The 391361-nt window shown below is 61.1% G+C and carries 350 protein-coding genes, 10 tRNA genes, 1 pseudogene and 2 CRISPR repeat arrays (1 of these 363 cut by a window edge); of the genes and pseudogenes, 132 read left to right on the top strand and 229 right to left on the bottom strand.

What is annotated here, in order from left to right:
* Positions 1-295 precede the first annotated feature (295 nt).
* Positions 296-574 (bottom strand): 30S ribosomal protein S20, encoded by a 279-nt coding sequence (gene rpsT / locus E3E12_RS08675; protein ID WP_141443936.1) that lies wholly within the window; start codon positions 572-574, stop codon positions 296-298.
* 170 nt (positions 575-744) lie between these two features.
* On the bottom strand, positions 745-1608 hold the full coding sequence (mutM, locus tag E3E12_RS08670) for a bifunctional DNA-formamidopyrimidine glycosylase/DNA-(apurinic or apyrimidinic site) lyase (protein WP_240810504.1): 864 nt from the start codon (positions 1606-1608) through the stop codon (positions 745-747).
* Here mutM and E3E12_RS08915 point away from each other — a divergent pair.
* The 6 genes from E3E12_RS08915 to E3E12_RS08645 all read left to right on the top strand — a co-directional run bounded on the left by E3E12_RS08915 (position 1607) and on the right by E3E12_RS08645 (position 6772).
* On the top strand, positions 1607-1756 hold the full coding sequence (locus tag E3E12_RS08915) for a hypothetical protein (RefSeq protein ID WP_168194329.1): 150 nt from the start codon (positions 1607-1609) through the stop codon (positions 1754-1756). The genes mutM and E3E12_RS08915 overlap by 2 nt on opposite strands.
* Positions 1753-2538, top strand: a complete 786-nt coding sequence (gene ubiE, locus E3E12_RS08665; RefSeq protein ID WP_141443935.1) for a bifunctional demethylmenaquinone methyltransferase/2-methoxy-6-polyprenyl-1,4-benzoquinol methylase UbiE — start codon at positions 1753-1755, stop codon at positions 2536-2538. Before E3E12_RS08915 ends, ubiE begins: the two co-directional genes overlap by 4 nt.
* Positions 2535-3857 carry a bifunctional phosphopantothenoylcysteine decarboxylase/phosphopantothenate synthase gene (locus tag E3E12_RS08660; RefSeq protein ID WP_141443934.1) on the top strand — a complete coding sequence of 441 codons (1323 nt, stop codon included), beginning with the start codon at positions 2535-2537 and terminating at the stop codon, positions 3855-3857. Before ubiE ends, E3E12_RS08660 begins: the two co-directional genes overlap by 4 nt.
* Positions 3858-3967: 110 nt before the next feature.
* A complete protein-coding gene (gene dut, locus E3E12_RS08655) occupies positions 3968-4471 on the top strand; it encodes a dUTP diphosphatase (RefSeq protein ID WP_141444214.1) in 504 nt (167 codons plus the stop codon).
* Between the two features lie 215 nt (positions 4472-4686).
* Complete coding sequence (locus tag E3E12_RS08650; protein ID WP_141443933.1) at positions 4687-5853, top strand: AI-2E family transporter; 1167 nt, start codon at positions 4687-4689, stop codon at positions 5851-5853.
* 103 nt (positions 5854-5956) lie between these two features.
* Positions 5957-6772: an SDR family NAD(P)-dependent oxidoreductase gene (locus tag E3E12_RS08645; protein ID WP_240810503.1), complete on the top strand. Its 816-nt coding sequence runs from the start codon at positions 5957-5959 to the stop codon at positions 6770-6772.
* A gap of 408 nt (positions 6773-7180) precedes the next feature.
* Here the strand turns inward: E3E12_RS08645 and E3E12_RS08640 are convergent, their stop codons facing one another.
* Together E3E12_RS08640 and E3E12_RS08635 are read right to left on the bottom strand one after the other, a co-directional pair.
* Entirely contained in the window at positions 7181-7474 is a 294-nt protein-coding gene (locus tag E3E12_RS08640) for a hypothetical protein (RefSeq protein ID WP_141443932.1), read from the bottom strand.
* A gap of 63 nt (positions 7475-7537) precedes the next feature.
* Entirely contained in the window at positions 7538-8359 is an 822-nt protein-coding gene (locus E3E12_RS08635; protein ID WP_141443931.1) for a hypothetical protein, read from the bottom strand.
* Positions 8360-8553: 194 nt separating this feature from the next.
* Between E3E12_RS08635 and E3E12_RS08630 the strand changes: the two genes are divergently transcribed.
* From E3E12_RS08630 to E3E12_RS08620, 3 genes are all read left to right on the top strand, one after another.
* On the top strand, positions 8554-9249 hold the full coding sequence (locus E3E12_RS08630; protein ID WP_141443930.1) for a hypothetical protein: 696 nt from the start codon (positions 8554-8556) through the stop codon (positions 9247-9249).
* 154 nt (positions 9250-9403) lie between these two features.
* A tRNA-Ser gene (locus E3E12_RS08625) sits at positions 9404-9494 on the top strand.
* Between the two features lie 373 nt (positions 9495-9867).
* Positions 9868-10989, top strand: a complete 1122-nt coding sequence (locus E3E12_RS08620; RefSeq protein WP_141443929.1) for an agmatine deiminase family protein — start codon at positions 9868-9870, stop codon at positions 10987-10989.
* Between the two features lie 234 nt (positions 10990-11223).
* Here the strand turns inward: E3E12_RS08620 and E3E12_RS08615 are convergent, their stop codons facing one another.
* The 4 genes from E3E12_RS08615 to nrdR all read right to left on the bottom strand — a co-directional run bounded on the left by E3E12_RS08615 (position 11224) and on the right by nrdR (position 14188).
* The gene (locus E3E12_RS08615; RefSeq protein WP_141443928.1) at positions 11224-11586 is read right to left on the bottom strand and encodes a type II toxin-antitoxin system HicB family antitoxin; all 363 of its coding nucleotides are present in this window, start codon (positions 11584-11586) and stop codon (positions 11224-11226) included.
* 151 nt (positions 11587-11737) lie between these two features.
* Complete coding sequence (thiL, locus tag E3E12_RS08610; protein WP_141443927.1) at positions 11738-12709, bottom strand: thiamine-phosphate kinase; 972 nt, start codon at positions 12707-12709, stop codon at positions 11738-11740.
* A gap of 52 nt (positions 12710-12761) precedes the next feature.
* Positions 12762-13469, bottom strand: coding sequence for a transcription antitermination factor NusB (gene nusB, locus E3E12_RS09150; protein WP_141443926.1), 708 nt, complete (start codon positions 13467-13469; stop codon positions 12762-12764).
* 200 nt (positions 13470-13669) lie between these two features.
* Entirely contained in the window at positions 13670-14188 is a 519-nt protein-coding gene (gene nrdR / locus E3E12_RS08600; RefSeq protein ID WP_141443925.1) for a transcriptional regulator NrdR, read from the bottom strand.
* An 81-nt stretch (positions 14189-14269) separates the two neighbouring features.
* Between nrdR and E3E12_RS08595 the strand changes: the two genes are divergently transcribed.
* From E3E12_RS08595 to E3E12_RS08585, 3 genes are all read left to right on the top strand, one after another.
* Positions 14270-15058: a copper chaperone PCu(A)C gene (locus E3E12_RS08595; RefSeq protein WP_168194430.1), complete on the top strand. Its 789-nt coding sequence runs from the start codon at positions 14270-14272 to the stop codon at positions 15056-15058.
* 66 nt (positions 15059-15124) lie between these two features.
* Positions 15125-16975 (top strand): ABC-F family ATP-binding cassette domain-containing protein, encoded by a 1851-nt coding sequence (locus E3E12_RS08590; protein ID WP_141443923.1) that lies wholly within the window; start codon positions 15125-15127, stop codon positions 16973-16975.
* Positions 16976-17083: 108 nt separating this feature from the next.
* On the top strand, positions 17084-17677 hold the full coding sequence (locus E3E12_RS08585; protein ID WP_141443922.1) for an isochorismatase family cysteine hydrolase: 594 nt from the start codon (positions 17084-17086) through the stop codon (positions 17675-17677).
* 213 nt (positions 17678-17890) lie between these two features.
* Here the strand turns inward: E3E12_RS08585 and E3E12_RS08580 are convergent, their stop codons facing one another.
* On the bottom strand, positions 17891-19171 hold the full coding sequence (locus E3E12_RS08580) for a hypothetical protein (protein ID WP_141443921.1): 1281 nt from the start codon (positions 19169-19171) through the stop codon (positions 17891-17893).
* A gap of 43 nt (positions 19172-19214) precedes the next feature.
* Positions 19215-20249: a Gfo/Idh/MocA family protein gene (locus E3E12_RS08575; RefSeq protein WP_141443920.1), complete on the bottom strand. Its 1035-nt coding sequence runs from the start codon at positions 20247-20249 to the stop codon at positions 19215-19217.
* Positions 20250-20547: 298 nt separating this feature from the next.
* Between E3E12_RS08575 and secD the strand changes: the two genes are divergently transcribed.
* The 7 genes from secD (at position 20548) to glmS (ending at position 33174) form a co-directional block, all read left to right on the top strand.
* Positions 20548-22083 carry a protein translocase subunit SecD gene (secD, locus tag E3E12_RS08570; protein ID WP_456305540.1) on the top strand — a complete coding sequence of 512 codons (1536 nt, stop codon included), beginning with the start codon at positions 20548-20550 and terminating at the stop codon, positions 22081-22083.
* Between the two features lie 2 nt (positions 22084-22085).
* Positions 22086-23030 carry a protein translocase subunit SecF gene (secF, locus tag E3E12_RS08565; RefSeq protein WP_141443919.1) on the top strand — a complete coding sequence of 315 codons (945 nt, stop codon included), beginning with the start codon at positions 22086-22088 and terminating at the stop codon, positions 23028-23030.
* A 570-nt stretch (positions 23031-23600) separates the two neighbouring features.
* Positions 23601-24531: direct repeats of the CRISPR family, unit length 28 nt; unit sequence GTTCTCTGCCGCACAGGCAGCTCAGAAA.
* A gap of 225 nt (positions 24532-24756) precedes the next feature.
* A complete protein-coding gene (gene recF, locus E3E12_RS08560) occupies positions 24757-25965 on the top strand; it encodes a DNA replication/repair protein RecF (RefSeq protein WP_141443918.1) in 1209 nt (402 codons plus the stop codon).
* 218 nt (positions 25966-26183) lie between these two features.
* The gene (gene gyrB, locus E3E12_RS08555) at positions 26184-28661 is read left to right on the top strand and encodes a DNA topoisomerase (ATP-hydrolyzing) subunit B (protein WP_141443917.1); all 2478 of its coding nucleotides are present in this window, start codon (positions 26184-26186) and stop codon (positions 28659-28661) included.
* The gene (locus E3E12_RS08550) at positions 28654-29655 is read left to right on the top strand and encodes a DUF3108 domain-containing protein (RefSeq protein WP_141443916.1); all 1002 of its coding nucleotides are present in this window, start codon (positions 28654-28656) and stop codon (positions 29653-29655) included. The genes gyrB and E3E12_RS08550 overlap by 8 nt, the downstream gene beginning before the upstream one ends.
* Before the next feature lie 136 nt (positions 29656-29791).
* Positions 29792-31192 (top strand): bifunctional UDP-N-acetylglucosamine diphosphorylase/glucosamine-1-phosphate N-acetyltransferase GlmU, encoded by a 1401-nt coding sequence (glmU, locus tag E3E12_RS08545; RefSeq protein WP_141443915.1) that lies wholly within the window; start codon positions 29792-29794, stop codon positions 31190-31192.
* A gap of 152 nt (positions 31193-31344) precedes the next feature.
* The gene (gene glmS, locus E3E12_RS08540) at positions 31345-33174 is read left to right on the top strand and encodes a glutamine--fructose-6-phosphate transaminase (isomerizing) (RefSeq protein WP_141443914.1); all 1830 of its coding nucleotides are present in this window, start codon (positions 31345-31347) and stop codon (positions 33172-33174) included.
* Between the two features lie 501 nt (positions 33175-33675).
* Positions 33676-33943: a CRISPR direct-repeat array (repeat unit 28 nt; unit sequence GTTCTCTGCCGCACAGGCAGCTCAGAAA).
* A gap of 916 nt (positions 33944-34859) precedes the next feature.
* Here the strand turns inward: glmS and E3E12_RS08535 are convergent.
* Complete coding sequence (locus E3E12_RS08535) at positions 34860-37640, bottom strand: valine--tRNA ligase (protein WP_141443913.1); 2781 nt, start codon at positions 37638-37640, stop codon at positions 34860-34862.
* A 255-nt stretch (positions 37641-37895) separates the two neighbouring features.
* Here E3E12_RS08535 and E3E12_RS08530 point away from each other — a divergent pair, with 255 nt between their 5' ends.
* The 4 genes from E3E12_RS08530 (at position 37896) to E3E12_RS08515 (ending at position 40902) form a co-directional block, all read left to right on the top strand.
* Positions 37896-38816: an aldo/keto reductase gene (locus tag E3E12_RS08530; protein ID WP_206338649.1), complete on the top strand. Its 921-nt coding sequence runs from the start codon at positions 37896-37898 to the stop codon at positions 38814-38816.
* A gap of 167 nt (positions 38817-38983) precedes the next feature.
* Positions 38984-39208 (top strand): DUF3126 family protein, encoded by a 225-nt coding sequence (locus tag E3E12_RS08525; RefSeq protein WP_141443912.1) that lies wholly within the window; start codon positions 38984-38986, stop codon positions 39206-39208.
* A gap of 67 nt (positions 39209-39275) precedes the next feature.
* Positions 39276-40043: a HesA/MoeB/ThiF family protein gene (locus tag E3E12_RS08520; protein ID WP_168194429.1), complete on the top strand. Its 768-nt coding sequence runs from the start codon at positions 39276-39278 to the stop codon at positions 40041-40043.
* A complete protein-coding gene (locus E3E12_RS08515) occupies positions 40036-40902 on the top strand; it encodes a hypothetical protein (RefSeq protein WP_141443910.1) in 867 nt (288 codons plus the stop codon). Before E3E12_RS08520 ends, E3E12_RS08515 begins: the two co-directional genes overlap by 8 nt.
* 80 nt (positions 40903-40982) lie before the next feature.
* Here the strand turns inward: E3E12_RS08515 and E3E12_RS08510 are convergent, their stop codons facing one another.
* The 3 genes from E3E12_RS08510 to E3E12_RS08500 all read right to left on the bottom strand — a co-directional run bounded on the left by E3E12_RS08510 (position 40983) and on the right by E3E12_RS08500 (position 46370).
* Positions 40983-42992: an aminopeptidase P family protein gene (locus E3E12_RS08510; protein ID WP_141443909.1), complete on the bottom strand. Its 2010-nt coding sequence runs from the start codon at positions 42990-42992 to the stop codon at positions 40983-40985.
* Between the two features lie 51 nt (positions 42993-43043).
* A complete protein-coding gene (locus E3E12_RS08505; RefSeq protein ID WP_141444210.1) occupies positions 43044-44018 on the bottom strand; it encodes a 50S ribosomal protein L11 methyltransferase in 975 nt (324 codons plus the stop codon).
* Between the two features lie 174 nt (positions 44019-44192).
* Entirely contained in the window at positions 44193-46370 is a 2178-nt protein-coding gene (locus E3E12_RS08500; protein ID WP_141443908.1) for a glycosyltransferase family 4 protein, read from the bottom strand.
* Between the two features lie 143 nt (positions 46371-46513).
* Here E3E12_RS08500 and E3E12_RS08495 point away from each other — a divergent pair, with 143 nt between their 5' ends.
* Positions 46514-47857, top strand: coding sequence for a right-handed parallel beta-helix repeat-containing protein (locus E3E12_RS08495; RefSeq protein WP_141443907.1), 1344 nt, complete (start codon positions 46514-46516; stop codon positions 47855-47857).
* Between the two features lie 38 nt (positions 47858-47895).
* Here E3E12_RS08495 and E3E12_RS08490 read toward each other — a convergent pair whose 3' ends face one another.
* On the bottom strand, positions 47896-50334 hold the full coding sequence (locus E3E12_RS08490; protein WP_240810636.1) for an ATP-dependent helicase: 2439 nt from the start codon (positions 50332-50334) through the stop codon (positions 47896-47898).
* 293 nt (positions 50335-50627) lie between these two features.
* On the opposite strand from E3E12_RS08490, the gene E3E12_RS09075 reads away from it, so the two are divergent.
* From E3E12_RS09075 to E3E12_RS08475, 3 genes are all read left to right on the top strand, one after another.
* Entirely contained in the window at positions 50628-52493 is a 1866-nt protein-coding gene (locus tag E3E12_RS09075; protein WP_141443905.1) for a JAB domain-containing protein, read from the top strand.
* A 124-nt stretch (positions 52494-52617) separates the two neighbouring features.
* The gene (locus E3E12_RS08480) at positions 52618-53901 is read left to right on the top strand and encodes an AlbA family DNA-binding domain-containing protein (protein WP_141443904.1); all 1284 of its coding nucleotides are present in this window, start codon (positions 52618-52620) and stop codon (positions 53899-53901) included.
* A gap of 198 nt (positions 53902-54099) precedes the next feature.
* Positions 54100-54837: a hypothetical protein gene (locus E3E12_RS08475; RefSeq protein WP_141443903.1), complete on the top strand. Its 738-nt coding sequence runs from the start codon at positions 54100-54102 to the stop codon at positions 54835-54837.
* A 20-nt stretch (positions 54838-54857) separates the two neighbouring features.
* Here E3E12_RS08475 and E3E12_RS08470 read toward each other — a convergent pair whose 3' ends face one another.
* The 8 genes from E3E12_RS08470 to rpmE form a co-directional block, all read right to left on the bottom strand.
* A complete protein-coding gene (locus E3E12_RS08470) occupies positions 54858-57098 on the bottom strand; it encodes a hypothetical protein (RefSeq protein WP_206338648.1) in 2241 nt (746 codons plus the stop codon).
* Complete coding sequence (locus E3E12_RS08985; protein ID WP_206338647.1) at positions 57092-57781, bottom strand: DEAD/DEAH box helicase family protein; 690 nt, start codon at positions 57779-57781, stop codon at positions 57092-57094. Before E3E12_RS08985 ends, E3E12_RS08470 begins: the two co-directional genes overlap by 7 nt.
* Positions 57781-59100, bottom strand: coding sequence for a site-specific DNA-methyltransferase (locus tag E3E12_RS08465; RefSeq protein WP_168194428.1), 1320 nt, complete (start codon positions 59098-59100; stop codon positions 57781-57783). The genes E3E12_RS08985 and E3E12_RS08465 overlap by 1 nt, the downstream gene beginning before the upstream one ends.
* A gap of 98 nt (positions 59101-59198) precedes the next feature.
* A complete protein-coding gene (locus E3E12_RS08460) occupies positions 59199-59537 on the bottom strand; it encodes a hypothetical protein (RefSeq protein ID WP_206338646.1) in 339 nt (112 codons plus the stop codon).
* Positions 59538-59624: 87 nt separating this feature from the next.
* On the bottom strand, positions 59625-60788 hold the full coding sequence (locus E3E12_RS08455; protein WP_141443901.1) for a 5-(carboxyamino)imidazole ribonucleotide synthase: 1164 nt from the start codon (positions 60786-60788) through the stop codon (positions 59625-59627).
* Positions 60789-60940: 152 nt separating this feature from the next.
* Positions 60941-61447, bottom strand: coding sequence for a 5-(carboxyamino)imidazole ribonucleotide mutase (gene purE, locus E3E12_RS08450; RefSeq protein ID WP_286206889.1), 507 nt, complete (start codon positions 61445-61447; stop codon positions 60941-60943).
* A gap of 50 nt (positions 61448-61497) precedes the next feature.
* Positions 61498-62124 (bottom strand): DUF1013 domain-containing protein, encoded by a 627-nt coding sequence (locus tag E3E12_RS08445; protein ID WP_141443899.1) that lies wholly within the window; start codon positions 62122-62124, stop codon positions 61498-61500.
* Between the two features lie 90 nt (positions 62125-62214).
* Entirely contained in the window at positions 62215-62448 is a 234-nt protein-coding gene (gene rpmE / locus E3E12_RS08440; protein WP_141443898.1) for a 50S ribosomal protein L31, read from the bottom strand.
* Between the two features lie 106 nt (positions 62449-62554).
* Here rpmE and E3E12_RS08435 point away from each other — a divergent pair, with 106 nt between their 5' ends.
* The gene (locus E3E12_RS08435) at positions 62555-63052 is read left to right on the top strand and encodes a hypothetical protein (RefSeq protein WP_149498288.1); all 498 of its coding nucleotides are present in this window, start codon (positions 62555-62557) and stop codon (positions 63050-63052) included.
* An 811-nt stretch (positions 63053-63863) separates the two neighbouring features.
* On the opposite strand, the gene E3E12_RS08430 is transcribed toward E3E12_RS08435, so the two are convergent.
* The 5 genes from E3E12_RS08430 to E3E12_RS08410 all read right to left on the bottom strand — a co-directional run bounded on the left by E3E12_RS08430 (position 63864) and on the right by E3E12_RS08410 (position 67145).
* On the bottom strand, positions 63864-64646 hold the full coding sequence (locus E3E12_RS08430; RefSeq protein WP_206338685.1) for a DUF805 domain-containing protein: 783 nt from the start codon (positions 64644-64646) through the stop codon (positions 63864-63866).
* 415 nt (positions 64647-65061) lie between these two features.
* Positions 65062-65154 (bottom strand) — tRNA-Ser (locus E3E12_RS08425).
* A gap of 97 nt (positions 65155-65251) precedes the next feature.
* Complete coding sequence (locus E3E12_RS08420; protein ID WP_240810502.1) at positions 65252-65998, bottom strand: phosphoribosylanthranilate isomerase; 747 nt, start codon at positions 65996-65998, stop codon at positions 65252-65254.
* Entirely contained in the window at positions 65995-66768 is a 774-nt protein-coding gene (gene pyrF / locus E3E12_RS08415) for an orotidine-5'-phosphate decarboxylase (protein WP_141443896.1), read from the bottom strand. Before pyrF ends, E3E12_RS08420 begins: the two co-directional genes overlap by 4 nt.
* The gene (locus tag E3E12_RS08410; RefSeq protein ID WP_141443895.1) at positions 66768-67145 is read right to left on the bottom strand and encodes a hypothetical protein; all 378 of its coding nucleotides are present in this window, start codon (positions 67143-67145) and stop codon (positions 66768-66770) included. Before E3E12_RS08410 ends, pyrF begins: the two co-directional genes overlap by 1 nt.
* Before the next feature lie 350 nt (positions 67146-67495).
* Between E3E12_RS08410 and pdxA the strand changes: the two genes are divergently transcribed.
* Both pdxA and E3E12_RS08400 read left to right on the top strand, forming a co-directional pair.
* Positions 67496-68575: a 4-hydroxythreonine-4-phosphate dehydrogenase PdxA gene (gene pdxA / locus E3E12_RS08405; protein WP_141444207.1), complete on the top strand. Its 1080-nt coding sequence runs from the start codon at positions 67496-67498 to the stop codon at positions 68573-68575.
* Between the two features lie 34 nt (positions 68576-68609).
* Entirely contained in the window at positions 68610-69308 is a 699-nt protein-coding gene (locus E3E12_RS08400) for a pyridoxine 5'-phosphate synthase (protein WP_141443894.1), read from the top strand.
* 28 nt (positions 69309-69336) lie between these two features.
* On the opposite strand, the gene E3E12_RS09145 is transcribed toward E3E12_RS08400, so the two are convergent.
* From E3E12_RS09145 to E3E12_RS08360, 8 genes are all read right to left on the bottom strand, one after another.
* The gene (locus E3E12_RS09145) at positions 69337-70212 is read right to left on the bottom strand and encodes a hypothetical protein (protein ID WP_350337578.1); all 876 of its coding nucleotides are present in this window, start codon (positions 70210-70212) and stop codon (positions 69337-69339) included.
* A 114-nt stretch (positions 70213-70326) separates the two neighbouring features.
* The gene (locus E3E12_RS08910) at positions 70327-70761 is read right to left on the bottom strand and encodes a superinfection immunity protein (protein ID WP_168194427.1); all 435 of its coding nucleotides are present in this window, start codon (positions 70759-70761) and stop codon (positions 70327-70329) included.
* A 188-nt stretch (positions 70762-70949) separates the two neighbouring features.
* Complete coding sequence (locus E3E12_RS08385; RefSeq protein WP_141443892.1) at positions 70950-71462, bottom strand: DUF805 domain-containing protein; 513 nt, start codon at positions 71460-71462, stop codon at positions 70950-70952.
* A 177-nt stretch (positions 71463-71639) separates the two neighbouring features.
* A complete protein-coding gene (locus tag E3E12_RS08980; RefSeq protein ID WP_206338684.1) occupies positions 71640-72401 on the bottom strand; it encodes an SHOCT domain-containing protein in 762 nt (253 codons plus the stop codon).
* A 113-nt stretch (positions 72402-72514) separates the two neighbouring features.
* Positions 72515-73201: a DUF805 domain-containing protein gene (locus E3E12_RS08975; RefSeq protein ID WP_206338683.1), complete on the bottom strand. Its 687-nt coding sequence runs from the start codon at positions 73199-73201 to the stop codon at positions 72515-72517.
* Between the two features lie 152 nt (positions 73202-73353).
* Positions 73354-74271, bottom strand: a complete 918-nt coding sequence (locus E3E12_RS08370) for a DUF805 domain-containing protein (RefSeq protein WP_141443891.1) — start codon at positions 74269-74271, stop codon at positions 73354-73356.
* Between the two features lie 31 nt (positions 74272-74302).
* Positions 74303-75697 carry a DMT family transporter gene (locus E3E12_RS08365; RefSeq protein WP_240810501.1) on the bottom strand — a complete coding sequence of 465 codons (1395 nt, stop codon included), beginning with the start codon at positions 75695-75697 and terminating at the stop codon, positions 74303-74305.
* 178 nt (positions 75698-75875) lie between these two features.
* Entirely contained in the window at positions 75876-76607 is a 732-nt protein-coding gene (locus E3E12_RS08360; protein WP_141443890.1) for a hypothetical protein, read from the bottom strand.
* Positions 76608-76703: 96 nt separating this feature from the next.
* Between E3E12_RS08360 and E3E12_RS08355 the strand changes: the two genes are divergently transcribed.
* The 5 genes from E3E12_RS08355 to E3E12_RS08335 all read left to right on the top strand — a co-directional run bounded on the left by E3E12_RS08355 (position 76704) and on the right by E3E12_RS08335 (position 82736).
* Positions 76704-77054: a putative quinol monooxygenase gene (locus tag E3E12_RS08355; RefSeq protein ID WP_240810500.1), complete on the top strand. Its 351-nt coding sequence runs from the start codon at positions 76704-76706 to the stop codon at positions 77052-77054.
* Between the two features lie 181 nt (positions 77055-77235).
* A complete protein-coding gene (locus E3E12_RS08350) occupies positions 77236-78429 on the top strand; it encodes a hypothetical protein (RefSeq protein ID WP_141443889.1) in 1194 nt (397 codons plus the stop codon).
* 233 nt (positions 78430-78662) lie between these two features.
* On the top strand, positions 78663-80399 hold the full coding sequence (locus E3E12_RS08345) for an alpha-keto acid decarboxylase family protein (protein ID WP_141443888.1): 1737 nt from the start codon (positions 78663-78665) through the stop codon (positions 80397-80399).
* A gap of 602 nt (positions 80400-81001) precedes the next feature.
* Positions 81002-82219, top strand: a complete 1218-nt coding sequence (locus tag E3E12_RS08340; protein ID WP_141443887.1) for a hypothetical protein — start codon at positions 81002-81004, stop codon at positions 82217-82219.
* Between the two features lie 139 nt (positions 82220-82358).
* Positions 82359-82736, top strand: coding sequence for a hypothetical protein (locus tag E3E12_RS08335; RefSeq protein WP_141443886.1), 378 nt, complete (start codon positions 82359-82361; stop codon positions 82734-82736).
* 366 nt (positions 82737-83102) lie between these two features.
* Here the strand turns inward: E3E12_RS08335 and E3E12_RS08330 are convergent, their stop codons facing one another.
* The 3 genes from E3E12_RS08330 to E3E12_RS08320 all read right to left on the bottom strand — a co-directional run bounded on the left by E3E12_RS08330 (position 83103) and on the right by E3E12_RS08320 (position 86447).
* Entirely contained in the window at positions 83103-83849 is a 747-nt protein-coding gene (locus E3E12_RS08330) for a hypothetical protein (protein WP_141443885.1), read from the bottom strand.
* Between the two features lie 50 nt (positions 83850-83899).
* Positions 83900-85264, bottom strand: coding sequence for a hypothetical protein (locus E3E12_RS08325; protein WP_141443884.1), 1365 nt, complete (start codon positions 85262-85264; stop codon positions 83900-83902).
* Positions 85265-85364: 100 nt separating this feature from the next.
* Complete coding sequence (locus E3E12_RS08320) at positions 85365-86447, bottom strand: DMT family transporter (protein WP_240810499.1); 1083 nt, start codon at positions 86445-86447, stop codon at positions 85365-85367.
* Positions 86448-86678: 231 nt separating this feature from the next.
* Here E3E12_RS08320 and E3E12_RS08315 point away from each other — a divergent pair.
* Together E3E12_RS08315 and E3E12_RS08310 are read left to right on the top strand one after the other, a co-directional pair.
* A tRNA-Cys gene (locus E3E12_RS08315) sits at positions 86679-86752 on the top strand.
* 196 nt (positions 86753-86948) lie between these two features.
* Positions 86949-87362, top strand: coding sequence for a hypothetical protein (locus E3E12_RS08310; protein ID WP_141443883.1), 414 nt, complete (start codon positions 86949-86951; stop codon positions 87360-87362).
* An 89-nt stretch (positions 87363-87451) separates the two neighbouring features.
* Here the strand turns inward: E3E12_RS08310 and ruvX are convergent, their stop codons facing one another.
* On the bottom strand, positions 87452-87931 hold the full coding sequence (ruvX, locus tag E3E12_RS08305; protein ID WP_141443882.1) for a Holliday junction resolvase RuvX: 480 nt from the start codon (positions 87929-87931) through the stop codon (positions 87452-87454).
* A 78-nt stretch (positions 87932-88009) separates the two neighbouring features.
* On the opposite strand from ruvX, the gene gatC reads away from it, so the two are divergent.
* Genes gatC through gatB form a run of 3 tightly spaced genes read left to right on the top strand, consistent with a single transcriptional unit; the run spans position 88010 to position 91409 of the window.
* Positions 88010-88312 carry an Asp-tRNA(Asn)/Glu-tRNA(Gln) amidotransferase subunit GatC gene (gene gatC / locus E3E12_RS08300; protein ID WP_141443881.1) on the top strand — a complete coding sequence of 101 codons (303 nt, stop codon included), beginning with the start codon at positions 88010-88012 and terminating at the stop codon, positions 88310-88312.
* 41 nt (positions 88313-88353) lie between these two features.
* Positions 88354-89877 carry an Asp-tRNA(Asn)/Glu-tRNA(Gln) amidotransferase subunit GatA gene (gene gatA, locus E3E12_RS08295; RefSeq protein ID WP_141444201.1) on the top strand — a complete coding sequence of 508 codons (1524 nt, stop codon included), beginning with the start codon at positions 88354-88356 and terminating at the stop codon, positions 89875-89877.
* 23 nt (positions 89878-89900) lie between these two features.
* The gene (gene gatB / locus E3E12_RS08290; RefSeq protein ID WP_141443880.1) at positions 89901-91409 is read left to right on the top strand and encodes an Asp-tRNA(Asn)/Glu-tRNA(Gln) amidotransferase subunit GatB; all 1509 of its coding nucleotides are present in this window, start codon (positions 89901-89903) and stop codon (positions 91407-91409) included.
* A gap of 550 nt (positions 91410-91959) precedes the next feature.
* Here gatB and E3E12_RS08285 read toward each other — a convergent pair.
* From E3E12_RS08285 to E3E12_RS08210, 17 genes are all read right to left on the bottom strand, one after another.
* A complete protein-coding gene (locus tag E3E12_RS08285) occupies positions 91960-92877 on the bottom strand; it encodes a hypothetical protein (protein WP_141443879.1) in 918 nt (305 codons plus the stop codon).
* Between the two features lie 55 nt (positions 92878-92932).
* Complete coding sequence (locus tag E3E12_RS08280) at positions 92933-93709, bottom strand: hypothetical protein (RefSeq protein ID WP_141443878.1); 777 nt, start codon at positions 93707-93709, stop codon at positions 92933-92935.
* Positions 93710-93763: 54 nt separating this feature from the next.
* Complete coding sequence (locus E3E12_RS08275; RefSeq protein ID WP_141443877.1) at positions 93764-94432, bottom strand: hypothetical protein; 669 nt, start codon at positions 94430-94432, stop codon at positions 93764-93766.
* Positions 94433-94455: 23 nt separating this feature from the next.
* Positions 94456-94887, bottom strand: coding sequence for a hypothetical protein (locus tag E3E12_RS08270; RefSeq protein WP_141443876.1), 432 nt, complete (start codon positions 94885-94887; stop codon positions 94456-94458).
* Positions 94888-94922: 35 nt separating this feature from the next.
* Complete coding sequence (locus E3E12_RS08265; RefSeq protein ID WP_141443875.1) at positions 94923-95345, bottom strand: hypothetical protein; 423 nt, start codon at positions 95343-95345, stop codon at positions 94923-94925.
* 27 nt (positions 95346-95372) lie between these two features.
* Positions 95373-96110 carry a hypothetical protein gene (locus E3E12_RS08260; protein WP_141443874.1) on the bottom strand — a complete coding sequence of 246 codons (738 nt, stop codon included), beginning with the start codon at positions 96108-96110 and terminating at the stop codon, positions 95373-95375.
* Positions 96100-97305, bottom strand: coding sequence for a glycoside hydrolase family 32 protein (locus E3E12_RS08255; RefSeq protein ID WP_141443873.1), 1206 nt, complete (start codon positions 97303-97305; stop codon positions 96100-96102). The genes E3E12_RS08260 and E3E12_RS08255 overlap by 11 nt, the downstream gene beginning before the upstream one ends.
* Before the next feature lie 3 nt (positions 97306-97308).
* A complete protein-coding gene (locus E3E12_RS08250; RefSeq protein ID WP_141443872.1) occupies positions 97309-97665 on the bottom strand; it encodes a hypothetical protein in 357 nt (118 codons plus the stop codon).
* Between the two features lie 38 nt (positions 97666-97703).
* A complete protein-coding gene (locus E3E12_RS08245; RefSeq protein ID WP_141443871.1) occupies positions 97704-98363 on the bottom strand; it encodes a hypothetical protein in 660 nt (219 codons plus the stop codon).
* Between the two features lie 3 nt (positions 98364-98366).
* Entirely contained in the window at positions 98367-100274 is a 1908-nt protein-coding gene (locus E3E12_RS08240; RefSeq protein ID WP_141443870.1) for a glycoside hydrolase family 32 protein, read from the bottom strand.
* A gap of 3 nt (positions 100275-100277) precedes the next feature.
* Complete coding sequence (locus E3E12_RS08235; RefSeq protein WP_141443869.1) at positions 100278-100658, bottom strand: hypothetical protein; 381 nt, start codon at positions 100656-100658, stop codon at positions 100278-100280.
* Between the two features lie 95 nt (positions 100659-100753).
* Positions 100754-101821: a phage tail protein gene (locus tag E3E12_RS08230; RefSeq protein WP_168194426.1), complete on the bottom strand. Its 1068-nt coding sequence runs from the start codon at positions 101819-101821 to the stop codon at positions 100754-100756.
* Positions 101818-102456: a hypothetical protein gene (locus E3E12_RS08905; RefSeq protein ID WP_168194425.1), complete on the bottom strand. Its 639-nt coding sequence runs from the start codon at positions 102454-102456 to the stop codon at positions 101818-101820. The genes E3E12_RS08230 and E3E12_RS08905 overlap by 4 nt, the downstream gene beginning before the upstream one ends.
* An 11-nt stretch (positions 102457-102467) precedes the next feature.
* Positions 102468-103745: a baseplate J/gp47 family protein gene (locus E3E12_RS08225; RefSeq protein WP_141443867.1), complete on the bottom strand. Its 1278-nt coding sequence runs from the start codon at positions 103743-103745 to the stop codon at positions 102468-102470.
* Entirely contained in the window at positions 103732-104118 is a 387-nt protein-coding gene (locus tag E3E12_RS08220; protein WP_141443866.1) for a hypothetical protein, read from the bottom strand. The genes E3E12_RS08225 and E3E12_RS08220 overlap by 14 nt, the downstream gene beginning before the upstream one ends.
* 114 nt (positions 104119-104232) lie before the next feature.
* Complete coding sequence (locus E3E12_RS08215) at positions 104233-104871, bottom strand: hypothetical protein (RefSeq protein ID WP_141443865.1); 639 nt, start codon at positions 104869-104871, stop codon at positions 104233-104235.
* Between the two features lie 42 nt (positions 104872-104913).
* Positions 104914-106038, bottom strand: coding sequence for a hypothetical protein (locus tag E3E12_RS08210; protein ID WP_141443864.1), 1125 nt, complete (start codon positions 106036-106038; stop codon positions 104914-104916).
* Positions 106039-106622: 584 nt separating this feature from the next.
* On the opposite strand from E3E12_RS08210, the gene E3E12_RS08205 reads away from it, so the two are divergent.
* Positions 106623-107132 carry a 5-fold beta-flower protein gene (locus E3E12_RS08205; protein ID WP_141443863.1) on the top strand — a complete coding sequence of 170 codons (510 nt, stop codon included), beginning with the start codon at positions 106623-106625 and terminating at the stop codon, positions 107130-107132.
* A gap of 30 nt (positions 107133-107162) precedes the next feature.
* Here E3E12_RS08205 and E3E12_RS08200 read toward each other — a convergent pair whose 3' ends face one another.
* On the bottom strand, positions 107163-107888 hold the full coding sequence (locus E3E12_RS08200; RefSeq protein ID WP_141443862.1) for a hypothetical protein: 726 nt from the start codon (positions 107886-107888) through the stop codon (positions 107163-107165).
* 89 nt (positions 107889-107977) lie between these two features.
* Between E3E12_RS08200 and E3E12_RS08195 the strand changes: the two genes are divergently transcribed.
* Complete coding sequence (locus tag E3E12_RS08195) at positions 107978-108277, top strand: hypothetical protein (protein WP_141443861.1); 300 nt, start codon at positions 107978-107980, stop codon at positions 108275-108277.
* Positions 108278-108770: 493 nt separating this feature from the next.
* Here the strand turns inward: E3E12_RS08195 and E3E12_RS08190 are convergent, their stop codons facing one another.
* The 9 genes from E3E12_RS08190 to E3E12_RS08155 form a co-directional block, all read right to left on the bottom strand.
* A complete protein-coding gene (locus E3E12_RS08190) occupies positions 108771-109109 on the bottom strand; it encodes a hypothetical protein (RefSeq protein WP_240810498.1) in 339 nt (112 codons plus the stop codon).
* Positions 109110-109162: 53 nt separating this feature from the next.
* Positions 109163-110314, bottom strand: a complete 1152-nt coding sequence (locus tag E3E12_RS08185; protein WP_141443860.1) for a hypothetical protein — start codon at positions 110312-110314, stop codon at positions 109163-109165.
* 74 nt (positions 110315-110388) lie between these two features.
* On the bottom strand, positions 110389-110511 hold the full coding sequence (locus tag E3E12_RS09115; protein WP_286206888.1) for a hypothetical protein: 123 nt from the start codon (positions 110509-110511) through the stop codon (positions 110389-110391).
* Positions 110508-111107 carry a hypothetical protein gene (locus tag E3E12_RS08180; protein WP_141443859.1) on the bottom strand — a complete coding sequence of 200 codons (600 nt, stop codon included), beginning with the start codon at positions 111105-111107 and terminating at the stop codon, positions 110508-110510. Before E3E12_RS08180 ends, E3E12_RS09115 begins: the two co-directional genes overlap by 4 nt.
* Entirely contained in the window at positions 111107-111553 is a 447-nt protein-coding gene (locus E3E12_RS08175) for a hypothetical protein (RefSeq protein ID WP_141443858.1), read from the bottom strand. The genes E3E12_RS08180 and E3E12_RS08175 overlap by 1 nt, the downstream gene beginning before the upstream one ends.
* Positions 111554-111634: 81 nt before the next feature.
* Positions 111635-113218, bottom strand: a complete 1584-nt coding sequence (locus tag E3E12_RS08170) for a hypothetical protein (protein ID WP_141443857.1) — start codon at positions 113216-113218, stop codon at positions 111635-111637.
* Between the two features lie 30 nt (positions 113219-113248).
* Positions 113249-114193: a hypothetical protein gene (locus tag E3E12_RS08165; protein ID WP_141443856.1), complete on the bottom strand. Its 945-nt coding sequence runs from the start codon at positions 114191-114193 to the stop codon at positions 113249-113251.
* 601 nt (positions 114194-114794) lie between these two features.
* Positions 114795-115370, bottom strand: coding sequence for a hypothetical protein (locus tag E3E12_RS08160; protein ID WP_141443855.1), 576 nt, complete (start codon positions 115368-115370; stop codon positions 114795-114797).
* Between the two features lie 118 nt (positions 115371-115488).
* Positions 115489-116667 (bottom strand): hypothetical protein, encoded by a 1179-nt coding sequence (locus tag E3E12_RS08155; protein WP_240810497.1) that lies wholly within the window; start codon positions 116665-116667, stop codon positions 115489-115491.
* A 294-nt stretch (positions 116668-116961) separates the two neighbouring features.
* Here E3E12_RS08155 and E3E12_RS08150 point away from each other — a divergent pair, with 294 nt between their 5' ends.
* Positions 116962-117771, top strand: coding sequence for an SDR family NAD(P)-dependent oxidoreductase (locus E3E12_RS08150; protein ID WP_141443853.1), 810 nt, complete (start codon positions 116962-116964; stop codon positions 117769-117771).
* Between the two features lie 383 nt (positions 117772-118154).
* A complete protein-coding gene (gene glk / locus E3E12_RS08145; protein WP_240810496.1) occupies positions 118155-119147 on the top strand; it encodes a glucokinase in 993 nt (330 codons plus the stop codon).
* A gap of 180 nt (positions 119148-119327) precedes the next feature.
* On the opposite strand, the gene E3E12_RS08140 is transcribed toward glk, so the two are convergent.
* The 16 genes from E3E12_RS08140 to E3E12_RS08065 all read right to left on the bottom strand — a co-directional run bounded on the left by E3E12_RS08140 (position 119328) and on the right by E3E12_RS08065 (position 133649).
* Positions 119328-120278 carry a phosphoribosyltransferase gene (locus tag E3E12_RS08140; RefSeq protein WP_168194424.1) on the bottom strand — a complete coding sequence of 317 codons (951 nt, stop codon included), beginning with the start codon at positions 120276-120278 and terminating at the stop codon, positions 119328-119330.
* A 172-nt stretch (positions 120279-120450) separates the two neighbouring features.
* A complete protein-coding gene (locus E3E12_RS08135; RefSeq protein WP_141443850.1) occupies positions 120451-120717 on the bottom strand; it encodes a hypothetical protein in 267 nt (88 codons plus the stop codon).
* Complete coding sequence (locus tag E3E12_RS08130; protein WP_141443849.1) at positions 120718-120993, bottom strand: hypothetical protein; 276 nt, start codon at positions 120991-120993, stop codon at positions 120718-120720. It abuts the gene before it with no gap.
* A gap of 35 nt (positions 120994-121028) precedes the next feature.
* Entirely contained in the window at positions 121029-121325 is a 297-nt protein-coding gene (locus E3E12_RS08125; RefSeq protein ID WP_141443848.1) for a hypothetical protein, read from the bottom strand.
* Positions 121326-121473: 148 nt separating this feature from the next.
* Positions 121474-122013 carry a lysozyme gene (locus E3E12_RS08120; protein ID WP_141443847.1) on the bottom strand — a complete coding sequence of 180 codons (540 nt, stop codon included), beginning with the start codon at positions 122011-122013 and terminating at the stop codon, positions 121474-121476.
* Between the two features lie 97 nt (positions 122014-122110).
* Entirely contained in the window at positions 122111-122380 is a 270-nt protein-coding gene (locus E3E12_RS08115) for a hypothetical protein (RefSeq protein WP_141443846.1), read from the bottom strand.
* An 84-nt stretch (positions 122381-122464) separates the two neighbouring features.
* Positions 122465-122797: a hypothetical protein gene (locus tag E3E12_RS08110; protein WP_141443845.1), complete on the bottom strand. Its 333-nt coding sequence runs from the start codon at positions 122795-122797 to the stop codon at positions 122465-122467.
* Positions 122798-122880: 83 nt separating this feature from the next.
* The gene (locus tag E3E12_RS08105; RefSeq protein ID WP_141443844.1) at positions 122881-126390 is read right to left on the bottom strand and encodes a glycine-rich domain-containing protein; all 3510 of its coding nucleotides are present in this window, start codon (positions 126388-126390) and stop codon (positions 122881-122883) included.
* 73 nt (positions 126391-126463) lie between these two features.
* Entirely contained in the window at positions 126464-127054 is a 591-nt protein-coding gene (locus E3E12_RS08100) for a DUF2612 domain-containing protein (RefSeq protein WP_141443843.1), read from the bottom strand.
* Between the two features lie 75 nt (positions 127055-127129).
* On the bottom strand, positions 127130-128416 hold the full coding sequence (locus tag E3E12_RS08095; protein WP_141443842.1) for a baseplate J/gp47 family protein: 1287 nt from the start codon (positions 128414-128416) through the stop codon (positions 127130-127132).
* Entirely contained in the window at positions 128403-128759 is a 357-nt protein-coding gene (locus tag E3E12_RS08090; protein WP_141443841.1) for a hypothetical protein, read from the bottom strand. Before E3E12_RS08090 ends, E3E12_RS08095 begins: the two co-directional genes overlap by 14 nt.
* The gene (locus E3E12_RS08085) at positions 128756-129433 is read right to left on the bottom strand and encodes a Gp138 family membrane-puncturing spike protein (protein ID WP_141443840.1); all 678 of its coding nucleotides are present in this window, start codon (positions 129431-129433) and stop codon (positions 128756-128758) included. The genes E3E12_RS08090 and E3E12_RS08085 overlap by 4 nt, the downstream gene beginning before the upstream one ends.
* A 55-nt stretch (positions 129434-129488) precedes the next feature.
* Positions 129489-130541 (bottom strand): hypothetical protein, encoded by a 1053-nt coding sequence (locus tag E3E12_RS08080; protein WP_141443839.1) that lies wholly within the window; start codon positions 130539-130541, stop codon positions 129489-129491.
* Positions 130541-130894, bottom strand: a complete 354-nt coding sequence (locus E3E12_RS08075) for a phage baseplate plug family protein (protein ID WP_141443838.1) — start codon at positions 130892-130894, stop codon at positions 130541-130543. Before E3E12_RS08075 ends, E3E12_RS08080 begins: the two co-directional genes overlap by 1 nt.
* A 193-nt stretch (positions 130895-131087) precedes the next feature.
* On the bottom strand, positions 131088-131810 hold the full coding sequence (locus E3E12_RS08070) for a phage baseplate protein (protein WP_141443837.1): 723 nt from the start codon (positions 131808-131810) through the stop codon (positions 131088-131090).
* A gap of 252 nt (positions 131811-132062) precedes the next feature.
* Positions 132063-133649 carry a phage tail tip lysozyme gene (locus tag E3E12_RS08065; protein ID WP_149498286.1) on the bottom strand — a complete coding sequence of 529 codons (1587 nt, stop codon included), beginning with the start codon at positions 133647-133649 and terminating at the stop codon, positions 132063-132065.
* 1782 nt (positions 133650-135431) lie between these two features.
* Here E3E12_RS08065 and E3E12_RS08060 point away from each other — a divergent pair.
* Positions 135432-136085, top strand: a complete 654-nt coding sequence (locus tag E3E12_RS08060; protein WP_141443835.1) for a hypothetical protein — start codon at positions 135432-135434, stop codon at positions 136083-136085.
* Here the strand turns inward: E3E12_RS08060 and E3E12_RS08055 are convergent.
* The gene (locus tag E3E12_RS08055) at positions 135992-136510 is read right to left on the bottom strand and encodes a hypothetical protein (protein WP_141443834.1); all 519 of its coding nucleotides are present in this window, start codon (positions 136508-136510) and stop codon (positions 135992-135994) included. The genes E3E12_RS08060 and E3E12_RS08055 overlap by 94 nt on opposite strands.
* Positions 136511-136605: 95 nt before the next feature.
* Between E3E12_RS08055 and E3E12_RS08050 the strand changes: the two genes are divergently transcribed.
* The 4 genes from E3E12_RS08050 (at position 136606) to E3E12_RS08035 (ending at position 139772) form a co-directional block, all read left to right on the top strand.
* Positions 136606-137256 carry a hypothetical protein gene (locus E3E12_RS08050; RefSeq protein ID WP_141443833.1) on the top strand — a complete coding sequence of 217 codons (651 nt, stop codon included), beginning with the start codon at positions 136606-136608 and terminating at the stop codon, positions 137254-137256.
* 193 nt (positions 137257-137449) lie between these two features.
* On the top strand, positions 137450-138091 hold the full coding sequence (locus tag E3E12_RS08045) for a hypothetical protein (protein WP_141443832.1): 642 nt from the start codon (positions 137450-137452) through the stop codon (positions 138089-138091).
* Between the two features lie 187 nt (positions 138092-138278).
* A complete protein-coding gene (locus tag E3E12_RS08040) occupies positions 138279-138881 on the top strand; it encodes a hypothetical protein (RefSeq protein ID WP_141443831.1) in 603 nt (200 codons plus the stop codon).
* 249 nt (positions 138882-139130) lie between these two features.
* On the top strand, positions 139131-139772 hold the full coding sequence (locus tag E3E12_RS08035) for a hypothetical protein (protein WP_141443830.1): 642 nt from the start codon (positions 139131-139133) through the stop codon (positions 139770-139772).
* On the opposite strand, the gene E3E12_RS08030 is transcribed toward E3E12_RS08035, so the two are convergent.
* Complete coding sequence (locus E3E12_RS08030; protein ID WP_141443829.1) at positions 139679-140191, bottom strand: hypothetical protein; 513 nt, start codon at positions 140189-140191, stop codon at positions 139679-139681. The two genes, E3E12_RS08035 and E3E12_RS08030, sit on opposite strands and share 94 nt — an antisense overlap.
* Before the next feature lie 91 nt (positions 140192-140282).
* On the opposite strand from E3E12_RS08030, the gene E3E12_RS08025 reads away from it, so the two are divergent.
* Positions 140283-140903 carry a hypothetical protein gene (locus E3E12_RS08025; RefSeq protein ID WP_141443828.1) on the top strand — a complete coding sequence of 207 codons (621 nt, stop codon included), beginning with the start codon at positions 140283-140285 and terminating at the stop codon, positions 140901-140903.
* 1758 nt (positions 140904-142661) lie between these two features.
* On the opposite strand, the gene E3E12_RS08020 is transcribed toward E3E12_RS08025, so the two are convergent.
* The 36 genes from E3E12_RS08020 to E3E12_RS07850 form a co-directional block, all read right to left on the bottom strand.
* Positions 142662-143147 carry a hypothetical protein gene (locus E3E12_RS08020; RefSeq protein WP_141443827.1) on the bottom strand — a complete coding sequence of 162 codons (486 nt, stop codon included), beginning with the start codon at positions 143145-143147 and terminating at the stop codon, positions 142662-142664.
* Between the two features lie 15 nt (positions 143148-143162).
* Positions 143163-143597, bottom strand: coding sequence for a phage tail fiber protein (locus tag E3E12_RS08015; RefSeq protein WP_141443826.1), 435 nt, complete (start codon positions 143595-143597; stop codon positions 143163-143165).
* Between the two features lie 56 nt (positions 143598-143653).
* Entirely contained in the window at positions 143654-144883 is a 1230-nt protein-coding gene (locus tag E3E12_RS08010; protein WP_168194423.1) for a DUF3383 family protein, read from the bottom strand.
* Between the two features lie 145 nt (positions 144884-145028).
* Complete coding sequence (locus E3E12_RS08900; protein ID WP_168194422.1) at positions 145029-145712, bottom strand: phage neck terminator protein; 684 nt, start codon at positions 145710-145712, stop codon at positions 145029-145031.
* Complete coding sequence (locus E3E12_RS08005) at positions 145670-146098, bottom strand: hypothetical protein (RefSeq protein WP_149498283.1); 429 nt, start codon at positions 146096-146098, stop codon at positions 145670-145672. Before E3E12_RS08005 ends, E3E12_RS08900 begins: the two co-directional genes overlap by 43 nt.
* Before the next feature lie 41 nt (positions 146099-146139).
* Positions 146140-146682 carry a DUF4054 domain-containing protein gene (locus E3E12_RS08000; protein ID WP_141444199.1) on the bottom strand — a complete coding sequence of 181 codons (543 nt, stop codon included), beginning with the start codon at positions 146680-146682 and terminating at the stop codon, positions 146140-146142.
* 1 nt (position 146683) lies between these two features.
* Entirely contained in the window at positions 146684-147097 is a 414-nt protein-coding gene (locus E3E12_RS07995; protein ID WP_141443823.1) for a hypothetical protein, read from the bottom strand.
* Position 147098: 1 nt separating this feature from the next.
* On the bottom strand, positions 147099-148133 hold the full coding sequence (locus tag E3E12_RS07990; RefSeq protein ID WP_141443822.1) for a DUF2184 domain-containing protein: 1035 nt from the start codon (positions 148131-148133) through the stop codon (positions 147099-147101).
* Positions 148114-148680, bottom strand: coding sequence for a structural cement protein Gp24 (locus E3E12_RS07985; RefSeq protein WP_141443821.1), 567 nt, complete (start codon positions 148678-148680; stop codon positions 148114-148116). Before E3E12_RS07985 ends, E3E12_RS07990 begins: the two co-directional genes overlap by 20 nt.
* A gap of 783 nt (positions 148681-149463) precedes the next feature.
* On the bottom strand, positions 149464-150633 hold the full coding sequence (locus tag E3E12_RS07980; RefSeq protein ID WP_141443820.1) for a DUF2213 domain-containing protein: 1170 nt from the start codon (positions 150631-150633) through the stop codon (positions 149464-149466).
* Positions 150634-151033: 400 nt separating this feature from the next.
* Entirely contained in the window at positions 151034-151360 is a 327-nt protein-coding gene (locus tag E3E12_RS07975; RefSeq protein ID WP_141443819.1) for a hypothetical protein, read from the bottom strand.
* A gap of 190 nt (positions 151361-151550) precedes the next feature.
* Entirely contained in the window at positions 151551-151814 is a 264-nt protein-coding gene (locus E3E12_RS07970; protein WP_141443818.1) for a hypothetical protein, read from the bottom strand.
* Positions 151815-151901: 87 nt separating this feature from the next.
* A complete protein-coding gene (locus E3E12_RS07965; RefSeq protein WP_141443817.1) occupies positions 151902-152210 on the bottom strand; it encodes a hypothetical protein in 309 nt (102 codons plus the stop codon).
* 96 nt (positions 152211-152306) lie between these two features.
* Positions 152307-153548 (bottom strand): hypothetical protein, encoded by a 1242-nt coding sequence (locus E3E12_RS07960; protein WP_141443816.1) that lies wholly within the window; start codon positions 153546-153548, stop codon positions 152307-152309.
* A gap of 279 nt (positions 153549-153827) precedes the next feature.
* A complete protein-coding gene (locus E3E12_RS07955; RefSeq protein ID WP_141443815.1) occupies positions 153828-154145 on the bottom strand; it encodes a hypothetical protein in 318 nt (105 codons plus the stop codon).
* 199 nt (positions 154146-154344) lie between these two features.
* Entirely contained in the window at positions 154345-154635 is a 291-nt protein-coding gene (locus tag E3E12_RS07950) for a hypothetical protein (protein ID WP_141443814.1), read from the bottom strand.
* 25 nt (positions 154636-154660) lie between these two features.
* On the bottom strand, positions 154661-154972 hold the full coding sequence (locus tag E3E12_RS07945; protein ID WP_141443813.1) for a hypothetical protein: 312 nt from the start codon (positions 154970-154972) through the stop codon (positions 154661-154663).
* Positions 154969-155910 carry a hypothetical protein gene (locus tag E3E12_RS07940; RefSeq protein WP_141443812.1) on the bottom strand — a complete coding sequence of 314 codons (942 nt, stop codon included), beginning with the start codon at positions 155908-155910 and terminating at the stop codon, positions 154969-154971. The genes E3E12_RS07945 and E3E12_RS07940 overlap by 4 nt, the downstream gene beginning before the upstream one ends.
* A 185-nt stretch (positions 155911-156095) precedes the next feature.
* The gene (locus E3E12_RS07935) at positions 156096-156332 is read right to left on the bottom strand and encodes a hypothetical protein (protein WP_141443811.1); all 237 of its coding nucleotides are present in this window, start codon (positions 156330-156332) and stop codon (positions 156096-156098) included.
* A gap of 214 nt (positions 156333-156546) precedes the next feature.
* Positions 156547-156816, bottom strand: a complete 270-nt coding sequence (locus E3E12_RS07930; protein WP_141443810.1) for a type II toxin-antitoxin system VapC family toxin — start codon at positions 156814-156816, stop codon at positions 156547-156549.
* A 240-nt stretch (positions 156817-157056) separates the two neighbouring features.
* Entirely contained in the window at positions 157057-157395 is a 339-nt protein-coding gene (locus tag E3E12_RS07925; RefSeq protein WP_141443809.1) for a hypothetical protein, read from the bottom strand.
* 83 nt (positions 157396-157478) lie between these two features.
* Entirely contained in the window at positions 157479-157820 is a 342-nt protein-coding gene (locus E3E12_RS07920) for a hypothetical protein (protein ID WP_141443808.1), read from the bottom strand.
* 18 nt (positions 157821-157838) lie between these two features.
* Positions 157839-158024: a hypothetical protein gene (locus E3E12_RS07915; protein ID WP_141443807.1), complete on the bottom strand. Its 186-nt coding sequence runs from the start codon at positions 158022-158024 to the stop codon at positions 157839-157841.
* Between the two features lie 206 nt (positions 158025-158230).
* Positions 158231-158602, bottom strand: a complete 372-nt coding sequence (locus tag E3E12_RS07910; RefSeq protein ID WP_141443806.1) for a hypothetical protein — start codon at positions 158600-158602, stop codon at positions 158231-158233.
* A 198-nt stretch (positions 158603-158800) separates the two neighbouring features.
* Positions 158801-159157 (bottom strand): hypothetical protein, encoded by a 357-nt coding sequence (locus E3E12_RS07905; RefSeq protein ID WP_141443805.1) that lies wholly within the window; start codon positions 159155-159157, stop codon positions 158801-158803.
* Positions 159158-159464: 307 nt separating this feature from the next.
* A complete protein-coding gene (locus E3E12_RS07900; RefSeq protein WP_141443804.1) occupies positions 159465-159821 on the bottom strand; it encodes a hypothetical protein in 357 nt (118 codons plus the stop codon).
* Positions 159822-160019: 198 nt separating this feature from the next.
* Positions 160020-160385: a hypothetical protein gene (locus E3E12_RS07895; RefSeq protein WP_141443803.1), complete on the bottom strand. Its 366-nt coding sequence runs from the start codon at positions 160383-160385 to the stop codon at positions 160020-160022.
* Between the two features lie 297 nt (positions 160386-160682).
* The gene (locus E3E12_RS07890; protein ID WP_141443802.1) at positions 160683-161036 is read right to left on the bottom strand and encodes a hypothetical protein; all 354 of its coding nucleotides are present in this window, start codon (positions 161034-161036) and stop codon (positions 160683-160685) included.
* Position 161037: 1 nt separating this feature from the next.
* Positions 161038-164298 carry a phage portal protein gene (locus tag E3E12_RS07885; protein WP_141443801.1) on the bottom strand — a complete coding sequence of 1087 codons (3261 nt, stop codon included), beginning with the start codon at positions 164296-164298 and terminating at the stop codon, positions 161038-161040.
* A gap of 173 nt (positions 164299-164471) precedes the next feature.
* Positions 164472-165722 carry a PBSX family phage terminase large subunit gene (locus E3E12_RS07880; protein ID WP_141443800.1) on the bottom strand — a complete coding sequence of 417 codons (1251 nt, stop codon included), beginning with the start codon at positions 165720-165722 and terminating at the stop codon, positions 164472-164474.
* Positions 165723-165757: 35 nt separating this feature from the next.
* Positions 165758-166165 carry a hypothetical protein gene (locus tag E3E12_RS07875; protein WP_141443799.1) on the bottom strand — a complete coding sequence of 136 codons (408 nt, stop codon included), beginning with the start codon at positions 166163-166165 and terminating at the stop codon, positions 165758-165760.
* 434 nt (positions 166166-166599) lie between these two features.
* Positions 166600-167028: a type II toxin-antitoxin system death-on-curing family toxin gene (locus E3E12_RS07870; protein ID WP_141443798.1), complete on the bottom strand. Its 429-nt coding sequence runs from the start codon at positions 167026-167028 to the stop codon at positions 166600-166602.
* Positions 167025-167603: an ImmA/IrrE family metallo-endopeptidase gene (locus tag E3E12_RS07865; protein ID WP_141443797.1), complete on the bottom strand. Its 579-nt coding sequence runs from the start codon at positions 167601-167603 to the stop codon at positions 167025-167027. Before E3E12_RS07865 ends, E3E12_RS07870 begins: the two co-directional genes overlap by 4 nt.
* Before the next feature lie 104 nt (positions 167604-167707).
* Complete coding sequence (locus E3E12_RS07860) at positions 167708-168253, bottom strand: hypothetical protein (RefSeq protein WP_141443796.1); 546 nt, start codon at positions 168251-168253, stop codon at positions 167708-167710.
* A gap of 146 nt (positions 168254-168399) precedes the next feature.
* Entirely contained in the window at positions 168400-169392 is a 993-nt protein-coding gene (locus E3E12_RS07855; RefSeq protein WP_141443795.1) for a putative FMN-dependent luciferase-like monooxygenase, read from the bottom strand.
* Between the two features lie 159 nt (positions 169393-169551).
* Positions 169552-169833: a hypothetical protein gene (locus tag E3E12_RS07850; RefSeq protein WP_141443794.1), complete on the bottom strand. Its 282-nt coding sequence runs from the start codon at positions 169831-169833 to the stop codon at positions 169552-169554.
* Between the two features lie 325 nt (positions 169834-170158).
* Here E3E12_RS07850 and E3E12_RS07845 point away from each other — a divergent pair, with 325 nt between their 5' ends.
* Positions 170159-170668 carry a 5-fold beta-flower protein gene (locus E3E12_RS07845; protein ID WP_141443793.1) on the top strand — a complete coding sequence of 170 codons (510 nt, stop codon included), beginning with the start codon at positions 170159-170161 and terminating at the stop codon, positions 170666-170668.
* 158 nt (positions 170669-170826) lie between these two features.
* Entirely contained in the window at positions 170827-172125 is a 1299-nt protein-coding gene (locus E3E12_RS07840) for a 5-fold beta-flower protein (RefSeq protein ID WP_141443792.1), read from the top strand.
* 207 nt (positions 172126-172332) lie between these two features.
* Here E3E12_RS07840 and E3E12_RS07835 read toward each other — a convergent pair whose 3' ends face one another.
* From E3E12_RS07835 to E3E12_RS07800, 8 genes are all read right to left on the bottom strand, one after another.
* A complete protein-coding gene (locus E3E12_RS07835; protein ID WP_141443791.1) occupies positions 172333-172953 on the bottom strand; it encodes a glutathione S-transferase in 621 nt (206 codons plus the stop codon).
* Positions 172954-173748: 795 nt separating this feature from the next.
* A complete protein-coding gene (locus E3E12_RS07830; protein ID WP_141443790.1) occupies positions 173749-175272 on the bottom strand; it encodes a VWA domain-containing protein in 1524 nt (507 codons plus the stop codon).
* Positions 175269-176489 (bottom strand): toxic anion resistance protein, encoded by a 1221-nt coding sequence (locus E3E12_RS07825; RefSeq protein WP_141443789.1) that lies wholly within the window; start codon positions 176487-176489, stop codon positions 175269-175271. Before E3E12_RS07825 ends, E3E12_RS07830 begins: the two co-directional genes overlap by 4 nt.
* 229 nt (positions 176490-176718) lie before the next feature.
* A complete protein-coding gene (locus E3E12_RS07820; RefSeq protein WP_141443788.1) occupies positions 176719-177237 on the bottom strand; it encodes a hypothetical protein in 519 nt (172 codons plus the stop codon).
* Between the two features lie 69 nt (positions 177238-177306).
* Entirely contained in the window at positions 177307-177648 is a 342-nt protein-coding gene (locus tag E3E12_RS07815) for a hypothetical protein (RefSeq protein ID WP_141443787.1), read from the bottom strand.
* A 24-nt stretch (positions 177649-177672) separates the two neighbouring features.
* Complete coding sequence (locus E3E12_RS07810) at positions 177673-178302, bottom strand: hypothetical protein (RefSeq protein ID WP_141443786.1); 630 nt, start codon at positions 178300-178302, stop codon at positions 177673-177675.
* On the bottom strand, positions 178299-179246 hold the full coding sequence (locus E3E12_RS07805) for a DUF1376 domain-containing protein (protein ID WP_206338645.1): 948 nt from the start codon (positions 179244-179246) through the stop codon (positions 178299-178301). The genes E3E12_RS07810 and E3E12_RS07805 overlap by 4 nt, the downstream gene beginning before the upstream one ends.
* Positions 179243-179662: a hypothetical protein gene (locus tag E3E12_RS07800; RefSeq protein WP_141443785.1), complete on the bottom strand. Its 420-nt coding sequence runs from the start codon at positions 179660-179662 to the stop codon at positions 179243-179245. Before E3E12_RS07800 ends, E3E12_RS07805 begins: the two co-directional genes overlap by 4 nt.
* 133 nt (positions 179663-179795) lie before the next feature.
* Here E3E12_RS07800 and E3E12_RS07795 point away from each other — a divergent pair, with 133 nt between their 5' ends.
* The gene (locus tag E3E12_RS07795; protein ID WP_141443784.1) at positions 179796-180566 is read left to right on the top strand and encodes a helix-turn-helix domain-containing protein; all 771 of its coding nucleotides are present in this window, start codon (positions 179796-179798) and stop codon (positions 180564-180566) included.
* A gap of 937 nt (positions 180567-181503) precedes the next feature.
* Here the strand turns inward: E3E12_RS07795 and E3E12_RS07790 are convergent.
* The gene (locus tag E3E12_RS07790) at positions 181504-182910 is read right to left on the bottom strand and encodes an SEL1-like repeat protein (protein WP_141443783.1); all 1407 of its coding nucleotides are present in this window, start codon (positions 182908-182910) and stop codon (positions 181504-181506) included.
* Positions 182911-183250: 340 nt separating this feature from the next.
* Between E3E12_RS07790 and E3E12_RS07785 the strand changes: the two genes are divergently transcribed.
* Genes E3E12_RS07785 through E3E12_RS07770 form a run of 4 tightly spaced genes read left to right on the top strand, consistent with a single transcriptional unit; the run spans position 183251 to position 186519 of the window.
* Positions 183251-183592: a GPW/gp25 family protein gene (locus E3E12_RS07785; RefSeq protein ID WP_240810495.1), complete on the top strand. Its 342-nt coding sequence runs from the start codon at positions 183251-183253 to the stop codon at positions 183590-183592.
* The gene (locus tag E3E12_RS07780; RefSeq protein ID WP_141443781.1) at positions 183589-184548 is read left to right on the top strand and encodes a baseplate assembly protein; all 960 of its coding nucleotides are present in this window, start codon (positions 183589-183591) and stop codon (positions 184546-184548) included. The genes E3E12_RS07785 and E3E12_RS07780 overlap by 4 nt, the downstream gene beginning before the upstream one ends.
* Positions 184541-185098 carry a phage tail protein I gene (locus E3E12_RS07775; RefSeq protein ID WP_168194421.1) on the top strand — a complete coding sequence of 186 codons (558 nt, stop codon included), beginning with the start codon at positions 184541-184543 and terminating at the stop codon, positions 185096-185098. Before E3E12_RS07780 ends, E3E12_RS07775 begins: the two co-directional genes overlap by 8 nt.
* Positions 185095-186519, top strand: coding sequence for a phage tail protein (locus tag E3E12_RS07770; protein WP_168194420.1), 1425 nt, complete (start codon positions 185095-185097; stop codon positions 186517-186519). Before E3E12_RS07775 ends, E3E12_RS07770 begins: the two co-directional genes overlap by 4 nt.
* A gap of 252 nt (positions 186520-186771) precedes the next feature.
* Here E3E12_RS07770 and E3E12_RS07765 read toward each other — a convergent pair whose 3' ends face one another.
* A complete protein-coding gene (locus E3E12_RS07765; RefSeq protein ID WP_141443778.1) occupies positions 186772-188103 on the bottom strand; it encodes a multidrug effflux MFS transporter in 1332 nt (443 codons plus the stop codon).
* Positions 188104-188420: 317 nt separating this feature from the next.
* On the opposite strand from E3E12_RS07765, the gene E3E12_RS07760 reads away from it, so the two are divergent.
* The 4 genes from E3E12_RS07760 to E3E12_RS07745 all read left to right on the top strand — a co-directional run bounded on the left by E3E12_RS07760 (position 188421) and on the right by E3E12_RS07745 (position 192610).
* Positions 188421-189047 carry a hypothetical protein gene (locus E3E12_RS07760; RefSeq protein WP_141443777.1) on the top strand — a complete coding sequence of 209 codons (627 nt, stop codon included), beginning with the start codon at positions 188421-188423 and terminating at the stop codon, positions 189045-189047.
* A gap of 144 nt (positions 189048-189191) precedes the next feature.
* Positions 189192-190754 (top strand): M20/M25/M40 family metallo-hydrolase, encoded by a 1563-nt coding sequence (locus E3E12_RS07755; RefSeq protein ID WP_240810494.1) that lies wholly within the window; start codon positions 189192-189194, stop codon positions 190752-190754.
* A 159-nt stretch (positions 190755-190913) separates the two neighbouring features.
* On the top strand, positions 190914-191345 hold the full coding sequence (locus E3E12_RS07750) for a DUF2470 domain-containing protein (RefSeq protein WP_141443776.1): 432 nt from the start codon (positions 190914-190916) through the stop codon (positions 191343-191345).
* Between the two features lie 428 nt (positions 191346-191773).
* On the top strand, positions 191774-192610 hold the full coding sequence (locus tag E3E12_RS07745; RefSeq protein WP_141443775.1) for a Fic/DOC family protein: 837 nt from the start codon (positions 191774-191776) through the stop codon (positions 192608-192610).
* A gap of 642 nt (positions 192611-193252) precedes the next feature.
* Here E3E12_RS07745 and E3E12_RS07740 read toward each other — a convergent pair.
* Both E3E12_RS07740 and E3E12_RS07735 read right to left on the bottom strand, forming a co-directional pair.
* Positions 193253-194302 carry a hypothetical protein gene (locus tag E3E12_RS07740; protein WP_141443774.1) on the bottom strand — a complete coding sequence of 350 codons (1050 nt, stop codon included), beginning with the start codon at positions 194300-194302 and terminating at the stop codon, positions 193253-193255.
* Between the two features lie 8 nt (positions 194303-194310).
* On the bottom strand, positions 194311-195216 hold the full coding sequence (locus E3E12_RS07735) for a DUF4410 domain-containing protein (protein ID WP_141443773.1): 906 nt from the start codon (positions 195214-195216) through the stop codon (positions 194311-194313).
* Between the two features lie 714 nt (positions 195217-195930).
* Here E3E12_RS07735 and E3E12_RS07730 point away from each other — a divergent pair.
* Positions 195931-196006: transfer RNA gene (locus E3E12_RS07730), tRNA-Val, on the top strand.
* Positions 196007-196214: 208 nt separating this feature from the next.
* On the opposite strand, the gene E3E12_RS07725 is transcribed toward E3E12_RS07730, so the two are convergent.
* Entirely contained in the window at positions 196215-197030 is an 816-nt protein-coding gene (locus E3E12_RS07725) for a LexA family transcriptional regulator (protein ID WP_350337577.1), read from the bottom strand.
* Between the two features lie 273 nt (positions 197031-197303).
* Here E3E12_RS07725 and E3E12_RS07720 point away from each other — a divergent pair, with 273 nt between their 5' ends.
* From E3E12_RS07720 to E3E12_RS07705, 4 genes are all read left to right on the top strand, one after another.
* On the top strand, positions 197304-197696 hold the full coding sequence (locus E3E12_RS07720; RefSeq protein ID WP_141443771.1) for a hypothetical protein: 393 nt from the start codon (positions 197304-197306) through the stop codon (positions 197694-197696).
* A complete protein-coding gene (locus E3E12_RS07715) occupies positions 197674-198030 on the top strand; it encodes a hypothetical protein (protein ID WP_149498281.1) in 357 nt (118 codons plus the stop codon). The genes E3E12_RS07720 and E3E12_RS07715 overlap by 23 nt, the downstream gene beginning before the upstream one ends.
* A 101-nt stretch (positions 198031-198131) precedes the next feature.
* Positions 198132-199361 carry an AAA family ATPase gene (locus E3E12_RS07710; protein WP_141443769.1) on the top strand — a complete coding sequence of 410 codons (1230 nt, stop codon included), beginning with the start codon at positions 198132-198134 and terminating at the stop codon, positions 199359-199361.
* Positions 199361-199894: an RloB domain-containing protein gene (locus tag E3E12_RS07705; RefSeq protein WP_141443768.1), complete on the top strand. Its 534-nt coding sequence runs from the start codon at positions 199361-199363 to the stop codon at positions 199892-199894. The genes E3E12_RS07710 and E3E12_RS07705 overlap by 1 nt, the downstream gene beginning before the upstream one ends.
* A 292-nt stretch (positions 199895-200186) precedes the next feature.
* Here the strand turns inward: E3E12_RS07705 and E3E12_RS07700 are convergent, their stop codons facing one another.
* Positions 200187-200384, bottom strand: coding sequence for a hypothetical protein (locus E3E12_RS07700; RefSeq protein WP_141443767.1), 198 nt, complete (start codon positions 200382-200384; stop codon positions 200187-200189).
* A gap of 466 nt (positions 200385-200850) precedes the next feature.
* Entirely contained in the window at positions 200851-201363 is a 513-nt protein-coding gene (locus E3E12_RS07695; RefSeq protein ID WP_141443766.1) for a hypothetical protein, read from the bottom strand.
* Positions 201364-201752: 389 nt separating this feature from the next.
* Between E3E12_RS07695 and E3E12_RS07690 the strand changes: the two genes are divergently transcribed.
* Positions 201753-202106, top strand: a complete 354-nt coding sequence (locus tag E3E12_RS07690) for a hypothetical protein (protein ID WP_141443765.1) — start codon at positions 201753-201755, stop codon at positions 202104-202106.
* A 60-nt stretch (positions 202107-202166) separates the two neighbouring features.
* Here the strand turns inward: E3E12_RS07690 and E3E12_RS07685 are convergent, their stop codons facing one another.
* The 11 genes from E3E12_RS07685 to E3E12_RS07640 form a co-directional block, all read right to left on the bottom strand.
* Positions 202167-203423 (bottom strand): phage late control D family protein, encoded by a 1257-nt coding sequence (locus E3E12_RS07685; RefSeq protein ID WP_168194419.1) that lies wholly within the window; start codon positions 203421-203423, stop codon positions 202167-202169.
* A 26-nt stretch (positions 203424-203449) separates the two neighbouring features.
* Positions 203450-203617: a tail protein X gene (locus E3E12_RS07680; protein ID WP_240810493.1), complete on the bottom strand. Its 168-nt coding sequence runs from the start codon at positions 203615-203617 to the stop codon at positions 203450-203452.
* Positions 203571-204101, bottom strand: a complete 531-nt coding sequence (locus E3E12_RS07675) for a phage tail protein (protein WP_141443762.1) — start codon at positions 204099-204101, stop codon at positions 203571-203573. The genes E3E12_RS07680 and E3E12_RS07675 overlap by 47 nt, the downstream gene beginning before the upstream one ends.
* Complete coding sequence (locus E3E12_RS07670; RefSeq protein WP_149498279.1) at positions 204101-204322, bottom strand: hypothetical protein; 222 nt, start codon at positions 204320-204322, stop codon at positions 204101-204103. The genes E3E12_RS07675 and E3E12_RS07670 overlap by 1 nt, the downstream gene beginning before the upstream one ends.
* 1181 nt (positions 204323-205503) lie before the next feature.
* Positions 205504-205647: a hypothetical protein gene (locus tag E3E12_RS08895; RefSeq protein WP_168194418.1), complete on the bottom strand. Its 144-nt coding sequence runs from the start codon at positions 205645-205647 to the stop codon at positions 205504-205506.
* Complete coding sequence (locus E3E12_RS07665) at positions 205644-205982, bottom strand: phage tail assembly protein (protein ID WP_141443760.1); 339 nt, start codon at positions 205980-205982, stop codon at positions 205644-205646. Before E3E12_RS07665 ends, E3E12_RS08895 begins: the two co-directional genes overlap by 4 nt.
* Positions 205983-206079: 97 nt before the next feature.
* Complete coding sequence (locus E3E12_RS07660) at positions 206080-206595, bottom strand: phage major tail tube protein (protein WP_141443759.1); 516 nt, start codon at positions 206593-206595, stop codon at positions 206080-206082.
* Positions 206592-208064 carry a phage tail sheath C-terminal domain-containing protein gene (locus tag E3E12_RS07655; protein ID WP_168194417.1) on the bottom strand — a complete coding sequence of 491 codons (1473 nt, stop codon included), beginning with the start codon at positions 208062-208064 and terminating at the stop codon, positions 206592-206594. The genes E3E12_RS07660 and E3E12_RS07655 overlap by 4 nt, the downstream gene beginning before the upstream one ends.
* Before the next feature lie 360 nt (positions 208065-208424).
* Positions 208425-208820 (bottom strand): phage virion morphogenesis protein, encoded by a 396-nt coding sequence (locus tag E3E12_RS07650; RefSeq protein WP_141443757.1) that lies wholly within the window; start codon positions 208818-208820, stop codon positions 208425-208427.
* A gap of 165 nt (positions 208821-208985) precedes the next feature.
* Positions 208986-209258: a hypothetical protein gene (locus tag E3E12_RS07645; RefSeq protein ID WP_149498277.1), complete on the bottom strand. Its 273-nt coding sequence runs from the start codon at positions 209256-209258 to the stop codon at positions 208986-208988.
* Between the two features lie 458 nt (positions 209259-209716).
* On the bottom strand, positions 209717-211078 hold the full coding sequence (locus E3E12_RS07640; protein WP_141443755.1) for an FRG domain-containing protein: 1362 nt from the start codon (positions 211076-211078) through the stop codon (positions 209717-209719).
* A 1583-nt stretch (positions 211079-212661) separates the two neighbouring features.
* Here E3E12_RS07640 and E3E12_RS07630 point away from each other — a divergent pair.
* Positions 212662-214185, top strand: coding sequence for a SulP family inorganic anion transporter (locus E3E12_RS07630; RefSeq protein WP_141443754.1), 1524 nt, complete (start codon positions 212662-212664; stop codon positions 214183-214185).
* A 30-nt stretch (positions 214186-214215) separates the two neighbouring features.
* Here E3E12_RS07630 and E3E12_RS07625 read toward each other — a convergent pair whose 3' ends face one another.
* Positions 214216-216507, bottom strand: a complete 2292-nt coding sequence (locus tag E3E12_RS07625; protein ID WP_141443753.1) for an FUSC family protein — start codon at positions 216505-216507, stop codon at positions 214216-214218.
* Between the two features lie 249 nt (positions 216508-216756).
* Positions 216757-218322 (bottom strand): APC family permease, encoded by a 1566-nt coding sequence (locus tag E3E12_RS07620; protein ID WP_240810492.1) that lies wholly within the window; start codon positions 218320-218322, stop codon positions 216757-216759.
* Between the two features lie 320 nt (positions 218323-218642).
* Here E3E12_RS07620 and E3E12_RS07615 point away from each other — a divergent pair, with 320 nt between their 5' ends.
* Positions 218643-219284, top strand: coding sequence for a low molecular weight protein-tyrosine-phosphatase (locus E3E12_RS07615; RefSeq protein ID WP_240810491.1), 642 nt, complete (start codon positions 218643-218645; stop codon positions 219282-219284).
* The gene (locus E3E12_RS07610; protein WP_168194416.1) at positions 219277-220296 is read left to right on the top strand and encodes a 2-hydroxyacid dehydrogenase; all 1020 of its coding nucleotides are present in this window, start codon (positions 219277-219279) and stop codon (positions 220294-220296) included. Before E3E12_RS07615 ends, E3E12_RS07610 begins: the two co-directional genes overlap by 8 nt.
* 42 nt (positions 220297-220338) lie before the next feature.
* Here the strand turns inward: E3E12_RS07610 and E3E12_RS07605 are convergent, their stop codons facing one another.
* From E3E12_RS07605 to purH, 3 genes are all read right to left on the bottom strand, one after another.
* On the bottom strand, positions 220339-221106 hold the full coding sequence (locus tag E3E12_RS07605; protein ID WP_141443751.1) for an NAD kinase: 768 nt from the start codon (positions 221104-221106) through the stop codon (positions 220339-220341).
* Positions 221107-221193: 87 nt separating this feature from the next.
* Positions 221194-221685: a hypothetical protein gene (locus E3E12_RS07600; RefSeq protein ID WP_240810490.1), complete on the bottom strand. Its 492-nt coding sequence runs from the start codon at positions 221683-221685 to the stop codon at positions 221194-221196.
* Positions 221686-221771: 86 nt separating this feature from the next.
* Positions 221772-223382, bottom strand: coding sequence for a bifunctional phosphoribosylaminoimidazolecarboxamide formyltransferase/IMP cyclohydrolase (purH, locus tag E3E12_RS07595; protein ID WP_141443750.1), 1611 nt, complete (start codon positions 223380-223382; stop codon positions 221772-221774).
* Between the two features lie 380 nt (positions 223383-223762).
* Here purH and E3E12_RS09140 point away from each other — a divergent pair.
* Positions 223763-223987 (top strand): annotated as a pseudogene (locus E3E12_RS09140) (DUF3761 domain-containing protein); the annotation flags it as partial.
* Between the two features lie 786 nt (positions 223988-224773).
* Here the strand turns inward: E3E12_RS09140 and eda are convergent.
* The 3 genes from eda to E3E12_RS07575 all read right to left on the bottom strand — a co-directional run bounded on the left by eda (position 224774) and on the right by E3E12_RS07575 (position 228814).
* On the bottom strand, positions 224774-225433 hold the full coding sequence (eda, locus tag E3E12_RS07585; RefSeq protein ID WP_240810489.1) for a bifunctional 4-hydroxy-2-oxoglutarate aldolase/2-dehydro-3-deoxy-phosphogluconate aldolase: 660 nt from the start codon (positions 225431-225433) through the stop codon (positions 224774-224776).
* Between the two features lie 204 nt (positions 225434-225637).
* Positions 225638-227527, bottom strand: a complete 1890-nt coding sequence (gene edd / locus E3E12_RS07580; protein ID WP_141443749.1) for a phosphogluconate dehydratase — start codon at positions 227525-227527, stop codon at positions 225638-225640.
* 312 nt (positions 227528-227839) lie between these two features.
* Positions 227840-228814: a uracil-DNA glycosylase gene (locus E3E12_RS07575; protein WP_141443748.1), complete on the bottom strand. Its 975-nt coding sequence runs from the start codon at positions 228812-228814 to the stop codon at positions 227840-227842.
* A gap of 158 nt (positions 228815-228972) precedes the next feature.
* On the opposite strand from E3E12_RS07575, the gene E3E12_RS07570 reads away from it, so the two are divergent.
* Entirely contained in the window at positions 228973-229932 is a 960-nt protein-coding gene (locus E3E12_RS07570; RefSeq protein ID WP_141443747.1) for a 4-(cytidine 5'-diphospho)-2-C-methyl-D-erythritol kinase, read from the top strand.
* A 52-nt stretch (positions 229933-229984) separates the two neighbouring features.
* Here the strand turns inward: E3E12_RS07570 and E3E12_RS07565 are convergent, their stop codons facing one another.
* Positions 229985-230386, bottom strand: coding sequence for a hypothetical protein (locus tag E3E12_RS07565; RefSeq protein ID WP_141443746.1), 402 nt, complete (start codon positions 230384-230386; stop codon positions 229985-229987).
* A gap of 377 nt (positions 230387-230763) precedes the next feature.
* Between E3E12_RS07565 and E3E12_RS07560 the strand changes: the two genes are divergently transcribed.
* Positions 230764-232146 carry an FAD-dependent monooxygenase gene (locus E3E12_RS07560; protein WP_240810488.1) on the top strand — a complete coding sequence of 461 codons (1383 nt, stop codon included), beginning with the start codon at positions 230764-230766 and terminating at the stop codon, positions 232144-232146.
* Between the two features lie 767 nt (positions 232147-232913).
* On the opposite strand, the gene E3E12_RS07555 is transcribed toward E3E12_RS07560, so the two are convergent.
* Positions 232914-232988, bottom strand: a tRNA-Thr gene (locus tag E3E12_RS07555).
* A 153-nt stretch (positions 232989-233141) separates the two neighbouring features.
* Here E3E12_RS07555 and E3E12_RS07550 point away from each other — a divergent pair.
* Complete coding sequence (locus E3E12_RS07550; protein WP_141443745.1) at positions 233142-233846, top strand: hypothetical protein; 705 nt, start codon at positions 233142-233144, stop codon at positions 233844-233846.
* A 98-nt stretch (positions 233847-233944) separates the two neighbouring features.
* On the opposite strand, the gene E3E12_RS07545 is transcribed toward E3E12_RS07550, so the two are convergent.
* Together E3E12_RS07545 and E3E12_RS07540 are read right to left on the bottom strand one after the other, a co-directional pair.
* Positions 233945-234466: a hypothetical protein gene (locus E3E12_RS07545; RefSeq protein WP_141443744.1), complete on the bottom strand. Its 522-nt coding sequence runs from the start codon at positions 234464-234466 to the stop codon at positions 233945-233947.
* A 186-nt stretch (positions 234467-234652) separates the two neighbouring features.
* Positions 234653-235876 (bottom strand): Mrp/NBP35 family ATP-binding protein, encoded by a 1224-nt coding sequence (locus tag E3E12_RS07540; RefSeq protein ID WP_141443743.1) that lies wholly within the window; start codon positions 235874-235876, stop codon positions 234653-234655.
* Between the two features lie 284 nt (positions 235877-236160).
* On the opposite strand from E3E12_RS07540, the gene E3E12_RS07535 reads away from it, so the two are divergent.
* The gene (locus tag E3E12_RS07535) at positions 236161-238053 is read left to right on the top strand and encodes a Do family serine endopeptidase (protein ID WP_240810487.1); all 1893 of its coding nucleotides are present in this window, start codon (positions 236161-236163) and stop codon (positions 238051-238053) included.
* A gap of 34 nt (positions 238054-238087) precedes the next feature.
* The gene (locus E3E12_RS07530) at positions 238088-238498 is read left to right on the top strand and encodes a hypothetical protein (protein ID WP_141443742.1); all 411 of its coding nucleotides are present in this window, start codon (positions 238088-238090) and stop codon (positions 238496-238498) included.
* A 58-nt stretch (positions 238499-238556) separates the two neighbouring features.
* Here the strand turns inward: E3E12_RS07530 and E3E12_RS07525 are convergent, their stop codons facing one another.
* On the bottom strand, positions 238557-239390 hold the full coding sequence (locus E3E12_RS07525; RefSeq protein WP_141443741.1) for a TerB family tellurite resistance protein: 834 nt from the start codon (positions 239388-239390) through the stop codon (positions 238557-238559).
* A 661-nt stretch (positions 239391-240051) separates the two neighbouring features.
* Between E3E12_RS07525 and E3E12_RS07520 the strand changes: the two genes are divergently transcribed.
* The 4 genes from E3E12_RS07520 to E3E12_RS07505 all read left to right on the top strand — a co-directional run bounded on the left by E3E12_RS07520 (position 240052) and on the right by E3E12_RS07505 (position 244247).
* Entirely contained in the window at positions 240052-240984 is a 933-nt protein-coding gene (locus tag E3E12_RS07520) for a tetratricopeptide repeat protein (RefSeq protein WP_141443740.1), read from the top strand.
* A 282-nt stretch (positions 240985-241266) separates the two neighbouring features.
* Entirely contained in the window at positions 241267-241527 is a 261-nt protein-coding gene (locus tag E3E12_RS07515; protein WP_141443739.1) for a hypothetical protein, read from the top strand.
* A gap of 21 nt (positions 241528-241548) precedes the next feature.
* Positions 241549-241890 carry a hypothetical protein gene (locus E3E12_RS07510; RefSeq protein WP_141443738.1) on the top strand — a complete coding sequence of 114 codons (342 nt, stop codon included), beginning with the start codon at positions 241549-241551 and terminating at the stop codon, positions 241888-241890.
* A 1250-nt stretch (positions 241891-243140) separates the two neighbouring features.
* Complete coding sequence (locus E3E12_RS07505; protein WP_240810486.1) at positions 243141-244247, top strand: NAD(P)-dependent alcohol dehydrogenase; 1107 nt, start codon at positions 243141-243143, stop codon at positions 244245-244247.
* 408 nt (positions 244248-244655) lie between these two features.
* On the opposite strand, the gene E3E12_RS07500 is transcribed toward E3E12_RS07505, so the two are convergent.
* Together E3E12_RS07500 and E3E12_RS07495 are read right to left on the bottom strand one after the other, a co-directional pair.
* Complete coding sequence (locus E3E12_RS07500; RefSeq protein WP_141443737.1) at positions 244656-245234, bottom strand: phage baseplate assembly protein V; 579 nt, start codon at positions 245232-245234, stop codon at positions 244656-244658.
* Positions 245231-245812 (bottom strand): hypothetical protein, encoded by a 582-nt coding sequence (locus tag E3E12_RS07495; protein ID WP_141443736.1) that lies wholly within the window; start codon positions 245810-245812, stop codon positions 245231-245233. Before E3E12_RS07495 ends, E3E12_RS07500 begins: the two co-directional genes overlap by 4 nt.
* A gap of 1007 nt (positions 245813-246819) precedes the next feature.
* Between E3E12_RS07495 and E3E12_RS07490 the strand changes: the two genes are divergently transcribed.
* Positions 246820-248673, top strand: coding sequence for a hypothetical protein (locus E3E12_RS07490; RefSeq protein ID WP_141443735.1), 1854 nt, complete (start codon positions 246820-246822; stop codon positions 248671-248673).
* A gap of 404 nt (positions 248674-249077) precedes the next feature.
* A complete protein-coding gene (locus E3E12_RS07485; protein ID WP_141443734.1) occupies positions 249078-250244 on the top strand; it encodes a DUF421 domain-containing protein in 1167 nt (388 codons plus the stop codon).
* 381 nt (positions 250245-250625) lie between these two features.
* Here E3E12_RS07485 and E3E12_RS07480 read toward each other — a convergent pair whose 3' ends face one another.
* Complete coding sequence (locus E3E12_RS07480; RefSeq protein ID WP_141443733.1) at positions 250626-252035, bottom strand: hypothetical protein; 1410 nt, start codon at positions 252033-252035, stop codon at positions 250626-250628.
* 937 nt (positions 252036-252972) lie between these two features.
* On the opposite strand from E3E12_RS07480, the gene cysE reads away from it, so the two are divergent.
* Positions 252973-253728 (top strand): serine O-acetyltransferase, encoded by a 756-nt coding sequence (cysE, locus tag E3E12_RS07475; protein ID WP_141444187.1) that lies wholly within the window; start codon positions 252973-252975, stop codon positions 253726-253728.
* Positions 253729-253868: 140 nt separating this feature from the next.
* Here the strand turns inward: cysE and E3E12_RS07470 are convergent, their stop codons facing one another.
* Complete coding sequence (locus E3E12_RS07470) at positions 253869-254984, bottom strand: aldose epimerase family protein (RefSeq protein WP_141443732.1); 1116 nt, start codon at positions 254982-254984, stop codon at positions 253869-253871.
* 152 nt (positions 254985-255136) lie between these two features.
* Here E3E12_RS07470 and E3E12_RS07465 point away from each other — a divergent pair, with 152 nt between their 5' ends.
* From E3E12_RS07465 to E3E12_RS07420, 11 genes are all read left to right on the top strand, one after another.
* Complete coding sequence (locus tag E3E12_RS07465) at positions 255137-255829, top strand: HAD family hydrolase (RefSeq protein WP_141443731.1); 693 nt, start codon at positions 255137-255139, stop codon at positions 255827-255829.
* A gap of 440 nt (positions 255830-256269) precedes the next feature.
* Entirely contained in the window at positions 256270-256974 is a 705-nt protein-coding gene (locus E3E12_RS07460) for an MlaA family lipoprotein (RefSeq protein WP_240810634.1), read from the top strand.
* Positions 256975-257290: 316 nt separating this feature from the next.
* Positions 257291-257887 carry an MlaC/ttg2D family ABC transporter substrate-binding protein gene (locus E3E12_RS07455; protein ID WP_141443729.1) on the top strand — a complete coding sequence of 199 codons (597 nt, stop codon included), beginning with the start codon at positions 257291-257293 and terminating at the stop codon, positions 257885-257887.
* 68 nt (positions 257888-257955) lie between these two features.
* Positions 257956-259059, top strand: coding sequence for a tRNA preQ1(34) S-adenosylmethionine ribosyltransferase-isomerase QueA (gene queA, locus E3E12_RS07450; protein ID WP_141443728.1), 1104 nt, complete (start codon positions 257956-257958; stop codon positions 259057-259059).
* A 179-nt stretch (positions 259060-259238) separates the two neighbouring features.
* Complete coding sequence (gene tgt, locus E3E12_RS07445) at positions 259239-260387, top strand: tRNA guanosine(34) transglycosylase Tgt (RefSeq protein ID WP_141444186.1); 1149 nt, start codon at positions 259239-259241, stop codon at positions 260385-260387.
* A 267-nt stretch (positions 260388-260654) separates the two neighbouring features.
* A complete protein-coding gene (locus E3E12_RS07440; RefSeq protein WP_141443727.1) occupies positions 260655-260954 on the top strand; it encodes a hypothetical protein in 300 nt (99 codons plus the stop codon).
* Positions 260955-261043: 89 nt separating this feature from the next.
* Positions 261044-261913, top strand: coding sequence for a hypothetical protein (locus tag E3E12_RS07435; RefSeq protein ID WP_141443726.1), 870 nt, complete (start codon positions 261044-261046; stop codon positions 261911-261913).
* A gap of 39 nt (positions 261914-261952) precedes the next feature.
* Positions 261953-262540: a hypothetical protein gene (locus E3E12_RS09070; protein ID WP_240810485.1), complete on the top strand. Its 588-nt coding sequence runs from the start codon at positions 261953-261955 to the stop codon at positions 262538-262540.
* A gap of 56 nt (positions 262541-262596) precedes the next feature.
* Positions 262597-262914, top strand: coding sequence for a ribbon-helix-helix domain-containing protein (locus E3E12_RS09065; RefSeq protein ID WP_408869942.1), 318 nt, complete (start codon positions 262597-262599; stop codon positions 262912-262914).
* Between the two features lie 150 nt (positions 262915-263064).
* Positions 263065-264840 (top strand): glycosyl hydrolase family 28-related protein, encoded by a 1776-nt coding sequence (locus E3E12_RS07425; protein ID WP_141443725.1) that lies wholly within the window; start codon positions 263065-263067, stop codon positions 264838-264840.
* 219 nt (positions 264841-265059) lie between these two features.
* Positions 265060-266469 (top strand): pectate lyase family protein, encoded by a 1410-nt coding sequence (locus tag E3E12_RS07420; RefSeq protein ID WP_141443724.1) that lies wholly within the window; start codon positions 265060-265062, stop codon positions 266467-266469.
* A gap of 201 nt (positions 266470-266670) precedes the next feature.
* Here E3E12_RS07420 and E3E12_RS07415 read toward each other — a convergent pair.
* A tRNA-Val gene (locus E3E12_RS07415) sits at positions 266671-266745 on the bottom strand.
* A gap of 424 nt (positions 266746-267169) precedes the next feature.
* Between E3E12_RS07415 and E3E12_RS07410 the strand changes: the two genes are divergently transcribed.
* The 4 genes from E3E12_RS07410 to E3E12_RS07395 all read left to right on the top strand — a co-directional run bounded on the left by E3E12_RS07410 (position 267170) and on the right by E3E12_RS07395 (position 272729).
* Positions 267170-268213, top strand: coding sequence for a zinc-binding alcohol dehydrogenase family protein (locus tag E3E12_RS07410; RefSeq protein WP_141444184.1), 1044 nt, complete (start codon positions 267170-267172; stop codon positions 268211-268213).
* Positions 268214-268319: 106 nt separating this feature from the next.
* Complete coding sequence (locus E3E12_RS07405; protein ID WP_141443723.1) at positions 268320-270050, top strand: MFS transporter; 1731 nt, start codon at positions 268320-268322, stop codon at positions 270048-270050.
* Positions 270047-271132 carry an HlyD family secretion protein gene (locus E3E12_RS07400; protein ID WP_141443722.1) on the top strand — a complete coding sequence of 362 codons (1086 nt, stop codon included), beginning with the start codon at positions 270047-270049 and terminating at the stop codon, positions 271130-271132. The genes E3E12_RS07405 and E3E12_RS07400 overlap by 4 nt, the downstream gene beginning before the upstream one ends.
* Positions 271119-272729: an efflux transporter outer membrane subunit gene (locus E3E12_RS07395; RefSeq protein ID WP_141443721.1), complete on the top strand. Its 1611-nt coding sequence runs from the start codon at positions 271119-271121 to the stop codon at positions 272727-272729. Before E3E12_RS07400 ends, E3E12_RS07395 begins: the two co-directional genes overlap by 14 nt.
* A gap of 218 nt (positions 272730-272947) precedes the next feature.
* On the opposite strand, the gene E3E12_RS07390 is transcribed toward E3E12_RS07395, so the two are convergent.
* A complete protein-coding gene (locus E3E12_RS07390) occupies positions 272948-273358 on the bottom strand; it encodes a winged helix-turn-helix transcriptional regulator (RefSeq protein ID WP_240810633.1) in 411 nt (136 codons plus the stop codon).
* Between the two features lie 299 nt (positions 273359-273657).
* Here E3E12_RS07390 and E3E12_RS07385 point away from each other — a divergent pair, with 299 nt between their 5' ends.
* On the top strand, positions 273658-274908 hold the full coding sequence (locus tag E3E12_RS07385) for an NHL repeat-containing protein (protein WP_141444182.1): 1251 nt from the start codon (positions 273658-273660) through the stop codon (positions 274906-274908).
* Positions 274909-274954: 46 nt separating this feature from the next.
* On the opposite strand, the gene E3E12_RS07380 is transcribed toward E3E12_RS07385, so the two are convergent.
* The 3 genes from E3E12_RS07380 to E3E12_RS07370 all read right to left on the bottom strand — a co-directional run bounded on the left by E3E12_RS07380 (position 274955) and on the right by E3E12_RS07370 (position 278425).
* Positions 274955-275212: a hypothetical protein gene (locus E3E12_RS07380; protein WP_141443720.1), complete on the bottom strand. Its 258-nt coding sequence runs from the start codon at positions 275210-275212 to the stop codon at positions 274955-274957.
* Positions 275213-275298: 86 nt separating this feature from the next.
* Positions 275299-277257: a hypothetical protein gene (locus tag E3E12_RS07375; RefSeq protein WP_141443719.1), complete on the bottom strand. Its 1959-nt coding sequence runs from the start codon at positions 277255-277257 to the stop codon at positions 275299-275301.
* Positions 277250-278425 carry an ELM1/GtrOC1 family putative glycosyltransferase gene (locus tag E3E12_RS07370; protein ID WP_168194415.1) on the bottom strand — a complete coding sequence of 392 codons (1176 nt, stop codon included), beginning with the start codon at positions 278423-278425 and terminating at the stop codon, positions 277250-277252. The genes E3E12_RS07375 and E3E12_RS07370 overlap by 8 nt, the downstream gene beginning before the upstream one ends.
* Positions 278426-278567: 142 nt before the next feature.
* On the opposite strand from E3E12_RS07370, the gene E3E12_RS07365 reads away from it, so the two are divergent.
* Positions 278568-279842 carry a DEAD/DEAH box helicase gene (locus E3E12_RS07365; protein ID WP_141443717.1) on the top strand — a complete coding sequence of 425 codons (1275 nt, stop codon included), beginning with the start codon at positions 278568-278570 and terminating at the stop codon, positions 279840-279842.
* 35 nt (positions 279843-279877) lie between these two features.
* Here the strand turns inward: E3E12_RS07365 and glyA are convergent, their stop codons facing one another.
* Entirely contained in the window at positions 279878-281167 is a 1290-nt protein-coding gene (glyA, locus tag E3E12_RS07360; RefSeq protein WP_141443716.1) for a serine hydroxymethyltransferase, read from the bottom strand.
* A gap of 310 nt (positions 281168-281477) precedes the next feature.
* On the opposite strand from glyA, the gene E3E12_RS07355 reads away from it, so the two are divergent.
* The 3 genes from E3E12_RS07355 (at position 281478) to E3E12_RS07345 (ending at position 284410) form a co-directional block, all read left to right on the top strand.
* Positions 281478-282917, top strand: coding sequence for an amino acid permease (locus tag E3E12_RS07355; protein ID WP_141443715.1), 1440 nt, complete (start codon positions 281478-281480; stop codon positions 282915-282917).
* Between the two features lie 108 nt (positions 282918-283025).
* Complete coding sequence (gene hemB, locus E3E12_RS07350) at positions 283026-284021, top strand: porphobilinogen synthase (protein WP_141443714.1); 996 nt, start codon at positions 283026-283028, stop codon at positions 284019-284021.
* Complete coding sequence (locus E3E12_RS07345) at positions 284018-284410, top strand: YraN family protein (protein ID WP_141443713.1); 393 nt, start codon at positions 284018-284020, stop codon at positions 284408-284410. The genes hemB and E3E12_RS07345 overlap by 4 nt, the downstream gene beginning before the upstream one ends.
* A gap of 120 nt (positions 284411-284530) precedes the next feature.
* On the opposite strand, the gene E3E12_RS07340 is transcribed toward E3E12_RS07345, so the two are convergent.
* The 21 genes from E3E12_RS07340 to E3E12_RS07240 form a co-directional block, all read right to left on the bottom strand.
* Positions 284531-284866, bottom strand: coding sequence for a hypothetical protein (locus E3E12_RS07340; RefSeq protein WP_240810483.1), 336 nt, complete (start codon positions 284864-284866; stop codon positions 284531-284533).
* Positions 284867-284978: 112 nt separating this feature from the next.
* Entirely contained in the window at positions 284979-285317 is a 339-nt protein-coding gene (gene grxD, locus E3E12_RS07335) for a Grx4 family monothiol glutaredoxin (RefSeq protein ID WP_141443712.1), read from the bottom strand.
* Between the two features lie 183 nt (positions 285318-285500).
* Positions 285501-285752 (bottom strand): BolA/IbaG family iron-sulfur metabolism protein, encoded by a 252-nt coding sequence (locus E3E12_RS07330; protein ID WP_141443711.1) that lies wholly within the window; start codon positions 285750-285752, stop codon positions 285501-285503.
* Between the two features lies 1 nt (position 285753).
* Positions 285754-288012 carry a phosphoribosylformylglycinamidine synthase subunit PurL gene (gene purL, locus E3E12_RS07325; RefSeq protein ID WP_141443710.1) on the bottom strand — a complete coding sequence of 753 codons (2259 nt, stop codon included), beginning with the start codon at positions 288010-288012 and terminating at the stop codon, positions 285754-285756.
* The gene (gene purQ / locus E3E12_RS07320) at positions 288009-288710 is read right to left on the bottom strand and encodes a phosphoribosylformylglycinamidine synthase subunit PurQ (protein ID WP_141443709.1); all 702 of its coding nucleotides are present in this window, start codon (positions 288708-288710) and stop codon (positions 288009-288011) included. Before purQ ends, purL begins: the two co-directional genes overlap by 4 nt.
* On the bottom strand, positions 288707-289207 hold the full coding sequence (locus E3E12_RS07315) for a Rap1a/Tai family immunity protein (protein ID WP_141443708.1): 501 nt from the start codon (positions 289205-289207) through the stop codon (positions 288707-288709). The genes purQ and E3E12_RS07315 overlap by 4 nt, the downstream gene beginning before the upstream one ends.
* Entirely contained in the window at positions 289204-289449 is a 246-nt protein-coding gene (gene purS / locus E3E12_RS07310) for a phosphoribosylformylglycinamidine synthase subunit PurS (RefSeq protein WP_141443707.1), read from the bottom strand. Before purS ends, E3E12_RS07315 begins: the two co-directional genes overlap by 4 nt.
* 3 nt (positions 289450-289452) lie before the next feature.
* Positions 289453-290235 (bottom strand): phosphoribosylaminoimidazolesuccinocarboxamide synthase, encoded by a 783-nt coding sequence (gene purC, locus E3E12_RS07305; RefSeq protein WP_141443706.1) that lies wholly within the window; start codon positions 290233-290235, stop codon positions 289453-289455.
* A 140-nt stretch (positions 290236-290375) separates the two neighbouring features.
* Positions 290376-291764 (bottom strand): adenylosuccinate lyase, encoded by a 1389-nt coding sequence (gene purB / locus E3E12_RS07300; RefSeq protein WP_141443705.1) that lies wholly within the window; start codon positions 291762-291764, stop codon positions 290376-290378.
* 439 nt (positions 291765-292203) lie between these two features.
* Positions 292204-292644 carry a hypothetical protein gene (locus E3E12_RS07295; RefSeq protein ID WP_141444180.1) on the bottom strand — a complete coding sequence of 147 codons (441 nt, stop codon included), beginning with the start codon at positions 292642-292644 and terminating at the stop codon, positions 292204-292206.
* 189 nt (positions 292645-292833) lie between these two features.
* The gene (locus E3E12_RS07290; protein WP_141443704.1) at positions 292834-293277 is read right to left on the bottom strand and encodes a type II toxin-antitoxin system RatA family toxin; all 444 of its coding nucleotides are present in this window, start codon (positions 293275-293277) and stop codon (positions 292834-292836) included.
* A gap of 4 nt (positions 293278-293281) precedes the next feature.
* Positions 293282-294334, bottom strand: a complete 1053-nt coding sequence (gene lipA, locus E3E12_RS07285) for a lipoyl synthase (protein ID WP_141443703.1) — start codon at positions 294332-294334, stop codon at positions 293282-293284.
* Between the two features lie 51 nt (positions 294335-294385).
* The gene (gene lpdA, locus E3E12_RS07280) at positions 294386-295801 is read right to left on the bottom strand and encodes a dihydrolipoyl dehydrogenase (RefSeq protein ID WP_141443702.1); all 1416 of its coding nucleotides are present in this window, start codon (positions 295799-295801) and stop codon (positions 294386-294388) included.
* A gap of 61 nt (positions 295802-295862) precedes the next feature.
* Entirely contained in the window at positions 295863-297158 is a 1296-nt protein-coding gene (locus E3E12_RS07275; protein WP_141443701.1) for a pyruvate dehydrogenase complex dihydrolipoamide acetyltransferase, read from the bottom strand.
* Entirely contained in the window at positions 297158-298570 is a 1413-nt protein-coding gene (locus tag E3E12_RS07270; RefSeq protein WP_141443700.1) for a pyruvate dehydrogenase complex E1 component subunit beta, read from the bottom strand. Before E3E12_RS07270 ends, E3E12_RS07275 begins: the two co-directional genes overlap by 1 nt.
* Before the next feature lie 3 nt (positions 298571-298573).
* Positions 298574-299575, bottom strand: coding sequence for a pyruvate dehydrogenase (acetyl-transferring) E1 component subunit alpha (gene pdhA / locus E3E12_RS07265; RefSeq protein ID WP_141443699.1), 1002 nt, complete (start codon positions 299573-299575; stop codon positions 298574-298576).
* A gap of 194 nt (positions 299576-299769) precedes the next feature.
* A complete protein-coding gene (gene trpC / locus E3E12_RS07260; protein WP_141444179.1) occupies positions 299770-300624 on the bottom strand; it encodes an indole-3-glycerol phosphate synthase TrpC in 855 nt (284 codons plus the stop codon).
* A 244-nt stretch (positions 300625-300868) separates the two neighbouring features.
* Positions 300869-302017 (bottom strand): anthranilate phosphoribosyltransferase, encoded by a 1149-nt coding sequence (trpD, locus tag E3E12_RS07255; protein WP_240810482.1) that lies wholly within the window; start codon positions 302015-302017, stop codon positions 300869-300871.
* Entirely contained in the window at positions 302014-302652 is a 639-nt protein-coding gene (locus E3E12_RS07250) for an anthranilate synthase component II (RefSeq protein WP_141443698.1), read from the bottom strand. Before E3E12_RS07250 ends, trpD begins: the two co-directional genes overlap by 4 nt.
* A complete protein-coding gene (locus E3E12_RS07245) occupies positions 302649-304163 on the bottom strand; it encodes an anthranilate synthase component I family protein (protein ID WP_141443697.1) in 1515 nt (504 codons plus the stop codon). Before E3E12_RS07245 ends, E3E12_RS07250 begins: the two co-directional genes overlap by 4 nt.
* A 226-nt stretch (positions 304164-304389) precedes the next feature.
* Positions 304390-306477, bottom strand: a complete 2088-nt coding sequence (locus E3E12_RS07240; protein WP_141443696.1) for a peptidylprolyl isomerase — start codon at positions 306475-306477, stop codon at positions 304390-304392.
* A 126-nt stretch (positions 306478-306603) separates the two neighbouring features.
* On the opposite strand from E3E12_RS07240, the gene tpiA reads away from it, so the two are divergent.
* The 6 genes from tpiA (at position 306604) to E3E12_RS07210 (ending at position 313499) form a co-directional block, all read left to right on the top strand.
* Positions 306604-307461 (top strand): triose-phosphate isomerase, encoded by an 858-nt coding sequence (gene tpiA / locus E3E12_RS07235; RefSeq protein WP_141443695.1) that lies wholly within the window; start codon positions 306604-306606, stop codon positions 307459-307461.
* 126 nt (positions 307462-307587) lie between these two features.
* Positions 307588-307953 carry a preprotein translocase subunit SecG gene (gene secG / locus E3E12_RS07230; protein ID WP_141443694.1) on the top strand — a complete coding sequence of 122 codons (366 nt, stop codon included), beginning with the start codon at positions 307588-307590 and terminating at the stop codon, positions 307951-307953.
* A gap of 221 nt (positions 307954-308174) precedes the next feature.
* A complete protein-coding gene (locus E3E12_RS07225) occupies positions 308175-309815 on the top strand; it encodes a CTP synthase (protein WP_141443693.1) in 1641 nt (546 codons plus the stop codon).
* A 59-nt stretch (positions 309816-309874) separates the two neighbouring features.
* The gene (gene kdsA, locus E3E12_RS07220) at positions 309875-310771 is read left to right on the top strand and encodes a 3-deoxy-8-phosphooctulonate synthase (RefSeq protein ID WP_141443692.1); all 897 of its coding nucleotides are present in this window, start codon (positions 309875-309877) and stop codon (positions 310769-310771) included.
* Between the two features lie 548 nt (positions 310772-311319).
* Positions 311320-312606, top strand: a complete 1287-nt coding sequence (gene eno / locus E3E12_RS07215) for a phosphopyruvate hydratase (RefSeq protein ID WP_141443691.1) — start codon at positions 311320-311322, stop codon at positions 312604-312606.
* 572 nt (positions 312607-313178) lie between these two features.
* Complete coding sequence (locus E3E12_RS07210) at positions 313179-313499, top strand: septation inhibitor protein (RefSeq protein ID WP_141443690.1); 321 nt, start codon at positions 313179-313181, stop codon at positions 313497-313499.
* Between the two features lie 171 nt (positions 313500-313670).
* Here E3E12_RS07210 and rpmG read toward each other — a convergent pair whose 3' ends face one another.
* The 4 genes from rpmG to E3E12_RS07190 form a co-directional block, all read right to left on the bottom strand.
* Positions 313671-313838, bottom strand: coding sequence for a 50S ribosomal protein L33 (gene rpmG, locus E3E12_RS07205; protein ID WP_141443689.1), 168 nt, complete (start codon positions 313836-313838; stop codon positions 313671-313673).
* 197 nt (positions 313839-314035) lie between these two features.
* On the bottom strand, positions 314036-314605 hold the full coding sequence (gene pgsA, locus E3E12_RS07200; protein ID WP_141443688.1) for a CDP-diacylglycerol--glycerol-3-phosphate 3-phosphatidyltransferase: 570 nt from the start codon (positions 314603-314605) through the stop codon (positions 314036-314038).
* Complete coding sequence (gene uvrC, locus E3E12_RS07195; RefSeq protein WP_141443687.1) at positions 314599-316689, bottom strand: excinuclease ABC subunit UvrC; 2091 nt, start codon at positions 316687-316689, stop codon at positions 314599-314601. Before uvrC ends, pgsA begins: the two co-directional genes overlap by 7 nt.
* Complete coding sequence (locus E3E12_RS07190; protein ID WP_240810481.1) at positions 316686-317906, bottom strand: dipeptidase; 1221 nt, start codon at positions 317904-317906, stop codon at positions 316686-316688. Before E3E12_RS07190 ends, uvrC begins: the two co-directional genes overlap by 4 nt.
* On the opposite strand from E3E12_RS07190, the gene E3E12_RS07185 reads away from it, so the two are divergent.
* The gene (locus tag E3E12_RS07185) at positions 317905-318717 is read left to right on the top strand and encodes an exodeoxyribonuclease III (RefSeq protein ID WP_141443686.1); all 813 of its coding nucleotides are present in this window, start codon (positions 317905-317907) and stop codon (positions 318715-318717) included. The two genes, E3E12_RS07190 and E3E12_RS07185, sit on opposite strands and share 2 nt — an antisense overlap.
* Here E3E12_RS07185 and E3E12_RS07180 read toward each other — a convergent pair.
* The 6 genes from E3E12_RS07180 to E3E12_RS07155 all read right to left on the bottom strand — a co-directional run bounded on the left by E3E12_RS07180 (position 318673) and on the right by E3E12_RS07155 (position 325483).
* Positions 318673-320706: a cation:proton antiporter gene (locus tag E3E12_RS07180; RefSeq protein WP_350337576.1), complete on the bottom strand. Its 2034-nt coding sequence runs from the start codon at positions 320704-320706 to the stop codon at positions 318673-318675. The two genes, E3E12_RS07185 and E3E12_RS07180, sit on opposite strands and share 45 nt — an antisense overlap.
* A gap of 56 nt (positions 320707-320762) precedes the next feature.
* Positions 320763-322178, bottom strand: a complete 1416-nt coding sequence (locus E3E12_RS07175; RefSeq protein WP_141443685.1) for an RsmB/NOP family class I SAM-dependent RNA methyltransferase — start codon at positions 322176-322178, stop codon at positions 320763-320765.
* A gap of 70 nt (positions 322179-322248) precedes the next feature.
* Complete coding sequence (gene guaB / locus E3E12_RS07170; RefSeq protein WP_141443684.1) at positions 322249-323739, bottom strand: IMP dehydrogenase; 1491 nt, start codon at positions 323737-323739, stop codon at positions 322249-322251.
* A gap of 294 nt (positions 323740-324033) precedes the next feature.
* Positions 324034-324858 (bottom strand): hypothetical protein, encoded by an 825-nt coding sequence (locus tag E3E12_RS07165; RefSeq protein WP_141443683.1) that lies wholly within the window; start codon positions 324856-324858, stop codon positions 324034-324036.
* 211 nt (positions 324859-325069) lie between these two features.
* Positions 325070-325143: transfer RNA gene (locus E3E12_RS07160), tRNA-Gln, on the bottom strand.
* Positions 325144-325409: 266 nt separating this feature from the next.
* Positions 325410-325483 (bottom strand) — tRNA-Gln (locus E3E12_RS07155).
* Positions 325484-325701: 218 nt separating this feature from the next.
* Between E3E12_RS07155 and E3E12_RS07150 the strand changes: the two genes are divergently transcribed.
* Together E3E12_RS07150 and E3E12_RS07145 are read left to right on the top strand one after the other, a co-directional pair.
* Complete coding sequence (locus E3E12_RS07150) at positions 325702-326517, top strand: RlmE family RNA methyltransferase (RefSeq protein WP_141443682.1); 816 nt, start codon at positions 325702-325704, stop codon at positions 326515-326517.
* A gap of 101 nt (positions 326518-326618) precedes the next feature.
* Positions 326619-328376 carry a DUF262 domain-containing protein gene (locus E3E12_RS07145; RefSeq protein ID WP_141443681.1) on the top strand — a complete coding sequence of 586 codons (1758 nt, stop codon included), beginning with the start codon at positions 326619-326621 and terminating at the stop codon, positions 328374-328376.
* Positions 328377-328386: 10 nt separating this feature from the next.
* On the opposite strand, the gene E3E12_RS07140 is transcribed toward E3E12_RS07145, so the two are convergent.
* Positions 328387-328899 (bottom strand): RrF2 family transcriptional regulator, encoded by a 513-nt coding sequence (locus E3E12_RS07140; protein ID WP_141443680.1) that lies wholly within the window; start codon positions 328897-328899, stop codon positions 328387-328389.
* A 127-nt stretch (positions 328900-329026) separates the two neighbouring features.
* Between E3E12_RS07140 and hmpA the strand changes: the two genes are divergently transcribed.
* Entirely contained in the window at positions 329027-330247 is a 1221-nt protein-coding gene (gene hmpA / locus E3E12_RS07135) for an NO-inducible flavohemoprotein (protein ID WP_141443679.1), read from the top strand.
* A 60-nt stretch (positions 330248-330307) separates the two neighbouring features.
* Here hmpA and E3E12_RS07130 read toward each other — a convergent pair whose 3' ends face one another.
* Positions 330308-331318, bottom strand: coding sequence for a nucleotidyltransferase domain-containing protein (locus E3E12_RS07130; protein WP_141443678.1), 1011 nt, complete (start codon positions 331316-331318; stop codon positions 330308-330310).
* Between the two features lie 148 nt (positions 331319-331466).
* Between E3E12_RS07130 and E3E12_RS07125 the strand changes: the two genes are divergently transcribed.
* On the top strand, positions 331467-333080 hold the full coding sequence (locus E3E12_RS07125) for a hypothetical protein (protein WP_141443677.1): 1614 nt from the start codon (positions 331467-331469) through the stop codon (positions 333078-333080).
* A 782-nt stretch (positions 333081-333862) separates the two neighbouring features.
* On the opposite strand, the gene E3E12_RS07120 is transcribed toward E3E12_RS07125, so the two are convergent.
* A complete protein-coding gene (locus tag E3E12_RS07120; RefSeq protein WP_141443676.1) occupies positions 333863-334408 on the bottom strand; it encodes a hypothetical protein in 546 nt (181 codons plus the stop codon).
* Positions 334409-334542: 134 nt separating this feature from the next.
* Positions 334543-338073, bottom strand: a complete 3531-nt coding sequence (gene mfd / locus E3E12_RS07115) for a transcription-repair coupling factor (RefSeq protein ID WP_240810630.1) — start codon at positions 338071-338073, stop codon at positions 334543-334545.
* Positions 338074-338354: 281 nt separating this feature from the next.
* Here mfd and E3E12_RS07110 point away from each other — a divergent pair, with 281 nt between their 5' ends.
* Both E3E12_RS07110 and E3E12_RS09110 read left to right on the top strand, forming a co-directional pair.
* The gene (locus tag E3E12_RS07110) at positions 338355-340628 is read left to right on the top strand and encodes an ATP-dependent DNA helicase RecG (RefSeq protein ID WP_240810480.1); all 2274 of its coding nucleotides are present in this window, start codon (positions 338355-338357) and stop codon (positions 340626-340628) included.
* Between the two features lie 216 nt (positions 340629-340844).
* Positions 340845-341501: a cold-shock protein gene (locus E3E12_RS09110; RefSeq protein WP_286206887.1), complete on the top strand. Its 657-nt coding sequence runs from the start codon at positions 340845-340847 to the stop codon at positions 341499-341501.
* Positions 341502-342771: 1270 nt separating this feature from the next.
* Here E3E12_RS09110 and smpB read toward each other — a convergent pair.
* From smpB to E3E12_RS07085, 4 genes are read right to left on the bottom strand one after another with little or no spacing between them, the layout of a single operon-like run.
* Positions 342772-343260 (bottom strand): SsrA-binding protein SmpB, encoded by a 489-nt coding sequence (smpB, locus tag E3E12_RS07100; RefSeq protein ID WP_141443674.1) that lies wholly within the window; start codon positions 343258-343260, stop codon positions 342772-342774.
* Between the two features lie 54 nt (positions 343261-343314).
* On the bottom strand, positions 343315-344256 hold the full coding sequence (gene dapA, locus E3E12_RS07095; protein WP_141443673.1) for a 4-hydroxy-tetrahydrodipicolinate synthase: 942 nt from the start codon (positions 344254-344256) through the stop codon (positions 343315-343317).
* On the bottom strand, positions 344253-345260 hold the full coding sequence (locus E3E12_RS07090; RefSeq protein WP_240810479.1) for a prephenate dehydratase domain-containing protein: 1008 nt from the start codon (positions 345258-345260) through the stop codon (positions 344253-344255). Before E3E12_RS07090 ends, dapA begins: the two co-directional genes overlap by 4 nt.
* Entirely contained in the window at positions 345257-346102 is an 846-nt protein-coding gene (locus E3E12_RS07085; RefSeq protein WP_240810478.1) for a 3-deoxy-manno-octulosonate cytidylyltransferase, read from the bottom strand. Before E3E12_RS07085 ends, E3E12_RS07090 begins: the two co-directional genes overlap by 4 nt.
* Before the next feature lie 60 nt (positions 346103-346162).
* On the opposite strand from E3E12_RS07085, the gene E3E12_RS07080 reads away from it, so the two are divergent.
* The 4 genes from E3E12_RS07080 (at position 346163) to E3E12_RS07065 (ending at position 350844) form a co-directional block, all read left to right on the top strand.
* Complete coding sequence (locus tag E3E12_RS07080) at positions 346163-347044, top strand: inositol monophosphatase family protein (protein ID WP_141443672.1); 882 nt, start codon at positions 346163-346165, stop codon at positions 347042-347044.
* 200 nt (positions 347045-347244) lie between these two features.
* A complete protein-coding gene (gene serA / locus E3E12_RS07075) occupies positions 347245-348507 on the top strand; it encodes a phosphoglycerate dehydrogenase (protein ID WP_141443671.1) in 1263 nt (420 codons plus the stop codon).
* Positions 348464-350074 carry a YifB family Mg chelatase-like AAA ATPase gene (locus E3E12_RS07070; protein WP_240810477.1) on the top strand — a complete coding sequence of 537 codons (1611 nt, stop codon included), beginning with the start codon at positions 348464-348466 and terminating at the stop codon, positions 350072-350074. The genes serA and E3E12_RS07070 overlap by 44 nt, the downstream gene beginning before the upstream one ends.
* Positions 350071-350844 (top strand): endonuclease/exonuclease/phosphatase family protein, encoded by a 774-nt coding sequence (locus E3E12_RS07065; protein ID WP_141443670.1) that lies wholly within the window; start codon positions 350071-350073, stop codon positions 350842-350844. Before E3E12_RS07070 ends, E3E12_RS07065 begins: the two co-directional genes overlap by 4 nt.
* A gap of 74 nt (positions 350845-350918) precedes the next feature.
* Here E3E12_RS07065 and cls read toward each other — a convergent pair whose 3' ends face one another.
* The 12 genes from cls to hpnA all read right to left on the bottom strand — a co-directional run bounded on the left by cls (position 350919) and on the right by hpnA (position 366643).
* Complete coding sequence (gene cls, locus E3E12_RS07060; protein ID WP_240810476.1) at positions 350919-352466, bottom strand: cardiolipin synthase; 1548 nt, start codon at positions 352464-352466, stop codon at positions 350919-350921.
* A gap of 65 nt (positions 352467-352531) precedes the next feature.
* A complete protein-coding gene (parC, locus tag E3E12_RS07055; protein WP_141444170.1) occupies positions 352532-354745 on the bottom strand; it encodes a DNA topoisomerase IV subunit A in 2214 nt (737 codons plus the stop codon).
* A gap of 223 nt (positions 354746-354968) precedes the next feature.
* Positions 354969-355769, bottom strand: coding sequence for a DNA repair protein RecO (recO, locus tag E3E12_RS07050; protein WP_240810475.1), 801 nt, complete (start codon positions 355767-355769; stop codon positions 354969-354971).
* 147 nt (positions 355770-355916) lie between these two features.
* The gene (gene tsf / locus E3E12_RS07045; protein ID WP_141443669.1) at positions 355917-356825 is read right to left on the bottom strand and encodes a translation elongation factor Ts; all 909 of its coding nucleotides are present in this window, start codon (positions 356823-356825) and stop codon (positions 355917-355919) included.
* Positions 356826-357002: 177 nt separating this feature from the next.
* A complete protein-coding gene (rpsB, locus tag E3E12_RS07040) occupies positions 357003-357839 on the bottom strand; it encodes a 30S ribosomal protein S2 (protein ID WP_141443668.1) in 837 nt (278 codons plus the stop codon).
* Positions 357840-358048: 209 nt separating this feature from the next.
* On the bottom strand, positions 358049-358687 hold the full coding sequence (locus E3E12_RS07035) for a nucleoside phosphorylase-I family protein (RefSeq protein WP_141443667.1): 639 nt from the start codon (positions 358685-358687) through the stop codon (positions 358049-358051).
* A gap of 129 nt (positions 358688-358816) precedes the next feature.
* On the bottom strand, positions 358817-360748 hold the full coding sequence (shc, locus tag E3E12_RS07030) for a squalene--hopene cyclase (protein WP_141443666.1): 1932 nt from the start codon (positions 360746-360748) through the stop codon (positions 358817-358819).
* Positions 360749-360990: 242 nt separating this feature from the next.
* Positions 360991-362274, bottom strand: a complete 1284-nt coding sequence (gene hpnE, locus E3E12_RS07025) for a hydroxysqualene dehydroxylase HpnE (RefSeq protein WP_141443665.1) — start codon at positions 362272-362274, stop codon at positions 360991-360993.
* Entirely contained in the window at positions 362271-363227 is a 957-nt protein-coding gene (gene hpnD, locus E3E12_RS07020; protein ID WP_141443664.1) for a presqualene diphosphate synthase HpnD, read from the bottom strand. Before hpnD ends, hpnE begins: the two co-directional genes overlap by 4 nt.
* A 151-nt stretch (positions 363228-363378) precedes the next feature.
* Positions 363379-364266 (bottom strand): squalene synthase HpnC, encoded by an 888-nt coding sequence (gene hpnC / locus E3E12_RS07015; protein WP_141443663.1) that lies wholly within the window; start codon positions 364264-364266, stop codon positions 363379-363381.
* Positions 364263-365570, bottom strand: a complete 1308-nt coding sequence (locus E3E12_RS07010) for a glycosyltransferase (RefSeq protein ID WP_240810474.1) — start codon at positions 365568-365570, stop codon at positions 364263-364265. The genes hpnC and E3E12_RS07010 overlap by 4 nt, the downstream gene beginning before the upstream one ends.
* A gap of 11 nt (positions 365571-365581) precedes the next feature.
* Positions 365582-366643, bottom strand: a complete 1062-nt coding sequence (hpnA, locus tag E3E12_RS07005) for a hopanoid-associated sugar epimerase (protein ID WP_141443662.1) — start codon at positions 366641-366643, stop codon at positions 365582-365584.
* Between the two features lie 72 nt (positions 366644-366715).
* Between hpnA and E3E12_RS07000 the strand changes: the two genes are divergently transcribed.
* Together E3E12_RS07000 and E3E12_RS06995 are read left to right on the top strand one after the other, a co-directional pair.
* Entirely contained in the window at positions 366716-367975 is a 1260-nt protein-coding gene (locus E3E12_RS07000; RefSeq protein ID WP_240810473.1) for a lysylphosphatidylglycerol synthase domain-containing protein, read from the top strand.
* Between the two features lie 4 nt (positions 367976-367979).
* Complete coding sequence (locus tag E3E12_RS06995; protein WP_141443661.1) at positions 367980-368969, top strand: prephenate dehydrogenase; 990 nt, start codon at positions 367980-367982, stop codon at positions 368967-368969.
* A 526-nt stretch (positions 368970-369495) separates the two neighbouring features.
* On the opposite strand, the gene pyk is transcribed toward E3E12_RS06995, so the two are convergent.
* From pyk to guaA, 4 genes are all read right to left on the bottom strand, one after another.
* Positions 369496-370923, bottom strand: a complete 1428-nt coding sequence (gene pyk / locus E3E12_RS06990) for a pyruvate kinase (protein WP_141443660.1) — start codon at positions 370921-370923, stop codon at positions 369496-369498.
* A gap of 27 nt (positions 370924-370950) precedes the next feature.
* On the bottom strand, positions 370951-371868 hold the full coding sequence (locus tag E3E12_RS06985) for an SH3 domain-containing protein (RefSeq protein ID WP_141443659.1): 918 nt from the start codon (positions 371866-371868) through the stop codon (positions 370951-370953).
* A gap of 23 nt (positions 371869-371891) precedes the next feature.
* The gene (locus tag E3E12_RS06980; RefSeq protein ID WP_141443658.1) at positions 371892-372845 is read right to left on the bottom strand and encodes a Dyp-type peroxidase; all 954 of its coding nucleotides are present in this window, start codon (positions 372843-372845) and stop codon (positions 371892-371894) included.
* Positions 372846-373072: 227 nt separating this feature from the next.
* Positions 373073-374668 (bottom strand): glutamine-hydrolyzing GMP synthase, encoded by a 1596-nt coding sequence (gene guaA / locus E3E12_RS06975; protein WP_141443657.1) that lies wholly within the window; start codon positions 374666-374668, stop codon positions 373073-373075.
* 288 nt (positions 374669-374956) lie between these two features.
* On the opposite strand from guaA, the gene E3E12_RS06970 reads away from it, so the two are divergent.
* The 5 genes from E3E12_RS06970 to E3E12_RS06950 all read left to right on the top strand — a co-directional run bounded on the left by E3E12_RS06970 (position 374957) and on the right by E3E12_RS06950 (position 380259).
* Positions 374957-375352 carry a hypothetical protein gene (locus tag E3E12_RS06970; RefSeq protein WP_141443656.1) on the top strand — a complete coding sequence of 132 codons (396 nt, stop codon included), beginning with the start codon at positions 374957-374959 and terminating at the stop codon, positions 375350-375352.
* 107 nt (positions 375353-375459) lie between these two features.
* Positions 375460-375536: transfer RNA gene (locus E3E12_RS06965), tRNA-Arg, on the top strand.
* Positions 375537-375571: 35 nt separating this feature from the next.
* Positions 375572-375648: transfer RNA gene (locus E3E12_RS06960), tRNA-Arg, on the top strand.
* A 140-nt stretch (positions 375649-375788) separates the two neighbouring features.
* Positions 375789-377174: a diaminopimelate decarboxylase gene (lysA, locus tag E3E12_RS06955; protein WP_141443655.1), complete on the top strand. Its 1386-nt coding sequence runs from the start codon at positions 375789-375791 to the stop codon at positions 377172-377174.
* 16 nt (positions 377175-377190) lie between these two features.
* The gene (locus E3E12_RS06950) at positions 377191-380259 is read left to right on the top strand and encodes a DUF4175 family protein (protein WP_168194413.1); all 3069 of its coding nucleotides are present in this window, start codon (positions 377191-377193) and stop codon (positions 380257-380259) included.
* Between the two features lie 416 nt (positions 380260-380675).
* Here E3E12_RS06950 and E3E12_RS06945 read toward each other — a convergent pair whose 3' ends face one another.
* Positions 380676-382112: a Ppx/GppA family phosphatase gene (locus E3E12_RS06945; RefSeq protein WP_408869941.1), complete on the bottom strand. Its 1437-nt coding sequence runs from the start codon at positions 382110-382112 to the stop codon at positions 380676-380678.
* Positions 382113-382215: 103 nt separating this feature from the next.
* The gene (locus E3E12_RS06940; protein ID WP_141443652.1) at positions 382216-384570 is read right to left on the bottom strand and encodes an RNA degradosome polyphosphate kinase; all 2355 of its coding nucleotides are present in this window, start codon (positions 384568-384570) and stop codon (positions 382216-382218) included.
* A gap of 189 nt (positions 384571-384759) precedes the next feature.
* Here E3E12_RS06940 and E3E12_RS06935 point away from each other — a divergent pair, with 189 nt between their 5' ends.
* From E3E12_RS06935 to purN, 3 genes are all read left to right on the top strand, one after another.
* A complete protein-coding gene (locus E3E12_RS06935) occupies positions 384760-385224 on the top strand; it encodes a GNAT family N-acetyltransferase (protein ID WP_141443651.1) in 465 nt (154 codons plus the stop codon).
* Positions 385225-385397: 173 nt separating this feature from the next.
* Complete coding sequence (gene purM / locus E3E12_RS06930) at positions 385398-386519, top strand: phosphoribosylformylglycinamidine cyclo-ligase (protein WP_141443650.1); 1122 nt, start codon at positions 385398-385400, stop codon at positions 386517-386519.
* A gap of 7 nt (positions 386520-386526) precedes the next feature.
* Positions 386527-387153 carry a phosphoribosylglycinamide formyltransferase gene (purN, locus tag E3E12_RS06925; protein WP_141443649.1) on the top strand — a complete coding sequence of 209 codons (627 nt, stop codon included), beginning with the start codon at positions 386527-386529 and terminating at the stop codon, positions 387151-387153.
* Positions 387154-387265: 112 nt separating this feature from the next.
* Here purN and ndk read toward each other — a convergent pair whose 3' ends face one another.
* Positions 387266-387706, bottom strand: a complete 441-nt coding sequence (gene ndk / locus E3E12_RS06920; protein WP_141443648.1) for a nucleoside-diphosphate kinase — start codon at positions 387704-387706, stop codon at positions 387266-387268.
* 244 nt (positions 387707-387950) lie between these two features.
* Here ndk and E3E12_RS06915 point away from each other — a divergent pair, with 244 nt between their 5' ends.
* Positions 387951-389912: an ABC-F family ATP-binding cassette domain-containing protein gene (locus E3E12_RS06915; RefSeq protein ID WP_141443647.1), complete on the top strand. Its 1962-nt coding sequence runs from the start codon at positions 387951-387953 to the stop codon at positions 389910-389912.
* A gap of 3 nt (positions 389913-389915) precedes the next feature.
* Positions 389916-391118 carry an AI-2E family transporter gene (locus tag E3E12_RS06910; RefSeq protein WP_350337575.1) on the top strand — a complete coding sequence of 401 codons (1203 nt, stop codon included), beginning with the start codon at positions 389916-389918 and terminating at the stop codon, positions 391116-391118.
* A 43-nt stretch (positions 391119-391161) separates the two neighbouring features.
* Here the strand turns inward: E3E12_RS06910 and E3E12_RS06905 are convergent, their stop codons facing one another.
* Positions 391162-391361, bottom strand: partial view of a DegT/DnrJ/EryC1/StrS family aminotransferase gene (locus E3E12_RS06905; protein WP_141444165.1) — the end only. 913 nt of this gene lie beyond the right edge of the window; only the last 200 of its 1113 coding nucleotides appear in the window; the start codon falls outside the window, past its right edge; its stop codon occupies positions 391162-391164.

The following is a 391361-nucleotide window of genomic DNA, read 5'->3' as shown; positions in this document are numbered from 1 at the left end:
CTAGTGGCCTCCCTAGCCTTGGTGGTTGCTGAATGCCTTGCTTGAGCGTGAAAGCGTTTGAACGTGAAAGCGGGGTGAATGATAGAAAATGAAACACGAAATGAAAAGCGCCCCCACAAGCGGCGCCCCGCCCCATAATGGCGGGCTGGGCTCCAGGGCTATAAACACAGAAAAACGCGCCTGTTCACGTGACAAGCGCGCTTTCCCAAACATTCCTGAACCGTGCTGGCTTTAGCGCACAGGCGTGCTGTAAGCAGCCTGCCCTGGTGGCTTAAAGGCCAAGCGTAAAGGTGGTTCAGGCGGCCTTGGAAGCCTGCATGGCTTTGATGCGGGCAGAAAGGCGAGAGATTTTGCGGCTGACGGTGTTCAGCTTCACAACGCCCTTGGAAACGGCGCGCTGCATTTCAGGCTGGGCGGTGCGCAGGGCTTCGTTAGCAGCTGTGCGGTCGCCAGACTGAATGGCGCCTTCCACCTTCTTGACGAAGGTGCGCATGCGGGACATGCGTGAGACGTTGCGGGCGCGGCGGGTCGCGTTCTGACGGATGCGCTTGCGGGCTGAGGGGGTGTTGGCCATGTGTGTTTCGCTGCCTTCGCGTTGCGTACGGTGTTCCAGAATTCAAAACTGATGGGCAGCACCTACCCCAGCTGGGGGGCGTGGGTCAAGCCTTGGCGTTCAGTGCGCAGCATTCAGTGGCGCTGCAAGGGGCGCAGGCTGTGGTTAGGGCCAGGGGTTGTCACCCTATTTCATGTACCAGCCTCCCATGTGCCAGGAGGCTGGCAAGTTGGGCAGTGAAATGTGCTGCGCCCCGCTTGCACCATACGCTTGATAGTGCCATGGGGAGCGCCCCCCAGCACGCAAGGCTGGCCTTCGCGCCCGTAAACCTGGTGCAGTTGCTGGAAGGCGCCTGGGCGCCCATCCGTGCCGGCATGGTCGCGCAATGTGGAACCGCCAGCCGCCACGGCCTGGCGCAGCAAGGGGGGAATCACGGCATGGAGTTTGGCCAGCTGGCTGGGGCGCAGCGTGCAGGCTGGCTGGGCTGGGTGGATGGCTGCGCGGAACAGGGCTTCGCACACATAAATGTTGCCAAGCCCCACAACCGCCTTCTGGTCCAGGAGCAGGTTCTTGATGGGCGCCCGCCGCCCCTTGCAGGCAACAGCCAGGGCTGCCTTTGTAAAGCCTGGCTCAAGCGGGTCCGGCCCCAAAGCATTGAAGGGTGGGTGCCCCTCCACAGGGCGCTGCAGCAGGTCCAGCGCACCGAAGCGGCGCGGGTCCGTTACCACCAGGCGCCCCTGGCCGCCCTGGGGCAAGGTGAAGTCAAGCACCACATGGTCGTGGCGCCCCAAGGCGCTGTCAGTGGTGGTAACCAAAGCACGCCCTGACATGCCAAGGTGAAGCGCTAGCGACCACCCCGCACCCTCCCCGCCAGGACTTTTGGGCTGGGGATCTTCGAAATCGAGCAAGATATACTTGGCCAGCCTACGCACGCGCCCCAGGCGCTGGCCGCGCAGCTGGCGGGTGCGGGGGTCGAAAGGGCGCCTGAGCCCATAAGGCCCCAACTGCAGCTGGGCTAGGGTTGCGCCTTCGAATGCTGCCTTGATGCCTTTCATGGCCACTTCGACTTCAGGCAATTCTGGCATTATGGTCTGCTCCTCAACACTCACTGTCATGCGCTGCCATGACCGCACAGCCGCAACAGCACGCTTAGCTGTGTGCCTGACCCGCCCCCAACGCGCCACCCAGATGAGGACGCCATGACTACGAACCCCAACCACCCCAACGCCACAAGCCAGGCGGACACCACAAACGCCACAACGGACTTTGGCTACCGCTCCGTCCCCAAGGGGGAGAAGAAGACCCTTGTCAAAGAGGTGTTTGAGAGTGTGGCTGGCAAGTACGATGTCATGAACGACCTGATGTCGCTGGGGCTGCACAGGGCTTGGAAGCGCGACTTCATTAACTTGCTGGCCCCGCGCGCCGGGCTGCGGCTGCTGGACCTGGCTGGCGGCACCGGGGACATCACCTTTGGGTGGCTCAAGCGTGGTGGCGGCCCCGCTGTGCTGTCTGACATTAACGCCGCCATGCTTGAGGTGGGGCGCAAGCGCGCCATCGACAAGGGCCTGATTGAACGCGTTGAAGTGTGCTGCGCTGACGCTGAGGCCCTGCCTTTCCCAGATGCCAGCTTTGACCGTGTCTCCATGGCGTTTGGGCTGCGCAACTGCACAGACAAGCTGGCCGTGCTGAAGGAGGCGCGCCGTGTCCTGAAGCCTGGCGGGCGCTTCCTGTGCCTTGAGTTCTCTAAGGTAACGGTACCGGCGTTGGCGCAGATCTATGATGTGTGGTCGTTCCAGGCCCTGCCGCGCATGGGGCGGATGGTGGCTGGCGATGCTGACAGCTACCAATATCTGGCAGAGAGCATCCGCATGTTCCCCCCCCAGGCCAAGCTGGAGGCCATGATGCGTGAAGCGGGGCTGGAACGTGTAAGCCACCGCAACCTCACAGGGGGCATTGTGGCTATTCATTCAGGCTGGCGCCTGTGAAAGCCCCCCAAGCGCCCCATGTACTGCTGGTGGTGAGTGGCAGCATCGCCGCCTACAAAGCGCTTGACGTGGCCAGGGGGCTGCGGGCCGCAGGATGCGTGGTGACGCCGCTCCTCACCCAAGGGGGGGCTGCGTTCGTCACGCCCTGCGCGCTGGGGGCGCTGTGTGGGCAGCCTGTCCAGGGGCCGGGCTTCGGCGCTGAAACCCTGGGCACTGCTGGCCAAGGCCCTTTGAAGGACCACATCGCCTTGGCGCGCGCAGCTGACGTGGTGCTGGTCTGCCCTGCCTCAGCTGATTTCATGGCGCGCATGGCCCAGGGCATGGCTGACGACCTGCCCAGCACGGTACTTCTGGCCACGCGGGCGCCTGTTTTGGTAGCGCCAGCCATGAACCCGCAGATGTGGCGCCATCCCGCCACCCAAGCCAACAAGGCTTTGCTGGAGGGGCGCAGTGTGCGCTTCCTGGGCCCTAGCGCAGGCATGGTTGCCTGTGGTGAGGAAGGCGAAGGCCGCCTTCTTCCCCCAGCCGACATCATTGTGGCCACACTGGACTGTTTGGCGCAGCAGGGCCTTGTGGCGGGAAGCGGCCAGGAGGGTGCCCCGCCATGCCTCCCCCAGGCCACAGAGCAGGATTTGAAAGGCAGGCGCGTTCTGGTTACCGCTGGCCCCACGGTGGAGGCCATCGACCCCGTTCGCTTCATTTCCAACCATTCATCAGGCAAGCAGGGTTACGCCATTGTCCAGGCGTTGGTGGCGCGCGGGGCTGAGGTCGTGCTTGTCAGTGGCCCCGTGGCGCTGCCCTGCCCAGCTGGCGCCACGCGCATGATGGTGCAAAGCGCCCAGGAAATGCTGACTGCCTGCCAGCAGGCATTGGCTGCAGCAGCCAGGGAGGGCAGGCCAATGGACGCTGCCATCTGCACAGCTGCTGTGAGCGACTGGCGGGTGAAAAGCCAGTCTGGGCGCAAAATCAAGAAACAGGGCCAGCAGCCACCAGCACTTGAACTGGTGGAAAACCCCGACATCCTCGCTACCATCGCCCACCTGCCAAGCCCGGAAAGGCCCCCCCTGGTGGTGGGGTTCGCTGCTGAAACCCATGACCACTTGGCCGCCGCCCAGGCCAAGAAGGCGCGCAAGGGGTGCGATTGGCTTCTGCTGAACGATGTTAGCCCCCAGGCGCCAGGGGGGAGCGCTTTTGGCGCTGATACGAACAAGATCGTTTTTTTAGGCCCCAGTGCCCCCCAACCCTGGCCCAGCATGGGCAAGGACAGCGTGGGGCAGAGGCTTGCAGCCATGATGGGCGCTTTTTTCAATGCAGGTTGAAGGTGTTTTGGGCCACACTTCATCCAATCTAACGTCAATTCTTTTTTCTAATCCCTTCCCCCACCTTCAGAGCCCCTCAGGGAGGTCTTATGACTGAACCCGCCACTACGATGGCCACCATGATGATTGACGTGCCCGTCCAGCGCCTGGCCCTGCACCCTGCCCAAGGCGACACTGACCTGCAGACGGGCACGCCCAACAAGCCACTGCCGCTGCCCAGCTACGCAACCGAGGGGGCGGCGGGGTTCGACCTGCAGGCAGATGTCGCTGAGGATGAGCCACTTGTTATCCACCCAGGTGGGCGCGCCTTGGTGCCCACTGGCCTGGCCATGGCCATCCCCGCTGGCTATGAGCTCCAGGTCAGGCCACGCTCAGGCTTGGCGCTGCGCCATGGCATTACCGTGCTGAACAGCCCTGGCACGGTGGATTCCGATTACAGGGGGGAGTTGAAGATCCTCCTCATCAATCTGGGGCAGGAGCCATTTAGTGTCATGCGGGGCGACCGCATCGCCCAAGGCGTTATCAGCCCTGTGGTGCGCGCTAGCTTCACCGCTGCCAGCGCCCTGCCCCCCACCCAGCGCGGCGCTGGGGGCTATGGCAGCACAGGGCGCTGAGGTCCTATGGCCTGCCCCCTGGCCTGGGGCTTACCAGCCCTGCTAGTTTCAGGACCATGACGACCTGATTTTCAATGGCCTGATTTCACCTGATTTCACCCTGGTCTCACGTGATTTCAATTGGCTTTGTCAGGGGCTGGCGCCAACGCTCAGGGAAAACCAGGGCATGCCAGCCCTGCCCCCTGCCCTGCCCCGCCCGGAGAGTGCCCACCTTTATGCCGCCCCCTATCAACGCCACGTTCAGCCTGCGCCAGAAGCAGGCGCGCCTGCTGTTAGCCATCGCCATCATCGCTGCCTCCCTCTATGTGCTGTGGGGTTTTCTGGGCGCGCTGACATGGGCCGTCATTTTCGCCATTTGTTCCTGGCCGCTTTACAGGCGCCTGCAAAAGCTTGGCAAAGCTGAAAGCAACTGGAACTGCACCATCCTGCCCACGCTGGCCACGGCTGTGGTGTCTTTGGTGCTGGTAGCGCCCTTGTGCTTCATCGCGCTGAAAGCCGCACAGGAGGCAGTGGCAAGCGTGCCTTACCTGCTTGACGTCCTCAAGCAGGGGCTGCCTGTGCCAGGCTGGGTGCACAACCTGCCCGTAGTGGGCGAGGACGTGACCCGCTGGTGGACAGACAACCTGGAAAGCCAGAAGGCCCTCACCCATTTCCTCACAGGCAGCATTGCGCAATATGGCGGCTCCTCGCTGCTCAATGGCGGTCGGTCGGTCCTGAACTGGTTCGTTGAGTTCTCCTTCGCCACAACGGCGCTTTATTTCGTCTACCGCTACGGCGACCTCCTAGCTGATGAGACACAGGCCCTCGTCACGCGCCTGTTTGGCGCCCAGGGCCAGCTGTTGAGCCGCCAAATCGTCGAATCCGTTTACGGCACGCTGATGGGGCTTGTCTTGGTGGGCCTTGGGGAGGGCGCAGCCATTGGCGTGCTCTATATGATTGCTGGCGCCCCCCAGCCGTTGGCACTGGCGTTCCTAACGGGCATCGGCTCCATGATTCCCTTTGTGGGCACGGCTGTTCTGGCTGTGTGCTGTCTCATCATCTCCTTCAAGTCGCTGATGTGGGGTGTGGGGGTGTTCATCGGCGGTTACACCATCATGTGGATCGCTGGGCAGTTCATCAGGCCAGCGCTGGTGGGTGGGCGCACCAACTTGCCCTTCCTGTGGGCGTTCCTGGGCATTCTTGGCGGTATCAGCTGCTTTGGCCTGCTGGGGCTTTTCGTGGGGCCTGCCATCATGGCTTGCATGATCACGCTGTGGCGCAGCTGGATTGCCAGCGTGCAGCCCAAGCCCGCCACAGCCTTGGCCGAGGCCGCGCGTGAACAGCAGCAAAGCGTGGACCGCCTGGAAGGCGCCAGCGCCCCCACAACCCCAGGGGCCGCTTGACAGGCGTTTGGAGCGCACCATGTCTGTAAGGAGAGGTTTTTCCAGACCAAACCTTACTGCACCCCGTGCAACCCAAACTTTGACCGTGCCCAAGGAGTATCCCATGGCCCTCAACGCTGACCGCATCATGCCTGCCCACCAAGCCGACTATTGGAAAGGGCGCGTTGTCCTCATCACCGGCGCTGGCTCTGGCATTGGGCAGGCCACTGCCCTGGAGTTCGCCCGCGCTGGCGCCCAGCTTGTCCTGCTGGGCCGCAAAGAGGCCCCCTTGGCTGAGACCGCAGCCCTGGTGGAGGAGCTTGGCGCGCCCAAGGCCCTGGTCATCAGCGGCTGTGACGTCAGCAATAATGATGACATGGGAAGCGCCCTCAAAAAGGTGGAAAGCGCTTTTGGGCGCCTGGACGCTGCCTTCAATAACGCTGGTGTTGCCCAGAAGGCCCCCGCCGCCACAGCTGAGCTGGACGCCACGGAATGGAACCGCGTTCTGGACATCAACCTGCGCGGCGTTTTCCTCAGCATGAAGCATGAACTGCCTTTGCTGGAGAAAACAGGCGGTGGCGCCATCGTCAACACAGCCTCCTGCGCTGGCAAAGTGGGCTTTGCTGGCTACGCAGCTTATTGCGCCTCCAAGTTTGGCGTGATTGGCCTGACGAAAACAGCGGCCCTTGATTACGCGCAGAAGAAGATTTTCATCAACGCCATCTGCCCAGGCCCTGTTGAAACCCCATTGATTGAGGAGTTCACCGGCCACCAGAAGGCAGTCATGGACGCCATTTTGCAGACAGTGCCTGAGCGTTCCGTGGCCAAGCCTGCGCAGATCGCCTCCATGGTGTTCCAGATGTGCGCGCCCTGGAACAGCTACATGACGGGGGCTGCCGTTTCCGTTGATGGTGGGCAGACCGCCGGCTACGCTGGTTAAGCTAGCTTTGCGTTGAAAAGCTGAGCGGCCCCAAAGCTGGCTTTAAAGCGCGCTGGCCAGCCAGGTGTGACGCTGGCCGGGAAGGCCGGGAAGGCCCCTTCCGCAACCGCTTGGCGGTTTGTGGTTGGGGCCTTTCCCATGGGCACGTCTTCCTGAAGAGCCCACGTTAAGGTGGATTTCGAACCTTGCCTTCAGCGGCAGGCTGAAATGGCTGGATGTGCCGACAAAGCTCGAACGCGCTAATGAATTATTTTGGGTGGGGTTACGGCTGAACATGTCCCCTGAGCTCGCTTGACGTGCTTAAGCTGCACCCACTTTGCGGACTGTAGGCATAGCGTGGGGTTTGGGTGTGCTTGCCCAGCCAGCGCCCCCTCACGCTAAAGCCAGCCAACAGAGGGCAAGGTAAGGTTAGGGGGCGTTGCCCTTGCTGGTGGTCTTGAACCACGTCACCCCACCGAAAACCAGCACACAGGCCAGGAGGGCGCCCAGGCGCACCCACCCCCTGAAAAGCTCCATAGAAAGCATGAGGGCCAGAACCAGTGCAGCAATGACCAGCCAGCCTTGCCACGTCACAGGCCAGGAAGAGCCATAGCTGCCCTTCTTCTGCTCAAACCACGGTTCATCCGGCTGGGGTGGCTGCAGGCCTTCCGTTGGTGGTGGCGGATCGGTTGGGGGCGTGTTGGGGAGGTTATCCAAGGCCATGGTCGTTCACCTTAGGGGATTTTTAGAAGGGTTTTGCAGGGCTTTGGGGTGGTGATGGCTGCTTCAGGGTGCGTTCTGCTGCAGGTGGGTCAGCATCTCAAACGCTGCCAGGCCGCCACCAGGGGGCACATTGCCCACAAACTCCCCGCGTGGGCCGTAAACGGCGCCGTCAGCGCCCAAGCGCCCCCTGTTGTGGCCCTGCGCATCCGTGATGGCGCCATCCGCAGCGATGCGCCCTTCCATCGTGCCTTGGGGGCCAGTGATAACGTCAGGCGTGCGCGCACGGCTGGGCTGGGGCTTGACCATGCCTTCCAGCGCGCCATCAGCGCTGTAGAAACGGCCTGTGTCGTCCTCATGGCCATAATAATCGCCATTGGCGCCAAAAGCGTAGCCGTCTGGCTGTTCAGGTGCACCGAAGCCAGGAGGCAGCTGCCCGCCCTGCGCCCCTGATGGCACACCTGGGGGCTGGCTAGGGTCAAGGGGGTTTTCGGGCGTGGCCACAGGGAGCGCTGCCGCCTGGTCACCGTTTAGGCCCATGCCGGCATCGCCACCGCCATAGCCTGCGCCACCTTGGGCAGGCACGGCGCTGTTGATGCCAGAACCGCCAATGCCCCCGCCAAGGCCTGTGTTGTCCATGCCTGAATCCTGGCCATAGGCATTGACGCCAGGCGCGCCAATGCCAGCGCCCCCAATGCCCTGCCCCATGCTGGAGCCTGGCCCTTCCACCCCGCTTCCCATGTCGCTACCCATGCCATCGCCGTAATCCTGCGCCCAGGCCGTTGCAGGGGCACTTGGCCACCAAGCCAAGGTTGCGGCCACAGTCAGCGCCCTGACCAGGCGCAACGGGTGTAAAAGGGCGGGAGGGGTGGAGCATGTGGTCTTCATGAAGCTTCCTGGGCAGGGGGGCGCTTTGGGTAAAGGTGCCATGTGGCAGGTGGGCGGGCGGTGGGAACGCTTTTCTGCTAAGCATTCCATACCACATTTGGCGCCTTGGGGGCGGCCAGGGGAGCGCTGCCTTGCCAGGTGACCAGATGGCGCCCACGGCCCCAGCCAAACAGCCGCAGCTGAAAGACCTTTCCATGATATCGCACCCAACTTGCCCGGCCCGTGCGCAGCAGCGCCCCACAGTCAAAGCCCTTGGCGCCGCCCTCCTCATGGGGGTTGGGCTGCTGGCGACTGCCCCAGCCGCCCTGGCTGATGACGGCCCCGCTATCCAGCCAGCCAGCACGGACCTGATGACGTTCCAGGTCATCTCCACCTTGATTGACGGCAAGCTCAGCCACGCGCGTGACGAGGCTGACGAGATGAAGGACGCTTACAAAGCCAAGGGCCACCGTGGCGGCCACTGCGCCCAGCGCAGCCTTCTGTGCCGCGATGCCCTCAATGACAACGTCACGGCGCTGGCTGGCATGGCTGTGCCGCTGGAGGACACGCACACGCTGCCTGGGCGCCGCACCAGCGATTCAGTCAGCCTGCGCTTGGTCCCAGGCGCTGTCCACATCAATGATGGCGAAGTCTGCGCCTATGTGACCGTCAACCAGACCATCACGGCCACGGACAGCCGCCAGACCAGCACCCAGCAGGACCACCGCTGCGTTTCGGCCGTCAACCCCATGGTGATGATCACGCCTTTGCACACAGCGGACGGCCAAGGCCAGGTGTGGATGACGATTGTCTCCCTGGAGGGGGTGAACTCACTCCCCTCCATCACCCCCCATGCTTCCTCGCTGCCTGGCAGCGCTTCGAGCGCCAGCGTCAACACACCCACTCCCTGAGCCATGGCTGGAGTGAAGGGCCGGGCGCTTTCCCAAGCCCCAGGCCCCACACCCTGGCTTCGCGGGCCACGGCTTTGCTGGAAAGTGGTGCGGGGGCGCGCTTTTACCCTTGCGCTTGGGGGGTGTCCTGATTATGGTTCAGCCCGTCGCTTGCGGAGAGATGGCCGAGCGGCTTAAGGCGCACGCTTGGAAAGCGTGTGTAGGTTAATAGCCTACCGAGGGTTCGAATCCCTCTCTCTCCGCCATTTATTCCTAAAAATTAGCAGTTTGGGGCAGAATGGCCTTAAGCGTTTCCCACACTCTGCCCACCAAGCCTTTGCCTTTGCGCTCCCGATGCTGGGGCAAAGAGTGGTTCAGGCCTGCTGTGCTGTCCCCTGAAGCTGGCTGGGACCAAAGGGGCCATTCTTGGCGTCCCTTGCTGTGCGGTTTGCACGGCTGGTCAGTGTGGCCATCCTCAGGTAAAGGGGTGCCCCAGCCCTGAAGGCTTAAAGCCCCTATTGACTGCAAAATCTGGTCATAGGCCGCATTGAATGGCTTTGCCTTGTTCATGGGAAAGTTCAGGGAAGTTCGCGAAAACAGCTGGGCGGCACCATTTCTCTTCAAAGGGACCAGAAAGTGATGCTCACACGCAGGAGCGCTCTTGCCGCGCTTGGGACGCTTGGGCTTGCCGGGTTCGTCCCAGGGGCGGAGGGCGCTGGCCTGAGGCCAGCCCCAGCCCAGCCAGACCCGCGCCTGAGGGCGTTCCACATGCCGCTGGAGGCTGCGCGGCACACCCGCACCTTCATGCAGTGGCCTGTCGCCGCGTCCGTCTATGGACGCCATGAGTTGGAGAGGGTGCAACAATCCATCATTGACATTGCCAACACCATCGCCGAGTTCGAGCCAGTCGTCCTGCTGGGCGCAGACACGTCCCGTTCAGGCCGCAAGTCTGGGCTCAGCGGGGCCGTGGAACTGTGGGACATTCCGACTGACGATCTATGGTGCCGCGATTCTGGCCCGACATTCGTCGTTGACGGCAAAGGCGCGTTGGCCATCGCGCACCTGCGTTTCAACGGTTGGGGCGGCAGGCAACGTTGCGTCCATGACAGCCATGTGGCTGAACGGGTGGCAGCGCGGTTGCAGGTCCCCCTGCTGGAAACGGGCCTGGTCGGGGAACAGGGTGGCGTTGACCATGATGGCGCTGGACTGCTGCTCGCCCATGCAAGTTGCTGGGTGAACGCGAACCGCAACCACTTGGGCCGCAGCGAAATCGCGCACCGGCTTTGCCAGGCGCTTGGCGGGCATGAGATGATCTGGGCGCCAGGCATCGTTGGCGCTGACATCACCGATTACCATATCGATGCACTCGCCCGCTTCATTGGCCCTGGCAAGGTGCTTATCCAGGTTGACGCGGTCATGGACCCAACAGACCCCTGGTCGCGGGCGGCCCATCAGACATTAGCCTGCCTTAAGAGGGTGCGTGGCATGACAGGCCGCAAGCTTGAGATCGTGACAGTGCCAGAACCTGAACACACACGGTCGAAGGCCCCGGACTTCGTGTCGAGCTACATCAATTATTACGTTTGCAATGGGGCCGTCATCGCCGCCCAATTTGGCGACAGCCGGACTGACGGCATCGTTGAAGAGACATTGTCGGAGCTTTATCCTGGTCGGAAAATCAGGATGCTCAACATCGATCCCCTGGGTGAATCAGGTGGGGGAATTCACTGTGCGACCCAGCAACAGCCCATGGGTGTGTGAAATAGGCGAAGCCGGCGTTTTGGCCCACGCCACTGTCCCCAGGGAAGGTTGGCGGCCAGGGAGCAAGCCTTGGCACGCTTGTGGAGGTGGTGATGGCGCCCATGGTTCAGGCTCTGCCATCTGGCCCCTTCAGTCTTCAGGGTTGGCGGGCACATGCATGGCTTTGTCTGGCAGCCCCAACACCGTGATGGCCACCAAGGGCGCGTAAGCGATGATGTAGCCGCCCATGGGCCTTCACACTTTGCCAACCGTGCCAGCATCCGCTTGCAGGGCCAGGGCATCCAACCGCCCCAGAACCCTGCGCGGCAGGGAAATGTTCACACGCTCTATACAGTTGTCCAGCAACGCTGGGTCAAGTGTAACAAAGCCCACCAACCATCCCAGATAAGCTTTCTGGTGAGCGGCCAAGGTACTTGGGGCAGGCACCTCCTCACCTGCGTCCAGGGCCGTTTCCACCCACAGCTGGGCTGCCTCCTCAATAGTGCTCAAGGCTTCGTTCAGGGTATCACCAGCAGAGAAGCATCCAGGCAGGTCTGGCACCACCGCACCAAAGGCCGTGTTGTTTGTCCCCGCTTCAATCACGGTGGGATAACGCATTTCCCCTCCTTCAAAGGCCTATTGTTTGCGTAGGGCCTTAACCAACCCTTTTTGGGGTGGGGGACTATCGCCCTGCCAGGCTTGGCTGCATCTTGCCGATAAGGTCAGCGCTGTGGGCTGTCAGGGCGCTGGCGCTTGGCAGCGCAACCTTTCAGAAATGCTGCCAACCTGGCGTTGTGAAGGAGAGAGGCTTGCCATCGGCGCCTACCATCACCACTCCTGGCTTTTCACCCTTCTTCAGGGCCTCCACCTTGCCAATGCGCGTCAGCGGCACATTCATGATGAGGCCACGCGCCATCAGCGCCGCCTCATGGCCAGGTGGGCAGGTGAGGAGGAGCTCGTAATCATCCCCCCCTAGCAGGCGCATTTCCTGGAAATGTTCAGGCGCCGCCGCCGCTTCAGCTGCGATGGGCAGGCGGCTAGCCTCCAGCCGCAGGCGCACGCCTGATTCCTCAGCGATGTGGCCAGCGTCCTGGACAATGCCGTCCGAGATGTCCAGCCCAGCGCTGGCAACTGTGCCAAGCTGCAGCCCCACACGCGGCGTGGGCAGGCGGTAGGCCTGCACCAGCTTGCCTGTGGGGTCCTCCAAATGGCCCCGGCGGACTTCAAGCCCCAGGCGCGCCGCCCCCAGGTGGCCCGTCACCCACACTGAATCGCCAGCGCTGGCGCCGCTGCGCGTCAAGGCTTTGTGTTCGGCAACGGTGCCGAAAATCGTCAGCGTCATCACCAAAGGGCCAGAGGTGCTGGTGGTGTCCCCCCCCAGCAGCGTGATGGCATAGCGCTGCTGGTCCTCAGCCAGGCCTTTGGCGAAGGCCGCGAACCAGGCCTCCCCATAGCGCCCTTCAGGACCGCCCTTGTGGGGGATGGAGGAGTTGAGCGTGTAGCCCAGGGGCTTAGCGTCCATAGCGGCCAGGTCTGACAGGTTGCAGCGCAGCAACTTCCTGCCAACGGTCTCTGGCGGGTCGTCTGGTAGGAAGTGGACATTTTCCACCATGGTGTCGCTGGAGACGACAATCTCATGACCGAAAGGGGCGCTCATCACGGCGCCATCATTGCGCAGGCCGTAGCTGCCCGGCCCCGCAAGGGGTTTGAAATGGCGCCCGATGAAATCAAACTCACCCATTATCAACCCCCTTGCTTTTACTGGTGCCTTGTCTGGTGTGTTGGTGCGCCGGTCAGCTAGCGCTTGCCGTGCCAGCGCTGGCCTGGCTGGCTGCGCCTTCATTCCCTTTGTTTTCAGGCGCTTTGTTTTCAGGGGCTACGCTTTCACTGGGGGCTGCTGGGGCTTTGTCACCCTCTTCAGCTGCCTCTTCAGTTGCTGCGGCAGGGACGACTGGCTTGGCTTTCTGGCGTGCTAGGGCATCCAACGCGCCATTGACCATTTTAGGTTCATCACCACTGAAGAAGCCATGGGCGACATCAACATATTCATTGATGATCACCTGGTGGGGCACGCCATCGCCCATTTCCATGGCGGCAGCGCGCAGCAGGGCGCGCATAACGGGGTCGAGCCGCTCCAGCGGCCAGGCTTTGGGTAGGACGCTAGCCAGTTCCGCGTCCAGCGCTTCCTGACGGGCTGAGGTGGTGAGGAGGATCTTCTGCAGCAGGTCGCGGTCGGCGTTAGGCAGGGCGCCGTCATCAAAGCGGGTGCCCTTGGCCAGGCGGCCGCTTTCAAGGAAGTCGCGCAGCACGGCTGGGGCGCTTTGGCCGCTGTGCTCCTTTTGGAACAAAGCCTGCACCGCGCCAACGCGCGCAATGGTGCGTGGCCTGCGCGCGCCTTGGTTCTTGGCGGGTTTCTTGCCCCCTGTCTGGGCCTGGTTACGCTGGTCGGCCTGGCTGAGGTCCTGGACGGAAAGCGGCTTAGGGGTGGTGGAAGCGGTCATGGGGGAACTTTCAGGCATGGTTATGAAAAGGATGCTTAAGCCAAGAAGGGTGGCGGTGTGTAGTGCGGCGACTATGGAAAAGGTGGGAAAGGAAAATCAGTTGCCAGTTTTAAGGCTCAGCTCCAAAGACCAGCACCAAGGAAGGGTGCCTTCAAAGGGGCAGGCTGGGCGCGGCCTCCGGGGGAGGGTGGGACGCCCGTTCAGCCAGGCCCCCTGACCCTCCCTGGCCCTGGGGGTGGGCTGTTGGCGCAGCCCGGTGGGGTGCCCTCGTCACCATCAAGGTCGGAGAGGATTTCAGTGAAGGCGGAGGCTTCCCGGAAATTGCGGTAAACACTGGCGAAACGCACATAGGCCACGTCATCGGTCCGGCGCAATGCATCCATGGCGAGCGCGCCGATGTGGCGCGTGGGCACCTCGGCCTCCCCCATGGCCTCCAGCGTGTGGACGATGTTGCTGACCATCCTCTCCTGCGCGGCTTCATCCACAGGGCGCTTGCGCAGCGCCAGGCGGATGGAATCCATGAGCTTTTCGCGGTTGAAGGGGGCGCGGCGCCCGTTGGACTTGACCACTGTCAGCTCACGCAGCTGGACGCGTTCCACCGTGGTGAAACGCTCCCCGCAACCTGTGCACACGCGCCGCCTGCGGATCACCGTGCCCTCCTCAAAGGGGCGGCTGTCCTTGACCTGCGTGTCTGAATGTTCGCAATAAGGGCAATGCATGCGCTGTCCAGCTTTGGCTGTGCCGGGTCCTTACAAGATCCTGCAGAATGCGGGACACAGACTTTAACGGATTGTGCCTTTATGCGAAACCTTGCCAGCCTTTTTCTGCCGCGCCCCAGCCCTGCCACCTTTGTGGCAGCTGCCCTAGTGGGGCTTTGGGCGCTGCCTACCCAAGCTACCGCCCAAGACACCCAGCCTGCCCCTGGGGGCGCTTTGGGGCAGGGCAGCAGCGCGCCGCAGCGCTTCAGCGATGGCACCACCCAGCCTGACACTGTGCCAGGCGAAACGCGCCAGGCCATTAAGGATGCCCCAGCTGTGCGCATGGGCTTGGTGCCCAAGGATGGCAAGGTCAAACCCTACCTGCCACCCCCCGTGCCCGCTTTCGTGGGCCGGCCTGAAAGCCCCGACAGGCTGGTCTACATCTCTGACGGCTTTCTGCTTCTCCAGCCCACGCCACCGGCCAAGGCCCAAGGCCCCCATGCCCCCCAGCCACGCGGGAAGGCGGGGCGCAGCAGGGCCAGCGCGCCAGTCCCCCTGCGCCAGGCCGATGTGCCTTTCATCGTGCACAATGTCTCTGACAAGGACCAGCTTTTGGTTAGCGTCACTTCGCCCCTGTGCCAAAAAGTACGCGGCGACCGCCTCAACCAGGAGCTGGCAGGCGCCCCCACGGGCGATGACGTTTTCAGCCATTTGGTGATACCACGCCAAGCCACCATGGTTTTCGCCCTTAACGACTACCACTTGGTGTGCGAGGGCCTCTCCCCCCAAGTGGGCATGGGCACCATGGTGCCTTTCCAGTTTAACTTCGCTGACGGGCGCCATGTGACGGCGCACTTCACCCTCCACCCAGCCCCTGGCCAGCTGCCCTGAGGCAGCCAGCACCCGCCAAAGCCTGACCCCCATCCACCCACCAGAACGGAGCGTGCAAGCAAGCCCATGGCCGCCCCCCTCCTCCAAATGTCCAACCTTTCCTACACCCTGGGTGGCAAGCCGCTTTTGCAGGACGCTTCCCTCAGCTTGGAAGCTGGCGAGCGCATCTGCCTGGTTGGGCACAATGGCTCTGGCAAATCTACCCTCATGCGGCTGGCCGCTGGGCTGCTGGCGCCAGATGGCGGCACGCGCTTCATCCAGCCTGGCGTGAAGGTGCGCTACCTGGCCCAGGAACCAGACCTTGCTGACCACGCCACTGTCGGGGCAGCCGTGACGGAGGGCCTGCCCCCTGAGCAGCACCACCGCGCGCGCAGCTACCTTGCTGAGATCGGCCTGGAGGAAGGCCTGCCCACTGCAGGACTTTCAGGGGGGGAGAGGCGCAAAACAGCCCTTGTGCAGGCCTTGGCAGCCGACCCTGACATCCTGCTGCTGGATGAGCCGACAAACCATATCGACCTGGAAACCATCGCCTGGCTGGAGGGGGAGCTGGCACGCTCGCAGAAGGCCATGGCCATCATCAGCCATGACAGGCGCTTTTTGGAGAATCTGTGCCAAAGCGTCCTGTGGCTTGACCGTGGGCGCACGCGCAAGCTGGAGGCGGGCTTCGCCCAGTTTGAGGCCTGGCGTGACGAACAGCTGGCCCAGGATGAGCTTGCCGCCCACAAGCTGGCCCGCAAAATCGCCGCTGAGGAGGACTGGCTGCGCTATGGCGTCACCGCCAGGCGCAAACGCAACGTCAAGCGCCTGGCCGATTTGGGCAATTTGCGCGCAGCCCAGCAGGAGCTGAAATCAGCCAAGCGCGGCAGCCTTGCTATGGAGGCCAGCAGCGCTGACAACACCAGCCGCATTCTGCTGGACGCCCAGGATGTTAGCTTCCGCTACCCTGGCCAGGGGGAGGACATCATCAGGAACTTGAATTTCCGCCTGCTGAAGGGGGACAGGGTTGGTGTCTGCGGCCCCAACGGAGCTGGCAAGTCCACCCTCCTGAAACTGCTGACAGGCCGCCTGCCCGCTGAAGGGCCAGGATTTGCCGGCACCATTAAGCGCAGCCCCACCATGGCCATGGTCACACTGGACCAGGAGCGCGCCACGCTTGACCCTAGCCGCTCCGTGGCGGAAACCCTGACAGACGGTTCAGGCGACATGGTGACGGTGGGCGGGCTGAAGCGCCACGTCATCGGCTACATGAAGGACTTCCTGTTCCGCCCCGAACAGGCCAAAACCCCCGTCAGCAGCCTTTCTGGGGGGGAGCGGGGGCGCCTGGCGCTGGCAGTGGCGCTGGCCAAGCCCTCCAACCTCCTCATCCTTGATGAGCCAACCAACGACTTAGACCTGGAAACGCTTGACCTGTTGCAGGACTTGCTGGCGGATTACCCGGGCACGGTCCTTCTGGTCAGCCATGACCGCGACTTCCTTGACCGTTTGGCGACCTCTGTCTTGGCAGCTGAAGGGGGCGGGCTGTGGCGCGAATACCCTGGCGGCTGGTCAGACATGAAGCGCCAACAGCGCGCTGGCGCCAAAGCCGCCACCAGAGCCACCCCAAACGCCCAAGCAAGCCAGGGGGGGCGGGGCGCCAAAGCGCCAGCCCCTGGGCACGCCAAAGCCGACCAAATCAAGGGGGAGGGGCCAGCCAAGCTGGGCTACGCCCAACGGCTGGAGCTTGAGGGGCTTTCAAAAGCGCTTGAGAAAACCGCCAAGGACATCGCCGTTTGCCGCAAAGCCTTGGAGGACCCGGAGCTTTACAGCGCCAACCCCAAACGTTTTGAGAAAATCACCACCCTTCTGGGGGAGCTTGAGGAAAAACAGTCCGCCCAGGAGGAACGCTGGCTGGAGCTGGAGATGCTCAAGGAAAGCTGAAGGGGCCGTGAACCCTGGAAGTCATCTGGCTGTGCCAAGCTGAAGCTCAGCCCCTTATCTCAGCCCACTTGCCTTAACCTGATGGTTTTAAAGGGAGAATAGAAAGCCATGGCCACAGCCCCTCAAACCCCCACCCCCGCCAAAACAGCCCTGATGCTGATGGATTACCAGGACTACATCCTGGAAAACTACCTTTCCCCTGACCAGGCCCAGGGCGCCGTGGGCGCGGCGGGGCGCCTGCTGGCGTATGCGCGCGCCCAGGCTGTGCCCATTATCCACATCATGGTGGCGTTTGAGGCAGGCTACCCTTCCGTCAGCCCCAACAATGTGATGTTCGCCGCCATAAAGCGCGAGAAAATGGGCCTTCTGGGGCAGCCTGGAACGGCCATCACCCAAGCCTTAGCGCCCCGCCCTGGCGAAACGGTGGTGGTGAAGAACCGCGTTGGCGCCTTCACAGGGACCAACTTGGCCATGATCCTGCGCGCGCAGAACATCAACACCCTGGTCATGGGGGGCGTCATCACCTCTGGTGTGGTGATGTCCACCCTCCGCCAGGCTTTTGACCTTGACTATACCCCCTGCCTGGTGGGACCTGCTTGTGGGGATGCCACAGCGGAAACCAACCAGGTGCTTTTGGGCTGCGTGCCCTCCTGGTTGGCTGATGTGGTGGATATTGAAGGGGGCTTGGCACGCCTTGCCTGAACGCCCCCTGGGCAGTCCTACCTATTGAAAAGCGCACGCGAGTGTTGGCGATGTCAGCGCTGGTGCTGGAAACAGCCGTCCCTATGGCCTCCACCCCCGCAACCTCCCATTACGGACAGGATGAAGTCCAAATCGTGGATCATCAGGTTAAGCACTACGGACGTGTCCGTGCCGCGCAGGCTGAAGGGGACTAGGAGGTAGTGCCTGCGGCGCTTATTCCACCACAACGGTGGAAGCGGTGTAGGTGTCATCCTGCATGTTGCCATCGCTGGCCTGCTCCGCCCCTGCCAGGCCGCCTTTGTTGCCCACGCTCAGGGCGCGGCTGTCGTAAACCAGGATGCGCCCTTGATGGAAGGCCTGGTAGCCCAGCCCACCATTGTTTGTAGAGGTAACGTGGCTGCCATCTACGTGGCCGCCATCAGCCACCACCCCTGCCAGGACGTTGTTGGCGATGACGTCATTGCTCAGGTCCAGGCCTGCGCCATCATTAACGTAGACGCCCTTCTGGTAGCCTTCCACATGGCTGCCATAGGTTTCGGCATAGCCATTCTCGGTCGCCCACAGGCCCCATCCCTGGGGCTGGCCGTTGTCGTCCGGCAGCCCGCCTAGCAAGTGCAGGTCATGCCCCCAAGCGTGGGAGGCCGTCAGGATGCATAGCCCCCCCACGCGGCCGTTCGACCCCACAGAGCCATTGACCGTTAGGCTGCCGCCCTCCTCCGCCATGAAATTGCACCCCAGCACAGGGCCGCCCGTGGTGTCGACTGCGCGGTCGGCTGTACAATTCTCGCAATGAAGAACGCCATTGTGGCGCGCGAAGAAGTTCACATCGCCAGCGTCCGTCCCCGTGACATGGCCAGAAGGGGCGTTGATGATGCCGCCTTGGTCTGCCATCAGGGAATAATAGAAATGATTAACGCTCACATGGGGCCCCACCACGATTTTACCGCCATAGCGCGCGGTAATACCGCCGCCATAGGATTGAAGGCGCCATGATGTGCCGCTGGCGCTGTGGGCGCTTTGTGCGCCGCTGCCGTTGATGGTCATGCCATCAATCAAGCCAATGCGCCCGCCATCCGTAGCGAAGAAGCCATTGAAGTTGGTGCCGGCGATGTTGTTGAAAACCAGAACGACCCGTTCAGGATGGTCCGTGTTACCCACAAGGTGAATGTTGCCGCCCCAAGGGTTATCCACATAAAACTGGTCGTTCACAGGGTAGGTTCCATCCTGAATATGGATGGTGATGACCCCTTGCGCCAGGGCTGGGTCACCCAACGCGTCCCTGAAGGCCGCCAAGGGGCTGCTGAAGGCGCACCCAGTGGGGCAGACGGTGCGGTCGCCGGCCCTAGCAGCACTTGGCAGCGCCCCAGGCAGCATAAGGGCGCCAAGCGCCAAGAGGGTTGCTGCGCGCTTGCGGTGGGTACGGGCTGCGGACGTGAACCAGGCCCAAGCTGATGTGGCGTTGGTGCTGGGGAAAGGTGTCTTGGTGGTTTTCATGGCGTTGCCTTTGCTGTTGAGTCGGCCGCCCTCTACCCACCTTTCAGGGCAGCAGTCCTGCGGACTCAAGCGTGGCGCGGTTCGCCGCCATGGCGGCATTCACGCGCAGGGCGGCCTCCAGCGCCCTGGTGGCCGCTGCTGCATCCACCATCACAGGCGCCCCATCAAGGCAGGAGGCCGCAAAGGCAGCTTGCTCTAGCGCGATGAGGTCGCGGTTTTTCCACGCCATGGCTGCGCGCCTGAAGTTGCTCCCGCGCTGGCCATCCGTGCCCATAGGGACTGTTCCAGGCAGCACCAGCCCTTCATGGCGGTTGATGAAAGCTGCTTTGCGCTGGCCAAAATCAACCGAAAGATAACCCTCAGCGCCAAAGAAGCGCATTTTGCGCTCTGTTTTCAGCGAAATGCGGCTGGCCGTCAGCGTGGCCACGGCGCCGTTTGAAAAGCGCACGCGGGCGTTGGCGATGTCAGCGCTGGTGCTTGAGACGGCCGCACCCATGGCCTCCACCCCCGCAACCTCCCCCCCCATTACGGACAGGATAAAGTCCAAATCGTGGATCATCAGGTCAAGCACCACAGACGTATCCGTGCCGCGCAAGCTGAAGGGGGCCAGGCGCGTGGCCTCCACATAAAGCGGGCGCTTCATGCGCGCCGTGACCAGTGCGTGTTCAGCGCTGTAGCGCAGCAAATGCCCCACCTGCAGCACCTTTCCTTGGCGCTGCGCCAGGGCGCCAAGGGTCCTGGCATCCCCCAGCGTGGTGGCGATGGGCTTTTCTACCAAAACATGGCATCCCGCCTGGAGGGCAGCGCTGGTCAGGGCCGCGTGGGTGCCAGCAGGGGTGGCCACCACCACAGCATCACACGCCCCTAACATAGCGCTGAAATCTGGCCAGAAGGCGCAGTTGGCAGCACGCGCCACCACCTGGCCGCGCTCCTTGTCCAAATCATGCACCCCCACCAGATCCATACGTGCGCCCAGTGCTGCTTTCTGGGCGTGGAGCGCCCCGAAACGACCAGCCCCTACCACCCCCACAGCCAGGCGTTGGGTGGGGTGGGGGTGGCTTGGGGAGGTGGTTGGCATGAGGCGGCCTTGGAAAACGCTGGTAAGCTGATAGGGCATAAAGAGGAACGGGCCCTTAAAGGGACCTGTGGGTTTGCACTCTATCATCCTGCAGGCCACCTGCCACCCTTGGGCCTGGTTTGGGCGCGGACCTGCGCTTTGCGGGGCTTGGGTGTTGCAGGGGCGCGCTGAAAACGGTGTAATTCGCCCCGCCCTTGTTGGGGGCGTTGTCGCATGTCCCCAACCGCTCCCGCCGTGCCCACCTGCACAGCCCAACCTTTTTCCAACCGGCTCCCCAGCCTGAACCCGGAAACCGCCCATGATGTATTACAGCCGCCTCAGGATGCTGGGCACCGCAGCCCTCTGCCTGATCAGCGTGCTTCTGTGCGTGCCCAACTTCCTTCCCGCCCCTTCCAAGGCCTGGCCATGGCACCAGGTCCATTTGGGGCTTGACCTGCGCGGCGGCTCATTCCTGCTGCTGCAGCTCGACACCAAGGTGCTTGAGCACGACAAGCTCGCCATTCTCGAAGGGCAGGTAAAGCACGCCCTCCAGGCGGGCGGCGCCGGCTATGTGGACATGAAGGTGGACCAAGCCGCAGCCGCCGTCAGCTTCGCCCCGCGCGCCCCTTCTGAACTCAGCAAGGCGCTGGCCATCATCAAGGCCCTGCCTGAACCCACCCCAGGCGCCTACCACAGTGCCGTTGTGGGCGGGCGCATTGTGCTGGCCATCAACCGCGACACCCTCAAGGCGGTGGAGCGTGAAGCCATCACCCGCTCCATTGAGATCGTGCGCCGCCGTATTGACAGCACAGGCGCCATGGACCCCACCATCGCGCGTGAGGGTGACGACCGCATCATGGTGGAGCTGCCAGGCGTCAGCGACCCAGCCCACATTGAAAAGCTGCTGGGCACCACAGCGCGCATGACATTCCACCTCCTGGCGCCAGATCCCAGCGTGGCCACCCCAGGCGCCACCATGATGACGGACGAGCACGGCCGCAAGCTTGCTGTGCTGAACCAGATTGAGGTGGACGGCGCCGACCTCTCGGACGCCTCAGCTGGGATGAGCGACAACCGCTGGGCCGTTCACCTCAACTTCGATGCCAAAGGCGCTGAGGAGTTCGGGCGCATTACCACGGCCAATGTCGGCAAGCCTTTTGCCATTGTGCTTGATGGGCGCATCCTGACCGCGCCTGTCATCAACACCCCCATTACAGGTGGGCAGGGGGAAATTACAGGCAACTTCACCGCCCAAAGTGCCACAGACCTGGCGGTGATGCTGCGCGCTGGCGCCCTGCCAGCCCCCTTGGTCATCGTGGAGCAGAACTCCATCGGCCCCAGCTTGGGGGAGGCCTCCATTAAAGCAGGCCTCATCAGTTTGGCTGTTGGCTTTGTGCTTGTGGTCGGCTTCATGCTGCTGTTCTACGGTTTGTTCGGCCTTTACGCTGACATCGCCCTCCTGGCCAACTTGGTGATGATCCTGGCCGTGCTGAGCTTGTTTGAAGCCACCATTACCCTGCCTGGCATGGCAGGCATCCTGCTGACGCTCGGCATGGCGGTGGATGCCAACATCCTCATCAATGAACGCGTCCGGGAGGAGCAGAACAGGGGCCTTAAGCCCCTCCAGGCCCTCCAGGTAGGGTTTGAGAAGGCCACAGGCACCATCGTGGACAGCAACGCCACAGCCTTCCTCGCCCACGTCATGCTGTTCGTGTTCGGCACAGGGCCTGTGCGCAACTTCGCCCTCACCATCACCATCGGCATTGGCACAACGCTGTTTACCACGCTTGTCCTGACGCGCCTGCTGATTGTGCGCTGGTACGCCCACACCCGCCCGAAGGAGCTTCCGGTCTGACCATGCTTTCACGTCCGCTTTTCCGTTTCGTCCGGGATGGTCACCAAATCCCCTTCCTCAAAGGGGCCAAGGCTGGGCTTGCCACCTCAGCTGTTCTCTCCATCCTCTCCCTTATCCTGTTCTTCCATCCAGGGCTGAAGCTTGGGCTGGACTTCAGGGGCGGCGTCATGGTGACCATCCAGGCGCCCAAGCCCGAAACCCCCCAGGCCGTGCGCGCCATCCTCCAGCGCGCTGGGCAGGATGTTGCCTCCGTCCAGTATCTTGGCAACCACCGCACGCTGCGCATTGCAGCCACCCTGCCTGCCGGCCCCGACAACCCCGAAATGACGCAGAAAGTCGTCACAGGGGTGGAGAACGCCGTCACCAAGGCCATTCCAGGCGTTCAAGTGCAGCAGGCTGACGCTATCGGCGCCTCCGTCTCGCGGGAGCTACTGGTCAACGGCCTCCTGGCGCTGGGCTTCAGCATGGCCATGATCCTGGCCTATATCTGGGTGCGCTTTGAGTGGGAGTTCGCCTTCTCAGCCATCATCACCCTTCTTCTGGACCTGACCAAGACCATCGGCTTTATGGTCATCACCCGCATTGAGTTTGACGCCGTGATGGTAGCAGCTCTGCTGACCATCCTGGGCTACTCCACCAACGACAAGGTGGTGGTCTATGACCGCATCCGCGAGAATCTGCGCCGCTTCCCCAAAATGCCGCTGCGCGAACTTCTCGACCTCTCCATCAACGAAACGCTGAACCGCACGCTCGGCACCTCCATGACGGTGTTCCTGGCGGCGCTGCCCCTGGCCCTGTTCGGGGGGGAGACGCTGGAGGGCTTCGCCACCGTCATGCTGTTTGGCATTGTGGTGGGAACGTCATCGTCTATTTTCATCGCTGCCCCCCTGCTGCTGCTGTTCGGCCATGACCGCCTGCGCCCAGCCTTGCACAGCAAAGCTAGCTGAAGGGCCCTGTTCAAGGCACCCCATGGCCCCTAGGCACAAGCGGCCATAGCGCCTGAGGGCTAGGGCCGAAAAGAAAGGCTGGCTGCGTGCTCCGTGGCCAGCCTTTTTCATGTCTCCTTGGTGAAGCCGCCTTAGTGAAGAATGGGAAGGTACCCAGCCAGCTTAGGCCCAAGGGGGGCCGGCACGCTGTTACTGGTTCTGCACAATGACAGGTTCTGCCCAGCCCACACGGGCATAACAGGCCCTTTGAAGCCCTCCGAAACGTTAAATATGGCATAAAACTTAACGCCAAGGAGCATAATTCCGCGTGGTTCGTTGTGTGGTAGAGGCAGATTTATAGTTGGTTTGGCAACGTTTTTAGGGAAATCATCTCCAACAGACTCTTCTCAAGTTCGTTAACCTTTTCGCCTCATTCATGCCTTGGTCAGCGCCATTTCAAACCCTCTTTTTTCACCACCCCGAAAAATGGCGGCTTTTAAGGTTTTTCAAAGAAGTCTTCCCAAAAGAGGCAGAAGGGCTTAATATGCCTTCATTGGCTGTTTACCGCGCGCTTTCAGCCAACACCTTCTAGTTCTCTGCCGCACAGGCAGCTCAGAAAACTGCCCCGCGTGTGAAGGATGGGGCGTGACGGTTCTCTGCCGCACAGGCAGCTCAGAAAGACTGCGAACAGGGGATTTGTCGCGCTGTCGTGTTCTCTGCCGCACAGGCAGCTCAGAAAAGTCGGCTGTGCCTGGGACGCTGGGGCACCTGGTTCTCTGCCGCACAGGCAGCTCAGAAATGACGGCAACCAGGATGGTGTTTACTGGATTAGTTCTCTGCCGCACAGGCAGCTCAGAAATGGTACAGACAACAACTGGACAAAGCTTCCATTGTTCTCTGCCGCACAGGCAGCTCAGAAATCCAGGGGTTTAATAAGCATTGAGCCGGAGAGTGTTCTCTGCCGCACAGGCAGCTCAGAAATTTGTCACGGCGAAAGAGACAGACCCTTACCCGTTCTCTGCCGCACAGGCAGCTCAGAAAGACCGCAAACAGGGGATTTGTCGCGCTGTCGTGTTCTCTGCCGCACAGGCAGCTCAGAAAGCGGAACCTGGTCAACGAACTGGCCGCGCAGCGTTCTCTGCCGCACAGGCAGCTCAGAAATTGCAAAAACTGCATTAGTCGAGGCGTTCAGTGTTCTCTGCCGCACAGGCAGCTCAGAAAGGTGAACAGTGGCACCCTGAAAGGCAGCCCCAGGTTCTCTGCCGCACAGGCAGCTCAGAAAGCTGTAAGCGGGGTAGCCCAGCATGCCCGTTTGTTCTCTGCCGCACAGGCAGCTCAGAAATGCCCGGCATCGCCACCCAAGCGCAGCTTGGTGTTCTCTGCCACACAGGCAGCTCAGAAAGTAAAGATGGAGGGAGGACACAGGAAATCGGCGTTCTCTGCCGCACAGGCAGCTCAGAAAACTCATCTGTCAGTACTGTGTTCCCGGCCGTTGTTTCCTGCCGCACCGGCAGCTCAGAAAGGGGCAGTGCTGGTTGGTGTTCCCTTATCGCCGCCTCTTAGCCCGAAGGCTTACTGCGTTTGCGCTTACGCGCTGCACTCCGACACTTCGGGCTTTAACGGGCTTCGCCCTATACGGCGGCTCTTATCTATCGTCGCCTGGGAAATGTTGCGCCTGAGGGCAGGGATGGCCATGGTTAGGTAGGGCGTTCTAAGGAAAGCGCTGCCAACAGCAGAGAGGAAAACTGTGGCGCAGAACGTTCACATCAGCAAGCTCACCCTGACGGACTTCCGCAACTACACACGCCTATCATGGCGCCCTGGACCTGGCCTCACCATACTCACAGGGCCTAACGGGGCCGGCAAAACCAATGTTCTGGAGGCTGTCTCCCTCCTGGCGCCTGGGCGCGGCCTGCGCGCGGCCCCCTTAGGGCGCCTGGCCTACCAACCCCCTGGTGGGGAAGGGCTGAGGGGGGGGTGGGGTGTTGCTGCGGAATTGACTGTGGAAAGCCCCCATGGGCAGGAGGCCATCACCCTGGCCACCGCTGTGGAGGAAGGCCAGCGCCGGCGCCAGTTCCGCTTGGATGGCGAAGCTGTGCGCAGCCAGGCTGACGTGGCTGATTGGTTCGCCTGCGTGTGGCAGACCCCCGCCATGGACAGGCTGTGCAGCGAGGGCGCAGGCGGGCGCAGGCGTTTTCTGGACCGCCTGGTGGTGGCCCACCAGCCAGGCCATGCGCGGGAAATGGCCGCCCATGAGCAGGCCTTGGCTGGGCGCAACCGCCTTCTGGCTGCCCCGCCAGGAACATGGGACCATGATTGGCTTGATGCGCTTGAGGCCTCCCTCAGCCGGCATGCTGTTGCCGCCACGGCAGCGCGCCTGGCTTTCCTGGAGGCCATGGCGGCCTTGCCAGCGCCGCCTTCCCCCCCCTCGTCAACGCGGCACGCCTTCCCCCGCAGCCTGCTGGAGCTTTCCTGCCCCTTGGCTGAACGCCTGGCTTCTATGCCGGCACTGGAGGTGGAGGAATGGATGAAAGCCACCTTGCGCCAAAACCGCCAGGAGGACGCTCTGCGCGGCTACTGCGGCTTTGGCGCGCACAAAGCGCATTTCACGTTGCGGGATGCCACCACAGGGCGCTTGGGGGGGGAGGCCAGCAGTGGCCAGCAGAAAACCATGGTGTTGGGAACGCTCCTCGACCATGCGCGCCTGATGGCGCAGGTGGGTCCCGTCAGGCCAGTGCTGCTTCTAGACGAGCCTTTGCTGCACTTGGACGCCCTCCACCGCGAGGCCTTGATGGAACGCTTGCTTGAAGCGGGCGCCACAGCCCTGCTGACCGGCACGGACCGCAGCACCTTCGCCCCCTTGGAAGGTCAGGCGGCGTTCTGGGGGGTGGAAACAGGCGCTGAAGGCAGCCCCACCCTTCAGAGACTGCCCTCCTTGCCAACGCTTGGGGCGTGAAAGGTCGGTTTTCAAGCCATTTCCAGCCCTTTAAAGGGCGCAAGGGATGGTTTCCGGCCCTGTTTCCCGCTATAGTCACAGTGACTGACATCACCGCCAAAGCCTGTTTTCCGGCAGCCGGATTCATGGCGTTCCCTTGGCGTGCGCCGCCACCCTGCGCCCTTGGCGTTTGTTGGGGCGCATGGCTGTCTGCCCTTTACTGATTTTGGAAGCCGCCCATGACCACCACCCCACCCACCCCTGAAAACCCTGCACCACAGGCCGCCGGGGGCCAGGGGGGGGATGGTTACGGCGCTTCGGCCATTACCGTCCTCAAAGGGCTGGATGCCGTCCGCAAACGCCCCGGCATGTATATTGGCGACACTGACGATGGTTCAGGCCTGCACCACATGGTGTTTGAGATCATCGACAACGCTGTTGACGAGGCCCAGGCCGGCCACGCCACGCGCTGCACAGTGGTGATTAACGCTGATGGCTCCGTTAGTGTGCGTGACAACGGGCGCGGCATCCCCACTGGGATGCACCCTGAAGAGGGCGTCAGCGCTGCGGAGGTGGTGCTGACCAAGCTCCACGCTGGCGGCAAGTTCAACCAGAACTCCTACAAGGTCTCAGGCGGGCTGCATGGTGTGGGCGCGGCTGTTGTCAACGCCTTGTCTGAACGCATGGTGGTGCGCATTTGGCGCGATGGGCAGGAGCACATTATCCGTTTCCGCCATGGGGAGCGCGAAGAGCCCCTCAAGGTGGTTGGCCCCTCCAGTGCGGAACGCGGCACGGAGGTTACCTTCATGCCCAGTTCTGCCACCTTCGCCACGACAACGTTTGAATTCTCCATCCTGGAAAAGCGCGTGCGCGAGCTGGCCTTCCTGAACTCCGGCTTGGAGATCGTGCTGGAGGACAAGCGCCCTGGGCAGGAGAAAAGGGCCGTCTTCCACTATGAAGGTGGTCTCAGCGCTTTTGTGGACTGGCTGGACACAAGCCGTGTGCAGCTCATCACCCCCCCCATCACGGGCGCTATCGATGACGCTGAAAGCGGCATCAGGGTGGAGTTCGCCCTCTCTTGGAACGATGGCTTCAGGGAGCAGATGCTCTGCTTCACCAACAACATTCCCCAGCGTGACGGCGGCGCGCACTTGGCTGGCTTCAGGCAGGCCCTGACGCGCGCCATTGGCAAATACGCCACCCAGAGCGGTATCAAGCAGGCCGCCCAGCTGACGGGTGACGACATGCGCGAAGGCATGACGGCCGTCCTCTCTGTGAAGGTGCCGGACCCGAAGTTCTCCTCCCAAACCAAGGACAAGCTGGTTTCCTCTGAAGTGCAGCCAGTTGTGCATTCCGTGGTGGCTGACGAGCTTTCACACTGGCTGGAAACCCACCCCAAGGAAGCCAAGATCATCGTTGGCAAAGCTGTGGACGCCGCCAGCGCGCGTGAGGCGGCGCGCAAAGCGCGCGAGCTGACGCGCCGCAAAGGGGTGCTTGACATTTCCTCCCTGCCTGGCAAGCTTTCAGACTGCCAGACGCGTGACGCTGCTGAGGCCGAGATTTTTATTGTTGAGGGCGATTCAGCCGGCGGCACCGCCAAGCAAGGGCGCGACAGGCGCTTCCAGGCCATTCTGCCTTTGCGCGGTAAAATCCTGAATGTAGAGCGCGCGCGCTTCGACCGTATGCTGAACTCAGCTGAAATCGGCACGCTGATAACGGCGCTGGGCACAGGCATTGGGCGCGGTGATGAAAGCCAGGGCGGTTTCAGCCCTGACAAGCTGCGTTACCACAAGATCGTCATCATGACGGACGCTGACGTGGATGGATCCCACATTCGCACGCTTCTGCTCACTTTCTTCTTCCGGCAAATGCCTGAACTGATTGAGCGCGGCTACCTTTACGTGGCCCAGCCCCCCCTTTACCGCGCCAAGCGCGGCAATGAGGAACGCTACCTCAAGGATGAAGCTGCCTTGGAGGCCTACCTGCTTGACAAGGCCCTGCATGGCGCCACGCTGACGCTGCATGATGGGCGCACACTGGCTGGGGAGGAACTGCGCGCTTTAGTGGACGGCTACCGCGCTGTAGCGCGTGACGTCACGGCCCTGGCAGCGCGCCTGCCGCTGCCCCTGGTAGAGCAGGCGGCCATCACTGGGCTGTTCGGCGACACCCCCCCCACGCCTGAGAAACGTGCTGCCTTGGCCCAAAGGCTGGACAACCTGGCAGCCCCTGGCGAGGAAGGTTGGCGCGTCACGCTGGAGGAAAGCCAGGGTACCCCTGGCGCTGTGGTGTGCCGCCGCACCCTGCGCGGCCTGACGGAAAAACACACTTTGGAGGCTGCCCAGCTCAAAGGCCGTGAAGGGCAGCGCCTTGCTGCCCAGGCTGAACGCCTAATGGCTGATTTCGCCAGCCCCGCCCAGCTGCAGGTGGACAATAGGGAAGCCGTAGCCATCCCAGGCCCTGGGGAGCTGGTGGAAGCCCTTTTGAAGGCAGGCCGGCGTGGGTTGACCATTAACCGCTTCAAAGGGCTGGGGGAGATGAATGACGAGCAACTGTGGCACACCACCCTCGACCCAGCCAGCCGTACCCTGCTGCAAATCAAGATGGGCGATGTGGAGGAAGCTGAGCAGGTGTTCTCCACCCTGATGGGCGATGTTGTGGAGCCACGGCGTGAGTTCATCGTTGACAATGCCTTGAGCGTTGCCAACCTTGATGTCTGACCGCAGCACTACCCCCACCACCACAGTTTGGGCGCTTGCCCTTGGTTTAACGGTAGGCTTGGCCATGGGGCCTTCCAGCCCAGCGCTAGCCACACCCGCCGCTCCACTGGCTGTGAATGTGCCAGACGCCCTGCGCCAGGCCCAGGGGCTGGCCCAAGCCCAGCAGGCCCTGCACGCCCAGGCCCCGCTCCCGCCCAGCCCTAACCGCCACGCTGGCCCTATGCCTGGGGCGTTCAGCGTGCGCTATGCCATTTACGTCCATGGGCTGCACGTCCTGACAGCGGACGTGAACTATGGCTTCCACCCCTGGGGCTATGGCGCCAATGCCCACATCTACACCATTGGCGTGGTGAGCTGGTTCCTCAACATCAACCGCACCGCCCAGGCCACAGGCCTGTTCTCTGGCACCAGCGTCTTGCCACTGCATTATGAAAGCGATGGCAGCTTCAAAGGCGTGAAACGCCATGTGGTGATGGATTTCCCAGGCCACCGCCCCAAAGTGACCTTGATTGTGCCGGCCGCCACCGACCATGAGCCGCTGGACCCTGCCCAGACCCAAGGTGCAGTGGATGTGATGAGCGGCCTGGCGGGTCTCATCCACTCGCTTGGCACAACAGGTTCCTGCCAACTTCATGAGATCCTGTTTGATGGCCTACGCTTGACGGAAATCAACGCAACAGGCCCCGTGCAAACCACCGTGCCTGACAGTGACGGCCTTGGCGACATACCAGGTGAGCCCCCGCCAAACACCCCCGATGACGCTCCAAGCGCCCTGCGCTGCGACTTCATGGGCCACCAAATAGCGGGCTTCACCAAAGGCGCGCCCTGGAAGGCCGACAAAATGAAGCCGCGCCCAGGCCATGCCTGGTTCCGCAATATTCCGGGTTTTGGCCTCATCCCAGTGCGGATAGAGGTGGAGTACCCAGGGCTGGGGCAGGTCAGCATCGTTCTGGAAAGCCCACCCCACCACGCTTCTGAAAATGACGGGCGCTAACATGACGGGCAATAATAAGGAAGTGGCAACCCCAACCATGGCGCCCACTTGGGGCAGCAGGGGTTGAAAGCCCTTGGCCCATCAGGATTTGCCGCCTAACCTTCCCCCAACCTCGCCCCAGGCAGGAGGCACCACCATGACAGCATCCTCAACCACCACCCCAGCCCGTGCCGTTATCCTGGCAGCGGGGCGCGGCACACGCATGAAGTCAGCTCACCCCAAAGCTATGCAGCGTTTGGGCAACCAGCCCTTGGTGGCGCATTTGCTGGCTGCTGCCCAACAGGTGTTTGACAGCATCACCGTCATTGTGGGGCCAGAGATGGCAGCGTTGGAGGAAGCGGTGCAGCCCCACGCCACCACAACCCAGCATGAAAGGCGCGGCACAGGCCATGCAGCAGCCCAGGCGGCACCACGCTTTGGGGCGCCCCCTGGCCAGGCGGTGGGGGATGTGATGGTGCTGTGCGCCGACAACCCCTTGATGACAGCCGCCACCATGGAACGTGCACTCCAGGCGCGCCGCCAGCCTGGGGTGAGCCTTGTCCTGGTCACCATGCGTCCCAATGTGCCTGGGCGCTATGGGCGCGTCATCCTTAACAAAGCTGGCCTGGTCGAACGCATTGTGGAACACGCTGACGCCACGGCAGGGGAACGCGCCCTGACCCTGTGCAATGCTGGCAGCGTCTGCGCCAATGGCGATGACCTGGCGCGCTGGCTTGGGGCGCTGACCCCAGCTAATGCCCAGGGGGAGCTTTACCTGACTGATGTCGTAGCCCAGGCCGCCCAGGAAGGCCATGTGGTGCACCTGGAAATCAGCGAGGACGAAGCCATGGGCATCAATGACCGCGCCCAGCTGGCCATGGCTGAGGCGGCGCTGCAAAAGCGCTTGCGCGCTGCTGCCATGGCTGGCGGCGCAACCCTGGTCGCCCCTGAAACGGTGTTCCTCAGCGCGGACACGCAGCTGGGGCCAGACAGCGTGGTGGAACCCAACGTGTTTTTCGGGCCAGGGGTTGTAGTGGAAGGCGGTGCCACCATCCGCGCCTTCTCCCACCTGGAAGGCTGCACAGTTGGTGAAGGCAGCGTGGTAGGGCCTTACGCCCGCCTGCGCCCTGGCACAAAGTGCGCGCCCCAAAGCCATGTTGGCAATTTCGTGGAACTCAAAAACACTCATCTGGGCCAGGGCAGCAAAGCTAACCATCTGTCTTACTTAGGTGATGCCGACATTGGCCCTGGTACCAACATCGGCGCTGGTACCGTCACCTGCAATTATGATGGTTTTGGCAAGCACCGCACCGTGATTGGCCAGGGGGCCTTTGTTGGCTCTGACAGCATCTTGGTGGCGCCTGTGCGCGTTGGCGATGGCGCGCTGGTTGGGGCTGGCAGCGTCATCACGGAGGATGTCCCAGACGAAGCCCTGGCCTTAGGTCGGGCACGCCAAGCCAACCGTCCAGGGCGCGCCCCCCTGCTGCGCAGGCGCCTGGCGGCGCGCGCTGCCCAAGGGAAGGCCCCCAAATCTGACAAGGGCTCTACAAAGGATTAACAAACGGAGAAAAGAATCAGGTGAATGGGGAAAAGAAAGCCCCGACACCCCCACAGCGCGCCCAAAAAGGTTTAAGCTTGCACTAAGCAGGCCTGAAGATGGCTGGTTCGCCCCAAGACCCAGAACCTAGACCCAGAAGGAAGGAATGGAAAATGTGTGGAATCTGCGGTGTAGCCGGGCACAAGCCGGCTGTTCCCATTATTTTCGATGCCCTCAAGCGCCTGGAGTACAGGGGCTATGATTCAGCAGGCATCGCCACCATTGGCCCCAAAGGCCAGATTGAGCGCGTGCGCGCTGCAGGCAAGCTTGACCACTTAAAGGCCGCCTTGGCGGAAACCCCCATTCAAGGCACCACGGGCATTGGCCACACGCGCTGGGCCACCCATGGGGAGCCGACAGCCAACAACGCCCACCCCCACAAGGTGGGGGATGTGGCTGTTGTCCACAACGGCATTATCGAAAACTACGCTGAGCTAAAAGCGGAACTGGAAGCCAAGGGCGCCGTTTTCCAAAGCCAAACTGATTCAGAGGTCGTGGCCCACCTCGCTGATGGCTTCCTGAAGCAGGGCGCCACCCCAGAAGAAGCCGCCCGCCAAACCTTTGCCCGGCTTGAGGGCGCCTATGCCATCGCCATGATTTTTGAAGGCCATGACGGCTTGCTGATTGGCGCGCGCCACGGCGCCCCCCTGGCCATCGGCTATGGGGAGGGGGAGATGTTCCTCGGTTCGGACAGCCTGGCCCTGGCGCCCCTGACCAACCGCCTCTGCTACCTTGATGATGGCGACTGGTGCGTTCTCACTCCCCAAAGTGCCGTGATTTACAATCGCGCAGGGCAGGTGGTGGAACGCCCCATCAAAACCCAGCCAGCCGGCCAGGCCGCCCAAATTGGCAAGGACGGCTACCGCCACTTCATGGAAAAGGAGCTTCACGAGCACCCCGCCGCCATTGGCCAGACGCTGGCCAACCTGACCGACCAAGCCACCCAAAGCTTCAAGCTGCCAGCCCTGCCGCTTGACCTGGCAACGCTGCCGCGCATCACCATCTCCGCCTGCGGTTCCGCTTATTATGCTGGCCTTGTGGGGCGCTACTGGCTGGAAAGCCTGGCGCGCCTGCCTGTGGACATCGATGTTGCCTCGGAACTGCGCTACCGCCAGCCCCATCAGCCAGACCGCGGCCTGGCGCTGCTCATCTCCCAATCGGGGGAAACAGCCGACACCCTGGGTGTGCTGCGCTACCTCAAGGACCACGACCAGGCCATTCTCTCCATCCTCAACGTGGACCACTCCACCATGGGGCGTGACAGCGATGCCGTGATACCCACCTTAGCTGGGCCTGAGATCTCCGTTGCCTCCACCAAGGCCTTTACGGCCCAGCTGGCCGTTCTGGGCGCGCTCGCCATCACGGTGGCGCAGGCGCGCGGCGCCATTGACGCCAAGCGGGCGGCCGAACTCACCAAGGCCCTCCAGGCTGTGCCGCACAAAGCTGTGGAGATCCTGGGTGGGGAGGCTGGCGTCCAGGCCATGGCCAAGGTCGTTGCGGAAGCGCGCGATGTTCTGTTCCTGGGGCGCGGCGTGTGTATGCCCATCGCCCAGGAAGGCGCGCTGAAGCTGAAGGAGATCACCTACATCCACGCTGAGGCCTACCCCGCTGGGGAACTCAAGCATGGCCCCATCAGCTTGATTGACAAAACCGTGCCTGTGGTGGCCATCGCCCCCTCCACCATCCTGTTCGACAAAGTCATTTCCAACCTTCAGGAAGCCAAGGCCCGTGGTGGGCGCATCCTGGCCTTCACAGACAAGGCGGGGGCGGCCCAGCTCAAGGGTGTGGCGGAACACATGGTGGTCCTGCCTGATTCAGACCCCTTCACGGCGCCTTTGCTCTACGCCATCGCAGTGCAAATGCTGGCTTATGAAGTGGCGTTGCTCAAAGGCACTGATGTTGACCAGCCCCGCAACCTCGCCAAGTCCGTCACCGTGGAGTGAGCGGAACCGATTTAGCCTGAAAGGCGTAAAAGCCAGGCCTGTCGCAGTGCCGGGCGTAAGCCCAAACGCAGAAAAGGCCTGGCTAACCGGTTTCAAGAGCGGCGCCATCTAAGGCCATAGGCCTGTGAAAGCCGCTGCTTCTTGCCGCTTGCAACTCATGCGGCGCGGTATCGCAGCGGCTTTTATGTGGCGACAAGGAAACCCAACCAGCACTGCCCTTTCTGAGCTGTCTGTGGGGCACGGTGTAGCCATCAAACATACCTTCCATTCTATCCCTAATTTTGAGCGCCTTGAAAAAACGGCAGTTACGGGCTGTCGCCAGAACTGGCTTGAAGAGAGGGATAGATGGGCCCATAGTGCATTTACTGGCTGTTTGCAGACGTTGAAGCGTGAATCAGTTCTAGTTCCCTTATCGCCGCCTATTAGCCCGAAGACTTACTACGCTTGAACTATGTTCTGCGCTCCGTCACTTCGGGCTTTAACGGGCTTCGCCCTATATGGCGGCTCTGCCGCACAGGCAGCTCAGAAACGTTAAGTGCTTATGCGCGTAGTGATACTCACGTTCCCTGCCGCACAGGCAGCTCAGAAAGCTCCCCACGTCAACTTCACATTATTCCACTGGTTCTCTGCCGCACAGGCAGCTCAGAAAACACTCTACTGCGCGGACGCCATGGACGTTCTGTTCTCTGCCGCACAGGCAGCTCAGAAATTGACGTGTAGGAGCACGCCAGGCGTTGGGCAGTTCCCTGCCGCACAGGCAGCTCAGAAAGGGCAGTGCTTGACACGCCTCTCCCTTGCCGTGTTTCCTGTTACTCAGGTAGTTTAGAAAATTCCTGGCCATCTGGGGGGTAAGGAAAAAATGAATAAACAATCTGAAACTGACCTAGATAAACGTCTCAAAGAAAAACAAATCGAATACATAGATTTCAAGAAATGTCGTGACATTGTCCTAGTTGGATGCACTTCCCTGTTAATTATTATATTTTTTATAGATTATTTAACAAGATAATGATGGCGGGTAGGAGTTTGGAATATATTACTCTGAACACAGAGTGAAATTTCACTCACACAACTCTGGCTCGGTTATTTAAACAGTCTTTTCGGTTGAGACTCTTGGACTGGCTATGTGGGCCGCCAGGCCAAACAGCGTGAAACCGGGGCTTCAACAGGCCTGCGGCCTTATGCGGGGTTCTTCTTGAACCGGTTGGCCACGCCTTTACTGCGTTTGGGCTTACGTCCCTCTTGAACCCTTAAAGCCGGAGCGGTGACCCATAGGGCAGCGCGGGATCTTAAACACACTCTTGCTGTACGAACCCGGCTAGGGCTTCTGCCCGTGCAGGCCTGAAGGTTTACTACGTTTCGTTTGCCCTTCGGGCAGCGCTGTCTTGGAATCCCAAGCCGCTGTCTCACGCTGTTTGGCTTTGCAGCCTTCACAAGTTTCACACCGGCTTTAACGGGCCGTCCCATAGGGCGGCACTTATCGCCGCCTGACAGCCCGAAGACTTAACTTAAGGGTCCTTTGTTAGAGCCTTTTTGAAAGTCTGGTTGGTTCAAGGGGCTTTGGGAGGGAGGGGTTGCCTAGGGGATGGGACACATCCAAGGGCAGCAGGGCCTGGGCATGAACCAGGCGGTGCCACCCAACCCTTGCCCCTAATCCACCGCCCTGAGCTTGACGTGCTGGGCCTTTACCCCAAGCGGGCGAGGCCAGCCTGGAGGCGGCTGCGCGTGGCTTCGAACTGGGCCAGGCGGGCGCGGTTTTCCGCCACGACCTCTGGCTTGGCGCGGGCCAGGAACTTCTCATTGCCCAACATTTTGGAGACTTTGGTGATCTCCCCTTCCACTTTCTGGATGTCGCGCGCCAGACGTTCCTTTTCTGCGTTGATGTCAATCAAGCTGCCAAGGGGGATGAATCCCGTCCCCTGTTCGAACACCACTTGGGCGCAGACTTCCCCTGGGACTTCAGCCACGCTCTCCACCCCCTCAATGCGGCCCATGCGGCCTAGGACCTCCTGCCATTTTTGAGCACGCGCCATGGTTGGGGCGTCAGCACCGCGCAGCAGGAGAGGGGCTTTGCGTGATGGCGGCACGTTCATTTCAGCGCGCACGGAACGCACAGCTGAAATGACGTCCATCAGCCAAGCGATCTCGCTTTCGTGACTTTGGTCCCCCTGGCCTGGCTGGGCCATTTCAGGCCAGCGCTGCTTGGTGATGTCACCTTGAAGGGCGCCATAGCCCATTTTGTCCCACAAGGTCGCTGTCACAAATGGCATTACAGGGTGCAACATGCGCAGGATGGCGCCTAAGGCCCAGGCAGTGGCTGCACGCAGTTCCGCCTTCTCCGCCTGGTTGGCGGCGTCATCGCTGTTGAAGACGCCCTTGGCGAACTCCAGGAACCAGTCGCAGAACACATCGCGCACAAATTGGCTGGTGAGGCGCGCGTAATCATCAAAGCGGGAGGCCTCAAGCGCGTTGTTGGCGCCGTGGGCTGCCTTCTGGGCCTCTGCCACGATCCAGCGCGCAAGCGTGCCCTGGGCGGCGTTGGGGTTGAAGGGGGCTGCGCCTTCGCGGGGGATGGCTTGGTTCATCTCAGCGAAGCGGGCGGCGTTCCACAGCTTGGTGATGAAGGCGCGCCGCTCCTCCACCAGGCCCCGGCCCAATTTAATGTCGCGCCCGGGGCCCGTGCCAGCGCAGATGGTCAGGCGGGTGGCGTCAGCGCCATACTCAGCGATGAGGTCGAGGGGGTCGATGCCATTGCCCTTGGACTTGGACATCTTCTGCCCGTTCTCATCACGGACCAGACCATGGATGACCACTTTTCTGAAGGGCACTTCCTCCATGAAGTGCAGCCCCAGCATCATCATGCGTGAAACCCAGAAGAAGATAATGTCAAAGCCCGTCACCAAAGTGCTTGTGGGGTAGTAGCGCTCCAGGAAGGGGTCGTTGCGGTCAGGCCAGCCAAGCGTGCTGAACGGCCACAGGCCAGAGCTGAACCAGGTGTCGAGGACGTCTTCATCCTGGCGCAACGCCACGTCAGGGCCTGAGTGGGCGCGGGCTTCAGCCAGGGCTTCCTCTTCCGTCTCAGCCACGTAAGTGCGGCCATCGCTGCCGTACCAGACGGGCAGGCGGTGGCCCCACCACAGCTGGCGGCTGATGCACCAGGGGCGGATGTCGCGCATCCAGGCGAAGAAGGTATTCTCCCACTGCTTGGGCTCGAACGCGATGGCGCCACCCTCCACAGCTTTGATGGCGGGGCCGGCCAGCTTGGGGGCGTCACAGTACCATTGCATGGTCAGGCGCGGTTCCACCACAGCCCCACCACGCTCAGCCACGGGCTGCTGGAGGGTGTGGTCCTCTACAGCAGCCAGGAAGCCCAGGCGGTCCAGCTCAGCCACCATGGCCTTTCTGGCATCGTCACGGCCCATGCCGGCCAGGGCGCTGACGAAGGCCGGGTCTGAAACACCAGCGATGGCTTCCACCTCCCCCATGATTTCGTCAAGCCAGATGTTGGCGCCTTCGTCCAGCATGGTGGGGGCGGGCAGGTTGTGGCGCTGGCCGACCTCAAAATCATTGAAATCATGCGCAGGGGTGATTTTGACAGCGCCTGTGCCCTTTTCAGGGTCTGAGTGCTCATCCTCGATGAGGGGGACGCGCCGCCCCGTCAGCGGCAGGCGCACATGCGCCCCTTTGAGGTGGGCAAAGCGTTCGTCTGATGGGTGGACGGCCACGGCGGCGTCAGCCAGCATGGTCTCTGGCCTTGTGGTGGCGATGGTGACGTACTCCCCCGTCAGCTTGCCATCGCGCTCAACAGGGTAGCGCACGTGCCACAGGCTGCCCTTGGTTTCTTTATTGTCCACCTCCAGGTCGGAAATGGCGGAACGGAAGGCTGGGTCCCAGTTTACCAAGCGGCGGTCGCGGTAAATCAGCCCCTCTTTATAAAGCTGCACGAAAACGCGGCGCACAGCGCGGGAGAGGCCATCATCCATGGTGAAGCGCTCGCGGCTCCAATCAGCTGAAGTGCCAAGGCGCTTGAGCTGCTCCACAATGCGGCCGCCATGCTCCTCCTTCCAGGCCCAGACGCGCTCCAGGAAGCCAGGGCGGCCCAAGGCCGTGCGGGAGGTGCCCTCCCTATCCAACATGCGCTCCACCACCATCTGGGTAGCGATGCCGGCATGGTCCGTGCCAGGCTGGAACAGCACGTTGGCGCCTTTAAGGCGCTGCCAACGGCAGAGGATGTCCTGCAGTGTGAAAGTCAGCGCGTGCCCCAGGTGCAGCGTGCCCGTGACGTTGGGCGGCGGGAAGACGATGCTGTAGGCCTGGCCTGGCTGGGCTGGGTCCGCTTTGAAGGCGCCTTCAGCCATCCAGCGCTGGTAGAGCGCGCCTTCATGGTGTGCTGGCTCAAAGGCCTTGTCTAATGGTCCCGGCGCCAGTGTTGCTGTTGGGGTGGTGGCGGTGGGGCTTTCTGACATGGGGCACCTGAGGGGCTGGCTGCTGAAGGGGCTGTCACTAAGGGACGTTCCCCCCAGTTTTAAGCGTTCAGGCGTTTAACCGCCACCCTCCCCCAGCGCAGTTTTTGCCTGGGGCATCCCAGAACCAGGCCCAAGATCAGACCAAGGGAGGCCGTGCCTGGCATGGTGGTGGACGCTGTGGCAGGGTGGTGTGAACGGCCACATCAGCCAGGATGAACCAGGTACCACCACCGCTGGATTGAGGAGAGCATAACCATGCAACCCACCCAACAACCCAACCCACCAGCAAGCGCCCCCCTTGTGAAGGCCGCCAAAGCTGGCAAGGGACTGTTCCTCAACCAAGGGCCGTTCGCCCCCAACAGCCCAAAGGCCAATGTGCGCCTGCGCTGCGGCACGTTGATGCCTTGGCTGGGGCTTGGCGTTTGGCGCACCCCTGCCCTCGAAACTGCCCAGGTGGTGCGCGAGGCCAGCAGCGTTGGCTACCGCGCTGTGGACACGGCCGCCTTCTATGGCAATGAGGCTGGCGTTGGCGTGGCGGCACGCCACAACCCCAGCCTGTTCATCACCACCAAGCTTTGGAATAACTGCCAAGGTTACGACCAGGCCCTGCGCGCTTTTGAAGCCAGCGAGAAGCTGATTGGCCAAGGCCGGATCGACCTCTACCTCATCCATTGGCCATGTCCTGGTCAGGACCGCTACGTGGAGACGTGGCGCGCCCTCATCCAACTGCGGCGTGAAGGGCGTGTGCGCGCCATTGGCGTTTCCAACTTCCTGGCGCCACACTTGGCGCGCCTGGAGGCTGAGACAGGCATCCTGCCAGCGGTGAACCAGATTGAGATCCACCCCCGCTTCCAGCAGCGCGCGTTGGTGGATTACTGCCTGGAAAACGGCATTCTGCCAGAAGCGTGGCGCCCGCTAGGCGGCGGGGAAGCGCTGGGGCTGCCTGTCGTAGTCGACATCGCCAAGGCCACAGGCCGCACGCCAGCCCAGGTGGTGCTGCGCTGGCTGCTGCAGCGTGGCTGCGCTGTCATCCCCAAATCGGTCCACAAAGCGCGCATGGTGGAAAACGCCGACATCTTCAACTTTACCCTTTCAGCAGCGCAGATGGCGGCCATGGCTGGGCTGGACAGCCCCGCTGGGCGCCTAGGGCCTGACCCGGCCACCTTCGGCGGCTGAAAGACGAGCCCTGGCTTAGCCCCTGCGCCAATCCCTAAGCCCCAGCCAGGGCAAAGGTTGGCCAGCGGTGGCTCAGCAGATTTTGCCCTGTGTAGCGTCATCGTTTATGGACTGGCCTTCAGGGGCGGCTGTTGCGGCCCCACCTGCAACCACTTCCAGGAACTGCCATGGCTGACCTTTCCGCTTCTGAAATCCCCCGCCTGCAGGGGGCGTTGCGCCGCCTCCTGCACAGCCCGGACATCACCGTGCGCCCAGACGCCACCCGCAAAGGCAGTTTCGAAGTCGCCGTGGGGCCTGAGGCAGTCGGCACCGTCTACCGTGATGATGAGGATGGGGAGGTGACCTACGCCATCAACATCACGGTCCTTCAGGAAGACCTTCCCCCTGCCTGAACGCCAGTCCACACCCAAGGGGCCGCTTGACTTCACCCCTGCTGAACTGGAGCGCCATTCCCGCCAGGTGCTGCTGCCTAATGTGGGGGCCGCTGGCCAGGCGCGGCTGGCTAACGCAGCCGTGCTGGTGGTGGGCGCTGGCGGCCTAGGCGCACCCTTGGCGCGCGCATTGGTGGGCGCTGGCGTTGGCAGGGTGGGGGTGGTTGACCATGACCAGGTCGCCCTCAGCAACCTCCACCGCCAGCCGCCTTTTGTGGAAAGTGACGTGGGCCGGCCCAAGGTGGCGGCCCTGTTGGCCCATTTGCGCGCGCTCAACAGCGCTGCCTGGCTGGACGGGCATGAACACGCTGCTGACGCCGCCTTCATGGCGGCGCAGGTGCCCCGTTACGACATTGTGTGTGATGCCACTGATGATGCCACCACCCGCCTGCTGCTTTCAGACGCTTGCAAGCGCGCTGGGCGCAGCCTGGTTTCAGGGGCAGCGCAGGGCTGGTCAGGCTGGATGGTGCATTTCCCAGCCCACCCTGGCGGGCCATGCCAGCGCTGCCTCCACCCCCACATGGCTGGAAGCCCCGCTGCCAGCTGCACTGGCGCTGGCGTGATAGGTCCAGTACCAGGGTTGGTGGCGCAAATGATGGCGCTTGAGGTGGTGCGGCTGCTGCTGGAGCCAGCACGCCAACAGGCCCTTGAAAGCACGCTGCACCTTTGGGAGGGGCAGGACATGCGTTTGCGTGGCTTGACGTTGCGCGCCAGCCTAAGCTGCCCCCACTATAGCATGGTTCAGGAGGGCGCAAGGCAAGGGGCTGCAGAGCAAGGGGTGCCTCACCATGGCTAAGGGGCAGGATGAAAAACCCAAGGCACGCGGCCGCCAGGGCGTGACTGGGGCGGGGCCTGGCCGTTTCAAAGACCCGTTTGAGGACGCCCCGGCAAAGGTTGGGGCCGTGGCCATCCTGCTATCTCCGACAAGCGCCATGGATTTGGCGGACCCCAGCAGTCCCCAGGCCATGGCCATTGCGCCAGGCCAAAGCACCATCAGTACAGCGCCTGCCCAAGCCAGCCAGGACACAGGCAGCGCCACCAGCGCCAACCCCGTGCTAAGTGCCCTTAAGGGCCTGCTCAGCGTGGCTGAGGCAGCCCTGGCAGAGCAAGCCTTGAAAAAGCCCCGCCCCCACCGAGAGGAGGATTTCTACAAAGGCGACCCTTACGGCGTTGACCCCTTCATGACCGACAGGGGCGCTGCCCTTGATAGTGCCAGTATAGGCACGCCTGCCGCTCCTCCATCCAGCCCTAACCAAGCTTCCTCCACCCAAGGAAGCCAGCCCTTGTTCATGATTCTGTGCAGCGCTGAGTGGTCGCACCTGCACAGCGCGTTAACGGCAGCCACCGCTGCTCTTTTACTGAGGCGCCCCACCACCATGCTGTTCAGCGGGGCGGCCATCATCGCCCTCTCCCCCCCTTTGCGGGCGGAGATGTATGGGGAGAATGAGCGCCACGCCCGTGCCTGCCGCGTGGCCACCTTGGCGGAGCTTCTTAGCCAGGTCCAAGCGCTGGGGGGGCGCTTACAAGCTTGCGAGGCTGCCCTTCAGCTGGCCTCCATCAACCATGAGAAGCCCAGCGCGCTTTCAGGCGCCGCCATTACTGGCATGGTGAGCTTCATGGCGGAAGCTGCCACTGGTCAGCTGCTTTGCTTTTAACCAGCCCTGGTGAAAAGGGGCGCCCAGGCAAAGCTGTGGGGCTGGGCGCGCTTTGAAGGCGTGACTCCCAAGGCGTGGCGTTAAGTCCGCTCCCCCTCCAAAGGGGCGCAGGCACGCTCCAGCCATTCCAGGACAGCGCGGGTTTCAGCCACCTGCTGGCTGCCAGGGCCGAACTGGGCGCTTTCCTGGCGCAGCTGCCCTTCCAGGCGCGGCGTTAAAGCTGAGAGAACGCGGCCATGGTAATGGTCAAGCCACGCTAGCTCATCACTATTGAGAAGCCCGCGCTTAATGAGGCGCCTGTTGATGGGGGCCAGGGTCAGGGTCTCAAACGCTAGGAACGCCTTCCCCTCCCCCCTGAAGGGGGCTGGGACAGCCAGAAGCAGGTTTTCTGTCCGGATGCCGAAATCGCCTGGGCGGTAATAGCCAGGTTCGTTGGAGACGATCATGCCGGCCTCAAAGCCGACATGGCGGTTGCCTGGGGTGATGCTGTGGGGGCCTTCGTGAACGGACAGATAACTGCCCACCCCATGGCCCGTGCCGTGGCCATAATCAAGCCCAGCGGCCCAAAGCGGCGCACGCGCGAAGGAATCAAGCAAGCTTCCAGGCGTGCCAGCTGGAAACACCAAGGTGGCCAGAGCGATGTGGCCTTTCAGAACGCGCGTGTAGGCTTCCATGATGTCATCAGGGGGGGTAGCGTCCCCCACCCACCACGTGCGCGTAATGTCCGTGGTGCCAAAGGGATACTGCCCGCCGCTATCCACCAGGTAAAGCGCGCCATTGCCCAAAATGGCGTCCTGACCTGGCAGCGCCCTGTAATGGGGCAGGGCCGCATGGGGTCCAGTGGCGCTGATGGTATCAAAGCTCAGCCCAACGCATTGGGGATGGCTGAGGCGCAGCCCGTCCAGCCTGCGTGCCAGGGCGCTTTCGCTTTGGCCAACGCCTTCCCCTTCCAGTGCATGGAGGAAGCGCACTATCGCAACGCCGTCTATCAGCTGCGCTTGGCGCTGGCCTTGCTGTTCCACAGCGTTTTTAACGGCGCGCAAGGGGTGGGTTGGGTCTGGCAAAGGCACGGTTTCAGCCCCTGCCTTCTCCAGAAGGTTAGCCAGGTGGAGGGTGACAGTGGCAGGGTCAACCCCCACGCGCTGCCCTGCCAAGGCCTGCAAGCGCTGGGCCATGGCTTGGGGGTGATGGATGCTCACCCCTTCAGCAGCCAGCCTGGCGCGGTCTGGCGCGCTCATGCGTTCTGGCTGGAGGAAAAGCTCCGCTGTGCCGTCAGCATGGAGCAAGGCATGGGCGCGCGTCACCGGCACCATGGCCAGGTCATCGCCGCGCATGTTCAACAGCCACGCTACGGAGGTGGCATCCCCCAGTAGGGCTGCTGCGGCGCCAGCGCGCGCCAGGGCAGCGCCAGCGCGGGCGCGCTTTTGGCGGTTGCGCTCCCCAGCGTGGTCCAGCTTTAAAAAGCGCGCAGACCCTGCTGGTGGTGGTGGTTGGTCATGCCAGGCGGCGTCAACGGGATTGGGGGCTGGCGTGAAGCGAACCCGTTCAGGGGGGTTGGCGCCCTGCCAGTTTTTCAACATGGCGGCGCTGGTCAAAGTGGGGTCGTAACCCACCAGCAACGGCCCTTTGGTGGTGCGCGCCTGGGCCAAGCGCCCCAGATGTCCAGCCAGGCCGCCTTCAGCATCGCTTGGGTTGCTGCTGTGGGTAGTCCAGAGGTCCTCTGGGGCTTGCTGGGCCATTTGGGTAGTGTAGCGGCTGTCTGAAAACACGGCGCCAGCCAGGCCGCCTGCGCTAGGATGGGCGTGGAGGACGGCTGCCCCAGCACTGCCGGTGAAGCCCGTCAGCCAGGCCAGGCGCTCATCAGCGGGGGGGACGTACTCGCCTAGCCAAGCGTCACTGCGCGGCACCACGTAAGCGTCCAGCGGGGCGCCAAGGGTGGGGACCAGTGCTATGCTGATGGCCTCTAGGGCTGCTTGGGCTGCTTCGGGGCGCTGTTCCAGGGGCAGTGGGCCGGGCAGCGTCCCACCCCCGCCTGGCTGCGCGCTGGCCTGGCGCTGTGAAGGGGGAGTGGGCTGGGTGCCGGGTTTCATGGGGTGGTTTTCCTTCAAAAAATCTGGGGAAGGCGGCTGTGCCCCAGGGTTTCAGCGCAGAGGGGTGGCAGCGCGTTTGGGGCGCCTGGCGCCTTTGCGCTGTTTAGTGCGCTGAGTGCGGACGCTGCCTTTGCGCATGGTCAGAATGCACCAAGGACCGTCAGCTGCGATGCGCTCCAAAATCATGCCTTGCGCCTGGTGGGCGGTGATGACCTGGCGCGCTTGCGAAACCAGCAGCCCCGCCAGAATGGCCGTGCCCCCAGCCAGTAGGTTACCAGCTAAGGCTGGCGCCATGCGGCACAGCGGGCGCGCCAAGATGTTGGCGAAAACCAGATCGTAAGGCGCATGGGTGCGCACGGCAGGGGTGTGCCAGCCATCGCCCACAGCCGCCTTCACCAGAGGGGTGATGTGGTTGAGGGCGGCATTCTCCCGCGTGACTTCAACAGAACGCGGGTCAATGTCCACTGCCAGCACAGGCTTGTTGAGGAGCATGGCCGCCCCAATGGCCAGGATGCCTGAACCGCACCCCATGTCCAGAATGCGCGCTGGCTTGCGCCAAGCCATGGCCTCCAGCGCTACAAGGCAGCCGCGGGTCGTCTGGTGCTCGCCAGAGCCGAAGGCCGCGCCAGCGTCCAGGCGGATGGTCAAGCGCTGGCTGGGCGGCAGGTTTTCCAGGTGCGTGCCAGCAATGCGGAAACGCTTGCCGATGTCCTGGGGAGGGAAGGCCTGGCGTGTTTTCTCAATCCAGCCAGAGGGGGCGGTTGCTTCACGCACGATGGCGGGGCTTTCGCCACTGACCAGGCCAGCCAACATGAGGGCGGCTTGGAGCGGCCCATCGTCCTGGCCAGCTTCGCGCACTGCCTCCAGGCGCCAGAACTTCTGCTCGTCATCGGCTTCGAACATGCCCACCGTCAGCGCATGGGGCAGCAGGGCGGCCTCGTAAAGGGCCACAGCCTCCTCAGGCACAGTGAGGGAGAGTGTCTCCAGGGCTTTGGGGTGACGCGCGCCCCTGAAACGTGGCGCCATGCCTGTGGCGGAATGCTGGGCAGCGCCCGGTTGGTTGAGGGTCATGGTGCAGCCTGGTGTTGCCGGGGGAAAGGGGGTGGGGCCTGGTGTTCCCACGCAGGACCTGGGGAGGGGCAGGCTGCGAAGGGTAGCATGAAGACCCAGCCCAGCCCAGCATAGCGAGGGCGCTGCGCCTCACTTCTTCCTGAACAGGCGGGTGAGCTTGCGCAACCCCTTAGCCTTGGGGTTGGTGGCAGGTGGGTTGCTGGTGATTTGGGCGCCTTCAAACACCATGTCCCCTTCAAAAGCGCCCAGCATTGCTACCTCCATCACCACCCTTGTGCCAGGGCGTGGCACGTCCAGGGGCACTTTCCTTAACTGCGTGATGTCCCCTTCCATCTTCTGGAGGAGTGGTCCCTCCCCCCCGCCAGGGTTGTGGGCACGCACCTGCAGCACCACGGGGCAGGGGCGCTGGTAGCCAATGTTCCTGAAAACCATGTCCAGAATGTGTGGCCCCTTGCCCAAGGGCCCGCTAGCGCCACTGAGCAGGACCGTGCCCTTGGCATGAGCCTTGGCTGGGAACTCAAGCGCCCCTTTAAGGTGGATGGCGCCAGGGGCTGTGAAGGCCTCAGCGCTGACTGTGACGGCGTCACGCGGGGCAGCCCTGCGTAGCACCGCTTTTTGGAACAGGATGTCCTCCCTGATGGGGTCGAGGCTGGTTGCCCTGATTTCGAAATCACTATCGTCAGCGGGGATATGGAAAGCCATTCCCCTGGTGTGGGGCAAGCGCCTGGTAAACACGGCGAAAACCCCATGCGTGCGCGAAGCCAGCTCAACACGGATGCGGGGATAACTCCCCCCCTCCTGGGCTGCAAACACCAGGTCGAGTTCGTAGTGGCCTTGCTTGATGTCAGCATAGGGGCCGAAGAAAATATGCTTGCGGTGCGGCGCGCCTGCTGGGATCAACAGGTGGTCAGGCTTTTTCTCGCCATGGTGAAGGCTGAAGGCCTCCGGCGCCAGATCAATGGCGTTGACGCGCCCCTGGGCCAGGTTACCCATGGAGTTGATGTCGTTGCGCTGCTGCTCATCGAAGAATGTCCGGAACACTTTCAGGTCGTATTTGGAAACGTAGTGCCCGCTGAAATCGTGCAGGAAGGCATTGGCGCCTTTGACGGCGGGCAAGCGCGCGCGCTCCTCCTCCAAGGCGTTGCGCACAAAGGCGTGGTTGGCACCCTCAGCTGGGGGGGTGGCTTCAGCCTGTGGCGCTGTGGCTGCTGGTAGGGCGCCTGGGCCTTGCTGGTCATTGGCGAGGGTCCCCACCGCCCCCAGAAGCTGGCGCTTGACCACGTCCAGGGCGTAGAGCGCGCCAAACCCTTGCTGGATGGCCAGGGTGCGCGCGCGCACCTCAGGCTTTTTGAGGGCCAGCACGGCTGCAGCGAAATGGGCTATATCAAACGCCTTGAAAGCCAGTGGGTGGGACTCCAGAAGGTCATCAAGGGCGCTTGTACGCCAGGCCACCAGAGGCAGATTGCGCGACATGGCCTCAAACACAGGCAAGCCGAAGCCCTCATGCTCCGACAGGAACAGGAAAACGTCGGCGGTGTCGTAAAGTTCGTAAAGCTTTGCCTCGCTGACTTCGCCGTAAACGTGCACTTCAGCGGCAGAGGCCGCGGACAGGGCCTCGATCTCGCTATTATATTCATCAAGGGCGGTGTCCCTGCGCCCCACGATGTGCAGGTTCACATGGTAGGGGGAATGGCGCGCAATGAAGTCGCACACGTGGATGAGGTTGCGGTGCCCTTTATGGGCCACGAATCGCCCCACAAAAAGAACATTGATGACGTCTCCCCGTCTGTCGCCAGCGTTCTGGAACTTTTCAGGCGGGGAGAAAAGGTAGCGGCTGCCTGGATAGACCACTTCAGCGCGGTTTCTGTCCCCCCCCAGAACAGCGAACTGTTCAGAGGTGAAGCGGGAATTGGTCAGTAAGCGCACCTGGGCAGCTGCGAAGTCCGCAATGACCTCGAAGCCCTGCAGCGAACGCTGCGCAAAGCGCTTCTGCTTGAAGACGTAGAACCAGGGCGGCGTGTTATTGTGCCACCTGACGATGAACTTCTCAGGGCGCTTGAGGACGAAAGCATCCATTTCCGCCCAGCCATCGCAAAAATGGTAGATGACCAGGTCAAGGCCGCTGAAGTCGCGGTGGAAGTCGTCCATGCCCTTGATGGTGACATCCGGGTGCAGGGCCGGGTTGCTGGTTTCAGCGTAAAGGGTGCAGTCATGCGCTTGCCGCAGCAATTTGTGCTGGAGGACAGCGTCATAGCCAATTGAATCGCTTTTCTCGAAAAGCCCCTGCACGATGACGCCAACACGCATGTTTGTACTTTACCCGGCAAATGTTCAGTGATGGTATATAATTTATGTAACTATGGTGCTGGGCATTTCTGCCAAAGCCGCCTTGAAAGTCAACCATCAGGGCTTCTGCCGCAGGGTGCAGGCCCGCAACGGCCAGGTGCGCCATGTCCCTCAGGAAAGCCACAGTGATTGCCCTGCTGAAACGCCGTCACGCCATGGCCCAGTGTGCCATGGCCGGGGGGGTTGCAGCGCTGTGCGCCCTCAACGCCGCTCCAGCCGCAGCTTTGGCCCCTGGACAGCAGGCGCGCCAAGTGGACGTGGTGCGGGCGGGGGCCGCCTGCAATGGCCTAGCTGACGATACAGCCGTTTTCAAGCGCGTGTTCGCTGCCCTTAACAAAGCAGGGGGTGGGGAGGTGATCCTGCCTGCTGGCAGCAAGTGCACCGTCAACGAAACCCTGGTGGCTGCTGCGCCTATCTATGTCACTGGTGCGGGCAAGCACCTTTCATCCTTACGGATGGTGGCACCCCACAAGGACTTGCTGCTGTGGGCTGGCCATTACTTTGGTGGTGGGGCACGCCACCTCTCCTTTTTCGGCCCTGGCCCCCAAGGGGGTGTTGGTTTGCACGTCATTGGCATGGCCGATTTCCAAGCGACTGACGTCAACGTGGCTGCTTTCCATGACGGCTTCAGGGAAGATGGCGCTGGGGGCCTGCGCCTAACGGCGGTGGATGTCTCCCATGTGGGGCACGACAGCTTCCACATTGTTGGCGGCCCCTTGCAGGTCCTTTCAAACGTAACGGCCTTCAATAACGATGACGAACCCTCCAACGCTGGCGTGCATGTGGAGGCGACAGGCGCCCTGCACCTGGTCAACGCCAGCCTGGACGGCCAGGGCTGGGCCGTTCTCGTGGATCCGGCAGGCCCCCAGCGCCCCCATGCCGGATGGACATCAGGGCAGGCGTTTGACATCTGGATTGATGGTTGCGACCTTGACGACTCCCTCCATAGCGGCCTGCTGCTGAACCCAGGCCATGGCAACCTTATCCACAGCGTGCAAATGACCTCAACACGTGTCGGGGTCTCACGCGGCAATGGGGTGGAAATCGGCGCTGGCACTGCAGGGGGGGAGCCTGGCATCCACAATGTGGTGATGACGGGCGACACCATCGAAGGCAGCCGGCAGGATGGCCTGGTCGTGCAGAATGTCCATGATCTTTCCGTCAGCAACACGCAGGTCATTGGCAATTCGGTTCTGCAACGGGGGCATTCCGGCGTTGTCGTCAAGGGTGGCGACAACATCATCCTCAACGCCATCACATCTGGCCAATGGCGCAACCTACCTGCCACGCAGGATTACGGGCTTGTGGTCTACACCCCCCAAGTCAGCCATATCATCGTCAGCAACAGCATCCTGGCGGGCAATGTGCGCGCCCCCTACCAGTTTAAGGGGGACGCACCAGCCCATGTGCTCCTGAACAACAACTACCCCCGCCAACCAGCACCCTGACCAAGGGCGCTGGCCAGCTTCAAAGGGGTGCTGCCAAGTTAGGAAAGAGGGGTGACGAAGCGCGCCATGATGCGCCTGTCGCCGTGGTCCTGGAAATGGATGGTCAAGCGGTCACCTTCCACAGCCAGAATGGTGCCTTCGCCAAAGCGGTTGTGCTGGACCATCTGCCCCAGCGTGAAGCTGTGGGGGCGCATGGTTGGGCGGGGCCTGGCTGGCGTGCTGCTGGGAACTGACTCAGCAGGCGCGCGCACGGGCGTGGTGGCTGTGCCTGGGCGCCCACTGCCAGCGTCCTGCGCCCTGAAGGTTCCACCCCTGTAAGGGTGCTTAAATGTGCCCCCACTAGGCGCGCCCCAGGCGCTGCGCTGGTGGGGTGCAGGTTGCCCTGGGCGGCGCTGGCTTTGGCGGTAGATGTGATGTTCGGGCAGTTCATCCAAGAAGCGGCTTGGGATGGCATCCTGCCAGCCATTGTACAAGCGCCGCCTGGCAGCGTTCAGCACCACGGCGCGCTTCCTGGCGCGCGTTAGCCCTACATAGGCCAGGCGCCGCTCCTCCTCCAGCCCTTCCTGGCCGCGCTCATCCACAGAGCGCTGGGAGGGGAAGACCCCCTCCTCCCACCCAGGCAGGAAAACGGTATCGAACTCCAACCCCTTGGCAGCGTGCAGCGTCATCAAGGAAAGGCGGCCGCCATCATCGCGCACAGTGTCACTGTCCATCACCAGCGCCACATGTTCCAGGAAGGCTGGCAGGGAGGGGTAGTCCCCCATGGCGTGGAGGAGCTCGGCCAGGTTTTCCAGCCGGCCTGGGGCCTCCACGCTTTTGTCGTCACGCCACATCTGCAGGTAACCACTGCCTTCCAGCACTTGGTTGGCGGCCTGGACATGGCTTGGTCCCAGGCTTTCGCGCAGCCCCCCGCCAGCGCTGGCGCCCTGGTGGGCTTGGAGATCTTGGGCGCCACCTGGCCCTGCGCCCAGCATGGCACGGCCTTTCTCTAGCACCTCCAGCAGCATTGCCAGCTGGGTGGCGGCCTTGCCTTTCATTTTGCCCTCTTTGAGGGTGGCTGCCACAGCTTGCTGCAGCGAAAGCCCGCGCGCGCTGGCCTCATCGCGCAGGCGCTGCAGGGAGGCTGCGCCAACACCACGCCTTGGCACGTTGATGATGCGTTCAAACGCCAGGTCGTCATGGGGCTGGGCCATGGCGCGGATGTAAGCGATGGCGTCACGCACTTCAGCGCGTTCATAAAAGCGCACGCCGCCCACAACTTGGTAGGGCAGGCCTTCGCGCATCAAGACTTCCTCAAACGGCCTGGTCTGGAAGCCAGCGCGTACCAGAACGGCCATATCCCCCCAGTCCTGCGGCACGCTTTGGTGAAGGCGCTTGGCCATCTGCGCCACCAGGCGGGCCTCAGCAGCTGAATCAGCGGCGTCCACCACCATGACGCGCTCGCCTTCCTCTGCCGCGTCAGAGGGGTGGAGGGTCTTGCCAAGCCGCCCCTCGTTGAAACTAATGACGCCAGAAGCCGCCCCCAGGATGTGCGCTGTGGAGCGGTAGTTGCTTTCCAGCCGCACAATGGCGGCACTGGGAAAGTCCTTCTCAAAGCTCAGAATATTGCTGATATCCGCCCCCCGCCAGGAGTAGATGGACTGGTCGTCATCGCCCACGCAGGCGATGTTGGGGGCTCGTGGTGCCTCGCCAGCGCCCTGGCTGCCGCCCGCTTCAGGCTGGGCCAGCATTTTCAGCCATTCGTACTGAATTCGGTTAGTGTCCTGGTACTCATCAACCATGATGTAGCGGAACTTCCTGCGGTACTGCGCCAAGACTTCCGGGTGGGCGCGAAACAAGCTGACCATGTGCAGCATCAGGTCGCCGAAGTCGCAGGCGTTGAGTTCGCGCAGGCGCTGCTGGTAACGGGTGTAGAGCGCGCGCGCCTGGCCGCCGGCCATCCCGTCATCCTCTGTTGGGCCAATGTCGCTTGGCAGAAGCCCGCTATCCTTCCAAAGTTGAATACGGCTGAGGAGCTGCCGCGCTGGCCAGCGCTTCTGGTCAACGGCCTGGCCAGCCATGATTTGCTTGAGGAGCCTCGTCTGGTCATCGCTGTCCAGAACGGTAAAGTCACGCCCAAGCCCCACAAGCGGGGCGTGGGTGCGCAGCATCCGCGCGCAGAGCGCGTGGAACGTGCCAAGCCACATCCCTTCCACAGGCCTGCCGAGCAGCGCGCTGATGCGCTCCCTCATCTCCCTGGCGGCTTTGTTGGTGAAGGTCACAGCCAGCACCTGCCCTGGCCAGGCACGCCCTTCCAACAGGATGTGGGCAAAGCGTGTGGTCAGGACGCGTGTTTTGCCTGTGCCAGCACCAGCCAGGATCAACAAGGGGCCTTCCGTGGTTTCCACAGCGCGCCTTTGGGCCGCGTTCAACCCAGAGAGATAGTCCCCAGCTGCAGCGGTAGCGGTGAAAGGGCCCGTTGGCGGTTCCTCTGGCAGGGGTGGGTGTGCTGTATAATCACTTTGCGCCCCATCCTGCGCCCTCTCTTGTTCTTTTTCAGGGTCAGGGGGGCCTTCAGGGGGTGGGCTGGCCGGGCTGCTGGGGTCAAAGGCGCCATAGGCACCTTCGTCAGCAGGCGGCGGCTCCTCCACTGCGGGGGTGGTGGCCTGGCTGGGGGAAGGTTCCGCCACGCCTTGGTCGCCACTGTACGTGAACAGTGATGGTGTCTCGGCAGGGGGGGAGGGGGAGCGTTGATGGGTCACAACCCTTTTCATAAAGCCTTGGGCGCCTGATGGCCACGCGCAAAACATCCAATCCAGCGCCAGCTTCACCTGCCGCCCCACCAGGGGGGAAGGAAACGGGCAAAGCCGTGACCAAGGGCGCACACACCCCAACCAAGGCGCGCAGCGCGGCGGGGGCTGGCCACAGGGCGCGTTTGCGCGGGCGCATCCTCCGCCACGGGCCAGAGGGGCTGGCTGATTACGAACTGATTGAAGCCTTGCTATTTGCCAGCCACCCAAGGCGTGACACCAAGGCAACCGCCAAGCACTTTTTGGCGGCCTTCAAAGGTTTGGCCGGGCTTCTGGGGGCGGAACCATCAGCCCTAGCCGCTGCTGGCGCCAGCCCCAAAGCCAGCGCCCTGCTAGCGCTGCCTGCGCTTTGCTTGTCCCACTTAGCGCCTGGCCTAACCCTGCGGCCTTGGTTGCTTGAGGGGCCAGAACGGCTGGAAGCCTATCTCCAAGCGGCGCCACAGCCCTTCTCAACCACTCCAGCTCTCCATCAGCCGGGCCCTGGCAAAAGCCCTGCCAACACAGCCCCCACACGCGCTCTCAGGGTGCTTTTCCTGGGCAGCGCCAACAACATCCTAGCTGATGAGAACCTGTTCACCGGTGGCTGGCATGGCGCTCTCCCCCTGCTGGCCAGACGCTGCTTGCTGGTGGGGGCCACGGCGCTGGTGGTGTTGGCACCACCAACCTGGTTGGCGGCCGAACATGGCCAGGCCCGCGCGGCCTTGCGGGATGGCCTGGCTCATTTGGGGGTTGTTATCCACACCATGTTGCCCTTGCCAGCTTTGGATGAGCCTGCCCACCAAAGCGCCGTTGCCCTCCATGGCCCCGTCCAATCGGAGCGTTGCCGGAAACATGCCAGTCCGGAACACGCTAAACCGGCCAAAGTGGATTGGAATGCCCGCCTGCCCACCCTCCACCCAGGGCAACCGGCGTGGCAAACGCTTGAAACGTTGGGCCAGGCCTTGGGCTGCCTGTGGGGCGTGGTGGCGTTGCCACCCAACCTGCAGGCCGCCCTCCGCCAAAATGACTGGGCAGAGGGGGCAGAAGAAAGCCCACCCCCCTTCACGCTGGCTGACAGCGTCCCAGACGCTGACGAGTTCATGGCTGGCCTGACCGCTACGGAGGCAGGTTTGGAAGGCGCCTACTACCCAGCTGGGGCAGCGCCAGAATGGGCCCGTGGAGCAGAAGGGCTGCAGGAAGCCCAGTGCCCCCCTTCAGGCAAGCGCCCCATACCATTGTCCGGCCCAAGCCGCGCGCACCGTATTCAATCCTTGGGAGGGCGCCAAACAGCCCACCATGAAGCTGTGGCCAGTTTGCGCCTGCGCTGCCTTCTACAAGACCCGCTGGCATTGCGCGTTCAGGGGCAGTGGGCCTGGGGGGAGGCCAAACCAGTGGAGGGCACCGCCATGCACCTGATGGTGCTGCGCGCCCTCTGCCACCGTTTAAGCGCAGCCCGCCTGGAAGGGCTGGATTTGCGCCAAGCTCCTTTGGCGCTCCTCCACCATCTAGCCGTCATGATGGGCAATTTGGGGGAAGAGCAGTTCAGGGTGCTGTTCCTCAACCAGCATGGCCACAGCGTTGCTGAACGCATCACAGGAACAGGCACTGTCAATCAAGCGCCCGTCTACCCGCGTGAGATCGCGCGCCTGGCGCTGGAACTCCAGGCGCACAGCGTTCTGGTGGTGCACAACCACCCCAGCGGCGATCCCACCCCCTCTGCCATGGACAAACAGATGACTGACAAAGTGCAGGACGCTTTGGCGCTGGTGGGGGTGGAGTTAGCGGAGCACATCGTAGTGGGTGCCACCCACTGCCACTGCATCATGGCGGGCACGCTTGTGGGCAGCAGCCCCTCAGGCCGCGCTTGACACGCCCCCCTTGAAAGCGTGCGATGGTCTGCGGTGTGGGGTGGCGCGCCAGGGGCCACGGTGGCGCTTGGCGGCGCAGCTGTAGGCACAACAGGAACACACAGCGGCACACAGGGGGTGTACCATGGTTCAGCCCATGCTCAGGCGCGTTCAGGAAGCCGCCCAGATGGATGACGCAGAAGTGCGCCAAGCCAGGCTGCAGGCCGTTGTGCGCGACATCCTGGAAAATGGCTTGCAGGAGGACATGTACCTGGACTTCAAAGAAATGGTGCTGACCAACCGCCCCAGGCCACCTTTCACGCTGCAGCGCAACAGCATGAAGAACTACAGCAAGGCCCTTTCTGGCTTCAGCAACAGTGCTGGCGGTATTTTAGTGTGGGGCTTGATCGACCCGAAGAACTTCGGCCCTGAAGGCGACCTCCGCTCCCCCGCTCAGCGCCTGCAGGATTGCTTCCGCACCTCTGACGGGCATTCGGAAAAGCGCACCCACCGCAACGGCGAACCCGCCATGAGCCTTGAAGGCCCCCTGGGGGCAGCCAACGCTGCGCGCTATGCTGAATTATTGAACTCGCACCTCTCCAAAGCGGTGTTCCCCGCCGCCAGCGCTGTGGAGAACCTTCCCTTCCAGTACGCTTTCACAGGCAGGGACGGCAGGGTGCGTGAGCGCGGCATGGTCATCAGCCTTATCCCGCCGGGGCCTAATGTCCCTTACCGCAGCGAGGTGGACAGGCGCTACTATGTGCGCGCTGGCGAATCCTTCATCGATGCCCAGCCAGAAATGCTGCGCGGCATGTTCGGCCTCCTGCCGCGCGCCTCCTTCCAACTGGGGCTGGAGCGCGACCGCAAGGGCCTCAAACGTATGCGCGGCCGCTCCTCGCCCCTGCCCTTCACGCTGGAGGTGGCCAATGGCGGGCGCGGCATGGGGCAGCATGTCTACGCCATTGTGGAGAACATCCATTGCAGCCGCCTGGAACTAGCGCCAAGCCCTGAATGGCACCTGAAAAGCGCGGCAGGCGCCCCCACCCAGCAGCCAGCTGTGCTGCGCCAGCGCGGCAAGGCGCTTCTGTTCCACACGCCTGAGATGATGCCGCCAACGCATTCATCAGCGCTTTCGCTGGCCTTGGCCCCCATGGGGGTGGACAGCGCCCAGTACGGGCAGGACTTCCCCTTGGCGGAGATCCGCGTTGGCTCCCTCAACAGCGCGCTGACGACAATGCGGTTATTCTACACCCAGCAAACCGTGCGCGACATCAAGGAGGCCCGGCGCGCGCTCAAGGAACTGCACAGTCAAGCCCGCTCCCTGCCAGTGGGTAGCACCACACAGGAGGGGCTTCTGGCCAAGGCGCGCCTGCTTGGGCGGGAGTGCCGGCGCCTAGCGCGGAAAATCGCTTTCATCTCCAACAACTGAACCAACCTTCTAAGCAATCTGCACAGGCCATCCCTTGGTAAATCTGTTGGGCTTTGTTCGGCACTATGAGGCCATGCTGTCAGGCAACGCAGATGGGCAACGCAATCACCATGCGCTAACCTTGCTCCCAGCCACGCCCTGGCCAAAGGCCCAGCGGGTGCGGCACGGCAGGGCGACTGGAAAAGGTTTGGGGGTTTTATGAACACACGCTTTATTCTCCAACCCACCTTGGGCGCCACCGCCCTGCTGGCTGGCAGCAGGCAGGGGCTGGGGCAGGCCGCGCGCTTGGCCACCCCGCTGGACCTCACCATCTGGAATGCCTCAACTAAGGCAAGGCGCCATGCCTACCTCATTTTCGAAGCGTTGCAGGAAGGGTGCAGCTTCTGGTTGCCTGAGAAGACGCTTGATGAATGGTCCTGCCAAGGCCTGCCAGAGGCCAACCCTTGCTTCATGAGCCAGGCGATGGGGGAGAAGGGCTTTTTCGCTGAGAAAACCTTCCTCTGCCTGCGCAGTGCGCTTTTCCCGCCCATCCTGCCTTTTGAGGTCTCAACCAGCTTCGCCATGCCGCAGGCAGCCCTGGTGCCAGGCAAAGGGGTTGAGGGGGGGCGCAAAGCCCTCCTGGCGCGTTTCTATGTTGGCGCTGAAAGCTGTGACATCATGGGCTGGGGCCTGTTCTTTGAACGAAACACAAGGTTCCAGCCAAGCTGCCCAGAAGCCGAGCCCCAGCAGGGCAGCGCCGCCAGCCAGTCCATCACACCTGGGGACCAGGGGTCAGCGCTGAATGAAGCGGAAAGCACGCTTGCTGGAAACGTGGCGGAAACGGGCATGAGTGGTGGGGCACCGCTGCCCCGCTTGCCTCACATCACCTGCCTTCCCCTATCCCCCAGCGCCCTCCACGCCGCCATCAAGAACCCTTTGGGGCAAAACCAACCGTAAAGGTTTTCAACCGCAAACCGTCATAAACCCAAAGTGGTTCCAAGGCTTGTTTGGAATGCCTGTTCCTTTTCAGGTTCAGCATTATAGAAAGCTACGCCCAAACATTTGATCGTTTCATAATGTTCTGCACGAACAGTAAGGAGAAAATCTGCTGAAGCCACAAATGATTTGCCGTGCACCTCCACACCACCAGGCGGTGCCGTCAAGTCCACTTCGGCATTATGGGTGATGTTCAGCAGGGCCTCTTGCTTCCAGGAATCATGTTCCCAAAGATGTTCCCCCTTGGCCTCCAGCAGACATTGGAAATAAAATTGCCGGTTTACCCTATCATTGATGAATAACAGGTAATCTGGCGCGAAACGCCTTCCATCCTTCAAGCTGTAAACGAAATACTCCAGCTCATTACGCAAAAGGAAAATCTCACAGCCCTTAAACCTGCTTTGCAGCTTTGTGATGTGGTTTTGAATATATTTGACAAAGCGTTTTTCTTCTAAAGTGCCATAATTATCATTGTGGGCATACCAACTTTCCCGGGATAGGTCACAACGCAGTTCATCATCAAAATGATTGATTTGGCTGCGCGCACGTTCCGTGGAGGAGAAAGGCAATTTCTCACCCTGAGGCCCAGTGGCGCCATCGTCAGCAACCAACCAGATGTCCTTGACCTTGGAAAACACCTTTTCCATGGGGACAGGGTAAAATGTGCGGCTGCCCATCATGAGGGGCATTTCCCTGTCCATGGCTTTTCTGATTTGGGGCAGAACCGCATGAACCAGCAAATGGTGCTTTTCCTGCGCGGAAAGCCCTTCAAAAGATTTGTTGGGATGGTGGCGGTAAATGATCTCAAATCGGGGCAAGTGCCTTGTCAGGAACACATCAACGCTTTCTAGGCCTGGCAAATGGCGCGCAAGATTCTCATGGCGGAAGAAGTCCCCCTCAGCCACCATGAGGGCAGAGCGCAAAAGCGTTCTGGAGAAAAACTCCTCCGTCAGCTTTATTTTTTTTGTCTCCAAAGCCTCCATGGCTTGGGCGCGCTGCCTGTCATGCAGGCTTTCACTGCGCAGTTCATAAGGGCGCACCTCAAGGGGCTTCTGGAGAAAGGCGTCCAATTCCCTTTCAGTGACTTCCGTGCGCTGCACACGTTTGTTGAGGAGCACAAAACCTTTCCTGTAGGTCTCACTTTTTTGAAAGTGCTCTTTGAGCTTCAAGGTGATTTTGACGCTGCCCCGGTTGATGATCCCTTCACCCAACAGGTCTTCTTTGAGCCCCTCCCAGTAAGCTCCCGTTTTGACGAAATGGTAGAACATGGTTTCAAGGATGCGTTCATGGGCTTGGGGGCTGCGGTCAAATTTCCGTTTGTAACGGTCCGTGCCGAAATCTTGGGAGAACATGCCGGCGTTGTCATATTTTCTAGGCAATTCGTAAGGGAACAACCGGGCGCCCCGACCAATCAGCTGAACATCCTGCAAGGAAACCTTTTTGGTGCTGGCAATGTCAAAGTGGATGATGTCAAAAAGGCTCAACACATCCCAGCCTTCATTCAAGGCCTGAACGGAAAAGATGGTCCTGATGGTATTACGTGGGTCATCCAGCTTTTTAAGCAGGGTGGGATTGTCCTTTTTCTGGCTGTTGTACACCAACGTGCTCTCAGGGGAGAAATCCTCCTTAATGCTGGCTATGAAATGCTGCAGGCCATCTGGGTCCCGGGGGCCAGCCAGGGCGCCACGGCGTTTGGCGTCAGCCAGCCAGGTGAACATCTGCGCAATGGTTAAATCTTCCTGATGGCCCTGGGAAGAGGTTGTTGAGGACGCTTCAGCTTTGCTGAGGGCACTGCGCAAACTGTCCCCCAACTTCAACAAGGGCCTGAAGTCCTCTGGCGTTATGGACTGGATGACGGCGTTGAAAAAATTCCTGTCCTCTTCTGACTGCTTTACTTTGGTGGATTTGACCAGGATGACCGGATTGAGGACCACCCCCAAACTGGCTGCCAGCAACTTGCGGTATTGGCTCAACGCCACCGCATGGACGATGAGCGCGCGTTTCTGGTCAATGGCCTGGGTGGCCTCATTGTAAAGTGGCCTGACCACTTTGCTGTAACCATCTTGGTTGAACGCCTTGAAATCATAGCGCTGGATGATTTTGCTTTTGTATTTCTCAAGAATGTTGGGGTTTTTGTAATCAACAGTGGCCGTGAACTCCAGCAACAGGTTGTCTTGGCGCCTGGCAAAGGCTTTCTGAACAGCGGTTTCCCAGTTCAGCAATTCTTCCTTGTCCTTTTAGTGACGCTTTTCCTGGTTTCCACATTCAAATGGTGGGCTTCATCAGCCAGGAGAACTGTGGGGTTCTGAGCGAAATCATCCAGTCCCAACTCATTTTCTCTTTCAACAGTCAGGGCGTTGTAAAGGCCAGAAGTGGTGGTGAAAATGAAATTGATGATGGCTGGCGGGTTGGGCGCGGCAGCGCGAACAAACCCTGCGCCGCTTTGAATGTGCACAGCCTGGCCATTGATTTTAACGCCCTTGGGGTTGAACAAGTATTTTGGGTTGGGGCCTGATTTGTCACGGGCCACCGTCAAGACGTTTTCGGCTTGCTCCTTGATGTTGAGCTGGTGCACCAAAAACACGAAGTTCCGATAGCCTTGGCTGTAAAGGTAAAGCACCAGGGCAGCCAAGGTGACGGTCTTACCAGTGCCCGTGGCCATGTTGAACAGCAGGTGCCTGGCCTGGGCACGGTCGTTCTCAAACAACCAAATGAAACGCCTGACCGCCTCTTCCTGGTAATCACGCAATGTGCGCGAAAGGTTGTCCGTTATACAGGCGGGTAGTTCCTGGCCTTCATTCTGGGCCCATACCTGGTAGGCGTGGTCTGTGGCCAACTGGTTGAACAGGGCCCCTTCAAGGGATTGTTGGATGGTATCCTGTTGGAGGACAGTTGCCTTGCCCATCAGCCTTCACCGTAGAAACGTGTGGTCAGGGCTTTCTCTTCCCCTGAAACCACGTGGCGCTTGTCATTCATCTCACGCTTGTTGAGGTAGAAGTGGTTTTCGTCCAACACGGCGATGAGCTTCTTTTTGCGTTCCTCCAAACTGAGTTTGCCGTAGTCATGCTCTTCCCTGAACTCCCTGGCATCAGTCCAGAAGGTGAGGAAGGCGTTCCTGAACATGTCGTCCTGCACGGCTTTCAAAGCGCTTAAGCTATCTGCCGCCATGATGCGCTCCAAGAATTCCTGGTTGTATTTCTTCAGTTCAAAATAAACGAACGTGCCCCCACCGTGCCATTTCAAGGCTTCCGAAACCCCGCCTTGCTCGCCAGCGATGACTTTTTTGAGGCGTTCCTTGGTGATGTTCTCGATATAGTCCATCTGCTCAATGCCAATCCAGCGCCGGCCCATTTTATGGGCCACAGCAGCCGTGGTGCCCGAACCAAGATGGTAGTCCAGAACAATATCCCCTGGGTTGGTAATGGCCTTGATGAAAAAAGCCACTATACTTTCAGGCTTGGAATAAGCGAATTTTATATTCATTTCCCTTAAATGACTGCTTGCGTCTTCATTAGTACCTATCCCAAGGGATTTGGTTAGATAATTATTGCCAATAAATTTCTCAGGCGCCATTGGCTTGGTGTTTAACCGTTGAAATCTGATAGCAAATTTATCTGATTTAACAATAAAATAGGTCCCAGACTGAATTTCCTCTTCTAACTTTTCTTGTGTCCAAACAAAATCCCCTTTAAGACGAACTGCTCTATCATTAAGGCCATCAAAAATCTCAAATTCATTCATTATTTCTATTCTGTCAGGTTTTCCAACTTTAACATTACAATCTTTGATATTAAATTTTATAGATTTTTGAGGAAATGTAAGTTCTTTGATTGAATTGCCTCTATGATTTAATGGAGCATCACCATTTTCAGTTAATTTACCTATGTAAGGAATAGATTTATCCATTTTCTTTTCATAAGCATGGATATATTCTACTGAACTACGTGATTTTTTAGACAAATTTGGCGCATTATCAGAATTTTTCCATATAAAGGTTTCAACAAAATTATCGCGCCCGAACACCTCATCCATAAGAACTTTTAAATAAGCCTGCTCTTGATCATCACAATGGACCAATATAACGCCATCATCTTTTAAAAGCTTTTGGGCTATTTCAAGACGGTTTTTCATGAACACCAACCATGATGAATGGTTGAAGTCATCATTATATTTAAAACCGTCACTGCCTGTGTTGTAAGGCGGGTCAATGTAAATGAGCTTCACCTTGCCAGCCAGGCGCGGCTCCAAAGCGTGGAGAGCCAGCAGGTTGTTGCCCTTGATCAGCAGGTTCTGCTTGAGGGCACCTTGTTCGTCAAAAAACTCTACAGTGTTGGCTGTTGGCTGTTGGCTGTTGGCTGTTGGCTGTTGGCTGTTGGCTGTTGGCTGTTGGGATCGCCCACAAACTCAAAGCCTGTCAAGACTTTGGGTTCAAACAGGGTGTTGATGTCCCTGCGGTCCATCGCCTGGTGCAGGTAACGTTCTTCACGTTTTTTGTCTTCTTTGGTCATGCCCCCTTCAAGGACACAATCCTTGAACGGGAAGGACAGCACGACGCTGTTGTCATCCTGCAAGAATCCAGCATGACTGCCCCCTTCCCCGTACAGGCCAATGCGCTTGCCGTAAGTGGTGTGGCGGCCTTTACGGAGCTCATTGCTGGACATGGTGTTCCCTCATGGATTCAAAATCTGGCCTGGGGCAGACAAGGTACGTTGCTTATAGCTCCACCCCAAAGATCCTGCCAAGGTCCCTCAACCCTCTTTCAAAGCTGGTTTGAAGGTGGCGAGGGTGGGGAGGCCAGGCATGGCCCCTTTGGGGAAGGGGCGGTTGACGTGGCCCATTTTGCGGCCTGGGCGGGCCTCCTTTTTGCCGTAGAGGTGAACGGCCGCCGCTTCCTCCCGCAGCATGGCGGGGACCTGGGCCATGTCGTCAGGGCCGATGATGTTGCTCATCGCCACGTCTGAATGGCGCCAGGGCTTGGGCAGTGGCATGTCCGCCACGGAACGGATGTGGGCCTCAAACTGGTCAAGGGTGCAACCATTCTGCGTCCAGTGGCCAGAATTGTGCGGGCGCGGCGCTATTTCGTTGATGAGGAAGCGCCCGTCCTCAGCCTCAAAGAACTCAATGCCCATCAGCCCTTCAAGGCCTAGCTTCTCCGCCAGGTGGCAGGCCAGGACCTCTAGCGCGGCAGTGCGCTCAGGCGTGATGGGGGCTGGCGCGATGGAAAGGCGCAGGATGCCATCACGGTGGTGGTTCTCCGTAGCAGGGAAGTTGATGATGGTGCCAGAGGGGCTGCGCGCCACCATTACGCTGAGCTCGCGCGCGAAGTCCACCTTGCCTTCAGCCACCAGGGGCAGTGGTGGCGCCTTGGCGTCCTGCCCGTTGAGGAGGGCTTCACGCTCCGCCTCCGTCCTGATCCAGCGCTGGCCTTTGCCGTCATAGCCCAGGCGCGTGGTCTTCAGCACGAAGGGCAGGGGGAAGTCAGCCAGCGCCGCCAGTTCGGCCTCAGTGCGGACAGGGCGCCAGGGGGCGACCTCAAAACCAAGTTCTTCAAGGGTGGCTTTCTCCACCAGCCTGTCCTGGCTGATTTGCAGAATGCGGCGCGCCGGGCGCACAGGGCGCAGCGTTTCAAGGTGGGCCAGGCCCTCTTCACTGATATTCTCGAACTCAAACGTCACCACATCGCACTCTGCGGCGAAGCGTTCCAGCACGGCTGGGTCGTCATAGCGGCCCACCGTGGTTTTCCAGGCCACTTCAGAAGCGGGGCTATCTGGCCCGTCAGCCAATATGTGCACGCGCAGCCCCAGCTTGGCTGCAGCTTGGGCGGACATCCGTCCCAATTGCCCACCACCCACAATCCCAATGATGCCTGATGAGGGAAAGCTGGCGAAAACAGCTGAAGCGTTGCCGGGCATGGGCGTGGTGGCTCCTGGAAACGGGGGAAATGATGTGGTCGGGTGGGCAGCCGGGTGAGCTAACCCAGCAGGGAAGGCCTAGGGCAGGAAAAACCATGGGGTATTGGGCAGCCCTTAGCGCTCCTCCATCCCTTACTGGGTCGGCTGCGCTTTCAAGGTTCGTCTGAAGGAGCGGCTGCCACGGAGGCCGTCTGCGCAGCGCGCCAATCAGCCAAGCGCTGGGCCAAGGCAGCATCAGAAAGGGCGATGATAGCAGCCGAAAGCAAGGCAGCGTTCACAGCGCCAGCGCGGCCAATGGCCAACGTGCCCACAGGCACGCCAGCTGGCATCTGCACAATGGAAAGCAGGCTGTCGCGCCCTTTAAGGATGCGGCTTTCCACAGGCACGCCCAGCACGGGGAGGGCCGTCCAGGCTGCCGCCATGCCAGGCAGATGCGCAGCGCCGCCAGCGCCGGCGATGACGGTTTTCAACCCGCGCCCTTGGGCCGTTTTGGCATAGGCTTGCAGCCGGTCTGGCGTGCGGTGGGCTGAAACAATGCGCGCTTCCCAGGGCACCCCCAGGGCGTCCAGCGTTTGGGCGGCATGGCGCATGGTGGGCCAGTCCGACTGGCTGCCCATGATGATGCCCACCTGCGCAGGACCTGGGGCGGTGCCCTTCAAGGGCGCCCCTTGGAGGGCCCCAGCAGCGCTGGCGCTGGCTTGGGCGGCCATCAGGCTTCGGGGGTGGAAGCTGGCGCTTCCGCAGCAGGTGCTTCAGGCGCTGCAGGGATGGCGCCCATGCCATCCTTAAGGCCAGCTTCGGCCTTCTCACGCGCTACACGCTCATTGGCAACGTTGACGGCAGCGTTGAAGTCCGTCTGCGTGCACAGGCCCAGAATAACCGGGTCACGCGGCTTGATGTTGGCGCTGTTCCAGTGCTGGCGTTCGCGCACTTTGGCGATGGTGTCTTTGGTAGTGCCAAGCAGGCGGGCGATCTGCACATCCTGGACCTGCGGGAACTGGCGCAGGATGAAAGCGATGGCGTCAGGCCTGTCGTTGCGGCGGGCAACGGGGGTGTAGCGCGCACCCTTGGTGCGGCGCGTCACGGGGTTTTTGGCAGGCAACAGCTTGAGGCGCGCTGCAGGGTCCTTCTCGCAGCGGGTGATTTCAGCTGCGGAAAGCTGGTGGTTGGCAACAGGGTCATAACCATTGATGCCTGTTGCCACTTCGCCATCAGCAATGGCCTGGATCTCAAGGGGGTGCATGCCGCAGAACTCGGCAATCTGGGTGAACGTCAGGCCAGTCTTGTCGATGAGCCACACAGCGGTGGCCTTGGGCATGAGGGGCTGCTGGGACATGGTCGCATTCACCTCAAACAGGGGTCGAACGATGATTTTAAAAAGGGGCTGGCCGCCTGCCCAAGCGCGCTTGGGGGCAGCCAAGCGCCGTTATTTCTTGGCGCCGAGGTTGCCCAGGCCACCAAACTTCTTGTTGAACTTGGCAACGCGGCCCCCGGTGTCCATGATGCGCTGCACGCCGGTCCAGGCGGGGTGGGTATGGGGGTCGATGTCCAGCTTGATGGTGTCGCCGGGTTTGCCGTAGCAAGAACGCGTCTTGTACTCTGTGCCGTCAGCCAGGATGATGGTGACTTCGTGGTAATCGGGGTGAATATCGGGCTTCATGTATGCAAACCTTACTGTGCTGGGGCTCCGATGCCGACCGGAGCGGATCAAGCGGATGAAGGGCTCTATAACTCATCAAGCAGCCGCTGAAAAGAATGAGGTACCCTTGTTGCCCCCTTTAATGCACCCTCAAGCCCGCCCAACCTCCACGCCAAAGGGGGCTTCGCCTTGGCGCCTGGCCTTGCTGCCCGTGCTGTTGCTGGGCGTTGGCACTGCCATGGCCATGACCGCCTGCCGTGCTGAACCAGGCCAGGGGGCTGAGGCCGCCCAGGCGGAGGAAGCGGAGCCCTTGGTTTCCCCCCAGGCGCGGCTTTACGCTTATTTCGTGGTCAATGGCATGGCGCGCAACGCCTTGCTGAGCCGCCGCTTGGGCGCTACCGACATGCCAACCCTGCTAAAGGTGGACAATGCCGCCCGCCATGCCCTGGAAAATGCCATCAATCATGACATGGCCCCTTCTGAGAACATGCAGGTGGACAAAGCTTTAAGCCGCTACTTGGCTGAAATACCGCCAGGCAGCACCCCTATGGAAGCTTACCCCACAGCGCCACGACCGCAGCACCCCTCTAAGGGTGGGCGTGCCCTCTCTCCCAGCCGCCGCTGACCCCACTAATCCTTAGGGTGGGGAGGTAATTTGAGAAGGTTAATAGGAGCGGAAGCTGGCTCAGATGGGATTGGCACGAAGGACGTCCGCCCTTCCCCACTTCCCTGACCCCACTTCCTTGGTTGGTGGCGTTGCTGAAGAGGGCACGACACCGCACTAGGCTTGGCTGTGGGACCGTCTTACCCTTCAAGGGGAAGTCAGAGTTTCCAGCCAAGGCAAGTGCCTATAAGGGCGCTGACAACAATGATAACGGGGAACGTCCAGCGGCTGTCCATGATTTTTTCCATATGTGTAAAGCCTAGCTTTCACCAGACCCCTTCTTGCAGTTCTTTATGGTTGGCGCTGTGCTTGAGGAACGCCCCGCAGCACATATGATGAGAGCTGACTTAGGCAGCTCCACGCCCGCTTATCTTAATTTCTTATTTAATGCCTTTTTCAAAGCACCAGCCAGCTCCTTCCCCTCCAGGCTACCTGTGCGGCAGAGCCGCCGTATGGGGTGCAAGTCCGTTAAAGCCTGGAATGTCAGGGCGGAAACCCTGTAGGACAGTGGCCCGTTAAGGCCGGTGCGCACTTGCTGACGCCCGCAGGATAAGGCAGCAGAAAGGGCCGGATTGTCTTGAAGGGGTCTAAGCAAAATTTTTACTACCTTTGGGCTTGCACCCTGCATTGCCTTGAAACCCCTAAGCCGGTGTTTCACGCCGGCGTTGGCAGGGTTGGGGCTTTAGGGGAACTGTTGAGGGAGCACGGTTTTGAAAGCGTGGCTTTGGGGCGGCTTTCCCAAGCTTTTGCCCCTCTGCCCAGAAATAAGGCTTCAGAATTTGGAGAGGATCTCTTCTTTCTTCCGTTCGAACTCCTCTGGCGTCAGAACGCCCTTGTCGCGCAAATCAGCGAATTTCTCCAGCAATGCCAGGGCATCCATGTCTTGCTGGGCGCGGGCCTGGGCTTGGGCTGCCTGCTGGGTGGGTGATAGCACCGGGGCCTGGTTGGCCGGGGCAATGCCAACATCTGGACCAGCTTCAGTAAGGAAAGCCTGCTCCTTAACGGCAGGCCCATAACCATAAGGGTTGGGACCGTATTTGTTAGAACCAAGCTGACTTGGCAAGCAATCAAATATCAAGAGCACCTGGTCTAAAACGGTGTATATAAGGAATATTAGCCCTGTGAACAAGGCGACCCCAATCAAACCTGAATTCTCAGGAGCAGTCTGGTTGAACATGGCTTGAATTTGTTTGGCGTTGAAAACCAGAACCACCACGCCACCAAACAACATCACATAGAAAAACCAGTAAACCACCAGCCACCATCCTGAACGGCCAATGTCATGCAAGCGGCGCGTTGAGACAGCCAGATGAGGCAGGATTAATGCCAGGTCAACCAGGCTACCGAGAACACCCCACCAATGGAAGAGGATATCAAGCCCCCCAGCGATAAGAATGAAGATCCACATGAACAGCATGAACCACCAGAATTCCGCCCTGGGGGCACGACCTTTGAAAACGGCATAATTCTTGAAAGCCAACATGAACCATCCCCATCCATTCTGGGGCAAAGCTGGCTTTTCAGGCTGGTCAGTGTTGAGTTGGTAGTGGGTCATGGCGTAGCGCTGGCCTTTTTGAACAAGAACAAGGCAAAACAAAGGGCGCTTGTGGCAGGTCCAAGCGCCCTGATGTTTCAAAACGGCAATGATTTTAAAGAGCTTTTTCCTGCTGGCAAGCGCACCTTAAGCATACTGGAAAGAATAAAAGATCAAGCTTAGTCATGAAGTGCCTAAGCTCAAAGCAGCTGTGACTTAACGACCATCTGCTTGGGCTACGTGGATGTATAAAGTTAATCTGTTCAAGGTTTGTTCAAACTTTTCCCCCTCAATACATCAAAGCGGCTGAGAGGGCGTGAAAGTTACTTGTGCAGAACCTGAGACCAGGAATACAGGCGTGAACCATCATGCAAAAAGGGGCGGTGAAGCGCGCCCCTGGAAAATAACCAAAATGCTTTTAAAATAATGAGATAAATGGCGGAGGGGAAGGGATTCGAACCCTCGATACACCTTGACAGTGTATAACGGTTTAGCAAACCGCCGCCTTCAGCCTCTCGGCCACCCCTCCGCTGACAACGCGTTGTCCACGGCGTTTGCAGGGGTGGTTCTAGCTGTTTTGGCCTGTTTGGTCAACGTGTAATTTGGACTTTAGAGGGGAAAATCCCCTACCTAGCCCCAAGCGGGGTTGAAGGTTGGCGCGCTTGCTCCACAAAAGCCTTGATGAGGGCGGGGGACTTCACCCCTGGCGCGCTTTCCACCCCTGAGGAGACGTCAACAGCCACAGCGCCTGTGGCGGCGATGGCACGGCCCACATTGCTTGGGTTGAGGCCCCCAGCCAGCATCCAGGGGCCTGGGGCGCCCCCTTGGCGCCAGTCACTGAGCAAGCCCCAATCAAAGCGCTGGCCAGCGCCGCCTGGCATGGCCTGGTTTGCCGGTTTGGCCTCCACCACCCAGCGCGCCACACCCTTGGCCATAGCGCTGGGCACGTCTGCTTTGCTTTTGATGGCGCGTGAAAGCCAAACTTCCCTGCGCACCTCGCCCCCTAAACCCTCCCTGCCAAGCGCCTGCTGCAGCATGGCTGCTTGTTCAAGGCTGGTGTAAAGCTGCAGGACGTCCAGCTGGACATGATCTAGAACGGCCTGAATGGTGGCCAGCGTTGGCTTAACGAATAGCCCAACGCGCTTTGGCCCGCCTTGGCTGGCTGGGGGGGCGGCTGCGCTGATGACGGCTGCACGCCCAGCATTAAGTGCGCGGGGGGAGGGGGGGTGAAACACCAATCCAACCCACGCCACGCCAAGCTGGTGGCACAGCGCCAAGTCGCTTGGCGTGGTGAGGCCGCAAATCTTCACCTGCACATTAATTGGTCCAGCCTGGGCAGGCTGGTTGGCAAGCTGAAGGGGGGCGCTTGTCACGGGTTGGTGTGGGCGGCCAGCTCTGCCTGGATGGCGCGCGCAGCCGCTGCTGGGTCTGCTGCTTGAGTGATGGGGCGGCCCACCACGATCCAATCAGCGCCAGCTTCAGCTGCTTGGCCTGGTGTCATGATGCGCTTTTGGTCGTTATGGGCGCTGCCAGCAGGGCGGATGCCAGGCACCACCAGAAGGGGCGCTTCACCCAAAGCCTGGCGCAGGGGGGCGATCTCATGGGCGGAGCACACGAGGCCATCCGCCCCAGCTTCTATGGCAAGCCTGCCCAGGCGCACCACCTGCTGGGCTGGGGTGGCGTCCACCCCCAGTTCCAGGAGGGCAGCACCGTCCAGGCTGGTCAGCACCGTTACAGCGATGAGCTTGGGGCGCGCCCCAGGATTAGCGCTGAAGGCCTCATCGAGGGCATTCCTGGCAGCGCGCACCATGGCGCTGCCGCCAGAGGCGTGGATGGTCATCAGCAAAGGCCCCAAGGGCGCCAAGGCCGCCACGCCCTGGGCCACAGTGTTGGGGATGTCATGCAGCTTGAGGTCCAGGAAAAGCCCCTGCTTGGCGCCAAGCGCCCGCACGGCCTCCAAACCACATGAATAGGTGAATTCAAACCCCAGCTTAATGGCATCCACAACGCCATTCAGCTGCGTGGCCAGTTGCTGGCCATGGGCCAGGCTGTGGGTGTCAATGGCAGCGATGAGCTTGGTACGGCGATGAGCCCCCCGCTGGTTGGCTGAAGGCTGGTTGGCAGGAGCAGGCGTTGTGACCATTATTTGGCCGTCAGCTGGGGCTCATCGCGGCCATCAGCAGTTGTGACAGCTGCTGCCTGGGCTGTGCTGTTGTTGAGGGCATGTTGGGCCACTAGGCCCTGCAGGCGAGCGTTGTCCTTCTCCACCTCGCGCAGCTTCTTTTCAATGCCGCGGCCTTTGCGCCAATCCTTGAACTGGCCCATGGCACCCAGGATGAGCCCAAGCACAAGGCCAGCCACGCCAACGCAGCCCGCCAACATGCCTGCTGAGGCATGGAATTCGCCCAGCGTGCCAGCCAGGTAAATGGCTGTGGGGTCAGCCGGGTTGGGCTGCATGTTGCTGATGGCGAACATGGCCAGCGCGGCCAGATAAAGCACAATAATGAAAAGTCTGACCATGGGGCTGTTCGGTGCCTCTCTGTCTGGGTCGTGGCTAAGGGGCAAGGGGGCGATAGAGGCCCATGGATGGGCCACAACGCCCCCTTTCTAAAAACGCCCCCTTTTTAAGATTGCAGCCATTTTCAAGGCAAGGGCCGTTGCTGTAAATCCATTCAGCGCTGGACTACGTCCTTTCCCCAGGCGCTGTGGGCAGCGCGCAACAGGCCTTACCCCCAGCTGCCCTTTGAAAGGCCCTGCCCCAGGGCGTTTTCTGGGGGCCTGCCATGCAGGGCTCCAGGGTGAAGGCAAGGGGCAAAGCGCACTAGACTGGCGCTATGAGCCACCAAAGCGCACACCCCACCCCAGCCACCATGGCGCTGGGGACTGTTCCCGCACCCCTACCCCCCTTGGCCGTCACCATGGGGGACCCAGCTGGCATCGGGCCTGAAATCACAGCTGCCCTCTGGCGGCAGACCCGTGGCCAGGGACCTGTGTTCTGCTGGTATGGCGACCCCGCCCTCATGGCAGGGGCTATTCCCACCCAAGCCATCACCCACCCAAGCCAGGCAGCTTGCGTGTTCGCTAACGCGCTGCCCGTCATGGTGGTGCGCTGCCCAGAACCCGTCACCCCAGGTACGCTTGACAGCGCCAACAGCCCTGCCGTTGTGGCGGCCATCACCCAGGCCACGCAGGCTGCGCTGGCTGGCGATGTGGCGGGGGTGGTGACGGCCCCCATCGCCAAGCATGTTCTCAAGGCGGCTGGATTCTCTTTCCCTGGGCACACTGAATTCATCGCCTCCCTAACAGGGCAAGGGGGTGAGGAGCTGATGATGCTGGCGTGCCCCCCCAGGGCGTGGGGCCATACGCCCCAGCCAGGGCTGCGGGTGGTTCTGGCCACCATTCACACCAGCTTGGCCAGCGCTGTTGCAGCGCTGCAGGGGGAGGGGGGGCGTGCGCGCATCATGGATGTGGCGCGCCGCACCGTGGCTGCCTTGAAACGTGATTTCGGCCTGCCCAGGCCGCGGCTTTGGGTGGCTGGCCTTAACCCCCACGCTGGGGAGGACGGCATGATGGGCTGTGAGGAGAGGGACGTCATATCCCCAGCCCTTGAAGCCCTCAAAGCGGAGGGGCTTGATGTTGAAGGCCCCATGCCACCCGACACCATGTTCACCCCAGCAGCCAGGGCGCGCTATGACGCTGCCCTGTGCCTTTACCATGACCAGGGGCTGATTCCTTTGAAGACTTTGGGCATGGAGGAGGGGGTAAACATCACCCTGGGGCTTGATGTGGTGCGCACATCGCCAGACCATGGAACGGCCTTTGACATCGCCCGCCCTCCCAGCCAATGGGGCAGCCCTGCCCAAGCAGGGCAGCGCGTGGCCGATGCCCGCAGCCTGCACCAGGCGCTGCTAACGGCCCAGGCCATTGCCAAGGCCCGCAGCACCCACTGAACCCTTATTAACCTTAGTTAGGAGAAAGCACACCATGATCAGGCTTGGCGTCAATGTTGACCACGTTGCCACACTGCGCAATGCACGCGGCGAGAATTACCCAGACCCTGTCGCGGCAGCCCGCATGGCGCTGGAAAATGGCGCAGACGGCATCACCGCCCATGTGCGTGAGGACCGCCGCCACATCAAGGATGACGACATCAAGCGCCTGCGCGCGCTGCCAGCGCCTCTGAACTTCGAAATGGCCGCAACAGATGAGATGACGGCCATGGCCGTTGCCCTCAAACCCCATGCCTGCTGCGTGGTGCCAGAGCGCCGCCAGGAACTAACCACGGAAGGCGGTCTTGACGTTGTGGGGCAGGAAGGTGCGCTCAAACCGCGCATCCAGAAACTGCTTGGGGCTGGCATCCGCGTTTCGCTGTTCATTGACCCCACAGCAGAAAGCGTGGCGGCGGCGCACCGCCTTGGCGCACCTGTGGTGGAACTGCACACAGGCGCTTACGCCGCAGGCAAGGTGGGGGAGCTGGAACGCCTGCGCCAAGCTGCAGCGGCAGCCACCGCCAACGGCATGGAGGTGCACGCAGGTCACGGCCTGACTTTTGAGAATGTGGCCCCCATCACCACCCTGCCAGGGCTGGCTGAGCTCAACATCGGGCATTTCCTCATCAGCCAGGCGGTGTTTGACGGCCTAGGCCCTGTGGTGGCGCGCATGAAGGCGCTCATCAATCCTTGAACCTGGAACTACCACAGGGCGTTTGGGGTCAGTTGCCTTCAGCGCTTGTGATGGCAGCAGCGCAATCAGGTGGGCAGTTTTGGGCTGGGGTGGCTGGGGCGTGCGCGCGTCCTGCCCCTTTCGCCTGAGCTTGGGCCTGAACGTGGGTGAGGACCTGCTGGGCAGCTGCCTTGGCCTGGGCGTCAGCACGCTTTTGGAGGGCGTCAATGTCGTATTGCCGCACGGCTGCGCCCCTGCTTTCAGCGCGCGCCTGGCTGACGGGCCTGATGGTGGGCAGGTCAGGGTTGCCGTCAAACACAGGCACATAGCTGCCTGACTGCTTGGAATAGGTGGCGCTGGTGCTTTGGGGCGGTATCTGGGGCGAACGCGTTGCTGAGACAGGCCCCAGTGGCCAATAGCTGCCAGCAGGGTGCATGGTGGCTTCCGCCTGGCGCAGGCAGCCGCGCACAATCATGGAACAGATGCCGTCTGAGCCCAGATACTCATCATCATTGCCTGCATAATGCACCTCTGAAACGCGGTCATGGTCTAGGCGCACAATCATGGTGCAGTTGTTGCCAGCCCCCCCCATGAAGGACTGGTAAATGCTGACGATGTCCCCAATAGGTATGAATGTGGACCCTTGGGGCGTGGGCAGTGTACGGGTGATGGCGTACTGCCAAATCTGGGTGGTGTCGTTGAGCTTGGCCGTTTTACCGGGGATGCCAGCGCAGGCCTGCAGGTCGAACCCCGTCATGCCGATGAACTCGAACTGGGCACGGTGGGCATCGCGCGAATCGAAATAGCCGCAGCCTGCCAAAGGCAGCACGCCCAAGCCAGCAGCTAGCAATACCCACGCGCAACGGCGCAGGGGCTTGGTGGGGCAGGCACGGCGCAGGGTGGGGCGGGGCGCTCTCAATTTCATTGCGTAACGTTTTAAGGAGAAAGCCGCCCACCCGTCCAGCCCAACCCCTGGTGGCTGGGCACGGTTGAAGTCTGGGTGGCGCTATACCCAAAACCTGCCAAGGGGCGTTGGAGGTCAGGGTTGGGTTAGGATGGCGGCTTTGCGTTGCTCAAACTCAGCGTCCGTCAAAACGCCTTTGCTGTGCAGGGCCGCGTATTTCTCCAACAGGGCCAGATTGTCCCGCTCCCGCTGGGTGGGGTCTGGCTTGCTTGGCGCCTGGGCCACAGGGGCTGCGTGCTGCGCGTGGAGGCTTGGCGCCGGGGTAGGTTGGGGTGCGGGCCCCGCGCTCTGACCAGCGCGTTGCCGGTCCTGGTGGGTTGGCAACATGCAAGCCAGAACCATCGCCACCATCCAGCCAAGCCCTGTTCCACCTAAGCACAGATTAATGAGGAAAACGCCCTGCTTGTTGATGACGCCCCGTTGGGAAGCCACCATGGTGGGAATGAAGTAGACACACAGCGCCACAACGCCACACACCAAAACCACGACAACGGCACCAAGATCTTCCAAAGCTCTGGTTCTCCTCATGCCACCATGGCGCGGTGTGGGGGTTGGGCGCGGTCCTGGTTGTGGGCAATGCTGAATGTGACGTGAACAGGCTGGGATGATCAAGCCCCTGCGGTGCCTTAGCAAGCAACTGCGCACAGGGTCGTGGTCTTTGCAGGCTGCACCAGCCCACACCAGCTTGGGCCTTCTCCTTACCCCTGATTGTAAGGGTTGGGGCCGTATTTGTTGGGGCCTGGCTGGCTGGGCAAGCATTCAAACACAAACTGCGCCACCGTCAGCGCCAGCCCGATGATGAACAGGGCGCCACCAGCCACCACCAGCGCATGGGCGTGTTCTGGGCAGGCGTGGCGTTTGGCTAAAGACCACAGCCCCCAGCCAGCTGCCAGGAAGGGCATGTTGATGAATACCCACCAAGCTGAACGGCCCGTGTCGTGAAGGCGCCGCACGCCAACAGCCAAGGTGGGCAGCAAAAGCCCCAGCCAGACCTGGGCGCTGAGGAGGTTGCCTGTGTTGAACAACATATCCCCCAGATTGGCCACCAGCACAGCCCCGAACTGGAACAGTGAACACCACCAGAACGCGCGCCTGGGGGAGCGGCCGCTGAACACGGCGTAGTTCTTCAAGGCCTGCATGATCCACCCCCAGCCATCCTGGGGCAGGGTTGGTGTAGCGCTGGTAGATGGGGAGGGGGGAGTGTTGTTCATGGTGTTTCCTGTTGGCTGGGAATGCTGGTGCTTGGAGGGTGGCACAAACCACCAGCCGTTGCAGCATGGAAACGACCCTGCACCTGGGCAAAGGATGTTGGCCCCCGTGACGAGGTGGCTGCGGTAATGCCCCCTAAAAGCCTAACCTACCCAGCCCCACCTAATTTTGCGCAGCCCTTAGTTCCCTTGGAGGAGTTCTGCTTTTTTGCGCTCAAACTCAGCGTCCGTCAGAACGCCCTGGGCGTGAAGGGCAGCGTATTGCTGCAGCAACGCTAGGCTGGCCAGTTCCTGCTGGGCGTCCCTGGGCTGTGGTTCCACTGTGGGGGCTTGAAGTGGCGCCTGGGCTGGTTCCTGAACGCCACTGCTCGGGCTTTCATTTTGGCCTTCATTTTGGGCTGCGCCCGTGCTTGCCGCTGGGTTTTCCGCACCCCCGCTTTCAAGCTCAAGGGCAGCGTAGGGGTTAGGGCCGTATGGATTGGGGTCAGGCTGACTGGGGCAAAGTAGGTAATATAATATGCTTAGAAAGTAGGCCGCCCAGCAAACTACCACAATGACTAAAATGGCAGCTGTAACGTGGACATCAGCATTTGGATAGCAATAAATGAACCCTTCCATCCCCAATGTGAATAAACACAAAACATAGACCTTAATTACAAGAGGCCTTGTCGTAGGGATAGCATCCTGAAGGCGGCGTGTTGTGACAGCCAGAAGAGGCACTGCCAAGCACAGCCCAAGCACCACGCTGGCCCCATGGCCCACAAAGGGCACAAACCAGGCCCCAGCCACCAGCAACACCATCCAAAAGATGAACCACCCATATTCTTGCCGCGTTGCTCGGCCTTCAAATGTTGTGCCCAGTCGCAGCGCGCGCAGGAACCACTGCCAGCCATTGTGGGGCAGTGTTTCAAGTGTGAGGAGGGTTGGATGGGGTTTGGGCATGGCCTGGTTTCAGAAAAAATTAGGTGTGATTAGGCGCAAAAACAGGGGGAAAAACAGAATTTTGGGCCGCCAGGCGCCCTGTTGCACTGCCGGTGCTTATACCTTCAGCGCCATCACTTTTCCTGGAGAAGCTCCGCTTTCTTCCGCTCAAACTCAGCGTCCGTCAAAACACCCTGGGCGTGAAGGGCTGCAAGTTTTTCCAGCAAGTCCAGCGTTTCCCGTTCCTGCTGGGTCTGGTCATGGTGCTGGGTAGAAGTGCGCTGGGTGGGCGGGGGCTGGCTTGGCGCAGGCGGCGCAGCGCCAGGTTGGGGTGCATAAGGATTGGGGCCGTATCTGTTGGGGCCAGGCTGGCTTAATTGGCAGTAGAAAACAAACAACGTAATGGCCAAAGCCAAGTAAGGCAGCAGAAGCACAACGCCGAGGAATGTCGTCAACACCAGAAAAGGGTCGCTGGTGGCATGGGGCATGGAAATGGCGTTCAGCCAGCCCAGCTCCACCATGGCTATGGGGTAGAAAGCGATAGCCCACCAGCTGGAATGGCCAGCGTCATGCAAGCGCCGCACTGAAACAGCCACCATGGGCAGGAACAGCGCCACCCAAAACAAAGCACTCAGGAAGTGCCCTGCTTTGAAAATCACATCCACCCAACCAATGAGAACGCTGAAGCCAAAAGACATGATGGCGAACCACCAAAAAGCCGCCCGTGGTGAGCGGCCTTTGAAGTCGCTGTAATGCCGCAACCCTTGCATGAACCAGTCCCAACCAGTGGGGGGCGTGTTTTTAAGGGGGGTAGGTGGCATGGTGGGGCCTTTAGGTAAGGGAGCAAGGGTGCTGCAGAACGGCCATGATAGTAAGCCCCCACCTCCTGAAGGCAAGGGCGCAGGGCACCCTGGATAAGGGCGGATTCCGCACGGCTTTCCCGCATGGTAGCCAGCCCCCAAGGCGCTGCCATTCAGTTAGGTGAACTGAGGAGCTGGGCCTTTTTGCGTTTAAACTCAGCGTCCGTCAAAACGCCTTTGCTGTGCAGGGCTGCGTATTGTTCCAGCAAGGCCAGGCTGGCCAGTTCCTGCTGGGCGTCCCTGGGGCGTGGCACGACTGAAGGCGCCTTGGGAGGCGCTTGGGGTTTGGGTGGCGTTGAAAGCGGTGCGGGCCGTTTGGGCTGAGGGGGCGCAGCTTCCATCACCTCAACCTGTTCCGCCCTCGCATGGGCCGAAGGCGCGCTTGCCAAGGGCCGTTCGCGCCCCGTTGGGGCAGGCTGGCCATGGGTGTTTGATGGTTGGTCCTGGTTGGCAGTTTGTTGCTCCTTCTTAGTGCCGCTTGGGCTTTCCACCCCTTCATCAAGGCCAAGGGCGGCGTAAGGGTTGGGTCCAAAGCGGTTGGCGCCTGGCTGGCTAGGGCGCAGCATGAACAAAACCAGCACAGCGCCACCCACCAGGGCAAAGATCCCCAAAAACCAAGTTATGCCTTTTTCCACCGCCGCCGCAGGGCCAAGGTCTTGAATGCCCTGGCTGTTCTCAAGGGGCACGGTGCAGCCATAAGCCAACATCATCAGGAAAAGCCCGCTGGCCAGGAGCTTGCCTGAATAGCCCGCGTCATGAAGGCGCCGCGTCGTGGCAGCCAGGAAAGGCAGTGCCAGGAACAGCCCAAGCGCCACACTGGCCTCATGGCCGACAAGGGGCGCAAACCAGGCCCCAGCCACCAAAAGCACTGCCCAGAAAACAAACCACCCATATTCCCGCCTGGTGGCGCGCCCTCCAAACACCAAGCTGCGACGCAGCGCGCGCAGGAACCACTGCCAGCCATTGCGGGGCAGATTGTCCAGGGTCAGCAGGGTTGGCCGGTAGCTTGGCTTGGACTGGGGCTGGGGCATGGTCAGGCAGCATTAGTGTTCACAGCAGCGTTCACAGCCCGGGCTTGCGCGGGCTGTAGGGGCGCACGCCAGGCGCAGGGCGCGGCTGCTCCGGCGGGCGGGTGCGGCGCCAGCGCCTGATTTTGGGGTGGGTGGTGCGCACCCTGGCAAGGGGGCGCTGGTAATGCACCGCCACCAGGCGGAAGTTCTTGCCCACCCATTCAAGCGCGCCCGACATCAGGATGACCATGATGCCCAGCATGGTCAGGAGGTCGAAATGGTCGTGGAAAATCGTCAGGCTGAAGCCGACCGTCCACAACATCTGGCTGTACTGGGTGAGGGAGACGCGGCTGGAGGACACCAGGCGGGAGGCGCTCATCAGCAGAAGCTGGCCAACCGCCATGAGGAACCCATAGCCGAACAAATCCCCCCACACCACAGCCCCCTGGGGCACCGCCAGCTGCCCAAGGGCCAAGGCCAGCAGGCCATTGCCCAAAAGGGGGCCGAAAATGGTGGCGCTGAACATCGTCAACGGGTTTTCAGCCCCAGCTGGCGCCATGCGGAAGGAAACCACGTTCAGCGCCAGGACGAACGCCACGGCCAGGGCGCACAGCTCGCCAACGCCAACCTCCTTCACGCCGGGGCGCAGAATCATCAGCACGCCAGCGAACCCCACCACCGTGGCCATCCAGGAGGAAGGGGGAACGTGCTCGTGAAGCAGCACAGTGGCCAGGATGTTGGTGATGAAGGGGCAGAGGAACATCAGCGCCATGGCCTCCGCCATGGGCAGAAGCATGAAGGCCTCCACGCTGAGAGCCGTTGCCAGGAACACAGCCACAGCGCGCAGCAGCCAAATGCCCCACATGCGCCTGCCCTCTGGCAGGAGCGCGCGCCAGGACGTGCCCTTTTGCTTGATGAAGGGCAGCAGGAGGAGGCCGAACAGGCCCCCCGTCATGGCCACTTCAAACGGCCCCAAACTGCCAGCCAGCAATTTGGAGAACAGATCGCTGATGGAGAAGGCCGCAAAACCCCCAAGCGCCAGCAGTGTGCCCACCATGGCCTGGCGGCGGGCTGCTGGCGGCTTGGGCACCACGGCTGCTGGCGTCACCACAGCCTGCACGGCTGGGTCTGTGGGGTGGCCTGCGGCCGTGAAGGTGTCTGGCGCCACAGCAAGGCCAACAGCGCCCAGGGGTGCGCCCTCCCCCCCCATGGGCTCACTTGCCACGTGGATGTGGTGCACAGGCGCCTGGCCCCCTTGGAGGGCTGAAAAGGCCCCGGCCAACGCTGAATCAAGCGCTGAGGGTTCAGCTGCGCGTTCAACCCCATGGTCGAGGGCGCTAGGTCCGAAGGCGCTAGGCGGCGCGCCCTCAGCCCCAGGGGGGGTTGCGCCTTGCGCCTGGCCGCCAGGGGCTGGGGATGGTTCAGCGTGTTGGGGTGCTTCAGCCATGGGGCGGCGTGCCTTGTGCAAAGGGGCCCAACCCTTGGCAAGGGTGGGCGGTGGGGGCGGCGAATCCCATGCGGTTACCAGCTTGCGCAGGCCAGGGGAAGGGTGGTTGCCCAGCAGGCGCGCTGGCCTTCAGCTGGCGGCCCATGGCCCTGATAAGGACAGGACTGTGGAACTGGAGTCAGGGAAGGGGTTCGGCAGGGTTAGTGGGTTTCAAGGCTGGTTCGTCAACGCGCACTGGCGAAGTGGCTGGGCCGCACATTTGCGCTGGCAGTGGCTGGCGCCATGAAAGAGGCCCTGCTTTGATGCTCACCTCCTTGATGTCAAAGCAGCGCCCCCGGTCGAAGACATTGCCTGAAACCCAGAACAGGATGGTGCCAAGCTCATCAGGGGGCCCCTGGGGCTTGGATAGGGTGTGGTTTTTGACCTGGGATTGGTTGGTCTGGGTGGCCTTGGTGGCCTGCGCCCCGGCCTGGGGGCTAGCAGGGGTGGCCTGGTCAGGGGGGGAGGTGTGCTTTGGCCCCAGAACGACCGTGCCGCCTTCATCAGCGGTGGGGGTGCCGTAGCTGCTTGTGGTGACGATCTCGTAAGGGCGTCCGTTGGGCCCTGTGAAGGTCAGCTCAGGCTCCGCAGGCAGACTGCAAGCGTGGTCTGAGAGGTTGGTGAAAGAGAGGCGCGTGCCATTGTGCGACATCCCAGCGTAGGACCCTGGCGGGTCTGGCTGGGTCAGCGCCACTTGGCCAGGTTGGCAAGGCGGCACAGGGGCTGCGCTGGCCACGCCTGCACTGAACAAGCCCACACTCAACCCAAACAAGCCTGCGCCCAGACCTGCAGAAGCCAGGCACCCCAGGGGTGCAAGGGGTGTGGGGGCCGCACAGGGCATGGCCTTGGTGGTGTTGCGCGTTTTCATCATGGCTCCTCCCTGCCCAACCCCTGGGCGTGTGGTCAAGCGCGGCTAGGCGGGCTGTGCTAGCGTGGCACTTCAACGCCACCCGTTTTGGAGGTCATCATGACCAGCCTGCCCGCTAACGCCTTTACCGTCATAGCAGAGTTCGCAACAGCTGCCCCCTCTTTCAAGGGGTTTCTGAAAGCTTGCCAGCAGGATGCTGCAGCATCCCTCGCCCATGAAAAGGGCGGCTGCCTGGCTTTTGAGGTGCTGGTGCCAGACACCCACCCAAGCCTTGACCAGCAGCAGGAGATTATGACGCGCACTGTCATCCTCCATGAGGTCTACAAAAACCGTGATGCTTTCCTAGCGCACAGCCAGACGCCGCATTTCAGCGCTTTTGAAGAAGCTGTGGCGGCTTTTGGCGCTAACCGTATCAGCATTCGCTACCTTACCCAGCAGCCGCCACTTTGAGGAATCACTTCAAAGCCAGCCCAGCCTAAAGGGCCTGCGCCTGAAGGGCTGGGGGCAGGTGCGCGGCCGCCCCTGGTTGCCGCGCCGCCCTGCTAGACTGTAAGGGAACAGGGGCGCCCTGCAGGTCCCAACCCTGCGAGTGTGCGCCCCAGCAACCAACAAAAACAATAAAGGCACTGGCATGAAACGTTCCCACTCCCCCCAACGCTTTCACCAGTGCCAGGACGTCCCCCACTCCAGGGGGCGGGGCGTTCTGCGCGCAGCGTGCCTTCTCCTGGCAGGGGTGGGGGCGGCCACCAGCCTGAGCGGCTGCATGTTGTTCTACCACGGGCCTGAGAACTACAGGCGCGACCGCCTGGCCTATGACAGGCAGCTGAGCACCAGCCAGAAGCAGGAGATGCTGCTTAACATCGTCCAGCTGCGCTATGGTGACGCCCCCACTATGCTGGAAACGATGCAGATCATCGCCAGCTACTCCTACCAGCACCAGGTGGGCGCTAACATCAGCGGTACACCCTGGAACGGCGGCGGGCCGCAAAGCTTCATCGGCGGCAATGGCAGCTACATGCTGCAGGACAACCCCACCGTCACTTACCAGCCCATGTCGGGGGAGGGGTTTGCCAACAACGTCCTCCAGCCCATACCGCCCAGTGTCATCCTACCTTTGATGCAGTCTGGCGCGCCTATCGACATTCTCCTGGCGCTGACGGCTGACTCACTAGGGGGGGCAGCCAACATGCGCGCCGTGATGGCCAGCAACAAAAGCCTCTACACCCGTTCCACCTCAACGCGTTTCGCGTGGCTTCTGAAGTCCCTCCATGAATTGCAGACCGATGACGCCCTGGGGGTGCGGCGCGTCCTGGGCCAGCCAGCCACCAAAACCACCCCAGCCAAGCCTGAGCACTCCTACCTGGTGTTCACCAACACAGGCGTGCCAGAGGTGACGGCGCTGCAGGAACGGGTAAAGGAGCTCCTCCACCTGCCCAGGGGCGCTACGGAGGCTGAGATCGTCTATGGCCGCAAGCCAGACGGCAAAACCCAGCTGCCCATCGTCACGCGCTCCATGCTTTCCATCCTCATGGATGTGGCCAGCACCATTGAGGTGCCTGAAGTCAACGTGAAGGAAGGCCTGACGACAGCCAGCGTCACCCCCACAACGGCGGGGCGCAGGCCTGTTATCGTCATCCGCTGCAGTACCTCAGCCACAGCGCCTGATGACGCCTACGTCTCCGTGCGGTATGGCAACGCTTGGTACTGGATCTCCAAAAAGGACATGCATTCCAAATCAGCCTTCGCCCTGCTGCAAATCATCAGCGGCCTGGCCAACAGCACCACAAGCCAGGGCGCTATGGTCACCATCCCCACAGGGGGGTGAGGGCAGCATGAGGGCCATGACGCCAGGACCATTCCTTCCAGGCAATCTCTCCAGGCCATTCCCCACCAGGGCGTTTCAGGCTAGTTTCCCACCAGCCACGCCGTGGGGCAGCCCGCAGGCCATGGCTGGCACGTTCAGGCACAGCCACCCACCCATCCGCGCAGCATTGGCGCAGGTGGGGCCAGGGGCGCGTCCCCTGTCCTGTGCCTGACGTCATACAGGGAGCACACATCATGACCGCCGCCACCCCAAGCCACGGCCGCATCAGCATTGGCCAGCACCTCATCAATCGCCTTCATGAGGCAGGGCTGCGGCGCCTTTACGGCGTTCCTGGCGACTTCAACCTGGAGTTCCTCGAACTACTGGTGAAGGATGGGCGCATCAGCTGGATTGGCTGCTGCAACGAGATGAACGCAGCCTACGCGGCAGACGGTGACGCGCGCCTTTCAGGCTTTGGCGCTGTGCTGACGACCTATGGCGTTGGCGACCTTTCAGCGCTGCAGGCGGTGGCTGGCGCGCGGGCAGAATGCGTGCCCGTGCTTTCCCTGGCGGGATTGCCGCCGCTTAATGCGGTGGACAACCGCTTCCCCCTCCACCACACGTTGCTCAATGGTGATTATGAGGACGTACGCGCAGCCTACCGCCCCTACACAGCTTCCCAAGGGCGGGTGGAAGCCCACAACGCAGCTGAGGTGATCGACCGCGCCATCACTGACGTGTTCCAGCAGAAAGTGCCTGCCTACCTTCAGCTGCCCTGCGACCTGTGTGACGTTACCATTCCCACCCCCCGCACCCCGCTGGCCTTGGATCTGCCTGAAAGCGACCCTGGAACCCTTGCCATGGTGACCAGTGCGTTGGCTGGGAAAATCAGCCAGGCACGCCAAGGCATTGTGCTTGTGGACGCCCTGGTGGCGCGCTACGGCCTTGAAGAGCAGGTGATGGACTTCATCACGCGCACAGGCTTGCCCTACGCTCTTCTGCCAACATCGCGCACAGTGCTGGAGCGCAACCACCCCCTTTACCGCGGCATCTATAACGGCCGCGCCAGCGTGCCAGCCGCCCCAGGCTTTGATCTGGACAGCTACGTGGCGGGGGCGGATTGCGTTGTGGGAGTGGGGACGCGCCTTTTTGAATTCTCCACAGGCTTTTTCAGCGCCGCTATTCAAAGCGGCGCCTGGTGTAATGTGGAACCCTATGGCCTGCGCCACGGCTTCGCCACGCCAGCGCTTGGCAAAGGCAAGGTGGTGACGGGCGCGCGCATGGGCGACATTCTGCGTGCCACAGCCCAGGCGTTGCCAGCCCCCAAAGCGGCCAGCGGGCCTGCGCCCAAGCGCACACTGCCCCCCCTAGCCACGGACAAGGCCGCTTGGAACGGCGCTGTGTTCTGGAACCGCATTGCCCATTTCCTGCGCCCTGAAGACGGCATCTTCACCGATATGGGCACCTGCAGCGCTAACCTGGCCGCTGTGGATTTGCCTGAAGGGGCGCGCTTCAACATCCAGACCATCTGGGCTGCCATCGGCTATGCCACACCTGCCGTGATGGGCCAGCAAATGGCCAGCCTAGGCCTGGGGGAAAAGCGCCGCCATGTTCTGTTCACAGGCGAAGGTGCCTTCCAGCTAACAGCGCAGGAGATCTCCACCATGATGCGCCACCACCTCAACCCGGTGGTGTTCGTCATCAACAACCGTGGCTACACGGTGGAACGCTGCATCCTGGGCGAGCACGCCCCCTTCAACGATGTAGCGCCGTGGCGTTACGCTGCCTTGCCCAAAGCCTTGGGGGAGGAAGGGCGCAGCCAAAGCTTTGAAGTGCGCGACCAGCAGGAGCTTGAAGTGGCCCTGGCAGCAGCGGAAAACCCCAGCAAACTCACCTTGATTGAAGTCCACCTGGAACCGTTGGATGCGCCTGAGGGGCTGTGGAAAATGGGCAAAGCCATTGCAGACATGGACTACAGCCGCAGCGTGTGAACGCTGCCAGGGGACGGCTGCCTGAAACAGGGCTGCCATGCCTGCCCCTTGGCATATTGGCTTCCTTGCCCCTGGGGTGAAGGTAGTTGCCAGCCCTGGCCCTGCACCCAGCTGGAAGAATGTTTCACCATTCTAGAGTGGGAGCTAGGGGCTTGGATCCTTGAGCTCCAGCTGGGGTTTTGGCCTGCCAGGCCCCACCAGCAGCCAAGGTGATTGGCCACCTTTTTCCTGGTTTTGCCAGCGTTGCTGGGGCTGTTTGAGGTCATAAAGCAGGTCATGAATAATGTAACAGTTGGTTTTTACCTAAAATAACCAGGCGCCAACACGCTTGAAGGGTTTTGGCCAGCGCCGCTTCAGGTTAGCATGGCACCATCTTGAAGCCCCCAGCCACCTGGCCTGGGCCGGTGCTTCATGCCGCCCCGGCCCCACGGCTGGCATGGTCGCTTCCCCGCTTATTGGTCACGGCACGCAGCATGGGTGCCAAGCCAGCCTGGACGCGCCAGTGCCCTGCGCCTTGTTACGGCCTGGCTGGCTGTCGCGCGCCACGGCCCGTGCTTTCTGGCGCAGGGCACCACCTTGCCGTTGCAACCAGGAACACAGCCATGCCCCGTGCCAGCGCAAGCCTACCCCCCAACCACGCAATCCCCCCCAGCAGCGCAGCAACCAGCCAGGGCAGCGCTAGCCAGCCCAAACAGCACCGTGCCTTGGCGCGCTGGGCAAGCGTTGGCGTGCTGGCCTTGCTGGCCGCTGGCTGCCAGCAAAGCGGCACTTACGGCAGCCCGGACCAGGACTGGGCCATGGCCCACCCTTTGATGTGCGCTGCCTCCAACCTCTACTGCCCTGTGGAGGCCCTGCCCACCATCCTGCCTGAACAGGAACCTGAAGACCCAGCCGACCCTGTGCGTTCCACCCGCAATGGCGTGACCAACTGCATTGAACGCTGGGGCAACACTGACCACCCCAACTGGATGAAGCTGGGCCAGTGCCAGAACGGTCTTTTCCGCCGCTGGGCGGAAGGCGGGCACATGGATGGCGCCGTCATCGATGATTTTGAACGCACCAACCTAGCCAACGCAGCCCAGGTGCAGTCTGGCCAGATGTCGCCTGACGCTGAACGCCTTCATTTCCGCCTGGGGATGGAGGAAGCGGCCCTCTCCCATCCCACCACCTGGAAAGCCAACCCCGACATCGCCCCTCTTAAAATGCTGGGCTGGCAAACCAGGCGCTGCGTGAACAAGTTCAAGCCCATGGGCCAACTTGTGGAGGCAGCCCTGTGCCGCAACATGGCGCTAGCCACTTGGGCGCGGCGCACAGGCAGTTACAAGCTGACCGACCTTCAACCCATGTTCGATGGCAACGTGGCCATTTCCCAAGCGCTTGAAAACAAGCAAATCACCCTTCAGCAGGCTTTGGAGCGCTACCAAGCGCTGCAGCGGCAAACCAAGCTTGATTTCAGCCTCAAAGGGCGCGAAGCCCAGGAATGGCAGCGTTCTCAACGCTGGTTCGCCCAAAAACGCGAAGATGAACTGGCCGAATGCACCAACCTTTACAGCTGGAACGCCTCGCCAGCATGGGATGGCCTGGCGCATTGCTACAACAGCGCCTGGTACCGTTGGGCCATGGCCACCCAACATACGGAGCACGACATCATGCCAGTACTGAAAACCAACCTGGAGGTTGCAGCCCAGCAAAAAGCAGGCGCCATCACGCCTGCGCGCGCGCAGGAAATCAGGGCTGCGGCTGAAAAGCAGTTCCACAGCCCAACGCTGTTCGTCAGTGGTCTGGCTGCGGCCACAGCGCCAGCCCCCCAGCAACACTGAAAACCAGCCCGCTGGCGCAGGCCTCCCCACCCTTGGGGTATGGCCTGAAAGCGCCTAGGGTTATGGGCAATCCAACCTGGGCGCGCCCAGCCATGTTCACCCCTGTGGCCACGCCCCAACCCCACTGTTAGGAAAAACCATGCCCAAGATTTCCCTCAACAACATGCCTGAGACGGCGCCCAAGGCCATCAAGCTCAAATGGACCACCACGCGTGACGCCAACGACCTCCCTAAAGAGGAAAAAGGCATTTTCGTGATTGAAAGCGAACGCAACGGCGTGATTTTTGTTGGGTCTGGCGCCATTGGCGAACGCGTCCTGGCGCGGCTGGAGGAAAAGCCTTTTGAGGCTTACATCAAGCATGGGCTGCGTTTCGCTTGGGCGCCTTTTGACGAGAAGGGCCGTTCTAAAGCTGTAGTGGCGTGGCTGCAGTCGCGCTACAACCCGCGCCTCAACGCCAAGACCAACAGCGCCTCTGAGGAGATCCCCGTCAACTTGCCTTTCCCCGTGGCCAGCTGAAGGCCCTGGTTAAGGTTAATGGCTTTCAGGCCATTATGCGGCCTGGGGGCTTTTTCTGAGCCCTTCACACGTGCTTCCAGCCAAGGCTGGCTTGCTGGGCACAGGGTGGGTCAGGATAGCTCATAAAATGCGCCCCCACGGCAGTATGACCAGTGTGACCGGGGCCTGGGAAACCTGCCCCTGAACCAGCGCCTGTTATCCAGAGGGGGCGTTTGTTTAGGCGGGGCAAGCGTCAAGTCACCCAACCTGAGGCATGGGGGAACATCTACCCCTGCAGGGCTTCAACGCAGCCTCAGCGCCAGACTTGACCTGTTGAACGCGTTTGAAGCTACCAGCGGTCAGAAATCAGCCCCGTGCTTGGGGTCTTCAAGCCAGGGCATAGCCGTCCAGGCTGTAGGGGGCATTGGCGCGGTGGTAGCGCGCATGGCGCAGCACGTTTGGTGCTTCCCCTCCCCCTTGGCTTGCCCCTTCCTGGCTGTTCTTGGCGTGACTGTCCTTCGTATGGCTGTCTTGGAACGTCATGGTTTCAGAACGCGCTGTGACGCCAGCCTGCGCCAAGCGCGCCAGGTTGGCTGGCCGCCAAGTCACGGCTTCCGGCTCCTCCACAGCGCTGCCCTGCTGGCTGGCCAAGCAGGCAAGCCAGTCAGCCGCCAGATCGATCTGGCCTGTTTGAGGGAAGGGCTGGTTGTCTGCCATGGCGGTGGCCGCCAGCGAAACATCACCGCACACACCTTCAAAACCAGCCGCCATGTTGATTTTGGCGCGCAGCTCTGGCTTAGGGCGGTCCTTGTCATCCATCACCACCAGGAACAAAACCCCCACACCAGCGGGCGCCCGGCGCACAGCGTTGATGAAGCGCGCCGTTAGGGTGAAGGTCAGCGGCTTGAACTGCGCTTCCTTGCCCACATGGCATTCAGCACGCCCATAAGCCCCGCTGAGGATGACAGCGTCATAGCCGCAGGCCAGGCCAACGCCCTCCCCCCCTGCTGTGGGCACCGCCAGCAGGGCGCCAAGGCCAGAGGGGTGGAAATCAGTTGGGTAGACATTGAGGATGGCAGCCAGCATCTCAGCTGGCACAATAAATTTCACGATGTGGTCAAGGGCAGATGCCACGGGATCTCTCCTGCAGGGGCTAGCTAGGGGTGGGGCAGAATGGCGGGGGTTTAACGCCTGCGCTGGGGGGCATGGCGCGCTGGCACCAGGGTGGGGTGGCGGCGCGGTAGGAAGAACAGGATGTTCTCACCCTGCCCTGAAGCGGTCGGGAATGCCAGCTCCACGGGTGGACCGCCGTAAGAGGCGCAGATGGTAGCGCTGACGCTGCTGTGGTTTTGGTAGCGTTCCATAGTGTTGTCGTCTGGCATCAGGTCCTGGTCGCCCTCAGTCGCCACTTCAGCGCCACCTTCCCCCTGGGCGTCAACAGCGGTGAAGCGCCATGCCGGCACGTCAGGCGCTTGGCAGTAGCCGACTTCCTCAGCCGTTACACGTACACCGTTCCACAAAACGGAGGAAACAGTGGCGCTTGTGGCCACAGGGGGGTTCCACTCAAAAGCGCCCATCAGGGGGGTGGCGTAGTTCCACCCCACATAGTGTTTGCCAGCTCGCTCCACCCAGGGGGAAAAGCGCAAGGCGTCAATCTGCACACCCTCTGGCCTGGAACGCGTCCTCAAGGGGGTGTCGGTCAAAGGGGCAAAAGCTTTGGCAGCAGGCGCTGTCAGCGCTGCGATAACGGGGCGGCTGAACACAAAGCCGTAGGGGACGCGCGCCAGGCGCAAATCGGCCCCGCTGCCTGAATCGCGCTCGCGCTTCTCTGCCGCCAGGTCGCGGGGGCTGTAGACGGCCGTGCTGCCACCGCGGCGCGATGGTGCCAGGCCATCAGCCGTGGCCAGGCCAATGGCCAGCATGTAGTGGCCGCCATGGGGCCCTGGCACCGTGAAGGGCACATGGGCGCGGCCATGGGCTGGAATGCAGGCGCCCTGATGGATCAACGTGGGGTCGAGGTAATCGGTCGGGTCCCCCTTGATGGTGACGAGGATGGGGGTGAAGTCCGCCTGATGGTGGCAGGAGGGAAGGTCAGGCCCACCGCGGGCGATGTTGATGCTGATGGTCTGGGGGGCCTCGTCATCGCGGTACTGGCGGAAAACCAGCGTTGGCACCAGGTCAGGCTCCCCAATCAGGGCTGAGCGATCCATAAGGGAGGAAACACGCCACATGGGCAGGAACTGGCGCTTGGGGCCCTGTGTGTGGGCTTGCCCCTGGCCGCGCTGCGCCTTGCCCCGCCCTTGGACGCCAGCGCCCTTGTTGCCTAGAAGGACGGTGTCCACCCCCACCACCACATCGTAAAGCCTGCCGCGTGGGTGGGTGACGCCAGCAATGAAAGGGGCGTCCATAGCTGAATCGCCATCATCATCCTGGCCATAGGCAGGGGAGGCCTCCTGCGCGCTGATGACCTGCGCGCGCACTGCGGGCGCCAGTGCCAATGTGGCGGCGCCAGCTGCAAGCCATGCCAGGATGCGGTGGGGGGTCGTCATGGTGTCGTCACGTCCTTTTGCAGGCTTTGCCTCTATGGGCTTGCTTCTAGGTGTAGGTGTGCCTTGCCGCAACAACCATCCTCAACACGGGCTTGGGCCTTCAGCGCCCACGCCGCCTGCGCGGCGGGCGGTGGGCAGCCACGCACAGCCCCACACTAATGGTCACGCACAGCAGGGCACACCATTCAGCCACGCTGGGCCAGCGCCGCGCCCACAGAAAACCGTAAAGCAGCGCGAACATGGTTTCGCACACAACCATCTGCCCCACCAGGGTCAGGGGCAGCAAGCGCGACATCCGCCCCCACAGCGTGTTGCCTACAATGGAGGCCAGAACACCCACCCCCAGGCTAGCCACAACCAGGCGTTCCCACACAGGCCAGCTGTAGCTGTGGACTGCTGGCAGCATGAACGGCACCAAAAGCAGCGTCTGCGCGCCAGCGCACAGCCCAATCAGCAAGTTCCAATCATGTTCTGAAACCGTCACGCGCTTAAGCCAGCGGCTGTTGCCGATGGTGAAAGCAGACCACAGAACAAGCGACCCCACAGCGCACAGCACGCCCACAGCCATGGTGGTTTCAGAGGCAACCGTGCTGCCACTAGCCTGGGCTGCAGCCCCCCCTAGCCCCGTGGCGCGCGCCACCGCCTGCCAACCAATGCACACAGCGCCTGCAGCGCAGAACAGGAGTGACGGCCACAGCTTCCGCAAAGGGACAGCACCCTTGTCACGCGCGCCAATCAGCGTGACCACCACAGGCGAAAATCCCGTGATAAGGGACGTAATGGCGACACCGCCATTGAGCACGGCTTTGGAAAGGAGGAAATAGTAAAACGTGTTGCCTGTGAAGGCCAGCCAGGCTGCGCCGCGCCAATCAGCCCAGGTCAGCTTCCGCGCCAAGGACCGCAGCCGTGGCGCCACCAGCGCCAGCGAAAGTAGGCCATAGGCCAGGTAGCGCCCCACAGTGATTTCAAGCGGGCCGCAGGGGCGGACCATTTCAGGCACCACGAACACCCCGCCCCAAAGCGCTGTGGCGCCAAGGCCGTAGAGGATGCCCAGCATCAGCCGCCCTGGCGGTTCCTCCCCTTGGGTGGGTGGGGTGTTTGGCTGAGGGTGGGCTGGGCCTGTTTCTGGCATTCCCAGTTCAACAGCCCCAGGGGCAGAGGTGATGGGGGGCAAGGAGGACATGATGGGCGCAGGCTCCTGCAGGCACAGCTCTAAAACGGGGATGATAAAGCGAAACCCCCCAGCTGAACAGGCGCCCTAACAGGGCCTGACCAAAGCTTGGCCCCAAGGACGCTGTGGCAGAGGGGCGCCCTTGGGCAGCCCCCCAGAGGCAGGCGCTGCAAGATAGGCCAGGGCAGCTTTTTCTCTTGACCGCGCTGAGGTGAGCAGGCTACATCACAGCTGCCTGGTGCTGGTTCGGTGGCAGAATGGTGATGCAGCGGACTGCAAATCCGCGAATGTGGGTTCAATTCCCGCCCGAACCTCCAGGCCAGAATTGGCCATGTACTTCCCAAACCCCACCAGCCCAGCCCGGCATGGTGGGGTTTTTGTTTTCAAAGGGCTTGTCGGCGTTACCTGGCGTATATGCCGTGGCCTTCCAAGGGGCATGGCCTTGCCTTAAGGTGTCTTTAACCAGCCCCACCCAGGACCTCTGCATACCTAGAAACAGGGACCGCCAGGCCCATGATTGATGAGACCATGACCGCAGCCAACGCTATCCCCTTCGCAGGGCCTTCCCATTTCTGCAGCGCTACCATGGCCCGGCCCAGCTTGGGCGCTTGGGGTGTGCTGGCCGCCTTGGCGATTCTGGCAGGGTTGGGGGGCAACGCACAGGCCCAGGGCACAAGTGCCACAGCAGCGTCATGCGCTGTGCTTCTGCGCAATGCCCAAGCAGACGATGACGGCATCACCAAAAGCTGGGAGCAGATGAAACCGTCTGAGCGCAAGCTCCTTTGGCCGCAGCTTTACAAAAGCGCCACCCATGAGCTGGCCCGCGAAGTCCCGCGCCAGTGCCCTGCTGAAAAGCACGTTTCCACAGCGCCAGCGGACCTACTGCCCAAGGCCACAGCGCTTTACAGCCAGCTTAGGGATTTGTGAGGCGCCCCAGCACTTAGCCCCCAGCCAGGATCGCTTGAGCTGCGCGTTCAGGACTGCCTGGGCGTGGTCACATCACAAATCTGGCTTAGTTATATATTGGGCTTATCTGTAGCGGTCGCATCCAGAAACGCCTGGAGGATGTAGGCAGCCGCCATTTTGTCCACCACCTCAGCGCGTTTGGCGCGGCTAGCGTCCGCCTCCTGGATGAGGAAGCGGTTGACAGCGCTTGAGGACAGACGCTCATCCCACAGCGCGCAGGGCAGGCCCAGACGCTCAGCGATGTCCCCCCCCCAATCATGGGCTGCGCGCGCAGCAGGCCCAAAGTCGCCATCAAGCGAAAGGGGCAGCCCCACCACAAGCCCGCCAATGCCGTGGCGGTGCACTAGGTTTTCCAGCTCAACCACGTTTTGCGCCATTTTGCCCCGCTTGAGGGTAAGCAGCGGCGAAGCCAGCGTGAGGGAGACGTCAGAAAGCGCCAGGCCGATTTGGCGTTTGCCAGGGTCAACCCCCAGCAAGCGCGTGCCGGGGGGGAGGAGCGGGCGGAGGTCGTGTGGATTGAACAAAGCCATGGGGGGGCGTTATACCCTTCATTCACGGAACAGGGTTAACGAAATCTGGCCCCCCAGGCCAGCACGCGAGGATTCACCATGGCACTTGATGACAAAGCCGTCGCCCACATCGCCAAATTGGCGCGCATTGGCCTGGCGCCAGAGGAGGTGGCCGCTTTCCGCCAGCAGATGGAAGGCATTGTCGAATGGGTGGGTATGCTGGAGGAAGTGAACATCGCTGGCGTTCCTCCCATGGTGGGCACAGGCCTGGCTACACCCCGCCTGCGCGCTGATGAGGTGACAAACGGCACCGCCACTGGGGGTGACTGCCGCGAAGCCGTGCTGGAGAACGCGCCAGACCGCGTGGGACCCTACTACACCGTGCCAAAAGTGGTTGAGTGAGGGAGCGTACAGACATGACAAGCAGCACGACCACAGGCAACATGACCAACAGCACAGCGACCAGCACCAAGCCCACCAAGCTGACTGACCACACACTGGCCAGCGCGCGCGATGGGCTGCGCAACAAGGACTTCACGGCGCTTGAACTCACAAACGCCTTCCTGGACGCCATTGAACGCCTGGATGGCCAGATCAACAGCTTCATCACGCGTACGCCTGAACAGGCCCGCCAGGCGGCCCGCCAGGCAGACGAGGCCATCGCTAAAGGCCAGGCCAAGGCGCTGACGGGCATTCCCCTTGGCATCAAGGACCTGTTTGCCACCAAGGGGGTGCGCACCACAGCGGCCAGCCGCATCCTGGGGGACTTCACCCCCCCTTATGAAAGCACGGTGACGCAAAACCTGCTTGATGACGGCGCGGTGTTCCTGGGTAAGCTCAACCTTGATGAGTTCGCCATGGGGTCCACCAACCTCACCTCTGCTTTCGGCGGCGTGGAAAACCCCTGGAAGCGCCATGGCTCTGACGCTAAGCTGGTGCCTGGCGGCTCCTCAGGGGGTTCTGCCGCAGCTGTTGCCGCTGGGCTTTGCTTGGGTGCCACAGGAACGGACACAGGCGGTTCCATCCGCCAGCCAGCTGCTTATTGCGGCATCACCGGCATCAAGCCCACTTATGGTCGCTGCTCGCGCTTTGGGCAGATCGCCTTCGCAAGTTCCCTCGACCAAGCTGGGCCCATGGCGCGCACCCTCCAAGACTGCGCCATCCTGCTGGAGAGTATGGCAGGTTTCGACCCCAAAGACGCCACCAGCGTCAACCAGCCCGTGCCCCGTTATGAGGCAGCCTTGGGTAGGTCCATCAAGGGCATGAAAATCGGCATCCCGCGGGAGTACCGCGTCCCCGGTATGCCTGCCGACATCGACAAACTCTGGCAGGAGGCCGCAAGCTGGCTGAAGGCGGCTGGGGCTGAGGTGGTGGATATCTCCCTGCCGCACACCAAACACGCTCTGCCCACCTATTACATCGCCGCCTTGGCGGAGGCCTCCTCCAACCTGGCGCGCTATGACGGTGTGCGCTACGGCATGCGCGCTGAGCGCCCAAGCCTAGACGAGATGTACGAGGCCACCCGCGCTGAAGGCTTCGGGGAGGAAGTCAAGCGCCGCATCCTGCTGGGCACTCACGTGCTCTCATCAGGCTACTACGATGCCTACTACCTGCGCGCGCAGAAGGTCCGTACGCTAATTCAGCGCGATTTCCTGCGCGCTTTTGAGGAGGTGGACGTTATCCTCACCCCCACGGCCCCCTCTGGCGCCTTCGCTTGGGATGAAAAGCCCACTGACCCTGTGCAGATGTACCTCAATGACGTCTTCACCGTGCCCGCCTCCCTGGCTGGCGTGCCTGCCCTCTCCCTTCCAGGCGGGCTGGACAGCCAAGGTGTGCCCCTTGGGCTGCAGCTCATCGGACGCTTTTTTGGGGAGGAGGACATCATCGCAGCCGGCCACGTTGTGGAGCAGGCCGCAGCTTTCGCCACCACCCCCAAGGGCCGCCCCGCCCTCCATGCCAGCCACTGAGACCCAACCAGGAGAGAACGATCATGAGCGATTACCGCATCACCGGCGAGACCGGCGAATGGGAAGTGGTGGTTGGGCTTGAGGTGCACGCGCAGGTGGTCAGCAACGCCAAGCTGTTCTCTGGCGCCTCCGCCACCTATGGCGGCCAGCCTAACGAGCATGTCAGCCTGATTGACGCTGCCATGCCAGGCATGTTGCCCGTCCTGAATGGGGAGGCCGTGGCCCAAGCCGTGCGCACGGGGTTGGGCCTTCAAGCCAAGATCAACCTTTTCAGCCGTTTTGACCGCAAGAACTATTTCTACGCCGACCTGCCCCAAGGCTACCAAATCACCCAGTTTGAATTCCCCATCGTGGGCACAGGCCTGGTGAAAACGGAACTGCCAGACGGCACAGCCGCACAGGTGGGCATCACGCGCCTCCACCTGGAGCAGGACGCTGGCAAGTCCCTCCATGACCAGGACCCGAAGCGCTCCTTCATCGACCTCAATCGCGCTGGCGTGGCCTTGATGGAAATCGTCAGCGAGCCAGACATCCGCAGCCCTGAGGAGGCGGGCGCTTATCTGCGCAAGCTGCGCCAGATCCTGCGCTACCTTGGCACCTGCGATGGCAATATGGAGGAAGGCTCCATGCGCGCTGACGTCAACGTATCCGTGCGCAAACCGGGGGAAGACTACCGCACGCGCTGCGAAATTAAGAACGTCAACTCCGTGCGCTTCGTCATGCAGGCGATTGAGGCCGAAGCCCGCCGCCAGGTGGAAGTGTGGGAGGCCGGCGGCACTGTTGACCAGCAGACTCTGGCTTTCGACCATGTCAAGAACGAAACAAGGCCGCTGCGCAGCAAAGAGGACGCCCACGACTACCGCTACTTCCCAGAGCCAGACCTCCTACCCCTGCAAATCACCCAGGAATGGGTGGATGGCCTCAAGGCCGCCCTGCCAGAGCTTCCTGAGGAAAAACGCGCCCGGCTGGAGGGTGACTATGGCGTCACCCCCTACGAATCAGGCGTGCTGACGGCAGAACAGCCTGTGGCTGATTTCTATGAGGCCACCGTGTGGGGGCCTGACTTCGCCAGCCACAAGGGCCAGAAGGCGCCTGAAGACATCGCCCGCTTGGCCGCTAACTGGATGCTGGGCGATTTCTTCGCCGCTCTCAACCGCACGGGCACCCATGTGGAGAACAGCCCCGTCAGCGCTTTGGCTCTGCGCGAGCTCCTCTCCCTCATCCTGGACAAGACCATCAACGGCAAAATCGCCAAGGAGGTGTTCGAAACCATGGTGGAACGCGGCGTGGCGGGCAAGCCCACCTCAGCCAAGGCCATTGTGGATGAGAAGGGCCTGCGCCAGGTGACTGACACAGGCGCCATTGAGCGTGAGATTGACGCCGTGCTGGCCGCTAACGCCGACAAAGTGGCGGAGTACAAAAGCGGCAAGGACAAGCTGTTCGGCTTCTTCGTGGGCCAGACCATGAAAGCCATGAAAGGCAAAGCCAACCCCGCCATGGTCAATGAGCTTCTCAAGCAAAAACTCTCTTGAGCGGCGCCATCTAGGCTAACCAGCCGTGAAAGCCGCTGCGACACCGCGCCGCATGAAATGCAAGTGGCAAGAAGCAGCGGCTAATAGGCGCCAAGACAGCGGCGCCATCTAGGCTAACCAGCCGTGAAGCGAAGGGGCCTTAGCGAACCCCGCATAAGGCGAAGCCTGTTAAAGCTGGAGCGCAATAAGTCGCCTGGCTTTAGGGATTCAAGACAACCCGGAGGGCGTAGAAGCGGGATTTGTCGGAGCGCAGAACGCAGTTCAAGCGTAGAAAGAACCCCGCGAGGCCCCTTACAAGAGATGCCGAGTGCGTTAGGGCGGAATCCCTATAGGGCGCAAGCGCGTTAAGGCCGGCGCATTATGCTGCCAAAATGTCTAAGTGTATGTCGGAATTGATGAAGGCAGGCCAGTTAAGGGAAGTTCGTGGTCTGCCGCCAAGTTATTTGCAAAATTGGCTTAAGCATGGCTTTAGGCAGGCATAGGTTTGGTAAGATTTGGCAGCCCCTACGCTGCAGCTGAACAGGCGCGGACCGGAACCGGCAGGAAGCACTCAGGTGCCGTAAGCCGTGAAATTGAGCCACACGCCATCAGTAGGAACGGCATTGGCACCTCCAGCAGGCGTTGAGATCACAAGGGCTGTGAAGCCTTTGCTGGTGAGGTCCTTGGCAGCGAAGGCCACGGGGGCGTCCCCTGGGGGGTTCAGCGCCTGGGCCGTCACGCTTGCCGCGTTGTTGAACGCTTGAGGGAAGGTCACGTAATCACCGTTTTTAACGCTGCGGTCAAAAATTTGCATAATGGCGTTGTTCAAGCCCTGCACCTGCAGGCCCTGGTATTTGGTGACATAGTGGTCGTCAGCCCACTGGCCTGAGATGGCCAGGTTGAAATTGCCAGCTTCGTCAATGTACTCGATGCCGGCAGGCTTGGTCTTGGCGCTGTCGACAAATTGACTCTTGATGGCCACCATCTTAAGCGACATATCATCGAGGTGCTGGTTGCCCTGCACAAACCCTTGCTGGGCCAGCGTGCCCTGGTTGATGGCCTGCATGGGCTCATCACTGGCGGGCAACCCTTGCACGGGGTTTGGCACCAGCATGGGCACGGAGGCCACAACGGAGGGGTAGCCGCCCTCGTCTTTCCCAGTCGTATCGCCCACCGCCAAGAGGGGCACCCTGCCCGTGGCCTGGCCCTGGCCTGCGCTGTAGGCAACGATGTTGCCATCATCTTGGAACACCATGGCAACGCCGTTGCCGGCATTGAGGCCATTGCCATTCATGTTAATGGCGCCGGCCATCGTCCCGCCATCAAGCGACAATTTGCTGTCTTCGGCCTCTATCGCTCGGAATGTTTCTTGGGCGAGGCCTTTTGCAGGGGCGATTCCAGGCAAGGTGAAGCTGGTTGTCCAGGAAGGCCCGGCACTGCCGTTGCTGAGGGTGGAGGTGCTGTTGAGCGTCACATGATAGTCTGTCATGGGTCATCCTGCTCGCATGAGGTGGAAAAGCTGACATTGCCATGCCCACCTCTGTTCAGGCCTCTGGACCGTAGGCCAGGATGTCCACAGTGATGGGGGTGGCGATAGGGCTGCCATCCTTGGCGTAAAGTCCAATGACGAACCCCTTGGGGTCGCGCGCATGGCCAGCCTTGCGGCAGGCTGTGACGGGGGCGTTGCTTAAATCCGTGGCGGTGGCCAGGACTTGCTGGTCATAAGCGCCAGCGAAGGCGACCGGGAACGCGATCCAATCGCCATCCTTGGCGGAGACGGTGAAGGGCTGGGAAAGGCGGCGCTGGTTGCCAGGCGCCGCCACCATGGCGTTGGCGCTGCTGTTGAGCAGGCACCCATACAGCCCCGAAAACATCCAGGTCCAGGGGTTGGTGCCCTTGGGCTGGCTTGGTGAGTGCACCTGCACAACGCCGCTGCCAACGCCATTGCCATCCAAATAGTTGTAAAGCGTGAAGTCAGTGTCAGCCGCTGGCAGGTTCAACGTCAGGAAGGGGCTGGAGGACAGCGGGGCCGTGGCGCTGGGGTGGGCCATGTTGATGTCCCCCACAACCTGCCCGCCAGCGCGGGCCAGGTAACCGCCCAACTGCGCTGTGGTGGCGTAGGTTTTAAGGTCGCTTTTGGTGGCGCAGCCACTCAACTGGGAGAGGGTGGCGTAGTCCTTCAAGTCATCAACAGTCGCGTAGCTGGCAAGCTCGCTCACCGTGGCCACCCCTGGCAGGGTGAAGCTGGTTGTCCAGGAAGGCCCGGCGCTGCCATTGCTGAGGGTGGAGGTGCTGTTGAGCGTTACATGGTAGTCCGCCATGGGAAGCCTTTCCGTTTCATGTGTTTTTCGTGCAGTGCCCGGTACAGGCCTGTTTCAGGCTTCCACACCGATAGCGAGGACGGTCACACTCACAGGGGTGGTGACGGGCGTGCCATCTTTGAGGTACAGCCCAATGTGGAAACCCTGGATGTTGGGCTGGTATCCCGCCTTGACGCAGGCCGTGACAGGGGCGTTGCCTAGATCCATGGCTGTGGCCATGATGTGCTGGTTGTCCGTGGAGGAGAAAGCGATGGGAAACGCGATCCAGTCACCATCCTTGGCGGAGACGGTAATGGGCTGGAGCAGGCGCCGCATATTGCCGGGCGCCGCCACCATGGCGTTGGAGCTGCTGTTGAGCAGGCAGCCATGCTTGCCTGAGAACCACCAGTTCCAAGGGATGGTGCCTTCAGCCTGGCTTGGTGAGTGCACCTGCACAACGCCACTGGCCACCCCTGAATCATCCAGCTGGTTGTAGAATTTGAAGAAGCCTTCCTTGGCGGGCAATTCCATGGTCAGGACCGGGCTGGAGCTCCAAGCCGCCGTGGCTGTGGCGTTGGTCAGGTTCAGAGGCCCAGTGAGGGCGCCGCCCGCCAAGGGAAGATAACCATTCAGCTGCATTTGAGTGGCCACCCCTGGCAGGGTGAAGCTGGTTGTCCAGGAGGGCCCGGCAGCGCCGTTGCTGAGGGTGGACGCGCTGTTGAGCGCCACATGGTAATCTACCATGGGAATGAAGCCTCGTGGTTTGCTTAGTTTATGGAAGCATTGGTGTGCGGCGGGTTGATGGGGCCATCAGCAGCGGTTGCGCGTGGCAGCAGCGGTGCCACGCCTTTCCCCAGCACAGTCACGGTCCCATCGGCGGTGATGGCGCAGGTGTCCTGGTGCAGTTCAGGCGCGCCTGGGGAGAGAGGCCCGAAATCACGCACCATGACAAAGCGCGCCAAGGGATGGGAAAAGCGGTAGGCCGCCAGCAGGCGCTGCCATGGGGCGCTGTCCAGGTCAGGGGCCTGCGCTCCGCTGACCTCATAAGGGGGGCCGAACAGACGGAACGGCGGCAGGGCATCAGGGCCATCGCAAGTGACGCCCACATGAAAAACCCCGCCCCCTTGGGAAGGGGCGGGGGTAACCGTGGCCAGGCCAGGCGCGCTGTGGAGGCGCTGGCTGAGTGTGGTATGGTTCATGGTTGGATGTCCTTTTGAATAAAGGCCAGGGTCCTTCAAACCGGGCCTTCAACGATGAAGACGTACCATTGGCGGCCAGGGTTCTTGCAGTCGCCCGTCTGGCTCGTGCCGCTGGGGGAATCGACCTCAACCGCGTTGAGTTGGAAACCGCTTGGTTGCAGGTTGAGGATGCTGACCGGCACAGAGGTGTTGCCATTGGAAGCGGTGATGCACGTGCCCACCACGCAGGGCATCCCCTTGAACGGCTTGGGGAAGGTCACGGTGTCGCCTGGGCTGTACCAGCCATCCATATAGCCCTTGGCCACATTGTACCCTGCCCAATTGGAGGGTGCGAACAGCACCTGGTTCTCGGCCTCAGTGGCGATGCCCGGCAGCGTGAAGCTACTGGACCAGGAAGGCCCGGCAGCGCCATTGCTGAGGGTAGAAGCGCTGTTAAGCGTCACATGGTAGTCCGCCATGGCGTTGTCTCCTATGCTGCTTGGCGCTCAGGACGTGGTGACGCTGGCGCTGGTGGTGACGCTGGCTAGGGTGGCGCCATCCTGCCCAGCCGCGCCAGGCAGGGCCTTGGGCAGTGGAAAGGAGACGCGCTGCTCTGTGCCGTCATCAAGGGTGAAATCAAGTGTGACCTGCTCCTGATTGTCAGAGAGCCATGTGCGTGCGTCTGGTTGCATGATTGGATAAAACTCAAAACCCATGTCGACAGGATCGCCCGTGGGGGCGGGATTGTTGGGGTCGTTGCGCTGAGTGCTGTAAAGATTGCAGAAAATCTGGTCCCGCGCTGGGAAGAACGTCATGGTGGCAGCGCCGCCTTGGTCGGTGAAGACTTCCAAGCTGCAGCTGTCGAGCACTATTTCCAGAACGCAACACCCCTTGGAGAAATCGTAGGGGATGATGGCTGGCTGCATGGCGTAGGCGTTCACGCCAAGGCCATCGTGGTACGTCATGCCTGATGTGCTGCACCAAACCTCAATGGTGCCGCTGTGAGGCTTAGGCACGATGCGCGCGCCACCTTCGCCAGCGATGTTCTCGCTGATGATCCAGTACTGCTCGCCGTCATTAGGCCAGGTCTGCCCTTGCAGGAGGGCATACAAAACCGCCCGCCCCCAGCGGAAAACGGGTGGCATTTCATCAGGGCCAGGAAACCAGTTTGGTGTGTAGTTGAACGGAACGTTCAACCACCATGGCGTGCCACCATTGGGAATGGGAAGGTCGTCAGGATTCATGGGTGTTGTCCTTAGTGGTATTGGCCTTATCAGGGGCTGGAGCGTCTGGCTGGGCTTGCAGCCCGATTTTGGCGCGCCAGTCATCTAGAAGGGAGGCGCGGGGGTAGACCCTGCACTGCCCGTCACTGGCCATGGTGGAGATGTCCAGCCTGCGCACCCACGTCAGCATGCCGTTCCAGCCCGTGTTCCAAAAGCTGCCGCCAAGGTTCCAGTTGTTGAGCCAGCCAACGCACAGCAAGTCGCCTGTGGCGGGCTCCTCAAACACGCTTTGGGCGTAGAAGGTCCAGCCATGGTCAATGGTCACAGGCGTTGTGGTGTTGGTGAAAATCTTGCCGTCCCAGTCGCCTGTGCAGATCATCACCGTTTGGCGCATCAAGCCGTTTTGGAAGATCTTACCTTGGTCGGAATAGACCAGCACCCATTGGCCCTTGTGGTAGAGGAAGTTCGGGCATTCCACACCGCCTGCCTGACCAAGGGTGCGGTCGGGGCCCAGCCAAGAGCTGGCGAAGGTGAACTCCTCGCTTGCTGGGTTGGCGCAGGTGAACAGCGCCACACCGTAGGAGACGGAAACAGCCAGCACCCACAGCCTGTGGACAGGGTCCCAGCTCATGCGGGCGTCGCGGAAGTCGGTGTCGAGCAGGTGGTCTGGCTTGTCAGGAACGTAGCCTTGGCTCTGGGCTGTGGTGATGTCGGTCAGGGTTTTGACGAACTCTGGCTTTTTCAGCGTGCCGTCATCGTTGAAAATGCCGCCTTTGCACACGAACAGGCCAACGGCCATGTTCTCTGGCTTCAGGCCTGGCGTTTCCGGGTTGGCGATGGAGCCTGTGAACAACACGGCGTCAGAACCAAAACCCCAAAGGTTCTCAGGGTCGCCGAAGGCGCCGCCCCCCCAAACGGCTGTGAAGCCCTTGATGGTGCTGCCGTCAGCGGCCGTGCTGGTGTAGTCACTGGGGTTGAGGAAAATACCCTGCGGCTCCCAGCGCTGCATGTCGGTGGTGATCCAGGCTTGCCAGCCGTTCTGGTTGGTGCCGACAGTGGGGATGTGCGACCCCAGCATGAAGAACACCCATTTGCCGCTTTTGGCGTCATAGTAAGGTGTCTGGGCGTCATTGCCGTAGTACCAGTAAGGGCCGTACATGCCCACGTCTTGCTGGGGACTGGCGGCATGGCACAGGGGGTAATAGGTGGAAGCCATGATTCAGCCCCCCACGCCTGAGAGGAGGACGGTGATGCTTTTGATCCCCCGCCCTGGCGTGCCGTCCTTGCCTGGCGTTCCAGGCGCGCCTGGTGGCAAATCCAGGGGGGTGGAATAGGAGTTGCCGTCCCCCGTGCCGATGCTCAGCGTGCCTTTCTCCACCTGGCCAGGGGTTAGGGCGCTTGTGGGGTTGTAGGCGATCCAGGCGATTTCTGCGCCTTTGTCGCTCAGCACTTCCAGCGGGTAGAGGCTGTAGCCCATGCTGCCGTCTGAAAGGGTCTGCAGCCCCACAATGCGGTTGAGCGCAGCGCCTGCCCCCGCCAGGGGCAGCGTTGCTGGGTTGGTGATATCTGCTGCCATGTGATGGCTCCTTATGGCTTGGCTGGCAGGACTGGCTCTCAGGCTGCCTTGCCCATGGCGATGACGTGGACATTGACCGGCTGCTTCAACGCGCTGCCGTCCTTGTGCCAAATGCCCACGGTGAAACTGGCGGCGCCGGCAGTCGTCCCTTCCTTGATGGCCGCTACCAGGGGATCGTTGGCTTGGAAGGGCTGGGCGCTGCACACCACCGTGACGCCAGAAGCGCTGGCGAAGGCGGTGGGGAAGGTGATGGTGTCGCCATCCTGCGCCCGGGTAACCAGGGATTGCGTCATCATGCGGTCCACACCGCCCGCCACCGTGTAGCAATGGCCCGTTGGGTCCAGCAGGGAGCCTGTTGTGGATTTCAGCCCAATGGCTGTGGATTGGCCGTTCGCGTCTTGAACGCCCAGAACAGCGCGCGCGTTCATGTCGTCATCAAGCTGGGCGTAGAAGCTGGCCTGGGCTGGATTGTTCTTGAAGGCGGCGGTGAACGCCCACGATCCGGCCCATGGTTTGGCCTCGGCTGCGCTTTGCAGCGTTACGGCGCCGTTGATGGTGCCGCCGCTCAAGGGCATGTAGCCCGCCAGTTCCGCCGAGGTCGCAATGCCAGGCAGTGTGAAGTCAGTGGACCAGGAAGGGCCTGCGGTGTTGTCAGACAGGACGGATGTGCTGTTGAGGGTGACTTTGTAATTGGCCATGGTTCAGGCCTCCGTCACGGTGGCTGTGGTGTTGATGCTCAGCAAAGCCGTGCCAGAGGTCCCTGGGTCGCCTTTGGGGCCGCGCGGCAAGGGAATGGTCACGTCACTTTCTGTGCCGTCCGTCTTGTGAAAGGACAGGGTGAAGCTTTCCTGGTTCTGGGAGAGCCATGTGGCGGGGTCGATGTTGATGCTGTTGTACATGGTGGTGCCCACTATTGTTGGATCGCCGGTGTAGGCGCTGGGGGGTGGGGCGGAAATGTCCAGGAAAACCTGATCGTGCCCTGGGAAAATGACGACGGAGCCCACTGTGCCCTGGTCGGTGAAGACCTCCAGACTGCAGCTGTCCAGATTGGCCTGGAGGAGGAACCAACCGCGGGAGAAGTCGTAGGGCAGGATGACAGGGGCTGCGGCGTAGGGGTTCGGCACCCCGGCATCACCGATCACCACGCCTGCGGTGCTCGCGTTGATGGTGATGTTGCCCGCATGGGGGTTGAGGGTGACGGTCACCCCTTGCCGCCATGCAAGGTCCTGGGCCAGGCGGAAGAAAATGACGCCGTCATCCGGCCAGGTGCTACCCTGGAGCGCGCCAAACAGGTAAGCGCGGCCCCACCTGAACGCGGGTGGCGTGTCTGTTGGCTGGGGCATGAAGTTTGGGTCGATCGTCCCTGGGAACTGCTTTTTCAATACTACCCCACCTGGCGGCAGGGGCGGGATGTTGGAGGGCACATCCCTAAGGCCCTTTGCAGCTGCCAGCTCCAGGGTGGATGCAGTGCTGCTGGCGGAGGCTGCTTCCCAAGCCCTCATGTCAGGCGCGCAGGCGTCAAGGACATAGGGGGTGTTGCCGGTGAAGTCGATTTCGCGCACGCAGCTCATAAAACCGTCCCAGCCAATCTGGGCAGTGCCTGAACGGAAGTTCCAATTGTTATACCAGCCCACCTCAAGCAGGCGGCCTTTCTGGTCGGTGAAGACGGCCTGGGCGTAATGGGCAAAACCTCTGTCCAGTGTCGCTGGCGTTGTGGTGTTGGTGAAATTTTTGCCGTCCCATGTGCCTTTGCAGGCCATGACGCATTGCCGCAGAAGCTTCTGGCCGTTCACCTTCTGGAACTGGTTGGCTTGGTCGGAGTAGACCAGCACCCATTGGCCTTGATGGTAGAGAAAACTCGGGCACTCCACACCGCCAGGCTGACCAAGGGTGCGGTCGGGGCCAATCCAGGCACTGGCGAAGGTGAAGTCCCCGCTTGCCGGGTTGGCGCAGGTGAAGAACGCCACGCCGTAGGAGACGGAAACGGCCAGCACCCAGAGCCTGTGAACAGGGTCCCAGCTCATGCGGGCGTCACGGAAATCACCATCCAGGGGGGTGCTTGGCTTGTCGTTCACCCATCCCTGGCTTTGGGCTGTGGTAATGTCGGTCAGGGTGCGCACGAACGCGGGCTTTTTCAGCGTGCCGTCATCGTTGAAAATGCCGCCTTTGCACACGAACAGGCCAACGGCCATGTTCTCTGGCTTCAGGCCTGGTGTTTCCGGGTTGGCGATGGAGGCCGTGAACAGAACGGCGTCAGAACCAAAGCCCCAGAGGTTGTCTGGGTCACCAAAAGCGCCGCCGCCCCAAATGGCCGTGAAGCCCTGGATGATGCTGCCGTCAGCAGCCGTGCTGGTATAATCCCCAGGGTTCATGAACAGGCCCTGGGGCTGCCAGCTCTGGAAGTCAGTGGTGGTCCAGGCCAGCCAGCCAAGCTGGTTGGACGTGATGATGTCGCGGCACGTCCCCAGCATGAAGAACACCCATTTGCCGCTTTTGGCGTCATAGTAAGGTGTTTGAACATCGTTGCCGCCATACCAGTAAGGCGGCTCCAGCCCCAAGTCGCTTTGGGGGACGGCAGCATGGGCCAAAGGATAGTAAGTGGAGACCATGGTTCAGCTCCCGCCGTTGATGGTGACGGTGACGTCCGAAAACCCCACCCCCGGCGTGCCATCCTTGCCAGATGTGCCATCCTTGCCTGGTGCCCCTGGTGTTCCAGGCGCGCCTGGTGGCAGGTCCAGGGGGGTGGAATAGGAATTGCCATCCCCCGTGCCGATGCTCAGCGTGCCTCTCTCCACCTGGCCTGGAACGATGTCACCTTCTGGGTGGTAAGCGATCCAGGCGATGGCGGCGCCTTGGTCGCTCAAGGCTTCCAGGGGGAAAAGGCTGTAGCCCTCAGTGCCATCAGGGCGTGTCTGCACCCCCAGGATGCGGTTGAGCGCAGCCCCCCTGTCCGCCATGGGAAGTGTGGCAGGGTTGTTGATGTCTTCTGCCATTTTCAGGCTCCTTTTGTTGGAAGGTTTGGAAGGGGCTTGCACCCGGCAAAGCAGACCCGCGCCAGGCGTGGTGCGCGGGCGTGGTTCAGGCGACCTCAGGCAGCCTTGATGATGTAGTTCACCGCCACGTTGACAGGCCGCGCGATGCCCCATTCAGGGTCGCTGTCAGCATTGCCGCCGCGGCCCTGGAAGGAAGGGGTGGCGCCGCAGCCAGCGGCCGGTTCGTCAAGCTGGCCACCGTGCCAGAGCGAGCGCACGTCCCTGTGCTCGCTGATGACGCTGCCGCCCTGCAGGCTCAACACCGTGCGGTTGCTGTTGCTGTCGTAGCCGCGCCCGCTGTCGACGCCGCGCAGGAAGACGCCACGCAAGTCAGGGGTGCTGGATGAGCCAAGCATGTTGAACAGGGCTGGGAACTGGCCTGCGTCAAAGCCTGCGCCATTGCACAGCAGCCACGGCCAGGGCGGGTTGAAGCCGGCATAGGCCATGATGCTGCCAACAGGGCTTGCTGATTGCGTTACCTGCTGGGTGCTGGCGAGGTCGAAATTCGTTCCGTTCTGCGCCCAGAAACGCGCACACCCCGTGCCCCCGTTAAGGTGCAGCCCCGTGCCTGCAGTGTCGCCTGACCCCATGCCGAGGACACCAGAGACCATCTGGCCGATCTGGGCCTGCTGGGCCAGGAAATCCAGTCGCAGCCAGTTGGGGTTCTGGGGGCTGGGGGGCGCACTGTTGCCTTCAACCTGGCTGATCCACAGCACGCAGGGGTCGTTCGGGTCAGCCACCAGGGCGTTTTTCTTGTAGCCGCCAAGGCGCTTGGCGGTGTCATCGCTGTAGAGGCCCTGCCAGCCAGCCTGGGGGAAGAGCTTGAACAGCCCCGCCGTCATGTTCAGGCTGGCGCTGTCGCCAGCAGCGAAGGGCTGTGCCGCCGTTCCCTCCTGCCCCCTGATGACGCTCAGCGTATCGGCGTTGCGGCTGGTGACGTAGCAGATCTCATAATGGTCGGGGGACGAGACTGAAACCAGCGTCAGCGCGAACATTTCCCCATTGCTGGGCTGGGGGAACAGGCTGCCTGCGCCTGACTGCAGGGTCAGGCTGGTGTCAGTCACCAGAACCTGCTGGGCGAGGATGGTTTTGGCGCGGTTGGCGTAAGTGAAGGTGCTGCTCATGGCGTGGGCCTTTTCAAAACCCCTTTGAGGGTGAAGTTGTACATGGTGGGAAGGTGCAGGTGGCCTGCCTCCAGAAGGCCGGTCAGGGCGGCGATGACGTCGCCGTCCCAGGGGCCGCTGGCGACTGTGATGGTCACCCCACGCCCCGCCACCTGAACGCTGACGGGCACTGTGTTGTTGAAGCGCCCTGAAGCGCCCCCGCTGCCTGTGAGGAAGCGCATGACGCGCCGCTTCAGCCAGGGGATGGTGAAGTTGAAGCCATCGCCCTTGAAGAAGTTCCATGTGGCCACGCGCTTGAGGATGTCGTCTGCCTCCAGCGGGCTGACGGTGACGGTGTCCATGTTCTGGCCGTCAATCTCCATGCGGTTGACGTCAGTGTCGTTGATGGCCCCGCTGCTGGTCTTCAGGATGGTGAAGTTGGTGTTGGGCCGCCCCTGGCCGTAAAGGCAGTACAGGCTGTAGGCCAGCAACCCACCCTTCATCTGGGGCGCCGTCCACAGCGCCAAAGGGTGCTGCAGCAGCCAGTCCAGGCCGCCCTGGGCGGTTTGGTTGGTGGCCGTCATGAAGGCGTTGATGCTGGGGTCGTCAGCGAACTGCACGAAACTGTAGGCTGGCGCGGTGAGTGTGGTGTTCATGGCGCCCCCTTTCAGTCGCGCACCAGGTGGAAGTCCTGGGGATCGATGGTGAAGTAGCCTTCAACGTCACCCACCAGCAGGCTGCTGTCGGGCTGGGGCTGAATGGCCTGGCCGTTGACCTGCACCTCAAACGCGAGCTTGCTCAGCAGGCTGGCTGAAAACAGGGGGGACAGGGCCTCCTCAAACAGCAGCCCCAGCTGAAGCAGGCTGATGGGCGCGCCCGTTGGCAAGCTGTTGATGTAGCTGGTGATGGGGGGCGCCACCGCCTGCTGAACGGTGGTGTCCGCTACAGGAGTAGTGGAGAGCGTCTGCCAGTGCGCTGTGACGCTGACATGCTGCTGCAGGGGGCGGACGAACTGGATGGTGTAATGGTCCGGCCCGCTGGTCAGGGTGGCGCTGACATTACGCCCGCTGTCCTCCGTGCTGCCCTGGAGGCCAGGCAGGTCGAAGCAGCTTTCAAACAAAGCGCCAGCGATGGCCTCAGGGTCGCCACCATCCACCAGAACGCTGTAGCCGTCCTTCAGCAGCCGCACGGAGATGGAGCGGCTGACCACGTTGGGCACGCGCAGCAAACAGGTGCGGATGAAGTCGGGCGTGCCCTGGCACGTGGCCATGCCGGCCTGCAGGATGCGCGCGCGGTAGCTTGCGTCACTTTCCTCATCCTGGCCGGGGGTGCCTGCCTGGTTGTTGGTGACGCTGAGCGTGACGGTGGCGGGCATCGCGCTCATGATTTGGGTGATGCTGTAAGGCTCAATGCTGTAGCTGCCAGGCGTTGTGGCCACCACCGGCACATTATCCAACACACCGCTTGCGGGGATGGTCATGTTCTGGGTGGTCTGGAAAATGTAGGTGCCGTCCGTCACCTCAAAACCCTGGCCGATGAAAAACCCGGCAGGCCCCGTGAAGCTGACCAGGGCGCTGGGGTTGGTCTGGCTGCCGCGCGCGACGCCGTAAATCTCCCCGAACTGGTCAAGCCACAGCGGCGTTGTGTTGAGGGGGGAGACAGAGTTCACCAGGTCCACCTTGGCCTGGTCGATCTGCATCAGCGCGCCCGTGGCTGTGCTGGCGACGTCGTCAATCAGGGTGGCCGGCAGGTCCGTCAAGCCGGGGCTGAGCTGGGAAGCCGCCTGCACCAACTGCGCGCGCAGGGCTGTTGGGGCCGTTGGCTCCACCCCGCTGTTGGCCGTCAGGGTGAACAGGTTGGGGTAGGCGGTCTGGACGACGGCCATGGCCTGGTTCAATTCGGCCTGGCTGGTTTGGCTGGCCTGGTTTTGGTTAGTAAGTGCCATCGCTCGGTCCTGTCTGGCTGAAGGTTTGGTTGAAGTGGCTGGCCTGGGAGGGGTAGGGGGTGCCATCAGTGAAAATGGCCGATATCGTGTAGTCAGGCGGCCCGTTCTCCGTGTCCGCCCCGGCCGTAGGGGCCACCTGCAGGCTTGCGAAGTAATCGCGGAAGCGCCCCACCGTCTGTTCCAGGTAGAAGGTGGGCCAGATGCGCGTCACCAAGCTGTTGGTGACGGGAATGCCCCAATCCACATGGAAGGGGCTTTCGCCCAGCTCCAGCAGAAGCGCGTTCTGCAGCCAGGCGATCAGGGCCTGGTTGCCTGTTGTGGCCACCCAGCGGCGCTTGCCGCCTGGTTGCCATTGGCGTGTCCATACTCTCATGGCGTTGATGCCTTGTTGTTTGGGGTGGCTTGGGGGCCAGTGCTGTTTGGGTAGCTGTGAAGGCCTGGGCACTGTGCCGCCCCCGTGGTGCTGGCCTGGGCCGTCCTGCCAGGTTCAGCCCGCCTGGGCTGGGCCTGTGGGCTGGCCTGGCTGGCCGCTTTCATGGGTGTGGCTTTTGAAGTCGATGCCATCGAGAGTGACGCCAGAAGCGCTGACCACAACCTCCTTGCCACCAGCGTTGAGGGTGATGGTGGATGGCGTGACCTCAACGCTGCTTTTGTCGCACTGGAGGGTGATATGGTCGTCATCCACCACAACGCTTGCCTTGCCCTTGGCGTGGCTTTGGATGATGACGCGCTTGCGGCCTGCAAGCGTGCGGGCGTCCGGGTCTGGCTGGGGCCAGGCCGCGCTGGAGAATGGCACGAACACATAGGCGCTCATGTTGGGCGCTGGGCACTCCACACGCGCTGGCATGGTGCCAAGCCCAGCCAGGGCGGCGATGGAGAATGTAACAGGCGCAAGCCAGCCCACATCCCCCTTCTGCAGGGGGATGGCGTCATAGGGGCTGGTGGCGATGGGCACTTCCAGCAAGGGCCAAGGGGTTTGGCTCTGCACCTCGATCTTCACCGTGGCGATCTGCCCAGACATGCTGACGATGGAGGCAGGCAGCGCCTGCCCTTGCTCCGACTGCACAAGCCTGGCCTGCTTGCGCGCCATGTTCTGCAGCCATGTGGCGGGAGAGGGGTTGCTCATGGTGGTTTTCCCTTTGCGGTGGTGGCTTCAGGCGCGGCGTTGTTAGTGGGCGCTGGGTGGCGCGCGCCTGCAGGTGAAGGTGCTGGCCCATTGCATGCCGTCCGTGCTGCGGAAGTGGCCCACGTGCTCCACCCCAACCACCATCCATTGCCCCGCCAGGGCGTTGCTGTGGCGGCCGCAGGGCTGCGGGTTCCCCGTGAAGGCCTTGAGGACCGTTCCCTGGTTGACGGTTTCCGCAGCGCCACCCCCCGCCAGCAGGACAAGGTCGTTGAGGGCAATGTCCGCCCGCAAGGCCGTGGTGAAGTTCATCTGTCCAGGGCCGGCCATGGTGGGGCGCCCCAGCAGCACGTCAGGCTTGATGGTGCGCACGGGGTGTGGCTGGGCCTTGGCGCCGTCCGTCACCAGGAAGCTGCCGTCAGGCATGTTGTACAGGGTCCAGGGGGCCACCCCCTCGTTCCGGCAGGCCCTGGCCATTTGTTTGGCGAACTCGGAGATCTTCCTGCCCGTCACCGTCACGTCCATGGTTGTTTCCACATCCTTGGCCACCAGGAAGGTGGGGGGCTTGTAACCCCGCACCTTGCCGTACGCCTGGCCCAGCCCCATGGCCAGCGCCCCCTGCAGGGACGTGCCCTTGCGCGCCCTGGCCGTGATGGCGGTGCTGGCGGGCGGTTCCAGAATGGGGTTGATGTAAAGCTCCAGGTACTGCGCCGTGCCCTCCGCCTTGCCCGTGGCGGTGATGATGACGCCGCGCAACAGCAGCCCTGCCGTTTTGGGGTCTGAATGCGGCAGGCCACGCCCCATGCCCCCGCGCAGCGTCACGAACTTGCCTTCCAGGCGCGCGGCCCGCTGCACCGTTTCAGCCCCCACCCCATGGAGGGTGACCTTGGTGGCGGCGGAGACCGCCTGGTCCATGCTGCCAAGGGTGAAGGCGATGTCCAGCGCCCCTGGGTCGAACTCATCATTGGGGCCGCCCAGGGTGACTTCCCCCAGCCCGCGCCGCACGTAGCTGCCATAGCGCAGCAGGGGCTTCCTGGCCTGGGCCGTGCGGCGCTGCTGGACGGCTGGCATTGTGGCGCTGGGCTGGAGGGTGCGCACCATCTGGCTGGCGCCAGAGGCCAGGCTGGCCCCTGGACCGTCATTCTCTATGGTCAGGTCGTAGTAGCGCATGGGGTTCTCCCTAATCTGGGCAAGGGCTGGGGATTGGTGGGGTGTGGGGCGACAGAAACGGCGCCCCAAGGGCGCCGTGCTGGTTGGACTGGTTGAGTTGGCTTTGCTGTTTCGGGCAGGCTGGGATGGGGGCTTGCCCCCTCAGTCCCCGGCCAGGGTCAAACGCCCAGGGCTGGGATGGAAAATCCATGCGCGCCCAGGCTGCTGAGGGCCTGTGGTCATGCCGCCCCTTGCGGGGGCCTGGCGCGTGGTTGCCAACATGGCGCCAAGGCCATGGGCGCGACTTTTGGTGGGCGGGTCCATAACCAAGGCCCTTCCTTTGTGTGGTGATGACAATTAATGTTTGTGACAACCACATGATGTTTGTGGGTGAAACAATTGTTTGCAGGGCCAACGCAAACAGCACTACACAGCACAACAAACATCAACACATTATTTATGTGTAGATTTATGTATGGCAGTGACTTTCAGTGCATGGCGAACAAACAGGGGCTTCCTGGCCAAAGCGGAGTGACGCCACTAACCTGATGAACGCTCAATAAAGCGCCAGATCATAAGACCCTCACCTTTAGGTTGACCGCACCATGAACCTCCAGAAACCATACCCCTTCAAGAAGCTGGCCCTGGCCTGCTTTGCTGCCCTTTCATTCACCGCCCTCACCTTGCCCCCCACCGCCTGGGCACAGGAGTGTGGAGCTGTAATTTACGAGAATTCAGGCAACATCATAGGAACAATCAGCCCCAATGGCCGCATTTACGGGAATTCAGGCAACATCATAAGAACAATCAGTCCCAATGGCCGCATTTACGGGAATTCAGGCAACATCATAGGAACAATTAGCCCCAATGGCCGCATTTACGAGAATTCAGGCAATATCATAGGAACAATTAGCCCCAATGGCCGCATTTACGAGAATTCAGGCAACATCATAGGAACAATTAGCCCCAATGGCCGCATTTACGAGAATTCAGGCAATATCATAGGAACAATCAGCCCCAATGGACCTCACAGTTTGTTAACCAATGCTGATAAAATGGCTGCCATTATGTTTTTCCAAAAACAGCTATGGCCTTCATTGAACATGAAATTGTGAAGATATCTCTAAATATTTAGAGATGCCTTATCAATTCAACAAGTTAAGCCAATTCAAACCATCAAAGATCTCTGGTCCAGCACTGAATCCCCACGTGCCATCATTAAGCATTTCGTATTGGGTTGCCTTAACAAGAGAGCCAGTTTTGTCACTCTTCTTAAGAGTAGAAGGACGACTTGGCTGTACAAATTCAAATTTGTACATTGAATTAGGACCAGGGGAATTGGGAGCTGTTGCAGGGGTGGCATCTGTGACAGTTTGTAACACCATGTCCGTATAAATCTGTCCAGGTGTAATGACTGTAAACATGCCACCCAAATAACAATGTCTGTAAAGAATAGACTGTAAAGCCTGAAGCGTGGCTAGTTTCGTCAACATGGAACCAGGACCACGCGCTGGGCAGATCATTAGCATGGACACTTTTAACAAGTTACTTATGCCATAAAGACTGCTAGATCCATCAGCACTTACAGAAGACGGGTCATAAGAATCCGTTGGCAGAGTATAACTAATAAGTGTTGATGAGCCACTTACAGGCATCCAAGTGCACCAGAGGTTGTCGAAATCTGGCATGCGAACGTCATCAACCAAGGCGCCTGCCACCAGGCCGTTCAGCAGGCCAACGGCCTCCGTGTAGAGGATGATGGGCACAATGCCCCCCATTCTCTCCGCCACGCCGCCTGTCAGCAGGATGGGGCAGGCTTCATAAGCGGTTTTGAGGGTGTCGCGCCCCAGTTGGTTCAAAAAGTTGGCCATGACAGCTTCCTTGGTGGTAATGTTGAGACATTTATTCCAAGCACTCAGTGCTGGAAGTTAATGAATGCAAAGTGGATCAGAGGTTCTTGATGACAAAATATTTCAAACAAATGGTGGCATGTGGCCTTTTGGGGTTTACTGCATTGGCTCTGACACCCACGGCCCAGGCTACGGAAACAGGTGCAGAATTTTATAACAATGGCGTTAATCTAGGGAAGATAAATCCTGATGGCACCATTTATAACAATGGCGTTAACCTGGGTATGATTAAAGTTTTCCCCAATTCTTCTGGTCAGCCTGGCAAGCTGACTCTTGCTGATGAAATGGCGGCCATTTTAATCTTTCGGAAAGAACTTTGGCCAGACTTGGACATCCATTTGGGAGAATGATCCTTCCCCTTCAAGCATGGGAAAGGCTGCTGACCATTAGGGCAGAAGCCATCCATTACTTGGCGCCAGATGGCCGCCCTGTACCCCACGGCACCTGGCTGGGATTGGAAGGGGGGCTTGGCCAGCTTGGTTTCTCTTCACCTTAAACTCCCCTCCTCGTGAATGTTTGTGGGCCGAACAATTGTTTGTGAAGCACACATGACATTCCTTTGCACCCTTACTTAAAGTCTGGCTGACACCATGGTGGTGGCCTTGCTATTCCTGACCTTGGGACCAAGACATGCCCACCATTGTTCGTGAAAGTCACAGCAATTGTTGGGAAGGCCAACATGATTTGTTTGCCACGGAAACATTTGCGGGTGTGTGGCACAAACCATGGGCCTGTGGAAGCACCAACCAGGTGGGCGTACCTGGTTTTCGCTTCGTGTCGCTTGGTGTGCGTTCGCCCACATTTTTGTGGACTTTATTTGTTGGGGTCGGCGTTATTGCTGTCTCAGGGGGTGATCTCGAACATCTGCGTGGCTTCGCGGAACACAATGCTGCTGGCGCTGAGGCCAGCCACTAGGTTGAAGTCGTAATCAACCGGGCTTGCAATCAGCGGGCGGTAGAGAAGCGTCTCAAAAGAACCATCCTGCAGGCGGAAGTACCAGCGCCCCGCAGCCGCGTTCCAGGTGATGGAAACCGTCATGTTATCTTCAGCCAGCGCGCAGCTGAACTGGAAAGGGGGTGCGGTGTATTGGGAAGGCTCAAAATAAATGGTGATGATAGTTGAACGCCCCGTGCCCAAGGCTGAGCCGTTGTTGCTGGCGTGGAGGGTGTTTGGTTGGGCCATCGGGTTGTCCCCCTGGTTGGTTGGCGCCCTGGGCTGGCACGGGCCTGGTTGGTTCACAGGCCAAGGGCGGCCTGGCGGGCGATGGTGGCAAGCTGGTTGCCCATGAAGGGCGCCATGTTGCCCAGGCTGGGCGTTGGCGCGGCCTGGGTTGGCGTTGGGCTGGCCTGCTGGGTTTGATTGGCGCCGCTGGAAGGCGTGCGCGGGGTGATGCCTTGCATCCACCCGCCACGCCAGCCGGGCTGCGTGGCGCTGGGTGCCTTGGCGCTGCGCTGCAGGCGGGTGATGGCAACCCCCACAGCCTCCGCCGCGCGGGCGGCCGCCTGCGCCATGAAGGGGGCCATCATGGTTTTCAGTGCGCTTTGCATGGCAGCCTGGTTGGGTTGGCCTTCCCGCTTGCGGGATGGTTTGGGAGTGCTGGCGACACTGGCAAAGGCAGAAGGGTGGCTTGGTGCCTTGGGGCCAGGTTGGGGTTGGAGGGCAGCCAGGCCACCCCGTTCCAAGGGGCTGTTCTGTGGTTTTTCCACCATGCCAGTCCCCCCCCCTTGGCGTGGCGTTTTGCCGCGAAGGGGCACGGGGCATAGGCACAGGTCACGCTTCCTGAAGGATGCCGCAGTTTTGGGCTGCAGATTCATGTCCAAAAACAGTGGCTGCGGCACAGTCAGCTGTTGAGGGCTGGCTGGGGCAACGCCATGGCGGCGCGCCGGCCCTTCAAAGCGCAAGGGATTGCTTGCCCCAGGCAGCGCTGCAGCCAGGGCCGGGCGCTGCCCAGCCGTGCCTTGCGTGCGTGCGTTGGGGGCAGGGAAGCCCTGAGGAAGGGTGGCTTTGGGGGCCTCCCCCTTCGAAAGGGTGCCTAAAAGGGGGAACACCGCCAGCGCAGTGCCACCCTGGGAGGCGTCTTTGGCAACGGGCAGCACGGCGCGCAGCTGCTGGCGCACGGCCGCCGTGAACCTGCCCACCCCTTCCACAGCCAGTGCCTGCAGGCTGGCGCCCACCAGGCCCAACTCCGCCAACCCCCCATTTTCCAGCCCAGCCAAACCCTGGCCAAGGCTGACGGGGCCCAAATTTGCAGTGCCCAGACTGGGGTTTTGGAGGGTAGCGCCAACATGGCCCATCCAGGATGTAAAATCCTCCCCCAAAGGGGCGTTGGAAGCCAGCCCACCCTCTGGGAAAGGGGTCTGTGGTGCTGCGGCGGCAAGAATGCGCATGGGTTCTCTCCCCCTTATGGAAAACAATAAAACAAGGTTTGGAAACAGGGTCGGGGCTGGGTGGATGGATGTTTTCAGCCAACCAGGTTGAGGATATGGCGGTTGCGGAACTGGGCGGCGTCAGCCCAGCCAGCCTGGCCCAGGGGGCCTTGGGCGAAGCCCTCCCCAGCCATCCAGTCAAAGGCGGCCGCGATCACGCCGCCGCCGTCACGCCAGAACGCACGTCCTCGGTCGATGTCGGCAAGGAGGCGGCGAAGGCCGTAACACCCAATGAGGTACTCTCCGCAGCCCTGCACAAGCACAGCAGTTGAAAGGTCCTCATCTGCCTGGCACGGGGCTGAACCGCTGATGAAACAGTAAAAAAAACCAGGGCGTTGCGCACCTCGTCAGCCTCGTCAGCTGGCAGCAGGCCGCGCTTTTCAGCAGTCGCCAGGGGCAAGGGCGCGTAGCCTTCAGGCCCTGGGGCGATCAGGCGGGCCGTGCGGCCGATCTCAGCCATGATGGCGGCGTGCTGCTCCTCGCAGCCCAGGGCCTGGGCGCGCTCCTCCATGGCCATGGCGGCCACGGCGCCAGCGGCGGTGATGGAGAGGTTGTCGTTCTCCATCATGCTCCAGGTTTCAGCGAACAGGCGCCAGTTGTGGCGGAAAACGTCGCGGTCCAGGGGCTGGCAATGAACGAAGCCCCGCCCCCCCTCCAGGGGGAGAACAAGGTTCAGGCGCTCATCAAGGCGCATGGTGCCCAAAGGCCCAGCGCCGCCCTGCCCCTGGCTGGTGGGGTGGGGGCGGACAGCCATCAGGCGGCCGTCCACAGGTCGGCGTTGACGATGATGTAGCCTTCAAGCGTCACCGCCCAATCCACCTGGGAGCCATTGTTGGCTTCATCAGAACATTTGGTGATGGAGGCGTTCTGTACCTTGATGTCATCCAGGACGGGACTATCAGACTGGATGACCATCAACCCAACGGAAGCGTCCTTGGCAATCTGCTTCTGGTAGACGTTGGCGATGGCCAGGGCGCGGTTGAGGTGGATCTCCACCTTCACGCTCTGCTTGGCATGGGGGCAGGAGACGGTGCCCGTCATGGTTTCCAAGCGGTCGGCCACGTTGCTTGTGTAGCTGACCTTGATGCCGTCTGGCGTCAAAAAATCTGAGGTGACGTCCAGATGCGGCGCTTCAGGAAAGGTCACGCTGCCACGCAGGCGGTTGAGCATGCCCTGGTTGGTGTTGGGGTTGGATGCCATGATGTGGTTTCCTGTTGGTGTTGGGGGCGTGGTTGGCCTGCCTTAGGGGGCAGGCCTGCTGGCCCTTCGGGGTTTGAAGGGTCAGGCGGCGTTGGTCAGGGTGGTGGTCACGGCGCTCTGCCCCGTGAAGTCCACATCCAGCCCCACCGTCAGCTTCAGGAAGCCGCGGGCCGGGGTGATGGTGGCAGCCAGGCCGTTGTAGACGCCTGCCTCAAAATCCTGCGGCTGGGCGGTGACGTAATCGTTGAAGCTCACAGCGCTCAGCTCAAACACGGGCAGGATGCAGCCATAGGCGCTGGCACGCTGCAGGGTGACCTGGGCCACGCCTTCCAAACGGTTGATGCCTGTCTGGTCATAGAAAAGCGGCCTGGCGCCCATGGCGGGCTGGCTGCCGCTGATAATGGCGTTGGTCAGGGCGCTGCCCAGGTTGATGGCTGTCCAGTCGGCGCCATACCAGCTGCCCATGTCATCACCATTCATGAAGGTGCCCCAGAACAGGATGGTGCCAAGGGTGTTGGAAAGGCCACCAAAGCCCACATTGTCGCGCTGGAAACGCGCGAAAGTGGCGGCGTTGCCGGCCTCTGGCCAGGGGGTGATGCCCACAAGCTGGCGGAAGCTCATCGGCGCCAGCTGGTTAACAGAGCTTGGGCGCGCTGAAAGGAACTGCGCGCACACAGCAGCAGCCAGGTTCTCCTGGTTCTGGTCAGCGGCGGTGGTGCCGGGGGCAACAGAAGCGCCAACATATTCAGCGCCGTAGAACACGGATTTCAGCCCAAGGTCGTTCTGGATCAGGCCTGTGTAGTTGCCAGGATCACCACACATGAAGAAAAACACGCGGCTGTTGTCCTTGGCGTTGTCTTCAAACACGGGCATCATCGTGGCGTCATTGGCAGCGCCGCGCGGCAGCACGTAGCCATAGAAGGCAAGCGGGTTCTGGGCCAGCCATGCCTGGAACAGGCTGCCCATATTGGTAGGCTGGGCGGGGCCCAACTCCACCACCCAAACGCCGGCATTGGCGTTGGCAAACCAGCTGCGCGCTGCTGAAAGCAGGTCGGCCACAGCCTGGCTGTTGTCGAACTCGCTCTGGCCAGCGATGTCCACTTCCCAGGCGCTCTGGGCTGCGATGTCAGCAGGCGCCCCTCCTGAAGGGAACGTGACGTTCAGCGTCAGCGTTTTGCCGTCATCAGTGCCAACAGCAATGGTGGCGCCGGCCATGGCGTTGCCCTGCTGGCGCAGATTGGTAAAGGCCAAGCTGCCAGGGATGAAGTTGGCTGGCAGGGTAGCGATGTCCTTGATGGCCAGCGTGGCTGTGGCGGCACCCTTGGCGATGGCGTCTGTGTTAGTAAAGACCACGTCCTTGATGGTGAAGGGCAGGCCAGTTGGCTGGCTGCCACCCACCACGGGTGGGTCAGCCAGGTGGCGGGCGTCCCCCTTGGCGGCCTGGCCGCGCAGGGTTGGGGCTGCGTCACCCTGATTATAAAAAGCCTGAACTTCAGGGCCTGCGGTCTCAATCAAGGCCTGGACATCAGCAACGCTTGTGCAGAAAGCGCTCTGGCCAAGGGGAATGGCGGTGGCGCCCAGCGAAACGAGGGCACCTTTCTGCTGAAGCAGGTCAGGGCGGGCGTCACGGATGACGCGCTCAGTGATCTGGACAATCTGGGGCATGGTTTTTCCTGACTGGTAACGGAAGGGCGCTTAGGATGAAGCGCGCGTGAGGGTGGCTGCGGCAGCCTTGATCAGGCCCATGGCGATGTCGGCCATGGCGCGCTGGGGGTACATCACGGTAAAATCAATGGTCTTGCGCACAGCCTGCGTGGCGGTGGCGGGGTTTTTCTGCGGCCTGTCACGGATGACGGGGCTGTTGACCACGCCAAGAACGCTGTCATGGCCCAGCGCCCACTGGCGCACGTAATCGCGCACTTGGCAGGCTTGCTGGTTGTCCAACCCCATGAGGGTGAGGCGCACTCCCTCCCGCACGATTTGGCTTGATGTCTTGCTGGCGGCGTCATGGCTGGGCGCCATGCTGACAGGCGCCAGCGTTTTGGGCCTGCAGCACACAGCGATGTAGGGGGTGGGCTGGTCATCAGGCACAGCGAAGCTGGGGAAAACCGGCACCCCCTCTGGCCATGGGCAGGATTTGGTCAGTGGTGTAGGCTGGCTTGGCATGGCCAGGAACGCTGGCAGGCAACTGCTGGTGAGAAGCGCCTTGTTGTCCAGCTGGCTGGCGTCATCAACAAATTGGGCAGCAAAAGGCGCCGTGATGGTCTGCCCGCTGTAGAGGACAGAGCCAGCGTTGAGGTCGCTTGTACTGGCATTGCTGATGGCGAAGTCCTGCCCCTGCCATGTGCCCACCCATAAAAGCCCCTGCGCCCTGGCCGTAAAGGGCTTGAGGTCGTCAGAAGCGTTGATGGTGAGGGTGAGCGCCGTGGGGCTGGCCGTTTCCTGCGCCGTCTGCACAGCGCTGGTGGCAGCGTTGAGTGTGGCGGCAAGCGTTTGGGTGGTGCCTGTCGCCACCCAGAAAACATGGCCATCCAACGGCAGTACCATGCGGCGGTACTGGCGGAAGGTAATGTTCTGGGTGGGCGGTGCGCCATCCTGGGTGGATTCAGAAGCCTGGGTAGGTTCAGTAGAAAGTGTCATTCAGGCCCAGTCCTTTCTGTTTGTGCGGATCTGCGCATCGCCAGCACTACCCGCCACCTGCGCGCCTCTTCATCACCAACCAAGGCAGTCCTGGTTGGGCAGCAGAAGGCCCTTCAAAGGAAGGGCCCTGCCTAAAGGGCACAAGGTGGCGGCGTGGCGCGTTGAAGCTTTGCTGGGTGGAATGGTTTGGGGGCTGTCATGCTGCCCCTTAAGCTGGGGCGTTACCGCCCCGCCTGGGCGCACTGTTAAAAAAGCCGCCCACCCAGCGAAGGGGGACGGCCTACATCACATGTCACACAATGGGAACGCTGCTTGAGCATAAAAAGGCAGGAGGTTTCCCCTGGCCGCATCTCTCTCAGCGTGGTTATAGGTAAACATAGGACGGCAAAAACGTCAATGATTATTTGAATGACCGTCCCTCAGTCCAATAAATGTCGCCATCCTTAAGGGAATTTTCCCTTTTTCTGGGGTGAAAATTCCACATTTACTTGGACTGATTCCCCTCATAATGGGCAACCAAACCAAAACAGCCCCTAAAGGGGCTGTGATGGCTTTTATCCGTTAATTACTGGGATCCCTCACTGATGCTTATTAAGGCACCTCAGCTATAAGCCACATTGCTGTGGCGGTGCGGCTTGGCATAAAGGGCTGGATGAACGCCCTGGCGCAGCTGCGCGCCAACATGGCTAGCCTTGGGCCTGGCTGCCCTTTGGCGCGCCACCTCACCACGCCAGGCTGCCAGCAAGGTCAAAGCGTTCTGGCACAGCAACTTGCCAACGTTGCGCGCCATGCGCTGCTGCAGTTCAGGGCGGTAATGCTGGCCAATGGCAGTGAAGTTCCATTGCCGCACCAGGAGCATGGTCATCACATCCCAGGCTTCACGGCCTTTGGTGGTGGCGAACCCACGAAGGGTGCGCCATGTCTGGGCGCGGTCAAGGTTGAGGATGATATCGTCAGCGCGCACATACTCAGCGCTGCCGTCAGCCATTCTGACCAAGCGCGGCGTTGCTGTGGCTGGCAGCGGGTCGCGGTAGCCATCCTGCGACCAGGCCCAGGCGCGCAGGAACCAGCCCGCGGCTTCCTCCTGAAGGCTGCTGGCGCCCAGTGCTTTGAGGGCGCGTTCGGTTTTAGTGGTGCGTTCGCCACTTGCAGATAGTGCTGTTTTGCGCTTGCCCATGGGTTTTCTCCCCCCTTGTTGCTGGCTGCAACAGGGCTAACGCAGGGGTGGGGGCAAGCCTTCTGGACTCTGGCCAGCCCCCTGGGGATGGAGATGGCGCGCCCCGCCTGGGGCATGTTCAGTCTAGGGGCTTTTCGTAAACGCGGTGGCACTTATGGGCTTTGGGCACAAGCGATTCAGCCAGGTTGCGCATCCCGCTGTCATCTTCCTGGATCCAGCCCAGCTCCACCCATTTATAAGGCATCCTGTCAGCGCGCTTGATGAGTTCCATAATGGCCAGCGAAGGCAGAAGCGCCCCCAGCATGGTGCCGCGCACCTTGTGAGAAACGCCAAGCAACGTCACCCGTGCCGAGGTGAAGCGGTGGCGCATCATCCGGTAGCCGAACTTCACCCACCCCAGCGGCGAAGGGTCGCCGTTGAGATCGCCCGTGATGTCATGAAGGTTAGGCAGTACCAGCGCCATGGCCAGCGGCTCCCCCTTGCGGTCGATCTGCACGTAGTGCTCAGGCTTAAGAAGGGGGGAGATCTGCTTCATCAGCGCCGCCATCTCATGCGACTGCAGGGGGATGAAGTTGTCCTTCTGGCTCCAGGCATCATTGTAAAGCTGGCGCAGCGTTTCAGCCTGGGTGACGATCTCCTTCTTGACCATGGGCCTTGTGGTGATGTCGCGGAAGCGCCCCTCGCCCATTTTGATTTGGCCAGGCGTCTTGAAGCGTTCCTGTAAATCAGGCGTCAGATCCAGGCGGTAGCTCAGCAGGTCCTTGGTTTTGGTGAAGCCCGCCCGCTCCAAGCAGTCACCAAGGCCTTTGGGGTGCCAAGGCATGGCAAGGGTGGGGGGGGCCAGCTGGCCTTCCACCATGATGCCCGTCTCCCCGTTGCAGCTCAGCGTGTAGGGGCCGCGCATGGTGGTGGCACCGCGCGCGCGCAGCCACTTTTCCGCAGCGTTCAGCAAAGAATCCACCACGGCTTGTTCAGGCAAGCAGTCCAGGGCGCCGAACTGGCCAATGGGCCCCTGCCAATGCTGGATGGCCACGCTGTCCATGATGGCGGCAATGCGCCCCACAGCTTTGCCGCCGCGCCAGGCCAGGAAATACTGAATGTCAGCATGCTGGAAAATGGCTGCGCGCTTGGGGTGGAGCAAACTAGATTGCTCAATGTCGAACGGCGCGACAAAGCCCTCCAGCCCAGCGTAAATCTGGCGGGGCAGCGTGATGAAGCGTTTGAGGTCACGCTTGCTGGTGACGGGGCGAACCTCAAGGGGGTGATCAGTGCCGGCAGGCACGCCGGTAGGGGTCACATTGCGATGCATAATTAAGGCTATAGGCGCTCACCGCCCTTCAGGCCAGTGGGTAAGGGGAAAAGGGGCGCTAAAAGCCTGAAAAACCACCCCCGAAGCGCCCCAGCCAGCCCTTATGGCCATGCCTGGCATGGGCAGTTGGCGCGCCATTTCCCACCCATACCGCCCCACCCATGCTATAAGCCTGTGTGTTACAAGCCGTGCTGAAGGGCGCGCCCTGGCTAGACTGCAACGGCCTGGGTCCCACCCCAAACCACAATCCGGCCCCCTCCCCCTGTGTGAAGGCATATCATCATGACAGAAACTACATCCCCTTCTGGGAAAGACGTGCGCCACCACATCCTCATCACTGGTGGTTCAAGCGGCATCGGGGCTGCCTTGGCTGAACTTTACGCCCGCCCCGGCGTGGCCATCACCCTTTGGGGGCGCAACCAGGAACGCCTGCAGAAAACAGCTGAAGCCTGCCGCGCCAAAGGGGCGCTGGCAGAAGGGGTGGTGGTTGACCTCACCAATCCTGAAGCGGCGGTGGAGGCCTTCATCCGCGCTGACAGTGAACGCCCGGTGGATGTCCTCATCAATTCCGCTGGCCTGGCTGACATCCGCCCAGAAGGCGCGTTGACCGAACCAGCCGAACAGGCCATCGCCATGAGCCAGGTCAACTTCACCACCCCCGTGGCGCTGGGTTGCGAAGCAGGCGAGCGCATGGCGCGCCGGGGCTATGGGCGCATCGCGTTCCTTGGTTCTGTAGCCTCTTTCCATGATTTGCCGCTGGCCACTGTCTATGCTGGCTCCAAAGCGGGGCTGGGGCGTTTCAGTACGGCGCTTCATGCCGCCCTCCACCCCCACAATGTGGCGGTGACGCTGATTGCCCCTGGCTTCATCGACACCCCCATGAGCCAACGCCTTGAAGGCGACCAGCCCTTGCTGGTGCCCGTGCCGGTGGCTGCGCGTAAAATCAAGCGCGCCATTGACCAGGGCCGCGCCACCTTGGTGTTCCCCTGGGCCTTCCAGCTGACGCGCTTTGTAGAAGCCATCCTGCCGCGCCCCTTTGTGCATTTCGTCCTGCGCAAGCTTGACGTGATGCAGCACCCCTCAACGCACTAAAAACCCCAGTACATTGATGTTGACCTGATACCTCCAGCCCTTGCTAGGGCTGATAGGCGCTTTGGTCATTGGGTTATGGGTGGTTGTTCAGTGATCAAAAAAGGCCCTTTTTCGCCCCAAAACGGGTGATGAGGGCCTTTTTGTTAAGAAATACTTCATGGTTGCCCTTAAAAAACCCCAACTTGCAGGCATCAAGCCTGCCGTGCTTGGGGGAGGGCTGGCAAATCCCCCGCAGCAGAGGTCAACATGGGCTGGCATGGCTGAATTCACACAGCTGTGGTTGGCCGCAACGCCCAGGGGTGGGCAAAGTCTTTGGGATGGGGCACATTGCCGCTTTCAGTGGCCCCTATGTTGCCAAGGGCGTTAGTGGGAGTGATGAAGGCGTGAGAGAGAAAGAGATTGTCGCTGCAGACATCGGCGGCACCCACGCGCGTTTTGGATTGGCCACCGTTCGCAATGGCCGTGTTCAGCGCCTGGATGCTGTAGAAGTTTTCAACTGCGCTGACTTCCCCTCTCTCAGCCATGCTTGGCGCGCCTATGGGCGCTCCCTTGGGCGCAGGTTGCCGCGCGCGGCTGGCATTGCCGTGGCCTGCCCCGTCAGCGGGCAGGTGCTGAAAATGACCAACATGCCTTGGGTCATTCGCCCAGACGCCCTCCGCCAGGAGCTGGAGGTGGATGACCTCACCCTCATCAATGATTTCGGCGCTGTGGGCCATGCCATCGCTCAAGCCCAGACTACGGAACTGGTGCCTTTGTGCGGGCCAGACCGCGCCATGCCTGATTCAGGCGCCATCACCATCGTGGGGCCAGGGACGGGTCTTGGCGTGGCCTGCATTCTGCGTTCTGGCGGGCAGGATTACACCATCCTTGAAACTGAAGGCAGCCACATCGACTACGCCCCCCTTGATGAGGTGGAGGAGGCCATCCACCACTTCATGCGCAAGCGCCTCAAGCGTGTCTCCGTGGAACGGCTGATTTCAGGCATGGGGCTGAGCGCCCTTTACGAAGCCCTGGCCCATTTGGAAGGGCGCCCCACCACCATACACGACAACAAAGCCCTCTGGATGGCCGCCATGAACGGCGAGGACGAATTGGCAGCCCGCGCTCTGGAGCGCTTCTGCCTCAGCCTGGGCTCCTTTGCTGGCGATATGGCGCTGGCGCATGGCGCAAGCGCCGTCATCATCGCTGGCGGTGTGGGGGCAAGGCTGGCTGGCCATCTGCCGCGTTCAGGATTTGCGCAGCGCTTCAGCGCCAAGGGGCGCTTCCAGGGTAGGATGCAAGACCTGCCGGTGAAGATCGTCACCACCCACGACCCTGGCCTGTTTGGCGCTGCCGCCGCTTACGCTGATGGCTGCTGCAGCCACAAACCAGGCTGAGGTCACAAGGGGTAAGCCAGAGCATGGATACAAAAACCAGCTTCCCTCTAAAGAGAGGGAAGCTGGTTTTTATAGGATCTTTCTTAAAAGGCTTCTTAAGCGCAACGCTTAATATATTTGCTGCCAATAGCAAACCGCTTTGGTTGCTTTGAAACATGGACAATCACAAGATCTTCCATTTCACGCGCCTTTTGCACGAATAATTCTTTCTCGGAAAATGTCCACAGCATCTTTTCGCGTGAAGGAACTTTTCTGCCGGGATTCTGGTCGTCTTTGAAATTGGATTTCATAATCATGAAACTCCTTAAGGATACGTTGTGCTTCGCGTTCAGTCAGACTTTCAACACCAAACCCCAACTCTTCCTGTAGGCATTGTGCTAGCCCCTCATAAGCCCTTGACAAGAGCTCTTGTTTAGAACCTTGGGTAATAGCTAGTGGAAACACACCTGGCGGCTGGCCCAGAACACCGTCTTTATAACAGCTTTCCATCCAACCTTTTTTCTTGGATCTCTCGAACTCCCTAAACCTTTGGTTGTGCCTCCTGCATTCTGAATGGTTAGCATCACTACGGTTCCCTGCCAAGGTGGTGCAGCCTAGCACATGACCGCCATATTGTGTGACATGGGTATGTAGGCCAGCCAATGTTCCGCCATAAGTCAGCACATCATCAGCAATTATGTAATTGGCTCCGGGGATAATACCTTCCCCCTCTCCTTGAGCTTCATCAAAAAAGTTAACAGGATGAGCCAAACGTTCAAAAAAATCTTTTTTTTTATCACGTTTAAACGAGCGGGGAGCTTGGTAAATACCTTTGCCAATTTTTACATCTAACTCACGCGCCAGCACGGCAGCAAATGTATACGCAAGTATATTGCCACGAGGATATGAAGGTTTAACAGGGGATATCACATAAATAGGTTGAGACCCTGAAAGTATAATGTCATAGATATCTTCTAATATTTCTTCACGTAAGTAACGATAAACAAAAGACTCTGCCAAATTTACGATGTTTTTTAAGTCGAAGGCCTTTATTCCTTGATTATCCTCCCTAAAATTCTTAATTTTATTTAGGTGAATGTCATTAGCATATAAATTACCATTATGATTAATGCAGCCATAAGGTGAATGCACATGCACTGACAAGTCATGTGAAGACCACGGAATTCGCGTTATATTGTTCACTGCCCCTCCAGGATCTGGATTATTCGAACCTGCAGGAAATTAAAATTATTTTCTGCACCTAGTCATCTTGCATTATAAACGTGTCATTAATCTATTCCAAGTGTTTATAGAACTTTCATTATCAAGGGTCCTGGTGGGCGGCTTTAAGGGTGGCGCGCAGGCGGGTGTAATCAGCAAGCCATTCTGTGCAGTGGGGGCCGCAAGTCCCTTGGCGCAGCTCCTGCGCAAGGGCTGCTTCCTCAGCAGGGCTGTAGGGGATGGTGGCTGGGAAGGACGCGCAGGGCGCTGGCACAGGCACTGTTGCTGTGCACCCGCTAACGCAAAGCAGGAACGCCAGCAGCACCAGGGCGATGGCGCCCCCTTGCAGATACGCACCATGGCTGGACATTTAAGCCCCCCCTTTGTCGAGGTCAGCCAGCAGGGTCTCTTTGCTGTGGGGGCCTGAGGCCTCCGCCTGCGCCATGGCGGCACTTTGGGCCTGGACTTTCTTGGCTTGTTCAAGGGCTGCGCTGGTATCAGTCGCTTGCTGCTTAAGCACGCCAAAGCGTACGGCGCTATGCCAGCCAGCCACCAACCCCAGCAGGAGGGAGCCAGCGGCGACTAGGAAGGCGGTGATGGATTTGAGGCTGCCCAGCGTAGCCAGGCCTGCGATGAAAGCGCCCATGGTCTTGTCCTTTCACAGGGTTTGGTTGGGGTGGTTTACTTAAGGGGTAGTTTTGAAGGACCATCGCGGTGCAGGGCGGCCATGGTGGCTGGGGCTGCCTGAACCAGAAGCTGCAGAAGGGCAGCGCGCTGCTGGGCTTGGTCTGGTGTTTCCTGAGGTTGGCTGCGCAGCAGAAGGGGCAGAGCGCCAGCCACCAAAGCAGAGGCCGTGTCAGCGTCCAGCGCGCCACGCCAATCCCCCACCAAGGCGCCCACAATCAGGCCAAGCGCGATTTGCGTTGTTGGTTCCTGCAGCCAAAGCAGAAGGGGGGCGAAGCGGTGTGAAGTGGTCATGGGGTGTTTTCCGTTAAGTCCGTAAAATTTTGGTGTGGCGCTTCTGGTTTCTGATGGCCTGCTGGGCAGAGCGGGTTGGGTTGTTATCAGAAACCATGTTGAAACGCTGTTGGTCTGGGGGAGAAGGAAGGACAGCTTACGTAAAGCTCTAGTGGGCGGTGCTTGGCTGGCCAGCCCACAGGGCGGCTTCAGCAGCGCGGCGGCGCACCAACCCAGGCAGGGGCTTGGCGCTGCCTTTACCATGCACCCACCGCCCCAGCTGGGCACGGGCCTGGCTTTCATGGCCAGCCATCAGCAAGCGCCACAGCGTTGAATGCAGAAGGGCGTGAAGGCCCATGTTGAAGGCAAAGTCAGCCAGAGCCGCCAGGGCTGAGTCCTGCAGCTTGCCTGCGCTTTCATGCCAAATCTGATGGGCAATCCCCCCCATCATGGTGTGAAGGATGGGGTCTGCCTGAGCTGGTGTGAGGGGCGGCGTGGCTGCCGTGACTGGCACCTGCCTGCCTTGATTTGTGGTACCAAGGGGGCGTGGGGCAGAGCTGCCAGCAGGCAAATGCGTGAAGCCATAGCCAATGGTCCAAACACCGCCGCTGTCCTTGTAAGGGTGACTACGGAAACCTTCGAACTGGCGTGCAAGCGCGCAAGCCTGCACTACTGCTGGGCGCAAGTCGTTTTCAGGGGGAGGGAGCATAAAAAAAACCGCCCTGCTTGCGCAAAGGCGGCCTCCTGAAAAGGATGGGGGAATGGCAACGACTACTGTCGGAACGGTGGCCGTTGATAAGGTGAGCTCACGGCAGCAGCTTGCCGCCGGTTTGGACGTAGTGAATGAGGGAGTAAGCAATGCCAGCCCCCATGGCGCTGGCGCCGCCCGTCACCCAGGCGCGCAACGAGGAAAGGCGCTGGATGCCGTCACACAAGCGGTCGATCTTGTCCTCCAAGCGTTTGGTGTCGGCGCCGCGCGCATCAATACGTTCCTGAAGGGCGCTGAGGTGAAGGCGCAGCGTGTGGTTGGTGACAGGCTGCCCGTCATCAGGGGGCATGGAAGGCCAGGATGTCATGGCAAGCCCCTTTCAAGCTCAGGTGCAAAAAAAGCCGCAGCACCTGGTGGCGCCGCAGCTTGGTGGGTGGTGATGCCTTAGCCATCACGATGCCATGGCCCAGGGGTTGTGAGGGTCGTAGCCTTTGGGCCAGGTGCCGGTGGTGGGATCGTAATGGGGGGAATGGCTGCCATCTGGGTAAGGGCCTGGGAAGACGTCCTCATAATGGTAGTGACCGTCAAAGTCAGGCACCCAGGCAGAGCCTTCGAAATCGTAGACATCTTCCTCCTTTTCAAATGTGCAGGCCTGCAGGACATAGCCCACAACCTGCCAACCGCTTTGCGGGCAGCGGAAATTGATGTAACGGCCAGCGCCTTTCCACTGCACATTTGTGTAAAGGGTTACGCTGGACTGTGTGTTGTTCTGAGGGTTGCTCATGATGAATCCTTGATTGAGTTACTTGGTTAAAGAGTTGCTTGGTTAAACAGGGTGTTTGGGTTGGAGCGCCTGGGAGCTGGCCCTTAAAGGTCGGCGGGCAGCCAGGTGATAATGGCGATGCCGTCCTGCCCAACGCCGCCAACGCCAGCGGCATAAGCGCCACCACCGCCAGCGCCGGGGCCTTCAGCGTTGTAGCCATTGCCATTGCCAGCGCGCCCAGCGCCACCCCAGGGGCCAGGGGCGCCGTTGCCATGACCGTTGACGACGCCTTTGCCGTCAGCACCATCATTGCCATTTGAGGTCACGATGATGTTGGCGCCATCAAACCCGCCCCCCATGCTGACGGAGCCCCCAACGCCGCCAGCGGAGGCACCATCCCCGCTGTGGGCGCATTCGCCGCCGCCAGCCACCAGCCACTGCCCGTTGCCGTTCAGCGTCAGGCGCGTGTCGCCGCCATGGGCGCCTGGGCTGCTGCCTTTGCCTATGCTGACGCTGAACTGCTGCCCTGCAGCCAGGGGCAGGTAAGCGCGCACGTAAGCGCCGCCACCACCACCTGCGCCAGAGCCGTTGTCGTTGCTGCCACCGGCGCCGCCGCCACCGACAAGCTCCACAATGGCGCCGCCAACGCCTTGCTGAACGGTAAAGGTGCCGTCTGCCGTCACGGTCAGGGGTTTGGCCCGCACCACCCTCAAAGCTTGGTTGATGCCGCTGTGCAAGGCATTGTCGGCGTTCTGCCGCGCCGTCACCTCACCATCGACGCGGCCACCCAGGGCGCTATCGGCGCTTTGGCGGGCACTGGCCTCAGAGGTGACGTCAGTGACCAGCGCCAGGTCACGCCAGCCGTTGCTGACATCGCCATAGGTGGGGTGGCCTGAACTGCTGTTGGTGTGGATGCCGATGCCCTGCACGTCCCCTGAAGCCATTCCAGCCCTGCCGGAGAGCAGCGTGGCCTCCACCCCTTGCGCGCGGGCGGTTTCCGCGTTGTCGGCGGCAACACGCGCGGCAGCTTCTGCGCTCACTTCAGCGAAATAGGCCAAATCACCTTTGTTGCCAGATTTGTCCCAGTAGGTTGGCCGCCCACTTACGCTGCTGGTGTGGATGCCAACACCAGCATTGTCATTGGGACCCATGCCAAAAGTGCCGGAAAGCATGGTGGCCTCAACCTGTTGGGCACGGTTGGTCTCCGCCACCAGTGAAGGGATGGAGGCATATAAACCATCAGCATAGGCTTTGGAGAGGGCCAGCATGAAAAGGCCATTTTCATCGATATATTCCAAACCTGCTGGCTGCTTCCTATCTGTATCGAGGTATTGGCTCTTGATGGCGTGAACTGGCAGGGAGAACGCGTCTGTGAACTGGTTGCCAGCCACCAAGCGTACATTGCTGGTCTTGGCGGTGTTGAACCACAGCTGCCCTGTGCCGTCAGCCACGCCCATCATGGTGATGGGGCCGTTCTGCCCGTCATCAGCGCCAACACTCGGCACGTAATTGCCTTTGGGCTGGTAGCGCGCCAGGTCGCTTTCAAGCGCCAGCGCGCGCCAACCATTGGTGATGTCGCCATAAAGCGGCTGGTTGGACCCCCCCTGGGTGTGGATGCCTATGCCCTGCACATCTCCTGATGCCATGCCAGACGTGCCGGAAAGCAGCGTGGCTTCCACCCCTTGGGCGCGGGTGGTTTCGGCGTTGTCGGCAGCCATGCGCGCAGCGGCCTCAGCGCTCACGTCCGTATAGTAGGCCAGGTCGCCCTTGCCGCCAGTACTGTCCCAGTAATTGGGGCGGCCAGTGCCTGCGTTGGTGTGCAGCGCTAACCCGCTTGGATCGTTAGGGCCACGGCCAGCTGTGCCGGAAAGCAGGGTCGCTTCCACGCCTTGGGCACGATTAATCTCCGCTGTCAGGGCTGATTGCGTGGCATATAAACCATCAGCATAGGCTTTGGAAATGGCCAGCATGAACAGGCCATTTTCATCGATATATTCCAAGCCTGCCGGCTGCTTCCTATCTGTGTCGAGGTATTGGCTCTTGATGGCGTGAACTGGCAGGGAGAACGCGTCTGTGAACTGGTTGCCCGCCACCAGGCGCACATTGCTGGCCTTGGCGGTGTTGAACCACAGCTGCCCTGTGCCGTCAGCCACGCCCATCATGGTGATGGGGCCGTTCTGCCCGTCATCAGCGCCAACACTCGGCACATAATTGCCTTTGGGTTGGTAGCCTGCCAGGTCGCTTTCAAGCGCCAGCGCGCGCCAACCATTGGCGATGTCGCCATAAAGCGGTTGGTTGGATCCCCCCTGGGTGTGGATGCCGATGCCCTGCACATCCCCGGAGACCAGGCCAGCTGTGCCGGAAAGCAGCGTGGCCTCCACATTCTGCGCACGCGTCCTCTCAGCGCTGTCAGCGGATTGGCGCGCGTTGATCTCGTTAACCAAATCGCTGCGCAGGGCCATTTCAACACGCGTTCCGTCACGCGCGATGGCGGTTGGCAGCGCCAGGTTGTCCCGGCCAAACACCAGGGCCTTGACGGTCAAGTCACCGCCAGTGCCGCTGTCGCCAGCCACCAAGTGAAGGCCGCCCTGGCCTGTGGTCTGGAACCACAGCTGGCCCACGGCGTCATCAACCCCCATCAGGGTGATGGGGCGGTTCTGCCCATCATCAGCGCCAACATTTGGCACGTAATTGCCTTTAGGTTGGTAGCCTGCCAGGTCCGCCACCAGCGCTAGGTCGCGCCATCCGTTCTTGTCGTCACCATAAATGGGGTGGTTGGTGCTGCCGTTAGTGTGCAGGCCAATGCCGCGCCCATCACCATTCACCATGCCCTCCGTGCCGGAGACCTTCGTGCCTTCGCTGGCCTCAGCGCGGTTAATTTCGGCATTCAGCGCGGCCTGCGTGGCGTAGATGGCGTCTGCATAAGGCTTGGCGATGGCGAGCGTGGCCAGGCCGTTTTCGTCAAAATACTCCAGCCCGGCAGGCTGGCTGCGCGTGTTGGGGTCCTGGTACTGGCTTTTGAGGCCAACGCAGCGGAAGGAGTAGTTATCCAGGCCGTAATTACCTGTGACGAGGAACTGGCCCATCAGGCCATCCGCGTTGAACCAGAGCTGCCCGTGCCTGTCGTCCACCCCCATGAAGGTGACGGGCCTGTTGAGGCCATCATCAGCGCCCCCGGTGGGCACGTAGAAACCCTTGGGCTGGCAGCTTGCGGTGAGGTTCTGCCAGCTGCCGGTGTCTGTGGGCTGGGCCAGGTTGTCATCGCGCAGCGAAACCAGCACGGACCACTGTCCGCCCAGATCCGCCATCACGCAGGCGCCTTGGGGGTAGCCGCCAATGGCATTGGCCAGGTTACCGTCCCAGGGGGGGATGGGGCGCGCCTCCCCTTGGCGGATGCCAAGGCTCAACAAGCGCAAGGCACCGTTCATGTCAGCGCCATTGGGCGGTTCGCCGCCAGCGCCAACGGGGGTCATGGTGGCTTCGGGGAAGCCCTTTTCCAGGCTGGCTGCCCCTTTGTCCCCAGGTGCGCTTTCAGGAATGGCGCGCACAGTGTTTAAATCGGGGTTGTAGGCCCAACCCTGCGTAAAGGTTGGGCCGAGTGTGGATGCTTTCATGGGTGTTTCTCCCTAGTAGTGTCTAAATCTCTAAATCTTGGTTAGAGGCTTGGTTATCTAAGGTTTGCTTGTCTCAATTTGTGGTGTCTGGCGTGTAAGCGAAGCTAAGCGCCACACCTGAGGGGCGCGGCAGAACGCCAGCATTTTCAAGCAAGGCTGCGTCCAACGCTGAAATCCGCCACGCGTAGCGGACCGTCATGGTCATATCCTGGCCGTCCTCCACCCAAATCCGCTTACCAGCGCCGCCAAACAGCAGCATGAGAACGCGGTTGATGTCAGCTGTGGAGCCGCCGCAAATATTGGCTGCAGCCTTGGCGAAGACCAGACGCCTGAAGGCCTCATCCGTCAGGCGGTAGTTCCCAGTCGTGGGCTGTCCTGTGTAGAAAATGCCTTCATCGAAGGGCAGTGACGTGCCCGATCCGTCATCGCCTTGCTCAAAACCCCAAAACCCCGTTGAAGGCGTTTTGAGAACGCGGGAAACGCCAACGATGCGCCCCCATACGTCCAACCCCCAGCCGGTCGCCGTGCTGGGGTCCCACACATGTTGGAACCACATCTCCAACAGGAGGCGCGGGTCAGCTGCCGCGTTGAAGCGCGCCAGGATGCCCACCAGGGCTGGGCTGTTGGCGTATTGGGCGAGGATGGTCGGCCTGATGTCCTCCATGGTGCCCTCCTTTGTTCTGTTTTGGTCGTTTTGGGTTTGGATTGGGTATGGGTGCCGCGCGGGGCAGGGGCACCCTCACGCCGCCATCGTCACGGTAATGGTGCTGGCATCCACCGTGGGAAGCTGGTTGATGGGCAGCGTCAGCCGTGCCCCCGTGCCGCCAGCTATTGTGCTGATTTGGCAGTCAAGGACCTCCACCCAGTCGCCCACAGCGTTCAGCGCACCAATCAGGCGCCCGGCGTAAAGCGTGCCGCCCAGGCGCGGGCGCGTGTCGGCATCCTCAAACCAGGCCAGAACGCCCCTTTGCACCGCCAACGCCGCGTCTGAGGGCACATGTGGCCCCGTGGCCAGCGTGACAGCCACATGGACGGTGGTCGTCTGCGCTTGGTCGTACTGGAACGTGTAGCGCGGCCCCTGCCCGCCATAAGCGCTGGCGTTGTCCTGCACTGTCACGCTCTGGGCGCCATGGGTGGCGCAGCCTGGCGGTTTCTTGGCCAGAATGGCCTGGCCGATGTCCTCAGCGTTGCCGCCCAGCACAACAGCGTAAAGGGTGTGGGGCGGCAGGGTGATGCCGCCTTGCTGGGCCTCTGCCGTGGTGGGGTTGTCCACCACAAGGGCGTCCTGCACACCTGGGATGTCCAGCAACGCCCCCAGGAGGGCACCGTTGCTGCTGCGCGCGTTGCCCTCCACAGCCAGGGCGCGCCTGCGCTCAAAGGCAGCGCGGCTTTCAACGGCCTGGCCAGGAATGCCTGCCGCAGGGTTGGCCAACGCGGCCAGCCCCATGTTCCCCCTGTAAAGCGCCAGGGCGCCTGCGGGGCATTCCACAGGCCCCGGCGCTTGGCAGGCCAGGGTGACATATTGCGGGCTTGGCGTGTTAGGGGGGAAACTGATGTCCGATTGGGCAGCGTAGAGGTTGCCTGCCTGGTCACTGGCCAAGGTTGTGCCAGCGGCGATGGTGGGCAGGCTGTTGCCCGTCAGGGTCAGCGCCACCTCCACCAGCGTTGGCGTGGCTGGCAGGCGCTCCATGAAGTAAATGCGCCCGATGGCGTCCTGCAGCCGGCCAGAGGACCGCGCCGGGTCAACGCCGTTCAGGACCTCCAGCATGCATTCAAGGGCGTCCCCCAAAATAGCCGTCATGGACATGGCGATTTGCCCTTGGGGCGTGTTCAGCGCCGGGTTGGTGCCACCCCCCAGGGCCTCGTTGATGTCAGACTGAACGCCAGCCAGGATGGCCGCTTCAGCGGGCATTGCCAGCCCAGCGTCCGTCAGCTGCGGGGCGGGAACGGAGGTCTCGGCCCTGAAGGCGCCAACCCCTGCGCCCTCTGCGCCATTGCTTGCTGAAAATGCTTCAGAAGTTGACATGGGCTGTCCCCCCGTCCGTAAAGGTCACGCCCACAACGCCGCTCAGCTGGCGCCCAGGCCCCAGCGCTTGGGGCACGCAGCGCACAGCTGCCACGCCAGGCACCTGCAGGGCTGCGGCCTCCGCCTGGGCTGCGAAAAGGGAGGGGCTGTCCGTTGGCCCCAAAAGCCCGCTGTCATAAGGCAGACCTTGGGAAAGGTCGTAAAAGCACTCGCCAATCCAGGTTTGTAGCGCGCTGGCCACATCCTGCAGCGTGGCTGCGTGCCCGCTCAGCGTGGCCAGGTTGCCTGCGCCGTCAAGCGTCAGGTCCCAGCCCCGCTCATTAAGGGTGAGAGAAGTCGTCATGTTGGTTTTCCTGTGCTGTCTGGTCCGGCTTTGACGCCGCCATGGGTGTGGCCTTTGAGGCTGACGCCCGAAGCCACCACATCCCCACTGGTCACGATGTCGCAGTTGGCCTTCACCTGCGCTGCGCTTACCTCCACCACACCGGGGGTGACGATGCGCCACCCCTGCCCTGTGGCCTGGATGTAATGCTGGGGTGAAAGCGCCATAATGCTGGCCACATAGATCCCATCCGACATATCGCGAATGCGGTAGGAGGCCGGCGGCCCCGCCTTGCGGCTGGCCTTAAGGTTGCTGATGTCGCGCCCAGCCAAGGTAACGTGGCCTATGTCGCCAACGCAGGGTTCAATCACGATGGCCGAACCACCACCCGCAACGCGGTAATAGGGCACGTTGTGCAGAACGCCGTGGGGCACGCCCTGCCCCAGCGCGTCCTGCTGGTGGACCATCGGCTCCACATCCACTGTGCCGCTGGCCAAATCCTTGCCGGGGTAGACGGCCACCACCTTGCAGGGCAGGTCTGGGGCCTGGCGGGCGAAGGCATCCCGCACAAGCCGCGTAATACCTTGTAGAAGCCCCGCCCCATCCCACGGCCTGCGGAAAGTGGGCATAGGGCCGGAGCCAGAGCCCCCTGGGGCGCCAGCGGCACTGGCCGGGGCGGAAGTCTGGTTGCTCACGCTGCTTATATTGCTGGCGTTGCTCAGGTTGCTGGTGTTACTGGCATTATGGGCATTACTGGGCATTGTTCACGCTCCCTTCAGCGCGCTGGGCCTCCAGGGTGGTGAACCACGGCCCATCCTTGATTTCAGTGGTAAGTTCATGGGTGATCTTCCAGGGCACCCAAAGCCCGTTCCACGGTGGGGCGCGCACAGCGCCTTGCCCCCCTGCCCAGCCGGCCGCGCCCTGGCTGGCGTTCCCCACCAAGCCATGGGCACCCTGCGTTCCCGGGGTGCCCAGCCCGCCACCTTGCACATTGATGGGCTGCCACCATTCAACATCCCCCCTAAACAAGCTGCGCACCTGCAAGCCAGAGGCCGTGTAGGAAGGGTAACCAAGCAACCCCGAAGCCGCGTTCAGCAAAGGCACAGGCGCGCCGCCACCAGCCTTGGGTGCCTCCGTTCCCCACACATGCAGCGTGCCTGCCGCATCCCGCATAAACGCCCCGTGGAACGCCCCAACAGCGCGCTCCACCATGTCCAGCAACGTGCCGTGGGTGGTGTAACCAGCGCCGAACGTGCCCTTCAGCCCGTGGTCAGCGCACCGCACGCCAGCGCGTGCGGCGATGTCGGCCACCACCTGGGCCGCCGCCACCGGCTGCGGGTAGGAAAGGGGCGCTGCCTGGGCCGCGCCAAGGCCTGCATTGGCCTGCGCACGCACTTGGAACGTCACCTCAGGCGCTTTGCCGTAATCAGCGAAGCTTTCCAAAACCTGACCAGAAAACACCAGCTCAGGCGGGCTGATGTTGTCCACCACCTCCACCGTTAGGCTGTTTTGGGCTAGGCCGCGCACCGTGCTGTTGGCCAGGGTGATGGTGGGCGCCAACATGGAAAGGCGGTTCATCTCCGCCATCTCCATCCCTTCAAGGGTCAGCTCACACCGCAGTCCAGTGCGCATTCCCTCCTGGGTGATGGTGGCGTGGCAGCGGTGGTTCTCCAAAACAACGCTGTCCATCGTGGCATCTGGCCCCAAACTGCCCGACCCCACCGTGAAGGTAACGCGCAGCCCCTTGCGCCTGAACCCCTGCAAAACCCCGCCTGAGGTGGAGGTAAAAACTGTACCTGCCATCACCCCACCTCCCCAGCGCCAGCAACCGTTCCTACCCCCGTGCCGTCCTGGCGGTAGTAGAGCAAATGCCGCACACCAAGGCCCGCATAGTCCGGGTCCGCAGTCCCGCTGGTGTCGATGAAGTAAAGCTCGCCCCCCAGCGGGCTTGCGCTGCTGTTAACCAGCGCCACCCTGTCCTGCGCTAGAACGCCCATGGCCAGGGGAACGCCCCCAGCCCATATGTCCACAAACAACCCCACGCCAAGCTGGCGCAGCCACAGCCGCGTTTGCACCCCGTTCAGCATTACGCTCAGCGTTTGGCTGGGCAGCGCGCTTGAAAGGGGTATGGTGTACCAAGCCGTCATGTCAGCCATGGCAACCTCCTTTCCTCATGTCTCTTGTTTTCTGTTCTGATGTTTTCTGTTCTGAGTGACGTTCAGTGTCGCTCAATGTCGTTCAGTAACGTTCAGTATGTTTTGATGGCTTTTGAGGGGCCCAATTGGAGTTCTTGATGGCCCAAGGCACATAGCCGCCCCCATGGCCTCCCAGGGCCTAACCCCAAAACCCTCAACCAGGGGCCAGCAGCGTTGGCGCCAGGCTGGGCGCCGCAGCGCCCTGCAGCTGTGTTGCCGCCCCCTGGGGCTGCACAGCAGCACCTGCTGGGTGGCGCGTGTTGGTGTAAGTGCGCGTGGCGGTGGTGCGCACCTCTTGCAGGGAAATCTCAACAGCCAGCATGGCGTAGCTGGCCAAATTGCGCTTTTTGCGCCACCCAACGATGTTCACCGTGGACCACTGCCCTTCAGGGGTGCGCAGCTCGTACAGCTCCAGGCTGGCTGCAGCTTCCTCCACAGCATTGATGAACGCCGTACGGTTGCTCTGCCCAGCGGCTGAAAAGGGCATATCCGGCAGCAACGTCTCCAGCGCGCTTGTGCCGCTCTGGCTGCCGTCACACACATAGGTAATGGTGGCTGTGCCAGGGTTGCGCACCTTGTTGTAGGTAACAACGCTGCCATTCTCCTGCGGCGCGCTTGGCAACGCCCAGGTGAAGTCCACCCCAATCTCCTCTGGGCTGGCCATGGGGAACAGCGCTTGCGATCCCCCCGTCAGCGCATTGGTGAAGGTGCTGCACAAACGCCCAAACAGCGTAGTGTCTGCACCACTTGTGGTGGCAATGCCTTGCGGCCTGCGGAACAGCCCCCAGGCTGCGCGCGCCGCGTTTTGCTCCAGCGCCAGCCAGCCGCGGCCTGCGGCGTCATTGGCGCTGGCGGTGTTAAAGGGCACCAAGCTCATGGCTCCCCTCCTCTGTTGTAATGGAAATTATGTGGTGGAATTTAAGATGATGAAGTGAAGTGGTGCTGAAACACGCTCTTTCGCACGCTCAAGGCCGCTACCAGCCCTGTTGAGGGCCAAAAACACCCTCCCAACCCCCTAAATCAGACCTTTAGGGGCTGAAATCATGCTTCTCAGGCCTCTTTTGGGGCATTTGTGTGTGGCACAAACATTCACCATCAACGCCCCCGGAACCTTTCAGGCCCCCTCAAGTCAGGTCAGCGCAACAGCGTTGCAAGCAGCCCATTTCTGGCCAAGCTGTGCTTCAAGCTCACGGCATACTTGCCCGCCAATCCGGTAACCAATGTTTGTGTCACCAACATTGCCCACCTCCACCTGAACACCACCCACGTTCAGCGTGTTGTGGTTGTTGATGTGGTTGATGGTCGTCCCCACCCCGCTAAAGCCAACGCTGCGCGCTGTGCCAAGCGCGCGCGCCGCATCAGGCGCCAAGCTCGGCTGGGGGGCTTCGCGGCCGCCCATCTGGGCCAAAATGGCCCTTGCCATCCGGCCCGTTGCATAGGCCTCATGCTGGGCTGCAGCGGGGCGCGCATAACCAAGGCTAACGGCCGCACCAGCTTCCTGCGCTGTGGTGGCCCGCGCCAACTTGGCGCCTGCCCTGCCTTCCCAGTGCGGGTTGCGCAGCTCCGCTACGGAAAACGCCAGCTGCTCCTGGAACTGCTGCCTAGCGCTGCCCGTGCCAAAGGGGTGGTGGAACAGCGCCTCAAAGTGCTTGCGCCTGTCCCTGTGCCATTGGAACAGGCCCCAGGCCTCACCACTATCGCCACGCGCTGTGGGGTTGAACTGGCTTTCCCGCTGAATGCGCGCCACCAGCCCCGCCGTCTGCTCTGGCGTGAACCCTTGGGCAATGTAGTAACGCTCCGCCAGCGCCATGGCCGTTGCAGCGCCGCTCCTGCCACCTGGGACTGGGAGGGCAGCCGCACCACCAAGCCCTAAACCGTGCTTGGGGGAGCTGGCATGCCCATAAGCGTGCCCGTGCGGCGTGCTTCCAGGCTGGCTGTGCAGGCCGCGGCCATGCTGACGTCCATGGCGTTCCTCCTGGCCACCAAGAGCCATGGGGGTTGGGAAGCCTTGCAATACAAGCGGCACGCTCCCCTCGTAACCTTCCCCTGTTTTGTTTTCAGGCGGCAGAACATCCACCCCACCCCCATTCCCCGCCAGCAAAGCCAAGGGAGTTATGGGGGCTGTGGAGACCAGAGAAGATGGTGCCCCCCCCTCAGTGCCACGGCCTGAGTACATCTCTCCAAAGTGCATCCCCAAAGTGGGTATTCCCGAAGGGGGCATTCCCCAAAGCGGCTGCCCTGGCGCGGTGGGGGAAAGCAGGTTGAAGCGTTCCTCTTGGATCCCTCTCCCATCATCCAGCCCAGGCCATAGGAGTTGGCGATAGGGGTTAAACCCTTCCCCTTGCTCCAAGCTCAGGGGTACAATACCCCCTCCCAATGCAGAGTCCCTGTCCTGGTTAAAAAGCTTCTCAGCACCAGCCGCACCTGGCTGGGTACCTGTGGCGGAATCTGGTTGTTCCTGGCTCAGGGGCGTATAAAACCACCCCAGTGCAGAGTTCTTGTCCAAGGTGAAGTGTTGCTCAGCACCAGGCACGCCCGGCTGAGTGTTGAGAGGGGCTTCTAGTGGTGTACCAAACTGGGGGAAGGTCCCCTCCTGCCCTGGCTTCCCACCATCGTCAAACCCTCTCCAATCAAGCAGCGGCAACCCCCGCTCTCCAAGCAAACCTGGATGGTTTGGCAGAACAAGCTTCAGAACCTTCAATTCCTGAACCTGCATCTCCTGCAATTCCTTGAAAGCAGGCCAGGCAGAGAGGGGCTGATGGCTCAAATCAGAATGAGCAAGAGGGTGGTGGGGGGTATGGCGTCCCTCCGTGGAGGCTTTAGCGTGGCCACGCCCTGCCCCCAAAGGCACCTTATGGAGGTGCCGCTCATAATGATGGTGCACAGTGTGGGATTGATGGGAATGATGGATGATGCGCTTCCGCACCTTAGCCCTTTTGGAGGCTGAATGCTTCTGAGGTGCCGCAATAGGACTTGACCATTCAGGCTTACCCCTCAGAGCGTTCAAAAACTCATCATGCTGATTTTGGTGGTACTGGTCCAAATAAGGTAATGACTTGCCGCCAGTGCCTTGTAAAATAAAGTCAATGGCTTTGTCTTTAAATAACTTCTGTTTCCTCTCATATTCTTCTACTTCACGCAGATATCTTTCATGCTGTGCATGATCTCCAATTAAGCTATCCGCTATCCCAATGCCAAAAGCAGCTTGTGGTGGGGTATACCCATATTTAGGGCCTTCAAAGGAACTCCAAATTGCAGCAGCAATTACAGCGGTGGAAAGTGCTACAGGCGCAGCTGCAATGGCCCCTGTAGTTCCGCCAACCGTAGTTAAAAGACCGCTTCCTTCTGCGGCTAAAAGGCCTCCTCCCTCTGCAGCTACAATACCTCCCCCTTCTGCAGTTAAAACACCTTCAGGTACGGAACTCTCAAGCGCCATTTTTGTCATAGCAGAGGTGGCAGTATCGTTGGCAACATCCTTTACAATCTTAGTAGCGATGCTGCCCGCCTCCTTGCCACCAAACTTGATAAGTTCTTTGACAAACTCATACAGGCTTTTGATGCCTTTAAGAGCGGGCACACTCCCCAAAGCCAAGGACGTAATGCCTAGACCTTCTATGAATTTAGCAGCCTTTTCAGGATGGGCATCCTGAAAATCAGTCAGTGCTTTAAGAGCTGGAGTCGCCAATTTGGCATTTTCATCAGCAACATCATATTGAATGTTTCTGCTTGATAAGGTTCTCTGGCGTTTAGCATCATTAAAAGTTTGGGAAGTATCTTTTACAGATTTTATACGGTTATATTTAGCCCCCTCAGCCATATAGTGATCAAAACCATTTAAAATAAGTCGTTGTACTCCATCACTTACACCTAGACCATCAAAAAGCTTGACCCATAAATGTGGATTAGTGGTGGAGAATTTCTTGCTATGAACAATAGTATCTAGAAAATCACCGCGTAAATTGCCATTCTTGTCAGTAATATCACTTATCTTGAGATCTAGTGTTTTAAGGGCTTCCTTAATATCTTTAGTTTTGCCCGTGGCTATATTCTTTTGAATAGCCAATAAAAAGCTATCCATGTCTGTTGTGCTGCCACTAGCCAAATAGGTGGCATTTTCAAGTTGTAAAAGCTTATCAGCATTAAAACTTGAGAGTTCCCTGCGACGGTAACTAAAGTCCTCACCTTCTTTAGTCCGATTATTAGTCAGATCAATGATATTGTTTTCACCTGTCAAAAAGGTGAATAGATGGCTAACACCAGCTTTGAAAGCATCAAAAGCGTCAGAACCTTTGTCAGCTACTGATTGGAGAGAGGAACCAGCCTTGTCCAGTGACGAGCCCGCATCACTCACACTGCTGGTGGCTTTATCAGTTTTGCTAGCCAGTTTGTCCAGGTCCTCCTGCATTTTGGTAAGCGCGGAGCCATATTTTGCCAGAAAGGCGTCAAGAGCATTTGCCATGATGAGATATTCCTTTATGATGAGGTGATTGATTGTTTGATGGAGGTCGATATGCGTTACATAAAAACTGTGAATTATATGCTTGGGTTGGGAATGATTGGGGGACTGACCATAAGTTCATTCCCTGCTCAAGCCAGTGAAAATGGCTTTTACAATTGCGCCACACCAATTGTAGAGGCTTATAAAAGCCCTTCTCCTGAAAGTGCAGCGAAGGACCTTGTTGGGTCTACTTTGGTTAATTGCCCTATGGCTTCTATATCAAGCGATTACAAGCACCCACAAAATCTACACAAAGTAGATTTAAATGTTATTGGCATTCAAAAAGGGAAATGGGAACTTAGTAATAGACACATTGGTTACCCAAACCTTATTTTTGGTAGTCCCGAAATAGAGTTCAATTTTATTAAGCACTTAAAGGATAATTACATTGACAATGTGATGGAAATTCATGATGAGGAGCATGATTATAATAAATCACAGAATTTCTCCTTGCTTTTCAGCAATGGCGTAATGGCTCGTTATGAATATGGTCCAAATATTGATGGGAGCCTTTACATGGACACCCCAATTGCACTTGGAGAAATGGAAATTAAGAACGCTTACCCAGTCGCCATCGTCAAAGGCACTGACGCTTCCATCATCCTTCCCCCCCTTGATCCCAAAATGAAGGAAGACTTCCTCAACGCCAAATAAGAAGTCTTAAACCAGGTCCAGGCCTGATTTACGACATCCATAACCTGGTGGTTGGTTTTGGAAGCCAAAGATACAGGATTATCCCCCACCACAAAGGAAGCAGCGTGGGTGGCGGAGCTAACACCAAGAGCTTTCAGTTTTTCTTTAATGCCCTTGGTTTCTTGCTTAGCCGCAGATGCCAAACTGGCCCCAGCACCATTCAAGGCTTTGGCGGCGTCTGCAAGCTTTTCAATGGCACTACTGAAATCCTTGATGGCATCGGCAAAATCACTGGTGTTGCTGTCACTGTCGTCATCTGCAGAAGAACTGTCTACAGCAGAGGAAGCAGGTTTTGCCGTTGGAAATGAAGGATTCAGGTTAACGATAAGCTGGAGTTGACCAGAGCGTGCCAAACGTGTGATGATAACATCAAGAGATGTAGACATGTTAAAATTCCTTTTAATTCAGTAACTTTTACAAGGAAAAGGATAGAAGTGATGATAAAAAAAATGCTTTCATTAAGACTCTAGCATTTTTATTTATGTCCAACGCTTTCTTAGTTAAAATTTCTTATGCGCAACATGGTGAAATTTATAATAATAGACATAATTGTTTAGATCCCATTAAAAATTCTCTGCTTCATTTTGACTCTGAGAACTGGGAAATTATTAAAAATAAAGTGAGGAATCTAAATTATTGTCCACTTATACATAACGATCTTTATGACTCATCTAATGAGCCGAAAAACTATATACTAGCTCCAACAATAAGTGGGGAATGGGAATTTAAAGCAGCTCATGGAAATGACAATCCAATCTTAATTTATAAATCTTCGAAATTAAGAGTAAATTTTCAGCCTATGGATTACTATAAAGTAGAAACCGTGAGTCAGATTGAAATAAATGGTCCATTCAAGCTTTCTTATAAAGTTATTCCTTGTGGGAATGACCGCAAAGGAATAATTTTCAGTAACGGCATTGTAATTGAATATTACAGTGCGATGTGTGGAATTTCTGATAAAGGAAATACCTACATAGGAGGGATTTCATCCGCTGCGTTGAATGAAGAACTCAGGTTTGATATTCCTATAGGCCTAACGGATGGAGATAAAGTATTTTTGTTTGATCATCCAATTAATTCTGAAATTTTGGAAGAATTCAGAAAAGAGACTGCAGAGCGCCAAGATTATTAGCAAATACCCCTCAAAATTAAGTAATAACGTTTTGTCAGATTTTCTGGCCAATATGTCCAGATCTTTCTGCATTTTATTAAGGGTGGTACCATATTTTGCCAAGAAGGCATCAAGAGCATTTGCCATGATGAGATAATCCGTTATAAAGTTCAAAGCGGAAGGAAACGTGTCGTCAAGTTAAGGTTAAGAAACAATGCTCAACAATTACGAACTAAACAAAATCTTTAATTCTAAATTAATTAAATCACTTTTGGTTGGTTTGAGCAGTACAACATTAATTGCAGTTGCTCATGCTGAAAGCACGAATTGTGCCGCTCCTATAGTTGAAGCTTATAAAAGTGCTTCCCCTGAAAACGCTGTTAAAAGTTTGATTGGTGCACCTCTAAATAATTGCCAACTTTTAACAGAAGATAATGAATTACATAAAGCCAAATCTACTAAACAGTCATTAAAGGTTTTTCGATATGTAGAAAGTGATTGGGGCCTCAATAAAGAGAGAAAGGATGGACCGGAACTATGTTCTATTATGCATAATCTAAATATTTGTTTTTATAAGGAACCCAGCAAGCAGGGACTTCCTTCTGTCATGTATGTTCATGATTTTCCTTATAACAAAGGTGACAATTTAGGTGTGTTATTCAGTAATGGTGTAATTGTTCAATATGACTATGGTCCTATTGTGAAAGGGGATTTAGCTATGCTTGCCCCACCAGAAATCACAGGATTGATGATGAGCAGTTCATTGCCCGTGGCTGTAGTCCATGGTGGAGAGGCTGACATCATTCTACCTCCTTTGTCTGAGTCTATGAAGAAAGACTTCCTCAACGCCAAATAAGAAACCCTCATGGCTGGAATGTTGTTGAGGTTATCATCAATTTTCTTGACGTGGTTGTTAATGGAATCGAGGGCTTGATTAACTTTTTCTACATCATGTGAAAAATGCACAGTGTCAATTTTCATCATAAGTGTGTTGTTGATAGTGGACATTTTTTATTAATCCTTTAGATTTTTGGAGTGGTTAAATGAATGTATTTAAGGGAAGCTCTATTGCTTCATTTGCTGTGGGCATAGGGTGTGGGGTGATTCTAAGCACATTTTTTTTGGGGAACCCTCCTACAGGCGTTGACAAGAATTCAGTTCATTATTTAGGGGTCTTGCCAGGGCAGTGGGAATATCATGCAAATAAAGAGGATTCTGGGGAGCCTTGGCCCGATTTAGATTTTGAATTTCCAGGCAATGTGCCTGGAATTGTTAGCATTATGTTTACACCTGATTTAGGCACATACTCTGATACCAATTCAGGAATAGATCTGTTTTCCAATTACTTTCCTTGTCCCAAGAATAGATTTGGTTTACTTTTTCAAAATGGTTTTTTTGTTAATTATAAAGTTGACACTTGCACGGATAAAGGAGATGTTGATGGGCACAACTATTCATCAATATTGACCAGAGCGTTAATAGATTCAGTCCCTGTAGCTGTGGTGAGTGATAATCAAGCTTACAAAATCCCTCCTCTGCCCCCCAAACTTATTGAGCAATATAGAACCTCCACAACGCCTACGAAGGAAGCTCGCGCAGCTCTTAACGCTAGGATAGATAAATACTACAAAGATCATGGCCAATAATAGATAACAGGGCACTACTCCTGGCTAATCTAATATACAAACTGGAATGAGGAACCAGCTTTATCCAGTGAAGTTCCTGCATCACTCACGCTAGTGGTTGCTTTGTCAGTTTTGTTAGCTAATTTATCCAGATCGCCCTGCATTTTAGTAAGCGTAGAGCCATATTTTGTCAAAAAAGCGTCAAGAGCATTTGCCATGATGTGACATTCCGATATATAAAATATGATAAATGATTGAAGGAAAGTGGTAATGAATCGTAAAATAAGCGTTAGGTCAGTATCAAAGTTCTTCACTGCATTAGCAGTGATGGCATTCTTTTCTACTGCCCAAGCCCAAGAAAATGAAAAGCGTAACTGTGCTTCGCCAATTATAAAATCATATAATTCTCCTTTTGGGGAGGGAGAAACGGTAGCATTAGTAAATTCTTCTTTGAAAGGTTGTCATTTGGTTGCAACAGTGAGCGCGTATAACGAACTAGGAAATTCTCCCAAGGAAAGTTTACATGTAATTAGTGTACAGAAAGGTGGATGGCATTTTCATAGAAATCCTAATGGCTACCCAAATCTTCTATATGGAAGAAGTGATATCCAATTTAATTTCATGAAAGATAGAAAAAATCATACTTTTATGAATGCTATGATGGTTCATGATGAGAATAACAATTATGATAAATCAGAAAATTTCGGTCTATTATTTAGTGATGGTGTGTTAGTACAATACGAATATGGTCCCAATGTGCAGGGCATATTATATATGTCAACACCGATTAAAATCGCTGCTTCAGAATTCAGAAAAGCTTACCCAGTTGCCATCGTCAAAGGCACTGACGCTTCCATTATCCTTCCACCCCTTGATCCCAAAATGAAGGAAGACTTCCTCAACGCCAAATAAGAAGTCTTAAACCAGGTCCAGGCCTGATTTACGACATCCATAACCTGGTGGTTGGTCTTGGAAGCCAAAGCAACAGGGTTATCACCCACCACAAAGGAAGCAGCGTGGGTGGCGGAGCTAACACCAAGAGCTTTCAGTTTTTCTTTAATACTCTTGGTTTCTTGCTTGGCCGCAGAAGCCAAGCTAGCCCCAGCACCATTCAAAGCTTTGGCGGCATCTGCAAGCTTTTCAATGGCTGTGCTGAAATCCTTGATGGCATCAGCAAAATCACTGGTATTGCTATCATCGTCATTGGAAGTACTATCATCACTAGATGAGGTGGGTTTTGCAGGCGGGAGTGAAGGATTTAGGTTAACGATGAGTTGGAGTTGACCAGAACGTGCCAAACGTGTGATGATAGCATCAAGAGAAGTAGGCATGATTATAATCCTTTGAATTAAGGTTAAAGGTAATGACGAGAAAAAAAATACATTCGTAAATATAGTAGTTAAGTGTGCCTTAAGTATAGGAATGTTTTTCGGCATAACTCAAACTGGCGCCCAAAGTAAAGCAATCGATAGAGGGCAAAATTGCCTTAAGGGGGGAAATAATTTAAATATGTGGAAGAACGATGGGAGTGAAAATGCTGAGAACTGCATTATTATTAGAAATAAATTATATAATTCGCCAATTAGTGATCTCAAAGACTTTCAAATAACCTCAAAAATGGCTGGAAAATGGTCTTTGAAATATATGCATAAAAATCACAGTCTTGTACTGACATATATTTCTAAATCAATGGAAATATTCTTTGAACCACAGGGAGGTAATAAAGTAGATACCTTTAGTCAAATAACGATAAATGACCCCTTTCATGCAGACTATACGATTACCCCATGCCCTCCAGAGCGCAAAGGGATTATCTTTAGTAATGGAGTTGTAATAGAATATTATGGTGCAATATGTGGATCATCTAATGTGGGGAAGGTTTTTTTAGGAAGTTATTTTTCTGCTTCATTAAATGAAGAACTTAGGTTTGATGTTCCTATAGGTCTTGTAGAAGGCGATAAAATACACTTCTTTGAGAATCAAATTGACCCTAAACTCTTGGAGGAGTTTCGCAAAGAAACTTCAGAAATCCAAGATCACTAAACTTAAGCCTCCTTTTCCCTCCTTAAGCTAACAGCAAGTTTCATCCAAGCTAGTCTAAATAGCACCACAATACCATCTGCAGTACTGGAATTTAAGTCGACTAGGTTTTTATCATCAGTAGCACGTGATGCTACAGCAGTGGCCAGTTCAGTGGCTTTAGCCTTGAGGGACTTTTCATTGTGCTCTGAATCAGCTTTAAGCTCACCACTAGCATCTTTCAACTTGTCTGCAGCAGTGGTGAGGTCTTTAACAGCAGAAGCAAAATCCCTGATGACATCAGCAAAATCACTGGTATTGCTGTCACTGTCGCTATCAGCTGAGGAATTGTCCTCAGCAGAGGAAGCAGGTTTTGCCGTTGAAAGTGAAGGATTCAGGTTAACGATAAGCTAGCGATGATCTGCCTATACTTATGCAGGATCCTCCTCAGCCTTGTTTCGCGTCATGATTCTGTCATGGTGCCGCACTGTATTATTTAAGTATAGAAAGTGTGGTGTGGTGAATTAATTTACTGGACAGAGTGGTTTAATATGTAAGTAAAGTAGCACTTTTGTTTTTAGCTCTCTCTGTGGGTTTGCTTATCATCGCAGCCTCTGTATGCTTTATAATACTTTTCACTCTTCTGATTTATTTCCTTGTTGTAGGGCTTTTCCAAAAATAAGGCGATTAACTCACAAGTGCCCAAGAATGCATGAAGGTGTTATAGTAAAATTAGGTTGAGGCATTGGGTGTACTCTTCAGCCTATGGCCAACATCATGAATATTTAAAGGTTGGGAGCGGTTCCCAAACGTTTCCTTGGTTTTGTGAGATCTACCTTGTTTTACTGTTCTGGAAGGTAGGGCTGAGGTTCTCTGGGTTTTTGGATTATTCTTTTGTCACTAAATGTTTGTGGTGCAAATAATCTATTTATAGCTTCTTGTTCTTGGTGCGTGCTTGAAGTGTCCTACTTTCCAAGCTGGATTCTTGGGTTTCCTTTAAAGGGTGAGAACGAAATCCGATTATAGGTCTGTTCTGTCTTGTCTTAGGATTTTAAGGATTGGGGTAAGTTTTGTGACTCTCACAAACTTAGAGGTTATCTTAGGGTGACGTTGAATGTTTGTGGCACCAACTTAACCCTCCTAGTTTTGTGATTTTCACCAATAAAATAGGGTGGGCTTTGATGACTTGGTAGGGGTTTGGGAGGCTTCATGCCTTCAGATGGTGGTGGGGGCAGCAGGGCACGGTTTCATGCCCTGCTGCCTGGCCTTGGGGACTATAGCAGAGATGCATCGGCTTTAACGGGCTATAGGGGGTCCGCTTCGACAATCCCCGCTTCTACGCCTCAAGAGGCTAAGGTCCCTTCGCTCTACGGCTGGTTAGCCTAAGTGACCCCGTTGTCTTGGAATTGGTGGCAGGAAGCTTTTCGCCGCTTGCATTACATGCCGTCTTGAACCCTTCAGGCCGATGTTTCACGCTGTTTGGCCTTGCGGCCGGCACAGGTTCCACATCGGCTTTCACGGGCTAAAGCCCTAGACGGGTTCGCTGCGCCCTTTAACCAATTCCGTTGTCTTGGGGCCTTTCAGCCGTTGCTCCACGCCGTTTGGCCTTATGGCCTGCACGGGTTTCACAACGGCTTTCACAGGCTTCGCCTTAGATGGCCCCGTTGTAACGGTCGACAAGGAGAGCTTCCCACATCAACCACACGTCCTCTGTGTCGTAGGTGGTCTGGAGCTCCCGCAAGGTGGCGAGCCTGCCCGCTAAGACCTGGGCCAAAGGGAGGCTCAGGTTTTCTGTTCTGGCTGGCTCTTGCTCGTCTCCTTCTTCGAAGGGGTCGCTGGCAGAAGAGCGGCCACGAGGGGGGAAATCTGGCCAGCGGCAGCCTTCATAAAACCCACATTCACCTTGAAGGCCTCCGTGCGCAGGACGCTCAGCGTGGCTGGGTCGGTTATGTCGGCCTCCAGCAAGGGGGCTGGGGGGAGGGCCGGGTTGGAGGGGTCGCGCTTGATGAGGCAGCAGGAGAGGAGGCCCTCGAAGGCTTCCTCCACGGCTTGTTCCTCCATTTTGCCAAACAGGCCCATGCCAAGCCCAGCCAGGCCGGCCATGCCCAGGTTGAGGGCGCTTTCAGGCAGTTTGGTGCCGGCGTCCGCCAAGGCGCGGATGACCTTGCGCGCCCAGCGGTCGCCAGCGAAGGCGCGAAAAGGGCGAATGACGAAGAGCTTGCCTGCGTCTGAGCCCTCGGAGGGGGAGAATTCAGTTTCCTGCATCATGGGTCATCCCTCCTTTCACATGCCGGCTGGGATGATATCGGCGAAGCGGAAGCGCACAGGGCGTGCCTTCAGCAATTTGGCGCCACCGGGGTTGGGCTTGTAGCGGATGACGTGGCCATCCAGGAACGAGAACTTTTGCCCCAGGGATTTGTGGGCCAGCTCCAGGCTGACGTCATAGACCGTGCGCCCCGCTTTGGAGGCGGCCGCCAGAGCGTCAAACACCAAGAGGCTTTCCGAGTTCGGTTCGAACGTCATGGTCAGTTCAACAGGGGCGGGCACGTAGCCTTTGTTGAGCTTCTTGTCCAAGCTCATGCGGCTGTCGCCGATGACCTGGTCCTCTGCCTCCCACGCGTTATCTGAAGACCAGTTCTCCAGGATGATGGGAGCGGAGAAGAGCTGGGCCACCGTCATGGTGGCCACGACGTCGGCTGATGTAATGAGTTTTGCCATGGTTTGTCTTGGCCTTTGCTAATTTTGCTGCTTTTGCTGGTTAAGGGTTGGGGTGTTCAGATGGTGGCGATGGAGGAGAGGTTAACGGCCTGGATGCTGCCGCCATCGTTGTAGGCGTAGATGGCGGGCGGGGAGCCGCGGCTGGCGCGCACATCTGCTGGGGTTGTGGAGGCCTGGGGCGCGAAGACATCGCCCTGGCTGAACAGCTCGTTGCTGACGTCACGGCCGAACAGGCGCTGGAGGGCCTTATTCTGCAGGTCCGTGAGGGTAACGCCTGCTTCCACCGCGCCAAAGCGCTTGGCCTGGGCGCGGGTGGCGGCCAGGGCGGCGTTCATCAGCCCGTCACCTTCGGCGTTGTAGGGGATCTGTCCCACAGAGGTGATGAGGTTGATGAGGTCAGCCTGCAGCGCGGCGTTCAGCCACAGCTGGTTGATGTAGGTGTCCGCCCACAGAAATTGGCCGGAGACGGCACCGTTCTGAAGCATGTTCCAGCGGCCCAGACCATTGCCGAAGCTGCCGTAGACGCTGTAGCCGTTGGCTTTGAGGGCGTCATAGTCGGCGGCGGAGCCATCAGGGTTGGCCAGGACGGGGCTTTTGCGCCCTGCCAGGTTGAAGCGCCCGGCGGTGGCTGTGAAGTCAAGTGAGGCAGCCCAGCCCAGGCAGAAGGCAGCAACATCAGCGCGCTGGTAGACAGCGGTGGTGCCGTCCACCCCCTGGGTGGAGAGCCATTCACCAAAGCTTTTGCCGGTGGCTGGGCTGGCGGTGGCGGCTTTGTCCGTGTCCCACGCCACGTACCAGTAGCGGCAGCCCTGGGCGCCGTTCCAGGTGGCGAAGGCCTGCTTTTCAGAAAGGGAGGGCTCCCAAGCGGTGGTGAAAGCCGCAAAGTCCTGGCTGATGGCCAGCAGGGCATTCATGATGGTGGCCGGGTCGCTGGCCATGGTAGCGTCTGCTGGCGCGCCATCCTGCGTTGTGCCCTGAACGCTGGGGGCCACGCCGTGGAAGTAGAGCTTGCTGGGGGTGTTGAGGGTACCGGTAAAGCCTGCGAAGTAGGCCTCTGCCATCTGCGTTTCTGGTGCGGTGGCGGTAAAGTCCTTGGCAACGGAGGCTGCATCCGCATAGGCCTTCAGCGTGCCAGGGGGCACAGCGCTGTTGGTGCTGAGGATAAGGCCGTTGATGAACCCCACGCCAGAGGCGGCCGCAAGGGCGCTTGGCGTCACCTTGACGATGCGCGAGAGGGGGATGGTGGAAAGGTTGCCATCTGCTGTGATGGTGGTGAGGGCACTCATGGTGTGTTCCTTTGGTGTTGTTGAGGTTTGGAGCGGGTCAGGCCCTGGGGGTGGGGCGCGTGTGTGCTGGCGCAGCACCAAGTGGGCGGGCAGGTGCCAGCCGTTGGGTACTGCATTGGGGCTGAAGGGGGCTGAGCTGTGGTCGTTAGCCTTCAGCGGCACCCGTGCTGGTGCTTGCTTGTTCGCCTGCGCCTGTGGTGGCGCTTGTGGCGGGGCTACCCACGCCTGGTTCTGCACCAGGTTTTGCGCCCGCCCCCATGCCGCCAGGCGCGCCATCCGCCTGCAGCACGGCCGTGTGGGCGCTGAGCGCGCTTTCACCAGGCAGCGCCAGGGACTGGACAACGTTCATGAACAGGACAACCGACCAGGCGTCCTCATATTGCTGTTCCGCTGTCAGGAGGGGCTTCTGGCTGGGCTGGTCGGCATGGGTGGGGGCGCAGCAGGGCAGATTCTGGTTGAACCACGCGCAGGCGGCGCCATCGCGCCACAGCGCCTGGATCTGCGCGCAGGCCGCCCCTGATTCTGGGCCGCAAACCTGCACCTCCGCCGCCAAGAGGACGGATTGGCTGATGGTACTGCCGCCATCTGGCTGGTAGCGCCGCCAATTGGTGCCCAGGCGCTGGCGCGTGGTGAAGACCATGGTGGCGAAGGGTCCCGTTGGCGTTGCCACGTTGTTCTGCTGACCCTGCATCACCGCATGGCCTGGTGGCAGGTTGGCGCACAGCCAGTCCCCCAGCGCCGTCATCAGCGCGCTGTCAGTGGGTAACCAGCCTGCTGGGCCGTTGCTCAGGGGGAAGGTATTTGGCGTGTCAGAAGAACTTTGCACCATTCTGCCCCCCCTTGCTGCTGTGTTGTGATTGTTGAGGTGGGCGCACCTGCACCATCCCCCCATGGCTCCAGCACTTGCGTGACGAGCCACTCGGCGCCGTTGATGATGATCCTGTCCCCCCCTGTTTGGAGGGCGCGGTTCAGGCCGTGCAGCGGGCGCTGGACATAGGCTGCGCGTTGCTCGCTTTGCTGGTTGATGTTGCTGACCTGGGCCAGTTCCGATGTGGCCATGGCCTGGACGTCCACCCAGATGGGCACGTCCTGGTACGTGCTGCCCACGCTGTAGTCACTGGCGACTTTGGGGCCTGTGGCGGTGCGCAGCGTGGCTGGTTGCATGGGGTTAATAGTGGCCAAGGGGCCGCTGGCCAGGCTGAAGAGGTCAATCATGGCATCCTCCCTGCTGTTTTGGCGTTGTGGGGTCATGGCGTTCAGGGCCATGTCAGGGCCGGGTGGGAACGCCCAGGCAAGCAGCGCATTTGGCGCAACCACGCCGTTGCCTGCCAGAAGGCGGCGCCCCACGGCGTTTGGGCGTACCACCAGGCTCCGCTTGGAATGCCCCCGCCATCTGTGGAGATGGAGACAGAGCCACGCGAAGCACTGCTGACGCGCCCAACCAGCCCGCCACTTCCAGGGCTTGCGCCCCCTGAGGCTGCTGCGGCCTGGTTCAGCCCTAGCTGCAGAATGTGCGCTACCAAAAGCCACAGAAGTGCCTGGCGCTGGGTGACGTCACCCACCACGCTGCCTGGCGTGTTGTTGAGGCAGAGGCACGCCAGGGTGAAGGCTCCCTGCGCCTGCTCAGGCGCCACGCTGACCGCCAGAGCTGGGTAGGCGGCTGCCCACCCTTGCCAGTCCCACGCCACAACGCCAGGGGCCGCCTGGGTGCTTAGGGTGGCTTGTGCTGGGCTGGTTTGCGCAGGGGTAGTTTGTGCCAGGGCGGCTGGCTGGTTGGTTGGTGTTGCCGCTGGCGCCATGTCAGCCGCCAAGGGTCTGCACATCGCCCACAAGTTTGGCGGTGTCGACCCCTTCAAGCCCTGTGGGGTGGCTGCCTACCTCCTTGAGCTTGCCTTCGGCTTTGGCTGTGCTGGCTTCAGCGAACACCAGGTTGCGGCGCACCAGTTCGCTGTTTTTGTTCTGCGCTAGCCAGGCCTCCCAGAAGGCGGCATCCACCACGGTGCGGCCACCCATGCCAAGCATGGCGTTGGTGAACTTGGCATAGCGCCTGTCATGGCGCGCGCCCTCCAGGATAACGCTCCGCACAGGGGCGCCAGGCACCATTTGGGCGCCTGCTTTGTTGGCTTGGGCGGTTTCAGCCAGGCCCTTCATGTCGTAAAGGTCCAGCCGCACGCCAGAGGGCAGGCGGCAGATGACGGTGACGGTCTCAGCCATGTCACACCCCCGCCATGGTTGTGCAGGCCACGGGGCGGAACCAGATGGTGCCCCACGTGCCCTGGGATTTCTTCTGCCGCACGTTGGAGGAGTAGCGCTCCACCGTGTGGGCGCGCAGCTTCTCGGTGAAGGCGGTGGTTACGGTCTCCTGCCCCTCGATCTCACGCACGAAAAGTTGCGCCTGCGTGATTTTGGAAAGCCCGCCAGAAAGTTGCGCGCCTGCCTCAGGCAGGGTGTGGATTTCGCAGTTGGGCAGGTTTTGGGCGATGATGTCGCGCAGCTTCAGGTTGTACTGGTTGGTGTAGAGCAGCGCTGCCTGGCGCTCGCTTGGGATGACCAGGCGCAGCGGGCTTTCCATGTCCAGATTGCCGCCAAGCTGCACGGTCAGGGCCTGGTACATCTTCAGGATGTCCGCCCAGACCTGCAGCGGGTCGGAGACATCAGCCCAGCTGTTGCCAGGCGCAGCCGCACCGCTGGCTGTAAGCTTGGGCGTGGGCTGGAGGGCGGCCGGCAGGTCCGGGTCGTTCAGTGCGCCGAAAAGGCGCATACCGGTCACGCCAAACAGGTTGATGCGGTTCTGGGTTTTGTTGAGAACGGAAAGGCTCGCCAGGTTTTTCTGGTTCACCCAGTCCAGGCGGGCTGTGCCCATGCGCTCCACCTCGCGCTCGCCCCATTTCGTCCAGGTCTGGTAATGGTAGCTTTGGCGCTGTTCCCAGTTAGCGTTGGGGTCTGTTGTGCCGTCCTGGCTGTAATCGCCATAGCTGGAGGTATTGCCTGAGAACTCAACAAAGGGGAACTGGGCTGTATCTGTCGTCCAGTCGCCTTTCTGGGCGGTACCGTAGATGGCCTCAGACTTAGTGGGGGTGGTGATGGCCTGCACCACCTTGGGGTCGGTCCACGTGGTGAACAAGGCCGGGATGCCGCTGTTGGGCGCCTGGATGGAGGGGGCGGCCAGGGCGGCGTCCACCGCCAGGGTGATGTCGCTCAGGCCGTGGCAGCCATAGTCGCGCTGAAGGTCAGCTGGGGTGATGGTCATGGTTTTTCCTTGGTTTTAAGGGTGTGGGGGGTTGTTCAGGACTGCGCTTTGGTGGCTGCATGGGCCCGGTGATAACGATGGGCGCGCCCGCCGCCTGCCCGCGGGAGACGACCCACCCCGTGTCCACGCTGCCAGCTGGCGCGCTGCCGGCAGCTGCGGTACTGATGCTGCCATCCGTGGTGGAGGCGTAGACGGCGTGGCCCGGCAGGGCGGCCGTGGTGGAGAGGGCGAAAAAATCCCCGCCCCCCGCCAGTGTGACGCCAAAGCCCGGCGGCACCGTCATGGTGGCTGCCTGGAGGTAGGCTGTGGTCAGCCCTTGCTGGGTGCGCGGCACAAAGCCCAGCGGGGCGCCGCTGCCCTTGTTGGTCAGGGTTTCGCTGCTGCTGTCGGCTGGGTCGGCCCAGGCGAAGGCCGCGACTGTTAGACCATCCACCCCTGCGCGGAAGCCATCCACAGGGGCTGGGACGGAACGCAGGGGGTTGGCTGTGGCGATCTCGCCTGGGTAACCTTCAGGCCAGCTGTGGTGAACGGTGGTTTGAAAAGACATGATGGTGGCTCTTTCCTTGAAAACAGAAATTCATTGAAAAATCCCCGCGCCTTCTGGCACGGGGCTGGTTGGGGTCAGGTGTGTGGCGCTTGGTGGCAACGGCACGCACGGTTGGGGCGCGTGAACGGCCCTGGGAGGGGGGCCAGGGGGCAGACTTCAACAAGCAGTTACCCGTGCGGGCTTCGCTGTCTTGGCGCCTATTGGCCGCTGCTTCTTGCCGCTTGCATTACATGCTGTCTTGAACCCTCAGGCCGATGTTTCACGCTGTTTGGCCTTACGGCCGGCATGGGTTCCTCACCGGCTTTCACGGGCCGTTGGCCCTAGACGGGTTCGCTTCGCGGTGTCGCAGCGGCTTGTCTTGAAGGGGCCATGCGGGGTTCTTTCTGCGCTTGAACTACGTTCTGCGCTGTTCTTGGCGCCTATCAGCGGAAAAGCTTTCTACGTTCCAGCTTCGCTGTTCACTACGACGTTTTCCGCTTTCACAGGCCTGCGGCCTTAGACGGCGCCGCTCTTGGAACCCCTGAGCCGGTGCGCTCCTGCCGAAGCCCGCAGGGCAAGGCAGCAGAAAGCACCGGCTTTCACGGGCTTAGGCCCTATAAGGGTTCCGCTTCGACAATCCCCGCTTCTACGCCCTCCGGGCTAAGGCCCCTTCGCTTCACGGCTAGTTAGCCTAGACGGCGCTGCTCTTGGAACCGGTGGCGGGAAGCTTTTCACCGCTTGCATTTCATGCTTCGCGGGGGCGCTTCCCGCTTTTATAGGGCTGCGCCCTTTAACCGGTTCCGCTCACAACTTGCGGGGGGGGACATAAGGGGTGGCAGCCCCCCCATCCTGCGCCATGGCTTGGCGGTGGCGTGGTGTCTGGGCGGCCAGCTGGGCCTGAACCAGAGCGCGCAACCCCGCCTGGTTGACGCCATCCAAGGCCAGTCCAGCACCGCGCAGGGCGTAACGGTAAACCGCCGCAGCTGAATCCATGCCCAGCATCTCCCCCACCAGGGGGCGCACAAGGGCGCGGGCCTCCGCCAGGGCGTGCAGGCGCGCCTGTTCCCCCGCCAAGGCGCCATCGCTGCCCAGGGACTTTACAAAAGGCTGGGTGGCGCTGGGGGTGGAGGGCTGCAAAGCACTTCCCTCCCCTTCCCCACCCACCAGGCCATCATGGGCGCTGGGTGCTGCGCCCTCTCCCTTGGCCGCGTTTTCAATGGCCTGGAAAAGAATGGACTTGATGTCGCGCTTCATCAGCGCTTTATCCTCTGGCCACATGGCGGTTTCATCAACGCGCCCAAACAGGCGCTTCAAAAGGGTGTCCAACGGGTTGGGGCCTGGGGCGCCTTCCGTTTTGGAATCTGGCATGGTTTCTCCTTTGCTTAATGTGGTTGGGGCCAGTTCAGCCGGCATGGCGTCCGCCACCAGGACGTCTGGCCCAGCGCGGCCATCTGGCACCAGGGCCAGGTGGTTGCCCTTGATGTCACGCATCACCCCGTCATAAGGCTGCCCCTCTGGTGTGGTGCCTGGCGTCATGTCGGGGCGGTAATGGTAGGCGCAGGAAAGCTCCCGCTGGCTGCCGTCCAGAATGCGCTTGATGGCCTGGGCGTCCCACACCGTTAGGGAGTTAGTCAGGTAAGGGTGCTTGAAGGTAGCGTCCCGCCCCATGGCGCCAACGGTGCGTTCGCGCTCTGGCTGGCTGGCGCTGACGGGGGCGTGGCCATCCAGCACCTGAAGGCCGTTGAAAGTGGGGGCAGCGCGCGCCAGCTCAGCGGGGGCGCGGTAAAGGCGGTAACGCCGTTCCGGCTCCAGGCCCAGCTGTTCCCAACCGGGGATCTCCCGCCCCAGGTAAGGGCAGATGTTGGCTTTGCTGATGGGCGTGCGCTCCACATGCAGCCGCCCGTCCTGGTCCACACTGCGGACAGAGCCAATGCGGTCACACGCCAGGGCGGGTGTGTGATGGGGTGTTCTCATGGTTTCATTCCACTAACCTAGATCTAATCAAAACTATTTAAACGCTCAGCGCCTTTGACTTGAATTTGACTTCACGAACATCAAGTCCCTGAAACGACAAGCCAAGGCAGCCGCAGCCCTCCACCGGCCCCATCATCGTGGCTGCTGGCCCTGCGAGGGGTTTTCCAAATGCTCAACACGCAGCCCCAGCGGGCAGGCGCGCCAGCCATGGCCCAAGTGGGCTTCAGGTCTTTTGGACTTGAAAATGGAAAACCCCTCACAGGGCCATCAATCACGATGGCACCTGGAGGGGTGCTAAAAGAGACACTAAAAAGAGGGGGAAATGGCGAAGGGTGGGGAAATGGCGGAAAAGCCCCCGCCCAGCACACATACGCTGGCGCAGCGGGGCAGCAGGCTTCCGTTAGTGGGCGCCGTCCTTCAGCAGCAGGTCCCTGGCTTCCAGCAGCGCTGTGCGCAGCACCTCCAGGCGGAACTTGCCCCAGCGCCAATCCCATTCAAGGATGTCAACGTCAATCTCATCCACAGCGCCTTCATGGGAAAGGCGCCCAATGGTGTGCCCAGCCAAATGGATGAGCGCCGCCTTGCGTTCGTAACCTTCCACATCCACCAGTTCCACTGTGGCGGGGCCTTCAATGTGCTTGGGAGTGAAAGGCTTGTTGATGTCAATGGCATCGTAATCCACAGGTTCTTCAGCGGGGGTGGCGGGGGTCTGGTTGGTGTCTGTCATGGTTATGTCCTCAATTCAGCTTTTCAGCCTTGGAAATTTCATCAGGATATTGGCAGCCATAAAATGCCGGGACCAGCCCAGCAAGTCTTTTGGATTGCGGGCCTGCCTTCAAGGGGGGCTGCGCAAGCACTTTAACGCCTTTCAAGCCCTAGTGGGTTCCTTATCAGGTTCCCCACGCTCCTCCTTAGCCTTATTCCTCGTCCTCTTCATCATCGGCTTGGTCTTTAGGGTCTGGGTCCACATCCCACAGCAAATATTCCTCGCCATGGTCAAGGATGGCCAGCAACTCCTCAAGGGGAAGGCGCGTCCTGGTGCGCTGCCACTTCATGTAGCTTACATCAAAAACATCATAGGCATCCTCGTGGGAAAGCCTAATCTCCTCAACACCGTTAATATCTATACTAACCGAAAACCTGTCATCATCATAATGGTCATCCACATGATGTGAGGTCATCAATTGTGGGTTGTTCTCAAGATAAGGGCTAGATGGTCTACGTGTAGACATTTTTCTATCACTCACATAAAATTGTTTTGAAATGATTTACTTTAGACCTTCGTCATCATCGGTTTGGTCTTTAGGGTCTGGGTCAACGTCCCAAAGCAAATAGTCCTCGCCATGGTCAAGGATGGCCAGCAACTCCTCAAGGGGAAGGCGCGTCCTGGTGCGCTGCCACTTCATGTAGCTCACATCAAAAACATCATAGGCATCCTCATGAGAAAGCCTGATCTCCTCAACGCCATTGATGTTGATACTTACTGAAAGCCGGTCATCATCGTAATGGTCATCCACATGATGTGAGGTCATCAATTGCGGGTTGTTCTCAAGATAAGGGGGGTATGGTTCCTTCATATTTATATCTCCTGTTCACAAATGAAGTTTAGCAGCATAGCACATTCCATAAAATGAACTCTAATGCTCAAATATATTTTTGGTATTTGCAAAAAATCATATTCTTGCGGTCAGTCCAATCGCAAGAATACCAGCTGCAAAAAACAACCATTGATGGTTCAGTTGAGGGCTTGTGGGTTTTGAAAGCGCTTCATCTGAGAACTTATCAGGTTGTCGCTTGCCTTTGGGCTTGGGCCTAGTGGGAACAGCCTCTTTTTCCTTAGGCTTGGCGTTTAACTGAGCCTTAAGCTGGGGTGGTGGCAACAAAAGCGGTTTGGAAGGGGAGGGAGGTTCATCATCATGTTCATCTGATTTGTCATGGTGCGATGAATGTTGGGGGTGTGATGAGTCATTCCCGTAATAATCCCCTCTATCATCACTAAATGGGTCATAGGGCGCAATGAAGTGCATGAATATGCAATCAGCTGTCACAACAATGCCAGCCATGCCTTCCTCTGAACACCAAATACTGTAAGTCCGTCCAACGCCATTAGCATCGCCTGTATTTTTAATTCGAATGATGTTTTTAGAACCACCACTCAATATCTTTTTGACGATTTCCAACCCTTGGGCATTTTTGGCAGCGGCATTGCCTTTTGGTTGGGGCAAGCCTGTTTTGCCAGGCCGGTTGGCATGTTTTTCAAATGAACGGCCAATTTTCGTCAAACCCCGCAAAGCGTCCTTCAAATCCAGTTCCTGGCCTGTGGCGATGATTTTATCAGCGTCTGGCGCCCAGCCATCAACCATGTCGTGCCCCAAGCCCTGGGTCCATTCACGCCCTTTAAGGTATTTCTTGGTTACCTTCTCACCCCAGGCTTCCCAATAAGTATCATCTGGACGGATGCGGACGTGGCCGCTCCTGACATTCTTGGCCACTTTGTGGGTTGTGTTGGGGGCTGAATGGTTCGGTGTGCTGTTGGGTCCTGTGTTTTCAGAACCATTTGTCCATTCGCCATTGGGGGCGCGCTTTTCCTCAGGGTTGTAACCATCCGCGCCAAGGCTGTGGGGGTTGGTGGAGCGCCGTGGTGTGGCGGTGAGCCAACGTGCGCGCTCGTCCGCCGCCATGGTGGCCAGGGGGGAAGGTGGCTTCAACGCAGCCAGTGCCCGCGTGTGGCGGCGTACACGGGCACGCTGGTGAGCCTGGATTTGGCGTTGGGCTTCTTTGTGCGCCAGGCAAACATGGCTGAAGCGCTCCCACAAGCGCCCTTCCCGTTCACCTAAGGTGGCTGGAGCAGGCATGGTTGGGCGCAAGCGCAGCGCCAAGGGGGCTGCCTTGTTCAAAGGGGGCATGGTGGGCATGGTCTGTTTTCCTGTTCTGGCTCGTTTTGGCTTTGATTGGCCAAGGGGCAGCCTTTCCCCCTTCCCTGGTTAAGCAGGAACGGGCAGGCGCCATCCCTTGGCGCGCCAAGGACTGAGGATTAAGCAAATAGGTTTTTATTTGGGTTTAACGTGGCGCGTTCTTCACGCCATGGCAGCACTGCCTGGGCCAGCCCTGCTGCTAACCAGCTATAAGCCCTGCGCTTGAGGGTGACTAAATCATGATGACGTGAAGATAATCAATTACGCTTTAGATAACAGTTAGCTTTCTGATTCGTAGTCTTCGTCTTCCTCCTCGCCCTCTTCGTCATCTTCATCACGAATATCATAGAAGATATCAGTCCACAGAACCTCTTCTCCACGTTCTAGTGCTCTCATCAGCATGCTCAAGGGGTAAGGCCCATCTTCTTGCGGCAATCCCATGCAGGTAACATCCACTGTTTCCAAGGCATCTTCATGATTGAGCGCAAAGCTACCTACTACTCTACCATTTCTTGTAAGATTCAGGTCAAGCGTCATTCTGTTATGATTGTCAACAATGTTCACATAAGTTCTGCCGCCATAATAATAAGTTGTCATTTTTTCATTCTCCTGGCTTTGAGCCTGATAAGGGCAGCTTCTTTCTCCTTAAAGTTGGCGTTTAACTGAGTATTGGGGTGAGCACTACCTCATGGTCCCTTGGAAGGTTCAGGCGCTTCCTGGGCGGCTTGTTTTGCCTGCTCTTTCCTCAGCTGTTCGGCTTCGTATTCCGCTCGCTCTGCAGCTAAGAATTCATCCGTCAAAAGAAGTTATCTTCGTCTGGTACATCATCAAGGATGATGGCTTCACCGTAATCAAACGTATTCATGAACACATCCAGGGGAATATAACCTCTATGACAACCCAGGAAGCAGACATCCACCTGCTCAAAAGCTGTCTCATGGTTGAGGGCGAACTCACCCCTGCCTTTTTCACCACCAGCTATACAAACCTCTACCGAGGCGCGCTCTTCATGACGTCGTACAACAAAAGCTTCCACATTGCTCACTGAGAAATCGCCAATAAAAACACGTTCACGATTAGCTTTCATGTGAGCATGCAATCCTTATCCAGCTTTAAGGGTTAGGAGCTGGTGTTTCCTCCTCGCCCTCTTCGTCATCTTCATCACGAATGTCATAGAAGATATCAGTCCACAGAACCTCTTCACCACGTTCCAGCGCTGTCATCAATTCAACTAAAGGGTAAGGTCCTTCTTCTTGAGGCCAGCACATGTAGGTAACATCCACCGTTTCCAGCGCATCTTCATGGTTCAGTGTGACAAACCCTCTGGTAGCACCATCTCGTTTGAGGGAAAGATCTAGTGTAAGCCGGTTGTGATCTTCATCAGGGTTCATGTAAGTTCTACCGCCATAATAAAAACTTGTCATTTTTTCATTCTCCTGAGAAAAATTTTCATACCTTCCCATCCAAACTTCACAATTGGATTAACACCAAAAACATAAGGATGTTGACGATGTAACTCAGACCAAATCTTGGTTTGCTCTGTAAATGATGTCCACAAATAGTTTAACGCTGCCCGTTCCACTCTATCAAGATCCGCTAAAGGATCATCGTATTCATTGCCGGTTATAAAAGGATTTTCTCCATACACATAAAATGGATTTTTAGAACTTATTTGATCATCAGTTTTTAAAATCGGTTTACTCTTGGTTTCAGGTTTTTGAGGCGCTTTTTCCTTTCTTGATGACCGATGAGACTTTCTTTTAAACTTTAAGGCCACTTCATCTAAATCTTCTCTGGGGAAACCCCATTTATCAAGCGTATCACTATAAAACTTGAATTCATTATTTGAAGTCACAATAATGCCAGGGCTTCCTTTTTCTGGTCCCCAAATCTCGTATGTTTTACCAAAACGGCTTGGTCCACCTTGAGACACCAAGCGCACAATATTCCTAGAAGCTGTTCTTTGAAGCTTTCTGATAATCTCTGCAGCTTGCCTATTCTGCTCTTTGATGGGACCCGTAATTTTCTGTAAACCTGTTCTTAATTCCAGGCCTAATTTGGCACGCTGCTCATCCCGGTCATGATGTTCTTTCTGGCTGTATCTTAACCACGTTTGGTCCCTAGGCCTTCTTTCAAAACGTGGCCGGGTGCCATGTTGAAGAATAGCTTCATAATCTGGCACCCAGCCATCTTTGGCGCGCCCTGTACCATAGGTCCATTCACCATGGGCGCTTGGCATGGGGCCAGTCTTATAATTTTTAACGCCAAAATCTTCAGCCCATTCTATACGCTCCTTTGTTTCTTCTGCCTTTTCTGCAGGCACGGTTTGGCTGTGCTCGCCTCTTGCTTCTCTCTCGCCCAAAGGGGACCGTCCCCCATGGGAGGTAGAGCCAAGGCCCTTACTCCCCTCATGGGCGGAAGGACTTTGGTGAGAATCGGCTCTATGCTGAGCCTCACTTCCATGCAGATTTTCAGAGGGAGAACTGCTTTCTGTGCTGCCATCCTTGTAGGTGAAGCGACCTTTCTGGTCGTGATAGGGATTATGGTCTACGCCCAGGCTGTGGGGGTTGGTGTGGCGGTCAGCCAGCGTGCGCGCTCATCAGCCGCCATGGTGGCTAGGGGGGAAGGTGGCTTCAGCGCAGCAAGCGCCCGCGTGTGGCGGCGTGCACGGGCATTGTGGTGGGCCTGGAGTTGGCGCTGGTTCTCTTTGTGCGCCAGGCAAACATGGCTGAAGCGTTGCCACAAGCGCTCTTCCCGCCCATCTGGGATGGCTGGAGCAGGCATGGTTGGGCGCAAGCGCAGCGCCAAGGACTGAGGATTAAGCAAATAGGTTTTTATTTGGGTTTAACGTGGCGCGTTCTTCACGCTATTGAAGCCGCGCCTGGGCCTGCTCTGCTGCTAACCACCCATGGGCCCTGCGCTTGATGGTTATGGGGTGAAGACCACCGACCTCCCCCAAGGGGCGTAAAGGCACCTTGGGGGCATCAGGTCCGCTGTTTCACTCAGGAGTTTCACCATCTTCAGCAGCCAGCTTTTTGCCGCCTTCCTCAAGAACCTTCATGAACTTTTTCAAAGGGATCCGGCCCCAGTTCACAGTCCAGAAAAGGCGGCAGATGTCTATTTCATGAACACCATCTTCATGGTCAAAGGTGATGACCACGAAGTTGTACAAGACGGCCTCAAGGGACTTCCTGCGGTGGTTGTCTAGCTCATCCATGTAGATTTCGAGGGAAATCTCATGATTAATCTGCTTGTGGCGACCACCCATAACCCACTCCAGAGAACGCAAAAAAGCATGATTGGTTCTAGTGTGGGGCGTCTTGTCAAGCTTCTTTAAGGGGTGGTTAACCCAAACAGCCCTGCTTTTCCAACCCTTGGCAGAGGTGAAAACCAAATGATTTCCACGGTTTTCAAAGCATTTTGAACGCCCTTCGCTGGGGTGGGGAAAACAGCTGTAGCCCCATGAGGAGTTAGGCAAAAAGTGTGAAGCTGGCGCAGCTTGCCCCACTCAGCTCTCTGGGGGCTCTGCCTTGGCGGCTTTTTCCTCTTCCTCAATCCGTTTGAAGTAATCTTCAAGCAGCTCAGGGTCATCATCCAGCAAATATTCCTCAGCCCCCGCCAAGAGCTGCAAAACATAATCTAAAGCCAGCCGTCCTTCTTTCATGGTCCAGCTTAGACCATCAATATCTATAAGCTCCACTCCATCTTCATGATTGCAGGACATGACCGCCCCCGTGGTGGAGTCAACGATCTCGTAAGTGTCCCTTTCATAAAAGTCATATGAATTAACATAACGATCAACGTGGAAGTGACTTTCATCGTTATTGGTTATTCTTGGAATGCTCATTGCCGCAACCTCATTACAGTTCAGTTTAAAGACCCTTTCAGACGAGTCCCCGCCATCATTCACCAACCTTCTTGAAAAGGCACTCAGCTTTCTGGGTTCTCTGCCTTGGCGGCTTTTTCTTCCTCCTCAAGCCGCTTGAAGTAATCTTCAAGCAGCTCAGGGTCATCATCCAGCAACCATTCTTCGGCTTCTTGCATTAAAAACAAGACATCATCCAAGGGAAGCCTGCCCATTTTTGCGCCGTCCCAACCCATGCATTGAAGATCAATAAGATCCACTGCATCTTCATGGGTGAAAGCCATGGTTACCCCTTTGTCATCCACCATGATTTCATAAGTGCATCTCTCATGAATGTCCGGCGTATTAACATAAGTGTTCAGGAAGAAGTGGTGGTTAGTTTGTTCAGGAAAATTCAACTTAGACATGTCAAATCCAATAATCAGTTACGGAAAGATTGGAACAATTACCGGCATTTCAGGCACCATGACTTCTGGTGCAACCATGCTGCCCGTGGGCACGGGGACATCTGGTAAAGCCACATTACCAGTTGAAACACCTTCACGCATCCCTGACCAATCCACTTCATGTTCAGGAAGATCTATGAGCGGCTCGTTAATGAATTTCTTCAATTCAGAGAGAAATTTCTGCCAACGATTGAGAGGGGCATGGGATGTTTTTGAGAGCCTTTCTCCCGTTGGCGCCGCAGTTGTTAGTTCATGTTGATGAGGAGTATTATTTTATTGTTTTGTTTGTGGGGAGCACAAGGAGGGGCTGCGGGGAAGGGCAGCCCCTTGGGGGTAAGGGTTGGGCAAAAAGGGGTTGAAGCAAGGGGCGGTCAGTCTTTTGAAGAGGCCTCAGATGAAGGCGCTTCAGAATGAGATTCTGAAGAAGGGTTTTCATCTTCTACCTCCTCTTCGTCATATTCATCTGGAGCGTACACATCGGCATCATCCTCCAGCAAACCTTCTTCACTGTACTCAAGAACATCCATGAAATAATTTAAAGGAATTCTTCCATTCTTGTTGCTCCAACTCAAGAAATTTACATCAATGAGATCTATGGCATCTTCGTGTGTCATCTCAATGATACATACATCGTGAAATAATATTTTTGCCGTGTATCTTAGTTCACCATGCACTGAAGTGTAGAAAAACTCACTCAGGAACCGCCACTCATCATAATCCAAATAGGTGTCTTCTGGAATCATGTTCACTCTCACTCTTCATCACTGCCAGATAAACCTAGTATAAGAAGACCTAAGCTTTCAGCAAATCATCTCATGAAGAGTTTATGTGGCACATTGTTTTATTGTTTTATTTGTGGGGAGCACAGGAAGGGGCTGCGAAAAAGGGCAGCCCCTGGGGTGAGTAAGGGTTAGACGAAGAAGCGATGAAGCAAGAGGAGGTCAGTCCTCTGGCGTGAGGTTTGAACCATCATCAGGTTCAGAGGACTCGTCTCCATCCTCGTCATAATCGTCCTCTTCTTTATATCCCTCATCACCATAAATGTCATAGTAATCATCCTCCAACAACCTTGCTTCACCTTGATTGAGCGCATAGAGAAGCATGTTAAGAGGGAATGGACCATTTTCTTTACTCCACCCAAGACTGCTCACATCAATGAGTTCGAGGGCATCTTCATGATTGAGATTTACTAAGCCCTTAGGTTCATAGTCCTTAAGTAAATCAATGTCTTCAGTCAGCCTATTATGATCATCCAAAGTATTGACGTGAGTTCTTTCTGTGAAATAGAATTCTGCCATTTCACTTATCTCCTTTCCAAGCTTTCCAATCGTTGTATAAATCCCAAAGAGTGGATCCTATGTCCACGACATCCTGAGGGCTAATCCATTTCCTTTTATAATCTGTCCAGAGGATCCTGAATAATTTTCCAGACCTTCCCAAGATCTTCAGCTGTTTCAGGTTAGGCGTTTTTGATGGCTGTGCAAGTTTGAGCACAGCCGATATTTTATTGTTTTGTTTGTGGGGAGCACAGGGAGGGGCTGCGGGGGAAAGGCAGCCCCTTGGGTGGGTAAGGGTTAGGAGATGTATCGATGAAGCAAGAGGAGGTCAGCTCTCTGAAGGCGCTTGAGAATGAGATTCTGAAGAAGGATTTTCATCTTCTTCCTCATCTTCGTCATATTCATCTGGAGCGTACACATCGGCATCATCCTCCAGCAAACCTTCTTCACTGTACTCAAGAACATCCATGAAATAATTTAAGGGAATGCTTCCATCTTTTTGTTTCCACTTCAGATAGTTCACATCAATGAGATTTATGGCATCTTCATGAGTCATCATGATGATATCTTCACTCTGAAATGAAACAGTTGTAGTGTATCTTAATTCACCATGCTCTGAAGTGTAGAAAAACTCACTTAAGAACCGCCAATCATCGTATTTTAAATAGGTATCTTCTGGAATCATGTTCACTCTCACTCTTCATCACTGCCAGATAAACCTAGTACAGGAAGGCCTAAGCTATCAGCAAATCATCTCATGAAGAGTTTATGTGGCACATTGTTTTATTGTTTTATTTGTGGGGAGCACAGGAAGGGGCTGCGGGGAAGGGCAGCCCCTTTAGTGGTTAAAAATCAGGCAAAGAGGAGTTGAAGCAAAGGACGGTTAGTCCCTTGGCGTGGGGTCTGAACCATCATCAGGTTCTGGACCTTCGTCTTCTGTTTCTTCATCGTCTTCTCCTGTATATCCCTCATCACCGTAAATGTCATAGTAATCATCCGCTAAGAGGGTCTCCTCGCCCATTTCAAGAGCTTCAAGGAGAACATTAAAGGGAAATGGACCATTTTCTTTAGGCCACCATAAACAAGTCACATCAATAAGTTCGAGACCATCTTCATGATTAAGGGTTACTAATCCCTTTGGATGTCCTCCAAATTTAACCAAATCAATATCATCTGTTAAATTATTATGATCATCCAAAGTATTGACATGAGTTCTTTCTGTGAAATAGAATTTAGGCATTTTACTCATCTTCTTTCCATGCTTTCCAATCGTTGTACAATTCCCAAAGAATATAACCAATATCCACGATTGCTTGACCTGCGCCCTTTAATTTTGGAAGGTGCCTTGGCTGGCGCCCTAATGAACTCAGAGATCTTTGCAAGCTCTTCGTCTGTTTCAGATTAGGTGTTTTTGATGGCTGTGCAAGTTTGAGCACAGCCGATATTTTATTGTTTTGTTTGTGGGGAGCACAGGAAAGAGCTGCGGGGAAGGGCAGCCCCTTTAGTGGTTAAGAGTTAGGAGAAGGAGTGATGACCCAAGAGGCGGTCAGTCCTTTGGCGTGGGGTCTGAACCAACATCAGGTTTTGAGGCCTCGGCTTCTGTTTCTTCATCGTCCTCTCCTATATATTCCTCATCACCGTAAATGTCATAGTAATCATCCTCTAAGAGGGTCTCCTCGCCCATTTCAAGGGCCTGAAGGAGAACATTGAGAGGAAATGGACCATTTTCTTTACGCCACCCTAAGCAAGTTACATCAATGAGTTCGAGACCATCTTCATGATTGAGGGTCACTAGACCTTTATTTTCACCGTCTTTCGTTAAATCAATGTCATCAGTCAACCTATTATGGTCATCCAGAGTATTAACATGTGTTGTTTCAAAAAAATGGAATACTGTCATTTCACTTATCTCCTTTCCAAGCTTTCCAATCGTTGTATAAGTCCCAGAGAATAGAGGCAACATCCTCAATTTTCTGAGCCGGAGGATACAATTTTGAACCAATCCTAATGGCTGGTTTTAATAATCTTAGAGATCTTCCCAAGATTTTCAGCTGTTTCAAGCTAGGCGTTTTTGATGACTGTGCAAGTTTTTTCGCAGGTTTTGAAACGGTGTTGTGAGGTGCTGGGCTTTTTGCTTCAGGCGCTTCTGAAGGGGTTGGCTTTAATTGAGGCTTATCAGCTTGGGTATGTTCAGGACTAGCTGGCTTCGATTCAACTTGTTGAGGTGGGTTTTCCTTTAAGGGGGCGTTGCCATTCTTTTTAACTAAAGCATTTTTTCTGCTTTTCTTTCCAGAAGTTTTCTTTTTATGCTCTTGAGCAACATGATCTTTAGGTCTTTGGAATCCTAAGTTATCAAGGGTATCAAGATAAAATTTAAATTCGCCATTTTGGCCAAAGGCTGCGCCCGGTGCGCCTTTTTTGGGGCTCCAAACACCATAGATTGTGTCATAACGCCCTGTTGAACCATCTTTTAAAAGATAAACAATATTCCTTGATTTGGTTCGTTTAAGATCCCTTATAGGCTTAGCGGCATCTTCATTCTGTTGCTTTATGCTACCAGTTAATTTGTGCAGACCTGTTGTTGGCTCATGGCCAAGTTTTAGGCGCTCTAAATCTCTGTTGTAATGTTTACCATAATTAAACCTGAGGTTTGACTGAAAATTTCGTGGCTTATTGGGAAACCGCCTTTGGTTACCTTTCTCCAGGGCATAATCATAATCTGGAACCCAGCCATCTTTGGCGCGACCTGTGCCGAACGTCCACTCACCATTGGCCTGAGGCATAGATTGGCCAGGTTTGTAATCCTTGGCACCAAAATCTTCAGCCCATTTAGCGCGCTTTACAGCTTCTTTAGCTGCAGTTTCTTCTGGTGTAGCCTCAGCATGATGAGCACTTTCTTCCCCCCCTCCAGTGGAAGCAAAGCGGATGGACGCATGGGCGTGAGAGCCTGTTTTGATGAGGCCGCTGCGGGCTGTGCCACTGTGGTGGCCAGTGCCCCCATGGGTGGCGCTGTGCTTTTCCGCTCCACCAGCCTTATGCTGGCCTTCTAGGGAAGGGCCGCTTTCTGAACCGCCTTCCTTATGGGTGAAGCGGCCTTTCTGGTCGTGGTAGGGGTTGTGGTCCGTTCCCAGGCCTTGGGAACCACCGTGGATGTTTGAGGGGCGCGGGCCAGCGGTGAGCCAGCGGGAACGTTCATCAGCCGCCATCCTCGCCAGGGGGGAGGAGGGGTTCAGCCCTGATGGCAGGGTGGTTCGGTCTAGTTTCCCGCCCCCAGGGTGTTTGGAGGCATCTGTGTCTTCAGGCCCTTCAGGCCCTGCACTTTCACTCTCAAGGCCTTTGGGCCCTCCATCTCCTGGCTTGTCTGGCCCTTTTGGTCCTGCATCTTCTGGCCCCGGCTTCTCCCCTGTGCCTGCGTGACCATGAGGGGGCAACGCTGGTGGCGCGCCAGGCCCCGGCGGTGGCTGGGGCAGGTCGTTGGGCAGCGCAAGGGCGCTGTAGGGGCTGTCCACATCCGCATTTTGGCGCTGGCGGGCCTCTTGCGGGGTGATGATGCCGGCTTTGATGTTGGCGGTGTCTGTGTCCGCCTTCATTTTCTCCACCTCCGCACGGGTGCGGCTGTCCATCTGCCACAGGGGGCGGAAGGTGAAGTCCAGCCCAGGCTTGACCTCCCCCCAGAGGTGGAGCTGCACCATCTGCACCATGCGTTCCAGGATGGGGCGCAGGTGGCTTTGCTGAAAGGCCGCGATCTCGTCATAGAAAACGCGGATGCTGCCTTCGTCTGAGGCGTTCAGCCCTGTGGGGGTAATGCCGAAGAGCTTAACCAGGGGGATGCCGGGGATGGCCGCCATGGCCTCCTGCGCTTGGGCCTGGAGGCGGTCAAGCCCGCCAAGGGGGGCTGAGACCACGCTGACGTCCTCTGCCTCCTTATCCGCTACGATGGTGTTCTGCCCCTCTGAAAGGCGGCGCATGACGTTGACGCGCCCCAGGAGGCTGTCCAGCCCGCCGCCCTGGCCAGCGCCCATAGTCTGCTGCATTTGGGCCGCCATGTCCGTTTTGAGAACGAGGTTGGAGAAGTTGGCCGTGATGTTAGCAACCGCGTTGCGGGTGCGCAGGTAGTTGTGGACGTAGGGGCGCAGTTGCTGCGTCAGCGAAAGGCCGCCGAAGTTGAAGGCCGGCCGCAGAAGCTCCGAGACGGGGTAGGGCACCATGGTGAGGAGGCGCGTGTGGTGGATGAGGCTGCCCTGCACCCACCAGTTCTGGGGCTGGTAGTAATCAGGCAGGAGGGGGCTTTCAGCGTTGTAGGCGTTGGGCGTTGTCCAGATGGGTTCCAGCCGCTTGAACCCTTTGAGGCGCCCTTGGAGGCCGGCCTCCTTGGTGAGGAGGAGGGGGATGTCCTGGTCCAGCGGGCCAAGGCCAACCCCCCTGACATCCACCCAGATGTGGGAGAGGCCGTAAAGGAGGGCGTCAAGTGTGGCGCGGTGTATGATGTCGCGCACGCCAAAGCTTTGAAGGGTGTTTTCCAGTTCGCGCACGTTGCGGCTGGCAAGGTCAGCGGCGCTTTCCTCAGCACCCCCTGGGGCTTCGGCATCTTCAGCGCCCCGTGCCTTTTCAACACCCCCTATGCCCACTGCGCCTGCTGGACCCCCTGAACCCTTGGGGTTGGTGCCAGTTTGGGGGGGCGTGCTGGGGTGTGGTGTGGTTGCTTTGATTTCGATCCATTCGCGCACGCATTCACGCGCGATGACCTCGCACGGTTTTCTGAACTCGGCGCGCTGGGCCATTTCGGCCAAATAAGGGTAACCCATGAAACCAAGGCCATCCGCCAGCCAAGCGGCGTGGGGGCCTGTGCCGGCGCCCATCCAGGCCTGCGCCAGCGAGCCTACCGGCAGCGCCCCGTCCTGCGCCATGCTGGCCCCACCCTGGGCGGTGGAGGCTGTGCCAAGGCCGTAGCCCTGGCCGACAACGCCGCTGGGTGGCCTGTAGGGGCGCAGGCGCGCGGCCCCTGGCCCCTCTGCCCCCATGCCTGGCAGGGCGCCTGGGAAGGGCGCGCTATGGGCGTAGCGCGTGAAGGGGGGCAGCGTTGGTTCCTGCCGCGGGGGGTTGGGGGTTGGCTGCGCTGTGGGGCGTGCGCGCCGGTGGAGAAAGTCCCAGAACCTGGCCATGGTTCACCTCATTAATATTGGTTGTGTGGGTAGGGTTTGCGTGGAAGTGGAAGCACGGAAGTGCAAAAGCTGTGTTGAAAAGGCGTGCCGCCGGCAGTGGTACTGAGGACCCTTGCCGGGGCATTGCTTTGCTAGGGGTTGGCTGCGCCTTGGGGCGTGCGCTCTGGTTGGTTTCAAGCAAAGGCGGAGAAGTCGGGCAGGCGGCGCCTGTTGGTGATGACGCCGTCCAGCGCGTAACGCGTGGCGTCTATCCAATGGTTGTTGGCGTCCACCAGCTGGGGGAGGATGTCGCCCGTGCGTGGGTCTGCCTTGTAGCTGTAGGTGCGCAGTTCCCGCGCAAGCTTGACGCAGCGTTTGTGCAGCTTAATGCCCGCAAAGGCCTTGATGCGCGCGATGCCATCCTCCACGCAGCCAGGCCATTTGCGCGCCGCTGTGATGTTGAAGCCGTGGCGGGCGATGTAACTTATGGTCTCCGGCCTGGCGCCATCGGCCTTCAGCGGCCACGACGTGGCGCCGGGGATGGCGCGCAGGAAATCTGGCAGGCTGTCCAGCTCCATGCCGGGGCTGCCCTCGGCGTGGTCAATGCACAGGAAGCCGTCCTCCACCCAGCAGCGCACCAGGGCGGTTGGGTCGTTGGCGAAACCCCAGTCGATGCCGAAATGAAGCCTGGCGCCAGGTGGGGGGGCTATGTCGCACTCAAACTGGATGTTGCCCCTGAACACCAGCGCTTCAGAGAGGGTGAGGTGCCCACCTTCCCACACATAGTGGTATTCGGCCTGGTCCTGGCAGACCAAGTCGCGCTGGCGTTCCTGCGCTAGCGCTGGCGTGAACCAGGGGTTGTCGCGCCAGTTGGCCTGGACGCACACAACCCCTGGCCCTGGTTGGCGCCTGGAAAAGGCGTCCACCGGGTCTGTTGGGTTTTCGGGGTTCCAGCTGCACCATATCTGGCTGCCAGGGGCGCGGATGGTGGGCCGCAGAAGGCGCCAGGAGCGGCGGCCGACACTCTGCGCCTCCTCCACCCAGGCAAGGTCGAAGCCTTCAAGGGACTTGATGGAATCAGCCGTGTGGTCTTGCAGGCCCTGGAACAGGATGGTGCCGCCGCCAGGGGTGCGGATGACGTTCTCCAGAATAGTGAAATGCGCCCCAACCCCAAGCCGCCCCACCCAATCCGCCAAAAGCTGGCGGGCGGAGAAGCGGATGGACTTCTGAACTTCACGGCAGCACACGGCGCGCAGCCCTGGCTGCTGGAGGGCGCGCAGGATCAGGGCCTGAGCGAAGAAGTTGGATTTACCGCTGCCGCGCCCGCCATAAGCGCCGATATAGCGCGCCCTGCCTTTGTGGTGGGGTGCCAGGCAGTGCTGGGCCAGGGGCTGGAAAACGCTGGCGACAGGCAGTTGGTGCAGCGCTGGCTGATTGGTGCCCATGGCGTGCCCCCTGCTTTTGGGTTTAGGTGTGGTTTTTAAGGGGCTGGTCCTGTTTCAGCGCCTTTTTCAGCGTTTTCAGGCGCAGCTGGTTCAGCTGGTTCAGGCTCAGTTGGCTGAACAAACTGGATGGTGAAGCCCTGGAAGGGCGCCTGCCCACCATTCCCCTCTGGGGCGGTTTTGGGGTTGAAGCCCCAATCAAGCAGTTCTTTGGCAGCGGCCATTTGCACTTTGGGGTCTGGTGCCGTCATCATGATGTCGGCCAAAACAGTGATGGCGTCCGCCCCATGAAGCTGGGCAAGCTGGCGCACATGCTGGGCGGCCTCTGGGCCCTCAGCTGCAGGTGAGGGGCAAGGCTTGGCTGTTCCGGTGCTTTGGCCAGGGTGCCTGGTTGGGTTGGCTTGTGTGGCCTTGGACGTTTTCAGCGCTGGTGCCGCTTTGGCCATGGCGTTCCTCCCCCTTTAGCAAGCAAAAATGATCAGGGTTGTCGGCTGTGGTCGGGGCGCTGGGCGCGCATAAAAAACCCGCACGCCACGGAGGGCTGCGGGTTGGGGCTAAAGCGGGCAAAAACGGGGCGGAGAAGCCCAGCCTAAAGCGCCTCAGCGCCTTTCCCTTGCTGGGAAGCGCCTGAAGCCCAGGCTGTGGGTAGAAGCCCGTGGCCTGAAATGAGGCAGCCTGGAACGTGGAGTGGAGCCGTGGCCTGCTTGGCCAGCCCCCTGGCCTTTATAGGCAGCAGGGCAACCAGCAGGGTGCTCTGGGCACTTTCAGTAGGTTTCTTTTAATCTAAAGTCACAATTATCACATGATAACCTTTCTTTAACTTATCGCTCCCCTCTTGTCAAGGGGCACGGCAGCCATGGCGCTTGCCCCCGTTCTTCTTTCACAGCTTGATGGGGAGAAAAGCCACATCCAGGACCGTCACATTCTTCCGCAAAAGCTTCTCATAATCCTGCAGATGCCCATCTTGCGCCAAGGCCAACACGGCTTCAGTCAGCACCGATTGCCGGGATGACATTTTCAGGAAAATACCATGGCCGTTCAAAAACCCTTCACCAATCATGAGGGCCGCCCGCTTGTTGGCATCCACGAAGGGATGGTTCTTAGCCACTGCCTGCGTGTAAAGCGCCGCCAGAAAACAGAACGAAACATCAGGCTCATAATGGAAATGCTGCCGAGGCCTGTTGAGGGCAGCTTCAAGCAGGCCCATATCACGCACGCCTGGCAATCCCCCAGCAGCCTTCAGGGCCTCTTTCTGGTAGAGAAGGGCGTCTTCCCTCTTAATCCAGAGAAGCTGGGGAATGGCCGTCATTGCGCTAGGTCGTGGATGGTCTGCTCATGCTCACGCACGAAGAAGCGGGCCATGACCCTTTTTTCCTCTTGGCTCAGGATGCCAGGGTTTTCCAGAGAGAGGCCAAGTTTATTGACCCGGATGTCCATGGCCTGGACAGAGACCCTAAACTTCTTGGCCAGCTCGTCCACACTGCGCATGCCCATGCGGTAGAGCGTTTTGACGTAGAACGAAGGCATGATGAGATCTGCGGCAAAATAGTTTGCCGCCACTTCAACGGGGTCAGCATTGAAAATGCCACTCTCTTGCAGCTGCCTTGAGGTGTCACGTGGACGCTCACCATGCTGGAGAAAATGGTGCCCCAGCTCATGGGCAATCGTAAAACGCTGACGATTTTCGTGACCGGACCAATGATATTGGATCACAGGCCTGGAGGTGCCGGATGCAGGGATATACCAACCGCACACACCATCCTTGAAATTTTCAGGCTCCACCTCCACCCCGGCACGCCTTGCGATGGTCACGGGGTCAATGGGTAGAACGCCGCGGTCAGAATAAGCCAGCAAAACTTGCTCCGCTGTGAGTATCTTTGACATATCCTCAACTCCTTAGAACAAGCTTGTTCGTTTGCTTACTTCCTCCAGGCGCACCTCTGAAACAGATAGTTATTTTGTGCTTTTCAGTGAGGTGGTGTCAACTTTTAGTCCAAAAAAGCCACCATTTTATAGCGGGGACGACTTTTTGGGGGCGGTTTGCCGCCATTTCTTTCCGCAAAGCGTTTGCGCCCTTCAGACTGGTGCCAGGCCAGCATTTTCTTGAGAGCAATGCGCGCTAGGGTCTTGCCGAAATGGCAGCGCTTGTCTGGTGATTGGTAATGGGTGAAGCGCGCCCCCAAGCTGGTGAAGTCCTGCTTTTCCACCAGAAGGGCCACGGCGATGTCCCACGCCTTCTCCCCCTGGAAATGGGCGAAGCTGCGCACATGCGCCCAGGCGCGCGCTTGGGAGAAGCCTTTGATGATGTCATCAGCCGCCACTAATGTTTCGCTACCATCAGGCATTTTCACAGGCAGGGGCGGCGGGTTACCTGGCAAGGGATCTTGGTAGCCCTCATGGCCCCAAATATAGGCTTTCACAAAAGCCAGGGCCACGGCCTCCGTCTGGCCATCCACCCCCAGGCGGCGCAATGTTTCCACCAAGGCGCGGGGCTGTTTGCGGCGCGCGCGCCTTTTCTCGCTCAACTTGCCCATGGCACCCTCCCTTTTGGCTGTGCAAAAGGGCTGTTTTCACAAGCAAACCACCCCCGGCGCCACTGGACCGGGGCAAGGGCCTGGGGCTGGAGGGGGCGTGAATGTGCCAGGCGCGCGCCTGGGCCAGCTGCGTTTAAGCGCGCGTGCTAGCGCCAGCCCAGGGCGGGGGCCACTTGGGTGCTGAACAGCGCCAGCGAGCGCAGCGTGGCTTCTGGCGGCGGGTCCACTGAATGGACCTGGATGGCCACTTCAGTGGCTTTGTCCAGGGCGCGGTCTTCCGCCAGCTGGCGCGCCACCTCCTCAGGCGTGCCAAGGATTACGTCAAAGCTCTGGATGAGGTTTTCCAAGCTGCTGTCATCAAGCGTGAAGCCAGCTTGGCGGAACAGCGGCACTTGGCGGAACAGCCCCGCCTGCGCCCAATCAAGCGCTTGCTGGCGGCTGTCGGCCACCACCACGGTGCGCGATGCCATGATGCGCGCTGGAACACCTTGGGGCAGGCTTTCCAGGTAAGCTTCCACCAGGGGCTGCTGAAGGGCGTGGAGGGGTGCACCTTCCCACCCTTGGGGCCGGGGCTGCGTACGCGAGAGCATCAATCCATCCCCGGCGCTGCCAGCCATGCGCGCCCCGAAAGCGGAGAACGTGGCCTGCCAGCAGCGCTGGCCAAGCCCGCTGGCCTGGGGCCATACCACATTCCCGCCTGGCAGCGCCTGGCCAGCCCAGCTTTGCTTGATGGTGGCGAGGTTGGCGTTCATCAACGCGTGACGCTGGGCGAAGTCATGGCCAAAGGCGGCGTAGGAAGAAGGCGTGCCGCCAGAGCCGAACCCGACCTCCAGCCGCCCTTGGGAGAGGATGTCAACCACGGCTGCGTCCTCCGCCACCCTGATGGCGTCTTCCATAGGCAGGGTGATGACGCCCGTGCCGAGGTGAATGGCGCTGGTCTTTGCTGCCACATGGGCCAGAAAAGGGAGCGGGGAGGGCAGGCCGCCCTCAGCGGGGTGGAAATGGTGCTGGGCCACCCAGGCAGTGTTGAAGCCCAGCTTTTCAGCAGCCTGGATTTGTTCCCCGGCCAGTTGGTAGCGCTTGGCGGCTGGGCCTTCGTCAAGCAGGCGCGTGAAGAAGCCAATGGATTTAGAATGCATGGCCAAGCCTCCTGGGGTGGTGTGGTTGCTAGCATTCTCCACCGCAGGGTCGTTCAACGCAAGGACTTGGCGATGTTTACGCGTGATTTTGCACTTAACACGATAAGGTTAAGTGATTAAGGGGCCTTCAATGAGGGCCTTCAAGTAGTAGAGGGGCCTTTAGGCAGCCGCCTGCCCGTGGCGCCTGTGGTGCAGGCGCGCCCAAGGCGACAAAGCCAAACGCAGCGCCAGCAGCAACGGCACAATGGGCCAGGCCAGGAAAACCACCAGGGCTTCCAAACGCTGCTGGCGTTCAGGCAGCCCCATGAACCAGGCGCAGCAGAACACCATTAAACCGCCCAGAAGGCCCCAGGCGCACAGCCCTTCCAGGAAGGGACCCTGCGCCAGCGTGGGGGGAAGGGGCAAAGCGCTGCCAGCAACGCGTGCCAGGGTTTCATGCATGGGCGTGGCTCCCACCATTACGGCTGCGATATGAAGAGGGGTTCATGGCCATCTCCTGGCAAAGGCCCCTTCAAGGCGTGGCCGTGGCGGGGTGTGGTGGCGAGGGGTGCTGGGCACCTTTGGGACGCTCCCTTTTTACCATTTTGGGAAAATTTCACAAGGAACTGGGCTAGTATTTTCCCATTATGGGAAAAATATGCCTTAAAATTGGTTTTAACATAGTTTAGCCCTGATGGCGTGCCATCCAGGCCCTCGTTACGTTCACAGAGCGTTGAGAACGGCCCCGCCCTTATTTTGTATTCGTGTTTGAGAAGGATCCAACACCGTGACCCTACCCTACCCTTGCTGCCATCAGCGCACTGCCACCCCCTGCCTCCCAAAGCGCCAAGGGGGGTGGCGCTACCTGCTGCCAACGCTTGGTCTGGGGTTGGCTGTAGCTGGTCTGCCCCAGCTTGCGCTGGCGGCGCCTTACACCGCTGGCACCACCACGGACCGCTACGGCGCTGTAACAGGGCACATGGAAAGCAACGGTACCACCACAGACCGTTACGGCGCCGTGACAGGCCATGTTGAAAGTGACGGCACCCTGACCGACCGCTACGGCGCTGTGAAAGGCCACATTGGCCAGGATGGCGCCATCACTGACACCTACGGCGCCACCATGGGCCACATGACAAGCGATGGGGAGCTGGACGACCGCTACGGCGAACCTGTGGGCAATCTGCGCTCAGACGGCACTGTGGTGAACAAAACAGGCGCTGTGGTAGGCCATGTGCCGCCTGGCGATAAGGTGGGCGCCATCATGATACTGCGGGACGGCCTTTCCTCCCGCTGACCAGGCCAGCGCCCAAGCCCTTAAACCAGGAACCAGGAACCGCTGAGCCTGCGCCAGCCCTCAACACCTGCCGCTGTCCCCCTGGGGGTGGAAGGCGGATGCCCCAGGGTTGGCCTTGGTGATGATTGAAATTTATTTGTTACTTAGGCGAAACGTTTATGAAAAATCCAATCAAGCGCTTTGAAAACAGGCTGATTCTGGCCTGCCTACCTTTGGGGGTGGCGCTGGCTGCGCCTGCCCACGCCCAGCAATCCCCAGACGATGCCCAACCCCCCTTGTGCGCTGCAGTGGCCCTGGGAAACTACCCCCATGACCAGCCCCCTTTGCGCAAAGGGGAAGTCCTGCACGACATCGCAAGCATTACGGGAAGCCAGCGGGCGGGAACGCTGCGTTTCGTCACAGGGGAGGATGACGGGGCGGCGCCAGTCAGCTTTCCAGCCCACCAGTTGAAACTGTTGAACTGCCACTTGGAACGCCACCAAAGCGTGCAGGCGCATTTGGTGCCCAACAACGCCACCACCCACGGCAAGCGCTTGGGCCGGGGCAAAGCGCAACCAGCCCTGCCGCCAGGGCTGCAAGGCTGCGTGGGGCAGGCCAACGCTGAACAGCAGCCCATCGACATCACCAGTGATGACGGCATGTTGTTCAAGGGGGAATTGGTGGACAAGCTCCACATCACCGCCACGAATGAAGAGGGGATGCCCACCCACTATGGCACGGCAAGCGCCACCACCCGCTACCCTGCCGACCATTTGAAGCTTCTGAACTGCCATGTGGCCTACAGCACCACGTCTGACGTTACGCTTGTGGCCAATCCTGCGAGCCCTGTTGTGGAAAAGGCGCCAGCAACCGCCAGCAGTGCTGGAGGGCCTGGGGGCGGCCAAGGCGTGGTCTATGTGCCACGCGTTTATAACCATAACCGTTATTATGTTGAGCGCTACCATGACCGTGTGGTGGAGCGCGACCATTACATTGGCCGCGACCACGACCATAACCACGGCGGCTATCCACCACCCCCGCCACCACCAGCGCCAACAGGGGACAGCACCTACCGCCCCGGCGATATCGACAGCAGCTCTGGTCAGGAAGTGGCGCGGATACTACCTGATGGTGTTGTGGACAACGCATCTGGCCAAGAAATCGCCAAAATCCAGCCCGATGGCGTTGTGGACAACGCGTCTGGCCAGGAAATCGCTAAGATTCAGCCTGATGGCGTCGTGGACAACGCGTCTGGCCAGGAAATCGCCCAAGTACAATCCAATGGGGACATCGATAATGGCTCTGGTCAGGAAGTTGGCCAGTTGCAGCCAGATGGCACGGTGGATAACGCGGCAGGGCAGGAAGTGGGCACTGTGCCGCCAGGGGATGAGGCAGGCGCGCTTCTTCTGCTGAAGGACCAAATCGACCCCAACCAAAATCAGGGCCAGGACCAAGGCCAGACCCCAACCCAGAACTAACGCGCCAGGCTTGGCGATGGTGGTGGGATGGTAGCGGGGCTGTTTTGGTCAGCACCGCCTTTATCCGTGGAGGCCTTTAAGATAAAGGCCTCCCTCCCAGGCGCTTGGCCCATTTAGCGGAAGTGATGCTTGGCAGGATGGCACGTCTAGGCGCGCACTGAAAGAACCCTGCCAGCATCTCTATAGGGCTTTCCTGAAAACAGCCCTTCAGGAAGGAGGAATGCGATAGCGCTTGAAGGCAGCGCTCCCCTCCAACCCAGCCCCAAGGGCTTGGAGGGTGGGGAAAGCGCTGACCTTGACCACATCAGGCAGCATCAACTGCATGAAGGACCACGCCACAGCGCTGGTTAGGGCAGCTTGGCTTGGCCTTTCCCCTTTCTGCGGTAAGGGGTGGTTGGCCCACTGCCCCTCCAGCCCCGCACAGGCCGCCAAAAGCTGCTGGGTGACCCGTTCCACCCAGGGTTGGTGGCGCTTTTCCGCTGGGCGGAGGTTGAGTTCATAAACGCGCTGAACGGTTTTCTCGCACGCGGCCAAGGCCAACCCAAGGGTGCGCGTGGACCAGGCCAAGGCCGTTGGCGTTTTGGGCAGCAAGCTGCGGTGAGGCGGGCTTGTGGCTTCGATGTAATCGATGATGAGCGTTGAATCCATCAACACCGTGCCATCATCAAGCACCAAGGTAGGCGCTTTGACCACAGGGTTGATGGCGGCGAAAGCATCATAGGTGCTAAATACCGACAATGCTTCGTGCTTAAATCCGACATCGTGCAGATCCAATGTGATGGCCACACGGCGCACATAAGGCGAATCCAACGTGCCGATGAGTTTCATGGTTGGTTCATGGGCTAGGCCCCTCCCTGTTCCTGTTGGGTGTTCCCAAAGGTTCCTGATGGTGCAGGCAAAGCGGTTTCCTGGCCAGGGAATTTGCTGCGCGCGCCGCGCTCGGTGGCCTTCCCTTAGGTTATTCAAAACATCTAACACTACCGATAATAGATGTTATCAGAAGTGACAAACAGGCGAATTAATGGCTTTAAACAGCCTTTTTTCAGGATGGTCTTTCAAAGGGTTCACATGCTTCCCTAAAGCGTTCCCCGCCCAGAATTGGCCCTTGAAACGCTTAGACAAAACTTTGAAAAAAACGAGAAGCCGAAACCAAATCATGGCCCTGGGGGTCAATGGCGCTGACGCATCAAGGCATTGTTGCCTGGCGGCCATGAAATCCAGGCGGGGCGCTGCGCCTGGTTGGAGCGCGGTCTGTGCTTCAGGCCTGTACCCTTAGGCTGGTTGGTTTCAAAGCTTCTGGTTAAGGGCACTTCCAAAGTCCCCTTTGAGAACAAGTTGGTTAAACACCCTGCAATTGTTGTTTGTTTGTTCAACTTAACAGAATTGTTCTTAAACCATATGAACCATGGCGTAATGTTAATTGTAGAGGTGGGGAAGCGAGGCAATCTTGAAGCTGCTAGCTAAGCCCTTCTCACCCCCTTGAAAGTCAACGCTTACACAGTCCCCCTTAAGCGTGTGGTTAGTGTGTTGGCTGGCGCTGACATAACTTCCAATAATGAGGACCTCAACCTCAACCCCACAGGCCAAACAACCAGACCAGAGGCCTGGTGAGCATGGCTGTGGTCAACGCGTTTTAAGCCACGCCGCCAATTTGGGTGAAAGTAGGTTTTGGTAAAGCCTCTCCTCATCAAGGGCTGCTAGGTTGGACAGCCTGAAACTGTCCACAGCTGGCAGAACATGTAGAAGCTCGGCTAGTTCAGGGCGCAGGCCACCCTGCCCCACCACCAGGAACATGATGAACATGTTTTGGCGCGCCGCTTTGTTGAGGGCCTCCAATGTTTCTGTGATGTCCTCATTGTGGCCTTGGGTGACCACCACCAAAAGGGCGGGGATGCGCTTTTCCAAGGTGGAGAGGGGCTTGCGCCAGCGCCCCGTTAGTTTCCGCCACAATTCGCCAGCCTGGTAGCGCAGGCCGTGCCCTTCCACTGGCACGCCAAACCAGCGTTCCAGAAATTGCTGGATAAGGGGGGCGAAGGCCGCCTCCCGCCCCAGCAGTTTCAGCCAGTTCTTATGGATGTTACGCCGCACGAAGCCATCAGCATTGCTTGGTGTCATGGCAGGCAGAAGGTGGCTTTGGCCAGATTTGCCGCTTCCCTTACTGGAGAAGGCGCAGCATTCAAGCGCCCCGTCATTGTCAAAGCGCACCGCCACAGCATGAAGGCGCTGGGCAAGTGCCGTCATCACACCGTTTTGGTAAAGGGCGCGCATAGGCAGCGAGGTTTCAAGCGCCACCCCCACACGCAAGCAAAGGTCATCGCCAAGGGCGCGCCGCGCCATGGCTTGGCTGAGCTTGCGGTCAAGCTCAGGCATGATTTGGGCCATGAAATCGCCCTGGCCTGGGGCCTCAGTCTGGCTTTGGGCCATGTTCCTGGCTGTGGCCAGCGCACTTGGCAGGAACCCATCCTCCCCCAAACTGGCCTGAGGTTGGGGGGTATTAAGGGTAAACCAGGCCCGCAACTGGGCGATGAGGCCATGAACCGTGCTTTCAGCCAAAGTGCGCAATGTGTGGTCATTGGCGATGGCGTTGTTGATTTGCGCCTGCTGCAAATTAAGGTCAGAAGCCAGCACGCCAAGCGCCTGCAAGCGCTGGCCAAGCAGACGCAACCCCAAATCAGCGTTGGGGCTTAAAGCGCCTCCAACCTGGCGCCCTACCAGAACATCGCGCGCCCCTTCCATATGTTTGAGGAGCAGCGCCAAAGCTTGGCAATCGCTTTGGGTGGCATCGCTGGCTTGGCGCAGGAAATCCTCATGGGGGCCAAGCTTCGCCAAACCTTTGCTGATTTGCCGTTCAGCCACGTCCAGCTCACGCGGGGTGAAGCCTGGGTCCTCCCCACCCTTCACAGCGCCTGCGGTAATGGCATCCACACGCCCTGCCAGTTCCTGGGCCAGTGTTTGAAGGGAGGAAAGCTCCGGCGGCAGTGGTGCGTTGGCAGCCAGCGAACGCGTGCGCGCGCTGTAGCGCCCGTAAAGCACACTACCCAGGGAACTAACTGACCCCCCGCCGCGCTCTGCTGCTTGCAGGATGGCCGCCACGCCCTCTTGGCTGCCATCACCTGGGGGTTGGGCTGTTGGTTCGCCAGGCTTCATGGCGCGTTAGGCGCGCTTGGTTGGCTGGAATCGCCCAGCCCCTCAAGAAGGCTGCCTACGCCTGTAGCGGTGGTTGCAGGCAAGGCGTTAAGGGCGCCTGGCTTGCCAGCAAGCTCAGCAGCGATGTCTTTTTGCATGGCTTGCAAGGTTTGCATGTCCTGGGCGCGCGCCCTGTCGGCTTTCTCCTGAATGGCTCTGACCTGGGCGATGGTTTCGCGCAGGCGTTTCTGCCCTTCGCGGATGGTGTCCATGTTGATAACGCGCCTGGAGGTTTGCTCAGCCAAAGCCACAGTGGCCTTCTGCATCGTCAGGCCACGCTTGCGGCGCAGGGCGTCAGCGCTGCTGCCAACGGCCTCTGTTTGGCGGGCCACGTCCGCCTGGTGTTCAAACACCAGCGTGTCCACAAACAAATTGCGGAACTCCGTCAATTGGGAGAACAGGGCTGTGTGGATGACCCGCCCCACCTGGATGGCGTTTTCGCGCGCGATTTCAAGCGTGGTCAAATCCTGGGCGTAAGCGGTCTGCATGGTGGCCAGGTCGGCCACCTTGTTTTTGAGGGCTTGCAGCCCTGAATCAAATTGCTGCAGCGCCAGTGTGGCGGCAGCCATGGCGCCGCTGTCGCCCTCAGCTGTTGTGGTAGCTGCCACCAAAGCTGGCCTGTGCCCTTCCCACCAAACCAGCGCCCCTTGGGCCTGGTGTAGGAGGTCGCCTGTGGCTTTCTGGGCTTCCTCAACGCCTGTCATGCGGGTTTCGATGGTGCGTGCATCCGTCTGCGCAGTGTGGACGCTTTGCATCAAGGCTTGCTCGATGACGTTAATCTGCCCTTCCACGGATTTGAACTGCCGCACAATGGCCTTGAAGCGGTTACCCTCACGCTTGAACAGGCGCACCACCACCCCAAGGCCAAACTTGCCGTTGCTGGCTGGCTCTGGATCCACTTTGTTGACAACATTGGAAAGCCTGCTCAGAAGCTGGCCTACCTCACCACTGTCCTTGACCTGCACAGCAGCCAGAACGTCCCTGGCATAAGCGAAGCGGCGCTGGTTGAGGGGGGTGTCCAGATTGGCAACAGCGCCCAGATCCATGATGTTAATAGCAGGACGGGAGGGGTCATTCAGCATGGCCTCCAGCACTTGCGGCGCTGTAAGCTTAGCCGGCTTGCTGGTTGGTGTTGTGCTTTGCTGGGGTTCTGGCTGGGCTGTGGGCGCAGGCTGCATGGCTGTTCCTGGTAGATCGTTCAAAGGTGGGCTGTTGAGGGGTAGCGGAAGCAAAGTAGTGGCTGATTTTGCCCCATGAAGCCAACGCTGAACAGGCCTTGCGCAGCGTGCAGGCCATGCGCAGCGCCCAAGACCAGGCAAGGGTTGGTGACAGGCCCCTCACACCCTCCACGTTCTTTCAATGTAAGCTTGAAATGTAAGCTTGGCGGCCCTCTCAGACCATGCCCCTTCAAACCATGTCAGCGCGGCGGCGGACTGATTTTTCCGTGAACCCCGTCTGCCTGGCGATTTCCTTGAAGCTCAGCGCCGTGTGCTCCAGCAGGCCTTCCACGGCCAGGCGCTGCTCAACCAGCTCTGGCCTGGCGATGTTGAGCACGCAGCAGGCCATGGCGGCGCAGAGCTTCTCCATGGCTTCCATGCCAATCAACTTAGCAATGAAGTGCGCTTGGTTGGCTTTGCGCGGCACGTAGAGGATGCGCTCCTCCTTGCCGCGCCGGTGGAACACAGGCATCCCGCGCGCTAGGGTCACCGCCTTGTCCCATCCAATGACATCGGCCACCTCAAGCAGGTTGCGCCCAATCATGTTCCCTTTGACCTTGGCCCTGGTGGTAACCATAGCGGGGGAAGGGGCCTGGAGGGGGTACTGGCTGTTCTGGCCTGGGCCAAAGGGGCTGAAGTGCGGCGCTGGGCAAGTCATGCCTTGGATGGCTTGGTTATTGGGGAAGCTGTGCAGGTTTTGGATGGTCATGGTGGATATCCGTTTGAATCGTCATTTTGAATCGTCAAAGTGCCGTCAGGGCAGGGCGCTGCTGGGGCATCAAGTTTGGGTGGGGGGTTTGCGTAGTTCCCAGCGTTGGTGGGGAGTTTGCCAAGGCCCCCTCAGCGCATGGCCAGTCATTTTGGCCAGGCGTGGCATGTCCAGCCAGTAAAGGTGGGCTGTAGCGCTTTCAGCCACCATGCCCCGCACCAGGCGCGGCAACTCTGGCAGTCCCAGCCCTAGGGCCTGCGCCAGCTCCCCTTGGGTGGTGCCTTCGTGGCGCTGGCCTTTGGCGCTGAGCACAACAAACCCAAATGTGCCCCCTTGCGCTGTGCGCTTGGTTGCTCGGGGGGCTGGTTGGCGTGGCGGTATGATGACAGGCTGGCTGGTGTGGTTGGTCATGGGCTGGTTCATGAGGCGTTCCCCTTAGTGGTTCCCTTTAGTGAAGGTGGGTCGGTTGGTGGTTGGCTGGGCGCTGTGTGGGGACGTGCTGATTGGGGGCGCATTGGGCTGTTGGGGCTTGGGCAGCTTGGCGTAGTTTTCCCTGTTGGGCGTGCAGGCGGGCAGCCCAGCCTGCCTAGCCACAGTAGGCCAGGCGCGGTGAACGGCACTGAGGTTGCCTTCCTTCTGGAAAAGTGCAGCCCACAGTTTTAAGGCGCGCTGCAAATCGTGCTCTGGCGCTGTGGGGGCTTGGCTGGGCTTGCCTGGTACAGCAGCGCCCTGGCTTTGCTGGAAAGCGCGCAATTCACGCAGCAAAGTGGCATAGGTGGGAAACCACTCGCGCTCACGCAGCAACGCGTGGAGGCTGGCTGTGCAGAAAGTCCCCACAGCGATGCCATCCTCAAGCAGGAACTGCGCGTAATCAGCCAGCAAAGCGCGTTTTTCATGCGGGGTGCTGTGGCCTTGGTGGCGCAGGCGCTGCGCCAGCAGGGCAAGCCATGCTGTGACGTGGCGTTCCTGTTCAGGGTGGTGGCAGCGCCGGCCTAACCTGGCTTGCGCACTGGGGGCGTCAGGAACGCTGGGGGAGGAAACGCTGTGGATTGGGGGTCTGTTCATGCTAGCCCCCGCTGCCGTAACGCTGCCAAAGCTTCATCCAGCCCTTGCCGTGGCAAAGGGGCTGGGCCCTGCGCCTTCCCAACAGCTGTCGTGCTAGGCCAGTTTGCAGCGCTTACTTCTGCCTGCACCGCCTTGACCAACCACGGCGCTGGGTCAGATGGCTGCCTGGCCTGCGCAGCAGCCAGGGCACGCAGCACAACGCCTGGGTCATTACCAGATTGCTTCAAAAGCTTGCCAAGCAAAGCCCGTGCACCGCTTTCAGCCAGCCCGGTGAGGGCACGTGCACTGGCCAGCCCTGTGGTGAACAGGGCTTTGCGGCTTCCTCCCTCCCCCTCACCATCAGCCAGGGAAGGGCTCCCCTCCAGGGCAGCGCCAGCTTCCTTGCGGGGCTTGTTGGTGTGATTGTGACTGTGGTTTTGATTGTGGTTGTGAAGGCGCGCGCCTGTGTCTTCATCTGAAGCCAGACTTGAACCCCCCTGTGCTGTTAAAGATGCACCCAAAGGTGAAATCACAGGTGATGGTACAGTTGTAAGGACGTTTGTTGCGGGGGTGTTTGTCATTTTTTCTGAACACTTCCCCTCCTCTGCCATGGCGGGGCTGTCTGCGCCCTGCCTGTCGCGGCGCCTGGCCACAGCGGCGCGGCGCTTCTGGCTGATGTCGGCTGCCTTAGCGCGTTCAGTCATCAGGCGCTTCTGCACCAGGTCGCCTGCGCTATCAGTGGTGAAAAAGCGCTTGATGGTGGGCCAAACCTTTTGGGTGAAGGTCACCTCATCGCAGCGGCACACCATGGCCAACTCACTGTCGATGGGGGCTAAGGGGCCATTGCGCCACATGTCCATCAGCAAAAGCAGGTAAGCGCCATGCTGAAGGGTGGTCAGGCGGCTTGTGTCGGCTAGGTAATCGGCGATGTAAAGCGGCATCCATATAGATGTTGGCGCGCTCATGGCCGCCTCCCCGCTTGGTGGGCTGAGCGCTGGCTGGCTTTTTGGGCTGCTAGGGCGGCAGCCAGGGTGGCTGCACTGCTACCCATGCCCAGTGGGGGCAGCGGATGGTGCGCTGTGGGAATGCCCACCGCCCTAGCTTGGCCTGCTTGAGGCCTGCTGGCCATGGGCTGGAGCGCGGTGGTGGCAGGGTGCGTGCGCCTGCCCGCTTCAGCACAAGTGTCAGCCATGGTTGTGGCGGGGTAGTCCAGCATGAAGCGCTGCAACTTCAACAACGTGCTGAAGCGCACATCACGCCCCTGGCGCAAGCGTTTGATGATGTAAGGGTCTGTGCGCGCTGCACGGCCAAAAGTGGTTTCAGCCATGGCCCAGCGGGCGCAAAACTCGGTGATCTCGTGGAGGAGTGATTCATAGGTCATGGGCTTAAGCTGTCAGATAAATATGACACCTTCAAGCCCATTTGTAATATTTACTTTAAATTAACCCCCCATATGTCAGTTTAAACTTACACTTGTCAGTTGCAGCTTACTATGATGTAAGTTGAAACTGACCATGAGCACTCCATCCTCCCCCCCCAAGCCCCATCGCCCCTCCCCCCTGGCGGAGCGTGTCGCCAAGCGCATGAAGGCCTTGAACCTGAACCAAGCCACTGTGGCGCGCACGGCTGGCGTCAGCCGCACGTTCGTATCTGGCCTGCTTTCTGGCAAAAGCACCTCCGAGCCAAGGCGCAGCAATGTGGAACGCTTGGCCAAGGTGCTGAAATGCTCTGTGCAGGAACTCTATTATGGCGAACAGAACCCAGCCCCCCTGCCGCCAACGCGCGGCAGTATGCCCACACGCCAAATAGAGGTGCGCGGCAGCGTCCAGGCAGGCCTCTTCACCGATGCCCTTGAATGGAGCCCCCTGGACTGGTTCAGCATCACCTCCCCAGCTGAAGACGGCTACCCAGCCAATTGCCACCGCTATGGCCTTTTGGTGCGCGGCGCTAGCATGAACCGCCTCTTCCCCGAAGGCTCCATCATCAGCGTGATTGATTTCGATGAGCTGGGCCGCGAGCCCCAAACGGGCGAATGCGTTGTGGTGCTGCGCCGCTCTGAAACCTCCAACGCGTTCGAAGCCACCGTGAAGGCCTATCAGCGCCGCCCTGATGGCACCATTTTGCTGTGGCCGCGCAGCGATGACCCAGAGTTCCAGAATCCCTTCATCATTCCGCCCATCAGCGCTGATTTTAACGACCAGGCCGCAGCGCCTGACATCAGGATAGCCGCCGTGGTGGTGTGCGCAGTTCGCCTTCAGCCCCGCGTCTCCTTCGACTTCGCGTAAGGGGCCATCTAGGCTAACTAGCCGTGAAGCGAAGGGGCCTTAGCGAACCCCCTTAGGCTAACCAGCCGTAGATGCCGGTGTGAAACCTGTGCAGGCTGTTAAGCCAAACAGCGTGTAACGCCGGCTTAAGGGGTTCAAGACAGCGGAACCCCCTTAGGCTAACCAGCCGTAGATGCCGGTGTGAAACCTGTGCAGGCTGTTAAGCCAAACAGCGTGTAACGCCGGCTTAAGGGGTTCAAGACAGCGGAACCCCCTTAGGCTAACCAGCCGTAGATGCCGGTGCGCTCCTGCCGCTGCCCGCAGGGCAAGGCAGCAGAAAGCACCGGCTCAGGGGTACCAAGAGAGCGGCGCCGTATAGCCCGAAGGGCGTTAAAGTCCGGAATGAAGGTAGCGCCGAGCGTAAGCTCAAGCGAACTGAACTTGTCTTGGCGACCAAAGCAAGGGATTCATTTCTGCTTGCCTACGGCTAGCGCAGGTTCACCCTTGCTTTAACTAGGGTCTGTTTAAGATCCCGCGCTGCCCTATAGGCCGCCGCTTCGGGCTTTTAGGCGCCAAGAGAGCGGAATCCCTATAGGGCGTTAGCCCGTTAAGGCCGGTGAGGAACCCGTGCAGCGAACCCGTATAAGGCGAAGCCTGTTAAAGCCGGACACGTTGGAGTGTAGCCCGAAGGGCAAACACAATAAGTTGTCCGGCTTTTAGGGTTCAAGAGGGGCGTAAGCCCAAACGTAGAAAAGGCCTGGCTAACCGGTTCCAAGACAGCGGAACCGGTTAAAGGGCGCAGCTCTATAAAGGCGGGAAGCGGCCCCGCGCAGGCGGCACGCCAAGCGGCGAGGAGCTTCCCGCCACCGGTTCCAAGACAGCGAACAGCCAAGCTGAAACGCTTTTCCCGGAAGCGATATTCAGCGCGCTCCTAGTAAGTGTTGGGCGGCCGGGGCCTTCAAGGCGTGGCTTTAGCTGGCGCGGCGGCTGCAGCTGGCTGCTTGGGGGCCTCTGGGGCCTCTGGGGCCTCCAGCCGGGCGCGGGCGGCGCAGGCGCCAGCCAGCCCTTGCTTGCAGGCCTTGCCGTACCATTCCTTGGCGTCGTCACTGTCTTTGGAAACGCCCTGGCCGTGCTCATAAAGGGTGCCCATCATGGCTTCAGCGTCAGCAAAGCCCTGGTCAGCGGCCAGGCGGAACCAATGAACGGCCTTGCCGTCATCCTGCTTGACGCCATTGCCCAAAACGTAAAGTGCGCCAAGCTTGGCCTGCGCTCTGGGGTCGCCCTTGCCGTCCCCTTCCTTGGTGGCGGCCTTTTCAAACCACGCCACCGCCTGGGCGTAATCCTGGGGCACGCCGTGGCCCTGTTCATAAAGCTGGCCAAGGTTGTACTGCGCGTCCCTGTTGCCAGCCTGCGCTGATTTGCGCCATAGGGCGGCAGCCTTAGCATCGTCATGCTTCACGCCGTGGCCCAGCGCGTAGAGGATGCCGAGATTGTCCTCCGCCCCAGCGTTGCCCTGGGCTGCAGCTTTGCCATACCACTTGGCTGCCAGCGCCTTGTTCTTGGGTACGCCTTGGCCATGGTCGTAGGCCTGGCCCAAATTGAACTGGGCATCGGGCTTGCCTTGCTGGGCGGCCTTTTCAAACCAGGAAGCAGCCTGGGCTGGGTCCTTGGGCACGCCGTGCCCCAACGCGTAGAGGATGCCGAGGTTGTCCTCTGCGCCAGCGTTGCCCTGGGCTGCGGCCTTGCGGTACCAGTCCACCGCCTGGGCCATGTCGCGCGGCGTGCCGCGCCCCTCCACGCACAAAACGCCCAGGTTGTACTGGGCTGCGGCGTTGCCTTGCTCCGCCGCTTTGCGGAACCACTTGGCGGCCTGGCTGTAGTCCTGCGGCACATCCTTAACGCCGTTCTGCGGCCCCATAGCGTAAAGCAGGGCAAGCTTGGTCTGGGCTGTGGCGTCCCCCCCCTCGGCAGCTTGCTTGATAGCGGCAACGCTGCCAGCAGCTGGTGGTTGGGGGGATGAGCTTTGCGCTGGGGCTTTTTTAGCAAGTGTCCCCTTGTCGAGCGCTTTGAGCGCGCCAGCCTTAGCTGGGCTGGCCTGAAGCTGAACTTTGGCCTGCCCTTTCAAAGGTTGGGGTTGGGCTTGCACCAGGGCCTGCCCCTTGGTTGGGGCGTGGGCCTGCGCCAGAGCCTTGGCTTCCGCCTCTGCCTGGGTGGGGGCTGGGGCCTGGGTCTGGGTGGCTTCAGCGTGGGCAGATACTGTGCCCAGCTGCAGGCCACAGGTCGCGCCCAGCACCGTGCCCGCCATCAGCAAGGCTTTGCCAAAGCCCAAAGAGCGGCGGAAAGCAGGCGGCAAGGGGGAAATCATGGATGGTTGGCTCCTTAAGAGTAAGCGAATGAAAAGCAACTAAGGCAAACGTATAAGCGAAGGGCGCAAAATAAGCGCATGACCGCTCCTGGTGCCAGGGGGCCGGGCACTGCCATGAGCGGAGGGCATTCCAGCCACCCCCTGCCAGCAGCCAGGGGGCGCCCATCTGGGGGCGCGCCACGCCCACCTGCCACGCCCGGAAGGCAACACTGTGGCAGGGGAAGGTGCTTCAGCCGCCCTTAAATGGACCCGGCGCTTGGTCCATTGGGCGCTAATCTCATGAGCGCTAGTCCAATGGATGGGCGGCGGGAGAGGCCCCTACCATCCCCCCATGAGCGGAATGGACAGAAACACAGGCAAAGCTTTGGAGGGGATGGCGGATCTGCGCGCCGCCATCACAGACATCCTCACCACGCCTTTGGGCACGCGGGTGATGCGCCGCAACTATGGGTCGCGCCTGTTTGAATTGGTGGACAGCCCCCAGAACAACGCTGGCGCCATGGCGGTCTACGCTGCCGTGGTGGAAGCCCTGGAACGTTGGGAACCGCGCCTGGCTGTCAGCCATGTTCAGGTAGCCGCAATCCCGGGAGCGCTGCAGCTAGCGCTTTCAGGCACTTATGTGCCCACCCAGACCCCCCTCCGGATTGACGACTTAACCATCAACAATAAGGCACAGACGTGACGCAAGCGGTCCCAAGCGCCTTTACAGGCGCCACCACCGGTGGCGGCGGGGAGGTTGAAACCCTCTACAGCCCCATCGACCTGTCAAACCTGCCTGCACCGCAGGCCATCACGGAGGTCTCAGCAGAGGAGGAGCTCAGCGCGCTCCTCCAGCAATTGGGCGCCATCGATCCTGCCTTTACGAACTGGCTTGAATCAGACCCAGCCGTGAAGCTGTGCGAGGCCTTCGCCTGGCGCCTGGCGGTGGAGAAGCAGCGCCGCAACGAGGCCATAAAGGCCGTGATGCTGGCCTATGCTACAGGGGCTGACCTGGACCAGCTGGGCGCCAACCTCAACGTCAAGCGCCTGGTGCTGGAACCAGCCAACCCCACCACAACGCCCCCCACCCCAGCGGTGATGGAGGGTGACGATGCCTTCCGCGCCCGCATTCAGCTTTCGTGGGAGGGTTACGCAACCGCAGGCAGCGTTGGCAGCTACGTGTTCCATGCCAAGAGCGCTTCAGCGCAGGTGGCGGACGTGCAGGTGACCTCCCCAGCGCCAGGGGAGGTGACGCTTTACGTCCTGGCCGCTGATGGTGATGGCGCAGCGCCCCAGGCGTTGCTGGACACCGTCACCCAAGCTGTGACAGCAGAGCGCGTGCGCCCGCTGACGGACCTGGTGCAGGTCCTTCCCGCCCAGGTGGTGCCTTACCAAATCACCGCTCAGCTGGACCTCTACCCTGGGCCTGACGCCCAAGTGGTGTTGAAAAGCGCCCAGGACGCTTTGGCGGCTTACTGCGCCTCCATCAGGCGCATTGGCTACATGGTGGCAACTTCAGGCATTTACGCCGCCCTCCAGCAAGGGGGGGTGCGCAACGTCACCCTTCAAGGCTGGGGGGGTGATCTCACCATGGGGGCTGGGCAGGTAGGGTACTGCACGGCCACCACCATTACTGTGGCGGAGGCTGGCGGTGACTGAGCAACCCCCATCTTTGCCGGAGTGCATCCTGCCGCCCAACCAAACACCCCTGGAGGCGGCACTGGACGTGGCGGCAGCAGCGCGCCTAGCCACCATTCCCCACCTGGTACGCACAACAGCCAACCCAGCCACCATCCCCACCTGCTGGCTGCCCTGGCTGGCCTGGGCGTGGCGTGTGGAGAACTGGTCCAGTGGCTGGACAGACCAGCAAAAGCGCCAGAGCATTGCGGCATCCTGCGAAATCCACCGCCACAAGGGCACCATCGGGGCGCTGCGCGCTGCCCTCTACGCCCTCAACATCGGCGTGCAGGTGGTGGAGTGGTTTGAGGAGAGCCCCAGGAAGGCCCCCTACACCTTCCGTCTGCAGCTCAGCATGGATGGCGCCACCGTCACCCCTGCCACCTGGGCCACCATCATGGCCATTGTCGCCACCACCAAGAATGCCCGCTCCTGGCTGACCAGCGCTGACATCACCGCCCAGCCTACAGCCACCACATGCCGTGCGGCCTGTGCGCATTACGGCCTCATTTTGGACATACCAGCACCATGACGAACTTCATCACCATCAAGACCAAGGCAGGCCTAGCCCTGGAGGCGGCGGCGGACGCTAAGGGTGGCAAGATAACCCTTACCCAACTAGCGGTGGGTGACGGTGCAGGCGCCGATTACACCCCAACCGAGGACCAGACGGCGCTTAAACATGAGACGGCGCGCGTCCCCCTTAACGCCTTGGCTGTGTCAGCTGACGATCCAACTGAATGGAAGGCGGAGGGGATCTTTGGCGCTGGCAGCGGTGGCTACACCATCCGCGAAGCTGGGCTGTTCACTGATGACGGCACGCTTTTCGCCATCGCCAACCTGCCTGAAGTCTATAAACCTGCCACAAGCGATGGCGCCGTAGGGCAGCTGGCTTTGACGCTGACGTTCAAAACGGCCAATGCCAGCGTCATCAACCTGGTGGTCGACCCCAACACCGCTGTCGCCACGCGCACTTACGTTGATGAGCACGTCCAAGCTGAGGCCAGGCGCGCTGAGGGCGCTGAGGCCACGTTCGTCTCAGGCACAGCTGGCCTTGTGCCCGCTAATGGGGATGGGCAGGGGCTAGGTCTGCACACCAACGGCGGCACCAAACGCCCCATGTATGGTGACGCCAGTGGCTGGCGCGACCTGGCGCTGGCCGCCGACCTGGCAGGCTACCAACCCAAGGGCGCTTACGTTCCCAACCAACCAGTCAAGGACCAGTACAACAAGCCCATCACCTTGCTGGCGGTCAACGATACCACCCAGCAAGCCTGGTTCATGGCCGATGGGCAGGGCCCAACACCGCTTGTGGGCGGCCGCGGCGCCGACCAGGACGGCCAGGTGAAGGCCGCCGTCACCCAGGGTGGCGATGCCAACGCGCCAGCCTTTATCACCACCAGTGGCGACTACGTCCCCCTCAGCACCAAGGCGGACGTAGGGCAAATGGTTTCAGGGGTGGCCCACAAGGGAACGCTGGACCAGGCCGTTATCTCCCTCTTTTTTCAGACCAGCACAGGCAACCCGTGCCTCACCTACAATGATGTCGGCGGCACACTGCGCTTCATCGACCTGACCTCCATCGACCGCCTTTATGAAGAAACGCAGGAGCGCCAACAGGCAGATGCCAACCTGCAGACGCAGATCAACAACCTGCCCAAACTCATCAGTCAGACAGGCAACAACACATGGCAGGAATGGCAGGCATCCGGCGTTTCTGACAAGTTTGAAATTAAGTTCCCAACGCCCTTCAAGAACAGCGACCCCAGTCAGATCAACATCCAGATTACCGGCCAGGACAGCAACCCGCAGTCGCTTTACGCCAACTTCACGGCCGGATCTGTGACGAACGAAGGCTTCCAGATCCGCGTCATCAACATCAACAGCGGCCAGTTCCCTGTGCACGACGCCGCACAGGGAACATTCAATTTCATTGCCGTTGGCAAGACCTAACCACCCTGCAGGGGGACATGGAAAATTAGAATGTCCAGTCAAAGACGCCGACATTTCTGAAGCGACACGCGCCTGACGCTGAACGGAAGCAGGCAGTGGCTGGCGGTGGCGAATGCCCCCACAGCGGAGGTCGTTTCTCCGCTGGGGGACGGGGCGGTTTTGTCAGCATGGGCATCGCCATTATCACCTGGCTGGCAGCCACTGTCTAACCGCCGCCCGCTTCCAGACTTCAGCCTGCGACCAGCGCCCCATTCACATCTCTGGCAGGCCAGCCTCAGCTTCCACTGTGGCCAGGGCCGCTGCCTGTTCAAGCGTGCCACTGCCGTGCCCGCTGCCAGGGTGGCGCTGGGCCTTTACCAAAAGTGCGCAGGCCAAGCAGCCAACGCCGCCAAGGCCCATCAACCACGCCATGGGCTGGGGCGTTCCGTTGGCAAACCACCCCAGAAGGGCCGTGCCCACCATACCGCTGCCATATTGAAATGCCCCTGAAAGGGCAGAGACCGCGCCAGCTGCGCGCGGGTGCCCTTCTAGCGCGCCAGCGATGGCATTAGCGATCACCAAGCCAGAGCAGAACTGGTAAGCCAAGTTGCCAGCCACCAGCCCCGCCAGACCACCCAAGCCCGTTGCCGTCTGCACCACCAAGGCCAGGCCAGAGAGGGCAGCAAGCCCCGCCCCCACCTTCAACACAGCGCCATGGCCCCAGCGCGGCAGCAACCTGGTGTTGAGCGTGTTAGCCACCATCATAGCGACAACGCCAGCGCCGAACAGCCAGCCGTAATTCTCTGGCGCGACATGGTAGAAGCTGATGTAAGCGAATGGCGACCCCGCTACATAAGCGAACAGCCCAGCATAGTAAAAAGCGCAGGACACCACCCACGCCATTAAGGCTGGGTTGGTGGCCAGCTGGCCGTAACGCGCCATCAGGGTGGTAAGGGGGGCGGTTTCCCTGTGCTGGGTGGCGTGGGTTTCAGGCAAGGTGACCAGAGCGGCCAAGGTGGCTGCGCCAATGCCCACCAACGCCCAGAAAATCGCCCGCCATCCCCAGTGCGCCAGAACTTGCGCCCCCACCAAAGGCCCCAGCAAGGGGGCAGCCGCCATAACGGTGATGAGGGTGGAGAGCATCGCAGCCCCCCTGTGGCCAGCGTAAAGGTCGCGCACCATCGCGCGGGAGAGCACAACCCCAGCTGCCGCTCCCAGCGCCTGCACCATGCGTGCTGCAATCAGCATGATGGCGGAGCCTGCCAGCGCGCACCCAGCGGACCCAACCATGAACACCATAAGCCCCAGCGCCACGGGCAGGCGCCTGCCCAGGCGGTCGCTCAACGGTCCCCAGAATAACTGCCCCAAGCTAAACCCGATGAGGAAGGTGGAGACCGTCCAGGCCATCATGTCCGCCCCGACATGAAGCGCCTTGGCCATGGCTGGCATGGCTGGCAGGTAAACGTCAGTGGAGATGGCGGCGAAACCCATCAGCAAGCTCAGCACGCCCAGCATCCACAGCCTGCGGCCACGCCCGCCTTGCGCCTGGACATGGTCGGCAGGCCTGAGGCTGGGCGCTGGTGTGGGTGGTGTTGGGGTGGCCATAACGTCACTTCCAGTTAAGCAAAGGGTTATTCAAGCAAGGGCAAGCCAACAAGGGCGGGCAAAGAGGGGCAGGTGCGGCCCAAGTTAGGGCCAAAGGGTGCTGGCCCCAAGGGGAGCGCCCGCAACCCTGCGGCACGGGGGATGGTGCGGGGGAATTGGTTGTGGTGGTTGCACCATTGCTTGCAGGGCGCCTGGCGCGCCCCTGTTCACCCCTGGGTTGCAGGGTGGGTTGAAGGAAGGTGGTGGGCCGGTTCATAATCCGCCCCCAGAAACGGCGCCGATCCAGGCTGCCGCCCAACGCGAGGATTTCATCGGTCATGAGCCAGGAAGCGCCCACCCCAACAGAGCCGTCCTTACCAGGTGCTGCAAGCGTGGGCGAAGGCGTTTACGCCTATGCCCTCAAAGGCGACATCAGCAGCCTGCAATGGCCGCCTGAAGGCCCCGGCACCAACAGGGGCTTCGCCCGTGAGGAGCTTGTGCTGGCACGCCACATTCTGGGCCTGTTGGTGCGGCAGGTGAAGGCGCGCCAGCCCGTCACCTACAGCGCGCTGGCACGTGAACTGGGCTGGTCGCCCAGCGTTTCTGCAACGGCCGCCCTGCAGCCTGGTGGGGACACGCCCCTCAACGACCCGGCGGCGCCGCGCTTCCTGGGGCTGCCGCTGAACGCCCTTGGCGTGGCGCTGGAGGGGCCGCGCACGCCAAGCGGCACCATCATCCTGCCCCCGTTGGAGGTAATGGTGGTTGAAAGCAGCCCCCTGCCGGAGGGGCAGGTGCCGGGGCTTGGCTTCTACCGCTTCTGGCGTGGCCCTGTTGATTGGGGCCAGATGGCGCCAGCTGCCAAGGCCCACGCCACCAAGGCCCTGCAGGAGCAAGTCTATGCCTGCCCCCTGTGGGGGGAGGTAGAGCGCATCCTCACCACCCGCAACCCGCAAGTCCTGGGCTGAGGGGCTTGGTGGGGGCACGGTCTGGGCATTCCCCAGGCCACCCCACACCGGCATTTCGGCATTCTGCGGGCCATCATGCCGCGGAGGGGGGCTGGGGAACAACCGCCAAGCGCATTCTCAGGATTAAGCAGTGAAGGCACCACCATGAGCGACACCAGCGACACCAAGGCAAGCACCACCGCCAACACGGCGCCACCCAGCAAGCCAAGCCCTGATCTGGCCGCCATGCTGGCCTTAGCGGACGCCACGTTCCCGCAGGCCGTGGCGCGCTTCGCCGACTTCCTGCGCATCCCCTCCATCTCCACCGATCCGGCCCATGCCAGCGACTGCCGCACAGCTGCGCAGTGGGTGGCGGGGCAGCTGCGCGAATTGGGGTTGGAGGCGGCGCTCCATGAAGTGAACTGGGCGCCACCAGGTCACCCCGTGGTGATGGGCCACCATGATGAGGCTGGCCAGCCGGGCGCCGGAGATGTTGGCACGGCAACGGCTGGCACGGGAACAAGCGCTGGCAAGCCAACGCTGCTGTTCTACGGCCATTACGATGTTCAGCCTGTGGACCCGCTGGCCTTGTGGCAGCACCCACCCTTTGAACCCACCATCCTGCAGGAAAGTGACGGGCGCGAGGTCATGGCGGCGCGCGGCGCCAGCGATGACAAGGGCCAGCTGCTGACCTTCCTGGAGGCCCTGCGTATTTGGCAGGCCCAATCAGGCAGCCTGCCCTGCAACCTGCGCATCCTGATTGAGGGGGAGGAGGAGACGGGCGGCGAGAACCTGCCCTTCTTCCTGGAAGCCCACAAAGCGCAGCTGGACGCTGACCTGGTGCTGGTGTGCGACACGGGCATGCCCAACCGCACAACGCCCGCCGTCACCACCAGCCTCCGCGGCCTGGTGGCGGATGAGGTGACCATCCACGGCGCTGACCGCGACCTGCACTCAGGCATGTACGGGGGGGCGGCTGCCAACCCCGCCACCCTGATGGCGCGCGCCCTGGCCACCCTCCACGATGCTAACGGCGCCGTCACACTGCCTGGCTTCTATGAAGGCGTCAGCAAGCCTACAGAGCAGCAGCTGGCCAGCTGGCGCGGCCTGTTCCCTGACGAGAACCTGCCCCTGCGCGCTGTTGGCCTGGCCCAGCCAGCTGGCGAGCGCGGCTTCAGCGCGCTGGAGCAAACTTGGGCGCGCCCCAGCTGCGATATCAACGGCCTCTCCTCTGGCTATGAGGGGGAGGGGTTCAAAACTGTCCTGCCAGCCAGCGCCACGGCCAAGGTCTCCTTCCGCCTGGTGGCGGGCCAGGACCCTGAGAAAGTGCGCGCCACTTTCCGCGCCCACATGGCCAGCCACATGCCGCCTGACGTGCGCATCAGCTTCAAGCCTTACGGGGCCTCCCCTGGCTTTGCGCTGGATAGGGACAATAAGTGGCTTGCCCCCATTTTGGAGGGCCTCAGCGCTGCCTGGGGCACCAAGGGCGCCTGCATTGGCTGCGGCGCCTCCATCCCCTTGGCGGAGCAGATGAAGACCATCCTGGGGCTGGACGCCTTCCTGGTGGGCTTCGCCCAGGATGATGACCGCATCCACTCCCCTAATGAGCGCTACGGCCTTGATTCCTACCGCAACGGCATCCGCTCCTGGCTGCACATCCTCCATCGCCTCACCCAGCCAGGCGCGGCCCCTGGCCAGGGCAACGCCCCAGCACCACAGCCCCGGTGAAGAACGGCGCTGTGGTGGTGCTGTAGTCATGGACGGCCTGAATCGGGGGCTGCGTTAGGTGCCTATCCCTTTCCGTTTGGCGCAACGCCAGCACAGCCAAGGGCAAGTGGCCTCCACGCCCCGCCTCAAGGGAGGCTTGGCTGGGGTTGAGGCGCCGTGATGGCTTTAGGGTTCTATACAGGCCTGTTGATTGGCGGGGGGCTGGTCAGCCTCTATCACCATGGGGATAGGCTGAAGCGTTATTTGAGGCGATTCACCGGGCTGGATATCGTGCTCTTTGTGGCTGCCACGCTCACAGGCATCATGACCGTCCTCAGCACGGCTGAGAACTTCGGCTTCACCCTGCCCTGGCCTCAGCCCCAGCAAGACATCAGCAGCCAAAGCGCCAGCTGGGCGGGGGCCTTCGCCACCGTTCTGGTGGCCATGGCCGCTCAAGCATGGTCAGAAAAAAATAGAAAAAAAGAGGATAAAGACATTAAAATTGAGGAATGCACTGAAATAATCAAATCTTTGGAATCAGTAAAAGAAATCGATGGTAATTTCTACATCAGTGAACCTGACTTCTTGGAGCTAGAAAATAGTGCTATATAACTCGAAAATAGCTTCGATATCAATTTAGGTCTGAATAAAATCATAGATTACATAAAACATTCAAGGTCTGAAATTTACCAGAATCCAATAATTATGACGGAACAAACATTCATATTTGTAATGAAAATTACTTCAAAGTATCTGAAATTATGAATGAGATTGGCAATAAAATAGTGGATATTAAGCGTGATATTAAGAATATCAAATCATCTTTGGGATGAAATAGCTTAATTTCATTTTATCCAAGAAATCTGAAATTAACCTCATCAACGCCCACGGTACAATTCTTCCCACACCCTCCTTGCCAAGCACTTTTGTGGCATCGCTTATCACCCTGAAGAGCCTCTAGGAGTACCAGCGGCACGCTCAAAGGCGCTGAGCCTTAAAACGACAAGGCTAGAAACCACCTTGCCCTGAAAGGACCTGCCATGAGGCGTGCAGCACCCAACCCGCCTGCGATGGATACAATGCGCTGCCATGCGGCCATCGACAGCGCCTTGGCCTCCATGGCCATAGAGGGCGGCCAGGTTGCGCCAGAGGTGGAGGCGATGGCCCGCCGCCACGCTGAGGGGCAGATGGCCTGGGCAACACTGCACCGCCATGTTCTGGAAGCCCACGCAGCCACCGCGCCTGGCACCGCCCGGCCCCGCGCTGGCGAATGCGCCCAAGACCTTTACAGCGACCTCCGCACAGGCGTTTTGAAAAACCGCCTGGGCCTTCAGCAGGCTGAACTTTTGAGCGCGGCGGAGTTCAACCTGGCCTTCATCGCCACAATTGCTTTGAAAAACACCCCGCCGCCCAAGGTTGTTGACATAGCGTTTTTCCGCGCCATTCACAAAGCTTTGTTCAAGAATGTCTATTCCTGGGCGGGCCAGATCAGGACAGTGTCCATCACCAAAGGTGGTACCGTGTTCGCTTTCCCTGCCTGCATTGAGGGGGAGGGGCGGAAACTGTTCAAGGCCATGGCCCAGGAGAATTATCTCCGCGGCCTGAACGCTGAGGTGTTTGCCGCGCGCGCTGGGCACTATCTGGGGGAAATTAACATGCTCCACCCTTTTCGGGAGGGCAACGGCCGCGCCCAGCGCATGGTGTTTGAGAAGATCGCCCAGGGGGCGGGGTTTGAACTGCTCTGGCGCCATGGCGCCGCTTTGCGGGGGGAGATGATTGCGGCCTCCCAAGAGGCGGCCGATGGCGATTCCAGCCGCATGGCTGAACTCATCAGGGCGCACCTGCACAAAGCGCCCACACTGGCCAGGGCTGATTGAGGACGGTTGAAGAGTGGCTTTATGTCGCGCGCCATTATCCCTCAAAAGTCTCAACCGGCTCATAGAGCTACGCTCAAGCGCTTGGGTGGCGTTGGGACTTTTGGTGCACCACCGCCGCCATATTCTCAATAATAGTGCGCATTGGGCGTGGGTGAACGATGCTTTCGTGGAAAGCGGGGAGGGTGCTGATGGTGACGGACGCAGGGCCTTGGTGAAGGCCAGGGGTGCAACCTTCACAACCCTTCCCATAATCCTCTGCGCAACACGGCCTGCGGCTGTGGCCCTCGCTCGCCTTCACACCGTGCCCCACCAGCGGCGCCTTTCCCAGCGCCGCCCCTGCAGGCGCTGAAACGCCAAGGGGCCTTGTGGCCAGCCGGACTGGTCTTCTGGCGCTTTTGGTTGTGGGGGATTGCCTCCACCCCCAGCCCAGCTTTGAAGGCGCCTTCAACCCTCATTCAGTCCGTTTCAGTCCAGCCACAGGGGACGCAGCGCGCCTGTGCTTGTGGGCAGCGCCTTCTACGACCGGGGGTGGGCGTTGCACCTTTCCATCAAGCGTAAGCTAGCGGCGATTGCCAGCAGGCTCAGAACGCTTGAGGAAGGCTCTCGAAAGCTCCTGTAAGCCCTTCCCAGCCCCCTCACCCCTCAGCCATGCTTGACATGGTCAAGCCCCACAAATAGCAGCGAGAACAGCCCCCCCAAACACAAGGCCCAGAAAAACCCCCGCAGCCGCCAATCCTTGGTGCGGTGCCAAATGTAACGCAGGCGGTTCATCTCCCCATGCCAATCTGGCCTGTGCTGCTGCAGCGTGCCGTCCAGCCACACAGTACGTCCCACCATGAGGAACAGCCACGTCATCACCACCAAGGTGGCGCAGGCGGCCAGCACAACGCCCCATTCCATGGGCTGGGGCTTGGTGAGGCTGTGGGTATTTTCCCAGAACACCCGCCAGCCATAGCCATAAAGGAACAGAAGGCACGTCCCCCCCAGCGTGAACAAAAGCCAGTAAATGCCCTTGTCCAGGAACAATCCAGGCGTTGTGCCGTGTTGCTGGTGCGGCACCCATGGCCAGAGGGAGGCACGCGCCAGGTAAAGGGCCGAGAGCGTTAGCCCAGCGCTACCAAGCGTGCCCAGCAGCACGCTGAACCCCAAATTGAGGGTGTAAGGCAGTGGCGCGCTCAACGCGTTGCCGATCGTCCACCCCACAAGGGCGGCCAGCACCCCCCCCACCCCCACTAGGAGGGTGTTGGCCTGCGCGCCCACATATTCCGCCGCCTGCGCGTTGAGGAGGTCGCGTGCGTCTGGCTCGCTGTAAGCTTCTGGTGGGATGTCGGGGTTGCGCCCAGGCTGGGGCGGCGCTGAAGGCTGGACAGCCCCCTTGGCGCTGGGGGGAAGAGCGCTACTTGGGGCGTGCGCGCTTACCTTGCCGCTGCGGCTGCCTGCCTGTTCAGGGCTGCTGGCTGCACCCACCTGCCGGGCTTTACCCTGCTCCCCTGGGGCAGCGTCTGAATCCTGGCCTGTGGGCAGGTAGCGGCTGTCACGCATTTTGCCGTAACTGCCCAAATTGGGGCCGTAGCTGGTTGCCACAAGCTCTGGCGCCTGGGGCAAGTGCTTCTGGCTGCCTGTGGGGCGCTTGCCTTCAAAAAGGTCCTCAAGCGCTGCCAGGTCGGCTTCAAGCCTGGAGGTATAAGGCATGGCGCTGCTTAGAAATTGGGCCTGTAATCAACCGAAGGCCACGGCAGGGAGGGGGCCACGTTGGGGTTGGTCTGGGGCCAGGCGCAGGTGGTTGGGTCATCAGCCGTGGTCTTAGTTGCGGCTTTGCTGGGGGCTTTGCTTTGGGTATTTTGCCAGCCATTGGCCTTGAACCAGGCCTCCACGCGCTTGGCGATGGCAACAGCGGCGTTCTGGGCCATTTCAGGCTGGTTGGGGTCTGGGAAGGTCTGCATCCCCGCCTGGATAACCTCTGCCCCCACGGGGAAGCCAATCACCCCTGGCATTACGCCCGTTCCCGCCTTCACATCAAAGGCCAGCAAAGGCTGGTCGGGGATAAACATACGACTGTCAGTCAAGGTGACGTGCGCCGTTAGCTCGCCTGCGCCAGCGCCCCACCCCAGCCAGGAGCGCTGCCATTCGCTGCCAGGGTTGAAGGAAGTGATGGTGATGGTAAGCCGCAGCGGCACGGGGAAGCGCACCCCCGGCACGGACTGCGCTGGCCAGGCGTTGGCATCAGCACTGATGAGATCCTCCACCACATCCTGCTGCACCACATTTTGCAGCTGCTGGAGGGCCTCAACAGCATCAAGGTACTTGCGCGATTGCTTGAGCTGCTTTTTGCAGCATTCGTCAGCACGCGCAGGGGTGGGCAGAACCACGGTAGGCGACAGGCTGATAGCAACGCCGATGGGCGCTGGGGGGTTGGGGTCGGTGATGGCGGTTTGGCCGTTCTTGCCAACATCAGCACCGCCGCAGCCCGCCACCATGGCCAGGGAGAGGCCCAGCGCCACCAAGCGCGCCGCCTTCAAAGGGGCACTGCGGGGGGCGGGGGCATAAGCCCTGCGGCCATCTAGCCCGGCTGGGCGCCTTTCCCCCTTGATTGCTACCTTCATCATGCCACACCCCTTGCGCTGCCGTGCGCCTTGACCATGCGTTGCCCCAGAGGCCAGCCCCAGCAGGCTTACGGGCCTGCGGGCGCTAGGCCTCAAGCGTGGCTGCCGCCCTGGCCCCTGCCTGTGGAGCGTGCTTCAGGCCCTGTTGGCTGTGCCTCTTGAGCGCAAGGCACGGTCACGCTCTACAAACGCTTATTCTACCACTCGTTCTTCAACCCCCACTACGTCCCTCATTTTGTCCCCAGTTGCAAGCGGAACCGGTTAAAGGGCGCAGCCCTGTAAAAGCGGAAAGCGACCCCGCGCAGGCGGCACGCCAAGCGGTGAGAAGCTTCCCGCCACCGGTTCCAAGAGCGGCGCCATCTAGGCTAACTAGCCGTGAAAGCCGCTGTGACACCGCGAAGCATGAAATGCGAGCGGCAAGAAGCAGCGGCTAAGAGGCGCCAAGAGCGGCGCCGTATAGGGCGAAGCCCGTTAAAGCCCGGAACGATAGAAGCGCAGAACGTAGTTCATGCGAAAAGAGCTTCCGGGCTAAGAGGCGCCAAGAGCGGCGCCCTATTAAGCCACCCAGCCGTGGGAGCACTGGTTTTCAGGGAGTTAAACAGGCCCCAGTCAAGCTGCGCACGATGCATCCTCCCCCAAAGGTGAGAAAAAAGCACAAAAGCGCCTAAGGCCCCTTGCGCGCCCCTGAAGGCTCAGCTAAACATCCTCTCAACGGATGGGCGCATAGCTCAGTTGGTAGAGCACTACCTTGACATGGTAGGGGTCACAGGTTCAAGTCCTGTTGTGCCCACCATCCGGTTTTCAAAAGGCTTCCTCTTCTTGCTATCAAGGCAGGTGGGGGAAGCCTTTTTTCATGGAAGTCCCACCATTGCCCAAGGGCATTCAACAGGCACCTGACCCTTCCCCAGCCTTCAAAACGCCAAGCACGCCACCATTGGGCTGGCGCCCAACAGCGCCCAACATCTGCCCCAGGCCATAGTGAAGCCAGCGTGGCGTACGACCTAGAACGTGGCTGGCGGTAGCCCCGCCACGGCGCTGACCACAAGCCCCACAATCTGGATGTCCTCAGCGCCAGCCTGGCTTGGCATCTCCTCCCTATTAAGGGCGCTTCCAGAAGGGCCACCATCATGGCCAGCCAGCACCAGGGGCTGCTGGAAAGCTGGCTCATGGCTTTTGGGCCAAAGTAGAACGGTGCCATCCTCCTTGACCTGCAGCGCTTTGACGGTGGCCTCAAACTCCGCCATGCAGTCCGCCCGGCGCAGCACCACCACATAATCGCCTGTGCGCGGCGCCCTTCCCAAAACGTCAAAATTGATCACAGCCACTACGGAACCATTGGGGAAAACGCGGTTCATGCTTTCCCCCCGCACCTGCAGGCCGTAACGGGGAAGGTTCTGGGGGTGGCCGTCCTCTGCCACGGTGGTGACGTCAAACCAGTCTTGCTGGCTCCACTCATGGGCTTCCGTGAACAGGCCGGCCTGCACGGCGCCCCGCACCTGAATGGTGCGCAGGGCCTGCTGGGGCGCTTGCAGCGGGGCGGGGCGGGGCGCAAGCCCTGGGGCGCCGACCTGCCCTTGGAAGGGGCGGCCATGGCGCTTGAAGTAATCAGGCGATGGCGCTGTGGTGTACAGCCTGCCCATGTCCTCCTCTGGAAAGCCGAAGCTTTGCCACAGCACGCGGGCATAATCAGGCTGCAGCGTGCGCTGGCCATTAGCCATGCGGCCAATGGCAGGGGGGTGCATGTTCAGCAGGGCGCCGGCCTGTTCATAAGTCATGCCGCACGCTTTCAAATACGCCTTGAGGTGGTTCTGCTTCACATTGGCCCCGGAATTCTCTGGCCCATGCCCCAGGCCAGCTCTTTGCCAGCAATGCCATGGCGCGCCTCAGCAAACAAGGGAAAAGGCGCCCCAAAGCCCCCGCCAACACTACCTGCATGCCCATACCCTCCCAGGCACAGTCCAGTGGGAAGCTTGGCGCTGGCAAGCGATGGTGCGGCCATGGTGGTGCGCCAGCTCCAACCTTGGGCGCGCCCCATCCTTGCCTCAACCAGAACCCCAGCCAAACCACCCCTTGCCGAACAGGAGCCACCCATGGCCCGCACAGCCACCCCAGCCACCAGGAAGGCCAGCGCCGCCAAAGCCGCCTTTACCAACGTGCCGCCCCACCCAACATCCCACCAGGCTCGCCAGGCCATGCGCCTGCTGCGCCTTTATAGTCATGAGCTGGAACGTGACATCACGGAAGTTCACTGCACGCTCTGCCAAGGGCAATTGTGCTACTACGACCTGCCTCTGCTTGGTGGGGGGCATGGTGGGCGGCTGGACGCAGCGGAGGTTGAAGGCGCGCTGGAGGACATTCGCACAGCCCTTGAGGAGATGGAGTCATGCCTGGCTGAGGCCCGCGCCCGCGTGGAGGGATGCAGCGATGACTGCGGTGGTTGTGAGGATGAAGGAGGGCTGGATGATGATGCCTGGTTCATGTGAAGGTTCTTCTCGTGAAAGTTCACCTGGAACCACCCCCTCTGGGCGGGGCCATCCCCAGGCGCCTTCAAAGCGCGCGGCCCGCCAACCTTGCGCGCCTGCCCTTCCGCAGCCCTTGGGGGCCCGTGGGCCTGGGCTGGACGGTGCCACCCTTCACAGGCGCCTGCGCCATGCCACAAGGGGGATCATCGCCTTCCTGGACGCAGCGGAGGAGGCGCAGTTGCGCCAGGCCCCCACCCTGGAGGGGCGCTATGGCGTGATAAGCCGCTTCAAGCGCCTGACGCTGCCCCTCGACCGCCTCCTGCTGGAACTGGGGGCAGGTGATGAGCTTAAGTAAGACATCTGATTTCAAGCTTTGAAGAACAAAACACGCTTTCGGACAAAATTTTGTCTGAAAGCTATCTTTCCATTCCCTTAAAGGGGTATAAGGAGAACATTATGGTACTCAGACGCTTTTCCGTATCGAACTTTATGAGCTTTCCAGGGAAAGCTGAACTTACGTTAGGTCTGACCAAACGTGAGGCAAGCCAAGGTTGGTCTGTAAGCGCACCCTTAAAATCTGACAAAAAAGAATACTCTACCGCCACAGGCATTTTCGGTGCCAATGCAAGCGGGAAAACCAATATATTAAAAGCCTTGCGCTTCATGACCTGGTTTGCAGAAGCACCTTTAGAAAGCATTTCTCCCAAAGATCCCATAATGAGTTTTGGATGGTTCAGAAATGACCAACCCAGCGAATATGAATTGGAGTACTACTCCGAAGATAATTCCATCATGCGGTATTATTTGAAAGCAAATAAGAAGGTAATACTTGAAGAGAGTTTAACGCGCTTGGATCTGAAAGGCAAGGTCAGGTCAAAAGGCACCCTCTTTAAGCGCTCTTGGAACCCCAAGACTGAAAAATATGTTTTTGGCGAGCGGAATATGGGCTTTGAAGATGTGCCGGCTCATTTGGCACGTCCTAATGCTTCATTTTTATCGTTGGCGCAGCATCTAGGGGTGGGAACTAAAAAGTTCATGCTGCCATCCATATACTCTAATGTTGAACCTTATGGTCGTGTGCCAACAGTGAATGATTTTCCTGTGGCACAAGGCTTTTTTTTGGAGCCAAAAAATGTGCAATTCTGGAATCAAGCACTGGAGTTTCTTACAGAAGTGGATTTGGGTCTTTCAAATGTCACGTTGAAAAAAATGAATTTGAACTTACCCAAAGGTAATATGGATGCCTCCAAATCAACTCAAGAATTCGTAAACATGATTGCCTACCATAAATTGAAAGATGGCAGTGAGAAAGCCTTGAATTTTTTACAAGAATCTAATGGAACACGTGCTGTATTTGTGCATTTAGCCTTATTATTGCCGGTCCTTGCAGAGGGTGGTATAGCCATTATAGATGAAATTGAAAGTGAACTTCATCCTGACCTAGTGGAGAAAATATTGGGCTTGTTTAATGATCCTCTTACAAACCCTGGGAAAGGACAGTTAATTTTTACGTCACATACCCCATCCCTTATGAATGAGCTTGGAAAAGCCCATATCTATCTTACAGAGAAGATTGATAATGAAAGCGATTTATGGTCGTTGAATGACATGAATGGCGTCAGAGTGGCAGATAACTTTGCAGCTAAATATCGTGCAGGCGCTTATGGGGGGGTCCCACAGCTCTAATGGGACGTTCATCCAGAAATCAACGTTCGGCAACTATATCTATATTGGTGGTCTGTGAAGGCAAAGCTGAAGAGAATTGCTTGAAACATATAAAAAAATTAATTGGTAGAGGGGGTAAATATAATCTGAAAATAGTTTCAGTGAATGGCAAAGGTGCGTCAAATGTCCTGCAACGTGCCTTGAATATAAGAAATTATAGTAATGTGTATAGCGCTGTCTTTGTGTTTTTTGATACAGACACAGATTATAACAAACAAAAATTTGATAAAGTAGTTTCTAGGTCAACCACTAGGAAATGCTCTATACATTGTATGCCTAGCGACCCTTGTTTTGAAATAAACCTTTTAGAATTGTTGGGAATTAATGTTAATCCATATTCTCATCTTGATCCGACGGGCTATTTAAAGGATGTATTCGAAAGTGAATTTCGTTGTAAATCTCATGAAATTGTTTGGGATAAGCAGGGACTGACTTTGAAAAACTTTCAGTCAATTAAACTTTTTAAACCTTTATTTGAGTACATTAATAAATAATTTGATTAAGTTCTTGAAACTAATTTCAATTATTTCTAACTCTCATAGGGCCACTCAATTTACCTGAATTATAAGTGCGGTTTCTGAGCCGCCCTCTAAAGCCGCAGGCTCGTGAAAGCCCGGAATGAGAGTAGCGCTGAGCGCAAGCTCAAGCGAACTGAACTTTCGGCCTAAGAGGCGGCAACAAGGGGATTCCCATAAACACCGCCCCTTTCTGAGCTACCTGTGCGGCATAGGTAGTTTTATCGATCCCCCTCAAACCTTCAATGTTTAAGTATTAAAATCTGTGATATTAATGCTTAACGACCTGAACTTTTACTGGCATAGCGTCGCTACTAATATATTCAATGCTATCAACAATGACATGAGCGGGACTGTTAGATTTAGATAGTGCTTCTGCTTTGTCAGGCAAAAGCAGGTTTTCGCCTGCCAACACGATGAGTGCACCAGCAATGAGGGTTAAAACAACTTTGGTGTAGCGGTCTACCATGGAATATCTCCCCTGAAATATCTTTCTGAAATGTTGTTTAAGCCTACGTCTTTGAACTGCCTAGGCGACAAAGCCACCCTATTAGGGTGAAACCTGTTAAAATCTGGACTCATGCTAGCGGAACTCCCTTAAGCTAATCAGCCATAGAGCGCAGCGGCCTTAACGGGCTTGCGCCCTATAGGGATTCCGCTGTCTTGGAACCCCTAAGCCGGTGCTACACACCGTTTGGCTTAACAGCCTTCTTGAACCCTAAAAGCCAGGCGACTTATTGCGCTGCGCCCGGCTTTCACAGGCCTGCGGCCTTAGACGGGGTTCGCTTCTTGAACCCCTCAGGCCCGAAAGCTTACTACGCTTGAACTGTGTTCTGCGCTCCGTCATTTCGGGCCTCAACAGGCTTCGCCTTATGCGGGGTTCGCTGCACAGGTTTCACACCGGCTTTAACGGGCTTTGCCCTGTACGGCGCCGCTCACCGGGCGGAGGAGCGGTGTTCAGCCAAAACGCCCCTGTGAATGTCCAGGGCCGCTTTATGCGCCTTGGCTGCTGCCAGGGCGGCCTCTGCGTGCTCGTCCTCCCCTTTGGCGCTATCAGCCTTGGCCTTCTCATGGGCTGCTTGGACGGCCGCTTCCTCCGCAGCGGCTTCAGCCAGGTGGGCGGCCTCATCGTAAGGCTCATCCACAGGAGGTGGTTCCAGAACGGCTGATGCCTCTTCAGGGTGGCCTGTGGCGCTCGCAGTGGCCGCCTCCGGGCTGCGGGCCTCCGCCTGGCCTTCAGAAGCTGTATCGCCTACCTCCCCCGCGCCAGAACCACTTGAAGGGGTTGATTCCTTCACCAAAGCGTCCTCTGGGACCTGGTTGGCGCCTGGGTCTGGCTTCTTGTCCTCCTCAGGTACTTTGCCGGCAGGGGGCTTAGGGGTGGGCTTGGGATAGACCATGCCGTTCTTGAGGACGCACACAAGCCCGCCATCGCTGTATTCGGCCAAGAAGACGTCATGGCGCAGGCGGCCTTGCGCGCCATGAAGGCGTGTAGCTTTCTAGGAAAGGGCGTGGCACTACGATGTGTGGTGAGTGTAAAGCGAAGCCCGCTTGGTGGTGGGGCCCTGGACAACGCAGAGGATGGCCTGGGTGCCCAGAGGGTGCTGGCTGGGGTGAACCATGGCCATTTGTCGTGTCATCAGCCGTTGGCTTCCCTTAGGTTGTCTGTGCCTGTGCCTGTGCATTTGCTGGCCGCATGGCAGCCCAGCACCAGGGTCCTGGATTAGCACAAAGCCACAAAGCGGCCTGGCCTTGGCCGTAATTCGTCCATTTTCCGTTGCTTCCCTGCTGGTCGAACCAAATCTTAGTGAAAGACCGTTAAACCAGGGATAAGATAATGCGTAAAAAGTTGCTGACTTTCCTAGCTGCCATGATGGTAGGCATGGCCAGCCTTGGTGGCGCTGGCAGCGCCCAGGCCCATGACCACGGCCACCATGACGGACCCCATGGCCATGGTGGCTGGCACCACGGACCAGATGGACGCGGGCCTGATGGCTGGGGCCCCCCTGGTCACCGCCGCTGGCATGAGGGGCACTGGCACGGCCATGATTGGCGCGACCGCTGGGATGACGATTGGCACAGGCACTACCGTTATTATGAAGACCGCTATGATTATGATGATAGGCCCGTGATCATCGTGCGCCGCCACCACCACCGCCATTGGGGCGTTCTGGACCTGCTGGGGCTTTAAGGGGCCTGTTGCCCCCATTTACATTTATGCCCCTATACCCAGCCTGTTTTGCCCAGCGCTTCAGCGTGGGGGCACGGGCCTTTGGCTGGCGGGCTGAAGGATGCTGTCCACAGCAGCACTGCTGAGGGTGGCGGCCATGGAGGGGGCTTGGTTGGGGCGCTTGCACTGGTCAAGGATGGTGGTAAAGCCGCCCTTTTTATCCAGCTGGTGGGTGATGGTGCCAGCCTGCCACAGTCCCGCCACGGCTGGCCTGAAGCTGGCGCCGAGGTTAATAATGGTGCCGCTGGCGATCTCAGGCGCACCTGGCAGGGTGAGCTTGAGCTGCTCCTTCTGCCGCGCCAATTCGTTGAGTTTGGCCCTGGCGGCTGCCTCTGCCTCCGCCTTGGTGCGGAAGGTGCGGTTGATGATGAAGGCGGGCTTGGGCTGGTCATCGCCCCCTGTCCCAGAGCCCCCTGTGCCAGAACTGCCGGCAGCGCCGCCAGCTGGCTTGGCCTCACCAACGCTCACCACATGGGTGGTGGCGCTGCCAACGTCATGGTAGCGGGCCTGCACTGTGCCCATGGTTTGGGCTTCGCTGCGCGTAAGCTCCCAATGGGAGGTCTGCGCCGCTTCAAGCGCTACAATGGGCAGTTCTTGACCGCTGGCATTGGCACCCGTGCCGCGCGCCAGGAAAACTAGCCTTCCAGCCAGGGGCAGGGCGGTTGCGTCATGCTGGCGCCCCAAGCGCTGAAGGAAGCTGAGCCTTGATTCATTGACCTGGTCCAGGTGGGGCAGGGCCACTTCTGCAAGCTGGGCACCCACGGCGGGCTTCAACCCCAGTTCCTGGGCCATGGTGCCCACCAGCGCGCCAATGGTTGTGCCAGCCAGCCAGGAGCGCGCCTGCTGGCCCTGGGTTGGCATGGCGCCGCTGGAAGTGCCGCTGTGAGCTGCGCTGGTGGCGGAAAGCTTCAACGTGCAGCCCGTCTTGCTGTCGCCAACACTGCTGAGGGCAGAAAGCGTGAAGCTGCCCAGCGGGTAGAGAATGGCACCACCCACGCCGCCATCCCACCCCAAGGCAATTTCCAAGGTGGCGTCCAGGGCGGGCAGTTCCAGGGGGTTTGCTGGGTTATCTGCCAGAACCAGGTCGAGGGTGCTGGCGCTGTGTTCCAACGGCAGCGTCAGGGTGAGGCTGCTGAGGTGGCGCCCCAGCGTGCCCGTTACGTCCTGCCCATTAACGCTGACCTGCCAAAGCGGCCGCTGGCGCTCCTCCCCTTGGACGGGCGTTCCAACTGCCCAATCGCCTTCACGGGCTGGCGTTGGGGCTGAATCTTCAACCATGGAAGCCATAAAAGCCTTAGGTGCCGTCAGTCCCACAGCCGCACCGCCTGGTTGGTGGCAGGTGGGGCTGCGCCCAGCCCATCTGGCAACGTGATGGCCAGCCCCCCTGGCAGGATGGGGCCGTAGTCGGCCAGCCCAGGGTTGGCGTTATAGACTGAGGCCAGCATAGCGTCTGAGCTGCTGCCAAACACCATCCACAAGATTTCGTCCAAGAGCTGCGATTGCTGGGTTTTGTAGATCATAAAGGCTCAATGTGATGGTGAAGTTGATTTGGCGCGGGTTGCCGTCTGAACTGTGCAGGGTGTGTTCCTGCTTCAGCTCCTTGAGGACGTAGCGGCCCAGAACGAAGCCATCGGGGCCAATCATGGTTTGAGGGGCCCCTTCGAACATCATTTGGCGCAGGTACTCCAAGCTGGCGCGCGCGCCGCGCCAATGGGGGTAGAGCACCCCGTCCAGCTCCAGGCTCTCCCCCTCCAGCCCCATAAATTGCAGGTCGTTGAGGCCAAACCTGTCCACGCTGGCCCAGCTTGCTGTTGTGTCACGCACGCTTTTGGTGAAGCTTGCCGTGTTGAGTGAGAACATGAACCCGCCCAGCATCAGCAGGACAGGCGCATTGCCAGCCCCCTTGGGGCCTGTGGGGGCTTGGCCAAGCGTGCTTGCCGTGGTTGGTGCCGCCATCAGTCCGCCCCATCAGCCAGGAATGGCGTTGATGAAAGGCGCACCGCCAGGGTGTCGCCCACGCGGCGGGCCAGTTTCTCCATGTTTTCCCCCTGCTGTTGGTGAATATCGATTTTGATGTTGTTGGTGTGGTGGGTTGCTGGCCTGTTTGGACTGGCGCTTTGGGCAGGCCAGGCTAGGGCCGCCAGCCAGTGCTGGGGGCTTTGTGCAAGCCACGCCAAGGCTGGTGGCGCCTGGGGCGCGCTTTGTCCAAACCGCCTTGGCACGGGGCTGGGGGATGGCCGCTGCCCTTGCAGGGCGGCTGCCCCTGCCAGATTCCAAACAGGAAGAGAAGGCAGGTGCGGAGGGCGCAAGGGCCCTGATAGTCCCCAGGGGCTAATCAGGGCGTTGAACAGACCCGTTTGGGTGAACGTCCCAGCCATGGAAGTGGTGAGGAATGTGGTAAATTTGTTAAAAATGCTGAAGGCCGCAAGGTTGCTGGAGCTTGCTTCAACCTCAGCCGCCGTTGGCCTGTCCCACCCCTTCCAGCCCTTTAGTGCTGTGCTGGCTGAAGCGCGCTGCAGATCCATCCCCTGAGCTTTGCTTTGGGTGTTGCTTTGGCTTGTGCCATGGTGCGTGAACGCTTGTGCCCAAAGCCGCTTGCTGAACGCGGCCTTGGCCCGTTTGGCCCAAAGCCTTTTGGCGCTGAGGGCCTGTGTGGGAACGAACGTTCCCCTCTTTGGTGAAAGCGCTAGGGTAAGCAGGGCTGCACCCCTGCCCAACGCTTTGGCGCAGGGTTGGTAGCTGCTTTCATTTTTTACCAGGGCGGCCGGTAGAATTTGGGGCGCGCAGAGGGCTCGACCAACAGAGCCAAGGGCCCGTTTGGCCAGCGCTCCCAAGGTTTCCGGGGTTTTCCACTGCCGCCACCCAAGCGTGTGGGGGGCGACCTGGTAAAACAGCGCCTGCGCCATGATTCTGCCAACTGCCCTTGTGGGGCCCTGTTTGGGCAGAAGGGTGGCAGCGTGCCTGAAGGGATTGTGGCGGGTCCCCAAAAGGGCCATCAAGCTAAGCCCCTCCAACAGCCCCACGCCAGGCTGGCTCCAGCCCACCATCGCTTGGCGCTGGGTGGCTTGGCAGGGGCCCAGCCCAGATCCTCTGGCCCGTTCTAAGGCGCTGCCCAGCTTCCAGGGCCATGCCCCGCCAGGCAACGCCTGGCCCAGCAGGGAAAAAGGCACGCCCAAAGGGGATGGGGTGGAAAAAGGGTGGGGAATGTTTTGATGGTCCTGCTTCATGCTGCCTGTCCTGTTCACTGAACACCTGCACAGCATGGAAGGCCGCGGCTTTCACACTGGACCGGCGCCTGCCAGCTGCCGTACCCCTTAGGGATGCTGGCTGAGGGGGTGGTTGGGGCGCACACGCCTGTTCAGTTCTGTTCAGCGCCCGCTGCCTCCACCCTCTCCAGCGCGCTGATGAAGTCATGGGTGGGCAGCCCCATGCAGTCCGCCAGCGACCAATGGCAGAAACGGCCCAGAACCATAGCGCCCACCAGAATGGTTTCAGGCGTCAATCGAGAAAAAAACCGAATGCCACCTGCAGGCGCTGGTAATCGCGTAGCGCCAGCCCATCCATGAAGCTTGGCGTGATGCCGTCAGCCAGGGCGGCTAGGAAGCGCGCCTCTGCCTCTGCTGTTTGGCGGGCGTTGGCGCCTGGGCCGCTTGGCATGAAGGCCTTCTGGTCTGCCACGGTTGGCTCGCGCAAGGTCACGGTGCTGCGTTCAGTAGTGTCTGGCAAAATGTAGGGGCGCGACAGGCGCACCGTGATGGAGTGGTCGGGGTTGACCTCCAGCCAAGGCGGCATAGCGTTGCCTGGAGTGTGGTCGTGGGGGGGGTGGTCAAGGCTCATGGGAGTTCCCTCTCCTGCGCTAGCCAGGCAGGCCCTGGAAGGGCGCCCTGCCTGGCGCTGCCTGTTGTTGACGGCTGCGCGTGATGGCAGCGCGCTGTCAGAGGCCAAGCGCTGAGCGCGTGCCCTGCAGCATGTCAACGCCCTGGCTGTTGATCCAGGACATGTTCATCACGTCAATCTCATGCACCAGCTCACCACCGACTTTCTCGCTGTAGTAGGTGAGGTTCATGGTGATTTTGAGCTGCGCCTTCTCCCCAGCGCGCAGCGTGCCACGGTCAACGGCCTTGGTTTTGCCGCTCATGGTGATTTCAAGTGGTGTCACCGTGCCGTCCCAATCCTCCGCCACACCACGCATGATGAAGGTGTTGGCCGCCCCCTCCAGCGGGGAGATGGAGCCAATCAGGAGGGGGCTGTAATCCACCACCGAAAAAGCGGTGTCGAGGCGCTTCAACCCCATGGTGAGGTCAACGGCCGTCTCCATGCCGCCGCCGCGGTGTTCGATGGTCTCCAGCTCCAGCTTGGGTGGGGTGAAGTCCAGCACGGAGCCTGCAAAGCTGGAGCCCTTGAAAAACAGGTTGAGGTTCTTGAAGACGCGCCGGGGCCCGGACATCATGCTGCACTCCCGTTGTTGAAGATGGTGGTGACGTAATCGTTGTTGATGGCACTGCGGAACGTGATGCGCTCAGCGGGGTAGGCGGGGCCGATGTCGAAATCGAAGAACACCTGGCCATTCATCACGGCCTCTGGCGTGTTCAGGGCGGTGTCGGCCCAGCATTTACCCCCTGTGATAGCGCCCTTGCTCTTGAGCTGGCGCAAATAGGCGTTGACGGCCTCCACCACTTCAGTGACGAAGTTCTTGACGATGTTCATGTCCACGAACTGAAGCACGCTTTGCAGCAGCGTTTCGTTGACTTCATCCACCGTGCGGGTGACGCACAGGAAGCTGCCGTCAAGCGCGCGATTGCCCCATGTGGTGTAGCCGCGCCCGGCCTGGCGGATGATGGTGCTGACATAAGCGGCGTTCAGCAGGTTGGCAGCACAGCTCTGGTCACTCACCACAAACCCGATGGGGCGGGAGAGTGCCGTGACCCCGTTCAGCGGCTGGTTGGAGACGGAGCGCCAGAACCCCACAGCCTGGTCAAGGTAGGCTTGCTTGGCAGCGAACTTGCCTGAGGCCGGGAAGGTGACGCTGGTGCCTGTGCCATCATCACGCACAATCCACGGGTCAATCAGCATCACACGCCCGCCGCCCATGGCTGCTGCTGCGATGGCGGCAGCCTGGCCTTGGTCGGCGCTGTCAGCGAAGATCACGGCGCGCAGTTTCTCGGCAATGGTTTTCAGCTCCGCCACGACGCCGTTGTCAATGGTGGCGATGCTGGCGCTGAAGCTGGCGCCCGTGCCCTGCCCAGCCGCCGCTGGCAGCGCGAAGCTTGGCGCTTTGTAGCCTGCGCCGTTTGAAAGCAGCGTAACGCTGGCAACTTTGCCGGTGCTGTCCACCGTGGCGCTGGCTTGGGCGCCTGTGCCGGCGCTGTCGGTGATGGTCAGGTGGTAAAGGCCAGGCGTGTAGCCACTGCCCCCCTCAGCCACCTGGATAGAGACCAGCGCTTCTGCCACGCTTTGGTGGGACCAGCCTGGCGCGCATAGCAGGCGTGGCCTGCGGCCTGTAATGGCTTCAGCGGCCTGGAAGGCGTGCACGCCTGTGTAGTTGCCCTGCGCGTCCACCCCGCCCATGATGTTGGCGATGGTGGCACTTTCAGAGGACCCTTCCTCAACGCGCACCACCACCATAACGGGGGAGCATTCATCCAGGATGGTGCTTACAGCCATAGGCAGCGTGCCAGCCTGGCTGGGATTGAGATTGGGCGTCCCACCCTGGGCGGCGGGCAGTTGCGAAACCAGCTTGCCCACCAGCACCGCGTCAGAACCGCTGACCAGCACAGGCGTGTTGAGGGGGAAGGCGGCGGGGTCTGCGCCAGGGGCGGTGCCAATCAGGCCAATGGTGGACAGATCCACGCTGACCAGGGGCTGGGACACAGCAGTGCTGAGGGTCTCAACACCGTGCAGAAAATCTTGTGTGGCCATAAAGTTCCATCTCTCCTTGGATGGGCCACAGTTAGGCATGGCTGGCGCCGCCCCCTCCATTGGACCAGGGGTTCTGCCCTACGTGGCGCCCATCAGCCCGGCGCAACCCAAAACCGCTGCCTGCCAAGGCCAGAGGGCCAGAAGCCTGTGAAGGCTCCGAAACCCATTGCCTGTCCCTGAACGCACAGAATGCGCAGGTGGGATGGGCGGCAGAGAGTGCCAGCCAGAATCTCCAGAAGCCGAAGTACTGGTGACGGCTCTGATGTTCTTAAGGTGCATCAGGAATGCATCTGCCCAGGCCTACGGACCACGATTCAAATTGAAGCTTGAGGTGTTTTGGCAGGGCAGGGATTAAAACCATCACACAGCTGCCCCCCATCTTGAACATCTCCTGAACGTCAGCGCTGGCTTGGTGCGTGGCTTGATGAGCGCGCCGAATTGCTGCGCCGCCGCGTAGACCAGGTTGCTGCCCCATATAAGTGTGCCGCCACGCGCCTGGCTTGTCAGGCTGCGCTGCAGCCCACCACCCTGGATGAGTGGCGGCAACGGTTTGCGGCTTTGGGCGTAAAGCTTGTTGAAGGCAACGTAGGAAGCACCAACCGCAGGCCGCCCTTCATTCAAGCGCTGGCGTGTGTTGTCCACAACCTCAGTTCTCAAGGCAGCCAGGAAGGGCTGTGGTTTGCGCCCAATGTCCGCCAACCGTTGCAGGGCCTGCTTGATGTGTTTGGTATCGCCTGAAAGCGTGATTTGGGCCATGTGTCTAAGCTTTGTTGCGAAATAAGGGTGGGGGATGTTAGGGTTTCAGGGCTGGCAGCGGGATTACGGTGATATTCTCCTGACCGTTGCCTCCATTATGGGGAGAAATTGTGGGTTGCCCTCTTGAAGGGATAGGAGGCCCACGCGCTGCCAGCGATCACTCTTTTATTTAATCTCCTTACGCAACAACTTGCCCCAATCCTTTTCCCTGATGACAGTGAGGCTTAAGGCAAAGTTTTCACTGCGTGCCAGGGTGGCTTTGACGGCCAAACGGTAAAGCAGCGCGCCCAATCGTTTCAGCAGAATGACGGAACGCGGTGCCTCACCATTATGTGGTTTAACATCCCACACCACATGGTCAGGATTGGCCAGAATTTCCGGCAGTCCCTCATATTCTTCCACCGCGATTTCAGGGTGGTGCAAGCGGTTCTTGTTCAAGTTTTCCCCAGATAGAAGCACCCCGGCTGTGGCGCTTTGCAAAATGGCCTGGACCCGCCCTGCAAGCGTGCCGCACCGCACGGTGCCCACAGCGAACGGCAGGGGTTGGACGTCATCACTGCCGGAAGGCTCTCTCAAGCTTGTTATAGCCCACCTTAACCGGTGTTCTTAGTGACGTTGCCCGCTGTGCGGACTGACAAACCCCCAACAAGCTGCGCTTTAATAAGATTCCCATTCCTGGAGGGTGAAGGATCATGCCAAGTTATAATAAGCAGACCTAAAATAGGGCCGCTTTTGAAGCGATGTGCAAAGCAATCAGGTAAAAGGGTTTTTTTAGACTATTCCTTAAGAGGCACCCACAACCATCAGCGCGTTTTGGCGTTGGACCAGTTCCAATGGCGCCGTGCCTTTGGCCACGTCCCCACACGGTTTCCAGCCCTGTACTTCACAGGGGTAAGTTAGCTTTCTTGGGATGGTTCAGGGTTTGCGGCATAGCGTTTTTTCAGCTCTTCACCCAAATGATCCAAATCTGGAAATAATGTAGCTTCTGAGATGTCAAAGTTTTCTTTAAGTTCAATAAGAATATCCTTTTTAGAGTCATGGTCAATCATGATTTTTGTGGCATAGATAAAATCTTCTGGACTTTCTTTTTTGTCAATTAACATTTCTTGTTCATTTGTTGATAAATGTCCAATATATTGAGAGAGATTTATTGGTTTGTGTTCAGGAAATAGAGCTATATCTTTTTCTTTTAACTGAAAATTTAAGCCGCTAAGCAAAAAAGCACCCTTTTGGGCCTGTAAACGTTTGTTATCCATACGAGGTTGAACAAAAGATACGCTTAATATTTCATCCCGAATGTCCATAGCATCCATATGAGCTAACCAAGGAAATTCTCTGGAAGCAAAACTCCGTAGTTCCCAGAAAATAGCCATCATCATTTTATAATCTATCCGCCGAACATTGTTTATAAAATCTGTGATTTTATTAGATCTGTCTATTAGATTTTTAATTTTCTCAGGATTAAAGGTATTTTTTTGTAATTCTTCTATTTCTTTTTGTGAACTAGAAATATATGAATCATGTTCATTTTTTATGCGTTCATATTCTTTTTCATACTCTATCGATAACTTATCAAAATCTTCTCTATATGAATTATTATACTCTGATTTTTCATGAATATCCTCCATGCTGAGTAATTTAATTAAATGCGGCTTGAATTGAGCATATTTATTTAGTTTTTGAAGAGCTTCTATTACTTTTTTATCAAAAGATGATTCAATACTCTTTGAAATGTCTGGATTATTATATCTAATGCGAGCTAAATTAGATTTTAAAGAGACTCGATAATCATCTTCACTATAAAAGTAACGTCTTAATGTAATAAAAACATAAACAAATCCATCCGTTTCCTTACCATAAGCATGTTCATTTTTCTGGCAAGCAAAATAAAGGGCAACCAAGGGGCTTTGGGAGATGTCGAGCAAACGTGTTGGAATGCCGAAATGCTGCATTTTGATCAGGTTGCTGATGGTCGTGTTGCTTGCCGGGAACTCATCAGGTGCTGTTGCCACAGCATCATTATAGATATTGGCTTCATTACCAGGCTCTATAACATCCCGCATAACATTGGGTGTAATATCCCACTTGGTGGATGCTTGTCCTCTATAGAAAAACATGAGTTCATTCGGATTAAATTTTAAATTTGGGAATTTCCTATTAGTGCTTTTTTTGAAATCTTCAGTGAATCCATACTTAAAACCATTAATTTTTTCTAAATATTCATTAACGGTTTTTATTACTTGGCTATCATCGGTCATATTCAATACTCATTCTAAAACTAATTCAAAGATGTGGGTATTTTACAGGAATCGGAAGGGGATGGCTAGAGTTGGTAATTTCCTGCTGGGCATGGGTGGTGGGTGCTTGATGCGCCTTGGAAGCAGGCCTTGGACCCCCACACCTCTCTTGAGTTACGTCATAATTACGCAACGTTGCAGGGTCTGTTGAAGTCAACCCTCAGGGGGTTGGCTTTTCTGGGCTGGCAGCGGGAACATAGTGATAGTCTCCCTGCCGCAGCACGGTTTTCCGGCGCGCAATGTGGGTTCCCCTCACAGGATTAGGGATAGAAGGCACCCTTGTTCCCAGCACTTCATAACCTCACTTCATCACGGATTGATTACCCCTTGGTGCCCATGCCCACCAGCGCGGGCCTTGTTTTTAAAGTTGTTTGGGGAAGCACTGCCCATGGCACGGCACGGATTGGCAAGCAGGCTTCCGGCCTTGATGGCCCTGTGAAGGCTGCAAAACGCTTTTGCGCCTCAGTGTTTCCCGCCATGGCCAATCCCCTGCCTGGGGTCTGGCCACCGACAAGGCCAGCATCCTTGAAGGACTGGGTTAGGGTTTGTTCTGGTGCTGGGCTTGGGCAAAGCTTCTTCGCTTCCCTGATTTCCGGCTTCCACGTAGCGCAAAGGCCATGGGAGCCTGCCTTATCCTTGTTGTTCTTTTCCAGGCTGATTCACATCGCTTCACAGAACAAGGAACAAGGGCACGCGTGGCTGTGGAGGGGGGAGGCAGGTACGTTGCCGTCATGGCTGGGCAGTGACTTTCTGCCCGTTTCTATTTTGGGCCACTGCCCTAAGCCTACGGCCGGCCTCCCTAACCTGATCCTGTATTTTTTCCTTATAGTCCTGGTTGAACTTTTTAAGGATGGGTGGCGCTGAGCTTGTAGTTGATGAGCCTGTTAAGGCTCAAGCCCTGCTCTGCCGCTTCCAAGGCCAGGTGATTAAATTTCGATGTGGCAAGGGAGCAAAGGCATGGATGTCTCTCCTGAGGTTTCAAGCTGTGTTTTTCTCTTCTTAGTTTCTGGGGACAGCTTCAGGAACAGGCTCCCCCTGTTCAACCATGTCCTCCACCACTTCCTGCACAAGGGCCCTGATGCCTTTGAAGGCTTTGACTTCAACAGGGTCCAGCCAGGAGAGGTCTGGAAATTCTGAACACAGCCCAACCCATTCCCGGTCTTCTGAAGAATGGATGACACGGCACGAATGGTTTTTGCGTGAACCTTCCCTCTGCCGAATGGTTCCGATCCTTCCCTCAAAACCACTTTCGTTGGCGCGTTGGAGGCCAATCCGGGCCCCCTTTGACATTAAGCGCCTTTATCAAAAGCACAGAAACACGTGGGCGGTGTGACCTGCGCACCCTGCAAGCGCATGGGGCAGGCGTGTTAGGGTGCGGCATTTCGTTTCTGGCCTGGTCGTTTCGGGTCTGATTGTTACGGACCTGATTGATTGCGGGTCTGGGTAGCTAGCCAGCCCTTCAACCAGGCAACTTCCACAGCGGCAGAGGCACCCCGTCCGGCCCACCGCCCCGCTTTCCCCTCCAACCACCACTTCAGGATTTCATGGCAGAGAACAGCGCACTCGCCCCCCAAGGCCCAGCAGCGGCCCAATCAGACCAGCCAAGCTGGCTTTCACTCTACATCAGGCAATGGACGCAGAAGCCAACGCGGGAGGTGCTGGCGGGGATGGTCAGCACCTTCGCGCTTATCCCTGAGGTCATCGCCTTCTCCTACATCGCTGGCGTTACGCCGGCCATGGCGCTGTTCTCCACCTTCGCCATCGCTGTCACACTTTCCGTGTTCGGCGGCAGGCCTGGGATGATCTCAGGCGCAGCTGGGTCTGTGGCGTTGGTGGCGGCGCCCTTGGTGCATGGCTATGGTGTGGATTACCTCATCCCCGCCACGCTGCTGGCGGGGCTGTTCCAGGTGGGCTTCGGACTGCTGCGGCTGGAGGTGGTGATGGACTACGTCTCCGCTGAGGTCGTCACGGGGTTCGCCAACGCGCTGGCCATCCTGATCTTCTCGGCCCAAGTGCCGCAAATCACCCACGCGGGCCCGCAGGGCTGGGGGCTTATGGCGCTTGGCCTTGCCATCATCTATGGCGCGCCGCGCCTGCTGCCCGCCCTGTTTGAGCGCATCCCCTCCCCCCTTGTGTGCATTGTGGCGCTTTACGCGGCCGCGGAGTTCATGGGGTGGCACGTTGCCACCATTGGTGACCTGGGCGCCCTGCCCACGGGTTGGCCTGAATTGCACCTGCCCCATGTGCCGCTGACCTGGCACAGCCTTGGCATTATCCTGCCAGCCAGCGTGGCCATGGCCGCCGTTGGGCTACTTGAATCCATGCTGACGGCTGAAATCGCTGACGAGCGCACCCAGACATCCAGCAATGCTGGGCAGGAGTGCACGGGCCTGGGCCTGGCCAACCTGGCCTCCAGCTTATGGGGGGGCATTGCTGGCTGCGGCATGATTGGGCAGACGGTGGGCAACATCCGCTATGGCGGCGTTGGGCGGCTTTCCACCTTTACCTCAGGCGCGTTCCTGCTGGCCTTGATGGTGGCGCTGCACGGCTGGGTGGCGCGCGTTCCCGTGGCGGCCCTGGTGGCCATCATGGTGATGGTGTCAGCCAGCACCTTCTCCTGGCAGAGCCTGCGGGACCTGCGCACCCACCCGCGCTTGGGCAGTTTGGTAATGGTGCTGACGGTGGTCGTCGTGGTGGCCACCAAGAACCTGGCACTGGGCGTTCTGTGCGGCGTTATGCTTTCTGGCGTGTTCTTCGCTTGGGCAGCGGCGCGGATGGTGAACATCACCCGCAGCGTTCAAGGGGACGTGACGGTGTGCGCCATTGAAGGGCAGATCTTCTTCGCTAGTGCCCGCCGCCTTGTCCACACTTTGGCTGAGCCCCTCACCACGCCCAACCTGGTGGTTGATTTGCGCGGCGCGCACTTCCTGGATGTCAGCGCTGTGGCCGCTTTTGAGAAAGCGGTGGAGAACGACCGCAAGCGCGGCGTCAACGTCACCATCGAAGGCTTTGACGATGCCCGCCACGGCTTGCTGAGCCAACTGCGCCCCGCTTTGCTGGAGGGGTGAGCGGGCGCTCCTTCAGCCCAATCAGCCCAATCAGCCGAAGCTGTCTGAAAGGTCCAGGAAGGCGCGGTTCTCCAGCAGCAGCCGTTCCACCACCAGCAGGCAGCCTGAAAGGGCCGCCTTGTCCAGCCGCGCCAGGCGCTGGGCCGGGGTCAGCTCTGTAGGCGGCACCTCAGCCAAGGCGCCAGCCGGCATCAACGCCAAGCGGGCTGCGGCTGCGTAACGCGCGGCCACCATGGTTTCTGTGGGGTGGTTGGCCATGCTGTGGAGCAGGGCTTCGATTTCGTTCTGGGCTGCTTCAGGCACGCCAGGGCGCTTGACCAGGTAGCGCAGGCGCACCACGTGGATGCCAAGCGCCAGCGTGGCCAGAAGCCCGAACAGCCACGCCCGCAGCGCTGGGCTTTCCTTGAGTTCCGCTGGGGTGGAGAGGGCCGAGAAGCGGTCCAGGCTGCGCGACACCCAGGCGTCCTCCACCGCTGTGGTGTCTGGCCCCGTGACTAGGCGGCGCAGTTCGGCCATCATGGAGGCCCGCACGCGCAGTGCTGCGCGCTTGACGCGGAACGGCAGCACCACCCTGAATACCCACACAGCCACCGTGGCCGCCAGCACCATGGCCTGCGTTTTGTTGAAATAGGCCAGCGCCGTGGTCACGCCCTGGTTGCTGGCCACCGTCATGGGGAACAGCATAAAGCCATAGGCAATGCCCACCACGGCGGTGCGGGCCGAAACGCGGATGGTGCAGCCAATCAAAAGCGCCACCAGGAACTCCAGCGCCTGGGCCTCATACACGTCCGCCGCCATGGGGATGAACAGCATGTCCAGCATGAAGGCGGAGCACGCAGCAGCGATAGTGCCGATGAGGAAGGCGAAGCTGCCCGTCTGCGGCGTTGGGCTGGCGCCGAACAGGCAGCAGATAATGGCGGTGAAGGCCACGCACATTTTGCCGAAGGGCCACGCTGTGACCTCCCACACCATGCCTGTGAACATGATGGCACTGAAGATCTTGAGCGCGTTCTGCACCCCAAGTACGGGGTCGCGCCAGCTGGCGCGGGCGTAGCGGTAGCTTTCCCCCCCCATGGTCTTGAGGCCGAAGCACGCCCTGAACTGGTCTGTGGCAGCAGCTAGGTCATCCAGCAAATTGGCCAGGATAGCCAGCGCCAGGCCGTCCCGCCCTGTGTGGGGTAGGGCGGGGTTTTCAGCCATCCAAACGCTTTGGCGTAGGCATTCTGCCCGCAGGGCGCGCAGCACCAGGGCCGGGTCTGCCTGGTCGTCCAAATGGGCTGGCAGAGCAGCGATGGCGGCACTGACGCGCGCTACAAGCTGGCCGATGTCTGGCGCGCTTTGGTAGAAGTCAGCCTCCTGGCGCTGGGGCTGCTGGTTGGGGGGTGTACCTGTTGGCGTAGGGGCGCTGATAGGGGCTGGGGCGTAAGGGTCGCCTTCACGCGCCACAGCGGCCACCATGGCCTGGGGGGCTTTGGGAAAGTCGTGGCCGCCACCGAAAAGCCCCGCCAGCGCGCCAGCCAAGGCCGCCAGGGAAGCGCGCGCGTGGCTGCCCACATGGCCAGCGCGCCCCATCTCAATAGCCAGGAACTCCACCTTGCTGTCAAAACCCAGAATGCCGGCGATTTCGTCCTCAGCCAGCTCCAGGGCGTTGGGCTGGTTGGCCAGCGCCTGGCATAGAACGGTGCAGGTGCGGCGCATGTTCAGCTCCAGCGTGGCGCGCAGGCCCAGCCGGGCTGCGGCTGCCGGGTCGCGGCTGAACACGAAGCCAGCGAAGGCCTCACACGCCACCCCAAGGGTGATGTTGGTCACGCGCGCCATGGCCGTCATGAACACGGAGGGGGCGTCAGGGGCAGCGTCCATAGCGATGATGGCACAGGTAAAGCCAGCCAGCCCCCAACCATAGGCCCTGAAATTGCCAGCCAGGCTGGCGCAGAACATGCACAGCCCCAGAACAGCCCCAAGGGCTGGAAAGAACAGCCAGGCCGCCTGGGGGATGGCCGCCATCAGCACCACAGCCAGCACAGCGCCCAGCAACGTTCCCATGAAGCACCAATAGGCCTTGGAGAAACTTTGCCCCCAGGACGTTAGTGAAACCGCCCAGGCGATCAGCGGCGCCCAGCCTGGGCTTGTCATCTCCATTTGGTAAGCGATGCCCAGCGCCAGCAGGCACCCGAAGGCGCTGCGGGTGCAGAACAGGAACCCTGGCGGGAAAAGCAGCAGCGGCCTGCGCCACAGGGCCTGGGCCAAGGCGCTGCCCCGCCCTGCGCCAGTAGGGCTGGGCGCGTTGAAAAGGGACGTGAACGCCTGGGCAGCCCTCAGCAAGCCATTGTCTCCGCCTTCACACCATTACCTTCACACTGGGGCCACTTTCACAGCTGGGTTCCCACACACCACACATCTCATACAGCCGGGGCTGTGGTTCTGGTTGTAACAAAAAACGGGGCCCAGGCAGGCCTGGAACCCCGTTTTTCAGCGCCCAGGCAAGCCAGGCGGGCAGTGGGCGCGCCCACTGTGGCACGCTTGCACAGCCTTGGGCCGTGTCTTTGCTGGGCCTTGCAGGCTGTCAGCCTGTCAGTCTGGCTGGGTAGCTCCTTCAGCGGCCTGCTGCGCAAGTTTACTGTGGCTGCGGCCGTAGAAGCCGTAAATGGCAGCGCCAAGCGCCAGCACAACCCCCAAGGCGCACCATGTGCGCAGCCCCATGGAGGCAATGCTGAGCAAACAGGCGGCCAGCCCCAACCCAGGCACCAGGTAGGCGCCGCCTGGCACTTTGAAGGGCCGTTCAGCGTCAGGGTTGCGCAGGCGCAGCAACGTCAAGCACAGGCAGACGATGGAGAACGCGCACAGAACGGAGATGGACGTCAAGCTGCCAAGGGCGTCCAGCGAGAAGCCGCCAGCCAGCACAGCGCCAAAGCCGCCCAACGTGGCCAGCGCTACCCAGGGGGATTTGGTGTTCTTGGTCAGGCGGGTGAAGGCGCTTGGCAACAGCCCATCCTCAGCCAAGGTGAAAAGGGTGCGGCTTTGGCTGAACAGAAGGCCGTAAAGCCCCGCCAAGAACCCCACCAGGATGACGGCCTTCACCGTTTCGGCCAGCCAGGGCATGTGGGTGGCGTTCATAGCTGTGGCCACGGGGGAGGCGTCCAGCGCCAGGGACTTGTAGTTGATGACCCCCACCAGGATGGCTGAGAACAGCGAGAACACTACAGCGCACACCCCAAGCGAGCCAAGAATGCCGATGGGCATGTTGCGGCGCGGGTTACGGGTTTCGCAGGCAGCTGACGCCACGATGTCAAAACCGATATAGGCGAAGAACACCAATGCTGCCCCCCTGAAGACGCCGCTCCAGCCGAAATGGCCGAACTGCCCAGCGTTGGCGGGGATGTAGGGGTGGTAGTTGGCTGTATTGATAAGGGGGACACACGCCAGGACGAAGGCGATGATGACACCCACCTTCAGCGCCACCAAAATGGCGTTGACGCGCGATGATTCCTTAGTGCCTGAGAACAGCAGCACCGTCACCGCCAGCACGATGAGGGCAGCTGGCATGTTCAGGAAAGCATGGGCTGCAGCGCCATCCGGCATAGTGACGGGCGTTCCCGTGGCCGCCAGGAAGCGCGGGTCAAGCCCCAACCCCCAGCGCCCAATGAAGGAAGCGAGGTAGCCACTCCAGGAGGAGGCGATAGCCGCCATCCCCACCGTATAGCCCGTGACCAGACACCAACCGATGAACCACGCCACGCCTTCGCCAATGCCGGAATAGGCGTAAGAATAGGCGCTGCCGGCAGCATTGGGGAACATGGCTGACAGTTCAGCGTAGCACAGCCCCACAAGCGCGCAGGCCAGGGCGGCCAGGATGAAGGCTAGGGAAATGGCAGGACCGGCGTTCTGGCCCGCCGCCACGCCGGTAATGGCGAAAAGACCAGCGCCCAGGGATGTGCCCACCCCCAGGCAAATGAGGTGATGCGCGCCTAGAACGCGGGCAAGGCTGCCCGTTTCAGTCGCTGCAATGGGCTTTGTCCGCCACATGTCCCTCATGGTGATGATAACCTTTTCTAGCGCACGCGCCCCGGCCCCCTTCCCTGTGAAGTGGGGCATGGGCGCTTGGCCACCCGCGCGCCTGGCCTGGTTGGCTTCTGCCATGGCTTGGCCAGGCAGGGCGGCTGTTCCAAGCGTGGCCAATTCATTGGCAAAGCGCAATCACCGCGCGGCAAGGCTGCATCAGGGCGCAGGCTTTGTGAGGCTGCCTGGCTGATTTTGGCAGCCACGCCCTTGCCGCCTGCTGAAAGGTTCCGTTAAGCTTTTGGCCCCCACTCCAAAAAGCCCGGCCTGCAGCGCTTTGAAGGTGTGTGGCACCAACATCTTGGCCCCCTTCACCCCCTGCCAAGGCGGAGCTTTGGGGTGGGGCAGCCATGCAGCCTGCGTCAGGCCCCAAAGGGGTGCGGGGGCGCTAAGGTGGCGCTATGACGACCAAAGCCCACAAAACTCCCGCCACTCCTATGCCCCAGGGCCCCACAGGCGCCCTTTTCCCCCAGCAGCCTGCTGTCCTGTTCGTGTGCACAGGCAATATCTGCCGCTCCCCCATGGGGGAGGGGATCCTGCGCGCTGAGGCCGCCAAGCGCGGCCTGTCCACAGAAGGCCCCCAGGCCGTGCGGGTGGATTCAGCAGCCATCGCCCACTGGAACTTGGGGGATGCCCCAGACCAGCGCGCCCAGGCCCAAATGGCGGCCATGGGGTGCGACATCAGCGCCCACAGGGCACGGATGGTGCGGGTGGGCGATTTCAGGCGCTTTACCCACATCATCGCCATGGACCACAGCCACCTCAAGCACCTTCTGGCCATGCGCCCTCATGACAGCATCGCTGACATCAGCTTGATGCTTGACCATGTGCCAGGCCAGGCAGGCCAAGCGGTGGCCGACCCTTACTATGGCACCACGGCTGATTTTGCAGCGGCACGTGACCTCATCACCCAAGGCTGCGCGCATTTGGCTGCCAAGCTCTGGCCCCAGGCCGGCCAGGCTGACCAAGGCGGAGGCCGTGCCACCACAACCACCCCACAGGGCCGCACAGCGCCCAACGCAAAGGAACAGCACCATGGTTGAAAAGGTAGAAATGGTTAACAAAGTTGACAACACCGCCCTGAAAGGCGCCCAGCCAGACAAGCCCCTGCTGCTGGTGCTGGAGGCCTTCTCCCCCGAGGCCCTACAGGCCATGGCGGCGCATTTCACGCTCATCATCATGCCTTCACCGCAATGGCCAGACGCGGCCTCCCTGGCGCCTGTAGCTGGCAGCATCACCGCCATTGCCACAGCGGGCGCGCCTGGCGTGCCACAGCCCATCATGGACATGCTGCCCAACCTCAAAATGGTGGCGGTCAACGGCGTGGGGACGGACGCCATCAACCTTCAGGCTTGCAAGGAACGCGGCATTGCCGTCAGCACCACCCAGGGGCTGCAGACGGACGCTGTGGCTGACATGGCCATGGCACTGCTGCTGGCCGTGAAGCGCCACGTCGTGTTCAACGACCGCTACGTGCGCGAAGGGCTGTGGGCCACGAAGGGCTACCCTCCGCTTGGCTCAGGCCTGGCTGGCAATAAGCTGGGGCTGGTTGGCTATGGCACTATTGGGCAGGCCATCGCTGAGCGCGCGCGCGCTTTCCGCATGGAAGTGGGCTATTTCTGCCGCCATGAGGTTGCAGGCCAGAAGGGCGCTGGCGCGCGCTTTTTTCCAGCCCTAGCTGAGATGGCCAGCTGGTGCGATGATTTAGTGCTGATTCTCCCAGGTGGCCCCGCCACTCAGAACCTGGTGGATGGCGCTATTCTGCGCGCCCTGGGGGCGCAGGGCTGCTTGGTGAATGTGGCGCGCGGTTCCGTGGTGGATGAGCCTGCGCTCCTCAAGGCGCTTCAAGAACGCACCATCATGGGGGCCGGGCTTGATGTGTTCTGGAACGAGCCTGATATCAACAAGGCCTTCTTCAGCCTGGACAACGTCGTCCTCTCCCCCCACCAGGGTTCCGCCACCATTCAGACACGTGTGGCCATGGCCAGGAACGTCCTTGACAACCTCCTGGCCTTTTTTGCTGACCGTCCCCTCCTCACCCCCGTCAAGCTCTGAACTAGCCAGGGGCCGGTCAGGGCTTAAAAGCCGGTGGACTGGTCAGGCCGCGAACTGCTCAGCGATAATGCGCTCTGAAAGTTCGTGGTCTGGGTCGAAGAGGAGCTGCACCTGGTCCTTGTGGGCCACCTTGATGGTAGCCTCGGCCACGTCGCGCACCTCTGTGGCGCCGGCCACAGCACTGGCGGGGCGCTTCCAGGTCTCCTTGAGGACAAAGCGTACCTCCGCTCCCTCAGGCAGGAGGGCGCCGCGCCAATGGCGCGGGTGGAAGGGGCAGATAGGCGCCAGCGACAGCAGGTTAGAGCCAAGCGGCAGGATGGGCCCCTGCACAGAGCGGTTGTAAGCTGTGGAGCCAGCCGGCGTGGCCACGATTACGCCGTCAGCCGTCAGGTCCTCCATACGCACGCGGCCGTCAATCTCAATGCGCACATGAATGGCCTGGCGCGTTTGGCGGTAGAGAAAGACATCGTTGAAGCCCATCCCCTCCAGCGTGTTGCCGTCCGTGGTGATAGCCTTCATATGCAATGGCGCGATGATAGTGGGCTGGGCGCCCAGCAAGCGCTTTTCCAGCGCGTCCCCATCGCTTTCCTTGGGCTGGTTCATCAAAAAGCCCACTGTGCCGTAATTAAGGCCGTAGACGGGCAGCTGACGCCCCATGATGAAGCGCAGCGTGTCTAGCATGAAGCCATCGCCGCCCAGGCACACCAGAACCTCAGCGCGGTTCAGGGGCGTGTCGCCGTAGCGGGCCACCAGGCGTGCCCGTGCTTCCTGGGCGCGTGGGGTGTCTGCTGCGGTGAAAGCGATTCTCATGAAAGCTCCATGGCTTTGAAACGAAACGGCCAGTCCAACGGGCCTGGTGGAAAGAGGCTGCCCAGCCTACAGCAGCTGGGCGCGCCCTCACAGCCCTGGATTGACGCCGTGTTCGATCACGTCATAAGCGGGGCTGCCTGGGTAGGCGCCCTTCTGCACATCCGCCACGGAAGGGCAGATGGGCGGGTTGCCGTCAATGGCCAACGCCCAAACCTTTTTGCCGCGGCGGGCGCGCAGACCGCGCACAGCTAGCCTCTCCTCCATGCGGGGGTAGGCGAGGAGGGATTCAGGCAGCACCACGTCCGTGCCATCTGAAAACAAAACGCCATCATAGGTCACGCGGCTGACGGTGCCTTTGAACACAGGCAGGGGGGTGATGTCGTAAAGGCAGGGCGCAGCAGCAGCTGTGCCCGCAACCAGGGTGAGGGCCAGGGCGAAGCCAGCCCCCAGTGCCCTGAGAGTACCCTTGGCATAGCCCCGCGCGCCACAAGCGCCTGGGCCAAGCGCTTGGGCTGTGCTGCTAAGGGCAGCGCCAGGGGTGGGGTTGGTGTTCAGGGGGCTAACTGTCGTGGGCTTCATGGGGCTTGGTGCCTTGCTCTGCGCTGTGCCGTTACGGTGTGCCACCCCAAAACATGGCTTGGAAGCCAGGCCTTGGGGGTTGGCCCTCAATGCCTGAAGTGCCTCATGCCGGTGAAGACCATGGCGATGCCGGCCTTGTCGGCAGCTTTGATGACTTCATCATCCCTGATGGATCCACCAGGCTGGATGACAGCCGTGGCCCCTGCTGCGATGACGCTCTCCAGACCATCAGCAAAGGGGAAGAAAGCATCAGACGCCGCAACGGAGCCCTGGGTCAAGGGTTCCTCCAAACCAGCGGCGCGGGCGGCGTCCTCGCCTTTGCGCGCAGCAATGCGGGCGCTGTCTACGCGCGACATCTGCCCAGCCCCAATCCCCACCGTGGCCTGGCCACGGGCGTAGATCACAGCGTTGGACTTCACATGCTTAGCCACGCGGAAAGCGAACAGCATGTCAGCCAGTTCTGAAGGTGTGGGCTGGCGCTTGGTCACCACTTTCAGCTCCTCAGGGGTGACGTGGCCGTTGTCACGCGTCTGGGCCAGGAAACCGCCTGAGATAGTTTTGATGCTCAGCCCCGTTTCATGCGGACTTGGCATCCCGCCCGTCTCCAGAACGCGCAGGTTCTTTTTGCGTTCCAAAATGGCGCGGGCTTCCTGCGTGACCTCTGGCGCGATGATGACCTCTGTGAAGATTTGGCTTACCAGCTCGGCCACAGGGCCCGTCAAAGGGCGGTTGAAGGCCACAATACCACCAAAGGCTGAAACGGGGTCGCAGCGCAGGGCGGCTTTCCAGGCCTCCGTTAAGCTGGCGCCAGAGGCCACGCCGCACGGGTTGGCGTGCTTGACGATGACGGCAGTTGGCTCACTGAACTCCGCCACCAGGGAGAAAGCAGCGTCTGTGTCGTTAAGGTTGTTGTAGCTCAAAGCTTTGCCTTGGAGCTGGCTTGCGGTTGCCAGGCCGTAGCGCTGGCTGCCATCCCGGTAGAAGGCGGCCTTCTGGTGAGCGTTCTCGCCGTAGCGCAGCATGCCGTCACGCGTGCCGGCCAAGGTCAGGCTGGGGGGCAGGGTCAGGTCATTGTCCAGCTCGTCCACAGCGTGGCTTTCGGCCTCGCGCTTGGCGAACCATTCAGAAATCATGGCGTCATAGGCAGCCGTATGGGCAAAGGCGCTGGCAGCCAGGGCGCGGCGTTCTGCCAAGGTGGTGCCGCCTGCCTCCAGCGCCTGGATGAAAGCGGCGTACTGGCTGGGGCTGCAGAGGACGGTGACGTCGTTGAAGTTCTTGGCAGCAGAGCGCAGCATGGCCGGCCCGCCGATGTCGATATTTTCAATGCAGGCTTCAGGGTCCGCGCCAGAGGCCACCGTCTGGGCGAAGGGGTAGAGGTTGACGCACACTACATCGATGGGGGCGATGTTGTGCTCCTCCATCTGCTGGCGGTGGGAGGGGACGTCACGCCGCCCCAGGATGCCGCCATGGATCCACGGCACCAGCGTTTTGACGCGGCCATTGAGGATCTCCGGGAAGCCTGTGTGGTCGGAGACGTCCTTCACCGGCACGCCCGCCTCACGCAGGGTGCGGGCGGACCCCCCGGTGGAGAGGATCTCAACACCCTGGGCGGTCAGGGCGCCAGCAAGGGCAAGCAACCCCTTCTTGTCTGAGACGGAAAGAAGGGCACGGCGGGGCATCAGGCGCTGTTCACTCATAATGCGCCTGCAATATGCCTTTACCCCCAAAGGTGCAAGGCTTGCGCCAACGCACCTTCCTTGAGCTGGCTGCATGGGGCAGTTTGGGAGCGCGGCACGCCGTGAGCAGCCCATGGCAGGAGAGCTGATTGGGAAGCTGTTCGGGGCTTGCTGGGTTCCTGGCAGCATGTTGGCCCTGTCCTGCTCAGGAGGGCCCCTTTGCGCTTTGCCCCCGCCATCCATGCCCTTTGGGTTGGAAAGCCCCCACCCGCCCCGCGCCAAGGGTGGTTTCTAGCAGTGTGAGCTGCGCAGCCTGCCAAACACAGGCTGGAAATGGTGGGTGGCGAGTTCCCTAAAACTGGCCCCAATGTGGTGTTAGGCAACAGGCACTCCGTCACAAATCCTCTATCACTAGGGATGGGGAGCGCTTCCATACGCCGGCTTTCACCAACTGTTGCCTGAAGCCTGGGGGCGCGTCTGCTCCTTGCAGGGATGGCACTTACAGCTTCACCTTTTCCGCCTGCTCGCCTGTTCCTTCAGTTTTTTCTGCTCCTTGCTTTAGAGGCTTTGGGCGTTTTTGGTGTTCGGCATCAGGGTGGTGCCCTCCCGCCTGGGCGCCTTTATAAAGCGCGCCTGGAAGGCTTTAAGGACTGTGGGGAAATGACGAGAGCCCTTTTCCTATTCTTGGCTCCAAACGGCTATGCCCCCAAGCCCAGAGGTGGCTTGGTTGAGGGGCATTGGATTGGATCGTCAACGCGCCAGGCTTGCGATAGAGCGCAGCTCCCAAGCCAGGGTGCGGACTTCTGGGGTTCTGAAGGGGCGCGTTTTGAGTGTTTCAAAAAGGCACCAACCTGGACCTGTCAATGGGCACCCGCCAATGTGCGCCTGAGTGCGGCCTCCTGGCCATGGCTTCACTACGCCCAGCATCACCCAAACAGGGCGCATTGGCTTTGTCCCCATCAGGAGAACTTCATCCCAAGAGGAGCTTCTGGACCTGAACAGCCGGGCTAGCTGGCGGTGGCGCCCCAGAGCGCCCTTCAAGACTACGCCAAGGTGCACCTGTTCATAGGTGGCAATGGCCCTGCTCACAAGGCCCGTTTGGGAGGGTTCCTTTGCGCTTTGACGTCACGGCCCGGCTTTCTCCCGTGTCCTTTAGCGGCCTTGGGGCGCGCCCAGGAGGCTGGGCTGGGAGGGGCGCTGGCCAAGGACACCAAGGCAGGCGGTAGCAGCGGCAAAAACAAACCCCATAATCAAACCACAAGGAATAAACGCTAAACGGTAAGCCCTAAGGGAGAAACGCAAAAACCCCTGCAACCGCCTTTAATGAAGGAGGCTGCAGGGGCAAAACCAAAAGGCCCCAACCCATGCCTATGGCGCAGCCAAGGGCACGGTAGGCTGGGGTTACCTTGGGCTTATTTCTTCTTCAGGCCCAGGGCGGCGGCGCGCTTGGCGACTTCCTCAGGCGTGGCGTTGCCAGAGGTCAGCCAGGAACCACCAACGCAAGCAACGGTGGGGAGCTGCAGCCAGTCTTTCCAAGTGCTGCCGTCAATACCGCCAGTGGGGCAGAAACGCAGGCCCGTGTGGCCGAGAACGCCGCTGAAGGCCTTCAGCTTGGGGATGCCGCCATTCAGCACAGCTGGGAAGAACTTGAAGCGATTCAGCCCCATGTCCATGCCCATCATGATGTCGCTGATAGTGGCTGTGCCAGGCAGGATAGGCATGTCAGCAGCCAGGGCGGAACGCACCAGTTCGGTGGTGATGCCAGGGCTGACGACAAACTGCGCGCCAGCAGCCTTGGCCTGGCGAACATGCTGGCCGTGCAGAACGGTGCCAGCGCCAACCAGGGCGCCAGGGACCTTAGCCATTTCCTGGATGACCTCAATGGCGCAGGGGGTGCGCAGGGTCACTTCAAGGGTGGTCACGCCGTTGGAAACCAGAGCTTCCGCAATCGGGCGGGCTTGCTTAACGTCGTTGATGACCAGGACAGGCATCACGGGGCAGGCGTCAAGCACCTGGTCGATGCGTTTGACCATGTCTTCGCGTTTGGCCATTTCGGCCCTCATGCTCGTCATAATAAGAGCGTCCTTATTCTCTATTCTTGGCCCGGACAGGCCAACATGGCCAGCCGGTTGCCCTACTATTGGGTTTTACCACCCCACGCGTCAGCGGGGCCAGCACGCCCCATGCAAGGCAGCTGCCCCCCTGTGCATGGCTTGATGGGCATTGCTAGGGCCAAAGCGCCATCAAGCTGCCGCAAAGGGGGTTGGGGCGTGGCTTCAGCGCATGGCCTTGCCGACTGAGTTGAACTCACCAGCGAAGTCATCGCCGACTTCGTTGATGTCCTCAATCATCAAGGCCTCCATGGAGGAGGCGCCTTCCTCAGCGGAGGGGGCGTAGCGGCGGTTGGCGGAGAACAGCTCACGGCCAGTGCCGACGTCAGGGCGGACTTTGGGGGCGTCTGGGCGGGCGTTGAACTCGGCCTCATCCACCAGCACCTTGAGGTCGCCGGTCACACCGTCAACCAGCATCATGTCGCCGTTCTTGAGCTTGGCAAGCGGGCCGCCGCGCTGAGCCTCTGGGCAGACATGCACCACAGCTGGCACGAAGCCGCTGGCGCCTGAGAGGCGCCCATCGGTGACGAGGGCGATTTTGTAGCCCTTGTCCATCTGCACAGCCAGAACGGGGATAAGCTTGTGCAGTTCCGGCATGCCGTTGGCGCGCGGTCCCTGGAAGCGCACGACCACCACTGTATCCTGGTCCAGCTTGCCTTCGCGCTGGGCGGCCATCACGTCCTCCTGCGTCTGGAAGATCATGGCGGGGGCCTTGGTCACCAGGCGATCTGGCGCCACAGCGGAAACTTTGGAGACGCCACGGCCCAGATTGCCCTTGAACAGCTTCAGCCCGCCCGTTTTGGAGAAGGGGTCTGAAAGCGGGCGCAGTGTCTTGGTGTCGGTCGTGGGTGCTGCCGGCACGTATTTGACGTTCTGCCCGTCCAGCGTGGCGCGCTGGGCATAGTCGAGGATGCTGCCGCCGCTGATGGTGGGGCAGTCCGTGTGCAGAAGCCCGATAGAGGCCAGCTCCTTGATGACGGTGGGGATGCCGCCAGCGCGGTGGAAGCCGTTGATGTCGGTCGGGCTGGAGGGGTAGATCTTCGCCAGGTCAGGCACGACCTCCGAAAGGGCGTTGTAGTCGTCCCAATCCACAACCAGGCCGGCAGCGCGGGCGATGGCGATGAGGTGGATGGTCAGGTTGGTGGACCCACCCGTGGCCATCAGGCCGACAATGGCGTTGGTGACGGATTTCTCGTTCACCAGGTCCATCAGGGGCAGCGGCTTGTCAGAACCCAGGCTGATGTCCACCAGGCGGTGGATGCCAGCGCGCGTCATGGCTGTGCGCAGGGGGGTGTTGGTGATGATGAAGGCAGAGTCAGGCATCATCAGGCCCATGAACTCAGCGACCATCTGGTTGGTGTTGGCCGTACCGTAGAAGGTGCAGGTGCCAGGGGCATGGTAGGAGGCCATCTCAGCGTGCATGGCCTCTTCAAGGCCCACTTTGCCTTCAACGAAGAGCTTACGGATTTTGCTCTTCTCCTCGTTGGGCATACCAGAGGGCATGGGGCCAGCGGGGATGAGGATCTGCGGCAGGTGCCCAAAGCGCAGCGCGCCCATCAGCAAGCCAGGAACGATCTTGTCGCACACGCCCAGCAGCGCCACGCTGTCATACATGCAGTGCGACAGGCCGATGGCGGTGGATTTAGCGATGACATCGCGGGAGAAGAGGGACATGTCCATGCCCTCCTGCCCCTGGGTGACGCCGTCACACATGGCGGGGGCGCCAGCAGCCACCTGCACGGTGGCGCCCTTTTCACGCGCGAACAGGCGGATCTGCTCAGGGTAGTGCTCGTAAGGCTGATGGGCCGAGAGCATGTCGTTGTAGGTGGTGATGATGCCGATATTGGGGTGGTGGGGGGCTGGATGGATCAGCTCCTCCTTCACCTTCTCAGGCTCGGCAGCAACGGCGTGGGCCATGTTGGAGCATGGCAGCGTTTTGCGGTTGGGGGCGTACTTGAGGTTGTGCGCCATCAGGTCAAGGTAGAGCTTGCGTGATTTTTCAGAGCGGCGCGCGATGCGCGCTGTCACGCGCTCCAGGACGGGGTTCAGAGACATTGTGAAGCACTCACTGTTCAAGATGCCCCAGACTGTCGGGGTGGGGGCCATTCCTGCAAGGGAAATCTGCGCAGGCCACGCCTGCGAAGCCTTGCGCTGGAAACGGCGCCACCACCTGCGGCAGGCACGGCATCGGGGAAAGGGCCTTCATGCGCCGCACCGGGCGCATAACTCGGTGCGCATTTAACGCCCCTCCCCCCCCTGCGGCAAGCAAGGGGGGACGTTTTCACCCCCATGGCTGCAGTGCCGCCATTCCAGCCCTGCGCCCCCTGCAGGGCCCGCCACCCCCAGCCATGCCTCCAGAGCGCTTGTTCAGGTAAGCACTCCACCTCCCAAGTGGCGGCGCAGCGCGCGCAAATCATCCCACAGAAGGCGCCGCATATTGGGGGAGGCCTGCAGCTGCAGCGGGTGGTAGCTGACCATCACCGCTAGCGCTGCCAGCGGTGGGGATTCCCCCTGTCCCTCTGGGCCTTCCACCTGGCTGGTTTGGGGGGCGCCACGCCACAAGGGTCCCGACCGCTCAAGCTGCGCCCATTGGCCGCGCCTTTGGGCGAAAGGCACCTCTCGCCCAAGGATCATCTGGCAAGCATAAGCACCCAGCACCAGCAGCGGGGGCTGGCCTGAGCTTCCCCCAACGCTCACCCCAGCGCGGGTGGTGGCCAGTGCCAGCTGCCGCAGCAGGAAGGGAGCGCAGGCTTTCATCTCAGCAGGTTGGGGCGGCCTGTCGCCAGGGGGGCGCCAAGGCAGTGCTGGCAGCAGGGAAACCGTCCCCGGGTCCATATCAATCGAGTGCAGACACTGGCGCAGCAGCGCGCCACCTTCCCCCGCCCAGGCGTCCCCTGTGCGGTCGCTTTCAGCGGCTGGGCCATCCATCACCACAATCAGGCGTGGCTGCCTAACTAAAGCGGGCGCTACCAAGCGCGTTGCTGTGCGCGCAAGGCCAGCGCCACCATCGCGCGCCATCAGGGTGGCGAGGTCAGGCCAGCTGCGGGCGGCCGCCACCTCCCCCGCCTGCGCTGGGGTAGGCTGGGGTTTGGCGTTGCCTTGGGGGGAGCTTGCACGGTTGGCTTCACCCAAAGCCAGAGGTCCGGCTGCGCGCGCTGCTTGCGACTCCCCTTTCAAAATAGCGGGCGGTAGGCGCATGTCGTCAGAGACGGCCTCCCCACAGCCCCATTCGCACTGCAGGCGCAGCGCCGCTAGGAGGGCATCGCGCCCCCCTTCCAGAATCTGGTCCGCCATAGTGGCTGGTGGGGCGGCTTGCGGGCTTGGGGGAGGGGTGGTTGTCATGGCTTCATTCTAGCCTTGATGGGCAGCGGGGCAAAGCGCAGCGGCGCTCCAGGCGCTGGCGCCCAAGGCGGCACCAATGGTAGGGGGCATGGGCGCGGCGGCACGCCCAGCTTTGGGCAGCGCTAGCCCACCACCCCTGCCAGACGGACAAACCAACCATGCCTTCCCCCATTAGCACCCCCCAGGCCAGAAGCGAGAACGCCCACGCCAAGATCAACCTCTACCTCCATGTGACGGGGCGGCGGGGGGATGGCTACCACCTCCTCGACAGCCTGGTGGTGTTTGCCGGCGCCCATGACACCCTCACCCTAGGCGAAACCACGGCAGGCCCCACGCTGGCGCTTGGGGGCGCATTCGGCCCTACCCTGCAGGCTGAAGCGGCAAGCCAGGGCAAAGCGCAGGCAGTGCAGGAAAACCTCGTCATCAGGGCTGCGCGTGCCTTAGCGCCCAAGGCTTTGGGGCAGCAGGGGGGGGCTGCACAGCTGCGCGCCCTTCACCTTAACCTGGCCAAGAACCTGCCTGTGGCCTCAGGCATTGGTGGTGGATCGGCAGATGCCGCAGCCTGCCTGCGCCTTCTAGCGCGCCTGTGGGGTGCTGATGGCGCGCGCCTGGCAACGATAGCCCCCACACTTGGCGCTGACGTGCCTGTTTGCTTGCAGCAGCGTGCAGTGCGGATGGCGGGCATTGGCGAACACCTCACCCCAGCGCCAGCTATGCCCCCAGTGGGCATGGTGCTGGCCAACCCTGGGGTGCCTGTTTCCACACCTGCTATTTTTAAGCGCTTGAAAGAAGCTGCAGCCCCCTTCACGCCGCCAGCGCCACCTTACCCCAGCCGAGGATGGGCCACAGCGGGGGAGCTGGCATCATGGCTGGGGCAGACGGGCAACGACCTTCAAGCGCCGGCAGAGGCTGAGGAGCCAGCTATCACCGCCCTTCTAGGCGCCCTTTCAGCATTGCCTGGAGCGCGCCTGGCCAGGATGAGCGGCTCAGGCGCCACCTGCTTCGCGCTGTTTGACGATGTGGCCTCTGCCCAAGCAGCCCTGCCCCACTTGCACCAGGAAGCGCTGCCTGGGCAGCGCCGCCCCTGGCAGTGGGCTGGCGGGTTGTTCAACGCCTAAAACGCCCCTGTTTGTTGCGCAAAGTATGGGGCTTCAGGATTTGGCAGAGGCCTTACTTGGTGGATGGTTGGGCGGACTGGGTGGGTTTCAAGCGCGCTGAGCACTGCGACCAGTAAGCGTCCTTGCCAATCCAGTGCAGGCCGCCATTGCCGCTGCCCGCCTTCTTGTTGGCTTTGTACTGCTTCAAGCAGGTGTGCATCCGCGCCTTGCCCGTTGACATGGCCTTGTAGGCTGGGTCGATGGCGGTGGGGAACACAGTTGGCCCAGGGTCGGCTGCAGCAGGCGCTGCCGCCACGGTGGGGGCTGCTGGGCGCGTGGGACCTGCCGCCGGCACATTAACCTGGGGCGCGCCAACCACAGGGGCCGCCTGGGCGGGCAAGGCCAGGAAGGCTGCACAAGTGGCCACAGCGGCCAGGGCACCAGGCAGGCGCAGGGATGGATGGGCAGTTGTCATGGGCTGTTCTCCCAAATTCAGGACATGGATCAAAGGGATGGATTAAAGGGTCAAGGGGGGTAAAGGGGTAGAAACAAAGGGCAACGGGGCCAGGCCCCGTCACCGCCCTGGGCCAGGGGCGCAAGCCATGACCAGAACGTTACAAACCCGCCACAGCCACTTCATCACGGATAAGCGCTGCTGGGAAGGGCGCCCTAGCCAAGGCCAACCTCCCTCCCCAAGCGGCTGGCGGGGCCAGGTTGGGGACCAGAGGGGGCCACGGGCACATGACAGCCACCTTGCAGCGTTGCAACTTGCCCTCAACGCCATTTGCCAGCACTTAAGATAGGGCCAGGAGAAGGCGCACCCACCAACCATCCAGCCTGCAGGAGCAATCCTTGAACACAAAGCACCCCAGCACGAACCAAGCCTCTGTTCAGCCGCTCCCTGCCCTGGCAGCCCGCTCTGGCGCCCAGCAAAGCAGTGGGGGTGCGTTTGACGTTTGCATCAACGGCGCTGGTCCCATTGGCGCCACCATCGCCTGCCTTTTAGCGCGCAAAGGCCTGCGCGTGGCAGTGGTGGAACGCAACGCCCTGCCCCGCGCCCCCCGGCCAGAGCTTGATGGGCGCGCCTACGCTTTGGCGGAGGGGGTGATACCCCTTTTGGCGGAAAGCGGCATTTGGACGCGTCTGCCCCGTCAAGCAGAGCCTATCACCACCATTGACATCATCGATTCAGCAGGCCGCCCCGTGGCGGATGGCCTGCCAGGGGGCCTGTTGGGGCGCGCGTTGCGCCAGAACCTGGACAAAGTGACCTTCACCCCAGGTGACGCCCCTGAAGGCCACCCCTTTGGCTGGATGGTGGAGGCCTACGACCTCCTGCCAGCCATCACCCACGCTTTGGAGGCCGCACGCCCAGCCCAGCCAGGCGCTGCTGGCGTGACGGTGTTTGAGCAGACGGAGGCTGATTTCGCTTTCTCCCCAGAGGGCGTGACCATCAGCCTATCCCCAGCAGGGCAGGAAGGGTATGGCCAGGAGAGCGCTCGCACCATCACAGCCCCCCTGGCCATCGCTTGCGATGGGCGCCGTTCCGCCCTGCGGGAGGCAGCTGGCATTCCCCTCACCGTGCTGCCTTACGGCAAGCACGCCCTAGTGGTACCCCTTGTGCATGAACGCCCCCACCATGGCAGCGCGCTGGAGCATTTCTTGCCTGAAGGCCCCTTCGCGCGCCTCCCCCTGCCGCCTGGCCCAGGGGGCGAGTTTCGCTCAGCTCTTGTGTGGACAGACACGCCAGAGCGCATCCACCACCTGGCCACGCTGCCAGCGGAGGCCTTCCTGCGCCAAGCCCAAAAGCGCCTTGGCGACCGCTCTCTAGGGGCGCTGAAACTAGCTGGCAAGCGCTGGCGCTACCCGCTGACCTCCCAATACGCCCACCGCTACAAGGCCGAGCGGCTGTTGCTGGCGGGTGACGCCGCCCACGGCCTCCACCCTGTGGCGGGGCAGGGCATGAATTTGGGGTTCAGGGACGTCCGCCTCATCGTGCGCCTGTTGGGGGAGGCTTTCAGCCAGGGTGCCGACCTGGGCAGCCCAGAACTGCTGGCCCGCTACCAGCGCCAAGCCCGGCCTGAGGACTTCGCCATGCTTGTGGGGTGCGATGTGATGGAACGTCTCTTCAGCAGCCGTAACCCGGTGGCCATCACTGCGCGCCGCCTTGGCATGAATGTCATGGCGCGCCTGCCGCCGCTGCGCCGCCGCTTCATCGCCCAAGCCATGGGCTATTGAGCGAACCCCCTTAGGCTAACCAGCCGTAGATGCCGATGTGGAACCTGTGCAGGCTTTTAAGCCAAACAGCGTGAAACACCGGCTTTTAGGGTTCAAGACAGCCCGGAGGGCAAGGCAGCAGAAAGCACTGGTCAGGGAGTTCCAAGACAGCGCCGAGCGTAAGCTCAGGCGAACTGAACTTCAGGGTTAATAGGAGGTGCCCAGGAAACCCCAAACCAGCACTGCCCTTTCTGAGCTGCCTGTGGGGCACGGTGTAGCCATCAAACATAGCTTCCATTCTATCCCTAATTTTGAGCGCCTTGAAAAAACGGCAGTTACGGGCTGTCGCCAGAACTGGCTTGAAGAGAGGGATAGATGGGCCCATAGTGCATTTACTGGCTGTTTGCAGCCGTTGAAGCGTGAATCAGTTCTAGTTCCCTTATCGCCGCCTATTAGCCCGAAGACTTACTACGCTTGAACTATGTTCTATGCTCCGTCACTTCGGGCTTTAACGGGCTTCGCCCTATATGGCGGCTCTGGAATCAAGGGATTGGGATGCTGGGCCCTTCAAGCAAAAGCGGTCAGCCCACACCACATGGTTGGGCCCTGATTTAACAGGGTAGCCTTTTGACTTGGGCACTGAACAGGGAACGGCCGTTTTTGCCCGATTCGTTCCTTAGTGTCGTTTCAGACGTTTGAGGCGCTTCAGACGCCTAAGGGCCAAAAACCGAGAAGGCTTTGAAAGTGGCTGTTTCCAGCCTCTTTTAGCTTTTTTCAGGGAATTTCCATGGTGCCGGATGAGGGATTTGAACCCCCGACCTTCGGTTTACAAAACCGCTGCACTACCACTGTGCTAATCCGGCCCAGGCGCTGTCCAGCCTGAAGCTTAGCGCCGTTATGGGCCTTCATTCGCATTTCCTGTTCTGGCAATCAAGTGTCTTCAGAGCAGAATATGCATTAAAACCCTTTTCATCCCTCACGGGGCCGTTACCACCTTTCAAGTTTAAGGCCAAACCATGAGATCCCAGTGCCAAACCACCCCTCCCCCCAGCCCAGCCCCTTCCCGCGCGCTCAAGCGCCAGGTTTGGAGCGCGTTGCTGGGGGGGTGTCTGCTGGCTGGCAGCTGCCCTGCCCTGGCCGCGCCAAGCCCCACCCCTACCACTGCCCCTGACAGCGGCCAGCCAGACACCCAACCGTTAACAGCCATGGAAACGGTCTATAATGGCGGCGCCACGGGGTGGGTCGTTGTGCGCAACCTCTCCAACACGCAGCCAGGGCTTGTGGCCTCCTGCCGCATGGTCTCCGGGGCGCAGGGGCACATGCTGGCTTTTGTCACGCTGCGCAATGAGGACAATGTCAAAGGTGATTTGGGCGAGCACGCCCCGCCTGTCCTGTACCAAATCGTTGTAGGTGACGCCGCCTGGAATCTGAAGCCAGGCGGCACAGTTGGCATGGTGTTTTGGGAGGATGACAAAGCCATGAACACCCACCTTGTGGCGGCTGACCGCGACCTGCTCCTCAACCCCTCCATGCCGAAGGCCGATTACGTGAAGGTGCTGAACGGCCTGCCTGGCACGCAGAATTTCACCTTCTCGCTGGCGGCGGCCAGCACGGGCGCGCCCATTGCCTCTGGCCTAGCAGTGCCGACCAAGGGAATAGCCCCAGCTGTGGCGGCCTACAAAAGCTGCGTTGCCCAGGCTGGCCTGGGGGACCTTGATTGATGAACTGGGATTGATTGTCTGGAGGGTTTGCCAGGCAGGCCTGGGCATGTTGGGGCACGGCCCCAGCCAGCCCCTAGTCAGCCCTAACTTTAGCTTGGTCAGTCAGCGCTGGAGAGGCTAAAGGTCTCGCCGTCATTCATCTGGGCGGGGCGCTTTGGCGCTGGCGCAGCGTGGCGCTGAATGGTTGTGCGCGCTGCTGCCTGGGCAGGCAAGCTTGGCGTTGCCGGCATAGATTGGGCGAAAGCGGCCTGGCGGAAACTCTGCGGCACTGCTTGGGCGTTGGGCTGGGCAGCAAACAGGGCGGCGGACTGGGCTGATTCAGCTAAAGGGCGTACAGGGGCTGCGGCTGGTTCAGCCTGAACCAGCTTGGGCATGGCGGTGAAGCGCCCACCACCTGTGGCCATGGCGATATCCCCCCCCTGGCCACGCCCCTGCCCGCGCTGCGCTAACAAGGCAGCTGGTGGCGGCAGAACGGGGTTGGTATCGGTGAAGCCGTAGCCATCGGTTGAAAGGCCCCTGTGCTTCACGCTTTGCTGGCCTGAGCAATCCATCAGCCCAGCGCCCAGAAAAGGGATGAACACGATGAAAAACCAGCGCAGAAGGGTCAGATAGGTTTTCACGCTGCGTCCTCCCGCCCTGTTGGCGCTTACCAGAGAGTGGCCCTGCCCCACCCCGTTTCACCTTGTTTCGCAGGGTGCCTGCCTGCGTGCAAGCCCACCAAGGCGGCGCTAGCGGCAAAGCTGGGCTGTGGTGAGGGGCAGGGGCTTTTTTCATCAAGCTTTATCAAGCTTCATCAAGCAGATGGTTCAGGGGGCCGACTGTTGGTGGGCACCTGGTTGCTCCCCCCCCAGACTCTGGCTCTGGCGGCTGGCCAGGCTGGCGGCCACGTTCTTGGCCAGCGCCATGAAGGCCTTGCCAGCAGCACTTCCTGGTTCTGAAACGCTGGGCACACCTTCATCGCCCCCTTCACGGATGGCGGGCAGCAGGGGCACCTCCCCCAGGAAGGGCACGTTCAGGGCCTCTGCCTCCCGTGCGACACCGCCATGGCCAAAAAGGGCCGTCTCCCCCTGGCAGTGCGGACAGGCGAAAAAGGACATGTTCTCCACCAGGCCCAGAACGGGCGTCTTAGTGCGCTCAAACAAGGTCAGGCCACGGCGGGCGTCCATCAGGGCCACCGCCTGGGGGGTGGAGACGACAACGGCCCCGCCCTTGGCCAGCTGAGGGGCGAGGGTTTTTGTCAAGGTGATTTGGGCGTCACCTGTGCCAGGGGGCATATCCACCACAAGCAGGTCCAGCTCCCCCCACACCACATCCTTGATGAGCTGCGTTAGCGCGCCCATCACCATGGGGCCGCGCCATATCATGGCCTGGCGTTCGTCAGCCAAAAGCGCAATGGAGACATAGCGCACCCCCTCAGGCCCTGTCAGGGGGATGAGCTTGCCGCCCTTCACCTCAGGCTTGCCAGCTTTGCCAGCCCCCATCATGCGCGCGATGGAAGGGCCGTGGATGTCAGCGTCCAGCAGGCCAACGCGCAGCCCCAGCTTTGCCAGGCCGCAGGCTAAGTTGACAGCCACGGTGGACTTGCCCACCCCCCCCTTGCCAGAGGCCACAGCCAAAGCGGCGTGGATGCCGCCAGGGACGGCCGCAGGCCCTGGCTCCGCCTGGCCATGGTGGGCTGGCTTGGGCGCGCCTGGGGCGAGGGCTTCGCGCGCGGCACCGCGCTGGGCCATGAAGCTTGCGCGCACAGGCTGGCCAAGGGCCTTTTCAAGCGCTTGCTCCAGCCGTGGCTTAAGGGCGCTCAGCACGGGTGCCGTCTGGGCGTTGGCCATGAACACGGCATGAATCACGCCTGCGCGTTCGCTCAAGGCGCTGAGGGGGGCTTCAAGCGTGTGGCCATCCTGCTTCAGGAGGTTTGCAAGGGTTTGGGAGGCCAAGGCGCGCCGTGGGTCTGCCTGGCTGGCCTGAGGGGGGCTTGGTGGTGTGGTGTGGCTGCAGCCTGGGCCATGCTGGTGGGGGGTGTCAGGGGTCATGCGCGCTTCCTCAGGGTCTCAAATCCTGCCCCTGGCCCCAGCTGGAGCGCCGCATTCCAGCCCTTTGAAAATAGGCGTGGAAGGGGTGCGGCCTGGCTTGGGCAGGGCAAGTGGTGGCTGCATCATAACGCAAAACGCTGACTGCGAAAGAAATAAGACCGGAAAGGTGCTTATTATCCATCCCCTTGCCTGCAGCCGCGCCATCCACCCCGCCACCCTGCCAGCACCATATTGCCGCCCTCCAGGCACTCGTTTCAGGGCGCGCACTGGTTTAAAAGGGAGGCATGGGCGCATCATCTCACCTCACAGCCACTCCTCTCTCCCCCTCCACCAGCCAGAGCACCGCTTGGCCAAGGCAACAAGGGCCTCAACAGCCCACGCCCCAGAAGCTAGGCAGGGCACTGCCACGGTCCCTGCCACAGCGCTTGGCCCGGCTGCTGTGCTGCGCCACCATGCTGGCTGGCCCTGCGCTGCCCCCCTTGGCCTGGGCGGAGGGTGCACCAGCCACCACGCACAGCCAGCCTACCAGCACAGTGCCCGCAGCCACGCTGGACGCCATGGGGCCAGGCCAGGCGGCAGCCACCAAAGGGCTGGCCCTGCCTAGCTTCGCCCCCTTGGTGGACAGGCTTCTGCCAGCAGTGGTCAACATCTCCATCTCAGGTACTGTTCCGGTCAGTGATGGCGAGGATGACAGCCCCCAAGCCCCCCAGGGCCCTGATGAAAGCAGCCCAACAGGCCCGCAGACCCCCCTTCCCCACCGTACCCCTAGCCCAAGCCAGCCCAGCCCAGGCACCCCTGGCCCCAAAAGCGCGCCACCCCCCCATGAGGGCCCCCATGGCGGCAAGCCTGCCCAACCCAACCCGTTGGACAAGTTCCTCCACGACTACACCCAGAAGCACAAACGCCCAGGGCAGAAAAAACCTGAACGCCCCCAGATGCAGATCAAGGCCCTTGGCTCTGGCTTTATCATCGACCCGTCAGGTGTCATCGTCACCAACAACCACGTGATTGAAGACGCCGACCGCATTACCGTTACGTTGTCTGATGGCACGGAAATGCCAGCTCAAATCGTGGGGCGTGACGCCCGCATGGATTTGGCCGTGCTGAAAGTCACACCAACCGCCCCCCTGCCCGCCGTGCCCTTCGGCCGTAGCGACAAGGCGCGCATTGGCGATTGGGTGCTGGCCATCGGCAACCCTTATGGCCTCAGCGGTACGGTGACGGCTGGCATCGTCTCAGCGCGCGGGCGCAACGTGGCCCATGGGCTTGATGATGACTTCATCCAAACAGACGCCGCCATCAACAGGGGCAATTCAGGTGGCCCGCTGTTTAACATTAAAGGCGAGGTCATCGGCATCAACACGTTGATTTTTGGCGGCGCTGGGGGGGATTCCATCGGCCTTGGCTTCGCTATCCCCTCAGACGATGCCATCGGGCTGATTGCGCAAATCCGCCAAACGGGCGCTGTGCACCGTGGCTCCCTCGGCATTGTGTTCCAACCGGTGACGCCCACCATGGCCCACGCGCTGGACTTCACCCAGAAAACCCCCACAGGCCGCACCAAGGCCGGCGAAGGTGGCATTATCGCCAGCCTGGTGCCCAAAGGGGCGGCGGCCAAAGCGGGGCTGAAAATTGGCGATATCATCACAGCCATCAACGGGCACGCCGTCACAGGGCAGACGCTGCCGCGCGTGGTGGCAGCGCACCAGCCTGGCAGCACCCTCCAGCTGTCACTGTGGCGGGAGGGCCAGCTTATGGAGGTGCCCGTCACCCTCCAAGCGGCTGTGGAGAAATCCCCCCCCCCCCCTTCAGACACCCTGCCGCCAAGCCACCCGCGCTGCTCCTTCAGCGCGCTTGGGCTGACGGTCAGCGTCATCGGGCCTGACGAGCGCGAACAATACGGCCTTTCAGACAGCCAGCGCGGCGTCCTGGTGTTGCGCGTCACCAAGGATGGCACGGCGGCGCGGCGCGGCCTGCGGGAGGGGGACGTTATCCTGCAGGTTGGTGGGCAGTCCCTCACCACGCCAGACAGCTTCAAAGCGGCGATTGAGCGCGCCATCAAGCTGGGCCGCCATGAAGTGCTTCTGCTTGTTCAGGACCAGGGCGCCATGGCGTGGCTGCCCATCTCCCTGGAGGCCATGAGCCCCGACAAAACCACCACCCCCAGCCAACCCTGACTAGCCTTTGGACCAGCCTTTAGAAGGACCGACCATGCCAAACCAAACGCCCACCACCCCTGAAGGCGCGCCAAGCCAAGCGCCCTTGAAGGAGGCCCCCACCGCCCAAGAACGGGATGGCGGCGCCCAACCCCCTGTGCTGAGCTACGCGCCAGAGGCAGGCTTCGTGTTTCGCTGCCAGCCCAGCAGCCCAGCCCAGGCGGAGGCCGAACAAGCCGGCCTGACCTGGAACGCTTCCCAAGGCGTGTGGAGCACCCAGGACCCCTTGAAGGCCGTTCAGCTCATCACCTACGCAACGCCGCCTTTGCTAGACGCCATGACGGTGCTTTTCTGGGACGTTCTGCAGGACATAGACGCTGTCAGGCGCGCACGTGGCCTCAAAACCGCCATGCCGGCAGGGGAAGCAGGGGGCGGGCCACAAGGGGCGCCTGCAGGGAGCAATTAGGGGCTAAGAGGGGATAGGCCGTCCAAAGCCTCAACGCGTTTGCCCAGCCAAACCGCCCTCACAGGCTGCGGTCACGCTTGATGCGGTCCCAGGCGGCGTTGATGCGCGCAATGCGCAGGCGTGCTGCTTCCGCCTGAGCGGGGGTGAGGTTTTGCCGCGCTAGGACATCAGGGTGGTGCTGGCGCACAAGCGCACGCCAGCGCAGGCGGATGTCCTCCGTGCTGGCTGAGCGCGCAACTCCCAGGATTTCATAGCATTCAGCAGCGCTACCTGTGGCTTGGGCGCGTGGTTGGCCCTGGGCGCAGCGCCGCCAGGCCGCTTCATTGAGGTGGAATGCCTGCTGGCAATAGCGCAGGAAGCTTTCCTCAGCTGGGTGCAGGGGGGCGTTAGGGGGCAAGTCAACGCGCGCTATGCGGAACATCACGGCAAGCAGTGTTTCAAGCGGTTCGGGGTCGTCCCTGTAAGCTGCGCCAAGTTCCGTGGCGTAACGCATGTAATCATCCGTGCGGTTGCGGGCGTTGTCGAACATCAGCCCCACTTCGCGCTGGCTTTCAGGGGGGAACTGGAAACAACCCTTGAAGGCGTCAATCTCCACCTGCTTGACGGGGCCATCAATGCGGGCAAGCTTGGCGCACAGCATGATCAAGCCGATGGCATAAAGCTGCTCACGCCGGCCCAGAAGGGCAGCCATTTTGGCGGCGCCGAAAAAAGCGGCCCCCGTGGGGTCTGGCGTGCCGCGCGTTGGGAAGTTGTCAGCCCATGTACCGTTGATGGGCTTGAGGATGGTTTTGCGGTCCGTCATGTCCCCCAAAACCAGGCCAAGGGCAGCGCCAAGCGGCCCCCCCATGGCGAAGCCTGCCACACCACCAAACATTTTACCCCAAATGGCCATGATGCTTGCTGCTCCCTTGTTCAATCGTGGTCGTGCTGCAGTGTTCGCTGCAGGCTGTGGAAGGCGGTTGCTGGAAGGCAAGCGTGATTGTGCCCCTCCCCCCCCCACCACGCAAGCGGAACCGGTTAAAGGGCGCAGCCCTATAAAGGCGGGAAGCGGCCCCGCGCAGGCGGCACGCCAAGTGGTGAGAAGCTTCCCGCCACCGGTTCCAAGAGCGGCGCCGTCTAAGGCCGCAGGCCTGTGAAGCGAAGGGGCCTTAGCCCGGAGGGCGTAGAAGCGGGGATCGTCGAAGCGCAGAACGCAGTTCAAGCGCAGAAAGAACCCCGCATGGCCCCTTCAAGACAAGCCGCTGCGACACCGCGCCGCATGAAATGCAAGCGGCAAGAAGCAGCGGCTGAGAGGCGCCAAGACAGCGAACCCGTATAAGGCGAAGCCTGTTGAGGCCTGAAACGTAGTGAGTCTTCGGGCTGAGAGGCGCCAAAACAGCGGAAACCCTATAGGGATTCCACTTCAACGCGCCGGGCCTCAACAGGCTTCGCCTTATGGGCGATTTTTAATGCAGGCACACTCTGTCAACCCTGTTAGGTAAAGGGTCGTGACGTTTGGCCTTCTTTTGGCCGGCATTACAAAGCTACCTCCCCCTCCCTGCCCAGGAAGCCTTATGAACAACCCACCCTGCAAGCTGGCTTTGCTGAAACCCGCTTGGCGCGCTGCAGCCTTGGGTTGCTTGGTGGTTGGGCTGGGCACGGCCCACGCCTACGCCCACGCCATTTCAATGCAGCCAGCCCCTGTTGAGGACACACCCGCTTTCAAGGCCCTGCTGGCCAGCGCCCAAAATGGCAATGACGCAGCGCAACTGAAGCTGGGCCTCCTTTACGCCCTCGGCGCCCAAGAGGGCGCCCAGAGTGGCGGGCAAGACGGAGCCCAGAAAAGCGATCTTCCAAACCTGCCCAGAAACGACGCCCAGGCAGCAGCCTGGTTCCGCAAAGCGGCTGACCAAGGCAACGCCGCAGCGCAGTTCAACTTGGGCGTGCTTTATGCCCAAGGTCACGGCGTGCCCCAAAGCGATCGCCAGGCCGCTGCCTGGTACCGCAAGGCGGCTGACCAAGGTAATGGGGATGCTGAAGACAATCTCGGCATCCTCTGCGCTTTTGGGCGCGGCGTTGCCAAGGACCCTGCCCAGGCCGCTCAATGGTGGCGCAAAGCAGCAGACCAAGGCAATGCAGACGCCCAGTACAACCTTGGCGTTCTTTACGACCAAGGCCACGGTGTGGCCAGGAATTGGCCAGAGGCAGCAGCCTGGTTCCGCAAAGCCGGCACGCCAAAGGGCGCCTGGCCGGGGGATGCCAGGGCGCAGGCCAAGCTTGGCGCGCTTTACGTTCTCGGCCACGGCGTGGCCCAAAGCGACCGCCAGGCTGCAGCTTGGTATCGCAAAGCGGCTAACCAAGGCTTTGCTGACGCGCAGCTGGCGCTGGGCACCTTGTATGAGGATGGCCAAGGCGTGCCTCAAAGTGATGATGAGGCCCGCACATGGTACGCCAAGGCTTGCAGGCAGCACGTCAAGGAGGCCTGCACAGCCCTGGCCAGCTTGTGAGAGATGCTGGCTGAGGCGTCCCTGGCCTCTCCCGACACGTCATCTTTTTGAAGAAACTTGAAATCAAGCGTGCAAAGTGGCAGAATAAGATCTTGCCAGCGTGCGCCAACACGCTAAGGCATGTGCGGTAGAAATGCTGCACAAGAAAGGGCCCAGATATCATTCTGGGCCCTTTCTACACCTCACTGCCAAGGTTCTTTCAGGTGGGCCCTCCAGATTATTGCCCAGGCCTTAAGTAAACAGGGATGGGTGAAAAATTTGAAGGGAGGGTGGAAACAAGCCATGCCAGCCAGCGACCTCCACCACATCACCCCAGAACAACTGGAAAACGCCCGCGCCCTCCTGCAGGCGGTCCATGCCTCCCTCAGCACTACGGCAGGGCCTGTAACCATCAACTTGATCAACCATGATGGCGACCCACACAGTTTGTGGGATTTTTTCAAGGATTTCGGAGCTGTTCTCGCCACCGCCCTTCTGGGGTGGATGACTTATCGTGTTGGCAAACAGCAAAAAAGACATCGCCGCCGAGAGCAAAGACATTGAGAAAATGAAAGTGAACCGGGAATGGGCAGAAAAAAAGCTGCATGCCCTGAGCGATTTTCTTTCTGTGGTCAGCAAGGGCGTGGCCCTCATCAGCGATCTAAAAACAAGAAGAAAATGAATCCTGGGGACTATAGGGCGCTGCGCGAAAAAGCCTCCAATTGTCTCAATGTTCTGGAAATGTTCTTCAATAAAAATGTCAGCGACCTGGCCTACAGATATTATGATAGTTTCATCAATTTGATGAACGAGTCTGATAAATCACTCTACAACCAACAGAAAATAGAAGAGATGGATGGCGTGAGAAAGAAGCTCATTGAAGCGGCTCAAGAAAACCTCCCAGACCTGCCTATGACTTCCACATGACAAGGAACGGCCCTTTCCAAGCCCTGGTCCTGAATGCTTGCCACACACGACAGCGAAGAAGACCTCACCAACGTTCTCTTTCTATCTGGCCATGGTGCCCAGGGGACTTCCCAAGGGCTCTGCCAGGCCCATAGCCGTGGTCGTGGCTTGGGCTATTTGGTTGGGTCTCCTGAGGGAACGTGGTGCCCACCCGCCCCCAACACTTCCCATGCTTGCAGCGACCCTAGTCGTGCACTGACTTGAGGTTCCAGATATAGATCATGGGTTATACTTAATATTTACATGCAATTTGCGTAATGAACATTTTGAACACTGAAGACACGCGTCATCTCACCCATAGTGAACACGCTTATAATTTCCTTTGTACGGCATTATACACCTGCAGATGGGGCCTCGGATTGGTGGAAGCGCGCGCAGCCTTGCTTCTGGCGCGTGCCAAGAACATGGGCAGGCCATGGTTGTTGGACGCTGGCTTTAAAGGCCCTCCCCCCAAACCATCCAAGCTGAGAACCCAACTGGGCCAGAGGGGGCGTTGAGAGAAGCCCCCCCTCGCCAGGCACTCTTACCTTCAACAGCCCAAAGTGCTGATGCGCTGACCCTATACAGGTTGTTCCCTTGGCTCGCCTCCCTCTCCTGGTTGGTGAAAGCTGGCCTTGGCGTTCATGTGGTCAACAGTGTTTGAAGGGGTTTGACTTGGCCGCCCATAACCTGACCCGATTGAACCATAACGCCTGGTTATCTGGATTGGTGGCACGCGGGCCACCTTGCAAAAACCTGGTGTCCATCATCACCGTTGGAGCCTAGGTCTGCTTCTGGATGCCAAGTTGGGCTGCCATGAAACTGGCGCGCACTAAAAACCGCAGTCAATGGGTTTGATTTGTGGGGTGTCTGGTCGTGCCCCTTCTCTACGCTTTGCTGTGCCTCCTCAGACTGCGCCCATTGCCTGGTGAAAGCCAGCGGCCACAATGGCGGCCACAATGTTTGCCCCTCACCGCGTTCCAGAAAACCGCTTTGGGATTTTCGCTGCTGTCGCCTGGGGTCTGGAGCCATTGGTGTCGACACCTCGGCCCCTGAAGGCTCGTGAGGCTCCTGGACCTCCAAGGCCTGCCGACCCCAAACCTTGAAAAACCCTGGGCGGCGCCCATATTGGGAAGTCAGCGGCCAGTCCATTTGGCCAGGGCCGGGGCGCCGTCAGCCAAGCGCGCCCTGGCATTGCCACCCCCAGAAATCTTCAGGGAAACATGCCCATCATGACATCATCCCCCGCCATGCCCACCTTCAAAAACGGTCAGGAAACCACAGGTTACGCTGCCCGCAGCAATGAATCAGCCATGGAGCCCATCACCTTTGAGCGCCGCCCCCTGCGCGACAACGATGTTGCCATGGAAGTGCTTTACTGCGGCGTGTGCCATTCAGACCTGCACCAGGCCCGCAATGATTGGGGCGGCAGCGTCTACCCCGTGGTGCCTGGGCATGAGATCGTGGGCCGCGTAACCGCCACTGGCCCCAAAGCCAGCAAGTACAAGCCAGGCGACCTGGTGGCGGTGGGCTGCATGGTTGATTCCTGCATGGAATGCGACCAGTGCAAAGCGGGCGATGAGCAGTACTGCCGCCATGAGCCGACCCTCACCTACAACTCCCCCGACAGGGTGGATGGCTACAACACCCATGGCGGCTATTCAAAGCACCTAGTGGCGCGTGAGGATTTCGTCCTGCGCTTGCCAAAAGGGCTGGACCCTGCGCGCGCAGCCCCCATTCTGTGCGCTGGCATCACCACCTATTCCCCCTTGCGCCAGTGGGGCGTGAAGAAGGGCAGCCGCGTTGGCGTTATCGGGCTTGGCGGGCTTGGCCACATGGCAGTGAAGCTGGCTGCTGGCATGGGCGCTGACGTCACCCTCATCACCCGGTCAGAGGCCAAAACAAAGGACGCTGCCAAGCTTGGCGCCCACCACGCCCTTATCTCCACAGACCCTAAAGCGATGGCGGCAGCCGCTAACAGTTTCGACCTTATCATCGACACCGTCCCGGTGGAGCATGACCTTAAGCCGTACATGCCTTTGCTGGACATCAACGGCGCTTTGGTAATGGTGGGGCAGATCGGTCCCATGGCCGACTTCAACAGCGTGCCGCTCATCATGGGACGGCGACAGGTGGCTGGCTCCGTCATCGGCGGCATTAAGGAAACGCAGGAACTGCTGGATTTCTGCGCGGAGAAGAACATCCTGCCTGATTGCGAGACCATCCGCATGGATGAAATCAACGAGGCCTTCGCCCGTATGGAACGCGGCGATGTCCATTATCGCTTCGTGATCGATATGGCCAGCCTTGAAGGGCCAGCCTCCGCCAAGCAAAGCTGAAGGCCAGCGCACAAAGCCCCAGCCAACTGCACGCCCCGTCCTTATTGATAATCGTGCTAAGTGGGGCTTCTGGGGCGCCCAGGCACTTTCCAGCCCGCCAAGCAAGGCCGGGCCAGGACAGGCAGGAGCAGGATGTGCCCCAGCCATGAATCGGCCACGGCGCATGAGGGCTGCCGCCCCTGTACCAAAGGGCCAGCACGGCGGCTCTGAACACAGCATGGTGCCTTGAATGAACGGTGTTGGCGCCAACACCGTTGCAGGGCCGTTCCAAGGAGCCCAATCCCAGCCATTTCCCACCACCCAGCCTTCACTCAAGGGCCGTGATGAGGTGCTGGCTGGCTTCAGCGGGGATGCCTTCCCCTCACCAAATGCCTCTCCCCCTGTCATTCCCCTGTCATTGAAGGCGTTTCATGAAGGGGCGCTTGTCTCCTCACTGCCTGATTTGACGCCGCCATGGACATGGCCAGCCACGCTCACACCCTTGGCCGTTACGTCCCCCTCCACCACCATGCTGCCTGTGCAGTGCACGCTTGGGGCGTTCAGCGTCAGGCTTTCCGCTTTCAAGGTGGCGTTCTTGACGTGAATGGCCAGGGGGGACTGCCCGCCCTCCAACGTCAGGGCGTGGCTTTGGGGGTCATAGGTCAGAAGGGTGCCATCGCTGAAGCGCTTGCCCCACACGGCCCCTTGGGCTGGCGGCGGGTATTTGTCCTGCCAGATGGAACCCAGGATGACCCCTTGTGAAACATCGCCGTGCAGGGCCAGCACCACCACCTGCTCCCCCACACTGGGCTGCCACCACACAGCCCCTTGGGCTGCGCGGGGAGTCAGTGTGTAAAGCCAGTCCGTCAGCAAGCTGCCAATGGCCACGCGCGCGCAAAGCCCCTGCACAGCCGCCACAACGCCAAGGCGCGCCATGCTGGCGATTTGGCGGTCATGCTCCCCCAGGACGCGGTGTGTGTGGGCGTCAGCCCCCAGGGGGCCGCTCACGCTAAGCCACCCTGGAGTTGCATTGGGCGCTTCCAAATCTCGCGGATGCCAACCTGTTCAGTGGCGTGGGCTGTGTAAACGTCCTTGATGGGCTGGTCAGCCCCCTCCCACACATCAGTGCCAAAAGCGGCCTCATGGCGCCACGCCAAGCGCCAGGTAACATCATCACCCTCCCCCTCAAGGGCTGGGCCAAAGCCTGTGTCCAAAGCAGGGCCAAGCAGCCCTGGCCCCACGCCAACGCACCCCCAGCGATTCTGGTGGACGAGGGCGGCCAGCGCCGCCACCGCCTGCTGGCATGCCAGGGGCGCGCCGGGAGCAGCGCGGCTGAAGGCGATGTAGGCTGCAAAGTTCAGCGCCACCAAAGCCTGGCCTGTCCCTGGGTCGGTGGGAGTGGGGCCAAACCCCTCCAGCGCTAGGAAGCAGGCTGGCCTGGGCAGGGCGTCCATGGTGGTTTGGCTTGGGTTGAAGGCCACGGTCTTGAACACAGGGCATTGCGCCGTGATGGTGCTGGCCATGGCGCCTTGAAGCGCGGCCAGGTCTGTGCTGGCGAAAAGGTGGGTGGAGGGTGCGTTCGTCATGGTTGTGCCTGTAGGGTTGTGCTTGTGCCATCTGTGCCGTTCTGGGGCTTTGGAGCGTGGCGCCAATAGGTTGGTGCGCCCTGCTCCAAGCGGGGCCTGGGGGCAGTGTGGTGTGGGGGGAGAGGCGCTTTCCATTGGCCTCCGGCCCTGACGGGGTGGCAGCCTTGAACTCTTAAGCCAGGCGACTTTTTGCGTTTACCCTTCGGGCTGCGCTGTCTTGGAATCCCAAGCCGGTGCTTCGCGCTGTTAGGGCTTACGACCCGCACAGGTTCCACATCGGCTTTCACGGGCAGTTGCCCTAGATGGGTTCGCTTCGCGGGGCCGCAGCGGCTTGTCTTGAAGGGGCCATGCGGGGTTCTTTCTGCGCTTGAACTACGTTCTGCGCTGTTCTTGGCGCCTATCAGCGGAAAAGCTTTCTACGTTCCAGCTTCGCTGTTCACTACGACGTTTTCCGCTTTCACAGGCCTGCGGCCTTAGACGGCGCCGCTCTTGGAACCCCTAAACCGGTGCTACACGCTGTTTGGCCTAACGGCCGGCACAGGTTTCACACCGGCATTGACGGGCTTCGCCCTACAGGGGTTCCGCTCCGACACACCCGGCTTTAACAGGCTTCGCCTTATACGGGGTTCGCTGCGCCCTTTAACCGGTTCCGCTGTCTTGGAACCCCTAAGCCGGTGCTTCGCGCTGTTTGGGCTTACGGCTCTCACAAGAGCTGCACCGGCATTTACGGCTAGTTAGCCTAAAGGGGTTCCGCTGCGGCATAAAAGCCATGGTTGGGGAAGAAGTGCCCTTACCCCCCTTGGGAAAAGCTCTGGGTGGTTGAGGGTGCAGGCCGCCCATGGTTTCCTGCCCGCAACAAACATGCCACGCATGACCAGCAACAGCAGGGTGAGGGCCGCATGGGGCTTGAGGGGAAGGATGTTCCAGGTAAGCGCTGCAACCTCAATGGCACCAAGCCACTGCTGGCTTCCAGCGCTGCGTACGGTGCACCCCAACTTGGCTGCAGAATGTGGGAGACGAAGGGTTGGGCAACCAGCCGCATCAAGCGCGCCCTGAGCAAGCCGTCCCACCTAGGCCACCAGGCACTCACTGTGGTCCCGTGGATGGGCACCGCGCTGGCGCTCGCTGCCTTGGCGCTGCCAAGCGTGGCGCAGGCTGGCAACGCCGCCATGCTGAGCGCGCTGAAAGCCCAAGTGCGCGCCATGCAAGAGCACATCGCCCAGATTGAGAAAGCCGACAGAGAGGAGCACGCCCGCATCCGCGCAGAGCTCAAGGCCCAGCGCCAGGCATTTGAGGCAGACCCTTTCCGCATGGCCCAGCAGCCGCAATCGGTGGTTTACCGCAGCCGCGGGGGGCTTGGCGCCTACCCTGGTGCGCTACTTTCCAGCCCTGCGGTTTCAGGGGGGGCTGGGCCTTACGGCGACAGACCCCACCTGGTGGACCCCTTCGCCCGCCAGCCCTTGGCGCCGCGCCCCACACCGCGCACGCCCTATGCTGACATCACCGCCATGCCTTCCTCACACAGTGACCTGTTCGGGCCGCTGCACCGTGGGCAGATCCAGATTGGCGACATCCGTCTGACTTTGGGCGGCTATTTCGAAGGGGCTGGCGTGTGGCGCAGCCGCATGGATGGTTCCGACATGACAACGGCCTTCCAGGCCACGCCATGGGGCAACCAAACAGCCTACCACATGAATGAATGGCGCCAGAGCGCGCGCGGCAGCCGCATCTCCCTCCTGGCGGAAGGCATGATAACGCCCCAAATCGCCGCTGATGGCTACATGGAGCTGGACTTCCAATCATCAGGCACCAGTTCCAACGGGCGCCAGACCAATTCCTACAATCCGCGCATCCGCGTGCTTTACGGGGAGGTGAAGGCGGCCGACAACAACTGGTACTTCCTTGGGGGGCAGGAATGGTCGCTCCTCACCCCATCCGGCCCTGGCCTTCTGGCGCGTGACGCGCAGATCCCCCTCACCATCGACAACGAGTTCCTGCCTGGCTTTACCTGGACGCGCACGCCGCAGTTCCGCGCCGTGAAGTCATTTGGCAAGGACGAGGCCTGGAGCGTTGGCCTCTCCCTGGAGGATCCGGACGCCATCGCCGGCGGCGTGGCGGACCTCAACGGGCGCACCATCACCACAGGCGTGCCTGGCACAAGCACCAACAACTCCATGGCCTCCTACAGCGCAGCGCCTGCGCCTGACACTGTGCTGAAAGTGGCCACCAACACGGCGTGGGGCAATTTCGCCCTTGGCGGCATCATGCGTTGGTTCAAAACGCGCGCCAGCAAGGTGGGCCACGGTAGCAACCACCTGGCGGTGGCTGGCGGTGGGCAGGCAACGGCGGTCATGCCCATCGTCAAGGACAGGCTGATATTCCGCGCCGCCGTCCTGGGGGGCACAGGGCTTGGGCGCTATGGCAGCGCTGGGCTGCCTGATTACACCTTCAGCCAGAACGGCTCCCCCGTGCCCTTGCCTGAGGGCAGCGTGATGGTGGGCGTGTTCGGCCATGCCTTACCGCGCCTGCAGTACTACATTTATGGCGGCGCTGAGGAGGTCCTGGGCCGGCGCGCCTTCAATGCTGGCGGCCAGGCTTACGGCTATGGCAACCGCGCCTACAACATGAGCGGCTGCCATATTGAGCTTTCCAAGAACTGCGCAGCCGCCACCAATGTGCGCCTCTCAGCTGAGGCCACGGGCGGGCTGTGGTACACAGCGCTTGAGGGGGACTATGGTCGCGTCCTGATGGGCGCACAGTACGCCCACACCTACATGGAGGCCTTTAAAGGCCAGGGCGGCAAACCCCATACAGACGACAACATGGTGTTCATGTCTGTCCGCTACATGCCGTTCAACTGAAGGGGAAGAGGTTAAGGGAAAAGCCATTCGCCCAGCGGATGGGCGGCCCCGTTCAAAGCTGGCCTGGGCTTTTACGCCTTCCAGGTTAAACCGATTACGTTCTTGGCGCCTAAAAGCCGCTGCATCCTACCGCTTGCATTTCATGCTGTCTTGAACCCTTCAGGCCCGAAAGCTCACTACGCTCGCCCTTCGGGCTGCGCTGTCTTGGAATCCCAAGCCGCTGTTTCACGCTGTATGGCCTTACGGCCCGCACAGGTTCCACACCGGCTTTAACAGGCTTCGCCTTATATGGAGTTCGCTGCTGTTCTACTTGTCGCAACCGTACCCACAAGCGTAATGAAGTTGGGCGGCCCCGCAAGCCAGCCCTGCCAGGCTCCACCCACACCAAGGGAGTGAAAAGACGGATGACAAGCACCCTGTTTGCCATGCCAACCATGCACCAGCTGGTGCACCATTTCGTGCTGCGTTTTGACTTCTACGTGATGATGGCCCTGAAGCTGGTGACGGGCTTTGCCTTTGTCATCGGCTACCTGCATTTGTCGGGGCGCACGCAGTTCTCCCAGATGAACGCTATCGACCTCATCGGCAACTTCATCTTGGGTGGCGTCATCGGTGGGGTACTTTATAGCGACTCCATCCCCTTCACCACGTACCTGATGGCGCTCATCCTCAGCATCGCCGTGCTGATGGTGATGAACTGGCTTTACAAGCGCTACGACTTCTTCCACAGCGTAACGGTAGGCCAGCCCATCCCCATTATCCGCAATGGGCGCTTCATCATGTCCAACCTCACAGGGCGCGACAGCAAGGTGGACCTGCTGAACGTGGCCTCACAGCTCAACCTCCAGGGCATTTTCTCCTTTGGGGACGTTGTTTACGCCCAGGTGGAGCCCAACGGCGCGCTGACTGTGACATGCGACAAAGGCCGCATGCCCGCTATGGTTGTCATCAAGCAAGGCGAAGTGCGCGAGGACGCCCTCAAGACCCTGCACAAAACCGACAAGGACCTCCTGGAGGATCTCCGCGCCATCGGCATTGAAAAGCCCGATGACGTCTTCCTGGCCGAATACAGCGATGGCGGGCTTGTGTGCGTCCTCAAGAACGGCATGGTTTATCCCAAGCCTACCCCCAAGCCCCCTGCCGGCAAAGTACCTGAGGAGGACAAGAAGCCAGACCCAGGTGCCGACCAGGCCCCAGAGGACGCTTTGGTGAAGGAATCAACCCCTTCAAGTGGTTCTGGTGCAGGTGCAGGCGGCGACACAGCTTCTGAAGGCCAGGCGGAGGCCCGCAGCCCGGAGGCGGCCACCGCGAGCGCCACGGGCCACCCTGAAGAGGCATCAGCTGTTTTGGAACCACCCCCTGTGGATGAGCCTTACGATGAGGCCGCCCACCTGGCTGAAGCCGCTGCGGAGGAAGCGGCCGTCCAAGCAGCCCATGAGAAGGCCAAGGCTGATAGCGCCAAAGGGGAGGACGAGCACGCAGAGGCCGCCCTGGCAGCAGCCAAGGCGCATAAAGCGGCCCTGGACATTCACAGGGGCGTTTTGGCTGAACACCGCTCCTCCGCCCGATGAGCGGCGCCGTATAGGGCAAAGCCCGTTAAAGCCCGGAATGAGGGTAGCACCGAGCGTAAGCTTAAGCGGACTGAACTTGTCTTGGCGGCCAAAGCAACGGTTTCACTTCTGCTTGCCTGCGGCTAACGCAGGTTCACCCTTGCTTTAACGGGCTTGCGCCCTATAGGCCGCCGCTCCGGCTTAAGGGTTCAAGAAGCGAACCCCGTCTAAGGCCGCAGGCCTGTGAAAGCCGGGCGCGTTGAAGCGAACAGCAAAGCTGGAACGTAGAAAGCTTTTTCGCTTTTAGGCGGCGATAAGCGAACTCCCAACCAGCACTGCCTTGTCTGAGCTGCCTACGCGGCAGGGAAACAAGGATTTAAGGGCTTCTCAAAGGGCGCAGTTTCAGAAGCCGATGTTGTTGGCGGCGACCACACTAGGCCCTGTGGGGATGCTGAAGGCGCCAGACTGGTTGCCCGTGCCCATGTTGCCCAGGAAAAGCGCGTAATGGGTGCCGTCCACCGCTTGGGTGGAGAGTATGCCGTAACGCTGTGCACTTTTGGTCTGAATGTTCTGCGCCTCCCCGCCAGCGCCGGACTGGTTGTTGGTGACCGTCACCAAATTGGGGTCTGTACCCACGTTAATGCCGGGGAATCGGTTCTCGTTGCCTTGGCCAGCGGAGTTCATGAAAACCGTGTTGCCGTTGACGATGATGTGGGTGCCTTGCTGAATGTCGATGCCAGTGCCCGTGTTGGCGTGGAACTCAGACGAGGCCACCACAATGTCATTGGCTTGGGGGTTGGTGATGGTGAAGCCCTGGGCAATGCCTGCCACCTCCAAGGTGCCAGGTTTGAAACCGTTGGTAGAGCCCCAACAGTTGGTGATGTTGAATTCAGTGATGGGGCCACTCCCACCCAGTAGCCAGCCTGGACCAATGTTGCTGTCAGCCAGCACGGCTGTGGCGCGCAGCCCGTCCACTTCATGTTTGGTGTCTGGATCCACAAGTACCCCAGCCATTTGGCTGCCCAGCAAGTCAAGCGATGACATGTAGACGCCAGAAGCCCAGATGAGCTCCAGGGGCGCGCGGCCATAGCTGTCAAAGCCAGAATCGGTGACGTAGTTGTCTACGGAACGCAACGTGGTTCCTGTTAGGGTGATGCCGTTGTGGCTGGCGCCGCGCCCTGAAACATGGCTGATGTGGGTGCTGTTGGCGCCTTCCAGGTAAATGTTGTCGTAATGGTAACGTTGGAGCCCTGTTCCCCCATTGGTGAAGGAGATGTTGCGAATTTGGTTTTCAAAAGGGTTTTGGGTGGAGGACATGATGTAGGCAATGGCAGCGCCAGAGGTCCTCTTTACATCAGCTTGCACGATGAAATCGCGCACTACTGTGAGGCTAACCCCAGCCCCTTCAATGGCGTTGCCTGTGGTGCTTTGCAGTGAAAGCATCGTGCAGGCGCCTGAACCCGCCAGCGTGCTGAGGGAAACCAGTTTGATGGTGGTGGCCAGCTTGTAGAACCCGCAAGGCAGGTAAATGTTGCGCACGCCCTGGCCCAACATGGTGTTGATGATGGGGCCGACATCCACCTGCCCCTGCACCAGGCCCGCTGGCGTTTGGCCCTGGCTGGCGTTCAGGAAATCCTGCGGCTCCATGAAGGTGGACTGACGTTCAGCCTCTGTGCGGGCCAGCACTGCGCCCTGGGCCGTGCTAGTGTCCAAGCTGATGTCTGTGGCGGCGTTGGCCGGGAGGCAGGGCAGCACAAGGGCGCTGAGGAGTGGCAGTGCTGTGAGGGCTGCCAGGGAAAAAGGCTTTGCCATGGGTGGATCCTTGCAAGCTGCCTGGCTGGGAACGGCGCCAGGGCTGTGCCGTCCCTGGCCTAAAAAGCACCAGGGTTAGCCACCATGGCGTCTGGCCCACCCCAAGCCCATTGGACCACAGCCCTGGGCTCCCCATAAGGCAGGGAACATGCCCACGGGCCTATAGCAACGCAGTCCTTTCTGAGCTGCCTACGCGGCAGGGAACCTGGAAAAACAGGCCGTACCGCTGCCGGAAAATTTCTGAGCTGCCTACGCGGCAGGGAAGCGAACTGATTCACGCTTCAATGGCTGGGAACAGCCAATAAATGCACTGTGGGCCTATTTACCCCTCTTTTCAAGCCAGTTCTGGTAACAGCCCTAAACTGCCGTTTTTTGAAGGACCTCAAAATTAGGGATAAAATGGAAGGGACGTCTAAATAAATGCATCCTGCCACATAGGCAGCTCAGAAATGGACGGTGCTGGTTAGAGTTCCCTTATCACCGCCTATCAGCCGCTGCTTCTTGCCGCTTGCATTTCATGCGGCGCGGTGCCGCAGCGGCTTTCAGGGCTAGTTAGCCTAGACGGCGCCGCTCTTGGAACCGGTGGCGGAAAGCTCCTCACCGCTTGGCGTACCACCTTCTTGAACCCCTCAAGCCGATGTTCCACGCTGTTTGGCCTTGATGGCCCGTTAGCCTAAGGGGCTGCCCAAAACAAGGTGGGGCAAAGCGTGCTGTGAAGGTTGGCGCAGGGCCACTTCCCCCTGGCAGGGAGGGGGGTGGGGGCTGTAAGGTGCACGCCATGGTTGCCTCACCCCCCTCATCTGTCCTTACCACCTACAGTGCCCCTTCCAAAGCGGCCCCCCAGCCCTGCCATGGGGAGGGGAATGCTGCCGGTGCCATCCCCCTGCCCAACCCTGAGGCGGCGCCCCAGGCGTTCCTCAAAAGGTTCTGGGCAGAGATGCAGGCCCAGGCCTGCTGCTGCGCCGACCCGCTGATAAGGGACTTGTTTGGCGTCAACATCTGCGACCACCACGACTTCCCCTCCGCCCTGGCCTCCCTCCTTGGGGCCAAGCTGACGGACCGCGCCCTGGCCGAACCGGTGATGACGCGCCTGGTGGCAGCCTGTCTGAAAGCCAACCCCGCCATAGCCGTGGCGGCCGCGCAGGACATCCTGGCCACGCGTGAGCGGGACCCGGCCTGCCATGATCTGACCACGCCTTTCCTGTTCTTTAAAGGGTGGCAGGCGCTGCAGGCACACCGCATCGCCCACCAGCTGTGGCTGGAGGGGCGGCGCCCGCTAGCCTACCAACTGCAGGCGCGCGTCAACGAGCTTTTCGGCATTGACATCCACCCGGCAGCCCGCTTGGGGCAGGGCCTGACGATTGACCACGGCACGGGCATCGTGATTGGGGAGACCGCCATTGTGGAGGACAACGTCTCCCTTTTCCAGAACGTGACGCTGGGGGGGACTGGTCATGAGGAGGGGGCGCGCCACCCCATCGTGCGGGAGGGGGCGCTTGTGGGGGCTGGCGCCATCGTCTTGGGGCGGGTCAGCATTGGGCGTGGCGCCAAAGTGGGGGCGGCCAGCGTTGTGCTGGGCAACATCCCTGATTACGCCACCGCTGTGGGCAACCCCGCCCGCGTGGTCAGGCTGGAGCCGCCCAACCTGGTGGGGCCGCCAGCGCCCTTCCCCAATTTCGGCGCCCAGATCTGAGAGGCACTCCAGGCGCAGCACTGGCTTGGGGCAGGCAGAATGCAGGCATGGCCGCTTGCACCAACCTGTGCCAACCCACAGCCGCCCCTTCAACCCCTAACCCACTGGGCTGGGGGCTTGGCGCGTGGGAGCGCCAGCGCTCAGAGGCCTTCAGGCAGGCCTGTGCTGAAGCGGAACACGGTTGTGTGGTCGTACGTTTCCCCAGGGCGCAGGACAACGCTTGGGAACTCAGGGCGGTGGATGCTGTCGGGGTAGTGGCCTGGCTCAAACGCCACGCCGTCCGTCTGGCGGTAAGTGCGCCCTGAAGGGCCAACATAAGCGCCGTTCAGCCAGTTGCAGCTGTAGAACTGCATAGCTGGGGCGTTGGTCAGGACCACAAGCTGGCGGCCAGAGCGCGGGTCGTAGAGGGTGGCTGCGCGGCGCACAGGCTTGCCCCGGCCCCATTCACCGCTGATTTCCCAGCTGGTGTCATAGCCGTGCGCCCAGTACATCTGCGGCAGCGAGCTGCGCAGCCGTTCTCCCACCGTGTGGAAGCTGGTGAAGTCGTAAGGCGTCCCCGTGACGGGCGCCAGTTCCCCTGTGGGCACGCAGTCCTCGTCCATCACAGCGTAGCGGGTGGCGTCTATGCGCAGCTGCGCAGGCTCAGCACTGCCGGAGCCTTCGCCGTTCAGGTTCCAGTAAGCGTGGGTCGCCATGTTGAGGAGGGTGGGCTTGTCGGTTTCGCCAACAAAGCGCACGGCCAGCTCCCCCTTGGTGGTGAGGGTGTAGGTGGCGCGCACCTTCACGGTGCCGGGGAAGCCCATGTCCCCCTCAGGGCTGGTAAGGGCGAGGGTCAGCCATGCTTTGCTATCGTCAGCGCCAGTGTCCTCAATGGTCCAAAGCTGGGCATGGAAGCCACCAGGCCCGCTGTGGATAGTGTTGGCGCCGTTATTGACGGGCGTTTTGAAGGTGGCGCCGTCCAGCTCGAAGCTGGCACCCTTGATGCGGTTGGCCACACGGCCCAGGATAACGCCGAAATGCGGGTCCTCATTGTGGGCTAGGTAACCTTCAAGGTTGGGGAAGCCTAGGGAAATGTCAGCGCTTTTGCCATTGGCGTCCGGTGTCTCCACTGATTGCAGGATACCACCCCAGGTGATGATGCGCGCTGTAATGCTTTCACCATTGAGGCCATCCCCATTAGTGAGGGTGACCATGGAAACAGGGCGGCCGTCAGGCAAAGTGCCCCAGGCTGTAGTGGCTGTTGAAGGCTTGGTCATAGTGGGTGTTCCCGTTGCTGGTGGGGCAAGGCGCAGCGCCCCGCCGCTAGTAAGGGGGCCATGTTGGGGCCATAAGGCACTGCCACTTTTGTAAAACTTCTTTTAAACTAGACCGCACCACTTTGTCAGGCCCGTTTTGCTGGAAAGTTCCCATGATCCTCTATTTTGATTTTGACGGTACCATCGCTAACACAGCCCCCGCCGTGGTCCAGGCCATGCAGGGCGCCTTCCGCACCCACAACTTGCCCGTGCCGCTGCAGGCGCGCATCGTCAACGCCATGGGACTGGCCCTGCCCAGCATGGTGGAGGGGCTGGCGGGCAAGCCGCTGCCGCCCCAAAAGGTAGCTGAAATCATCCAGACCTACCGCGCCCTCTATGCTGAACTGCCTGCCGCCATGATTACGCTTTTCCCAGGCATGAAGACGTTGCTCGAACGCGCCCACGCCCATGACATGACCATGGCTATCGTCACCAGCAAAAAGACGGACGCCCTCCAGCGCAATTTGGCTGATTTGGGCATTGCTGGGCTGTTCAGCACCCTTGTGGGCTCTGACATGACCGCCCGCCACAAGCCTGAGCCAGACCCGGTGGAAGAAGCCCAGGCCCAGCTTGGCTTCCCAGCAGGGCCTGAGCTTGTGATTGGTGATTCAGGCTATGACATGATGATGGGCCGCTCAGCCCAACTGCCCACATGCGGCGTCACATGGGGTTCGCAGAATGCCAGCGCCCTCAGGCAGGCTGGGGCGGATTACGTTGCCACCACCCCTGAGGAGCTGTGGGACGTCATCGAAGCCCAGGCGGCCACCCCAGCTGCCAGCGCACCACGCTCCGGCACGCCAGGCTGAAGCGCCCTCAACGCGAACCAAAGCCCCATCCCCTGCTGCCCTTCTGCCACAGTGCGCGGCCCAAAAGCCTCAACCAGGCTAGGCAGAGGGGGGGTGTTCACTATAATCAACCCCCAATGGCGGAAGCGGCCCCATGCTGGTTTACAGTTGGCGTGGGCTGTGGGCGCACCATGGCCTGGCTTCTGCTCAGGACTGTGGGTTTTGGTGGCGCAATGCCCTGGGCAGCCAGGGGGCGCCCTTTGTGTGGATGCCCGGCCCTGGGCCTGGAAAGTTTGAAGTGAGGCGACATGGCATTACGGAGAGGCGCTGAAGGGGGCGTTGTGGAACCCACGGCACACGCGGGCACAGAAGCCGCGGGGCAGCCAAGCCCCGCCCGCCGCCCCGCCGCCCAGCGCCTGCTGGCCGCCACGCTGGCTGTGCTGACGCTTGCTGGCTGCAGCATGAGCGACTTCTACAACCCGCCCCCTAAAGACCCTGACGACCTGCAGGACTACAAGCTTGCCAACGACCCTGTTGAACCGCTGAACCGCAAAATGTTCACCTTCAATATGTGGGCTTACAAGACCGTCCTGCGCCCCATTGGCAAGGGATGGGATTACATCCCCAAGCCTTTCCGCGATGCCATCGGCAATTTGAACGAGACCTGGCGGGAACCGGCCGTCTTCTTCTCTGACGTTGGCGCTGGCAAGCCGCGCCGCGCTGGTGATTCCTTCATGCGCTACCTCATCAACATGACTGCTGGTGTGGCTGGCATCATCGATGTGGCCAGCATGGTGGGCATTAAGCAGCACGAAACGGACCCCGGCATGGTGCTGGGGCTGTGGGGGGCTGACCCTGGGCCTTACCTGTTCATCCCGTTCATCGGCCCCAGCGGCCCGCGTGACCTGGGGGGCTACGTCATCAGCCAGGCGCTGACGCCCGTCAACTACATTCCGCGTGGCTATGGCTTGCTGAACTTCGACTGGGGCTACAACATCCTGGGCACCTTCAACGGCTTTGCTGACGCCATCCCCCAAATCGACCAGATTGAGAAGCAGAGCCTGGACCCTTACGCTTTCGTGCGCAGCGCCTGGCAGCAAAGCCGCCAATCGGACGTTGACAAGCTTAAGAACGACAACCGCCGCACCGTTCCAGACTGGTACTGAACGGCCCCCAAACGTCCCTGTTAGGCGCCCTGCGGGGCTTACCGCCGTCCGCAGGCTTTGCGCCAAGCCTGCCTTGGCGTGAACGATTGGTCATTATTTGGGATGACGCCACCCCCAAAGGCTTTTATAGTTGCCCCACGGAAAAGCATATCACCGCTGCCCGCACAGCTTTGCGCAGAGGCAGGGCCGCTAGCCAGCCCTCTAGACTGATTGGGCGTGGCGGCAATCCCCACCGGCCAGGCCGGACCAACCATGAAACGACCGGCGCCAGCCTGCAGGGCGGGCCCTTGGTCAAGCTCAGGAAGGCATCACGATCATGCGTTTTTTTGGTAATGCCGCCCGCGGTGCGGCCATCGCCGTGGTGGCAAGCATGGCTTTTCAAGGCACAGCCCACGCCAGCCAGGCAACGGACTTCGTTGACCATCTGGGCCATGAGATGGTGGCTGTCCTGAACTCATCGCAGTCCATGGACCAAAAGCGGCGCGACTTCGTGCCCATCGTTGACCACAACGTCAATATCCCTGCCATTGCCCGCTACTGCCTGGGGCGCTACTGGCGCACTGCTACACCTGCCCAGCGCGAGGAATACGTGCGCCTGTTCAAGGCCGTGATGCTGAACGCCGTGCTGGTGCAGATGGGGCAGTACACCAACATCTCCTACACGTTGCTGGGTTCCGTCCCCAGCCCTGATGGTGAAAAGGTGACCTTGCAAATCACCCGCCCAGGCCAGGACCCCGTGACGATGACAGTGGTGGTGGCCGGCCAGCCGCCCAAGCTTGTGGACATCTATGGCGAAGGCGCCTCCATGCGCTTGACCCAGCGCACGGACTACACTTCCTTCCTCTCCCGCCATGGCGGCAATGTGCAAACGTTGATTGACGCCCTCCAGCGCAAGGTCAACGCCGGCAACTAAAAGCCGCCAGCCAGGTCAGCCTGCCCGCTGGGCTTGCCATGGCCCCCCCCATGGCCTAACGAACGGCCATGGTTGCACAACGCACAATACCCCCAGCACCCAGCCCCCAAGCGGCTGGGGACAGCATGGCCCCTTTTGACTTCGACCTGCCCAAGGCGCGCATCGCCCTCAGCCCAGCGCGCCCGCGCGACCAGGCGCGCCTGCTGCATGTGCAGGGGGGGCAGCGCACTTTCCACCATGTGCGCGACCTGCCAGGGCTGCTGCGCCCTGGGGACCTGCTGATCGTCAACGACACGGCTGTCCTCCATGCCAAGCTGGCGGCGCTGCGGGTGGCTGAACGCGGCACAGCCCATATTGGCCTGACGCTTGACCGCCCCTTGGCTGATGGCAGCTGGCATGTCCTGGCGCGCAATGCCCGCAAGCTGCGCCCAGGGGATAATTTGCGTTTTGAAGGCAGCACAGCGACCGCCACCGTCCTGACCAATGAGGGGGACGGCGCCGCCACGCTGCGCTTTTCTGTGGAGGGGGCATCTTTCGACCACTTCCTTGAAACCTGCGGCGTCCTGGCCCTGCCCCCTTACATCGACCGCCCTAACGGCCCCACAGCTGATGACGAGCGCGACTACACAACCCTTTTCGCCGCCCACAAAGGCGCTGTGGCAGCCCCCACAGCAGGGCTGCACTTCACCCCTGAGCTCATGGCGGCCCTGGCAGAACGGGGGGTGGAGCGCCACAGCGTGACGCTGCATGTGGGGGCAGGCACATTCCTGCCTGTGCGCGGCGCGCTGGCGGACCACAAAATGCATTCTGAATGGGGCCATGTCAGCGCTGCCACGGCCAACGCCGTCAATAAGGCCCACCAAGAGGGGCGCCGGGTGGTGGCTGTGGGCACCACAAGCCTGCGCCTGCTGGAAAGCGCTTGTCAGCCTGATGGCACCTTGGCGCCCTGGCGGGGGGAGACGGACATTTTCATCAAGCCTGGTTACCGTTTCCGCTGTGTTGATGCGCTGATGACCAACTTCCACCTGCCACGTTCAACGCTGTTCATGCTTGTGTGCGCCTTCGCAGGCACGGAGCCCATGCGCGCCGCCTATAGCAGCGCCATTGAAGCGGGGATGCGCTTCTACTCCTACGGTGACGCCTGCCTGCTGGAGAAGGCCCCTGAGGCGTGACGGCTCAACCACCCCGTGAAACAGACGGACTGAAACGGACTGCACGCAGCATGACTGAGACAACGCCACCCACCCCAACGCCAAATTGCCCCCCCAACGCGGCACCACCGCAGGGCGCTTTCTCCCTGGCCGATAGCCCCGCCTTCCCCAGGGCGGACTTCAGCAAACGCGCCACCGCCATGGCCTGGGTGGCTGAAGCACGCCAAGGCCAGGCCCGCGCTGGCTGGCTGCACACAGCCCATGGCACTGTGCCCACACCAACCTTCATGCCAGTTGGCACTAAGGCCACGGTGAAGGCTATGACGGCAGACGCCGTGCGCGCCACAGGCGCTGGCGTGGTGCTGGGCAATACGTATCACCTCATGCTGCGCCCAGGCGCTGAACGGGTAGCGGCGCTGGGCGGCCTTCACAAGGTCATGGACTGGCCAGGCCCCATCCTGACCGATTCAGGCGGTTTTCAGGTCATGAGCCTTGGCGCCCTGCGCAAGCTTGACGAAGATGGCGTGACGTTCCGCTCCCACATCGATGGCAGCCCCCACCGCCTGACGCCTGAATCATCCACCGCCATCCAGCATGATTTGGATGCCGACATCACCATGGCCTTTGACGAATGTCCTGCCCTGCCAGCCCCCAAAGCCGTTTTGGAGGCCAGCATGGAGCGTTCCATGCGCTGGGCGGCGCGCTCGCGCAAGGCCTTCAAGGCGCGCCCAGGCTATGGGCAGTTTGGCATTGTGCAGGGCGGGACAGACAGGGAGCTGCGCCTGCGCTCCATCAAAGCGCTGGTCGCTATCGGTTTTGAAGGCTACGCCATTGGCGGCCTGGCTGTGGGGGAACCCCAGGCGGAGATGTTCGCAACCCTTGATTACACTGCTCCAGCGCTGCCTGAGGACAAACCGCGCTACCTGATGGGCGTTGGCACCCCTGATGACATGCTGGGCGCCGTCATGCGCGGCGTGGATATGTTTGACTGCGTGATGCCATCGCGCGCTGGGCGCACGGCGCGCGCCTACACGGAACGGGGCGCGCTGAACCTGCGCAATGCGCGCTTCAAGGATGACCCGCGCCCCCTCAGCCCCTATGAACCATCGCCGCTTAACCGTTACAGCAGGGCTTACCTGCACCATCTTTTTCGCACAGATGAAATCCTGGGCCCCATGCTGCTGACATGGCACAACCTGGCCTATTACCAACGCTTGATGCGCCTCATCAGGGCGCACGTTGTGGCGGGGGATTTGGAGGGCTTTGCCGCCTTCCTGCGCGCCCAATGGGCACTGGGCGACTGGGGGCGGGCTGAATGGGACGGCCGCCCTGATGAACTGCGCTTCTGAAACGTCCCTGGTCTGAATGGCCCAGGCCTGAACAGCCCTGGCTAAAAGGCAGGGGGTTTCAGACCTGGCCAGCTGTGAAGAAACTTGCCAAAACGAAACAGACAGGGCCTGATGATGCCCTGCCATGCCTTTGCTGGCTTCCTTACCCCTGGCTGACCAGGGCCCAGGGGCGCGACACCGCCTGGCGCAGCTTTGCGCAAGGGGCGCCCCACGGCACCTGGGCGCCTTGCACCAACACCGCCCCTGTGGCGTGGAGAAACCAAAGCCATGACTGCTTTCACCCCCCACACCTCCAAACGCTCCCCCCTGGGGCGCCGCATGCTGGCCCTGGGTGGCGCCCTGCCGCTCATCGCGGCCCTTGGCCTTGGCGCCTGCAGCCAGCAGCAGCTGGATAGCCCGACTGACCGCGCCCTTGGTGGCGCCCTGATGACAAGCGCTGCCGGCGCTGCCATTGGCGCCCTGGCTGACGGTGGCGGCGGTGCCGCCCTTGGCGCGCTGACAGGCGCTGCCGCTGGTGCGCTTGGCGGCTGGCTGACCACGCCTGGCAACCAGACCAGCAACCTCTGAGCACCCCCTGGACGCCCTGCTGCACCAGTCACCCGCCCCAGGCGGTACCTGGCCAGAGGCCTAGAGACCTAGAGACATAGGGACCTGACATGAAGCATTCATCATCACGCGCCACCATCACCTTGCTGGCCTTAGCTGGCGTGACCGGCCTAGCTGCTACCAATCCTGCCATGGCCGCGCGCGCACGCCACCACCGCGCCACCACCCACTCCCAGGAACAGGGCGCTGACGCAGCCGTGCTCAAGGAGCTCAACAACGGCGCCCCAGGTGCTGCCATGTCCTTCCAGGTGGCGGTGGTCAACCTGCCCGGCACGGAGAAGGAGACCATGCGCATCGTCAACAACGCCCCCCAGGGCAATTTGCAGCAGGTTGGCGATTACCTAAGCCAAAGCGCACCTAAGACCAGCGTTGACATCGCCCCCCGCACAGCGGTGCAGGTCAGCTGGAACGGCCACATGAACGTGGACGCCACCTTCGCTGTGAAGCTGCCTTACGTCAGCGCAGCTGGCGACACCCTGCGTGATATCTTCATTGGTCAAGGCGAAATCGGCGGCTGCAAAGGCGATGGCACACCGCTGCCTGTGAACGGCAAGGTCCTCTCCTCAGACGCGTGCCAGCGCCTGCTCAGTGTTGCTGACCTGCCCAGCCATGACGCGCGCTACGTCATTGGCGGTAACCTGGCCAATTTCGGCACCAAGATCCACTTGGACGTCACCAACACCCAGCTGGCTAACAACCAGTATGGCGGGCGTGCGCAGGTCATCAACATCTCCCCCGTTGGGTTTGAGAAAGTGCGCTCCCACGATCTGACGGTCTCCATGCCTGTTAAGACCGCCAACACCCTCAACCGGGATTTCGTGGCGCCAGCCGGCACGGCCTCCCTGCTGCCGTTGGGCTACAACACGCTGACCCACAGTCGCGTTGTTGTGGTGATCCAGGGCGACAACCTGGCCCACTAAACCACCGGAGCGTGAAAAGGCAGGAGGGCAGGCAAAGCCATGGCGCACGCGCAGGCGCATTTGAGGGGCCAGGGGCCCAGCACGGCTGTGCTGAACCAAGGGGAAAGGGGGAAGGGCTGTAACCAACCTAACCCCTCCAACCTACCGCCCCATTGCCAGCGCTGCTGGGTGCGGCGCTACCTTGGCGCCTTCTCATGCCCGCGCCGCTTGAAGGAGCGCCTCCAGCCAGCGCCAGACGCCCTCACCCAGGCCATGCGCCAGGCCAGCGCCCAGCGCGCTAACCAGGTCAGCGCGCTCCTCATGGCGCTGGCGTGCGCTTTGGCTGCTGGGGGCGTGGGGTGGTTTGCAGCTACCGCCCTCTCCGCCAGCCACGCTGGTGGCGTGGTGGGTGGGGCAGCGCCAGGCCCCATGGGATGGGGCGCTGTGGCTGGCTTTGCCATTATGGTGGCCACCTTAGCTTTGATGAGTGCCCTTTGGCGCCAAACAGGCCATGTTCACTTGGGGCGGGCGCAAGGGCGCGCTGGCACAACCTGGCTTGTGGCGCCGTGGCTGCGCAACCAGCTGTGCCTGGCCATGCGCCTCAAATCGCGCGCCGCGCCACAACCCCTGCCAGGCAAGAAACCGTGAAGCAACCACCCCAACTTCCCCCCCAATGGGGGGAAGGCTTGCCTGCCACGTTGGCGCTGGAATGCAGGCTCATTAAGAAAAGCTTTTCCCTGGCTGGTCATAGGACATCCGTGGCGCTTGAAGGCCCCTTCTGGCAAACCTTGACTTGCATGGCCCAAGCGCAGGGCCACTCACTGCCTGCGTTGGTGGCGCTTGTGGACAACGCACGTGCCCAGCAGCTTGTGCCCGGGCTGGGGGAAGCCACCCCAACGCCCCCCTGTGGCACAGGGGGGCTGGCCTCCGCCCTGCGCCTGGCGGCGCTAGCATGGGCTTGGCAACATGGCGGCGCGCCTGGTGGCGTTGACAACCAAACAACGGGGCCGTCTGGAAGGTGAACGCCTTTTCCACAACCCCCTTTAAAGACACCCCCCCTTGGCGCTTTGTGCAATCCAGCAGTCCAATGGGTTCGCACAGCCTTAAGGGTGCATGAATCGGGCTTTCCACCCCTCAAGCTCAAAAGCTTGGAAACCGCGAAGGCCCTCTCCATGACCACTCCTTCAATCGCCCCCCAGTCTGCGCAGGATGACGGCACGCCCATCACCCTGCAGCAGGCCCAGGCGCGCTCCTGGCCTTCCATCATCGACTACGGTGCCATCGTTGGTGGTGTGCATGATTGCTCAAGCGCTTTCCAGGACGCTTACCAGGCAGGCCTGAACGACCCCACCAAAAGCGTCATCCATGTGCCGCCGGGGGTGTATCTCTGCAAGCAGACCGTGATGTGCGGTGGCGGCGTCACCTTTGTGGGTAGCCCCTTGGTGGTGGATAATGGGGAGGATGGCACCAACCCGGACCCTGACAAAAGGGGGACAAACGGCACAACGCTGCTGTTCCCTGAGGGCGTCTCCACTATGGTGCAAGTGGGCAACGAGCAACTGGGCGGCCAGGGTGGCGGTATCATGGGCATCAAGCTCATGCGTGAAGGCTGGGGCAAGGGTGACTTCAACCCAGCTGCCGCCATCCCTGCAGGGTCCATTGGTGTGGACTACGTCAACGCTAACAACCCCGTTTGCCAGGACATCATGGTGGCTGGCTGTGAAACGGGCTTCCGGTTCATCTCCACTGATGGTGGCAACGGCATCTCCTGCCAAGCGCGCAACCTCCACACCAGCGCTATCACGGGCAGCCATGTCGTGCTGTCCACCTGGCCAGAGCTTTACATTGAAGGCTCGCGCTTTGGCCTCAACGGCGCCACCTATGACTGCCCGTGCGATGCCTTCATCACGGTGACGGGTGGCGTGGTGGGCAACCCCGCTGCAGGCCCCAACACGCTTTTCTGCTCCAATGTTCAGTTCAATTTGGGCAACAACTGGGTGGACAGCCTGATTGCCTGGAAGGACATGACCCCTGACTACCGCAGTGATGTTGAAACGTGGCACTTCACCAACTGCCATGTGGAGACCATCAACAACATCGTCCGCACCGACAGCACGCTGCGCACGCTTGATGATCTGGCCTTCACCAATTGCTCCTTCTATTTCCAGCCCCCCGCTGGCGAAAGCAGCTCTGGCTGGGCGGTGGACCAAGCCACTCAGGTGACGCGGTGTCAGTTCAACGGCTGTGCTATCAACACCAGCTTGGCTTTGGAAATGGGGGCTGGTTCAGACATGGCCTTCACTGGCAATATGGTGCGTGGCTCCTTCTCCTTCACAAGCACCCACACCACTTCAGATGGCGGTCCGCGCCTGGCCCTGGCCAACAATGTGTTGGAGAGTGGCCTGCTAAACCTCTCAGGCGTGTGGAACGAGCTTTCCGTGGCAGGCGGAACGTGCAGTGGCGTGAACGACTTTGCCACGGCTGGGCACAAAAGCATCCTCCTGCCGCCCAACACCTACCTTGGCGCGCCGGTTTATCTCAAAACGCCTAACGGTGCCGACCTGGCCTTCCAGGAAGACAGCAACATCGTCCTCTATGGAGCGCAGCGGCAAGTCCTAGCCAGCTTTAACACGCAAGAAAGCAATCCCGTGCCCAGCTTCCCGCAGGGCATCACCACGCCTAGCGTCAATGGCCAGGCCACCCAGCGCCTGGATGTGCAGGCGCGCCATGGCGACAGCGTCACCTATCCCAGCGCCTTCAAGGAGGCGCCTTCCGTGCACATCACCCCAGCGGCAGCGGGAGGGGGCTTCTGGTTGGCTGCTGTGGACACAAGCCAAACCCACGATGGGCAGGGCTTCACCCTGGCTGTGTGGAACATGGCGGAGGGCCGCCCTGAAACGGCCCAGGCTGTGCCCTTCACCATCACCGCCACAGGCCCAGCCCTCTAAGCAGACCTGTTGAGACCGGTATGGAACCCGTGCGGGCCTTCAATCTAAACGGCGTGAAACACTGGTTTAAGGAGTTCAAAAAGCGACCCCCCATAAGGCTGAGGTCCAATGGGCTTGGGGTGGGCCAGACGCCATGGTGGCTAGCCCTGGTGCTTTTTAGGCCAGGGGCGGCACAGCCCTGGCGCCGTTCCCAGCTAGGCGACTTGCAAGGATTCACCCATGGTAAAGCCCTTTTCCCTGGCAGCCTTAACGGCACTGCCACTTCTCAGCGCCCTGGTACTGCCCTGCCCCCTGGCCAGCGCCGCCACAGACATCAGCTTGGATACCAGTACAGCCCAGGGCGCAGCACTGGCCCGCACAGAGGCTGAACGTCAGTCCACCTTCATGGAGCCGCAGGATTTCCTGAACGCCAGCCAGGGCCAAACCACAGCAGGCCTGGTGCAGGGGCAAGTTGATGTCGGCCCCATCATCAACACCATGTTGGGCCAGGGCGTGCGCAGCATTTATCTGCCTTGTGGGTTTTACAAGCTGGCCACCACCATCAACCTGCCGAGCTACGCCAAGCTGCAAGGGGCTGGCGCTTGCACGGTGCTTTCACTGCAAAGCTCCACAGGGGATGGCATCGCTGGGCGTAATGTCAGCTTCACCAGCCTGCGTGACTTCACCATGGAGGCGGACGTGGTCAAGCAGTCTGGCGCCGCCATTGCCTATTACAACGCTTTTGAGACCGGGATTGAGAACATCCCCTTCACCAATGGGCTGGTGAACAACGTTCAAGGGCTGCATTACGACAACATTTACCTGGAAGGCGCTAACAGCACCCACATCAGTCATGTTTCAGGACGCGGCGCCAGCCACAACGGCATTACCGCCACGGGACGGTCAAAACGCGCTGAGGACACCTACGTCACCAGCTCTGGCTTTGACAGCTATGGCCGCGCACCCCTAGAGCTCATCTGGGCATCTGGCGTTTACCTGTCGTCACTTGACCTGCTGCATGGCCAAGCGGCCGGCATTCTGGTGGACCCAGACATCAGCAAAAGCCAGGAAGTGGATGGGCTGCGCGCCACAGCCGTGCTGGGGGACAGCAACATCGGCCCAGGCTGGCTGCTGGGCGGGAGTGGCCCCATCACTGAATTCAACATCACCAACTGCTGGGGATCCACCAACGGTTTCAAGCCTGGCACGATGGATAGCGCAGGCCTGGCGCCCGCGCAGGGGTTCGCCCTCACCAATCCAGCCGCCAATGGCGTCACGGTGGCCTCTTCAGAGTTTCACGCCAACACGGGCGCTGGCATCGACATCGAGCAAGGCACCCACATCATCGTTAATGGCAATGCGGTGTACATGAACGCCTACAACAACCCCAAGCGCTTCCCTGGCATCTATGTGGGGAACCTGCCTGACATGGTGACGGTCACCAACAACCAGTCCGGCGCTGGCGGGGAGGCGCAGAACATCCAAGGGGGCACGCGCACCAGCCTCCAGTCCTACGGCATTCAGTCATCCGTGCAGCCAGATGGCCACGTGGCGCAGTTCGAAGGTAATATGGGTACGGGCAACCAGCTGGGCGCCTTCAACATCCCCACAGGCGGCAGCCTCATCGTCTTGGGCAATGGTGGCAACTGAAGCGCCTGGGCGAAACCCGCCAAGGGCTGCCCGGGCAGAGGGCGGATGGCCACTGCCCCATGCATGACCCACGGCGGTGAAAACACAAGCTCCGCTGGCGCTGCGACAGCGGCGGAGATGGCCTTCAAGGCGTGTGGGCCCATCATTCCCCAAAGAGGGGGTGGCTTGAAAGCGCCATGATTTTTAAGGGAAGATCCCGCATGGTGGGTGCGACAGGGATTGAACCTGTGACCCCTGCCGTGTGAAGGCAGTGCTCTACCGCTGAGCTACGCACCCGCTTGGGATGGATGGTTTCTACCAACCCGCCCTAGGCCACGCAAGGGGGGCTGTGCAAAAAAGCGTCCACCCCACCGCAGCACTCTTGGTGGCGCCACCCAAATGAGGGTGGGCAGCGTGAAATGTGAAAAAATCCATACGCCCAGGCACCATCCCTAAATTAGGCCTCAAACTTGAAAAAGGGCGCTTTACCGCCACTCCCAAGTGGTAACATTTTGGAGACCAAGCCACAGAATGGTGCCTGGGTGGGAAGAATGTGCGTAATTGCGCCCCACCCCCAAAGCTTCAACACTTCCCCCATCACCCGCCCAGCAAAAACGTGCAGGGCAGGCGCCCCCACGAAGGGCAACCATGATTGAAGCAACCCTGCGTGAGACCACACAGGGCTGGAAGGGAGGCCCCGGCCATGACTACACCCACAACCATGCACGCTATTGGCTTCACCAAGCCAGGGCCGCTTTCAGCGCCTGACGCACTGGTAGATTTTGAGGTGGGCGTTCCCACGCCAGGCCCGCGCGACATCCTGGTGCGGATTGAGGCCATCTCCGTCAACCCTGCAGACGTCAAGGTGCGCGCCAGCGCAACACCTCCCAAAGGCCAGCCACGCATCCTGGGGTGGGACGGCGCCGGCACCGTTGTGGCCACAGGCGCGCAGGTGGAATCCTTCAAGGTTGGTGACGAGGTCTTCTTCGCTGGCGACATCAGCAGGCCTGGATCCTACGCCGACTTCACCCTGGTAGATGAGCGCCTGGTGGCGCGCAAACCCCAAAGCCTGGACTGGGCAGAGGCCGCCGCCATGCCACTTACCATGCTGACGGCCTGGGAAGGGCTGTTCGAACGCCTTGGCGTGGGCCACCGCGCCCTGACAGACGCAGCCCAGGCCACAGGCCCTGCGCCAGGGGCTGGGGAAGCGCTGCTAGTCATTGGCGGCGCTGGCGGCGTGGGGTCGAGCGTCATCCAGCTGGCCAGCGCCCTAACGGGCTTAACGGTGGTGGCTACGGCCTCCAGGCCGGAAACGGCCTGCTGGGCCACGCGCATGGGCGCGCACCACATCATCGACCATCATGGGGCGATGGTGGATGAATACGCCTGCCTTAGCCTGCCTGCACCACGTTATGTGTTCTCCACCCAGGCCACGGACAGGCACCTGGGCGCCCTAGCTGAACTGATCGCGCCTGAAGGCGCCATGGTGATGATTGACGACCCAGAGGTGCTGAACGTCACGCCCTTCAAGCGCAAAAGCGTTGGTGTGCATTGGGAGTTCATGTTCACCAGGCCCCTTTTGGCAACGCCAACCATGGCCAGGCAGGGGGAGATCCTCAAAAACGTTGCAACCCTGCTGGACGCTAAAGTGCTGCGAACCACCGCCCACACGAAGCTAGCGGGGCTGAACGCCACTACCCTCAAGCTGGCGCACGGCATCGTTGAAAGCAACCGGGCCGTTGGCAAGGTCGTCATCACCCGTTGAGGGCGCGCCCGCACTGGCTAACCACCCTACAGCACCGCGTCCACCCGCCCTCACTGCAGGGACTTTGGGGTGAGGAGACGATAGCAAGCATGATGGGAGAGCATGCATGATAAACACCCCCCCAGCCTGCGCAGGCCAAGCGCGCTTTGTCGCCCCCCTGGCCCCGCCAACCCAGGCGCCCGTTCCCACCCACCAGGGCCCAGCGCTACAACCAGCGCAGGCTGCCAACGCGCCCTTCACGGGGCGCTTGGCGGTGGGGCTGTGCGGCGTTCTGCTAGCTGTTCTGCTGGCGGGCTTCAACGAACACGTCACTGAAGGAGGGCTGGCCGACCTCAGCGGCGCGCTTAGTCTGGGCCATGACGATGCCACCTGGCTGACGGCCCTTTTCGAGGCTTTCAACATCGCCGCCATGGCGTTCGCGCCGTGGTTCGCCGTCACGTTCTCCATAAGGTGGCTGGCGCTGGCCATGCTGGCGCTGGCTGCCGCGAGCGCGCTGTGGCTGCCCTTTTGCCCCAACCTGCCCACATTGTGGCTGACGCGCTGCATCCAGGGGCTGGCCTGCGGCAGCCTGCCGCCCCTGCTGATGACGGTAGCGCTGCGCTACCTGCCGCCCAACATCAAAATCTACGGCCTTGGCGCCTACGCGCTGACCTCCACCTTCGGCCCCAATCTGGGGCTGCCACTGGTGGGCTATTTGTTTGAAGGCGCAGGCTGGCATTGGCTGAGCTGGGACATCGTGCCGCTGTGCGCCGCTGCCATGGGCGCCATCGCCTGGGGGCTTCCCCAGGACCCGCTGAAGCTTGAGCGTTTCCGCCAGTTTGACTGGCTTGGCCTCATCACCGGCCTGCCCGCCATTTGCTTCCTGGTCATTGGCCTGTTTGAAGGCGACAGGCTGGATTGGTTCCGCAACCCCGCCATAACGCACCTTATTTTAGCGGGTCTTGTCCTATTCGCCGCCTTCCTCATCAATGAATGGCACCACCCCGTGCCGTTTTTCCGCATTCAGCTTCTGAAGTCGCGCAACGTCTCAGACGCGCTGCTGACGTTAACGGGCGTTCTGGTGCTGGATGTCGCCACGCTGCAGGTGCCTGAGACCTTCCTGGAAGCCGTCCACCACCTGCGCCCCATCCAGATAGCGCCGCTGGCGCTGGGTCTGGCCCTGCCACAGCTGGGCACGCTGGTGCTGGTGGCGGCCTTCTGCAACCTGCGCTGGGTGGATTGTCGCCATGTGTTGCTGGCCGGGCTAGGGCTACAGGGGCTTTCCTACTTCTTGGCCAGCTGGATCGACTTCGATTGGATGGGGGGCGACTTTGGGCCGATGATGGCGCTTCAGGCCCTCAGTCAGCCTATGATCGTCATCCCCATCCTCATGCTGGCCACGTTGAGCCTGCAGCCCACAGACGGGCCATTCATCTCTGGCATGTTCAACATGACCAAGGGCTTCGCTGCGGCTGTGGCTACAGCGCTGTTGGGCGCGTTGCTGCGCAGGCGTGAACAGTACCACTCCACCATGCTGCTTGACCACCACGGCGCCGTGCGTTTCCAGCTGAACGGCCTGGCGGACGGCGCGCCAGGGCTCATCCTGTCCAGGCAGCTGCAACCCCACCTGCAGGCCAGGCAGGCCACGGCCCTGTTTCATGGCACTGTTCACACCCAGGCCACCATCCTGGCTTGCGCTGACATCCTCACCATTATGGTTGGGCTGTGCGGTGCGTTGTTCGCGCTCAACCTCATTCTGCCGCAGCGGGTGTACCCGCCTGGCAGCGCGCAGCCAAAGCCGCCACCTGCACAGTCGTTCCCTGCACAGCCGCTCCCAGCACAAAGGAGGGGGACATGAGCCGCAAACGCATTATGGCCGCCCTGGGCAGCGCCGCCCTTTTAGGGGTTGTGGCCTGGGGGGCTGACCGCCTCATCCTGGGGGAGGGTCTGCTTGGCCCCGCCACCAGCGTTGAAACCAATGACGCCTACGTGACGGCCGACTTCACGCTTGTCGCCCCCAAGGTGGCGGGCCGGATTGACCGCGTCATCGCCCAGGACAACGAACGCGTGCAGCAAGGCGAGGAGCTGGCCCACATTGAAGATGACGACTACCGCGCCAGCTTGATGGTAGCCCAGGGCAAGACGGGCGCCGCCCGCGCTGAGGTCGCCACCACGGAGGGCGCCTTAGCGCGCCAGGGGGCCCTTATCACCGCAGCGCGCGCAAGCGTTGCAGCAAGCGAGGCCGCTCTGGACTTCGCCCGCGCCAATGCGCGCCGCTACCAGATGCTTTCTAACGGGGGGGCAGCCACAAGGGAGCAGCAGCAGAACACCGCAACGCAGCTGCGCACAGCCCAGGCTACCCTGGCGCGGGAGCAGGCGGGGCTGAACGCGGCTGAACGGCAGGTGCCTATCCTTACAGCGCAGCTGGCGCGTGCCCGCAGCACCCTGCTGCGGATGGAGGGGGAGGAGAGGCAGGCCAAGCTTGACCTTTCCTACTGCACCATCCCAGCGCCGTTCGCAGGCGTTGTGGGCGCGCGCGGGGTGCGCGTTGGCGCCTACGTTATGCGCGGCGCGCCGCTGCTGGCCGTTGTGCCTGTTCAGCAAGCCTACGTTCTGGCCAATTTCCAGGAAACGCAGCTGACGCACGTCCTGCCAGGGCAGCGGGCGCTTGTTTGGGTGGACACTTTCCCAGGTCACCCGCTGCGCGCCCATGTGGATTCAGTGCCGCCCGCCACTGGGGTGGCCTTCTCCCCCATCCAGCCAGACAACGCCACAGGCAACTTTACCAAAGTGGTGCAGCGCCTGCCCGTCAAGCTGGTGTTTGACCCTGGCCAACCCCTGACCAAGCGCGTGCGGGTCGGCATGTCAGCTGAGGCGCGCATTATCCTGGGCACGCCAGAAGGCCCCCACGCCAAGGACAAGCGCTATGGCTGGAACTGACGCGCGCACACCCCAAAAACCAAGGCGCCTAGGCCGCGCCCTGGGGGCACTGGCCAGCTTGGCGGCCGCTCTGGCTGGCTGCGCTGTGGGGCCTGACTTCAGCCAGCCCCAGGCCCCAGCGCCAGCCCATTTCCACCGCAACGTGCCAGAAGGGCCCAAACGCGTGACGGAAGGCGCCTTCAACCCCCAGTGGTGGCGCATTTACAACGACCCGGCCCTGACCGCGCTGGAGGGGCAGGTGGCTGACGGCAACCTTGATTTGCGCATCGCCAGCGCCCGCTTCGCCCAAAGCCAAGCTGAGCGGCGCATCGCAGGCGCTATCCAGTTTCCAGCCGTGGCTGGCAACGCCTCTTACATGCGCGAGCGCGGCAGCCCTAATGGCGTCCTCGGCCTGCTGGGCACGGGGGCTTCAGACGACCCGGCCACCATAGCTGACGGCGCCCCTGGCTTTGGCCCTGCCAAAATGGCTGGTTCCAAAGGGGACCCACCCTTCAACCTGCCGCAATACGGCCTTGGCGCCTCTTGGGAGGTGGATTTGTGGGGGCATGTGCGCCGGCAGGTGGAATCAGCGGACGCTGGCGTGGTGGCCAGTGCCTACCAGCGGCGCGGGCTTCTGGTCTCCCTCATGGCGCAGGCGGCGCTGGACTACATCGCGCTGCGCACTGTCCAGAACGAAGCCGCCATTTTGGAACGCAACATCACCATCGCCACGCGCAGCGTTGGGCTGACGCGCCTGCGCTTCAGCGCGGGCACAGCAACGCGCGGTGACGTGGCTGAAGCCGCTGGCCAGCTCAGCGCTTTTGAAGCCCGCCTGCCCCCCCTCCAGGCGCAGGAAGCGCACTTGCTCAACGCGCTTAGCTACCTCACCGGGCAGCGGCCTGGCGCTGTGGAGGCACGCCTGGGCAAGCGCGCCCCCGTGCCGGAGGTCCCAGGGGCTGTTCCTGCCGGCCTGCCTTCCGAACTGGTGGAGCGCCGGCCCGACATCCAGGCAGCCGCAGCCAGGCTGCACGCCGCCACGGCCAATGTGGGTGTGGCTTTGGCGGAGTTCTTCCCGCGCGTCACCCTCTCTGGCAGCATGGACATTCAGGCGCTGCATTTCAGCGGCCTGGGTTCCTGGGCATCGCGCCAATATGGTTTCGGACCCACGCTCAGCCTGCCTCTGTTCCAGGGCGGACGGCTGATTGGGCAGCTGCGGCTGCGGCGCAAACAGGAACAGGAAGCGGCGCTGCGCTTCCAGGACACCGTCCTGGGCGCCTGGCGCGAAGTGGCTGACGCCATGGCGGACTTCGCCAGCGCCCAGCGCCAACGCCAGCGCCTGCAGGCGGCCGTGCGCGACAACCAGGAGGCCGTGCGCATCGCCCAGTTGCAATACGCTGAGGGCTCTGGCGACTTCCTGAACGTATTGACGCTGCAGAACGCCCTTCTGACCTCGCATGAGACGCTCGTGCGCGCCCATGCTGACGTCGCCTCCGCTGTGGCCAGGCTTTACCAGGCGCTGGGGGGCGGTTGGGAAACGCGCTACCCTTTGGAAGCTGAGGGTGGCCATGCTGGAAAGCGTGCTGAGAAACCCGCAGGCAAGCCTGCGCCCATGCCTTAAAGGGTACGCTGAACGCCCCCAGATCAGCCTGGGGCTGGCCAGCGCCCCGGCTCTTTTCCTGCCACACCACGCTGGGCGTTTTGCCCTTCAGGCTAACGCCAGGGCCTGAAGGCGAGTGGCGGTATAGCGGCACCGCGGCACATTCCAGCCCTTGAGGATGCCCAACCAGCGCTGGGTTGCAGGCTTGGTTATTCAGCCCGGCTCTTCAAACCAATTTTTCAGCCTTGATAAGGTTTCTGGGCCTCGCGCGCGTCAGCGCCAAGGGATTTGGGGTCAGCCCCATCCTGCCAAAAATCCTCATGCTCATCCCCCCAGGCCTTCAGGCTGCCCAGCACAGTGGCCAGCGACTGCCCCAGGGGGGTGAGCGAATACTCCACCCGCAAAGGCACCACAGGGAAGACCTCCCGCAGGACCAAGCCGTCCTCCTCTAGCTCACGCAATTGGTTGGTGAGGATGCGCTGGGTGACGCGCGGCATCAGGCGGCGCAGCTCGCCAAAGCGTTGCGGGCCCTTCAGCAGGTGCCACAGGACGGAGCCTTTCCATTTGCCGTCAATCAGCGAAAGGGTCGCTTCCACAGCGCAGGCTGGGCTGGGGGCAGGGTGGGGGTGGCGGCGCCTGCGCGCTGGCACGGCGGGGGCTTGCTCCGCGTTCCGGGGGGTTGGCCTGGTGGCTGCGTTCCTGTCCTTCATGGTGGCCATGGTCTTCAGATCCTTGGGTCCTTGCTTGGTACTGGTGGTGCTTGGTGTTGGTGTGCTGGCTTTTTCCTTCCCTTGGCCAACAGGTGGTTTGGCCATTCTAAGGCTGGCTGGCGCGCAGGCAACAGGAAACAAAATTGTGCCTAATTGCCAGCCACCCCTTGGAGGGTGAGCATGGGCCAACAGCACCCCAAACCCACCCACTCACCCCTTACAAGCAGGATTTCATGGCCATGCCACCATCAACCATCCCCAGCCCCATCAAAGCCCTGGCAACGCTTGCCGCCCTTGGCCTGGCCGTGGGCATAACTGCAGGCGCCCCTAAAGCCCAGAGTACGGCCCAGCAGGGCGCTGGCCAGCTATCCACCCTCCAGCCCAGCCTGCGCCAGCAAGCGCAAAGCGACCGCATGGTGTGGAACGCGGTGGCGCGTTTCCGCGGGCAGACCATTGTGGGCGGGCCGCGCTGGGCATGGCCTGCCAAGGCCGACTTACCCTTCCTTTCTGTGGCCGCCACCAGCGCGCACGCCCAAACACCCTGGCCAGACGCTGCCTGGAACGCCTGGCGCCCTGGCCATGACCCCAGCCACAGCTTCGTTAATGTCAACGCCCTCCACCTCAGCCCAGACGGTGATTTGTGGGTGGTGGACACAGGAACGCCCGTTTTCGGCGCTGGCCCCCTGCCGCACGCCGCCAAGCTCATCCGCTTTGATGGGCGCACAGGCGCGCTCAAGCGCCTCTACCCCTTAGGCCCCGCCTTGGCGCGGCCTGGAAGCTACATTGACGACATCCGCTTCCACCCCCCCTTCGCCTTCCTGACGGACGCAGGCAATCCTGGCCTGCTGGTGCTGAACATGGAAACGGGCCAAGGCCGCCGCGTTCTCGACAACGTGCCAGCCACAACGGCCCAGCCTGGGCGCCCCATCGTGGTGCCAGCCCCCACGCCCCAAACGCCGCCAGGGGCCATTCCTGCCAGCACCACCATTGTACGCAAAGCCAACGGCGCGCCGTTGCTCATCAACACAGACCCGCTTGAGGTCAGCCCGGACGGCGCGTGGCTGTATTTCGGCACGCTTGAAGGGCCCTGGTCGAAAGTGCCCACAGCCGCGCTGGAGGACCCCACCCTCACCCCCGACCAGCTTGCAGCGCAGGTGCGGCCCTGGGCTGATATGCCACCTGTGGGGGGCACCGCTATGGACGGGGCTGGCAACCTTTACTTCAGCAATTTGCGTGATGATACAGAGCAGATGCGCAGCCCAAGCGGCACTATTACCACCCTGGCGGCCAGCCCCCAGCTGCACTGGACGGACGCGCAGTTCCTCGATGCTGACGGCAAGCTGTGGATGCCCGTCTCCCAACTGGACAGGGCGGCGCCCTTCAACCATGGGCATGACAAGATCGCCTACCCCATGCGTTTGTTCACTATCCAAACCACCAGCGTGCCTGAAGCGGCTTCAGGAACTACCCCCATCCCCAGCACCCCTTGAGCCACCCAGAACCATCCTGGCCCAAAGCGTCCTCAGCCCTGCCCGTTTAAGAAGCGGGTTTGGCCTGGGGGTTGTTGGCTATGGCATCGCGTTTCTCCACCGCAAGGCGCGCCTGTTCAGGCATGTAATCCCATGTTTCAGCCAACTCTTGAGGGTCGGAAATGGCTTTCTCAACAATCAGATTGACCATGCGGAACAGTTTGCGTGCCAAATCAGCGTTGTCATCAAAGTTGATTTTACCAAGGTGCACTACCTCGTTGCCAGCAATGCGGCAAAGAGATGCTTTCTGGCAGGTGCAGTGCATGTCATGAAGGCATCCCCAGGCCAAAATACCTTAACAAGAGTCTGTAAATGCCAACACTTGGACACAGCCCTGCCGGGAACCGGATTTCAGAAACCGAACATATGGTCGAGTGAGAAGCGCCCCGCGCTGTCCTCCAGCCCGTGATAGCCGAACAGGCGGCACGTGCGGTCGCGCAGCATCACGTAGCCATCCGCCGCCTGGCTGATGTCGCTGGCGCTGAACAGTTCATGGGGGCGCAGCATCAACGATCCCCTGGGCGGCACGCTGAGGGTCTTAACCGCAATCAGCGCGCCGTCAGCCCCATGGAGGCGCAGTTCCGTTTGAGAAGGCGCCCCCCCCTCCCCTGAAACAGGGTGGATGAGGCAGCAGAAGCTGGTAAGCGCCCGGCCCTGCGCACCATGCCCCAGCTTGAGGAAAATGCGCGTGCTCAGCCCAGGTGGGGGGCCAGCGTAGGATTGCGGTTCGCTGCGCCACGTCATCAAGCTGTTGTAGATGTGGCCACCAAAGCTGCTTTCGGCCTCATGGCCTGTGGCTTTATGGCGGTAGCGCGCCATGCCGTGGGGCCAACCGTCAGCCACGCCGCCAGCGCTGAAATCATAGACGAGCTCGGCATGGCCTGGGGCGTCCGTCCATTCATGCACAGGCCAGGCCCCTTTGAAGGCGCGCGGCAAATTGCCCAGGAAATGGCTTGCCTTAAGCGTGCCTGCCTGGTCGAAGACGTCCAGCCTGGCTGGCAGGCTTTCCAGGGCTTCGCTCATCGGGTTGGGCTGGAACCAGGTCTCGTGGCTCTTGGGGTCTAAGACGGGGAACGGCATGAGGAAGCCGCGCCCCATGACGGCTGGCATGGCTTCTAGCGCCGGGTCCGGCTTGATGTCAGCACGCATGACGTTGAGGTGGGCGATGCGCGTCAGTCCAGCCCCGCCCTGGCCTTCTTGGGCCGCGCCTTGGCCACCATGCGGCGTCATCTCGTAACGCGGGCGGACGATATGGTGGCCAGCGCGCGTCTCTATCTGGGCTGGCCAGCGCGTGTTGGGCAGAAGAGCGCCCACATCCACCGCGCGCGTGGCATAGGGGCCAAGGGGGCCGCCAGGCATAGGCGCGCCCTCCGCTGCCACACCCATGGGGTTGAAGGTGATGGCGCCGTCAGGGATGGCGGTGCCGTGGCTGTTCTGCACCCATACCACCAGCTCCTCCCCAGCGCGCGGCGCTGGCAGGGAACCATAGCGGCCTGCTGGCCAGGGGTTGGCGTCATGGGTGACGGAGAGGCTGTCCTCCCCCGGCTTGCCGATGGTGTCGAGCGCGTATTTCAAAACGTCATGGCCGCGCGCACCGATAACGTGGACGAAAAGCTGCCCCGTGAACGGCCCAAGGCCAAAGCGCCTGCGCACCTCAGTGCTGTCCACCACCACGGTGGCGCCTGGGCTGGTGATGGGGTGTTCCCACTCAGCCAAGGTCTGGCCCTGAGCATCCATCAGGCGGAACCAGTAGCGCAGGTTGCGCGCACCATAGCCAGACCAGTAGTCGGCCGTAGTCAAACGTGTGGAGAAGCGCCCGTCATCACGGAAAAAAGCAAAGTTGGTGACGAAATGCCCCTTGTCCAAATAGGGCTTGTCGCGCTCAAGCCAACTTTCAGGCAGGCGCGCCGCAGCCAGGGTGTGAAGCGTGCGCCCCCCCAGGATGGCCTTAAAGCGTTCAGCCATGCGCGGCCCGTCAAAGGAGAGGGCCAGAACATCCTCCACCCCTTCAAGCGCTTTTGGGCTACCCCTCTCCCCATCCCCCATAAGGGCCGTCAGGGGCAGGAGGGTGCCGCCATGGCCGTCATCACGCCCAACGGCCAGGCTGTCGTGGGTGAGGATGGCTGCTGGCCGCAGCCCTGGGTGAAAAGCAAGCAGGGTAGGCAACATGCCCTCTGGGTCATAAACCGCAAAGCGCCGCCCAGCTAGGGCCCCCTCCAAGGCGCGCAGCGGCGCCACAGCCAGGGGGTGCGTCAAAGCTTTGTAGATGACATTACCGCCGCTGCGGTCCCATGTGGTGACGTCAACCATGATGTTCTGCCTTCAAAAGGTGGCTTGGTACAGGAAAGGACGTGGGCGGGGCCCCCAGTGCGCGCAGGAGGGCAGTGGCGGCCAAGGCGCCGTCATCAAGCGGTTGGGCTGGGGCGAAATCGTAAGGCTGTGCTAGCAGGGGTTGCACGCGCCCTTGCCGCGCCAGCATGGCGTGGAAGCGCTCCATGCGGCGCGAACGCCCAGGCAGCGCCAGCAGGCTGACGGGACGGGTGGTGGCCACAGCTTCCGAAATCATGGAAACGCTGTCCACCGTCACAGCTAGGGCGTCACACAGCGCCAGCATGGCCATATAGGGGTTGGCGCCTGGGGTGGGTGCCTGCTGGTGAGCAGCGCTTTGGCTGCCTGGCTGGCTTTCCTGCACGCCTGGGCCCCCGGGCGGCCCAGCGAAGCAGGCGCCAAGCGGTTCAAGGTGGGCGCGCAGCGCAGCCAGGGCCGCCTTATCTGTGCGGCGCGACCAGGTGACCATGCAAGCAACGTCATGGCGCTTCATGAACTGGGCTAGCTTGGCAGCAAGCGCCCCCCCCTCAGCCCCGCCAAAGCGGTAACGCCCATTAGGACCGCCCAACAGCACCCCCAGAAGACGCCGCCCCCCTTTGAGCGCTGCAAGGCGTGCTGGCCACGGCCCCTGCTGGGCGGCCTGGCGCAGCTTGGCGGGCGTCACAGCGTGAAGCGCCGTGCGCACCACAGTTACTGCAGCCCTTGGGGCGCCTCCGCCGCCAAGGCCTGCCGCTTTCGCTTGGCTGGGGGGCAGGCCATCATGGCGGCAGGCCACAATTAAGCGGTAGCGCCAGCGTTGGCGGCGCGGGTCCTGCACAGCCACCACAGGCAGGCCAAGCCGCTTGCCAACCCAAAGCCCCATAGCCCCACCGCGCCCCCCCACAGCCAGGATGCAGCGCCAGCGCTGATGAGGGGGCAGGGCAGCCTGCTGCGCAGCCAGGCCATCCAGCCATTGGCGCTGCGCCTTGCCCAGCCCCCAACGCCCCAGCAGACCGCGCCCTGGCAGGCGCCACCCCCAGATCCCTGCTGGCCTGGGGGGCACGGGGCGCCAATGCCCCACCATGGCGGCGCGTTCCGCCAGGGCGGTGGCTTGGGTTTTCATCCCAGCGAAATCCTCAGCCACCAAAAGGGCATGGAGGGGTGATGACATGGGGCTTTCACGCCTTTTCCCGTTGTGGTTCCCTTGGGCAAGGGCAGGATGGTGGCCCAGCGTTCCCAACAGCAGTGCTTTTTCCTGCCAAGCCTTTTGAAATCTATCCACGATAGCGCCCTGATGTGGCAAGAAACACAGCATGACCATTTCTTCACCTGACAGCACCCCTGCTAGCGCCACGAGCAGTGCCACGCCTGACCTTTCCTCCACGCCTTCCCCACCAAACGTTGCTGAAGGCCCCCAGAGCTTCGCGGCCCTTGGCCTCTCCCCCCAAGCCTGCGCGGCAGCGGCTGCTGCCGGGTTCAGCAAGCCAACGTCCATCCAGCAAAGCGTCATCCCCACGTTGGCTGCAGGGCGGGATGCCTTGCTGGTGGGGCCTACGGGGTCTGGCAAAACGGCTGCTTTCCTCCTGCCTATCATGAGCCAGCTTGAACAAGCTGAAGCTGAGGCTGCGGGGGAGCGCACGCCACGCGTCCTGGTGCTGGCGCCCACGCGCGACCTGGCCACCCAGACTGCCGGCGTCAGCCGCCAACTTGGCCGGCACATGGGGCTGCGCACGCGCGTTGTGTGTGGCGGGCTTGATAGGCAGCGCCAGGTGGAAGGGCTGGCTGGTGGTGTAGATGTGGTGGTCGGCACCATTGGGCGCATCCTAGACCTGGCCCAGCAAGGCGCGCTTGTCCTGGACGGCGTCACCCACCTGGTACTTGATGAAGCCGACCGCCTTCTAGATGACGAGTTCTCCGAAGCCATGACGGCGCTTGCGCCCTATTTGGAAAACCGCCAGCAAACGGTGTTCTGCTCCGCCACGCTGCAGCCTGGCTTTATGGATTTCGCGCGCACCGTCACCCGCAACCCCGTGCAGCTTGACCTAACGGTGGACGCCCCCCTGCCAGCCACCATCCGCCAGCAAGCCATGTTCATCAACCAAGCTGTGCGGGAGGGTGCACTGCCAGCCATCTTGGCTAAGCTGCAAGCAGGCCAGCGCCATGACGGGCGCAAAGGCGGCACGGCTGGGGGGGCTTCACGCACTATCGTCTTCGTCAATACCAAGCGGGAGGCACGGCGCCTGAACGACCTGCTGGCGCGCGCTGGCCAGGACAGCGTAGCACTCCACGGCGATTTGGCGCAGGGGGCGCGTAAAGCAGCGCTGGCCCATTTCAGCCAGGCGCCCGCCGGCGTTCTGGTGACCACAGACGTGGCGGCGCGCGGGCTGGACATCGATGGCGTTGGTCAGGTCATCAACATGGGGCTGCCCGCCAGCGCCGAGCTTTACATCCACCGCATTGGCAGGACGGCGCGTGCAGGCAGGCGGGGCAACGCGCTGTCCCTCCTCAGCCCTGAAGACCGCTTCGCCCTGCGCGAGGTGGAGCGGCGCACAGGGCAAAAGGTGCGCATCGTCCCAGCCCCCGCCTGAACAGCAGGGGCGTGAACAGGTGACTTAGGCTGCTATCAGGCCCAGGCGTGGCTGTAGATGGGAAAGCGCTTGCACAGCGCTTCTACCTCAGCGCGCACTTTCTGGATGGTGGCTTCGTCATCGCCAGCGCTCAGAACTTCGTCAATCATGCGGGCGATGTCGCGGAACTCCCCCTCCCCAAAGCCGCGCGTGGTGGCAGCAGGGCTGCCCAGGCGCAGGCCTGACGTCACGAAGGGCTTTTCAGGGTCGAAGGGGACGGCGTTTTTGTTGGCTGTGATGCCTGCGCGCTCAAGCAGGTTCTCAGCCACTTTGCCGGTGACGCCCTTAGGGCGCAGGTCCACCAGGATGAGGTGGCAGTCCGTCCCGCCTGAGACGATGTCAAAGCCGCGCTTGGCAAGTTCGTCTGAAAGGGCGCGCGCATTGGCCAGGACACGCTGCTGGTAAGCCTTGAAGTCTGGCTTCAGAGCCTCCCCAAATGCTACGGCCTTGCCAGCGATGACCTGCATCAGCGGGCCGCCCTGCAGCCCTGGGAACACGGCTGAGTTGAGCTTCTTGGCGATGTCGGGATTGTTGGTCATTACAACGCCGCCGCGCGGGCCACGCAAGGTCTTGTGCGTGGTGGTGGTGACGATGTCAGCAAAGGGCACCGGGCTGGGGTAGAGGCCCGTGGCGACCAGGCCTGCGTAGTGGGCCATGTCCACCATCAGGGCAGCGCCCACCTCGTCAGCGATGCGGCGGAAGCGCGCAAAGTCAATCTCACGCGGGTAGGCGGAGGCACCAGCCACGATCAGGCTCGGTTTGTGCTCACGCGCCAGGCGCTCCATCTCATCATAATCAAGGCGCCCGTCATCTTTACGCACGCCGTACTGCACAGCCTTGAACCACTTGCCTGAATAGTTGGGGGCCGCACCGTGCGTCAGGTGGCCGCCAGCAGCCAAGCTCATGCCCAGGATGGTGTCGCCAGGCTTGACCAGCGCCATGAAGGCGGCCTGGTTGGCGTTGGCGCCGCTGTGGGGCTGGACGTTAGCGTACTGGACGCCGAACAGCTTTTTCAGGCGCTCAATGGCCAGGTTCTCCACCTTGTCCACGTCAACGCAGCCGCCATAGTAGCGCTTGCCAGGCAGGCCTTCAGCGTACTTGTTGGTCAGGACGGACCCTTGGGCCTCCATCACAGCCTGGGAGGCCATGTTCTCAGAGGCGATCAGCTCAATGCCGTCTGCCTGGCGTTTAAGTTCCTGGTTGAGGATGGCGGCGGTTTCGGGGTCGCGCTCATTCAGGCTGGCGTGGAAGAACGCCTGGGTCGCCTGGCTGTCATGGGTGGTCATGCTGCGTGTCTCCGGCAAGGGGGCGGGGGCCTCTGGGCAGGTGGGGGCGGCGTGTGCGCGTTAAAGAACGTTCACATAGTGCCATGGCGCACGCCGCCAACGCACTCCTCTATAGGCGCAGCGCCCCTTTCCGTCTATCTTGGCGCGGCCCCTGTTTTTCAGGGGGAAGGCTTTTGCCCAACACCCCAGGCCAGCGCCAGAACGGTCCCCCAACCATTCTGGCGCTGTTTTTGGTGGGCAGCCCCCCCAGAAAAGCTTTGACACGTGCCATGGCCGCCCCAACACCGTGCCCCTACGCAGGAGAGCAACCATGACCCACCCCTTCTGGCGCATCAAGCCTGTACCCCCCCCAGCCACCGTGGACGCTGAACCGCACAGGCGCGTCCTCAGCGCTTGGCACCTGGTGGCGCTGGGCATTGGCGTGACCGTGGGCGCTGGGCTGTTCTCGCTGACGGGCATCGCGGCTGGGTCCTACGCTGGGCCTGCTGTGACGCTCTCCTTCCTCATCGCGGCCATCGCCTGCGCTTTCGCTGGGCTGTGCTACGCTGAACTAGCTGGGATGATTCCCACAAGCGGCTCCTCCTATTCCTACGCCTACTCCTCCCTTGGGGAGTTGGCGGCCTGGGTCATCGGCTGGGACCTGATGCTGGAATACACCGTCAACGCGGCCGCTGTGGCTTCCAGCTGGTCTGGCTATGTGCGCTCTTTGCTGGGGGGGTGGGGGCTGCAACTCGACCCGCGCTTGACGGCAAGCCCCGGCAGCCTGGTTACGCTCAGCGATGGCACGGTGGCGCATGGCTGGCTCAACGCGCCAAGCGTAGTCATCGTTCTGGCCGTCACGCTGTTGATGCTGCGCGGCACCAGGCAGTCGGCGCGCGTCAACACCATTTTGGTCATCCTCAAGGTGCTGGTGCTCCTAGCCTTTGTCGCGCTGTGCGTGCCTTTCCTGGACAAGGGGCACTTCACCCCCTTCGTGCCAGCCAATACAGGCGTGTTCGGCGCCCTGGGGTGGAGCGGCATCATGCGCGCGGCCGGCATGGTGTTCTTCGCCTTCATCGGTTTCGAGGTCGTCTCCACCATGACCAAGGAAACCAAAAACCCCCAGCGCAATATCCCCATCGGCCTTCTGGGGACGGTGGCGGCCTGCGCTATCATCTACGTTATTTTTGCCTTCGTTCTGGTGGGGGTGGTGCCCTGGGCGCAGCTCGCCAACGACCCCAACCCCGTGGCCACGGCCATGAACGCCGCCCACCAAAGGGCCCTGGGGCAGTTCGTGAAGCTTGGCATCACCATTGGCTACATCTCCGTGGTTTACGGCCTGCTGCTGGGGCAGAGCCGCATCCTCACCGCCATGGCTGATGACGGCCTTTTGCCACCAGCTTTCAGCGCTATGACCAAAAGCACGCAGACCCCCTGGGTCGCCGTTGTGGTCTCAGCCACGCTGGCAGCCTTGCTGGCGGCCTTCGTGCCGCTGCGCGTCCTTGGCAACATGACGTCCATCGGCACGCTTCTGGCCTTTGTGCTGGTGTGCGCTGGCGTGATGATCATGCGCCACACCAACCCCACCGCCCAACGCTCCTTCCGGGTGCCGGGGGGGCCGTGGGTTATTCCGGCGCTTGGCGTTCTGTGCTGCAGCGTGGTGATGGCCTCCATGGACGGGCGCACATGGCTGCAGCTGTTCCTGTGGCTGCTGGCGGGGCTGGTGGTTTATCTCTGCTACGGCATGAGGCACAGTCAGCTGAACAAGTGACCGGCCGTGGCCGTGGCTAGGCGGTACGGGGCCTTTGCGCCCCAGCCACAGCTAGGTCACCTATTGCCAGCACAGCCTTGCTGCAGGACAACTTTTGAGGAGCGCCCCATGAACGGCCAGTTTCCCCACACGCGCCTCAGGCGCAACCGCCATGACGACTTCACCAGGCGCCTGGTGGCTGAAAACCGCCTTCATGTTGACGATCTCATCTGGCCCCTGTTCGTTTGCGAAGGCCATGGCGTGCGCGAGGCCATCCCCACTATGCCAGGGCAAGTGCGCGTCAGCCCAGACAGACTGGCTGAGCACGTGGCGGAGGCCGCCTCCCTTGGGGTGCCGGCCCTGGCGCTGTTCCCCGTCACGCCAGAGGGCAAGCGGGACGCCAACGGCTCAGAAGCGCTGAACCCTGACAACCTCATGTGCCGCGGCGCGCGCGCCCTCAAGGAAGCCTACCCGCACATGGGCTTGATTGGCGATGTGGCGCTGGACCCCTACACAAGCCACGGCCAGGACGGCTTGCTGGGGGAGGGGGGCTGCGTCCTCAATGATGAATCAGTGGCTATCCTATGCCAGATGGCCGTCCTGCAGGCGCAAGCTGGCTTTGACGTTATCGCCCCTTCAGACATGATGGACGGGCGCATTGGCGCCATCCGCACAGCCTTGGACGGCGCTGGCCTTGGCACAACGCGCCTGATGTCCTACGCGGCCAAGTACGCCTCAGCTTTTTATGGGCCGTTCAGGGGGGCTGTAGGCTCTGGCGCGCTGTTGGCTGGCGACAAGAAAACCTACCAGATGGACCCCGCCAATTCAGGCGAGGCCCTGCGCGAGGTCGCCCTGGACATCGCTGAGGGCGCCGACATGATTATGGTCAAGCCAGGCATGCCTTACCTTGACGTCATCGCGCGCGTGCATGAACGCTTCCCGGTGCCGCTGTTCGCCTATCAGGTCTCTGGGGAGTATGCCATGCTCAAGGCCGCCATGGACAAAGGCTGGCTGGACGCTGACAAGGCCATGATGGAAAGCCTGCTGGCCTTCAAGCGCGCTGGCTGCAACGGCATTCTGACTTATTTCGCCGTTGAGGCCGCCCGCCACCTGCGCAAGCAGTGAACGCAACCCCAAGCCAGCGCAGGCGCGGTGCGCTGGCCCAGCAGCGCGGCCTGGCTATGGAGGGGCGCGCAGCCCACATCATGCAACAGGCTGGCTGGCAGGTTCTGGCCCAGCGCCTGCGCCCTGCTGGGCGCCAAGCGGGGGAGATTGACTTGCTTCTGACCAGCCCAACCACCCTTGTGGCGCTGGAGGTCAAAGCGCGCCCCACACTGGAGGGGGCCGCCCACGCCCTGCGCCCAGGGCAGCTTAGGCGCCTTCACAGCGCGCTGGGGGTGGTTCTGGCCCAGCACCCTGAATGGGTCCGCCCGGAAGCCCGGCTGGACTGCATGATATTTGACGCCCAGGGGCGCCACCTGCACTTAGCCAATATCTACCAGCCTGATTTTTGAAGCACACAAACAAAACACCCCGCGCAGCCACGGTGCTGCTAGCGGGGTGCTTGCAAAAGTCCTCTGCCGCCTTAGCGCCCCAACAAGGGGGCGGGAAGCGGTGCTGTCCTGGCAGGGCAATCAGCCGTGGCGGCGGTGGCTTGGCTTATGCAGGGACAGATGGTGCGCAGCATGGGCTGCATGGGAAGCGTGGGCGTGGCTGCTGGCGCGGTGGTAGGAAACCGTGCGCAGGCGCGCAGCGCCATGGGCATGGCCAGCACTGCGGTGGAAACCAGCCATATGCAGCGCTACATGGCGGTGGGCGCGGTGAGGGGTGGCGGTCAGCGCGCTGAAGGTCAGCTTGCTGGCCTCGTAATCGCTGATGATACGGTCAGCGTGGGCGGGCTTGGCCAAAGCCACCAAAGCCAGGCCAACACCGAACGCGCCCACCAGGGACAAGATTTTCCAATTCCGCATGGGGTTTGCTCTCCTGCTGTTGCGGACATGCTTTTGAAGATTTCATAAAGCGCCCGAAGCAGGGAGGGGTCAAGTTAAACCGGCTTTGCGCAAATCATGCCCCCTCATGCGGTCAAGATGCGGCCTTGATGCCTTTTTCCGCCATAAGGGCCTCAAGCTCACCATTCTGGAACATGTCGGTGGTGATGTCGCAACCCCCGATGAACTCACCTTTCACGTAGAGCTGGGGCACGGTGGGCCACTGGGAGAAGTCCTTGATGCCCTGGCGCATCTCGGCGCTTTCCAGGACATTGCACGTCCCGTAAGGGACGCCCATTTGGTTGAGAATCTGCACCACACGGGCAGAAAAGCCACACTGGGGATGGTTGCGGTCGCCTTTCATGAACAGCATCACGGGATTTTCCGTGATCAACTTCTGGATGGTCTGGGCGATGGGTGTGCTGTTGGGCATGCGATTCGGCCTTTGTTGGGAATAGGTGTTGGGATTGGGGGAGGGTGGCAAGGGATTGGTGCTGCTGGGGCCAGCTTAGCGCTGGGGGCTGGTAAATGAAACCTCCCTGGTACCCTTTAAAGGGCAACATGGGGAGCGCGCCCAGGGCTTGCAAGCCCCAGCCACGCCCCAACCTGGCTTCTATCAGCTAGCGTCAGGCGTGGCGTCAGGCACGGCGGTCTTGACGGCCAGGGCGTGCAGCTCTGTGCCGATGCGCCCGCCAAAGGCGTCATAGACCATCTGGTGCTGGCGCACGCGTGGCACCCCCCTGAAGCGCTCGCTGATAACGGTGCAGGCGTAATGGTCGCCATCCGTAGCTAGGGGCTGCAGGCTGACCTGCCCTTCAGGGAAGGCGTCCTGCAGTGTTTTGAGGACGACACTCGCTTTCATGGGCATGTCAGCGCACCTCCATCAACGTGGGGAAGAAGGCCTCGCTGCGCTGGCGCAGCGTGGCGAGGGGAATGCTCTGGCCTTGGAGGGTAATGGCCTCCCCCCCCACTGTGCCAAGGGTGCGAACGGGCACGCCCGCCTGCCCGGCCATTTTGGTGAAGGTTTCCACGTCCCCAGGGTTCAGCGCCACAACGTAACGCCCCTGGTCCTCCCCATACCAATAAGCATGGGGGGGGATGGTGGCGGGGGGGGCGTCCAACTTCACGCCAACGCCTGGCCCTGCGCCAGCGCCCTGGGGGCTGCCAAGCGCCATTTCGGCAATGGCCACCAAAAGCCCACCATCAGAGACGTCATGGCAGGCCTTGACCAACCCCCCAGCGATGGCCTGGCGGATGAAGTCGCCATGGCGCCTCTCCTGTGCCAAATCAACAGGCGGTGGGGCGCCTTCCTCACGGCCCTGGATTTCACGCAGCCATAGCGACTGACCAAGCCAGCCCTGGTTAGTGCCAACCTCCACCAAAGCCTGGCCAGGCTGCAGGGCGAAGCCTGTGGCGTGGGCCAGGTCGTCCAAAAGCCCGATGGCGCCGATGGCGGGCGTTGGCAGAATGGCCGCTGGCCTGCCCTCAGCATCGCGCGTTTCGTTGTAGAGGGAAACATTGCCGCTGACGACAGGGAAGTCCAGAACGCGGCAGGCCTCCCCCATGCCTTTAAGCGCGTCAACGAACTGCCCCATGATGACGGGGTTCTCAGGGCTGCCGAAATTGAGGTTGTCCGTCACCGCCAGGGGGCGCGCACCTGTGGCTGTGATGTTGCGCCACGCTTCAGCCACCACCTGCGCGCCGCCTGTGCGCGGGCTGGCCTGGCAGTAGCGCGGCGTGCAGTCAGCCGTGATGGCCAGAGCGGTGTTGGTGCCAGCCACCCGCACCAAAGCCGCGTCAGCGCCGCCTGGCACGCGCATGGTCTGGCCGCCAACGCCGCTGTCATACTGGTTGCGCACCCAATCGCGCGAGGCCAGGTCAGGGCTGCCCAGCAACTTCTCCAGCGCTGGCAGAACGCCAACGCTGTCCTCAGGCGCAGCCAGGGTTGGCTGCTCTGGCGTGGGGGCTGTGGGGCGGTCGTAAAGGGGGGCTTCGTCAGCAAGCGGGCCCAAGGGGATGTCGGCTTCCACCACGCCATTGCGGCGCACCACGATATGGCCTGTGTCAGTCAAGGTGCCGATAACGGCGCATTCAAGACCCCATTTGCGGAAAATGCGCTCCGCCTCCGCTGTGCGGTCGGGGCGCAGCACCATGAGCATGCGTTCCTGGCTTTCAGAGAGCATCATCTCATAAGCCGTCATGCCCTTTTCGCGCTGGGGGACGTTGTCCAGGTCCAGATCGATGCCGACACCGCCTTTGCTCGCCATCTCCACAGCTGAGGAGGTCAGGCCGGCTGCCCCCATGTCCTGAATGGCGATGACAGCGTCTGTTGCCATCAGCTCCAGGCACGCCTCAATCAGCAGCTTTTCCGTAAAGGGGTCGCCCACCTGGACGGTGGGGCGCTTGGCTTCTGATTCCTCGTCAAACTCAGCTGAAGCCATAGTGGCGCCATGGATGCCGTCCCGCCCCGTGCGGGAGCCGACATAAACCACAGGATTACCCACCCCAGCCGCAGCGGAGAGGAAAATGCGGTCCTTAGGCGCGATGCCCACCGTCATGGCATTGACCAGCGGGTTGCCGTTGTAGCTGGGGTGAAAGTTGACCTCCCCCCCCACAGTCGGCACGCCAACGCAGTTGCCATAGCCGCCAATGCCGCGCACAACGCCATCCACCACACGGCGCGTGTCGGGGTTGGTGGGGCTGCCAAAGCGCAGCGCGTTCAAATTGGCCACAGGGCGCGCGCCCATGGTGAAAACATCGCGTAGGATGCCACCAACGCCGGTGGCAGCGCCTTGGTAAGGCTCAATGAAGGAGGGGTGGTTGTGGCTCTCCATTTTGAAGACGGCAGCCAAGCCATTGCCGATGTCCACAACGCCCGCGTTCTCCCCAGGGCCGTGGATGACCCAGGGCGCCTTGGTGGGCAGACCGCGCAAGTGCTTGCGCGATGATTTGTAGGAGCAGTGCTCAGACCACATCACGGAGAAAATGCCCAACTCCGTCAGGCTGGGGGTGCGCCCCATGATGGCCAGCGTCTTGTCATACTCGCCAGCCGTCAGCCCGAAGGAGGCGCCAAGGGCTGCGTCAACAACAGGGAGGGCGGGTGTTTTCTGGTGGTTTGTGCCGCTCATGCCAGCAGGGCCTCCACAAGGCTTTGGAAAAGGGGCACGCCATCGGTTGGCCCCAGGGCGGGGTCAGTCATGTTTTCAGGGTGGGGCATAAAGCCGCACACGCGCTGGTTGGCGCTCAGCACGCCAGCGATGGCGCCAAGGCTGCCATTGGGGTTGGTGGCGCTGTCGCGTTCATCCACCGTGCCGTCAGGGGCGCAGTAGCGAAAAGCAATGCGGCCTTCCCCCTCAAGGCGGCGCAGGGTTTCCGGGCTGGCTGCGTAGTTGCCATCACCATGGGCCAGGGGGGCGCGGAAAACATCGCCTTGGCGCCATTTGCTGGTGAAGGGGCTTGTGGCGTTCTCCACCCGGAGGTGGCAGTCCTGGGAAAGGAAGCGCATAGAAGCATTGCGCAGCAGCGCCCCAGGCAGCAGCCCGGCTTCTGTCAGGATTTGGAAGCCGTTGCACACGCCAAGAACATGGCCGCCCTTGGCCGCAAAATCCCGCACGGCCTGCATAATGGGGGAATGCGCCGCCATGGCGCCGCTGCGCAGATAGTCGCCGAAGCTGAAGCCGCCAGGCAGCACCACAAGGTCAAGCCCGTCCAGCTGCTGCTCGCCATGCCAGATGAGGCGCGGCCTGTGGCCGCTGACGCGCTCCAGGGCGTCCACCATGTCGCGCTCGCGGTTGGTGCCTGGAAAGAGGATGACGCCAGCCTTCACTTGGCGCCTCCCGGCATGCCGCTGGCGCTGCCACTGCAGGGGAAGTTATCATGCAAAGCGCGGTAAACGACCTTGCCTGCTTGCTGCTCGTTGCCGTCAGGGTGGGCGGAGATCCAGGCCAGGAACACGTTGCGCACGGTGCGGATGTTCTGGCTGACGGGCACGCAGAACGCCACCGGCGCTGGGGCGTGCTCGAACGTGGCGAAATCGCGCGCCCAGACCTCGCCGTCCATCACGCCAGAGATGTAGGCGTCGCACATGGCGACCTCATGCTGGTTGGTGCAGATTTTCTGCAGCATCTGCCCCGTCAAGTGGGAGATGCGCTGGGCGTGGGCAGGCTGGGCGCCAGCCAGCCCCACGGCGGCAGCCAGGGCGCAACCACCAAGCAGAGCCTTGAAGGCGCGCTTGGCACCCTTCCAAGAGGGGGTGCTGAAACGGGAAGGGGCGTTCATGTCACGGGCAGTCATGTCATGGGTGTTTATGTCACGGTCCATCATGCGCTTGTCTCCACCCGGTAGTCCTCAATCACTTCATTGGCCAGCAGGCGCTTGGCCATGGCTTCCCCCAGCTTCAGCCCTTCGGCCTCTGTGGTGCCCTGGGGGGCCTCAATATCGATGACGCGGCTGATGCGCACATCGCCAAGCCCTTTGAACCCCAGTGAATCAAGGGCGTGGCCCACAGCTTTACCTTGCGGGTCAAGCACGCCTTCGCGCAGTGAAACAAACACGCGGATTTTCATGGTTCAGTTCCCTCCCTTGTCTTTGCGCTTGCCCTGCCCAGGGGCAGCTTCAGGGCGCACGCCCTCAGGCATGATGCCCAGGCGGCGCGCCACCTCCTGGTAGGCTTCCTCAACACCGCCCAAGTCACGCCTGAAGCGGTCCTTGTCCAGCTTCTCCTGGGTGCGCATGTCCCACAGGCGGCAATTGTCTGGTGAGATTTCGTCAGCCAGGACGATGCGCATCTCCTCACCTTCCCACAGGCGCCCGAACTCCAGCTTGAAATCGACCAGCTGGATGCCAACGCCAGCGAACAGCCCGCACAGATAATCGTTGATGCGCATACTCTGGGCGCAGATTTCGTCCAGGTCGTGCGGGCAGGCCCATTCAAAGGTGGTGATGTGCTCTTCAGAGACCAGCGGGTCGCCCAGAGCGTCACTTTTGTAATAAAACTCAATCAAGGGGCGGGGCAGGCGCGCACCCTCCTCCAGCCCAAAGCGCTTGGCCAGGGAGCCAGCCACAACATTGCGGATGACCACCTCCAGGGGGATGATCTCCACAGCGTGGACGAGCTGCTCGCGCATGTTCAGGCGCCTGATGAAGTGCGTTTTGATCCCCAGCTCCCCCAGGCGCTGCATCAGAAGCTCGCTGATGCAGTTGTTCAGCACGCCCTTGCCGTGGATAACGCCGCTTTTGGCGCCGTTGCCAGCTGTGGCGTCATCCTTGAAGTACTGGACGATGGTGTTGGGTTCCGGCCCTTCGAAAAGGGTTTTCGCTTTGCCTTCGTAAATCTGCCGGCGGCGTGCCATGGGCTGCTTCCTTTGCGTGCCGGCCCAGGGGGCCGGTTGGTGTTGGTGCGTTGCAACCAGTGCCGCCTTCCATAGCACAGCTGGCGCCAGAGCCAGCAAGCGGTGCCTGGGGAAGGTGGCGGGGTAAGGGATGGGTGCGCTCAGCTTTTGCTGGCTTTGGCAGCCTTGGGGGCGTTGGCAGCAGTTGCGCTGGCTGGCGCTGTGAAGACGCGCTCAAACACCCCGTCAACGGCTTTCAAATGCAGGGCTGGGTCCAAGGCCTTATCCAGGACAGGGGCGGGGATGCGGGCTGCGACCTCTGGCTGGGCCTCCAGGTTTTGGCGGAACGTCTTGGCACCTTCTGTGCCAAGCTTCGTCCAGGTTTCCATGGCGGCAGACTGGACAACGCGGTAAGCGTCCTCGCGCGACATGCCAGCGCGCGCTAGCGCCAGAAGGACCTCGCCAGAATGGACGACACCGCCCAGGCTTTCCACATTGGCCATCATGCGCTCTGGGTAGACCACCAGCTTCTCCATCATGGTGGCCAGGCGCCCCAAGGCAAAATCCAGCGTGACGGAGGCATCAGGGCAGATGTTGCGCTCCACAGAGGAATGGCTGATGTCGCGCTCATGCCAAAGTGCTACGTCCTCCAACGCTGGGGTGAGGGCGGAGCGCACCAGGCGCGCCAGCCCCGTGAGGTTCTCGCTCAAAACGGGGTTGCGCTTGTGCGGCATAGCCGAGCTGCCCTTCTGGCCAGCGTGGAAGAACTCCTCCGCCTCACGCACTTCAGAACGCTGGAGGTGGCGCACCTCCGTGGCCAGGCGCTCAATGGCGCTGGCGGTGAGGGCAAGGGCGGCAAACCAGGCGGCGTGGCGGTCACGCGGGATGACCTGGGTGGAGACGGGCTCCACCGCAAGCCCCAGCTTGCTGGCAACAAACGCTTCCACAGCGGGGTCGATGTGAGCGAACGTGCCCACAGCGCCTGAGATGGCGCACACGGCGATTTCCTTGCGCGCCGCCTCCAGGCGCTGGCGGTTGCGCGCGAACTCAGCGTAATGCCCAGCCAGCTTCAGCCCGAAGCTTGTCGGTTCAGCGTGGATGCCGTGGCTGCGCCCAATGGTCACGGTGTGCTTGTGCTCATAAGCGCGGCGCTTCAGCGCCTCCAAAGCGGCGTCCATGTCCTCAAGCAGGATGTCAGTCGCTTGGACAAGCTGCACGGCCAGGCAGGTATCGAGGACGTCAGATGACGTCATGCCCAGATGGACATAGCGGCTGTCAGGGCCGATTTTCTCAGCCAGCCATGTCAGGAAGGCGATGACGTCATGGCGGGTCTCGGCCTCGATGGCATCAATGCGCGCTAGGTCAGCGTCACTGAAGGCGGCCATGGCGGCATCGCCACGCTCGCGGATGGTGCGGGCGGATTCCGCTGGAATGGCGCCTTGTTGCGCCAGGGCCTCGCAGGCTAGAGCCTCGATCTCAAACCAGATGCGGTAGCGGTTCGCTGGTGACCAGATGGCTGTCATGCGGGGCCGGGAATAGCGCGGAATCATGCTCGGTCTCCGATTAAGGTCTTGCAGGTCTTGATAAAGGGTGAAACAGGGCCCTGGGCACTGCCACAACAGCCCTTCCAAAGGGCTTGGGGCGTTTGGCAAGGCCGTCCCTGCTGGTCCAGGGCAGGAACGATTGTTCCCCAAAAGCTTTCAGAAAAGGCTTTCCCCAAAAAGGTTTTCAATGAGCGTTAATTAAGCTTTGCCCGCCCCTCCTAGCGTAAACGCTGCGCCAACACAAACAGGCCAGGTCCTGTCCCCCACCAAACAAGCCCCATCCTGGTGGAGGGGCGGCTTGGAGCGGGACAAGGCCTGGCCTGCAGCCATCAGGCAACCCCTGGGCAACAGCCCAGGCGCTGCGCGGTGCCTAGCTGGGGCACCCACCCAAAAGGGTGCGCCCCACCAGCCCACAGCACGCGCGTGCCTGAAATCCTTCCAGCGATTACTGGCCGGGAACGGTCACAGTGGGGGCGCTGACGGTGGGCGCCGTCACGCTTGGCGCGGTGACGCCAGCAGCGGAAACGCTGGGGCCCGTAACGGTGGGCGCTGTAACGTTCGGAGCGCTGACGGTGGGGACAGCAACGTTAGGAACAGCAACGCCAGGGGCAGCAGGAACGGCAACGCCAGGCACGGCTGGGGCGCTGTTTTCAGCCTGCACCTTCTGCAGGGACATGCTGTTCAGGCGGGCAGTGTCAGCATCCTGAGCGGTGACAGACTGGCCGTTCATGGCAGCGGCGTGGGCACCATGGCGGTGGTGGTGGGCCTTCTTGCCGTGATGGGTGACGTGGTGCGCCTTTTTGTGGGCGTGGGCGGCCATCGCAGGGGTGGTGACGGCAGCCATCATGCCAGCAGCGGCCACAGCAGCGAACAGAACTTTTTTCATGAAATGCTCCTCAATCGGGGTGCCGCTTGATTGGGGCGGCTTCGTGACCATCCTAAGGAGTTGGCAGCAGCAAAACAATTATTTTGCAGCTTTGACTTGCACTACAGCCCCTCTTCACCTGGACTGCGTGTCTTTCGTGCCATGAAAAGCCCCCAGCCAACAGGTAAAGCCCAAGGCGCGCGCCCAAACTCACCTCAGGGCGGGAGGGCCGTAAATGGCGCGCGCGCGCTCAGTGAAGGCGCGCACCATCCGCCGCACCCCTTCGTCAAAGGCCAGGCCAAGCGTGCGCCCCAGCAAGCGGGAGCGAAACTCGAAATCAACATGGAAACGCACTTCAGTACCGCCAGCGACTGGCTGGAAACGCCAGCTGTTGGAAAGGGTCTTGAAGGGCCCCTCCACATAGCTTGCGGTGATGAGGGTTGGGCGCTCAAGCGTAATGCGGCTTGTGTAGCGTTCTTTGAAAGGGCCAAAGCCTATTTTGAGCTCCGCCAGGAACTGGTTGCCTTGCCGCCCCCACACGCGCGCAGCCTGGCACCAGGGCAGGAAGTCAGGGTAGCGGGCAACGTCAGCCACCAAATCGAAAAGCTGTTCAGGGCTGTAGGGGACAAGGCGCACATCTGTGTGGGCGGGCATGACGTTACCCCACCCCGCCAGTTGCGCCTGGGGCCTGGGTTGCTTGCTGCTTCTGCGCACGCTCAGCGCGCAGGGCGGCAAAGTCCCTGTCAGCATGGTAGGAGGAACGCGTCAGTGGTGTTGCGCTGACAAGAAGGAACCCCCGCGCGCGCGCCAAGGCAGCGTAAGTGTCGAATTCAGCCGGGGTGACGAAGTGCTTTACAGGGGCGTGGCGCGGTGTGGGGCGCAAATACTGCCCCAAAGTTAGGAAGTCCACATCAGCGATGCGGAAATCGTCCATGACTTGCATAACCTCCTCGCGCCCCTCCCCCAGGCCAAGCATCAAGCCAGACTTGGTGAAAAGTGAACTGTCCAGCTGCTTAACGCGGTCAAGCAGGCGCAGCGACTGGTAGTAGCGCGCCCCTGGCCTGATGGAGGGGTAAAGCCTGGGGACGGTTTCCACATTGTGGTTGAAGACGTCTGGCCTGGCTTCCACCACCACCTCCAGCGCGCCTGGCTTGCGCAGGAAGTCGGGCGTCAGGACCTCAATGGTGGTTTGGGGCGCAGCATCCCTAATGGCCCTGATAACGGCAGCGATGTGCCCCGCCCCGCCGTCCCTCAAATCGTCACGGTCCACTGAAGTGATGACGACATGGGCAAGCTTCATCCGTGCCACGGCGTCAGCCACCCTGGCTGGCTCCCCCCCGTCCAGCGGGGCGGGCATGCCTGTGGCCACATTGCAGAACGCGCAGGAGCGCGTGCACACCCCCCCCATGATCATCATGGTGGCGTGGCGGTGCGACCAGCACTCCCCCACATTAGGGCAGGCTGCCTCCTCGCACACGGTCAGCAGATTGTGGGAGCGTACAAGGTCGCGGGTCTCGTTGTAAACCGCCCCCCCTGGCGCTTTGACGCGCAGCCAGCCTGGCTTGGCTGGTTGGCTGGCCACTTCCGCTGCAGCGCGCTGGCGGAAGCCAGGGTGGCGGTTGGGGCGGCTTTTCAAAGCGCCCTCCCCCTGGCCTGCAGGGGCAGCGGTGGCGCCACCTGCGCGGTGGTCTATAACGTGACGGCCTGCCATCAGGCTCCTCCCCTACAGTGGTGCGGTGTGCGTGGCCTCAAGCCTCGGCCCTCAGATGTGAAGGGCGCCTTCATGGGCGGCCAGCGTGGCCTCATGCATGGTTTCAGAGATGGTGGGGTGGGGGAAGACCGTCTCCACCAATTCAGCCTCCGTCAGCTCGCTGGTGCGGGCGATGGTGAAGCCCTGGATCATCTCCGTAACTTCAGCGCCAATCATGTGGGCACCCAGAAGCTCCCCCGTTTTGGCGTCAAACACGGTTTTGGTCATGCCGTCAGGTTCCCCCATGGCAACGGCTTTGCCATTGGCCATAAAGGGGAAGCGCCCCACGCGTACCTCATGGCCGGCTGCGCGGGCTGCTGCCTCGCTCATGCCAACGGAGGCCACCTGCGGGCGCGCGTAAGTGCAGCCAGGGATGTTGAGCGGGTGAAGGGGCTGGGGCAGGCGACCTGCGATTTTCTCCACGCAGATGATGCCTTCGTGGCTGGCTTTATGGGCCAGGCAAGGGGGGCCTGCCAAATCGCCAATGGCGTAGATGCCGCGCTCCCCAGTGCGGCAGAAATCGTCAATCTCCACAAAGCTGCGCTCCACCTTGACCGCTGTGCCATCCAGGCCAAGGTTTTCGCTGTTGCCCACAACGCCGGCAGCACTGATGACGCGGTCCGCCTCAAACGTGGCGGGGCCTTGAGGGGTGTTGACATGGGCGCGCACCCCTTTGCCTCCTTCAAGGACCTCCAGCTTTTCCAAGCGGGAATCGGTGTGGATCGCCATGCCGCGCTTTTCAAAAGCCTTGCGGGCCGCCTGGCTGATTTCGGCGTCCTCAGCAGGCATGATGCGCTCTGCTGCCTCAATAATGGTCACCTCAGCGCCCAGGTCGCGATAGAAGGAAGCGAACTCCACGCCAATGGCGCCACTGCCCACCACCAACAGCTTCTGGGGCATGATGTCAGGCGTCATGGCCTCACGCGCTGTCCACACGGCTTTGGAGGTGTAGTCTACCCCTGGCAGTTGGCGCCCGCGCGCGCCTGTGGCCAAAATGACGTGGGGTGTGCGGATGGGTGTGCTTTCCTTCCCACTGCCCTCCGTAACAGCAACGCGGTGGACTTCCCCCTCCTGTCCGGCCAGGCGCCCGCGCCCTTCCAAAACGGTGACGCCAGCTTTTTTGAGGAGGTGCTGCACCCCCTTGCCCATGCGGTCGGCCACAGCGCGGGAGCGCTGCACCATTTTCTGCAAGTCGAAGCCACGCTCCCCCACCTGGACGCCGAAGGCCTCTGCCTCCCCCATCAAGTGGTAAATTTCAGCAGAGCGCAGAAGGGCCTTAGTGGGGATGCAGCCCCAGTTCAGGCAAATGCCACCCAGGTGGCGTTCCTCAACCAGGGCCACTTTCATGCCCAGTTGGGCAGCGCGCAAAGCCGCCACATAGCCGCCAGGCCCACCACCAATGACGGTCAGGTCAAAAAATTCACTCATGGCTTGCTCCTTCACATCCCACTTTTCCAGGCGGCCAGCCCCTTCCCCAGGGCTGGGCTGCTCACACCACCAGCCTGTGCGGCTTCTGCACCAGTTCCTTGAACGCCTTCAGCCATTGCGCTGCAGCGGCGCCATCAGTGGCGCGGTGGTCAACGGAAAGGGTGGCCGTCATGACGGTGGCAATAGCCAGGGCGCCATCACGCACCACAGGGCGCTTTTCACCAGCAGCGACTGCCAAAATGGCAGCTTGCGGCGGGTTGATGATGGCGCTGAACGACTTCACCCCCATCATGCCCATGTTGGAGATGGAGAAGCTTCCCCCCTCATATTCAGCTGGGCGGAGCTTGCCTTCGCGGGCGCGCTTGGCCAGGTCGCGCGCTGTAGTCGCGATGTCGCGCAGGGAGAGGGTGTCGGCGTTGCGGATAACAGGCGTGATGAGCCCGTCAGGCACAGAGACAGCCATGGAGATGTCGATGTCACTGAAAGCCAGCATCTCCGTCTCCGTGAACTGCACGTTCAGGGCCGGAACCTTTTTCAGCGCCAAAGCAGAAGCCTTGATGAGCATGTCATTGACGGAGATCTTGGCCCCTTCCTCCATCAAAGCGGCGTTGAGCTCCCCGCGCAGCTTCAGGAGGGCGTCCAGCTCCACATCCACAGAGACATAGAAATGCGGTACCTCCCCCTTGGACTGCGTCAAGCGGCGGGCGATGGTGCGGCGCATGCCGCTGTGGGGGATGCGCTCCACAGGGGCTGCGCTTTCAGACCTGCCTGGGGCGGGCTGAGCTGAGCTTGGTTTCTTCTGAGGAGCTTGCGCAGGCGCTGGCTTGGGCTGGGGGGCGCGCAGGCGCTCTTCGACATCGCGCCGCAGGATGCGCCCCTTTGGCCCTGTGCCTGTTAGGGAATCAAGCGCGATCCCTTCTTCACGCGCAAGGCGGCGGGCTAAGGGGGAGATGAAAATGCGCGTCCCTTCCACCAGGCGGCGCCCCAAATCAGCCATGGCGCCTGTGGCCCCTGCTGGTTTCGCGCTTGGCACAGCGTTTGGCGCACTGGGGCTGGCTGGCTGGGCGGCCTGTTGCGGTGACTGCGGCGTGGCAGCGCCCTGGGGGACTGTAGCCTCCTCCCCTGAAACCAGCGCGATGGGGGTGTTGACAGGAACGTCCGCTGTGCCTTCAGCGACCAGGATCTTCTCCAACACGCCTTCGTCAATGGCTTCAACGTCCATCACGGCCTTGTCGGTCTCGATCTCGGCGATGATGTCGCCAGGTTGGACGTTGTCACCTTCCTTTTTCAACCATTTGGAAAGGGTGCCTGCCGTCATGGTGGGGGAGAGGGCAGGCATGAGGATTTGAATGGACATTAGGCTTCATCCCTGAACTGCTTGCGCACGGCCTCAACCACCCATTCAGGCTTGGGAAGGGCCATTTGCTCCAGATTGGCGGCATAGGGTAGCGGCACGTCAATGCCGCACACGCGCGCTGGCGGCGCGTCCAGCCAGTCAAAGGCCTGCTCTGACACCATGGTGCAGATTTCAGCGCCGATGCCCGCCACAGGCCAGCCCTCCTCCACAGAGACGAGGCGGCTTGTGCGCTTGACGGAATCAATGATGGTTGCGCTGTCGAGCGGGCGCAGCGTGCGCAAATTGATGACCTCGGCCTCGATGCCTTCCTTGGCCAGCATCTCGGCTGCTTCAAGCGCTACCCCGACCATGATGGAGAACGCGACCAGCGTCACATCACGCCCTTTACGCTCCACCTTGGCTTTGCCGATGGGCAGGATGAACCCTTCATCCACGGGGCAGGGGAAGGTCTGGCCGTAGAGGATCTCGTTCTCCAGCACGATGACAGGGTTATCATCGCGGATGGCGGCGCGCATCAGCCCTTTGGCGTCAGCGGAGGACCAGGGGGCGACCACCTTCATGCCTGGCACGTGGGCGTACCAGCTGGCGTAACACTGCGAATGCTGGGCGCCAACGCGCGCTGCAGCACCGTTGGGGCCGCGGAACACGATGGGGCAGTTCATCTGCCCACCAGACATGTAGCGCGTCTTGGCAGCTGAGTTGATGATGTGGTCCATGGCCTGCATGGAGAAGTTCATCGTCATGTATTCAACGATGGGGCGCAGCCCAGCAAGCGCAGCACCCACGGCCATGCCGGTGAAGCCGTGCTCGGTAATGGGCATGTCCACAACGCGCTTGGGGCCGAATTCATCAAGCAGGCCTTGGCTGATTTTATAGGCGCCCTGGTACTCCCCCACTTCCTCGCCCATCAGGAAGACGTCAGGGTCGCGGCGCATCTCCGCCCCCATGGCCTCGCGCAGGGCTTCGCGCACGGTGATGTCCTTGGTGGGGCCCCAGTCTTTTTCAGCGCTCGCTTCAGTGCGTGCAGGGGCAGCAGCTGGCTGGTGGGAGGCTGGCACGCCCTGGCTCTCCCCAGAAGCGGTCTGGGCAGTTTCCCTGGGCTGGCTGATGGCGGCTGCATCGGCCTCACGCAGGTCGTTGAGGAGCTTTTCAGCAGCTGAGCGATCCTCCCCAGGGGCGAGGAGGACGGCCACAGGCTCATCAACAGCGACGTCCTGCTGGCCGTCCTCGATGATGTAAGGGCCCATGACGCCGTCTTCGGCAGCTTCCATTTCCATCACGGCCTTGTCGGTCTCGATCTCAGCGATGATGTCGCCTGCCTTGACAGGTGCGCCAGGCTTGACCAGCCAGCGCGTTAGCGTGCCGTGGGTCATGGTGGGGGAAAGGGCGGGCATCCTGATGTAATGTGCCATGGTTCAGTCCTCCGTCACCACGTCTGTCCACAGCTCAGCAGGGGCCGGCTCTGGGCTTTCCTGCGCGAAGGCTGCGGCGTCATCGACAATGGCTTTGATTTCGGCAGCCGTGGTGGTGAAGAAGGATTCATCCACGCCGTCAGCCTGGAGTTCGCGCTTCAGGCGCTCAATGGGGTCGCGCTCCTGGCGGGTGGCCTCCACCTCCTCACGCTTGCGGTAGCGCCCTGGGTCGGACATGGAATGGCCACGGTAGCGGTAGGTGTCCATCTCAAGCAGGTAAGGCCCTTTGCCTGTGCGGCAATGGTCCATAGCTTCTTCCACAACGCTGTGGACGGCCTGAACGTCCATGCCGTCCACGCGCTTGGCGGGAATGCCCCAAGGCTCGCCCAGCTTGGTCATGTGCGCCACTGTGGAGCTGCGCTTGAGGGAGGTGCCCATGGCGTAGCGGTTGTTCTCAATCACGAACAGGCAGGGCAGCTTGAGAAGGGCAGCCAGGTTGAAGCTCTCGAAAACCTGGCCCTGGTTGGCAGCGCCATCGCCGAAATAGATGATGGCCACTTTGCCGTCACCCTTGTAGGCGCTGGCGAAGCCAAGCCCCGTGCCCAGCGCCACTTGCGCGCCCACGATGCCATGGCCGCCATAGAACTGCTTCTCGCGCGAGAACATGTGCATACTACCCCCCTTGCCGTGGGAGTAGCCGTCCGTGCGGCCCATCAGCTCCGCCATGACGCCGCGCGGAGTCATGCCAGCGACCAGCATCTGCGCATGGTCACGGTAGGAGGTGATGGAGCGGTCACCCGGCTCCATGCACAGTCCGATGCCAACGGCGATGGCTTCCTGGCCAATGTAGAGATGGCAGAAGCCGCCAATCAACCCGCGCCCGTAAAGCTGCCCTGTGCGTTCCTCAAAGCGGCGCAGCAGAAGCATGTCCCGCCAGGCGTCCTTGAGCTGCCCTACCGACAGGCGGCCTTTGGCCTTCCTGCCTGTCGCTGCCATGTCATCCATTCGCCTGCTCCTGTGTTTTGGTGGTGGCTATGGGTTTGGCACAGCGCAGCCCCGCTGGAAACACCACGCAGCCCCCTAGGCTGCAAACGCCCAAGCGCTGCGTAGCGGCGGGGGCCTGCGCGCCAAACCACGCCAGGGCTTTGGGCGCCCTGGCCTTTGGTGGCATTGTGCCTCAAAAGGCGCGCCCCCAAAAGTCAGAAACCGAGAAGCCCGCGCGCAGCCAGCCCGGGGTCCAGCTTTTCAAGCAGCGCCTCCCCCACGAGGACGGCGCTTGCGCCCACCGACTGCACCAGTTCCATATCCTTGCGCGTTTTGATGCCACTTTCAGAGATGATGATTCGGTCAGGCGGCACCAGCGGGGCCAGTTCAAGGGTGGTTTGGATGTTGGTCTGCAGCGTGCTGAGATTGCGGTTGTTGATACCGATGAGGAAGCTGTCATAAGCAAGGGCGCGGTTCAGCTCCTCCTCTGTGTGGACCTCGATCAGGACGTCCATGTCCAGCCCCTTGGCCAGCGCGATGAGGTCGGCTGCGTGGCTTTCATCAAGGATGGCCAGGATGATGAGGATGCAATCAGCCCCGATGAGGCGGCTTTGCGCCACCTGCCAAGCGTCAATGATGAAGTCCTTGCGCAGCATAGGCAGCGTTGTTGCGGCGTGGACAGCCTCAAAATCCTCCACGCTGCCACGGAAACAGGAGCTTTCAGTCAGCACGGAGAGGCACGTTGCCCCCGCCGCCTGGTAAGCTTTGGCGATGGAGACGGGGTCGAAATCCTCCACAATCACCCCAGCTGAGGGGGAGGCCTGCTTAATCTCAGCGATGAGCCCCAAGCGCCTGTCAGCCGTTACGCGCTGCAGCGCCTGGCCAAAGCCACGCGTGGGGGTGGTCATCTCCCGCGCCTTGGTGAGGATTTCCTTCAGCGGCATCACGCGGGAGGCTTGCTCCACATCCAGGCGAATGCGCGCCAGGATGCGCTCAAGCAGGTTGTCGCCTTTAGAGGGGGCGGGGGCCTGGGGCGTTGTACCTGGCCCCTGCTGGTGGGCAGCCGACATGGGGTCCGTGGTGGCTGGGCTTTCAGCAGCCCTGCTTCCAGGATTTGGGGTGGGGCTTTCCTGCGCTGGGCGCTCAGCCGGTGCCTGCCCTGCGCCTGACATGCCCTCCGCAAGGCCAGGCTGGCCTGCGGCGGTGCCTTCGGGAAGGCGGGTTGCAGTCTGTCGGAGGGATGAAGGAATCATGTGTGATCTCTGGTTTCTGCCCTGGGGAATCAGCCCCGTGGGCTGGGAAGGTGCTGCGCTTTCAAACGGTTCCAGCCGGCCCGATGGCCCGCGCTGCCTTAAGCGCCCCATAGGCCTTGCCGCTGTCAACTGCTTGCGCGGCCAAGGCCACATTGCGCTTGAGGGCTTCAGGAACCACATGGCCGCTGGCAAGGATGTTGCCCCTGCCAGCGACATGCAGCCCCAAAGCCGCGTTAAGCAGCACGGTGTCTCGGTAACTTCCTTTTAAGCCCTTCAGAAAGGCCTGCAAAGCCATAGCGTTATGCTGCGTGTCCCCCCCGCGCACTGCTGCGACCGGCGCAGGCGCCAGCCCAGCCATCTCAGGCCGGATGGTGCAGGTGGTGGTTGTGGGCACCCCATCAGGCCCCCTTTGGGCCAGGACAAGGGTTGTGGGACCAGCCAGGGTGGCTTCGTCAAGGGGGCCTTCATCAGTTTGGCCGCACAGCACGCCAACACTGCAGGCCCCTTGTGCTAGCAGCGTCTCAGCCATGGGTTGCAGCCAGCGCTGGTCGCACACGCCCAGCATCTGCCTGCCCACGCGGGCAGGGTTACACAATGGTCCCACCAGGTTGAGGAGCGTGCGCACCCCCAGCGCGCGGCGCAAGCCAGCAGCGCGCTTCATGGCGCCGTGGTGGCGCGGCGCTGCCATGAAAAGCAACCCCTGGCTGGCCAGGCGCTGGGCCATGGCGTGGGGGGTTGGGTCTTCCACAACGCCCAAAGCACCCAGCACATCCGTAGAACCACTGCGCGATGACTGCGCGCGGCCGCCATGCTTGGCCACAGGTACCCCCAGGGCTGCCAGCACAAAGGCCGTGGCTGTGGAGACGTTGAGCGTTCCCAGCCCATCACCACCTGTGCCGCACACGTCTAAAGCGTTTTGGCGCAGGGCCTCCGGCAGGGGGACGTTCACCATGGCAGCGCGCATGGCCTGGGCAGCGCCAGCCAGCTGGGGCTGGCCTTCCCCCAAAGCGGCCAGGGCGGCCAGGAAGGCGCCCATGGCGACATCACTGACGTCACCAGCTATGAAGCCCTCAAAAAAGCGGCATGTGGCCTCCTGCCCAGGCAGTTTGCCTGCCATCAGCGCCTGCAGGGGGTTGGGGCCTAAAGCAGGTTTGGGGCTGGATTCGGGGCTCGATTCCCCTATGGGCCGTGCCGTTCTGGCCTGTTTCATGCTGGCGCTGTGCCCAGCTGAGCCCCAGCCTGGGCAGGCCCAGCTGCAGGCAGGAATTTAGGCTGCAGGCCAGCCAGCCTCATGAAATTGGCCATCAGCGCCAGCCCGCCTTCAGAGGCGATGCTTTCAGGGTGGAACTGCACGCCGTGGATGGCGTGGTCGCGGTGGCGCACGCCCATCAAAACGCCATCGCTCGTATGGGCGTTGGGCAGGAGGGTAGCTGGCAGGCTTTCAGGCGCCACCACCAAGCTGTGGTAACGCGTCATAGGCACGTTTTGGGGCAGATTGCTGAAAACCCCCGTGCCGTCATGGTTGATGGGGCTGACCTTGCCATGCATGGGTTCAGGCGCGCGCACCACCCTGGCCCCGAAGGCCTGGCCGATGGCCTGGTGCCCCAAGCAGATGCCCAGCAGCGGCACCTGGCCTGCTGCGGCCTTGATGAGGTCAAGGCAGATGCCGGCGTCATCAGGGGTGCCAGGGCCTGGCGAAATCACGATGCCATCTGGCTTCATAGCCAGGGCCTCAGCTACGCTCAGGCTGTCATTGCGCCTGACGGTGCATGGAGCCCCCAAGGCTGCGAAGCCATGGACGATGTTGAACGTGAAGCTGTCGTAATTGTCGATGAGCAGAATCATGCCCCAGCCCCTTCGCTTTTCCCGGCCCCGCCCCTTTGGGTGTGGCCCTTCACCCCGCCCAGGCTGGCCGCCATAGCCACAGCGCGCTCAGCCGCTGTGAACAGGGCACGGGCCTTGGCGCGCGTTTCCTCATATTCGGCCTCAGGGTTTGAATCAGCGACAATCCCAGCGCCTGCCTGAACATACATGGTGCCGTCCTTCACCACCGCCATGCGCAAGCCAATGCAGGTGTCCATCTCCCCATTAGCCCCAAACCAGCCAACACAGCCCGCATAAGGGCCGCGCTTAGTGGGTTCCAGCGCTGACAGGATCTCCATGGCGCGGATTTTGGGCGCGCCCGTCAGCGTGCCTGCGGGAAAGCCTGCGCTCAGCGCCTCCACTGGGCCGACATCCCCTCGCACCTGCCCCGTTACCATGGAGGTGATGTGCATGACGTGGCTGTAGCGTTCCACAGCGAAGCTTTCAGGCACGCGCACTGTGCCGGGACGGGACACGCGGCCAACATCGTTGCGGCCCAGGTCAAGTAGCATCAAATGCTCTGAACGTTCTTTGGCGTCCGCTAGGAGTTCGCGCTCCAAGGCTTCATCCTCCGCCTTGGTGGCGCCGCGCCGCCTGGTGCCGGCTAGGGGGCGTACGGTCACCTCCCCCTCCTTCAGGCGCACCAGGATCTCTGGCGAGGCCCCTACAAGGGTGTAATCGCCTAAATCCATCAAGAACATGAACGGCGAAGGGTTGATGCGCCGCAAGCTGCGATAAAGCGCCAGGGGGGAGAGGGGGAAGGGCGCTTGGAAGCGCTGGCTCAGCACGATCTGGAAAGCATCGCCAGCAGCGATGTGCGCCTGAGCTTTGGCAACGCCTTCCAAAAAGCGCCCCTTGGTCATGTTAGCCTCAGGGTGGGCCAGCGTGCTGCCAGGGGGCAGGCTTTCAGCCAAGGCGCTGGCGTTGAAGGGGCCGTCCAAAGCGGCCTCCGCCTCATCAAGTAGCGCTGCGGCTGCCTCCTCCCCAGCATGTTCAGGGGCGCCAGGCTGGGGGGCGCGCACAGGCACAGCCAAGGTCAGCTCATCACGCACGGTGTCGATGACGGCGAAAAGCCGCGGCCGCACCATGATGGCCTCAGCCAGCCCGACATCATCAGGGGGGGAGGGGGGCAGGCGTTCCATCTGCCGCACCATGTCGTAACCTAGAACACCGCACAGCCCACCCACCACGGCCGGCATGGCTTCAGGAAGGTCCATCTGGCTTTCAGCGATCAGGGCGCGCAGCGCGTCCAGGGGGGGCTCCGCCTGGACCTTGCCGTTGCGCGTTGCCACGCCGTCCTGGCAGCGCCAGATGACGTCAGGCATCAGCGCGATGATGGAGTAGCGGCCCCTGGCAGCCCCGCCTTCAACGCTTTCCAGGAAAATGCGGTGCGCGCCTTGCCCTTTCCGCGTGGCCAAAGCTGACAGGCGCATGAAAACTGCCAGCGGCGTCAGCAGGTCGGCAGAACGTGTGCGGTAGAGGATTTTGCTCATGATCTCATAATAAAGGGGGACGTGATGAAAAGTGATGAAAGGTGGCGGAGCTTCAAGAGGCTAGGAAGGGTAACTGAGGTGCGGCCGCCCTGGCGTGGCTCCCACGTCATATGGGTTTGGGGATCTACCTTGAGGGGGCGTTTTGGCGGCCACCCCAAGGCATTTTTGGCCACCACCCCTATGCGAAGGCCCAGCATAGGGCGCCCCTAGCGGTGGAGCCAGTGGATCAAGGCGCTGGCGGCAGGCCAGCCTGGCCCAGGGCAGCGCGGCTTGTGCTGGCAAACAGCGCCGGGTTGAAGTGGGTAGGCGGTTTCTCCCGTGTGTAGCCCAGGCCCAGTGTCTCCAGCAAATCCTCATGAAGGCCCGCATTAAGGCGCGCTACTAGGCGCGCACGCAAAGCCTCCTCATCCACAGCTTCCATGGCCGGCCTGGCGGTAGCGCGCAGCACCCAATAGGCGCCGTCATCCTCAATCATGGTGGCATGACCCACAGGCAGCGCCATGGCGGCTTCCACTACCCTGGCGGGGTAAGGGGGCCTGGCCAAGCGCGAGAAGACGACCCCTGCCTTGTACGTGCCCACGCTAGCGGGCATGGTGGAAGCGCCCTGGCGCAGGCGCCCTTGGCGCGCCAGCAGGTAAAGGGCGGTGGCGCGCTCATTCTGGGCGTGGCGCTGGCCTTGGCGCTGCCAGGCTTCCAGAACGGCAGGGCGCGCCTGTTCGAAGCTGCGCGGCGCGCTTGGCGTGGTGGCGTCCACCAAAACAGCGAAGGCCTCCCCCCCAGGGGTGATGATGACCGCTGGCGGCTGGCCAGGGCCCTGGCTGAAGATCTGCCGCACTATGGCGCGGCGCAGCGCGGCTGAACCAGGCAGAGGGGCTATGTGCCCGTCCTCCATGCGGCCTTCATGGTCAATCTCGCCAGAGGCTGCAACAGCGCCGATATCCGCTGGCACTTTGTCAAGCGCTGTTGAGGAGGCGACAGCCTCCTGCAAAGCGGCCACGTGCTCACGCAAAGCGGGTTCAGCCTGGGCTGTGCGCACCTCATCAAGAATTTTGGGGCGCGCTTGCTCAAAGGTCACCACATGGGGGGGTGCTGCATGGCTGGCGCGGAACACAGACCACCCAGCGGCGGTCTTCACAGGGCCAACCACCTGCCCCACAGGTGCCTTGAACAGCTGCTGGGCCAGCTGGGCGTCTGGCAAGTCCTCCTGGCGGGCATCATCAAGCACTACGGGGACCGCACCTTTGTAAGGGCGGGCGAACCCTTCAAGCCCGGCGCCGTTGAGGGCCGCGCTGGTTGCAGACTTGGCGCGCCAGGCCCGCGCCAGGTCGTTGGCCGCCTGCCCATCGCTGGCTGGGAAATTGACCAGCGCCAGCGAACGCGTGGTGGGCACGTTGTAATCACGCTTGCGCTCATCATAAATAGCGCGGAGGGTTTTTTCAGGAACGGTGATGGTTTTGCCCACCGTTTCCTTGGTCATGATGACGATGCGGGCATGGCGGTATTCAGGGCGCCTGAAATCGTCCTTGTGGTTATCGTAGAGGCGCTCCAGCTCCCCTTCAGCAGGGGCTGGCACGGAAGCTGGGGCCTGTTGGGGTAGGCGGGCAAGCTCCACCACAACGCGCAGGCCGTAATGGCGTAGGACGGGCGCCACCAGGCTTTCAGGCAATGTGGCGCTGTCCTCCATGCCAGCCATGATGCTGCCCATGAGCATAGCTGTACTGGTTTCCTTCACCAAGTCAGCGTGGGAAAGGTGGCTGCGCTCCAGCAAAGCGTTCATGCGGGCCGGGTCGAAGCGGCCATCAGCCCCTTTGAATTCAGGCATGGCCATGACAGCCTCCCTGATGGCACCGTCGCCCAGCAGGAAGCCAGCACCTTTGGCCACGCGCCTGACTTCCAGCCCCAGGATGAGCTGGCGCAGCGCGCTGTTAGCCAGCTGCACCCGCATGGCTGGCGCGCCCAGGGCGGAAAGGGGCGCGCCCTGGTTGCGCATGTAGTTCACCTGCCTGACGATGGCCTGCCCAAGCTCTGGCGCTGTAATGGCAGCCTTGCCCACTTTGATGACAGCGTCAGGGGCGCCCATGTCGCCGCCAAGACCCCCCATGCCGACAAAAGTGCCGCCAAGGCCCAGGAATGCCAGGAAGCTTGCCCCAACCAGAAGGCGGCCAGCCCATGTCCCCACGAAAAAACGGCGCATGGCAGTGATCATGACGGCAGTAACAACCTTTCCTCGCAGCAAAGCGAACAGGGCGCGCCCAGGCAGCCCCTGCCCAACGCCCTGGGGGCTTTGTGCGGCAGGCAAGGCTGCCCTTGCCATGCCACAGGGCTTCTCAGGCAAGCAGTGGCCATGGTGGGCAAAGCGGGTTAAAGTCCGCCCAGCATACCGACAGCCTTGCTGATTGACCAGCACCCAAAGCCGACACCCCGGGAGGACGGAAACGCCATGAGCAAAGCCCCCACCACCATCTCACCAGACCACCAAGACCAGGCCGGCCAGGCTACCGCCCAGAAGGCGCCAGGGCCTGTGCGCTACGTTGTCGGCAACTGGAAAATGCAGCTGGAACACCAGCAGGGCATGAAGCTGGCCACAGGTATTGCTGATGGGCTGCGCGCTATGGGGCCCATCCCCGTCCAAACGGTGGTGTGCCCCTCCTTCACGCAGCTTTACGGCGTCCATGAAATCCTGGAGCACGCTGACCTGCCTGAGGATCGCTTGGCGCTTGGCGCGCAGGATTGCTACCCTGCCCCCTCAGGCCCGTTCACAGGCGACATCTCAGCGCAGATGCTGGCTGGCCTTGGTGTGAAGTACGTTATTTTAGGTCATTCCGAGCGCCGCCAAAACCACCATGAGACGGACGCCATCGTCCGCCAGAAGGTTAAGGCTGCCACGGCGGCTGGCCTGGTGCCCATCGTCTGCATTGGCGAACATTTGACTGAACGCAACGAAGGCCGCGCAGCCAGCGTCCTGGCCAGCCAAATTGAAGGTTCGCTGACGCGCGACTTCAGGGGCATGATCGCTTATGAGCCTGTCTGGGCCATTGGCAGTGGCGTCATGCCCTCCCGGCGGGAGCTGTGCCATAAGCTCAAGCTGATTTCGGCCTTGCTGCCCATGCACCTGACGGCAGACGGCCAGACCATCCCCTTGCTTTATGGCGGGTCGGTGACGGCGGCGCTGGCGCCCTCCATCCTTTCCATCCCCGATTTGGCGGGTGTCCTGGTGGGCAGCGCCAGCCTACAGGCCTCCAGCTTCCTGGGCATCGTCAAAGTGGCCGCTGACCTGCCCTTCCCTGCGCGCAGCTGAAGCAAGGCTGGCCAGGGCCAGACTGTCCAGATTGGGCTGGTCCTGTGTTGAACTAAACGCCCCACCCCCACCAACGCGCAGGCCGCCAGCCAGCTTGGCAGCCTAGTTAAGGGAACATGCTAATCCATGACCACATTCCTGCTCATCCTGACGATGATCGTCTCACTGGCCCTCATCGGGGTCATCCTGCTGCAGCGCAGCGAGGGTGGCGGTCTTGGCGGCATGGGTGGTGGCGGTGGCGCTGGCTCCTTTATGACGGGGCGCGGCACCACTAACCTCCTCACCCACTCCACCGCCGTCTTGGCGGGGCTGTTCATGGTGCTGTGCCTGGGGCTTGGTATCATGGATAAAGGCGCTGCTGGCGGGGGTGGGCATGACATCCTCTCCACCAAAAGCTTGACCCAAGCAGCAAGCCAGCCTGGCACGGGCAAGGGCGCTACGCAGCCTGCGCCAGCTCCCCAGGCGCCGCAACCAGCCCAGCCTGCGCGCTGAACGCCGCCCACCTATAAGGGCTGCCACCTCCAAGGCCAGCGTTGAAGCGCTGGCCTTTTTTATGTGCTGCGCCTTTCTTTTCCCAACCCCTCAAGCACCGCAAGCAAGATGGCTTGAAACTATTATTCTGGCTTAAAACCGCGCCCCAAAGCCCGCCAATACCGCTAAGGCCCCTAGGGGGGCTTTGCCCACAACCGCTTTTCCGGTTATGGGAAACGCCCATGACGCGCTACGTATTCATCACCGGCGGGGTGGTCTCCTCGCTTGGCAAAGGCATTGCAGCGGCTGCCCTGGCAGCCCTCCTCCAAGCTCGTGGGCACAGTGTGCGCATGCGCAAGCTTGACCCTTATCTGAATGTCGACCCTGGCACGATGAGCCCTTACCAGCATGGTGAGGTCTTCATCACCGATGACGGTGCCGAAACCGACCTCGACCTGGGCCATTATGAACGCTTCACAGGCGTGCACGCCCGGCGTTCAGATAACACCACGACTGGGCGCATTTATTCCAACGTCATCGCGCGGGAGCGCCGGGGCGACTACCTGGGTGCCACCGTGCAGGTCATCCCCCACATCACTGATGCCATCAAGGAAACCATCGTTGCCGACACGGAGGATTACGACTTCGTCCTGGTGGAGATCGGCGGCACGGTGGGTGACATTGAAAGCTTGCCCTTCCTGGAGGCCATCCGCCAGCTGCGCAACGACATCGGCCATGACCGCACCATGTGCGTGCACCTTACCCTGCTGCCCTATATCCCCACAGCGGGGGAGCTGAAAACAAAGCCAACGCAGCATTCCGTCAAGGAATTGCAGAATGTCGGCATCCAGCCCCAAATCTTGCTTTGCCGGTCCGACCGTGCCATCCCCCACTCTGAGCGGCAGAAAATCGCCAATTTCTGTAATGTACGCTCTGAGGCAGTGATTGCCGCGCTGGATGTTGATACCATCTATGCCTGCCCTATCGCCTACCATGAACAGGGGATGGACAGGGAGGTCCTGCGCTATTTCGGCTTGCCCTTCGACCAGAAGCCTGACCTCTCCCGCTGGGAGCGCATCGTTCACGCCATCCGCCGCCCCTCAGGCGAGGTTCGCGTAGGGATCGTTGGTAAGTACACAGCCCTCCTCGACAGCTACAAATCCCTTTCAGAAGCCCTTCTTCATGGCGGCATCGCTAATGACGTGAAAGTGCGGATGGAATGGATCGATTCAGAGACGCTTGAGGAGCCAGGCGCCCCAGAGCGCCTTCTGGGTGGGCTGGACGCCATCTTGGTGCCTGGCGGCTTTGGTGAGCGCGGCGCCCAAGGCAAGATCGAGGCCGTGCGCTTCGCGCGTGAGAACAACATCCCCTTCCTGGGCATCTGCTTTGGTATGCAGATGGCCGTGATTGAGTGCGCGCGCGCCCTGGCTGGCCTGCCTAACGCCACCTCAAGCGAGTTCGGCCCCACAGATGAACCCGTGGTGGGGCTAATGACGGAATGGGCCCAGGGTGATGAGCGCCTGCGCCGCAGCGAAGGGGACGATCTGGGCGGCACCATGCGCGTTGGCGCTTACCCAGCCAAGCTGGCTGCAGGGTCGCGCGTGGCGCAAGTCTATGGCAAGACGGACATCATGGAACGCCACCGCCACCGTTGGGAGGTCAACAGCCGCTACCGCGATGCTTTGGAGCGCGCTGGACTGAAGTTCTCAGGCACTTCCCCAGACGGTGTCCTGCCAGAGGTGGTGGAGTACCCAGACCACCCTTGGTTCATCGGCGTTCAGTACCACCCGGAGCTCCTCTCCAAGCCATTTGACCCGCACCCGCTGTTTGCTGGCTTCGTCAAAGCCGCCAAGGAGCGCCACGCCCAGGGCCAGAAGGCCTGAAGTTGCCAGGCGCCAGGGGGCCTGGCAGGCCCCTTTGACGGGTTAGGAAAGGATGAATCATGGCCAACCAAGCTTCCACCTCCCGCACCGTCACCCTTGGCACGGGGGCTGCCGCGCTCGCTGTCAGCCAGGACAGGCCCTTCATCCTAGTGGCTGGCCCTTGCCAGATCGAATCGCGCGCCCACAGCCTGGAGATGGCCGAAGCCCTCAAAGAGCTGTGCGGCAAGCTCGGCCTTGGCCTTGTGTTCAAAAGCAGCTTCGACAAGGCCAACCGCACGTCCCTGGCCAGCCAGCGCGGCGTGGGCATTGAGAAGGGGCTGGAGATCCTGGCTGAGGTGCGCGAGAGCCTCTCCCTGCCTGTGCTGACGGATGTCCATGACGTCCAGCAATGCGCTTTGGCTGGGCAGGTAGCTGACGTTCTCCAAATACCCGCCTTCCTGTGCAGGCAGACCGATCTGCTGCTGGCGGCGGGCGCTACAGGGCGCGCTGTCAACATCAAGAAAGGCCAGTTCCTTGCCCCAGGCGCCATGGAGCACGCCGCAGCTAAGGTGGCCTCCACCGGCAACCAAAGCGTGATGCTGTGCGAACGCGGCACGTTCTTTGGCTATGGCCAGCTGGTCAACGACATGCGCGCCCTGCCCATCATGGCGGCCAGCGGCTGGCCTGTGATGTATGACGCCACCCATTCCGTCCAGCAGCCAGGCCATGGGGCGGAGACCATGGGCCAGCGTTCGTTCGTGCCCCCCTTGGCGCGCGCTGCGGTGGCTGCTGGCATCAGCGCCCTTTTCCTTGAAACGCATGAAAACCCCACCAGCGCCCCTTCTGACGGGCCAGTGATGGTGCCGCTGGCGGCCTTGCCCAACCTACTTGAGCCGCTTGTGGCGTTAGACAAGCTGGTGAAGTCCCCTGCTTTCAAAAACCAGATGGCCCTTTGCCAGGAAGGGCTGAGCCTGTAAGCGTTGGCGCCCTGAAGGCCAGCTGGGAAGTTTGGGAAAAAGCGTTTGAGGAGGCTGCCCTAAGTCTGGGCGCTTTATTAGCGTGACGTAGTTGGGGGGGCCTGTTGGTGTGGCGCACTATCGCACCCTCAAAGCCCCTCCCCATGACTTCCCCAGCAGCGCTGCCTGTGCGCAAAACCGCATGACGGACCCCCGCGCTATGCAGGTCCCCTGCCAGCCTGCCACCAGCTCAACCCCCATGCCCCACCCCCTGGCGAATCCTGGCAACCGCTCCTGAACCGCCATTCGCCAGCCCTTCCCGTGCGCCTTCTTCCCAAGATGTGGCGTAGGTGCCTTACCTTGACACGTTGCGGGGTGGTGGGCCCTCTGCCGTCTGTCAAGCCCCCCCACCCCCTGAAAGCGCCAGACCGTGCCCAAACGCTGGTCCGCCCCGCAAAAGCATGAATTGACGCCAAGGCCACGATTTGAGACTTGATAGGAGTGTAAGCGGATGAGGCCGCCCCTGCTGGGCTGCCTGCACTCCGTCACAGAAAGTCAGGAGAAATCCCTTGAGCGCTATTATTAACGTCCTCGGACGTGAGATTCTGGACAGCCGCGGCAACCCCACCGTTGAGGTTGAAGTCACCCTTGAGAGCGGCGTCACCGGCCGCGCCGCTGTTCCCTCAGGCGCTTCCACCGGCGTGCACGAAGCCGTTGAGCTGCGTGACGGCGACAAAAGCCGTTACGGTGGCAAAGGCGTCCTGAAGGCTGTCAACGCCGTCAACACCGAAATCGCTGAGACCATCATCGGCATGGACGCGGAACACCAGATCCGCATCGACATGGCCATGATCGAGCTGGACGGCACCCCCAACAAGGGCCGCCTTGGCGCCAACGCCATCCTCGGCACCTCCCTGGCCGTTGCCAAAGCCGCTGCTGAGGAGCTGGACAGCCCGCTGTTCCGCTACGTTGGTGGCACCTACGCCCACGTCCTGCCCGTGCCGATGATGAACGTCATCAACGGTGGCGAGCACGCCGACAACGCCCTGGACTTCCAGGAATTCATGATTCAGCCTGTCGGCGCCCCCTCTTTCGCTGAAGCCCTGCGCTGGGGTGCGGAAATCTTCCATCAGCTGAAGAAAGACCTGAAGGCCGCCAACTTCAACACCAACGTTGGTGACGAAGGTGGCTTCGCCCCGAACTTCGGTTCCGCCGACCAGGCCCTGGATGCGCTGATGAAGTCCATCAAGGACGCTGGCTACAAGCCTGGCGAGCAGGTCATGATCTGCATGGACGCGGCCGCTTCCGAGTTCTATGACGCCAAAACCAAGATGTACACGCTGAAGGGCATGAACAAGTCCTTCACCTCTTCTCAGATGATCGACTACCTCGAGCAGCTGGTGAACAAGTACCCCATCTCCTCCATCGAGGACGGCCTGGCTGAGGACGACTGGGACGGTTGGGTTGAGCTGACCAAGCGCCTGGGCAAGAAGGTGCAGCTGGTCGGTGACGATCTGTTCGTCACCAACCCTGTCCGCATCCTGGAAGGCATCAAGAAGGGCGCCGCCAACGCTGTGCTCATCAAGGTCAACCAGATCGGCTCCCTGACGGAAACCCTGAAGGCCATCGATGTGGCTCACAAGGCGGGTTACAAGTGCGTCATGAGCCACCGCTCTGGCGAAACTGAGGACACCACCATCGCTGACCTGGCTGTTGCCACGAACTGCGGCCAGATCAAGACCGGTTCCCTCTCCCGCAGCGACCGCATCGCCAAGTACAACCAGCTTCTGCGCATTGAGGCTGGTCTTGGCACTGCTGCTGAGTACGCTGGCAAAAGCATCCTGGGCCTTTTCTGAGCCCTGCCGTCAGCCTTGCGCCCCTCTAAGGGTGCTTGGGTGATGTGATGCCGCCAGGCGCGCGCTTTGCGCGCTTGGCAGCCTGCAGCAAAACCCCCTGCCTTTACGGGTGGGGGGTTTTCTTGTGCCCAGCCTGCTTGCCTGGTGCGCCCTGCAGGGATGGTAGGGAACGCCCCATGCTACGGTGCTGCAGCGCTTTTTTTCACAGTCTTTTCAGTTTTTTCACAGTTCAAGTCAACGCCACCTGTGCCCTCCCCCCTGAGGAGGGGCGGTTGGGGTGTGGGGTGGAGCTGGAACGCCATCAGGCCTTTGAGTACTGCGTGGCACCGGACAGTGTGCACTATGCCAGGCTGGCGTTCTGGCCCTAGCGCGGCAAAGCACCCCTAAAGCGCCTGCTGGCCAGGTGCAGAGAGGGCTAGCACAGCCAGCAGCTAACTTGCTTGGTGGGGGGTCGGGGTGGCGCCTGCCGTATTTCCCACCACAAACCACCCTTGCCAGCTAGCCTCCAAGCGGACAGAGTGCGGACAGCGGACATATGAGGGGCTGTGACAGCCTGCAGGGTGGAGGAAACCGTGACCAGGTGGCGTTTACAATTCTGGGCGCTGTGCGTGCCTGTGCTGCTTCTGTTGGTGGTGGTTTATTTCTTCAACAGTGCTTTGCTGGGCGCACGCGGGCTTGAAGCCTACAAAAAACAGCAAAGTTACGAGGGGCAAGCCCACCAGGCCTTGCTTGACGCCCAGTCGGAACAAAGCATTTGGCAGCGCCGCGTGCGCGGGCTGAGTGCCGCCAGCCTGGACCCGGACCTGCTTGATGAGCGCAGCCGCGCCATGCTCAACACAGGCCACGACAATGAGCTTGTCATCCCTTATGGCGCTGATGGTAAGCTGTTCTGAATAACCAGGCCTGACTGCTTCCCAAGCCCCAACCCCAGCGTGTGCTTGAGGGGGTTGGGGTTCTGAAAAAAACTATGAAAAAGAACATGAAAAAAGCGCCCCGAAAGGCGCTTTTGCTTGCTTTGCTTGCCTGGTCCCCAGCGCATGGCGCCAGGGGCGTGGCGTGAAGCCTTATTTGATTTTGGCTTCGCGGAACACAACATGCTTGCGCACCACAGGGTCGTACTTGCGCAGTTCCAGCTTGCCTGTGGCTGAACGGGCGTTCTTGCGCGTGACGTAGAAATAACCGGTGTCGGCTGATGAGACGAGACGGATCTGAATAACGTTGGTCTTGGCCATAATATCCTCGAGGCACAGGGTTCGCCTGGCAGGGCGCGCAGGCGCCATGACACCGCGCAGCTACGCTCGCGGGTATTGCTGGGCGCACAATGGGGATTTTCAGCGCTGTGGTCAAGCCCGCGCCAGGATTCTTTGCCAAAGCCTTGCCGCACCATGGCTGGGGCTGCCCACCCCACGGCCTGGCGTTTGGGTGGGCTTCACATGTAGTCAGCGCTGGCGCGCAGGTAGCTCCACCCCGTCCAGAGCGTCAGGGCAGCTGAAAGCCACAGCAGAACGGAGCCGATGCCAACAGCAGGAATCCAGCCCAAATGGAGCGGCGCCAGCAAGGTGGCCGTTTGGTCGCCAGCCACCAGGAAGCCCAGCGCCACCATTTGCAGCCCTGTTTTCCACTTAGCAGCGCGGGAGACGTGAATAACTTTGCGCCCCGCCATGAATTCCCGCAGGCCGCTGACGGTGATTTCGCGCATCATGATGATGATGGCGGCGTAGAGCGCGCCATAAGCATAGCGGTGGATGGCAGCCAGCATGATGAGCAGCGCCCCCACCAGGAGCTTGTCAGCGATGGGGTCAAGCATACGCCCAAGCTCGCTCTGCTGGTGGTAGGCACGCGCCAGGAAGCCATCAAGGTAATCCGTAACGCAGGCAGCCAAGTAGATGGCCAGCGCCAAGGCTGAACACCAGGCGGGCTCAAGCGAAAGGAGCAGCACCAGAAGGGGGATGATGCCAATGCGGAAAAAGGTCAGCAGGTTGGGCAGGTTCATCAGCATGGTTCCGTCTCAGGTGCTGGAGGCCGTGGTGGGCGCTGGGAGGATTTAAGCGCCATTTCCTCCGTTGCAGAACCCCCACCTAGGGATTTCTGCCCTGTTAGGGCGCCTTCCCCCACCAAGGCAGGCTGGAAATTACCCCCACTCGCCAACATAGGGGAGGGAGCGCTGTCCCTGATCCATTCAGGATGGAAGTAACCATAGACCGATTGGGCGCTGGCGCCACTTAGCCCTGGCGTCTGGGCCAGTTCGTCCAAGCTGGCGTTGCGCACACCGCGCGCTGACCCAAAACGCGCCAAAAGGGCCTTTTTGCGCGCTGGCCCAATGCCTGGGATATCATCAAGGGCGGAGTGGACAAGCATACGCGAGCGCTTGGCGCGGTGGGTGGTGATGGCGAAGCGGTGGGCTTCATCGCGCAGGCGTTGAAGGTGGTAGAGCACAGGGTCGTGGGGGGGCAGCTGGAAGGGCACGCGCCCTGGCTGGACGAACCACTCCCGCCCAGCATTGCGGTCTGGCCCTTTGGCGATGCCCACAATGGGTACCCCCTCCACCCCCAGTTCAGCCAGCATGGCCTGCACAGCTGAGACCTGCCCAGCGCCCCCATCAATCAACAGCAGGTCGGGCCAATCGGCTTTGCGCGCTTCCTCCAGGCCCATTTTGGCCACGTGGCCAAAGCGGCGCTCCATCACCTCACGCATCATGGCAAAGTCATCGCCAGCCGTCACAGGGCCACGGATGGCATATTTGCGGTAAGCGCGCTTCATGAACCCCTCTGGCCCGCCCACCACCATCACCCCATAAGGCGCTTGGCCTGAGATGTGCGAGTTATCGTAGGTTTCAATGCGCGCAGGGGGGTGGGGCAAGTTGAACAATACCCCAACGCGTTCCAGGATGTCCTTTTGGGCGGCACTTTCAGCCAAATGGCGCTCTATAGTTTCACGCGCGTTGCGCTCAGCGTGTTCCACAACGGCGCGCTTCTCCCCGCGCTGGGGCATGGTGACGCGCACACGCCCTTCACGCTGCAGGCCTAGGGCCTCCTCAAGCAAAGCTGGCTCCGCAGGTTGGATGTTAACGTGGATGTCGCGCGGGGGCGTTTTGTCGCTATAAAACTGCAGCATGAAGCTGGCCATGATCTCCGCTGGGGTCGCTTCGTCATCATGGACAGGGAAAAAGGGCCTGTTGCCGTTGTTGCGCCCCCCCCTGATGAACACCACCTGAATGCAGGTCTGGCCGCCTGCCTGCCAAAGGCCGAAAATGTCAGCCTCCTCAATCACGCTAGGGTTGATGGCGCCTGAGCGCCGCACGTCACCCAAAGCGCGCAGGCGGTCGCGCAGGGCTGCTGCGCGCTCAAAGGCCAGGGCCTCCGCCGCTTTCTCCATCTCAGCGTGGAGGTGGCGCTGCAAGGCCTGGCCACCATCGGCCAGGTAGGCTTTGGCTTCAGCTATGCTGTCGCGGTAATCACTTTGGGAGATGCGCCCCACGCAAGGGGCGGAGCAACGCTTGATTTGGTGCAGCAGGCAAGGCCTTGTTCGGGCGTTGAACACAGCGTCACTGCAGGTACGCAGCCCAAAGGAACGTTCAAGCGCTTGCTGGGTGTGCTGGGCTGCGCGCGTGCTGGCGAACGGCCCCCAGTACCAGGCCCCCTTCTGTTTTTTGCCGCGGTGGCGGGAAAGGCGCGGGAAGTCGTGCCCGCCCTCCAGCACCAGCCAAGGGTAGCTCTTGTCATCCTTCAGCAGGATGTTGAAATGCGGCTGCATCTGCCTGATGTAGTTGGCTTCCAGCAGGAGGGCTTCGGCCTCACTGCCTGTCACCACGATTTCCATGGCGGCTGTGCGCCCCACCATAGTGCTGATGCGCCTGTTGAGTTGCCCCAGGCGCGTGTAGGAAGCCACGCGCCGCTTCAGGCTCAGCGCTTTGCCAACGTAAAGCACCTCCCCCCCAGCGCCCAACATGCGGTAGACGCCAGGCTTGTCTGGTAGGGTGGCCAGAACGCGCTTGATGACGCCAACGCCTGTTTCAAGGGGTGTGGGCTTGGCAGGCTTGGCCTCAAGCGCTGCTATGGGGGCGGGGGGAGTGTGTGCGTTCATGGCGCCGCCGCAGGAAGAGGGCTTGCTATAGCCTGGGCTTGGTGGAGGGCGCGCAGAAAATTACCCCCCCAGAGGGCTGTGCGCTCGCTTTCATCAAAGCCTGCCGCCACCAGGGCTTGGTCAACCGCCATGGTCTGGTCAGCGCCCTGCCAGCCTTCAATGCCGCCGCCGCCGTCAAAATCAGATGAGATGCCAACATGCCCCACCCCCATCAGCCGCACAGCGTGGCGGATGTGCGCCACAAGGTGCCCAAGCCCCGCCTGCCCGCGCGCCAGGAAAAAGCGCACGGCGGCCACCTGTACAACGCCGCCTTGCTCACGCAGGGCCAGCAGCTGCTTGTCGTCCAAGTTGCGCGGGTGGGGGTGGAGGGCCTTCATGGCTGAATGGCTGGCGATGACGGGGGCTGTGCTGTGGCGCAGCGCTTCCATCATGGCTTGGGGGGAAGCATGGGAGACGTCAACCAAGACGCCAGCCTGGTTGAGCGCACGCACAGCCTCCCGCCCCAGCTCTGAAAGGCCGCCATGGGCTGGCGCACCCAGGCCGGCGCTGACGCATGAATCCCCCAGCAGGTTGTGGCCATTGTGGGTGAGGGTGACGTAGGTCAGGCCCCATTTTCTTTTTACCGTGGCGATGCGCCCCATGTCCTCCCCCAAGGCGTAGCCATTTTCCAGCGCTGGTAGGATGGCCACCTGGCCTACCTGGTGGGCTGCGCGCACGTCATTTGTGCTGTGGCAGAGGCGCGCTGTGGCTTGGCCTGCGCCCCGTGCCCTACTGCCGTTTACCCCGGTGCTGTTGGCCAGGGCGTGGATGGCACCCATCTGCGCTTGTAACCGCGCCCAGGCCGCCCCGTGGCCTTGAGTGTCCAGGGGGCCTTGGGGCACATAAGCAGCCAGCACGGCAGCGCCAAGGCCCCCTTCACGCGCCAGCGCTGGGGAAAACTGGCAGGGCTGGGGCGTTTCAAAAGGCGTTGTGGCAGGCAGGCCATGGCTGTCGCGCTCAGGCCAGGGCAGGTCAATGTGGCTATCCAGCCGCAGCATGGGCTTGGACACGGGAATGGGCTGGGGGCAGCTGGCAGGCCCCGCGCCTGCGCTGCTTGCGCCCTGCAGGGCGTTGGTTGCAGTGCCCCTCATGTTGCCTGTCCTGTCCATGCTGTGCCCTTCATCCATCACAAACTGCCCCAACGCCCTTTGCCCAGGCCCTGCCTTGAAAGCGACCATGACCAAGAAACTGCGCCTCCTGTCCTGGAACATCAACTCACTGCGCCTGCGCCTGCCCCAGCTGGCCCTCATCACCGCTGAAGAGGAACCAGACGTCATCTGCCTGCAAGAGACCAAAGTGCAGGACGCCGACTTCCCCTCTGAAGCCCTCAACGCCATGGGCTACACCCACCAGCTGTTCAAAGGCATGAAATCCTACAATGGCGTGGCCATCCTGGCCCGCCACCCCCTCAGACGGCTTGGCCACTATCCCCTATGGTGCGGGCGCGATGACTGCCGCCACCTGGCAGCATCCCTCACCCTTGGGGGACAAGCGCTGACGGTGCACAATTTCTACGTTCCCGCTGGCGGCGATGAGCCTGATGAAGGCGCCAACGACAAGTTCGCCCACAAAATGGCTTTCCTGAGGGAGGCGCAGGCCTGGTTCGCCGCCAACCCCGAACGCGGTGCCCTGCTGGTAGGGGACCTCAACGTGGCCCCTGGTCCTGATGATGTATGGAGCCACCGCCAGCTCCTCAAGGTGGTGAGCCACACCCCAGCTGAGACAGAGGCCCTGGAGGCCTGGTGCGCCACCACTTTCAGCGATGCCATGCGCCACCACCACCCAGCCCCTGCGCGGCTTTACACCTGGTGGTCTTACCGCAACAGGAACCGCCTTGCCTCAGACCGCGGGCGCAGGCTTGACCATGGCTGGGCCACGCCAGACCTGCTGGAGAGGGTGGTGGGGGCGCGCGTTCTGGAAAGCGTGCGCGATTGGGAACGCCCCTCAGACCACGTCCCCCTTCTGCTTGACCTCGCCTGGCCTGGCTGAACCTTGCTCCGTTGGGCTCAGCCCAGCTACGGCAGGCGCGGCTTCTGGGGCGCTTGGCGCGCCCTGCCCATGGCCGTGCCCTTCAGGGTTGGCTGCGCATTCAGCCACCACATGAAGGCTGACATTGTCATGCAGCTTCCGCTGCGCAAAGGGGGAAGCGAACGCCACCACTGTATCACCTGGTTGGAGGACGATGGCGCCTTCCTCAGCGGAATGGATGGCCAGCACAGCGCCACGCTTGACGACCAGCACCACCAGGGGCGGCGTGACCTCGTTCATCATGGCTGTCAGGACGGGCAGGTCGTCTGGGGTGACCTCAAGGCTGACGAAGCGCCACCCCTCCCGGTAGCGCTGGATGAAGTACATGTACGTCCATTCAGGCTGGCCAAGCAGGCGGCCGCGCGCGTCACGCGAAAGGCCGTGGTAGAAATCCAGCCGCGCCACGCCGGGGCTGACCTGGAACACGCGCTGCCGCCCCAGATGCGGCGCCAGGTGGGAGCACACCATGCCGTTATAAATGCAGTCCCCCGTAGCCGCGATGAGGTAGTCCACAGGGCGTTCCTCAAGGGCCTCCTCCCCGTGGGGGGAGAGGACTTCCGCGTGAAGGGTGGGCAGGCCGCGCCCCTGGGCCATGGTCAGGCCGCTTTGGCTGTCATCAACCAGCATGGCGGGGATGGAAGCTTGGCGCAGGCATTCCGCCAGGTCGATCGTCCAAGGGCGGGCGCCCACAATCACCACGGTGGGCTTGTTGGACATCGTTAAGTGCAGCAGGCGCGCCAGCGGCTTCAACGTCAGCCCGCTGGCCAGCATGGTCACAGCGATGACGGCGAACACGGCAGGGGTGATGAGGCCGCCACCAGGCACGCCAGCGCCCAGCAGCTTCATGCCCACCGTGCCAGCCACAGCTGCAGCCACGATGCCGCGCGGCGCCACCCAGCTGACGAACAGCCTCTCCTGCCACGTCATAGAGGAGCCGATGGTGGAGAGGGTAATGCCCAGCGGGCGCACAACAAAAGCCATGGCCAGCGCTAGCGCCATAATGGGGCCTGAGACGTCCGCCAGGACGGAGCGCTGCAAATCGGCTGTTAGGATGATGAACAGCACGGAGACGATAAGCACCACCAACGCTTCCTTGGTGCGGCGCAAATCAGCCATGCCGGGGATGTGGAAATTAGCGATGGCCACACCGAAGGCCGTCACCGCCACCAGCCCAGCCCCCTCTGCCAAGAGGGTGCAGGCCTGGTAAATAATCAAAATCATGCTGAGCAGGATGGGGACCTTGAAGATTTCAGGCACCATGTCGCGCGTGAACAACATTTTAAGCCCCCACGCCGCCACAACCCCTCCCATGGCCCCCAGGCAGGAAGCCCCCAGGGCACCGCTCAAATCATCCAGGCTCCAAGCCATGACGAGGTGATGGTGGTGGTGCCCAGCTGGCACTTGAAGCAGCATGATTTCCAGCACGATGCCAGCCAGGATGGCACCCACAGGGTCATTGAGGATGGCTTCCCAACGCAGGAAGGCGGCAATGCGCGGCTTCAGCTTAGCGTCACGCAGAAGGGGCATGACCACAGTCGGCCCCGTAACCACCACGATGGCGCCGAACAGGAGCGAAAGCCCCCAATCAAAACCAGTGATGAAATGGGCAGCTAACGCTCCAAGGCCCCAGTTGACGGGCAGCGCCAGCATGGTCAGGCGCGCGACCCCTTCGCCAGCCTCACGCAGCTGGCGAAAATCCAGCGCCATGCCGCCTTCAGCCACCACCACCGCCACCAGAAGGGAGATAAGCGGGCGGAACATGGGCCCGAAGAACTGCGATGGGTGCAGCAGCCCAAGCCCTGGCCCGAACAGCAGCCCAAGCCCGAACAGCAGGATGATGGCCGGCACCTTGAAGCGCCACGCCACAAGCTGCGCCCCCATGCCAGCGCCAAACGTGGCCAAAAGCCCGATGAGGAGTGCTGATTGCGTCAGAATGGCGGTTTCCCCCAAAGTGGCGCCAGGATGGCATGGGTTGTAACGTCAGGTGTGATGTGGGCTTGGGTTCCTCAGGCGGCGCTGGCTGGGGCTCCCTCCCCTGGTTGGTCAGGCGCACGCAGGGCCTGGCTCCCTTCAGCGGGCCCGGCGAGTGGGGCCTCTGTGCTAGTTGGCGCTGCTTTGCGCACCATGGTGGCTGCGAAGAAGCCATCCGTCCCATCGCGGTAGGGCGTTAGGGAGAAGGCCCCTTTCCCCCGCAGCCCCTCTGGCAGGAGGGAGGATGTCTCCCCCTCAGCAGCTAGGGCGAAATCAGGGTGGGATTGGAGGAACGCCGCAACCTGCTGGCCGTTCTCGGCGTCCAGCAAAGAACAGGTGGCGTAAACCAGCCGCCCCCCAGGGCGCACTAGCTTGGCAGCCCGCTGGAGGATGGCGGCCTGCTTGGGCACCAGCTCGTCCAGGTCCTGCTGGCGCAGGCGCAGGCGGGCATCGGGGTTGCGGCGCCATGTGCCCGTGCCTGAGCAAGGCGCGTCCACCAGGACAACATCAAAGGTGCCTTCGCGCCGCTTGGCCCATTTATCCCCCGCCGTCAGCAGGTGGCGGGTAGCGTTGTGCACGCCTGCGCGCTTCAGGCGCTTGGCAGCACCCTCCAGCCGTGGCTCTGAAACGTCACAGGCCACGATCTGGCCGCGATTCTCCATCAGCATGGCCATGGCCAGCGTTTTACCGGCAGCGCCTGCGCAAAAATCAGCCACGCGCTGCCCTGGCTTGGGGGCTGCTGCTGCTGCCACAAGCTGGCTGCCCTCGTCCTGGATCTCTACCAAGCCATCGCGGAAAGGCTGGCTGGCCGTCACAGGCTGGCGCCCTTCAAGGCGCAGTCCCCAGGGGGAAAGCGTAGTGGGCTTGGCGGTGAGGCCAGCGCGCGCCAGTTCGCGCAGCGCTTCCTCCCGCGTGCCTTTCAACAGGTTAGCGCGCAGGTCAAGGGTGGGCGCCTGCCCCATGGCGGCCATTTCAGGCACCAGGTCAGGGCCGAACTGGGCCTCCAGCGCAGGCGCCAGCCAATCGGGGTATTCCAGGCGGACGGCGTTCGATTGCTGCGGCATGGCCAGCTTCTTGCCAGCCAGATGTGAAAGGGCCAGTTTTTCAGGCGCCTTCAAACGGGCTGGAGCGTAGCGTTCACCGCTAAACATCCTGGCCACGTCATCAAGGGCCATGCCCTCAAAATGCAGCATGGCTGCGCACAGCAGGCGCGGCGTAACGTCAGCGGTGCTGAACCCCTCCGCAGCGCGGTCGGGGAAGTGCCAGTGGAGCTTGCGCCAATTGCGCAGCACGTTCCAGGCCAGCTGGGCAATGGCCCTGCGGTCGCCACCACCGATGAAGCGCCGTTCCCTGAAGAAGGCGTTGGCGGTGGCGTCAGCAGGGCGGCGGGGCGCGGCAGCGATGGCGTTAAGCAGGTCGATGGCGCTGGCAAGGCGTGCTTCAGGTGTCATGCACCCGCCCTAGCTTGTTACGCCCGCAACGGCAAGGGGCACCTTGGCGCGCCCCCTGCCAGGTCGTGGTTCAGTCCAGGCGGTAGTTGGGGGCTTCCCGCGTGATGGAAACGTCATGGACGTGGCTCTCACGCAGGCCAGCATTGGTGATACGGCGGAAACGCGCCCGCTTCTGCAGCTCCGGCACGGTGGCAGCACCTGTGTAGCCCATGCCGGCGCGCAGCCCCCCCACAAGCTGGTGCACCACAGCAGCCATGGGGCCTTTGTAAGGCACGCGCCCTTCGATCCCCTCAGGCACCAGCTTCAGCTGGTCGCTGACCTCAGCCTGGAAATAACGGTCTGCGGAGCCACGCGCCATGGCGCCGATGGAACCCATGCCGCGGTAGGCTTTGTAGGAACGCCCCTGGTAGAGGAACGTCTCCCCTGGGCTTTCCTCCGTGCCAGCCAGCAGGGAACCTGCCATGACGGCATCAGCGCCTGCCCCAATGGCCTTGACGATGTCGCCTGACGTGCGCACCCCGCCGTCCGCGATAGCGGGCGTGCCCATTTCGTGGCAGGCGGCAGCGGTTTCCAGCACAGCAGAGAACTGCGGCACACCAACGCCAGCCACAACGCGCGTGGTGCAGATGGACCCTGGCCCAATGCCCACCTTGATGCAGTCGGCGCCAGCAGCGATCAGGGCCTGGGCGGCCTCAGGCGTGGCCACGTTGCCAGCGATGATCTGCACGTCGTGGTAGCGGTCGCGCAAGCGCCCTACCATGTCCAGAACGCCCTTGGAATGGCCATGGGCCGTGTCCACCACCAGAACGTCAACGCCAGCGGCAATCAGGGCTTCAGCACGGCCATAGCCATCCTCCCCCACACCGATGGCGGCACCGCACAACAGCGCGCCGCGCCCATCCTTAACGGCCAGGGGGTGGGCGATGGACTTCTCCATGTCCTTGACGGTGATGAGGCCAACGCAATGGCCACGCCCATCCACCACCAGCAGCTTCTCAATGCGGTGGTGGTGGAGGAGCTCGCGCGCCTGGTCAGGGCTCACCCCCTCCTTGACCGTCACCAGGTTGTGGTGGGTCATCAGGTCGCGCACGCGGTGGGAGGGGTCGGTGGCGAAGCGCATATCGCGGTTGGTGAGGATGCCCACCAGCTTGCCGTCATCCTCCACCACAGGCAGGCCTGAGACGCCATGGCGCTTCATAATGGCCGTGACCTCGGCCAGGCTCTGCTCAGGCCCCACTGTGACGGGGTTGATGACCATGCCGGACTCGTAGCGCTTGACGCGCTTGACGGCCGCAGCCTGCTCATCAGTGGTGAGGTTCTTGTGAATGATGCCAAGCCCCCCCTGCTGGGCCATGGCGATGGCCATGGCGTCCTCCGTCACGGTATCCATGGCGGAGGAGAGGAGCGGGATATTCAGCTCCACCTTGCGGGTCAGGCGGGTTTTGGTCGAGACCTGTGCAGGCAGCACGGAGGAGGCGGCAGGCTCCACCAGGACGTCATCGAAAGCGAGGGCGTCACGGATGCGGTGGTAAAGTGGATTGCTCTGGAAAAAGTCGCTCATGCCCGCCAGGGTTCCCCGTTTTCTGGTTCAAAGGAACGGAAAGCCAGGGGAGCGCGCTGCCATGCCAGGCCGCGTTGCCTGCGGCCGTTTTGCCAGCGGGCGCCTCTGGCCCGTTGACAGCGCTTCTTAACCTATCGCCCCAGCCTGGGGAAGGTTTAAGCGGGGGTTAAATCACCCAGGATCCCCGCAGGCTTGGCCTTCGGGGCGTTGATGTTGCCTTAAAGTGACAGGCGAGCCCAAGCTCATCCAGCACTTGGTACCAACCAACCCCTGGCAGGCCAGGCCCTGCTGGTTTCAGGGACCTTCGGACCCAGCGGCAGTTGGCGCCACCGTTCCCCAGAAGGGGGGCGATGACTCCCCCGCCACAGGGCCGAACCACGCAGTTGAGAGCAGCCCCTGGCAGTGTTGGAACCCCCTGATGGCAGGGCCAGCGAACAGCAGCCTGATGGTGGCGCCTTCACCGTTGGCTGTTGGGACGACCTCTGGGCTGGCGCCCTTCTGGACCTGCTTTGGGGCTGGATTAGTTTGGCTGCCCTGCCCAGCATGACGCCCCCCATCACCATTCCCATGGGTGACGTCAAGCGTGCCTTGGCTGTTCTGCAGCCAGGCGGCCAGAAGGGCCTCCATCGTGCTGCGGTCAAGCGTGCCTTGCCATGCCTGGTGGTGGAAAGGGCTGAGGTCAAATTCCCAGCGCTGCCCCCCTGTGCTGAGGGTGATGTGCTCCCCCCCTTTGAAGGGCTGGTTCTGGCTGGCGCCCTGTTCTTCTGCCGGGGGCGCGTTCTCACTGGCGCTTGCTGCGCCATCCTGCCAGCCTGGCGGCAGCACCAGGATGGAAAGCGGGCCAGAACGGTTCTCCAGGGCTAAGTGGGCCCCACCAGGCAGGCGCGCTAGCAGGCGGCATTGGGTGATGTTGCCTTGGTAGGCTACCCAATGCTCAGCGCTCCATTCAGCGCCAGCGCTGCCTTGGTTGAAGTGCCACCCGCCCCGCGCCTGCGCTTGCTGCAGGCCAGCTGGCCCCCAACCTATGGCTAACCCCGCAACCAGCCAGGCGGCTGGCTTGCCCAGCTTAAGCCAGGTGGGGGGCAAAGGGCGGCGGTGGAAACGCTTGGGGGTGCACATGCAAAGCCTGCCAGCAAATCTCAACAAAGGGAGGGGTGATGGGGTGCCGCGCACCATAACATTTTTTGCGCGCAGTGTGTTTTGCAAGCCCTCAAGTGGCCACAAGTCCGCCCATGGGAAAACCCCCACGGAAAACGCCCGTGCGTAAAGCGGCCATGAAAAAACGCCTGCTGGCTGTACCGGCAGGCGTTAGGGCTTCAAGCGCGAATTCTGGCTGGGAGACCTGGATTCGAACCAGGGCTGACCGGGTCAGAGCCGGTAGTTCTACCGCTAAACTATCTCCCAAGCGGATCCCTTCTAACGAAGGAACGGTGGTTTCTATAACTGCCTTCAGTCCCCTGCGCAACCCCTGCCAAGCGCTTTTTCTGCCTTAACCCCCAAATATGCAAGCAAAAATGCGCAAGCAAAGCAGAGAAATGGAGGGGAGGGTGAAGGCGCCAAAGCACCCATAAACACACATCCACCCACAACGGCAAGCCAGCAGCAGGCCTCACCCCAAAGGGAGGGTTGTTTTTAAAGTCTGGGTTTTTGAATCCTGGATTTGGATATTCTGGCTGGGAGACCTGGATTCGAACCAGGGCTGACCGGGTCAGAGCCGGTAGTTCTACCGCTAAACTATCTCCCAAGCGGGTTCCCTCATAAATGAATAGGGAACAGCGATGCTTTAGCGCCCTTTCCCACCCAGCCGCAAGGGGATGAAAAGCAAAAAACCATCACCGCCCTGGCAAGGTGGCGTAGCAGGCCTATATCTTGTGAACCCCTTCTAAACCCATAACTGTAAAAAACTGTAAAACCACTCAAGCCGTTCTTGAAACCGCTTTGACGAAATTGAATTGAACTGACATGACCGCCAACACACCCCCTGACAACAAGCCTGAGGGCGCAACCACCACCACCCCAGCCACGCGGCAGGGGCGCGTTCCAGGGCGGCCTTTGCGGGCGTCTGGCACGCCAGGGGTGCGCGACAGCCGCGCAGATGACGCCGCAGCCCGCACGCTGCGCCCCAAAACAGTGCGCGTGAAGAAGGCGCGCGGCAAAACCAACGCCCAGGTGCGCTGGCTCCAGCGCCAGCTTAACGATCCTTACGTGCAGGCCGCCCGCCTGCAGGGCTGGCGTTCGCGCGCCGCCTTCAAACTGCTGGAGATGGACGATAAATACGGCCTCCTCAAACCAGGCATGAAGGTGGTGGATTTGGGCGCGGCCCCTGGCGGCTGGGCGCAAGTGGCGGCCAAGCGCGCCCCTGGCGCACGCATTGTCGGCGTTGACCTACTGCCTGTGGAACCTGTGGAGGGCGCCAGCTTCATTGAAGGCGACTTCATGGACGACACCATGCCAGCCCAGCTTGAAGCGCTTCTGGACGGCAAGGCGGACCTGGTGATGTCGGACATGGCGCCCAACACAACAGGCCACCCTGGCACGGACCATATCCGCATCATGGGGTTGACGGAGAACGCGCTCCACTTCGCCCGCGACATCACAGCACCTGGGGGTGCCTTCATCGCCAAGGTGTTTCAAGGCGGGGCGGAGAAGACCATGCTCGACCAGCTAAAGCGTGATTACGCCACGGTGCGCCACGTCAAGCCGCCGGCCTCACGCAAGGAATCGCGCGAGCTCTACGTTGTGGCCACAGGCTTCAGGGGCCAGCCCAACCCCAGCTGAACCTAAAATTTTATTACAGCACCCTTTTTTAAACCTTACCACATTTTAAAGAAGGGTGCTAAGCTCGTTTAAAACTATCTACCTCAAGAGAGATTAAAACTATGAAAGCATCAACACAAACAATTCTAAACTACTTTGATGGTAAAAAAGCTTTTTGTGTTCCTGCCTATCAGCGAGGGTATAGCTGGGAAAAAAAAGATTGGGCTGCTCTTTGGGAAGATCTATCAGATTTAGCCCTTCTCTATGAAGAGGGCGCTTCAAAGGTATCGAACATCACTCCACCACGTCATTTTTTAGGTGGAATCTATGTGGCGCCTTATGAATCAAGCGCGACCAACACTAATACCTTTCTAATTATAGATGGACAACAAAGACTCATTACATTTAGTATTTTCTTAATCGCTTTACGTGATGTTTTTTGTGAAGAGAAAGATAAAAAAACATCAGATGAGATTGATTTTTACCTTAAAAACCACTCTAGTGCTTCTAAAGCGTATAAAATATATCCTACCTCTAGAGATGATGATGAGAAATCCTACAATATACTTGTAGAAAAATATAATAAGTTTTCGTCTGCAGAACGAAAAAAATTTAAACACCCCATGATGAAAGCATATGATTTTTTTAAATCTAAAATAAAAGAGTCTTCTGGTAAAGATGCATCTGAACCGTCATTAGAGCAAATCTACAAGGCCCTTGTGAATCCATGTGGCTTAGAAGTAATCGACATTTCTCTTGATCGTGATGACAATGCTCAAGAAATTTTTGAAAGTCTCAATGCAACAGGGGAAAGTTTAAATTCTGGAGATTTAATCCGTAACAGTGTTCTAATGTGCTTTCAGCAAGAAAACCAAGAAGAAGTTTACAAAAATTATTGGCTGCCTTTAGAGAACTGTGTGGGCTCTAAAAATTTGACAGAGTTTTTTTATAATTACTTACGCTCTAAGGGAAAAAAGATAACCAAGAAGGTTGTATATGCTGAAATATCAAAAAAACTAACTGCTCTGGGGAAAAATGGCCCAGATCATGTTAAAGAATTTTTGGAAAAATTATCTGTTGCTAGTTCATTGTATAGCCTGATGTTAGCTCCAGATTCTGATTCAGAGAATCATCTACCTTCTGAAGCCTTAAAAGTTTTAAATGTTTTTCAACGCCTTGAAGCCAAGGCCGTTTTCCCTTTGGCATTGAGGTTACTCATTTTATGGAAAAAAGGGCTGTTTGACGGCACTACTTTAACCTCCTGCTTTGAATTGATAGAATCTTACATCATTCGTAGATTTTTCAGTGGTTTACCATCTAATTCGCTTACCACGGCTTCAGTATCGATAGCTGGCACGTTGGCCAATCGACCTTTTGAAGAGGGTTCGAATGGTGGATGGTATGAATTTTTAAGTGAAAGCATCTCTCAAATTTCTAATCAGGGTCGTTTTCCTTCCGATCAAGAACTTCAAAAAGCATTTCTGACATATGATGTTTATACGGATGGGGACAATAAATATTGTCGGTACATCCTTGAGTGTCTCATGGAAAAGAGTGCTGGACCTGAAAAAGTTTACTTTACCGATACCACCATTGAACACATCTATCCTCAGAACCCTGAAGGCAAATGGGCTTCCCTGGATGAAGAAGAACACCAGAAATGTGAAAAGCTGAAAAACACTTTGGGGAACCTTACTCTCTCAGGGGAAAATCAGAAAATGGGCAACAATGATTTTTCTCATAAAAAAATTACCTTGAGAAAAAGCAGTTTCCTTTCCAACAGGAATATTGCTGATCTGGACAGTTGGACTTCCAGAGAGATCCTGGCCCGAAGCGAACAGCTCTATCGCCAGGCTCTCACCTTATGGAAAAAGCCTTAAGCTCCTTTAATCATTTTGCTCGTTTCATGATGCGCTCTTTTTCATAAGGGGTCACAATGTCGGCCAGGCTCTGCCTGTCCAGGGCCGCCATGAAGCCCTCCTGGGCGCTGGCCAGAACGCTTGTCAGCGCGCAGCCCCCTGCCAGCAGGCACATGCCGCCCGCCGTGGCGCTAGCGCAGCCCCCGGCCACGGCAGGCCCTTTCAAGCAGGGCACGATGGCCAGCGCCCCTTCAGTGTGGCGCACCACAGCGCCCAGATTGATGGCCGAAGGCGCGCGCGCCAACCGCACGCCGCCTGCGCGCCCGCGCACGGTGGTAATGAACCCCCCCTGCCCCAGGCTGTGGATGACCTTCACCAAATGGTTGGTGGAGATTTCGTAAACGCGCGCAATCTCTGCCAAAGGCACCAAGGGGGGCGCGGTTTCGCCTGCGCCAGCCTGGGGTGCAAGGTTCGCCTCCTCATACTGCACACCCAGGTAGATGAGCGTGCGGAGGGCGTAATCCGTGTGGACTGTTAGTTTCATGCTTGTCCTTTCCTGAACACGGTGGCCCTGAGGGGTGGAGTGGATGGCAGGGTTTCCTTGCCATCATGGCGGGATGGGTATAAAGATACTTATCAAATACATCTTTCAATGCAGGATGAACAGCACCATGCCCCAACCCCTTTCGCCAGAAACGATCGCCATCGTCAAAGCCTGCGTGCCCGCCCTGGAGGCACGCGGCCTTGAAATCACCCAGGAGATGTACAAGCGCCTGCTTGCCAACCCTGAGATCCGCGACCTGTTTAACATGTCCCACCAAAAGGATGGTGAACAGCAGAAGGCCTTGGCCTATGCCGTTTTGGCCTATGCTAAGCACATCGACAACCCCGCCCCGCTGCATAGGATGATTGAGCGCATCGCTGAAAAGCACGTTGGGCTGAACATCCTGCCAGAGCACTACCCCTATGTTGGCAAGGCCCTCCTCGGCGCCATCGCGCATGTCCTGGGCGACAGCGCCACGCCAGAGGTCATGGAGGCCTGGAAGCAGGCCTACTGGTTCCTGGCGGACGTCCTGATTGGGCGCGAGCACCAGATTTACGATGAGCACGCCCACCAGCCAGGCGGCTGGACAGGCTGGCGCCGCTTCAAGGTGGCCAAGCGCCACCATGAGGCCGCCGACATCGAATCCTTCCGGCTGGAGCCAGTGGACGGCAAGCCTGTGATGCTGCACAAGCCCGGCCAGTACCTCAGCTTCAAGCTGGATGTGCCAGGCCACGGCTCCCAGCGGCGCAACTACACCATCTCCTCAGCGCCGGCGGCCGACCATTACCGCCTGACCATCAAGCGCCAGCCGCAGGGCGTTGTCTCCAACTGGTTTGACAGCCACATGCATGAGGGGGACGAGATTGACGTCTCCGCCCCCGCTGGTGATTTCCAGCTGCCAGCCCAGCACGACAAGCCCCTTTTCTTCATCAGTGGCGGCGTTGGCCTCACCCCCATGATCGCCATGCTGGAAACGCTGGACAGGGAGGGTGCCCAGAAAACCCCCGTCCGCTACATGCACAGCACCCACAGCCCTGAAAGCGAAGCCTTTGGCGACTACATCCGCAAATTGGCAGCGGAGGGCCGCGTGAAGGCGGACATGTTCTACACCCGCGCCAAGCCACCAGCTGCCAGCGCTGGCGTTACCAACCATGAGGGGCGCATGACCACGCTGTGGCTGCGGGGGCAGATCGACCCCAACGCCACCTACTATCTGTGTGGCCCCACCGACTTCCTGGTGGACATGGTGCAGACCCTCAAGGATGCCGGCCTTCCCCAGGCGCAGGTGAACTTCGAGATGTTCGGCTCCGCCTCCAACCCCTACCTGGCGCTTGACGCTGACGCCTGAGGGGTGAGGGATTGAGGGGTGGGCGTGAAATAAGGGCGCCCTCTGCCCCTTTCAGCCGCTTTACAGGGGGGTATGGCGCGCTGGCGGGCCAGATTGGAAGGAGCCAGGCTGAGTGAAGGGGTCTGGCCCTTTGCCCAGCAACGCCAGGAAGACGTCATCAGCCAGCCTCTCCAACTCTTGGTGCGCGTGGCCCTGCGCCTGGCTGGCCTGGACAGACAGGCCAGGCTGCGGCTGCTCCCAAACCATTTCCAACCAATCCAGCAAAGGCCCAGGCACGGCAGCGCTTGCAACGCCTTGGCGCCTTGCTTGGATGAGGGCCTCCACCATGGGGCGCAGCGCCTCTGACCAGGAAGCGCTGGGCTGGTCCTGCTGGGCGGTTGCGCTTTCAAGGGCATCCAGGAGGCCAGGCACGCTCACAGCTGGCATGACAAGTGCGGGGCCGCCGCGCTCTGCCGCACGGCACTGCGCCACTAAAACTTGAAGCGTCAAGGCGGAGCGCACAGCGTGCAGGAGGGGCTTGAGCGCACCACTGCGCTGCTGTTCCCCCCAAGCGCGCTTGCCCATGGAATGGTGGGTTTGCCACGCCACGGCGGGGTTGAAGCTGCAGGCGGCAAATGAACGCACCATGGCCATGGCGCGCTCCTCCTGCCGGAACGAGCAGGAGCTGGCCAGCCATTCACGCACAGCCATGTTGCCTTTGGCCAGAAGGGGCAAAGCTTTGGCGATGTCCCACCCCACCAGGTCCAGCTGCAGGGTGGAGGGGGCTGAAGCAGAAAACACCCCTGGCCCGCTTTCCCGCCCTCCCTGCGATCGTGGGCTTTCCTGGCTTGGCGCAGCCAGGCCGTGCTGGGGGCAGAGCAGGTCCACCATTTCCTCCACCACCAGGCGGCGGGGGGAGAGACGCAAATAGTCCCGTTCAGATGCCAGATAGAGGAAGCGCACATCATGGTCACTGCCTGGCCCCTCAAAGCCCCACAGCCGCGACCCCACCACCCCCGCCCATAGGATTTGAGCGTTGGAACGCATTTCCCAATGCCGCAAAAAAGGATAAACTGTTTTCCTCAATGTCATTAAGTGTCATGCCTTAGAATCGAACGTAGAAGTAGAATGAGTAATCCACCCCTCCCCATAGAAAACGAACTGGCCTATTTTTATCCCATTGAGGAGAAGGACAATCTCAAGAACTGGTCAGAAGGAAAGGTTAATATCACTTCTGAAGGTGATATTCTTTTCTATAGAGAAAGGAAAATTTAATTGGATTAAGGAAATTAATAGTGAAAATATTTATGATATAGGGAGCCAAATAATTGCTGTATTGAAGCAGAAAAACATTTACATAATTCTATTTCCAGGAAAGGGATCATTAGACAAGGGAGGAATAAATTATTCCTCTTTGAAGTTCACATCAAAAGCTGCATTTATTTTTGAATCTAATTGTGATATTCTATCTATAGAAGAACTAAAACTAACTAAATTTACCCCATGTGAATCGTTAAATATAAAATGGGACTTAAGGGAATATTTAAAATTATATATAAATAATACATCCGATAAAGTAACATCTTTTTTTAAGACAACAAACTCAATTTACAATAACTATATAGTAATAAATTTCGAAGGAGAATTCGATGGAAATCAACCTAAATGTGAAGATGTAATTATAAAGAAATTATTTTTAAATATGCTTCTTAAGGAAGAATTCAAAAAATTTAGTACACTTCATAATATAGATTATCTAATTTCATTGATTAACCAGACAGAATGGTTTTTCTTAACTGCTATAAGTAGCTTACATAGGCTGCCTTACCCAGTAATTAAAATAAATAAACCCTTCCCTGAAGCCTTATTTGTTTATCCAAGAGATAATTTCTCTTTAACTAAACCGGGAAAAATCATTATACCTATTAAGAATGATTTTTGCAATTTAATTTTGGAATATATTCAACAAAGCTTTTTACATCCTGAATGGTATTTCAGTTATGTAAGAAACATCATAACCATAAATTTACTTTCTCCAAAACCTTTGGATGTTAATTATGCTCTTTTAAATTATTTAACTCTACTAGAAGGATTTCAAAAAGATAAATATAATAGTAAGTATTATGATAAGATAAAAAAACATATTTCTGATGTGAATTTATACTTACCTGATCAATATGTAAAATCTTTCTTGGATGAGGTAAGGAAATATAGAAACTCTTTAGCTCATGGAAATTTATCCGTTAAGGATTCATCCGAATATGGGAAATTAATTGTATTATATTATTTTGTTCGTAATATTTATTGGGCTTTCATTATGAAATCTATTGGCTTAGATCCCAATACTATAAAAGCATCTCTCACACATCTTGATAGTGAGTTATATATTCAACCCAATCTCTGCAAAATGTACTATCCCGATTGCCCCTATGCAAGATTGTTAGATTTCACTGAGGAAGCCATTCAGAAAAAACTTGAAAATTTAGAGAAAAATATAAAATCCCTTCCCCCAGAATGGAGGAAAAACAAGCATTTAGATAACTATGTTCAGAATTATCGTTCAGAAGTTGAGTCTTTTTGTGATCCCGATAAGCAGCACTTAACATCAATTGATTTGCCTATGTCATCTGGTTTTACGACAATATGGAAGTCCAATTTTAATAGCTTAAAATTTCTTAAAGAAGTTAAAGCCGGCAACATCAAAATCGATAATCATGACTACGACCTAACTGATTTTGAACAGGCTATAGAAGAATTACGAAAAGCTGTTTATGAAGGTGATGAACAGACTAACATTACTATGTCGGTGAAATATTCCGATTGGTTATTCGAATTAAAACAGCACATTATCTAAAAAAGATATAAAATTTCTGACTTGGAGTCCTCAACAGCCATCCTGAATTGAATCTAGGTTAGGAGGCTTGGTGAGTTTTGTTGCGCACCCTGCACGTGGTTCAACTTTTTGCCCAACCCTGTTGGCTGAATACCTTTGAAAGCATTTCTGGACAGTACGTCTTTCCGCACACTTGGCCTGGGCACGTTTGCAACCAGAACATCCTGAACTCTTGTCGCTTTCTGTCCGTGGTGAGCTGCACCGGATTCATGGTGCCCCTTTGCCCCACATGCTGGTGGTTGTTGGGCGATTTCAAGGGCATTGCGTGAGTTGGAGAAAGACCAGGATCCTCCCCTCTGGACGCTCTAGCGCTTTCAAAATCTTGGCGTGTGATTGGTCGCGTTGGGCCCCGTTAAACTTGGCTATCCTGGGGAGAAACTTTGCGCTAGGCTTTTTGCACTGCGCTGGTCTCCAGTCGTCCCTTCATCGGTGTCATGGTCTTTAGTGGCACGCGGTGATTCAAGGGAAGCGTTCCGGCCATTTGGACGCGGTGGGAATTGGATGCCCGCCTGCCAACGCAGGTTCTTCGACTTGAACCAACCACGACCCTTCATGGTAAGCGGCGCCCCTGATGGTTCCACCAGGCAGACAGGCAGACTTCCCACCGCTTGGAACAGGCGTGCCCCTTCAGCCACCTGATTATCCTTAACTGCCCTTGGCCTGGTTGCAGGGCTGGGCCTTTCACGGCATCTCAAGTACGGAAACCCGGGTAAAATGCCAACTTCCAGGCGCTGGCCATGGCCTCACTCACCAGGGCAGGGGATCCAGTGCTGTTGATAGGCAGCGGCGTCCTCTGGGCCCCAACACCAGCCCTTGACTTTGAGCGCGTCCATCAGGTGGTCGCGCCAGGAACAGGCCAGCGTTGTCACGCCTTCGCTGCTTGCGCCGCCACGGCAGACGTCATTGGCGACGTCCTGCTCCTCAAACAAGGCTGGCAGGGAAAGGATGGCCAGCTTGCGGCGCAGTGCCGGTGGCAGGGGCTGCTTTTCAGCGCATTCAGGGAAGTTGTCCCCCGCCGCAGGGCCGCACTGCGCTTCAAGCCCTGGCAGATAGGGCTTCAAGTCACGCTGCATGGCGCGGTTGAGGTTGTGCAGCCTGCCCTCATTCAAATGAACGGCGTTGGGGTTGAACGGGGCAGCAATGGCAGGCGGTGCCGCAAGCAGGCCCAGAACGGCCACCATGGCCAGCGCCGCCACGGGCAGCCAGGCGCGCGCTTTCATTCCCGTGCCAGGGGCGCCTGGGATGGGTGGTTGAATGGTTTTTCCTGCGCTGGTCACGTGGCTGGTCATGTTTTCCCCTCCGCCTTCACTCAAAGCATCATTACCCAAATTTCCGGGCACCCCAATCACTGGCGCCCAAGTGTTCAGCACGCCTGCAAGGGAAAGCCAACTCTTGCCCAGGCCCCCTGTCAACCATACCACGGTCAAGCTGCACCACCTGGTTCTGATGATGGTTCAGGCGCGCTGGCCTTGGCCATGAGCTTACCCAGTACGCCAAGGACTTTGCGGGCGGTCTTGATGCGGGCCGCGTTGGGCAGTTCCCGCACCACGGCCAGCTTGCCATCTGGGCGTATCTTCACGCCAGCTTTGCTGTTCCTCTCCACCCAGCGGAGGAGGCCGTCTGGGTTGGCGAACACGTCCTTGCGGAACTGCAGCACCATGCCCTTCGGCCCCGTTTCCAGCCGTTCCACCCCGACTTCCCGGCACAGCTTCTTCAGCATCACCGTCTCCAGCAGGTTGGAGACCTCCTCAGGAAGGGGGCCGAAGCGGTCGGCCAGCTCCAGGCTCATGGCCTCCACCTCCCCCTCGTCAGCCAGGCGGGCGATGCGGCGGTAGAGGTTCAGCCGCACAGGCAGGTCCTTGATGTAGCCTTCTGGCAGGAGAACGGGCAGGCCAAGGACGATGGCCGGCGTCCAGTCATCGCGGGCGGCCAGGGCGGCCTCCTTGCCGCGTTGGGCGCGCAGGTCCACCACGGCCTCCTGCAGCATTTGCTGGTAAAGCTCCACCCCCACTTCCCTGATGTGGCCTGACTGCTCATCGCCCAGCAGGTTGCCGGCGCCGCGCAGATCCAAATCGTGGCTGGCCAGGGTGAAGCCGGCGCCCAGTGTGTCGAGCGTCTCCATGATCTCCAGCCGCTTGCGCGATGAGGTGGAGAGCGCCTGCCCCTGTGGCCAGGTCAGGTAGGCGTAGCCACGCTGCTTGCCGCGCCCCACGCGCCCGCGCAGCTGGTAGAGCTGGCCAAGGCCGAACATGTCGGCGCGGTGGATGATGATGGTGTTCACCCCTGGCATGTCCAGGCCGCTTTCAACGATGTTGGTTGAAAGCAGGATGTCGTATTTGCCTTCCGAGAATTCGCTCATCACGGTTTCAAGCTCGGTTGGAGTCAGGCGGCCGTGGGCTTCGGCTATGCGCGCGTCAGGCGCGATGGCCTTCAGGCGCTCAGCCATGCGGGGCATGTCCGCCAGGCGCGGCACGACGCAGAACACCTGCCCACCCCTGAAACGCTCGCGCTGGATGGCCTCCTTGATGGTCATGCGGTCAAAGGGCGTAATGAAGGTGCGCACGGCCAAGCGGTCCGTTGGGGGGGTGGCGATGAGGCTCATCTCCCGCACGCCGGTGAGGGAGAGCTGAAGCGTGCGCGGCAGGGGTGTAGCCGAAAGGGTGAGGACATGGACATCCTCCCGCAGGGCCTTCAACCGTTCCTTGTGGGCCACGCCGAAATGCTGCTCCTCGTCCACAATCACCAGGCCAAGGCGGTCTGGGGCAATGCCTTTGCCCAAAAGCGCATGGGTGCCGATGACTACGTCAATGGTGCCATCCGCCAAGCCTTGGCGCACGCGCGCAGCCTCCCTGGGGGTGACGAGGCGCGAAAGCTGCGCCACCTTGAGTGGAAACCCCTTGAAACGCTCCACAAAGCTGTTGAAGTGCTGGCGCGCCAGCAAAGTCGTTGGCACCACCACAGCCACCTGCCGCCCTGACATGGCGGCGACAAAAGCAGCGCGCAGCGCCACCTCCGTTTTGCCAAAACCAACGTCACCGCAAATCAGCCTGTCCATGGGCACGCCGGAGGCCATATCCCCCAGGACGTCTGAAACCGCCTGCAGCTGGTCCTCCGTCTCAATAAAGGGGAAGCGGGCGCAGAACTCGTCCCAGGCGCCTTCAGCGGGCGCCATGGCTGGCGCCGTTTTGAGGGCGCGCAGGGCGGCGGTGCGGATGAGGTCGGCGGCCATTTCGCGCAGGCGCGTCTTCATCTTGGCCTTGCGGGCCTGCCAGGCGGTGCCGCCCAACCTGTCCAGCGCCACAACGCCCTGGTCGGCGCCAAAGCGGCTCAGCAGGTCGATGTTCTCCACAGGCAGGAGGAGGCGCTGCTCCCCCTCATAGACGATAGCGAGGTAATCATGCGCCACCAGCCCTTCTGAGACCGTCTCCAATCCAGCGTAGCGGCCAATGCCGTACTCCTCATGCACCACCAGGTCGCCGGCCTCGATCTCCCCCACCTGCAGGAGGGCCTCGGCGTTTTTGCGCTTTTTGCGCGGCGGCCGCGCCAGGCGCTCCCCCAGGATATCCTGTTCAGTGATGAACACCTGCCGCGGCCCCACAAAGCCGTGCTCCAGCCCCAGTACCACAACGGCCACAGTGCCCCTGGCCATGGCTGCGGCCTCTGGCCAGCTGTCAGCGCCTTTGGCCTTGATGCCGTGCTCAGCCAGCATGGCCAGCAAGCGCTCCTTGGAACCGCGGCTCCAAGCAGTGATGCACACTTTGCGGCCAGATTTCTGCCATTCAGCCACCTGGGCCTTCATGGCGGCGAAGCCTTCGGCCTGGTTTTCAGGCCCTGTGCCGCGCTCCTTCTGCACGACCCTGCCCAGGACGAAGCGCGGCGCTGGCCTGAAGCCAGCATCCACCAAGGCACCATCAGCCCCCTGCCCTTCCTCTGCAGGGGGGGCGAAGGGCTGCAGGACGGCGCTGGGGTGGCGGGCCAGCATGGCCTCCCACCCAGCCTGGTCCAGGTAAAGGCGTGAAGGGGGCAGCGGGCGGTAGGGCAGCTCCCCCTCAGGGCGTTCCGTCAGGCGGGCCTGGTAATGGTCCTGCACCATCTCCAGCCTGGCTGCCACCATGGGGGCCACGTCCGGGTGCAGCGTCAAGGCGGCGCCTGGGACGTAATCAAGCAAGGTTGAAAGGTGCTGGCCGTCACCTTCATGGAACAAGGGCAGGTAGTGCTCCATGCCAGCAGCGCTGCGGCCTGCAGCCACCTGGGTGGGGATGGCGTCCCCCGTGGCGTCTGGCCCGAAGGCGTCCAGCCAGCCGCGCCCAAAACGCCTGATGGTTTCTGGCGTTAGCGGCGCCTCCGTGGCGGGGCCAAGGGTGATGCCCCCCAAAGGGGCGCCAGAGCGCTGGGTGGCGATATCAAAAGTGCGGATGTTCTCAATCTCATCGCCAAACAAATCCAGCCGCACCCCTTGGCTGAGGGCGGGGGGGAACAAATCCATAATGCCACCGCGGATGGCGTATTCGCCGCGCTCCATCACGGTGTCAACGCGGCTGTAGCCCAGGGCTGCCAACGTGCCCGCCACCGTGGCCTGGTCAAGCGCCCCACCAGGCTTCAGCTGCAGGCTGCGCCCTTGCACGGCCTCCACAGGGCTTGTGCGCTGGATGAGGGCGTTAACGGTAGTGAGAACGATGCGCCCTGTTGGGGGCGCAGGCTCCAGCAAGCGGGAGAGGGCGGCGGCGCGTTCAGCCAAAATGGTGCCATGGGGGGAGACGCGGTCATAAGGTAGGCTGTCCCAGGCGGGGAAGCGCACGATGTCCACCTCAGGCATCAGCCATTCAAGCTGCTCAGCCAAGGTGGCCAGCTCCTGCGCATTGCGTGCCACATGCACCAGGGTGCCTTGGTGCTCAGCCAGGCGTTGGCGCAGGGCAAGGGGGGTTGCGGCTTCTGGCACGCCCCACACCGTCAGCTGCGCGCCCTGGCCAGCCTGCGTTGGGGGGGTGGCTGTGGCTGGCTTGGCTTGGGGGGGGTGCGGCACCTGGCGTTGCTCCTTGGGGGTGCTGGCAAGCGGTCGGGGCCATCACCGCCCCAGCCCCGCCTTGGCCAGGCTTTGGGTTTAGCCCCTGTTTATAAAGCCCCCAGGCGGGGCTGTCATGGGTGGGAATGGATGGGGCCTGGCAAGGGGGGCGCGCATTGCCTAACCTGCACCTAATCAGTCTTGCCACGCCCAAGCCACCTATGGAGCGCCCTTTGCCAGCCCCCACCCAGCCTGCGCCCTGCGCCCCACCAGCCCAGGCTGTCAGCCCAAACGCTGGCAACCCCTTTGCACTGGCAGCGCTGGAAGCCCCCTTGGCAAGCCTGCCTGGCATAGGGCCGCGCACAGCGCCCTTGTTGGCCAAGGTGGCTGGGGGGGGGCGGGTCCTCGACCTCCTCTTCACCATGCCGGAGAAGCTGGTGGACCGCCGCAACCTCCAAACCATTGCGCAAGCGCGCCAAAACCAGCCTGGCACGGTGTTCACAAGCCGCCTCAAAGTGCTGTCAGTGCGCACGCCGAAACGCCCTGGCCAGCCCACCATCATGCGCGCTGGGGACGGCACAGGCTTCCTAGAAGCAGCGTGGTTCCGCAAAGGCCGCGTACCCCTGCCGGCTGTCGGTACGGAGATCTTGATTTCAGGCGCGGCTACCTTTCGCCATGACGTCCTGACCTTGAACGGGCCTGAGCGCTTAGTACCTTGGGCGGAGCGGGGGCGCTTCCCCTGGCTAGACCCTGTCTGGCCGCTGACGGCGGGGCTGACGCGCGCTGCCATGGAAAAGGCCATCCAGGCCGCTCTGGTGCGGCTTGAAGGGCTGGCCATGCCTGAATGGCACGACCCCACCCTGGTACGGCAGCGCTGCTGGCCTAGCTTTGTGGAAGCCCTGCAATGGCTACACCACCCCACAGAGGCCGCGCGCCAGTGGCGGCAGCGCCAGCGGGCAAGGGAGGCTGGAACGAGCCAGGGCGGGGGGGCGCTTGAAAGCCCCCCGGCCCAGGAAGGCACGCTGGGGCTGATGCTTGACCGCGCCCAAAGCCGCCTGGCCGCTGACGAGCTCCTGGCTAGCCAGCTTTACCTGGCCCTTTCCCGCGCGGAGGCGGCAGGCCGCCAAGGCCGCCCCCTAACAGGCGGCACAGAGGGGCCCTTATGGCAGGCCCAGATGCTTGAGGCCTTCGGCCACCCCCCCACCCCTTCCCAAAACAGCGCCTTTGCGGAGATAGCGGCGGAAATGGCCGCCCCCACCCCCATGAACAGGCTTCTGCAAGGTGATGTCGGGGCTGGCAAAACATGGGTGGCTATGATGGCCATGCTCCAAGCGGCGGGCTCTGGCGCGCAAGCCGCCCTGATGGCGCCGACCGGCCTTCTGGCCCACCAGCACCATGCAACGCTCAGCAAGCTGTGCCCGCTGCCCGTCACCTACCTTGGCGGCGACTTAAGCACCGCTGAGCGCCAAGCTGCGCTGGAGCACATCAAAAGTGGCGAGGCCAAACTGATTGTAGGCACCCATGCCCTTTTCCAGGATGACGTCACCTTCCATGACCTTGGACTGGCCATTGTAGATGAGCAGCACCGCTTTGGCGTTGAGCAGCGCCTGCGCCTGGCTGAAAAGGCGCGTGACCCTGCCTTGCCAGCCGACATGCTGGTGATGACGGCAACCCCTATCCCCCGCACCCTGCAGCTGGCCCGCTGGGGGGAGCTTGGCGTCAGCCGGCTTGAAGGGCGCCCCCAAGGGCGGCTGCCGGTCAAAACCACCCTCCACGATCACCAGCAGCGCGATGAGGTGATGGCAGCCCTAGCGCGCGCATTGGCGCAAGGGCGGCAGGTTTTCTGGGTTTGCCCCCTGGTGGAGGAGAGCGAGGCCCTGAGTGCCACCGCCGCTGAGGAACGCAGGGCCGCTCTAGTCAAGCGCTTTGGCGAAGGCGCGGTAGGGCTGGCCCACGGCCGCCAGGAAGCAGCCCTACGCCAGGCGGAGCTTGCGCGTTTCAGGGAGGGGGAAAGCCGCATCCTGGTGGCCACAACCGTGGTGGAGGTGGGGGTGGACATCCCCACAGCCACCATCATGGTGATTGAGGACGCAGACCGTTTCGGCCTGGCGCAGCTTCACCAGCTGCGCGGGCGCGTGGGGCGTGGGGGCGGGCAGTCGTTCTGCCTTCTGCTGCCCAGCGCTGGCGCTGGCAAAACCGCCCTGGAGCGCCTTGATTTGCTGCGCCACACCGAAGACGGCTTCCTCATCGCTGACAAGGACTACCAGATGCGCGGCGCAGGCGACCCAGCTGGGCGGCGCCAAAGCGGCCTGCCCGCCTTCCGCCTGGCTGTAGGGGCTGAAACCCCAGCCCTGCTGGAACTCGCCACGCGTGAGGCCAGGCTGCTGCTTGGGCGGCTGCAGCACCCAGGGGCCAGCGCTGACCAGGGGGAGGGGCGGGCTGCTTTGGGGCTGCTTCTGCGCCTTTTTGGCCATGACCCAGCCCGCGCCCTCACCCTGGCTGGCTAATGGCAGAAGCGCTGCGGCCATACCAGCCACACATGGATATTTCAGTGGCGCAGCCTTTGGGGCCATGCTAACGCTTGTTCACAGGCCCTGCCCAGTCCATGATGTTTCATGGCCTGCTTCTGTGTGGCGGGCCAGGCTTTGCCCGTGCCCAGGCCCCAGCGGCCTGTAAGCCGTGGCGGGGCTTTTTCCCTCCCAGACTATACGCGGAACGAGACTTTGAGAAACAACCGAACCGACCGCAGCTCTTTTTCACCCCGCCGCGGCGGATTTGACCGTGATTTCCCCTCAGAGCCATCCTTCATGGGTGGCCAGGGGGGTGGTTTCGGGGGGGGGCGCCCGCCGCGCCGTCCTGGCCGTGGCCCCATCGCCAGCGGCCCGGAAGTTGGCGCGACCGTCAAGTGGTTCAACGCGGAGCGTGGCTTTGGCTTCGTTGGGTTGAGCGACGGCAGCGGTGACGTGTTCCTGCACGCCAACACCCTCAACGATGCTGGCCACCCCACGCCGGAGCCTGGCACCACCTTGACGGTGCGCACGGGCCAGGGCCCCAAGGGGCGCCAAGTGGCTGAGATCCTCTCCTTTGATGCCAGCACGGCAGAAGCCCCGACAAGCCGCCCCAGCGGGCCGCGCGCAGGCTTTGGCGGCGCTGCCCCTGACATGTCCACCGCCCAGGACATGCGCGGCACGGTCAAGTGGTACAACCCCACCAAGGGTTTTGGCTTCATCACCCCTGAGAACGGCGGCAAGGATGTGTTCATCCACGCTTCCGCCCTGGGCCGCTCTGGCCTGGACAACCTGGCTGACGGCCAGCAGGTGGACATGAAGGTGGCCCAGGGCCACAAAGGCCCTGAGGCGCTGAGCGTCACGCCTGTTTGACAACCACCCTTCCTGTTGCGTGCGCCCTGTGTCCCCGTCTTGGCCCGGACTGAAGGCGCACCGGCAGGCACAGCCAGTGCCACGGCCCGATTGCCGCCATGGCCTGACTGATGGCATAGCCACCCATCCTTTCCTTTGTGGAGGGGATGGGTTTTTTCTTGGGCTGGTTTCCAAGCTGTTTTCCCAGAAAAACGGCGCGTGTGGGAAGCGCTTGCGCCTGCCGCGCTGGCTTTACTGGCCTCATCGACTACTGGCCTCATCGACTACTGGCCTCAGCACATCGTGAGGGAAGCAGGGCCCATAACCTGACATGGTTGAAAGCGCCTGAAAACAGCTGCTTTTTGATGTTTCCAGCCTGCTGCCGCCTGAAAGGCGGTTCACGGCAAAGGCGCCCACCCAGAACAGTTCAAAGCGCGTTTGAACAACGTTTGTACACTGTTCAAATGGTTGGCTTTGCCTGCCCATGGTTGACGGTTTTCGAGCCTTTGTTGGGCAGGAAAAGCCATTAGGGGTAGCCCACGCCATGGTCTTTGGTGTTAGAATGGCCCGTGATGTTAGGTTTGTTAGTCATGTGATGGGCCTTTCATTGTGTGTTAGGCCCCGGTCGCCGCCGGGGCCACCAAGCACCCTACGGCCCCTTCTTTTGGGTTTGAATTGAAGCTTGTTCACGATGGCCGCTCATTAAGGCGTGTGGGTCACCACCCTTGCCAGAGGGGCATGAAGGCTTTGACCTTTTATCTGACCTCTTGAAGAGGCTTGCCCCCCGCTCGCCAGTTCAATCAGGGCAACAGCTTCACCAAGAAAGCTTCCTTCATCGCTTTCCCTTGGGCCTACCCCCTCTCACGGCTCCAGCCCTGCACGGCCAAGGGCTGCGATTCCAAGCACGGCTTCGCCAGGCACCCTCAAACTCCCTTTGAGCTGAGCTTGAATAAGCAAGCACCCTCAGGGCAAGTGCCCCAGGGGGTGGAATGCCCAACAAGGGTTTGCCATCCCCCCCACCCTTCAGCAGTCCAAAAGCCTGCCCGACCCTGTCCGCCATGGTGCCACCTCAAGCCAGGGTGTCCATGTCCATGGCGCTTTGGAGGCAAGGCGGTGAAATCATTGAAGGCGCTGGAGAGGGGCACGGAGAGAGAGGGGAAATGAAGCCCTTAAGCCATCCTAGCGCGCAGGGCCGCCGCCACGGTGCTGGCGCACTCCTTGTCCATCATTCCCAAAACCTTTGGGCTTTCAATCCCTCAGAACCTCAGGTCCTAAGGGTTACCCCGCATGGTCAGAGGTTTTTGTCGCGCATCAGGCGTGCCTTGTCGCGCTGCCAGTCACGGTCTGCCATGGCGCGGCGCTTATCATGGTTCTTCTTGCCCTGGCCCAGCCCTAGAAGAACTTTGGCCTGGCCGCGCTCATTGAAGTGGATGTCAAGCGGCACAAGGGTGATCCCCTCCTTCTGCACAGCGCCCAGAAGCTTGTTGACCTGTTTGCGGTGGAGGAGGAGCTTGCGCGGCGCGCGCGTCTCAAAACGCGAAAGGACGCCGCCCTGATATTCAGGGATGTAGGCGTTGACGAGCCACATCTCCCCCCCCCGCTCGCCAGCGTAGGCTTCCGTGATGGTGGCGCGGCCTAGGCGCAGGCTTTTGACCTCTGGCCCCTTCAGCACCAGCCCAGCCTCCACAGTCTCCAAAATGGCGTAGTTATGCCTGGCCTTGCGGTTCTGCGCCACAATGCCGTGTGAAATCAGTGTTTTGCGCGCTTTCTTCTCAGCCATGGCTGTTCCTTTGCCGTGTTGGTGTTCCAGCCCGAACAGGGCGTGGGCGTGCCCTCACACTAGGCCCAGGGCGGCCATAGCGGCGTCAAGGCGCGCCTGGGTCGCAGGCCTGGGGGCCACCAGCGGCAAGCGCAGGCAGGGCGCCCCAAAGCCCAGCTTAGCGATGGCGTACTTCACGGGGCCTGGGCTGGTTTCAGCGAACAGGGCGTCATGGAGGGGTGTCAGCTTATCCTGGAGCGCGATGGCTTCCTCCAGCTTGCCCTCCTCCCACAAATCATGCAGGCGCTGGCACAGTTCAGGCGCCACATTGGCCGTCACGCTGATGCAGCCATGGCCGCCAGCCGCCCTGAAGGAGAGGGCGGACCCATCCTCCCCGGAAAGCTGGTTGAACCCCGCCCCCACAGCACGGCGCACAGCGATGGGCCGTGTGAGGTCAGCGGTCGCGTCCTTGGTGCCGGCGATGTTGGGGTGGCGCGCCAGGCGCGCCATGGTCTCCACACTGACATCCACCACGGAACGGCCGGGGATGCAGTAAATCCACAGCGGCAGGGGGGTTGCGTCAGCAATGGCCATGTAGTGCGCGTAAAGCCCTTCCTGCGTGGGCTTGTTGTAGTAGGGCACCGCCACCAGCAGGGCGTCAGCGCCCGCCTGGTGGGCGAAGCGCGCCATGTTCACCGCCTCCCTGGTGCAGTTGGACCCAGCGCCCGCCATGACGGGCACGCGGCCTTCAGCTGCCTTGACGCACAGCGCCACCACGCGCCCGTGTTCCTCATGGGTCAGGGTGGGGCTTTCGCCTGTCGTGCCCATGGGCACCAGGCCGCGCACGCCGCCTGCGACCTGGCGTTGCACGTGGCGCGTGAAGGCCCCTTCATCCAGGCTGCCGTCAACGGCCATAGGGGTGGCTAGGGCTGTGAACACGCCCCTGAACACCTCATTGACGGCGCGCCCCTTGTGGCGGCCTGTTGCGCAGCGTTTGGGGGTGGGGGTGGCGTTCATGGCGTCTCTCCGTTGCCAGGCGCCCGCCCAGGCGAGGGGGCGCCCCATGGTTCGGTCTGTGAAGGGTTGGCCTGCGCCCTCCAGGTTGGCTGGCCTTCACCCAGGCCCCCTCTGTACGCGCTGCGAGGGTAGACGCCAAGCACCCGCACGCTTACGCAGGTGCGGCCCAGGGCGTGGAGGGCAGCGTCCATGGCGGGCTGGCCTGGGGCGGCTTCCACATCCATTAGGAAGCATGGCGTGTCAAAGCGTCCCCCCTTCATGTAACTTTCAATGCGCGTCATGTTGACGCCATGGGTAGCAAAACCGCCCAGCATGGCATGAAGGGCCCCTGGCACGCTCGGCCCCTCCACAATCAGGGTCGTCATCAGGCCATGGGGGGCGTCCCTGCAGCCTTGGGGGTGGTGGGCGCCTTCCGGCGCAGCCAAGTAGAAGCGCGTTGTGTTGTGGCCTGCATCCTCCACATGGCGGGCCAGGACCTCCAGCCCATTCAACGTGCCAGCCAGTTCGGAGGCCACGGCGGCTTGGGAAGGGTCACCCCATGAAGCCACCAGTTCGGCAGCGCCCGCCGTGTCAAAGGCGCTGACGCCCTCCAGGCCCTGGGCAGCCAGATAATCTCTGATTTGCAGCAAAGCCACCGGGTGGGTATGGACGCGCCTGACCGCCCCCAAAGGCGTGCCTGGCAGCGCCAAAAGGCAGTGGTGGATGGGCATAAAATGCTCCCCCACCAGCACCAGGGCGGCATCTGGCAGCAGGGCGTGGATTTCAGGCACGCGCCCAGCCAGCGTGTTCTCGCAAGGCAGCAGGGCCTCATCAGCTTGACCAAAGCGCACGGCGTTGATGGCAGCAGCGAAGCTGGGGCACGGCAGCGTAGCCCAACCAGGGCGGGCCTGGCGCGCGGCCAGGTCTGAATAGGCCCCAGGGCGCCCTTGGAAAGCAATGGTGCCTAGAACGTTGCCCAAAGGGGCGTTCTCCTGGTGGGCTGGGGAGGGGGCAGGCGCGCTCACAACACACCTTCCTCTTCCCCGGCCCCTTCCAGGAGGAGACGGGCGCGCACCAGGTCATCAGGGGTGTCCACCCCCCAGGGGGCTTCATCAATAGCAGCGCACCCCACAGTCATGCCAGCTTCAAGGGCGCGGAGTTGCTCAAGCGATTCGCGCTTCTCCAGTGTGCTGGGGGGCAGCGCCACGAAGCGCTCCAGCGCGGGGCGGCGCCAGGCGTAAAGGCCCACATGGTGCCAAAGCGGCCCGTGCCCCCCTGGCACTACAGCGCGCGAAAAATAAAGCGCGCGTGCGCTGTTCCGCCCTGGCCCCAGGGCGCAGGCCACTTTGACGACAGAGGGTGCCTCTGCCTCCGCCTGGTGGTGGATGGGCGCAGCCAGCGTGCCGATATCCATGGCCTGCCCTCCCACCAGCAGCGCCTCCAGCCCTGCTTGGATGTGTTCAGGTCTAACCAGTGGCAGGTCGCCCTGAACGTTGACGACAACGTCGTGGCGCTTCTCTGGGTCCACCAACGCCAGCGCTGCCGCCACGCGGTCAGACCCGCTGGGCAGGGCGGGGTCGGTCAGCACCAGCTGCACTGCGCCCATGCCCTCACGCTCCAGCTCTGCCAGCGGGGTGCTAAGGGCCTGAGCCATCTCCCCACCATCCACCGCTAGGATCACCGGCCCCAGCGCTGCCTTCAAGGCTGCGCGGGCCACATGCACCACCATGGGCTGGCCCGCCAAAGGCAGCAGGGCTTTGCGCGGCAGGCGGCTGGAGGCAAGGCGCGCTGGAATGACCACAGCGGGGTTGCGGGGGCGTTCTGGTGTTGGTGCAGCTGGCATCAAGGACATCATGGGGCCTATCATGTACATTTCCAGCCCGGCCAGCCAGCCTTGAAAGCGGCCCAACCAAGCGATGTGCCCATCATGCCAGACGACAACGCTTTTGCAGCCCCGCCACGCGACATTTTAGAACGCGCCCTGCGCGCAGCCCACTATTGCGCTGACGAAGCAGCCCGCCACGCACTGCCCCTGTTCAGAAAGCCCTTGCAAGCAGAGGTCAAGCAGGATGGCAGCCCCGTGACGGTGGCTGACAAAGCAGCGGAGGAAGCCATGCGCGCCCACCTGGCCCAGGCCTTCCCCAACCATGCCGTCCTGGGGGAGGAAAGCGGCCTGGCGCAAGGCGCGCACGGCGCCCCAACCACGCCAGCCACCATGGCTGAATGGCTTTGGGTGCTTGACCCCATAGACGGCACAAGGGCCTTCCTGACGGGGCGCCCAAGCTTCTGCACCCTTGTGGCGCTGCTGCACCATGGCAGGCCCGTTCTGGGCCTTGTGGACCAACCGGTAACAGGCGAACGCTGGCACGCTGTGCTGGGCGGGCCAACCCACTACGCCAGCAGCAAGGGCTTCCCGGGCACCGTGGGCACACGCCAAGGGCGCGCCCTTGGGCAGGCGGAACTCTCCTGCACAGCGCCTGAAATCATCGCGCCCGCCAACCAGGCAGCCTTCAAGGCGCTGCAAAACCAGGCCGCCCGCATGAGCTGGGGCGGGGACGCTTACGCTTACGGCCTTTTGGCGCTGGGGCAGCTGGACCTTATCGCCGAAGACACCATGAAACCTTGGGACTGGGCCGCGCTAGCGCCAGTGGTGGAGGGCGCAGGCGGCGTGATGAGCGACTGGCAGGGACGCCCGCTGACCTTCACCCCCCAAAAGGGCGACCAGAGTGGCGGCACAGTGCTGGCAGCAGCCAACCCCACACTCCACAAGCAGGCGGTGGAAGCCCTTGGCGCCCACCCAATGCGCTAACCACCAAATGCGCTGAAGGGATGGCCCAAACCACCTGCCGCAGCCCCCCATTCGGGCCGGGTTACCTGGCCAAGGCCAAACCGCCAAAGGGCCGCTTCCAGAACCGGGTCAGGTGACTCCACCGCCTAAGTGCTTTAACAGGGGTCTTCACCATTCCTGCTGTGCCAGGCCGTGCCCGCACCAGCGCCATGGAGGCCCCGATGACCAATCGTCCCCAGCCGCAACTCTCCCTGCCTAAGAACAAAATCCGCGTCCTCCTTCTGGAAGGGGTGCACCCCAGCGCCATCGAAGCCTTGGCTGAACAAGGCTACCATGAGGTACGCACCCTCAAAGGCGCGCTTGAGGGGGACGCCCTCAAGGAGGCACTGGCTGGCGTGCACCTGCTTGGCATCCGCAGCCGCACCAAGATGACGCGTGAGGTCATTGAGGCCGCCGACCGTCTCATCGCTATTGGGTGTTTCTGCATCGGCACCAATCAGGTGGATTTGGAGGCCGCGCGCGGTGCGGGCGTGCCTGTTTTCAACGCACCTTACGCCAACACGCGCTCTGTAGCGGAACTGACGATGGGGGAGGCTATGCTGCTCCTGCGGCGCGTGCCAAGCCGCTCCGCCGGGGCGCACCAGGGCCGCTGGGACAAATCCGCCGCCCACTCCCACGAGGTGCGCGGCAAAACGCTGGGCATCGTGGGCTATGGGTCCATCGGTTCGCAGGTGTCCATCCTGGCAGAAGCCATGGGGATGAACGTCCTTTATTACGACATCGCCCCCAAGCTGCCCCACGGCAACGCGCAGGCCACCCGCAGCCTGGAGGAGCTGCTGCGAGAATCGGACATCGTCACCCTGCACGTGCCTGAACTGCCCACCACCCGCAACATGATCAGCGAGCGCGAAATCCGCCTGATGAAGCCAGGCGCCATTCTCATCAACAACGCGCGCGGCAGCATTGTGGATGTGGAAGCTGAAGCCCGCGCCCTGGCGGAGGGTCACCTGCTTGGCGCCGCAGCTGACGTGTTCCCGGTGGAGCCGAAGAACGCCTCCACCCCCTTTGAAAGCCCGCTGCAGGGCTGCGACAACGTCATCCTCACCCCCCACATCGGCGCTTCCACGCTGGAGGCGCAGGAGCGCATCGGCCAGGAGGTGGCGCGCAAGCTAGCCACCTACTCAGACATTGGCGCAACACTAGGTGCGGTGAACTTCCCAGAGGTGCAGCTGCCAGCCAGGCCAGAGGGGATGCGCTTCATGCATGTGCACCAGAACCGCCCTGGCATCCTGCGCCAAGTCAATGACGTGATGGCTGAAACAGGCTGCAACGTCACAGCGCAGTACCTGCAGACTGATGGCGGCATTGGCTATGTGGTGGTGGAGGCCACGCTGGGGGCCGGCACGGGTGAAGGTGACGTCCTCGCTAGGTTGGGGCAGCTTGAAGGCACCATCAGAACGCGCCTCATCAGGGCGGCGGGCTGAGCGGGACATGATGGCGGGGGGCACCACGTTAGGCCAGCCATCGTCAAGCCAGGCGGCTGGCAGCGGCCCAGGCAGGGCAGGCAGTCCAAGCCTGGCGCGGGTGGAGACTTGCGCCTTCGCTGGGATTGAGGCCGTGCCTGTCACGGTGGAAGTGCACATCTCCTCAGGGCTGCCCGCTTTCCTGATTGTGGGTATGCCTGACAAAGCCGTGGCGGAAGCACGCGAGCGCGTGCGCGCCGCCTGCGCCAGCATGGGGCTGGCTTTGCCGGCCAAGCGCATCCTGGTCAGCCTTACCCCAGCTGATATTCCCAAGGAGGGAGCTCATTATGACCTGCCCATCGCCTTGGCCCTTCTAGCGGCCATGGGGGTGGTGCCGCCAGAAGCCACCCAGGGGCGCATGGCGTTGGGGGAGTTGGCGCTCGATGGGCGCCTCAACCCCGTGGCTGGCGTTCTGTGCGCAGCCCTGGCGGCGGCGCAGCAAGGCCTGGCGCTTGTCTGCCCGCGCAGCCAAGGGGTGGAGGCCCGCTGGGGTCACCCTGAACTGCCCGTCACCGGGGCTGACACGCTCCCAGCCTTGGTGGCGCATTTCAGGGGGGTTGCGCCTTTGCCGCCCGTGCCAGCCCCCCACCCCCAGGAACCTGATTATGGCCCAGACCTGGCTGACGTGCGCGGCCAGGCCATTGGGCGGCGCGCGCTTGAAATCGCAGCAGCTGGCGGCCACTCCCTTTTGATGAACGGTCCCCCTGGCACAGGCAAGTCCATGCTGGCAGCGCGCCTGCCTGGCCTGCTGCCCGATTTATCACCAGAAGAGATCCTGGAGGTTTCGCGCATTCATTCCATGGCGGGATTGCTGGCGCCAGGCCAGCTCGTCCTGCGGCCGCCTTACCGCGCGCCGCACCACAACGCCAGCTTGGCCGCCATGGCTGGCGGCGGCACCCATGCCCGCCCAGGGGAAATCAGCCTGGCCCATGACGGCGTCCTGTTCCTTGATGAGCTACCCGAATTCGCCCGCCCCACGCTTGAGGCCCTGCGCCAACCGCTGGAGACAGGCGCCATCACTATTGCCCGCGCCCAGCGCCACACTACTTACCCAGCGCGCTTTCAGTTCGTGGCGGCCATGAACCCCTGCCGCTGCGGCTATCTGGGCGACCCTGAGCGGGCCTGCCGCAAAGCGCCGCGCTGCGGGGAGGATTACACGGCACGCCTCTCTGGCCCGCTTTTGGACCGCATCGACCTTCAAGTGCGCATCTCCCCTCTTTCCCCCCTTGAGATCATGCGCGCCCCAGCAGGGGAGAACAGCGCCACCGTCCGTGCCCGCGTGGTGGCTGCGCGCAGCCGCGCTGTGGAACGCCAGGGCCACCCCAACGCCATGGCGGACGCCAGCACGATTACGCTGGACAGGGAAGCCCGCACCCGCACAGAGGAAGCGGCGCTACGCTTGCGCCTTTCCAACCGTGGCATTACACGGCTGCTGCGCGTGGCGCGCACCATCGCCGACCTAGCTGGCAGCGCTGACGTTCTTCCAGCCCACGTCATGGAGGCGTTGGGCTACAGGGTGCATTCATGACCATTTCCCCGCCCACCAGCGCAACCACCCCCACAGGCGCCGCGCCAGAACGCCCCACCCCAAGCGCCCAGGTAGGCGCCTTCCCCCCCGCGCAGCCTGGCACCCCACACTCCAGCATTGTGCCCCAAGGCCAGGGGGGGCTTGCCAACCCGCCTTGGCTGCGTGTCGTCAGCTGGAACCTGCTCCATATCAAAGGCGCCACCCTTCATGACGTCCTGCGCTTGGTGGATCTGACCAACCCTGACGTTTTGCTGATGCAGGAAGCCCTACCCATGACGGACGCCTTACCAGGGCTGCTGGGCGGCCACTATGCCCGCGCCTGCTTGCCAGGGCGCCCCCACGGCACTGCCTGCTGGAGTCGCCTGCCTTTTGACGCCCTACCGGCCCTCCACCCCCTGCCACCTGGCATGATCGTGCGGCGCAATGCGCAGGTTATGCGTTTCCAGGCGCCGTTTGGGCCTTTCTGCATCGCTAATGTCCACCTCTCCCACGGGCAGATCCTCAACAGGCGCCAGCTGCGGCACCTGCGCGCGGGCCTTTTGGAACGTGCCATCATCATGGGGGACTTCAACCAGGTTGGCCCGGCCCTTTTGGGAGAGTTCAAGGATGTTGGGCCGCGCGCGCGCACCCACTTAATGCTTAAGCGCATCCCCCTGCGCCTGGACCGCTGCCTGGTGCGTGGCTTCCAAGCTCTGGAACGCGGTACGCTGCCCACTTTTGGCTCAGACCACAAACCTATTTCACTGCTGCTTCAACCTTCCCCCGTTTAAGGGGTGGGGCTGGGGCTCGCAGCCCTTGAGCCCAGCCCTTTAAGCCTTGGGCAAGGCCTTCACAGATAGGGCCCTCACAGATAGGGCGAAAGTAGGCGGCAGATGCTGTTGCGCAGCCTTTTCCACAAAGGCCAGCGGCGGATCATGGCCATGGTGAGCTGCTCCTCACGCTGGGCCAGCATGTAATCAAGCACCTTGCGCGTGACGGCTTGGTCATGGATGGCAGCGTCAGCCTCGAAGTTCAGCCGGAGCGAACGCGGGTCCATGTTGGCGCTGCCCACCAAGGCCCATTCACCGTCCACCGTCATCAGCTTGGAATGATTGAAGGGCTGGGTGCCGTACCAGATGTTCACGCCAACCTTCACCAAGGGGCGGAGGTAGAAGTCGCGCGCATGGTCGACAAAGGGATGGTTGCTGGGGTGTGGCACGATGAGGTCCACCTGCACACCGCGTAGCACGGCCAGGCCAAGCTCCGTGGCTAGGCGCGAATCAGGGATGAAGTAAGGCGTCATGAAACACACGTGCTTTTTGGCCAGGATGACGGCTTGAAGCATGGTGTACTCGATCCGCTCCATGTCCCTGTCTGGGCCGGAAGCCACAATGCGCGTTGGAATGGTGCCTGGCGTCTCTGGATTGGGGAAGAAGGTGGGCCCATCGAGGACCTCGCCTGTGGTGAAGGCCCAATCGCGCGCGAAGGTGTCCGTCAGCTGCAACGCTGTGGGCCCTTCAATGCGGAAGGCGGTGTCAGCGATGGGGTAGGGCTGCTTGAGGTGGACGAGGTTGTGCACGGTGATGTTCATCCCCCCCGTGAAGCCCACGCGCCCGTCCACCACCAGGATTTTGCGGTGCAGGCGCAGGTTGATGAACGTCATCTGCCATGGCCAGAAGGAGTGCATGAAGCGCGCAGCCGGCACGCCAGCCTTCCTGAGGGCGTCATAGGCTGGGCTGCGGAAATAGCCACTGCCGATGCCATCCACCAGGACACGCACAGCCACCCCGCGGCGGACGGCAGCGGCCAGCGCTTTGATGAACTGCTTGCCCACCTTGTCGTCAGCGAAGATGTAGACCCCAAGCACGATGGACGTCTTGGCGCTGTTGATGGCCTCCAGCATGGCGGGATAGGCTGCCTCACCGCTGAAATAGGGCTGGACGCTGTTGCCGCGCAGAAGCTTGTTGTCGGTGATGAGGTCAAGCATCCGCACCAGGGGCTGCAGGGGGCCTGGCGGGTTGCAGGCCAGCGACTGCAGCGGCACGCTGGCTGGAAGGGCGCAGCGGTTCATCAGGCGCTGCGCTTTGCGCTGGACGCGGTTAATGCCAAATGTCAGGTAAAGCAGCGTGCCGCTGAAAGGGCGCATCCAGCAGGCGCCGATCCAGCCCATGGCGGCGGCCGTATTGCGCTTGGTCAGCAGGATGTGGAACGTGGCCCCCACAGCGCAGCCTAGCCGCGCCACCTCCAGGGTGATGTGTAAAGGCGATGTGGCCCGTTTGAAACGCGCGACCAATGCCCCATCCACTTTCCGCAGCGCACCCAGAAGGCGCTTTTGCAGGTGTGGCGGCAGTGAATCAGGCACAAGGGCAGCCAGCATTCTCTCTTGGTCTGCAGGTGTGGGCAGCATGGACATGGCTTGGTTCTCCCCTCATGTGCGCGCACAAGCCACAGCGGCAGGGCACGTTAGGCGCGGTTTGTTCAGGCTTCGCGCAGCATCCATTGCGGCGCCTGGCGCCCCACGGCGCCACGGCGGCCAAAAAGCTTCTCCAGGTCAGCTGGCTTGCGCTGGCGTTGGCCTGGGCGCCACACAAGCCCTTCAGCACTGTCGAACATTCTCACCTCACGCACAAAGGCCCCCTCTGGCAAGCGCTGGAACTGCACCCCTTGCCCGCGCGTGACTTCTGGCACGTGCTCCAGCGGGAAGGCTAGCGCTTTGCGGTGGCTGCCCACCAGAAGAACGCTGTCGCCTTCCACAAGCTGGCAATGGGCCAGGCTGTCGCCCTCACGCAGGTTGACCACCTGTCGCCCCGTGCGTTTCTCAGCGGCCAGGCTGGCGCCGCGCACCTTCATGCCGCGCCCTTGCGCTGTGGTAAACAGGCGGCACTCATCGTCACGCAGGGGGAACAGCGCCACCACCTGGTCCTCAGGGGGGACGTCCACAATGGTGCGCACAGCCTTGCCATGGCCGCGCCCACGCGGCATGTCAGCCGCAGCCAGGGTGAAGGCGCGCCCACCGCTTGACATCAGGGCAAGCTTGTCTGTGCTTTCGCACTCAATGGCCAACCAGCCCTCGTCACCATCCTTGAAGCGCATTTTGTCCGTTTCAAGGCCGTGCCCTTTGAGCGCCCGCAGCCAGCCCTGGCGCGACAGCACCACGGTGACGGGCTCGCGCTCGATGTCCTCCACAGCGGCGCTAACGTCCACCTCAGCTGGAGCGGCAGCCAGGCTGGTGCGGCGCGCGCCCTCTGGCCTGGCTGCGTAAAGCGCTGCCATGGCGCGCAGATTAGCCACCAACTTCCGCCAGCGCTTGCGTTCGGAACCAAGCAAGCCCTCAAGGGTGGCGGCCTCCTTGGCAAGGGCCGTGCGCTCCTTGCGCAGGCTTGCCTCCTCCAAGCGCTTGAGAGAGCGCAGGCGCATGTCCAGGATGGCGTTGGCCTGCATCTCGTCAAGACTATGAGCTGCCATCAGCGCGGCTTTGGGGTCGTCCTCATCGCGGATGATGGCAATCACGCTGTCCAGGTGGAGGTAGACCGTCATCAAAGCGTCCAGGATGGCCAAGCGGCGGCGCACCCCCTCCAGCCTGTGGGCGGCGCGGCGCTTGAAGACGTCGTGGGCATGGTCAAGCCAGGCCTGCAGAACGGCCTTGAGCGAATGCACCCCAGGCACCCCTGTAGCGTCCAGAACGTTCATATTGAGGCTAAAGCGGTTCTCAAGCGGTGTGGTGCGGAACAGCGTCTCCATCAGCATTTCAGGCGCGACAGAGCGGTTCTTGGGTTCCAGCACCAGGCGCACGTTTTCAGCGCTCTCATCGCGCACGTCAGCCAAGAGGGGCAGCTTCTTCTTTTCCATCGCGCTGGCGATTTGCTCAATCAAGCGGCCTTTCTGCACCTGGTAGGGCAGTTCCGTAACCACCACCTGCCATTGGCCGCGCCCCAGATCCTCCACCTGCCAGCGCGCCCGCACCCTGAAAGCACCGCGCCCACTTTCATAGGCAGCCTTCAGGGTGGCTTTGTCCTCCACCAGGACACCGCCTGTGGGGAAGTCAGGACCGCCGATGTCAACCAGCAAATCATCAACCGTAGCCGCTGGGTTTTCAGCCAGGCGCACAGCGGCGTTGTAAAGCTCCACAGCGTTGTGGGGGGGAATGTTGGTGGCCATGCCCACAGCAATGCCGGCCGCGCCGTTGGCCAGCAAGTTGGGGAAAAGGCCAGGCATAACGGTGGGCTCGTGGTTTTCGCCGTCATAGGTGGGGCGGAAATCGGTCGCGTCATCACCGATTCCCTCCAGCAACACTTGCGCTGTGAAGGTCAGGCGGCTTTCCGTGTAGCGCATGGCGGCTGCACCATCGCCATCAATGGAGCCGAAATTGCCCTGTCCCTCCACCAAGGGGTAGCGCGCAGCGAAATCCTGCGCCAAACGCACCAGCGCATCATAAACGGCGGCATCCCCATGGGGGTGGTACTTGCCGATGACGTCCCCCACAACGCGGGCGCATTTTTTGAAACCAGCTTCCGGGTTCAGCTTCAGCTCATGCATGGCATAGACCAGGCGGCGGTGGACAGGCTTGAGGCCATCGCGCACGTCTGGCAGCGAACGCGCCGTGATGGTGGAAAGGGCGTAGGAGAGGTAGCGCTCGCTCAAAGCCTCAATCAACGGCACATTGCGGATGGTGCCAGCCGGCCTCTCCGCCAGCGCTACTTTGGTGGGGGTGTTGGTCGCTGTTTTCTTCCTGTTTGATGCTGTCACGCCGTCAACGCTTTCACTGTCCTGAATTGTGCAGTCCAACCGCTTTGTGCCAGGCCAGCCAAAGGCCTAGGGACTGTTTGCTTCTCCGCTTGTTTTCAGGCCCCACTTTAGCACATCAAACACCAAGCGCGGGCAGGAAATAGGCAGGAAACAGCGCAAAAATGCGCTTTCATTCCCCCTTTTCACTCCCCTCTCGAAGGGGGCTTGGCCCAGGGCTGGGAAGGGCAGCCCCCAGGTCTGCCTCAAGCGTGGCGCGCGCCAGGGGCAGGGGCTTGTGGACAGCGTCAAACACATCCTGGCGCAGGAAATGCCCTGTCAGCCGCAGGCCCATCAGGGCTTCCGCCGTGGTGGGGGTGGTGCTTGGCGCGCCAGGCACCATGAAAGGCGGCAAGGGCAGCAGGCGGTCGCGCCAGCGCCCGGCCCCTGCAGCACTAACGGCACGGCCAGTGCGGGGGGAGACACCCACCAGCACAGCACCTTCCCCAGCCTTGGCCCCCGTGACCGCACAGGAAGCGAGGTTAAGGCCAAAGCCAAGCTCCGCCAGCAGAAGCTGTTCCCAATTGATGATATCCGCCCAAGGGACCTGGCCAGGGTTGCGGCAAAGCTGCCCCAGAAGCTGCACCAGCCCTTCGAACAGGCGCGGGTGGGGCTGTCTGTCTGCCAGGGTTTCCAAGCACAGGGCGCAAGCACTGTTGAGGGCGGCCAGGCTTTGCGGGCTTTCCATCAACACAGCACTGACGGGGTGGAGCATTTCGCCGCGCACATGGCCTAGCTGCTCTGGCAGGCGCGCCTTCCAACTGGCCAGGATGATGTTACCGCGTTGCCAAAGCGAGCGCTGGCTGCGGGCGCGCGCCCCCAGGGCACTGGCGCGGCGCAGGCCGTGTTCCGCTGTCAGGAAGGTGATGATGGCGCCATTCTCACCACTGTCGTGCCCATCCAGCACCACGGCTGGGGTTTGCCACTCAATCATCGCTTCCTCCACGCGTTACGTCTTCCAGGCGCTAGGGGGCGCTGGGCCGGCTTGGGGCATGAAAAAGCCTGCCGCCCCATCCAGCCACAAAGGGCTGGGGGACGTGCAGGCTCACACGCCAGGGGCAGGCTGGACCTGTCCGCAGGTTTATTTGGTGCCGGCAGCGGCGGCGACTTCAGCGGCGAAGTCGCTTTCTTCCTTCTCAATGCCTTCACCAAGTTGGAAGCGGTCAAAAGCCACCAGCTTCACGCCGGCCTTGTCGAGGACTTTCTGGACTTTGGATTCGCCATCCAAAACCCAGGTCTGCTCCAGAAGGACGACTTCCTCATAGAACTTGCGGATGCGGCCATCGATCATCTTCTCAATGATGGCATCAGGCTTGCCTGAGGCACGTGCTTGCTCCATCAGCACAGAGCGTTCACGCTCCAGGGCGTCTGGGGCGACGTCCTCCCGTTTAAGGGCGGCTGGGCGGGTGGCGGCCACATGCATGCCCACCTGGCGGCCAAGCTCCTCAATCGCTGCGCTTTCAGAGGGGGCCTCCAGCGCGGCCAGCACGCCAATGCGGCCCACGCCAGGGCGCAGCGCGCCATGAACGTAGCTTGCCACCACGCCTGAGGGGACCTCCAGCACAGCGGCGCGGCGCAGGGTCATGTTCTCCCCGATGGTAGCCACAAGGTGCGTCAGCTCATCAGCAACGGAACGGCCTGAAGGCAGGATGGCCTTGTTGAGGGCGTCCAAGTCGCTGCCAGCCTTGAGGGCGGCTTCGGCGATCTGGGCCACAGCGTTCTGGAAAGCCTCGTTGCGGGCCACGAAGTCTGTCTCAGCGTTGACTTCCACCATGGCAGCTTTGCGGCCAGAGGAAGCAACACCCACCAGGCCTTCGGAAGCGGTACGGCCAGATTTCTTGGCGGCCTGCGAAAGGCCCTTCTTGCGGAGCCAGTCGATGGCGTCCTGCATTTTGCCGTCTGTCTCAGCCAGGGCCTTTTTGCAGTCCATCATGCCGGCGCCAGTGGTGGAGCGCAGTTCGCGTACCTGGGCTGCGGTAATGTTTGCCATGAATAGTGTTTCCTGCTTGGGGTGCGGAAAAGGTGCCGCCCCACCAACATGCCCTGCAAAGCGCTGCGCTAAGCGGGGCCGGCGGGGAACGGCTGGGGCAAGCCCAGCCAGCCCGGAGGGTTGGCGGGCCTGGCCACAGTCAAGCCAGCAGCCTGGGGTGCCCCAGGCCAGCTAGAATCAGGCCTTAGCGGCAGCCTTGGGCGCTTCTTGGGCGGGGGCGGCCTCAGCAGCGTTCAGGTCAGCGGCGTTGGCGGCTTCGGCGACCTCAAGGGCGACCTGGCCTTCCAGTTCTTCAGCAGCGCCAAGGTCCTGGCCAGAGGCAGCCAGCTCAGCGGAGATACCGTCCAGCACAGCGCCTGCGACCAGGTCGCAGTACATGGTGATGGCGCGGATGGCGTCATCATTGCCAGGCACGGGGAAGGCGACACCTTCAGGGTTGGAGTTGCTGTCAAGGATGGCGACAACAGGAATGCCCAGCTTGCGGGCTTCCTCAACGGCCAGCTTCTCCTTGTTGGTGTCGATGACGAACAGCAGGTCGGGCAGGCCGCCCATGTCCTTGATGCCGCCCAGTGAACGCTCCAGCTTCTCGCGGTCACGGGTGATGTCAAGGATCTCTTTCTTGGTCAGGCCGGCGGTGTCGCCAGCCAGCATGTCGTCAATGGCGCGCAGACGCTTGATGGAACCAGTGATGGTCTTCCAGTTCGTCAACATGCCACCAAGCCAGCGGTGGTTGACGTAGTACTGCCCGCAGCGCTGGGCGGCCTCGGCGATGGGCTCAGCAGCGGCGCGCTTGGTGCCAACGAACAGAACGCGGCCGCCAGCGGCCACGGTGTCGCGGATCTGCTTAAGAGCGCGGTCAAGCAGGGGGACGGTCTGCTGCAGGTCAAGGATGTGGACCTGGTTGCGGACGCCAAAAATGTAAGGCGCCATCGCTGGGTTCCAGCGGCGGGTGTTGTGACCGAAATGAACACCGGCTTCAAGGAGCTGGCGCATGGTGAATTCAGGAAGGGCCATGATTGTGTGCCTGTCGTTTCTGGTTGTGCCTCCGCATGGCGCGCATCAGGTGGGTGTGCCCCAGCCCAACACCAGGAGGACCCGGCCATGCGTGCGGAATCACCACCCCCGCCGGGCTGGCAGGGCTGGTTGCGCACTCCATAGCGGTTTTGGGCGCCCAGGGCAAGGTAGGTGACAGGTAGGAACCAGTTTTAGGCGCGCCTTGGCCCTCAGGCCAGGTCAAGCCCATGAAGGTGCTTTTCCATGGCTTGGCGCGCAGCCCCCCTGTGGCGCCCCAACGTGATGAGGGCAGGCAGCTGGCCTGGCCTACGCAGCACGTTCTGGAGGATGGCGCCCATATCTGGCTTGTTGCCCCGCAAGGGCTGGCAAGCTGCTGGCGGCAGGGTTTCACCAGCCACGTCACACGCCACGCGCAGCACGGCGGCTGGCAGGCCAGAAGTCACGACAAGGCCGCTTTCCATGTCAGCCATGGCGCAGCCTGTACGCTCATAAAGGGCGGCTTTTTCAGATGCCTGGCGCACCATGTGGGGGCTGTGCAGAACATGGCCATCCACCACGCCGAACTGCTTGGCCAGTTCAGCGCTGACCGGCACCAGCTGCCCCTCCACCATGACGGCCTCAGGCACCATGATGGACCCAGCCTGCACCCAGGGCGCCAGCCCGCCAGCGTAACCAAAGGAAAGCAGGTGGGTGGCGCCGGCCGCCTTCAGTGCGCCAAGCGCCCGCTCCGCCCCAGCTTGGGTGGCGCCGCTGGTGGCGATGGCCGCCTGGGGGAAGTGCCGCGCAGCCAAGGCTGCTTCCTCTGCCAGGCCAGTCAGAATGCCAAGCCTCATGTCCTGCTCCTGCATGTTCTGCTCCTTCAAGGTATTAAGCGCACAAGGCGCCAGGCCTTGTGCAAGGGGCAGCGCGGCTTGCCCCGTGCCAAAGCCGCCCCGTGGTTGCTGGTGGGTTTGACCGTGTGGCTTTTCAGAAGCCCTTTAAAAACCGTGTTCAACGCGCCCTGTGTTGCTGTCTTCCAAATTGCGGTAACGCGCCAGCGCCAGCAGGGGGAAAAACTGCTTGTACCCATGGTAGCGCAAGTAGAAGACCTTAGGGAAACCAACAGCGTTGAAGGGTTTCTCATGCCAGCGCCCCTCACCGTCCTGCTGGGCGGCCAGCCAGGCCACGCCGCGCTCAACGGCCTTGGTGCCGTGGCGGCCAGCGGCCATCAGCGCCAGCAGGGCCCAGGCCGTCTGGCTGGGCAGGCTTTCCTCATAAACCCCCTCTGGCGCGCCTTCGTAGCTGGCGCAGTCCTCCCCCCAGCCGCCATCAGGGCGCTGCACGCGCTCCAGCCACGCCACGGCTTTTTGCACTGCTGGGTCCTCTGGCGGAACGCCAGCCGCGTTGAAGGCGCACAGCACAGACCAAGTGCCGTAAATGTAATTGGTGCCCCAGCGCCCAAACCAGCTTCCTGACCGCTCCTGCTCCTTGCGGAGCCACGCCAGGGCGCGTTCGATGGCAGGCTTGTCCTCAGCATGGCCAAGCTGCGCCAGGAAGGAGACGCAGCGCGCCGTGACATCCGCCGTTGGCGGGTCAAGAAGGGCGCCATGGTCAGCGAAGGGGATGTGGTTGAGGACATCAAGGTCGTTATCGATGTCAAAAGCGCCCCAGCCGCCATCGCGGCTTTGCATGCCGATGATCCACTCACGCGCGCGCGCTATGGCCTCGGCATTCTCCACAGGGTCCTGGCGGTGCAGGAACATGCCCACAACGGCTGTGTCGTCAACGTCTGGGTAATAGGCGTTGTCATATTGGAAAGCCCACCCCCCAGGGCGCAGGCCAGGGGCGTTCACAGCCCAATCGCCCACAACATCCAGGATTTGCTGGCTGCGCAACCAGGCCGCTGTGCTAGCAAGCTGGCGGCGCGTGGCCTCAGGCAATGTGGCGCGGGGACCATCGCTTGCTTCCAGCATGGCAAGGCCAGCCAGGCCTGTGTCCCACACGGGGGAGACGCAGGGCTGGCAGTAGGCTTCATGGCCGCGGTCAACCATTAAGTCCTGCAGCGCCTGCCAGGCCTGCTTAGCGCGCGGGTCGCTGTCAGGCACGCCTAGGGCGCGCATCATCATGACGACATTGGCCATGGCAGGGTAAATGGCCCCCAGCCCGCCATCACTCAAGCGCGGGGCAATGAAGCGCAGGCAAGCCCGCATGGCCTTTTTGTGCAGTTTCCTGGGGAAATGGCGCACCATGGGGCGTAAGGCGCTGTCCAGCCCTTTGAACACGGGCCCCCACCAGGAGCGGTAAGGCCCCCTGATCCAATCTTTAATCTGCGCAGGCGGCGTGCAGAACAATTCCTGCACATGGACACCGCGCGGGTTAACGGCGATGGGGCGCAGGTCGCACAGCACCAGCAGGGGCGCAATGACCGTGCGCGACCAGTAGGCCATGTTCCACACTGAGAAGAACCCAGCTGAAGGCAGCAGCATAATCTCAGGCGGCATCACAGGAACGGCGTCCCACGGCACCTCCCCATAAAGGGCCAGCTGGATGCGGGTGAACACGTTGGCGCGCTCCGCCCCGCCATGGCGCAGGATCTCCGTGCGGGCGCGCCGCATGTGGGGGGCTTCAGGGTCGTCCCCCAGGGCTTTAAGGGCGAAATAGGCCTTCACGCTGGCTGAAAGGTCGAAATCGCCATCCTCATAAAGGGGCCAGCCACCATGTGCCCCCTGGATGCGGCGCAGGTAGGCGCCCATCTTCCGCTCCAACTCAGGGTTGATGCGGTCAAGGAAATGCTCCAGCAGGACGTACTCAGCTGGAATGGTGGCGTCAGCCTCCAGTTCGAACACCCAGTGGCCATCTGCTTTCTGCATGGCCTGAAGGGCGCCATGGGCAGCGTCTACAGCCTGTTCAACCACGTCAGACTCATTCATTGATGAAAGCGCACTCTGGCTCACACGGACAACCTGTTTGCTGTTGGAACGAAGGGGGGCGCAACGCTCTGTGGGGGCGGTGCTGCCTATGGGGCACACTCAGCTTCCCTGGCCCTGGCGCAGTGTTACCATAAATTCAGGCGACAATTCATCCCGTTCATTACGGAAGTGTTTCCATCCACCCCATAGGCTGGCAGGGGACCTTGCCCGTTCCTGCCTGGGGGCTTGCGGCCAGGAGCCGTTCAGTCCCAGGCGCTACGGTAACCAAGGGCTGCCACAGCGGCCAGGCCTGACTGGATGGCCCCCTCAATGGTGGAGGGAAGGCCTGTGTCCGTCCAAGCGCCTGCTAAGGCCAGGTTCAAGCAAGGCCCAGCAGCCCCAGCGCGCTGGCCAGCCTGGAGGGGGGTTGCAGCGAATGTGGCTTTCTTCTCCCGCACAAGGCGCCCTTCAGGCATGGTGAGGGGCAGTGGCTGTTCCACAGCGGGCTTCAAAGCTTGGCGGATGTCTGACCAAATGTGCGCCAGCAGCGTTTCACTGTCATCCTCCATGAAGCGGTTGGCGCCGCTAACTGTCACGCTCAAGATGCGGTCATGGATGAACACCCAGTCGGCAATGCCCCCAACCATGCCGATGAAGCCCGCCTTCTTGACAACGCCACGCGTGCGCACACCGCCTGGCACAGCGTAATGGGCGTTCAGGATGGCTTCAAAACCATCTGGCGCTGGAATTTCAGGCAGGAGGTGGAGGGTCTGCGTGGCTGGCAGCGCTACAATCACGCTGTCATCAGGGCCAATCTCCACAGGGCCGCTGACGGTCTCCAGCTTGGTGACGCGCCCATGGGCGCGCTCAAGCCCTGCCACGCGGCAACGCGTGCGCACAGCCCCGCCAAAGCGTTCAATGAAGGCCACAGCGGGGTTGATGAAGGTGTCGCTCAGCCCATGGGCGGCTGTCCAAGGGCAGCAGCTCTGGCCACCTTTCATAAGGGTGCGCTTGATGATGGCCGCGAACAGCTCAGCACTGGCTGACTCAACATCCGTGTTGAGGGCTGAAAGCGCCAATGGCACCAGAAGGCGGCGGCTGAACTCACCAGGCAGCAGGCATTCAGCCACCGTTTTCTCAGGCCCTGCGCGCAAAATGCGCCCGAGGGAGGCGATCTCAGCCATTTTCATGCCAGGCACGCGCCTGCGCGGGTTCAGCAGCCACCACGGCACGCGCCCTTTGGAGAGGTTGAGCGTCCAGGCGGTGCCGTCAGCCAAATCGTACCAAGGGAACAGGGGCTGGCCAGGCCCTTTGAGGGTGTGGCGGCTGTCCAGCGTGTCCAGGTAGCGGAACGTCAAATGGTTGGCTGAGAGGATAAGGTGGTTGCCATTGTCAATCACCGTGTCAAGCGAGCGTGTGTGGAAGGAACGCACGCGCCCGCCGCAATGGGGCGCCGCCTCATAAAGGGTGACGCGGGCTTGGGGCGCCAGCTCCACAGCAGCGGCCAGCCCCGCCAGGCCCCCACCGATGATGTGGACGTGGTTCACAGCCCCAGCCCCGCCATCAGCAAGCGCAGCTTCTTGCGCCAGGGATTGGGGCGGAGGGCGATATCCGGGTTGCGCCAACCGCGCTTCTCCAGCGCGTCCAGGACAACTTCATAGGAAGCGGCCATGAGGCGTGAAGGGCGCACGCTGTAGGGCGGGCATTGCTTCATAATGCGCTTGGCTGCCCTGTAATGGTCGCGCGCGCGCTGGGCCATGATGCGGCAGACGCCATCAAGCCCTGGCGCGTAAGGCAGTTCCGAAGGCTGGGCAGGCACCTTGAAGCGCTTCAGGAGCTTGGCTGGCAGGTAGATGCGCCCTCGGCTGGCGTCCTCTGAGATGTCGCGCAGGATGTTGGTCAGCTGGAGCGCGCGGCCCAGATGGTGGGCCAGCTCATCACCCTGGGGCTGGGGTGTGCCGAACACCCGCACAGCCAAACGCCCCACAGCGGAGGCTACGCGGTCGCAGTAAAGGTCCAGCGTTTCCTCGTCAGGGGCCACGATAGGTGTGCCGCAATCCATGGCCATACCATCGATAATGGCTTGGAAATCAGCGCGCTTGAGGTGGAAGCGCTCAATGGCGGCCTCCAGCACGCGTTCAAGCGGCGTTGGGGGGGACAGCGGTGCGCTGCTGGCGCCATCCTGGCTTTCACCGTCAGCCTGGGTGGGGACTTTGTAAAGGCGGTCAAGGCGGCGCGACCACAGTTCAAGCGCCGCTTTGGGGTCTTTGTCGTCCGTGTCACCATCAGCGATGTCATCAACCAGGCGGCAGAAGGCGTAAATAGCAAACAAACCTTCCCGCCGCAGCGGCGGCAGAATGCGCATTCCCTTGCCAAAAGACGTGCCTGAACGCTCCACGATGGCTTCCACAGCCCTCATGTCTGAGGGGGCGCAGACCAGCCCCACGGGGGTGGTGCGGCCTCTGGCTGGGGCGTGGGCGGTTTTGTCCGTCTGCTTCATGGGTGACGCTCCGTTGTCAGAACAAGGGGTGGGCGTGAACAGGGCTGGTCCAGGGCCAAAATTGTGGGGACCCAGAATTAGTGGGGACGTTGTAGCCCCAAACCAGCGCGGGCGCCAAGCCAGCCAACCCGGCACTCAGGCCAGCTAGTCCTCACCAGTGGCGGAAGGCCTGCACGGTAGCACGCGCGAAATCAGCCTTCGTTAAGGCCACACGCTTCCAGAGGGGGTCGTTATCATGGAGGCGGCGCGTCAGCTTGTGGCACAGCGCCACAACCACGGCTGCCTCCAGCCGCATACGGCGGTTCCTAATCAACCCAGGCAGACGGGCTGCTTGGGCGTTCAGGCCATCCACATAGGCCAAGGCGCGGTCGAAAACGCGCCGCACGCCGGGCTTGGCGTGGGTCAGGGCCAGGTCGGCGACCTTCACGCCCTCTGCCTCGAACCATTGCTGGGGCAGGTAGCAGCGGTCAAGCCGGGCCAGGTCGCGGCCAGCGTCCTGCAAGTGGTTGATGACTTGCAACGCTGTGCAGAGGGCGTCTGAAGGGCCAAGGATATCCTCCCCCTCCCCGTGGAGGTTGAGGAGGAAACGCCCCACAGGATTGGCGGAGTAGCGACAGTAATGCAGCAGCTCCTCCCAGCTTTGGTAACGGTTTTTGGTCACGTCCATCTCAAACGCCACCAAAAGGTCGGCTGCATCCTCCACAGGCACATGGCGTTGCGCCAGCATGGTGCGCACCGCCGCGGCGCACTGGGCGTCAGTGCGGTTGGGGGCGCGTGCCTGCCCGCGCAGCACAGCGCCCAGAACGCGCAGCCGCGCGATGCGTTCTTGAGGGGGCAGGCGGGTAGTGTCGGAGACGTCGTCAGCCATGCGCGCAAAGCGGTAATAGCTGTGGACGGCGGGACGTTCGCTAGCCCCCAGCAAGATGGAGCCCACGGGGAAGTTCTCATCGCCAGCGCCTTTGGTGCTGGTGACGTCAGGGCCATTCCAGGCCAGGGCTTCAAGTTCGGGCAGGCTTTCAGGCAGGTGGGGGGTGGTCATGGTGCGCTGTCCTCCGTGGGAGTGGGTGCTGGGGCAGGCTGGCTTGGGGCGCTGTCCCCTTCCGCCCCGCCATAAGCGCGACCGTGCCACGTCACGCCAGCGCCGAAATGGTGCTTGATGGCTGAATCAACCGTGGCTAGCATGTAGAAAGCCACAATCAACGGCAATGTCAGAACGCGCCAGGCGCCAAGCTTGAAATGGCGCAGCGTTGGCAGGTAGCTGGCCGCTGCCATGGCGCACACCCCAGCGCCAAGCCAACGGGCAGCACCGCGCCCCTTCAAAGCCAGGGCTGGGGGGACAAACCACACCAGCACCAGCCCCACCAGCGCCCCAGCCAGGCGCAGGGGGGAGTAGCGCAACTGGTTGTAAGCTGTGCGCACGATCATGTGCCAGATCTCGCCAGGTTCCTGGTAGGAGCGGATGGACCAGGCCTGCCTGCTGCTGCCCAGGTAAAGCCGGCCACCACGCTGCTGAACGTGCTTGGCCAGGGTGCAGTCGTCAATCAAGGCGCCGCGCAGGGCCTGGATGCCGCCCACCCCCACCAAGGCGCGCTGGCTGACCAAAACCGTGCCCCCAGCCGCCCCCGCCACGCGTGAGCGCGGGTCAGCCACTTTGCGGTAGGGGTAGATCATGGCGAAGAAGTAGACAAAAGCCGGGATGAGCGCCTTTTCCCAAAATCCCGTGCAGTTCAGGCTAACCATTTCTGAAACCATGTCCTGGCTCCCATCGCGCGCTTGCCGCACAAGGGACGTAACGTGGTCAGGGGCATGGGTGATGTCAGCGTCCGTCAGCATGATGAAGCTGCCAGGCGCTGTGCCAGCGCCGCCAGCGCCGGCTTCCCGCGCCTGCTGGCTGCGCAGAGCTGCCAGGGCCGCCCCCTCCCCCTGGTGGACAGCCCAGAGTTTGCCGCTCCAGCCTGGGGCGTGGGGATTGCCCTTAATGATGGTCAGGCGCTTGTGGGGGTCTGGCACTTGGGCGGCCAGCTGGGAGGTGCCGTCCGTGCTTTCGTCATCCACCAGGAAAACACGCAGCCACCCAGGGTAATCCTGCCCCAGGAGGGAGGTCAGGGCAGGTTGGATGGCCGCTGCCTCATTGCGGGCTGGCACCACAATGGCCACCGCTGGCCATGGCCCTTCACCAGGTGCCGCGCTACCTTGGCGCAGAAAAGGGCCTGGCTGCCAGAAACGCCCATTGCCTGCCCAAAGCCACAGCCATGCCAAGCCTGACAAAGCCCCAAGGCCCAGCAGCCAGGGTGCGCCATGATGTGTGGGGCGCGCTGATAAGTACTGTTGGCTGCTGTTCACACCACCCTTCATCAATCAGCCTGCCTTCCAGCCCCTGTGGGCTTGGCGCCAGAGCTGGGCAGGGCCATGCCACCCTGCGCAGCAAAGGCCTGGACGGCGGCAGCCACGGCCGCCTGGGCGGTGCGGGGGCGGTAGCCCAGCTCATCGTAAGCTTTGCGCGAGGTGAAAAACATCAGCTTCCTGGACATGGCCAGCATTTCACGCGTTACCATGGGTTGGATGCCAAAAGCGTGGGCTGCGCCTTCGCACCCCAGCGCCAAGGGGTAGAGCGCCCAGCGCGGCAACCTGACCTTGGGGGCGGGGCGGCCCACCATGGAAGCGATCATGGCAAACAGATCGCGCAGCCAGATGTTCTGCCCGCCCAGAATGTAGTTTTCCCCCACACGGCCTTTCTCAAAAGCCAGCAGGTGCCCTTCGGCCACGTCATCCACATGCACCACGTTCAAGCCTGTGTCGACATAGGCCGGCATGCGCCCGCGCATACAGTCCCAAATCATTTTGCCTGTTGGGGTAGGCTTGATGTCGCGCGGCCCAATGGGGGTGGAGGGGTTGACCACGACGGCAGGCAGCCCTTCTTCACGGGCCATGCGCAGAACGGCGCGCTCAGCACGGTATTTCGACTTCTTGTAGGCGCCCACCACCTTGTCTTCGCTGATGGGGTCTGATTCCTTAGCAGGCACGCCATCGTGGGCAGTGGCCAGCGCCGCCACGGAGGAGCAGTAGACAATGCGCCCCACACCCGCCGCCTGGGCTTGGCGCATCAGCCGTTCGGTGCCTGCCACGTTGGCTTCCATCATGGCTTCAGGGTTTGGCACCCAAAGGCGGTAGTCCGCGGCAACGTGGAACAATCCCCCGACACTTTCAAACACGCTTTCAGGCAAGCCAGCCTGGCTGGAGAGGTCGCCATGAACAACCTCCACATCAAGGCCCTGAAGGTTAGTGAGGTCTGATTGGGGCCTGGTCAGGACACGCACTTTGTGGCCGCGCGCCAGGAGTTTGCGTGCCACGGCAGAACCAACAAAGCCTGTTCCCCCTGTCAGGAGGGTGGTGCCTTTGGCTGTGTGAACGGTCATGCTGTCGGTGCCTTCCTGTGCTTTGCCTGTGCTTTTACGCGTTGAGGGCCTGCCTGCCCCGCTGGTGCCGCCATGGTGGGCTGGACCGCCCCTTGCTATACCGCCCCCAACCGTTTCAGGCCAGGGCGCGCCTCAGGCACGCTGGCACGCCTCCAGCTGGGTTGGCCGGGGCTGGGTTGGACGGAAAGGGCCAGCGCACCTATGGTGGCCCCCGACCGCCACAGCCCTTTGGTGCTGCGGCACCATGACACTAAGCAGAAAATGGCACCAGCACAGTACATGTTGAAAAAGAACCTGCCTTTCCTTTTTGCCATGGCCGGGATCGCCCTGCTTGTGTTCCTGACGGTGCGGGCAGGGTGGGAACCCGTCCTCCATGCCCTCCTCCAGGTGGGGATTGGCGGGTTCGCCCTGCTGATTTTGGGCCAGCTTGGCATCAATTTGGGGTTGGGGTGGGCCTGGAAGGCGGAAGTGCCCTTCATCCCCTACAAGCGTCTGGTCTGGGCGCGATTGGTGCGTGACGCCGCCTGCACATGCCTGCCTTTTTCGCAGCTTGGGGGGCTTATCCTCGGCATTCGCGCCACGGCGGCTGGCGAACCTGCGCTGGAGGGCGGCCAAGGCCACCTGACCTGGCCCCTGGCCGTAGCAGCTAACCTGGTTGATCTCACAGCGGAGGTGGCGGCCCAGATCGTGTTCGTGATGGCGGCCCTGCTCTGCCTGCTGGGCCACAGCAAAGTGGGGGGTCTTGTATGGCCCCTGCTCGGCGGCCTCGCTTTGCTGACACTGGGCCTGATGGGCTTTGTCTGGACCCAGCGCCACAGCGGCGCCTTTGTGCCCAGGGTGGTAGGGGCGATCACGCGTTTTCTGCCTGACGACTGGAAAACCGTCCTCCAAGGTAACATGGCTGCTTTTCAGAATGCGCTTGAACGGCTTTGGGCGCAGCCACTGCACATTCTGCATGGCGCTTTTCGCCATTTCCTGTGCTGGCTGGCCTCTGCGGCAGTGGGGTGGCTGGCGCTGCGGCTGCTGGGGGCCGCCGTCCCCTTCACTACAGCTGTGGCGATTGAGGGCATCGTCTGTGGCGCCATGGCCGCTGGTTTCATGGTGCCTGCGGCCTTAGGCGTGCAGGAGGGGGCCTATGTGGCCATTGGCGCTGTCTACGGCTTGCCAAGTGACATGATGATGGGGCTTTCGCTGCTGCGCCGCGGGCGTGACCTAGCCATTGGGCTGCCTGTGCTGCTCGTATGGCAGGGCTGGGAAGTGCAGCTGCGCAGGCGCAAAGGCGCCCCACCAACCCAAGCCCAACCTCCAGCCAACCACCCAGGCCAAGGGTGAGAGCATGGCCAACCCCCACCAGGACCCTGCCCACCCCTCCGTGACCTTCACGCCGTGGCGGCGCCTGGCCGTTGTGGGGTGCGGGCAAATGGGGTCGTCCATCCTGCGTGCCGCCAAGCTGCGCAGCCTGGCTGGCACCACTGTGGCGCTGGAGCATTCAGGCGCGGTTCGCAAGCGCGTTGGTGAACTGCACCTGGCCGATGAATGGGGCGCCGACCCAAGCCTTGTCGCTGGGGCGGACTGCATTCTGCTGTGTGTGCCTGTGCACCAGGTGCTGCCTGTTCTGGCCAGCCTGGCCCCCCATGTCGCGCCAGGGGCGGTCGTGGGGGATGTGGCCTCTGTGCGGTGCGGGCTTGAAGGGGCGCCAGCCTTGCTCCCCCAGGCCAGCTACGTTCCCACCCACCCCATGGCTGGCACGGAGCGTTCAGGGCCTGATGGTGGCTCAGCCACCTTGTTTGAGGGACGCTGGTGCTTGCTCACCCCCCAGCCAGGGCAGAATCCCCAAGACGTGACGCGCATGGTGGCTTTCTGGCGCCAATGCGGCGCTAACACCAAGGTGCTTGCTCCAAACGTTCATGACCAGTTTTGCGCCTTGGTCAGCCACCTACCCCATGCGCTGGCCTACAGCCTGTGCCGCACACTGGAGGGACAGTGCATGAGCGCTGCGGAGCTGCAGGCCATGGCGGGGCCGAGTTTGGCCAGCGCCACACGCGTTGCCGCTTCAGACCCAGCTTTGTGGGCAGGCATTCTGCAAGCCAATCGCCATGCCGTTTTAAAGGCACTTGATGGCTTCAGCGCCCAGCTGGACACATTGCGCGCCCTCCTGGCAGCCAAGCCAGAAACGCAGCAAGGCAGCGGTGGCGCACCCAGTACCAGCCCCCCCCAGGCTTCAACACAGGCCCTATTGCAGGCACAGGGCCAGGCGTTGCTGGGGTGGCTTGAACAGGCCCAAGCTATCAAAACCAACACGCCCCCCACCTGCCCTGGTTCTTGAAGCCTGAGAGGCTGAAACCTGGCAGCGGTGAGCGGAAGCACTGATAAAAGTCAGTAAATCACTTGCTCTTCCCCTCAGCTTTTCCAAGGCGGGCCTGGTTCCAGGGGCTGGGGCGCTTGTCACCATGGCCCACCCTGCAAACGTTCCTGCGCTCGGGTGCCGTTGGCATGGCCTAAGGGCACGCGACCTGAACACTGGTTCCTTGCCGGGTGACTGGGCCGATCCCTTCCCAAGCGCCCTGACCTTTAAACGTGCTTCCTGGTGGCGGGAGGGCCTCCCATAGCCTTGGAACCTCATCATGAAACAGGGCCTTGGGGCGCGCTGCCAACCCTAGGCAGCCCTAAGCACGGGGCACTTTGGTCAACTGGTTGGCCACCATACAAAAACCCCGCCTGCACTAAAGCGCAAACGGGGTTGAAAGGCTTGCAACAAACCATGCCCAGGGGCTGGCTATTCAAGCCACAGCCTTCAAGGCAGGGGCCAGCCGCAACTGGCCAGCCCCGTGCCCTGGGCCATCAAGCGGTCATCATGAACGGACGATGTGCAGGTCGTTCATGGTGCCGAAGTTGGAAGGCTGGTTGGACAGCACAGCGATGTGCTGGTCCTTGCCGTTGACGAAGCCGGCCTTCTGGGCCAGGGCCAGGGCTTCCTTGGCGGCAGCTTCAGCGCCGGCCGTCACAGAGGCGGGTTCCACAACCTGCGGGAACACGCCCCACACCACCGTCAGGCGGTGGGCAATGGTGAAGTCGCTGATGGACTGCACAACATTGTAAGGACGGGTGCGGGAAACCTGCAGAACGTTGCGGCCGTCCTTGGTGAAGACGGAAAGCGCCTGCAGGCCGAGCACGTGGCCGACATTGTAGGCGGCCAGGGCCAGGCCACCCATGATGGAGTCATTGGCCGGCATCATGTTGCGGTCCATGCGCAGGCGCCATTCGTGGTCCTGCTCAATTTTGGAAACAACACGAACCATGGTGGCGACAGCCTGCTCTGGGTAGTCGCCAGCGGCACTCTCAGCGGAAAGCATCACAGCGTCAGCGCCATCGTAAACAGCGTTGGCAACGTCTGAAACCTCAGCGCGGGTCGGCACGGGGCTTTCGATCATGCTCTCAAGCATCTGGGTAGCAACGATCACAGGGCGCGCCAGACGGCGGGCGGTCTTGATGATCTGCTTCTGCAGAAGGGGCACGTCCTCGGCGGGCATTTCAACGCCCAGATCGCCACGGGCGACCATGATGCCGTCAGAAGCGCGGACGATCTCCTCCAGGTGCTCAATGGCCTGTGGCTTCTCAAGCTTGGAGATGACCCAGGCGCGGCCTTTGATGATGTCCTTGGCTTCCAGGACGTCCTGCGGGCGCTGCACGAAAGACAGGGCGATGAAGTCCACACCCAGTGACAGGGCGAAGTTCAGGTCCTGGTGGTCTTTCTCGGTCAGGGCCGGGATGGGCAGAGCCACGTCAGGGACGTTCACGCCTTTGTGGTTGGAGATCACGCCGTCATTAAGGACTTCGCACTCAAGGGACTCAGGCTTTTTGTTGACGACCTTCAGCGCCAGCTTGCCATCGTTGACCAGCAGGCGGTGGCCAACGCCAACAGCCTTGAAAATCTCAGGGTGGGGCAGCTTAACGCGCTTTTGGTCGCCCAGGGCGTCGTTCATGTCAAAGGTGAAGTGGTCGCCCTTCTTGAGGTCGACCGGGCCTTTGGCGAAGTCACCAACGCGCAGCTTCGGGCCCTGCATGTCAGCGAGGATGCCGATGGGGCGGCCAACTTCCTTCTCAATGCTGCGGATGGTGTCGAAACGGGCTTTGTGCTCTGCATGGGTGCCGTGGGAGAAGTTCAGGCGGAACACGTTGGCGCCGGCCTTGGCCAGCGTGCGGAGCATCTCTGGGGATTCAGAGGCTGGGCCAATAGTGGCGACAATGCGCGTGCGGCGATGATGAACGGGAGCTGACATGAATTTACCTCAAACTAACGTTGCTGCTCAGTCGGGCTGAATGACTTCACCAGGCTGCACTCCCCATAACAGGGAGCGTTTCAGCCACCCCTCATAACCCTTAACGGCGACCTGGCACCATGATGAATACGCGGGGCAGGCCCGCACAGCCACCACGGTGCCTGGCATCAGCCAAGCCCGCACCAGGCGCGCAGGACCTTGCGCGGGGGTGGGGCCGTCAGCCCCAGGGCCTGACATCAGCCCAACGGCGCCAGGCGGTGGCGCCTCCCCGCTGCCAGGGACCAGCCGCCCCGTGATGACGGGGTCCGTGTGGGCATGGGGGGGCAGGGGGGCGCTGTCCTGGCCAGCGCCACCAGCAGGCGCTGTGGGGTGGGCGTGGGTGCCCGTCACTATCGCTGTGCGCACGCCACGCAGCGTTACTTGGTGCACCCAGCCCTTGGTACCCTCTGGGTCCTCCACCAGGCGCCAAACGCCGAATTCGCGCTCGATCTCCACCGGCAGGCCGCGGCGGTGGAACACCCAGTCCACCGGGTAGCGCTCCCCTGGGCCACGGCGCAGGAACACGCGGTCAGCGCGCAGGGAAGCGAAGCGCGGCAGCGGCCGGCCTGTGGTGGCACCGACCATGGGTTTAGGTAGGGGCGCCGGCAAAGGGGCCGGGGCTAGCTGGGGCGCTTGACGGCGCGCGCCATGGCTGTGGGTGGGGCGGCCCTTGCCCTTAACGCTGCCTTTAACACTACCTTGGCTTTTGCTTTTGGCATGGCGGCGCACATGGGTGGCCACCCCATGGCTGCCAGCCTTGGGATGGAGGGTATGCCTGGCGGCAGGGGCGCTTGCCTTACTGCCTGCTTGGCTGGCTGGCGCGGCTTGGGCCAGGGCAGGGCACATCAGTGCCAGCACGCCCAGCGCCCAAGGGCGCCGGCATACCGGGCGGGGCGTGGGGGGCATGGTTGGGGCGGCTTCAGTCAGGGTCAGCTCTGAACGTTGTCCAGGAAGTCCTGGGTGGGAATGAAGAAAAGCGTGCCCGTGATGGGGGTGCTGACATCCAGAATGTGGTCGTAAGTGCCCTTGGGCCTGCCCACGAACATGTTGTGCAGCATTTCCTCCGTGGTGGCGGGGTTCTTGGCGTAAGCGATGTAGTAGGTGCCAAGCTTGTTGTCGCCCACAAAGCCGAAGGGCATGTTGTCGCGCAGGATGTTAATCTGGACGCCGTCCTTCTCAATCACGTTCAGGACGTTGTGGGCGTAGGGGGGCTTCTTGTCGTCAGGCAGCTCCACATTGGAGAGCTTGTGGCGGCCAATGATACCTTCCTGCTTCTCCACGCTGAAGCTGTTCCACTTTTCCAGGTTGTGGAGGTACTTCTGCACGATGACGTAGCTGGAGTTGACGTAGTTGGGGTCCTCGTCAGCCGTCACCATCACGGTTTCAACGGCGGCAGGGCCTTCAGGGTTCTCCGTGCCGTCCACGAAGCCCAGCAGGTCGCGGTCGTCAAAGTATTTGAAGCCGTGTGTCTCGTCATCCGTGGTGACGTGGGGGCGCAGTTCGTCCATGATGAGCATGGCCATTTCCATGCACATATAGGGCTGGTCAGCGCGGATGTGGAACAACAGATCCCCTGGTGTGGAGACGCACGGGCACGGCGCAGCCAAGTCCGGCCCATCAATGGGCTGCAGCTTGTGCAGGTGCTTGGGGTGCGGCAGGTCGGGGAAGAGGCGCTTCCAAGCTGGCGCGCTGATGCCCGTCACGCAGGTGAACTCGGCATGGAGATTGCGGAAGCGCACGGTGCGCCCCAGCGCGCTCATGTTGGCCAAAGTGGCGCGAACAGCCTTTTCAGCTTCCTTGCCTGGCTTGATGCTGAGGACGAGGAAAACGGCAGCTGGCGTCAGCAGCGCGGCAACAGCCTGCGGAAGGGGGGCTTGGGCCATGGAAACGTTCCTTGAACACATGGTGGAGGTATGGGGCGGTAGAGTGGCGAATGGTCAGGGGCGCGCCCCGCCCGCAACAAGGGCTTTGCACGGGAGACTTTAAGGGCAGCATGGGCTTGGCGCCAGCGTTTATCAAGGCGCCTTGGCCCACAACCCTTCAACCCTCATGGCTTTATCTCATTGATGAAGCTTTGGGTTCAGTCCCGTTCACCTCATTCCCATTTACCTTACTCCCATTCAATGGTGCCTGGGGGCTTGGAGGTGATATCGTAGGTGACGCGGTTGATGCCGCGCACCTCCCCAATGATGCGTCCAGCCACACGGTTAAGGAAATCGAAGCTGAAGGGGTAGACCTCCGCCGTCATGCCATCCGTGCTGGTGACGGCGCGCAGCGCGCAGGCACTGTCATAGGTACGGCCATCGCCCATCACCCCCACTGTGCGCACAGGCAGCAGGACGGCGAAGGCCTGCCAGATCTTGTCGTACAGCCCTGCTTTGCGAATCTCTTCAAGGTAGATGCGGTCCGCTTGGCGCAGCACGGCAAGCTTCTCACGCGTGATAGCGCCTGGCACGCGGATGGCCAGCCCCGGCCCTGGGAAGGGGTGGCGGCCGATGATCTCCTCAGGCAGGCCAAGCTCGCGGCCAAGCATGCGCACCTCATCCTTGAACAGCTCGCGCAGGGGCTCGACCAGCTGCATTTTCATGTTCTCAGGCAGGCCGCCTACATTGTGGTGGGACTTAATGGTAACAGACTGGCCAACGGCGCTGACGCTCTCAATCACGTCTGGGTAGAGGGTGCCCTGGGCTAGGAACTCCGCCCCGCCCAGCTTGGCGGCCTCCTCATCGAAAATTTCCACGAACAGGCGCCCTATGGTTTTGCGCTTGACTTCTGGGTCCGTCACCCCCTCCAGCGCGCCCAGGAACACGTCTGAAGCGTCACGGTGGATGAGGGGGATGTTGAAGCGGTCGCGGAAGGTGGCGACAACCTGCTCCGCCTCGCCGTGGCGCAGCAGGCCTGGATCGATGAAAATGCAGGTCAGCTGGTCGCCGATGGCCTCATGGATGAGCTTGGCGGCAACGGAACTGTCCACGCCGCCTGAAAGCCCGCAGATGACGCGCCCTTTGCCGACTTTCTGCCGGATGCGCCCGATTTCGGCATCGCGGAAGCCAGCCATGTTCCAGTTGCCCTGGCACCCCGCCACGCCATGGGTGAAGTTACGCAGCAAGGCTGCGCCATGGGGGGTGTGGACGACCTCCGGGTGGAACTGAATGCCGTAGAGGCGGCGTTCCTCGTCAGCTACGATGGCGTAGGGGGCGCCCTCTGAATGGGCAACGGCCTTGAAACCCGCAGGCAGGCTGGTTACGCGGTCGCCGTGGCTCATCCACACCTGTTCGCGCGCCCCTGGCAGCCAAACATCGCGGAACAGGGCGCAGGGGGCGTCCACATCCACGAAGGCACGCCCAAACTCGCGGTGGGGGTGGGTTTCCACCTTGCCGCCCAGGCTCTGGCACATCAGCTGCTGACCGTAGCAAATGCCCAGGATGGGCAGCCCCAGGCCGAACAGACCTTCAGGGGCGGTGGGGGCGTTGGCATCATGCACGCTGGCTGGCCCGCCTGAGAGAATGATGCCGCGCGGCGCAAACGCTTTGACGCGCTCCAGGCTAGCAGTGTGGGGCCAAATCTCGCAGTAGACGCCGCTTTCGCGCACGCGGCGCGCAATCAGCTGCGTGACCTGGCTGCCAAAATCAAAAATAAGGATGCGGTCTTCATGCAGGCTGTCCTGCAGGGGGGCTTGGGGGGTGGTCATGGTCTGCTCTGGCATGGCTTGGCATTCGGGCAAGGGTGGGGAAGGCTGGCGGTACGTCCAGGCACTAGCCCAGCCCGCCTTGGGGATTGGGTACAGGGGCCTGGCCTGGGTAATGATGGCCCCTTCCATAAGACATTGCAGGGGCTGCGTCATCCCCGCCACGCTCCCAGCGCCAGGCGCACGATATGGCTAGCGCGTGCAGGCATGGCCTAACAGTGGCAGCTGGGGTTAGGATGGTTTGCTGCCCCAAACAGCCCCCAGCGGGGCTGGCAGACCAGCCACCACCAACCTGGAACACAGACCATGCGCCCCATGAATATCGCCCTGCTGGGCAGCCTGGCCGCCTTTGCCCTGGCGGCCTGCCAAGGCCAGGTGCCAGACGCGGCCTCCTCCCCCCAAGGCACCTGGAAGGGGCAGCTCATCACAGATGACGGCGTCTGCCCTGTCTATGACCAGTCCGTGCTGAAAATCCGCGACCACGACATCGTCTTCAGCCCTGGTTCGGACGCCATCGTGCTGAAAGGCCATTACAGCCAGGGCTCCACCCGCTTCGTGGCGCGCGACACGGAAGCCGGCGTCAACCATGAGCCTTACCATATGCTGTTCAGGGGCTACCCAGTTGGTATGACCATCGGCGGCACTTACATCACGCCACGCTGCCATGCCCATGTGACGCTGCTGCGGCAGGCCACTTTCTGAAAGGCCATTCCAGCCAAGGCCGCAAAGCGCCTCTGCCAGGGGTAAAGAAAAAAACGCCACCCCCCTTGCGCAACACCGCCCACCCTTGTAGACAACACCCCAGCGGCGCACCCGTAGCTCAATTGGATAGAGCACCAGACTACGAATCTGGGGGTTAGAGGTTCGACTCCTCTCGGGTGCACCAACACAGAGCAGGCGCGCCACCAGGCCGCCCTCAAAGCACCCGTAGCTCAATTGGATAGAGCACCAGACTACGAATCTGGGGGTTAGAGGTTCGACTCCTCTCGGGTGCACCATTTATTTAAGACCATGCCTTCAACAGGCATTGGCCGCCCAACCTCTATAGTTGGGCAGGCGCCTAGTAAGGCCATATGGTCAGGGCGCCAACGGCCTGAAGCAGGCAAAGCTGACTGGAACCGACTGGACGCGTGACGCCATGAAGACGCACCACCCCTCCGCCAGCCTCCAGCCGGACTTCGCCACACTCCTCAAAACGCATCCTGGGCTTGAAGCCGCGCCAGCCCCTGGCACTGGGGGGGAGCTGTGCTTTGGCGGCCAAAGCCTCAAGGCCTTAGCGCGCACTTATGGCACGCCATGCTGGGTGATGGATGGCGGGGTACTGCGCACGCGCTGCCAAGCCCTAGCTGGCGCTTTCAAAGCGGCCCTCTCCACCCCTCTGCCTGATGGGCGCAGCGCTGTTTGCTGCCATTACGCCGTCAAAGCGCAGGACAGCCTAGCTTGCCTGGCCATTGCCGCGCAGGAAGGCTATGGCGCTGACATCGTCAGTGGGGGGGAGCTTGCCCGCGCCCTCAAAGCTGGCATGAAAGCTGAAGCGGTCGTCTTCTCAGGCGTTGGCAAAAGCGATAGCGAACTGGCAGACGCCATCAAGGCTGGCATTGGGCAGATCAATGTCGAAAATGAGGGCGAGCTTGAGCGCATAGCAAGCCTGGCCAGCGCTATGGGGCGCGTTGCGCGCGTTGCGCTGCGCGTTAACCCTGATGTGGCAGCTCAAACCCACGACAAGATCTCCACAGGGCGTGCTGAGGACAAGTTCGGCATCGCTTGGGAAAAAGTCCCAGCCCTTTATAAAAGTGTGCAGCAGGCGGAGGGCCACAGCGCTTTGCGCATGGTTGGGCTGGCTGTGCACCTTGGCAGCCAAATCATGGACCCACAGCCTTACCGCCAAGGGTACCAGCGCTTGGCCCAGCTGGTGCGCCAGCTGCACGCTGAAGGTCTGCGCGTTGATGAGATCGACTGTGGCGGCGGCCTTGGCATCCCTTACCAGGGGGAGGAGGCCATGGCGCCACAGGCTTGGGCGCACATCGTTGCTGAAACGCTCGGTGGCCTTGGCGCGCGCCTTCACGTGGAGCCAGGGCGCTGGCTGACTGGCCCAGCTGGAGTTCTCCTGGCAAGCGTGGTGGAAATCAAGCATGGCGCGCGCGATTTCGTCATCATCAATGCAGGCATGAACGACCTGTTGCGCCCTGCCCTTTACGATGCGTGGCATGGCATCCTGCCCACCACCCTGCCTGCCCCTGGCACCCCCCTTCATGAGGCTGACATTGTCGGGCCCATTTGCGAAAGCAGCGACATTTTCGCTCGCAACCGCCCTATGCCCCCTTTCAAGCGGGGCGACACGGTGGCCATTTTGGATGCGGGCGCCTACGGTGCCGTCATGAGCTCCACTTACAACACGCGCCCCTTAGCGCCCCAAATCCTGATTGACCACGGCCAGGTGGCCCCCTTGCGCAAACAGCAAAGCGTTGAGGCCCTCCTGGCGGCTGAAACCATGCCTGGCTGGCTGCTGCCAGGCCAGCGCTGACCTGGCGGGACTGGACTTGACGGCCCCCCAACCAACATATTCGGCGCTACCACCCCACCATAACCCGCCCCTGCGCCAGCTAGGCGTGGCGCGCCACCACGCCGCCCTGCGCCAGCATCTCAAGCAGCTGTGGCGGCCTGCGCGTGTCGTGGTGGGTTTTGGCGTGGTGTGGGCGGCGCTTTCATGGCTGGGCGTGCCCCAATCCATGCCAGATTTGGCCCATGGTGGGCTGGAAGGACTTTGGTTCGGCGCAGCTTTTTGGTGGGCGTGGCGCCTGTGGCAAAAGCGCCCCCCCCAAAGCCCTGCCAGCCTTGACAGGCAGATAGAGCGTTCTGCCCACCTGCGCCATGAACCTTTGGCTGTTTTGGCTGACCGCCCAGCCTTGAGCAGCGATAGTGCGGCCCAGGCCGTGTGGCGGGCGCACCAGGCACGCACGCGCGCTGCCTTGGGCACCCTCCATGAAGGCGCCCACCCCCTTGCCGTGCTTCTGGGGGCGGCAGGCGCCCTGGCTGTGGCGGGGACAGGCCTTGCTTTGTGGCATGAAGCAGCACCTGCCCAAACAGCGTGGCTGGGTGTGGGGGTAAGTCGCCTGGCAGCTGGATTCGTGCCAGGGCGTGATGATGAAACCCAGCCCTTGGCAACAGTGCGCGCTTGGGTGCAGCCGCCAACATGGCTGCCAGGGCCTGCGCGCTACCTGGAAAGTACCCCTGGCGCCACCATTACTTTGAAAGGCGCCCCCCTGCCGGCAGGCACCCATTTGGAGGCGCTGGTTTCAGGCGCACGCAGCCAGCCAGCATTTTCAGGGTGGGGGATTGGTTACGCCAAGGCCCAGAATCTGGGGGCGGGGCAGTGGCGCCTCTCAGCTATGCTGGAAAGCAACGGTGTTGTGGCGCTGCGCAGCCGTGGCCGTACTTTGGGGCAATGGCGCTTCAACGTCATCCCTCCCCAAGCCCCTCAGGTGGGCTGGAAAAAAGGCGCCAAGCCCCACCCCTTAGGTGGCGCCACCCTTGTGCCGTGGCAGGTTTCAGACCCCTTGGGGGTGAAAAAGGTTTGGTTGGTGGTGCGCAAAGCAGGCCAACCCACCCTTTACCGCTTCAAGGTGGCGCTGCTTGACCTGCCCCCAGGCCACAAGGCGCCTTTGAAGAAAGCGCAAAGCACCATGGTGCATTTGGGCGCGACACCGCTGGCAGGGCAGCAGGTCACCGCCTGGCTGGAGGCGGAGGGGCTGAATGGCGCCAAAGGGCGCGGGGCTGAAGCCACCTTCACGCTTAACAAGCCTGCCCCGCCCCCAACGGATGCCGTTGCTAATGGCCTTCTGGCTATCAGGCGCAACGGGGCGCTAGGGGTGGAGAGCCCTGGCGCCATCGCTGAAAACATGGTTGATCTGGCCAGCCACACACCTGGCAGCGGCCTGCAGTTGGCGCTGCTTTACAGCGCGCGCCACGCTGAGCCCTCCCCCCAGGCTGGGCAGCTCAAGGTGCGCAGCGCCCTGGGGCGCGCTTGGCATGAAGCCCCCCTGGCCTACCGCCAGCCCCTGGCTGCACCAGCCGGCTCTGGGGGTGCGCTGGCTGACCTCACCACCACCACAGTGGCAGTCCAAGGCAGCCCTCTGCCTGCTGCCACGTCTGAAACGCTGTTTAGCCTGGCCCACATCGCCCAGGATGAAGCTGAGGGCGGGCCTGAGAACGCCCTCCTCATGGCGCGCTTCAGGGCGCTTCTGGCTGGGGCGCGCCAAGCGCTTCTGGCTGGGGCTGAAGGCCAAGCGCCCACAGCCAAGCAGGCGCAGCGCTTCCACGGGCGCATGGAGGCCATCACAAGCAGTTTCAAGGCTAGGTTGAACTTCCTGGTGGCGCACGCCCCTGGTGGTTCCTTCGCCATGCCCAGTGGCCCCTTGAGCTTGGAGGAAATGGGCCCTGCCACTGAAACCTTCCTGGCGGGAGGGGAGCGGGCTAAAGCCCTAGCTCTTCTGGCCCAGCTGGAAGCCATGGCCGCTGGCATCAGGCCAGCGCAGCCCATGGACGTCATGGCCATGCAGGCCCAGCAGCAGGCCCGCGCTGAAGCCAGGCGCCAGAACGCCGCCCTGCGCCACATCATCAAGCGTGAAACCAAGCTTCTTGACAGCGCCCAGCAGCGCTTGGCGGCCGCACGCCATGCAGCTTTGGAGGATTCACGCCCGCCAGAGCAGCTTTCCAGCAACGAGATCCTGCGCGCCCTTGGCATAGCAGGCGTCCCTGGCAGTGCCACACCCAGCCAGCCAGGGGCAGCTGACCAATCAGAACCAGACATGATCGCCCTCAACCCCACTGCGGGCGCAGCGCAGGCCGATGAACGCCTGCGCGACCATGGCACGCAGCGAGCGCTGCGTATGCTTACCATGGTTTTGAGTGCCCGCACCCAGCAAGGTGATGAAAAGCCCTTGCCAGGATTGGTGGCGGCGGTAGAGGACATGAAAACCGTCCTGGCAGCCCAGGCTGGGCGCCATGACGCCAGTACAGTAGTCGCTTTGAAGAAAGTCATCGCTGACCTGACAGCGGCGCGCCAGCAGCTGCATGACCGCCACCGCCAACACAACCAGAGTGGCAGTTCAATGGAGATCTTTCCACCGCCACCCTCCCCCAATCCTTCCCAAAGCCCCGACAAAAACCAGGACAAATCCAAGGACGGGCAGCAAGGCCCCAGCATGGAGGGCGGACAAGGCGCTGGTGGTGATGGCGCCGCTGACGAGGATGAGGAGGACCGCGCCGACAGCACCTCCCCCCAGGAAGAGCGCGAGCGCCAATCCCGCCGCACAATGCGCGCGCACAAGAAAAAGCAGGGCGCCAAGCCTAGCGACCATGGCCAGCGTGAAGCCGACCAGCCAAGCGACACCTTGGCGCTGCCTGGGGAGGATTCGCACAAGCAGGCCCACGCTGTGGAGAAGGAACTGCGCAAGCGCGCCACAGACCGCACCCGCCCAGAGGGGGAGCTGGAGTATCTCGACCAGCTTCTCAACAGTGTTCGGCCTTTTGGCAGTCTTGATGGTGCCCATAATGACACCCCTGCTGGCCCTACTGCTGAAGGGCAGGGGGGCACGGCAGCGCCTTGAAGGCCTGGACAAAGTGCCTGGTGCCCTTGGCAGGAGGGTGGTGGGGAAAGGGCCCTTAGTGGTCAAAGTGGCGGAACGCACCTGAACGCAGAATGGAGAGAACTCCAGACAAAATTCAGGTTGTTAGGGGCGCAGCTGTGCGCGACAAAAGCGCCAGAAGCCTGGAGCATGGCCTGGGTCCAGCTTTTTTTCCTTCATGCTGTCAGCAAGCAACCACTGTCAGCAAGCAATCAGTGCCCCTGAGAGTTTGAAGGGTTGCCCGGAACGGCCAGGCAGCCGGTGGCCTGAAGGTGTGGTCGCCGGCTTCCCTTTTCTGAAAATGTTTTGGTGGGGAAATCCCCGGCTGGGCGCCCCTTCCCCCTTTGCCGCCCATCCAAGCGCGCCTCAAGACCCAAAGCCAGGCTGCAAAGCGTGGTTCAGGCCATGCCCTCCCCCTTGATGACGCCTTCAAGGCCAGCGCTGGCGGCAAGCTTGGCCAGGCGGCGCTTGACCACGCTTGCCTCCATCCGCATACCGTCCGCCTTGAGGTCGAGGCTCAATGTGGGTCCTTCCACCTTCAACGGATAGCGCGCCAGGAGCTCCTCTGTGCCAGCGCAAAGCGTGTAGGCAAGGCGCAGGGCTTGCCCAAGCAGAACAGCGCGGGTGAAGTCCGCTTTGCTGAGGATTTTGCGCGATGGCTTGAGGGTCGGGTCGTCAGGGTCCATTTCGTAGCGCACCGCCACAGCCAGGGCCAGGAAAGCGCGCGCAGGGTGCTGGAAGCCAACACCATGCGACACCAGGATGCGCTGATAGGCCTGGGCTGCACGGTATTGGGGGTGATCGTAGGAGCCAATGTCGGAGAAGGCGCAGGCCAGCGCGCGCCAGCGCTTTTGGGGTTCCGTCTCGTCAGGGCTGAAAAGGGGCGCTGTCCAGCGGACGAGCGCTGGCGCCAGGGCGGCGTTGCGCCCCAGGCGCTGGGCCATTTCCTGGGCAAGGGCGTCCATCGGGTTTTCAGCCCTGACGGTGCTGGGTACCACGTCGCGCATGTACCAGCCTTCACGCAGGCCGTCAGCGCTGAACACGACCTCGCTAGGGCGCACTTGCTTGAGGAGCTGCTCAAGCACAACAGCGGCGAAGGGCAGCTGGGCTGCACGCTTGCGCGGCACACCCTTGGTTTTTTCAAGTTCCTTAACGCTTTTGCTTTGGCACCAGGCCGTTAGGTCAAGCGCTTGGCGGGGGGAAAGTGTGAAGAGGTGCACCATGTTAAGGGGGTAACGCGTGCGCGCGATCTCAGCACGGGCCAGCGCCCTGAAGGCCCCCCCCACTAGGTAGAGCGGCTTGCCGGCCCCTTCCCGCAGCCAAGGCTGGGCTGCCAGGATGGCGCTAGCGATGATGGTCGCCTTCTCCACAGAGCCTTCAGCGGCTTCTGAAAGCCTGATGACGCCAAGGTGGGTGGTCATGGCGTGGGAGTAGGCGCCGTCCTCTATCTTGATCAGCTCCATGGAGCCGCCGCCGATGTCAGCAGCCACGCCAACGGCTCCTGGCACGGCACACAGGACGCCAGCAGCTGAATAGTCCGCCTCCTCATCGCCGCGCAAGATGCGGAAATGGGCTTTGGGCAGCTTCTGGCGCGCCTGTGCCACAAAGGCGGGGCCATTGGTGGCGTCACGCACAGCTGCAGTGGCCATTACCACAAAAGGGCCCACGCCCATGGCGCTGGCAATGGCGCCGAAACGCGCCAGCACGTCCAGTGCCTTCTCCACCCCCCCTTCGCCGAGCTTGCCTGTGGCCTGCATCCCTTTGCCAAGCTGCAGGGTGGCCTTCTCGTTGAAAATGGGCACAGGATTGCGCGATACCCCTTCGAAAACCACCATCCGCACTGAATTGGAGCCCAGGTCGATGATGGCGGCGCGCTGCCCGTCCCCTTCAGGCCTTGAAGCCTGGGGAGATAGGGCTGGCTGGTCAGGGGGGGCGGGTTCAGCTGACATGGGATCCTCCACCATGGTGGCGCTCCAAGGGGGTGTAGGGGGCTGGCATACGTTCTGCCTCAGGCGGGGCTGGCAGGGCTGACGTCTCCATAAAATAAGCGTGGGCGGAGAACGGCTTGCGCGCGCAGGGAACGTGGCGCCAATCCCCATTCGGCCCCAACACCCTGGTTTGGAGGTTATCATGCAGGTCATGGGCCAAGATGTCATCAAGCACAGCGCTGTGGATGGCTGGCTCCAGGATGGGCACCATGACTTCAACGCGCTTGTCCATGTTGCGCTGCATCCAATCAGCGGAAGAAATGAACACCTTCGCCTCGCGTGAGGGAAGGTGGTGGCCGTTGCCAAAAGCGAAAATGCGCGAATGCTCCAGGAAGCGCCCCACCAGGCTGCGCACCTTGATGTTGTCTGAAAGCCCCTTCACGCCAGGCCTGAGCGAGCACATGCCGCGCACAAGCGCGGTGATGCGCACCCCCACGCGCGAAGCCTCATACAGCAAATCGATCAAGTCCGGGTCCACCAGGCTGTTCATTTTCAACCATATGCTGGCTGGCCTGCCTGCGCGCGCGTTATCCATCTCAGCGCAGACCAGCTCATGGAGGTCATGGCGCAGCGTCACAGGCGCGTAGGAGAGGGCGTTCATGCGCTGAGGACGCGCCCAGCCCGTCACATAATTAAACAACCGCCCTGAATCAGCGCACAGATCCTCATTGCAAGTGAAGTAGGAGAGGTCCGTGTAGATGCGCGCCGTCACGGGGTGGTAGTTGCCTGTGCCAAAATGGGCGTAGGAGCGCAGGCCACGCCCCTCCCGCCGCACCACGAGGGAGAGCTTGGCGTGGGTCTTGTAGTGGGCCAGGCCGTACACCACTTGAACGCCGGCGGCCTCCAGCGCGCGGGAGAAGCGGATGTTGGCCTCCTCATCAAAGCGAGCGCGCAGCTCCACCACAGCGGTGACGGACTTGCCGGCCTCGGCGGCCTCAATCAAGGCTTGGACGATGGGGCTGTCGCGCGATGTGCGGTACAAAGTCTGCTTGATGGCCAGCACGTTAGGGTCCAGCGCTGCCTGCTGCAGGAACTTCACCACGACGTCAAAGCTTTCAAAGGGGTGGTGGACAAGTAGGTCCCCAGCGCGGATGGCAGCGAAGCAGTCCCCCTCAAACTCGCGGATGCGCTGGGGCAGGCGCGGCACGTAAGGCGGGAACAAAAGCGCTGGTTGCCCAGCTGCGCTGACAAGCTGGCTGAGATCGGCCAGGCCCACCATCTCTGGCAGCGCCACAAGGTCGTGCCCGCTGACGCCGATCTCCTCGCCCAGTTCACGGCTGAGCGCCTGGGGCAGGACTGAGTCAAGCTCCAGGTGGATGCCAACGCCGCGCCTGCGCTGCTTGAGCGCGCTTTCATAAGCGCTGACGAGGTCCTCAGCCTCATCCTCGAACTCCACGTCCGTGTCGCGCACAAGGCGCAGCAGACCAGCGCCCGTCACGTCCATGTGGGGGAAAAGCCTGCAGCCAAACAGCGCGATCACGTCTTCCAGCTGCACGAAGCGGGCCTGGGGCTGTGCTGGTTCTGCCCCCTCCCCCTGGCCGTTAGGTACTGGTGGCTGGTCAGGCAGGCGAATGAAGCGCGGCAAGCGCGATGGCAGCAGCACGATGCCGTCCATCTCATGGAGGCGCTCAGGGTGGTCACGGCCCGCACCGTCCGGTTTCTGGGCGCGTTCACGCAGCGAAAGCACCAGCGCCAACCCCATGTTGGGGATGAAGGGCAGGGGGTGGGAACGGTCGACCGCCAGCGGCGTCAGCACAGGGAAGATCTGTTTTTCAAAGCAGTCGCTCAGCCAAGCGCGGTCAGAAGCGCTGATGGCGCCTGGCTTGATGATGCTAACGCCAGCCCCTGCCAGCTCCGCCCGCAGCAGGCGCCACAGTGACTGCTGCTCCTCCTTCAAGGCGCGGCCTTTACGGCGCACGGCCTCCAATTGCTGGGCAGGCGTTTTGCCGTCAGGGCTGATAACGGCTGTGCCCTCCCGCACCTGGCCCACCAGACCGGCCACGCGCACGGAATAGAATTCATCAAGGTTGCTGGCGCTGATGGCCAGGAAGCGCACCCGTTCCAAAAGGGGGTTGCGGAGGTTGCGGGCCTCCTCAATCACGCGCTGGTTGAAATCCAGCCAGGAAAGCTCCCTGTTCAGGAAGCGCTCTGGGCTGGCAAGCAGCTTCTCCCCAGTCAGCCCGCCTTCAGGGGTGGGTGGGGCCTTGGGCTGGCTTGCGGCGCCTTGAGCGTGCCCACCCCCCTGCGCCTGGGTAGTGGGGCTCAGATTAGGTGTCACGGCAGGGGTGGTGGTTTTCTTCGTCATAGGGCGTTTATAGCATGAAAGGACCTGCGCTGTGGGGAGGGCCCACCCCGCGTGCTGCGCATTCCTGCAAACCGCAGCTGGCCCGCGGTCCCGCAACGGTGCGCAGGCTTGGTGCGGCACCCCTTGGGTGCCCAGACTTGGCTTTGGCTGGGGAAGCACGCCAAAGGACAACCATCAGGAAAACACCCCATGAACGCCCACAACCCCACCACACCCCCTGCCGGCCTGGTTTACCAAGCGCATTTGGACCCCAGCGCCATCCTGGCGTTGCGTTGGCAGATGCTTGGCGCCCCAGGCACCACGCCAGCCGCTTGCAGGCTGGCTGATGACGGGGCTGGGGCGCACCACGGCCTCCTCACCCCTGAAGGGCTAGTGGTGTGCTGTCTTTCGGTTTTCAACCGCCCCCAGGGCCTTGTGCAGATTCGCAAAGTGGCCACCCACCCCGCCTGGCAGCGGCGCGGTCTTGGCGCCTGGCTGATGGGCCAAGCCATGGCGGAAGCTGCTGGGCAGGGCAGGCTTGGGGTGTGGCTCAACGCGCGCGCAGGCGCTGAGGGGTTCTACCAGAAGCTTGGCTTCCACCAGGCTGGCGAACCTTACTTGGAAGGTGGGGTTGGCTTTGTGCGCATGGCACGCGCGCTCCAGCGCCCAGCCTAACCGCCCAGCTTGGTGGTGCAGCCTGTCGCCAAGCCGCTTGAAAGGCAGGCAAGCCAACTTGGTGAGCGCCCCCAAACCATGGTAAGAACCCCACCACACAGGACCAGATAGGGCCAGCTTTGGCCCTAACCTTTTTTCCAGCCCACTATCACCAGCAGGGACGTTCCCCCACTATGAATACACCGACCCCTTCCAGCGCTCCCACACCCAGCGCTCCCAAAGGGGCAAGCTACGCCCAGGCAGGCGTGGACATTGAAGCAGGCGAAGCCCTTGTGGAGGCCATCAAGCCAGCCGCCCGCGCTACAGACCGCCCCGGCACCATGGGGGGCCTTGGCGGGTTTGGCGCCCTTTTCGACCCCAAGGCCGCTGGCTTCAAAGACCCTGTACTGGTCAGCTGCACGGATGGTGTTGGCACCAAGCTGTTGCTGGCCATTGAAAACGGCCACCATGAGGGCATAGGCATCGACCTGGTGGCGATGTGCGTCAACGACTTGGTGGTGCAAGGCGCGCAGCCGCTGTTTTTCCTGGACTATTTCGCGACCGGCAAGCTTTCGCTCGATGTGGCGCGTGCCATTGTGGAAAGCATCGCGCAGGGCTGCAAGGAAAGCGGCTGCGCGCTGACGGGTGGCGAAACCGCCGAAATGCCAGGCCTTTACAGCGCAGGCCATTACGACCTGGCCGGCTTCAGCGTTGGCGCCGCTGAACGCGGCCAGCTTCTGCCTGCCAACATCGCTGATGGCGACAGCCTCATCGCGCTGCCCTCTTCAGGTGTTCATGCCAATGGCTTCTCCCTGGTGCGGGAAGTGGTGCGCCGCAGCGGCCTGGGCTGGGATGCCCCAGCCCCCTTCGCCAAGAGCAAAACCCTGGCTGAAGCCTTCCTGGAGCCAACGCGCCTTTACGTGAAAACCGTTTTGGCACTGCACAGCAAAGGGCTCCTCAAAGGGTGCGCGCACATCACAGGGGGTGGTTTGCCGGGCAACCTGCCGCGCGTCCTGCCTAAAGGCCTTGCTTGCACAGTGGATGGGGGCGCCTGGCCTGTGCCTGAAGTGTTCAGCTGGCTGGCACGTACAGGCGATGTGGCACCTGGGGAAATGCTGCGCGTCTTCAACTGCGGCGTTGGCATGGTGCTTATCACCGCCAAGCCTGAAGAAACCATGCAAGCCCTGGCCGCCATGGGGGAGGAGGCGCACCTCATCGGCACAGTGCACAAAGAGCGCAGCCCTGGTGGGCCAGCCCCGGAAGGTCAGGAAAGTGGGGAGCGACTCACCCTCTCCCGCCCCCTCAATCTGGGCTGAGGGCACCATGGCAGTACCCACCACCCTAATCCAGCCATCCAAGCCCAGGCGTGTTCCCACAGCGGTGCTCATCAGTGGGCGCGGCAGCAACATGGAGGCCCTGCTGGCCGCCAGCCGCGACCCGGCCTTCCCTGCTGAAATCACCCTTGTGCTCAGCAACAACCCTGGGGCGCCTGGCCTGGCCAGCGCCGCCAAGCAGGGCATTGAGGCCATGGCCATCGACCACCGCCCCTTTGGGCGTGACCGCGAAGCTCATGAGCGGGCCCTCCAGGAAGTGCTAGTGGCGCACGGCATCCAGCTTGTGTGCCTGGCTGGCTATATGCGCGTCCTCACTCCCTGGTTGGTGGGGCGCTGGGAGGGGCGTATGTTGAACATCCACCCTGCCCTGCTGCCCAAGTTCCCTGGGTTGCACACCCATGAGCGCGCCCTGGAAGCTGGCGAAGGGCAGCATGGCTGCACTGTTCATCTCGTCACAGCAGGGGTGGATGAAGGGCCCATTCTGGGTCAGGCCAGCGTTCCCGTGCTGGCGGGGGACACGCCAGCCACGCTTGGCGCGCGCGTTCTAGCGCGGGAGCATGAACTCTACCCCGCCATGCTGGCGCGCAGCGCCCAGGCCATTCTGGATGGCCAGTGACGTTGCCTCACAGGGGCGCTTGAAACCCCACTTGCCCTTGGCAGTGCCTGGGCCCCTACGCGCACCATGTACTAAGCCCTAAGCACCAACCATAAGGGGCTTGGGCAGGCGTTCAGGGCTTTTCAGGCGTGCAGGGCAGGATCTCCACCTCAGAGAAGAAATAGCCGATCTCACGCTGAGCATTGGCGGGACTGTCCGAACCATGGACGGAGTTCTCACGCATGCTGAGGGCAAAGCGGCCCCGCAGCGTGTCTGGCCCAGCCTTGGTGGCATCTGTGGGGCCCATCAGGGCGCGGTAGCGCTTGATGGCGTCCTCCCCCTCAAGTACCTGCACCACAACAGGTTCTGAAACCATGTAATCCACCAGGGCTTGGAAGAAATCCTGGTCCTTGTGGTCGCGGTAGAAGCCTTCAGCCTGGGCGCGCGACATGTGGATGCGGCGCTGCCCCACAATGGCAAAGCCGTTATTCTCGATCACGGCGTTGATTTCGCCCGTCAGGTTACGGCGGGTCGCGTCTGGCTTGATGATGGAAAATGTGCGCTCCAGAGGCATGGTGGGCTCCTTGCGGTTGCAGGATTGGCAGGACTGATTGAAGGCACCTGGCCTTCGTTTCCTGCCACAATCCCTAGAGGAAAACGCCCTTGGCTGATAGGGTGCGGCACCTGGCTGACAGCAGCCCTGCCCCGCACCAGCCACAGGGGCCGTTCAGGTACCCTCTCCATGCCCCATGAACGCATCATGGGAAGCTGGCCTGGCCAACCCCGCCCTTGCCCAACCTGCACAGGAATAAGCCCCCGTGAGCTTGCTGACCATTCAAGACCTGACCTTGCGCATTGCCGGCCGCCCCTTGCTGGAGGGGGCCTGCGCCACAATCGACCCTGGGCGCAAGGTGGGGCTTGTGGGGCCTAACGGCGCTGGGAAGTCAACGTTGCTTAACGCCATATCAGGCAGCTTCGCGCCTGATGGCGGCGACATCACCCTGGCGCGGCGGGCGCGGCTTGGCCATGTGCGCCAGGAAGCGCCAGCAGGCGCCCAAAGCGTGATTGAGACTGTGCTAGCAGCCGACACCGAGCGCGCAGCCCTGCTGGCTGAGGAAGCGTCCAACCCCACCCTGGAACGCTTGGCAGACATCCACGAGCGCCTGGCCGCTATTGACGCTTACGGTGCCCCAGCGCGCGCTGCCACCATCCTGGCTGGCCTGGGCTTTGACGAAGCTGCGCAGAACAGGCCCGTCTCCTCCTTTTCTGGCGGCTGGCGGATGCGCATCAGCTTGGCTGGGGGGCTTTTTGCCGCACCAGACCTGCTGCTGCTAGACGAACCAACCAACCACCTGGACCTTGAAGCCACGCTTTGGCTTGAAGGCTGGCTTCAACGCTACCCTGGCACCATCCTGATGGTCAGCCACGACCGCGCGCTGCTGGACGGCGTAGCTGATTCCATCATGCACCTGGACAAAGGCAAGCTCTCCTTGACGCCAGGCGGGTTTGAGCGCTTCGTGCGCATCAAGACTGAGCAGGCGCTCCAACAAAACCGCGCTGCCGCCAAAATGGCCGCCCAGCGGGAGAAGATGGAGGCCTTCGTGGCGCGCTTCCGCGCCAAGGCCACCAAAGCCAAGCAGGCCCAGGCGCGCTTAAAGGCCTTAGCGCGTATGCCTGTGCTTGAATCGGTCATTGAAGCAACGCCTGTGCGGTTCGAATTCCCTTCCCCCGAAGAACTGCCACCACCCATGCTGCGCTTGGAGGGTGCTAGCGCAGGCTATGGGGAGCATGTGGTTTTAAGCCACCTTTCCCTACGCTTGGATGGTGGCGACCGCATAGGCTTGCTGGGCCGCAATGGGGAGGGCAAATCCACCTTCGCCAAGCTTCTGGCAGACGACCTCCAGCCCATGGGGGGGGAGGTGGCGCGCGCCCCCAAGCTGCGTGTGGGCTATTTCGCCCAGCACCAGGCAGAAGCCCTGCACCTAGACCAAACCCCCATTGAGCACATGCAGGCAGCTCTGCCAGAAGCTGACATGACGGGCGTGCGCGCCCAGCTGGCGCGATTCGGCCTAGACGCAGAGCGCGCTGAAACCCAGGTTGGCCAGCTTTCGGGGGGGGAGAAGGCGCGGCTCCTGCTAGCGTTGGCCACGCGCCACGCCCCCCATTTGCTGATTCTGGACGAGCCAACCAACCACCTGGACCTGGATGCGCGCGATGCCCTCATCAGGGCGCTGAACGATTTCGAGGGCGCTGTGCTAATCATCAGCCATGACGCGCGCTTGATTGAAGCAGCGACAGACCGTTTCCTCATCGCGGCGGATGGGCGCCTGACCCCTTTTGAAGGGGACATGAAGGATTACCGCCAGTGGCTTTTGGAACGGGAACGCGCAGCGCGCGCCGAGGCCGCTGCCAAGGGCGCCCCAACAAGCGCTAGCAAATCTGGCCAGGGAGGCGCGCAGCCAAGCCATGCTGAAGCGCGCGCTAAGCGCAAAGAGAACAACCGCGCCCTGATGCCCCTCAAGCGTGAGATCCGCACCCTGGAGGCCTTGATGGAGAAGCTGCAGAGCGCACGTGCTGTGGTGGAGGGCAAGCTGGCCGCGCCAGAGCTTTACGAAAGCGGCGATGGCACCAAGATCACCGCCCTTAACAAGGAACTGGCCGCCCTTGACCTGCAGCTGGGGGAGGCGGAGACCACTTGGCTGGAACGGCAGGACGAACTTGAGCGCAGCCAAGCCCCCAGTCAGGAAGGACCACAAGGAAGCCCAGCAGGGGCAGGCTGAACCATGGCAAGCACCCCCACCCCAACGGAACCGCCCCCCATGCCCCAGCCTGACCCCTTAGGCAAAGGCCCGCCAGAACCGCCAAAGCGGCGCGCTTTGCTGCGCCTGACCCCCAACCCCGGCCCTGACGCGGCAGCTGCCCTGCACCAATTGGCCACCATGGTGCGCTTCGCCCTGATTGTGACCATCGCCGTGCTGGCTATTTGGCTGGTGGGGGACGTGATGGCCATCATCTTTGCCTCCGCTTTGCTGGCCATCATCCTCCACGGGTTGGCCAGGCCGCTTCAGCGCCGCTTTGGGCTGCCGCACAGCCTGGCTGTGGGCACGGTGATGCTGATTATTATCGGGCTTCTGACCTTGCTGATATGGAGCAACGGCCCCGCCATCGCTGAGCAGTACCTCACCCTTAAGCACGCTCTGACGGCCCAGGCGGGCGGGTTGCGGGCGAAACTTGGCAACAATGTGCTGGGCCGCATGTTGCTTGAGCACTTCCCCCATGGGCTGACTGGCGAACGCAGTATGCTGGGCAGCATGGGTGTGGGGCTGGCTGGTTCCGTCACGGGGCTGCTCAGCAGCGCGCTGGGCGTTCTGGGCGTCATCGTGGTGATTGTGGTGGCGGGTTTCTACTTCGCCCTGTCCCCCTCCCTCTATGTGGATGGCTTCCTGCGCATGGTGCCCATCAGCCACCGTGACCGCGTCAGGCGGGCCTTGATCGTAGCGGGCACAACCTTGTGGGCCTGGACGGCTGGCCAAGCGCTGGACATGCTGGTCGTAGGCGTTCTTTCAGCAGTGGGGCTGGCCATCCTGGGTGTGCCGCTGGCCCTGGCGCTGGGAGTGGTGGCTGGGCTGTGCAACTTCATCCCTTACATCGGGGCCATTTTGGGGGCGGTGCCAGCGCTTTTGCTGGCGCTTTCAGTCGGCACACGCACAACATGGGCGGTGCTCATCCTTTACAGCGTTATTCAATTCCTGGAGGGGAACGTGCTTGCGCCCCTTATCCAGAAGCGGGCTGTGCGTATGCCTCCTGGCGTGGCCATCCTGGCGCAGACGGTGTTCAGTTCCATCCTAGGCGTGCCAGGGCTCATCCTGGCCAGCCCCCTGACGGCAGCCCTGCTGAAAGTGATGGACACCAATTTGCCCCCCTACCACCCCGCCCCTGAGGAAACGCTTGAAAATCCGGCACCCGCTATGACCGACAAGGCGTGAAGACGTGAAGGGCAGGTGCCCTGCCCCTGCCCCCGCACTAGCCTTAGCTTTCGCTGGGGGTGCGCAAGGCTTCCAGCAAAGTATTGGCCACGCGCTGGACCTGGCCTTGCGTCATGTCAGGGTGGATGGGCAGCGCCAGCACCTGGCCTGAAAGCGCTTCAGCCACCGGCAAAGGCGCACCATCATGAACAGCGCTGTAGGCTGGCTGCTTGTGGAGGGGGCGTGGATAGTAGACAGCGCAGG

It is taken from the genome of Formicincola oecophyllae, from assembly GCF_006542395.2.
Taxonomy (GTDB): domain Bacteria; phylum Pseudomonadota; class Alphaproteobacteria; order Acetobacterales; family Acetobacteraceae; genus Formicincola; species Formicincola oecophyllae.
The sequence above is the reverse complement of the archived record's forward strand: the minus strand, read 5'-3'. Positions and strand labels throughout refer to the sequence as shown.

What these genes read in the sequence shown, in the direction of transcription:
- E3E12_RS07710 (WP_141443769.1), top strand. Translation starts at nt 198,132, where the DNA reads ATGGTACTCAGACGCTTTTCCGTATCGAACTTTATGAGCTTTCCAGGG.
- E3E12_RS08105 (WP_141443844.1), bottom strand. Translation starts at nt 126,390, where the DNA reads ATGAAAGCATCCACACTCGGCCCAACCTTTACGCAGGGTTGGGCCTAC.
- E3E12_RS07685 (WP_168194419.1), bottom strand. Translation starts at nt 203,423, where the DNA reads ATGGTTGAAGATTCAGCCCCAACGCCAGCCCGTGAAGGCGATTGGGCA.
- lysA (WP_141443655.1), top strand. Translation starts at nt 375,789, where the DNA reads ATGAAGACGCACCACCCCTCCGCCAGCCTCCAGCCGGACTTCGCCACA.
- E3E12_RS08280 (WP_141443878.1), bottom strand. Translation starts at nt 93,709, where the DNA reads ATGGCGGACTACCATGTAACGCTCAACAGCACCTCCACCCTCAGCAAT.
- E3E12_RS08255 (WP_141443873.1), bottom strand. Translation starts at nt 97,305, where the DNA reads ATGGCTTCCACCTATTACCCCCTGTGCCATGCCGCCAGTCCCCAGCAA.
- E3E12_RS08455 (WP_141443901.1), bottom strand. Translation starts at nt 60,788, where the DNA reads ATGCCCGGCAACGCTTCAGCTGTTTTCGCCAGCTTTCCCTCATCAGGC.
- E3E12_RS06945 (WP_408869941.1), bottom strand. Translation starts at nt 382,112, where the DNA reads ATGGTGGTTTTCGAAGGGGTATCGCGCAATCCTGTGCCCATTTTCAAC.
- purC (WP_141443706.1), bottom strand. Translation starts at nt 290,235, where the DNA reads ATGGCACGCCGCCGGCAGATTTACGAAGGCAAAGCGAAAACCCTTTTC.
- cysE (WP_141444187.1), top strand. Translation starts at nt 252,973, where the DNA reads ATGCAGGCCCAGGCCTGCTGCTGCGCCGACCCGCTGATAAGGGACTTG.
- E3E12_RS08265 (WP_141443875.1), bottom strand. Translation starts at nt 95,345, where the DNA reads ATGGCGGACTACCATGTGACGCTTAACAGCGCTTCTACCCTCAGCAAT.
- E3E12_RS08165 (WP_141443856.1), bottom strand. Translation starts at nt 114,193, where the DNA reads ATGACACTTTCTACTGAACCTACCCAGGCTTCTGAATCCACCCAGGAT.
- E3E12_RS07930 (WP_141443810.1), bottom strand. Translation starts at nt 156,816, where the DNA reads ATGGGTGGTCGCCACAAGCAGATTAATCATGAGATTTCCCTCGAAATC.
- queA (WP_141443728.1), top strand. Translation starts at nt 257,956, where the DNA reads ATGGTTGCACAACGCACAATACCCCCAGCACCCAGCCCCCAAGCGGCT.
- E3E12_RS08590 (WP_141443923.1), top strand. Translation starts at nt 15,125, where the DNA reads ATGGCCGCCCCCCTCCTCCAAATGTCCAACCTTTCCTACACCCTGGGT.
- E3E12_RS07600 (WP_240810490.1), bottom strand. Translation starts at nt 221,685, where the DNA reads ATGAAGCCCACGACAGTTAGCCCCCTGAACACCAACCCCACCCCTGGC.
- glmS (WP_141443914.1), top strand. Translation starts at nt 31,345, where the DNA reads ATGTGTGGAATCTGCGGTGTAGCCGGGCACAAGCCGGCTGTTCCCATT.
- E3E12_RS08040 (WP_141443831.1), top strand. Translation starts at nt 138,279, where the DNA reads ATGAATGTATTTAAGGGAAGCTCTATTGCTTCATTTGCTGTGGGCATA.
- E3E12_RS07270 (WP_141443700.1), bottom strand. Translation starts at nt 298,570, where the DNA reads ATGGCACATTACATCAGGATGCCCGCCCTTTCCCCCACCATGACCCAC.
- E3E12_RS07510 (WP_141443738.1), top strand. Translation starts at nt 241,549, where the DNA reads ATGGGCAGAAAAAAAGCTGCATGCCCTGAGCGATTTTCTTTCTGTGGT.
- E3E12_RS08620 (WP_141443929.1), top strand. Translation starts at nt 9,868, where the DNA reads ATGCTCACACGCAGGAGCGCTCTTGCCGCGCTTGGGACGCTTGGGCTT.
- E3E12_RS08900 (WP_168194422.1), bottom strand. Translation starts at nt 145,712, where the DNA reads ATGGTGCAAAGTTCTTCTGACACGCCAAATACCTTCCCCCTGAGCAAC.
- E3E12_RS07720 (WP_141443771.1), top strand. Translation starts at nt 197,304, where the DNA reads ATGGCCCGCACAGCCACCCCAGCCACCAGGAAGGCCAGCGCCGCCAAA.
- secF (WP_141443919.1), top strand. Translation starts at nt 22,086, where the DNA reads ATGCTTTCACGTCCGCTTTTCCGTTTCGTCCGGGATGGTCACCAAATC.
- E3E12_RS08475 (WP_141443903.1), top strand. Translation starts at nt 54,100, where the DNA reads ATGAACACACGCTTTATTCTCCAACCCACCTTGGGCGCCACCGCCCTG.
- E3E12_RS08515 (WP_141443910.1), top strand. Translation starts at nt 40,036, where the DNA reads ATGGCTAAGGGGCAGGATGAAAAACCCAAGGCACGCGGCCGCCAGGGC.
- E3E12_RS08345 (WP_141443888.1), top strand. Translation starts at nt 78,663, where the DNA reads ATGACCGCCGCCACCCCAAGCCACGGCCGCATCAGCATTGGCCAGCAC.
- E3E12_RS07380 (WP_141443720.1), bottom strand. Translation starts at nt 275,212, where the DNA reads ATGCACTGCACCTGCCAGAAAGCATCTCTTTGCCGCATTGCTGGCAAC.
- E3E12_RS07140 (WP_141443680.1), bottom strand. Translation starts at nt 328,899, where the DNA reads ATGAAACTAACAGTCCACACGGATTACGCCCTCCGCACGCTCATCTAC.
- E3E12_RS08205 (WP_141443863.1), top strand. Translation starts at nt 106,623, where the DNA reads ATGAACCTCCAGAAACCATACCCCTTCAAGAAGCTGGCCCTGGCCTGC.
- guaB (WP_141443684.1), bottom strand. Translation starts at nt 323,739, where the DNA reads ATGAGCGACTTTTTCCAGAGCAATCCACTTTACCACCGCATCCGTGAC.
- E3E12_RS06995 (WP_141443661.1), top strand. Translation starts at nt 367,980, where the DNA reads ATGGCCAACCCCCACCAGGACCCTGCCCACCCCTCCGTGACCTTCACG.
- E3E12_RS08115 (WP_141443846.1), bottom strand. Translation starts at nt 122,380, where the DNA reads ATGACATCCTGGCCTTCCATGCCCCCTGATGACGGGCAGCCTGTCACC.
- hemB (WP_141443714.1), top strand. Translation starts at nt 283,026, where the DNA reads ATGAACGGCCAGTTTCCCCACACGCGCCTCAGGCGCAACCGCCATGAC.
- E3E12_RS08320 (WP_240810499.1), bottom strand. Translation starts at nt 86,447, where the DNA reads ATGTCCTCCTTGCCCCCCATCACCTCTGCCCCTGGGGCTGTTGAACTG.
- E3E12_RS07900 (WP_141443804.1), bottom strand. Translation starts at nt 159,821, where the DNA reads ATGATTCCAGAAGATACCTATTTAAAATACGATGATTGGCGGTTCTTA.
- E3E12_RS08095 (WP_141443842.1), bottom strand. Translation starts at nt 128,416, where the DNA reads ATGTCAACTTCTGAAGCATTTTCAGCAAGCAATGGCGCAGAGGGCGCA.
- E3E12_RS08650 (WP_141443933.1), top strand. Translation starts at nt 4,687, where the DNA reads ATGCCGCCCCCTATCAACGCCACGTTCAGCCTGCGCCAGAAGCAGGCG.
- E3E12_RS07965 (WP_141443817.1), bottom strand. Translation starts at nt 152,210, where the DNA reads ATGAAGGAACCATACCCCCCTTATCTTGAGAACAACCCGCAATTGATG.
- E3E12_RS07690 (WP_141443765.1), top strand. Translation starts at nt 201,753, where the DNA reads ATGCGTAAAAAGTTGCTGACTTTCCTAGCTGCCATGATGGTAGGCATG.
- pyrF (WP_141443896.1), bottom strand. Translation starts at nt 66,768, where the DNA reads ATGGTCACAACGCCTGCTCCTGCCAACCAGCCTTCAGCCAACCAGCGG.
- recO (WP_240810475.1), bottom strand. Translation starts at nt 355,769, where the DNA reads ATGATTGAGTGGCAAACCCCAGCCGTGGTGCTGGATGGGCACGACAGT.
- E3E12_RS08220 (WP_141443866.1), bottom strand. Translation starts at nt 104,118, where the DNA reads ATGAGAGTATGGACACGCCAATGGCAACCAGGCGGCAAGCGCCGCTGG.
- E3E12_RS08050 (WP_141443833.1), top strand. Translation starts at nt 136,606, where the DNA reads ATGTCCAACGCTTTCTTAGTTAAAATTTCTTATGCGCAACATGGTGAA.
- E3E12_RS07865 (WP_141443797.1), bottom strand. Translation starts at nt 167,603, where the DNA reads ATGTCAAAGATACTCACAGCGGAGCAAGTTTTGCTGGCTTATTCTGAC.
- E3E12_RS08365 (WP_240810501.1), bottom strand. Translation starts at nt 75,697, where the DNA reads ATGGCTGAAGCACCCCAACACGCTGAACCATCCCCAGCCCCTGGCGGC.
- E3E12_RS07520 (WP_141443740.1), top strand. Translation starts at nt 240,052, where the DNA reads ATGAACAACCCACCCTGCAAGCTGGCTTTGCTGAAACCCGCTTGGCGC.
- E3E12_RS07165 (WP_141443683.1), bottom strand. Translation starts at nt 324,858, where the DNA reads ATGTGCACCCCCAAGCGTTTCCACCGCCGCCCTTTGCCCCCCACCTGG.
- E3E12_RS07860 (WP_141443796.1), bottom strand. Translation starts at nt 168,253, where the DNA reads ATGGGCAAGTTGAGCGAGAAAAGGCGCGCGCGCCGCAAACAGCCCCGC.
- E3E12_RS08195 (WP_141443861.1), top strand. Translation starts at nt 107,978, where the DNA reads ATGACAAAATATTTCAAACAAATGGTGGCATGTGGCCTTTTGGGGTTT.
- E3E12_RS07945 (WP_141443813.1), bottom strand. Translation starts at nt 154,972, where the DNA reads ATGACAAGTTTTTATTATGGCGGTAGAACTTACATGAACCCTGATGAA.
- E3E12_RS08025 (WP_141443828.1), top strand. Translation starts at nt 140,283, where the DNA reads ATGTTTTTCGGCATAACTCAAACTGGCGCCCAAAGTAAAGCAATCGAT.
- trpD (WP_240810482.1), bottom strand. Translation starts at nt 302,017, where the DNA reads ATGAAACAGGCCAGAACGGCACGGCCCATAGGGGAATCGAGCCCCGAA.
- secD (WP_456305540.1), top strand. Translation starts at nt 20,548, where the DNA reads ATGATGTATTACAGCCGCCTCAGGATGCTGGGCACCGCAGCCCTCTGC.
- E3E12_RS08505 (WP_141444210.1), bottom strand. Translation starts at nt 44,018, where the DNA reads ATGGCGCCACGTTTCAGGGGCGCGCGTCACCCCAAAGCCCTGGAGACA.
- E3E12_RS07245 (WP_141443697.1), bottom strand. Translation starts at nt 304,163, where the DNA reads ATGAGCAAAATCCTCTACCGCACACGTTCTGCCGACCTGCTGACGCCG.
- E3E12_RS08335 (WP_141443886.1), top strand. Translation starts at nt 82,359, where the DNA reads ATGCCCAAGATTTCCCTCAACAACATGCCTGAGACGGCGCCCAAGGCC.
- E3E12_RS08530 (WP_206338649.1), top strand. Translation starts at nt 37,896, where the DNA reads ATGCAACCCACCCAACAACCCAACCCACCAGCAAGCGCCCCCCTTGTG.
- glyA (WP_141443716.1), bottom strand. Translation starts at nt 281,167, where the DNA reads ATGACCACCCATGACAGCCAGGCGACCCAGGCGTTCTTCCACGCCAGC.
- E3E12_RS07790 (WP_141443783.1), bottom strand. Translation starts at nt 182,910, where the DNA reads ATGATTTCCCCCTTGCCGCCTGCTTTCCGCCGCTCTTTGGGCTTTGGC.
- tsf (WP_141443669.1), bottom strand. Translation starts at nt 356,825, where the DNA reads ATGGCAAACATTACCGCAGCCCAGGTACGCGAACTGCGCTCCACCACT.
- rpmE (WP_141443898.1), bottom strand. Translation starts at nt 62,448, where the DNA reads ATGAAGCCCGATATTCACCCCGATTACCACGAAGTCACCATCATCCTG.
- rpmG (WP_141443689.1), bottom strand. Translation starts at nt 313,838, where the DNA reads ATGGCCAAGACCAACGTTATTCAGATCCGTCTCGTCTCATCAGCCGAC.
- E3E12_RS08510 (WP_141443909.1), bottom strand. Translation starts at nt 42,992, where the DNA reads ATGAAACCCGGCACCCAGCCCACTCCCCCTTCACAGCGCCAGGCCAGC.
- E3E12_RS07495 (WP_141443736.1), bottom strand. Translation starts at nt 245,812, where the DNA reads ATGACGAACGCACCCTCCACCCACCTTTTCGCCAGCACAGACCTGGCC.
- E3E12_RS08285 (WP_141443879.1), bottom strand. Translation starts at nt 92,877, where the DNA reads ATGACAGACTATCATGTGACGCTCAACAGCACCTCCACCCTCAGCAAC.
- E3E12_RS08135 (WP_141443850.1), bottom strand. Translation starts at nt 120,717, where the DNA reads ATGTCCAGCCATGGTGCGTATCTGCAAGGGGGCGCCATCGCCCTGGTG.
- E3E12_RS07665 (WP_141443760.1), bottom strand. Translation starts at nt 205,982, where the DNA reads ATGAGCCTTGACCACCCCCCCCACGACCACACTCCAGGCAACGCTATG.
- E3E12_RS07800 (WP_141443785.1), bottom strand. Translation starts at nt 179,662, where the DNA reads ATGACCTATGAATCACTCCTCCACGAGATCACCGAGTTTTGCGCCCGC.
- E3E12_RS07225 (WP_141443693.1), top strand. Translation starts at nt 308,175, where the DNA reads ATGACGCGCTACGTATTCATCACCGGCGGGGTGGTCTCCTCGCTTGGC.
- purH (WP_141443750.1), bottom strand. Translation starts at nt 223,382, where the DNA reads ATGAGTGAACAGCGCCTGATGCCCCGCCGTGCCCTTCTTTCCGTCTCA.
- E3E12_RS07895 (WP_141443803.1), bottom strand. Translation starts at nt 160,385, where the DNA reads ATGAGTAAAATGCCTAAATTCTATTTCACAGAAAGAACTCATGTCAAT.
- E3E12_RS08065 (WP_149498286.1), bottom strand. Translation starts at nt 133,649, where the DNA reads ATGCAGGTTCAGGAATTGAAGGTTCTGAAGCTTGTTCTGCCAAACCAT.
- E3E12_RS07885 (WP_141443801.1), bottom strand. Translation starts at nt 164,298, where the DNA reads ATGGCCAGGTTCTGGGACTTTCTCCACCGGCGCGCACGCCCCACAGCG.
- E3E12_RS06940 (WP_141443652.1), bottom strand. Translation starts at nt 384,570, where the DNA reads ATGACGAAGAAAACCACCACCCCTGCCGTGACACCTAATCTGAGCCCC.
- E3E12_RS08595 (WP_168194430.1), top strand. Translation starts at nt 14,270, where the DNA reads ATGCGAAACCTTGCCAGCCTTTTTCTGCCGCGCCCCAGCCCTGCCACC.
- E3E12_RS07490 (WP_141443735.1), top strand. Translation starts at nt 246,820, where the DNA reads ATGTGGGAGACGAAGGGTTGGGCAACCAGCCGCATCAAGCGCGCCCTG.
- E3E12_RS07400 (WP_141443722.1), top strand. Translation starts at nt 270,047, where the DNA reads ATGAGCCGCAAACGCATTATGGCCGCCCTGGGCAGCGCCGCCCTTTTA.
- E3E12_RS08035 (WP_141443830.1), top strand. Translation starts at nt 139,131, where the DNA reads ATGAATCGTAAAATAAGCGTTAGGTCAGTATCAAAGTTCTTCACTGCA.
- E3E12_RS07755 (WP_240810494.1), top strand. Translation starts at nt 189,192, where the DNA reads ATGAGCGACACCAGCGACACCAAGGCAAGCACCACCGCCAACACGGCG.
- E3E12_RS08000 (WP_141444199.1), bottom strand. Translation starts at nt 146,682, where the DNA reads ATGGCGCCAGCGGCAACACCAACCAACCAGCCAGCCGCCCTGGCACAA.
- E3E12_RS07120 (WP_141443676.1), bottom strand. Translation starts at nt 334,408, where the DNA reads ATGACCAGCCACGTGACCAGCGCAGGAAAAACCATTCAACCACCCATC.
- E3E12_RS08020 (WP_141443827.1), bottom strand. Translation starts at nt 143,147, where the DNA reads ATGATGCAGGAAACTGAATTCTCCCCCTCCGAGGGCTCAGACGCAGGC.
- ruvX (WP_141443882.1), bottom strand. Translation starts at nt 87,931, where the DNA reads ATGGCTTTGTTCAATCCACACGACCTCCGCCCGCTCCTCCCCCCCGGC.
- E3E12_RS07855 (WP_141443795.1), bottom strand. Translation starts at nt 169,392, where the DNA reads ATGCATTCTAAATCCATTGGCTTCTTCACGCGCCTGCTTGACGAAGGC.
- E3E12_RS07505 (WP_240810486.1), top strand. Translation starts at nt 243,141, where the DNA reads ATGACATCATCCCCCGCCATGCCCACCTTCAAAAACGGTCAGGAAACC.
- E3E12_RS08630 (WP_141443930.1), top strand. Translation starts at nt 8,554, where the DNA reads ATGATATCGCACCCAACTTGCCCGGCCCGTGCGCAGCAGCGCCCCACA.
- E3E12_RS08230 (WP_168194426.1), bottom strand. Translation starts at nt 101,821, where the DNA reads ATGAGCAGCACCTTCACTTACGCCAACCGCGCCAAAACCATCCTCGCC.
- E3E12_RS07250 (WP_141443698.1), bottom strand. Translation starts at nt 302,652, where the DNA reads ATGATTCTGCTCATCGACAATTACGACAGCTTCACGTTCAACATCGTC.
- E3E12_RS08385 (WP_141443892.1), bottom strand. Translation starts at nt 71,462, where the DNA reads ATGAACAACACTCCCCCCTCCCCATCTACCAGCGCTACACCAACCCTG.
- dut (WP_141444214.1), top strand. Translation starts at nt 3,968, where the DNA reads ATGGCCACCATGATGATTGACGTGCCCGTCCAGCGCCTGGCCCTGCAC.
- E3E12_RS08445 (WP_141443899.1), bottom strand. Translation starts at nt 62,124, where the DNA reads ATGTCCCAGCAGCCCCTCATGCCCAAGGCCACCGCTGTGTGGCTCATC.
- E3E12_RS07435 (WP_141443726.1), top strand. Translation starts at nt 261,044, where the DNA reads ATGAAGCATTCATCATCACGCGCCACCATCACCTTGCTGGCCTTAGCT.
- E3E12_RS07515 (WP_141443739.1), top strand. Translation starts at nt 241,267, where the DNA reads ATGCCAGCCAGCGACCTCCACCACATCACCCCAGAACAACTGGAAAAC.
- E3E12_RS07805 (WP_206338645.1), bottom strand. Translation starts at nt 179,246, where the DNA reads ATGAGCGCGCCAACATCTATATGGATGCCGCTTTACATCGCCGATTAC.
- E3E12_RS07655 (WP_168194417.1), bottom strand. Translation starts at nt 208,064, where the DNA reads ATGGCCACACAAGATTTTCTGCACGGTGTTGAGACCCTCAGCACTGCT.
- E3E12_RS08045 (WP_141443832.1), top strand. Translation starts at nt 137,450, where the DNA reads ATGCTCAACAATTACGAACTAAACAAAATCTTTAATTCTAAATTAATT.
- E3E12_RS08535 (WP_141443913.1), bottom strand. Translation starts at nt 37,640, where the DNA reads ATGTCAGAAAGCCCCACCGCCACCACCCCAACAGCAACACTGGCGCCG.
- grxD (WP_141443712.1), bottom strand. Translation starts at nt 285,317, where the DNA reads ATGCCCAACAGCACACCCATCGCCCAGACCATCCAGAAGTTGATCACG.
- E3E12_RS07715 (WP_149498281.1), top strand. Translation starts at nt 197,674, where the DNA reads ATGATGATGCCTGGTTCATGTGAAGGTTCTTCTCGTGAAAGTTCACCT.
- lipA (WP_141443703.1), bottom strand. Translation starts at nt 294,334, where the DNA reads ATGGCAGGCCGTCACGTTATAGACCACCGCGCAGGTGGCGCCACCGCT.
- E3E12_RS07190 (WP_240810481.1), bottom strand. Translation starts at nt 317,906, where the DNA reads ATGGTCGCTTTCAAGGCAGGGCCTGGGCAAAGGGCGTTGGGGCAGTTT.
- E3E12_RS07575 (WP_141443748.1), bottom strand. Translation starts at nt 228,814, where the DNA reads ATGACAACCACCCCTCCCCCAAGCCCGCAAGCCGCCCCACCAGCCACT.
- E3E12_RS08270 (WP_141443876.1), bottom strand. Translation starts at nt 94,887, where the DNA reads ATGAACCATACCACACTCAGCCAGCGCCTCCACAGCGCGCCTGGCCTG.
- E3E12_RS07870 (WP_141443798.1), bottom strand. Translation starts at nt 167,028, where the DNA reads ATGACGGCCATTCCCCAGCTTCTCTGGATTAAGAGGGAAGACGCCCTT.
- E3E12_RS07550 (WP_141443745.1), top strand. Translation starts at nt 233,142, where the DNA reads ATGAGATCCCAGTGCCAAACCACCCCTCCCCCCAGCCCAGCCCCTTCC.
- E3E12_RS08235 (WP_141443869.1), bottom strand. Translation starts at nt 100,658, where the DNA reads ATGGCAGAAGACATCAACAACCCTGCCACACTTCCCATGGCGGACAGG.
- hmpA (WP_141443679.1), top strand. Translation starts at nt 329,027, where the DNA reads ATGCCCCAACCCCTTTCGCCAGAAACGATCGCCATCGTCAAAGCCTGC.
- E3E12_RS08580 (WP_141443921.1), bottom strand. Translation starts at nt 19,171, where the DNA reads ATGAAAACCACCAAGACACCTTTCCCCAGCACCAACGCCACATCAGCT.
- E3E12_RS07410 (WP_141444184.1), top strand. Translation starts at nt 267,170, where the DNA reads ATGCACGCTATTGGCTTCACCAAGCCAGGGCCGCTTTCAGCGCCTGAC.
- E3E12_RS07385 (WP_141444182.1), top strand. Translation starts at nt 273,658, where the DNA reads ATGCCACCATCAACCATCCCCAGCCCCATCAAAGCCCTGGCAACGCTT.
- E3E12_RS07275 (WP_141443701.1), bottom strand. Translation starts at nt 297,158, where the DNA reads ATGTCCATTCAAATCCTCATGCCTGCCCTCTCCCCCACCATGACGGCA.
- E3E12_RS07750 (WP_141443776.1), top strand. Translation starts at nt 190,914, where the DNA reads ATGGCTTTAGGGTTCTATACAGGCCTGTTGATTGGCGGGGGGCTGGTC.
- E3E12_RS06970 (WP_141443656.1), top strand. Translation starts at nt 374,957, where the DNA reads ATGCGCCCCATGAATATCGCCCTGCTGGGCAGCCTGGCCGCCTTTGCC.
- E3E12_RS07970 (WP_141443818.1), bottom strand. Translation starts at nt 151,814, where the DNA reads ATGACCTCACATCATGTGGATGACCATTATGATGATGACAGGTTTTCG.
- E3E12_RS07535 (WP_240810487.1), top strand. Translation starts at nt 236,161, where the DNA reads ATGGGCGCATCATCTCACCTCACAGCCACTCCTCTCTCCCCCTCCACC.
- edd (WP_141443749.1), bottom strand. Translation starts at nt 227,527, where the DNA reads ATGTCTCTGAACCCCGTCCTGGAGCGCGTGACAGCGCGCATCGCGCGC.
- E3E12_RS07630 (WP_141443754.1), top strand. Translation starts at nt 212,662, where the DNA reads ATGGCAGAGAACAGCGCACTCGCCCCCCAAGGCCCAGCAGCGGCCCAA.
- E3E12_RS08090 (WP_141443841.1), bottom strand. Translation starts at nt 128,759, where the DNA reads ATGACGACTTCTCTCACCCTTAATGAGCGGGGCTGGGACCTGACGCTT.
- E3E12_RS07875 (WP_141443799.1), bottom strand. Translation starts at nt 166,165, where the DNA reads ATGGCCAAAGCGGCACCAGCGCTGAAAACGTCCAAGGCCACACAAGCC.
- tpiA (WP_141443695.1), top strand. Translation starts at nt 306,604, where the DNA reads ATGAGCAAAGCCCCCACCACCATCTCACCAGACCACCAAGACCAGGCC.
- E3E12_RS08160 (WP_141443855.1), bottom strand. Translation starts at nt 115,370, where the DNA reads ATGGGCAAGCGCAAAACAGCACTATCTGCAAGTGGCGAACGCACCACT.
- E3E12_RS07440 (WP_141443727.1), top strand. Translation starts at nt 260,655, where the DNA reads ATGACTGCTTTCACCCCCCACACCTCCAAACGCTCCCCCCTGGGGCGC.
- E3E12_RS07975 (WP_141443819.1), bottom strand. Translation starts at nt 151,360, where the DNA reads ATGACAGACACCAACCAGACCCCCGCCACCCCCGCTGAAGAACCTGTG.
- secG (WP_141443694.1), top strand. Translation starts at nt 307,588, where the DNA reads ATGACCACATTCCTGCTCATCCTGACGATGATCGTCTCACTGGCCCTC.
- E3E12_RS07765 (WP_141443778.1), bottom strand. Translation starts at nt 188,103, where the DNA reads ATGGCCACCCCAACACCACCCACACCAGCGCCCAGCCTCAGGCCTGCC.
- E3E12_RS08185 (WP_141443860.1), bottom strand. Translation starts at nt 110,314, where the DNA reads ATGCGCATTCTTGCCGCCGCAGCACCACAGACCCCTTTCCCAGAGGGT.
- E3E12_RS08370 (WP_141443891.1), bottom strand. Translation starts at nt 74,271, where the DNA reads ATGCCCCAGCCCCAGTCCAAGCCAAGCTACCGGCCAACCCTGCTGACC.
- E3E12_RS07840 (WP_141443792.1), top strand. Translation starts at nt 170,827, where the DNA reads ATGAAAAATCCAATCAAGCGCTTTGAAAACAGGCTGATTCTGGCCTGC.
- E3E12_RS07705 (WP_141443768.1), top strand. Translation starts at nt 199,361, where the DNA reads ATGGGACGTTCATCCAGAAATCAACGTTCGGCAACTATATCTATATTG.
- E3E12_RS07150 (WP_141443682.1), top strand. Translation starts at nt 325,702, where the DNA reads ATGACCGCCAACACACCCCCTGACAACAAGCCTGAGGGCGCAACCACC.
- E3E12_RS07995 (WP_141443823.1), bottom strand. Translation starts at nt 147,097, where the DNA reads ATGGCTGAGACCGTCACCGTCATCTGCCGCCTGCCCTCTGGCGTGCGG.
- E3E12_RS08240 (WP_141443870.1), bottom strand. Translation starts at nt 100,274, where the DNA reads ATGGTCTCCACTTACTATCCTTTGGCCCATGCTGCCGTCCCCCAAAGC.
- E3E12_RS07365 (WP_141443717.1), top strand. Translation starts at nt 278,568, where the DNA reads ATGACCATTTCTTCACCTGACAGCACCCCTGCTAGCGCCACGAGCAGT.
- E3E12_RS08575 (WP_141443920.1), bottom strand. Translation starts at nt 20,249, where the DNA reads ATGCCAACCACCTCCCCAAGCCACCCCCACCCCACCCAACGCCTGGCT.
- E3E12_RS08410 (WP_141443895.1), bottom strand. Translation starts at nt 67,145, where the DNA reads ATGGTCAGACTTTTCATTATTGTGCTTTATCTGGCCGCGCTGGCCATG.
- gatA (WP_141444201.1), top strand. Translation starts at nt 88,354, where the DNA reads ATGACCAACAGCACAGCGACCAGCACCAAGCCCACCAAGCTGACTGAC.
- E3E12_RS07565 (WP_141443746.1), bottom strand. Translation starts at nt 230,386, where the DNA reads ATGACAACTGCCCATCCATCCCTGCGCCTGCCTGGTGCCCTGGCCGCT.
- glmU (WP_141443915.1), top strand. Translation starts at nt 29,792, where the DNA reads ATGACAGCATCCTCAACCACCACCCCAGCCCGTGCCGTTATCCTGGCA.
- nusB (WP_141443926.1), bottom strand. Translation starts at nt 13,469, where the DNA reads ATGACCGCTTCCACCACCCCTAAGCCGCTTTCCGTCCAGGACCTCAGC.
- E3E12_RS07000 (WP_240810473.1), top strand. Translation starts at nt 366,716, where the DNA reads ATGGTGGGCTGGACCGCCCCTTGCTATACCGCCCCCAACCGTTTCAGG.
- E3E12_RS07130 (WP_141443678.1), bottom strand. Translation starts at nt 331,318, where the DNA reads ATGACATTGAGGAAAACAGTTTATCCTTTTTTGCGGCATTGGGAAATG.
- kdsA (WP_141443692.1), top strand. Translation starts at nt 309,875, where the DNA reads ATGGCCAACCAAGCTTCCACCTCCCGCACCGTCACCCTTGGCACGGGG.
- E3E12_RS07660 (WP_141443759.1), bottom strand. Translation starts at nt 206,595, where the DNA reads ATGATGTCCGGGCCCCGGCGCGTCTTCAAGAACCTCAACCTGTTTTTC.
- E3E12_RS06935 (WP_141443651.1), top strand. Translation starts at nt 384,760, where the DNA reads ATGAACGCCCACAACCCCACCACACCCCCTGCCGGCCTGGTTTACCAA.
- E3E12_RS07925 (WP_141443809.1), bottom strand. Translation starts at nt 157,395, where the DNA reads ATGAGCATTCCAAGAATAACCAATAACGATGAAAGTCACTTCCACGTT.
- dapA (WP_141443673.1), bottom strand. Translation starts at nt 344,256, where the DNA reads ATGAACGCCACCCCCACCCCCAAACGCTGCGCAACAGGCCGCCACAAG.
- E3E12_RS08430 (WP_206338685.1), bottom strand. Translation starts at nt 64,646, where the DNA reads ATGACCCACTACCAACTCAACACTGACCAGCCTGAAAAGCCAGCTTTG.
- E3E12_RS07740 (WP_141443774.1), bottom strand. Translation starts at nt 194,302, where the DNA reads ATGCCTTATACCTCCAGGCTTGAAGCCGACCTGGCAGCGCTTGAGGAC.
- E3E12_RS07785 (WP_240810495.1), top strand. Translation starts at nt 183,251, where the DNA reads ATGGACAGAAACACAGGCAAAGCTTTGGAGGGGATGGCGGATCTGCGC.
- E3E12_RS07910 (WP_141443806.1), bottom strand. Translation starts at nt 158,602, where the DNA reads ATGATTCCAGAAGACACCTATTTGGATTATGATGAGTGGCGGTTCCTG.
- trpC (WP_141444179.1), bottom strand. Translation starts at nt 300,624, where the DNA reads ATGTCGGCTGCCCACCAGCAGGGGCCAGGTACAACGCCCCAGGCCCCC.
- gyrB (WP_141443917.1), top strand. Translation starts at nt 26,184, where the DNA reads ATGACCACCACCCCACCCACCCCTGAAAACCCTGCACCACAGGCCGCC.
- E3E12_RS08615 (WP_141443928.1), bottom strand. Translation starts at nt 11,586, where the DNA reads ATGCGTTATCCCACCGTGATTGAAGCGGGGACAAACAACACGGCCTTT.
- hpnD (WP_141443664.1), bottom strand. Translation starts at nt 363,227, where the DNA reads ATGAAGCAGACGGACAAAACCGCCCACGCCCCAGCCAGAGGCCGCACC.
- E3E12_RS07460 (WP_240810634.1), top strand. Translation starts at nt 256,270, where the DNA reads ATGAGCGACTTCTACAACCCGCCCCCTAAAGACCCTGACGACCTGCAG.
- pdxA (WP_141444207.1), top strand. Translation starts at nt 67,496, where the DNA reads ATGGCGCTGGGGACTGTTCCCGCACCCCTACCCCCCTTGGCCGTCACC.
- E3E12_RS08340 (WP_141443887.1), top strand. Translation starts at nt 81,002, where the DNA reads ATGCCCCGTGCCAGCGCAAGCCTACCCCCCAACCACGCAATCCCCCCC.
- E3E12_RS07820 (WP_141443788.1), bottom strand. Translation starts at nt 177,237, where the DNA reads ATGACCATCCAAAACCTGCACAGCTTCCCCAATAACCAAGCCATCCAA.
- E3E12_RS07815 (WP_141443787.1), bottom strand. Translation starts at nt 177,648, where the DNA reads ATGACCAACCACACCAGCCAGCCTGTCATCATACCGCCACGCCAACCA.
- E3E12_RS08975 (WP_206338683.1), bottom strand. Translation starts at nt 73,201, where the DNA reads ATGCCACCTACCCCCCTTAAAAACACGCCCCCCACTGGTTGGGACTGG.
- E3E12_RS08015 (WP_141443826.1), bottom strand. Translation starts at nt 143,597, where the DNA reads ATGGCAAAACTCATTACATCAGCCGACGTCGTGGCCACCATGACGGTG.
- E3E12_RS07175 (WP_141443685.1), bottom strand. Translation starts at nt 322,178, where the DNA reads ATGACACCTGAAGCACGCCTTGCCAGCGCCATCGACCTGCTTAACGCC.
- E3E12_RS07375 (WP_141443719.1), bottom strand. Translation starts at nt 277,257, where the DNA reads ATGGTTGACGTCACCACATGGGACCGCAGCGGCGGTAATGTCATCTAC.
- E3E12_RS07905 (WP_141443805.1), bottom strand. Translation starts at nt 159,157, where the DNA reads ATGGCAGAATTCTATTTCACAGAAAGAACTCACGTCAATACTTTGGAT.
- E3E12_RS07950 (WP_141443814.1), bottom strand. Translation starts at nt 154,635, where the DNA reads ATGAAAGCTAATCGTGAACGTGTTTTTATTGGCGATTTCTCAGTGAGC.
- E3E12_RS08985 (WP_206338647.1), bottom strand. Translation starts at nt 57,781, where the DNA reads ATGGGCAAGGCAACTGTCCTCCAACAGGATACCATCCAACAATCCCTT.
- E3E12_RS08640 (WP_141443932.1), bottom strand. Translation starts at nt 7,474, where the DNA reads ATGGCCTTGGATAACCTCCCCAACACGCCCCCAACCGATCCGCCACCA.
- E3E12_RS09070 (WP_240810485.1), top strand. Translation starts at nt 261,953, where the DNA reads ATGGCGCACGCGCAGGCGCATTTGAGGGGCCAGGGGCCCAGCACGGCT.
- E3E12_RS07465 (WP_141443731.1), top strand. Translation starts at nt 255,137, where the DNA reads ATGATCCTCTATTTTGATTTTGACGGTACCATCGCTAACACAGCCCCC.
- E3E12_RS07615 (WP_240810491.1), top strand. Translation starts at nt 218,643, where the DNA reads ATGACGACCAAAGCCCACAAAACTCCCGCCACTCCTATGCCCCAGGGC.
- serA (WP_141443671.1), top strand. Translation starts at nt 347,245, where the DNA reads ATGACCAATCGTCCCCAGCCGCAACTCTCCCTGCCTAAGAACAAAATC.
- E3E12_RS07065 (WP_141443670.1), top strand. Translation starts at nt 350,071, where the DNA reads ATGACCATTTCCCCGCCCACCAGCGCAACCACCCCCACAGGCGCCGCG.
- E3E12_RS07370 (WP_168194415.1), bottom strand. Translation starts at nt 278,425, where the DNA reads ATGTCATCACCCCTCCATGCCCTTTTGGTGGCTGAGGATTTCGCTGGG.
- E3E12_RS07980 (WP_141443820.1), bottom strand. Translation starts at nt 150,633, where the DNA reads ATGAGAACACCCCATCACACACCCGCCCTGGCGTGTGACCGCATTGGC.
- E3E12_RS07675 (WP_141443762.1), bottom strand. Translation starts at nt 204,101, where the DNA reads ATGGCGGCACCAACCACGGCAAGCACGCTTGGCCAAGCCCCCACAGGC.
- E3E12_RS07420 (WP_141443724.1), top strand. Translation starts at nt 265,060, where the DNA reads ATGGTAAAGCCCTTTTCCCTGGCAGCCTTAACGGCACTGCCACTTCTC.
- uvrC (WP_141443687.1), bottom strand. Translation starts at nt 316,689, where the DNA reads ATGAACGCACACACTCCCCCCGCCCCCATAGCAGCGCTTGAGGCCAAG.
- E3E12_RS08260 (WP_141443874.1), bottom strand. Translation starts at nt 96,110, where the DNA reads ATGAATCCTGACGACCTTCCCATTCCCAATGGTGGCACGCCATGGTGG.
- rpsT (WP_141443936.1), bottom strand. Translation starts at nt 574, where the DNA reads ATGGCCAACACCCCCTCAGCCCGCAAGCGCATCCGTCAGAACGCGACC.
- tgt (WP_141444186.1), top strand. Translation starts at nt 259,239, where the DNA reads ATGGCCTGGGTGGCTGAAGCACGCCAAGGCCAGGCCCGCGCTGGCTGG.
- E3E12_RS08055 (WP_141443834.1), bottom strand. Translation starts at nt 136,510, where the DNA reads ATGTCTACATCTCTTGATGTTATCATCACACGTTTGGCACGCTCTGGT.
- E3E12_RS07700 (WP_141443767.1), bottom strand. Translation starts at nt 200,384, where the DNA reads ATGGTAGACCGCTACACCAAAGTTGTTTTAACCCTCATTGCTGGTGCA.
- pgsA (WP_141443688.1), bottom strand. Translation starts at nt 314,605, where the DNA reads ATGCTGATGAACCTGCCCAACCTGCTGACCTTTTTCCGCATTGGCATC.
- E3E12_RS07085 (WP_240810478.1), bottom strand. Translation starts at nt 346,102, where the DNA reads ATGATAGGCCCCATGATGTCCTTGATGCCAGCTGCACCAACACCAGAA.
- purM (WP_141443650.1), top strand. Translation starts at nt 385,398, where the DNA reads ATGAATACACCGACCCCTTCCAGCGCTCCCACACCCAGCGCTCCCAAA.
- E3E12_RS07960 (WP_141443816.1), bottom strand. Translation starts at nt 153,548, where the DNA reads ATGCCCACCATGCCCCCTTTGAACAAGGCAGCCCCCTTGGCGCTGCGC.
- hpnA (WP_141443662.1), bottom strand. Translation starts at nt 366,643, where the DNA reads ATGACCGTTCACACAGCCAAAGGCACCACCCTCCTGACAGGGGGAACA.
- E3E12_RS07620 (WP_240810492.1), bottom strand. Translation starts at nt 218,322, where the DNA reads ATGGCAGAAGCCAACCAGGCCAGGCGCGCGGGTGGCCAAGCGCCCATG.
- E3E12_RS08080 (WP_141443839.1), bottom strand. Translation starts at nt 130,541, where the DNA reads ATGGCAGGTACAGTTTTTACCTCCACCTCAGGCGGGGTTTTGCAGGGG.
- E3E12_RS08980 (WP_206338684.1), bottom strand. Translation starts at nt 72,401, where the DNA reads ATGCCCAAACCCCATCCAACCCTCCTCACACTTGAAACACTGCCCCAC.
- lpdA (WP_141443702.1), bottom strand. Translation starts at nt 295,801, where the DNA reads ATGAGTGAATTTTTTGACCTGACCGTCATTGGTGGTGGGCCTGGCGGC.
- E3E12_RS08130 (WP_141443849.1), bottom strand. Translation starts at nt 120,993, where the DNA reads ATGGGCGCTTTCATCGCAGGCCTGGCTACGCTGGGCAGCCTCAAATCC.
- E3E12_RS06910 (WP_350337575.1), top strand. Translation starts at nt 389,916, where the DNA reads ATGGCAAGCACCCCCACCCCAACGGAACCGCCCCCCATGCCCCAGCCT.
- thiL (WP_141443927.1), bottom strand. Translation starts at nt 12,709, where the DNA reads ATGGGTGAGTTTGATTTCATCGGGCGCCATTTCAAACCCCTTGCGGGG.
- E3E12_RS08175 (WP_141443858.1), bottom strand. Translation starts at nt 111,553, where the DNA reads ATGGCATCCAACCCCAACACCAACCAGGGCATGCTCAACCGCCTGCGT.
- E3E12_RS07610 (WP_168194416.1), top strand. Translation starts at nt 219,277, where the DNA reads ATGGTTGAAAAGGTAGAAATGGTTAACAAAGTTGACAACACCGCCCTG.
- E3E12_RS08005 (WP_149498283.1), bottom strand. Translation starts at nt 146,098, where the DNA reads ATGATTGACCTCTTCAGCCTGGCCAGCGGCCCCTTGGCCACTATTAAC.
- E3E12_RS08400 (WP_141443894.1), top strand. Translation starts at nt 68,610, where the DNA reads ATGATCAGGCTTGGCGTCAATGTTGACCACGTTGCCACACTGCGCAAT.
- guaA (WP_141443657.1), bottom strand. Translation starts at nt 374,668, where the DNA reads ATGCCAGAGCAGACCATGACCACCCCCCAAGCCCCCCTGCAGGACAGC.
- E3E12_RS07035 (WP_141443667.1), bottom strand. Translation starts at nt 358,687, where the DNA reads ATGCAGGAGCAGGACATGAGGCTTGGCATTCTGACTGGCCTGGCAGAG.
- ndk (WP_141443648.1), bottom strand. Translation starts at nt 387,706, where the DNA reads ATGCCTCTGGAGCGCACATTTTCCATCATCAAGCCAGACGCGACCCGC.
- E3E12_RS08125 (WP_141443848.1), bottom strand. Translation starts at nt 121,325, where the DNA reads ATGACCACTTCACACCGCTTCGCCCCCCTTCTGCTTTGGCTGCAGGAA.
- E3E12_RS08190 (WP_240810498.1), bottom strand. Translation starts at nt 109,109, where the DNA reads ATGGCCCAACCAAACACCCTCCACGCCAGCAACAACGGCTCAGCCTTG.
- E3E12_RS08030 (WP_141443829.1), bottom strand. Translation starts at nt 140,191, where the DNA reads ATGCCTACTTCTCTTGATGCTATCATCACACGTTTGGCACGTTCTGGT.
- E3E12_RS07570 (WP_141443747.1), top strand. Translation starts at nt 228,973, where the DNA reads ATGCCTTCCCCCATTAGCACCCCCCAGGCCAGAAGCGAGAACGCCCAC.
- E3E12_RS07985 (WP_141443821.1), bottom strand. Translation starts at nt 148,680, where the DNA reads ATGTCTTTTCAAACCACCGTTCACCACAGCTGGCCTGAAGGTTACCCA.
- shc (WP_141443666.1), bottom strand. Translation starts at nt 360,748, where the DNA reads ATGAATGAGTCTGACGTGGTTGAACAGGCTGTAGACGCTGCCCATGGC.
- E3E12_RS07640 (WP_141443755.1), bottom strand. Translation starts at nt 211,078, where the DNA reads ATGACCGATGATAGCCAAGTAATAAAAACCGTTAATGAATATTTAGAA.
- E3E12_RS07540 (WP_141443743.1), bottom strand. Translation starts at nt 235,876, where the DNA reads ATGACCCCTGACACCCCCCACCAGCATGGCCCAGGCTGCAGCCACACC.
- E3E12_RS08250 (WP_141443872.1), bottom strand. Translation starts at nt 97,665, where the DNA reads ATGGCAGCAGATATCACCAACCCAGCAACGCTGCCCCTGGCGGGGGCA.
- E3E12_RS07935 (WP_141443811.1), bottom strand. Translation starts at nt 156,332, where the DNA reads ATGCCTGCTCCAGCCATCCCAGATGGGCGGGAAGAGCGCTTGTGGCAA.
- E3E12_RS08200 (WP_141443862.1), bottom strand. Translation starts at nt 107,888, where the DNA reads ATGGCCAACTTTTTGAACCAACTGGGGCGCGACACCCTCAAAACCGCT.
- purN (WP_141443649.1), top strand. Translation starts at nt 386,527, where the DNA reads ATGGCAGTACCCACCACCCTAATCCAGCCATCCAAGCCCAGGCGTGTT.
- E3E12_RS08120 (WP_141443847.1), bottom strand. Translation starts at nt 122,013, where the DNA reads ATGCTCCCTCCCCCTGAAAACGACTTGCGCCCAGCAGTAGTGCAGGCT.
- E3E12_RS07330 (WP_141443711.1), bottom strand. Translation starts at nt 285,752, where the DNA reads ATGCCCATGAAAGCGAGTGTCGTCCTCAAAACACTGCAGGACGCCTTC.
- cls (WP_240810476.1), bottom strand. Translation starts at nt 352,466, where the DNA reads ATGTCCATGCTGCCCACACCTGCAGACCAAGAGAGAATGCTGGCTGCC.
- E3E12_RS08635 (WP_141443931.1), bottom strand. Translation starts at nt 8,359, where the DNA reads ATGAAGACCACATGCTCCACCCCTCCCGCCCTTTTACACCCGTTGCGC.
- gatC (WP_141443881.1), top strand. Translation starts at nt 88,010, where the DNA reads ATGGCACTTGATGACAAAGCCGTCGCCCACATCGCCAAATTGGCGCGC.
- E3E12_RS09145 (WP_350337578.1), bottom strand. Translation starts at nt 70,212, where the DNA reads ATGAAATTGAGAGCGCCCCGCCCCACCCTGCGCCGTGCCTGCCCCACC.
- E3E12_RS07290 (WP_141443704.1), bottom strand. Translation starts at nt 293,277, where the DNA reads ATGCCCGCCCACACAGATGTGCGCCTTGTCCCCTACAGCCCTGAACAG.
- E3E12_RS08215 (WP_141443865.1), bottom strand. Translation starts at nt 104,871, where the DNA reads ATGAGCAACCCCTCTCCCGCCACATGGCTGCAGAACATGGCGCGCAAG.
- E3E12_RS07920 (WP_141443808.1), bottom strand. Translation starts at nt 157,820, where the DNA reads ATGTCTAAGTTGAATTTTCCTGAACAAACTAACCACCACTTCTTCCTG.
- E3E12_RS08915 (WP_168194329.1), top strand. Translation starts at nt 1,607, where the DNA reads ATGGCCACTTCGACTTCAGGCAATTCTGGCATTATGGTCTGCTCCTCA.
- E3E12_RS08100 (WP_141443843.1), bottom strand. Translation starts at nt 127,054, where the DNA reads ATGGAGGACATCAGGCCGACCATCCTCGCCCAATACGCCAACAGCCCA.
- E3E12_RS08325 (WP_141443884.1), bottom strand. Translation starts at nt 85,264, where the DNA reads ATGACGACCCCCCACCGCATCCTGGCATGGCTTGCAGCTGGCGCCGCC.
- E3E12_RS08060 (WP_141443835.1), top strand. Translation starts at nt 135,432, where the DNA reads ATGGAGGTCGATATGCGTTACATAAAAACTGTGAATTATATGCTTGGG.
- E3E12_RS06985 (WP_141443659.1), bottom strand. Translation starts at nt 371,868, where the DNA reads ATGCCCCCCACGCCCCGCCCGGTATGCCGGCGCCCTTGGGCGCTGGGC.
- E3E12_RS07810 (WP_141443786.1), bottom strand. Translation starts at nt 178,302, where the DNA reads ATGAACAGACCCCCAATCCACAGCGTTTCCTCCCCCAGCGTTCCTGAC.
- E3E12_RS07830 (WP_141443790.1), bottom strand. Translation starts at nt 175,272, where the DNA reads ATGAAGCCTGGCGAACCAACAGCCCAACCCCCAGGTGATGGCAGCCAA.
- E3E12_RS07295 (WP_141444180.1), bottom strand. Translation starts at nt 292,644, where the DNA reads ATGAAAAAAGTTCTGTTCGCTGCTGTGGCCGCTGCTGGCATGATGGCT.
- E3E12_RS06980 (WP_141443658.1), bottom strand. Translation starts at nt 372,845, where the DNA reads ATGGCCCAAGCCCCCCTTCCGCAGGCTGTTGCCGCGCTGCTGACGCCA.
- E3E12_RS08150 (WP_141443853.1), top strand. Translation starts at nt 116,962, where the DNA reads ATGACAGAAACTACATCCCCTTCTGGGAAAGACGTGCGCCACCACATC.
- smpB (WP_141443674.1), bottom strand. Translation starts at nt 343,260, where the DNA reads ATGGCTGAGAAGAAAGCGCGCAAAACACTGATTTCACACGGCATTGTG.
- E3E12_RS07480 (WP_141443733.1), bottom strand. Translation starts at nt 252,035, where the DNA reads ATGGCAAAGCCTTTTTCCCTGGCAGCCCTCACAGCACTGCCACTCCTC.
- E3E12_RS08550 (WP_141443916.1), top strand. Translation starts at nt 28,654, where the DNA reads ATGTCTGACCGCAGCACTACCCCCACCACCACAGTTTGGGCGCTTGCC.
- E3E12_RS07955 (WP_141443815.1), bottom strand. Translation starts at nt 154,145, where the DNA reads ATGACAACTTATTATTATGGCGGCAGAACTTATGTGAACATTGTTGAC.
- E3E12_RS07850 (WP_141443794.1), bottom strand. Translation starts at nt 169,833, where the DNA reads ATGCATGAAACCCTGGCACGCGTTGCTGGCAGCGCTTTGCCCCTTCCC.
- E3E12_RS07745 (WP_141443775.1), top strand. Translation starts at nt 191,774, where the DNA reads ATGAGGCGTGCAGCACCCAACCCGCCTGCGATGGATACAATGCGCTGC.
- purS (WP_141443707.1), bottom strand. Translation starts at nt 289,449, where the DNA reads ATGAAAATCCGCGTGTTTGTTTCACTGCGCGAAGGCGTGCTTGACCCG.
- E3E12_RS07825 (WP_141443789.1), bottom strand. Translation starts at nt 176,489, where the DNA reads ATGCAGCCTGCGCCCACAGCCCAGCCAGAACCCCAGCAAAGCACAACA.
- E3E12_RS07890 (WP_141443802.1), bottom strand. Translation starts at nt 161,036, where the DNA reads ATGACAGTATTCCATTTTTTTGAAACAACACATGTTAATACTCTGGAT.
- E3E12_RS08360 (WP_141443890.1), bottom strand. Translation starts at nt 76,607, where the DNA reads ATGATGAAAACGCGCAACACCACCAAGGCCATGCCCTGTGCGGCCCCC.
- E3E12_RS08275 (WP_141443877.1), bottom strand. Translation starts at nt 94,432, where the DNA reads ATGGTAGATTACCATGTGGCGCTCAACAGCGCGTCCACCCTCAGCAAC.
- gatB (WP_141443880.1), top strand. Translation starts at nt 89,901, where the DNA reads ATGAGCGATTACCGCATCACCGGCGAGACCGGCGAATGGGAAGTGGTG.
- E3E12_RS08350 (WP_141443889.1), top strand. Translation starts at nt 77,236, where the DNA reads ATGAAACGTTCCCACTCCCCCCAACGCTTTCACCAGTGCCAGGACGTC.
- E3E12_RS08905 (WP_168194425.1), bottom strand. Translation starts at nt 102,456, where the DNA reads ATGAACACCACACTCACCGCGCCAGCCTACAGTTTCGTGCAGTTCGCT.
- E3E12_RS07470 (WP_141443732.1), bottom strand. Translation starts at nt 254,984, where the DNA reads ATGACCAAGCCTTCAACAGCCACTACAGCCTGGGGCACTTTGCCTGAC.
- E3E12_RS07530 (WP_141443742.1), top strand. Translation starts at nt 238,088, where the DNA reads ATGCCAAACCAAACGCCCACCACCCCTGAAGGCGCGCCAAGCCAAGCG.
- E3E12_RS07405 (WP_141443723.1), top strand. Translation starts at nt 268,320, where the DNA reads ATGATAAACACCCCCCCAGCCTGCGCAGGCCAAGCGCGCTTTGTCGCC.
- ubiE (WP_141443935.1), top strand. Translation starts at nt 1,753, where the DNA reads ATGACTACGAACCCCAACCACCCCAACGCCACAAGCCAGGCGGACACC.
- E3E12_RS08170 (WP_141443857.1), bottom strand. Translation starts at nt 113,218, where the DNA reads ATGCCCCAGATTGTCCAGATCACTGAGCGCGTCATCCGTGACGCCCGC.
- E3E12_RS08585 (WP_141443922.1), top strand. Translation starts at nt 17,084, where the DNA reads ATGGCCACAGCCCCTCAAACCCCCACCCCCGCCAAAACAGCCCTGATG.
- E3E12_RS09075 (WP_141443905.1), top strand. Translation starts at nt 50,628, where the DNA reads ATGGCCACGCGCAAAACATCCAATCCAGCGCCAGCTTCACCTGCCGCC.
- pyk (WP_141443660.1), bottom strand. Translation starts at nt 370,923, where the DNA reads ATGTCAGCTCCCGTTCATCATCGCCGCACGCGCATTGTCGCCACTATT.
- purB (WP_141443705.1), bottom strand. Translation starts at nt 291,764, where the DNA reads ATGATTCCGCGCTATTCCCGGCCCCGCATGACAGCCATCTGGTCACCA.
- nrdR (WP_141443925.1), bottom strand. Translation starts at nt 14,188, where the DNA reads ATGCATTGCCCTTATTGCGAACATTCAGACACGCAGGTCAAGGACAGC.
- E3E12_RS08010 (WP_168194423.1), bottom strand. Translation starts at nt 144,883, where the DNA reads ATGAGTGCCCTCACCACCATCACAGCAGATGGCAACCTTTCCACCATC.
- E3E12_RS08110 (WP_141443845.1), bottom strand. Translation starts at nt 122,797, where the DNA reads ATGAGCAACCCTCAGAACAACACACAGTCCAGCGTAACCCTTTACACA.
- E3E12_RS07760 (WP_141443777.1), top strand. Translation starts at nt 188,421, where the DNA reads ATGAGCCAGGAAGCGCCCACCCCAACAGAGCCGTCCTTACCAGGTGCT.
- E3E12_RS08645 (WP_240810503.1), top strand. Translation starts at nt 5,957, where the DNA reads ATGGCCCTCAACGCTGACCGCATCATGCCTGCCCACCAAGCCGACTAT.
- E3E12_RS08070 (WP_141443837.1), bottom strand. Translation starts at nt 131,810, where the DNA reads ATGAGCTTGGTGCCCTTTAACACCGCCAGCGCCAATGACGCCGCAGGC.
- E3E12_RS08075 (WP_141443838.1), bottom strand. Translation starts at nt 130,894, where the DNA reads ATGGCTGACATGACGGCTTGGTACACCATACCCCTTTCAAGCGCGCTG.
- E3E12_RS07680 (WP_240810493.1), bottom strand. Translation starts at nt 203,617, where the DNA reads ATGGTGTTTGGCAGCAGCTCAGACGCTATGCTGGCCTCAGTCTATAAC.
- E3E12_RS07080 (WP_141443672.1), top strand. Translation starts at nt 346,163, where the DNA reads ATGCCAGACGACAACGCTTTTGCAGCCCCGCCACGCGACATTTTAGAA.
- E3E12_RS07485 (WP_141443734.1), top strand. Translation starts at nt 249,078, where the DNA reads ATGACAAGCACCCTGTTTGCCATGCCAACCATGCACCAGCTGGTGCAC.
- E3E12_RS08310 (WP_141443883.1), top strand. Translation starts at nt 86,949, where the DNA reads ATGATTGATGAGACCATGACCGCAGCCAACGCTATCCCCTTCGCAGGG.
- E3E12_RS07605 (WP_141443751.1), bottom strand. Translation starts at nt 221,106, where the DNA reads ATGAGAATCGCTTTCACCGCAGCAGACACCCCACGCGCCCAGGAAGCA.
- E3E12_RS07525 (WP_141443741.1), bottom strand. Translation starts at nt 239,390, where the DNA reads ATGGCCATTTGGGGTAAAATGTTTGGTGGTGTGGCAGGCTTCGCCATG.
- E3E12_RS07395 (WP_141443721.1), top strand. Translation starts at nt 271,119, where the DNA reads ATGGCTGGAACTGACGCGCGCACACCCCAAAAACCAAGGCGCCTAGGC.
- E3E12_RS07355 (WP_141443715.1), top strand. Translation starts at nt 281,478, where the DNA reads ATGACCCACCCCTTCTGGCGCATCAAGCCTGTACCCCCCCCAGCCACC.
- E3E12_RS07880 (WP_141443800.1), bottom strand. Translation starts at nt 165,722, where the DNA reads ATGGGCACCAATCAGCCAGCGCTGCACCAACTGCCTGTCGCCAGCGTT.
- E3E12_RS07835 (WP_141443791.1), bottom strand. Translation starts at nt 172,953, where the DNA reads ATGAAACTCATCGGCACGTTGGATTCGCCTTATGTGCGCCGTGTGGCC.
- mutM (WP_240810504.1), bottom strand. Translation starts at nt 1,608, where the DNA reads ATGAAAGGCATCAAGGCAGCATTCGAAGGCGCAACCCTAGCCCAGCTG.
- E3E12_RS08480 (WP_141443904.1), top strand. Translation starts at nt 52,618, where the DNA reads ATGGTTCAGCCCATGCTCAGGCGCGTTCAGGAAGCCGCCCAGATGGAT.
- E3E12_RS07185 (WP_141443686.1), top strand. Translation starts at nt 317,905, where the DNA reads ATGACCAAGAAACTGCGCCTCCTGTCCTGGAACATCAACTCACTGCGC.
- E3E12_RS08245 (WP_141443871.1), bottom strand. Translation starts at nt 98,363, where the DNA reads ATGGCCAATTACAAAGTCACCCTCAACAGCACATCCGTCCTGTCTGAC.
- E3E12_RS08355 (WP_240810500.1), top strand. Translation starts at nt 76,704, where the DNA reads ATGACCAGCCTGCCCGCTAACGCCTTTACCGTCATAGCAGAGTTCGCA.
- E3E12_RS07770 (WP_168194420.1), top strand. Translation starts at nt 185,095, where the DNA reads ATGACGAACTTCATCACCATCAAGACCAAGGCAGGCCTAGCCCTGGAG.
- E3E12_RS08180 (WP_141443859.1), bottom strand. Translation starts at nt 111,107, where the DNA reads ATGGCTGTCCGCCCCCACCCCACCAGCCAGGGGCAGGGCGGCGCTGGG.
- E3E12_RS08460 (WP_206338646.1), bottom strand. Translation starts at nt 59,537, where the DNA reads ATGTCCAGCAATGAGCTCCGTAAAGGCCGCCACACCACTTACGGCAAG.
- E3E12_RS08210 (WP_141443864.1), bottom strand. Translation starts at nt 106,038, where the DNA reads ATGCGCTACTACGACCTGACCATAGAGAATGACGGTCCAGGGGCCAGC.
- E3E12_RS07735 (WP_141443773.1), bottom strand. Translation starts at nt 195,216, where the DNA reads ATGATGAAGGTAGCAATCAAGGGGGAAAGGCGCCCAGCCGGGCTAGAT.
- E3E12_RS08525 (WP_141443912.1), top strand. Translation starts at nt 38,984, where the DNA reads ATGGCTGACCTTTCCGCTTCTGAAATCCCCCGCCTGCAGGGGGCGTTG.
- E3E12_RS08495 (WP_141443907.1), top strand. Translation starts at nt 46,514, where the DNA reads ATGTCCCTCAGGAAAGCCACAGTGATTGCCCTGCTGAAACGCCGTCAC.
- E3E12_RS08225 (WP_141443867.1), bottom strand. Translation starts at nt 103,745, where the DNA reads ATGGCACTTACTAACCAAAACCAGGCCAGCCAAACCAGCCAGGCCGAA.
- eda (WP_240810489.1), bottom strand. Translation starts at nt 225,433, where the DNA reads ATGACGAGCATGAGGGCCGAAATGGCCAAACGCGAAGACATGGTCAAA.
- E3E12_RS07455 (WP_141443729.1), top strand. Translation starts at nt 257,291, where the DNA reads ATGCGTTTTTTTGGTAATGCCGCCCGCGGTGCGGCCATCGCCGTGGTG.
- hpnC (WP_141443663.1), bottom strand. Translation starts at nt 364,266, where the DNA reads ATGACCACCCCCCACCTGCCTGAAAGCCTGCCCGAACTTGAAGCCCTG.
- E3E12_RS07990 (WP_141443822.1), bottom strand. Translation starts at nt 148,133, where the DNA reads ATGACCATCACCCCAGCTGACCTTCAGCGCGACTATGGCTGCCACGGC.
- E3E12_RS07650 (WP_141443757.1), bottom strand. Translation starts at nt 208,820, where the DNA reads ATGGCCCAAATCACGCTTTCAGGCGATACCAAACACATCAAGCAGGCC.
- E3E12_RS07145 (WP_141443681.1), top strand. Translation starts at nt 326,619, where the DNA reads ATGAAAGCATCAACACAAACAATTCTAAACTACTTTGATGGTAAAAAA.
- E3E12_RS07795 (WP_141443784.1), top strand. Translation starts at nt 179,796, where the DNA reads ATGAGCACTCCATCCTCCCCCCCCAAGCCCCATCGCCCCTCCCCCCTG.
- E3E12_RS07340 (WP_240810483.1), bottom strand. Translation starts at nt 284,866, where the DNA reads ATGCGGAATTGGAAAATCTTGTCCCTGGTGGGCGCGTTCGGTGTTGGC.
- rpsB (WP_141443668.1), bottom strand. Translation starts at nt 357,839, where the DNA reads ATGGCCCTTCCTGAATTCACCATGCGCCAGCTCCTTGAAGCCGGTGTT.
- pdhA (WP_141443699.1), bottom strand. Translation starts at nt 299,575, where the DNA reads ATGGATGACATGGCAGCGACAGGCAGGAAGGCCAAAGGCCGCCTGTCG.
- E3E12_RS07315 (WP_141443708.1), bottom strand. Translation starts at nt 289,207, where the DNA reads ATGATGGACCGTGACATAAACACCCATGACATGACTGCCCGTGACATG.
- E3E12_RS08500 (WP_141443908.1), bottom strand. Translation starts at nt 46,370, where the DNA reads ATGCGTGTTGGCGTCATCGTGCAGGGGCTTTTCGAGAAAAGCGATTCA.
- E3E12_RS07240 (WP_141443696.1), bottom strand. Translation starts at nt 306,477, where the DNA reads ATGGCAAGGGCAGCCTTGCCTGCCGCACAAAGCCCCCAGGGCGTTGGG.
- purL (WP_141443710.1), bottom strand. Translation starts at nt 288,012, where the DNA reads ATGAGCGGCACAAACCACCAGAAAACACCCGCCCTCCCTGTTGTTGAC.
- E3E12_RS07425 (WP_141443725.1), top strand. Translation starts at nt 263,065, where the DNA reads ATGACCACTCCTTCAATCGCCCCCCAGTCTGCGCAGGATGACGGCACG.